The following is a 461,373-nucleotide window of genomic DNA, read 5'->3' as shown; positions in this document are numbered from 1 at the left end:
AACCAGTTGCGCAGCTCGGGATTGGAAACACCGGAACCCGTGAACGCCTACCCCGGAGAGGTGCCCTCAATGCTCGCCCAGGCTGCGGAGCTCGCCGATCACGCAGGCTACGGTCAGGCCGACCTTGCGCGAGAGCTGAGATGGCACCCGGCGCGCGTGCGCGAGATGCTCGGCGCGGAAGACCCCCGGCCTGCTTTACGAATCGTCAGCGACCCGCCTCAGACAGACGACCTTGTTCCGTGAGACGCCTCCTTGGAACAGCCGCCTTAATTGATACTTCACTCATTTGTAGGAATGCGCGCAGAGTAGAGCCATGAGTTTCATTAGCCGCCCGCGGGGAGTTTGTAGTGCAAATTAGGTGTTTTCGTGTTGAGAATTTCAGGCGACTCAAGAGTGCCCGGGTTGACCTTGAGCAGGAGCGCACCATATTTGTCGGCGCAAACAACAGCGGTAAGACGTCGGCCACGCAGCTGTTCCAGATGTTTCTGTCGCAGCAACCCCGTGCGCCGTTTCAGATCTACGACTTCACCGCCGACTGCTGGGAGGTCTTCGACTCCTTCGACGTCGACGACGGGGATCCAGACGTCGAACTTCCTCGAATCAATTTCGATCTGTGGTTCGAGGTCGACGAGGATAACCTCCACCGCGTGCTCGAACTCCTGCCGAGCCTGGACTGGGAAGGCGAACCCGTCGGGGTCCGAATGGTGTACGCGCCGCGGGACGGTGCCAAACTGGTTGCGAACTATAAGGAAGCGCGTGCGAAGGCAGAGGCGACCGCTGGTGACGTCGAGACGTCCTACAAACCGTGGCCACAAACCATGGTGGAGTACTTGACGAAGCGGCTTCAGCAGGAGTACGAGATTAAGTACTACGCACTCGACGCTAGTGAGTGCGACGACCAGTTCGTGCTGAACGATGGGTACGAGCCGTTCTTCCTTGGCACACACATAACCGGCGCGTCGAGCATCGTTGACTCAATTATCCGCGTCGACTTCCTGAACGCGCAGCGTCACCTGTCCGATGTCGACTCGCACGGCAGGAGCGAGGACCTCTCGAACCGTCTGAGTCGCTTTTATGAGCGGAGTCTTCAGAAGCTGGATAGCGACCTGGATGCCCTCGGAGCTATCGCCGAGTCGGAGGAGCGGCTGAACAAGCACTTCGCCGATGTCTTCGGACCGACCCTGGCGCGACTGGGTGAGGTGGGCTACCCGGGCGTCGCCAATCCCGGCATGGTCGTCAAAGCATCGTTCAACGCTCATGGCATCCTCAGCACCAACGCTAAAGTCCACTACTCGCTACCCGTGCCAGCCGGTGCAGGCGTGGCCATCGAGCAGATGCTCCCCGATCAGTACAACGGCCTTGGTTTTAAAAACCTCATCTTCATGGTGGTAGAAGTGCTCGATTTCCATCACGCATGGGCGGAGGCCGAGATCGACCGTCCGCCGATCCACCTCGTCATGATCGAGGAGCCAGAAGCCCACCTGCACGCTCAGCTACAGCAGGTGTTCATCCGGAAGATCCTCGAGATCTTGCCCGCGCCTGAGGCGGACTTCCAGACGCAACTGGTGGTCACGACGCACTCGCCGCACATCATCTATGAAAGCAACTTCAAACCGATCCGCTACTTCTGCCGATCAGTCGCGCCGAACGGACTCCACTGCAGCGACGTCAAGAACCTGTCGATGTTTTACGACGAAGAGGAGGTGATGACGCGGGAATTCTTGCAGCAGTACATCAAGTTGACACATTGTGATCTCTTCTTCGCGGACGCAGCCGTTCTCGTTGAAGGGAACGTCGAGCGCCTGCTCCTACCACTCGTCATCGAGCGATTCGTGCCTGAGCTCCGCTCATGTCACTTGACGATTCTGGAGGTCGGCGGTGCCTTCGCGTACAAATTCGCCAAGCTCCTGGACTTCCTGAGCCTTCCGACGCTCGTCATCACAGATCTCGACAGCGTGGCTGTTCAGGACGTCACCGGAATAGACGATGAAGAGGACAAGCGCGCATCTGCCTGTGCGGTAGATACCACAGGAGCAATCACCTCCAACGAGACGCTGAAGCAGTGGCTCCCGAAAATCGAGGGGATAGGTGAACTGCTAGCGGCCGGTGCTGACCAGAAGGCACCCGTTAGTCCTGATGGCAGCCCCGGCTTGGTTCGCGTTGCCTATCAGACCAACGAGACCGTCTCCTGGCAGGCGGCCCAGGAGTTTAGAGCTGGTCGGACGTTGGAGGAGGCGTTCGCTCTTCAGAATCTCGACTGGACGCAGAGCGTGGACGGCAAAAACCTGGGACTGCGCATCGGCAAGGCGTCCGAACTTTCGATCACGGAGTTGCATGAGAAGCTCTTCAAACGTGTAAAGGGCACGTATTTCGACAAGACCGCCTTCGCTCTTGGTGTGATTGCGGCGGCCGAGCAGTCCTGGAAATCTCCCGCGTACATTACCGAAGGCCTTGAGTGGCTGCGTGAGCAACTGGAGCTTGTTGTGCCGGAAGAACTCGCCAACCAAGTAGCTGGGGGGTGTGACTCCGAATGACGGCAAGAGCCGACGCGCCCGACACCGACGCCGATCGCCAAATTCGAGAGATCCTGGACCGAGATCAACTGATCGGGTTCACAGTTGTAGCTGGCGCAGGATCAGGCAAGACCACGTCGCTAGTGAAGGCGCTGGCACATATAACGAGAACCCGGGGGCCGTCACTGCTCGCAAAGACGCAGCGCGTCGCGTGCATCACCTACACCGAGGTTGCCGCGCGGGAGATCCACGAGGAGATCGGCAACGATCGTCTCGCCTCCGTGTCCACTATCCATAGTTTCTTGTGGGCGCTGGCGAAGCCGTTCCAGAAGGATATCGGCGTCTGGGTTGCGGCTCGTATCGACGAGCAGATAGCCGGGCTTCTTGAGAAGCAAGCGAGCTACAAGCCCAGCACGCGTCAGACGACCAAGGACAACGATGCGGCGGATCTAGAGAAGCGTCGACACCAACAGGCCGCCATGAAGGACGTCAAGCGGTGGGCGTACGGGATCGGGGCCGACTACGCCCGCGGCATCGTCGGCCATACGGACGTCACCAAGATGGTGCCGGAGATGATCCTCCGACGAAGGCTCCTGGCACAGCTTGTGGGCCGGCAGTTTCCGTTCATCTTTGTCGACGAGAGTCAGGATACCTACCCTGAGGTCGTCGAGGCGCTAAAGCATGTTTGGTCGCTCGCGGGCGGGAATGTGTGCCTTGGCTTCTTTGGCGACCCGATGCAGCAGATTTATCAGCAGGGTGTTGTATCGGTGTCGCTGGAGCCCGGGTGGGTGAACGTCGACAAGCCACAGAATTTCCGCTCGTCACGGCGCGTGTTGGCCTGCGTGAACGCCATTCGTTCAGAAGGCGACTCGCTCCAGCAGGTGAGCGGCTTATCGGAACAGGCCGAGGGAGAGGCTTTTTGTTTCGTTCTTCCGTCAGACGACCAACGGAGTGATCGGCTGGAGCTGGTCCGTTCTTGGCTCGACGAACACAGCACTTCCGGAAACTGGACTCGCTCCGCTCACAAGGGCGGCTCCAAGATCTTGATGATCGTGCACCGCATGGCGGCTAAGCGCCTCGGCTTCGGGAATCTCTACGCGGCGTTCAACGACCGTAAGGCCAGCAGCCTGGGTCAGGCCTTCGACGAAGGCAACGCGTGGCCACTGACGCCATTTAGGGACGTGATTTTGCCGCTCTGCTTGGCGAAAGATGTAAGTTCGCCAGCAGTTCTGGCGGTGCTGAGAGAGAGCAGTCCCCTTGTGCGTGCTGGGCAGGCATCCCGGCAACTCAAGGCCGTACTGGCATCGAGCAAGGCGGCCGTTGGGGAGTTGCGCCAGCTTGCGCTAGATTCCAGCACCGCGAAGCTGGGCGACCTGCTCCGCAGCGCATCCAGCACTGAACTCATCGAACTTGATCCTCGAATGGCTGCGTACCTCCACCTGGAGGGCGAGCACGGCGACGTTGTTCTCGACGAGCGAGTTGTGGACGTATTAAATGCCATGTCCGAGTGCGTTTTGTCCGAGTTGGAGGGCTACTATACGTACGTGAAGCAGGAGTCACCGTACTCCACGCAGCACGGTACGAAAGGCTCCGAGTTCGAGCGCGTGATTGTCGTCCTCGACGACAACGAGGGACGATTCTCCCTGTACTCGTATGACAAGTTTCTCGGCCTGAAGGAGCTGTCGGCCACCGATCTCGACAACCAATCGAGGGGCGCCGACTCTGCGATCGAGCGGACGCGCAGGCTCTTCTACGTTTGCGTCTCTCGTGCACGGGAGTCAGTCGCCGTCGTCCTGTTCTCCAATGACGTGGCTCGGGCCGTTGAGGCAGTTCGCGAGTCAGCGATTGGGCAGCACGTTCAAGTTCTCACCGTCGATGACCTGTCACCTCTGACCTGACCGAGGCGGATCGCACGCGGGTTACGCGCAAGGTTTGCGTCTGGATGACCTAGTCGCAGAAGCTTTGGAAGCATTCGAGGCTGCTCCAGGTCTCGAGCTGGATCCGTCCCGTGCGATGCAGCACTTCTCGGACACCGACGTGATTCGCATCCTCACCATTACATGTGCAAAGGGCTCGAGTTCGGACACGTCATCATTCTTGGCGTCGAGAACGAGACGTTGGGCAAACCTCGATCCGTGGACGGAGGTAGTGGGTGTCGGTCGGTGACCAATGATCGGTCTGTGGTGTTCCGGGGGGGGGGCGTGAACCGCTGGTCTGCCCAGCTATCCACGATTGTCGTTCCTCGGGTCGGTGTGGCGGGTTGATGAAGTCACGCGAGTTCGGGCGGCCTGGACCCGATGATTCTGCGCCACAGTTGAAGCCATGCATCGAGCCAAGGTCAACGCCGGGGTAGATGCAGCGTTGGAGTGCGTTGAGGCCTGACGATGCGAGCAGGGATGTTGACGATCTTGCGACGCAGAGTCACACCTCGAGCCCTCGTGAACGTGCCGCCAGCGACAGTCCCGGACGCTGGAGCAGGTTGTGGGCGATCGCCGCGCACAGCACCCACGCGGAGTTCGCGCCGAGCGATCCCGACGGCATGTGCGCCGCAGGGTCGTCGATCAGATGGGAGAACGCGGTCTCGATGATCGCGTGCGCCCCGTGAGTGACGTCTGCGATGGTGGTTGGCAGGGTGGTGTTGTTGAAAAATGGGTGATACCGCCAGACCGGGAACAGTGCGTCCCGATAGCGGGCGTCCTTGACTCGCCCGACGATCAGTCGTCCGGCGACGGTGTGCGGTGGAAGAGAATGCGGTGAAGGTGGTTTCGGCGACTTCTGCGTCGGAGATCCAGCCACCGGTGTCGGGGTCGCGGACCGCTCCTGGGTACCGCATAGGCGTTCACGCATGATCGGCGATGGAGTCAATGGCCTGCTGGACGAGCCGGTTCTTGGTCAGCACGAACGAGAATTCGACACCGGCGTCGGTGCAGGTCCGGACGACGCGGTTGTTGCCGTAGGCGGAGTCGCCTCGGACCATGATCTTCCCGGTAGCGCCGGCCATCCGAGCGGTTGCGATGGCGTGCGGGATCATCCACGGCGCACCGGTACCAGATCCGGTCTTCCCTGCTCACAGCCTCATACCGGTGATGGCCGGTGCCGAGTCGGCGGTGCTGATGACCGTGGCGAGCGGTGAGAGTTCTTTGCGGAGGATCTGTTTTCCGGCGATCTCGCTGTGACCGTAGGAGGCGCCTTGCTTGGCGTGTCCTAGACCGGGCGCAGGAGTGAGTCGATGTCGATGAACGCCCGATCCACGATCCCGGGCGGAATATCCGTTCGGTCGGCGAGAGCGACCACATGTGCACGAAGGACTGATTCGAGCTGCCGGTTGTGGCCGAAGGTGAACTCGCGCAGCAACCTTCCTACAGTTTACGGTGCGTTCACAGATCAGATGTCAACCAAAGCCGGGCAGTCCCGGTTTGCCCGGTCGTCAACTCCGACCGTATGTGCGCGACGCGGCTCGACTGTGTGTCCTCCTACCAATTTCGACGGGCGATCTTCAGCGTTGTCGTCGCGCTGCCCTCAGGGGTTGCAGAGCTCCGGACGAACGGATGTCTACACTCGAGTTGTTGAGATTTCGTGGGTCGTGAGCGGTGAAGTGGAGGGCGCAAGCCGCTCCGAATCGGTCTGCGTCCAGGCGGATTCACTACGGTCTTCACGGACTTTTGGCCCGGATCTCGGTGTCACGAGCGTGTCACATGTCGGTACCTACGGCTATGGATTCGGGTGATACTGCCTGGACGATTGACACAGGTCAGGGCCTCTGTGGTGGGTCCATTCGGACGTATGTGGTTGTGTCCCATCATACTTGTAAGCGAGCGGTCAACGGTTCAATCCCGTTAGGAGGCTCCAGCGGAAAGGCTCCGACCAGATGGTGTGGTCGGAGTCTTTTTCGTGTGGTCGCACAGTGCCTCAGTGCACACTATCGGCGACTATTGACGGGATCCCGCCGATAGCCGCCGATAGCCGCCGATAGTGTGCAGTCAGTCGCGGGGCAACGACGAGGGCACTTCAGAGCCGTGTGGAGCGGTGTAGTCGAGCACTATTTGGCGCGCAGTCAGCAACCACCTGGGTCAGTCCCCTGGTGCAGGAGATCGCTGCCGTAAGGCATCATGAGTTGATGAGCGATCTTGAGTACCTCGCCACTTTGCTTGCTGGACTGGATGCGGAGATTGCGCGAGTCTCTGCTGCCGAATCGGGCTCCGACGAGCAATTCTCTGCCATCGATGACGCGGTCGATGCCGTCTTGCGGTTGCGCGTGAAGGTCAAGGCCGGTTACCCCGGGAAGAAGGCTTACTACATCGCAGCGTCGACCGATCCGAAGGGGATCAGAGTCGAGGGAATTTCTGCCCTGCAAGGTAAACGCGCACACAAGCTGGTGCGAGACGGCGGTTGGATGCACGCGGATTCCACTACGGCGCTCGATCTTCTCGATGACGATCAGATCAGTCGATACCGAGCCGTCGCGGGACGCGGCGTGGCGCAGACGTTTCGCGACTCACGTGAATATCTCGCAGCGGCAACAGGTCTCGCCGAAAAATAGACCACACCAGCTCACTTCGGTCTTGCGTTGTTGTGCTGCAATCGAATTCGAGGCGCTGTCCGGGTACGGAGGCCTGGGCTGCGTCGCACCTACCCGAATGGGTAGCTTTCGTCCATGACGTCTCGCCGTACGACAATCTTCGATTAGGTTCAGAGTAGTGCGAGCGCCCATCCGAAAGGTCGACCGAAGATGTCCAGTTTTCCTGGCTTGGCCCACGTTGCGATAACGGTGACGGACCTCGAGAAGAGCGTCGAATGGTATTCGAGGTTGTTCGATTCCCGCCCGGTGCTGGACGAGGACGAGGAGTCGGGAACTTTTCATCATTCGGTCTTCGCGCTCGCGAACGGCATGCTGTTCGGGCTCCATTCACACCATGGTTCGACGGCTGAGGGGCCGTTCGACGAACGCCGCGTAGGCCTGGATCACATTGCGTTCGGTTGCTCCCAGGAAGAACTGGTCCAGTGGCGAGACAGGCTGGACGAGCTGAAGATCGAACACTCCGGGATCAAACACGCAGGATACGGTTCGGGCATCTCGTTCCGGGACGTGGACAACATCGCACTCGAATTCTTCGCCCCGCCTGCGTGAGTGCCCGCTGCGCAAACCCTTCGAGCGATGGTCAGCGGCGGGCCGCGGCGAACACGTCGACCGGGTGCGGCACCCGGGGCCTGCCGTCGGCGCCGGGCACCGAGACGGCGTCGAGATAGGCCCGCACTGGTCCGCGCAGCTCGGGGGTCAGCCGGGCCTGCACCGCGAAGTCGAGCACCCGCTCGCTCGCGGAGGCGAGGCCGACCAGTGCGTCCAGGGTGACAATCTCGTCGAGGGCGATGCCGCCGTCCACGAAGGCCTTCTCGACGTCGGCGCTGAACCATTGTCGATGTCCCCCCAGTGGTGGGGCGAGCACGTCGACCAGGGCGTTGAGCGCGCCTCGGGGTGCGTTGAGCACCCACAGTTCGCCGCCGGGTCGCAGCAGTTCGAGGGCACCATGGAGGGTCTCTTCCACGTCGGCGACGTAGTAGATCGAGTGCACGAACAACACGACGTCGAAGGTCTCGTCCAGCGGGGCGTTACTGAACGACGCGACGTGCACGTCGACGCTGAGCTCGTCGGACCCCAGCGCAGCCATGTTGGCGGTGAAAAGCCCTGCGCTCCCGGACCAGGGTTCGATGCCGACGTAGCGCACCGATCGGCCGGGCACCGCCAGCACCAGAGAATCGGCGAGCTGGACATCGAGCGAGCCGTCACCGCAGCCCACCGAAAGCACCGAGACCGGTCCGTCGCCCATCGTGGCCAGCCTGCCTGCGAGGTGCTCGGCGATGAGGCCGCGCTGGTCGGAGAGCTGCTCGAACGCGGCGTGGTCGCGAGCGTAGGACTTGGGCTCGAGGCCGGCCAGGGCCGGAGCACCGCGCCGTAGGGCGCGTAAGTCGTCGAGGAGCACGGCTGCGGTGCCGATCGACGGGGTCGGAGCTACGTTGGACATCAGACCGAGTCAACCACGACGCCCCACCCGGTGCATTGAGGTCGGCTTTCTGAGAGAGACGAGGACTCGTGTGAGCAGCGGAGATACAGCCGACCGGAGTCTCGAGCACTGGAGCGAGGCGGGTCGTACGGGCATGGAGGCGTTCTACGCCCTTGCCACCGAGGATTACCGCCAGCTGGCGCTGGCCGCCGACTGGCCCGGCCTGCTCGCCGAACGTGCGCACGAGGGCTGGTCGCTGCTCGACGTGGCCTGCGGCAGCGGCAAGTTTCCCACCGCGCTGCGGCATTACACCGACCTCTCTGCGCTGCCCGAGCTGGCCTACGACCTGCTCGACCCGTCGGCGTTCTCGGTGGCCGAGGCGCGCGCCGCGCTGGGCCCGCCGTTCTCGGCCAGAGAAGACCTGGTGATGACATTGCAGGACCTCCCCGCCGACCACACCGGTTACGACGTCGTGTGGGCCACCCATGCGCTCTACGCCCTGCCGCCGACCGAGCTGGACGCCGCGGCCGAGCGGTTCGTGGCCGCATTGGCCCCCGGTGGTCTGGGCCTGGTCGCGCAGGCCACGGCGACTTCCCACTACCTTGCTTTCTACGACGCCTTTCGCGCCGGCGTGCGCGAGGCGACGCCGTACACGAGCGCCGAGCAGGTGCGTGACTCGCTGATCCGAGCCGGCGCGGATGTCCGCGACCAGCGTGTCACGTACACCACCGGCACGTCGGATCGTGCCGTCGTCGAGGGCTTCCTGCAGCGCTGCGCCTTCGACGACTCCGTGTCGCTGGAGGAGATGGAGGCGGCCCCGGTGCTGGGCGAGTACCTGGCTTCCTGCCGCGACGACTCCGGCTCCTACACCTTCTCCCACGAGGCGGCCCTGCTGTGGATCTGAACAACACGTCGGATCTGAACAACACGTCGGATCTGAACAACACGTCGGCTCTGAACAACCAGACCAACGATCGGCTCCCCGAACAGAACCGGGACGGCGGTATCGAGCAGGACTGGGCGGGCGACGACCAGGACTGGTGGGACTGGTACGTCACGCTGGCAGCCAACGACCAGGTGCCCACCGAGTTGGTCGACGGCCCGGGCCTGCCCGACGCTCCGGCGGCCACCGACGAGCAGGTCGAGCGCGAGCTGGCCGAGCCCTACGACCTCGACCCGTCCGCGGCCCGGGCCTTCGCGCGGGAGGCTTTCGTGCGGCTGCCCGGCGTGCTCTCGCCGGCCGTCGTACGACGCCTCGCCGAGCACCTCGAGGGGCTGCTGCGCGCCGAGCACGGCGACGACGTCGCCGGCCGGTTCACCGCGCTGGAGCAGATGTGGCTACATGATGATCTGATGCGCGCCGTGGCGCTGTCGCCCCGAATCGGCGGCCTGGCTGCGACCTTGCTCGACGAACCCGGCGTTCGGCTCTACCACGACAACGCGCTGTCCAAGGAGCCCGGCTGCGGCCGCACGCCCTGGCACCACGACGCCGAGCATTTCCCGCTGCAGACTTCCCAGGCGGTCACGGCCTGGATGCCGATGTCGGCGATCCCCGGCCGGATGGGTCCACTGTCGTTCGCCCGCGGCCGCGAGGTGCTCGGCGAGGTAGCCGACTTGGAGTTCGACAAGGTCGGGACCTCGTACGACGAGGCCGTCACCCAGCGCTTCGTCGATCGCGGCGTCGCGGTGGAGTCCGGGCCGTTCGCGGTGGGCGACGTGTCGTTCCACTCGGCGCTGTGCTTCCACACCGCGGGCCCCAACCTGACGACGCAACCGCGCCGGGCGCTGGCCACCACCTACTTCGCCGATGGGGCGCGGGTGACGTCGTCGCCGACGCTCATCAGCGGCACCTGGCGCGAGTTCCTCCCAGGTGTCGAGCCCGGCGGCCTCGCGGCCTCGGAGCTCAACCCGGTGGTCGGCCGCCGCAGCTGAGCCGATCGGGTCGGTCAGTCGGGCCGGAGACCCCTAGGACGCCGCCGCCCGGTGCGCTGATCTGATCAGCGATCCTGCCAGTGTGGTGTGCGTTTGCCGAGAAACGCGGAAATGCCTTCCTGGGCATCGCGGGTCGTCGCATTGGCCGCCATGACCTCCTGCATCGCAGCGTAGGCGTCGCTCTCGGACAGCTCGATCTGTTGGTAGAACGCCTCTTTGCCGATACCGATGGTCATGGCACTCGAGCTAGCTATGGTCTCGGCCATCGACCGGCTGACGGAGTCGAGGGATTCGGGGGCAACGACCTCGTTGACAAGACCCCACTGCAGAGCGGTTGCCGCGTCGATCATTTCTCCGGTCAGCAGCATCCGCATCGCCTGTTTGCGTCCGATTGCCCGAGTCAAGGCCACCATGGGCGTCGAGCAGAACAACCCGATCTTCACACCAGGGGTGCTGAAACGAGCGGTGGAGGAGGCAATCGCGAGGTCGCAGGAGGCGACGAGTTGGCAACCGGCAGCCAGGGCCATGCCCTGCACCGCAGCGATCACGGGCTGGCGAACGCGGTGAATGGTCAGCATCATCTCCGTGCAGACGGCGAAGATCTCGCGTTCCTCTTCCAGGGACCGCCCGACCACTTCGGTCAGGTCGTGGCCGGCCGAGAATGCGGGTCCTTCGGCGCGAACGACGATCACGCGTACGGCAGGGGTCGTTGATAGATCGAGCAGTGCCTGTTGGAACGAGCGCATAGTTGCCACCGAGAGCGGATTTCGACGCTCCGGCTCGGTCAATGTCACGTAACCGATGGTGTTTTCGACGGAGGTCGTGACAGCTGCAGCGGACGAATTCTGTGACATGAAAATCGCTCCTGTGGTGTGACGGCGGACGTCGCGCTGAGTGAGGTCGTGCAAGCGTACGTGCCGTAGAGGGGCCAGATCGGTCGAAAAACAATTTCGTCGAGATCGACGTGGGTGCCAGGACCACGGCATCACGGTGGAGCCCGTTTCGCCCGACGGCTCCGAGAGCTCGCGTGTTGACCGAAGTTAATGTCGTATCGACTTACCTATTGCATTCCAACAGCGCTTCTGTTTCAGTAAGTAAATCAGAATTAGTCAACTTCAGGAGTTTGGGATGACGCGAAGAGCAGTGGTTGCAGGCGTAGGAATGATCCCCTTCGCGACACCGAGCCGGTCCGAGACATACGACGTGATGGGAACGACGGCAGCGCGTGCCGCCCTCACCGACGCGGGTGTGGAGTACAGCGCAATTCAGCAGGCCTACGCGGGCTATGTCTACGGTGATTCCACATGCGGACAGGCCGTCGTATACGGCCTCGGTCTGACTGGAATCCCAGTCATCAACGTCAACAACAACTGCTCGACCGGCTCATCGGCCCTGTTCCTCGCCCGACAGGCTGTCGAGTCGGGTGCGGTCGACGTCGCGCTCGCGGTCGGCTTCGAGCAGATGCAGCGGGGTGCGCTGGCTATGGGATTCACCGACCGACCGTCGCCGTTCGCGCGGTTCGACGAAGTGATGGATCAGGTCCAGGAACGGGACGAGTCACCTTTCGCCGCTCAGATGTTCGGTGGTGCAGGTCGTCAATACGCCGAGAAGTACGGCACCGCACCCGAAACGTTTGCAAAGATTTCCGTCAAGTCCCGCCTGCACGCCGCGAACAATCCGTACGCGGTGTTCAAGACGCCGACCAGCGTCGAAGAAGTACTCGCCTCACCGCACATCTACGGCACGCTCACGCGACTGCAATGCTGCCCGCCCACCTGCGGCGCGGCGGCGGCAGTCATCGTCAGCGAGGAATACGCCAAGAAGAACGGTCTCGACGCGTCCATTGTGATCAAAGCCCAAGCGATGACGACCGACTTTTCCTCGACATTCGACGAAAACGACATGACCAAGGTCGTCGGCTACGACATGTCGAAGGCTGCGGCGCAACAGGTTTACGAAATGTCCGGCGTCGGGCCCGAAGATATCCGCGTCGTCGAATTGCACGACTGTTTCACTGCCAATGAGCTGCTCACCTACGAGGCAATCGGCCTCACACCCGAGGGAACAGCCGAAAAGTTCATCAACGACGGCAACAACACCTACGGCGGCCAGGTTGTCGCCAACCCCTCCGGTGGCCTGCTGTCCAAGGGGCACCCGCTCGGTGCGACGGGTCTCGCGCAGTGTGCGGAGCTGGTGTGGCAGTTGCGCGGCCAGGCACAGGCCCGTCAGGTCGAGGGAGATCTCAAAGTGGCCTTACAGCACAACATCGGTCTCGGCGGCGCCGCCGTGGTCACCCTCTACGAGAAGGTGAGCTGAGCATGGCCGTCGATACCGCAGTGATCGGAACCGAGTTCGAGCCCGTCGACATCACTGTCGATGCAGCGAGGTTGCGATTTTTCGCCAAGGCCATCGGTGAGACGAACCCGGTCTATACCGACGTCGAGGCAGCCAACGCAGCCGGGTACGAGGATCTGCCTGTCCCGCCGACCTTCCTGTTCTCCATCGAGCTCGACAGTCCCGACCCATTCGCTTGGTTGTCGGACCTCGGTGTCGATCTGCGCTTCGTCCTACACGGCGAACAAGCATTCACCTACCACTCGATCGCCTACCCGGGTGACACGTTGACTGCGAAGTCGACGATCGCCGATGTGTACTCGAAAAAGGGCGGTGCACTGGAATTCATCGTGAAAGACACCGCCGTAACGCGCGCCGATGGATCCGCTGTGGCGGACCTGAAATCTGTACTCGTCGTGCGAAACCCAGGAGTCGGAAAATGACATTTACCGAACACATCGAGGTCGGCACCGAGCTCCCCACGTTGGAGATCGACAAGATCACGAGAACGACGTTGGCCCTGTTCGGCGGTGCCTCGGGCGATCACAACCCGATGCACATCGACATCGACGTTGCCAGGTCGGCAGGACTCGAAGACGTCTTCGCGCACGGCATGCTTTCAATGGCATACCTGGGTCGTCTGTTGACCAATTGGATTCCGCAGCAGGATATTCGCTCGTACCAGGTGAGGTTTGCTTCCATCACGCCCGTGTTGGCCAAGCCCACTGCCACCGGCAAGGTTGTCTCGATCGATCGGGTCGACGGTGAGCGGCGCGCCACCGTCGAACTCGCCGTCACCCTCGCCGACGGCACCGTCGCACTCACTGGCGACGCAATCGTCGCCATCAACTGAAAGAGACTGCACACCATGGGAACTCTGAACAACAAGGTTGCGATCGTTTCTGGCTCCGGCCGCGGGATCGGCAGAGAAATCGCGCTCAAGCTTGCCCGAGAGGGCGCAAAGGTGGTCGTCAACGACCTCGATGCTGAACCGGCCGATGAGACCGTTGCCGCGATCGAGGCCGCCGGCGGTCTCGCCGTTGCGTGCGCCGGAAGTGTCACCGAAGACGGCTTTGCCGAGCGTTTCGTACAGACCGCCGTCGATTCTTTCGGCGGACTCGACATCATCGTCAACAATGCGGGTTACACCTGGGATTCGGTGATTCAGAAGATGACCGACGAGCAGTGGGATGCGATTCTCGACGTACATCTCAAAGCTCCGTTCCGTATTCTGCGCGCCGCACAGCCCGTCATCGCCGCTGCGGTCAAGAAGGCCAAAGCCGCGGGTGAACCTATCCCATGCCGCAAGGTCGTCAACATCTCTTCTCTTGCCGGAACCGGTGGAAACCCAGGCCAGGCCAATTACTCCTCGGCGAAGGCCGGTGTCACTGGGCTGACCAAGACGTTGGCGAAGGAATGGGGCCGGTACAACGTCACCGTCAACACTGTTGCATTCGGTTTCATCAAGACCCGCCTCACCGAAGCGTCGGCCGATGGCCAAGCCACGATCGATGTTCAAGGCAAAGAGATCAAGGTCGGGGTCAACCCCGACCTGATGACCGCGATGGAACAGATGATCCCACTCGGTCGCGCCGGCGCACCGAGCGAAGCTGCAGGGGCGGTCTACTTGTTCTGCACCCCCGAATCCGATTACGTCAGTGCGCAGACCTTGGTCTGTGGCGGCGGCTTCAACTTCTAGGAGTCGAGAACATGGGCACAGCAGAATACCGATCATCGTGGATCGACGACGACATAGTCGCCTTGAAGGACATGGCCACAAAGTTTTTCGAAGCCGAACTCCTTCCGAACCAGGAGCGGTTCGCGGATCAGAAATCTGTCGACCGAGACGTGTGGAACAAAGCCGGCAATCTCGGTCTGCTGTGTGCATCGATTCCGGAGGAATACGGCGGAGGGGGCGGCACCTACGCACACGATTTCGCCATTTTCGACGCGCAGTACCGTCTAGGCGACACCAGCTTCGGCAACATGGTCCACAGTGGCATTGTCGCGCACTACATCCTGGCTTACGGAAGCGAGGAACAGAAGCAACGGTGGCTACCCAAGATGGCATCAGGTGAGCTCGTCGGTGCTATCGCGATGAGCGAACCGGGCGCAGGATCCGACTTGAAAATGTTGCGTACCAGTGCTGTTCGTGACGGTGGCGAATATGTGGTCAACGGAGCCAAAACCTTCATCTCCAACGGAAAACACGCCGATCTCGTCATCGTCGCAGCCAAGACGGATCTCTCTGCCGGCGCCAAGGGTGTCTCGTTGATAGTGGTGGAGACAGCTGACGTCGACGGTTACCGCGTGGGCCGCGTACTCGACAAGATCGGCATGAAGGGACAGGACACGGCCGAGCTCTTCTTCGAGGACGTTCGGGTCCCGGCCGAGAATCTGCTCGGCGACGAGGGCGCAGGGTTCGGCTATCTGATGAAGCAACTCCCACACGAACGACTGGTCATCGGAGTGTGTGCGGCAGCCGCCACCGAGACTGCCGTCGCGATCACGGTGCAGTACACCAAGGACCGTTCGGCATTCGGCGGACCACTGTTCGATATGCAGAACACGCGCTTCCAACTGGCAGAGTGCGCGACCCTGGCGAGAGTGTCGCGAGTGTTCGTCGGCAACTGCATCGAACGCCATCTGCGTGGTGAACTCGACAGCACCACAGCGTCGATGGCAAAGGCGTACACGACCGATGTTCAAGGCCGAGTCGTCGACACATGTCTTCAGTTGTTCGGTGGCTATGGGTACATGGCCGAGTACCAGATCGCTCGCATGTACGCGGACGCTCGTGTTCAACGTATCTATGGCGGCTCGAACGAGGTAATGAAAGATCTGATCGCCCGTTCACTGTGACGGCACACCGCGAAAATGGAAGTGAGAGTCCCGTGGGCCCTTTGAATGGCGTACGCGTGGTCGAGATTGCGAGCCTGGCGCCGGCACCCTTCGGATGCATGATCCTCGCGGACATGGGGGCCGAGGTGATCAGGATCGAGCGTGCCGGCGGCGCAAGGGGAATAGGGCTCACTCCGCCCGCCGGACCTCTCGACCGCGGACGACGCAGCATCGCGGTGGATCTGAAGGACCCCGCCGGAGTCGCAGTTGTTCAGAAGCTGATCGAAAGCGCTGATGTCTTCGTCGAAGGCTTCCGGCCCGGAGTGGCCGAACGTCTCGGGATCGGCCCGGACGCGCTGTTGCAGATCAATCCGAAGTTGGTCTACGGCCGAATGACCGGTTGGGGTCAGGATGGCCCGCTCGCAGCACGCGCGGGTCACGACATCAACTACATCGCGATCGCGGGTGCGCTGGAGCCGATCGGCCGTGCCGGGGAGCGCCCACACGCGCCGATGAATCTGCTCGGTGACTTCGGCGGCGGCGGCTTGATGTTGGCCCTCGGAATCGTCTCCGCGCTGTTCGAGCGGCAGCAATCCGGGCAGGGGCAGGTGGTCGATGCTGCAATGGTCGACGGGGCAGCACTGTTGACCACCTTCATGCATGGCATGCATGCAAGTGGAATGTGGGACGGAGAGCGGGGTACCAACGCGCTCGACGGCGCCGCGCCCTTTTATGACACGTACGAAACATCCGACTGCAAGTTCATGGCAGTCGGTTCCGTCGAACCACAGTTCTACGCTCTTTTGCTCGGCAAGCTGGGTCTGACCGACGCCGAACTTGCAGTTCAATTGGACGTGGCCACGTGGCCCGACGTGAAGACTGCAATCTCACGGGTGTTCAGGGAGAAGACCCGCGCGGAATGGACCGAAATTTTCACGGACTCCGATGCGTGTGTCACGCCGGTGCTCTCACCCTGGGAAGCGCACGAGCATCCACACAATGAAGCCCGGGGAGCTTTCGTCGAGGTCGACGGCCTGATCCAACCCGCGCCCGCCCCGCGGTTCAGCCGAACCGCAAACGCGCATCCGGTCCCGATGGATGCAGGAGGTCGTAATGTTGCCCGGACGTTGGCGAGCTGGGGTCTCGACGAGGAAACGGTTGCAGCGTTGACGTCTTCGAAAGCCGTGTGCTGAACCGAGTCAGGCACTCGTGTGTGGACCGATATCCATGATCCGGTCACCGATGATGGACAGTTCCTCCACGAGGTGAGACCTTTCGGATACCTCAGGGCTGTTCACCAGGATATTGACCGTAGTGATTGCAGCGAGAGCAATCGCCCGTAGTTCCTCGCTGTCCACGCCGGGGTTCATGGTCCCGAGGAGGTGAACCCATTCGTCGACGTACTCGCGTTGACGGGAACGCAGTCGGTGGCGGAGGGGGTCGGCGAGACTCGCGGTCTCGTTGACCACGATGGTGATCAGAGCAGGGTGATTGGTCATGACGTCGATGTATGAGAGTAGGGCGAGATGCAGGGCATCGGGTGCCGAATGTGCCTGCGTGAGAGCGCTGTTGAGGCCAGCGTCGAGTAGGTCTGCGCCGCGATTGAGTGCCGCGAGCAATATCTCGTCCTTCTTCACGAAATGGTTGTAGATACTCGGGCCGGTCATCCCTGCCGCTTGCCCGATGTCGTCCATCGTGACGGCATGGAACCCGTGTTCGGCGAATAGTCCGGCCGCTTCGACGAGTAGGAGTTCCCGCCGTGACCGTCGCGTGTGCTGCGGCGACAATCCGTCCCGGTGGGGCGACCCGGCGGATTCATCGGGCTCCAGACGAGTGTCGGCGATCCTGCTGACCATGCCTTCCAGCGCATCGGTAAACCGATCGTCCGGGACCTGTGCACGGTGATAGGAGGGACTGAGAAGAACCGTCAGTACCGCGCGCGCGAGAAGATCGCAGCTCTCGGGATCCAGGGTTTCCCGGCGGGCTGCGATCACAGTGCTGACCTTTTGGTGGCAGTAGTGCAATCGCCGTCTCAACTCCACCCGTTCGATTCGGGGAAGATTGCGGGCTTCGCGCTGCCATAGGATTCCGATTCCGCGACGAGACACGGCCAACGCGACAAGCCGTGTCATCGTTGTGGTGAAGTCCAGACTGTCGTCGCTGAGCGCCTCGACGAACCGGTCGGATCCTTCGAAGGTCAGCTCGATGAGCATGGCCTCCTTGTTGCGGAAGTGGCGGTACAGCGCTCCCGGGGTGATGCCGACTGCATCGGCGATTGCAGCGATGCTGGCGTTGTTGTAGCCGACGTTGCCGAATTGATCCGCAGCGACGCTGAGTATCTGCGCCTTGCGGTCACGAGGGCGACGGGTACCTACGCTTGCTGCACCTGCCCGGGTCGTGCTCATTTCCCACCTATCCGTTCGTGACGCGTTGATTCTAGGTTCCGCTTCCATGGTCACTGAAGTGGATCACCGATGGGTAGGTGACCTTTTCGGGTCCCGGACTGAAGACGTTCTCGATTTGCGACCGAGGATGTCATTCGGAGTCGAGCATCGAAACTAATAGGAGTTTACTTAAGTGACAAATAAGCATTGCATGACCGGTTTTTCACCGCTATGGTCGTGATTACGAATTCACGTGTGATCTACGTTACTGGGAGATGGACATGCCGACAATTGGGAGTGCCCTCACGACAAGTGCACAGCGATGCCCGGACCGGACTGCGCTGGTCTACGGCGACACCAGGCGAACCTACGGAGAGCTCGACGCCGAGGTGAATCGGGTTGCGCACGCGCTCGCGAGAGTCGGGCTCACCAAGGGAGACCGTCTTGCCTTGATGGCAGGTAATTCCGATTGGTTCGTGATCGCGTTCTATGCCGCCGCGAAGCTCGGTGCTGTCGTGGTGCCGATCAACCCCAGGTCGGCTCCTCCCGAACTGCGGTACCTGCTCGAGGACTCCGGTGCCACAATTCTTGCCTTCGATTCTACGGTTGCCGCTGTAGTGCGCGAGGTGGCGGAAGCAACGCCGGAAAGCGACGCACCGCTCCTGCTCTTGGCGCTCGGTGTGGTCGAGGGTTATCCGAGTCTCGCCGTGTTGGCCGAGCAGGAAACCTCTGAGCACCCTGACGTGCAGGTTCTGGAGTCCAACGATTCGCTGATCCTCTATACCTCAGGTACGACAGGTAAGCCGAAGGGTGCACTTTTCGATCATCATCGGACCATTTGGGTCGGTGTGAGCATCACGAGCTTGTTCGGGATCACGGACGGGGATCGATTGCTGCACGTCGCGCCGCTCTACCATGCCGCAGAGCTGACGATGATGTTGATTCCAGGGACGATGGTAGGGGCTACTCACGTCATCCTTCCTGCGTTCGATCCCGCCGCGGTACTGGAGGTGTTCGAGTCCGAACGGATCACCGGATTCTTCGGCGTCCCAACGATGTACCAGCTTCTGCTTCGGCATCCTGATCTTGGCAAACGCGACTTGTCCTCCTGGCGCACAGGCATCTTCGGTGCGGCACCGATGCCAGCAGCTGCGGTCGAACGCCTGCTGGAAGCACTCCCTCAGGTCGAGCTGTATCAAGCATGTGGGCAGACCGAAGGTGGTCCGGGCGGAATCTACAGTCGGCCGGCAGAAGTACGGGCCAATCCTTCGGCTAGTGGACGGTCGAGTTTACTGGCTACCGTTGTGCGCGTGGTGGATCCAGAAGGCAAGGACGTTCCTGCAGGCTCCACCGGTGAGCTGATCATGCAGGGTGAAACGGTCATGAAGGGTTACTGGAACAAGCCTGCGGAGACCGCAGATGCAATTCGTGACGGGTGGCTGCACACCGGGGACCTCGCCAACGTCGACAGCGACGGCTACATCACCCTGGTCGACCGCATGAAAGACATGATCATCACGGGCGGTCGCAACGTTTACTCCGTCGAGGTCGAGAGCGCACTCGCAGGGCTCGCCGGCGTAGCCGACTGCGCGGTTGTGGGCCGGAAGAACGAAGAGTACGGCGAGACCATCGTCGCAATCGTCACCCCCTTACCTGGCTGTGAAATTACCCTGGAAGACCTTCGAGAGGGAGCAAGCAAGCTGATCTCGAATTACAAACTTCCACGCGAACTGGTGATCGCCGAGATCCCCCGTAACCCATCGGGGAAGATCCTCAAGCACACACTGCGTGACCGATTGACCGAGACTTTCACGAGCGGTCCGGTATCGGCACCGACGGCGTGATCGAGCACCGCACCGCGCCCCGACGTTTCGGGCTTGCTGCCGCAGTGTGCGCCATGGTGTTGCTTCCTGTTGCGCCTGCGCACGCGGTCCCACTGCCCGGACAACTCGCGGGCCGCACGGAGATTGCGTTCCCCGCCAACGAGTCCGACGACGGGGGAGTGCAAGCAAGTTACGTCAGCTTCGAAGATCCACTGCCTGCGGCTGCGGGGCAGCGGCCACCGCAGTGTGATCGATTGGGCTACACACGTTTCCGTGCGACAGCTGGACCGGACAATTCGGAAGAGTCGGCGTCGGTGTTCGTCACTATGCCTGGATATCTCGAGGGTGCAGGCTCAGCCGAGCCGTTGGCGCGCAATACCGTACGCGCAGCAGGAGAGCGTGGGCAGTACGTCGAGGTGTGGGTCTTGGATCGGAGAGCGAATTGTCTGGAAGATCATCGCGGACTCGTCGCTGCCGCTGACCGACAGGATCCGAATCTTGCGTTCGGCTACTACGGTCGTGGCCAGGAAATCGAGGGAGTCCGGTACTCCCCGGCGGCTTCGATCGACACTGCATTCCTCGGCACTATCGGATTGAAGCAGACTCTCGAAGACCAATTCACGGTCATGCAGCAGTTGTCTCCGAACTACCGGAAAACCCGGACGATGTGTGGGGGACATTCACTCGGCGGCCTGACGACAGGCGCATTCGCCAACTGGGATTTCGACGGTACACCCGGATACGATCAATGCGCCGGATACTTCGTTCTCGATTCCCGCATGGATGTTTCCGATTCGACCTTCGCCGCTGTGTCCGGATTGGTCGGAAGTGCGCTACCCGGGAACTTGGCTGCAACAGTTCAGCCGTTGAACAACGCCTTGCCCTACATTCCCTTGTCCGAAGCCACCTTCACGATGCTGTCGTCGATGTTGTCGGCGGCGAGCATCGACCCCGGAGCAGCAAGCACCATCCTGCCGAATATTCAACAGGATCTTGTCGCTCAGCACGGAGCTCGTGCGGTGTCAGCGCCGAACTATCTCGACTTCCTTCTCGGACAGCCTGATCTGCGGACTCGGTCCTATTCGAACTCTGCGGCAGTAGGCCTCGTTCTGGATGACAATTCGATGCCGATCGGGTTCGGGCGGGTGAGTATCGGAAGCTTCGATTCCCCGGTTGCACCTAAACTGTTTCCCCTTTCCTACGGCAGCGGTGCTGCATTCGCAGGCATCCTCGGCGGTAACAAGTCGGTGGCGCCTGCAGCTGGTAACAGTGCAGTCGGCTGGACCGCCTACGACCAGGTCGCACGTACAGGCAGCGAAACCGTAGACGGTGATGTGTTCACCACGAGGGAGAGTGAGGTCACCGATATCTCTCAATTTTCCAGAGCGTGGTCCAATCCCGTTGTAGACGGGTTGGAATGGTATTTTCCGACTCGCTTGCTGACGGAAACCCTCGCCTCCAATACTGGTGATCGCACTGGCGATTTGGTAAATCTGCGATACGACGTGACGCCCCGGTCGAAGGTGATCTACGTCGATGCAGGAGAAACTGGCTTCGCTGCCGGCTTGGATTCCCTCGGCACTACGTCGGTGGGAGCCGGTACCAGAGTGGACGCGCCCGGTTACAACCACTTGGACCTGGTGACGGCAGCGTGGAATCAAAACAACGGCCGACCTGAGGTAGTAAGCCACTCGTTGATCGACTTCCTGAACGATCGGGTGATCTCAACAGATTGAAACCGACGGCAGCGGATAACCGTGGCTGCATCTCACCGCGCGGCGTCTTCGGCTTTTCATGCGGTGAGGAGCGATCGTCACAGATCAGATTGCAACGAGAGCGGGCAGTCCCAACACCGCCGAAGTTGAATTACGCGGGAGTCGGGGGCACTCTGTTCAGTCATGACAGACCTTGCATTCCGTCCTGCCAGGGGCGTGTTGGTGACAGGTGCTTCGCGGGGTATCGGACGTGCCGTCGCGCGTGCGTTCGCCGAGCGAGGCGATCGTGTCGCCGTGCACTATCGGACGGGCCGCGAAGAGGCCGAGGAAACACTCCGGCAGCTTCCGGGCGAGGGGCATGCGCTCGTGCAGGGCGACCTGGCGGACCCTCAGGTTGCGCTGGCCCTCGTCGCGGAGGCGATCGCGAATGTGGGTGGGGCGGTGGATGTTCTGGTGTGCAATGCGGTTGTGGCGCCGTCCGAGCGCAACCGTCATTCGGTGGCAGAGACGTCGTACGACGAGTGGGTGTCGAGTTGGCGAACCATGGTCGACGTCAACTTGCTGGGCGCGGCCAACGTGACCTGGGCTGTGGCCAACCATCTGATAGAGCGACAAGTGCCGGGAGCGATCGTGAATGTGGGCTCGCGGGGTGCGTTCGTGGGTGAGCCCGAGCATCCGGCGTACGGCGCGAGCAAGGCGGCGTTGCATGCGTTCGGTCAGTCGATGGCGTTGGCGTTGGCTCCGCATCGAATCAGCGTGACCTCGGTGGCGCCTGGTTTCATCGCCACCGAGCGGCAGCACATCAAGCTGGCAGGCCCGACGGGAGACACCATCCGTAACCAGAGCCCATTCGGCCGGGTCGGCACCCCCGAGGAAGTCGCAGCCGGTGTCGTCTACCTTGCCTCGCCGGAGGCTATGTGGTCCTCGGGCACGATCCTCGACATCAACGGTGCGTCGTACCTGCGGTGACGAGAGGTGCTGTGTGCGAACGACTTACACCGGCGGGCGCACCATGCGCCCGCCGGTGTACGAGGCGATTCAGTCGAAGGTGCGGTGCGGCACGCCTGCCATCAGGCCGCCGTCGACGATGAACTCGGATCCGGTGGAGTAGGAGGACTCTTCGCTGGCCAGGAAGACGACCATGGAAGACACTTCGGAGGCATTGCCGCCACGACCGAGTGGGATCTGCAGGAAGTCCTCGGGGATGCCTTCGGTCATCGGGCTGTGAACGAAGCCGGGGTGAATGGAGTTGACCCGCACGTTCTTCGGCGCCAGCTCTAGTGCAACCGATTTCGTCAGTCCGCGCACCGCGAACTTCGTGGCGGTGTACCCGTGCAGTCCGGGACTACCGCGGAACCCTTCGACGGAGGAGACGTTGATAATCGAGCCGCCGCCTGCATCGATCATCGATTGAGCGCAGGCGCGGATACCGAAAAACGTTCCGGTCAGGTTGATGTCGAGGATGCGCTGCCACTCGGAGGTTTCGTAGGCGGTGATCAGGTTGCCGCCTACTATGCCGGCGTTGTTGACCAGAACTGTGACCGGTCCGAACTTCTCGGTGGTCGCCGCGACGGCCTCGGCCCAGCTCTCTTCCGACGTGACGTCGAGATGCACGTAGTGTGCGGCATCACCCAATTCGCTTGCTGCCGAGGTGCCTTCCTCGTCGAGGATGTCGCCCAGGACGACTTGTGCACCCTCGGCGATCATCGCTTTGCAGTGAGCGAGCCCCATTCCGCGTGCAGCGCCGCTTACCAATGCGACGCGTCCGGCCAAGCGATTCATCGAGTTCCTTCGTTTACGAGAACGCAGCGCGTGCCGCTGTAGATGGTGGGCATACAGCGATTGCAATGTATGCAGAGAGAGGAAGTGACTTCCTCTTTCTGCATCCTATTGATCAAATCCGGTTCACGCAGAAGTGCGCGCGCCATCGCCACGAACTCGAACCCTTCGGTCATAGCGAGGTCCATCGTTTCCCGCGTGGAGATTCCGCCGAGAAGGATGAGCGGGAGGTCCACTGCACTGCGGAACTGGCGTGCCTGTTCGAGCAGGTAAGCCTCTTTGTAGGGGTAGGCACGCAGGAACTTGCTGCCCACCATGCGGATACCCGCTCGCTGCGGCTGTGGGAACGACGCCGCGAAGTCGCGCAACGGTACATCTCCACGAAAGAGGTACATCGGGTTCTTCAGGGAACTGCCTGCGGTCAACTCGAGCGCATCGAGCGAGCCGTCGCTTTCCAGCCACTGGGCAACCTGAAGGCTCTCGTCGAGCCAAAAGCCGCCCGGTACTCCGTCATCCATGTTCAACTTCGCGGTGACGGCGATCTCGGTGCCTACCTCGGTGCGCACGGCCGACGCTACGGCCCGTGCGACGCGCGCCCGGTTCTCGAGGCTTCCGCCGAACTGGTCGGATCTGCGGTTGAGCGCTGGGCTGAGAAATGAGCTGACCAGATAGTTGTGCCCGAAATGCAGTTCGACAGCATCGAATCCGGACTGCACAGCGATTCTGGCGGCACGGGCATGGTCGGCGACGATGCGATCGAGGTCGGCTGCGCTCGCCGTCCTCGTCAGTCGCAGGCTCAGTGGGCTGATCTGCCACGAGGAGGCCAATGCCGTCGCGCGGTTGGACTGCGAGTTCGCAACCGGTCCCGCGTGCCCGATCTGAGCGGAGATGGCGGCGCCCTCGGCGTGGACGGCCTCGGTCAGACGTGTCAGTCCTGCAACAGCTTCCGGGCGCATAAAGATCTGATGGCGGTCAGTTCTGCCCTCGGGCGAGGATGCGCAGTAGGCGACGGTGGTCATGCCGGCTCCGCCGGCAGCGACGGCCCGGTGGAAATCGATCAGTTCATCGGTGACCAGAGCTTCCGGGGTGCGTCCTTCGAAGGTCGCGGCTTTGATGACACGGTTACGAAGGGTGAGGGGGCCGAGATCGGCTGATTCGAATATTTTCATGGCATTACCTTGTCGAGGAAGGGGTTCCGGAAGATTCGCCGTGGGTCGAACTCGTCGAATGCTGCGGAGGCGGACTCCCACTCGGGGTACCGGGATGGGAGTGTTCGGGTCAGGAACTCGGTGTCGGCGTGGGACCGGTCGTCGGTGAACGCCCAGCCCTTCGAGTACTCGGGCCGCATGGTTCCGAGTGAACCTGAAAAGTGTCCATGCATCCACAGTTCCATCTCGCGGAAGAATGCATGCATCCCGGGCGTGCCCGGGAAGGAGACCACGTTCAGCCAGATTGCGGTGTCCCATTCCGGATGGCCGGGCACTGGGGCCACCGCTGAAAGAGACGGCGGGCCCGAGCTTTCCACGTCCACTTCCGTGTCGTGGTCGAGCCCGCACAAACGCACCTCGAACGGGCCGTTGACCGGGTACTGACCCAGTGAGCTGTAATGCGTGAGCCGCTCATCGAGCCAGCTGGTCATGTCGTGGATGATCGTGGCGACATCGGACCTGCGTGCAAGCACGACGCCTCCGCCCGCAGTCACTCGCAACGTAGTGGCGCGGAGGTACAAGCGGACGTTCTTCGACGTGCCCCAGATGTCGCCGGTGCCGGTGAGTGCCATGCCGGCTTTGACTGCGCTGAGCTGCGACGCACCGAATGCGGGTGTGCCGGCCGCGAGCTGTGTCGCCACCACGCCCAATCCGTCGGTGAGCGGCTCGGGGAGCGTATCTGAGAACGCGTAGTTGTACGGTCCGGTCACTTCCCGTGATTGTGCCGGGCGGTTCGGTTCATCGCTCCAGATCTTGAGCCATGGCTCCTGGGTGAACGGGAACCAGATGGCCTCGACGCTTCCGAACTCGGCGAGATACTTCTCGAAAGTCCGACCCGGTGATCCTGCCGGCGCGAACAGTTCCTGCCAGCCGACGTCGAAGGTGCTCAGACATCTGAGACGTTTGTCGGCGCCTGCCTGGAGCGTCACCGAGGTGATGAAGGTCCGGCCCAGGTGGGTGAGCAGTGGGCGAATGGCCGGGTCGGATCGGGTGAAGACCCGCGCGACGTACTCTCCCGCGGAATCGTCCCAGACCACTGCCGTCAGGGCAGTGACGAGATTGCTGACGGTACCGAAACTGGTTCCGGGGACTGCAGTTTCTCCGTCGGCCGGAGGGGTGGCGCCGTGCGCATCGATGGCGAGAGCGCCGCCGATGGTGATGTCGCCGATGGCCGGGATACTCGACCAACCCAATCCGCGGCCTTCGAGTGCGGTCAATATGGACAGCAGGCTCGCGCCACCCTGAGCCGTCACGGTGGCAGGCGACCCCGTCGGATCCACGCTCACCCCGACCAGGTGCGCGGTCGTGTCGAGGAGAATTACCTTGTCGACGGAATATCCGGGGACGACCGTCAACGGACTCCAACCGTGCATCGAGCCTCGTGCCCGTATCGTGTAGCCGTGCTTCGCGGCCCAGTTGGCCAGCGTCACTACCTCGCCTTCGCCCCGCGGTGCGCATGTCCAGACGTGGTCGAAGACGATCTCTTTGGACCAGTTCACGTAGCCCTGCTGATAGAGGTCGATCCCCCCAGGGAACTCGGGCGGCACCGTAAGCGAGGCCTCGCCGACGGGCGCAGCAGCGGCGGGCGTCCATTGGGACCCCGCGACTGCGGCTGCTACCGCGGTGGCGGCGGCAGCGCCGAAGAAGCGGCGTCGTGACAGCGACCCGTGTACGTTTTGTTCAACCATGCAGTTACCCCTAATTGCAGCAATACGATGCCAGCGGCATCATAATAGAACATAGACGATAAACTGCGAGTGTGACGAAATTTCATGAATCCGGACAGCAGTAGCGGTAAGAGTCGGGCCGGCCGCCCCCGAGACAGCAGCGTCGACGACCGAGTGTTGTCGGCTACCCGCGAGCTGCTGATGGAGCTCGGATGGGAAGAGCTGAGCATGCGCGGCGTCGCTGCCCGTGCGGGCGTCGGTCGCGGCACGATCGATCGAAGATGGTCGTCCAAAGCAGAGTTGGTGTTGCACTCGATCCTCGGAGCGACCCCCGACCTCGAGCCGTTCGACGGTACGGACCCGAACGGTTGGGTGCGATGGGTGGCGACAGGAAGTCGCGAGCTGTTCGCCAAACCGGAAGTGCGCGCAGCAGTTCCGGGTCTGATCAGCACCTTCACTCGTAACGAGGATCTTCGTCGTCAGCTCTGGCAGAGCTTCAGCGGGCCTCCCGCCGAACTGTTCTCCGCGGGTTCATCGCGGGATGCAGCGGACGACGCCGTGCTCGACGCTCGAGCGCTGATCGCGATGGCGGCGGGAGCCTCACTGTTTCTCAGTATCATTGCGACAGAGGATGATACGGATTCGGTTCACCTTCGGATCGAAGAGCTTTTACTTCGCGCGATCGATCAGAAACCCCGGTACCGTGCCGAATAGCGGGCCGCGTCGTCGTCGATGGTGCGTTGCTTGTATGCGGTCAACAGCGCGGGATCGAGCCCATGGGTGACCAGGCGATGACGCTGATAGATCGGTTTGAGAGCGATCATGAAATAGACGAACGGGAGTAGCAGGATCAGCATCATGCCGGCGCGGACGAACAGTGGGCCCGGTACGAGCAAGCATGCGGCCAGCAGCGGGACGAGTGGGACGATGCACCGGGTTGCGTAGTGCCGGGTTGAACCCGGTCCGGTGATGTCGTGGACGACCCAGGCGCTGAACTTCGCGGGCAGTGGCCGCCCGGCGAGGTAGGCGACCAGCTGCCGGATCGAGGGTCGAGGTGTGATGATCATCGATTCGGGTTCCCGGACTCGACGCAATGATGTTCCAGCCGGTGCCGATGAGACTTTTCCAGACCTCTCGGGTAGCCGCATAGGCGCACTTTGAGCCAGTTCAGCTCTTGACGGAGGGCATCGGGGAGTTTGTTGCCACCGATGGTGGCGTACCACTGGTCGATGAGGGGTATTTCTGTGAGAAGTTCGTCGGTGTCGACGGCCAGGGCCGCGTCGACATCGGCTCGATCGATGTCGAGACCGGTCAGGTCGAGGGAATCGGAGGTGGGGACGTAGCCGAGAGGGGTGGACAACGCGTCGACCTTTCCGTCGATTCGGCGCAACGCCCAGTCGATCACCCGAAGGTTCTCCCCGAAGCCCGGCCACAGGAAATCCCCGTCGTCATCACGGCGAAACCAGTTCACGTAGAAGATCTTCGGTAGAGCTCCTGGACGGCTCGAACCGGCCCCGATATCGAGCCAATGCTGGAAGTAGTCGCCGACGTGGTACCCGATGAAGGGCAGCATCGCCATGGGATCGCGGCGCACCACCCCGATGCTTCCAGTCGAGGCTGCCGTCGTTTCCGACGAGAGGGTCGAGGCCAGGAATACCCCGTGCTGCCAGTCGAATGCCTCGGTGACCAATGGCACCGTCGATGCACGGCGGCCCCCGAAGAAGATCGCCGAAATGGGGACTCCGGCTGGATCGTTCCATTCCGCAGCGGCTGTCGGGCACTGGTCTATCGGGGTGCAATAGCGTGAATTTGCATGTGCGGCAGTGGTATCGGATTTCGGTGACCAGTCGTTGCCACGCCAGTCGATCAGATGCTCCGGCTCCTGCTCGGTCATCCCCTCCCACCACACACCGCCGGCGTCGGTCAGGGCGACATTGGTGAATATCGAGTTGCCTCCAGCAATGGTGCGCATGGCGTTCGGGTTCGTGGACATTCCGGTCCCGGGGGCGACGCCGAAGAACCCCGCTTCGGGGTTGACGGCGTAGAGCCGCCCGTCCTCACCGAATCGCATCCAGGCGATGTCGTCTCCGATGGTTTCCGCGGTCCACCCGTCTAGGGTCGGTTCGAGCATCGCGAGGTTGGTCTTGCCGCACGAAGAGGGGAATGCCGCGGCGATGTAACGCACTTCGGCGGCAGGGGAGGTCAGTTTCAAGATGAGCATGTGCTCGGCCAGCCACCCCTCGTCGCGGGCCATCGCCGAAGCGATGCGCAGGGCAAACGACTTCTTGCCCAGTAAGGCGTTGCCGCCGTATCCGGATCCGTAGCTCCAGATGGTTCGCGTCTGAGGAAAGTGCGCAATGTATTTCGTGTTGTCGCACGGCCACGAGAGGTCTTGTTGGCCCGGTGCCAGCGGAGCGCCGACCGAATGAAGTCCTTTGACGAAGTCTGCGTGTGTGCCCATACGATCCCAGATCGGTGTGCCGGTGCGAGTCATCACGCGCATCGATACCGCGACGTATTCGGAATCGGTGATCTCGACGCCGAATTTCGGTGCGACGGACTCGAGGGGCCCCATGCAATAGCCGATGACGTACATCGTTCGTCCCGCCATCGCGCCGCGGAACTCCTCCGTCAGCACCGTCGTCATGTCGAGCGGGTCCATCCAATTGTTCGTCGGCCCTGCATCCGATTCGTTCTCCGAACAGATGAAGGTGCGATCTTCTACGCGCGCAACATCTTCGGGATCGGAGACGCAGCGGAAGGAGTTCGGGGGCTCGCTCAATTCGACGAACGTGCCTTTGGCTACGAGTAGTGCCGTCAGCCTGTCCCATTCTTCCGAGGTGCCGTCACACCAGACGACCCGGTCGGGTGTGGTGAGTTCCGCGACGTCGCTCACCCACATCAGGAGATCGGCGTGTGAAGTCGGTGGGCAGCCGATATCGAGATCGACAGTGCTCGAGGCGGTCATGGGGTATCCCTTCGAGGTGGCATGAGGTTGCCGATTCACAGTTGTCACCGGCTGGGCTGGAGGCCGGATGTTTCGAGATAGTTCAGAGCGCGCGCACAGGCCGCCAGAACTTGTGCGTCGACGCGGGGTAGTGTCCGCCGGTTCAGTGCATCGAGGAGTCCGGTCAGTGCGAGCGAAACGGCCGCAACAGGATTCGATCCGAGAGTGATCGATCCCTCGATTTTCCCACCGACCCGACTTGCCGAGTCGGACAGGTCCACCAGAACATCGTTGTGCGTGAGCAGGCGGCGCAGCGAAAAGTCCTGCGCGTCATGGTTACTCCAACTGGTGACGCTTCCGACTCCACATTCGATGAGTACTGGACCCAGTAGTGGGGCGCGTTCGGGGCAGGCGAGGATCACTTGCCCACGGCTGGGTGAAATGCCGCGGCGGCCCAGCGTGGAGACGACCGACGCTGCCATCGTGGCGGTAGCGAGGTCGATCTCGGTGACGACAGTCGGGCCGCCCCGCACGTCGACGCGACGAGCGATCGCTTCGGAGTGTGCACCGTTCGATCCGACCATCAGGGCGATACCGACGTTCGCGTCGACCCCGCACAGGCGATCGACGATGTCGGTCTCGGTGCAGTCGGCCAGTGGAAGTCGTGTCACACGCAGTGACGTGAGGTTCTCGATGACGGCGGCGTACTCCTCCATGGCAACCCAGCCGCGAATCGAACCGTCAGTTTGCCGAGCTCGCGGGGAGGATTCGCGTAGTCCGACCACAGTCACGGCGCCAGGAACACCTGAAGCCAAGTGTTCCGCATGCCGGTATCGAGTCCTCATCGCGGACCTCCACAGATTCTTGAGTTTCGCATTAATGCACTATGTAGATTGACGGTATTCTTACTTGCGCAATAATGCAAGTAAGGCGAGCTCGTGGTCGATTGAGAGCGAACGCCCGAATGCGTCGACCGCGGATGAACCGAGAGGGAGTCGATGCTGGGGTCTGTCCGGGCTGTGCGCAGAATATGGGCATGCTGCACCTGCGTATCCTCTCGCCTTCGATGCTGACTCAGGACGTGCTCGCATGTCTTGTCGATAGTCCCGCTGTCAGCGGTATCGCGGTGACACGCGAGGCTTCCGTCGAACCCGTCGGTGACCTCGTCGTCGCCGATATAGCGCGGGAGGGAGCGAACGAGATCATCGATTTCCTACGCGATCTCGGAGTGCATCAGGATGGCAGCATCCATATCGAGCCGGTTCGTAGCTGGCTCTCGCGCTCGGGTTTCGAAGCAGAGAAGCGAACTCCGGGTAGCAGCGCAGACTCGGTGGTGTGGGCGGACGTGGCGCAGCGGTCGTACGACGACACCGAACTGAATTGGACTTACCTGAGTTTCATGGGCATGGCCACGCTGCTCGCATCGATCGCGATCGTCATCGATTCGCAGATCCTGATAATCGGTGCAATGGTTCTCGGTCCGGAGTTCGGGGCTATCGCAGCTCTCGGTGTCGCGCTGGTGCGGAAACGACCTACGCTGCTGGTCCGTGCGAGCAGGACCCTCGTGGTCGGATTCGTTCTCTCGATCGCTACGACCACTCTCTTCGTACTTGTGGCGCGCGCGGTGGGCTGGGTGGTCATCGACGACATCACAGGACCTCGGCCGAGCACCGCTTTCATCTACTCACCGGACAAATGGTCGTTCATCGTGGCAGTCATCGCGGCAGCAGCAGGGGTTCTGTCGATCACCTCGGCGAAGACGGGTGGGTTGTCCGGGGTGTTCATCTCGGTGACTACGGTGCCTGCCGCCGGAAACGTCGCGCTCGGAATAGCATTCGGGGTTGGTACGGAAATATGGGGCAGCACTCTTCAGCTGCTGCTCAATATCACCGGTATGGCGATTGCCGGTTGGGCTACTCTGGCGATTCAGCAGAGCGTGTGGGCACGACTTTCTGCTCGTCGCGCCGCCGCCATCGACCGCTTCCGGAGTCGCTGAGCTCGCCACGAACTACTTCGGAGCTCGGAGCTCCGCGCACATCTTCCGAAACTCCCCGTCATCGGCACGATCCAATGGAACTGCCAAAGCGATACCGTCGCAGAGATTTTCGTACTTCGATGCAAGTGCTGCAGGCAGTTCGGCGTACGTGCATTGGGTGACCAGCACGTCCAGTACGTCATCGGTAATTACGCCAGCGAGATCAGCCCAGTCACCCGAGCGGGACATGCCGGTCAGCTTCTCGCCGACCTCGGACAATCCGAGTGCATCCAGAGCGAGACGATAGGCCGGGGTGGAGTACAGGAACGCAAGTTCTTTTCGCACAGGTTCCCGGGCCGAGGCCACCGTTGCCGCGTCGCGACCGGTGATCGTCTTCGGGACCGCGATGATGCGAGGCCTTCGGCCGGCACTTTCGAGGTAGGGGATGGTGATCTCTTCGAGCACTTTCTGATGCGAACACGTGGGATGAACGACAAAGCCGTCGGCTATCTCGCCGGCGAGCCTGCACATCCGTGCATTGACTCCACCTGTCCATATTTCCGGCGACGGGACGTCGATCGGACCCGGATTGAAATATGGCTGCAAGCGATCGAACGTGTAGTGCGTGCCCTGGTAATCCAACGCGGTTCCGTCACGAAATGCTCCGAAGATCGCCCGAACAGCGCCGATGTAGTCCCGCAGTTGCGCAGCAGGGTCTGTCCACGGCATCGAATACCGCCCGACGATGTTCCCCCGCACCTGAGTCGCCAACCCCAACTGGAACCGGCCACGGGAGAAGCTCGCCAAATCCCAGGCCGCCAACGCCGTCACCATCGGGCTACGCGCAAACGCCACCACCATCGACGTCCGGACGGCCAGCGTGGAACTGTGCTCGACGGCGAGAGCAGCGACCGCGAACGGATCTCGGACGGTTTCGGAGATGTGCACGGTGTCGAAACCGAGATCCTCTATGCGCTTGACACGTTCTGCAACCTGGTGCAGAGGGGTGTCGGCGGGTAGTGAAGAAACTAGTTCCATGTCGATTCAGGTGCTCCAGATGCTCGTGCCACGCGACGCTGTCCCTAGCGACCTTACGGCCGGCTGGTCACGCACCCGGTCGCGGGACGTCCTTCTCCCATCTGGCCCGCCGCTCGGATTCCAACTGCTCCCACCACGGTGTGCCACGTTCTCCCAGAGCGACTTTCGCGGCCTGCACCCCTGCTCGGGAGGCGGCGGTGCCCCCGGTGGAGCGAACGTCGCGTCGCCAGGCCATGAGAATCGACCGTAGTTCAGCGTTGCGGTCCTCGGGAATGGAAGGATCAGTCGCTCTCCAGCGCCGACCCTCGATCACGATGAAGTGGCCATCTTCGGTGTACTCGCGGTCGTCACTCATCCTGCCTCCCAGCTCCAGCCAGTCACAGCCCTCATGTCCTCGATGGTGCCAGAGCTGTCCGACGGTCCTGGCCGGAGGCGGTGTTGGATGGATGAGCAGTGGGTATGTGTGATCCGGTCGCGAGTGGCGCGGCGGAGGAGTGTGACAAGCATGGCTGGATTCGACCGATGATGCTGGCGCGAATGGACGAGTTTCAAAGAAGGCATCCATCGGCGGGATTTCCGCTGGCAGTGGTGTACAAATTCCTCGACGACCGCGGCGGATACCTCGCCGCCCTGATCGCGTACTACGCGTTCTTGTCGCTGTTTCCGCTACTGCTCTTGTTCACCACGCTGCTGGGCATCGTGCTTGCCGGTAATCCGGACCTGCAGGCCAGCATCCTCGACTCGGCGATGAGTCAGATACCCGTCATCGGAGATCAACTCGGCGAACCGGACCGTCTCAGCGGCGGTGTGACGGCAATCGTCATCGGCATAGTCGGCTCGCTCTACGGCGGGCTCGGCATCTCGCTCGCCGCGCAGTACGCGATGAACACCGCTTGGTCCGTTCCGCGCAACGAGCAGCCAGACCCGCTGCGCGCACGATTGCGGGGTCTACTGCTGCTCAGCACTGTCGGTACGGCCATCATCGGGCTGACCGTTCTCAACGCCGTCGCATCCTCCGGCGTCTTCGGGTTTGCAGGTGGCACGCTGGCCTTGATCGGCGCCGTCGTGGTCAACGCCGCAGTCTTCTCCGTGGCGTTCAGGATCGGAACGCCACGTCCGCTGACCCTCCGGGACGTACTGCCGGGGGCAATCGTCGCCGCAGTGCTCTGGCAGGCACTGCAAGCGTTCGGAGGGATCTACATCCGATATGTGGTGGGAAATGTCAGCACCAGCAACGGAGTCTTCGCGATCGTGCTCGGTCTGCTCGGATTCCTTTATGTCGCATCGATACTCATCGTTCTCTGTATCGAGATCAATGCCGTTCGAGTCGACCGACTGCATCCTCGTGCGCTACTGACGCCGTTCACCGACAACGTAGAACTCACCGAGGGTGACAAGAAGTCCTACACCGGCCAGGCAGAAGCGCAGCGGAACAAGGGGTTTCAGGACATCGTCGTCACCTACGAAGACTAGCGGGTGCTTGCAGTCCTACGCGGAGGTGACCGAGTCGCCGAGTAGCGCAGACAGAATCCGCGACAGGGTAGCGAGGTCTGCCTCGTTCAGGTCGGACAAGGCAGCAGGCGGCGTTCGAAGGACTTCGTCCGCCACGCGCGCGAGTTCACGCCCGGAACCGGTGAGGGCAACGACGCGTCGACGTCGGTCGAACGGGTCCTCCGTGCGTCCGAGGTGGCCTCTGGCTTCGAGATCGCGAAGAGTGATCGACAGGTACGGCGGATCGGAGCCGAGTTGTTCGGCGAGTTCGCCCGCCGAGAGCGGTCCGTGCAGGAGCCGTCGGAGAACTTTCGTTCTGAAGAAGCTCTCTCCGGTCGCGGCGACGACGGCGCGGTGTGGATCGGACACCTCCAGGACGAGCCTGCGCATGTCGGCCCAGACGTCGGGGGCGTTCACGAGACCAACTCCTTCGAGCGGGAGGCGACGGCGTGTGCGGTACCGCGCGCCCACCCTCCGGTGGTGACGACTGCCAGAATCAGCACCAAGACACCGGCGCACAACATGACGGTCCAGGCAGGTCTCGCAGCGTCGATGAAACCGTCCTCGAAGCTACCTACCAGACCTGCGGTCACAATCGATCCGACGACCGCGACTCCGAGCGATTGGCCGACCTGCCTGCTCGTCGACGCGATTGCAGATGCCACACCGGCCTGACTGCGCGGCATGCCCGATACCGCTGTGTTGGTGATGGGGGCGTTCACCACGCCGAAGCCGATACCGAAAATGATGTAGGACACCGCGAGCCAGCCGAAGGACGTGTCCGCAGTCAGACGGGTGAGCATGGTGGCAGAGACGATGAACCCGACTCCGGCGACCACCAGTGAGATGCGCGGCCCGCGAGATCCGGTGATGCGTCCGGAGATCGGGGCGAAAACGAGGGTCATCAAGGCCATCGGCAAGGTGTACAGGCCGGCGTGCAGTGGGGAGTAGCCACGGACGTCCTGCAGATACAGGGTGTTGAGGAACAGGAAGCCACCCAGTGACGCGAAGGAGCACACGGCGATGATCGTGGCGCCGCTGAACGGGACGCTGCGAAAGAACGACAGTTCGATGAGCGGTTCGGTGCGTCTGGACTCCGTCAGGATCAGCCCGACGAGCGATGCGAGGGTCACCGCGCCCGTCGCGAGGATGAGCGGGGAGGTCCAGCCCAGTGCCGATCCCTCGATGATCGTGAACACCAGACCGGCGAGCAAGGCGATCATCAGTATCTGACCCGCGGGATCGAACCTGCGCGCATGGAGTGCCTTGGATTCCGGGATGTATTTCCACGTCAGTGCCAACGCGAGAAGTCCGATCGGGACGTTCACCCAGAAGATCGACTGCCACCCTGCAGACGTCACGAGCACCCCGCCCAGCAGCGGTCCCGCAGCCATCGACACGCCGACGACGCCGCCCCAGATGCCGATCGCCCCTGCGCGTTCCTTGGGGTTGTCGAACGTGTTGGTGATGATCGACATCGCGACCGGATTCATCATCGATCCGCCGACGGCCTGAACCATGCGGAATGCCACCAGCCAGCCCAGCGACGGCGCGACACTGCACAGTAGCGATCCGAGGATGAAGGATCCGGTGCCGATCATGAAGATCTTCTTGCGACCGAAACGATCCGCGGTAGAGCCGCCGAGCATCAACAGCGATGCCAGGACGAGGGTGTACGCGTCGATGATCCATTGGAGACCGGACACCGACGAGTTCAGCTCGGCCCGAATCGACGGAAGTGCGACGTTGACGATGGTGTTGTCGATGCTGACCAGGAAGAGGCTGAGGCAGCAGATGCCGAGCACGAGGTATCGGCGCTGTGACGAAGGTTCTGTCATATGGACCGCCCCGATAGTTGTACACCTACAAATGTTAGTTCGAGTATGAATACTCGGGGCGTGCTTGTGCAAGCGGCTAGTTCGAGGTTCCCTGATCGAGGACCTGCCAGAGCGGATCGCTGGGCCCGATATCGAATGTGCACTCGGTCGGTCTCGGGTCCGGAACGAACGCCCACAGCAGTGCCCCGGCGGTACCTGCCGCCCGCTGACCGTTGATTTTCGCTTCGATATGTGCGGCACGATCTTCCACAGTCGAACAGGATCCCGCGAGTTCGCCGATCTCGGCCACCAGAAGTGGCTTGCCGACCTCTGCCGTCTGAGTGATCCGACGCTGGAGTCCGTTCCACTGATCGCCGGGCAGTGCGACCCCGTCGGCGCCGTAGTCGTGGTACTGGAGAACATCGACGACGGGTGACTGTGCCAGATAGCGGTATTCGTTGCCCTGGCTTCCGCATTGTCCGCCGCCGGTGAGCCCGGCGGTGATCAAGGTTCGTGGGTCGCGGGTGCGCACTCGTGCGCCGGCGGTATCGAAGAAATTGCGCAACACCTCGTCCGCGTCGGAGGTACAGGTTCGATTCTCCCAGGAGCAATTCGCGTCGGTGCAGGTGCTCGTTTCCGGTTCGCCGACGAGCTCCCATGCGGCAAGTACGGGCGAATCCTTCCAGCGCGCGACGGCGGTGTCGGCCCACTGCTCGAAGCTCAGAAGCGCTGTTGCGGTGGGGGAGGGCGGTGGCGTCGTCCAGCCGTCGATGTACCACTGTCGGTCCTTGAAGGCGTTGTCCTCGCAGGCACCGTCCTGAGGTGACAGGACGGGGACGAGAAGTTGATCGTGTGCTTCGGCTGCGGCGAAAACTGCGTCCATGGGGCCGAAGTCGAGCTTCCCGGTGAAGCGGTTGATCGCGAGCGCTTGAAACGCGTTGAACCGCGTCAGCGAGTGTGCAGGCAGGGCCGCGAAGTAGCTGTCGAGATCGACCATGGCCCCGCATCCGGCATTGACGGACCAATCCGTCGCCAGCTGGTAGGCATTGAATCCCGTCGGCCACCACGGTGCGCCGTCCAGTGCCAGGCCGTCGGTGCTCGCGCTCACGCGGGCACCCGGCGCCGGAGCAGCGTCTGTCGGTTCTGCACCGGTGACGGCGACGAGCAGGCCAGCGCACGCCAGGACGGCAGCGACTCGACAGAAACGAACCAGGCTGTGCATAGAGCAGATGATAGGCCTGTGTATTTGCAGTCGGTAATTCCGCTCCCGGTGAACGACATATCGACGCTAGTTAGCCATTCGAGCCCGGTAATTCCATAAAAGGATTCTCCGATACCGCAATTCATAGACGTACTGGTCGGTAATATTGTTTATTCACAATGCCTTCCGGGGTCTCAGGTCCTGGTCACCCGGGGTGCAGATAAAATCGGACACACGTCGAGACTGTTCACTCCTTATCGGTCATAATGATCTCGAAAGATGTCACTTCCACTTAAAGGGCCGGACTATTTGATGTCGTCGACTATTGGTGTGCCTTCTCGCTGTACTGCTCGAATGGCCGCGATCAGCGGGATTGTTGCAATGATGGTCCTTTCTTCCGCGCCTGGAATCGCGCAAGCACAGGATGAAGACCCAGAAGAGACGAACCCGATCACGTTGTCCCTCAGCGAGACCGGCCTGGGTGCTTCGATTGCGCTGAATGGGCTGAGTGGCCGTACTCAGGTCACCGTGCCGGTGCCACCGGGTACCGGGCCGTCGTCGTTGAACGCGGTGCTCACCGTCCCGGCCTGGCTCGATCGAGGTTGGATCGACGTGGAGTCCGGCAACCGGCCCATCTCACGTATCGCGCTCGGGGGCGACGCACCGACCATCCCGGTCTCCATCCCGCTGGCGGCAGTTCCAGTTGTCGACGGAGCGGTGACTCTCGATCTCGCGTCGACGCTGATTCCCGACGCGGGCTTCTGCCCGAATGTCCTCGACGCGCAACTGCGATTCCTCGACGCCCGAGTCGATTACACCGGTGTGCCGTCGATCCCGCGAACGATCTCCGAGTTCCTGCCGCCGGTACTTCGGCAGCTCACAGTGTTCATGCCTGCCCAGCCGAACCGCGACATGATCTCCGCAGTGTTGACACTGACGACTTCGGTGATCGACTACTACGGTGCACAGCCCGTTCGGGTTCTCGTGCGTCCGGACACCGAATTGCAGGGGTCGCAACCGGACAAAGCGTTCGAACGGTCCGTCGTCGTGGCCGAGAACAACGACGCCGGAGCAGAACTGATCTTTCCCCTCGATCAGTCACCTCCACGGCTGTTCGTCACCGGTAGCGGTACGGCGTTGACCGATCAAACCCGATTGATCACCAGCAGCATCTCCGAGTTGGCGGTGACGACCAAAGCACTCGCGGGAGCATCGGCTCCTCGAGCGGTCCTAGCACCCGACTCGACAACACTCGAAGACCTCGGAGTCGGAACTGTCACGGGGAAAGGCGACACCACCGCGACCGCGTCGATCACGCTCGATCAAGCGCGCCTCGGCCGCTCGGCCTCCGACGTGTCGCTGCATCTGACCGGAAATTACACACCGGGCGTCGGATCGATCACCGCCGGAGTGGGAGGCAAGACGATCGCGTCGTGGTCCGCCGACGATTCGGGTCGGTTGGATCAGTGGGTCGATATCCCGAACGCCGAGCTGCGGAAAGCCACCACCCTCGATGTCAGCGTCGACCACCCCGCAGATTCGGCCGCCGCATGCGGCACGCAGGCAGCGTCGACGATCACGGTCGACGGTTCCACTGTCGTCCGATCCGAACCGTCCTCGACGCCGGCTCCGCTGGGATTCGGATCGCTACCGCAAGCCTTGATGCCGCAGTTCGACGTAGCGATGACCCAGGAAACCTTCGCCGACGCCGCCCGTGCGGTCTCGGTCGTGACCGGACTGCAGCGCCTGTCCGCCAGGCCGATCATGCCTCAGGTCGTCTCCCTCGACGACGCGCTCGCCAGCTCCGACCCGGCCGTCGTGATCGCCGCAGACGGCGGTCTACCGGACTCGCTTTCATTGCCGCTGTCCTCGTCCGGAGCTACGACGTTCTCGATCGCAACGCCGGAATTCACCGACACCGACACCTCGCTCACTGTTGATCCGGGGGTGCCTTACGCCAGCCTGCAGGTGACTACGACCGCGAACAACAAGGCACTGTTGGTGGCATCGTCGACAGGCAAAGGGGCGCGACTCGACGCACTTCTGAGTTGGCTCGACGCCGATCCGTCGCGTTGGTTCGGCCGCAACGGTGACATTCTCTTCGCTGTACCGGGAATCGAGCCGGTGTCGCTATCGAGCGGAAACCTGGCAGGGGACTCGACGGTGGAGTCGACCGCCAGCGAGTCGGGTGTCGATCGCCTGAGCGTGACGCTTCTCGGAATTGCCGGTGCGGTATTGCTCGTCGCTCTCGTAGGGGCGGTCGTACTGGTTGTGCGCTCTCGCGGCTCGAGCCGCCGTCGCCACCGCCGTGACAATTCACCGCCGTCATGACAGCCGATGCCGAGGCGGGACCCGACAACCTCGGGGAAGGGGACTCGAGCAGCGAGGACGTCGAACACGTCGATTCAACACCGGAGAGCAAGGGATGGAAAGCGCACCCGGCCAGGGTGATCGTGCTTCGGTGGCTTCTGCTCATCGGGTGCGTCGTGGTCGCGTTCTTTCCCACCTGGAAGCGAGTGTGGGAGGAAGCCTCGAACGGCGCCATCACCGCCTATATTTTCGTGCTCCCGTTTCTGGCGGCGGTGGCAGCGCAGGGAGTGGCTCGCCGCCGGGCCGGGGAGTTGCCGATTCATGATCGACAGACCGACGTCATTGTCGGCGGTCTCGCGTTGCTGGCATCGATCGCCGTCAAAGCCCTATGGTTGCCGCGTTACTCAGAGCAGTACGCACTCGCGCACCTCGATGTCCTGTCTGCGTTGGTGTTCTTCTTCGGCGGCGCGATCCTGTTGTTCGGTCTTCGGCCGGTCGGCCGATTCTGGTCGGTGTGGTTGCTGCTACTGGCATTGAGCCCGTTGATGTATCGGTTGGTTGCCATCAACGCCGGTGGAAGCCGATTCGCCTACGGCGCAGTGCTGGTGGTGTTGGGCGGGGTCGCAGGCGCGATAGCTGTCGGGCGTACCCGTCGTAGGGCGTGGCTCGGATTCGTCTGCACGGTGGTGACGGGGTTTGCGGTGCTGGCGTTCATCTTGGCCCTCTGGCCTCGAATCGATGTCGTTCTGATGCAGCTCATCCCGACGGTCGGTGCCTCGATGGTGATCGGGGTGGGGTTCTATTTGCTCTCCCGGCGCGGTGAGAGCAAGAGACCGTTGACGAAGGGCATGTCCTCGTCTTCGGCGAAACGGTCTCCGAGTTCGGCGATCATGGTGATCGTTGCTGCAGTGATCCTGCTCTTTCTCCCGCTGCCCGAGACAACGGTCATCCCGGACACTGCCGGCCCTCCGGGATCGACGTCCGTGCCGTTGGTTCCGCCGACCGGGTGGAACCGGACAGCACTCCAATCGTACGACTGGGTGCGCTCGTACTTCGGACAAACAGCGACGCTGACCCGCCAGACGATGAAGGCCGAAGACGGAAACCCCGAGTGGGACATCCAATCACGACCACGAACTGTGGTCGTGGACGTCCTCTCCACCACCAACCGAGCCAGCCTGGCGATCTATCCGGAAAGCACTCTGTATCGGCTGAGCAATACCCGCACCAGCGATTCACTGCAGGTGCCACTCGGGCACGGAGTCACCGGAACCCTGTACACCTCGGTCAGCGACGCATTGTTGTTGACTTGGACGAAATTGGTCTTCACCTGGGTACGCGGTGACGTCACCCAGCGGGTCACGATCATCAGCGTGGACAATCACGAGGACGGCGCTACGTTCCCCCGGCCGATACCGTCGATGGCGTCGAACATCGGTACCAGTCTCGCAACCTTCCTTCGCGGCAATTCCATCATCGCCGACACGGAACCGGAATACAAAGACCGCACGCTGCTGACCTCGTTCGGTACCGGTCTCGTTCGGGCTCAATGGAATATCGATACCAGAGGTGGACAGTGAGCAGCACACCGCGGACGCCGCCGCGTGTCGGGGAAGAGACAGAGCAGTTTCGCGCGGAGGCGCTCGACGACGCCATCAACGGACTCGCCCGACGAAATCCACTGGCGTCGGCTGCGATCGCCTTCGTGCCGTGGCAGAAGTACACCGCCATCTCCATCGCCGTTCTCACGCTGGTGAGCGCCCTACTGAATCCTGTTCCGACACTGCTGGTGTTGACGGTGTTGTGCACGCTGGGCTACCTGGCGATGATGTTCGACCGCCTGTTGATCTTCTCCCGAGGGCTGGATGCCACGGCGATCGTGACGGTCACCGACGAGCAAGCACTCGCAATTCCGGACGAACTTCTCCCCGCGTACACGATCTTGGTCCCGGCATACAACGAGCCCGAGGTCGTCGGCGACCTCATCGCCGCCATGACCAACCTGAACTATCCGCCGGACAAGCTACAAGTGTTGCTGCTGTTGGAAGAAGACGACGACGTCACCATCGACGCGGCCGCGCGCAGCGGTGTCAGCCAGATAGTGGAGGTAATCCTCGTTCCGGCCGGCGACCCTCGGACCAAACCGAAGGCCTGTAACTACGGACTGCATTTTGCGACCGGAACCATTGTCACGATCTTCGACGCCGAGGATCTCCCCGAACCTCTGCAGTTGCGTAGGGTTATCGCCGCGTTCGACCGGCTGCCCGATACCGTTGCCTGTGTACAGGCAAAGTTGGCATTCCACAACGGCTCTCAGAATCTGCTGACCGGATGGTTCACTGCGGACTACGCGCTGTGGTTCGGCTACCTACTCCCCGGTTTGATGCGCAGTACCTCACCGATTCCGCTGGGCGGCACATCCAATCATCTGCGGCGCGACGTCATCGAGCAGGTAGGCGCGTGGGACGGCTTCAACGTCACCGAGGATGCCGATCTCGGAGTTCGTATCGCCGCATCCGGTTACTCCACCGCGGTGCTGGATTCGATCACGCTCGAGGAAGCGAACAGTGACCCGATCAACTGGGTCAGACAGCGTTCACGCTGGTACAAGGGTTACCTTCAGACGTGGTTGGTGCATATGCGTCGACCCGTCGCTACCGTGCGTGCACTGGGCCCGGTCGGTACCTACCGGTTGACGTTGTTGTTGGCGGGTACTCCGATCAGTGCCTGCATCAACATGATCTTCTGGTTTACCACGGCCGCTTGGATTCTCGGGCAACCAGACCTCATAGCAGCACTGTTCCCGCCGTACATCTACTACTTCTCGCTGGTGTCACTGATCATCGGCAACGTCGCGACCATCTACATGTACCTGATCGCCAGTAGGGAAAGCGACAACGCCTACCTTCTCGTTCCGAGCCTGACGATGCCGCTGTACTGGGTGATGATGAGCGTTGCCGCAATCAAGGGATGCTGGCAGCTCATCCGGAACCCGTCGTACTGGGAGAAGACATTTCACGGGCTGAACACCCCGACCGCGCCAGCCGTCGAGACCGAAGAGGCTCTTCCGTGAGCTCTCGCGCACCGTGGACCGTCTTCACCGCATCGTTGGCGGGTTACCTTGCGATCGGGTTGACGCTGAGCCTGCGGTTCGGCTACCTACTCGGCGACGCATTGTCACGGACCTCGGCTGCACAGTCGGTTCTTCTGAGCCGCGACCCACATGTGTCCGCTATCGGATTCATCTTCACCCCGCTGACTGCGTTGGCACAGTTGCCGATCGTTGCGTTGTCTTCGTGGTGGCCGGCGATCACCCGGTGGAACATCTCCGGGATCGTGGTCTCGGCAGTGTTCATGGCAGGTGCTGTGGTGATGGTGTACGGAATCTGTCGAGATCGGGGCCTCTCGACCCGGTATTGCACGATCGTCACGGTGGTGTTCGCGATCAACCCGATGATCGTCTTCTACGGTGCGAACGGCATGAGCGAAGCAGTGTTTCTGTTCTTCGTCTGCTGGGCGGTGCGGCGCCTGATCCGCTGGGTACATACCGACGACGTCCACGATCTGGTCGTTGCCGGTATCGCGCTGGCACTGGCCTACCTCACCCGCTACGACGGCGTCGTCGCTATCGCCGGTGCCGCTGTGCTGGTCGCGGTGATCACGGTGATGCGAGAGGGCCGAGCGCAGTGGCGGACGATGATTCGCCGCGCCGTGCTCGACGGTGTGCTCGTGGCCGGGCCGGGTTTCGCCGCATTCGTGGTGTGGACCGGGACGAGTTGGTTGATCACCGGGGAAGCGTTGGCCCAATTGTCCTCGGGCTACGGCAATGCCGCGATTCTTGCGCAGTCCGGCGGTTCGACGGGAACAGCGCTGGGCAACACCGTGTTCGCGGTAACGGCGATTGTCGTGCTGGGGCCTGCGTTGTTGGTGGCCCTGCCGGTATCGGCGGTCCTCGCACTACGGCGACGCGATCTGGAATTCTTGGTCGGCCCGGTCGTGTTCGGGGCAGTGCTCGCATTCCAGGCGGTCAGCTTCATCGGCGGCTCCACCTTCGGCTTTCTGCGGTTCTACATCTGCGCGATACCGCTTGCCGTGGTCGCCTTGGTGCAATTGGTTCCGCCGCGAGGCAACCCACACACGCGGCGAGAAGGTGCATTCCACCGTCCCCGGCCGGTACGAGCGATGGTGCCGGCAGGAGTCGGCGTCGGGCTGGTGGTGTTGTCGGTGCTGGCAGTGCCGGTCACCGGCTGGGCGATGGTGCAGCCGAAGCTGGCCCCCCAGGAATACGCACTGGGATATCTACTGGATCCGACCCCCTCCGCCGAAGATGCCGATGCGGTCGCGGCCCGCTCGATCATCGACTCGTTCGTCACCGAACGCGAACTCGCCGCCTATCTGGATGCACAGAATCTGCCCGAAGGATCGGTTCTTCTCGACACCGTCTACGGGTTCGCGGTGGTCGCGGCGTCGTCGAATCCCAAGCAGTTCGTCGTTCCCTCCGACCAGGACTTCACCACGATTCTCAACGATCCTGCGGCAGCGGGAGTGAAGTACCTGCTGACGGTTCCCAACACCGGGCGTGGCGAATCCGACGCCGTCAACCGCAGATATCCGACGATCTACGACAACGGTGCCGCCATTTCCACACTCGCATTCGAGGTCCCCACTACGGGTGCAGATCAACCGAATTGGCGCATCTATCAGGTCGTCAATTGAGGCGAACCGATACAGCGTTGCTCGACTATCGACCGGCGGCGTCGTATGCCGCGCCCTGAACCCCGACGAGGTCTACGAGGTCTCGCTGGGCAATGTTCATGTCCACCTGATGAATTCCCCAGTTCGGGGCCGGCACTGCCGGGATGAGCGAGGCCCCGGGCCCGTCGACCATGAGAACGCGCGGGCCCTCGCCGGTTGTGCACCGAGCATGGAAGCCGTCGACTTCCTGACCCGCGAGAATTCCGTGAATGGGAGCGTCGGCGTTCTCGCGCAACGACCCCGGATTGGTGCACAGCACCTCGACGTCGGGTCCGGCCGTATTCGGCGGCAGACCGAACCTTGCGTCTTCCGGTGCGGGATTCGAGAATGCCGAATAGGCGACGACACAGCCGGTCTGCGTCGAGTCGGTGCATGCGGGCACAGTATCGAAGTCGCCTCCCACACCCTCGCCCTTGCGGACGAGCACGTTCCCGCCGATCAGCAGCGCCGAGACCAGTTTCGATTGGGCCGGCTGACCATCGATGTGATCGGCGATCAGCTTCCGCAGGACGAAAGTGCCCTGGGAGTGTCCGATGAGGACCACGCCACGGCCGTTGTTGTGGTGCTCGAGGTAGTCGTCCCAGGCATTCTCGATGTCGGCGTACGCGAGATTCCCTGCGGCGGTGCGCTCGTCGGCGGTCCCGGCGAACAATGCTCGCAAGGTGGTCTGCCGGTACACGGGCGCCCATACGTTGCAGTTCTCTCCGAAAGGAGCGGCCTGCAGGGCTGCCACTGCGCGCAATTCAGGAGAGGTATCGAAGTTCGCGTTGGTGCTCTGTTGCAACGATGCGGTGGGGTAGACGTAAAAGCAGTCGATCGGAGCGCCCGACCTACCGCCGCACGGGTCGCCTTGCTGGCCGGGCTCACACAGCCAGGTCGTCGTCGTTGCGGGAGCAGGTTCGGCGGACACCGGAGAAGCGACCATAGCGAAGAACATCATGGCCAGCACACCGGCGCGAAGCACCAGACCGGCAGGACGTGGGATCGGCACGAGGCTGACGATAGCAGGGCAGGTGCCTGGCCACGGGGAGTCGGGGAAACGCCTCCGAAACTACCGATCTTCCTCGCTCGCGCCCCGAGGCAGCCTGTCTGCGCCCCAACTGCGTTCGATGAATCCGATGATGTTCTCGACATCTTCCGCCGGAATCTTGTCCGGCTCACCTTCCTCGAGCGGGTCGGCGTGGAAAATATAGAGGCGAGAGGCGAACTGGTCGAACGGCAGTGACCCTTCACCGGCTCGTTCACCGTTTCCTGCGGTCCCGACGACGACCCCGTCACCCCAATCCTGGCCGCTGTCGTTGTTCGGGTTGAAGAAATAGACCCGCATGATGCCGTCGGGATCAGCGGTGACACGCAGGATGGCGATCGCATGCCAGCCGATGTAGCGGGCCGCACTGTCGGTCACGGCGACGCCGGCCGGTTGCGGGTGAATCAGCGGCTGACCACCGTTGTACGCAGGGTGATAGGAGGCGTGAAACTGCCGAATGAAGTCGTCGAGGTCGATCAGATTTCCGGTCGCGACGTCGACGTTGATGTGGAATTCCCGTGCGGACCACCAGCCGTGGAACTCCGGATTGACCCAGCGATGCGGGTCGCCTTCACGGTCGGCGCAGCGTCGGACCATCTCTGCGTAAATTCGGTCGAGGTGCGGTACCAACAGCAACGACACCGGATCGAGGTCGATCGGATCGGTGGTCGCGACGCCGCCCACGCTGTCGGTCGAGGAGATCGGTTGCCCTTCGAAGTGCATGACGATCTCGTCGTCACGTGCAGCCCAAACGACCATCTGCAGCAGGTAGTCCGGGTCGTTGTACGCCCACATGGACAGTGCTCGCGCAGACTGGCACGTGGGATTGTCGCCTTGGCCGACGCCGAGTGGTTGACCGAGCATCGACAACAGGCCGCCGAGCAACCGCGACTCCGGATCGGGACCCGGACCGAATGCGGTAAGCAACCTCTCGCGCACCTTCGGTGACAGCTTCAGTGAAATCTGCCGCCACAGGGACGGGACGACCGGCGGCTCGTAGAGCGTCCCCCGGTCGAGGAGCAGCGCCAGGCCGTACAGGCACTGCGCTGTCTCCGGGTACACGGTTTCGGAAACGAGTCGCTGAACCAGTTCCGGATATCGCTGCAGACAAGTTCTGCCGGTGTCGGACAGCCCGAGCGCCTCGGCGAGCACGAAACTGTTGTTCTCCACGAGGTAACGCATGAGGGTCGCGTGGTAGGGCGAGACCAACCCGGTGTCGTGCATTGCCCGGGCGAAACCGCGTGCCTCGAACTGCAGAGCTTCCGAATCCATGACCTCGAGCCGCGACCGGTAGACGTCGACTCCGGGGTCTTCCCGGCATGCTTCGGTAGTGCCGAACAGTGCCGTGATCAACCGGTCGAGACCCTGCCCGGACGTACCGAGATCCACGGTGGGGTCGTCGCGGTAGATCGCGATGCGGGTGACCATCGCCTTGACGTTGTCCACCTGAATCGGGCGTTGACGCAACACCCGCCAGATCTCCTCGAGGAGTTCGTCGAGCACGCTGTCGTAGCCGATCTGTTCGGCGACGTAACCGAACAGATCGCGAATGAGATGAGCTGTGCGGCCGAGTCGAACTCGCTCTGCCTCCGATGGCGCCGTGAACAACACTTCGAGGTTCATCGCGAGCACCTGGGACAGGAACCGGCGAGCATCTTCCGGCGTCACCGCCGGGTGGTCATACTCGCCGGCAACGATTGCCACCATCCGAAGTTCACTCGTCGCTTCGAGTACAACGGTGTCGTTGTTGCCGCTACGCAGGCTCGGGCCGACGAAGGACGGAACGAGGATGTCCGGTTGCGCCCAGTCCGATCCCGCGAACAGTCCCGCGTTCTCGAGGAATTCGGCACGCTCCCGAATCGCTGCACAGCCGCCGGGTTGCGACAGCACTCGATGCAGCGAGTCGAGGACGCGTCGGAGCTTGGAGCTCTTGGTGAACTCCGGCGCGGTGGCGAACGCCTCGGCTGCGTGATCGAGTTGCGCGAGACGCGAAGTCAATGCTCGATCGGCCGGTGAAGTGGTGTCGGTGGCCGCCGGTTCTTCCGTCGACTGTGCCGGTGGCGTGTGGTCGTCCCCGAATTCGTGCCTCACACGTAGAAGTCCAGTTCTTCCTGTTGTTTGAGCAGATCACGCATCCGGTACGGATCTTCACCGAAGAAGTACAGCAAGCCCCAGTGCGTGCCGAAAGCCGTACGCTTGGTGACGGTCTCCTCGACGGGTGCCGAGAGGTCGTTCGTCTCGTAGTAGTCGTCGTCCAACGTGACGTCGGGAATGACGAGATTGCTGACGACGCGTCGACGCGGGTACACACCGAAGCAGCCGGCAACACCGGTGGCGTCGACGACCTCCTTGGGGAAGAAGGCGTCGATCTCTTCCTCGGTGGTCTTCGGGTCGAATGCCAGTACCAGGCCCTGGTACGCATTGAATCCGTAAGCCCGTTCGAGTAGCTCGAAAACCTTGAAACCTGGTGGCCGGTAAGCAACTTCACCGAAGTACATCTCGCCGTCGCTGGTGACGAAGTACTCGGGGTGGATGAAACCGAACTCGATATCGAAAGCTTTGATCAGCTTCTCGATCTGGACGGTGATCTGATCACGGTACTTCTCGAGCTCGGGGGTTGCGGGTACGAACACCGAGTAGCCGAGGGTCACGTACTCGGAGATGTTGAGGAACTTGATCTTTCCGTTGTGGATCCACGCCTCGACGGCGAACTCCCAGCCGTCGAGATGGGATTCCATCAGCGCAGGGAATTCCTCGTCGGGGATGGAGTCGACTTCATCCGGTGTCCTGATCACCCGGTGGCCGAGGCACCCTGCTTTGTCGAACGCTTTGACGTGAATCGGGTCGTTCGGGTCGCCGTCGAGCTTGAGGAGAGTCTGGTTGACGCGTTTGAGAAAGCGGATCACGTCTTCACGATCGTGGGCCTCCTCGAAGATGCCCACGCGGATCCCACCGAGCTGTGCGCGACGCTTCATCAGGGACTTGTCGCGCAGCAACATCGCCTGCCCGAACAGGCGCGGGTTGCCCAGTAGTACCGAGTTGATGGCACCGGCCCACTCGACGGTTTCTTCGTACAGCGGGATCGCGACGTCGACACCCATATCGCGCAGTGTTTCGGCGATCTCGAGCGACCGGTCGTTGAGTCGTTCGAAGTTCCACGGAATATAGGGAATGTCGTGCTCAGTGCAGTAAGGCTCGGCCCAATCCGGAGCCACGACCACATACCTGCGGTCGAACTTGTCGAGGGCTTCCACAGCCGGCAAGCTCCAGCCGAGTAGTGCTACGTAGCCCTTGTCCGGATTTTTCTCGAGCCGTGCAGGCTGAGACATAAAGATCCTTCCCAATCGGTGTTCCGTGGTCGAAGTCCTCCGCTCCACGGTACAGAGTGCGCACTTCGCGACCGACGGGCTACCTCTCGGCGCACTGTCTGTCGGCCGCGCTCACACTCCCTGTGCCAATGCACGTCCGGCTTGCCGACCACTGAATATGCAGCCGCCGAGGAAGGTGCCCTCCAGCGATCGATATCCGTGCACACCGCCGCCGCCGAACCCGGCGATCTCACCGGCTGCCCACAATCCCGGCACCGTAGTCCCGTCCGAATTCTGCACGCGCCCGTCGAGATCGGTCTGGATTCCGCCCAGGGTCTTACGGGTGATGATGTTCAGTCGCACTGCGATCAACGGACCGGACTTGGGATCGAGGATCTTGTGCAACGACGCAGTACGAGCTATCCGCTCGCCGCGGGAGCGTCGAGAATTGTGAATCGCGGAGACCTGCAGGTCCTTGGTGAACGGGTTGTCCGTTTCACGGTCTCGTGCGGTGATCTGGCGCTCCAGATCGTGAGCATCGATCAGGTTTTCACCGGTGATCTTGTTCATGCCTGCGACAAGTTCGGACACTGTTTTTGCAACGACGAAGTCTTCGCCGTGCTCTTTGAACGCTTCGACCGGTCCGCTGGCTCCCGGTAGTACCCGCCCAAGAACGAGTTTGAGGTTCTTGTCGGTGATGTCGGGGTTCTGCTCGGATCCCGAGAGTGCGAACTCCTTCTCGATGATCTTCTGCGTGAGAACGAACCACGAGTAGTCGTATCCGCTGTCCTGAATCGTTTTCAGCGTGCCGAGAGTGTCGAATCCGGGGAAGTTCGGGGCCGGGAAGCGTTGTCCGCGTGCGTCGAACCACATCGAAGACGGTCCGGGGATGATGCGAATCCCATGGTTCTTCCAGATGGGATTCCAGTTCTTGATTCCCTCGGTGTAGTGCCACATCCGATCCTTGTTGACCAGTCGGCCACCCGCACGCTCGGTGATCGCGAGCATGCGTCCGTCGACGTGCTCGGGTACCCCGGAGATCATCGACGTCGGAGGTGCGCCCAATCGAGCGGGCCAATTCTCCCGCACCAGATCATGATTGGCGCCGATTCCACCGGCGGTGACCAATACCGCACCTGCATGAAGTTCGAACTCCTCGACCTCGACCCGCGTGCTACCTGAACCTCGGACCGACGTGCTGGGCTCGAGAACCGATCCTCGGACGCCATCGACGACGCCGTCGGTCATGATGAGATCGTCCACGCGATGGCGGAATCCGAAGCGCACCAGGCCTTTCGCGGCTGCCTCGCGGACACGCCGTTCGAACGGGGCGAGAACACCGGGGCCCGTCCCCCAGGTGAGGTGGAAGCGTGGCACCGAGTTTCCGTGGCCCTCGGCGAGGTAGCCGCCGCGTTCGGCCCAACCGACGATGGGAACCCATCGCATTCCCTGCGCGTGCAGCCATGAGCGCTTCTCGCCCGCCGCAAACTCCAAGTAGGCCTGTGCCCACCGGTAGCCCCAGTAGTCCTCGCCCTTGGGATCGTCGATGCCGCGGTCGAACGTCGCGGTGCCGAGCCAGTCCTGCAACGCCAATTCGGGGGAGTCCTTGATGCCCATTCTGCGTTGCTCAGGGGTATCGATCATGAACAGGCCACCGAGTGACCAGAAGGCCTGGCCACCGAGATTCTGTTCCGGTTCCTGATCGAGCAGAAGCACTCGCTTGCCCGCGTCGGCCAGTTCGGCGGTGGCCACCAGGCCTGCCAAACCAGCGCCGACCACGATTACGTCCGCATCCATCATCGAACCTCTTCCCCTTGTCCGCCTCACGTCACAGCATCATGATCGTGTCGGTCTCGACAATAGAGATCGGAGTCTGCGTCAGGTTCGGATCCGGTCTTTTTCGAGCGGCTGGGGGAGGGCTCCCACCACTGTCCGGTCGGCAAACCTCCCCTGATGTCTACTGGGCCGATGGTCGATACCTTTACCCGTCGAACCAGCGGCGGCGTTCCACTGAGTGAGACTGTGCGGTACCGGTGTGGGTCGGCTCACAATCATGAAGCCAGCGGACTGCCGGTGAGGCCGTCGGCTCGCGACTACCAGTAGATGGGGGCCGACATGGCAGAAGTAGAGACCGTTCGTGGTTCGATCGACACGGCCGCGCTTGGACGAACTTATATGCACGAGCACATCTTCATTCTCAACACCGAGATGCAGCAGAACTTTCCGGAAGAGTGGGGGGATGAAGACGAGCGTGTCGGCGACGCGGTCCTCAAATTGAAGGCACTGGCAGCGCAGGGTGTGCAGACAATTGTGGATCCGACGGTTGTGGGACTGGGCCGCTACATCCCGAGGGTCCAGCGCATCGCCGAACAGGTCCCCGAATTGAACATCGTGGTGGCTACCGGTTGCTACACCTTTACCGATGTTCCCTTCTACTTCCAACATCGGGGCCCGGCTCTGAACGCGATGATGGGCACGGAGGTTCCTGATCCGATGGTCGACCTCTTCGTCAAGGACATCACCGTGGGCATCGCTGGTACCGGAGTCCGGGCAGCTCTGCTCAAGTGCGCGATCGACGCCGAAGGCCTCAGGTCCGGCGTGGAAAGGGTGATGCGCGCGGTCGCCAAGGCGCATCATCTGACCGGCGCACCGATCACCGTGCACACCCATCCGGAGAGCAAAACTGCTCTCGACGTCCAACGGGTGATGTGCGACGAGGAAGGTGTCAAGCCCGAGCGGATCGTCCTGGGGCACAGCGGGGATAGCACCGACCTCGACCATTTGACCGACTTGGCGGAGCGTGGGTTCATCCTCGGGATGGATCGATTCGGTCTCGACGTCAATGTTTCTTTCGAGCAGCGGGCGGACACGCTGGTCGAAATGTGCCGACGCGGATTCGCCGAGCAAATGGTGCTTTCGCACGACGCGAATTGCTTCTTCGACTGGATGGACCCTCATCTCAAGGAGATGATGCCGGCCTTCGACTACCTGCATATCGGGAACAAAGTCCTCCCTTATGTGCGTGAGCATGGTGTCACCGAGGAACAGATCACGACGATGCTGTTCGATGTTCCCCGCCGCTACTTCGAGAACGTCAGCACTTACTGAGGATCCATCCGCACGGACGCTTCAGTCGTCGCTGCCGGCCGGATTTTCCTCGGTCGGGGAACCAGATCGAGCCCGTCTGCCTCGCCGAACTGCGTTACCATTCTGTTACTTTCCGTTATTTATTCGTGATGCGCGCGCCGGACTGGATGACACTTGCCGTCACCACACTGGCAACAAGTCCTCAAGCACGTCACCACATTTCGCGGAAGGAACCCGATGGCTGCCATCCTGTTCGGATCGATCAGCACACTTGCCGATACCTCCGAAATTCAACGACAAGCATTCAACGACGCCTTCGCCGCGCACGATCTCGGCTGGACCTGGGAGCGCAAGGACTACATCGAGATGCTGGCGAGCAACGGCGGCGCGGCTCGCATCGCCGAATATGCACACTCTCGCGGTGAGGAAGTCGACTCCGCAGCAGTGCATTCCACGAAGTCGGAGATCTTTCAGAAGCTGCTGGCCAACTCCGACGTCGACCCGCGCCCCGGCGTCGTCGAGACGATCGCCGATGCCAAGAAGCATGACGTCAAGGTCGGTCTCGTGACCACCACCTCCCCGGAAAACGTCAATGCACTGCTCGGCGCTCTGACTGCAGTCGACGTCGACTTGTTCGACGTCGTAGTCGATTCCGCGAGTGTCTCGCAAGGCAAGCCGGATCGGGCGGCGTACATGTTCGCCCTTGGACGCCTCGGCGAGAACGCGAAGAACTGCGTTGCTATCGAAGACAACGTCGGCGGCGTCGCTGCCGCCGTTGCTGCACACGTTCGCTGCGTCGCTTTTCCCAACGCGAACACGGTAGGGGGCGACTTCTCCGCGGCGGTGGAAACCGTCGATCGTCTCGACGCGGATCGGCTCCGCACGCTGACCGAAGGCAACCGATGAGTTCCATGCAAGCGCAGGTCACAGCAACCGAACGCGCCTTCCACATCGAGGGATACGAAAAGATCGAGTACGACCTGCTCTACGTAGACGGTGTCTTCTCGGTGGGCAATACGGAACTGGCGGACAGCTACCGGCAGTACGGGCGGGCGCTCATGGTTGTCGACGAGGTCGTCTACGGAATCTACGGTGAGCAGATCCGTGCGTACTTCGAGCACCACGACATTGCGTTGACCGTGCTGCCGGTCAAGATCGCCGAGACCGCCAAGTCGCTCGAGACGTTCGAGCAGATCGTGGGCGAATTCGACAGGTTCGGTCTTGTGCGCACCGAACCGGTTCTGGTCGTCGGTGGTGGGCTCACTACCGACGTCGCCGGGTACGCGTGCGCAAGCTACCGACGCAATACCCCGTACATCAGAATTCCGACGACGCTGATCGGATTGATCGATGCAAGCGTGTCCATCAAGGTCGCCGTGAATTTCGGAAAGCACAAGAATCGTCTGGGCGCCTACCACGCTTCGCAAAGGGTCCTGTTGGACTTTTCGTTCCTCCGTACGCTCCCGGAGGATCAGGTCCGTAACGGCATGGCGGAGTTGATCAAGATCTCCGTGGTAGGGAACAGTGCAATTTTCGACATGCTCGACGAACACGGTCCGGAACTACTCCGCACCAGATTCGGGCACCTCGATGGAACTCCCGAATTACGCGCTGTTGCAGACAGTCTGACGTACCAGGCCATCGACACCATGCTCGAACTCGAGGCGCCGAATCTGCACGAGATCGAACTCGATCGCGTTATCGCCTTCGGCCACACGTGGAGCCCGACGCTGGAATTGACGCCACCGGCGCCGTTCTTTCACGGACATGCGATCAATATCGACATGGCGTTGTCGACCACTCTCGCCGAGCAGCGCGGGCACATCACCTCCGAAGAGCGCGATCGAGTACTCGGGACCATGTCCCGCCTCGGCCTCGCGCTCGACAGTGACTACCTGACGCCCGAATTACTCTCCGAGGCAACAGGTTCGATCCTCAAGACTCGCGATGGCATTCTGCGCGCCGCAGTTCCCGACCCGATCGGAGCGTGCCGCTTCCTGAACGATGTGACGACGGCAGAGCTCGCCGACGTGTTGACGTTGCACAAGAAGATCTGCTTGGACTTCGACCGCGGCGGAGACGGAGTAGACACGTTCACCTCCGCTCAGAGCCGGTGAGTGACATCGACTCTCGCACAAAACAGAAGCGGCCGGTCACGCCGTCGACCATCCTTGCCGCGGAATTGCGGGAGGTGACCGAACTGCTGGCAGATGTGGCTTCGATTCCGGACGTGCTGATGAGCCGGATCAGCCGCATGCGAGATCTGGCTGCGGGGCTCGATCCGTACCTCGAACGCTGTACCACGGAAGAGTCTCCGGCCCTGGCAGCGTTGTCGCAGCGGACGCATGCTGCCGACTGGACTTCGCGGCCAGTGGAGCAGGAAATGTTGTCCGGGCAGGTCGAGGGCCAGTTCCTGAAGTTCCTGGTGCACATGACCGGAGCGAGAAGAGTGCTCGAGATCGGCATGTTCACCGGCTACTCCGCGCTGGCCATGGCAGAGGCTCTCCCGCCGAACGGGGAAGTGGTGGCCTGTGAGGTCGACGAGTTCGTGGCCGACTTCGCGCGGGAGAGCTTTGCAAAATCTCCGGCGGGCGCGCGCATCGTCGTCGAAGTCGGGCCGGCCTCGGAAACTCTGCGTCGGCTCGATGGAACCTCACGTCCCTTCGACCTCGTATTCGTCGATGCTGACAAAACCGGATATCTCGACTACTACCGGATGCTGCTCGATACCGATCTGCTGACCGCGGACGCAGTCATCGTCGTGGACAACACGTTGATGCAGGGTCAGCCCTACGCGCCTGCGGACGGACGGACGGGTAACGGTGACGCGATCGCGGACTTCAACCGCTACGTTGCCGAGGACCCCCGCGTCGAGCAGATTCTTCTGCCGTTGCGAGACGGTGTGACGCTCGTTCGACGGGTATCGGCGTAATGGGCATGGCGTCGTCGACGGTACGCACGGTCGGGGCGTTGGCAGGTTTGCTCGCCACGTTGCCACTCGATCTTGCCGTGGTGGGCTATGCCCTGGCGCGGCGCTTCGATCCACCCTTCGGTCCGCGCGTCCATCCGATGGGTGCGGCGAGCCGGACGGTGCTGATCAGTGGTGGAAAAATGACCAAAGCGCTCCAGCTGGCACGGTCGTTCCATCTCGCCGGCCACCGCGTCGTGCTCGTCGAATCATCCAAGTATCGGTTCACCGGACATCGGTTCTCACGGGCAGTCGATCGCTTCTATTGCGTGCCGGAGCCCACCGATCCCGGATACGCGAAAGCCTTGCGCGACGTGGTCGTTCGAGAAGGTGTCGACGTCTTCGTTCCGGTGGCGAGTCCGGCCGCGAGTATCCACGATGCCGACGCGCGGAAGATACTCGACGGATACTGCGAAGTCGTGCACGCAGACTCCGACACCGTGCGCATGCTCGACGACAAATCGCGATTCTCGGAGACGGCGGAGTCGATGGGACTACGGGTTCCGCACTGGGAGCGGATCACCGACCCGCGGCAGATCGAGACGTTCGATTTCGCTCCTGGGCGTGAGTACATCCTCAAACGTATCGCCTACAACCCCGTCGGGCGGATGGATCTGACGCGCTTGTCCGGCAGCACCCGGAAGCGGAATGTCGAGTTCGCACGCAGCCTCGCCATGACCGAGGACGACCCGTGGATCTTGCAGGAGTTCATCTCCGGTCAGGAGTACTGCACCCACGGAACCGTGCGCAACGGCGCGCTGCAGGTCTACGCATGCTGCGAGTCCTCGGCTTTCCAGGTCAACTACGAGATGATCGACAAGCCCGAGATTCGTTCCTGGGTAGAGGCATTCGTCAATACGCTCGGCGTCACCGGCCAGTTGTCCTTCGATTTCATCGAGGCTTCGGACGGGCATGCCTATGCGATCGAATGCAATCCGCGCACGCACTCGGCGATCACGATGTTCTACGACCACCCGGATCTCGCTGCTGCCTACCTCGAGGACGGTCACTCGGTCGCCGAACCCACCCAGTCCTCGCGCCCGACGTACTGGATCTATCACGAACTTTGGCGATTGCTCACCGAGCCGCGGCGCAGTCATCGACTCCGGGTGATTCTGAGCGGAACCGATGCGGTGTACGAAAGTTGGGACCCGTTGCCCTACCTGCTGGTTCATCACCTGCAGATTCCTTCGCTGTTGCTGAAGAACCTGAAGTCCGGGCGAGGTTGGACGCGAATAGATTTCAACATCGGCAAACTCGTCGAGAATGGAGGGGACTGATGTCACCGACATCGGTACTGGTCCTGGCGGGTTCGGCAGTGGACGACTTCAACGCCGATCTCTCGCGCGTCTACGCCGGGGGATTCCTCGATGCGTTCGCCGAGAACCCGGCCTACAATCTTCGGATCGCGTTCGTCACCCCGGACGGGTGCTGGCGCTTTCCGGACAACATTGAATCGTCGAGTATCGAAGCAGCGCAACCTGTATCGCTGAGTCGCGCAATCTCGGAGATATCGACCTGGCATATCGACGTCGTCGTTCCCCAGATGTTCTGCAGGCCCGGGATGACAACGTACCGCTCGCTGTTCGAACTGCTCGGCATTCCGTATGTGGGGAACCGTCCTGAAGTGATGGCGATGACGGCAGAGAAGAACATTGCCCGCGCTGTCGTCGCGGCAGCCGGCGTCGCCGTTCCCGCCGGGGTTCTCCTTTCCCGCGGCGACCTGACGAGAACAGAATTGTCGACGGCTATGGTGCCGGTCGTGGTCAAGCCCGTCGATTCCGATAATTCGATGGGTGTGACACTGGTTCGCGATCCGGCCGAACTCGCCGCAGCAGTGAACGAAGCGTTGAAGTACTCGCAATCGGCACTCATCGAGTCGTATATCGAATTGGGCCGCGAAGTGCGCTGCGGAATCATCGTCCGCAACGGTGACCTGGTGTGCCTACCGTTGGAGGAGTACGCCGTCGACGAGGTGTCGAACCCGATCCGGGGCCGTGCCGACAAGCTCGACCGGACCGATGACGGTGAGCTGTACCTCGTTGCCAAGGAGTCCACTCGCGCCTGGATGGTCGAGAGCGACGATCCCATCACCGAGAAAGTCTTCGATGCTGCCAGGCGATGCCACCTCGCGCTGGGGTGCCGTCAGTACAGCTTGTTCGATTTCCGTATCGATCGAGACGGAAACCCGTGGTTCCTCGAAGCCGGTCTCTACTGCTCGTATTCCCCGAGCAGTGTCATCGCCGTCATGGCGGCGGCGGCAGGCATTCCCCTCGACGAACTGTTCGCCCTGGCGATAGCCGAGGTGAACTGATGAAACACGAGATTCTGCACCCGTTCGGGGTCCGTATCACCGAAGTCGACCCCGCCCGTTCGACTACCGAAGACGTCGAGGAGTTCGCGACCCTTCTCGCTCGGCACGGCGTCGCAGTCATGCCCGATCACGAGATCGACGACGACCAGTTCCTGGCGTTTCTTCGTTCCTTCGGCGAGCTGATGTTCACCGAAGGGGAGAGCCCGCTCGATGGCTATCCCGATCTCAACGTGATCAGCAATGTCGGAAGATCGACCCCACCGAAGTCGACGTTTCACGTCGATACCACCTACATCGAGCACCCGCCTGCCTACACTTCGCTGCGAGCAGTGCAAGTCCCGACCACGGGCGGCCAGACGCTGTTCAGTAATCAGTACGACGCCTATGACACTTTGCCAGCCGAGATCCGCGCCGACATCGACGGGCGAACTGTCACACACGTGGTGACCGGACTGGAAGGATTCGAGGATGTGTCAGCGAAGCATCCGCTGGTCCGAGTGCATCCGATCTCCGGACGGAAGGCTCTGTACCTTTCCGCGCCTGCCCGCTGTGTGGCGGTGAGCGGCAAGACGGAAGCCGAAGCAGCAACGCTGATCCGCCATCTCGTGGAGCACTCGACACGACCGGAAAACGTGCTCGAGCACTCGTGGTCACCCGGTGACGTCGTCATCTGGGACAACCGCTGCGTCATGCACCGCGCGGACCACAGCGGTGTCGTCGGTGACCGCGTAATGCACCGCGGAATGGTGGCCGAGAGCTGAGCGCCGCTATGCCCGAGGGATCTGTTCGAGAAAGGCGTGGCCCAGCGCATCGATAGCTAGAATCAGCCATGGCCGAACCGATCGACGAGCACTTTCTGGATCGAATCGGTTCCCTCTGCTCGGGCAGTAGCGCGGTGAGCCGGTCAGCGAAAACCGACCGCGTCCTCGAGCTGTTCGACGCCCAACTCGGCAGCAGACATCTCGATCTCGCAGCGCGCTGGCTCCGCTCGATCGGCCGAGGTTTCTACACGATCGGTAGCGCCGGACACGAGAGCAACGCAGCCGTCGCCGGTGCACTACGACCGACGGACCCGGCGTTGTTGCACTACCGCTCGGGAGCCTTCTACCTCGAACGTGCACGCCAGGGCGGTGGTAGCGATCCGATACGCGACGTCCTCGAAGGCCTCGTCGCGGCGACGAGCGAACCGATGTCCGGTGGCCGTCACAAAGTGTTCGGCCGAGCCGATCTCGCCGTCATTCCACAGACCTCGACCATTGCCTCGCATCTTCCCCGCGCAGTCGGCGTCGCATTCTCGATTCCACGAGCGAAAAAGCTCGGTGTGCCCTCACCGTGGCCTACGGATGCTGTCGTGCTCTGCAGTTTCGGCGACGCGTCGGCCAACCATTCGACGGCCCTGGGGGCCATCAACACCGCTGTTCACTCGGCTTATCAGGGCGTGCCGTTGCCGCTGCTGTTCGTCTGCGAGGACAACGGCATCGGAATCAGCGTGCGGACACCGGCGGGTTGGATCGCGTCCAACTTCGCCGAACGCCGCGGGCTCGAATACTTCTGCGCCGACGGCAGTGACCTGCACGAAGTTCTCGCGACGGCGACGGCCGCAGCGACGTGGGTGGGAACGCACCGCAAGCCGGCTTTTCTGCATCTGCGGACCGTCCGCTTGATGGGCCACGCCGGATCCGACGTCGAATCTGCGTACCGTGGAGCTTCGGAAATTTCTGCCGACTATGCGCGAGATCCGGTTCTCTGCACGGCACGGTGGTTGATCGAGAATGGCGCTCTCTCGGCCGAGGGCGTGCTGGAGCTTTACGAAGCCAAGCGTGCTGAGGTGATCGGGGCTGCACGTGAAATCGCGAAGCTACCGCACCTCGGTTCCGCCGCGGAGGTGATGAAGCCGCTTTCGGAGATGATGCGCGACATCGTCTCGACGCCGCAGGCAGGCTCTACATCGTCTGCGGCAGCGATTGAGGCGGGGGCAGGGGCTCCGCTGACGTTGGCGCAGGCGGTGAACCGAGCGTTGCTCGAGGTTCTCGAACGCTATCGGCAGGCTGTTCTGTTCGGTGAGGATGTCGCCAGGAAGGGTGGGGTCTACGGCGTCACGCGCGGGTTGCTGGACAGCGTGGGGCCTACGCGTGTGTTCGACACCGTTCTCGACGAGCAGGCGATACTTGGACTCGCTGCGGGAGCAGGCATTTCGGGATTGCTGCCGATTGCGGAGATTCAGTATCTGGCCTACCTGCACAACGCGGCTGATCAGATTCGGGGTGAAGCGGCGACACTGCAGTTCTTTTCGAATCGGCAGTACCGAAACCCGATGGTGGTCCGTATCGCTGCCTACGGCTATCAGAAAGGCTTCGGCGGACACTTTCACAACGACAATGCTGTTGCAGCGCTGAGGGATATCCCCGGGATCGTCATAGCGTCGCCGTCGCGGCCAGACGATGCTGCCGCGATGTTGCTTGCCTGCGCCGATGCAGCGGTGCGTCACGGTGCGGTGTGCGTCTTTCTCGAGCCGATTGCCTTGTATCACACCAAAGATCTGTACATCGAGGGTGACGGGGAGTGGATGAGCAGCTATCCGACCGAACCCGTGGAGGTCGGCCGCGCGCGGGTGTACGGCGAGGGAAACGATCTGACGATCGTCACGTTCGGCAACGGTGTCCGGATGAGCCTGCGCTGTGCGCGGGAGCTCGAAAAGGTCGGCATCGGTGTACGCGTGGTGGATATACGCTGGATCGCTCCGCTGCCCATCGCGGACATCGAACATCATGCTCGTGCGACCGGTCGCGTCCTGGTGGCCGACGAGACTCGCAGCACGGGCGGAGTCGGTGAAGGAGTGATCGCGGCGCTGGCCGACGCAGGCTTCGACGGCATCGTCCGCAGGGTGGCGAGCAAGGACAGCTTCATCCCCCTGGGCGACGCGGCACTCGAGGTTCTGCTGTCCGAGGACGGCATCATCGACGCTTCAGGCCGAATCTTTGACGGTGTCGACGAAGGGGGCGAGCAGTGACGCCATATCGGCGGCGACGTCGGCGGAATTCGACGGTGGCATCGATATATAGCTCAACGCCAGCCGCACGACGGCACGGCCGAGGACGTCGGCGTTGTGCGGTGAGGCCCTAATCCAACTGTGCTCGAAGGTCTCGGCAAGTCGAGATGCGGCGTGTTCGAGCAGAATTCCGCTTTCGGTGGTGACGAGACGAAGTAGATCCGGTGGTGGGTCATCGGTCAGTATCGACAACACGAGTGGGTCGGTGGCGCTCCGACCGAAAAACTGGGCGAAGGCCAGATACAACGTGCGAAGGCTGTCGTTCTCGTTGGCATAGATTGCGCTGTCGACGGCCGAGACGAAGGTGTCGGTGAGTCGCAACGCGTAGCCCTGTGCCAAACCCTTTCTGGTGCCGAACTCCTTGTAGAGGGTTTGGCGACTGACCCCCGCAGTCTTGGCGACGTCCGTCATGTTGACGTTCGACCAGGTGTGCTCGAGAAGTAGAGAGTGAAGCGCATCGAGGATGGTGGTGCGCATCAGGCTGGTCACAGCGCTCTTGTAAGGGCTGGTCGTCTCCGGTCGCACGGTCACTTCGTCGACATTACCGCCCGCCGTCACGGCCTGCTGATCTCGACCATGAAGAAGTCGGCCTTGGCGGCACCACAATCGGGACAGCTCCAGTCCTCCGGGATGTCTTCCCATCTGGTCCCCGGCTCGATGCCGTCATCGGGCCAGCCGACTTCCTCGTCGTACTCGAATCCGCATTGGATGCATTGGTAGAGCTTGAAATCGGTGGACATATCAGTCTGCTTTCTGTTCGAAGTCGATCTTCTCTCGCACGCCGCAGTCCGGGCACGGCCAGTCTTCGGCAATGTCGGTCCACGGGGTGCCGGCCGGAAATCCTTCACGCGGTGCGCCGACGGTCTCGTCGTAGACGAAGTTGCACACGGGGCATTGGTAACTGGCCATCACTGCGCCTCTGGAGTCGCACCGTAGCGAGCAAGGATCTTCGCGCGCTTGCTCGGTTCGATGTTGACGTTGGTGATGTCACCGAGGTAGTGCTCCAACACCCTGTGGTCCATCACCTTTCGCCAGATGGGCGGGAAGTAGGCGAGGGCGATCATGCTTGCGTAACCGCTCGGGAGGTTCGGTGCGCCTTCCATGCTGCGCAAGGTCTGGTACCTGCGGGTCGGGTTCGCGTGGTGATCGCTGTGCCGCTGAAGGTGATAAAGGAAGATATTGGTGACGATGTGATCGGAGTTCCAACTGTGCTCCGGCGCGCACCGCTCGTATCGGCCGGAGGCCGTCTTACCGCGTAGCAGCCCGTAATGTTCCAGGTAGTTGACGGTTTCGAGGAGCGCGAATCCGTAGACGGCCTGCAGAATCAGGTAGGGCGCGATACCGATGCCGAACACGGCGATGAGTCCGCCGAACAACACGACCGACATCAACCATGCGTTGAGGACATCGTTGCGGATGTTCCACGTGGACTTACCGAGTCGATCCATGCGCGTCTTCTCCAGCTCCCACGACGAGCGCAGGCTTCCCCACACGCTGCGGGGGAGGAAGCGCCAGAAGCTTTCGCCGAACTTCGAGCTCGCCGGGTCTTCCGGTGTTGCGACCCGAACGTGGTGACCGCGGTTGTGCTCGATGAAGAAGTGCCCGTAGAACGTTTGCGCCAGTGTGACTTTGGACAGCCAGCGTTCGAGGCTCGGCTTCTTGTGTCCCATTTCGTGTGCCGTGTTGATTCCGACGCCGCCCACGACGCCGATGCTGATGGCGAGTCCGATCTTGGAGGCGAGTCCGAGGCCGCCGTCGATCCCGAGCCAGCTGAGGTTCTCTGCTGTCCACAGGTAGCAGGCGAAGACGAGGCTCGCGAGCTGGAAGGGGATGTAGATGTACGTGCAGTAGCGGTAGTACTTGTCGTTCTCCAGGCGCTCCATGACCTCGTCGGGCGGATTCTGACCGTCCGGACCGAAGAACAGATCGAGCACCGGCAAGAGTCCGTAGACGAGGATCGGCCCGATCCACCACAGCACGGGGGAGACCGCGGACCAGCCGAGTTGGTTGAAGACCCAGATCATCGCGGTGGCGAAGAAGACGGCGGTGGGCGGGACGAGTCCCATCAGCCATAGGTAACGCTTCTTGTCGTGCCACTCCTCCATGGGGGTGCTCGACTGGGGACTCATCTGGGTTGCCACGACGCAAACTCCTCATCTGACGCGGATCACAAGTGGTGCATGTCACTTAGTAGATGACAATACAGCAGATATGTAAACCCGGTGGACAAATGGGGAGATTTGTCGACGCAGCGAAATTCTCGTCTCAGTCCTCGATCGGCACTCCGAGATGCCGGGCGAGCTTGCGCATCGTGTCGACGATCTGCTCCTCCTTCACTCGCGGAAACCCGGCAACCCTGCGGAACTCCGGATCGGTGACGCGTGACCAGTCGTAGACCTGGGTGAGCGCGGTCCGATCGTCGGTAACAGCGTCGAGCTCCCACGACCAGCGGGTTCCGCGTGGCTCCATGCCCTTCCGGTTGGGGATCCACCCGATCCGGCGATCCTGCTCGAAGACGAACACGGTGTTTTCCATGACGTACTCACCGATCGCAGGCTGATACATCTCCATGGCGAACATCTCGTCCACAGCAGTCAGGGGCATCGGGTCGATTGCGCCCTGCAACATCTCCGATCCATCCAGCTCGGCCTGTAGTTCCGGATTCGCCAGGGCCGCGAAAATCGATGCTGCGGGGGCGTCGATCACGCGTCGGACCGTCAGTTGTTCGGTCAAAGGGAGCTCGCTTCCAGTCTTGTGGCGTTACCTCTCGCGCACGTATGTACCCGAAGCGATCGAGCATATTCCTCTCAGGCCGATTTCAGCCCTGCAACAGCGTTGGAGTTTTCCGGCCTGGGGAGTCCGTAATGCCCGCGCAGAGTGTCCGCGGTGTACTCGGTACGGAACAAACCCCGAGCCTGCAGGATCGGCACGACGTGGTCGACGAAGAGGTCCAGCCCCGACGGCAGGACGGGCGGCATGATGTTGAAACCGTCTGCAGCGCCGCTGACGAACCACGACTCGAGTGCATCGGCGACCTGGTCGGGAGTCCCGGTGAACGTACGGTGACCACGTCCACCACCGAGCCGGCCGATCAGTTGGCGGACGGTCAGCTTCTCGCGACGAGCGAGATCGACGATCAAGGTGTAGCGACTCTTGGCACCCTCGATAGCGTCCTCGGGTAGCAGGTCGGACGGTAGTTGCTCGTCGAGAGGCAAGTCTGCGATCGGGACCTTCAGCAGATCCGCGAGTTGGCCATGGGCGAATTCGTGGACGATGTAGCTCTCCAATTCAGCAGCCTTGGCCTCGGCTTCTGCTTCGGTGCTCCCGAGTACCGGGACGATGCCGGGGAGCACCTTGATGGCGTCCGGATCGCGTCCGAAAGTCGCCGTCTGCGCTTTGATGTCGGCGTAGAACTCCTGCGCGTCGGCGAGCGTCTGTTGAGCGGTGAAGATGGCCTCGGCGTACTGCGCGGCGAAGGCACGTCCATCGGCGGAAGATCCCGCTTGCACGAGCAGCGGATAGCCCTGTGGGCTACGAGCGACGTTGAGCGCACCGTCCACGGAATAGAATTCACCGTGGTGGTGTGGTGGGTGGATCTTCGTTGCGTCACCCCAGATGCCCGACGCCTTGTCGGCCACCTGCACGTCGTCTTCCCAACTGTCCCAGAGCTTTTGGGCTATCTCGACGAATTCTCTTGCGCGACGATAGCGTTCGGCGTGCGAAGGTTGGTCCGCGAGACCGAAATTACGAGCTGCGTCGCCGCCGGCAGTGGTGACGATGTTCCATCCCGCGCGTCCACCGCTGAGATGATCGATGGAGGCGAACCTGCGCGCCAGGTTGTACGGGCTGTTGTACGACGTCGACGCCGTCGCGATGAGACCGATCTTGTCGCTGACCACGGCCAATGCCGACAGCAGGGTCAGCGGTTCGAAACCGCCGGATGGGCGGCGGCCGACATCGGCATACAGGACCGGGCCGTCTGCGAAGAATATGGAATCGAACAGGCCACGCTCGGCCGTCCGCGTCAGTCGAACGTAATGCTCGAGGCTTCCGTTGGCGTCGGGATCGCTCTCGGGTAGACGCCACGAGGCCTCGTGATGGCCGGTGGACATCAGAAATGCGTTCAGATGCAGCTGCTTGGTCATGCGGACACCTCGATGGAATCGACGACACCCAGGGCAGCGAGCAACTCGTCGCGATAGGTGCCGAACAGTGGATTTTTTCGGTCACGGGGGCGGTCGAGTTCGATGGCGAGATCGAGTCCGATTCGGCCGTCTTCGAGCACCAGTACGCGGTCGGCGAGCGATACTGCCTCGTCGACATCGTGGGTGACGAGGAGAACGGTGGGGCGGTGTCGTTGGCACAGTTCTCGGATCAATTTGTGCATCCGGATGCGGGTCAGGGCGTCGAGTGCTCCGAAAGGTTCGTCGGCGAGCAGGAGCTGGGGGTCCCACACCAGTGATCGTGCCAGCGCAGCGCGTTGGGCCTCGCCGCCGGACAGCTCCGACGGCCATGTGCGCTCCCGCCCGCCGAGTCCGACCTCGGAGAGGGCGGCGACTCCGCGTGCACGAACCCCGCTCCCGGGTGCGCCGAGCAGCACGTTGTCGAGGACACGCTTCCAGGGCAGAAGCCGAGAGTCTTGAAACACCATGGAGATCCGATCAGGGGTGGTGATGGTGCCGGAACCGAGAACATCGTCGTCCAATTCGGCGACTGCGCGGAGCAGCGTGCTCTTTCCTGATCCGCTACGGCCTAGCAGGGCGACGAATTGCCCTGCCGGAATGTCGATGTCGAGGTGGTCGAGCACGGTCCGAGTGCCGAACTCTCGCACCAATCCTCTGATCTTCAATCCGAGTTGCCCAGTTTCGAGTTGCCCAGGGGTCTCTAGTGCAGTCCGCGACGCCATGACAGTGCCTTCCTTTCGATCGTTCGAATGATGGTGTCGGTGACGAATCCGAACACTCCGTAGATGACGAGCCCGACCACGATGACGTCCATCTGGCCGTAGTTCTGCGCTTGGAACATCATGTAGCCGAGTCCGCTCGTGGCATTGATCTGTTCGAGTACGACGAGCGAGAGCCAGGAGATGTTGACCGCCAATCGAAGTCCGATGAACAACCCTGGAAGCGCGCCGGGGAATACCACCTGCCGAATGAACTGGGTTCGGTTCAGTCGAAGAACCTGCGCGAGTTCGACATAGCGGTGATCGATACCCTGCAGTGCTGCAACGAGATTGATGTAGATCGGCACGAACACGCTCAACGCGATGATGACGATCTTGAAGCTTTCACCGATTCCGAGCCACAGGATGAGCAGCGGAATGAGGCCGAGCGTGGGAATCGCGCGCTTGAGCTGGACCGTGCCGTCGATCAAGGTGTCGCCGACTCGGGTCAGACCGGCCAGCAACGACAGCACCAGCGCGAATGCGAGACCGAGACCGAACCCGATCGCTGCCCGTTGCAACGAGGTCGCGATGTCACCCACGAGGGTGCCGGTCGTCCACAGGTCGAGAAAGGTTCCGGCGATGGTCCACGGGGCAGGCAACATACGAGTGTCGATCAACTCGTAGGTCGAGGAGATGCTCCAGAGCCCGAGAATCAGGACCGGGCCGGCAATCGGTGCCCACCGCGGGGATCGTCTCGGCACCAGTCGTTTTCGGCGAGCGGTCGGGGGCGTAGGGATGGCGGTCGGAGCAGCTTGTTCGGTGGTGGCGCGGGTGGGGCGTAGCGAAAGTGTTGTCATATCAGCTCCGGTACTCGGTGTCGATCGCGTCGGCGAGGATGTTCTCGAATCGCCGGTCGAACAGTGTCTCGGCGTCGAACGAATCGACGAAGCCCGCAGCGGAGAGCAGTTCGATGTTCTTCTGCTGCCATTCGATGGCCTCGTCCCAGGTGGGCGGGTAGATGGGCCGGTTGGCCAGCGCGACCACTGCTCGAGCGTCGGCCGGCCCCAGATTCTGAGTTTCGACGTAGAACTTCTGAGCCCAGATCTCCGGGTTCTCCCAGATCCAGATGTTCGCGCGCGCCCAGATGGGGATGTAGGACGTGAGTGCCGCCGCCTTGTCGCCGTCTTCGAGCACGGTGGTCGGTGCCCACAGGATGCTGAGCAGATCGACCACGTCCGTTGTGATGACCCTGGCGCCGTCGGCTCGGTACTGCTCCAGATACTTGGGCACCTGGGAGTTGCCCAGCACTGCCACGTCGACCTGTCCGGACTGCAATGCGGTGAGAAACTGATTGCTGGTCAGATTTGTCAGCGTCACATCCGACTGGGCGATCCCGGCTTCTTCCAAAGCACGCAGCAGGACTGCGCCTTGGGCTTGTCCCTGTGAGAACGCTAGCGTCTTTCCGGCGAAGTCCTTCACGGTCTCGATGTCGGACCCCGGCTTGGTTGCAAAGGCGTAGTTGGGAGTTCGCGTCAACTGCACGGCCACGATTTTCGCATCGAGTCCCTGATACTCGGCTTGGATCGGAGGTAGTCCGGCATTGGTTGCGACATCGAGGGACTTGGAGCGGAAGGCATTGATGACGTCGGGTCCTGCAGTGATGTTGGGCCACTCCGGAACCTGGAAGCGCAGTTCGTCTTTCAGCGAAGACAAGCCCAACGCCAGGGCCACCGAACCCAGCGGGGACGAGATCTTCAACGCGGTATCGGGCGCGAAATCGGTGGGGATGGTGCTTTCGCTCGTGAGAACTGTTGCAGGGCGGGCAGTTCCAGTGCAACCCGCGAGTCCGAGTGCGGCGGCACCACCGATCAGCCCACGAATGAACAATCGTCTGTCGAGCGTTGCCGAAGAATGGGTATGGAGAGACATGAGAAGTCCTTACTGGTTTTCCGGACATGGCCGGACAACTGGCGATAGGCGCCGAACGAGAATCAGCGAGAGTGGATGACGGGAATCGACCCGAGACAACACTCGGCCCTAGCGGAGCATCCGGCGGCGCACACTGCGCTGCGTCCGTACCTGAGCGTCTTCACCGAATCGAGAGTAGGGGGAGGGCGCAGGCGCAGGAAGCTATGAAATCGCGGTGATCGAAAGTCTGGAGCTCGTTCCCGATCTGGCATTCGAATGGGCCAGGTACGATCGGATAAACCACCCCGCCCACAAGCAGAGGATTCATGGACAGCGATAGACCCGGGCCGGACGCGGCTCCACGCACGATGTCGACAATGTGCGAGGCGGTGTCCGGCGAATGAGCGAAGTGCTCACCCTCCTGCTCGGTATCCTCGTCGTCTTCCTCATCACGGTCGTCACCGGCTATTTCGTGGCGCAGGAATTCGCTTACATGACGGTCGACCGCTCTCGACTCAAAGCTCGCGCCGAGGCCGGCGACACGGGCGCGCGGCGCACGCTCGAGGTCACCAAACGCACGTCGTTCATGCTTTCCGGCGCGCAACTCGGGATCACGGTGACCGGACTTCTCGTCGGTTACGTGGCAGAGCCGCTCATCGGACAATCCCTGGGCGCAATGCTCGGAGGGGTCGGTATTCCGACCGCGGTCGGAATAGGTATCGGTGCCGTAGTAGCGCTGCTCTTCTCGACGTTCGTCCAGATGTTGTTCGGCGAGCTGTTTCCCAAGAACTTCGCGATCGCCCGGCCCGAGCCGGTCGCACGCTGGCTGTCCTTGTCGACAACGATGTATCTCAAGCTTTTCGGATGGCTGATCACCATCTTCGACCAGGCATCGAATCTGCTGCTGAAAGCGCTGAAGATCGAGCCGGTGCACGACGTCGAACACTCTGCGACGCTTCGTGACCTCGAACATATCGTTGCCGAGTCGCGAGGTTCCGGTGATCTGCCCGACGAACTGTCAGATCTCCTCGATCGCATCCTCGACTTCCCGACGCGAACCGTCGAGCATGCGATGATTCCGCGATCGCGTGCTGCGACCGTGCGTGCCCACGATTCGCTGGCAAGTGTCACGGCATCGATGGGTCACGAACATTCTCGCTATCCAGTGCTGGACGAGGACGACGGCATCGTGGGTGTGGTGCATCTGCAGGACATTCTGATCGCCGTCGATCGGCCGGACGCCGAAGTCCGCGAGTTCGTTCGCCCGGCCTTGATTCTGCCGGAGACACAGTCACTTCCCGACGCTGTGCTCGAATTACAGTCTTCGAACAACGAGCTCGCCTGTGTGATCGATGAATACGGCGGTTTGACCGGTGTCATCACCATCGAGGACCTGGCCGAGGAGCTCGTCGGGGAGATCACCGACGAGCACGACAGTGATGAGGTCGATCCGACTCCGATTGCAGCCGAGGACGGTACTTGGACGATGAGCGGTGAGGTTCACATCGACGAGGTCGAACGCTCCATCGATCACGATCTGCCCGGCGGTGACTACGAGACCATCGCCGGTTTGATCATCTCCCATCATGGAGCTTTGCCCAGCGTCGGAACCATAGTGGAGGTCGAGTTGCCAGCCGATTCGGCCGACCTGGTGAACGACGACGACGAAGTGCCCGAGCGATACGTGGTGCTCGAGGTGCGCAAGATCGACAACTACGTCCCATCGGTGGTCAGCCTTCAGCTGAGACAACGTGATTCGCGTAGCGGCGATGCCGACTGCTTCGATGACAGAGAAAAGGATTCCCACCGATGAGTGATCCGTGGATCGTACTGGCGGTCACTGTCGGTCTGATCGCTGCAAGTGCCTTCTTCGTCGCCGTCGAGTTCGCGCTGCTTGCGGCAAAACGCCACCGGCTCGAGGATGCGGCGAGCACCAGCAGGTCGGCACGTGCGGCCCTGCGTAGTTCGAGTGAACTGACGGTGCTGCTGGCAGGTTCACAGCTCGGCATCACCCTGTGCACGTTGGCGCTCGGCGCCACCACCAAACCAGCCGTTCACCATTGGCTCACACCAGCTTTCGAGTCCTGGGGAATCGCGTACTGGGTGTCGGACGTGGCCGGTTTCGTGCTTGCGCTCATCATCGTCACCTTTCTTCATCTGGTGGTCGGCGAAATGGCCCCGAAGTCGTGGGCCATCGCGCATCCGGAACGGTCCGCGACGTTGCTGGCAATTCCGATGCGAGGATTCATGTGGCTGACTCGCCCGATGCTTCTCGCTCTCAACGGTATGGCGAACTGGTGCCTGCGCAAGGTCGGCGTCGAACCATCGGGACAGCTCGCCTCGGGACAGAACGCCGAGGACCTGCGCCAGTTGGTGGAACACTCCGTCAACGTCGGAGCGCTGGACAGCAGTTACTCGGCGCAGATTTCCGGCGCGCTGGATCTGCAGAAGCTGGTGGTTCGTGACCTTCTGATGTCGCCGGGTCTGCCCGTGTCGGTGTCCTCGGCAGCGACGATCGCGGACGTCCGAGCAGCGTCGATCGAGTCGGGACACCTCCGCATTCTCGTGCGCGACAGTGAGATCGTCAGCGGAGTGGTTCATGTTCGCGACACTCTCAACGGCGATGTCACCCTCTCCGAAATCACTCGCCCGGTACTCACCTTGCAGGTCGACACTCCGGTGTACGTCGCACTGGCTTCGATGCGCGAAACGAGCAATCATCTTGCGCTCGTCGTCGAAGGAGGGCAGACACTAGGGGTGGTGACGCTCTCCGATGTCCTCTCTCGGCTGTTGCCGACTGCTACTTCGCCCGTCTGAAGACGACTCCCGAAGGCATGAGAACACAAAAGAACTCGGCCCTCGCTGGAATATCTCCCGCGAGGGCCGAGTGGTTGTTTCTCGAGCGTGTCAGATTGGATTGATGACCAGCAGCGTTGCCCAATAGGTTGCAACGTCGTGGCCGACCTGGGGGAGTAACAGGTCATACAGAAGGTAGGACATCATCTCGCTCGAGCTCCTCGTTGTTCGCGGCACAGGCGCCACTTCAGGGGTTAACGCTCTACATGGTTCACGAGCCTCGCCGGAAGGTCAATCACCCCGGTGGAATCCGCCCGTCGGGCGAGTTTCCAGAGGATGGGAGCCGATAGATGAAGGACGTCGCGTTCGAGCTGAGTGAGCTCCCCGTCCATCGCGTCGGCGAGCCACTTGTCGCGCTGGGCACGGTCCGCTGCGACGAGGGTCGTTCCTGCGGCGGTCATGACGATCAACAATCTTCGCCGATCGGTGGTGTCCGGGGTGCGGGTCACCAAACCCTCGGCTTCGAGGGCGTTGAGATTACTCGTCAGCGACTGGATACGCACGCCCTGCATCGCAGCGAGGTCGACGGGGGCGCTCGATCCGCCGCTTCGCTCGACGTCGCCGAGAATCTGCATCTGACTCGGCGTCAGGTAATGCACCGGCCGCTGCTTGCGCAACCTTCTCGTCAAAGCGAGCATCGCCTCGCTGAACTCCGAGGTGCTCATCTATCCGCCTGCTGCACGCAATCGGTACGCATGTCGGTAGCTTAATCGCCGCTGGACCTGCGTGAATACAACTACGTTCTCGCGCTCGGGTGCCGAGCGCGAGAACGTAGCGTTCATCGTGAAACCTGTGCTGAGATCAGGTCAGCCGATGCAGCCCTGCAGGGTGGTGAAGCTCCCGGCGATGCCGGGTCCCTGGCATACGGCCCCGGTGGGGGTCAGTGTGATGGTGGCACCCGGGCCGGCAATCGCGATGGACAGCCCCAGCCCGGCGGCCGAGTTGTCCGCGACGCTGCCCGGTCCGAATGCGATCGCGGCCGGTCCTCCGCCTGCCGCGCCGTCCGCCACCGCGGTGCCGCCGTTGAATCCGAGAGCGAGTGCTGCTGCGTTCGCCATGGCGGTGGCAGATCCCCAGCCCTCGAAACCGTATCCGGCTGCCGCGCTGGTGGCGTCGGCCTGACTGTCGCACTGGGAGTTTCCGACCAGCGACGCTTCAGCATTGCCACCCGGTGCGGTCGTACATCCGACCGGTGCGGCGGACGCCGTCGCGGGAACGAGTGCGGCGAACGCCAGTGCTGTGCCGATGGCTGCTACGCCGCCCAGACTTCTCTTCACTGCTGTCATGCTGGCTGTGGACATGTCGAGCCTCCCGATAGGTCGTTGGTAAAGGCGGGCTGCGTGGAACTGGTGTCCTCGCAGCACCTTCCTCTACGGTCCCCTCTCTGGGACACAGCCAACCCAAGCGACCATTACGTATCGGTCACGCAATGGTCACGAAAAGGTCACGACGGCAAAATCTCGAAGTCTGCAGAGGTCCCCGTGAACGGTCTGAGCCGGCCATCGATCGAGCGGGAATCACCGAAATACACGATGCGGTAGCGCCCGGTCTGCTGCGAAGCCGGAACATCCCACGCGATCGTGGTCTCGGTGATCGGCCCGGAGTTGTCGAAAACGATGGTGGTGTACCAGTCGCTGTCGTCGTACTCTCGAACCCAGTTCGCGCCGTCGGCTCGCTCCACGGCCAAGTAGGTGTCGTCGCGTCGCAAGTTCGAGTTGGGGTTCGCACCGCAAAACCGCACTGCGACATGTGCGCCGACGTCGTACTGCGGGGCCGGCTGACTCAGGACGTCACCGAATGCTCTGCCAGGGGCCGGAAGGTCGACGAACGCGATTCCGCTGGGAGAGTTCGGTATCGCGCCGGTCAGGTCCGGCTGCGAAGTGCCGTTGTCGACGGCCCGCCCATCGCGCATGGCGGCTGCGAGGTCGACGGCGATTTGGACGGTTGCCGGCAATTGCCAACGACCGAACGGTGTCGCGCCGCCTTCGTAATCCTGCTGGTCGTATTCCTCGGGCGTGGTCAGATAGTGGCCGTAGCCGTTGGTGTATCCCTGTACGACGATCTGCCCGGAGTCGATGCCGAGTGTGTCGGCCAGGGCTGTCCGCAAGCGTGAGCCTGCGACGATGGTCGGCTCGAACGGGCACGAGAACAGGAAGAACCCGCCCAGCCGCGCGAGATGAAAAGGAAGCTGCTGCTGCACGATTCCCGGTATCAATCCGACTGGGAGAAGGATGTCCTTCGGAGCATGAGCATCGCGTAGCCACTGCGGCATCACCACCGCACTGAGAGCTGCCAGTGCGGGATTGCCGCCGCGCTCGCCCTCTTGAAGGCCGAGCTCCGGTAGTCCGCCGCCATCTTCCTGGCTCGACGCCGCGAAGGCGGCACCGAGCGCTGCGGGGCTGGTGGTGTGGGTGCGGCCATCGCCGGTGAACTCCGGCCGGACGGTGAAGCCGGAGAAATCTGCATACATCCACCGGACATCGATGCCGTTGCCGACGGCGCTCGCAGAGGACTCGGTTTGCGCACGCGCAGTATCGAATTGGCGCAGGCCGATGATGCGGGTGTTCTCGAACTCATCCGTTGTCGGACCGGTGCCGGGCTGTCTGTCCAGGTTGGGTGTGATGTCGCCGGGGGTGCTTTGGCAGAAGGCAGCGACGAAGGTGGGGTTGCGGTAGTCGACCTTCTCGACCTCACGCTCCCAGTGCCAGGCCGCGTATCCCTTGTTGTCGGTGCTGACCAATGTGTTCGTGGCCTTCATCGACGTGCCGTGGGTAGCGAACCAGTTGATGACGCCCGCCAGTTCGCCGTCCCGCATCACCTGAAGGTTGACCGATCGCGGATCGATCTTGCCCGGGAATCGAGAGGTGTCGGAGATCGGATCTCGGTCGAACGCCTTGGGAGAGCGATTGACTCCGGCATCGGTCAAGGACCCGGTGGTGATCGAGACCTGACCGGGTTGCACGTCTTCGTGCGCTCGCGCGATCGCGTCCACGATGCCCGCGACGTTGGACTCGAAGGTGATCGGCCGGAAGCCCAGCGTGGTGATGTCCACCAAGAGGTGGCCGTCGGTTCCCCCGGGGGCGGCATGAGTGTGCGTAGCCGAGAGCAAGACGTTCCCTCGGTGGTAGAGATCGCCGAATCGAGCGGAAAGCCGCCGGAGCACTTCTTCGAGGATGCTTTCGAACATGAGGCCGACCTCGCACGTCACATGCACGAGTCGCTGCGCGGAGGCAGCGTCGACGAACACGAACACGAACGCCCGCGCACGCTGCCGCAGGTGTAGGCCTGCCGATGACTGCTCCAGCACTGCGTACCCGTTCATTCCGGCACCGAGCGGTTCACCCGTCATGTCACCGATGCCTCGGCCGACCTCGAGACCCCCCGGTGCCGCCCACGCCCGCCCCGCAGTCCCGAGGGTCGCGCTACCGAAGGTCGCAGCACCGAGGGCCGCGACCCCGGTGGCAGCGAGAAACGATCGTCTACCGAGTCCTGAATTCACTACGATTGCCCCCATGCTCGTCGATTCGAACTGCACGGTAACACCGTCTCAGCGGATGGAGCGTCGCTCTGGGCGAGTGAGTTGTCGTGCTGACTTGTCTCCGCTTCCGATGGTGAGGGCCGCGACGAGGATCCCGATCAGGACACCGATGAGGGTGTCGCCGATGCGACTGATCGCGACGGCGGGAGACAGCTGTCCGGCTATCCCGGTCAGGAGCAACGCCATCGGGGTGATGGCGATCGTGGTGAGGGCGTAGTTCCTCATGACGAGGAGTTCGGCAACGATCTGCAGAGCGATGATGGCCACCGTTGTCGGCCAGTATCCGAGCGCACCTGCAATCAAGGCGGCGGCGATCACCGCGCCGCCGACATTGCCGAGTAACCGCTGAATACCGCGCTCGACCGTCGTGTGAAAAGTGATGCCCTGCATGGCGGCCATTGCGCCCATGGTCGCCCACAACGGATGCTCGAAGCCGAAAGCAGTTGCGCACCATGCTGCCAGCAACGAGGCGAGAACGATGCGGGCCGCGTTGACCACCAGGGCGCGTGATGTCAACGAGCGCACGCCGACGGCAAAGAAGTTCTCAGGCGTAGCGGCGAGCTCGGCGGCGCGCATCGGCAACGTGTCGTACCTGCGCATCTTTCGCAGTGCGCGCTCGTGAGCGAGGAGTTCGGCTGCATGAGAGGGATCTTCGCCACGTGCCCAGGCGTCGAGCAGGTTCTCGGCGTCGTCGAGGAGAGTGGTCAGCCCGAGGCTGTGTGCACGCGGCCCCTGCCGTGCGTTGAGTGCAACGATCAGGCGAGCGCGTTCGAGCGCTGCTCGGGCGGTGCCGTCTTGCCTCGAGTCGGTGGCCGCGAGAGCGCGGGCGACCGCGAGTTGCGCGGGCCCGACCGGATGCAGCAAGGCCGGGAGCATTGCTGCCACCCATCCGATGGCAGCGCCGATGGACACCGAAACGAACACTTCGGCCACGTCCCCGGCGGCATCCGCGAACCCGACGGCAGCGGTCGACGCGAACACGAGGATGACCGGGCCCGGTCCGGTTATCGAGAAGGCCGACAGGACAAGTGCCGCGATGCCGGCCGTCAGGGAGATTGCGACTATCTCGAGGGCAGAGGAGTCCGTCATCGTGCCGAGCGCGGCGCCCACTGTCGCCCAGAGAACTATCGAGCCACCGACCAGCGCCAACTTTCCTGCGCGCCGTGGGTACGGCTCGTGTCGCGCGAAGGCGCTGCACAGGGCGCCCAGCGCAGCGAAGCCGGCGAGTTCGGGCCTGCCGAGAATGCCTCCACCGATGAGAACGACGGCGATGGCTGCGCCGACCCGCAGGGCCGGCGCGATAGTCGCATCGGCCTGCCCGAGCGTCATCGCCTGGCGCCAGGCCGCTCGCGAAGCGGCGTGGGCGAGCGCAGAACGGGTGCGGGCGATTCGGGTAACGGAAACAGGCACCCTGATACTTTATAAGTATTTTACTAGTGAAGTAAATACTGCCGCCCGTGACCAGGGCCGTAAGGTGGATGTCATGACCTCGGTGCAGAAATCTGGCGGAGACTTCGTCGATCAGGTCCGCCGCGAGTGGGTCGCCCTTTTTCCGGACACCGACACTTCGCCGATCGAAGTTCTCGCGCGAATCGGCAGGATCGCTGCCCAGGCCAACCACCTACTCGATTCCACCCTCGCGCCGAGCGGAGTGTCGCGGGCCGAGTTCGACGTCTTGAGCGCGCTGCGCCGAGCCGGAAGACCACTACGAGCGAGCGAAGTGACCTCGGTGACGATGCTCAGTGGGGCATCCACCACCAAGATCTCGGAACGTCTGGTGAAGGAAGGGTTGGTCGAGCGACTCCGCCTGGACCGCGACGCGCGAGTTGTGCTGTTGCAGCTCACCGCTACCGGAATCGAATTGGTCGACACCGTCTTTCCGCTGCGACTCGCACGTGATCGCGAACTGCTCGTCGGGCTGAGTCAGGATGAAACCGAGGCATTGGCACACCTACTACGAAAGGTCGCGCTCGAGGTCGAGTAGCGCGACTCTTCGCATGTGAGTGGAAAGCCCTCGCCGAGAGCTGATTCCACTCACATGCGAATTCCTAGACGGTGCAGAGGGGCTGTATGCCCGCCGCTCCGCCCGGTGTCGGCGAGGTGAGTATCAGGCACGAGTTGTAGCCGAGCGATTCGGCGACGGCACGGATTTCACGGAACTTCTCCGGGCTCGCTTCGGATGAGCGGGAGAGGACGAAACCCGAAGTCCGGAACGGATCTCCGACGAATGCCCAGGAGTAGTCGTCCGCGATGTAGGCGACGATGTAGTTGGTCGGCCCTTCGGGGTTCTCCTGGGTCGGTACGCCCGGAAAGCTCACGTGCAGCTGGGCATTCGTCACCGTGTCGTTGACGCGGGCGTTGCCGAGAATGTAGTTCTGCTCCCCGTTCCAGGTGGTACACGTGTTCTCCACGCGCACGTTCGCCGGATCGATCAGCGTGTACTTGGCTTGTGTGTCGCGCGCGCATTCGAGGTTGAACGGCTGCGGTACGGCGGCAATTTGATTCCAGGTGCCCTGGTATTCAGCGACATCGAGGGATGGGATGGGGGCGAGGGGTTCGAATCCAGCCGAACCCGACGGGGCAGGTGCTGCCTGCGCGATTCCGCCGGCGAGCAGCATCCCCGTGGCGCACGCACCGGCAACGAGTGCGCGTGTGAGCATCGAATGTACCTTCATGGATTTCACTCCTTTTGTCCCACCAGTTCGGTACTGCTGGAATCGAATGTGTTCGGCCACCATATCCCCGGGCCGATGAGGGTGAACAGGGCTGGAATGACCAACGTGCGCACCACGAAGGTGTCCAGCAGAATGCCGAGGCCGACGATGATGCCGAGCTGAGTCAGTGTGATGAGCGGAAGGACGCCGAGCACGCAGAACACTGCGGCCAGCACGATGCCTGCACTCGTGATGACACCACCCGTTGCTCCCACCGCGCGCACGATGGCCGCCCGAGTGCCGTGGCCGGGCGTCTCCTCCCTGGTACGCGTGACGAGGAAGATCGTGTAATCGACGCCGAGGGCGACCAGGAACAGGAAGGCGAACAGCGGAACGTTGTCGTCGAGAGCCGGGAACCCGAAGATGTGCAGGCTCACCCAGCTACCGATGCCCAGGGCCGCGAGCGCGCTGAGAACCGTAGTGCCGACGAGTACCAGCGGCGCGACGACGGCACGAAGCAGCACGAGCAGCACGGCGAGAACGACGATCAGGATGGCGGGCACGACGACGAGCCGGTCTCTGGCGGCGGCGTCACTGGTGTCGAGGGCTTGGGCGTCACTGCCGCCGACGAGCGCCTCGGCATCGGGAAGGTCCTTCAGCGAACCGCGTAGGTCCTCGATGACGGCGAATGCTTCCTCGGATGCGGGCGGCGAGTCGGATACGACGGACCATCGAGTCAGGCCGGTACCGGAGTCGGCGCCACGGGTGAACGAGGTGACGGCGTCGTTTGCTGCCAGTACGGACTCGATCTCGGCAGCCGAATCGGTCTTCCCGATCACTGTCGTCGGATCTGCCAGACCTGCGGGGAAGTGCTCGGAGAGTGTTTCGAAGCCTTCGACGGATTCGGCGGATACCCGGAACTGCTCGGTCTGCGACAGGCCGATTCCGGTTCCGAAAAGCGCGCCGGCACAGGCGAGGAGCGCAACGATCGTGATCGATGCCGTGCGGGCAGGATGTCGTGACACTGCTGCCGCGATCGAGAACCAGGCCCCGGAGGTGGCGGTGTCGCGATCGTCAGGGCCTGGGATGAAGGGCCAGAACAACTTCCGTCCGAACAGTGCCAGTAGGGGAGGGAGGACGAGGAGGACGAACACGGCTGCGACGACGAGGCCTGCGGCTGCGAGTGCACCCAGGCTGCGGGTACTGGGCAGGATTGCCAGTAGAAGCGTCAGCAATGCCAGCACGACGGTGGCGTTGCTGGCGAGAATTGCAGGCCCGGCGTGACGGACGGCCCTGGCAAGTGCGCGTCGATGGTCGGGCTCGGCGCGCAACTCTTCCCGATATCTCGAAATCAACAGCAACGCGTAATTCGTACCCGCTCCGAAGACCAGAACGCTGGTGATTCCGGAGGTGGAACCGTCGAACGACAGGCCGGTCACCTCGGCTAGTGCTGTTCCGACGGAGGTGGCGACGCGATCGCCGAAGCCGATGACGAGGAGCGGAACCAGCCACAGGACAGGCGATCTGTACGTCACGATGAGAAGGATCGCGACCACGAGTGCGGTGACCGCGAGAAGGGTGAAGTTAGCGCCGGAGAACGAGTTCGCAATGTCGGCGCCGAATGCCGGCCCGCCGGTCACCTGCGCGTCGAGGCCGTCGGGAAGGCCGTCGACGGCAGCGGTGCGAAGCGAGGTGACGAGGTCGTCGAGTGTGAACCCGGACAGCGAACTGTCTATCGGAACCAGGCCGAGCGTTGCCTTGCCGTCGGGTGCCGGCACGAGCGGAGGCGAACCGGTGTCGGTGCCTGCGGCGGCCGCGGTCCGATCGAGGGCTTGTTGTGCGGCCGCCAGGTCGGCTTCGGACAACGCTTCGCCATCGGATCGACTGACAACGAGTATCGCCGGTGCGGTGTCTGCGCCGGGGAATTGGGTCAGCAACTCGGTGACCTGGGCGGACTCAGCTGCGGGTGGCACCGAGGACGGTGCGCTCCCGGCCGAGTCGTTCTCGCCGACGAGGGCCATGAACCCTAGCGAGAGCACCAGGACGGCAAGCGCGACTGCCCACGACCGGCGTGAGGTGACAATCCGGGCGAATCCGATCCAGAAGCCGTCGTCGCGGCGTGAGCTGTCCACAGGCAAACAATCTCACTAACTGAGACATTAATCAACCGGCAAGATCAGCCGTCGGGCGTGCGGATAGTCTGAGCGCATCTTCGAAGAGAGAGGACCGCAGTGGCCGATCGAAGCGAGTTGGAATCGAAAATCTCCTCCGACGTACGTGCGCTGTCCGCTGTCTCCGAGGAGATCGGGCGGGCCTTCGGAGCGCAACACGAACTGCGACACAACGATTTTCGTGCACTGCTCCTGATCATGGTCGCCGACGTCGAAGGCACGCCGCTGACGACGGGCGAACTCGGCGCTCGGCTCGGGTTGTCGTCCGCAGCCATGACGTACTTGGTCGAGCGGATGATCGAGTCGGGTCATATACGACGAGAAAAAGACGAACGTGACCGTCGAAAAGTGATTCTCCGCTATGCCGACCACGGCATGGCCGTCGCACGTGAGTTCTTCGGTCCACTCGGTATGCGTACCAATTCCGCGCTTGCCGATGTGCCCGACTCGGATCTTGCTGCGGCTCATCGAGTTTTCGTCGCTTTGATCGGCTCGATGCGTGCGCATCACGAGGAACTGCTTCCGCGAATCACCTGAGATCTCGGTGTTCGATTCGCCTTCACTATGCGGGACGGCCCGAGTAACGTAGGGTTGATCGAGGTTGAGCTAACAGCCGTTGTCGGGGGAGACGCCCTGGCTGTCTCAGCCGTTAGCGGAACTGATGTTCACATTCGACTGTCACCGCTCTCGTACCGTTTCCCTCCCGATCGAAAAGACGATGGGATGGCTATGACTGTTACTCCACGCGGTGTCGAAGACGACGCAACCGCACACAACCAGGCCGCAATGAATACTCATGCCACAGCAGACACCTCGGTATCCGTGGCTGCTACCGGCGCAATCTTTCGAGCCGTACCGTTCGGCTCGGCTGCGCTCGTTGTCAGCGTGCACGGCGACATCGATATCCGTAGTGCACCGATGCTGACCGAGTTCGCATCCACCCGCATCGACGCTCACCGGCATCTCGTACTCGACCTGTCCGATGTCGGCTTCTTCGGCATCGCCGGCCTTTCCGTCTTCAGTGCGCTCGACAGTGCGACCGAAGAAGCAGGGTCGAGCTGGTCGCTCGTAGAAGGACACCCGGTACATCGGTTGTTGGAGGCTGCGTCTCTTCAACCTGCCGTGCAGGTCTTCGATCGAGTTGCCGACGCCGTCGAAGCAGCATCGAAGCGCTAACGTTCCTCTCGATCTCGGGTGACCAGCTCCAGCAAGGAGCTGGTCACCTTTTTTCGTATCCGGCCTAGCGGGCCCTGCTGACCCAATGCCGCTCGCGCAGCGTTCATCCCAGCTGCTCCGTGAACTCCTCCTCCAGGATGCGCAGAAGAGCTACCGAGGAACAGCCCCTCGACGACGGTTTCCGAACGTCCGAGTCCGGGTGTCGGGCGAAAGATCAACTGCTGCTGCAACTGTGCGGTTCCGCCGTTGACCGCGCCGCCGTAGAGATTGCCGTTCTCGGCCATCAGATCGGACGGACGCTGGACCACCTCGGCGATGATCGACCCACTGAACCCTGGTGCGTGTTCTTCGAGCACATCGCGTACCCGGTCGGCGACCGTATCGGCCGACGCGTCGTCGCTCACTCCGCGCGGCAAATGCGTGTACGCCCAGGCGCTCTCGGTGCCCGCCGGCGATCTGGAGGCGTCTGCCGTGGTCATCTGCCCGAACAGCATGAACGGACGTTCCGGGAGCACCCCGGTGGTCAGATCGGCCAACCATCGGACCAGGCCGTCGTCGTCGGCGCCCAGATGCACGGTCCCGGCACCCGAGAGGCTTGCCGAGCGCCACGGGATGGGTCGGTCGAGGGCGTAGTTGACCTTCACCACCGGGGTGTCCCATTCGAAGTTGCGGAGATCCTCGTGCACCCGCCGGGGTACCGCGTCGGCCGGAAGCAAGGAACCGTAGAGCATCGGTGCGGAGACGTCGGCGATCACGGCCCGACGGACGAACACCGTGTCTCCACCCTTCGTATGAACCGCTGACACACGTCCGCCCGCGACATCGATGCGATCGACCGGGCTGCCGCAACGCAGTTCCGCCTTGCCTGCACGGCTCACGAGCGCGCCGGCGAGCTTGCTCGCGCCACCCGTCGGCACTGGATATCCGACGTCCTGGGCCAACATCGTCAGCAGATACCCCATCGCACCGCTGACGGGCGCGTCGGAAGGGGCGTCACCGTGCATGGCATTGCCCAGCAAGAGGCACCTGGCGGCCTCACTCCGGAAGAGTTCGTGCGCCATGATGCGTGCTGGTAGAGCCATGAACCGCCCGAACCGCAGTGTGTCCGCGGCACCCAAGGTTCTCGCCAACGACGCAGCGGCGCGCACCGGCGGAAATGGTCCGAAGAAGGCATCGAGCATCGGTTTTCGGATCTTCGTCCACTGATCGAACAGGTCGAACCAGGCATCACCGTCGCGACGGTCGTATTCGGCCAGAGCTGCGGCGGTATCGGCGACGTCGTTGTGGACGACGGGGGCGGACTCGTCCATCGAGGAGCGTGCGTGGCCGTAGACGGTGGGCGAACGCGACCACCGCAGGCCGTGATGCTCGAGGTCGAGTGAGGTCATCACGGGCGACGCGGCCCCCAACGGATAGAAGGCACTGAAGAGATCACTGCTGAATCCTGGTATGAGCTCGGCACTGCGGACAGCGCCACCGGCTTCGGGGCCTGCCTCCAGAATCACTACGTCCCAGCCTGCGTCTGCCAGCGCAGCCGCGGCTACGAGTCCGTTGTGTCCGGCGCCGATCACCACGGCGTCCGCGGAGCGAAGTGTCATGAGTCCTACGGTACGTCTCGGTGCAGACACTACGGTCGTGATGTTTGGCGCTCGGAGACCTGGGCACCCCCTTCAGATGTCGACGAGCAGTGAGCGCGAGCATATGCAGACGGATTCGGTGAACGATGCGGTATCCGCAGGGGCGCCTGTCGAGGCTGCGCGGGACGCGTCGGACCTGGAGTCGGGGGCCGAGCCGACCGAGGCCCGGTTCGTCGGTGTTCCGAGAGTGGACACCGAACCCGATCCGCTCGACGATGCAGGACCTTACGTTGTCGTATCGGTGGATCAACGAGGCGCCGATATCGACACTTTCGATGCCCGGGGCGTCGCGACGAGTTCGGTGACGGTCGAGTCCGACACTCCGCCACGACGCCGCGCAGGTGAGAAGACCGTCGCCGAGATCGTCGCCGAGATGTACGACACGAAGACGGTCGAGCAAATTTTCGTGGTGGGCGTACTCCCCGTGCGTCCACAGCTCGTGCAGAGCTTGCCCGCGCGAGTGCTGAACGACGTCATCGAGCTCGAAATCGGTTCGAGGGCAGACGGATCCGACTCCGATCTGATCCGCTCGGCCGTGCAGGAAGTACGAGATCGACAGGCGCTACTTGCGCGAGAGCTATGAGCGAAGCGCGTGGGCGCCATGAAACCTGGGCGCGATGAAACCTGGGTGCGATGAAAGCAGTGGAAGGCACCCATGTTTCGAAGCATCTTGCTCGCCGCCCGGCCGTCACATGAGCTTGGTCGACTCGAGTTCGCGCAACAGGTTCTTGTTGTAATCCATCAACGGCCGCCGAAGCACGAACCCCAGCAGCAGTATCGGCACGATGAACAGTACGAGCCAACCCAACGCCATCCAGTAGTCACCGTCGTAGACCCCTGCGATGGCTGAGCGGATCGCGTCGACGGCATGCGTCCCCGGTAGGAACGGGCTGATGTTCTGGAACCACTGTGGGAGCACCTGCAATGGGTATGCGCCCCCGGAACCGGCGATCTGGAAGACGAGTAGAAGTACCGACAGCGCTTTGCCCGCATTGCCGAATGCTACGACGAACGTGTACGTGATCAGCGTGAACACGAGGGAGCTCACCCAGGCGGCAAGTATCAGCAGCCACGGGTGTGCGGGCTCCACCTGGACGAACAGGATCAAGCCGATGCTGACGAGTGTGCTCTGCGCGAACCCGACGAGTGCGAAGATCCCGTAGCGCCCGATGTAGGTCTGATCGGGAGTCAACGACTCTCCTTGCGGCAGCGCGCCCACCGGCACATCGACGCGGATCGCCACCGACGCCAGTAACGCGCCGACCCACAATCCGAGCATCAAGTACAGCGGGGTCATCGCACTACCGAAGCTGGCCACGGCGAACACCGGCACCCGCTCGAGCTGCACGGGTTTCGACAACGAGGTGGCCAGCATCCCCGGGTCGTTGCCGATTGCGTCGGTGAGTGCGCGGAGGTCTCCCGTGTCGATGGCCTCCGCCAACGCCATGGACAGTCCGTCGAAGCGGTCGGCCGCATCCGTGAGGGAATCAGAGACCGACGAGGTCGTCGACTGTGCCTGTGCGAGACGATCGAGAAGTTTGTCCGTACCGCCGGAGAGTGTCGCCGTAGCAGTGGACAGGTCGTTGCCGACCGTCGCTATGCCGTCGTCGATCGAGGACAGTGTGGAGCCGAGGGCCTCCAGCTTCGGCCTCAGGCTGGTGTCGTAGGCATTCTTGGCGCTCTCGATGGCCTCCCTCGCGTCAGCCACCAGGCCGAGTGCCTCCTGGCGGGCGGCGCCCGTGTCGGCGTTGTTGTTGCGCAGTTGCAACGCCGCGTTCTCGAGGCCGTCCTGCAGCGCATGCTGGCGCGCGATGGCGTTGTCGAGCCGTGAGACTACGAGGTCGAAAGCGCCCCTGGCGATGTCGGGGATCAGCGGCGCGACCGTGGCCACGGCACTGTCACGCGCGCGGACATATTGATCGACCTGCGTCTGTACCCGTGCTGCCAACGCCTCGACGGTGTCCGCGCTGCTGCTCGATTGGTCATCGAGTGATGCATAGACGTCGTCGATGCGGTCCGACACCGCTTGATAGCTCGCGTCGCTCGCCGACAGCGCGCCGCCGAGCGAACCTGCCGCCGAGGTCAAAGTCGACGTCAGCGAACGTGCGGCATCTGCACCGCCGCTGATGGCGTCGGAGGCCTGCTGCAGCGCGCGTCCCGAAGACGCGGCCAGGTCCGAGGCGCTTGTCACCAGTGGGACGCTCGATGAGATCAGTGCGGTGAAAATATCCGCGGTGCCTGCGCCCGACCGGAGCTGCGCCGCGACCTGACCGACTCCCGCCTCGAGGCGGGACAAGGCGGCCTGGGTGTCGGGGTCGTTCAGTTCCTCGGAGAGCGAGGAGATGATCCGTAGTCCTACTTCACCGAGCGTGGCGGCGAAGGCCTCGTTGATGTTCGTCGACACCTCGGTCGCGCCCTGTTCGGTGATGTTGGGGGCGAGCGCGTTCTTCTTCTCGTTGGTGTAGTACTCGATCGCGGTCCGCTGACCGCCGTCCTCGTAGAACGTCATCATGTCGGTGCTGAACTCCGGCGGTAGCACGAGGGCGGCGTAATACTCGCCCGACCTCGTGCCTTCGATCGCGTCGTCCCGTGAGGTGATCACCCAGTTCAGATCGTTGTTCGCCCGCAGCGCGGAGATTGCCTGCTCGCCGATGTTCACCCGTAGCGGGATGAGAGCACTCTGGTACCCCTCGTCGGTGTTGGCCACCGCGACCGTGAGGTTCTTGGTGTTGCCGAACGGGTCCCAGGTGGCAATGACGTTGAACCACGTGAACAGCGAGGGGATCATGACCAGCCCTGCCAGGACGATGATCGCCATCACGTTGGTGGTGCTGCGACGCAGGTCGCGGCGAACGAGCGTCCAGGCGTTCCTCACTCGCGCTCACCCCGTTCGACTCGCTCGTCGGAATCCACGTCGGGTGTCTCCCTCTCCTCATCCATCTTCGATGTACTCGGGAACGTCGCATCGTGCCCGGTGCCGGTACGCACGAGCACGCGGCGCAGTTCGGTGTCGGACATCTCACCCAGTTCTTCGGCGAAGCCGATACTCTGCTCGATGTATTCGAGCGTCACGAGGAAGCCGATGACGAGCAGAGAGAACAGCACCCAGAGGCCGAGGAGCGGGGCCTTACCGCCGGGGATCAGCCACGCGAGGAGTCCGAGGGACAGCATGACCATGAGGGTGACGGCGAAGGTGGCCCGCAGCACAGTTGGATAGTTCTGCCTGAAGCGACGTGCCCTGGCCCTGACGACCCGCCGGTATCGTCCCCCGTTCGACAGTGCATGGATGATCTGCGGCAGCTGGTAGCGGCGCCCGGTGATGTGAACGTCCTCGGTCACGAACAGCTGCGTGGTGGCGATCCTGCGGCTGAACAGTAAAGCGAAGTTGCCGAGCCGGATACGGAGGACGAGCCCGAGGAGGAACGACAGGGCGACGAACCCCGCCAGAGCTGCCATGTTCTTCCAGTAGTGGTCACCGTAGAAGCCGCTGATCGTCTCCCGCATGGCGTCGATACCGTAGGTGAACGGGAGAGCGGGGTACAGGGCGCGGAAGAACCCCGGCATCAGTTCGATCGGATACAGGCCCGCAGCGCCGGGGATCTGCACGATGACGAGCAGGATGCACAGCCCCTTGCCCACATATCCGAGGGCGACCGAGAGCGCGTAGATGATGCTCAGGTACGCCGACCCGATGAGCACGCTGGTGGCCACGAACGCGAGAGCACCGACCGTCTCCACGCCGATGACGAGGTTGCCGATCGAGAGGACCAACGCTTGGACGACGCCCATCGCGGCGAGCAGCATCCACCGCCCGAGATAGGCCTGCCTGACCGTCAGCCCGTCGATCGACTCTTCATCGACTTCGAGCTTGAAGATGACCACGAGCACGAACGCGCCGATCCAGAGCGAGAGGTTCGCGAACAGGGGTGCCATCGCAGAGCCGTAGGCCGCGACCGGGAACACCGGGTGTTCGTCCACCTCTACGGGCGATGCCATGAACTGCGCGATCTGTTCGGCATCGAGTCCTGTCAGTGTGCGGAGCGTGTCCCAGGCGTCCGCCGTGCTGAGCGCGACCACATCCGTCCGCACACGATCGAGTCCGGCCTCCACCCCGGCGAGATTGCCGTCGAGCGAGTCGAGTGCCGTCGACGTCGCATCGAGTTGGACGCCGAGACTCGTGAGCAGATTCTGCGCCTGCCCCAGCTGTGCGCGCTGTGAGTCGATCGCCGAGGACAGGGCCCCCGCGCTTGCCGACAGTCGCGACATCGCGCCGTTGAGTTCCGGCCCTGTCAGCAACAGAACGTCGCGGACGGACCGCGCCGAGGAACCCGCAGCCTGCGCGGCGGTGTCGATGGCGTCCGCCGAGCTCCGGATCGCCGTCGTCGCCTCGGCCACGACGGAGTTGAGTTGCTGCACGCGGGCGAGGATGTTCTGGTCGTCGGGGATGCGGTCCTGCAGCGCGGTGACAGCCTCGCTCAACCGAGCGGACAGCTCGGAATTCGGAACCGTCGCGGCCAGCAGCGCCTGGACTTCACCGAGTGCTTCGCCGGTTCTGGCGACGACCTCGTCGGCATCGTCCAGCCCGGAGCCGACTGCGACGCCTGCGCGCTCGAGCCCCGACGTCACCCTCGCGACCGACCCGTTCAGCGTCGACGCGGCGTCGGCCAGGAGCGTGGCGCCCGAGACGTAGGCGGTCGTCAACGAGCCGGTGAAGTCGGCCAGTTCCTGCTGCGCCTCGTCTGCGATCTCTCGAGCCTGGCCGACGGCGGTCTGTACCTCGCCCAGCGTGGCGTCGACCGTGCCGAGCGTGTCTCCCGCAGAACCGAGACCGCCCCGGGCGCTGGACAGCCCCTCCTTGATATCTCCGATCCGCTCGCGCGCCGACGCAACCGTGCCGACCGCTCGATCGAGCACGTCGACGGTGTTGTTCTGGGCGTCTTTCAGCCTGCGTTCGACATCGTCGCCGGTGTCGGTCAACTCCTCGGCGACCGCCTTGGCGACGACCGAGACGAAAGTGCTGTTGACCTGCGTGTCGAGGGTGGTTGCGCCGACGTCGGTGATTTTCGGAGCGACCGCGTTCGCCTTCTCGTTCACGTAGTACGTGAGGGTGGGGGGCGTGAAGGCGCCGGAGGTGATACTGAGGAGATCACGGGTGAAATCCGGTGGGATGATGATGGCGGCGTAGCTCGATCCGCTCCGGACCGCCTCCATCGCGTCGTTCTCGTCCATGAACTGCCACCCGAGTCGATCGTTCACTTCGAGTTGGTCGATCAGCTGACTGCCGACGTCGACATCACCCGTTGCGGTCGAGGTGCCACCCTCGTCCTGGTTCACGACCGCGACGCTGACGTTCGCAGTTTCCGAGAACGGATCCCAGAACGCCGCGATATTGACCCAGGCGTACAGCGATGGGGTGATCATGACGCCGAGGATGACGATCCACGCTTTGCGCACGAGCGCGAGCCGTCTGACATCTCGCGAGAACACGCGAAAGACGTTGCGCATCTATATCTCCCTGCGGGTCACGTCTCGGGGCCGAACGGCGATGCCGGACTGCCGGGGGAGTCGGTCTGGGCGGGTCGATCCTCTCGAACTGTAACCCTTACCGGTGGAGACGACATTTCGTTCGCCTACACCGGGCGAGCAGGCGCGATGGGCGTCACTGTCGACTTTGGCGGGGCCGGCAACGAGAATCCGCCGAAGCGCGCTCGATCAGGTGATGCCGGTGGTGAGCAGCGCGGCCAGTTCGGCATAAGCCTGCGAGTCTTCGAGCCCGGTGCGCTCGGCCACCTCGCGGCTCTGGATTCGAGCCATCGTCGTTGCAGTTACATCGGCAACGAAGACGGCGTGGACTCCGCGGACGTCCCCGGCCGAAGTGCCTTCGTCGATCAGTTGCTGCACGCGTTCGGCAGCAATAGCGGTGTTCTGCTCGTAGACCTCGCGGGCGGGGGGGAAGGCTGCGAGATCGTCCATGAACTGCGCCGACGCGGGTTGCAGTGCGACGCCGACCGCCGACAGGTACTCGGTCAGTCGCGCGCCGGTCCCGTCGACGGTGGCGATGGATGCCTCGACCCGGTCGGTTGCGCCACGGAAGAAGTGAATGGTCGCGGTCCGCACGAGCTCGTCCTTGCTCCCCGCCAATGTGTACAGCGTCGACTTGCTGCAGCGCAGGCGTGCCGCGATGTCCTCGAGCGTCAGGTGCGCGAATCCTTCGTCGAGGAACAGTGCGACCAGTTGGTCGAAGAGCTGGGCGCGCCGGACAGTCGCGTGAGCTGCGGTCATACCGCGAAATGGTACTGCACTCGACGCCGCAGTACTGTATGCAGTACCGTGAGCGTGATTGCAGTACTGTCCGTGGTTTCGTGAGGAGTGCCCAGTGCCCGTCGATCGCCTGCTGCCCACCGAGGAAGCCAAAGATCTCATCCAGCTCACCCGTGACGTCGCGGACAAAGTGCTCGCCCCGATCGTCGACGCACACGAGAAAGCCGAGACGTACCCGGACGGCGTGTTCGCTCAGCTCGGTGAGGCAGGGTTGCTCAGCCTGCCGTTCGCCGAGGAATGGGGTGGCGGAGCGCAGCCGTACGAGGTCTACCTCCAGGTCCTCGAAGAGTTGGCGTCGAGATGGGCCGCGGTTGCCGTAGCCGTCAGCGTGCACAGCCTCGCCTGCTCGCCGCTACTGGCATTCGGAACCGAAGAGCAGAAGCAACGCTGGTTGCCGGAGATGCTCGGTGGCTCGCAGATCGGTGCCTACTCCCTGTCCGAGCCGCAGGCAGGATCCGACGCCGCCGCCCTTACCTGCAAGGCGGTGCCATCCGGCGACGGATACTCCGTCACGGGAGCGAAAGCGTGGATCACCCACGGCGGCATCGCCGACTTCTACAATCTCTTCGCACGCACTGGTGAGGGATCGAAGGGCATCTCCTGCTTCCTGGTGCCCAAGAACCTCGACGGGCTCACCTTCGGCAAACCCGAGGAGAAGATGGGACTGCACTCGGTACCGACGACATCGGCGCACTACGACGGCGCCTACCTTCCAGCCGAACGCCGCATCGGTACCGAAGGGCAGGGCCTGCAGATCGCCTTCAGCGCGCTCGATTCCGGCCGTCTCGGTATTGCCGCGGTCGCCGTCGGAATCGCCCAAGCGGCCCTCGACGACGCGGTGGCCTACGCGAACGAACGCACGACGTTCGGCAAGAAGATCGTCGACCATCAAGGCCTCGGATTCCTGCTGGCCGACATGGCAGCCGCCGTCGACTCTGCCCGAGCTACATATATCGACGCCGCCCGACGCCGCGACAGCGGGTTCGACTACTCGCGAAGCGCATCCGTCGCCAAGCTCATAGCCACCGATGCCGCGATGAAGGTGACAACCGACGCCGTCCAGGTGTTCGGCGGATACGGATATACCCGAGACTTCCGTGTCGAGCGGTACATGCGGGATGCAAAGATCACGCAGATCTTCGAGGGCACCAACCAGATTCAGCGTCTCGTCATCGCGCGGGGCCTACGTTCGGCGGGTTAACCTCGGATATGGCCGACATTCAGCTCGAGACTCCAGCAGGTCCTGTTTCCGCTGCACTGGAAGTGCCCACTGGGGAAGGGCCGTGGCCCGGTGTCGTGATCGTGCACGACGCATTCGGACTGAACGAGGACACCAGAAATATCGCGCGCCGGTTCGCCGATCAGGGCTATCTTGCGCTGGCTCCCGACTTGTACAGCCGGGGCGGAATGCGTAAGTGCGTCGTCGGGGTCTTCCGTGCGCTTCTCGGACAGAGCGGCGCCGCCGTGGACGATCTGCTCGGGGCTCGGGAGTATCTGCTCGCGCGTGAGGATGTGACCGACAGCGTCGGGATCGTCGGGTTCTGCATGGGAGGTGGATTTGCTCTGCTGTTGGCGCCGAGGGGTTTCAGGGCGAGCGCGCCGTTCTACGGCGTCTCGCCGAAAGATATGGAGAAAGCGCTCGACGGTGCATGCCCGATCGTCGCTTCGTACGGAAAGAACGATCCGAGCTTGATCGGTGCCGGCAAGAAGCTCGAAAAAGTGTTGTCCGACAAGGGAATCCCGCACGATGTGAAGACGTATCCAGGCGCAGGTCATGGTTTCGCGAACGCGCTGCCCGGCAACAGGAAAGCTGCGGTTCTACGACGGATCAGCGGTCTCGGCTTCAAAGAAGAGCAGGCCGAAGACGCCTTTGCCCGGGTGTTCGATTTCTTCGATCGACACCTTCACTGAAGCTCGGACACGGGCTGCTTCCCTTTGAGCCAGCGATTGGGGAGCCGTCCGACCAGTTCGCCGAGCGGATTGACGGCAGCGGAAAGTATCTCGACCGAATCCTGCAGGATGTCGACACTGACCCCCATGCGTTCCAGGTTCGGGGCAAGCGAAGCCAACGTCTCGGACAGGCTGACGAGCTGATCGAGGGGACCGCCCTTGGCCGTCAGGCGTTCGATGGCACCGCCCTCGGAGAGCAGTTGTTCGAGCAGGCCGCCCTCCTCGAGTGCGCGCTCGATGGCCCCGCCCTCCCTCGTGAGCCGATCGAGAAGACCATCCCCGGCCAGTAGACGTTCGAGGGGGCCGTCCTCGGCGAGCAACCTGTCGAGTGGCCCGCCTGTGGCGGTGACTCGATCGACGGGGCCGCCGTCGGCCAGCAGTCGTTCCAGCGTGCCTTCCTCCGCAGTCAATCGGTCGACGACACCACCGGGCGCGAGGAGTCGATCCAGCGGCCCACCTTCGCGAAGGGCGTTGCCGAAGGCGCGATCTTCCGAGGTCAGTTGCCCGAGTTGGGTGAGCAACTGCATGGTCCCACCCCGAGGATTGGCAAGGGAAGCGAGGTTCGACGGTTGGGCCGCGCCGGACTCCAGCACGAATCGGGTCGTGGAGAGGACCGTGCTGGTCACTTGCAGCGCAGTTTCCGTCATCGCGATCCCGGCACGCGCAGGGAATGTGATCGCCGACACCCAGTTCATGGTTTTACTGTAACCGCTGGAGACATCATGAAAGGACCTTCAAGCCGACCACACAGCCGACGATGCCCATCAGCAGCGCGACCTTGATCCACGACGCGGCCTCGTCGCCGGTGATCATTGCGTAGGTCACGGTGAGCGCGGCGCCGATCGCAACCCAGACCGCGTAGGCGGTGCCGGTCGGTAGCGTGCGCATCGCGAGCGCGAGACCGCCCATGCTGATCACGAGAGCGACCGCGAACACGATCGTCGGACCAAGTTTGGAGAATCCGTCGGACTTGCCGAGGGCCGTTGCCCAGACGGCTTCGAAGGCGCCGGAGACGACCAAAATCAACCAAGCCATGCGTACAACACTCCCATGCACCGTCTTGTCGCAGGCCGGGTACGGTGCGCTCGTCCGCTCGTCACAAAAGACTGGCACGACCGTACCGCAACGTACAGGTTCACAGGAACATCACAGCGAGCGTCCAGCGAGTGCGCAGGCGTCCGGTTCATGATGGTGGTGTGAGCCATCCTCCGCACGCTCGTGTACTGGTTGTCGACGACGAACCGACGATTCGGGAACTGCTGTCGGTCAGTCTCCGATTCCAAGGCTTCGAGGTCCAGACTGCCGCTTCGGGTCCGGAAGGTCTGGACAAGGCGAGAACTTTTCGCCCCGACGCGGTGATCCTCGACGTCATGATGCCGGGCATGGACGGCTTCGGGCTTCTTCGTCGACTACGGGCAGACGGCGTCGACGCACCAGCGCTGTTTCTCACCGCCCGTGATTCCGTCGAGGACAAGGTGAGCGGACTGACTCTCGGTGCCGACGACTACGTCACCAAGCCGTTCAGCCTCGAAGAGGTCGTTGCTCGCCTGCGCGTCATTCTTCGGCGGTCGGGAAAGACGGAAGAGACGCCGCCGTCGCGAATCTCTTTCGCGGACATCGAACTCGACGACGACACTCACGAAGTGTGGAAGGCAGGCGAACCGGTTTCGCTCTCACCCACCGAGTTCACACTCCTGCGTTACTTCATGGTCAATGCGGGCACGGTGCTCAGCAAGCCGCGGATTCTCGATCACGTGTGGCACTACGACTTCGGCGGTGAGGTCGGGGTCGTCGAATCGTACGTGTCCTACCTGCGTCGCAAAGTCGACACCGGGGCCCAGCCTCTCATCCACACCCTTCGGGGCGTCGGCTACGTCATGCGGCAGCCGCGGTGAGACTTCGCAACATTCCACTGCGATTCACTCTGGTGGCGGCGCTGCTTCTACTCGTCGCTGCCGGCCTTCTGGCGTCGGGACTCGCTGTGACGTCGACACTCGAGACCTCGCTGGTCCGACGTGTCGATCAGTCTCTCGTCGAGGCATCCCGCACCTGGGCCGAACCGCGGGGTCTCGACGGCCCGCCGCCGCCGCCGCCGTCGGCGTCGAAAGGTCGACCGCCGAGCGACTTCTACGTCGACGTGACCGACCCTGCGGGGCAGTCGAGATTCGTGCTGACACCGGATGCAGACATCGGCGTTCCCGACACCGACGGTGTCCCGATCGGAACTCCGGTTACCGTGGGGTCGAAAGGCGGCGGCACCGAATGGCGTGTGCTGACGATCAGCAACCAGAACGGTTCGACTCTGGTCGCACAGCCGCTCATCGCGGTCGAAACTACCGTAGACAGATTGATCGTGCTCCAAACGATCATCGGCGCAGTGGTTCTCGCAGTGCTTGCCGTCGTCGCATACTTCGTCGTTCGCCGCAGTCTGCGGCCGCTCGTCGAGGTCGAGGAGACTGCCGCCGCGATCGCGGCCGGTGACCTGCACCAGCGCGTTCCCGAACGCAGTGAGCGCACTGAGATCGGCAAACTGTCGGCGGCCCTGAACGGAATGCTGACACAGATCCAGCGTGCCTTCGCGGCCAGTGCAGCATCGGAGGAGGCGGCACGCGCCTCGGAGGACAAGATGCGACGCTTCGTCGCCGACGCGAGCCATGAGCTGCGAACGCCGTTGACGACGATCAGAGGATTCGCCGAGCTCTACCGCCAAGGCGCCATGAGCGATATCACGTTGCTGATGAACAGGATCGAGGGTGAAGCGGCCAGGATGGGCCTGCTCGTCGAGGATCTGCTGATGTTGGCGCGGTTGGATGCTCAGCGGCCCCTCGAGATGAACACCGTCGATCTGCTGTCCGTGGCGACCGACGCAGTCCTCGATGCCAAAGCCGTATCTCCGGAACGCACAATTTCCCTGAAAATGCTTCCTGGGCCTGGTATTCCAGAGGTCAGCGGCGACGATGCCCGGCTGCGTCAAGTGCTGGGAAACTTGATGAGCAATGCGATCCGGCACACCCCCGCGGAAGCCGAGATCACGGTCTGCGTCGGAACCACCGACACGACTGCGATGGTGGAAGTACGCGACACCGGTCCTGGACTGTCGGCAGAAGAATCCGCGCACGTCTTCGAACGGTTCTATCGCGCCGATTCCTCACGCACACGCGAAAGCGGTGGCAGCGGACTCGGATTGTCGATCGTAGCCGCATTGGTCAGCGCACACGGCGGGACCGTGACCGTCGACAGCACACCGGGCCAGGGCGCGACCTTCCGCGTCGAACTACCGCGCGTCGACGGGTAGGGCCGCGCTACTTCTTCTTTCCCCTGCAGAGCAGCACGACCAGGGCGCCCGCTACCGATACCGAGGACGTGAACAGGACTGCGGAGTTCCAGCCTTCGACGAGCGCGGCAGGAGAACTCGTTCCTCGCGGCACCGCCAACACCGCAACCACGGTCACCCCTACCGCAGATCCGACATAGCGGGCGGTGTTGTTCGCGCCGCTGCCCATCCCGGCACGTCCGGCCGGGACGCTCGCGACCGCTTCACGTCCGAGTGCTGCGTTCAATACTCCGCTCGCGACACCTGCGAACAGCAGGCCCGGGAGAAGACGAAGCCAGGTCGAGTCGACCGAGAGACCGAGCAGGGCGAGTTGTCCGATCGCAACGCCGATCAGACCTGCTGCCAGTTGCACACTGCCGGTGACGCGGGCTGGAATATGTCGTGCGAGAAGGGCTGTCACGACGGACGTAGCAGACCAGGCGAAGAGCAACAGGGCCGCGCCCAACGCATCGATGTTGTAGGCGTTACCGAGAAATCCGGACATGAACGACATCAGCGCGATAATCCCGGCACCGGTGACGACAGCCGCGACAGTAGCTGCGACGAACGCCGGTTGGGTGAACAGTTTCAGATCGAGCATTGCTGCGCGACTTCGGTGTTCGACGACGACGAAGACGATCAACAGCACCGCCGATACCGCGAAGAGACTCAACGGCAGAGGCCGCGCCCATCCTTGGCGCCCTTCGACAAGGGCAGCGAGAAGAGCACTCAACCCGAACGCCAGCAGAAGCGCGCCGGTGGGATCGAGTCCACGAGGGGTATCCGACGTCGACTCCCGCACGAGTCGATTCGCGGCGACGGCGAGCAGAGCCGCTACGACCGCGACGAGCCAATACGCGTCGCGCCACGTTGCCAGCCGATCGAGCGTCGCGACCAGGAGCGGGCCGAGTGCGATTCCGGCGCCGAGGCTGGCGCCCCAGACACCACTGGCGTGTGCCCGTCGTGGACCTGCCGGGTGAGTATGCGCAATGATTCCAAGGCTCGACGCGATCACGGCGGCGCCGCCCAGCCCTTGCAGCACGCGAGCAAGAACGAAGATCACCGTATTCGGCGACACGGCGCACATCACCGACGCGACGGCCAGCACGAGCGTGCCGAGAACGAACGTGCGACGCCTCCCGAAATCGTCGGCCAGCGTTCCGGTGGTGAGCAGTGCTGCACTGAGCCCGATGCTCATGGAACTGAGAATCCAGGTCTTACCGGCGGTGTCGCTGCCGAGTGTGGCGGCGGTGGAGTTGATCGTCGCAAGCGGCGCGGTGAATGCGACGAGAGTGAGCAGGGTGCCGAGGGCGGCGATCGAGAGAGACCGTCGTTGGTCGACGGCAGAGTCGGTCAGGGTCACGATGTGTGCTCGGCCGATCAGGTAGGAACGTTGGCGCCGTGGCCGCACTCGCGGAGCGCGGCACGCAGCTTCTCCGCGGCCTCGTCCTGCGACTGCGGTGACGGGTTCGGGTCTGCTCCGGAGATGTCGAAGTTGCGCATGTCGTACGCAGGGAACACGTGCAGGTGTAGGTGCGGAACCTCGAGCCCGGCAATCAACAGACCGGCCCTCGGTGCATCGAACGCCGACCGCACCGCTGTGCCGATGATCTGGGCGACTGCCGTGATCTTGGCGAAGGTGGCGCCGTCGACGTCCTGCCACTGGTCGATTTCCTCGCGAGGAACGACGAGCGTGTGACCTGGAGTGACCGGGGCAATAGTCAGAAACGCCACGACATCCTCGTCCTGCCACACGAATCGTCCCGGAATCTCACCGCTGATTATCTTGCTGAAGACCGATGCCATAGTTGCAAGGATAGGCGGATCACAGCTGATTGCCAGCTCGGTGGCAGGGACGTCGCAGGTCGAGGCCCGAACCTGGTGCCATGACATCGAACTCACTACTTCGAGCCGGATGGAACGAAGAATACGGCCGAGAGTCGAACTCGACGGCCACCGCCACACTCGAGGTGGTCATTCCCGTGTACAACGAGGAAGACGATCTCGAACAATGCGTTCGACGGCTACACGAACATCTCGATGCGAACATTCCCTTTCGCGCCCAGATCACGATCGCCGACAACGCCAGCACAGACCGGACCCTCGCCGTCGCACATTCCCTGGCCGCAGACATCGACGGAGTCCGCGTCCATCACCTGAACGACCGGGGACGCGGGCGTGCGCTGAAGGCAGCGTGGTCGGCGTCCGAAGCCGACGTCGTGGCCTACATGGACGTGGACCTCTCCACCGATCTCAATGCGTTGATGCCGCTCATCGCACCGCTCGTGTCCGGACACTCCGACCTCGCGATCGGATCTCGACTCAACCGATCCTCGCGGGTGGTGCGTGGCGCGAAACGCGAAATGATCTCACGGAGTTACAACCTGATTCTGCGCACATCGCTACGCGCACGTTTCTCGGATGCGCAGTGCGGATTCAAAGCCATCCGGGCGGACGTCGCCCACGAGCTACTGCCGCTCGTTCAGGACACCGGTTGGTTCTTCGACACCGAACTGCTCGTCATCGCCGAGAAGGTCGGACTTCGTATTCACGAAGTTCCGGTGGATTGGGTCGACGACCCCGACAGCAGCGTCGACATTCTCGACACTGCAATCAAGGATCTGCAGGGGTGCTGGCGGGTCGGGAGAGCCCTCGCCTCCGGCGCCCTGCCGATCGCCGAGTTGCGCACAAGCCTCGGACGGGAGCCTCTGGTGCGAGGTGTGCCGCACGGCATGGTCGGACAGCTGGTCAGGTTCGGCATCATCGGGGTGTCGAGCACCGCAGCGTACGCACTGCTGTATCTGATCCTGCATCCACTGATCGGTGCGCAGGCCGCGAACTTCTTCGGCCTACTGATCACCGCAGTGTTCAACACTGCGGCAAATCGAGCCTTCACGTTCGGGATTCGTGGCTCCAAAAGCGCAGGCAAGCATCAGATTCAGGGATTGATCGTCTTCGCCTTCGCCCTACTCCTGACCAGTGGTGCACTGGCGTTACTGCACGCGTGGGTACCAGGAGCATCCCGGCACCTCGAACTTGCCGTTCTCGTGGTGGCGAATCTCGTCGCAACGGTATGTCGATTCGTCGCCCTCCGTTGGGTTTTCCGTACCGGCGGAGAGGCGGCACAGTGAGGGCGTCGAGTCGCCGCTGGGAGTGGATCGGTCTCGGCGCGCTCCTCGTCGGCACTGCCGTCGCCTACATCTGGGGCCTCGGAGCGTCCGGCTGGGCCAATTCGTTCTACTCCGCTGCAATACAGGCAGGGTCGGTGTCCTGGAAGGCGTTCTTCTTCGGCTCTTCCGACGCGGCGAACTCGATCACCGTCGACAAACCACCGATGTCACTGTGGCTGATGTCGCTGTCGGTTCGAATTTTCGGACTCGATTCGTGGGCGATGCTGATTCCACAGGCGTTGCTCGGTGTCGGTTCCGTGTCGTTGCTGTGGGCAACGATTCGAAGACAATTCGGTTCTGCAGCAGGGCTTCTCGCAGGTCTGACGCTGGCGGTCACTCCCGTTGCTGCCCTGATGTTCCGCTTCGACAACCCCGACGCGCTGCTCGTACTACTGATGGTCGCGGCGGTGTGGGCGTCGATGCGTGCAGTCGAGGACGGCCGTACTCGATGGCTCGTGCTCACCGGCGTATTCGTCGGCTTCGGATTCTTGACCAAACAGTTGCAAGTGATGCTCGTGATCCCGCCGATCGCGCTGGTCTACCTGTTCGCAGGCCCACCGAAGCTCGGTCGGCGGCTCCTACAGTTGTTCGCCGCCCTCGGTGCCGCGATCGTCTCCGCCGGCTGGTGGCTCCTGATCGTCGAGCTGTGGCCCGCGTCGTCGAGGCCGTGGATCGGTGGCTCACAGAACAATTCGATCCTCGAACTCACCTTGGGTTACAACGGACTCGGTCGCCTGAGTGGTAACGAGACCGGCAGTGTGACTCCGGGCGGTGCAGCAGGTCCCGGGACCGGCGGCGCAGGCGGCGGTATGTGGGGTGAAACCGGCATCACCCGCATGTTCGACGCCTCTCAGGGAGGTCAGATCGCGTGGCTGATTCCGTCCGCACTGATTCTTGTCGTACTGGGAATTATTCTGCGCGGCAAAGTCGGTCGAGAAGATCCGCAGCGCGCAGCGCTGGCAGTATGGGGACTGTGGTTGCTGGTGACCGGATTGACGTTCAGCTTCATGGCCGGCATCTTTCACTCGTATTACACAGTTGCACTTGCCCCAGCGATCGCCGCCTCGATCGGCGCAGGCAGTGTGCTCGCATGGCGCAATCGCGATCGGTACTGGGTCCGGATCGGCATGGCGGTGGCCACCCTCGCCGCGGTAGTGATGGCATGGGTTCTGTTGGGGCGCAGCGCCGACTTCCAGCCGTGGCTTCGCTGGACGATCCTCGGCGTCGGCATCTCAGGGGCAGTGCTCGTACTGATTCCGGCCATGACACGCGGAAAGCTGGCGCTCGCCTCGATTCTCGCCGTGGTGTTCGCAGGACTGGCAGGTCCCACCGCCTACACCGTCGACACTCTCGCAACCCCGCACACCGGTTCCATCGTCTCCGCCGGACCCGATGCCGGCGGGATGGGAGGCTTCGGTGGCGGTATGCGCGGTGACCGCGACATGCGTGAGGGTGACCCAGCCAGACAACCCCCGGGCGCTTTTCCGGGCGCTTTTCCGGGCGCGGAAGCATTTCCCGGCGGCGGGGGAGGTGGTTTGCTGTCGGCGAGCACACCGACCGAGGCCATCATCTCGCTTCTCGATGCCGAGGCGCAGTCTTACACCTGGGTCGCGGCAGCAGTCGGCTCCAATACTGCCTCCGGCTACCAACTGGCCACCGAGGACCCGGTCATGGCGATCGGTGGATTCAACGGCAGCGACCCGTCGCCGACGCTCGCCGAATTCCAGCAGTACGTTGCCGACGGCGATATCCACTACTTCATCGCAGGCGGCGGTATGGGTGGCAACAGCACCGGAACTTCGTCCGAGATAGCGGAATGGGTGGCGGCCAACTACACCGCGACCACGGTGGACAGCGTCACGTTGTACGACCTGAGTAGCTGAGTTTTCGCTCCGAGCGGGTCGAGCCGATACTCTTGTCCACTGTGCGCGTACTCGTCATAGGTTCCGGTGCTCGTGAGCACGCCCTCCTCCTTGCTCTGAGCAAGGACCCCAAGGTCAGCAAGCTGCTGGTCGCTCCAGGTAATGCAGGGACGGCGAAGCTCGCCGAGCAACACCCCGTCGATGTCGCCTCGGGTGCGGCGGTCACCGAACTGGCTCGCACCCTCGAAGCGGATCTGGTCGTCATCGGCCCGGAAGTTCCGCTCGTGCTGGGTGTCGCCGACGCATTGCGCGAGGCCGGGATCGCCACCTTCGGACCATCTGCAGCAGCTGCTCGTATCGAAGGCTCGAAGGCGTTCGCCAAAGACGTCATGGCTGTGGCGGGCGTCCGAACAGCGCACAGTGAGATCGTCGATTCACCCGCGAAGCTCGATGCGGCACTCGACCGATTCGGACCCAACTGGGTTGTCAAGGACGATGGGCTCGCGGCAGGCAAGGGCGTCGTGGTCACCACCGATCGGCTCGTCGCCCGCGATCACGCCGCCGAACTCCTCGAAACCGGACACCCCGTTTTGCTCGAATCCTTCCTCGACGGACCCGAGGTGTCGCTGTTCTGCCTCGTCGACGGCGAGACGGTGGTGCCACTGTTGCCGGCGCAAGACCACAAGCGTGTCGGCGACGGTGACACCGGACCTAACACCGGCGGCATGGGGGCGTACACCCCGCTTCCGTGGCTTCCACAGGCCGTCGTGGACCAGATCGTCAGCGAGGTCGTTGAGCCCGTCGCCGCCGAGATGGTCAAGCGCGGCTGCCCGTTCTCCGGTCTGCTGTACGCGGGCCTCGCGATCGGCGTCGACGGCCCCGCAGTGGTCGAGTTCAACTGTCGCTTCGGTGATCCCGAGACGCAGGCAGTTCTCGAATTGCTCGATTCTCCTCTCGGTGAGGCGTTGAACGCGACAGCTACCGGGACGCTGGCCTCCTTGGCGCCTTTGCAATGGAAAGACGGCGCCGCGGTCACCGTCGTCCTGGCTGCGGAGAACTACCCCGGCCGTCCGCGCACCGGAGATGCGATCACCGGCGCCGAGGGCCGTGGCGTTTTCCACGCAGGTACCGCGACGCACGAGGGCAAGGTCGTCTCCGCGGGCGGCCGGGTGCTCAGCGTAGTGGGTTCCGGCGCCGATCTCGCTGCTGCCCGGGCGGATGCGTACTCGAAGATCGAGTCGATCCGGTTGCCGGGTAGCCACTTTCGCACCGATATCGGCCTCACAGCCCTCGAGGGGCGCATCTCTTTGTGAGGCCCGTGAATTTTGCTCCACTATTGCGCGAAATTTCCCGATTTCGGTAGATTTCGCACAATAGTGGAGCTTCATGCACCCCTGCTCTTTCTACGGCGCCGCACCACCGCGGTTATTTGATCGGCAACTCGATCCAGATCGCGGTTCACCGTCGCTGCAGAGAACCTCAGCACCAACCAGCCGTCCAGCACCAGCGTGTTCTGCCGTACGCGGTCGTTGTCGAATGCCCGCGGATCTATGTGGAACTGGCGCCCATCGATTTCGACGATCACCCGCGCCGGCCGACAGGCCAAGTCGACGATGTATCGGCCCAACGCCGTGTTGATCTCCATCCGAATACCGCGTGCCAACACAGCCCGCGCCACCAGGCGCTCTGGCTCCGACCAGGTTCCCGGACAACATTTCTCGAGCTGCCGACGAACCTCTCGCATGCCCGTCATTCCTTTGGCGGACTCACAGTGGTCGGTGACATCTCTCCACGACACACGTGAGGAGATGCACCGGTCGAAGAACTGTTCCAAAGGCAGACCCTGCATCGCGGCGGCCACATCGACGAAGCACTGCACCGCCGATACGACCTGGAATCCTCGGTGCTCTTCGGGCGACACCGAGCGTCGGTGTACTTTCAGCCAGCCCGGCCCGTTGATCCGCGAGTCCCTTGACAGAGTCACATGAACGACTGTGGGCTCGGTGTCGAGTAGATCCCACAACCACGCGGCACTGAGGTGGCTCAACACTGCATCTTCGCGCCATAGAGTCGTCGCCAGACACAGGTCGTAGTACGACGGTTCCGGGTCCGAATAGATGCCAGGCAGCAACCGGATCATGCTGCCGCTACGCATCCGTCGGGTGATACCGGATCGACCGATACCCGATTCTTCGAGCTGCATGCGTGTGTACACCCCCATGCCAAAGAACGGTGCACCGTTTTCGACACTGGCGGGGGCTCGAAACGAGATCTGTGGATAACAGCCCTGCCTGTGGATGGGGCTAGAGCATCAACGGTTCGACAATGGCCGAACGCATGTCGTCCGGGGTCACCGAAGCCAACGCGTCGAGATAGGCGACGGCGAAAGTGCCTGGGCCGCAGGCGTTTTCTGCTGCCAGTTCCGATGCGACCGCCACGTGTGCGTGTGCCGACGTCATTCCGATCAACGGTGTCGGTGACACGCTGAGGTACGCGGCCACGAGCGCTGCGAGCGAACATCCAGTAGCGGTGACCTTGGTCAGAAGTGGGCTACCTCCACCGACCTTCACACCAACGGGCCCGGCGTCGCTTCGTCCGACGATGTAGTCGACCGGACCGGACGCCGACACCACCAGCGCGAACTCGAGCAGCGCCACTGCTGCTGGAACCGCGGCCTCGGAATCGGAAGCACTGTCGACTCCGCGCGCGAAGTTGCCGAGCCCCGCAAGTGCGATGATCTCCGACGCGTTCCCGCGAATTGCGGTGGGTTCGAGCGTCAAGAGTCCGGCGGCGAGTTCGGTCCGCCACGGTAGTCCGCCGACGCCCACCGGATCTAGGACCCACGGCGTGCCTGCGGCCCGGGCAGCCTCCGCTGCCAGCGTGAAGGCGGCAGCGGTTCCATCGTCGGGGGTGCCCAAGTTGACGAGAACTCCGGAAGCTACCGAGGCGAATCCCGCAGCCTCGTGGACGTTGTCGATGTGCGCGTTGCTGGCCCCGGCGGCGAGCAGAACATTGGTGACGAAGTTGGCGGACACCACGTTGGTCAGTGATTGCACCAGCGGAGTCGACGAGCGGAGTGCATCGAGGGCATTCGCTACGTCGGTCACAGTGGGGCAGGTCGTCGATTCCGGCATTCGTAGAGTCTTTCACTGGGTGCTTTTCACCGCGGGCTAGCCTCGAAGTGTGCGCACAGAGTCGAACAGATCCAAGATCGAGCCGTTTCACGTGATGGACGTTTTCAAGGCCGCTGCCCTGCGAGCGCGCACGCACGGCGACGTACTCTCCCTGGCCGCCGGGCAACCGTCGACGTCGGCGCCAGCTCCGGTACTTCGGGCGGCACGGGAGACCCTCGACACGCATATACTCGGGTACACCGAGACACTCGGCATCCTGCCGCTGCGCGAAGCCATCGCCCGGCATCACGCGCACGAGGCAGGCGTCCCGGTACATGCCGACGACGTCGTAGTGACGACTGGCTCGTCGGGGGCGTTCACGCTGCTGTTTCTGGCGGCCTTCGACGCCGGCGACACCGTGGTCATGGCTCGGCCCGGGTACCCGGCCTACCGCAATACTCTCGCTGCGCTCGGGTGTCGGGTCGTGGAATTGGACTGCGGGATCGAGTCCAGATTTCAGCCGACGGTCGCGATGCTCGACGCGCTGCCGGAACCGCCCGCAGGGTTGATCATCGCCAGTCCCGCCAATCCGACGGGCACCATCATCGACGCCGACGAACTCGCCGCGATCGCACGCTGGTGTGACGAGCACGAAACGTTGCTGATCTCCGACGAGATCTATCACGGCATCTCCTACGGTGATGCTCGGACGTCGAGTGCCTGGGAGACGTCGAGGGAATCGGTAGTGATCGGCTCGGTGTCCAAGTACTTTTCGATGACGGGCTGGCGGCTGGGCTGGATGCTGTTGCCGCGGACCTTGCACCGGGCGGTGGAGCGACTGGCATCGAACATGACCGTCTGCCCGCCCGCGATCTCACAGGTAGCGGCCATTGCCGCGTTCACCGAGGAATCACGCACCGAACTCGACGCTCACGTGCGCCGCTACGCCGTCAACCGCACGATCCTGCTCGACGGTTTGGCTGCCGGCGGGATCACCGATCTCGCGCCTGCGGACGGGGCGTTCTACGCGTACGCCGACATCGGGCACCTGACCCAGGACTCACGGGCGTGGTGCGAGAACGTGCTCGCGACGACGGGTGTGGCACTTGCCCCCGGCGTCGACTTCGACACCGTGGCGGGGCACCACACCGTTCGATTCTCGTTCGCAGGTACCACCGAGCACATGCGGGAGGCATTGGCGCGCCTGGCGCCGGCCTTACGCGCGCAGAGCCTGTAGACGTGAGAGGGCGTCGCTGATATCGGCGTCGGACACGTCGCGATGCGTCACGAATCGGACTTTGCCGGCAACGGTGACGGCGCCGATGCCCTTCTCGGCGAGCTCGGAGACGCTTGCGACGGGGTCGGCCGACGCCGCGAGCACGATGTTCGTATCAGGGTCCATCACATCCCAACCCCGCTCCCGTAGCCCCTCTGCCAGCAGTCGAGCGTTGTCGTGGTCGGCGGCGAGCGAGTCGAGATTGTCCAGCGCCACCAGCCCTGCCGCTGCGAGAATTCCGCCTTGACGAACGCCCCCGCCGAGCATCTTGCGGACGCGTCGAGCCTCGGTGATGCGGGCCGAATCGGATACGAGCATCGACCCGACGGGTGCGCCGAGGCCCTTGCTCAGGCACACCTGGACGGTGTCGGCGCCGACGGTCAATTCGCGGGGGTGCACACCCTGCGCGACGGCCGCATTCCACACGCGCGCCCCGTCGAGATGCACGAGCAGGCCTGCGCTACGAGCCGCGGCCAGCAGTGCATTCCATTCCTCCGGTCCGAACACTGCACCGCCGGCGAAGTTATGAGAGTTCTCCAGACACAGCAGTGTGGTGTTCAGGGTGAAGTACGGCCCAGGTCCGCCTGCCGACGCCGTCACGGTCGCAGGGCTCGGACGCCCGGGGCCGCCGTCGTGTGGCAGCGCCGACGGCATTCCCTGCGCCAACCACGCTGCCGTCCCCAACTCGGACCCGAGAACATGAGAATGCTCCGGCGCCAGAAACGCATCACCACGTCGCAAGTGCAGCATCAGCGCGATGATATTGCCCATCGAACCGCTCGGGACCCACAGTGCGGCCTCGTACCCGAGCATCGACGCGACGCGTTCTTCCAACCGCGCCATCGTCGGGTCGTGGTCGAGGACATCGTCACCGACCTCGGCGTCGGCCATCGCAGCCCGCATGGCCGCATCCGGACGAGTCACCGTATCGGAGCGAAGGTCGATAGTTCTGTGTTGCATGAAGTTCACGATTCCACACGATCGAATGGCCCGTTTGCCCCAGCGGAGAAGCCCATGCCTGGCACGATGGCTTTCAAATGCCAGAAGCACCTGCAGGGCCAACAATCAAGGTGTCGGGCGCAACCCCGAAAGGGGAGCGTCGACGACACGCATTGGCGTCTGCCGCCGCTGAACTCCTGGTAGAGGGCGGATTCGACGCGGTGCGCCACCGCGCAGTCGCAACCCGCGCAGACCTTCCGCTCGCATCGACGACGTACTACTTCCACTCGCTGGCCGACCTCATAGCCTGCGCCGTGGAAATACTGGGCAACCGCGAACTCTCGGTGATGAGGGGACGGATCGACGAACTCGGAAATCTCGACCAAGACGTCGAATCGACAGTCGACCTGATCGTGGACCTGCTCATCGGGCCGGAAGACGACGCGATCGAAGGGCGCGAACGGCTCATCGCACGCTACGAAAGATTCATCGCCTCGGCGCGCCATCCCGAACTGCGGGAAGTGCAGCTGCGGCTGCGCGCCCAGATCGACGACCTGCTCACCGACGTCCTGCGACGCTCCGGACGCATCGTCGACGAACTGCAACTACGACGGCTCGTGGCCGTCGTCGACGGCGTCGTGGTCGGCGCTCTCGGCGAAGTCGACCCGGAACCCCGAACGATGGCACGAAGCATGTTGCTGAGAGTCATCGACGTCGTGGCCCCCGCACAATGAACGCACGTCCACCTGACTGAACTACCTGGTCGTTCCGCAGGCTCCACTCCTGACCTACCTGGTCGTTCCGCAGGCTCCACTCCTGCGTAAACTTGCCTCTCGTGACTATTCCGAATGTCCTGGCCACCCGTTATGCGAGCAAAGAACTGGTGAACCTGTGGTCTCCGGAGCATAAGATCGTCCTCGAGCGCCAGCTGTGGTTGGCCGTTCTCAAAGCGCAGGCCACGCTCGGTGTCGATGTGCCCACTGCCGCGATCAACGACTACGAGAACGTGATCGGCACCGTCGACCTCGCGTCGATCGCTGCCCGTGAGCGTGTCACCCGCCACGACGTCAAGGCCCGTATCGAGGAGTTCAACGCACTCGCGGGCCACGAGCACATCCACAAAGGTTTGACTTCTCGTGACCTGACCGAGAACGTCGAGCAGCTGCAGATTCTTCGCTCGATGGAACACGTCCACAGTCACGGCGTGGCGGTTGCTGCCCGGCTCGCCGAACGCGCCGCGGAATACTCCTCCCTCGTGATGGCAGGGCGTAGTCACAATGTTGCCGCACAGGCAACGACCCTCGGCAAACGCTTCGCGTCGGCGGCGGACGAACTGTTGATCGGCCTCGCTCGAATGCAGGAGCTGATCGCGCGTTACCCCCTTCGCGGTATCAAGGGCCCGATGGGCACTTCGCAGGACATGCTGGATCTGTTCGGGGGAGACGCCTCGAAGTTGACCGCACTCGAGCGCATCGTCGCCGACCACCTCGGGTTCCGGCACGTGCTCACCAGCGTCGGTCAGGTCTACCCTCGCTCGCTCGACCACGACGTCGTGTCCGCGCTCGTTCAGATCGGAGCCGCACCTTCCTCGTTCGCGCATACGGTTCGGCTGATGGCAGGCCACGAGCTCGTGACCGAGGGCTTCCAGCCCGGTCAGGTCGGCTCTTCGGCGATGCCCCACAAGATGAACACGCGTTCGTGTGAACGCGTCAACGGCCTGCAGGTGGTGTTGCGCGGTTACGGATCGATGGCGGCAGAACTCGCAGGCGCTCAGTGGAACGAGGGCGACGTCTTCTGTTCGGTCGTCCGCCGCGTCGCGCTACCGGATGCGTTCTTCGCGATAGACGGCATGATCGAGACCTTCCTGACGGTGCTCGACGAGTTCGGTGCGTATCCGGCCGTCATCGCCAAGGAACTCACGCGCTACCTGCCGTTCCTCGCCACGACGAAGGTCCTCATGGCTTCGGTTCGCGCCGGGGTCGGTCGCGAAACGGCACACGAGGCCATCAAGGAACACGCTGTCGCTGTCGCACTCGCGATGCGGGAGCAGGGGCAGGATCCGGATCTGCTGGATCGCCTCGCCGCCGATGACCGCATCCCGCTCGATCGCCCTGCTCTCGACGCCGCTCTTGCCGACAAGTCGGCGTTCATCGGCTCGGCGGAATCGCAGGTCGCGGCCGTCGTCTCGGACGTCGAGACGCTGATCGCGCAGTTCCCGGAGGCTGCGAAGTACTCCCCGTCACCGATTCTCTAGTAGCTCCGGCAGATCGGCCACCGAACCGATGATGTGATTCGGCTGCATGCCGAACTCGTTCTTGGCTCGGCGGTCGAGGGTGTCCTGGCGGAACTTTCCGGTGCGGACCAGGACACCGGTCATGCCGACGACCTGGGCTGCGAGTACGTCGTTGTCGATGTCGTCACCGACCATGACGACGTCGACCGGGTCGGCGCCCATTCTTTCTGCCGCGGTCTGAAAGCCAAGTGGCGCAGGCTTTCCGATGGCCTGTGCAGTATGCCCGGATGCTTTCTCCATGCCGACGAGATACATTCCGGTGTCGATGCGAAGTCCGGCACCTGTGGTCCACATGAGACTTCGGTGCATTGCGACGACAGGGATGCCCCGGCACATCCAGTCGTAGACCCGGCTCAGGCGCTCATGGGTGAATTCGGGTCCGGCTCCGCCGACGACGACGACGTCGGGATCGTTCGTCGACGACTCGTCGACGAACTCGATTCCCGGCATGTCGACCGCGATATCGCCGTTGTTGACGAGTACCACGGAAGCGTCCGGGTAGGTTTCGCGCAGGTGGTCCGCGGTGAGGCTTGCAGCGGTGACGATGTCGTCCGCATGGACCGGCAGACCTACTCCCGACAACGACTCCGCGATCTGTGTGCGAGTTTTCGAGGTGGTGTTCGTCAGAAAGGCTCGGGCGATGTCCTTGCGGTCGAGATAGTCGAGAGTCTCGCGGGCACCCGGGATCGGCTTCCACGAGGTGACGAGCACCCCGTCGATGTCGAACAGAACTCCGCCCAAGATACTCATGGTCAGACTTTAGTCGCAGCACCGTTCTGGTGCAGTTCTAGACTGTCTCTTTGTGAACCCTTATACGATCTTTGCCGAAATCATTGCAGGGAACGCGGAATCGTCTCGCGTCTACGAGGACGACGTGGTCATCGCGTTCATGGACATCCGGCCGGTCACGCGTGGGCACGTTCTGGTGGTCCCGAAGAAGCAGGCTCGCTCGTTGGCGGAGTTGGAGCCGGACACCGGCGGTCATCTGTTCGTCGTCGGGCAGAAGATCGCGGCGGCGCTACGAGCGAGCGACCCTCGGTGCGCGGGGGTGAACCTTTTTCTTGCGGACGGTGAAATCGCGGGCCAGGAAATCTTCCATGTCCATCTTCATGTCATTCCGCGTACCTCGGGTGACGGGTTCGGTCTTCGTGCCCGACCGACTTCTCCAGAACGCGCCGAGCTCGACACCCAGGCTGCACATATCGCGAACGCTCTGGGGTAACTGATCCATGCCTGCGGCAACGAAGACCGATGAGGCCGACAGGCTCGAACAATCCGGTGGGCTCGCCGAGACGAACTCGCGCCGCGCTCTCGGCCTTCTCGTTCTGCTCGGCGTTCTTGCCGCGATCTGTCTGCTCAGCATCGCGGTCGGCACCAAGTACATTCCGCCGAGCGAGGTCTGGGATGCTGTGTTCCACTTCGACGAGTCGAGCAACCACGTCATCATCCGCGAGATTCGCGTTCCGCGGACCGTGCTGGGGTTGATCGTCGGTGTCGCTCTCGGTGTCAGCGGCGCGCTCATTCAGGCTATGACGCGTAACCCGTTGGCGGACCCGGGCATCCTCGGAGTCAACGCCGGTGCGGCCTTCTTCGTCGCACTCGCGGTCGGCATGCTCGGATTCACCGGGATCTGGTCCTACATCTGGTTCGCGTTCCTCGGCGCCATCCTCGCGACGGTAGCGGTGTATGCACTCGGGTCCATGTCACGAGCCGGCGCGACTCCGATCAGGCTCACGCTGTCCGGAATTGCGTTGTCCGCGGTGCTCGGGGGTATCACCTCCGGCATGCTGCTGCTCGATCCCGATGCGTTCGACAAGATGCGCTTGTGGGGCGCTGGTTCGCTGGCAGGCCGCGGACTCGACATTTCGTTTGCTATCTTGCCGTTCGTCATCGTCGGTTCGGTGCTCGCACTCGTCATTGCGCGACCCCTCAACGCACTTGCGCTCGGTGACGACCTCGCTCGGTCGCTGGGTGCGAAGGTGAACAGCACCCGGGTGATCGGCGTCGTTGCAGTCACTCTTCTGGCCGGTGCTGCGACGGCGGCCGCAGGTCCGATCGGCTTCGTCGGCTTGATGATTCCGCACATGGTTCGGTGGTTCGTCGGACCCGATCAGCGGTGGATCCTGCTGTACACAGTGGCGGCGGCGCCGTGCCTGCTGCTGCTGTCCGACATCGTCGGGCGCCTGGTCATCAGGCCTGGCGAACTGCAGGTCGGGATCGTGACCGCATTCGTCGGAGCGCCGGTGCTCATCTTTCTAGTGCGCCGCAAGAAAGTCAGTGGGCTGTGACGACCGAGACCGAGGTCGACTTCGGTCGCCGAGTCCGCATCCTTCGCGTTGCCGGCGACAAGCTCAGCGGGCGGGTAGACATCCGCACCGTGGTGGTCTGCGGCATTCTGGCGCTCGTATCGCTCGCCGTCGCGGTCCTCGCGCTCGGCACCGGTGACTACTACATCCCGCCGGGCGAAGTACTGGCCGCGGTGTTTTCCGATGCCGGGCGGTTCACCGAACTGATCGTCATGCAGTGGCGATTCCCGCGGGTGGCCCTGGCTTTGCTTCTCGGTGGCGCGCTGGGTGTGTCGGGTGCGATATTCCAATCGCTGACACGAAATCCGTTGGGAAGCCCTGACATCATCGGCTTCGACACCGGCTCGTACACCGGTGCGCTGATCGTGATCCTCGCGCTGGGAGGCGGCTACTATCCGACCGGTGTGGGCGCCTTCGTCGGTGGGATCTCTACCGCCGCAGTGGTGTACGTCCTCGCTTTCAAACGTGGGGTGCAAGGATTTCGGCTGATCATCGTCGGAATTGCGATCAGCGCGATCCTGGCGTCGGTCAACACGTGGTTGATCGTCAAAGCCGATCTCTCCGATGCCCTGGCCGCAGCGGTGTGGGGCGCGGGGACTCTCAACGGTCTCAGCTGGGGGCAGGTATTTCCGGTGGTGATCGTGTTGATCGTTCTCACACCGCTGCTGGCCATCTTCGCGGGGCGCCTACGGATGCTCGAGATGGGCGACGACGCCGCGAAAGCGCTCGGTATCCGGGCGGAGCCGACGCGGCTGATTCTCATCGTTCTCGGGGTGGCGCTGACCGCGCTCGTCACGGCAGTGGCCGGTCCGATCTCGTTCATCTCACTCGCTGCGCCGCAGCTGGCACGACGGTTGACCAAGACCGCGGGTGTCGCGCTGATTCCGTCGGCGGTGATGGGTGCATTGCTACTGCTCGTCAGTGACTATGCCGCGCAGCGCATATTCGCGCCGACGCAGTTGCCGGTCGGTGTCGTGACAGTGTCCATCGGTGGCGCATATTTCGTGTGGTTGTTGGCTCGGGAAGGTAGAAAACAGTGACCGGAAAGAAGCCGCGCTTGCATGCGGACGAAGTCACGATCGGATACGACAAGCGCATCGTCAGTGAGGGGCTGACCGTGGAGATTCCGGACGGTAAGTTCACCGTTATCGTCGGTCCCAATGCGAGTGGCAAATCGACGCTGCTGCGAGCACTGTCGCGGTTGTTGAAACCGACGGTCGGGACAGTACTTCTGGACGGCAAGGCGATCTCCTCGTATCCGGCCAAGGAAGTTGCCCGACGCCTCGGGCTGCTACCGCAGACGTCCATCGCGCCGGATGGTATCTCGGTTGCGGATCTCGTTGCACGCGGCCGTTATCCGCATCAGAGGCTGATCAGGCAGTGGTCGCGGGATGACGAAGCTGCTGTCGTGTTCGCGATGAACGCGACCGGGGTGAGCGACCTCTCTGGGCGGCTGGTCGACGAGTTGTCCGGGGGGCAGCGTCAGCGAGTCTGGGTGGCAATGGTTCTCGCCCAGCAAACCCCGTTGATGTTGCTCGACGAACCGACGACGTTCCTCGACATCGCGCATCAGATAGACCTTCTCGATCTGTGCGCGCAACTCAATCGAGATCAGGGCACCACGATGGTCGCTGTGCTGCACGATCTCAATCACGCGTGCCGCTATGCCGATCACATCATCGCGATGAAGGACGGCGCGGTGGTCACTCGCGGTAATCCTGCGGAGGTCATCACCGCAGAGCTGGTGGAGGCGGTCTTCGGGTTGCCGTGTCGCATCATCGAAGATCCGGAGTCGCTCACGCCATTGGTCATTCCGCTCGCGCGCTCACGACCGTCGTGATGGATGCCGGTCATGCTCGCAGCGTGGCGCCGCCGTCGACGTAGAGCGACTGCATGGTGATGTGGCGGGCTCGATCCGACAGCAGGAACTCGACAGCGTCGGCGATGTCCTCTGGAGAGGCTATGCGGCCCAGCGGGATTCCGTTCTTGTAGGTCGCGAGATCACCGTCGATGACGGGCCGTGCATAGGACATGTCGGTCGGGTCCGCCCACATCGAGCGTTGCATGTCGGTATCGGTCGAACCGGGAGCGACGATGTTCGCGCGAATTCCGTACGGGGCCAATTCCAAGCCGAGTACGCGGGTCAGCATGGTGGACGCTGCTTTCGAGGAACCGTAGGCGCCCATCGACATGCGCGGTACACCCGCAGCGTTGGATCCGACTACGACGATGGAACCGGCCCGTCGCTCACGCATCGATCGGCCGACGGCTCGGACGACGTTGAGCAGCCCGAACACGTTGACCTCGAACATGGCCCGCCAGTCTTCGACATCGGAGTCCAAGATGGATCCGGTGTCGAGAATGCCTGCAACATGGGCGAGTGCGGTGATCGGCCCGGCGGACTCTTCGATCGCAGTGACCGCCGCGAGGACGGCGTCGGCGTCGCGCACGTCTACTACATGGGTGGTGGCCACCCCGGCGATCTGCGACGCCGTCTGCGTCATACCGTCTGCGTCGATATCGATCAGTGCCAGGTCGTGGCCTGCCTGCGCGAGCGATATCGCGACAGCGCGGCCGATTCCGTTGCCCGCTCCGACCACGACCGCGACAGTCACAGTGCCACCCCGAGAGCGCCGAGGAGAGTTCCGAACTTGGTTACCGTCTCTCGCAATTCGGTGTCCGGGTCCGATTCGGCGACGATTCCTCCACCTGCATAGGCCGTCAAACGTTTTCGATCGCTGCTGATCTCGGCGCAACGGATGGCCACCATCCATTCGCCGTCCCCGTCCGCAGTGCACCACCCGACGGTGCCTGCGTAGAAGCCACGCTCACCCTCGAGTTCCTCGATCGTGCGGTACGCGAGGTCGGTGGGTGTCCCACACACAGCGGGTGTGGGATGCAGTGCGCGTGCGAGATCGAGTGCAGTAGTGGATGGATCACGAAGTTCGCCGCGTATCGGAGTGCCCAGGTGCCAGAGTTGAGGGGTGTGCGCCAGGGTCGGCTCCGGCGGTATGTCCAGCTCGCTGCAGAAGGGGGCGAGCGAGTCCCTGATTGCATCGACGACGAAGGCGTGTTCGCGTCGGTCCTTGTTCGACTCGGTCAGACTGCGCCCGTTCTCGCGATCGCGCGCCGCGTCCGGGTGGCGAGGGGCAGATCCAGCCAGTGGGTGACACGTGACCACCGTCCCCCGACGGCGAACAAGGACCTCCGGGCTCGATCCGACGAGGGTTCTGCCTACGTAGGGGCCGCCGGCGGCGCTCAGGTCGACGCAATATCCGTTGCGGTCGGGTGTCCCCGCTATCAGGGCCGCCAGAACAGTGGTCGGATCGACTGTGCCGTCTGCGATCAGGGTCAGCGTACGTGCCAGGACCACCTTCTGCAGGGGCGTCGAAGGCTCTCGGAGGACGTCGAGTGCGGTTCGGACTCGGTCGGTGTGCTCGCTGTCATCGAGAGGGGAGGCGAGGACGAACGTTGGCAGAGAGGAGTATTCGGACTTCGGACTCCACGGCTGCTGCGTCACGGTGAACACTTCCGGTGCGTACAGCGCGCAGTGTGCCTGCTTCGAAAAGGGGAGCGCGCCGACGATCGCCGGGACTTCTCCCGAGCGCAGCGCAGCTTCGGCCGCGGCAACGCTGTCGTACTGGGCGCGCAGTCCCTGAGCTGAGGCCGAGCTGTGTGGGCGTGAGAGAACGAACCGTCCGGTGGTGGTGTGGACGGCGGTGCGAGAGCCCATTCGCGTACCTCTTTTTCTTGTCGCTTGGATCCGTCGACTCGCGGACCGGTTGGGTATGCGTAGCCTAAACTTATCTGCCGACAATAGGTTAGGCTACGTTCACTCCGACCCGATAAAGGATGACTGGAACCACATGGCGAACACCCTTCCCGACGTAGTAGACATCCTCGGAGTCGGCTATGGACCGTCCAACTTGGGACTTGCGATAGCGCTGGAGGAACGTAACGCGCGGGTGCCCGCAGGTGACCGCCTCACCTCGATGTTCGTGGAGAGACAACCCGGTTTCACCTGGCATCCCGGCATGCTGCTGCCCGGCGCGACCATGCAGATCTCGTTTCTGAAGGATCTGGCGACGCAGCGCAACACCGGTAGTGAGTACACGTTTCTCGAATACCTCTCGCAGCGTGGTCGTTTGACCCATTTCATCAACCTGCAGACGTTCTTTCCCTCCCGACTGGAGTTCCACGACTACCTGACCTGGGCGGCGGACAAAGTAGCCGCCGACGTGCTGTACGGCTCGTCGGCCACCGGAGTTGCATGGACGGGTGAGCATTTCGAGGTCACCGTCGACACATCCGAAGGGGAGAGCCGCACGCTGCGTTCGCGCGACGTCGTCCTTGCAGGCGGGCTCACCCCGAAACTCCCCGCGGGCGTCGTGACGGGGGAACGCGTTTTCCACAATCACCGGGTACTCGATCATCTCGAGGGATTGCCAGCGATACGTCATCAGCGATTCGTCGTGGTCGGTGCAGGCCAGAGCGCCGCCGAGGTGCTCGCGCACCTCCACGAGCGGTACCCCGGCGCGGAGGTCCACGCGGTGTTCGGCAAGTACGGGTACAGCCCCGCCGACGACAGTCCCTACGCCAACCGCGTTTTCGATCCGGAAGCCGTCGACGACTTCTATACTTCCTCCCCGCAGCTTCGCGAACAATTGATCGCCTACCACCGCAGCACCAACTACTCCGCCGTCGATCTGCCGTTGATCGAGGAACTTTACGAGCGTGAGTACGGGGAACGAGTATCCGGCGATCGCAGGCTGTTCGTGCACGGTGCATCCGAAGTGTCGACGCCACGCGAGACCGGGGCCGGGGTAGAGGTATCGGTGCATCATCGACCGACGGGCCGCAAGAACACATTGCTTTGTGACGCAGTGATTTTCGCGACCGGCTTTCAACCGCTGGATCTGCGTGCCATCCTGGGGCCGCTTGCGCAAGACTGCAGATTCGCCGCGGACGGAACTCCCGAGGTCCATCGCGACTATCGACTGCGCACCGCGGAGAACGTCACCGGCGGGATCTACCTCCAGGGCGGAACAGAGCACTCGCACGGGCTGACCTCTTCGTTGCTGTCGAACATCGCGGTGCGATCCGGAGAACTCGTGGACTCACTCGCTTCCAGAGCCATGCTCGACGCCGTGCTGACGCGATGAAACTGCCGATCCTCTTCGACGCGCCTGCCACACCGCTTCCGACCACCGACATCTCGATCACGTCATCGACGGCGCCACGTCAGCTGACGCTACGAATCATGTTCGCGGCGAAGAAGTACACGATCCCGGCAGGGGTGCTGATGATCGTCCATCAGCTCTGCGCTGCACTGGTACCCGTCATCATGGGACTGGCGATCGACCGCGCGATCAGCGCGCGTGACCCTCGGCAGATGGTCCTGTGGATCGCGGTACTGGCGCTCGACTATGCCTTCGTGTCGTTCACCTTCCGATTCGGTGGACGCATCGGATTCCTCGGCATGAATTCCATTGCGCATCAGGTGCGTACGAAGATCACCGACCGTATCCTCGACGCACGCGGCATGGCCGGACCTGCACGTCAACCCGGAATGTTGCTGAGTATCGCCACCTCCGACGCGCGTGCCCTGGCAACGTCGGTCGCAATCGTCATCTACCCCCTCGGCGAGTTCGCAGCCGTCCTCTTAGCGGCAGCGATTCTGCTGTATATTTCCTGGCCGCTGGGGTTGGCCATCCTCGTCGCGACGCCGCTGATGCTGTGGCTGATGGACAGGGCCGGGTCACCACTGCGCCGCAGAAGTGTTCAGCAGCAACAGGTCGCCGGTGAGGCTGCCGGGACTGCCTCCGACCTGGTCGGAGGATTCCGGATCATCAAGGGGATCGGTGCAGAGCACGCCGCAGGTCGGCGTTACCAGGCGGCCAGCGAGCGTGCCCTGCAGGGAACGTTGAAGGCGAACGTCGCTCGGGCCGGCTACCTCGGTTCGATGGAGACAGTGTCCGGGTTGTTCATCGCAGGCGTTGCAGTCACGGCAGGTCTGATGGCGGTCGGTGGTGCGATGACAGTCGGTCAGCTCATCACCGTGGTCGCAGTGACGCAGTTCGTCCTGGGCCCGCTGCAGGCCTTCGCATCCAATTTCGGCACCATCTGGGCTGGGGCTCTTGCCTCGGCGGAACGAGTAGCGAGCGTTCTCGATGCCGAGTACGCGAGCAAGCATCCGGCCAACCGCGGGGTTGCAGCCGGTTTCGAGGTGAACTTCGTCGGTACCGAATGCGGCGGTGCACGCGCGGTGAATTGGCGAGTGCCGGAGGGAGAGTTCGTTGCCGTGCAGGCCGACCCGGTCACCACGGCCGCGCTTGCTGCGGTACTCGGCGGACTCGCCCGACCCGAAGCAGGTTCGGTCGCCGTCGGCGGAATCGACGTCGACGAGCTGCAGCGATCAGAGCGCAGGAAGACCCTGCTGGTTGCTCCGCACCACAGCGACCTGTTCGAGGGGACGGTCCTCGACAACATCGAGGCCGCAGGTCTGGTCACCGACGAAGCAGTGACACGGGCAGTGTTCGCTGCCGCCTGCGACGACGTCGCCTTGGCCCTACCCGACGGACTCGACACCGACGTCGGCGAGGCAGGTCGGCTGTTGTCCGGTGGCCAGCGTCAACGTGTCTGCCTTGCACGGGCGTTGGCTGCAGATCCGGCAGTGCTGGTTCTTCTCGATCCGACGACCGCGGTCGATTCGGTCACCGAAGCGGTGGTGGCAGAACGCATCGTTCGGGAGCGAAGCGGTCGCACCACCATCGTGTTCACCTCGGCGCCTGCTCTGTTGGCTGCGGCCTCGCGGGTGTTGACGGTCGAGACCGTGTCCACCGGCCCCTCGAAAGTGTTGGAGTACAAGTGAAGCTACCGATAGCGGACGCGCGCGCCGTCCGCGCCGAGGTGCGGCGTTCGCTGGCCGGACAGGGTGGACCTCTGGTCGCCGTCGTGGCAACCATGGTCATCGGTGCCGCTCTTGGGCTCGTTGCGCCGTGGGCTCTCGGACGAATGGTCGACGTCGTCATCGACGAGGGCGCCTCCGATCGAATCTGGATGCTCGGCATCGTGATGGTGTGTGCAGCATTGGGATTTGCCGGCTTCACCGCCCTCGGGGTCGTATTGTCTTCGCGGTTGTTCGAAACGGCACTTGCTCGATTGCGTGAGCGGATGTTCGCCACCAGTCTGTCGCTACCGATCGAACGGGTCGAACGAGCCGGAAGCGGAGATCTCCTTTCCCGCGCTACCGACGACGTCGACGAGGTCTCGTCGGCAATCGAGAACGTCGTTCCCGCCCTGTCGACTTCGCTGTTCACGGTGATCCTGACCGCCGTCGGTTTGACGGCGTTGGATTGGCGATTCCTCGGTGCGCTGGTGCTGGTAGTCCCGATCTATGTCCTGGCAGTGCGGTGGTATCTGCGACATGCGCCGGGGATCTACGCCGCCGAGCGGGCCGCGATGGGCTTGCGTGCACAACAGGTACTCGGGTCCATCCGCGGGCTCAGGACGGTGCACGAATTCGATCTGGCACCGAAACTGTCGAGCCGCATCGGGTTTCACTCGTGGGAGGTCGTCCGCTGGACGATGCGAGCGCGCATCGTCCAGAACCGGTTCTACGGACGGCTCAACACGGCTCAGTTCGTCGCGATGGCAGCCCTGCTGGTCATCGGATACTTTCTCGTCGGCGCCGATGCGTTGACGGTCGGCGCGACGACGACGGCAATGCTGCTCTTCCTTCGATTGTTCGATCCGATCGATGCACTCCTGCTCGTCATCGACGAATTGCAATCGGCCCTTGCATCGCTGGCTCGCATCGTCGGGGTCATCGACCTCGGTGATGCAGTTCTCGCGTCGCGAGAAGAGTCGATCGCGTTGCCGGCCACCGGGGTACTCGAGGCCAGGCACATGAGCTTCGGTTACTCGGCGTCGTCCCCGGTGTTGGACGAAGTCGACATCAGCATCGCGATCGGCGAGACCGTAGCGCTCGTGGGTTCGTCCGGGGCAGGTAAGAGCACTCTTGCGGCTTTGCTGGCCGGGGTGTTCTCACCCGATAGCGGGCGGGTGAGCTTCGGCTCGGTCTCCTTGCTCGATGCACCCGAAGTGCAACGAGCGCAACGGATCGTGCTCGTCTCGCAAGAGGTACACGTCTTCACCGGGACGCTGCGCGAAGATCTGGCGCTGGCGGATCCGAACGCTGACGACGCGGCGATGGAGTCGGCGCTCGGAAAGGTTCTCGCAGGTGACTGGTTCGACCTGCTACCCGACGGCCTCGATACCCGAGTGGGAGACGGCGGGCATCGGTTGACACCGATGCAGGCTCAACAGCTCGCCCTCGCACGAGTGGTGCTTCTCGATCCTCCGGTCGTCATTCTCGACGAAGCGACCGCGGATGCAGGTAGTGCCGGCGCGTCGCTGTTGGAACGATCTGCAGAGGCCGCGATCGAGGGCCGCAGTGCGCTGATCGTCGCGCACCGCTTGAGCCAGGCCCGTCGCGCAAACCGAATCATGTTGATGGACAAAGGGAAGATCGTCGAGACGGGGACACACGAGTATCTGCTCCAGCGGGCAGGCCGGTATGCGGAACTGTGGGCGGCCTGGAGCCGTCACCGCTGACCGGAGAAACGAAACCGAGCGAGAGGAACCAAAAATGGCGATACCGCGAATTGCGAGCTACACGATGCCCACCCGCGAGGAGATTCCAGCCAACGCGGTCGACTGGGAGCTCGACCCGAGCAGGGCAGCACTCCTCGTCCACGACATGCAGAACTACTTCATCGACGCGTACCGTGACGCCCCCGAATTGATCACCTCGGTGACCGAGAACATCGCCGCAATTCGGACGTTGGCCACGGAGCTGGATATCCCCGTGGTGTTCACGATGCAACCAGGTGACCAACACCCCTCCCGTCGGGGGATTCTGGCGGACTTCTGGGGCCCGGGTCTGGGGTCCGGTCGCGATACCGAGGTCATCGAGGCACTGCGACCGCAGCGCGGTGACATCGAGGTCACCAAGTGGCGGTACTCGGCGTTTCAGCGGACCGATCTGCGTGAACTGCTCGGTCATCATGGGCGAGATCAACTCATCATCACCGGCGTCTACGCGCACATGGGGTGCATGCTCAGCGCGGCCGAGGCCTTCATGTCCGATGTGTGCCCGTTCCTCGTCCTCGACGCGACCGCGGACTTCTCCCGCGACGAGCACCTCATGGCAGCGACCTATGCGGCCAAACGATGCGGTGCGGTCGTCACCACCGACGCGGTCACCGAATCACTTCGCCACGCGCCCGCTGCCTCTGCGGCTGCGGCTGGGGCTGGGGCGAGAAGTTGACCGTCGAGCCGCTGCTGCTCGACGGCGTCGTCGGCTATCCGGACGATCTCGCTGCCGAGTACCGCAGCAAGGGGTACTGGATCGATCGGACTCACTCGGACCTGTTGTCGCTCAGTGTCGCAGCACATTCCACTCGCGTTGCGGTGGTCGATGATTCGCGCAGCCTGACGTACACGGAGTTGGGGCACCGCGTGGCAGTGGTCGCGGCCGAACTCGATGCACGTGGGATTGGTCGCGGCGACCGAGTGATCGTGCACATGCCGAATGCGACAGAGTACGTCGAGGTGGTCTTCGCGCTCTTCGAACTGGGCGCACTGCCGGTGTTCGCGCTGGCCGCCCATCGTGCCGGGGACATCGCTCAGTTCTGTGCTGCGACGACCGCGGCCGGATACGTCTGCGTCGATCGTTTCGGCATGACCGACTTCGGTGCCATCGCGGCAGAGATCGGTGCGGCCTTCCCCGATCTGATCACGGTGGTGGTGCCCCACGGTGACGCCGAGTGGGCCGGCGGCTCACCGCTGCCGCGGCAGAATCGTTCCCTCGCATCCGATATCGCGTTTCTTCAGCTGTCCGGTGGCACGACCGGAACCCCCAAACTCATTCCCCGCACACACGAGGACTACCTGTACTCCGTTCGCGAGAGTGCCCGAATCTGTCATCTTCGACCATCCTCGGTGATGCTTGCGGCGCTGCCTGTTTCACACAATTTCACGATGAGTTCGCCCGGTCTGCTGGGAATCCTGGCGGTCGGCGGATGTGTGGTCATGGCGCCCGATCCCAGCCCGGACACCTGCTTCGCTCTCGTAGAGCGTTATTCGGTGACACATGTGGCCCTTGTGCCACCGCTGCTTGTCGCCTGGCTGAACTCGTCGTTGCTCGGTGGTAGCGATATTTCGTCCTTGATCGGCCTGTGGGTCGGCGGCGCCACACTGTCGGACGAGGTCGCCCGCAGAGTCACCCCCGAACTCGGCTGCGCGTTGACGCAGGTTTTCGGTATGGCCGAAGGACTGGTCAACTACACCCGACTGGGCGACGACGAGGAGACAGTGTGCACCACGGTCGGTCGCCCCATTTCGCCCGATGACGAAGTACGCGTCGTCGACGACGAGGGTCGCGCCGTGGCCGACGGTGAACCGGGCAACCTGTACACGCGCGGGCCCTACACGATTCGGGGCTATTACCGGGCGCCCGAACACAACAGCACCTCGTTCACCGCGGACGGCTTCTACCGCACCGGCGACATCGTGACCCGCGACAGTCGGGGATACCTGCGAGTGGTCGGGCGAACCAAGGATCAGATCAACCGCGGCGGCGAGAAGGTCGCTCCGGCGATGGTGGAGAACCATCTGCTGGCCCACGAAGAAATTCACGACGTCTCGGTGATGGGATTCCCCGATGATGTTCTGGGAGAGAAGATCTGTGCCTACGTCATCCGCCGCAACCCCGAATCGGACTCACCGACCGCAAGTCTGCTCCGGAAGTTCCTCCGCACCGAGCGCAAAGTCGCGGCGTACACCGTGCCGGACCGCTTCGAGTTCGTGACCGAACTTCCGAAGACCTCTGTCGGCAAAATCGACAAGAAAAGACAGTGAAGATGACCGAAACTACGTTGCTACCGTTGACCGGCGCTCAAGTGGGAATCTGGAATGCCCAACGCCTCGAACCGGAGTCGCCGTATTACCTCGTCGGTGAAGTGCTCGAGATCGACGGGACAGCGAACGAGATTGCGATCGATGTTGTCACTCTCGTCGAGGCCATCGACGCGACCGTCCACGAAGCGGAAACGATGCGACTACGTTTCGTCGAGACCGAGGACGGACCTCGGCAGTGGATAGCCGATGCAGGTGCGGAGTCGGTACCGATCATCGACCTGACCGACGAAGCGGACCCGCGGGCGAGTGCGGCGGACCGCGTCCTGCACTGCAGAGCGCACGCGGCGGCGGAGTGCCGCAGCATGGTCGATCGTCGACTCTTCGCCTACACCCTGCTGCGCTTGTCGGCTACCGAAGTGTGGTGTGTCCAGCTCTACCACCACCTGATCGTCGACGGCTACTCGGCGGCAATGATCTCGCGTCGGCTGGCTGCACGGTACACCGCTGCTGTTGCGGGTACAGCGCTGCGCCCCAATGCGTTCGGATCGTTCAGCGATGTGGTGGACGAGGACGCGCGCTATCGTCGATCCTCGGAGTTCGAGACCGATCGTCTCTACTGGTCGCGCAGACTCGAACCACTTCCGGAAGACCTCCGACGCGCCGGCTCCGATGACGGCCCTAGCGGGCGAACCCATTCGGCCACCACCATCGTCGGCCGCGACGCCATGGACAGAATCAAGGCGATCGCTGACGACTGTGGTTGCACGTGGGCGGACGTGCTGATCGGCGCCTACACCGGTTTCGTGGCCCGTCTGCTCGGCACATCGGATGTCGTGGTCGCGTTTCCGATGATGGTGCGTACCACTCGGGCCGCGCTGACCACCCCCTCGATGGCCGTCAACGTGCTGCCACTGCGGGTTTCGGTCGACCTCGTCAGCGACATCTCCGCGTTGGCGACGTCGGTGGCGACCGCACTACGGGAACTTCGCGAGCACCAGCGATACCGCGGAGAGGATCTCGTTCGAGACCTCGCCGCTCCCGACGCAGGCGCGATTTTGCACGGCGTCGGAATCAATCTCAAAGCGTTCGACTTCGAGCTGAACTTCGCCGGTGCGGTCGGGACGCTGCGCAATGTCGCGGGCGGGCCGCCCGAGGAGTTCGGTCTCACCGCTACCCCGATCGAGGGTGGCCGGATGTTGCTGGGATTCGAAGTGGACGCAGATGAGGTGCCCGAGGCTCGCGTGCGAGCTCGAGTCGACGGGTTGTCCGCCCTGCTGTCGGCGCTGTGCTCGCCCACGAGCCCCCAGCTCGGCCAGGTGGACTTACGCTGCGGGGGAATCGATCCGGCATGGGCCCCAGTCGCAGTATCCACACAGTCCGATCAGGGGTTCATACCCGATATGTTCGCGGCAATGGTTGCCGCCCGGCCGGACACCGTGGTGCTGGCCGAATCCGACTCAGTCACCACCGCAGCCGAACTGGCGGATCGCGTCTACCGGATCGCGCGTCTGATCCGTGACCGCGGCGTGGGTGCGGGCGACGTCGTCGCGCTGGCGCTTGCTCGATCCTCGGATCTGGTGGCGGCGATGTTCGCGGTCTGGGAGGCGGGCGCGGGATACGTCGTTCTCGACCCCGCATATCCCACCGAGCGGTTGAACGATCTGGCCGCGCGTTCGAAGCCGTCCCTGCTGATCTGCGAACGAGACGCGTCGGTGACCGAGATCGATTGCGAGGTGGTGCAACTGGGCCTCGATCGGACAGTGCGTGAGCTGGAGTCTCTGCGCGGTGATCGTCTGGGCTCGCATGAGCTCGCGACTGCACGACACCCCGAGGACCTCGCCTACGTGTTGTTCACCTCGGGTTCGACCGGAACGCCGAAGGGCGTCATGGTCCGCACGGGCGGGCTGAGGAATCTGGTCCAGCGTCACCGTCACACGCTGTACGCCGATGCGACTCTCCGGGCCGGAGGTCGACGCCTTCGCGTTGCGCACACCACCTCGTTCGCCTTCGATGCTTCCTTGGATCCGCTGCTGTGGATTCTGGACGGGCACCGAATCCACCTGTACGACAGTGAAGTGCAGCGCGATGCGGAGCAACAGGTCGAGCTGTTCGCGGCGGACGGTATCGATGTGATCGACACGACGCCGTCGATGGCAGCGTTCCTCGTCGATACAGGACTCGCACCGCTCGGAACGATAGTTGTAGGCGGTGAGGCACTGCCGTCGAGCCTTGCCGGACGGCTCGTCTCGCGCGCGGCGCAGGTCTACAACATGTACGGACCGACGGAGGCCACCGTCGATGCGATCGGCGCCCAGGTCGACGGGCCGACAGTGCGTATCGGTCGGCCACTGGAAGGGACCGCGGCATACCTGCTGGACACCGCGCTCCGGCCCGTTCTGGAAGGCGAGACGGGTGAGCTCTATCTCGCAGGCCCGCAACTCGCGCGCGGGTATCTCGATCAACCCGACGCCACCGCGGATCGCTTCGTGGCAAACCCGTTCGGTATCACCGGTGAGCGCATGTACCGCACCGGTGACCTTGCTCGATGGCACTCCGAGAGCGGATACGAATACTTCGGTAGAGCAGACGATCAGGTCAAGATTCGTGGATATCGCGTCGAACTCGGTGAGGTGGAAGCGGCATTGGTGCACACCGTCGGTGTCGGCTCCGCGGTGGCCGTCGTCACCGGAACCGGTTCGGCGGCAAAACTGCTCGGCTACGTCGTTGCCGACAGCGGCGCCGCCTATCTGACCGGCGACCAGGTTCGACGCGATCTGCTCACCCGAATTCCGGAGCACATGGTGCCGTCGGTGGTGACAGTCCTCGACCGACTGCCGGTGACGGTCAACGGCAAGGTCGATCGGGCGAAGCTTCCCGATCCACGGCGGATCGGGACACCGACCTCACGAACTCCGAGTACCGCCGCCGAATATGCGTTGTGCTCGGTGCTCGCCGAGGTCCTCGATCTGGACGAGGTTGCTCTCGATGCCGACCTGTTCACGCTCGGTGGCGACAGCATCGCCGCTATCAGCATCAGCTCTCGTCTGCGTAGTCACGGAATCGTGCTCACTCCCAAGGAGATGCTGTCCGGTCGTGATCTGGTGACTCTCGCCGAGACGAGCAGGACCCTTGTCGCCGATGTCGACGCGTCGGTCGAGGACATCGAGTTCGGACCGGCCCCGGCTACGCCGATCATGCGCAACGTTCTCGGCCACAACCCGATCGAAACAGTTGCGGCGTACGCCCAATGGACCGCTGTCGAGGTGGACGACGCGCTCGATCTCGCTACCCTGCGCGAGGCAGGACTGGCTGTGCTCGAGCACCACCCTGCCCTGCGCATGATCGTCCGGGATCCCGCCGGCGTGGAGATTACCGAGAGCGCATCGGGCGCAGAGGTCGAGGTGGCCGAGTACGGTCCCCGCACTCGCCGCGAAGTCGAGGAGACACTCGCGAACTACGCCCGTATCTCGGCGGATTCGTTGTCGCTCGAGCGCGGAAACCTTATGCAGTCGGCCGTGATCAGGGTCTCCGACGGACCGGATGTGGTGCTGACCGTCGTGCATCACTTCGCCGTGGACGCGGTGTCGTGGCCCGTCCTACTGACCGATTTCATCTCGGCGTGCCGTGGGCATGGCCTGGCTCCCCGCACCGGCACCTCCTGGCGGCACCGCGCACTGGATCTGGCTGCTCGCGGCACTGTGCACCGGTACCTCGACGAGCTCGATCATTGGCACACCGTGCTGGGTAGCGGCAACGAACCGTTTGCCCACGGAACGCTTCGCGGCGGCATCGACACCCACGCGAGTGCGTCGATCACGCGGACCTCGGCATCCCCGGCCATCACCGATGCCGTCCTCGACGACCTGTGCAGCAAGTACCGAATGCGCCCGGACGAGATGCTGCTCGTTGCGTTGACGATCGCGGTGCGCGCCCACTGCGGCCGCGCACTGGCGGACTTCCCCGTCATGATGGAGGGCCACGGCCGCGATGCGGACGAACGCACCTCGGCCGGTCCGGGTTCGACCGTGGGATGGTTCACCACCGAATACCCGGTGTCGGCGCCGGTATCGCTTCTCGCGGAGAAGAAGGTGCTGGAAGCGGCGCAGGCTGGAAGCGGCGTCGTGGCCGATCTCCTTCACGAGATCAAAGCGCGACGACAGCGCAGCCGGGACAACGGCATCGGTTACGGGGTCCTACGATTCCTCGACGACGCGGGCACGGCACTCTCGGCCCTACCGTCACCACAGATCGTGCTGAATTACCTCGGTAAGTCGACCTCGATGGCGGGCCAGGGATGGCGGAGCGTGTCCTCGGATGCATTCGGGGTCGTCGAGCCACCGCTGCGGGTGCTCTCGGAGGCGTTGGCGCTCAACGTTTTCCTTCGCGACGGCCCGGCGGGGATGTATCTCGAGTTCGAATGGACCGCGGCGAGCGAAGTGCTGGACGCCGCGAGTGTGACCTCGCTCCAAGAATGCTTCGACGGGGCACTCGCCGCTCTTGCCGCGCATGCAGCGTTGTCGCCCGGCGGGCTCAGTGCAGTCGACTGCCCCGATGTCGCGATCACTCAGCGACAGATTCGAGAGCTCGAACTGCTGACCGGTCCGCTGGAGCGAGTGATGGCGCTCTCCCCGTTGCAAGAGGGGTTGCTCGCTCATTCCACACGCTATGCCGATCACGACGTCTACACGCTCACTGCAGTGGTCGACCTCGCAGGCGACCTAGACGTCGAGAGGCTACGGCGTGCGTTCGCAAGCGTCGTGGCCCGGCACTCCAACCTCGCAGCGGGCTTCCACTTCGACACCCTCGACACTCCGGTGCAGGCCGTGCCGCGCACGATCGACATCGCCTGGCGAAGTACCGATCTGCGTCTGCTGCCATCGGAGACCGCGGCGTCGGCCGCAATGTCGGCACAGCAACAGGCTTCCGGACGCGTCTTCGACGTGCGCACCGGACCGCTCCTGGCAGCACACGTGCTCGCGTTGCCGGGGGAGCGGACCCAACTGATCCTCAACGCACACCACCTGGTCACCGATGGGTGGTCCACTCCGATCGTCCTGCGCGAGTTGGTGCATCACTACAACCATGGAAGTCGGTCGCTACCTCCGGCCGCGGATTACGCCGAGTTCATCAGGTGGCTCTCCAGGCGCGATCGCAAAGCAATGCGTGCAGCGTGGGAGCTCAGGTTGTCCGGGCTGTCGGAGCCGACGTTGGTGGCGCGAGGAGAGAGCACCGGCGAACACGCCGTAACCACCGAGGTGACACTGTCTCCATCGTTGGGCGACCGAATTGCAGTCGTGGCCCGCGAGAACGGGTTGACGGTCAACACGTTCGTTCAGGGTGCGTGGAGCGCAGTGCTGTGTTCGCTCGTCGGCCGCGAGGACGTAGTTTTCGGCACCACGGTATCCGGACGCCCCGCGGACCTGGCGCGGGTGGAAGAGATGGTCGGGCTGTTCAGTACGACGGTTCCGGTCCGGATGCGGTTGGACGATCGCCCGCTTGCGCAGGTGCTCCGGGAGAGTCAGAACGAGCAATACGACCTCGGTGATGCCGAGCACCTGCCATCGCCGGACATCGCCGCGTGCAGCGACGTACCGAGTGGCACTGCTCTTTTCGACACACTCGTGGTGTTCGAGAACTACCCTGCACTCTTCGGCGGAGGGACGGTCGACACCGATCCCGACGGCACGCACATCACCGCAGTGGGCAATCTGAGTCTGACCCAATTCCCGTTGTCGCTGCTCGCGCCTCCGGGCGAGAGCTTCCGGCTCGTGGTCGATCACGACCCAACGGCGCTCGAATCGGCTACTGCTTCGGCCGTAGCGGCGGCGCTACCGAACGTCATCGAGGCTATGCTGGTCGGTCTCGACTCTCGCGCAGCCGATCTCGTGCCTTCGTCCGTGAACAGGCTGACCTCCTTACCTACGGAGATCCCTGCAGCCGTGCGTGTTCCAGCGGGAAGTCCTTCCGCGGTTCAGACCGTCACCGCGGTGTTGGCCGAGGTCCTCGATGCCCCGTTGCAGCCCGAGGACGACTTCTTCGAGCATGGCGGCCATTCGCTGGCAGCGATGCGGGCAGTCAGTGGCCTGCGTAAACGCGGGATCGTGGTGACTGTTGCGGACATCTTCGGTGCGCGCACCCCACGCGCGCTGGCGTCGCTCTCGCGCACGGTCTCCGTCGACCTCGTCCCGCCTGCCGGGCAAAGCAGCGACGTGCCGGTGCTCTCGTCCGCACAGGAGCGACTGTGGATTCTGCAGCGCCTCGAGCCCTCCTCCCACACGCACGATGTACCGGTGGTGCTGGAACTGTCGGGTCCGGTGGACCTCGGTGCCCTCGGCGCCGCGTGGCGAGACGTGCTTGCCCACTACCCGATCCTGCGCACCTGCTACCCGCCCGCCGAGAACGGCGAGCCCTCGGTACTGGTCCTCGCCGAGGACGCGATACCCGCAGTGCTGACGCGTGAGAGTGCCCTTTCGCTCACCGACGCCGTCCGAAATGAACTGACCGGCAACGCAGCAGTATTCGACATCGAAAACGCCGCACCGGTGCGAGCTGTTCATCTCACTGGAACCGACTGGGCAGCGCTGGTGATCGTGATTCACCACATCGCCGTCGACGGCGCCTCGGTGTCGCTGATTCTCGACGCCCTGGCCACGGCCTATCACGGTCACCTGGACGGCACGGCTGTGCTGCCGGCCGGGCAAGCTCCTGATTTCGCGGAGTTCGCAACAGCCGATCGCGCCCGGAAGAATTCGAAACAAGCGCAGGAGGCGTTGCAGTACTGGAGATCGCACCTCGCCTCGCTGCCGGTCGAGTTGGAACTGCCGATGGACCGGCCTCGCCCACGACATCCCACGCACACCTCGGTGTTCTCGACTCGAGAATTGACCGAAAAAATGGCTACGGCCGTTCGCGCTGCCGCCGTCCGCCACGGCGTCAGCCCGCTGATGTTGATGGAAGCTGCGGTGGCGTTGGCGTGGCAGCGGTTCGGCGCAGGAGAGGACATCGCGCTCGGCACGACGGTGTCGGAGCGAGAACTGTTCGACGACGGCAGGTACCGGGACACGGTCGGATACCTGGTCAACACCGTCGTTCATCGGATCGACCTGTCGGGCAACCCCACCCTCGCTCAGGTCCTCGACCGAGTGCGCACGGTAGGGGTGAATGCGCTGTCCTACCAGCAGGTTCCGTTCGATCGCGTCGTCGATGCGGTAGCGCCCGCACGTGCGAACGGACGCCATCCGCTGTTCCAGAGCTTCGTCGGACACGAGATCGGTGGCGAACCGGTTCGGTTGGGCGACGTCGAAGCGAGACCGGTCGATCCGATCGATCCACCCGCCCGGATGGACGTCGTGGTGTGGCTACGCGAACGCGGACCGTACACCGACGTCCGACTCGGTGCCGACGCCGATCTGTTCGACGCGGCCACCGCGGCGTATCTACTCGACGAGATTCTCGCTGTACTCGACCTTGTGGTTCATCGCCCGGATACGTCGATCATCCAGATCGGTGCTGACCTCCCGCTCTCGGACGAGCCGAGCCGGAGTACTGCTCCGCGTTCGGTGATCCAGCGGTTCGTGGACCAGGTTCACACCAGACCCGAGGACGTGGCGATCATGGCAGGCGGGCGTGTCTTCGACTACCGCCACGTAGGCGCACAGGTCGATTCGCTTGCACGAGAATTGATCGCGACGGGGGTGGGCCCTGGCAGCGTCGTCGGTATCGCCGTCGAACGAGACTGGAATCTGCCCATCGCACTGCTCGCAGTGCTGCGATGCGGTGCGGCATACCTCCCGCTGGACATCGACTATCCGCGAGAGCGGTTGCAGTACATGATCGAGGATGCAGCTCCGGTCTGTGTCATCACCACTGCCGCCGTGGCCGACTCGATCCGGTGGATGCAGCTACCGCAGGTCGACGCGGGAACGGTTGATACATCAGCAGATGTCGTACTGCCGCCACCCCCGGGACCGAGCGACCAGCTGGCCTACATCATCCACACCTCGGGCACGACGGGAAAGCCCAAGGGCGTCATGGTCACCACCACCAACGTGGCGGTATTCGCCGCCGCGGTAACCGGCATGGGATGGGTGCGTCCCACCGATCGGATCGCGGCGGTGACTACCGTGTCGTTCGATATCGCAGTACTGGAATTGCTGTGTCCGTTGACGATCGGTGCGGCCGTGGTTCTCGTGCCACGGGCGTCGGTGGTGGATCCGGCGAAGCTCGAGACGATCATCGAGGACTACGGCGTGACCGTGGTGCAGGCAACACCGTCGCTGTGGCGGTTGCTGCTCGATTCCGGTGACCGTGCAGGTCTTGCTCGAGTGCGTGCACTCGTCGGTGGGGAAGCCGTGCCGGCCGCGCTGGCCGATGCTCTGACGGGCGCCTGCGCCGAGGTGTGGAACGTGTACGGGCCCACCGAAGTCACAGTATGGGCCACTGCGGACAAGATGACACGTGGCAATCCCGTCAGCATCGGGTCCCCGTGGGACGGGGTGCGAGCGCACATTCTCGACGATATGTTGCGGCCGGTTCCCGAGGGCGCGAGCGGCGAGTTGTATCTGGGTGGAGCTCAGGTGGCCAGGGGATACCTCGGACGGCCCGGTCACACGGCAACCCGATTCGTCGCCGATCCGGAGCGAGTCGACGAACGTCTCTACCGGACAGGCGATCTCGTGCGCCGAAGAGGAGGACGCACCGAATACCTGCGGCGAACCGATGACCAGGTCAAGGTACGCGGATTCCGAGTCGAGCTCGGCGAGGTCGAGACGGCGCTGCGGACACTGCCCGGTGTTCGTGACGCAGCAGCCAAGGTCGTCGAGATCGCCGACGGCACTGCTCGCCTGTTCGGTTACGTCGTCTTGGGGACGACACCCGAAGATGCAGCCGTCGACCTCTCTCGGATGCGCGGGGACCTCGCGGACATGCTGCCCGATCAGTTCGTGCCGCAGACGATCACGGTGATCGACCACCTTCCCCGAACGCTGAACGGAAAGCTCGATCGATCGGCGCTTCCCGAACCCGAGATAGCAGCTCCTCCGGCAGTACCCGGAAAGACAGTGTCGGAGACTTCCGTATCGGCCGACCTACTCGCGACGGCCGGGGAGATTCTGGGTATCGAGGTCGATCCGGCGTCGAGCTTCTTCGAACTCGGCGGCGACAGCATCGCCGCCGTGCGGTTCGTTGCAGCCGCTGCCGAGCGCGGAGTCGACATCGCCGTCGCAGACGTCTTCGACGCGAGCACTCTCACCGAACTTGCGGCCCGGGCGTCCCGGACGGAATCAGGTTCAGCCCATGAGACAGAGGGGTTCTCGACTGAGCTCGTCGAGGTGGACGAGCAGGCCAAGGAGATGCTGAACGCGTCGTATCCCGGGTGGCAGCAGGTGCTCCCGCTGACACCGCTGCAGCGGGGCATGTACTTCCAATCGGTGACCGGCGGCAGAACCTCGACCGACAATTATCATGTGCAGCACCGGTTCACCTTCGCTGCGCCGATCGATCGACGTGCGCTCGGTGCGGCCGCGAATGCAGTGCTTCGCCGGTATCCGAACCTCGGCGCCGCCTTCACCCACACCGCTTTCGCCGAGCCCGTTGCGATAGTCGGCCCCAGCACGATATCCATCACGGACATACCGAGCGCCGACACCACACTCGACGCAATCGCCGCGGCCGAATTCGGGCGAGCCTTCGACCTCGATCATGCGCCGTTGATGCGGATGCTGATCGCCGTGACACCGAGCGGTTCCGAGGAACTCATCGTCACTCAGCACCATCTGTTGACCGATGCGTGGTCACAGGGCGTGATGTTCACCGAACTGTTCGTGCTGTACGGGGTGGCGCGCATGACGGCAGGCCTGTACCCGGAGGAGCCGGACATGGCGTCGGGGTTGGCGCGGGTGCTCGATCCACCGGCTGACTTCACCGATCATCTTCGCCGACTGGCCGACCGGGACGTCGTCGGTGCCACCGAGGCGTGGGCTCGATACCTGGGCGACCTCGCCGAGCCGACGTCGGTGGCACCTGCGCCCGATCGCGCGAGCATGGCACTTCCGCATCGACGCACGCGTGCGATCGATGCCGACGTGAGTGCCGGAATCGTCTCCGCTGCCGCAACACACGGAGTCACCGTCTCGACCATGGTGACATTGGCGTGGGCTCTGACGTTGCGACGCTTCACCGGACGCGACGATGTTGTCTTCGGCTCCACCGTGTCCGGGCGCGACCCGGTAGTGCCGTCGATCGATCGCATGGTGGGTCCGACGCTCAACACCGTCCCCGTCCGGGTGCGGATGCGCCCTGCGGCGCTGCTGCCGGAACTGTTGAAGGAGATGCTCGCAGAGCAGGGCGGGTTGATCGAACACCAGCATCTCGGGTTGGGCGAGATCAGCCGTGCGGCGGGGTTCGCCACCTTGTTCGACACGCTGCTCGTGTTTCGGAACATCGGCGGCGACGCTGCCCGCGTCGAGGTGTTCGAACGTGCGGGGATCACTGCTGCCGAGGCCGACGATGCCACGCACTACGCGATGACCGTCGACGTCGATCCGCGAAGTCGCAGTGGCGCGATGGAAGTGACGATGGAAAGCCGTCCGGATCTCATCGACGATCGCACTGCCGAATCGTTGCTGGAAATCATGACCGAGATGCTGGCGGCACTGATCGATTCGCAGACCGTCGCCGACACCGGCCGCCCGTTCGATGAACTGGAACGGACGCCGTTGATCGCCGATCGCGTCGCGGTTCCAGGTCCGGGAGAGCGTGAGGGCAGCATCGATGCATTGCTGTCCGAGCGGGCTGCGGCGACACCCGATGCACCCGCCTTGACCTGCGGAAGCGTGACGCTGAGCGCCCGCGAGTTCGACGACGCTGTCACCGCGATGGCGCGATACCTCGCAGCGACGGGTGTCGGGGTCGGTGACGTGGTCGCCTTGTTGCTCCCACGAACCACCGAACATGTGGTGGCAATCTTCGCCGTGATGCGTGCAGGCGCAGCGTATCTCCCGCTCGATCGCCAGAGCCCGGCTTCTCGGCTGCGGGAGATCCTCTCCGACAGTGGGGCTACGACCATCGTCACCTCGTCCGCAACTGCGGCCGCCGACGTCGTGACAGGGCTGGACATCGCCGTCGTGGATCTAGCGGATCCAGCAGTCGGCGACATTCTTTCCGGACATGCTGCGGCGCAACCGGTGTCGACAGATCGGATTGGTGGGCCACGTCATCGAGATCAGTCCGCCTACATCATCTACACCTCGGGCTCGACGGGTACACCCAAGGGCGTCGAGATCGGTCACCGCGGGTTGACGTCGATGTATCACAACCATCGCGCCGAGATCTTCGCCCGCACCGAACAGATTGTGGGGGGCAGGCAGCTACGCATTGCGCACACGGTGTCGTTCTCCTTCGACATGTCGTGGGAGGAACTGTTCTGGATGCTTGCCGGCCACCATGTCCACGTCATCGACGAGGATGCGCGAGCCAACCCCGTCACGTTGGTCGAGCATTATCGCAGCGTGGGAATCGACGTGGTGAACGTGACGCCGTCCTATGCAAGGGAATTGATCGCAGCCGGTCTGCTCGACGGTGAGCGAGCACCGACACTGGTCATGCTCGGCGGTGAAGCAGTCCCGCAGGAATTGTGGACGCGCCTGCGTGATCAGCGTGAGGTCGACGGTTACGACCTGTACGGGCCGACGGAGTTCACGATCAATGCCATGGGCTCGGCGGTCGCCGACAGTGAGACTCCATGCCTCGGAACCCCGGTGCGCAATGCTGTTGCGCGGGTCTTGGATTCGGGTCTTCGTCCGGTCGCGCCGGGTGCCGTCGGCGAGCTCTACATGTCGGGAGACGGTATCGCGCGCGGATACCGAGGCCGAGCCGGGCAGAGCAGTGCGGTGTTCGTGGCCGACCCGGTCGGGTCGGGTGAGCGGATGTACCGCACCGGAGATCTGGTCTGGTACCGCGAAGGCGGCAAACTGGAGTATCTCGGACGAGCCGACCGGCAGGTCAAGATCCGCGGAATCCGAATCGAACTGGGAGAGGTCGAGTCTGCACTCGAAGCGCTACCCGGCGTGGCGAGAGCCGCTGCGACCGTGCGGCAGCACGGTTCGAGCGCACGGTTGATCGGATACGTGGTCACCGACGGTGCGCCGTCGGAGCGCGATCTGCGGGAGATGCTCCGTGAGCGGGTTCCCGCACATCTGGTGCCCGCGCAGATCGTGGACATCGAGTCGATACCGCTGACCGTCAACGGAAAGCTCGATCGCGGTGCTCTCCCCGATCCTCCTGTTCGACACGCCGGTGAGAGCTTGCACACCGACAGTCAACGAACGGTAGCCGAGGTGTTCTGCGCGGTGCTCGGGCTCGACGAGATCGGTGCGGACGACGGCTTCGCCGACAGTGGCGGCGATTCCTTGGCGGCCATGGCGCTGGTGTCGATGCTCACCCGAAGAACCGGCATCGCGGTGGATGTCAACGAACTTCTCACCCGTCAATCGGTTGCAGCGCTAGCGCAACTCGTCGACACAGGGCGAGGCGAATGAAGATGTCAGGCCCGGCCGCGAACACCGCGTGCCGGTTACGATCGATGATCTCGAAAGGATCTATTTCAGTGTCTGATTCACAGTTTCGACGACGTGGCCTTCGCGTATTTGCCACCGCATCGGTGGCTTTTCTCGCACTAGGGTTGGCTGCGTGCAGCTCCGACAGTTCGAGCGAGGGCACCTCGGGTACCGAGACGCGAGTGGTCACTACCGACAAGGGTGATATCACGGTGCCCGCAGAGCCGCAGAAGATCGCCGTGCTGTCGGCAGGCCTCGCGGGCTACCTGTTCACACTCGATGCCCCCATCGCGATCACCGATACCAGGCTGCTCGGGGTGACGAATCTCGACGGCGGCTTCCCACCGCAGTGGGCGGAAAAGGCCGAGAAGCAGGGCACGCAAGAATTGCCTGCTGGTGAAGCGCTGAACATCGAGGCACTCGCCGCAGCCGAACCCGACCTCATCATCGGTGGCGGCCAGGGAATCTCCGCTGTTCAGGCGAACGAATCCTACGATCAGCTCAGCAATATCGCACCGACGGTATTGATTTCGTCTTCGCTCGCAACGTGGCAGGAACAGCTGACCGCGGTCGCCGAGGCAGCCGGTGAGAGCGAGAAGGTCGACGGTTTGCTGCAGGCCTACGAAGACAAGGTCGCCGAGGTGAAGGACTCGATCACCATTCCAGCGACGCCCGTGTCGTACTTCCTGTCGCTGAGCACCAACGAACCCGCGTTCATCCCACAGAGCGCCACCTTGCCCACTCTGCTTTCGGCCGTCGGTTTCGAGCCGGACGATGTGATCACCAAGGCGAACAACCCCGAACTGTACGGCTCGGGTGACTCGTTCATCATCAGCAACGAGCTGTTGGCGCCGGTCGGCAGTGCCCCGGCCATGTTCGTCGTTCCGGTCGCCGGACGCACTCTTGCAGAGCTCCAACAGGATCCGCTGTACGTCGGCCTGCCTGCATTCGCCGGCAACAAGGTCTACGAACTGCCTGCTACCAGCTACCGTCCGGACTACGACGGCGTGATGGCAACTCTGGACCAGGTCCAGGAGATGTTCACCGAATAGGGCTATCCGGTCCGAAATCTGTTCACCGAACAACGAAGGAAGAACACTGTGCTCACCCGTGAGACCGTCATCGGCGATATCGCCACCGCCCTGGATCGGCCGCTCGGCTCGATCAGCGAGGACACCAACCTGCTCGACGAAGGGTTGGACTCGATCCGCATCATGGGGCTTGTGGAACGATGGCGGTCCGCGGGTGCGCCCGATATCGACTTTCCGACGCTTGCCGCCGACCCGACCGTCGCGCATTGGATCGCCGTCGCGCTCGGCGAGTACTGAACACTTCTACGAGAGAGGGATTTTCGATGGTGGCGACTGTTCGCGAGGTCGAGGTTTTTCCGATTTGCATACGAGAACTGGACGTTCTACGGGTAGAGGACATCACCCCGGGAATGCGGCGAGTGATCGTCGGGGGTCCCTCGATGGATCGCCACGTTCGCGACGGTGTCGAACTTCCGCCGGTACGTACCAGAGGCTTCGACGACGACGTCAAGATTCTGCCCGTCGACCCAGCGACCGGCACCCTGCCGTTCACGGTTCCGGTCAACTCCGACAACGGGACAGTCGACTGGCCGGCGGGCTCGTTCCAGTACAGCCGGACGTACACCGTGCGCCGCTTCGACGAGGAAACCCGTGAGATGGCACTGGACTTCGCGATGCACGATGGTGGGCTGGCAGCAGGCTGGGCATTCGGAGTGCAGGCGGGGGAGAAGATCCTCATCGCCGGGCCCAAACATTCGTCGTCGCTGCCGCGTGAGGTGGATTGGATGCTGATCGCCGGAGACGAGACCGCGCTGCCCGCCATCGCGCATTGCCTGGAGAAGCTGCCGGCAGATCTGCCGGCCACGGTGGTGATCGAGGTGGCCGAGCCTTCGCACCGCCAGGAACTTTTCTCTGCGGCTTCGGTGGACATCACCTGGCTGTACCGCTCGGAGAACGACGGCCAGTCGCGGATGGTGGACACGGTGCAGGCCGCGCAGTGGCGTCCAGGCCAGCCGTATCTCTGGGTCGCAGGTGAGGCGTCGACCATCAAGCCTTTGCGCCGATGGGCCAAGCAGGACAAGCAGATCCCGAAGCAGTTCGTCGAGATCACCGGATACTGGCGTTTTCGTGAGACGTCCGCGGTGGCTGCGGGCCAACCGGTTCTCGATCCCGCAGGTGAGCCGAGTCCCGACGAACGACTCCACGAAATGTCGGAACTACTGCCGCCTTTCGCTATTCGTACCGCGGTGACAGTGGGTATCTTTGCCGCCGTCGACGGCGGCAAAGAGTCCGCGGATGCCATTGCAGCGGAATGCGCGACGCATCCGGGTGCGACGGCGAAGCTGCTGCGACACCTCGTGCTGATGGATCTGTTGAGCAACGACGACGGCCGCTTCACCCTGACCGAGATGGGATCCATCCTCGCCGATCAGGACACCTTCGCCAGTCAGGCATTGCACTTCGACAAGATCCACACTCGTCTCGATCTGGCGTTCCTCGGATTGCTCGAATCGGTCCGGACGGGGTTGCCCGCCACCACGCACAGCTTCCTCGACAAGAAAGCCGATCCGAGCTTCATCGAAGACTTCCACGAAGAGTCCGCGTTCGGAGCGGTGTACCGCGCCCCGGCGTTGCCGGATGCGGTGGACCTCGTGGACGTGACCTCCGTGGCGATCTACGGCGAAGGCGCCGGGGTGTACGCCGACACGCTGGCACGTGTGCGCCCGGAATTGTCGATATCTCTGGTCGGGCTTCCGGCCTTGAACGCCAGGAACCTCGGTGACGTCGCGGAGACGCGTCGGGACGCGATCACCCGCATCGATGCCAGTGAGTTCGCAGCTTTGGCGGCACCCGTCGACTTGGTGATCGCTGTCGACGTGCTCGACACGCATCCGGACTCCGACGCTCTGCTGCTGTTGCGCACCCTCGGGACATCGGCCGCGCGAGTCGTGCTGATCACCGACCTACTCGATCCGTCGACGACGGACGATCACGATACCGAGGAGGACCTGCTGCGGCTGTGTCTCTACGGCGCCGGGCGTCGTACCGAAGCGGAGGTGTGCGCGTTGGTGGCCGAATCCGGCGGCGGAGCCGCACGGGTGGGGTCACTGGGGTGGGGGTCGACGGTGTTGGAGTTCGCGGCACCCCTGTACGAAAGCCACAGGGTAGGCTAGCCTACGAAAATGGTCATCGTAGCGAGGGCGAAGAAATGAGCGAAGGCGAACTCGGCTTCTACTACGCCGACGTAGTGGGCGTGGAACAACTCACCACGCACATGGTGCGGGTGACGTTCGGCGGAGAGCACCTGGCCCGTTACGAGGGCATCGGTGCACCGGACGAATGCGTCGCTGTCTACTTCCCGCGCAACGGTGAAACTGCCCCACCGCCGATGACCGAGGTCGACGGCGTCTGGTGGTACCACGGAATCGAAGACGTCCCCGACGGTCGTAACTACACGGTCCGGCGGTTGAACAGCGCCGCAGGCGAGCTGGTCATCGACTTCGTCGCACACGACGGGGGAGTGGCAGCCACCTGGGCGCTGCAGGCAACCGTCGGCCAACGGGTGCTGCTGGCCCGTCCGCGATCCTGGTACCGCGTTCCGGCCGACGTTCAGTGGCAACTCCTCGTCGCCGACATGACCGGACTCCCCGCGCTCGGACGCATCATCGAGGAGCTTCCGGCCGGCGTGAGAGCTCACGCCGTCGTAGAGGTTCTCGAGCGGGGTGACATCCAAAGTTTCGACACGGCAGCATCCGTCACCTACGACTGGCGCATCGGTTCCGGAAACGGTGACTGCGCAAGCGTTCTCGACGACGCCGTACGCGACTACGAACTACCCGAAGGCGTCGGATACGTGTGGTTCGCAGGTGAGGCCGCATCTTCGCGGGTAGTACGCAAGTACTTCCGCAAGGACCGAGGTTTCGACATCGCGCACTTCCACATCATCGGATACTGGCGCGCGCGGTCCGAACAGTGGCTCGAGAAGTACAAGAAATACCAGAGCGAGGCACTGGCGCTCTACAACAGCGTCATCGAGGCCGGGCGCACCGAACAAGAGGCGAGCGAGGAATTCGACGCGATGCTCGAGCGCGTCGGGCTGTAGGGGACCTTCACCGCGCCGAGGGCTTCGGCATGAACAACGCAGCAACCGCCATCAGCACGGCCGCCGCCGCCACCCCGAGGAAGACCACGTGGATGGCGTCGGACAGCTGTTGTGGGTCGGGTTCGCCCGGGCCGGAGATCCGGGAGTTGACGATGGCCCCGAAGATGGCAACGCCGACGGCACTTCCGATCGATCGCGCAAACATGTTGGTGGCGGTGACGACGCCACGTTCGGACCACTCGACGCTCGATTGCGCGGCGATGAGGGTGGGACTGGCGATCAACCCCATGCCGAGACCGATGACGAAACACACCACAGCGATCTGCCAGATGGCGCTACCGGAACCGATGAACGTCGACGCCACTGCGCCGACGAGGGCGATGGACGCACCGGTCAACGCGGTCGTGCGAAAGCCGAACCGGAGATAGAGCCTGCCCGATTGCGAGGCCGCGATCGGCCATCCAAGGGTGAGCGTCGCGAGTGCGAAGCCCGCCACGATCGCGCCGGTCCCGAGTACCCCTTGGACGAAGGTCGGTACATACGACGTCAGGCCCAGAACCAGCGCTCCGACGAGCAACGAGATGACGCTACTGACGAGAAGGACTCGCCGGGTGAAGACCCATAGCGGCAGAATCGGCTCGGGCACTCGCGTCTGCACCCACGCGAACAGCGCGAGTGAGAGGACACCTGCGGAAAAGACCGAGACACTGATCGGCGACGCCCAAGACCACGACTGCCCGCCTTCGAGCAGGCCCAACAGCATCAGTGCTGCACCCGTGGTGAGCAAGCCTGCTCCGAGGTAGTCGATCTTCGGCCTCGTCCGTTCTACGGCACCCTCGTGAAACTTGGTGATCAGCATCCACGCCGCGAGCAGACACAACGGGATGTTGACGAAGAAGATCCAGCGCCACGACAGGTATTCGGAGAAGACGCCGCCGAGGGCCGGGCCCAGCACCGCCGACATCGCCCAGACGCTCGCGAGATATCCCTGTGCTTTCGCGCGTTCGGCCAACGTGTAGATGTCACCGGCGATGGTGATCGACATCGGTTGCACGGCGCCCGCACCGAGACCCTGGACCGCTCGAAAAGCGATCAGGGCCGGCATGCTCCACGCCAGCCCGCACAGAATCGAACCGAGCAGGAAGACACCGATTCCGAACAGCATGATCCTCTTGCGTCCGAACAGGTCGGACAACTTGCCGTACAACGGCACCGACACAGCCTGGGCGAGCAGGTAGATCGAGAACAACCACGGGAACTGACCGAAGCCGCCGAGGTCGCCGACGATGGTCAGCACCGCGGTGGCGATGATCGTGGAATCCAACGCAACCAGCGATGTGCTGAGCATCAACGCGATGAGTACGGGCCCGCGTTCGGACCGGAAGCCGACGTCGGCGACCTCGTTGTTCGTTGCCATTGCAGTTCATTGTTCTCCCGTCACCGGGAGAGCGCGCCATCAGGCCCAGATAGGGTGATTACGTGCGCCCAACTCTTCATAGCTATCAGCATCTGGCCGGCGGCAAGGTTCGCGATCTCTACATCGTCGACGACGACCACCTGCTTCTCGTCGCGAGCGACCGCATCTCCGCCTACGACCACGTCCTCGATACCCCGATCCCCGACAAGGGCAGGGTCCTGACGGCGATGAGCGTCTTCTTCTTCGACCAGCTCGGCGGGGTGAATCATCTCGCCGGTGATCCGCTCGACGAGAGGATCCCGCAGGAACTGCTCGGGCGGGCTCTGGTGGTGAAGAAGCTGCAGATGGTCCCGATCGAGTGCGTCGTCCGTGGCTATCTGACAGGTTCCGGATTGTCGGACTACCGCAGCACCGGCGCGGTATGCGGAGTCGAATTGCCGCAGGGCCTCGTCGAGTCCTCCAAGCTGGACGAGCCGATCTTCACTCCCGCCGCCAAGGCCGCGATGGGGGAGCACGACGAGAATGTCGACTTCCAGACCGTCGTCGATCAGGTTGGGGAAGCGCTTGCCTTCAAGCTCCGCTCGGAAACCCTCGAGATCTACATCAGTGCAGCGAATTTCGCGCTCGATCGTGGAATCATCCTGGCCGACACAAAGTTCGAGTTCGGTCTCGACCGTGACGGCAACCTCGTACTCGCAGACGAGGTTCTCACTCCCGACTCCTCGCGCTACTGGCCCGCCGACGGCTACGCCGAAGGTCGGGTGCAGCCGAGTTTCGACAAGCAGTACGTCCGCGACTGGCTCACCGGTGAATCCGGCTGGGACCGCCATGGGCAGACCCCACCGCCGCCGCTTCCAGACGAAGTCGTCGCAGCGACACGCGCACGTTACATCGAGGCCTACGAACGCATTTCGGGTCTGAACTTCGAAGATTGGGTCAAGCCATGACACTCACACCACCGATCGCCAAGAAGATTCCGCTGAAGCGAACCCATCATGGCGATACCTTCGTGGACAATTACGAATGGCTGCGTAACAAGGATGACGCCGAGGTAATCGCCTACCTCGAGGCCGAGAATGCGTACACCGAGCAGGAGACCGCCGGGCTGGCCGAGCTGCGGGGGCAAATATTCGACGAGATCAAATCGCGCACGCAGGAAACCGATCTTTCGGTCCCGACGCGGATGGGCAACTGGTGGTATTACTCGCGCACCCTCGAAGGGAAGTCGTACGGGCTCCAATGCCGTTGCCCGGTCGACTCACCCGACAACTGGACCCCGCCGACACTGTCGGCGGACACCGAGATCGCCGGCGAGCAGATCCTCCTCGACTCCAATCTCGAAGCAGAAGGACACGACTTCTTCTCGCTCGGCGCCTTCTCGATCAGCCAGGACGGGAACCTGCTGGCCTACTCGACCGACACCGAGGGCGACGAGCGATACACGCTGCGTTTCAAGGACCTCTCGACCGGCGAACTGCTCGCAGACACGATCGAGAACGTCTCCACGGGTGCGACGTGGGCTATCGATCACCGCCACGTCTTCTATCAAACTGTCGATGAATCCTGGCGGCCGGACACCGTGTGGCGTCACACCCTCGGCACCCCTACCGAGCAGGACCAGAAGGTCTTCCACGAGCCCGACGAAAGCTACTGGGTCGGTTTCGGATCCACGCGCAGCGAAAAATACCTGATGATCTGGGTGGGGTCGAAGATCACCACCGAATGCCTCGTCCTCGAATCCGCCGATCCCGAAGGCGAATTCCGCGTCGTTCTCCCGCGCGTCGACGGAGTCGAATACAGCGTCGAGCACGCCGTCGTGAAGGGTGAGGACCGGTTCCTCATCCAGCACAACGGATCGGTGAACGGCTGGGGCACCGAAGGGGAGAAGGCCGAGAACTTCCTGCTCGCCGAGGCTCCTGTCGACAATCCCGAGGACCAGCGGATCCTCGTTCCACATCGCGACGACGTTCGACTCGAGGACGTCGATGCGTTTGCCGATCACCTCGTACTGAACTATCGACGCGAGGCTCTGACGAGGTTGGCGATCTGGCCGCTCGACGAGAACGGTTACGGCGACTACACGGAGATGACGTTCGACGAGGAGCTCTACTCCGTCGGAGCGGGTTCCAACCCGGAGTGGAGTCAGCCTCTGCTGCGTTTGGTGTACACCTCGTTCATCACCCCCGCCAAGGTCTACGACTACGACCTCGCGACGGGTGAGATGCTGCTGCGTAGGTCGCAACCGGTATTGGGCGACTTCGACGCGAACGACTATGTCCAGCATCGTGAGTGGGCCACCGCCGCGGACGGAACTCGGATTCCGTTGTCGGTCGTCCTGCGCAAGGATGTGCCGGAAGGGCCTGCTCCGACGCTGCTGTACGGCTACGGTTCGTACGAGGCGAGCATGGATCCGTCCTTCTCGGTCGCACGGCTCTCGCTGCTGGATCGGGGCATCGTGTTCGTCGTCGCGCACGTTCGCGGCGGCGGTGAGATGGGTAGAGCGTGGTACGACAACGGCAAGACCCTGACGAAGAAGAACACGTTCACCGACTTCGTCGCTGCCGCACAGTATCTGATCGACAGTGGTCGTACCTCGCCCGAGCATCTCGTCGCCGACGGCGGAAGTGCCGGTGGCCTGCTGATGGGCGCGGCCGCGAACCTCGCACCCGAACTGTTCAACGGGATTCTCGCCAATGTGCCGTTCGTCGATCCCTTGACCTCGATCCTCGACCCATCGCTGCCACTGACCGTCATCGAATGGGACGAATGGGGTAATCCTTTGGCCGACATACAGGTGTACGAGTACATGAAGTCCTACAGCCCCTACGAGAACGTCGAGGCGAAGGACTACCCGAGCATCCTGGCGATCACCTCGATCAACGACACCCGGGTGCTGTACGTCGAGCCGGCGAAATGGGTTGCTGCGCTGCGCGCTACGAAGACCGGTGACTCCGACCTACTACTCAAGACCGAAATGAGTGCGGGCCACGGTGGCGTCAGCGGGCGCTACGAGAAGTGGAAGGAAGCAGCCTTCGAGTACGCCTGGATCGTGGACAAGACAGGCGGCTCACTCGACTACCGCCAGAGGTAACGGACCTGCGGTCGACCCGCTTTGCCGTATTCGGTGATGCGGGTGACCAGTCCGTCGTCGGCGAGGCGCTCGAGGTACCGCCAGGCCGTTACTCGCGACACCCCGCCCGCCTTGGCGACCTCGGAGGCGTTGAGGCCGGCGGGCGCCTCGCGGACGATGGCGGTGATGCCGTCCATCGTCTGCGGCGCAATGCCTTTGGGTGTGGAGGCGCGTTCGTCGGCGATGCGCAGATGGGACATTGCGCGGTCGATGTCGCGTTGACTGGCTGCACTCTTACCCGCAGGCAGCGCGTCGTGAAATTCGCGATACCGTTCGAGCTTGTCGCGGAACGCAGCGAAGGTGAACGGCTTGAGGAGATACAGAACGACACCGTGGGCGACCGCGGACCGCACGACCGAGAGATCACGCTCGGACGTGATGGCGATGACGTCCGGGCTCGGACGCAGACCGCCCAGAGCGGCCGCCACGTCGATGCCGTTGGCGTCGGGCAGGCCGATGTCGAGAAGGACGAGATCTATGGGTTCCTCGGCCCGGCTTGCCGCGCGCATCGCACCGTGTCCGCTGTGCGCGACTGCGGCGACGGTAAAGCCGGGCACTCGGTCGACGTAGCTTCGGTGCGCCTCGGCGATCAGCGGTTCGTCGTCCACGATAAGGACCCTGATCACGACCGGTCTCCGGACGGGATGCGAGCGAGGAGCACCGAACCGTAGGTGAGAGCGGTCGTTACCTCCCCGCGGTGACGCTTGACGACCTGGGTGACCAATGCTAGTCCGAGTCCACGGGAATCGGCCTTCGTCGAATAGCCGCGAGTCATCGCGGTACGCAACGTTTCCGGTGACATTCCAGGGCCGCTGTCGGCCACACGAACGATGAGAACATCATCGGAGTCACGGACCGTCACTTCGACCCACGGTTGTTCGGATTCTTTCGAGGCATCGATCGCATTGTCTATCAGATTTCCCACCACGGTCACCAATTCACGCGGAGTCAGCACGCCCACGGGTCCGAGCGCAGTGTCCTCGGTGACGGTCAGTTCCACGCCCTGTTCGCCGGCCTGGCTCATCTTGCCGAGCAGCAGTGCCGCCAGCGCGGGTTCCTGCACGGATGCCATCAATCGGTCGATCAGATGCTGTGACAACTCCAGGTCTGCAGTTGCGAACTCGACAGCTTCCTCGGAGCGGCCGAGTTCGATCATGGTGATGACCGTGTGCAGACGGTTCGCCGATTCATGGGCCTGCGACCGGAGTGATTCGGCGAAGCTGCGGACCGAATCGAGTTCGCCCATGATGTTCTGCAGTTCGGTGCGGTCACGGATGCTGAGGACCTGGCCGAGCCGAGTGCCCTCCCACATCACCGGATCCTGGTTGACGAACAGGACTCTCGAATCGGTGAGATGAAGTTCGCCGCGGACGATTCCGGTGTCCATCGACTGCATCGACTGCATCGACTCCGGCAGCGAGGCCCGCGTCACCGGCCCATCCGCGAGGTCGAGAAGTCGACGCGCTTCGTCGTTGACGAGTTCGGCACTTTCACCCTCGCCGAACACCACCAGTCCTTCCCCGATCGAATGCAGCACGGCATCGTGATGGCCGTACATGGTGCGCAACTGCGCAGGCGCCATTCCCAGGGTCTGCCGTCGGAGACGTCGACCGAGAAGCACGGATCCTGCTGCAGCGGCGGCGAATCCCGCAAGTACGACGGCGAAGATCATGGGTAGACCACGAACGAACTGTTCGCTGATCTTCGCGCGGGTGACGCCTGCCGATACGAGACCGACGATATTTCCGGACGTGTCGATGACCGGGGTGACCGCACGGATCGACGGACCGAGCGACCCGACGTACGTCTCGGTGATGGTCTCACCGCGCAGCGCGTCATCGATGTTGCCGCTGAAAGGTTTACCGATCAGGTCGACGGTCGTGTGCGTGAATCTGGTGCGGTTCGGTGCCATGACGACGATGAAGTCGACGCCGGTGATCTTGCGGATACGTTCGGTTTCGGGTTGCAAGCGAGCCGTCGGATTTTCGGAGGCAATAGCCAACGGCGTCGACGGTTCGTTGGCGATGGCGGCGGCCACCGCGACGACTACCCGGGATGTCGCTTCGTCACTGTTGGAGCGTTCGTTCAGGACGGTGAGGATGCCGCCTGCGGCGACCACGACAGCGATGACCGCCAGCTGCAACAGCAATACCTGCCCTGCCACGCTCGTCGGACGCTTGGCCATGTCATGTCACCTCGAAGAAATAGTAGAACCGTGAACAGAATGAACGTATTGGTGACTGTGGCCTCGATCTGCACCAGCATCGTTCCCTAGCGCGGCGTGATCCACCTCACGCTGCACAAGTCGCAGATATAGCCGCAGAGGACGTACCAATGACTACCAGCATCGATGCTGACACAAGCCAGACCCCGCCGCCCAAGCCCAAGGTGAAGCGGGACAAGACCCACTGGCTGTACATCGCCGTGATCATCGCAGTGGTCGCCGGCGTCATCGTCGGTCTGCTGTGGAAGGAAGTCGGCGTCGACCTGGCGGTGCTCGGCACATTGTTCGTCAGTTTGATCAAGATGATGATCAGCCCGGTCATCTTCTGCACCATCGTCCTCGGCATCGGATCGGTGCGAGCCGCAGCCAGTGTCGGCAAGGTCGGCGGACTGGCGCTTGCCTACTTCCTCACTATGTCGACCATCGCCCTCGGGATCGGCATGGTCGTCGGCAACCTCATCCAGCCAGGCAGCGGCCTCAACATCCCGGCCAGTGGCGCAGGCGACAAGTACGCGGCCACCGCGGAGGGTGCGGGCGGCACGATGGACTTCATCGCCGGCATCATTCCGGAGACGCTCCTGTCCTCGCTGACCGAAGGCTCGGTGCTGCAGACTCTGTTCGTAGCAATCCTCGTCGGCTTCGCGCTGCAAGCGATGGGTAAGCAGGGCGAAGGCATCCTCAAGGGAATCGGCGCAGTGCAGAAACTCGTCTTCCGCATACTGACGATGATCCTGTGGCTCGCTCCGATCGGCGCCTTCGGTGCCATCGCAGGCGTCGTCGGCGCGACCGGATTCGACGCCGTCATCCAGCTCGGCACCCTGATGTTGGCGTTCTACATCACCTGCGCCATCTTCGTCTTCGGCTTCCTCGGCCTGATTCTTCGTTTCGTCGCAGGCTTCTCGATCTTCAAGCTGGTCAAATACCTGGCTCGTGAATACCTGCTCATCGTCGCGACCAGCTCCTCCGAGTCGGCCCTGCCGCGGCTGATCGCCAAGATGGAGCATGTCGGTGTCGAGCGCACCACCGTCGGAATCGTTGTCCCGACCGGATACTCGTTCAACCTGGACGGCACCGCCATCTACCTGACGATGGCGTCGATCTTCATCGCCGACGCCATGAACCTGCCGCTGTCGATCCCTGAGCAGTTCTCGTTGCTGCTCTTCATGATCATCGCCAGCAAGGGTGCCGCAGGTGTCTCCGGTGCCGGTCTAGCCACGCTCGCCGGCGGCTTGCAGAGTCACCGCCCCGAGTTGCTCGACGGCATCGGCCTCATCGTCGGAATCGACCGCTTCATGTCCGAAGCTCGTGCAGTGACCAACTTCTCCGGCAACGCCGTCGCCACCCTGCTGGTGGGCACGTGGACCAAGACGATCGACGCATCCCGCGTCAAAACAGTTCTCGACGGCAACTTGCCGTTCGACGAGACCACCATGGTCGACGATCACCTCCCGGAGGACGACAAGCGCGTAGAGCGCGTCGAACTCGAGAAGGACTCGGCCAGGGTCTGATACCTGCCGGGCGCCGCGCACCCCCCGTCGCCCGGTTCGGAAATGAAGAGAACGACCCTCACCGAGGGTCGTTCTCTTTTCATATGGTCGGTTCCCCTTCCCGCGATAACCACAGGTAAGTTCGTCGGCATGACTGAAGTTCAGAACATCGGCATCAACACGCTGGGCGGCGCGCCCACCACGCTCGATGAGTACGCAGGCCGAGCAGTGTTGGTGGTGAACGTCGCATCCAAGTGCGGCCTGACCCCTCAATACTCCACCCTCGAAAAGATGGCCACCGAATACGCGGCACAGGGCTTGTCGGTAATCGGCATCCCCTGCAACCAGTTCGGTGGACAGGAACCCGGCACAGCCGAAGAGATCGAATCGTTCTGCTCCACCACCTACGGCGTCACCTTCCCGATGTTCGAGAAGGTCGATGTCAACGGCGAGAACCGGCACCCGCTCTACGCCGAGCTCACCAAGGCCGAAGACGCGGACGGCACCGCAGGCGACATCCAGTGGAACTTCGAGAAGTTCCTGATCTCGCCCGACGGCGTCGTCACCAACCGGTTCCGTCCCCGCACCGAACCCGATGCACCCGAAGTTCTCGCAGCGATCGACAAGATCCTGCCGAAAGAGACCATCGCCGTTTAGACACGGTCAATGCTGATGTCGAGCCTCGTTCACCCTGGTGCGCGAGGCTCGAGTCATGTCTGGAGCGCTGATCGTTTCGGTAAGTGGAATCAGAGACGACACCCGCGACTACGCTGCGGAATTCGCCCGTGAACTCGACTCGCGATCGGTACCACTCTCGTTGCTCGTCGCGCCCCGGTTGAAGGACAAATACCGGTTGGCGAAGGATTCGGCTACCCAGCAATGGCTTCGGGGCCGTCGCGACGATGGGGATGCCATCGTCCTGCACGGCTACGATCAGGCAGCAACCAAGCGTCGCCGCGCCGAGTTCGCCGCCCTGCCGCGGCACGAGGCCCGGCTGCGGCTCATGGCTGCCGATCGAGTCATGGAAGAGACCGGCTTGCGGACAAGGGTTTTCGCGCCGCCCCGATGGCTCGCCTCGCCTGGCGCAGTATCGGCGTTGCCGGATGCCGGATTTCGAATGATCGCCGGTATCAATGCAATTCGAGACCTGGAAACGGGTACCGCCGAGCGGGGGCGAGTTCTCGGCATCGGGGAGGGCATGAAGGCCGAACCGTGGTGGTGCAGGGCGCTCGTGATCGGTGCGGGCCGCGCAGCTCGACGTGACGGCCTGGTGCGATTGGCCGTCAGCGCTCAGCAACTCGGGTGTAGCGGGCCGCGCCGGGCGATGCTCGACGCGATCGACCTCGCGCTCTACAGCGGGGCGGTGCCTGGCGTTTACGAGCACGTCCGGACAGTTCGCCGAGCCGCGTAGCCGTCAGCGGTGTATCCCTTGGGTGTAACGGACAATTCGGTTCGCGGGATGTAACCTCCGACTGTGCAACCGACTTCGCAGGTGGCGACATGAAACGACTTCTTCTCGTAGCGATCGGCATCATGGCCCTGGTGGCGTGCGGAAATTCCGATGACGGAAATGCGACGGCCGCCCCGGAATCCTCGGCTGCACCGAAATCGTCGGCGGCCCCGGGGCAGCAGAATGTGCCGCAGACCTTCGTGCCCTCGCCTGGGTCTCTCCCGCCCATTGTCGCGGATCGCCCGCCCGGCGAGAGAACAGAAGTGGTTCCGCGCGCCGAGGCTGCCCCAGCTACGCGTACGCCCGGCCCCGAGTATCCCGTCTGCTTGGATCTTGCCTCGCCGACAGTGACCGATGCTCTCGCCTCACTGCCGCAGTACTTCGACGGCGTTGCGTGGATGGCAACGGAGATCGGTGACCCATGTGCGTCGTTCACCTGGGTCCGCGCCGATACTTCCGGCGGTACCGCCAGCTCGCCGGTGCAGGTGTTGTTCTTCGCCGACGGCGACTACCTCGGCACCGGAACGTCCGAGCCGTACGGGTTCACGTTCGTCGACTCGCAGTCCGCCGACACCATCACCGTCGGGTACCGCTGGCCCGTAGGTGACGATGCCAACGCCAACCCGACGGGCGGTCCCGCATTGATCCGCTACCAGTGGGACGGGTCGTCGGTGACGATGCTGGACGCGCTCCCCGTCGAGGTGACGGGGTCCTAGATCTCGATCGAACCTTCCTCCGGGAACGTCCGGAATTCGGTGTTCTCGTCGGCCAACTCCTTGTAGCGCCCGTAGTAGATCCCGCGGGCCTGCTCGGCGATGATGGCCTGGTGGATCGGGAAGGCCGTGCGGGGCGCGACTGCGCGTAGGAAGTCGACGGTTTCGGAGAGCTTCATCCACGGTGCCGCGGCGGGAAGCGCGAGAATGTCCACCTTCTGTTCGGGGACGAACAGTGAATCGCCGGGATGCAACAACTGGGACGGATGTTGGGGAGTTCCGAGGAGATAACCGGTGTTGTCGATCACCGGCAGGTCCGGGTGAATCACCGCATGAGTGCCGCCGACTCCGGTCACCTGGATGCCGCCGACCCCGAACACATCCCCCGGGTGCGTCGCCGTCCAGCGGTCGCCGAGCTGCGACGCCGTCATCGGGTCCGCATAGAGCGCTGCCCGCGGATTGCCCTGCACCAATGCCGGCAGACGCTCGAGGTCCACGTGATCAGGGTGCTGGTGGGTGATCAGGATGGCGTCGAGATCGGTGATGCCGTCGAATCCGTGGGAAAAGTTGCCGGGGTCGAAGAGGACGGTCGTTCCGTTCAGTTCGACGAGGAGGCAGGAATGTCCGAAGTGAGTCAGCCGCATCACCCCACAGTAAACGCAGTGTCATGCACACGGCAGTGCCTGCGTAGACTCTCACCTGCCGGTACCTATATCTCGAGGAGCTCTCACGTGGCCCGTGTTGTTGTCGACGTCATGCCCAAGACCGAAATTCTCGACCCGCAGGGTCAGGCCATCACAGGCGCTCTGGGGCGTCTCGGGATCGCAGGTGTCTCCGATGTGCGTCAGGGCAAGCGTTTCGAGCTCGAGGTCGACGACAGTGTCGACGACGCCGAGCTGGAAAAGATCGCCGAATCGCTGCTCGCGAACACGGTCATCGAGGACTGGAAAGTGACCCGTCTCGCATGAGCACTCGCATCGGTGTCATCACCTTTCCAGGAACTCTCGACGACGTCGACGCCTCCCGCGCGGTCACGTTGGCAGGCGGCGAAGCCGTCAGCTTGTGGCACGCGGACGCCGACCTGAAGAACGTCGACGCGGTCGTCGTTCCGGGCGGCTTCTCCTACGGTGACTATCTGCGCGCCGGCGCCATCGCCCGGTTCGCACCCGTCATGGAATCCGTCGTCAAGGCAGCAGAAGGCGGCATGCCCGTCCTCGGTATCTGCAACGGCTTTCAGATCCTCTGCGAGGCCGGGCTGCTGCCGGGCGCTCTGACGCGTAACGAGGATCTGCACTTCGTGTGCCGCGACCAGTGGCTGAAGGTGGAGAACAGCAACACCGCATGGTCCTCGCGCTACGAGTCCGGCGCCGAGATCCTCATCCCCGTCAAGAACGCCGAAGGTCGATTCCAGGCCTCCGAAGAGGTTCTCGACGAGCTCGAGGGTGAAGGCCGGGTCGTGTTCCGTTACAGCGGTTCCAACCCCAACGGTTCGCAACGCGCAATCGCCGGCATCTCCTCGGCCAACGGTCGCATCGTCGGACTCATGCCGCATCCCGAGCACGCCACCGAGCCCCTCACGGGCCCGAGCGACGACGGTCTCGGCATCTTCTACTCGGCGCTCGACGCGATCGTCTCTGCGTAGTTGTCGGTGGCCCGGGTTAATCTCCGGGCATGACTCTGACGCCAGCGATGATCACGTTCGATTCTTCGGACCCCGGCCCCCTCGCGCGGTGGTGGGCCGAGCAGACCGACGGCCGCATCGACGAGGAGAACGACGGCTGGTTCTACACCGTCGTTCTGCCGTCGGTGCCGTACCGCCTCGCTTTCCAGAAGGTCGATGACCCGACGCCCGGCAAAAATCGGATCCACCTGGATCTGACGACGTCCGACCTTTCGGGTGAGCGGTCTCGGCTGGTGTCGTCGGGTGCATCCGAGGTGGACGAGCACACGATGGGCGACTTCACGTGGGTGACCTTGGCCGATCCCGACGGCAACGTGTTCTGCATTTCGGGAGCGCACTAGCCTTCACGGTCCGCGAGGTACCGGTCTTCGAAACCAGGTTGGGAACGCCTCTCGATCTCTCGATCTGTTCGACGCAGCAGCTGACACAATGGATCCCATGTCGTCTCATGCGTCCGCTGCCGGTCTGTGCAACTTCGTCGACGTCTCGCCGTCGCCCTTCCACGTGTGTCGAACAGTGGCGGTGCGATTGGAGGAGGTCGGCTTCGTCCGGGTCGAAGAGACCGCAGCGTGGCCGACCGCGGCAGGCAGGTACTACCTGATCCGCGGCGGTTCGCTGGTGGCGTGGAGCACCGAGAGCAACCCTCGTGATTCTGGTCGTTCCGCAGGCTCCACTCCCGGCCGGTTCCGCATCGTCGGCGGCCACACCGACAGCCCCAACCTGCGGGTCAAACAGCATCCGGACCTCGAGTCGGCAGGCTGGCAGATGGTCGGTCTCGAACCGTACGGCGGCGCCTGGCTCAACTCCTGGCTCGACCGCGACCTCGGGATCTCCGGCCGCCTCAGCGTCCGTGACGGCAACGGACTACGGGAAGTGCTCGTCAAGGTCGACGAACCCATCCTGCGCGTACCGCAGTTGGCGATCCACCTGTCCGAGGACCGCAAGGGCGTCACCCTCGATCCGCAGCGCCACGTCAACGCGATCTGGGGGATCGGACGCTCACCACGGTCCTTTCTCTCCTACGTCGCCGAACGCGAGGGCGTGGATCCGTCTGCGGTGCTCGGCTGGGAACTCATGACGCACGACCTGGCGCCGAGCGCAGTCGTCGGCGTCGAGAACGAGTTGGTCAGCGCTCCTCGTCTGGACAACCAGGCGACGTGCTACGCCGGAACTCAGGCTTTGATTGCGGCAGTGGAGAATCCGACCGCTGCGACTCCGGTGTTGGCCCTCTTCGATCACGAGGAAGTCGGCAGCATGTCGGACCGCGGCGCCTTCTCCGATCTGCTGAGCACCGTGTTGGAGCGAATCGTGCTCGGACGCGGCGGCGGACGCGAGGAGTTCTTGCAGGCGATGGCCGGATCTATCTGTGCCTCAGGCGATATGGCGCACGCGACGCACCCGAACTACCCGGATCGACACGAGCCCGCGCACCGCATCGAACTCGGCGGCGGACCGGTGCTCAAGGTCAACCAGAACCTCCGGTACGCAACCGATTCCGCGGGCGCCGGTGCTTTCGCGTTGGCCTGCGATCAGGCAGGGGTGCGAATGCAGCGCTACGTTCACCGCGCCGATCTGCCGTGCGGATCGACCATCGGACCGATCACCGCCTCGCGCACGGGGATCTCCACCGTCGACGTCGGGGCGGCGCAGTTGGCGATGCACAGCTCTCGGGAGCTGATGGGCGCGTCCGACGTCGCCGCGTACTCCGCCGCACTCGCTGCCTTCCTCGCTCCGGCTCAGTAAGCGAACACCTTTTTTCTGAAGTAGACCGCCGCGCTGATCGGCTAGCGCGGGGGTCTACTTCGGAAAAAGGGTGCGCGCTCACAGGCGCACGCACGCCGCGAGCTGTGGAGTCGATCACTTCCGCGAAGAAACACACGACGGCCTTGCAGGGGGTATTCACACCCTTGACCACCTGCTGGGGCGTCAGGACCCCGATTCGTTCAGATCGTTCTCGGTGAGCGGTATGTCCACCAGGTCGTGCTCGCGCGCTGATGTCGGCCTGGCTCGCTACCGGGCGAGGGACGAGGATTCGGGCATGTCGGCCCCGCCCGATAGACTTCAGCTGGCATTTCGCTCCAAGAAGGGACCCCACTCCTCGTGTCCGTCGATACAGTGACAACCGCAGCCGCCACACCCGATGTAGAGCAGCCGTACAAAGAGCTCGGACTCAAGGAAGACGAGTACGTCCGAATCAAGGAAATACTCGGCCGTCGCCCCACCGATGCCGAGCTTGCGATGTACTCGGTCATGTGGAGCGAGCACTGCTCGTACAAGTCCTCCAAGGTGCACCTGAAGTACTTCGGGGAGACCACCACGGACGAGATGCGCACCTCGATGCTCGCGGGCATCGGCGAGAATGCAGGCGTCGTCGACGTCGGTGACGGCTGGGCCGTCACGTTCAAGGTCGAGAGCCACAACCACCCGTCGTACGTCGAGCCCTATCAGGGCGCCGCGACGGGCGTGGGCGGCATCGTCCGCGACATCATGGCCATGGGTGCACGTCCCATCGCCGTCATGGATCAACTGCGCTTCGGTGCCGCTGATGCCCCGGACACTCGTCGCGTGCTCAGCGGCATCGTCTCCGGGGTCGGTGGATACGGAAACTCCCTCGGCCTCCCCAATATCGGTGGCGAGACGGTGTTCGACGCCTCCTACGCCGGTAACCCGCTGCTCAATGCTCTGTGTGCCGGTGTCATGCGGGTAGAGGACATGCATCTCGCGTTCGCGTCGGGACTGGGCAACAAGATCATTCTGTTCGGGGCTCGTACCGGTCTCGACGGCATCGGCGGCGTCTCCGTTCTCGCCTCCGAGACCTTCGACGGAGACGAGACCGACGGCAAGCGCAAGAAGCTTCCGGCGGTCCAGGTGGGCGACCCGTTCGCTGAGAAGGTTCTCATCGAGGCGTGCCTGGAACTGTATGCAGGCAAGCTCGTCGTCGGCATTCAGGATCTCGGCGGTGCCGGATTGTCTTGTGCCACTTCCGAGCTCGCATCCGCGGGTAGTGGGGGAATGTCCATCGAGCTGGAGAAGGTGCCGATGCGCGCCACCGGCATGACCCCTGCCGAGGTGCTCTCGAGTGAGTCACAGGAGCGCATGTGCGCCGTCGTGACTCCGGACAACGTCGATGCGTTCATGGCGGTCTGCAAGAAGTGGGATGTGTTGGCCACTGTCATCGGCGAGGTCACCGACGGCGACCACCTCGAGATCACCTGGCATGGCGAGACCGTCGTCGATGTTCCGCCGAAGACGGTCGCCCACGACGGCCCGGTCTACCACCGTCCGGTGCAGCGTCCAGCGCATCAGGACGCACTGATCGCGAACACGACTGCATCGCTGAAGCGTCCGGAAACGCCGGACGAGTTGAAGGCAACGCTGCTGAAGATGATTGCCTCGCCGCAGCTCTGCAGCCGTAAGTTCATCACCGAGCAGTACGACCGCTACGTCCGCGGCAACACCGTGCTGGCCGAGAACGCCGATTCCGGAATGATCCGCATCGACGAGAAGACCGGTCGCGGTATCGCACTCGCTACCGATGCGTCGGGCCGCTACACCGCGCTCGACCCTTATCAGGGTGCTCAGCTGGCTCTTGCCGAGGCATTTCGCAACGTCGCCGTCACCGGTGCGACTCCGAAGGCCGTCACCAACTGCCTCAACTTCGGTTCCCCCGAAGACCCGGGCGTCATGTGGCAGTTCCAGCAGGCCGTCCGCGGTCTCGCCGACGGCTGCGTCACTCTCGGCATCCCTGTCACCGGCGGAAATGTCAGCTTCTACAACCAGACCGGCTCCGAGCCGATCCTGCCGACGCCCGTGGTGGGTGTCCTCGGCGTGATCGACGACGTGCACCGACGCATTCCGACGGGCCTGGGCCTCGAGCCCGGTGAAACGTTGATCCTGCTCGGTGAGACACACGACGAGCTGGACGGTTCCATCTGGTCACAGGTCGAGCACGATCATCTCGGTGGCGTCCCGCCGAAGGTCGATCTCGCGCGGGAGCAGCTGCTGGCGGACATCCTCCTCGCCGGTTCACGCGACGGCATGGTCACCGCCGCCCACGATCTGTCCGAGGGGGGACTGGCTCAGGCCGTCGTAGAGGCAGCTTTGGCCGGCGAAACCGGATGCCGCATTCTGCTCCCCGAGGGTGCAGATCCTTTCGTGGCTCTGTTCTCGGAGTCTTCGGGTCGCGTTCTCGTGGCGGTCCCGCGTACCGAGGAGACACGCTTTTCCAACATGTGTACCGCTCGTCAGCTGCCGTGGACGCGCATCGGCGTCGTCGACGAGGGCTCCGACGAGATCGAGGTGCAGGGTCAGTTCTCGGTCCCGATGACCGAGCTGCGAGAAGTATTCGAGGGCACTCTTCCCCGACTCTTCGGGTAGGGCCGTGACGCGGGGCGAGGTATCGGAGGACGCGGCGGAGGTCGTGAGCACAGTCGAGCGCGAACATGCTCATTACCTCCGTATCCCCGTCGAGTTCTCGATGCCTTCCCCGCTCGCGCATCCCTTCCTCATGTGGCTGTGGGGTCTGCCGAAGCTCGACTTCACCGGCCTCGCCTTCAGTGCGCTGTTCTTCTGCTGGTCGCTGACACCCTCGCTCCTGCCCCGAGATTGGTTGTTCCAGGGCCTCATCGGCGGAATCAACTCCGCGATCGGTTACGGGTTCGGTGTCGCCGTCGGATGGCTGGTACTGCGAGTGTTTCTGCGGCCACGTTCGTGGTGGCCGCTGCCACCACGAGCCGAGCTGGGCATGAAGATCTTCGTCCCGATCGCTGCAGTCCTCGCTTCGCTGGTGATGCTCGCCTACTCCGCAGGCTGGCAACGCGAACTGGCTGCACTGATGGACGCCGAGGGAACCACGACGACCGGTTACTTACGGACCGGGGCTCTCAGTATCGCCACGGCCGCATTGCTGATCTCGGCCATTCGGGTTCTCCGTGACTTCGTTCGACTCGTGGTCCGGCAGATCAACAAAGTGATCAAGATGCCGCGTGAGGTCGCCAACGTCATCGGTGTGGTGTTGGTCGTCGTCCTCGTCGTCACGCTCGTTCAAGGCGTGTTGCTTCGGGCGGTGTCGGACGTGACGAACTCGATCTTCAGTCTCCAGAACGACGAAACTCGCGACGGCGCAATCCAGCCCACGGAGCCGGAGCGATCCGGCAGTCCACAGTCCGTCGCGTCGTGGGAATCACTCGGATTCGAAGGCCGAAATTTTGTCTCCAGCGGCATGAACGCAGGCGAGCTGACCCAGGCGCTCGGACGGAACGCCATGGAGCCGATCCGCGCATACGCCGGACTGGAATCCGCTGACAACCAGGACGAGCGGCTCGACCTCGTCGTCGACGAACTCGAAAGAACCGGCGCCTTCCAACGTAGCGCCCTGGTCGTGGTACCCACGACGGGGACGGGCTGGGTCAATCCGACAGCCATCGAAGCAGCCGAATTGATGTTCGACGGCAACGTGGCCACGGTGGCCGCGCAGTACTCCTATCTGCCGAGCTGGATTTCGTTTCTCGCCGAACGAGAAATCGCATCGGAGGCAGGCAAGGCACTCATCGACAAGGTTCACGAGCGCTGGCTGCAAGAACCGGAGGCCACGCGCCCCAAGTTCTACGTCTACGGCGAAAGCCTCGGCACCAATGCCGGCGAGGGTGCGTTCGACGGTTTGGCCGACATCCGTGACACGACCGACGGCGTGCTGTGGGTGGGACCGCCGAACTCCAATCGACTCTGGAGTCAGTTCGTGGATCGCCGTGACCCGGGCAGCCCCGAAGTACTCCCGGTCTACGCGGACGGTCTCGTGCTGCGCTTCGCCGACAACTCGGGAGCGATACCACCGGTCGGTCAACCCTGGTACGGCCCGCGGGTGCTCTACGTGCAGCACGCGTCGGATCCCGTCGTCTGGTGGTCGCCGGACCTGCTGTTCGAGCGGCCGGACTGGCTGTCCGAGGCGCCAGGGCCCGATCGACTGCCTGATATGCGCTGGTTCCCGATCGTCACGTTCTGGCAGGTGGCAGCGGATCTGACCAACGCCGCAGGCGTCCCGGACGGTCACGGACACAATTACGGAACGCTGGTCCTCGACGGGTGGGTCTCGATCGCCGCACCCGATGGGTGGACAGCCGCCGACACCGAACGTGTGCGTGCCGTCATGAACGCCTACAAGGGCCGGGACGGCCCAGAAAAGTGATGCGCGGGATTGCGCTCGGCGCCGTGACCACGGGCTGGAGTACGTCGGTGTTGCCACGGTTGGCGTTGCCGGACCGCCGCAATGTTGTCGCGAATCTGGCGTTCGGTATCGGCGTGACCGTTCTCGCCCGCATGTTCGGCATCCGCCCCGCCGGGCTTCGGCGTTCGTCCTGGCGTTCCGGGCTCGCCTGGGGAGCCGCGGCCGGCGCTGTCCCGGTGGTGGGCGCAGTCGTCATCGCAGCCCAACCGTCGTGGCTGGAGCGCGTGCGTCCATCCGACAGCGACCTCGCCGAGTGGATCCTGTTTCGCATTCCGTTCGGAACCGTCGCGTGCGAGGAACTTGTTTTCCGAAGCGTGTTCGACGCAGTATCACCCGCACTGTCGCCGATGTTCTTCGGGCTGTGGCATATTCACCCGGCACGGACAGCAGGCGATTCGGTGGTGGGCACCGTGATCTTCACCGCGGCCGCGGGGGTCATGTTCTCGTGGCTACGGCGACGCAGCGGCAGCGTCCTCGCCCCTGCGCTGATGCATCTGTCGGTCAATGTCAGTGGGGCGGTCCTGGCTGGAACTAGGCTGAGACGATGGCGCCGAGCAAACTCGTAACCCCCGAACAGGTACGCGAAGCGGTGCTGGCCGTCGCCGACTGGACTAGAGGCGAGGACGTCGAGAAGCCCTCACGTGCCGCGCTCGCCGATGCAGTTCGCACCACCGTACGCACGCTCGCGCAGGTCGCACCGGGTTCGAGTGTGGAGGTTCGGGTTCCGCCCTTCGTGGCGGTGCAGTGCATCACCGGCCCGCGGCACACCCGCGGCACGCCGCCGAACGTCGTCGAGACGGATCCGTACACCTGGTTGCAGATAGCGACAGGGGTCCGCACCTTCGACGATGCGCTGAAAGACGGATCCATCACAGCCTCCGGCAGTCGGGCGGGTGACGTCGCACACTGGTTGCCGATCATGCGGCTGCCGATCCTGCGGGAATGAGCCCCCGAGGGAATGCTGAGCACGTACGATGCGTTGCCTCTTGCCGTGGGACCGTAGACTGGTCCCAGCCCCCCGCCCTCGTCCCCCTTAGGGAGCAGTGCCAGTGACCAACGCCGAGTTGTCGGTCGACAGTCCGAATCTTTTGGTAGGCAAACCGCTGGACGTACCCGAAAGTGAGCCGCGAGAAGAGTGCGGCGTCTTCGGTGTGTGGGCTCCAGGCGAGGATGTGGCAAAACTTACTTATTACGGTCTGTATGCGTTGCAACACAGAGGCCAGGAGGCCGCGGGTATCGCCGTCTCCGACGGCGCACAGGTGCTGGTCTTCAAAGACCTCGGACTCGTCAGTCAGGTATTCGACGAGCAGACCCTCGGCGCCATGCCGGGGCATGTCGCCATCGGACACTGCCGCTACTCCACAAGCGGTTCGGTCATCTGGGAGAACGCACAGCCCATTTTCCGCACGACTACTGCCGGGACGGGCATCGCGCTCGGCCACAACGGAAACCTGGTCAACTTCGCCGAACTTGCCACCAGAGCTCGCGACGCAGGTCTCATCAGCGACCGGCTCCAGGGCAACGGGACGTCGGACTCCGACGTCGTGACAGCCCTCCTGGCCCACAAGGCTGCCGATCGCACCATCGAGCAGGCTGCGATGGAACTGTTGCCGACGCTCGAGGGCGCCTTCTGCCTCACCTTCATGGACGAGCACACGCTGTATGCAGCGCGTGATCCGCATGGCGTACGACCGCTGTCGTTGGGGCGGCTCGACCGGGGTTGGGTCGTAGCCAGTGAAACGGCTGCACTCGATATCGTCGGTGCCGCGTTCGTACGCGACATCGAGCCCGGTGAACTGCTCGCCATCGACGCCGACGGTGTTCGATCCTCACGTTTCGCCTCCCCGGAGCCCAAGGGCTGCGTGTTCGAATACGTGTACCTGGCCCGTCCCGACAGCGTCATCGGCGGTCGCTCCGTGCACTCCACTCGGGTCGAGATCGGTCGACGGCTCGCGAAGGAACACCCCGCCGAAGGCGATCTGGTCATTCCGGTTCCCGAGAGCGGGACGCCGGCAGCGGTCGGGTTCGCACAGGGCTCCGGCATTCCGTACGGCCAGGGACTGATGAAGAACGCCTACGTCGGGCGAACGTTCATTCAGCCGTCGCAGACCATTCGTCAGCTCGGTATTCGGCTCAAGCTCAATCCGCTCAAGGAAGTCATTCGCGGCAAGCGTCTGATCGTGGTCGACGACTCGATCGTGCGCGGCAACACGCAACGCGCCCTCATTCGAATGCTGCGCGAGGCAGGCGCACTCGAGATCCACGTGCGGATCGCGTCGCCGCCCGTTCGCTGGCCATGCTTCTACGGCATCGACTTCGCGTCACCGGCAGAGCTGATCGCCAACGGCGTCGATTCCGGGGACGGAATCCTCGAAGGTGTGCGTCAGGCCATCGGTGCCGACTCCCTCGGATATATCTCGATCGAGGGGATGGTTGCGGCATCGGAGCAGCCCGAATCCAGGCTCTGTACTGCATGTTTCACGGGCGAGTACCCGATCGCCCTTCCGCCGGACAATGCTCTGGGCAAACATGTGCTCGAAGGCATGCTTGCAAATGCTGCCGGCCAACAGGCCGAGACGGACAACGCCAACGCCAGCGCACTGAGCAGGCCCTAGCTTCGCGTGATCGTCAGCCTCGTGTGATCGTCGTTACGTCCTGTTCAGTGATGTCGACGTCACAAGCAGTCGGCTAGGTCTGTCGTGTTCCCGGACGATTGTCCGCTCCGGTACCGTGAGAGCGCACTATGCGCACGATGCGCGAAGACAAACAGTACGAGCACACAGGCTGGAGCCGCATGACCGAGGAAACCCGACCACCGAGCGCAACCTCCTCTGGTGGTGCTTCCTACGCCTCGGCAGGCGTCGACATCGCCGCAGGGGACCGAGCGGTCGAACTGTTCGCCCCCCTCGCCAAGAAGGCGTCTCGACCCGAGGTCATGGGCGGTCTCGGTGGATTCGCCGGACTGTTCGCGCTCAAGAGCGACTACCGGGAGCCGATTCTCGCCGCCTCGACAGACGGGGTAGGCACCAAGGTCGCCGTCGCGCAGGCGATGGGCAAGCACGACACTCTCGGATTGGATCTCGTGGCCATGGTCGTCGACGACCTGGTCGTCTGCGGAGCTGAGCCGCTGTTCCTGCAGGATTACATCGCCGTCGGCCGCGTAGTACCGGAAATGGTCGCTGAGCTCGTCAAGGGCATTGCAGACGGCTGTGTCATTGCGGGCTGTGCGCTTCTCGGAGGCGAGACGGCCGAGCATCCAGGTCTGATGGCCGACGGAGACTACGACCTGTCGGCAACCGGGGTAGGCGTGGTCGAAGCCGATTCGGTTCTGGGCCCCGACCGAGTGCGCCCCGGCGATGTCGTGATCGGAATGGGATCCTCGGGTCTGCACTCCAACGGGTACTCCCTTGCACGCAAGGTTCTGCTCGAGATCAACCACATGGATCTCGGCGGCCACGTCGAAGAGTTCGGTCGCACTCTCGGTGAGGAGCTGCTCGAGCCCACCAAGATCTATGCCAAGGACTGCCTGGCGCTGGCTGCCGAGACCGAGGTGCGGACGTTCTGTCACGTCACCGGCGGCGGGTTGGCGAACAACCTGGGACGCGTCATGCCCGCAGGGCTCGTCGCCGAACTGGACCGTGGAACGTGGAGTCCGGCACCGTTGTTCTCACTGATCGCTCAGCGTGGGCGCGTCGAACGTAGCGAGATGGAGCAGACGTTCAACATGGGGGTCGGCATGGTGGCCATCGTGGCGCCCGAGGACGTGGACCGTGCACTCGCTGTCCTGACCGCACGACACATCGAATGCTGGACTCTGGGAACGGTCAAGAAGTCGACGGACAGTACCGTCGCAACCGAGCGCGCCGTACTGCTGGGCAATCACCCACGCTTCTGAGCGCCGAACGGTCTATGACAACTGCAGGGAATCTATACAACTGAGGGGGAGCCGCGGTGCGGCTCCCCCTCAGTTGTATAGATCGCAGGTCAGCGTCGCCAATCCTCGTATTCATCCTCTTCGACGCGGGTGTAGCTTTCCGCGTCCGAGGAGGATATGCCGCCCGAGGTAATGCCGCCACGGTGGGATTTGGACGAACCGCCGGAGAGTTCTCTTTGTAAACTCTCCAAGTCCGTTGTTGGAGAGCTGTACTTGAGCTCACGAGCGACCTTTGTCTGCTTTGCCTTAGCCCTGCCTCGGCCCATGGCGTTGCCCCCTCGCGGACTTGCGGGGCGGCCTGGGGAAATTTGGGCGCCCCGTTGGTTTTGGTATTTCTTCCTGGACCACACTCTAGCGCGAGAACGGCTCAGATGCTCATACGCCTCCGGGTAGCGTTATTCCTATATATATGTATGACCGGTCCAGAGGTGTCGGTCAGGGCCGCTGGCCTGCGGCAATGCCCGTAGCGTCGGTAAAGAGTCACGATGACGCATCGCGGTGCAAAAGTGACCTGTCCGATGGTTATCTCCCGCGGAGCCGATCGATTGCTGCGCGGCCCGCCTGAACGTCGTCGTAGTTCGGAATCGAATCCGGGTCGATCGACGCAGCACACGGACCGACGACCAACTCGGTGCCGGCAGGAATGGTTCGCTTGATCAGAGCCAGCGCGATGGGACCGAGTTCGAAGTGATCGACGACGGTACCGAGCCTGCCGACGGTCCGCCCTCCGGCCGTCACCGGATCCCCGGTTTCGGGCCTGCCGTCGGCAGAACCGTCGAGATGAAGAAGAACCAAATGGCGGGGTGGTCGACCCAGGTTGTGCACGCGCGCGACGGTCTCCTGCCCGCGGTAGCAACCCTTGCTCAAGTGCACGGCGCCGAGTTCGGCAACTCCGCCGATCCAACGGACCTCGTGGGGGATGGTCTTCTCGTCGGTGTCGATACCGACACGGGGGCGAATCGACTCGACCCGCAGCGCCTCGTATGTCCAGGTACCGGCGGGGGTTGCGCCCTGCTCTCGTACTTTCTTGAACCACGCGGTCAGTGACGTGCGCGGGACGAGTAGGTCGTATGCGTTCTGGCCGGGCCACGGCATCCGTCGGATGAATCCGCCTCCTTCGAGGGGGAGTGCGGCATAGACGTCCTCGGGGGTCGGTACGCCGGCAGCCTCGAGCACTCGATGCGCGTCCGAGCCGAGCACGCTCAGGACTGCGAGTTCGTGGCCTTCCCGAGGCTCGGCTTTGGACCAGAACACCATCTTCTTCAGGAACGCGAGGAGATCGGGCCCGTTCGCGGCCTCGGTGTCGATCCACGTGATGCCGTCGAGATCGGTCTGCACGAAATGATGTTCGACGCGTCCGTTGATGTCCAGACTCAGGTTCTCTGCCGACATGCCGTCGGGCAGGTTCTGAACCTGTTGGCTGGAAATCGTATCGAGCCAGGTCAGTCGCTCGTTTCCGCTGATCGCTATGACGAAGCGGTTGGAGCGGTCGATGATTGCCGCAGCAGATGTCGCGTCTCGTTGCTCACCGAAGGGATTGCCGTAGTGCCAGGCCACGGCCTGGTCTGCAGAGTCTTCGGGCGAAGGCACAGCGCCGGGGAGGGTGAGAAGTGGGCTCGGGTCGATCGGGGCGGTATCGGACACATCTCCCATAGTAGGAGCGCCGCCCGCAAAGCGACCCCGTTAGGGTGGGCGCCATGTCCGACCGTGTAGTAGTGACCCTCGATGGGCAAGTTCACGACGCAGACCAACCGCTTCTGTGTGCCGACGACCTTGCGGCAGTTCGGGGTGACGGGATTTTCGAGACGCTTCTGATTCGGGACGGAGCGGCGTGTGGGGTGGAGCGGCACCTCACACGCCTGGCTGCCTCGGCGAGAGCGCTCGATCTGCCTGAGCCCGACTTGGATGACTGGAGGCTGGTCATCGGCCTTGCGGTGGACGAGTGGGTGCGCAAGACGAGGAGCGAGGGTGCGCTGCGGGTGGTGTTGAGTCGCGGCCGGGAGAGCGGCGGTGGTCCGACGGGTTATGCGACGGTGGGTCCACTGCACGAACGGGTTGCCAAGGCCCGTGCCGAAGGGGTGTCGGCTATGACACTCGGTCGCGGGTATTCGGTGGATTTCGCAGCGGCGGCGCCGTGGCAGTTGATGGGGGCCAAGACGCTGTCGTATGCGACCAACATGGCCGCGTTGCGGCATGCCGCCCAGCAGGGTGCGGACGAGGTGATCTACACCAGCAATGAGGGGCAGGTCCTCGAGGGGCCGCGGTCCACAGTGGTCATCTCCCGCGGTAAGACACTGATCACACCGCCGGTCGAGCATGGGATCCTGGCCGGAACCACTGTCGACGCTCTGTTCGACGTCGCGACCGCAAAGGGATACACCTGCGAGAAGGCGAACATCTTTCCCGCGGATCTGATTGCTGCAGAAGGTGTTTGGTTGATCTCGAGTATCACGCTCGCGGCGCGCGTCGTCACCCTGAACGGGGTCACGCTGGCCACCCCTGACAACGCCGACGACATCCGCTCGATGGTCGATTTCGCGATCGAACGTGGGGAGGGAGACACTGTCGACGCTTGAGCTACTACTTCGCGTAGTAGTAATCTAGGATTCGCTGCAATAAGCCCGCGTGAGCGGTAACTTCAGTTACCTGCCCCGGGGGGCGGGAGAGTCGGAGTCGTCATGGATACCTTGGATATTTCGAGGTGGCAATTCGGTATCACCACCGTTTACCACTTCATTCTCGTTCCGCTGACGATCGGTCTTGCCCCGATCATCGCGGCGATGCAGACGATGTGGGTGATCACCAAGAAGGACTCCTGGTATCGACTCACCAAGTTCTTCGGAAAACTTTTCCTCATCAACTTCGCGCTCGGTGTCGCAACCGGCATCGTGCAGGAGTTCCAGTTCGGCATGAACTGGAGCGAGTACTCCCGCTTCGTCGGTGACGTCTTCGGTGCACCGCTCGCGCTGGAAGGGCTCGTCGCGTTTTTCCTCGAGTCGACGTTCCTCGGGCTGTGGATATTCGGATGGGGCCGGCTGCCCAAACTTGTTCACCTGGCCACGATCTGGCTCGTCGCGATCGGTGTCAACGCCTCCGCCTTCTTCATCATCGCCGCCAATTCGTTTATGCAGCATCCAGTCGGTGCGATCTACAACGAAGAGACCGGTCGCGCGGAACTGACGAGTATCTGGGAACTGCTTACCAACAACACCGCCCTCGCCGCATTTCCGCACGCCGTCGCCGGTGCATTCCTGACGGCCGGAACGTTCGTCGCCGGGATCTCGGGCTGGTGGATGGTCCGCGAGGCACGCAAGGGTCGCGACACCAACTCGCGGAGCATGTTCCGTCCGGCCGCTCGCATGTCCTTCGTGGTCATGATCCTGTCCGGCATCGCGCTGATCTACACCGGTGATGTCCAGGGCAAGCTCATGTTCGAGCAGCAACCCATGAAGATGGCCTCGGCGGAATCGCTCTGCCACACCGAAACCGATCCGAACTTTTCGATCCTGACTGTCGGCACCCACAACAACTGCGATGGCGTCACCCACGTTCTCGAGGTGCCGTTCGTGCTGCCCTATCTTGCCGAGGGACAGTTCTCCGGAGTGACCCTGCAGGGCGTCGAAGACCTACAACTTCAGTACGAACAGCAGTTCGGACCGGGCAACTACCGGCCCAACCTGTTCGTCACCTACTGGGCATTCCGCGCGATGATCGGCCTGGCCGCGGGCTCGGCACTGCTCGCGATCGCCGGACTCTGGGTTACCCGAGGGGGACGCGTCCCGAACCAGCGCTGGTTCTCCTGGCTGAGCCTCGCCGCGATCCCGACGCCGTTCCTGGCCAACAGCGCCGGCTGGATCTTCACCGAAATGGGACGTCAGCCGTGGGTTGTCGCTCCCAACCCGACCGGTGTCGATCGAATCAGACTCACGGTCGATCAAGGAGTGTCCGATCACCCGGCCTCCCTCGTCGTTGCCTCGCTGGTGACGTTCACGGTGGTCTACGCAGCTCTCGGCGTCGTGTGGTACTACCTCCTCCACAAATATGTAGTCGAAGGCCCGCTCGAACACGATCAGCACCCGCCGGGTGGCGATCAAGACGATCCGACGGATGACGACGCTCCGCAACAACTCTCGTTCGCGTACTGAGGGGAACGGTCATGGGACTTCAAGAATTCTGGTTCGTCGCGATCGCAGTGCTGTTCGTGGGCTACTTCGTCCTCGAAGGTTTCGACTTCGGCGTCGGCATGCTGATCCCGGTTTTCGGACGGGCATCGGATCCGCAGGTCGGAGAACGCAGGCGTCGCGCAGTTCTCAACACCATCGGCCCGGTGTGGGACGGCAACGAGGTGTGGCTCATCACTGCCGGAGGTGCACTGTTCGCAGCCTTTCCGGAGTGGTACGCAACCCTGTTCTCCGGGTTCTACATACCGCTGCTGCTGATCCTCGTCGCGCTCATCCTGCGTATCTGCGCCATCGAGTACCGCGGCAAAATCGACGACCCGGTGTGGCGACGACGCTGTGATCTCGGCATAGGCATCGGCTCGTGGATACCGGCCGTGCTGTGGGGCGTCGCGTTCGCCAACATCGTGCGCGGAGTGGCAATCGACGAGAACAAGAAGGTGACCGCCGGGTTCTTCGACCTGCTCTCCCCGTATGCCCTGCTCGGCGGCGCCACGATGGCGCTGGTGTTCGCGCTGCACGGAGCGGTGTTCATCGCGCTCAAGACTTCCGATGACGTGCACGAGGACGCGGTCAAAATGGCGGTACGACTGTCGGTTCCGGCTGTCGTGGTCGGCGGCGCCTTCGCGCTGTGGACCCAACTCGCCTACGGAACAGGGTGGACGTGGATCATGGTCGCGATCGCCGCTATCGCGCTGATCGCCGTTGTCGCTCTCACCGCCAAGATGCGCGAGGGCTGGGCATTCGTGTTCACCACGATCGCCGTCATCGCCGTCGTCGTACTGCTGTTCGGATCACTGTTCCCCGACGTGATGCCGTCCACGACGGATCCCGCATTCAGCTTGACCATCGAGAACGCGTCGTCGAGCCCGTACACGCTCAAGGTGATGACCTGGGCAGCTGCCTTCACGGCACCGGTCGTCATCGGCTATCAGGCGTGGACGTACTGGGTGTTCCGCCAGCGCATCTCCACCGCGCACATCCCCGACTCGATCGGATTGCCGCTCGGTCGCAAGTCATGACAGTCACCGCCGCGCCGCGCCGGGGACCGATCGACCCCCGGTTGTGGCGGTACTCGCGATCGGCGCGGCGGTATCTGCTGTTGACAGTGCTTCTTTCGCTCGTCGATACCGCGGCGATCATCGTCTCCGCGGTCATGACAGGCACAGTGCTCGCGGGCGTCATCACCGATCCCGCAGCACGATCGATCTCGAACTGGTCCGGGCAGTTGGCAGTTCTTGCCGGAGCCATCGTGGTCAGAACTACCTCGACATGGCTGCAATCGCGCTACGCGCATCGTGCGGCCTCGCGCGTGGTCGAAGAGCTCGAGAACGATGTCCTCGCCGCCGCGTCGAACAGTGATCCACGTCGACTCGATTCCGAGCGCGAAGGCGTCGCGACGGTCGTGACCAGGGCTTTGGGCGGTCTCGCTCCCTACCTCACCGGCTATGTGCCCGCGCTGATCCTGGCGGGAACGCTGACGCCACTGACGCTCGTGGTCATCCTGACCGAGGATCTGACGTCGGCAGCGATCATCTTTTTCACGCTTCCGCTGATTCCGATCTTCATGATCCTGATCGGCCTGCTGACCAAGGGGAAGGCAGAGGCAACGCTCGAATCGATGACGCGTTTGTCTGCCCAACTGCTCGACCTCCTCGCCGGACTTCCGACGCTCCGGGCACTGGGCCGTGAACACGGGCCTGCAGCGCGGGTACGGGCACTCGGCGAGGCACATCGACGCGCGACCATGCGTGCACTGAAGATCGCGTTTCTGTCCTCGATGGTTCTCGAACTGCTTGCCACTCTGTGTGTCGCTCTCGTCGCCGTGAGCATCGGACTCCGACTGGTCTTCGGGGACATGGCTCTCGAGGCCGGCATCATCGCGCTGGTACTTGCACCCGAGGTGTACGTTCCGCTACGCCGGGTCGGGGCGCAATTCCACGCCGCCGAGGACGGCGTCGCTGCGTCGGAGAAGGCGTTCGGCGTGCTGGACGATCGCCCGACGGAGAGGGCAGGAACGCGTTCGATTCAAGCCCGTGGCGCACGGCTGGAGCTGGCTTCGATTTCTGTCGATGCCCGTGGCGGCAGCGCCCCACACCGACTCGACGCCGTATTCGAACCCGGTACCGTAACGGTGCTGGCCGGTGCGAACGGGGCAGGAAAGTCTACGGCGCTGAGCGTGATTCTCGCGCTGACTGCGCCCGACGAAGGCACGGTCACCGTCGGCGGAACAGACTTGGCCGACGTCGATGTGCAGTCCTGGTGGCGTCAGATCGCATGGCTCCCACAGCGACCGGTCCTTCTTCCCGGCACCCTGGAGAGCAACCTCCTGCTCACCGGAACACGGCCCGATCCCCAGGAACTCGACAGTATTTGCGCAGCAACAGGTTTCGATCAGGTTCTGGCAGAGCTACCGCTCGGATGGCAGACCGTCGTCGGTACCGGAGGTGTCGGGCTCTCCCTCGGACAGCGCCAACGCCTCGCGCTGACACGAGTCCTGACCTCCTCGGCCCCGGTGCTTCTGCTGGACGAACCCACGGCTCACCTCGACGCGACCCACGAAGCGACAGTACTGAAAACCATTCGTCGCCTCGCCGACGAGGGCAGAACCGTCGTAGTGGTCGGTCACCGTCGTTCGGTTCTCATCAGTGCCGACACGATCATCGAAGTGCAGGCACGCCATGCTCGTTGACCTTCGGCGCGCTCTCGAACTTCTCGAACTTCGTCCGTCCCGAGTCGCCATGTCCGTGGCGGCAGGGGTCGCGACCTTGGGTAGCGCACTGACCCTTGCGGCGGTATCCGCTTGGCTCATCACCCGCGCCTGGCAGATGCCACCGGTGTTGGATCTGACGGTCGCCGTCGTCGCTGTTCGAGCACTGGGCATTTCGCGCGGCGTATTCCGATACCTGGAACGCCTGGCAACCCACGACACCGCCCTGCGCGGAACGACGTCGGCGAGAACCCGTCTCTACGAACGGCTCGCCGCAGGCAACCCGGCTGCAGCAGCGGGATTGCGTCGCGGCGATCTGATGTCGCGCACCGGCAACGACGTCGACGTGCTCGGTGACGTCGTGGTGCGTGCGATCGTGCCGATCTGCGTATCGATAGTTCTGGCGATTGCGGCTGTCGTCGTGTTGGCGTTCGTCTCGCCGGCCGCGGCATTGATTCTGTTGCTGGCTCTCGTGGTCGCCGGGGTACTCGCTCCCTACTGGGCGGCGAGATCTGCCGTCATCGCCGAGTCCGAGGGCATTTCGGCCCGGGCGGAGTTCAGCGAAACCGCCGTCCGCGCCCTCGATCACGCCGGGGAACTGCGGGTCGCCGGACGATTGGACAAGACCCTTCGGGATGCTGCCGAAGCCAACCGTGCATCGGTGAAGGCCCGCGACCGGGCGGCACTGCCTGCAGCCTTCGCCGACGCGGCATTACCTCTCTCCATCGGTGCGGCGGTGCTGGGCTCCCTGCTCGTCGGTATCTCGTTGTACGGCAGCACAGGCGGAACAGCTGGTGGTATGACGCCGATGGCGTTGGCGATCATCGTGCTCGTGCCGCTTTCCGCCTTCGAGGCGACCTCTGCGCTGCCTGGTGCCGCCATTGCACTCACGAGAGCACGCATTTCGGCGTCACGCATCGTGGAGCTGCTGGACGCTGCGGACGAGCCCGCTCCGCAGACAGTGAATGATCTGGACTCGCTCACCGATCGTGTCACTGCGAGAAACTTGCGGTGCGGCTGGCCGGGGTCTTCCTCGACTACGGTGCCGGTCGATCTCGATGTCGGTCCCGGGGCGAGGGTGGCGATCGTCGGCCCCAGCGGTATCGGCAAGAGCACCCTCTTGATGACGCTCGCGGGACTGCTGCCACCGATCAGCGGAACCGTCGAGGGCTCCGGTGCCCGTTTCTTCGCCGAAGATGCACACTTGTTCGACACCTCGATTCTCGAAAACCTGAGGGTGGCACGCGGCGACGTGCAGCCGGACGAGGCGGTCGAGGCGCTCGACCGAGTCGGCCTCGGCGCCTGGATCTCTTCGCTCCCGGACGGCATCGACACGACCCTCGTCGGCGGTGCACAGGCGGTGTCCGGAGGACAGCGTCGACGCCTTCTGCTGGCTCGTGCACTGTTGTCCGACGCGCCGATTCTGCTGCTGGACGAACCGACCGAACACCTCGACGACGACGGGGGAGCGCAGCTGCTGCGACGGCTCCTCGACCGCTCCGACGGTATCGTCGACGGGAATCGTGCGGTCGTGGTGGTAACGCATCAGCTTCCGCCGGACAACCATGCTGACCTGGTCTTGGACCTCGACCTTCCCGGCGAAATTATTCCTTTGCCGACTTCGGAATCGCGGCGTACGTTGTTGAGTACACGGGAGAGGAGGTGGTCTGACGTTGAAGAACTCTAGGACGCGTGAGGTGGCTGTCAGCTAGCCGCAACCGCTGACGGATTCACTTTTCGAAGACCGCGCGAGCGGCAAGCGAATCCAAGGCAGCTACCCGGCTCCCGAGCCCTCGGTCATATCCGGCCGAGACCTGAAAACAGGTACGGCTCGGGGGCCGTTCGCGTGCGTCGGAAGTACGGCCCGAAGGACCGATGAGTGACTTTTCAGCCGATATAGCGGACGAGGCGAGCAGACAGCCGCGGTGCCAGCTCGCCGTCGGCGTCGACACGTTCCTCGACGTACGCGAGGTCGGCACCATCGACGATGCCGTACAGCCGCTTGGCGCCACCGACGAGGGCGCCCGAAGTGGACCGGATGACGACATCGGTCGCGAGTTCCCACGAAGTCTGATTCAGTGCGTGCCCGTAATAGAGTTCGACGACGCCGGTGCTGTGCGTCAGCAGAAACTCGATGACCTCAGGCGTCTCGCTGCCCTTGACGTCATCGCCGGTGATCCGCCAGAAGCCGGTTTCGCGAAGGTCGGGATGCGCGTAGTTGCCGTCGGAGTCGAGGCGCCACGAGCGCGATTCCCAGCTGAGGTAGGCACCGCCGTCGTGTGAGACGACAATTTGCTGCCCGAACGGGTACTCCTGTCCCGACTCGGGATCGCGACCCTCACCTTCGCCGCGCCAGACGCCGACCAACGGAAGCAGCGCAAGCATCGCTGGATTCAGTTCGGGTCCGAGGCGAAGGTTGGCGGTGTCTTCAGGGTGCGGAAGATCCGGCAACGTCGGAATGTTGCGTGCCGACGCCGCCGCAAATTTCTCGGCAGCTTCGGCGATCGCTTCATCGGCGGACCGTGTGGTCTCGCCCGACCCGTCGGCTGCGCGCTCGGTCACGATTCTTCGGTGACCAAGCGGTAGACGACGTAGAGCGAGAACGCGATGATGGCTACTGCAGCCAGTGCCAGCAGAAGCTCGAAGAAGATGACCACGACGCCGAGTTTAGACCCACCCGATTCACTGCGCAGAATCGCGGTGGGGACAACGCCGAAGTCGATAGTGCGATCTCCCAGAATCCGGCCCCTGACATCGGGGTTTCACACTCTGTAGCAAACGGTTCGGGCTCGGCACGGTACCTTCTCCAGTGTGGTGTCGGGCGGTCTGCGCCCGACTTTTTGTCTTGTCGAAAGCTGTCTCGAAGTGTGCTGGAGAGGATCTTGGATGCGTTGCCGAACACGTGCGGGCTCGATTTTGACGAAGTCCGCGACGCTGGGGGTGGCGTTGCTCCTCGCCGTTCCCGCGGCGGCAGCCGCAGCTCCGGAATCGGGCTCGTCGACGACCGGGTCTGCAACCGGGTCCTCTTCCGAAGACGACGGCCCGAATGTCGACCCGAACAACTTTGCGCGAGAGTGCCCGGACGTTCTGATGCTCGCAGTGTCCGGCGCCACCGACTCGGATGCCGACCGTGATCCGCTGAACGAAGAACCCCGGTCCCCGACGGGCAATTGGGTGGGCAACGTGACGCTCCCCGTCGGCCAGGCCGGCGCGAGCAACCCGGGATCGGTCGGCTGGCTGTACGTTCCGTATCCATCGACGTACGGAGTGGGCCTGGTCTCCGACGTGCCCACGTATCAAGAATCGGTTGCCGCAGGTGTCGCCTCGACCAACCGTCTGCTCGATGAGTACAAGAACAAGTGCGGTGAAGACACCAAGTTCGTGCTCCTCGGCTACAGCGTCGGCGGCGAGGTGGTCGAGCGTGTCGCGATGGAACTCGGACACCGCGCACCCGATGCCCTCGTCACGGGCGAGGACATCGCCGGTGTCGCGCTCCTGGGGGATCCGTACCGACCTGCAGGCGTACCCAATATCGACGAGCCCGGCCCGACACGCGGGGGTTTCCAGTCGCCGGAGGCCAAGGATTACGGCACGCTGAACGACAAGATGACGTGGGCTTGTCGGCCCTACGATCTTGCCTGCGACGCTCCCGCGAACATTCTCGCGCTGCAACTGGCGCTCGGAGTGCTCGGACAGATGCGGCTGACAGTGCTCGACCCCGTCCAGACTGTCGCCGACTTCGCCCGCACCGTGACCTCCATAGCCACCCGTGCGATCGTCGACATCGTCACCCAGAAGGACTGGGTCGGGTCCGAGGAGACGCTGCTCGAAGTGCTTCTCAAGGTTTCCGATCGGACCTATGAGGTCGACGAGGGTAAAGCCCGTGCAGAGCTGACCCCTGAGCGTCTGCGCGAAGACCTCGACTGGGCGATGGGGCCAGGAGCCGAGACGGTGCGTGCGAAAGTACGTGCCGAAGGCGAAGGTCTGGTGGCGAACAACAGGGGGATAGTCGACGTCCTCATCGAGCCGTACATCTTTCTCGGATTCCTCCAGCACCTGTTGTACTGGAACAACAATCCGAATGACGGCCGCGTATGGGAGAGCGAAAAAATTGTCGCCTGGGTGACGGATCTGGCCGAAATCGAACGCGAGAACAAGCGCGCCGGCGATGCACCTCCGGCACCCTCCGAGGTCGAGCCCGACCCGGCTCCGCAGACACTCCCGACGCCCGGAACCCTCACTCGTGACACCGATCTGGGAGCACTGCTCGATTCCTTCGGCGTAGCGCTACCGCAGAACTAGGACAGAGCACGAAAGAGCCCCGCATCGACGAAGAATCGATGCGGGGCTCTTTCGTGCTCTGGATGAAATCAGGCTCCGACGGTCACATCCGCCGAGTGCACGCCTGCACCTTCGGGGGTGATCACCGCGTCACCGTTGCCGGACGAGGACAGTGCACGCAGGGTCCACTTGCCGGGGGCCGCGAAGAACCGGAAGTCTCCGGTTCCCGACGCCACTACCTCTGCTGTGAACTCGCCGGTTCCGTCGAGCAAACGCACGAATGCGCCGCCCACAGGCTCACCGTCGGTGGCAAGAACACGACCGGTGATGACGGTCTCCTTCTCGACATCGACGCCTGCCGGAATCGTTTGGCCTTGAACGGGTGCTCCGCACATGATCAGTGAACCTCCAACTCGATGGGTGCTCCCACGAGGGAGCCGTACTCGACCCAGCTGCCGTCGTAGTTCTTGACGTCGGACTTGCCGAGAAGTTCCTTCAAAACGAACCAGGTGTGGCTCGAACGCTCGCCGATGCGGCAGTAAGCGATGGTCGCCTTGCCCTCGTCGTAGCCCTTTTCCTTGTACAGCGCCTCGAGGGCGTCGTCGTTCTTGAACGTGCCGTCCTCGTTGGCAGTGGTGCTCCACGGGATGTTGATCGCAGAGGGTACGTGTCCACGCTGCTGCGCCTGCTCCTGCGGCAGGTGCGCCGGCGCGAGGATCTTGCCGGAGAACTCGTCGGGGGAGCGAACATCGATGAGGTTCTTGTTGCCGATGGCGTCGATGACCTCGTCGCGGAATGCGCGGATCGACAGGTCGGGCGCTTGTGCCCGGTACTGTGTCGTGTCCCGAGTGACGACATCGCTCGACAGCGGACGACCGTCGAGTTCCCACTTCTTGCGGCCGCCGTCGATGAGCTTGACGTCCTTGTGGCCGTACAGCTTGAAGTACCAGTACGCGTAGGCGGCGAACCAGTTGTTGTTACCGCCGTACAGCACGATGGTGTCGTCGTTGGCGATTCCCTTCGCCGACAGGAGATCTGAGAACTGGTCCTGGCCGAGGAAGTCGCGGCGAACCGGGTCCTGCAGGTCCTTGCGCCAGTCGAGTTTCACTGCGCCTTCGATGTGACCGCCGTCGTAGGCGCTTGCATCTTCGTCGACCTCGACGAAAACGGTCTTCGTGGCGTTCAGGTTCTGCTCGGCCCAGTCGGCAGAGACCAGGACGTCGGAGCGGGCCATGGGTTTCCTTTCGGTGATGGATATCAGAGGGGAGAAATTGTGTCGGTCGGTGATGGATAGGTGGTAGGTGGGTAGGTATGTCAGGCGCGGGCGGTCTGCGATCGCAACCGCGCCACGAGGGGGTAGATCTGGCAGCCGAGGCACACCGCGAAGGCGGCATTGAGGAAGGCCGCGAACAGTGCGAAGCCAGTGGCCACAGCGCCGAGAGTCGGTAGCCCAGCGGCGAAACCGAAGACACCGGTGGCCGCGAACAGGAAGCCGACGAGCTGCGCGAACCTCAGTGGCGGCGTCGGCTCGCGTTCGCCGGCCGGCGACAACCTCGGTGCGAGAAACAGCCCGAACAGTCGGCCGTAGGGGCTGCGCTGTGGGCCGAAGGCGGCACCGATCGCAAAGACCACGGCCTGCGCAGCCAGCAGCACTGCCGCGGCAACAACGGAGAAGGACGACAACAGTAGAACCACGACGAGTACGGCGGTGGTGATCCAGGCCGCGAATCGTGGGCCACGGGCATCGACTTGTTCGACCGCGGAATGTAGGTCGGTAGACATCGTGAAGGTGCTCCTGCGCTTGATTTGTTGACGGTGTCGGGTGTCTAGGCGGGTCCGAAGTACAGAACCAGCACATCTGCAGAGGGGTAATGAGGGATCTACCCGTGATCGCCTGAAAAAACTTTCCGGAGTGCGCACCAAGGGCACCGGCGGAACGAGGGATCAGCAGCAGCGACAGCAACAACCGCCCAGTCGGCACAGGTCTACCGTGCGACGACTGGTGAGCAACAGCTCATGGCGGGACAACACATCGAACACCCTACCCCGAGAACTTCGACCAGCAGAACTACAGGTCGAGCAACGCAGCCTTCAGGGCGGCCGCTTTCGGCACTCCGGCAATCCGAACGTGCTGGTTCAGCTGTCCGTCGAGAACGAATGTCGTTGGAAGCGACAGGACGCCCAGCTCCCGGGCGAGCGCCTGGTGTTCGTCGATGTCGAGTTCGAGCTCGGTGGGACCGTCCAGTTCGGCGAGTACCTGCCCCACGACGCGTCGCACAGCACTACAGGGGCCACACCAGTCGGCAGAAAAGTGCAGAACCGTGGCGTGCCCAGAGACCGCACCGGCGTCTGCCAGCATGGCGGTCAAGCGAGGGGAGGCTCCCTTCGTGGCCGCGTGCCGTACCTTTCCTGCGCGTGAGGTGAGGACTACGCCGACTACCGATGCGGCAACCAGTACGACAACGAGAATTGTGATTCCGGTCATGACTTTTCGATCTGGTCCAAGTCGATCGTCACGTTCTCCGCCGAGCCTTCGATCACGATCTGAGAACCCTCGGCATAGACATCGGTGGGAAGCACTCCGAACGGAAGCGTCTGGCGGTCGATCGTCTTCGTGAACAGACCGAGCACAGCAGACTTCGCGAAGTCGGGGATCGTGAAGTCCGCACTGCCCTCGGGGCCGAAGTAGAAATCGGTGGCGACGATGCTCACCCGATCACCATCGAGAATCAAATCTGCCTGGACGCTGACTTCGGTCTCGACCGGTCCGACCGGCACGGTGCCGGTGAGCACGACTCCGCCGTTCGTCGTTTTTCCCGACCCACCCGAACCGCCCGTGCCGTCCGACTTGTCGGCGGGTGGCGCAGAAACCTGCAGGTCGACGATGCCGAGGAAGCGCCCGAGGTCCGTCGCCTCGATGCGCACCCGCCCGTCGAGTTTATCGACGGGAACGGTCTGCACCGACCCGTCGGCCAAGTCCGACAGGGGGATCGACACGCCACGCAGATTGGCTTCGATCGTCGTCGACCCGACGTAGTCGTTGGGGACGTCCTGTGCCCGGACCTCGACATTCTGGTACTTGCCTTCGGCGGCCTGGGTCAGAAAAGGGAAACCGTGGATCGTGACCTGAGGGTCCGAGGTGAGGTCCCCGCCCTCACGAATTGCGCGAGAGACGCGGTACTCGGAGTAGGCCGCAACCCCGAAGTCGATGACGAGGGCGAGTGCCAGCAGACTCACGAGACCGATGATCAGTTTGCGCATGGGGACCATTGTGACCGACGGATCCGGGACTGCGTTGAACGGTGGTCCCCGTGGACAAGTTAGTCTTACCCCCTGAGAAAGCCGTCGGCTTCGCTCCCGAAGACGGCGTCCCGCCGAAAATCGACTCAGTTCGATATCGGCACGACAGCGGTAAGAATAGAGGCTGTGTGGAGCTCCTGCTTCTGACCTCCGATCCGAATCCGGAGGCCGTTCTACCGTCGCTTGCGCTTCTGTCGCACCATGTGCGGCCTGTTCCCACGGAAGTTTCCTCGCTCCTGGAGGCAGGTTCCGCTGATATCGCCCTGGTCGACGCTCGTACCGACTTGGCCGCCGCACGCGGATTGTGCCGGTTGCTGGGCAGTACCGGCTCGGCGATCCCGGTGGTGGCCGTACTCACCGAGGGCGGTCTCGTCGCGGTCAACTCCGAGTGGGGCCTGGACGACATTCTTCTCCCCGGCACCGGACCCGCCGAGCTCGATGCCCGGCTCCGTCTACTCGTCGGACGTTCCGGGGGAGTGGCAAGCCCGGAGGCGTCGGGAAAAATCACTCTCGGTGAACTCGTGATCGACGAGGGCACGTACACCGCACGGTTGCGCGGACGCCCCCTCGATCTGACGTACAAGGAGTTCGAGCTCCTCAAGTATCTGGCTTTGCACGCCGGACGTGTGTTCACGCGTGCTCAGCTGCTCCAGGAGGTATGGGGATACGACTTCTTCGGTGGTACCCGAACCGTGGACGTGCATGTTCGACGCCTTCGCGCGAAACTCGGCACCGAGTACGAGTCGCTGATCGGTACCGTCCGCAACGTCGGATACAAGGCGGTGCGCCCTTCCCGCACTGCAAAGGGTGGGTCGGTTGCAGCAGGTCACGAAGACGATGGCCATGACAACGTCGAGTTGACCTCGCTCAACGGCACGACCCACGGAAGTGCGGCTCAGTAGATGACCCTCTCGTTCGAAATCTCCCGACTCGACTCCGCAGCGATGACCTCGGACGTGTCCGAGGCCGTCAAGGCGGTGGTGTCACGTGCCGCCGTCACCGACGGCACTGCGCCCCTGTCGGAACAGGCCGTCAAAGCAATCTCGGCGGACGGTTCGGTGCAGCATCTGGTTGTTTCCGAGGGCACTCGTATTGTCGGCTACGCGGGCATCGCGGCTGGTTCGGCCGAGGCTCCGCCGATGGCTGAAGTCGTCGTAGATCCGGAGTTCCGCGGCCGAGGCGCGGGACGCAGCCTCGTCGACCGTGCACTGTCCGAGGGTGGAGACGGGGCCCGAGTCTGGGCCCACGGAAATCTCGAACCCGCACAGGCGGTCGCCGCTCGACTCGGCCTGACGGTAGCTCGTGAACTGCTGCAAATGCGTCGCTCACTCGCAACGCCGGAACTGCCCGAAGTTGTTGTTCCGGAGAGCATCACGTTGCGCACCTATGAAGGGCCTCGCGATGATGCGGAACTTCTGCGCGTCAACAGTGCAGCGTTTGCCTGGCATCCCGAACAAGGTGGCTGGACCGCGAAGGACATCGACGAACGCCGCGACGAAGAATGGTTCGACCCGGCCGGGGTGTTCCTTGCTTTCGAAGAAGGCACCGACCATCTGCTCGGCTTCCATTGGACGAAAGTGCACGAAGCCGAGGCAGGCGAAGACGAGATCGGCGAGGTCTACGTCGTCGGTATCGACCCGGCGTCTCAGGGGCGTGGTCTCGGCCGGGTTCTGACCCTCGCAGGCCTGCACTATCTGCGCGACCGACAGCTTGCCGAAGTGCTGCTCTACGTCGAGGCGGACAACACCGCTGCTGTGCACACCTACGAACGCCTCGGTTTCTCGCGATTCCACGTCGACGCGGCGTACACGCGTCCGTAAACGGACAATTGCCCACTCTGTTCATTCTCCGTTCATTGTTTCGGGGGTAGCTGTCAACCGGCTCCCTCTACGTTTTGCTGTGGGTAGCGCCGACGCTGCCCTATCAGCGACAACGGCAACAAGAATCCTCGGAGGAAACGGTGAATCTCAAGCGCAATGCTGCTTTGATCAGCGCAGCGGCAATCAGTGCCATGCTGCTGACCGCGTGCGGCAGCGACTCGAACATCGAAGCGGCATCGGGGACCACGGCCGCAACATGTGAGGGCAAGTCACCGCTGACCGGTGAAGGATCCTCTGCTCAGCAGAACGCGATGTACAACTTCACGTCCGTCTACGCGGGCATGTGCTCCGGCAAAGCCGTCGAATACACGACGAGTGGTTCGGGCAACGGACGTACCCAGTTCGTGGCCGGCCTCGTCGACTTCGCAGGCTCGGACTCGGCCATCAAGGAAGAGCAGGCTGCCGCAGCCGCCGAACGCTGCCAGGGCAACCCCGCTTGGAATCTCCCACTCGTCTTCGGCCCGGTTGCCATCGCGTACAACCTCGACGGTGTCGACAACTTGGTGGTCACCCCCGAGCTCGCGGCCCGGATCTTCACCGGTCAGATCACCACCTGGAACGACCCGGCGATCGCCGCTGTCAACGAAGGCGTCTCGCTACCGTCCACGGCGATCATTCCGGTGTATCGGTCGGACTCCTCGGGCACCAGCGACAACTTTCAGCGGTTCCTCTCCGCGTCTGCTCCGCAGGCGTGGACACTCGATCACAGCTCGGACTGGGCCGGTGGCGTCGGCGAAGGCGCGAACGGTTCGTCCGGGGTCGCGCAGGCGGTCGCTGCGACCCCCGGCTCGATCACGTACGTCGAGAAGGGCTTCGCGGAACAGGAGAACCTCGGCACCGCCGACGTCGACTTCGGGAACGGACCGGTCGAACTGAGCAGCGAGACCGCGGGTACGGCAATCGATACCGCTGAGTTCTCCGGCGAGGGTAACGACCTCGTCATCGACATCGACGCCCTCTACGCGAGCGACGTCGAAAATTCCTACCCCCTCGTTCTTGCCACCTACGAAATCGTGTGCTCGAAAGGCTACGACGCCGACACCAGTGCCGCGGTCAAGTCCTTCCTGCTCAGCGCGGCCAACGAGGGCCAGCAGGGTCTCGAACAAGCCGGCTACGTCCCGCTGCCCGAGTCCTTCAAAGAGCGTTTGGTCACTGCGATCGACGCGATCGCCTGATTCAATGAGACGAGAACCTGTGTCGATGCCGTGGATGAATCTCCTCGGCATCGGGCAGGACCCGTCCTCGACCACCACACGAGAGACGTGAGCGGTATGAGAGACACCCACTCGATCACCGGCGTTACGTCCGCGGATGACACCACCGCGACCGGGGCGCCCCGGAACACGGAAGAGTCCATTCAATTGCCGGACAAGAAGGTCAAGGGCGGTACCGTCACTCGCCCTGGTGACCGCATCTTCGCCACCCTCGCCAAGGGCTCGGGTGTCTTCATCATCGTGCTCATCGCCGCCATCGGACTGTTCCTGCTGTGGCGGGCGATTCCGGCGCTGCAGAACAACACGGTCAACTTCCTGACGTACAACGGAAGTTGGAGTACCTCGGACACCTCGGCCATGGTCTTCGGTATCCGGGACCTGCTCCTGGTGACCGCGACCGTGTCGATCTTCGCGTTGATCCTGGCGATGCCGGTCGCGCTCGGAATCGCCGTCTATCTCACCAACTACGCCCCGAAGAAAGTGGCGGGCCCGTTGGGTTACGTCATCGATCTGCTTGCTGCGGTTCCGTCGATCGTCTTCGGGCTCTGGGGCCTGTACGTGTTGGCGCCGGCCATCAGCCCGCTCGCCGAATGGCTCAACACCAACCTCGCCTGGTTTCCGCTCTTCGCCACCGGGTCGGTATCGATCGCCGGTGGAGGCACCATCTTCACCGCCGGGATCGTCCTCGCCGTCATGATCCTCCCGATCATCGCGGCAGTGACACGTGAAGTCTTCGTCCAGACGCCGAAGGGGCAGATCGAAGCGGCCCTCGCGCTCGGCGCAACCCGATGGGAAGTCGTCCGGACCACCGTCATTCCATTCGGAAAGTCTGGATTCGTCAGTGGTTCGATGCTCGGGCTCGGGCGCGCTCTCGGCGAGACCATCGCGCTGTACATCATCATTCGCAGCACACAAGCGACCTTCGGATGGACACTCTTCGACGGCGGAAATACCTTCGCGACAAAGATTGCGCTCGCGGCAGGGGAGTTCAACAACCAGCTCCAGGCGGGTGCCTATATCGCGGCGGGCCTCGTTCTCTTCGTGCTCACCTTCGTCGTCAACGCGGGCGCTCGCGCCGCCATCGCCGGAAAGAAGGCCTAGGCCATGACCGCAACGCTGGATCGTCCGGTCAAGGAAAAGACCTTCAAGGGCGTCAGTGCTCGACGTAAGTTCGCCAACGGATTCGCGACCGTGCTGGTCAGTCTGGCCGTACTGGTCGCGCTGGTTCCGCTCATCTGGGTTCTCTACACGGTGATCTCGCGCGGCATCAGTGCAGTGGTGGCACCCGAATGGTGGATGAACTCGCAAGCAGGCCTCACCCCGTTCATCGCTGGTGGCGGCGCCTATCACGCCATTGTCGGGACGCTGATGCAGGGATTGTTCTGCGCGTTGATTTCGATTCCGATCGGTGTCTTCGTCGCCATCTACCTCGTCGAATACGGTGTCGGAACACGCCTCGCCAAGATCACTACGTTCATGGTCGACATTCTGACCGGTGTCCCGTCCATCGTCGCCGCACTGTTCATCTACACACTGTGGATCGCCACCTTCGGCTTCGACCGGTCCGGCATCGCCGTCGCGCTTGCCTTGGTCCTGTTGATGATCCCGGTCATCGTGCGGTCGTCGGAGGAGATGCTGCGCATCGTTCCGCAGGATCTGCGCGAGGCGTCGTACGCACTAGGTGTGCCGAAATGGAAGACCATCGCGAAGATCGTCGTTCCGACGGCACTGTCCGGCATCGTCACCGGCATCATGCTCGCGCTCGCCCGCGTCATGGGTGAGACCGCGCCGGTGCTGATCCTGGTCGGTTCCGCTACCGCGATCAACTTCAATCTGTTCGAGGGGCCGCAGACCTCCCTGCCTCTCATGATGGTCGACCTGCAGAAAGCCGGAACCGGCGCACTCACCAGCGAGCGCATGTGGGGAGCAGCACTGACGCTGATCCTGATCATTGCTTTGCTCAACATCGGCGCGAAGTTGGTCTCCAAGTTCTTCGCACCCAAGAACTTCTGATCACTGCGCCACCCACGAATCTCCCCGCTCGAGAAACCCAGGAGCCGATCATGGCAAAACGTCTCGACCTGAAAGACGTCAACATCTTCTACGGCAAGTTCCAAGCCGTCGCAGGTGTCACCCTCGCGGTTCCTCCGCGTGGCGTGACTGCCTTCATCGGGCCCTCCGGTTGCGGCAAATCTACAGTGCTGCGTTCGCTCAACCGCATGCACGAGGTCACCCCGGGCGCGCGCGTAGAAGGATCAGTGCTGCTCGACGGCGAGGACATCTACGGCTCCGGCGTGGACCCTGTCGGTGTCCGTCGTACCATCGGCATGGTCTTCCAGCGCCCCAACCCGTTCCCGACGATGTCGATCCGGGACAACGTCGTCGCGGGCCTGAAGCTGCAGGGCGGACGGAACAGGAAAGAACTCGACGAGATCGCCGAGCGCTCCCTCAAAGGCGCGAATCTCTGGAACGAGGTCAAAGACCGCCTCGACAAGCCCGGTGGTGGTCTTTCCGGTGGCCAGCAACAGCGGCTGTGCATTGCCCGTGCCATTGCAGTGCAGCCCGACGTCCTCCTCATGGACGAGCCGTGCTCGGCGCTGGACCCGATCTCGACGCTCGCCATCGAAGACCTCATCGGTGAGCTGAAGAAGGACTTCACGATCGTCATCGTCACGCACAACATGCAGCAGGCCGCACGCGTGAGCGATCAGACCGGTTTCTTCAATCTCGAGGCGACCGGTAAGCCAGGCAAGCTCATCGAGATCGACGACACCGAGAAGATCTTTTCCAATCCCACCCAGAAGGCCACCGAGGACTACATCTCCGGTCGCTTCGGCTAGGGAAAGTACAGGAAAAGAACCCCCGAACGCTCAGCGTTCGGGGGTTCTTCTTGTGCGCGTTCGGTACGAGCGAAGAGTCAGCTGCTGGGCAGGTGCGTGCTGCTCAATTCGGTCGGCATCTCACCGGTGGCGAGGAAGATGACTCGGCGTCCGACCTCGACTGCATGGTCTGCGAAGCGCTCGTAGAACCGCCCGAGAAGGGTGACGTCTACAGCCGCAGCGACGCCGTGACTCCATTCACGATCCATCAGCACCGTGAACAGGTGACGATGGAGGTCGTCCATCGCCTCGTCCTCCTCGTGGAGCTTGGCGGCGCGTTCGGGATCGCGGGTCTCGAGAACCTCGCGCGCAGATGCTCCGAGTTGGACGGCGATTCGACCCATTTCGGCGAAGTAGCCGTTGACCTCCTCGGGGAGGGCGTTGTTGGGGTGACGACGCCGGGTGATCTTGGCGACGTGCAGGGCGAGCGCCCCCATCCGCTCGATGTCGGCGACGATCTGGATTCCCGATACGACCGAGCGGAGATCCCCCGCAACCGGAGCTTGGAGCGCGAGGAGGGTGAAGGCCCTCTCCTCGGCAATGGTGCTCAGTTCGGAGATCTTGTCGTGATCGGAGATTACCTGCTCGGCGAGGAGCAAGTCTGCTTGAAGTAGTGACTGAGTTGCCTTCTCCATCGCAGAGCCGGCCAGTGTGGCCATCTGTCCGAGGATATCGGCAAGGTCGTTCATCTGTTCTTTGTAGGCGACGCGCATACCTGTGAGTTTAGTAGGTCACACCCATATGGTCACCGTCGAGCGGGTGAACGGAGCGTGAATGGCTCGCTCAGGCGCAGGTATCGTCGGCTGCATTCGTGAACGACAGATCCTCGGGCAAGGGCGCGCCTTCGGTCGAACCCTGAACTCGAGTGGCCTCGATCGGCTCACCGAACGCCGTCGGTGCAGTGGAGTACCCGGGATAGTCCGAGCCGAGTACGACCTCGACGATGCTGTCGAGCCCCTGCGCTTGCTCGATGACTGCCCCGGGGATCGCCGACGCCACCGTGGCGGCCTCGGATTCCTGGCCCTCCGAGAAGCGGACGACGGTCTGCTTGGCTGTTCCGACGAAGTTACCGACATCGAGAATCTGGAAACCATAGGTGGACAGTTCGCTGGACGCAGTGGCCGCCATCCCCACCATCTCGGAAGCATTGGAGACCTGGATCGAGACGGTCGTCGGATCGACTGCCAGCAGCGGCGCTGTCGGTTGAATCGACGGCTCCGCGCTGGGCGGCGGGTCTCGACGTTCTTCGCCGGGCAACGGCTCGTCGTTGATGATGGCACTGAAGATCACGGCAATGGCATCGTCGATCGGGATCTCGTTGCCCCAGTCGTTGGTACCCGAAGTGGGGATCGTCAGGAAGGTGACCGCTCCCGCGTCGACGTTCTGCAGGGAACGGCCGAGAGTGACAAGGTCTTTGGTCTTCACGTTCTCGACGAAGGTGTCGCTGGTGAAGGCGTTGACGAAACCGTTGAGCTTGCCTGGGTCGAGCAGGACCTTGTTCGAGAGCGCAGAGCGCAGTAGGGAGGACAGGAACCGCTGTTGACGCTTGATACGCCCGTAGTCGCCGTTGCCCTCGCTTTCGACGTTGCGTGCTCGTACGTAGTTCAACGCCGTGCGGCCGTCGATACGTTGCTCCCCAGCGGTCTCCAGCACGGTGCCGAGTTCATAGTCGACCAGGGGCTGCGGCGTGCAGACTTCGACGCCACCCACTTCGTCCACCATCGATTCGAATCCGGCGAAGTCCATACCGACGAAGTGGCTGATCTTCAAACCGGAGATCTTCTGGATCGTCTTGACGAGACACTTGGGCCCGCCGAGCGCATAAGTGGCGTTGAGCTTGTCGCCGTCCGCGGACGGGTACATCTCGCCGGTGTACGTGTTGGTGGAATTGTCGAAGCCCTCGCATTCAGGGCGAACAACGTCGAGGTCGCGTGGGAACGAGACTGCGACGACACGGCTTCGATCTGCAGGAATGTTGACCAGCATGACGGTATCCGAGCGGGCGCCTTCGGCATCGGCCACCGTGCCTGCGCCGACCTGGCCGCTGGCACCGGTACGAGTATCCGTACCGACGATCAGATAAGTCTCGTCACCATATTGACCGGCGGCGTCCACGACGTCCGTCGAATCCAGGTCCAGGGCGGCGACCTGTGCAAAGCCTTTGTCGGTGCTACGAAGGTATCCCCAGACCATTCCGGTGAGAGCAAGCGCGAGAACGGCGACGAGGGAAACGAATCCGCGGCCGATATTGCGGAGGCGCTTTTGCCGGCGCACCTTGCTCATGGCCAAACGAGTCAGGACCGGCCGATCATCGGCGGGGCTGCCGACGGCTTCGGGCAGCGCGACAACCGGGGGTGGGCTCACCGGCGACGGCGTCGAGTCCGTGATCGGGTCGATCTTTTCCGTGGGGTCATCGACCTCGGGCCGGCTGGGCCACGCGCGAACGGACGGCGTCTCGGCGAGTGGATCGTCGTCGGCCATCTTGTCCACGAGGTCGGCGACCGATACCGAGTCGGATTTTCGAGAGGAACGCTTACCTAGTCGGTTGAATTTGCCGCTAGGGGTTTCGCTGTCCGCGGATTTGGCGGTCGGCTCGGGCACCTTGCGGCGGGAGGCGGGCGGTGAGGATGCGGGCGGTGAGGATGCGGGGGTTGAGGATGCGGGCGGCACCGGCGCGCTACTCGGTGACCGAGGCTCGTGTGAGATTCGGGAGATCGGACGCTCCCAGGGAGCTCGTCCTTCGGGCGCAGGTGGGCTCGAGTCTCGATCGTCACCCACGAATGTGAACCTGGCCTTCCGCGTATCTCTCTTGCCGCCGAGTCGGGCGATCCCCGCAATGATACTGAGGAAACCTGTGGGGTCCACCCCGACCGATCCTCGCGGTCGTGACCTCGGTCAGCCGCCGGAATTCATCAAATCTGCTCCGACCGGCACTCGATCGTCCTCGGGGTCATCGAGCCACCCCTCGGGCAGTGACACAACGCCGGGCGAACCTTGTCTGCCACGTGGGCCTTCGGCATCTTTCGGGAATGCCACCGTCGGGTCGAGTTGGCCGAGCAGATCGTCCAATTCGGTCAAGGTCTTCACCAGTGCCATCGCCACGCGCAGATCGGATCCGGCTGGGAAACCACGCAGGTACCACGAGACATGCTTGCGCAGTTCACGAAGACCCTTGTTCTCGCCATGGTGTGCAGCCAGAAGCTCGGCATGGCGGCGAATGATGACGGCGACCTCGCCGAGCGTCGGGGGTGTGGGCTCCGCGCGCCCCGCGAAGCGTGCACTGAGTTCGGCGAACAGCCACGGACGTCCCAGACATCCTCGACCGACGACGACTCCGTCGCAACCGGTTTCGGCCATCATGCGAACGGCGTCCGACGCCGAAAAGATATCGCCGTTGCCGAGAATGGGGACATCGGTGACGTGCTCCTTCAACCGAGCGATCTCACTCCAGTCGGCTGTTCCCGAATAACGCTGCGAGGCCGTGCGCGCGTGCAGCGCCACGGCTGCCGCACCTTCGCCTGCCGCGATTCGGCCGGCGTCGAGGTGTGTGTGATGTTCCTCGTCGATACCGACGCGGAACTTGACCGTCACCGGAATCGACGTTCCTTCTGTCGCTTTCACCGCGGCCGCGACGATGCGTCCGAACAGCTTGCGTTTGTAGGGGAGCGCGGCGCCGCCGCCTTTCCGCGTCACCTTCGGGACCGGGCAACCGAAGTTCAGGTCGATGTGGTCGGCGAGGTTGTCATCGACGATCATCTTCGCCGCGGCGTAAGTCGTGTCCGGATCCACGGTGTAGAGCTGCAGTGACCGCGGGGTTTCGGTCGGACCGAAGGTAGTCATGTGCATCGTGGCGGGCTGGCGCTCGACGAGCGCACGAGCAGTGACCATCTCGCAGACATACAGGCCCGACGTACTGCCGGCGCGCGCTATCTCCTGCTCTCGGCACAATGTGCGGAACGCCACATTGGTCACACCTGCCATCGGAGCGAGGACAACGGGACTGTTCAGCTCGAGCGAGCCGATCTGCAATGTCATGGGAGAAGCCTCTTGAATCTGTGGACGGGAGAAATGCCGTGTGCCCGGCACCGATACCGGTACCGGGCACACGGAATCTCAGTTCAGGAGGCGCGAGCCTCTGCTTTGGCGGCTTCGCGTGCGAGGGAACGATCACGCATTTCCTCGAACTTGGTGGCCTGACGCTCGAGGTCTTCGAGGAACACGGCCAGCTCTTCACGCTTGGATTCCCCGACGCCGGTGAAGTCCTCACGTTCGAAGATCTGCCACTTCCGCAGCACCGGCCACACCACGTCCTCGAGGTGCTGACGCAGATCGTAGATACCGTGCTTGGCCATCAACACACCGTTACGGCGGAAGTTCGGCATCCCGGCACCGGGCATCTGGAAGTTCATCACGATATGCGAAATCGCTTCCAACGTCTGATCCGGCGCGATGTCGAGAGCGGCAGCGGTGACGTTGCGGTAGAACATCATGTGCAGGTTCTCATCCGCGGCGATGCGCTGGAGCATCCGGTCGGCGATCGGGTCGTCGCACACCTTGCCGGTGTTGCGATGCGAGACGCGCGTGGCGAGTTCCTGGAAGGTGACGTACGAGACCGAATGCAACAGTCCGGTCTGTGCGCCCGCCGGTGAGGCGAAACCGTTGGTCATGTGAATCATCCGGGCCTGTTCGAGCGCGACCGGATCGACACCGCGGGTGACCACCAGGTAGTCACGCATGACGATGCCGTGCCGGTTCTCCTCGGCGGTCCACCGTCCCACCCAGGTGCCCCAGGCGCCGTCCTGCGAAAAGTTTTCGGCGATCTCGCGGTGGTACGAGGGCAGATTGTCCTCGGTGAGCAGGTTGGTGATCATCGCTGCTCGCGCTACTTCGGAGAGTGTGCTCTGCTCCGGTTCGTAGTCCACCCCACCGAGTGCGGCGAAGTTGCGGCCTTCGTCCCACGGCACGTAATCGTGCGGGTGCCACTCCTTCGCCATCGACATGTGGCGGTTCACGTTGTCTTCCGCAACAGGAACCAGCTCGTGTAGCAGCTCCAGCTGTGTCAGATCCCTCGCCATTACATTGCCTCCATACATTGCCGATATCCGGACCTAGCCTACGGCACCGTAACTTCGCTGTGAACGCTCTCCAGTTGCGTGGCGCACAGTAGTCGGCCGGGAACCAAGGCGTTGTTGCCCCCGTAGCAGTTCATTCCCCATTGACAGTTCGTTCCCCGTAGCCGAACTGTTACCAAGTGTACTTTCGATGAATTCGGATGCTGCGGGCCGCCGGTGGTGGAGAAGCGGGCGTCCGGGACCGAACACGCGGTGGGCGGCGTCCGCCACCGCGTGGACATCTTCGGTGCCCCCAGTAGGACTCGAACCTACGACCTGCGGATTAAAAGTCCGTAGCTCTACCAACTGAGCTATAGGGGCGCGGATCGAAAGTGTAATGGGTGTTCCCAGCCGGCAGGCAGGTACCCCCAAAGAGTGCCGAGCAGCTATTTGCCGAAGCTGCTGCAACCTTTGGGTGCGGGGATTCCGGCGAGCCGCTCGTCGATCCACGCGTGGGAACCAGGCAAGCCCGACACCGCGACTGTCATGTGTTCGCCGAGATATTCCTCCAACCGGACGTCGGATCCGTGGGCGCACCATTCTTCGTACAGGGTCTCGGCGCCCTGCCTGGGGATCCAGAATTCTTGCTGCCCTTGGTAAATGAATACCGGGGCCGACGGCGCGAGGTCACCACCCATCCGCGTCTGAGCGATGATCTCCTCCGCGATCGGAGTGCGATCCACGTTCGGTATGTCCGAGAGTGCTTGGACGGGTATCGGTGCCACCAGCCCGCCTGGAGCGAGTAGATAGACACACATGTCCTTCGCTATCTGCGCGAGCCGAAGTCCGTTCGCGTTCATGAGTTGGAACATTTCCGGATATTCGCGGGCGACGCCGAGTGCTGCGGAGAGAAACAAGGTCGATGCTGCGTTGGTTCCGTTCATGGATCCGAGCAGGATGCGGTAGTCGATCGGCGCACCGCCGAACGCGGTACCGACGATGTTCACTTCCGGGGCGTAGGACGGTGCGAGTTGCGCGGCCCAGCCGGATGCGATTGCACCCCCGGAATAGCCGGTTACAGCGATCGGAGATTCCTTGTCGAGCCCCAACTGCGGTAGAGCGACCATTGCTCGCAAGGCATCGAGGACTGAGTGTCCGGCCATCCGTCCTGCGGCATATGCCTGCCGGGGACCTTGGTGGTCGGTGACCACCACCGCATAGTTCTTGGCTAGGAAGAGTTGCACTGCAACGATTTCTGGTGCAATACCTCGAGGGAGTGTCCATGACGGTGCGCACGTGTTGCCCAGTGAATCTATTGCCATGTTGTAGGCGACGACAGGTCGACTACCCTTGCCGGTCCACGGGGCGGTGGGCACGATGACGGTGGTGGCTGCCGCGACGGGTCGGTCCTTGGAATCGGTGGATCGAAAGAGGATCTGGGTGGAGGTCACCGGTGTGATCAGTGGGCCGACGTCTACCGGACGGGTGCCGAGGATGGTTCCAGGGCTCGAATTCTCGTATCCGGCAGGCGCGTCGAACCATGGGTCCGAGAGCGGAGTGGCCGCGGCAGATGCGGGATCTTGCTTCGGTGTGATGAAGTCCGTCACGGGGTCGGCGCTGACCGGCCAGGGACACGCAGCGATCAGTGTGGCTGTGAGAACTATTCTTGCGCAACGGTACAAGAGTTCTTTGACAACCATGCTGTCACCTGAATTCGTCATCCACGACCGACGTTATGTGTCCTGGATCACACTAGGTCGCATTTCGGCCTCGCGAGTGAGCGGCGCCGGGTCGAGTTCGGATTGTTATCCGATTCTTTTCGAGACCGGAATGCGGGTGGGTAACTCTTCGAAGATGTCCACCAAAGTCGTTGCATGGAGAGTCGTCACCGAAAAGCGTTGAACCGAAAGCCTTCAGCGGTGAATCATGTTGGGACTCGAACCAGATGAAAGCCCGCGCGTGATCACCGGTGCATCATGGAGTCACTGACAGATGCCGGGTAGATAGAGGGAGTCGAATGTGATTCGTAGTACCGAAGATCACCGTGCGATCGGCTGCGCCACGCGTGGTCGTATCTATCGGCACGGCGCCTTGGAAGTAACGAATCCGAACGAGGAAGAACTGCGGGAGTGGAGCACGGACCCTGACGCTGTTCTGTGGTTCGACCTCTTGGCACCGACGACTGCCGACCTGTCTCGGGTCGCTGAGATTCTCGGCGGTCGCGAACTCCATCCGCTGGCGCTGGAGGGGGCGTTGTCTCACGGACGGCGGCCACGGTTCGTTCGATTCGGTGACCACTCTCTCGTTCATACGCGGTCACTTCGGCTCGATGTCGAGGATTCGATTCAGGAAACCGAGATCGGAATGTTCGTCACGGGCAATGCCCTCATCACGATTCGTTCGAACGAGGCGTTTGCCCTGGATTCTATTCTCGACGCCTGGGACGACGAGTCTGCGATGATCGCTCACGGGGTGGGGTACCTGGTGTGGTCGTTTCTCGACGCCGTCATGGACGGGTACTTCGCCGTCGTGGATTCGCTGGACGAGGATGTGCAGTCGATCGAGGAAGCACTGATCGACGATGGGTTGCTGGTTCGCGATATTCAGTTGCGCAACTTCGTACTTCGCCGGTCGGTAGTCGCGGCTTCGAGGGTGGTTCTGCCCATGGCCGAGGTATGCGCAGGCTTGCTCAGGCCGAACCGACATCCAATCGACAATGAAGTCACTCCCTATTACCAGGACTTGTACGACCATTCGCTTCGGCTGACGGAGAGGGTCGACGGCCTTCGTGAGGCGATCGAGATCATTTTGTCGACAGGTCTTGCAATGCAGGGTAATTCGTTGAACGAGGTCATGAAGAAGCTCACGGCGTGGGCGGCGATCATCGCCATACCTACCGGGGTGACCGGATACTTCGGTCAGAACATTCCGTTTCCTGGTTACGGCCGCGCCCTCGGCTTCTGGCTGAGTACTGTGCTGCTGATCGGACTGGCGACAGGATTGTGGTGGAGTTTCAAACGCCGCGATTGGCTCTGATGGCCGACGGCAAGTCGACTGACCGGTTCGGGGCCTTACAGTGGGGTATTATTTGTAAAGTATGCGCTACGCGGTGAGCGCACCCTGCCCTGCGTGAACTAGTGGCTCGAGTGCGCACCCCCTGCAGCGCACTCGAGCCGGGTGAAGCGTACCACTCGGATTGTTTGTTTCTCGTCGTCGATTTGTCTGTTTTCTGGGTTTCTCAGGTATTTCTGGGGCAACGAACAGCTTTGTCGAGGACATGGTGACGTACGCTCGATCAGCGGTATGGACTGCTGATATGCAGAGCGCTTTTTTTCGGAGGCACGAGAAGTAATGGCACAACAAGAGCGCGCACGCAGGACCAGAGCGGCGATCGTCGAGGCTGCGGCGACGGAGTTCGCCCGACGTGGATACGCGGCTGCGTCCGTCAATGCGATCCTCGAGGGCTCCAATGCCACCAAGGGCGCGATGTACTTCCACTTCCAATCGAAGGAAGATCTGGCCCGGGCAGTGCTCGTGGCTGCGCTGGAGAGGTACACCGCAATCACCGAGAAGTGGCAGGGCTCGACGCTGCATCCCTTCGAAGTCATTCGCGGCATCATCGACGACATCGCGCTCGGATTTCAGACCGACGTCATAGTTCGAGCCGAGTTTCGGCTGATCGTCGAACCGGAGTTCTACAGCGAGGTCAAATCCGGGAGTGGCCGAGCTTGGGGACTGGCCGGACACGAATTGGCACGCAAGGCCCAGGAGATGGGCGACTTGAAGCCGGAGTTCGGCCCGGACAAATTCACCAGGGTGCTGAGCGCGTCACTGGCGGGTCAGCGATTCATGGCTGATCTCGTGTCGGACAGCACCGAGCTGCGTGCGCTGTTCCAGGAATCCCTCGAAGTGCTCCTTTATGCGATGGCAACACCTCAGTGGTTGGACACCTGGCACCGTGTCGGATGGCCACCCCTGGAGCTGGTGGCTACAGATAGTGCCTCTGACCTGCCGGTTTGAGTTTTTCGGAAGAAGTGCCCTAAGCTATCCAAGCTCCCAACGGAATGCCGTTGAGGGTAACGTCAGAGCAGTTCGAGATTGTGGAAGCTCGTAGTCCGAGTTGCTGCAAGTTCGAGTAGTTCGGCGGGCCCCCTTCGTCTAGCGGCCTAGGACGCCGCCCTTTCAAGGCGGTAGCGCGGGTTCGAATCCCGTAGGGGGTACGTTCGATCGCCGGAATTGACAATCCGGTGTGCAGTACAGCAGTCTCTTGCAGGCTGGCGCGGTTCGAAGCGGGTTGATCACCTGCTAAAGTTTGCGCTAGTTGAGTTCGACGCAAGGCCCTGTAGCGCAGTTGGTTAGCGCGCCGCCCTGTCACGGCGGAGGTCGCGGGTTCGAGTCCCGTCAGGGTCGCAAGTTCGGTGTTGTCACCGAATTACACGATCAGTACGTATTTGCACAGATCAGTACAAGGCATTGTCACCGGTGCCGCCCGGCCAGGTAGCTCAGTTGGTACGAGCGTCCGCCTGAAAAGCGGAAGGTCGCCGGTTCGATCCCGGCCCTGGCCACCACAGTTTCAGTACCAGCCTCATTCGGTTCATCCGAGTGGGGCTTTTTTGGTTCTATCCACGGTTGCGGCCTGTGCAATCGTCAGGTGGAGGCTCGCGCTTGTCGAGCGGCGAGCGAGATCGGAAATCCGGCGCCGAAATCTCCGAACTTTCACCCAGTGAGACTTGATACGCATTGTGCTCTCAGCCACTGTTACTTTTTGGCTCTACCGAGCGGGAATGTGCCGCCTTCTGAGGAGTCAAGGACCAAAAATGCTGCACGACAAGTCAACTCGATTCGAGTTCGAGGATCGAAACCGCCCGTGCACGACCACTTCGGTGTCACTATTCGCACGTGGGGAACGTCGATGACGACGATTCCAGGTCCAGCAGCTCCTGAGAAGGTTGCGCCGCAGGCCGCTCGTTACACGAGAAAGCGTTCGGCTGCGGTGATCATCCTCGTTCTCAGTTTGATCGAGGTCATCAGCGCATTCGAAACTTCGATGGTGTTCGCTGCAATCCCGACCATCATCAGAGACTTCGACAGTGACGCCGCGACGGTCGGCTGGGCAGTGACCGCATTCCTCTTGGTCGCCGCTGCCTCCGCCGCGGTGTGTGGACGTCTCGGTGACATGTACGGGCGTGAGCGGGTTCTGATCATCGTCCTGGCTATCGCTACGTTCGGCTCGTTGTTCAGCGCCATCGGCGACAGTGTGGGCGCGATCATCGGTGGCCGCGCCATCCAAGGCGTTGCGGGTGCGATTCTCCCGCTGTGCATCGGACTGGCACGTGCGCATCTGCCCAACGTGAAGGTCCCGGTTGCGATCGCGGTCATCTCGGGTACCGCCGTGGCTGCCGGCGCTGGATCGGCCTTTCTGGCCGGCATGATGATCGACTACGCGAGCTGGCACATGATCTTCATCGTCGCGGCTGTCTATGCGACGTGCATGCTGCTGCTCGTGGCGTTCGTGCTTCCGTGGCTTCCCCCCGTCGGGACCACCCAGAAGCTCGACTGGATCGGCACCATCGCATTCGCACCCGCCATCGCGGGAATCCTGCTGGGTATCACCAAGGGCAGTTCATGGGGTTGGACCGATGGGAAAACCCTCGGCCTGCTTGTCGGCGGTGTGGTCATTCTCGTGCTGTGGGTGCTGTGGGAGCTTCGAGTGACCGATCCGATCGCGAACGTGCGTCTGCTTACCGATCGCAAACTCGCGTTGACGATGCTCGCGACGCTGACCCTCGCGGTCGGTCCTTTTGGGATCAGCAACTTGATCGTCCCCATCGTTCTGCAGTCGCCGTCCAGTGGCTCGTTCGGTCTCGGCATGTCACCCAGTGCGGCCGGGGCCCTGACACTTGCGGGCGCGTTGCTTGGCTTCTCTTTCACTCCGCTGAGCGGGCGTCTCTCGCGAACGGTGGGTTCTCGCGTTTCGCTGCTCATCGGTGGACTGATGTATGCGGTGTCGGCGGTGCTGCTCTACGCATTCAACGACGCCAAGCTCGGGATGTTCGCAATGGTCGTCACCGTGTCCATCGCGACATCGTTCGCCTACACTGCGCTCCCGAACCTCGTGGTCGAGTCGGTTCCGGTCGAAAACACCAGCGAAGCAACCGGTTTGAATGCGGTCGTTCGCACTGCCGGGCAGGGGATCGGCGCATCGATCGCGACGGCAATCCTGGCATCGTCCGCCATCGCGGGGAGCATCGCACCTACGGTCGGTGGATTGAACATGGTCGTTGTGGTGATCCTCGTCGGCACCGCGGCTACCATCGCTCTCGCACTGATGCTGCGGCCAGGCACGGTCTACGCCGAGGCCTGAATGATGTCGAGCACGTCTGTCATGTGCCCGCCGGCTCGAACTCGCTAGGCTAGGCCTGTGGATGTGATCGAGGAAGCCCAGCGCGACCTTGCGCGCGGGGACAATGCACACGCTCGGGACCGACTGTATGCGGCACTTCGTACGTCCCCGGCGTCCCAGCCGATTCTGGAACTACTGGCGTACACCCATCTGCTGATGGGCGAACGTGCAGCAGCGGGTGCCGCGTGGTTCCTGACCTCGAAAGCAGACGGCGATCCCACCGCATCCGCTGCGTTCGCAGCGCTGGAAGCGCGCTATCGGTCGCCGATCTCGTTGGCACGAGGTCTACCGATAAACGCACCGTCCGAGTACTACCCGGCCCCGGCGCAGGCTCGACTCGAACGATTGTCCTCGGCTATCCGCGCGAACGGCCAACAGTGGGTTCCACCTCGCGACACGGTCTACTTCGACGAGGTGGGCGTCGATTCCGACGACTTTCTCGACGACGACCTGCCCGGTCCGAGCGGCGCCTACAGCGACCGAAGTCGTCCGGTTCGGCAGCGAGTTGTGGCGTCGTTGATCATCTTGGCAATTGCTGCGACGTCGGCTTCGGTGGTTCTCGCCATCGTGTTCGGCTGACCGCTTCTTCACGCCGTCGCAGCAGTTGCTAGCTTCCGATCAGTTCGTCCTGGGTGGCGAGAGCAGTTCCCCATCGGGCCAGGGCGACCCGACGCGTTTCCGGTTCACCGCCGTCCCTGCCCTCGGCGATGGTGATCACGGTGCGGGACAGTTCGAACAGGCTGACGCGATTGTCTCGGGCGGTGGCGAACAAATCCTCCACTGCCCGCGCGACACTTCCGCCGCGAACGCCGACGAGGACACCCGTCGCGATGTCGACATCGGTGCGTGAAGCCGGTCCCCGAGACGTCATTGTGTCGGGACTTCTATCGATCATGAACGGTTCCTTATTGGTTTGTTTCGGTTCCTGCTGCCCATTCAGCAGACCGCTCACTCTCCCACATCCAGTCGACGGGTACACGGACCAGCTCCAAGTCTTCTACGACGGGCTGGCTCGAATGTGGATACGTTCACCCTGGGGACCGAAAAGACTGAGTATTTCCACTGGGCGATCGTCGACCGCACCGAACCAATGTGGCACGCGCGTATCGAATTCCGCGGCCTCGCCCGGCTTCATGACGATGTCGTGTTCGCCGAGTACCAATCTCAATCTGCCGTTGAGAACGTAGAGCCATTCGTAACCCTCGTGAACGCGAGGATCAGGCTCGGCGCGAACGGGATCGACCACGAGCTTGTATGCCTGCATCCCACCGGGGCGTCGGGTGAGCGGGTGAATCGTCACATGCTCGCGTCGAATCGACGCCGAGCGCACCCGCGGATCCTCGACGGGCGGCGCAGTGACGAGTTCATCCAGGGGAATCTGGTGTGCCCGGGCGATCGGAAGGAGTAGCTCCAGGCTCGGTTTTCGGTCACCGGATTCGAGTCGGGAAAGTGTGCTGAGTGAGATCCCCGTCGTCTCGGCGAGTGCGGCAAGTGTGGTGCCACATTCGCCGCGTAGTCGTTTCAGACGGGGACCCACAGCTGCGATGACGTCGTCGATGTCCTCTTCGGGGCTGGCCATGCACCTATTGCAGTTTCAGCAAACGGATTTGTCAAACGGTGGCGCACAGGGTGAGTCGATCGCCGAAGTAGTGATCGAGTGTGCTCTCGACCTACATACTGTGGATGTGACCACCGACGTTACGTCGCAGCAAGTACCTCTACGCCGCTCGCGTGTCGTGCGGGACGCCTACGGTTCGACGACGGCCGAGGCTTTCATGATCATCGCCATCGCGACGATTCTGCTCACCCGCCTGTATCTGGAGTTGACCAACTACCCGCAGGTCGGCGGTAAGACCCTTCACATCGCACATGCGCTGTATGGCGGCGCGCTGATGATGTTCGCCCTGTTGATCGGGTGGATGTTCATCGGGTTCGCGGTTCGCGCACTTGCCGTCCTGCTCGGCGGAATCGGGTTCGGCTTGTTCCTCGACGAGGTCGGCAAATTCGTCACGAAGGACAACGACTACTTCTATGGCCCGTCCTCGGAAATCATGTACGTGCTCGTCGTCGTCGTCCTCGTGGGTAATCGAATCGTGCGCGACATTCGACGGCCTTCGCATCAGGAGACGTTGGCCAATGCGGCTCTGATAGCCGCGCATGGCATCGCACACGGACTGCCGGATCACCGGCGCGCTTGGGCTCTGCGGATGGTCGACCGGGCGGAGGCGGAGGGCGAGGACGCCGCGACCATCGCCGGGCTCCGACTTCTTCTCGAGAACTGTAGGACCGGATCGGCACGACTGTACGACGCCCAGCAGTTCGCACCTCGGCTGATCCCGAAGTTCTTCAAGAGCCCTCGATGGGTGTCCGTTTTTGCGTGGGGCATGACCCTCGTATCGTTCCTGGGTGTGGTCTTCGGGATCGTCGAGTTGGTTCTCGGGAATCTCCATCTCGATACCCGTGACATGAACATCGAGGTCGAGGGCATGGGGGTAGCGAGCGGAATTCTGTTCGTGTCCTCCGTGCTGACCTTTTCGCTTGCATTGCCGTCGGCGATCAGGCTCCGTGGAGGAAAATTGTGGCCACTGCACATGCTTCGCATCGCGGCTTTGATCTTCACGCTGCTGAACGCGTTGGTCGATTTTGCCCAGGAGGGATTCGGTGCGCTGGCCAGCGTCGCGATCGGATTGGTGGCGCTGGCTGTGTTTTCACATCGCATCAACGTCCGGACGGCGGAGATCGCCGAGGAGAATGCCGCACACGGCGATGTTCTCTCTATGCCCCGCTAGGGAGTTCGAGTGTGCGAGTACTGACGAAAGTTCGAATCGTCTCGGTGAACGGATCTTGGAACTCGATCGATCGAGCCAGGAGCTGCAGCGGATGCGAATAGTCGTCACCGGCGACGTCGTAGAAGTCGGGGTAGAAGTTGTCACCCAGAATCGGCAGCCCCAGCGAGTTCATGTGAAGGCGCAGTTGATGTGTGCGTCCGGTGGTGGGTCGCAAAGTGTAGAGGCCATGACGGCGGTCGTGGTCGGTGAGCTCGACATGCGTTTCGGCATTCGGTTCACCGGGGACTTCTTCGGCGCGAAGTACGCCGCGTACCTTGATCATTCGACTACGCAGCGTCAGCGGAAGCTCGAGCTCCGGATCGAATCGTGCCACCGCGTGATAGACCTTCGTCACGGCGCGCTGCGCGAACAATTCCTGATATGCACGGCGAACTTCGGGGCGGACGGTGAAGATCAGCACGCCCGCGGTCAGGCGGTCGAGGCGATGGGCGGGGCTCAGGTCGAGTAGACCCAATTCTCGGCGCAGTAGAACGAGCGCGGACCTGGCGATATACGCCCCGCGTGGCATCGTCGCCAGAAAGTGTGGCTTGTCGATGACCAGTAGGTCACGGTCGCGGTGGAGGATGTCGATCGGGAACGGCACGACGGGTTCGAGCGGTGGATCGCGATAGAGATAGATATCGCTGCGCGGAACGAGCCGTGAGCTCGGTTCGATGGGCACTCCTGCAGCATCCACCACTTCCCGTGCAGCGATTTTTTCTCGCAGACGTCTCTCATCGTGTGGAAAACGATCGACAAGATAGTCCATGACGGTGGGAAAGGTCTCGGTATCGGGCATTCGAATCCGAGTAGGACCGAGGCCGTCGCGCAGGGGAAGCGGTGCGCGGGCCATGGACCAACTCTAACGTCGGATCTGTCGGTGCAACACGAGGACTGTTACGAAGACGCGACGCCAGAGTCAGTCCACTGGCAGGCTAGATGGAGACGACCATCTTTCCGGTGTTCTCGCCGCGGAGCAGTCCGATGAACGCCTGCGGCGCGTTGTCGATACCCTCGACAACGGTTTCGTCCCACTCGATGACGTTGTCGGCAAGCCATGTCGCCATCTTCTCGCTGAACTCACCGGCGAGATGCTGGTAGGAGCCGGCGATGAAGCCCTTCAGCATCAGTTCCTTGCCGATGGCCAGCGCCAAGTTCCGAGGCGCAGGGCTGGCTTCGGTCGAATTGTACTGAGAGATTGCTCCGCACAGTGCAATTCGGCCGTTCTTGTTCATCGACCAAATGGCAGCTTCGAGGTGGTCGCCGCCGACGTTGTCGAAATACACATCGATTCCGTCCGGAGCGGCCTCGGCGAGTTGCTTGGTCACCGAACCGTCGTGGTAGTCGAATGCTGCATCGAAGCCCAGCTCGAGTAGCCGAGCAACCTTGGCCTTGGACCCTGCGCTACCGATGACGCGAGACGCACCCATTGCCTTGGCGATCTGGCCGACCAGCGAACCGACGGCACCCGCAGCACCCGAGACGAACACCACGTCGCCGGGCTTGAACTGTGCCACCGCGGTGAGCCCGACATAGGCGGTCAGCCCGGTCAGGCCGAGAGCTCCCAGATAGGCCGAAGGGGAGCCCTTGTCGAGGTCGACTTTCATGGCCGATCTGCCGTCGAGGACAGCGGTGTCCCGCCATCCCTTCCCGTGCAGCACGGTGTCGCCGACTGCAAAAGCGTCACTGCGGGTTTCGACTACCTCGCCCACGGCGCCGCCGTCGAGCGGCGCGTCGACCTGGAACGGCGGAACGTACGACTTGACGTCGTTCATCCGGCCGCGCATGTAGGGGTCGACGGACATGACGATATTGCGAACGAGTATCTGACCATCCTGAAGTTCGGGAAGGTCGGTCTCGACGGTGCGGAAGTTCTCCGGCGTCGGCTCACCGTGTGGACGTGAAGCGAGATGGATTTCCTTGGCGCGCAAGGGGGACTCCTAGTCTTCGGTGACCGTGACGGTCACATCGATGTTACCGCGGGTCGCGTTGGAATATGGGCAGACCAGGTGGGCTTTGTCGGCTAGTGCCTGGGCCTCGTCGTGGGGGAGATTCGGTAGCGTCACCTCGAGCGTCACCTCGAGCTGGAATCCGCCTGCATCGTTGGGACCGATGCCGACCTGGGCGCCAACAGCGGAGTCCGTCACATCTGCCTTGTTCGCACGGGCGACCATCTGCAGGGCGGAGTGGAAGCAGGCTGCGTAACCTGCAGCGAACAGTTGCTCGGGGTTGGTGCCCTGGCCGTTGCCGCCCATGGCCTCGGGGATCGCAAGTTCGAGGTCGAGGCGACCGTCCGAGCTGCGAGCGCGGCCGTTGCGACCTTCTCCGGTTGCCAGTGCTTCGGCGGTGTAGATGGTAGCCACAGTCATCCCTTTTCTTGGTGGAGTGCTTCGGCCAGTGCGGCCAGCACGTTCTTGAGGTTGGTGAGTTCTTCGACGCTCATGCCCGTCTGCGCGGCGAGCTGCATCGGTATGCCGGCGGCCTCGCTGCGCAGCGCACTGCCCGCTTCCGTCAGGTGGATCTCGACTCGTCGCTCGTCGGACGTGAGACGCCGACGTTCGATGAAACCGAGGCCTTCGAGCCGTTTGAGCAGCGGGGACAATGTCCCGGTTTCGAGATCGAGTGCGGTGCAGATGTCACGGACGCCGCGCCCGTCCTTTTCCCACAGCAAAAGGAGCACGAGGTACTGCGGGTAGGTGATCCCGAGTTTGTCGAGGATCGGGCGATAGGCGGCAGTGGTCGCTCGCGATGCCGAGTACAACGCAAAGCACACCTGGCGATCGAGTGCGAGTTCGTTGGTCACGTGCACAAAGGTAGCGCACGTTTAAGTTGTTCGCAACCTATCTGGGCTGACTGCACACTATCTCGCCGTTTCGACGGGATTCCGCCGATCGAGCCAGACAGTGTGCAGTCAGGGTTCGAAACTACCGAGCCAGAGCAGCGGCCTCTACTAGATTGCGCAGCGAGGCTTCGACCTCGGCGTTACCTCTGGTCTTGAGCCCGCAATCCGGATTGACCCACAGGCGCCCTGCCGGAACGGCCTTCAATGCGGCCTGCAAGGAGGCGGTGATCTCCTCGACGCTCGGAACCCGCGGTGAATGGATGTCGTACACCCCTGGACCTACGCCGAGATCGAATCCGACGTCGTTGAGATCGTCGAGGACTTCCATGTGGGAGCGAGCAGCCTCGATCGACGTCACATCGGCATCGAGTGCGACGATCGCATCGATCACCTCGCCGAACTCCGAGTAGCACAGGTGCGTATGGATCTGCGTGGAATCCGCTACCCCTGACGTCGACAGCTTGAATGCTCGTACAGCCCAGTCCAGGTAGGCATTCTTGTCCTTTGCGCGCAACGGGAGCAGTTCGCGTAGTGCGGGTTCGTCCACCTGGACGATCGCAATCCCCGCCGATTGCAGGTCGACGGTTTCGTCGCGGATGGCCAGTGCGACCTGATCTGCGGTGTCGGCCAGCGGTTGATCGTCGCGAACGAACGACCACGCGAGGATCGTCACAGGGCCGGTCAGCATGCCCTTGACCGGCTTGTCCGTCAGTGACTGGGCAAAGGCGATCCAGTCGACGGTCATCGCGCCCGCCCGGCTCACATCACCGAACAGGATGGGCGGACGCACGCAACGCGAACCGTAGGACTGAACCCAACCATTGGCTGTGGCCGCGAAGCCGTGCAAATGTTCCGCGAAGTATTGCACCATGTCGTTGCGCTCCGGCTCGCCGTGTACGAGAACATCGAGGCCCAACTTCTCCTGCAGTGCAATGACATCGGCGATCTCCGCTTGCATGCGACGCACGTACTCGGCGTCGTCGATCTCGCCCTTGCGCAATTCGGCCCTGGCGATACGGATCTGGGTTGTCTGCGGGTACGAACCGATGGTCGTAGTGGGAAGCGACGGGAGGTCGAGTCGAGCAGCTTGGGCCACCCGACGGTCGGCAGCGGGGCTGCGATCGACTCCCACACCACCCTCTAGTCGCGTGCGAACCGCATTGTCGTGCACTCGGGGGTCGGTGCGACGGGATTCCGCAGCGACGCGTGCCGCAGCGAGTTCGGTTGCAACAGAGTCGGTTCCCTCTCGAAGTGCACGCGCGAGCACGGTCACCTCCTCGACCTTTTCTGCGCCGAACGCCAGCCACGACCGCAGTGGATCCACGATCTGCGTCTCGGCGTCGAGCGTGTACGGAACATGAAGTAGCGAGCAGGAACTCGACACGGCGAGCGCACCGGCGCTGCCCAACAGGCTCGCCAGCGTGGCCAGAGCTCGGTCCAGATCGGTCCGCCAGACATTGCGGCCGTCGACGATTCCTGCCACGAGAAGCTTGCTCGCCAGAGCGGGTACCGCAGCGACCTGCTCGACGGTTCCCGGGGCCGTGAGATCGACCGACAATCCCTCGATACCGGTCGAGGCGAGTACGGGCAACGCGTCACCGAGGTACCCGAAGTACGACGCCAGCAGTATCGCCGGCCTCCCCTCGACGGCGCTGAGGTAGTCGTAGGCGCGTCCGGCGGCGGCGAGTTCGGCTTCGGTTCGATCCGCCACGAGAGCAGGCTCGTCGATCTGCACCCATTCGGCACCTGCGTCGGACAGCTGTGTCAACAGATCCGCGTACAGCGGGAGGATTTCGTCGAGACGGTCCAGCAGCGGAGCATCACCGCCGACAGATTTCGAGAGGAGCAAGAATGTGACCGGACCGACGATCACCGGACGGGCCGGAATGTCCAGTGCGCGAGCCTCGTTCAGTTCGCTGAGAATCTTCTCGGGGTGGAGCGTGAATGTTGTGCTCGGGGAGATCTCGGGCACGAGGTAGTGATAGTTGGTGTCGAACCACTTGGTCATTTCCAGGGGCTGCACGGTGTCGTTACCACGCGCGGCGGCGAAATACCGGTCGAGATCGTCCTCGATGTCGCTTACCCGTTCGGGCAGGGCGCCGAGGAGGACCGCGGTGTCGAGCACCTGGTCGTAGTACGAGAACGTGTTGATCGGTACGGAGTCGAGCCCCGCGGCCTTCAGCGAAAGCCAGTCGTTCTCGCGTAGGTGCTTGGCGACAGCGCCGAGCGCGGCGGCATCGATCTTTGCGGCCCAGTAGGACTCGACAGCCTTCTTCAGTTCGCGCTTCGGGCCGATTCGGGGTGAACCGAGAACCGTCGCGGTGAATTCGAATGTCACTTCGTGTGTCTCCAGATACATGGCGTGATGGGTGGAACACCACCGTGCGCGCGAGTACGCCTGAGCCCAAGACGAGACTTCAGGTCTACTCGCCCACTCCACGGGGCGGTGAACCGCTACGCACGGCGTGCGCAGCACAGAAGGCAGGTATTCGGACTCGCAGGCGCGCGATTCTTCGAGTAAAGCTCGAGAAAAGCTCCTAGTGGCCGTCGCTTCCCAGAGAGGCTTCTCCAGTGCTTGATAGACGGCGGTCGTTCCTGCATACCGCTGCGGGACAATCCCGGATTCTCACCGGGTTCCCTCTTGCGTCGCCGTTGCGGACTTCGGGGCTCCTCTTGGCCGCGGGCGAACCGACTGCATGCATGAGCATAGGCGCTCGGCAGCCTCCGGAGAAAGGGCTGCTACTCTCGGCATCATGACGCGCACGTATCTTTGGTTTAGCAGGCCGGCCCCGGGTGGGTCAGCCAGCGACACCATGCGCTGACACCCCACCCCACGAGCCGGAATCGGACCGGCTCGAAGTGCGCGTGGATTCACCGTGAACGAGTCGGTCTGGGAACAGGATCTTTTTCCATGACCATCGACACCAACACCACCGACATCAACACCATCGACCCAGCTCTGCACGATTCTGCTCTGGACGATCGACGGACGATCAGTATCAGTCCGCTTCTGTCGCCGCGGACCGTTCGGCGTGAGCATGCGGCAGACGATGCAGTGGCAGCCGTGGTACGACGCGGTCGCGACGGCGTCGTCGACATCCTCGACGGACGTGACGACCGGCTGATCGTCGTCGTCGGACCGTGCTCGGTGCACGACACCACCGCGGCGATGGACTACGCCCGGAGATTGGCCACGAAGGCCGCCGAACTCGACGACCGCCTGCACATCGTCATGCGCGTGTACTTCGAAAAGCCGCGGACCACTCTCGGCTGGAAGGGCCTGATCAACGACCCGCATCTCGACGGCAGTTTCGACATCAACGAAGGCCTCCGTGTGGGCCGCCAGCTGCTCGTCGACATCTCGAGTCTCGGCCTTCCGGTCGGATGTGAATTCCTCGACCCCATCACCCCTCAGTACATTGCGGACCTGGTCAGCTACGGTGCCATCGGCGCACGAACCGCAGCCAGCCAGGTGCACCGTCAACTGTGCAGCGCGTTGTCGATGCCCGTCGGAATCAAGAACTCGACCGAGGGGGATGTTCAGGTCGCGGTCGACGGAACGCGGGCGGCGGCGTCGAGTCATGTCTTCCCCGGAACTGATCTCGACGGTCATTCCGCGTTGATCAGAACCGTCGGGAATCCCGACTGTCATGTGATCCTTCGCGGCGGCACCGACGGTCCGAACTACGACGCGGAGACTGTCGCCGACACCATCGCGCGACTCCGGAAGTCGAATCTTCCCGAGCGAGTGGTGATCGACGCGAGCCACGGCAACAGCCGAAAAGACCACAACAAGCAGGTCGATGTCGTGACGGACGTGTCGGCACGGCTAGCAGCAGGCGAGCAGGGGATCGTCGGTCTCATGTTGGAGAGCTTCATCGAAGCTGGACGGCAGGATCTGACTCTCGGCCATGCGAACGAATTGACCTACGGTCAGTCGATCACCGACGCATGCCTGGATTGGGACACCACTGCGGCACAACTCGACGCACTCGCGGCCGCGGTCAGCGAACGCCGCGCGGGCGGAACTGCACGCTGACGCGAGGGCCGGTGGCACGTGTGCTCTTGGGTACGGCGTGCTCCCACGTGCGTTGGCACGAACCGCCCATGACGATCAGATCGCCGTGGCCGAGTGTGAACTTCAACGATGCGCCGCCGCCACGCGGCCGCAACATCAGTTGTCGGGTGGCACCGAGTGACACGATGGCAACCATCGTGTCCTCGGTGGCGCTGCGGCCGAGGTTGTCTCCGTGCCAGGCGACGCTGTCGGATCCGTCCCGGTAATAACACAATCCGGCAGTGGCGAAGGGCTCGCCCAGTTCGGCCCGATAGTGCGCATCGAGTGTCGACTTGGCCTCGAGCAACCGTGCCTCGGGCCAGCTCTCGTGTTCGGAGTAGAAGCGCACCAAGCGCGGCACGTCGACCACGCGGTCGTACATCTGGCGGCGCTCGGCTCGCCAGTCGACGTCGGTGACGAGTCGATCGAACAAGTCCATGGTGCTCGCCCATCCGGGGCGTACATCGATCCATGCGCCGTTCGTGAGAGTGCGTCGCGTAACCGTGGATCCGAGTGGACCGAAGTCCTCGTCACCGTCGGTGAACAGCGACCCCTGCAGTTCCACGCTCATGGTCGCTATCGTAGCGTCATTCGAACGTACGTTCCAACGATCGATCCGCCGAATTTTGTCGCAGTCTTGTCCTATCGTGTGCGCATGGGATACGAAATTCAGGTCACGATAGACAGCGACAACCCCCATGAGCAGGCCGCATGGTGGGCTGCGGCCCTCGACTGGCAGGTCGAGGAGCAGGACGAGAGATTCATCCGAGAAATGGTGGACGCCGGTCACGCGAGCGAGGACGACACACTCCTCTTCGACGGTCGGCTCGTCTGGAAGATCGGCGCCGCAATCGTCGATTCCGACCGACCCTCGGCGCCGCGCGTGCTCTTTCAGTGGGTTCCGGAGTCGAAAACAGTGAAGAACCGGCTACATTTCGATCTGAGGATCGGAGACGACCGCGAAGCGGTGGCAGAAAGCCTCGTCGACACAGGAGCATCGATCCTCTATCGCGGTCAGCTCGGCCCGAGTACGTGGATCACGATGGCCGACCCGGAGGGCAACGAGTTCTGTCTCTCTTAGAGGTACTTCACCGATACGCGCCCGGTGTCTGTCCGGTCCACCGCTTGAACGCCCTTCGGAAGGCGGACGGCTCCGAGAATCCGAGCTGGTGAGAAAGGTCGTCGACCGAATCTCCGCGACTCAGCCCGGAGATGGCGGCGTCGCGTAGTACTTCTTCGCGGATCTGGTTCACCGACGTGCCCTCCTGCCGCAACAGTCGGCGAAGGTGCGCGGTACTGACAGTCAGCTTGGCGGCGATCTCGTCGGTACCTGGACTGCGGCCCTGAAGTCCCAGTTCGAGTGCTCGTCGCACTTGTGACGATGCGGTGCTGTCGTAGTCGCGCGCAGTGAACAACAAGTTCGGTGATTCGCGCAGGTAGTCGGTCAGGCTCGCCTCGGTTTGTACGATCGGCGCTCGCATCGCGGCATTGTCGAACTCGAGGACTGCTACCGATGCACCGAATGCCACTCGGGTGCCGAACATTCGATCGTAGAGCTTGGCGGTTTCCGCGTCGGCCATGTCGTAGGGCAGTTCGACCGAGTGCAGCTTCACCCGACCACCGATGAGCCACGCGGCGAAGCGATGTACCAGCAACATTCGAAAGTCGGTCAGCAATTGGCCGGCCCGCTCCCTGGCCTGCTCCGGCAGATGTGTGTTGTCCACCGGCGGCATCGTCAGTCGCGTTGTGCTCTCACCGCGAGTGATCGTCATCGTTGGAAGTCCCGAGAGCACTCGCGTGGTTTCCGTCATCCGGTTCAACGCCGACGCGAGGTCGGGACTGTGTATGAGGGTCTGGCAGATGACGCGAAAACTGCCGCGCCGCATGGGCGTCGACGCCAATCCGAACAGCTCGTCACCGGTGATCTGCCATGCGGACTGAGTGAACAGCGTGACCTGTTCGGCGGTGAGTCGTGCGCGCGGATCCTTCAACGTTTCCGGTCCGATTCCCGCGATCGACAGTGGATACGACAGATCGACGCCGCTGCTCGCCGCGAGAGCAGTGGCATTGACGACGAAAGCGACGGGGATGGTTCTGGCGGTCATGATGGTTGTCAGAGTCTCAGCAGTCTGTCGGACGCTTCGGCGAGCACGTCGTCTTTTTTGCAGAAGGCGAAGCGCACCAAAGTTTTCCACGGCTCGGCATGATCGACGAACGCGGTGACGGGGACGGCCGCCACCCCGATTCTCGCGGGAAGCGTGCGACAGAATTTCAGGGCGTCGGTTTCACCGAGTGGTGCCACGTCGGCACAGACGAAATACGTTCCGTTACTGGACCTCACCTCCAGACCAGCTTTGGTCAGCGCGGCGGAGAGTACGTTCCGTTTGGCGTGCAGTGAGTCTCGGAGTTGGTCCACCCAGGGACCTTCATAGGTGAGCGCGTGCGCTACTGCAGGCTGGAACGGGGTTCCTCCGACGAACGTCAAAAACTGCTTGGCCGAGCGCACGGCATCGATGAGTTCGGCTGGGCCCAGTGCCCAGCCGGTCTTCCAACCCGTTGCATTGAAGGTCTTTGCGGCACTGGAGACGGTGACGGTCCGCTCGAACATGCCGGGCAAGGTTGCAATCGGTACATGCTCGGAATTCTCGAAGACCAGGCGTTCGTATACCTCGTCGGTGAGGACGAGCAAGTCGTGCTCGCACGCTATCTCGGCGATCCGGACGAGCTCGTCACGCGTCAACACCATTCCCGTCGGATTGTGCGGGGAATTGACCACGAGAAGTCTGGTGTTCACCCCGATCGCACGTTCGAGCGCATCGAGGTCCACGGCGAAACCGGTTCCGTCGGCGACGAGAGGGACCGTGGACCGGTGGGCGCCGGCCAACGCGATCGCGGCAGCATACGAGTCGTAGAAGGGTTCTATCAGCAAGACCTCTTCGCCGGGTTCGACGAGCCCGAGTATCGTCGCGGCGATTCCTTCGGTGGCACCGACGGTGACGAGAACCTCGCAGGACGGGTCGTAGTCGATGCCGTAGCGGCGAGAGCGATCGGCGACAATGGCCTCGCGCAGGACCAGCATACCCGACCCTGGCGCATATTGATTCAGGCCGCCGGCAATAGCGTCCTGCGCGGCCGCGAGCATGGACGCCGGCCCGTCGGTGTCGGGAAAGCCTTGACCCAGATTGACCGCGTCGCTCGCCACCGCGAGAGCTGTCATCTCCGCGAAGATCGTCGACGCGAAGGGGCGTAGACGCTCGACAGTTCGGCTTCGGTGCTCCGCGGACATTCATGCAGCGTAGCTGGTGTCACATTCGGTAGGTGCGCCTCGTCCAAGAGGTAAGAACCCCCCTACCTGCCGACGGTAGTCTCGATTGCATGCGATTCGGACTGTTCATCCCTCAAGGCTGGCGACTGGATCTGGTCGGCATCGAACCCTCCGCACAGTGGAGGGTCATGCGCGATCTGGCTACGGCAGCCGACGCCGGACCATGGGAATCGCTGTGGGTGTACGACCACTTCCATACCGTCCCCGAACCCACCGAAGAAGCCACGCACGAAGCGTGGGCGCTCATGTCCGCGATCGCTGCGTCGACCTCACGTATCCGGCTCGGCCAGATGTGCACTGCGATGGCTTATCGCAACCCTGCGTACCTGGCCAAGGTCGCCGCCACCGTCGATCTGATCTCGGGAGGGCGCGTCGAGATGGGAATCGGTGCCGGTTGGTACGAGCAGGAATGGCGCGCATACGGTTACGGATTCCCGCCGCCTCGTGAACGTTTGGGCCGTCTCGACGAGGGCGTTCAGATTCTTCGGCAGGCCTGGACCACCGGAGCGGCGACGCTGGATGGCAAGTACTACCAGGTCGACGGCGCACGGGTGTGGCCGAAACCGTTGCAGAGCGGTGGAATTCCGATATGGATCGCGGGCGGCGGTGAAAAGGTAACCCTGAAGATCGCGGCGAAGTACGCCGATTGCACGAACTTCGACGGCGGCTTGGAGGCGTTCTCGCACAAGTCCGAAGTGCTCGAAAGCCATTGCACGTCGTTGGGCCGCGACTTCGACTCGATCGTCCGCTCGGCGAACTACAACGTCGCTATCGGTTCCACCGAGAAGGAGGTGGCGGATCGGTTGACGCAACTCGAAGATCGGCTCGGAAAACATGTCGGCCCAGACAAAGCGGCAGCCGCTCTCGACGATTTCCGCAACGTACCCGCCGTCGGAACCCCCGAACAGATAGTCGAGAACCTGACGGCGCTGAAGTCGAAGGGGCTGTCCTACGGCATCTTCTACTTCCCCGAAGCTGCCTACGATCGCTCCGGGATCGAACTGTTCGAGCGCGAAGTCATCCCAGCGCTCGCCTGAGCCGGACTTACCGAAGGTCCTCGGGCAGGTCGTGTGGATCGACCAACAGCTGCTGATTTTCGGCCGCACGCACCTTCTCGGACAGGCCGATGTTCGCAAGCAGCAGGGACCACTCGGGTTCGGTGATCTCCGCCGTGGCTCGCTCGATGACGGACGCGTCGGTGGTTCCCCAGGCAATGGGCATGGGGGAGACCATCTGCCAGGTGTCACCGGTGGTGTTCGTGGTCCGGTCGGCAAGCACCGCGATCGACGGAACCAGTTCCCCTTCGACCAATTCGTGTCCGGGAAGAGCACGAATACTCCTGGTCACGAGCACATAGTGCGGTGCCTGGGCGTCGGGCTTCGCGATGTCCAGCAGCGCGAGGATGGTGACCCCACGCGGACGGGTCTCGGCGATGACGGCCGGGATCAGCTGACCCTTCGCGTAGAGGTCCTCGACTGCGCCCACCTTGCGAGGTGCCCATACCGTGACCCACAGCGAGGTCGCGGCGGCGATGAGAAACACCGCACCCAGGATGTACGACCACGGATGAGCCATCCAGAAGAACCATGCGGCGACGGCAATCAACACGACGGCCGTGACGATCGCAGACACTCTGAGCCTGCGAACATCTGCCATCGTCTCGTTCACCGACGCGGCATGGGCTACATCGACAGGGAACTGGAAACGGCGCACATGCTCATTAGTAGCACGAATATCAGATGGCAGGACCGAGCAAGTCGTCTGCGTCGGTGATTCGGTACGCATAACCCTGCTCGGCCAGGAACCGTTGCCGGTGTGCGGCGTATTCGGCGTCGAGTGTGTCCCGTGAGACGACGGAGTAGAAGTGCGCCTGGCCTCCGTCGTGCTTCGGGCGCAGCAGACGTCCGAGTCGCTGCGCTTCCTCCTGGCGGGAGCCGAAAGTTCCGGAAACCTGAACTGCCACAGATGCTTCCGGTAGATCGATGGAGAAGTTCGCGACCTTGCTCACCACGAGGGTCGGGATCTCACCCTTTCGGAAGGCGTCGAACAGCACCTCGCGTTCCTTGTTCTTCGTCGAACCTTGAATCACCGGCGCGTTCAGCGCGTCACCGAGTTCGTTCAACTGATCCAGGTAGGCGCCGATCACCAGGGTCGGCGCACCTTCGTGCCTGGCGAGGATCGACTTCACGACCGCCACCTTGGTGTGGGCCGTCGAACAGAGTTTGTACCGTTCCTCGGGCTCGGCAACCGCGTACGCCATCCGCTCGGCGTCGGTCAACGTCACCCTGACCTCGATGCACTCGGCGGGTGCGATCCACCCTTGCGCTTCGATGTCCTTCCACGGGGCGTCGTACCTCTTCGGCCCGATGAGCGAGAAGACGTCGCCCTCGCGGCCGTCCTCGCGCACCAGCGTTGCGGTCAACCCGAGACGGCGACGTGATTGCAGATCCGCCGTCATCCGGAACACCGGCGCGGGTAGCAGGTGGACCTCGTCGTAGATCACCAATCCCCAGTCACGGGAATCGAACAGTTCGAGGTGCTTGTACTCACCCTTGGTGCGACGCGTGATCACCTGGTACGTGGCGATCGTCACAGGGCGAATCTCTTTGCGCTCGCCGGAGTACTCGCCGATCTCTTCCTCGGTGAGCGAAGTACGAGCGATCAGCTCGCGCTTCCACTGACGGCCGGCGACGGTATTGGTGACGAGAATGAGCGTCGTCGCCTTGGCTTTGGCCATCGCGGCGGCGCCCACCATCGTCTTACCCGCACCACACGGAAGTACTACGACACCGGAGCCGCCGGCCCAGAAGGAATCGGCAGCCATCGCCTGATAATCGCGCAGCGTCCACTTACCGCCCTCGGTGTCGAGTTCGATGGGATGAGCCTCGCCGTCGACATAACCGGCCAAGTCCTCCGCGGGCCAGCCGATCTTCAGCAACAGCTGTTTGAGGTGGCCACGCTCGCTCGGATGGACGAGAACGGTGTCCTCGTCCACCATCGCACCGAGCATCGGAGCGATCTTCTTGTGCCGCATGACCTCGGTCAACACGGCGCGATCCAGGCTGATCAGTGAAAGACCGTGGACCGGACTCTTCACCAACTGCAACCGGCCGTATCGCGCCATCGTGTCGACGATGTCTACGAGCAAAGGCTGCGGAACGGCGTAACGCGAGAAGTTGACGAGCGCGTCGACGACCTGTTCGGCATCGTGGCCCGCGGCCCGCGCGTTCCACAGAGCAAGCGGAGTGATCCGATACGTGTGAATATGTTCGGGGGCGCGTTCGAGTTCGGCGAACGGAGCAATGGCGGCGCGAGCGGCACCTGCGAGCTCGTGATCGACCTCGAGCAACAGGGTTTTGTCGGACTGGACGATCAGGGGGCCGTCGGTCACAGTTCCTCCTAGAGAACTTCGCGTTGCATGGAAGAAAGTGCGCAACTTCTCCATTGTCCTGATATAGCGCCCTCGGCGCCATGTGATGCTCCGCGCTCGGCGTCTAGTCGATCAGTGCGACCGAGGTGATGCGGTGCAAGGTGAACCGGCGGACCTCACCGGTTGCCGACACATACGCGTCGAGCTGGCCGCCCCCGACGTTTACCGGATCTACGATGCGTTGCGACGCGACCCCTTGCGCGTCGACATAACCGATCGACACGCTGCGCCGAGCCTTCAGCGCAGTGTGGAGCAATGCCATCGTCGCCGATCCGGTGGCGCGCGTCCCGTCGGCAAGGACCGGGCGCCCACCCGCGCGAGATGCACGATCGCCGGCGCGCAGTTCCGAGACGAGCCGGGTGAGCTGCTCGTCGGTGGCGATGGCAGGCTGCCTGAAGCCAGAGCGAACTTTGTGCAGCGGAATCCGGGCGCCGCGTGAGCGCAGATCGAGAATGATGCCGTTGGCATCCTCGCCGGCAGGTGCGAAACCTGCCGCGTCGAGCGCCCTCATGACTTCGTTGAGCGGCGCCTGGGAGATCGCGACCGTCGGTGCGAGTGCGCGTAGCGCGAGCTGTTCGGCAGCAGCAGAGGTAAGGACCTCGGCAAGCAGGGCCGGATCTTCACATCGGACGAACGACGCGGCGACCCCCGCACGTAGTCTGCCGTGACGTCGGGCGACGTCGTCGATCAGGTAGGTCAATCCCTGGGGGACCGGCGTACGGGAGTGCGCGGCGAACAATGCGTGCAGCTCGGCCGCACTCATACCGACGTCGAGCGCCCGGCGAAGGGAGTTCTCGGTGATCCGATAGACCGTCGCAGCCCCTGCGGATTCGACATCGGCGACGAGTTCGATCCGATGCTCGAGTTCGGGCTCGAGGGGACCGGGCGCGACGAGGGTGAGGTCGGCCTGAATCAGGACGTAATCGATCGGTTCGGGTAGCGCAGCACGCATTGCGGCCTCGGCGTCGCCGCCGTGCAGGAGCGCCTTACCCGGCGTCGACAGCGCTCCGCGGGCGACGATGCCCATCGCCGTCGCCTCGCCGATCATCTTCGATACCGGCCGGAGCGCGTATCGCGACATCGCACGTGGTCGACGCCAGGCGAGGCCACGCGAGACCTCGCCTTCGGCGATGGCATTGCCAGGGCCGAGTTCGGCGAGGAACTCGAGGATCGTTCGACGGTCGCGTGGAGCTGCAGGTGAGCGCACCTCTTCGGACAACGCGGCCACCGGTTTGTCGTTGGGATCGCGCATCCCGATCAGCCAGGGCGCACGCTGTACATCCAGCCATGCCGCCGCGAGGGTGTGCCATCGGGCTGCCGGAGTTGCGGTGGTCCACGGTTCGACGGCTGGGGTCGGACCCCAGTAGTCCTCGCCCGAATCGTTGGGTGGCAGCGGGTCGGGGGTTCCGCTGGTGATGAGCGATGCAGCTGCCAGCACTTCCAACAGCACGCTGACGCGGTGTTCGTCGAGCCCGGTTGCCTTGGTGATGCGCTTGACTTCACGTACGCCCAAGCCACCGGCTTTGAGCGCCGGGGCAGGCGTGATCGACAGCGCTTCGATGATCAGCGCGCAATGCCGAACAAGTTCCAGGGCCTCACCCGCTGCGGCAGCATTGACGTCGGTGAGGGGGTATTTGGTGCTGGCACGTTTCGGCGGCGTCAGCGACGTCGGATCGAAAACCGGCTCGCCGCGTAGGGCCTGGCCGACCTGCTGGGGGAGTTCGACCGTCTGTTCGTCTAGCCAGATCAGCAGCCCGGCGCGCAGTAGCTTCTGAACGGGACGGTCCTCGGACGTGCCCGGTGCAGCATCCCGGGTGCGCCCTGTCGGTGATGACCGGGCCAGTGTCATGAGCAGGGTGCGTTCACCGTCGCCGATTCGAGCGAGCGCGTCGGTGATCCGCTCGGGGGTGAGGTCGTCGGTCGGGTCGAGTATTCGTCCTATTCGCCACGGAACCGCATCCCGCGCCGCAGGCGGCATCCGAATCGAGCCCGTTCCCCAGACGAGTGCTCGTTCTCGCAGAAATCCGAGGGCTTTGTCAACGGCCTTGGTGGTGGCTCGCTTGCCGACGGCAGTATCCAGTCGCTCGCGTTCGACCGGTATTTCGTGGGCACCCTCGAGCGCAAGGATCTCCAGAATCGTCAGCGCCAACGTGTCGAGTGCGTCAGCGCAGCGCAGGATCGAGGCACGCTGTTCGGCCCGTCCTGCGAGTACGCCGATGGTCGTCGGCGGTGGCACGGTGAGGTCGGGTCGCAGCGTGAGGATGCTGACGAGCTCGTTATCGGTCCGTGAAGAAAGCCACGCTGCGAGGTCTGGAGGCACTGCAGTATCGGTCATCGACTACCAGATTAGAGACCTGGACTGGCTTTGGGTGCAGCGCAGGTGTCAAAATGGTCCCATGGTGAACAAGTCGAAGAAGCCCTACGTAGATCCAGGCTGGCCGGAAACCGCTCGCGGTGACCATGCGGTCAGTGAATTGGCGTCCTCGCGCTCGGGAAGCTTGTCGCCGTTCGGCGAGGAAACCGAGTTTCCGTTGCCCGTGGACCAACTGCTGTACGCCCATCCAGTGACCGTCATCAACCGTTAGATCCGAACCACGAAAAGGGCCCCCGAGTAATCGGGGGCCCTTTTCGATGGTGTGGAGTTTCTACTGAGGCAGGAATGCCTTGTTTGCCTGGTAGAAATTGACGACCTGCGGGTCGAGTTGGATGCCCTGTGTCGCGTTCTGAATGAACGAAGAGATCGCCGGATCGTTCGTGACGGTCTGAACGGCGCTGGTGATGCCGTCGATTACCTCGGCGCTGCCGTCGATCGTGGGGATGCTCGTGAGGTCGGGGAGCTTGGGTGCCTCGGGAGCGGACTGTGGGGATGCAGGCGCGCTGCGCTCGGTGGGCGAACTGCTCAGGCCCAGGCTCGACGAGCAGGAGGGCCATGCGCCCCAGCCCTGCGAGGCGAGAACCTTCTCGGCAACGACAATCTGCTCTTCGCGGCTGGCCTGGTTCGCGGTGGCGGCGTACTGCCCGCCGCCATGTGAACTCCAGGTGCTCGGGGAGAACTGCAGGCCACCCTGGAATCCGTTTCCGGTGTTGATGCCCCAGTTACCGCCTGCTTCGCACTGTGCGAGGCGGTCCCAATCGGAATCGGGGGCTGCACTGGCGGTGCCGGTGAAGGCCATGCCTGCTGTGCCCATGATGGCGCCGGTGACGGCGACCTTGGCTACGGTCCGGCCGGTGGTGGTCGGCTTGCGATGACGTCCGCTCATACGAGTTGAAATCCTCTCCACTGGCGCCTGCGAGGTCAGCTGTCGGGTTCGGGCTGAGAGGTAGCCCGGCCCAGCGCTTCCAAGTGGAAGTGCGTGGGCTTCACCCCAAGGAAATTCTCTGCCGAGGTAGTGAATTTCCGGTTATCCGAGAGGACGTGTGGGTCCCCCGTCCTCGTCCCCTGGGTGTTCTTGTGGGGGTCCGTTCCCGCGGGACGAGGTTTGGCGCTGCGGGTCCGGATTCAGCCGAAGTTTCTCAGCCGTGGACGACGGTACTGAAATTCCCGCGGAGTGTCACTATTTGGTAACTCTTGGTTTTTCGGGTCGTCCGGGTGTGCGGCCCAACACAGTTTTCGTCATCGGCCGAATGTGCAGCTAGCGGCGTTGCCGTCGAGTGAACCCCTGGGCGTTGCGCATCCGTTACCCGGTCGTTATGTGATGGAAGTCACACCCATCCGGGAATGGTGCTGGAGTGTCAGGAGTCGACGATGTCCTTGCCGAGCGGCATGAGTGAGATGGGAACCATTTTGAGGTTCGCGATGGCGAGTGGAATGCCGATGATCGTGATCGCCATCGCAATGGCCGACACCACATGCGCGATGGCCAGCCAGATGCCGGCAACGATGAGCCAGATGACGTTGCCGACAACCGCCGCGACCCCCGATGTCGGTTTGTCGACGATCGTCTTGCCGAACGGCCACAGGGCGTAGACGCCGATGCGGAAGGACGCGATACCGAACGGGATCGTGATGATGAGGATGCAGCAGATGATGCCCGCTGCGAAGTAGCCGATAGCCAGCCATAGTCCGCCGAAGATCAACCAGATGATGTTGAGAATGACTCGCATGTGTGCCCCCTGTTTATCTCGCCCGTCGGCCGGACAGCAAGGCAAACACTATCGCCAGCACGAAGCCCAGGGGCGAGAAGATCATTGCGGTCAGATAAAGCCACAGCGGGGGGTCGTCGCCGGAAAGCGCGGGTACCGCGAAGATGGCGACTATCGCGGCCAACCCGATCGCAAATATCGCCAGCGAGATACGAAGGAGGGTCGTGCCGTTTCGGGGTGTTTGATCAGCCACGTCGGTAACGGTAGCCCGACAAACCGGCGTGCTGCCGGGCACTCCTTCGCGCTATGCTGGGTCATTCGCGTCCAACACAGCTGTTGGGCGCGAAATTTGTGCAAAACAGGCTAGTTACCGAGACAAATGGACGGGTGAGCGCAGTGCCTACCGGCAAGGTGAAGTGGTACGACGTCGACAAGGGATTCGGCTTCCTCTCGCAAGAAGAAGGAGAGGACGTCTACGTCCGCTCGTCGGCGCTGCCAGCGGGTGTCGAAGGCCTCAAAGCAGGCCAGCGCGTCGAGTTCGGTATGGCCGCAGGACGCCGTGGGCCTCAGGCGCTGAGCCTGAAAGTTCTCGAGCCGGCTCCCACCCTGCGTCAGAACACCGCCAATCGTCGTGAGCCCGTCGAGCGTAAGCACACGCCCGACGAGCTGCACGGGATGGTCGAGGACATGATCACGCTTCTCGAGGCAACGATCCAGCCTGAACTGCGTAAGGGTAAGTACCCCGATCGCAAGACCGCCCAGAGGATCTCCGAAGTGGTCAGGGCCGTCGCGCGCGAGCTCGACAGCTAACCGGTCGGTGTCGTCGCGATCGACCAGATCGCGTGGCTGATGATCTCTTCCTGCTGGGTGTCGGTGTCGATGATGCCGGAGGGCAACCTGATTTCGACGCCCAGCAGTGCTCGTCCGTCGGCGTCGACGGGTGGCACGGTCAGACCCAATTTCTGATCGGGCAGGTACAGCGAGTCGGTTTCGACGACGTCGGCCCCGGCTTCGTCGGAGTACACCGCGGCGAGAATCCACGGCGCCGAGGTGATCTCGGATGGCAAGGACAGCTGCAGCGGGTAGCCCTCCCGAACCGGCACGCTCGCGCTCGATCCATCGTTCTCACACAGTGGCGCCTCGACGGGGCAGTACAGGTACGGCTCGACGGTGACGGCTTTCCCGTCTGCGAATGCCGTGATGGTCGGTCGGTGCGCTGGAGCGTCGGAGACGAGTTGCGCGAGCACGGCGACGAATGCCACGCCCACGACGATCAGTCCGGCAGCGCCGATCGCCAGTAGCTTCTTGGTCTTCGGTGCAAGATTCACTTAACTCACGTTCTCTTGGGGTGAATAGTCGGGACTGCGCTGCTCGGCGTGCTCGGGTCGGTTTCCGCCGAGTCCGGGGAGCAGTGTCTTGCCTCGGTAGGTGAGGATGGTCTGCACCAGGCCGATCGTAAGCAATATCGAGACGACCGTGAAGCCGAGCCAGTACTCGGTGGGCAACAGCACGCCCAGCGTTCCGCCGAGTACCCAGCACAGCTGAAGGACGGTCTCCGAACGCCCGAATCCGGACGCAATGGATTCGGGTGGGAGATCGGATTGCAGAGATGCATCGAGCGAGACCTTGGCGAGCGCACTCGCACAGGAGGCGACCAGCGCGGCCAATGCAGCGGTCAGCAGGCTGTCGGTGACGGCCGCGACGATGGCAACGACGGTGACGGCGAACGTACATCGGATGATCATGATGGACGGGCGGCCGAGCTTGATCCGAGCGCCTGCGGCGTTGCCGGAGAAGTTGCCGATTGCTGCGCATGCACCGACCAGTCCGAGCATCGCGGCCTGTTTGATCGGCTCGTGTTCGGTCTGAGCTTTGGCGACGAAGGCTATGTACAGCGTCAGAAATCCGGTGAGTATGCGTACGGTTCCGTTGCCCCACAGGCCGACGATGACGGCTTTGCCCAGCGGTTGACGGCGGTTCTTCGGTGGTGTGGTCCCCGGCTTCGCGCGGTGCATCACCTCTGTCTCGGCGTCGTCACCGTGGTATCTCAAGGTGGCTGGAACTTCGCCTTCGGTCACTTCGACCCACGACGGGATCCGCATGCTGAGGTAGGCGCCCAGCACGGTGATGGCAGCTACGAACCACAGTGCGCCCGGCGATCCGGAGAGCCAGGCGATAGCGCCCGCGATGCCGCCGGCGACAATTGTTCCACCGATCAGGCCGAACACTGTCAGGCGAGAATTGACACGAACGAGGTCGATCTCGGGTGGAAGTACACGCGGGGTCACGGCGCTCTTGAGCACTGCAAAGGATTTACTGAACACCAGCATGCCGAGCGCAGCCGGATAGAGAATCCAGCTGTCGAAGTTGAACACCAGCACGACGGCCAGGACGGTTCGCAGTAGGAACGAACCGGCGAGTGCGAGCCGTCGACCATGCTGCAGCCGATCGAGCATCGGTCCGATCAGCGGCGCTATCAAAGCGAACGGAGCGATGGTGATGACGAGATACAGCGCAACCTTCGTCTTGTCCTCACCGGTCGCGGCGGAGAAGAAGAGTGTGTTGGCCAGCGCGACTGCCGTGGCGGCGTCGGAGGCGAAATTGGCCATCGTCGCGTACGTCAGCGCGGTGAGTCCGGATTTGTCGGCACCGTCTGCTTTCGCGGCTCGATGGAAAGTCGCGATGCCCTTGTTGGTGAGCTCGCGGCTACGCATCGCAGCGACGCGAGTGACGGTCAACTTGCGGGGCATGGGCGGCGGCTTCGGTCCACGCGGACGATCACCCGACGGGGTCGTCGACGGGTGAAGTGGAGGCAGCGGGGTTCTGCGGCTGGCGGCGCGTGGAGCCGGCGGATAGTTCTCGAACCCCGGGTGGTCCTCTCCCGGCGGGGTGTCGGAGTCTCGAGGGTCTGTCACGTCGTCAATTCTGTCCTAAAAGTGGAGGGTGTGAGTACACCGACTCACTCCACGGGTGTGAACTCCACCTCGAACATGCTCGGCCACAGCTTTCCCGTCACCAGAAAGCGGTCGGTGCCGGGTATCTGGGCGATCCCGTTGAGCACGTCGGCGCCGTCGCGCTCGCGCTCGGACATCGAGTTCCACAGCGGTTCGGCATCGATGATCTCCGACACCGTCCCGGTGGCAGGGTCGATCCTCGCAATATCGAACGTGCGCCAGAGGTTGGCGTAGACCGATCCGTCTTCGGCGCATTCGAGTTCGTTCAACGATTCGAGCGGCGATCCGTCGAGCGTTACCTCCACGGTGCCGGTGGCCTCGAACGTGTCCGCATCACGGAAGGTCAGCATCGACGACCCGTCGCTCATCACCAGACCGTCCGCTGCCGCGCACAGACCCCAGCCTTCGCCGTCGTAGCCGACCTCGCGCGCGCCGGCCAGAGTGGTCTTGTCTCGGGCGAACGCGGTTCCGTTCTGCCAGGTGATCTGCCATACGGTGTCGCCCGCGACGGTCAGGCCCTCGCCGAAGTATTCGGCGGGCAGATCCACCCGCCGCAGTTCTTTGCCGGTGTCCAACGACGACACGCGCACGTACGACGAACCCTTGCGGCCGGTGCCCTCGTAGAGCTCCCCGTCATCGATCTCCAGACCCTGGGTGAACGCGGAACGGTCGTGCTCGAGGGTCCTGACCACGGTGACCGTCGACCTCATTGCCGAAGAATCTGCGCTGACCTCGGGATCCGCCGAGCACCCGACAAGCAGAATCGGCACCGCGAGGACGCCGAGAACGCGGCGAAGCGAGGCGATCATCTGCCCCATCATGGCAGCCCGAACTGGGCACTCCGGAAGTGATGCGGCAAAATGAACCTGTGAGTTTCGCATCTTTCCCAGAGCTCGACCAGATTCGTCCTGTCCTAGCGGAAGCCGCCGAGTTGGCGCGCCGTGCTCTGATCGACCTGGGTGAAGGCGGCGTCGGCGATTATCTCGGTGTCACCGCCGAGGACGACAACGCGGCGACACATCGCTTCATCGCCGACCTACCCGGCTATCGCGGATGGCAATGGGCCGTGGTCGTCGCAGCCCCCGCCGACGCGGACAGTGCCACCATCAGCGAACTCGTCCTGCTGCCGGGCCCTGATGCCCTGGTGCCGCCGACCTGGCTGCCGTGGGACGAGCGCATCCGCCCCGGTGATCTGGGGCCGGGTGATCGGCTCCCACCGCGAGCGCACGATCCGCGTCTCGTCCCCGGGTACGTCGCCACTGGCGACCCTCAGGTCGACGACGTCGCGTACGAGCTCGGCCTGGGCCGTCCGCAGGTTCCCAGCCGTGAAGGGCGTCTCGACGCGGCCGAGCGCTGGCACGACGGCGAGTTCGGTCCGAACAGCGAGATGGCGAAAGCCGCACCGTCGACATGCGGGCTGTGCGGGTTCTATCTCCCGCTCGCTGGATCTTTGTCGGCGGCGTTCGGCGTCTGCGGCAACGAGTATGCGGCCGACGGCCATGTAGTGCACGTCCAGTACGGCTGCGGTGCACATTCCGATACCGAGCTGCCCACCGGCGCCGGGTCGCCTGCCTACGATCCGTTCGACGACGCGGCCCTCGATGTCACTGCGCAAGCGCCTACTGCTCCGGCTCCCGAGGTCGAGAACACGTTCGTGCCAGACCATGCGTCCGAGACACTGCAGGACGCGCAATCGGACAGTTGAGAGATCCGTACGACACCGAGGCGCTGCGCGCCTCGACTCTGTCTGCCTGGACGGATTCGCCCACCCGGTTGCGCGAAGACGCTGCGACCGAAGCAGACCTGGTGCGCGGGGGATATCGCGATCGTCTGCTGACCGAACTCGCGCAGAATGCTGCCGATGCGGCAGCCCGAGCGGGAGTCGCGGGACAGATGCGGGTCTGGGTGTCCGGTCGCGATCTACACGTTGCCAATACCGGTGCACCACTCGATCGAGATGGAGTCCACGCGCTGACGGCGCTGCGGGTATCGGCCAAGACATCCGGTGTCGGTCGCTTCGGAGTGGGTTTCACTGCGGTGCGTTCGGTCAGCGACGAGATCGAATTTCGTTCCACGGCAGGTGGAGTGCGCTTCAGTGGCGCCAGTACCCGAAGTGTCCTCCACGATGCTGGCCTCGAAGTACCCGATGCCGGGGTCCCGGTGTTGCGACTTGTCTGGCCTGCCGAAGAACCTCCAGCAGTAGGGTTTTCGTCGGAGATCATCTTGCGGGACGTCGAGGTGGCCGGGCTGCTCGACGCTATGCGCGCCGAGGCGATCGATTTGTTGCTCGAATTGGAATCGCTGGTCTCGATCGAGATCGGCGAGGATCGGTTCGACCGCACTATCGAGGGGGAGGGCCTCGAGTCGGTGAAGGTCGGCGACCTCGAGTGGTGGCAGTTCCGCACCGCTCACGCCAGATGGCTCGTCCCTGTCTCCGACGGGGTGCCGGCGACGGTGGCATCGGATGTGCTTCGCGCACCTACTCGTTCGGACGAGGAGTTGTCACTGCCTGTGCTCGTCGTCGCGGACGTGCAGATGCAGCCGGACCGTCGACGCGTTCTTCCCGGTGCGCACCTGCAGCGCGTCGCGGAGGGGTACGGGGAGATGATCGCTGCCTTTCCTGCCCGGTTCAGAACTCGACTGGTTCCGGTACCGGGCTTTCCGCGCAGCGAGGTCGACGGGATCTTGCGTGAGCAGATCCTTCGGGAATCCGTCTCTGCCCGTTGGCTTCCCTCGGTGACCGGTGAGAATCTGATCCCCTCGCGGGCGATGGTGCTGCCGGGACTCACCGACGAGCTCGGTGAGCTTCTAGCCGATGTATTCCCCGATCTGGTCGGGGCCGCGCTCTCGGGTCCGCGGCACGCAAGCGCGCTTACTGCGGTCGACGTACACCGAATCGGCCTCGCCAGACTCGCCGAGATGCTGACGGGTATAGACCGTGAACCTCACTGGTGGGGCCGACTGTACGACGCGCTCACCCCGCTGGTCACCGACGGCGTGGCCGCGGAAGAGCTTGCAGCGCTGCCGGTTCCGCTGTCGGACGGTCGGACGATAACCGGTCCCCGTACTGCCGTTCTCGGAGCGGGCGTCAGTGGCGTCGGGTCGGTGCATTGGGCCCGGCTGGTGCATCCGGACGCGGTGAGCCCACTGTTGTCGAGGTTGGGCGCGGTGGAGGCGACCGCAACCGATCTGCTGTCCGACACGGCACTCGAAGCGCTACTCGAGGACCTCGACTGGGACGATTCCGACGCCGTCGGCGATACCGTGACTTCGGTCCTGGCGCTCGCCTCGTCCGCGGGGGAGCTGCCTTCCTGGATAGGTTCCTTGCCGCTCGAGGATTCCGATGGTGAGCTTCGCGCCGCCGATGAATTGCTGCTGCCCGACGCCCCGCTTGCTGGCTTGTTGGTGGAGGACTCACCTTTCGGGCTGGTCGCGGATCCCGTCGTCGCGCACTACGGGCCTGCAGCATTGCGAGCGGTCGGAGTGGGCTGGGGATTCGGCACCGTGACCGACGACCTCCCGACCGGTCCGGATCATGACCTCGACGACGAGGATTCGTGGTGGGCTTCGTTGGCGGAGGATCCGGCGGTGCTCACTGCTGTGCGCGACCTCGATTTGGTCGATGAGCAGCGGTGGCCGGATGCGTTGACGCAATTGATGTCCGATCCGGCGACCCGAGCGGCGGTGCAGGCGCGGGACGGGTACACGGCGTGGTGGCTGCGTACGCACGCCCGAGTCGACGGCGAGCGGCTGGGAAGCTATCGAGCGCCCTCGGACTTCACGTTCGCCGGTTTGCTCGATCCACTCGATCACCCGAATGCCGACGATGTGGCGGCGGCTCTGGCACCCAGTTCGTGCGACAGCGCATGGTTCACCGGCCTGATTCTCTCGAGATTGGCCGATCCTTCGCGATCGCCGACTCCTGCGGTCATTTCGCGAGCTCATCGACTCGTCGCCGACGCTGTCACTTCGGGGCGAGTGGAACTCGACGAGCTGGATGCGCCGAGGAGGGTGCGTGCTGTTTCCGGCAGTCTCGTCGATCCTGCCGACGCGATCGTGCTCGACCGTCCATGGTGTGTGGCCACGGTCCCCGCCGACATCGCGATCCTGTCGTCCATGGATACCGCGTCGTCATTGGCGTCGATCCTGGACGTGCGCACCGCGTCGGAATCGATCTCCGCAGAAGTGCTGGGAATCGGCCGGGTGAGTTCGTGGGATCGCGAGCCAGGGGCAGTACTCGCATGCGCAGAAATGGGCGTGGAGCTGCCGGTCGGGCAGGTTGTCGTGCACCGCGATCTCGTCGTGAGACTCACCGGGGCAGTCGAGGGGGAGCGTCACCTCGCCTGGTGGGTAACCGAGGACGGAACAACACATTGCGCGCAGAGTTGGGAGCGACCCCGTGGACGGTGACGTGCTGGCGTGGATGGTCGAGCACCGGGTTGTGTGGCTGACCACACTCTTCTGGATCGTCACCACGCTCGGAAACACAGTGGCGATGTTTGTCTTGTCGATCACCGGATGCGCAGTCCTGCTGCGGGCCGGTCGTCGACCGGAAGCAGTCATGGTGGGTGGCGCCATGCTCAGTGGCTGGGGGCTGATGAGCCTGTTGAAGCTGATCTTCGGGCGCGAGCGGCCACCGATACCGGAAAGGCTCGTCGAGATCTCCACGCACTCGTTTCCTTCGGGGCACGCGATGATGTCGGCGATCCTCGCCACGACGGTGACCGCGGTGCTGCTGCGGTCGACCGCGTTATGGCTCAGAAATCCGGTTGTTCTCGCGATACCAGCGGTTGCATCCCTGGCGATCGGCTTCTCGCGGATCTATCTCGGCGCGCATTGGACGACGGACGTCCTGGCGGGATGGTGCTTCGGTATCGCGTGGGGGTTGCTCTGGATTTATGCGCTCAGCGTGCGAAATCGCTTCGCTGTGCGATGACGAGGAGTTCATCGCGCATCGAAGGGCTGCTGACGGCGTGTGCGCGTGCGTAGAGGGCGCGGAGCGAGCGAGCGTGGGTACGACGATTGCGGTACTGCGTGACGAGCTTCATGACCTGGCCTTCGGGTAATTCATGGGATGAATCAACTGACATAACCCATACTCCCCGCAAACCCTGTGTTACTCAACCCTAATAAAGGTGAGTTTCCGCACGTCAGACCGCTGTGCGTGACTGCGGTTACGTGAGGCCGCGTTGAGCGGTCCTGTTACCGCGACGAGCGGCAGCTCTCTGCATGAGGAACAGCGTGAAGCCGACCAAACCGACGGCGACGCCGGTCCAGCAGGTCGGCAGCGCATCCGCCCACCTATCGCCACTGACGAGCACAACCACGGTAGCAACAACCCAGGCGAAAATGCCGACCGCGATGACGGGCGCGGGATCTGTGAGCCGTACGCTCAGCGCGGGGGTTTCCGGCTTACTATCCACGAAATGTAGGTTACTCCCATGGCGTCGCCCAAAATTCTGGACAACTACTTCAAAATCACCGAACGTGGATCGACGGTCAGTTCGGAAGTGCGCGGCGGCGTCGTCACCTTCGTGGCGATGGCATACATAGTCGTTCTCAATCCGCTGATCCTCGGCAGCTTCTCGGCCGACGATGCCGCGGCCAAGCCCGATGTCCTCGGCAATATCCTGCCCGTCGCGCAGGTCGCCGCGGTGACAGCGCTCGTCGCCGGGTTCATGAGCATCTTGTTCGGCATCGTTGCCAACTATCCCTTCGGTATCGCCGCCGGACTCGGGATCAACACGCTTCTCGCCGTCACCATCGCTCCACAGGTGACGTGGCCGGAGGCCATGGGGCTCGTCGTCATCGACGGCATCATCATCGTGTTGCTCGCGCTGACGGGCTTTCGTACTGCGGTGTTCAACGCCATTCCGTCCGAATTGAAAGCGGCGATCGCGGCGGGCATCGGGACGTTCATCGCGTTCATCGGACTCGTCGACGCCGGCTTCGTGCGACGCATCCCCGACGCCGCCGGCACCTCGGTCCCGGTCGGCCTAGGTATCGACGGCTCCATCGCCTCGTGGCCGACGGCGATCTTCGTGTTCGGCCTGCTCTTGATGGGCGTTCTCGTGGTGCGGAAGGTACGCGGTGGCCTGCTGATCGGCATCGTCGTCACCACAGTGCTCGCGGCCGTCGTCGAAGCTTTCACCGATATCGGACCGTCGAACGGGGTGGATCCGAAAGGCTGGAATCTCAGCGTTCCGATCCTGCCCGATCAGCTCATCCAGACACCGAACCTTTCCTTGGTCGGCGATGTAGATCTTTTCGGCGCGTTCACCCGCATCGGAGTCCTCGCAGCGAGCCTGCTGGTGTTCACTCTCGTTCTGGCGAACTTCTTCGACGCGATGGGGACGATGACCGGGCTCGGCAAGGAAGGCGAGCTGATGGATGACAAGGATCAGCTCCCCGGAATCGGCAAAGCGCTCGTCGTCGAGGGAACCGGCGCGATCGTGGGCGGTGGCGCGTCGGCGTCGTCGAACACGGTGTTCGTCGAATCGGCGTCCGGTATCGCCGAGGGCGCGCGAACCGGTTTGGCCAACGTCGTGACCGGTCTACTCTTCCTGGCCGCGATGTTCCTGACACCACTCACTGCCATCGTTCCTATCGAGGCTGCCTCTCCGGCGCTGGTGATCGTCGGTGCCTTGATGATCGGACAGGTTCGCGAAATCGACTTCTCCAAGTTCGAATTCGCGCTGCCGGCATTCCTGACCATCGTGGTCATGCCGTTCACGTACTCGATCGCGAACGGCATCGGAGTCGGGTTCATCACCTGGGTAGTGCTCGCAGTGGGGCGCGGCAAGGCGAAGGCGGTTCATCCCCTGCTTTGGGTCGTTGCCTTGATGTTCGTCCTATATTTCGTCGTCGGACCGATCACTGACGCGGTTACGTAGGCCATAACGCGCACCAGGGCGTAGTCTCTGCGCTGTGACGTCGGGAAACAGCGTGAAAGACAACCGTGAGTTGGCAAGCGATCTATCGCTGGCCGTGGTGCGATTGACTCGCCACCTGAGGGGGAGACGTGTCGACTCGCAAGTGTCGCTGACTCAGCTGTCAGCTCTTGCGACCTTGAGCCGTGAGGGCGACATGACGCCGGGGGCACTGGCGGCCCGCGAACGAGTGCAGCCACCATCGATGACACGCGTGATCGCGTCGCTGGCGGAGCTCGGACTGGTGGTACGCACTCCGCATCCCACCGACGGCCGACAGGTGATCGTGTCGCTGTCCCCGTCCGGCAACACGCTGATCGCCGACGAGGCCAGTGCGCGTGAGGCGTGGATGACCTCTCAGTTGGCAGGCTTGAACGAGACTCAACTCGTAGTTCTCCGCGATGCGGTCGACATCATCGGCGCGCTGGTCAACGACTCCGAGTAGGTAGTTCGTTACCTGAGGTTAGTATTTGTGGAGTGCCCTCTGCTTCCCCGATGTTCGCTGCATTGCGAACCCGCAACTACAGATTGTGGGCGTCCGGGCAGATAGTTTCTCTGGTCGGAACGTGGATGCAGAGGGTGGCGCAGGACTGGCTCGTGCTGACACTGTCGGGCGGCAACGGCGTCGCTGTCGGCATCGTGATGGCCCTGCAGTTCGGACCGACACTGCTGCTGTCGGTGTGGGGCGGGGTGCTCGCAGATCGGTACGACAAACGAACACTGCTGATGATCACTCAGGCCTTCGCAGCGGTCTGCGGGCTCGTGCTCGGTCTCCTCGACGTCGGCAATCTCGTCGAACTGTGGCACGTGTACGTCATCGCGTTCGTTCTCGGCTGTTCCTCTGCCATCGACGCGCCAGTGCGTCAGTCCTTCACCATCGAGATGGTAGGCAAAGAGACGCTGGCGAATGCAATTGCGTTGAACTCCATGACCTTCAACATGGCACGCATCATCGGACCGGCTCTGTCGGGTGTGCTCATCACTTTCATCGGTACCGGGTGGGTGTTCCTGATCAACGCCGCGTCGTTCGCGGCGGTGTTCGGCGCTCTCGTCGCGATGCGATCTGCCGACCTCTTCCACGTAGAACGAGCCGCGCGCGCGAAAGGCCAGGTATGGGAAGGCTTCCGGTACGTGTGGGGGCGAGACGATCTGCGCGTTCTCCTGGCAACGGTGTTCATGGTGTCGACGTTCGGATTGAACTTTCCGCTCAGCCTGGCAGTGTTGGCTCGCAACACCTTCGGTAGCGGCGCCGACGCATACGGTCTGCTCTCGACGACCCTCGCAGTCGGCACCCTTGCAGGCGCGACCCTTGCGGCCCGCCGAGCCGGCACGCCCCGCCTGCGGTTGTTCATCGGTGCCGTCATCGCTTTCGGGGTGTTCGAAATACTCGTCGGACTGATGCCGAACTACACACTCGTTGCAATTCTGCTCGTCCCGACCGGAGCGTTGACTCTGACCTTCACCACCTCGGCGATGAATATTTTGCAGATGTCGGTGCCGTCGGAGATGCGTGGGCGTGTGATGGGCATCTACATGCTGTGCTTCCTCGGAGGCACCCCTGTCGGCAGCCCGGTTCTCGGCTGGCTGGCCGACGTGCTCGATCCGCGGGCACCGCTGGTGTTCGGCGGGATAGTGTCGCTGGTCTCCGGGGTCGGGGCGGCCGTCTACCTGATGAAGCACAACAATCTGCGCCTCCGGATCGACCCTTGGCGGCGAAACGAGAGTCGCCGCTACGTGAGGTCTAGAACCCCCAGCCCATGACCGACGCACGGTCGGTCGAGAACGCGAGATCCACCGTGTGCAACGCGTCCGAATCCCGGCTCCACAGGCGATTGGAGGCCGCGAACCTAGTGGCACGGTGAGTGCCGAAGTACAGACTGCTCAGCACATCGAGCTTCATCGACGCGTCGGCGGGCGCATCGGTTCGAGTGACGGTGGCCTTTCCGGCACTGATCGTGACGTCGAAGGTTCCGCCGGCCTCGAGGAACGGATCGAAGACGTCGAGCACGAACTGCGCGTCGACGGCGTAGGTACGGGCTTCGAGGGCAGCTTCGACATTCATGACACGGCTCCACAGCGCGTCGTGGTGACCGGTGATCTTCGGTAGTCGATTGTTCGTCAGCAGGAACGGCAACGGCTCGTCCGGGGCCTGACTGACCTCGATGGTGTCGACGAGATCGATCCCGACGAGCACCTGCCACATCTGGGCATACGCGTCGTCGGTGACGGCGATGAACTCCTGAACGACGACCTTGGTGTCGCCGGTCATGTTTCGGCGGTAGGCGACGTAGCCGTCCGGGTGAACCATGAAGAAGAGCGCGGTCAATCCTTCTCGACCGTTTTCGCGGTCGGCGAAGAAGCGCTCCCAGCGGATGGGCGGCTTCGGTTGTGCGCCTGCCGTCTTGCGCTGCCAGCGATGGTAGATCTCGGGAAGCAGAGTCGACGCCTCGGTGGACTCCACCAACCGGACGTCGGTCACCGCGGGTACGTCCGGATGGAATTGGGCGAAGCGGCGATCGAGAACTACTCGGTGTTCCTCGGTGGCAGGCCCGTAGCCGAAGCGTCGGTAGATCGTGGCCTCACTCGCCGTCAGCAGCGACAGGGGGGCACCTGCCGCTTCGAGATTGCGATGCTGCTCGGTGAACATGCGCCGGAGGATTCCGCGGCGGCGATGCGTCGGTGCGACCGAAACCCAGGACACGCCCGACGCCTCCACCTGAGCGCCTCCCGGGACCGTCACGGACATGGGGAAGTGCATCGCAACCCCGACGGGCGTGCTTCCATCCCACGCCATGACGACGTGACGCGAACTGGTGAGAATCTGCGTCTCGGCAAGGTCCTCGGCATTCTGGTGTTCACCGAATGCATGCGCATCCAGAAGCGCCACGGCATCCCAGTCGTCGTCGGTTGCCGTCCTGACAGTGATCGTGCCCTCGGTATTCATCGCACTCGACCTTTCCATACAGATGCCAAGATGGTCACGTGGTAAACGTAATCGACATCGACGACTCTGCCGATCCGCGACTCGACGACTTTCGCGACCTCAACTCCTCCGACCGTAGACCGGACCTCCCCGACGGGAAGGGGCTGGTGATTGCCGAGGGCGTTTTGGTGACCGAGCGGTTGTTGACCTCGCGGTTCCCGACGATAAGCCTGCTCGGCGTCGACCGCAGGCTCGTAGAACTGGGTTCACGCCTCGATCGGGTGGATGTTCCGTTCTATCGAACCAGTGCCGAGGTGATGGCCGACGTCGTCGGATTTCATTTGAACCGTGGCGTGCTCTCGGTGGCGAGTCGGTCCCCGGAACTCGACATGGCCGACGTAGTCCGCGATGCTAAGACTGTCGTAGTGCTCGAGGGCGTCAACGACCACGAGAATCTCGGTGCAATGTTTCGTAACGCCGCAGGCCTCGGCGTGGACGCTGTACTTTTCGGAGCGGCATGCGCCGACCCCCTCTATCGTCGTGCCGTACGAGTGTCCATGGGACACGTACTTCGGGTTCCGTTCGCGCGCGTTCCGGACTGGCCGCGGGGCTTGAAGATACTCCGCGACAGCGGCTTTCAGGCCATCTCGTTGACGCCGAATCCGTCGGCGATTCCGCTTGCCGAGGCGATGACGGGGGAGAAGGTCGCCTTGCTACTCGGCGCCGAGGGGCCGGGGCTGACCGAACATGCCATGCGTGCGACCGACATTCGCGCACGAATTCCGATGGCGCCCGATACCGACTCGCTCAATGTGGCCACCGCGGCTGCGATGGCGTTCTACGAACGGGTGCGCGTGCAGTGACCGAGCACGTCGCCTATACCGGTATTCCGGTCGCGCTCTTCGCAGCGGTCCTCGTCGGGGCCGCACTGACAGCGTTCGGCCTCGAGCTCGCAGCCGTCAACGTATTCCTGGCGGTGGGGATCAACTTGATCGTCGTCGGTGGAGCTGCGCCGACCGTGCTGCGCTTTCGGCACACGCCGCTGTGGCGGTGGCTGGTGTACGGAACCTGTGTCGGTGCCGTTCTCAGCTTCGTGGTTCTGGGGATTTCCGTTTCAACCACCGCATGATCGAGCGATCCGGCATCGGCTCGGGTGGGGCCTGGTCGGGTGGGGTCTGTTCGACCTGTCGGGGTTCCTGACCGGGCGCGTACATGGTGAAGCCACATGCCTGCAACGAGATCGGATCGAACTCGTCGCCGCGTGGCGCGCCGGTATAGCGGTAGCCGAGCCATTCGGAGTTGGCTGCTTCGGCAAATTCCTGTGGGTGGAACGGAAGCGAGAGTGGGTCCGGCATGACGCCGGACGGATAGACCAACGGGTGCTCGCCGGCCCAGAAGCGTCGTTCCCACACCAACGGCAGACCGGAGTCCTCGTAGATGTAGATCGGAGTCGCGCTGAACGAACGTCGCAGGGTGCCGCGTTCCCAATATGCGAAAGCACCCCACGCCGTCTCCGGGTCCGTCATCACGAGATACGTGCGCTCGGCCGCCAAAGGGTGAATCCAGGGCTCGGGCAAAGTCGACGGAGTGGCGACGGCCAAATCGGCCGAACAGACCACGGTAACGCCCGGATACGCCCCGATGTAGATCTCGTCGGGGCCGACCCCGGCCACGGCCGACACCGGGGAAAGTTGGCTCGGTACGGCGACGCGATCGGGGAACAGGCGCCCGGCCAGCGCTGACGCCGTATCCCAGTCCGAAGTTGTAGAGGATCTCAAGACTGCGATCGGGTCAGGGGTATCTATGTACCAGACAGTCGATGCTTTGGCCCCCACTCCTGGCACCCTTCCCGATCGAACATCAGCCCATCATGATCAATTGTGTCCACTACTGCGGACACCCAGCAGAACGTCCTCCCACGAGGGCATTGCGGGCTTGCCCTTCTTGTCCTTCTTCGGCGTAGGAGGCTCGTGCCGCTTCGTCTCGGCTACAGCGGGCACCGGGGGCTCGGCGACCTCTGGTGGAGTGCTCTCCGGTAGAGCGATCTCCGGCGCGGGGTTCTCTGGTGCGGCGGTCTCGATCTCACTGTCCGCGGTGGTGCCGTAGTACTCGTCGAAGGATTCCTCGGATGTCTCTTCTTCGATTGCGAGCGATCGCACCGGAGCCAGTCCTCGCAGCTGCCGCCCGAAGTCCGGGTCGATCAGCTCCGCTGCCGCATCGTCGAGTGCGGTGATGGTGCCACCGTGGCCGTCGGGAAGGTACTGCCAATGCGCCTTGTTGGTCGTTCGGCCCGCCTGCCACTTCAGCTGAGCTACCCACTTGTTGTCCTCGTCGCGCCACGCGTCCCACGTTGCTTCGCCGAGATGGTGGCCGCGAGCGCGGAACGCAAGCGCGACGATCTCGGCCAAGGTCTGGACGGCAGGCCCGTCGTGACGGAGAGGGTGGCCGGCTTGCGCCATGCTGGATGCCTGGGACCGTTCGAGAAGTACCGGATGGGCGAAGACCTCGACCCGGCTCAATGCCATTCCCGATTCGTTTGCAACCTGTTCGACGGTGGCCCCGCCGCGGATACGAGCCTGGATCTCCCTGGGCCTGAGCACACTGTCCATTTGGATCTCAATCTGTCCTAGTCGAGCGATGTCGCCGCGGGAGGCCGCGCGGAGCTTGTCGTCGGCTGGAAGCCGGAATTTGTCGCCGGTAGTTGGATCTGCGCAAATGACGTGCTGACCGTCGGGTTCGAGACCAACCACACGTAGATCTCGCACCTTGACCTCCTCATCGCGCCGACTCGCGATATCGTCCTGCTCGACAGTAATCCAATCGTGATCGACGGTGTGTCTCCGACACGCGTCCGGCATCACCGATGCTCGTGACTCATGAGCGTAGTCATTGCCGTGTCCTGCTGTGGTGGTTCGGTGCTGGCAGCGTCAAAGGTGTTGGCGTCCTTGGCTATCGAGTCCGCTCGGATGTAGTAGGCACCGAGCGTGAACCCGATGGCCAGCGCAGCGATGTGTCCGAATGCCGTAAAGGTCGGGTCAGAGATCGCAGCGACCGCCACGAGTGCTGTCCATCCCACCGCCCAGGCAATTCGCCATGAGCGGTAGAGATATCGAATCAACGACCCGGCAACCGCAGCAGCGGCATAGCTGACTCCGACGTCGATCGCCATGGCGAGGGAATCGGCGAGCCAGTTCGCGTGGATGCCGACGAACAGTCCGATCGCCACCAGCGCCGTCGCGCCGATGTGTCCGAGTAGGAACGTCCAGAGAAATCGCTTCGACCCGGACACCCATTCGGCCACGGCGAACAGGGCGACAACCGAGGCAAGCCACAACCAGTTCACTTCACCGTCGGTCAAGAACACGCTGGCGACGAGAGTGGCGATATGGCCGTCGGAAAGATTGTGCAGATTGGTGCTCGCCTCGCGGAGTACGTGCCACTGGGCGTGGGGGCGGAGCTGGGACAGAAATATCGACGATGCGATGGCAAGCGCGAGATACGTGATGGTGACACGCAGCCTGAACAGAGGCGCCGAAACGCGCATCGGGCGCTCCCTCCGAGGTCGTTGCGCTTGCGAACGTATCCGCAAGTGTAAGCCTCTTCGGCAGCGCCCGAGCTGTGCGCGTTCTGCTAACTCAGTGTGGAAACGACCCAATCGATGCTCTTGGTCAGTGCCGTGACGTCGTCCGGTTCGATGGCCGGGAACATCCCGACGCGCAACTGGTTCCGTCCGAGCTTGCGGTAAGGCTCGGTGTCGACGACGCCGTTGGCGCGAAGAACCTTGGCTACGTGAGCAGCGTCGACCTTCTCGTCGAAGTCGATGGTGCCCACGACCTGGCTGCGGTGTGCCGGGTTCGACACGAACGGAGTAGCGAAGTCGCTCTTCTCCGCCCAGTCGTACAGGCGCGAAGAGGAGTCCGCTGTGCGCTTGGTCGCCCAGTCCAGACCACCCTGGCTGTTGATCCACTCGATCTGATTGGCGAACATCAGGAGCGTCGCCACTGCCGGGGTGTTGTAAGTCTGATCCTTGCTGCTGTTGTCGATCGCGATCGGCAACGACAGGAAGTCCGGAACCCAACGGCCCGAAGTCTGGATCTCACCGACGCGCTCGAGTGCAGCCGGGCTCATCAACGCAACCCACAGGCCACCGTCGGCAGCGAAGCACTTCTGCGGAGCGAAGTAGTAGACATCGGAGTCGGCAACGTTGACCGGCAGACCGCCCGCACCCGACGTCGCATCGATCGCGATGAGTGCGTTCTCGGAACCGGCAGGCCGGCTCACCGGGATCGCGACGCCTGTCGACGTCTCGTTGTGCGCCCAACCGATCAGGTCGACCGACGGATCCGAGGTGGGCTCGGGAGCACTGCCTGGTTCTGCCTTGACGACGATCGGATCGCCGATGAACGGGTTGTTCTTGGCGACCGAGGCGAACTTCGAGCTGAATTCGCCGTTGGTGAGGTGCAGGGACTTCTCGCGGATGAGTCCGAAGGCCGCGGCATCCCAGAATGCGGTGGTGCCACCGTTGCCGAGAACGACCTCGTAGCCGTCGGGCAGCGTGAACAGGTCCCGCAGGCCACTGCGCACCCGCGCGACGACGTCCTTGACGGGTTTCTGGCGGTGGCTGGTGCCGAAGACGGATGCGCCGACGTCGACCAAGGACTGCAGCTGCTCAGGGCGAACCTTGGAGGGTCCGCAACCGAACCGTCCGTCGGCGGGCAGGAGTTCGGTGGGAATGATCGGCAATTCGGCCATTGAGTAGCGCATCCTAGCGTCGTGGGGATATGGCACCTACAGGGTAGTCGGACCCGTACTCAGGCGATCTGGCCCCACCCGTCGACGGATTCGGGGGTGCGGGGCGCAGGCCCGGTGTAGATGGCCGCCGGGCGTACGAGCTTTCCGAGTCGCTTCTGTTCCATGATGTGCGCGCACCAGCCGGCGGTGCGGCCACAGGTGAACATCGCAGGCATCATGTGCGGGGGAACCTCGGCAAAATCGAGGATCACCGCGGCCCAGAACTCGACGTTGGTTTCGATTGCGCGGTCGGGGCGACGCTCACGCAGTTCGGTGAGCGCGGCCTGCTCGAGCGCAGCAGCGGCCTCGTAGCGGGGTGCACCGAGTCGCTTTGCGGTTGCACGCAGCACCCGGGCGCGGGGATCCTCGGCGCGGTAGACACGGTGCCCGAAGCCCATGAGCTTTTCTTTGCGGTCGAGGATTCCCTTGACGAGTCCGCGGGGGTCGTCGGTCTTTTCGACCTCTTCGATCATCGGCAGCACTCGGGCCGGTGCGCCACCGTGCAACGGGCCGGACATGGCGCCGATCGCTCCGGACAGCGCCGCGGCGACGTCGGCTCCGGTGGAGGCGATGACTCTCGCGGTGAATGTCGAAGCATTCATACCGTGCTCGGCCGCGGAGACCCAGTAGGCGTCGATGGCCTCGGTGTGTGCCGGGTCCGGGTCACCCTTCCATCGAGTCATGAAGCGGGCGGTGACGGTTTCGCACTGATCGATCCGCTTCTGCGGCACAGCAGGCTGGTGGATTCCGCGAGCGGACTGTGCGACGTAGGACAGTGCCATCACGGACGCGCGGGCGAGCTGGTCGCGGGCGGTGGCGTCGTCGATGTCCAGTAGCGGCTCGTAGCCCCAGATCGGTGCGAGCATCGCAAGACCTGCCTGGACGTCGACGCGGACGTCACCGGTGTGGACCGGGAGCGGAAACGGCTCGGCGGGCGGCAACCCGGAGCCGAATTTTCCGTCGACGAGCAGCGCCCACACGTTGCCGAACGTCACACGCTTGGATACGAGGTCTTCGATGTCGACGCCGCGATAACGCAGTGCGCCGCCGTCTTTGTCCGGTTCGGCGATGTCGGTGGTGAAGGCGACGACGCCCTCGAGGCCACTGACGAAATCTTCGGGGACCTGTTGAACAGCCATTGCCTGGACTCTCCTCGTAACGGTAATGCCCGGCTCCAGCCGTAGTGCCCGGTCCGGGCCGCGTCCGGGCGATCTCTTCAGGGAGAACTTTAGCCGGTCGTACTCGGGAGTAGCGTCTGGGTTCGTGCCGAACCAAAAATCACACCTTGCCGATTTGCGTGTCGACTACGGCACGGACACCGACCTCGACGTCGGCCGACTGCGCAGCGGTTGGCTGCCGGTGGCACAGGAGTGGTTGGCCGAGGCCATCGAGGCCGACATCCCCGAACCGAACGCACTGGTCCTCGCCACCGTCGATGCCGCGGGACATCCGTCCACGCGCACGGTCCTGTGTAAGGGCCTCGACGTGGACGGCGTCGTTTTCTACACCAATTACGACTCCGACAAGGGCCGCCAACTCGCCCACACGCCTTATGCGTCCGTGACGTTCCCGTGGATCGGTATCGGGCGTCAGCTGACCATTCGCGGCGCGGTCGAGCGGGTGTCCGCCGAGGACACTGCCGAGTACTTCGCATCACGGCCGCGGGGATCCCAGCTGGGTGCATGGGCATCACAACAATCGCGCCCGGTGAGTTCGAGGGCAGAACTCGAGCAGGCGCTCGAGGATGTGGACCGAAAATTCGACGGCCAGGTGGTGCCCGTTCCTCCGCACTGGGGTGGGTTTCGGGTCCTGCCCGACACCGTCGAGTTCTGGCAGGGGCGAACAAACCGTCTGCACAACCGAATTCGGTTCACGGTCGCGACGTCGGGAGTCGAGCGACTACAGCCGTGACCTGCCTTCATTCGCTATAGAGTCCCCCGAGAGGTCTCCCAGCGTGGACAATGACACCCATGCCTGACGAACGAAGCGCCAGCGAGACCTACCGGTTGGTCAGTGGGAAGTACCGAGCCGAGATCGTCTCCACGGGTGCAGGCCTGCGCATGCTCGAGTTCGACGGCTCGCCGCTGACCGAGACGTATGCAGCGGGGAAGAAACCGCCACTGTCGGCCGGGCTGGTCCTCGCGCCCTGGCCCAACCGAGTCGCCGACGGCAGATTCACCTTCGGTGGCACCGAGCATCAGCTCGAGATCGCCGAACCCATCCGTAACAACGCCAGTCACGGATTTGTGCGACGCGTCGAGTGGTCCGTCGTCGATCGGGAGGATGCCCGGGTCGTGCAGACGGTGGACATCGGTGAGCGGAAGGGGTGGCCGTATCCGTTGACGCTGACCGTGGCGCACGAGCTGACACCCGACGGATTGGTCGTGACGGCCACCGCAGAGAACGTCGGAAGTACCGCTGCACCGTTCGGTATGGGTTTTCACATTTTCGTTCGAGTCGGGGATGTTCCGCTGGACGAATGCACCCTCGAGTTCTCGGCGGGCACCAGATTGCAGCTCGATCCGAAGCGCATGCTGCCCAACGGACCTTCCGTCGAGACTGCGGGCACGGAATACGACTTTCGAACGCCGAAGTCGTTGAAGGGCGTCTGGCTGGACACTCCCTTCAGCGCCGAACTGCCCGACGTCGACGGCCATGCGCAGCACATTCTTCGGGCACCGGACGGGACCGCGACGGTGCTGTGGACCGACCGTGAATTCGATTGGGTGCAGGTCTTCACGGCCGACCCTGCGCACGATCAGGCATATCCGGATCGGGGTCGGGCGTTGGCGATCGAGCCGATGACATGTCCGCCCGACGCGTTGAACTCCGAGATCGATCTACTGGTTCTGCAACCGGGACAGTCCTGGTCCGGCACGTGGGGAATGGGGCACCGGTCAGCGTGACGATTCTTGTCTGCGGCGAAGCGCTCGTCGACCTCGTGCCGGTGCACGAGGGCCCGTTGTTGTCGCCGAAGCTCGGCGGGGGACCGTTCAATGTCGCGGTGACTCTCGGTCGGCTCGGTTCCTCGGTCGCCTTTCTGTCACGGGTGTCGACGGATCCGTTCGGTGAGCAGATCCTCGGGAGCCTGCGCGATGCCGGTGTCGACACGTCCTGGGTGCAGCGAGGTGCGGAACCCACGACGTTGGCGATGACGACACTCGCCGACGATGGGAGCGCGCAGTACTCGTTCTATGCCGACGGCACTGCCGACCGTCTCGTGGCGGATCCTGGCCAACTCCCGGACGACATCACCGCACTGTCTTTCGGCACGTTGTCGCTGCTGTACGAGCCAGGGGCTTCGGTGTACGCGGCATTGCTTCATCGGGCGCATGCCGCCGGGAAATTGACGATGCTCGACCCGAACATCAGGCCTGCGGCCATCGACAGTCCGAGCGGGGACATCACCGCCGATGGTTTCCGGGCGAGATTCAAGACGTGGTTGCCCGCGGTCGACATACTGAAGGTCTCGGAAGACGATTCCCACTGGCTGGGATCGGGCTCGGAGGGTACTTCGGTCGACGACTGGCTCGCGAGCGGCGTGACCGCAGTGGTGATGACTCGCGGCGGCGACGGCGTATCGGTGTTCACCGCGAGTGGCGAAATAAGCGTCCCCGGGGTACCGGTGGATGTCGTCGACACCATCGGCGCAGGTGACACCATCCACGGCGCACTACTCCACTTCTTGGAAGAGGAGAACATTCTCACATCTGGCGCACTGAGTGAGATGATCAAGGAAGAGTGGCAGCGAGCACTGAGATTCGCCGCACGGGCCGCAGCCATCACGGTTTCGCGTCCAGGTGCGGACCCTCCGTGGGCGTCCGAGGCGCCGAGAGACTAGTTTCTCTATCGACTGAAGATTGTGTCCGATCTAAGTACATGTCCGTTACCAGAGTTCGAGAGGGACCATTCGTGCCCGCTGAGAATGAAGCAAAAGCCACCCTCACCTATCCCGGTGGCGAACACGTCATGTCCATTGCCAAGGCAAGTGATGGCAATGACGGTATCGAACTGGGAAAGTTGCTGGCTGACACCGGTTACACGACGCTCGACGGTGGTTTCGTCAACACTGCGTCGACGAAGTCGGCCATCACCTACATCGATGGTGACAAGGGAATCCTGCGTTATCGCGGGTACCCGATCGAACAGCTTGCCGGTAAGTCTTCGTTCATCGAGGTCAGCTACCTGCTGATCTACGGCGAGCTGCCCACGGATGATCAGCTCGAGACCTTCACCGACAAGATCCGGCGACACACGCTGCTGCACGAGGACCTCAAGCGGTTCTTCGACGGTTTCCCGCGCAACGCGCACCCCATGCCGGTGTTGTCGAGTGCCGTCAACGCACTGTCGGCGTACTACCAGGATTCGCTGGATCCCGACGACCCCGAGCAGGTGGAGTTGTCGACCATCCGCTTGCTGGCCAAGCTGCCGACCATCGCGGCGTACGCCTACAAGAAGTCCGTCGGCCAGCCGTTCCTGTACCCGGACAACTCGAAGAGCCTCGTGGAGAACTTCCTGCGTATGACGTTCGGCTTCCCAGCCGAGCCGTACGAGGTCGATCCCGAAATCGTCAAGGCACTCGACATGCTTCTCATCCTGCACGCCGATCACGAGCAGAACTGTTCGACGTCGACGGTTCGTCTCGTCGGTTCCTCGGATGCAAACCTGTTCACGTCCATCTCCGGTGGCATCAACGCACTGTGGGGCCCGCTGCACGGCGGCGCCAACCAGGCAGTCCTCGAGATGCTCGACAAGATCAAGGCCGAGGGCGGTGACGCAACCGACTTCGTCAATCGCGTCAAGAACAAGGAAGACGGCGTGAAGCTCATGGGCTTCGGGCATCGCGTCTACAAGAGCTTCGATCCGCGCGCGACGCTGGTCAAGGAAACTGCGCACACGATCCTCTCGAAGCTGGGCAACGGTGACGAACTCCTCGACATCGCGCTCAAGTTGGAAGAGACCGCGTTGACCGACGATTACTTCGTCGAGCGCAAGCTCTACCCGAACGTGGACTTCTACACCGGACTGATCTACCGCGCGATGGGCTTCCCGCCGCGCATGTTCACGGTGTTGTTCGCCATGGGCCGGCTCCCCGGCTGGATTGCGCACTGGCGCGAGATGCACGAGGACCCGACCACCAAGATCGGGCGTCCGCGTCAGATCTACACCGGTTACACCGAGCGGGACTACAAGGATCTCGGTGCCCGCTAGTTCGTGAAGCCTTCGCGAAAGCCGCCGCCTCCGAAAGGAGTCGGCGGCTTTCGTCGTATCCGTCGAGGGTAAGAGCCGAGGGCTAGAACTGCCGACGATTCGCCAGCACCGGCAGCTTCGCGCGGATCGGTGCTACGAGCGCGGCATCGATATCGACGGTGAGTAGGCCAGGCGTGGCGTCGAGTTCACCGAGAATTTCCCCGGTCGGGGAGCTGACGACGCTGTGGCCGACGCCCAGTGGGGCCGTGCCCCCGGCGTTGTCGGGTTCGGCTTGATCACAGGCCGCGACGAAGGCCGTGGAGTCGAGCGCCCGTGCTCGTGCCAGCAGTGACCACTGTTCGACCTTGCCGGGACCGGAGCCCCAGGATGCAGGCACGACGATCAGTTCCGCACCCAGATCCCCGAGCCGCTGGAACAATGATGGGAACCGCAGATCGTAACAAGTGGCAAACCCGACGGTGACGTCGTCGATCGTGAGAACGAGTGGATCCGACCCAGGTGCGACGGTGTCGGATTCGGCGAAACCGAAGGCGTCGAACAGGTGGATCTTGTCGTAGTGCGCCTCGGTGGTGGGGCCGGTGATCAGCAGGGTGTTGCCGACTCTGCCGTTGTCGGCCGGGGTGAACATCCCTGCCACGACGGTGATACCGATCCGCTGCGCGATCTCGCGGACCGCGTCGGCCCACGGACCGTCGAGGGGTTCGGCGACGCCTCGAATCGGACCCGAGAAGCATCGCATCATCGCCTCGGGGAACACGACGAGTGATGATCCGGCAGCGGCTGCGGCACGGGTGTGTGTCTCGATGATCTTCAGGTTGTCGGCCGGTTCGGTACCGCTGGTGACTTGCGCGAGGCTGATCCGGATCGTTCTGCTCATCTTCGATCTCCTGATTGACGTTTCTCGAGTGCTGTCAGCAATGGTATGCAATCGCGTTGTTGGCTCAGCGTTATCCGACGCCGATTCGCTGACCTGCGAAAATGGACCAATTCTCATACCTGCTCCGATCCGCTGACCTGCACAACGTAAAGTCGAGCGAATGACGAAACCAGTGATCGAGTTTCAGGCTGGACCTCCCCCCACCGATCTGGTCGTGGTGGACCTGGTCGAAGGTGACGGTGCCGAGGCTGTTGCAGGCGGCGATGTGGAAGTTCACTACATCGGCGTCGAGTTCGACTCCGGTGAAGAGTTCGACTCCTCGTGGAGTCGTGGGGAGTCGATCCAGTTCCCGCTGCGCGGCCTGATCCAGGGCTGGCAGGACGGAATCCCCGGCATGAAGGTCGGCGGCCGACGTCAGCTGACCATCCCACCCGAGCTCGCATACGGTCCCGCAGGCGCAGGTCACCGCCTCTCCGGCAAGACCCTCGTGTTCGTGATCGACCTGCTCGACGTCAAATAGGCCTTTCGGGTCCGTCGACGTTCACGCCAGGGTCTGGTCTTCGAGCTCGAGAACCAACCTGGCGCCGCCCAGAGGGCTGTCGGTGAAGTAAGCGCGGCCACCGTGCAGCTCGGCCTGCTGCTCGACGAGCGCCAGGCCGAGTCCGGAACCACCCTTGGCTGCGGAGGCGCCGCGGTAGAAGCGTTCGAAGACCGCACTCCGCTCCTCTTCCGGCAGGCCCGTTCCGTTGTCGTCGACGATGACGGTGACGCGGGTGCCGTCCCGTTCGATCGTGACGGTCACCGCGTCGGCGCCGCCGTGGCGAACTGCGTTGGTCAGTGCATTGCCCATCGCCAGCCGAAGTCCGGTGGGTAGAGCGCGCATCGACACCGACGGTTCGGACTCGATGTGCACCGCCAATCCCGGATGCTGCCGCATGGCGTCTTGGGCGGCGATATCGCAGATCTCCACCACATCGGTTTGGACGCGGTCGCTGTCGCTGGACAACTCGCCAGAGGCCAGTCGTTCGAGCGCAGCGAGTGTAGTTTCCACTCGCCCCTGGGTGCGCTCGAGGTCGTTCAGAATCTCCTGTCGCTGAGCAGGTCCGAGATCGAGCGTGCTGAGTACCTCGATATCGGTGCGCATTGCTGTCAGCGGAGTGCGTAACTCGTGAGCGGAGACTGCGGCGAAGTCTCGGGCAGTGGACAGTGCGGCGTTGGTGCGGTCCTGGGCGTCGTTGACGCGTTGGAGCATTCCGCCGATGGCGACGGCGAGTTCGTCGGCTTCGCGTACCCCGGTCTTCGTGTCCGGTGGCATCGGCGGCTGGGCGCTGACCTGGCGGGTCAGCTCGACCAGCGGTCGGACTGCGCGTCCGCCGAACAGCCAGCCGAGTCCGGTCGAGACGGCGATCGCGCCGAGGCCCACGAAGATGACCTGCTTCTGCTGCTCGTCGGTGACCTGCTGTGCTTCGATGGCCGGCACTCCGATAGCTATCGAAATATCAGCCAGGGACACAGTTTTGGTGGTGTAGACCCGAAATCGCTGACCGTTCACATCGACGGTGGCCGAGCCTTCTCCTAGATCGGGAAGCTGAATGGGTGTCGAGGCACGGACGGTATCGCCGGTTCGGATCGTCACCGCGAATGCCGCGGACAGTTGATCGAGGAATGTCTCGAGCACAGCAGCATTGGGAACGAGCGCCTGCGATGCCGTCGTCAACCGCTCGTCGAGCTGATTGACGTTGTTGCGTGAGATCGCAACAGAGGTCACCACCGCGAGAGCTGCGACGACGAGAGTGGCGCCCAGCGCTGTTGCCGCGGCGACGCGCGCTCGCAACGAGAACCTCATGACGGCACCCGAAGAACGAACCCGACGCCGCGGACCGTGTGCAGCACCCTGGGCGCGCCCCCGACTTCAAGCTTGCGACGCAGGTATCCGACGAAGACGTCGACCACATTGGTGTCGGCTACGAAGTCGTAGCCCCATACGAGTTCGAGCAACCGCTCGCGCGTGAGCACGACGCCCTTGTTGCGAGCAAGGATGGCCAGCAACTCGAATTCCCTTTTGGTGAGGTCGAGTTCGCGGCCGTTGCTGTGCGCGCGGTAGCCGGGCAGATCGACGGACAGTGCACCGATCGAGATCTCCGACGTCGATGCCGGGGCGGGTGGGGGCGCACTGGCTCGTCTCCGCAACATGGCGTTGATCCGGGCGACGAGTTCGGCAAGAACGAAAGGTTTGGTCAGATAGTCATCGGCGCCGGATTCGAGGCCGGAGATTCGATCGTCGACCGACGCGCGCGCGCTCAGCACGCAGATCGGCACATCGTTACCCATCGCACGCAAGGCCTTCACGACACTCGCGCCGTCGAGAATCGGCATGTTGATGTCCAGGACGACGACGTCCGGCGACCGGTTCGAGACCACGGTCAGAGCCGCTGCGCCGTCGGCGGCGGTGATCACCGTGAATCCGGAGAGCTGAAGTCCTCGTTGGAGCGAGGACAGGACGTCGTCGTCGTCGTCGACTACTAGCACTGTCGCAGATTCGGGCACTGCACCATTGTGCCTAGGCTGCCCAGCTGTCGACGGTCGACTGGCGTTCTTCGGGCGTTTTCGCGAAGAACTCCTCGAGCGCGCTTCGGCGCCTGAGGTCGGTGTCGAGCGACCATGCCACCGCGGGCGCCTGCGCATACAGGGCCTGGTAGTACTTCTCGAAGGTGCAAGTGCTGTTGACCAAGGACTGTGCGCCGGGGAATTTCGGTGTAGTTCTCATGTAAGAGTTCCTCTCCTGGGGTGTTTCCCAAGGTAGGAGTCATTCTTACGGCCACTGTGAATGTCGAATGGGAGTTCTATGAGAATCGTTCGCCGAGGTCTGTGACGTCGACTACATCGCCTACGTGGGTTCGGTCGCCTCCCGCCTTCTTGGCTGTGTACATCGCCTCGTCCGCCGCGCACATGAGCCGATTCAACAACTGTGTCGGGTCGGTTACGAGTCTGCTCGGCACCGGCGCCGACAGTGATATCCCGACGCTCGCGGTCACCGCTGGTTGCGAGCTGGTCCGCACGACCATCCGAAGAAGCTCGGCCCGGCGAGACAACTCCACCGATCGGCCCGCGACTCGACGTTCCATCACCACGAACTCCTCGCCGCCTACGCGGGCAACCGAGGCGTTTGGAACAGCGTCGCTCAGAGCCCTCGACACAGCCACCAACACGGCGTCGCCGGTTTGGTGGCCGTGCGTGTCGTTCACTGATTTGAACCCGTCCAAGTCGAGAAGATAGACGACGAAGATCGTGCAGCCCTCCGATCCCGGCCGTCGGATCTCGCGGTGAAGACCGCGTCGATTGAGCGTGCCGGTCAACGAATCGCATTCGGAGGCCTCGGCGTCGACGGTCAGGATGCCCATCAACAACAGAGTCATGATCGGCACCGTGCTGATCACGGCCAGGACGGTGGTGGCGATCGCGATCACTTGGATGAGCGCAGTGCCGTCGGTGATCTCTCGGACCGCGATGATCGTCACGACTGCAACGGCCGAGGTCATGGCAAGTGCGAAGACGCGGGAACCGTGAAAGAACACGACATAACCGAGGATGGCTGCGTACGAAGAGCAGGCCATCAACCCGAGAAGTGGACCAGGCATCGTGAGCGCTGCCGCACCCAGAAAGATGCAGCTGGTAGTGACGAAGCACAGAGACAGCCGAACATCGAGCCAGGGCTGGGACCGCCAGAGCAGCACTGCCCATCCGGTGTCGACGGCGATGACGACGATTGCCATCGCCAATAGATGCGGTTCGCTGGACGCACTTTCCCCCAACCGGAACAGTAGGGGTTGCATGCCGAGGACCAGCAACGTGAGAACCACCGCGACCCGAGTGCTTCGCATGAGGCCGCGGTCGACGAGGTAGTCGGTGAACATGTCGTATCGGTGAGCCGTTTTCCAGATCCGAACCGATTCTGCGCGTGCCCGTGCGATCGGGGTGGCAGGGGTGCGTCTCACTGGCATGAAGATCGAAAGTCCATTCTCACCCAACGAACCAGGCGGTCGGTTACTCGAAGATACTTCCACTATCCAGGATTGTGCGGAGTGGGGATGGGTAAGACTGAACTCATGACACTCGTGTGGTTCCGCCGTGATCTTCGACTGGGCGACCTGCCGACCATCACGGCCGCGGCGGAGTCGGGCGATCCGGTTCTCGGGCTCTTCGTCTTGGACGATCGGTTGTTGAAAGCCTCCGGCGGGCCTCGTCGCGACTTTCTGTTCCGCAGCCTGGCAGCTCTCGACGAACAGATGGGCGGCCGACTGCTCGTCGTCCACGGCGAACCCGAGACCGTGGTACCGAAAGTCGCCCGGGCGATCGACGCCGAGAGCGTCCATGTCAGTGCCGACTACGGTCCCTACGGACGTGAGCGGGACGAACGCGTCGGGAAGCAGGTGTCCTTGGTGGCGACGGGATCGCCGTATGCAGTGGCACCGGGGCGGGTTCTCAAGAGCGACGGCGAGCCGTACAAGGTCTTCACTCCCTATTTTCGACAATGGCTGGACCATGGCTGGCGCGGACCTGCCGATACCTCGGCATCGTCGCTCGACTGGATCGACCCCGCCGACGTGTCCTTCCTGCCACGAGTGCAGATCCCCACCGAAGAGGACGGCTCGGACTTCGCTGCCGGCGAGAAGGCCGCGTCGACCCAGTGGAGTGAGTTCCTCGAGCGAGTGACGGGATACGACGACGATCGCAACCGTCCAGATCTCGATGCAACGAGCCGAATGTCGGTCTACCTCAAGTACGGCAACATCCACCCGCGGACCATGTTGAAAGATCTGGGCGCACTACGCAGTGAGGGCTCGGCCGCCTATCGACGGCAGATCGCCTGGCGAGATTTTTACGCGGACATACTGTTTCAGCGACCTGACAGTGCGCGTGAGAATTATGTGAAGAAGTTCGACAAGATCGAACTCGACTCCGGAAAGCATGCGGACGAGGTGTTCGCGGCGTGGTGCGAGGGACGTACCGGATTTCCGATCGTCGACGCCGGTATGCGGCAGTTGAATTCCGAGAAGTGGATGCACAATCGCGTACGGATGATCGTCGCGTCGTTCCTCGTCAAGGACCTCCATCTTCCGTGGTGGCGAGGCGCACGCTACTTCATGAACACATTGGTCGACGGCGATCTTGCCAGCAATCAGCACGGGTGGCAGTGGACCGCGGGATCGGGCACCGATGCCTCGCCGTACTTTCGGGTGTTCAACCCGATCACTCAAGGCGAGAAGTTCGATCCGACCGGAGACTACGTGCGGCGTTGGGTACCCGAACTGCGCGGGGAGGAGGGGAAAGCCGTGCACACCTTGAAGTTCGGACGCCCAGCGGCTTACCCGGAACCGATCGTCGATCACAAGCATGAACGTGAGGTGGCCATCGCGCGGTTCAAGGTGCTCTAGCGTCGGAGGTGCCCTAGAGTTCGGGGGGCTCTAACGTCGACGCGAGACACCGACCCCGACGAGGCAGATCGCTCCACCCACCACTGCGAGATAGTGCGGAATCTCGCCGAGCAGAAGCCACGCCAACGTGATGGTGATCGGTGGTACCGCGTACGTGGTGACTCCGAGACGGCCGGCATCCATGCGTGTCAGCGCATACGCCCAGGTGCTGAAGGCCAATGCAGTCGGTACCAACCCGAGATAGAGCAGGCCACCGACAGCGGCTCCCGACGCATCGGTGAGGTCGCCGATCAGAGCAGGCGCGAAGGGGAGTGTGCACAGAGTTCCGATCGCGCATGCCATCCACGTCACCTGGAGGCCAGGCACGGAACGTAGTACCGGCTTCTGGCTCAATACACCGATCGCATACGTCACTGCGGACACCAGACACAATGCGATGCCGAAGAATCCGGCGTCGGTCTTCGTCGTATCACTCGTGGTGAGAGCCGTCGTGACCCCGACCATGACGGCACCGGCGAACGCAATGGCCGCACCGATGACGAGCCATCGGGGAAAGCCCTCGCCGAGGAGCAGGCCCGCGAACAGTGCGACCAGAATCGGGCCGATCTGAATGAGCATCGACGTGGTCCCGGCATCGACGCGCTGCTCGGCCGCGTTGAGTGCGACGTTGTAGATCGCGAACCAGAACACCCCGACGCTGAGGATCTGCAGCCACTGAGTTCGGTTCGGCCGGACCCACTTGCCCTGCAGCAGCAGAATCGACCCCAACACCGTGCTCCCGATCAGCAACCGCCCCAGCGCGAGTGGCCCGGCGCCGAACGAGGTCCCGACGCCGCGGATCGCCACGAACGCCGACGCCCATGCCACCACCGTGGTGATCACGGCAGCGACGGCGAGCCAGTCTGCTTTCGGTGAGGTACCGAGCTTGCTCATGACGAGGACGCTACTGTGCCCGAGCCGATCTCGACGCGCGGCTTTTCGCCATCAGTGTCGGAGGAGCTTCTCCAGCGCATCGAGTACCGCCGGATCCTCGATGGTCGAAGGAATGCCGTACTCGTCCCCGGCGACGATCTGACGCATCGTCTTACGCAGTATCTTTCCCGACCGTGTCTTCGGGAGCGCGCCGACGATGGTGACGTCGCGGAAGGTCGCGAGCGCCCCGATCTGCTCCCGCACCATGGCCACCAGTTCGGCGCGGAGTTGATCCTCGGTGATCTGCTCGCCTGCCTTGAGGACTACGTAACCGCTCGGGCGTTGGCCTTTGAGGTCATCGTGAATACCGATGACCGCGCACTCGGCGACAGCCGGATGGCCTGCGAGCACCGCCTCCATCGATCCTGTCGACAACCGATGTCCGGCCACGTTGATGACGTCGTCACTGCGGCCGAGCACGTATACGTACCCGTCGGAATCGATGTACCCGGAGTCGCCGGTGAGGTAGTACCCCGGAAACGTTTCGAGATACGAACGGCGGAAACGTGATTCGTCGTTCCACAACCCGACCAGGGTGCCCGGTGGCAACGGCAGTTCGATGACGATATTGCCTTCCTCGCCCGCCGAGACGGGGTTGCCGACGGCGTCGAGAATACCGACACGAAAGCCGGGCACCGGCACTGTCGGCGAACCCGACTTGATCGGAAGTGGTTCCAAGCCGAGCAGATTGGCGCAAATCGGCCACCCGGTCTCGGTCTGCCACCAATGGTCCACGACCGGAATGTTCAGGATGCGGCAGGCCCATTCGTAGGTGTCCGGGTCGAGCCGCTCACCCGCAACGAACAACATCTTCAGCGAAGAGACGTCGTACTTGCTCAGCTCCGCTGCCTGCGGGTCCACCTTGCGAATCGCGCGCAGCGCAGTGGGCGCAGTGAAGAGCGCCCGAACACCATGGTCGGCTACGACGCGCCAGAAAGCCCCGGCATCCGGCGTCCCGACGGGTTTGCCCTCGTACAGAACTGTCGTCGCGCCGGCGAAGAGTGGACCGTAGACGATGTAGGAGTGTCCGACGACCCAGCCCACATCGGAGGCCGTCCACATGACCTGGCCTGCCCCGACGTCGTAGATGTTGCTCATCGACCACGTCAAGGCGACGGCGTGCCCACCGTTGTCGCGGACGACGCCCTTCGGTTTCCCGGTGGTGCCGGAGGTGTAGAGGATGTAGAGCGGATCGGTCGCCTGCACCGGGATCGGATCGGCGGCGGTGGCGCCGGCGATCTCGGTGTCCCAGTCGAGCCAGCTGTGTTCGGTCGGAATCCCGTCGCGAGCTTTGACGATGACCTTTGGCGTTGCGGCCGTGGACATTTCGAGTGCCTTGGCGATGAGGGGGAGGTATTCGATGACGCGGGCCGGTTCGAAGCCGCCGCTCGCCGTCACCAGCAGTGTGGGCTCCGCGTCGTCGATGCGTGCGGCAAGCTCTTTGGCGGCGAACCCGCCGAAGACAACCGAGTGCACGGCGCCGATTCGTGCGCAGGCCAGCATCGCGACCACGGCCTCGGGGATCATCGGCATGTAGATCACGACACGATCGCCGACCCGTACGCCGTGCGCGAGTAGGACGCCCGCGAACCGTGACACTTCGCCCAGTAGCTCGGCGTAACTGTAGGTGCGCTGCACGCCGATCATCGCGGAGTCGTAGATCAGCGCGGCCCGGTCGCCGTGACCTGCGTGGACGTGGCGGTCGAGCGCGTTGTAGCAGGTGTTGAGGGTGCCGTCGGCGAACCATCGCTCACCGTCGAACGCCGTCGTCGGGGCGCTGTCCCAGTCGACTCCCTGCGCGGCGTCGAGCCAGAATTCCTCGCGTCGGTCGATGCTGTTGTCGAATGCTGTCCGGTATTCGCCGCTCATGTGGCAACCCTAGTTGGGCGTCGGTTGCATGTGGGTACTTCTCCGGTGGCCGCCGGAAATTGCACAGTATCGGCGCGGATCGCCGGAATCCCGTCGAATCGGGCCGATAGTGTGCACTGAGGCACCCGAAAATATGCACTGAGGCACCCGAATCTGTGGATGGACAGCAGTTATCCACAGTTTCGAGTTCGCCTCTACTGCGAAGCGGTCCTGTCGGCAACGGTGTACGCCATGGGGGTTCGTACGACTCTGCGATCGGCACGCACATCCCCTGGCGCAGGGTCGCCGAATTCTGCGAGACCGCAGGTGGGATGAACGGTACGACTGCGCTGCGAGAACAGCTTCGACGGTGCTGCCCGGGTACTCGTTCGGAACCTGAGCGGAGCGTGGCCAGGGCATTGACCGCGCGCAATTTTCGCATGGAAATCAATGCGAGAGTCGGCCGGTTCTACGGTGACCTTGTCGACTTCCGCGCTCGCGTCATCGTGGATATCGATGGGCGCACGTTTCACATCGATCCGGCGACATTCACCAGCGATCGTCGACGCCAGAACATTTTGGTACTAGACGGGTGGCTGGTGCTGCGATATTCGGGGGCGACGGTGATGTCGGATCTCGACGGTGTGGTCGAGGAGATCATGACGGTCGTGCGGAGGAGACGAAAGTCGATCAACTCTCCGCCGCCGACCTGAATGCACACTATCGGCGCGGATCGCCCGAATCCCGTCGAAATGGGTCGATAGTGTGCACACAGCAGCGCCAATTCGCCCCCGACCGTCAGGGCGGCGTCGTAGTCGGTGCCGCCGACGTTAGATTTCCGTCAAGTACCTTGAGCGGGCCGCCGGGTGAGGAAAGACTGAAGGACGTGACCCTCTACGAGCTTCTTCCTTCGCTTTCCGGTGCATCACGTCCCCGATTCGACCCGACCATGTGGCCGGTGGCGACGCGTTACCACCTTGGTCGCTTGACGTTCGACGGGATGGCTGCCGAGGATGTCGCCGATTGCTTGGGCACGCCTGCGGTGTTCGACGGTGTTCTGGTGACGCGGGTGCGCTCGGTCATCGCAGGCATCGTCCGGATCGACGGCACGATCGATGACGTGGTCGACGCCGAGATTGCCGGTAGGCATTCGGTGGCAGGGCGTGAGTTCTTCGCCATCGGCGACACCAAGATCGAACTACCGTCCGACGTCCGAGCAGGTGACGTTCTAGCGCTGGTCCTCAAGGCCTAAGGTTCGATAGCGGCTCAGCCGAGTGGTCAGCCGCGCGTCCGGATCCTGGTGACTCAGGCCTTGCAGTTCGCGCGCGATGGCCCCGGCGACGCGTAGCGAGAAGTCGACTGGTTCTGCGGCTGCGTCGGGACTCTCGGGGACGATGGCGTCGACGATTCCCGCACGGAGGAGATCGACGGATCGGATGCCCTGGGACTCGGCCATGTCGGCGGCATGACTGGTGTCGCGATGCACGATGGCACTTGCACCTTCCGGCGGCAGTGGCGCGAGCCAGGCGTTCTCCGCGCACAGTGTGCGGTCCGCGGGTAGCAATGCCAGGGCGCCGCCGCCGGTGCCTTGCCCCAGAAGTACCGACACCGTGGGCGTGTCGAGGGTGACGAGATCGGATATGCAGCGGGCGATCTCGGGCGCGAGGCCACCTTCCTCCGCCTCTTTCGACAGCGCTGCACCGAACGTGTCGATCACCAGAACCAGCGGAATCGAGAGTTCTTCGGCGAGCCGCATGCCGCGTCGGGCTTCGCGGAGCGCACCCGGGCCCATCGTGGCGGTGACGCTGTGGCTGCTGCGATCGTTGCCGAAGACTACACACGCGATTCCTCGAAAGCGGCAGAGCGACAACAGAATCGTGGCATCGGATTCGCCTTGGCCGGTTCCGCTCAGTGGGACCTGTTCGGTGGCTGCATGTTCCAGCAATTCGCGAACTCCGGGGCGGTCGGGTCGGCGGGAGGAGATCACCGATTGCCACGCCGTGCGCTCTTCGATATCCGCGACCAGGGGCGCAGGTTCGAGTGTGAGCGCCGGTGCGGCATCACCTCCGACGACGCGCAGGATCCGCACGAGCAGGTGGCGCAGACTCGCCACCGGCACCACGCCGTCGATGACGCCGTGTCGATACAGGTTCTCGGCCGTCTGGACGCCCTCGGGAAACGGCTTGTCGTAGAGCGCCTGGTAGACACGTGGTCCGAGAAATCCGATGAGCGCTTCGGGTTCGGCGACCGTCACGTGCGCCAACGAACCCCACGATGCGAATACTCCACCCGTCGTCGGGTTTCGCAGATAGACCAGATACGGCAATCCCGCCTGCTTGTGCATCGTGACGGCGGCTGCGATCTTGACCATCTGCACGAAGGCGAGGGTGCCCTCCTGCATCCGGGTTCCGCCGGACGTCGGCGACGCGATCAGCGGCAGCTTTTCGGCGGTGGCACGTTCGATTGCAACGACGATTCGTTCGGCAGCTGCCACACCGATAGACCCTGCCAAGAAGCCGAACTCGCACGCGATGACCGCTACCCGACGGCCGTCGACCGTGCCGGAGCCGGTCAGCACCGATTCGTCGACGCCGGTCTTCTCTCTGGCTGCCTCGAGGTCGGCTGCGTAGGCGGGGCCGGGGGAGACGTCGAGGGGGGTGGTGTCCCAGGAGACGAACGATCCGCCGTCGAGAACTGCATCGAGTATCTCGGCGGCGGATGTTCGTGGGCTCATGGTGGGAAGCTTAGCGAGCGAACGCTTCCTTCCACGTGACGGTCTTGCCGATGCGCAGGATGGACCGCTGGTAGATCTTTGCAGCGACGACGGCGAGGGCCGCGGTGGTCGCGAGCATGATCAGGGCGGTTCCGACAATCTGGTAGACCGGCGCGACTCCGGCGGCGATGCGTAGCGGCATCATGACCGCGGAGAACGGTGGGATCCAACTGAGCACACTGCTCAGGGTGCTCTCCGGGTCGCCGACGGAGTAGAAGGCGGAGAAGAACATTGCCATGATCAGCAGCAGTAGAGGCATCGTCGTGGAGTTGACGTCTTCCTGCCGCGAGACCATCGACCCGCCCGCGGCGTAGAGCACCGCGAAGAAGGCGAAGCCGAGGATGAACCAGCCGAGGGTACCGGCGAACACGCTGATCGCGGCGCCGGTGACGGTCAGAACTCCGGTGGCGAGGCCGGTGCCGACGCCCGCGACTCCGTACATGGCGAGTTGAAGGATTCCGACGGCACCGATGCCGATTATCTTGCCCCACAGCAGTTGTAGTGGACGCACGGTCGACAGGAGCAGTTCGACGACACGCGAGGACTTCTCCTCGACGACGCCCATCGCGACGTACATGCCGAAGCCGATGATCTGCGCGTAGAGGATGAACACTGCGGACAGTGCCAGTGCAGTGCGTTGTCCCGCTTCGGGATCTGGCGGATCGATGGCGTCGACGGTGACGGTCGCCGCGGTGGTGGCAGCAGCCAACGCGGCGCGATCGGCACCCTGTGCGTCGAGAGCGGTGTCGGTCGCGTGCGTCTGGACGCTGCTTTCGATGATGGCCCGCAGTGTTCCGGTCAGTTCGGAATCGGTGATCGCGGTGTAGGCCCCTGCATTCTCGGGCACGAGTGCCACGGCAACCTCGCCCGATTCGACGTCACTGCGCGCGGCAGCGGCGTCGGAGAGTTCGCGGATCTCGACTGGATTGCCGACGGCATCCCCGGTGGCCTGCAGTACCGACGCTATCGACTGATCGCCGACGACGCCGATGACGTCCCGGTCGTCGTCACCGCCGGAGAAGATGGAGAAGGCGATGATGCCGCCGACGATGGCGGCGAGGATGATGATGTTGCTGATGACGAAGCTCTTCTTCATCACCTGTACCGCGAATTCGCGCTTGGCGATCAAACGTATCGCCCGGGTGGAGGTCAGTTTTTCGCTCATGCCACTACCGCCTCTCGAAACAGATCACTCAGCGATGGTTTGTGGACGGAGAATTCGTGTACGGGGCCGGTGGCCAGTGCGGCATGCAGGACGTCCTGATCGGAGGCGCCCTGCTTCAGGCTGAGCACGAAGTGTCCGTCGCGCTGACTCAGGGTGGTGACTCCGGCAATGCTGTCGGCCCATCCTGGAGTGGCTGCAGGTGCATGCACCTGCAGCTGTGCGTCGCCGGATCCGCGGAGTTCGTCGACGGTTCCGACTGCCCGCATCGAGCCGGCGGCGATGATGCCGACCCGATCGCACAGTCGCTGTACCAGGTCGAGCTGATGGCTCGAGAAGATGACGGGCACTCCTGCAGCGGCTTTCTCGCGTAACACCTCGCTCATGACGTCGACGGCTACTGGATCCAGTCCGGAGAACGGTTCGTCGAGAACGAGAACAGCGGGGTCGTGCACGAGGGCCGCAGCGAGCTGCACACGTTGTTGATTGCCAAGACTCAGTGCGTCGACGGTATCGCCGAGCCGCGAGGATATTCCGAGTCTCTCGGTCCAGCGCTGTACCGCATCCTTGGCAGCGGAAGACGAGAGGCCATGCAGCTCAGCGAGATACGCCAGCTGAGGGCCGACCTTCATCTTGGGATAGAGTCCACGTTCCTCGGGCATGTAGCCGATGGTGCGGCGTACTTCGAGGTCCACGGGCTTTCCGCCGAGCAGGACCTGTCCGGAGTCGGCGGACAGTACGCCGAGCGCGATGCGCATGGTGGTGGTTTTGCCTGCGCCGTTACTGCCCACGAAGCCGAACAGTTCGCCGGGGCGGACTTCGAAGCTCAGTGCGTCGAGGGCGATGGTGTCGCCGTAGCGTTTGGAGATGGAGTCGATCGTGAGGGTACTCATGGTCCCTTTCGGTCAGAGGTCTTCTGGATCGGGGTCGGGGGTTATCCACGCGAGAATCAAAGCGGGAGAGCAGATTCCGGCCAGCAATGCGGTCAGTGTCCAGAGGGCTCCCGCGTAGGCAAGGCGATCGTTCTCGATCCAGGTCGAGAGGAAGATCAGCGCGATGACCGACACCATCACCAGGCCCTGGGTCACCGTCAGCCCGATAGAGCGAGCTTCGTTGCGCTGCTGGACTTCCCACTCGTCGAGTGCGCCCGCCGGGGCGTCGCTGTGTCGTCCGGACACCGTTTGCAGCATCGTCCACAGCACGAGGAACGCCGCGGTGGCCGGCAACCAGGCGAGGGGAGCCCACTGCGAGAAAAGGGAAAGAATGGAAATCGCCAGGAGCGTGAAGAGAACGGCTACGACGGCAACCCCTAGGATGCGTCGACGCCGCTGGGTGCGCCACGTCGGGAGCCAGTGTCGTGTCTTGGCGTCGTTCTCGAGAAAGCGTCGGGTTCGAAATGCCTGGTAGCGGGTCAAAATATCCGCGGCGTCGGGTGTGGTCATGGGCTCTTCTCCCTTCGATACAACTCTGCGGAGAGCGGTCCGAACTCTTCTCGCGAGAACACTGCTTCCACTGGTAGGTGGAAGACATCGCAGATTCGCAATGCGAGATCGAGACTCGGGTAGTGGTCACCACGTTCGAGGGCGCCCACCGTCTGGGGGTTCACTTCGACGAGTTCGGCAAGTTGCGCGCGGCTCATCTTTCGTTCTGCCCGCAGAACTCCCACCCGGTTGTAGATCGGGAGCGTGTTGCCACGCTTTATGGGGCTCATGTATCAAAGTGTTGTATAAACCCAACGATTCGTCAACCCTACATTTCTGACAACTTCCCGTCGGACATCACCCAGCGTCGCGTACTGCGCACCGTGGAGAGCATCCGTCGATCATGCGTGACCAGCAGCAATGTTCCTTCGAAGTTCTCCATCGCCCGCTCGAGCTGCTCGATCGCCGGGAGGTCCAGATGGTTCGTCGGCTCGTCGAGTACCAGGAGATTGACTCCTCGCGCCTGCAACAGGGCGAGCGCGGCGCGAGTCCGCTCACCCGGAGACAAGGATCCTGCGGGCCTCAATGCGTCGTCTCCACGGAGACCGAATTTCGCCAACAGAGTGCGGACTTCGGCGTCGGGCCAATCGGGAACCGCGGCGCTGAGCGAGTCGGACACCGTCGCAACACCGGTGAAAAGCTCACGCGCCTGGTCGATTTCGCCGATCGCGACACCCGAACCCAATGATGCAGTGCCCTCGTCCGGCACCAACTTGCCCAGCAACACCGACAGCAACGTCGTCTTGCCCGACCCGTTCTCACCGGTGATGAGAATGCGATCACCCCACTCGATCTGCGTCGTCACCGGACCGAAAGTGAACGCCGGGCGAGTAACCACGGCGCCGCTCAGCACCGAAACGACGGTGCCGCTACGCGGAGCGCTCGCGATCTCCATCCGCAGTTCCCACTCCTTACGCGGTTCCTCGACGACTTCGAGCCGCTCGATTCTGCGCTGGGTCTGCCGAGCCTTCGCCGCCTGCTTCTCGGTCGATTCGGCACGAGTCTTCCGCGCGATCTTGTCGTTGTCGGGGGCTTTACGACGGGCGTTGCGAACCCCGGACTCCATCCAGTTGCGTTGCATCTGGGCGCGCGATTCCAACGAGGACTTGGTGTCGGCGAACTCGTCGTACTTCTCACGCGCATGCTGCCGAGCGATCTCACGCTCGGCCAGATACGACTGATAGCTGCCGTCGTAGACGTCGATTCGGTGCTGCGCTCGATCGAGCTCGACGATGCCGGTGACCGTGCGCTCGAGGAATTCACGATCGTGACTGACGACGACGATCGCCGCACGAGTGTCGACGACGAATCGCTCCAACTGTTCCAACCCGGCGAGGTCGAGATCGTTGGTCGGCTCGTCGAGCAGCAGGATGTCGTAACGCGCCAGCAGGATCGCAGCCAACCCGGCTCGGGCAGCCTGCCCACCGGAGAGTGAGGTCATCAAGACCTCTCCGCCGGTGTCGAGACCCAGCTCTGCCAGGACCTTCTCGGCGCGCTCGGCCAGATCGGCACCACCGAGTGCGAGCCACCGCTCCAGCGCCGGGGTGTACAGATCCTCGCCATCGCCGGATCCGAGTGCTTCCGCCGCAGCATTCATCGACTCCTCGGCCAGAGTGACACCCGTCCGGCGCCCGAGGAATTCGACAACCTTCTCACCTGGAACACGCTCGGGTTCCTGAGCGAGATAGCCGACAGTGGCATCGGGCGGAGAGGTGTAGATATCACCCTCGAAATCTGCTGTCTCGACGCCTGTCAACAGCGTCAACAAGGTGGACTTACCGGCCCCGTTGGCACCGACAAGTCCGATGACGTCCCCTTCCGTGACGGTGAGGAAAAGGCCGGAGAAAAGCGTTCGGTCGCCGTGGAAAGCCGCAAGATCGTCCACGCGCAAGGTTGCAGTCACACTGCAAGTATCTCTGGGTCGTTCCGCAGGCTCCACTCCCGGCATCTCTGGGTCGTTCCGCAGGCTCCACTCCCGTCATCTCTGGGTCGTTCCGCAGGCTCCACTCCCGGCATCTCAGATCCTCAGGAACAGATCCTCGGGAACAGACTCGTCCGGTCACCCGTTGGCATTCGTATGACCTTTTCTTCCGAAACCAGTACCGTCCCGACAATCGTGCTCAACGACGGGCATGCGATTCCGCAGCTCGGATTCGGTGTGTGGCAGGTTCCGGACGACGGTGCCCAAGCTGCAGTAGCCGAGGCGCTGAAGGTGGGCTACCGCAGCATCGACACCGCGAAGGTGTACGAGAACGAAACCGGCACCGGGAAGGCTGTCGCCGAGTCCGGCATCGCCCGCGACGAGCTGTTCATCACCACCAAGCTGTGGAACGACGACCAGGGATACGACTCGACGCTGAAGGCGTTCGACGCCAGTATGGCCAGGCTCGGGCTCGATTACCTGGACCTGTACCTCATCCATTGGCAGCAGCTCGATCGCAACAAGTACATCGAGACGTTCAAGGCATTCCAGGCGCTGAAGGCAGACGGCCGTATCGGCTCCATCGGCGTCTCCAACTTCACCATCCCGACGCTCGAGAGGTTGATCGAGGAGGTCGGGGAGACCCCGTCGGTGAATCAGGTCGAGGTTCATCCGCACTTCGTGCAGACCGAACTGCGCGCGTTCCATACCGAGAAGGGCATCGCTACCGAGGCGTGGAGCCCGCTGGGTTCCGGAACCGTCCTGGACGACCCGGCGCTCGCCCCGATCGCCGAAGCGCACGGGGTAACCCCAGCTCAGGTTGTACTTCGTTGGCACATCCAGCACGGCAACGTGGTGATCCCCAAGTCGGTGACTCCGAAGCGGATCGCGAGCAACTTCGACGTGTTCGGCTTCGAGCTGACCAACGACGAGGTTGCACAGATCAATGCACTCGACACCGTCGACGGGCGTACCGGCCCTGATCCGGACAAGTTCAGCAGCTAGTTCGCCACTAGGGTGGCCCCATGGCCTTCCCGCTTGCAGGCAAGACGATTGCCCTCACGGCCGAGCGCCGGGCAGAAGAGTTCGCGGTAATGCTGGAGCGTCGCGGTGCGGCCACGGTGCACGTACCCGCGATTCACGTGCTGCCGTTGCTCGACGACTCCGAGCTGCGTGAGGTGACCGAGGGCATCGTCGCGTCGCCACCGGAAATGGTGGTGATCAGTACGGCCGTCGGTTTTCGTGGATGGCTCGACGCGGCCAAGGAGTGGAACACCGAAGACGAGCTTCTCGAAGCTCTCAGGGCCTCGCGCATCGTTGCGCGAGGCCCTAAGGCGCGAGGTGCGATTCGCGGCGTCGGGCTTCGTGAGGAATGGTCGCCGACCACCGAGGCGTCTCAGGAGGTGGCCGACCACCTCGAAGCCGAAGGTATTGCCGGTGTCGATGTCGCAGTCCAACTGCACGGCACCATCACCGAATGGGAACCGACGATTCATCTGAGTGAATCGCTCACCGGCCTCGGCGCTAGAGTGCGCCCCATACCCGTCTACCGCTGGATCCGACCGGTGGATCAGCGCCCACTGGTGAACTTGTTGGGCAAGATTCTCGATCACGAAGTCGACGTCGTCACCTTCACCAGTGCCCCGGCCGTCGCGTCGCTGCTGTCGACGGCGAAGGACAACGGAATGCTCGAGCAGGTCCTTGCGGCGCTGAAGGGCCCGGTTGCCGCGATCTGTGTCGGCCCGGTCACCTCCGCGCCCCTGGATGTACTCGGTGTCCCGACGCGGATGCCGGACCGCGCGCGGCTGGGAAGTCTCGCCAAGTTCGTCATCGAGGAGCTGAGTGACCAGGCGCCCCGTCCCGCCTGATGAGACAGATGCTGGGACATGTGGAGTTGTGCGCATAACGTCACAGGCATGACTACGATCGAACCTCATACGATCAGCGAAGCTGCTGACCGCCTTGCGACTGCGACTGCGACTTCCACTCCGTGTTCACCCGTCCGGGACCTCATCGGCAGTGAGGACGTGGACGCCGCTTACCTGGTCCAGACGCGCAATATCGAGGCGCTTGTCGCTTCCGGACGCACCGTCGTAGGGCGAAAGATCGGTTTGACTTCTCCCGCTGTGCAGAAGCAGATGAGTGTCGATCAGCCTGATTTCGGTGTTCTTCTCGACGACATGGATTGCACGCAGGACGACGCGGTCGACTTCAGCCGGCTACTGCAGCCACGGATCGAAGCCGAGATCGCCTTCACTGTTTCCCGTGACATCGAAGTGCCCATCGATGCCGATACCGCTCCGGATTACGTGAGCAAGGTCTTCGCGGCATTCGAAATCGTCGACAGCCGAGTGGTCGACTGGGACATCAGCTTGGCCGATACCGTGGCGGACAACGCTTCTTCCGGTCTGTACGTTCTCGGAGATTCCCTCGACCGCGGCGATGCCCCGAATCTCGAAGAGGTCGAGATGACGCTGTACGCCGATGGAGAGCAGGTCTCGACGGGTAAGGGATCCGATTGCCTCGGCAGCCCCTGGGCCGCATTTGCGTGGTTGGCGAACACCAGCTTGTCCTACGGTTCACCGTTGCGTGCAGGAGAAGTCGTTCTATCCGGTGCACTCGGCCCGATGGTCTCGGTGACCGCAGGCTCGACCTACTCTGCATCGATTACCGGAATCGGTGACGTCACAGCGGTATTCACTGCGTGACGTCACCGATTCGGGTGTGCGTCAGCCGGTGACGCGCGCGGCGTTTCCGGCGTCGACCGGAAGCACCGTGCCGCTGATATGTGCACTTGCTTCAGCGGCGAAGAACAGGACGACGCGGGTGATCTCCTCCGCGTCGAGCCACGGCACCGGCTGCGCATGCAGGGATTGGAAGATGGGCGCGACGTCGTCTGCGGTCGGCTTTTCGAGGTCCGGCCGCATCATCGCGTACAGGGAATCATTGTGAATCATGGGAGTTGAAATGTTTCCCGGTGCAATCGTGTTCACGGTGATTCCGTGGGGTGCCAGATCCAGTGCGGCACTCTTGCTGAGGCCGATGACCCCCCACTTCGACGCTGCGTAGGCGGCCATATTGGTGTTTCCGGCGCGGCCCAGCATGGATGAGATCGTAATGATTCGCCCGTATCCACGACTGATCATCCCCGGTGCGACAGCACCGACGGTGTTGAAGACTCCGGTCAGGTTGGAGCCGATGGTTTCTGCCCACTGAGCTTCGGACATCGACTGCACCGGCGCGGCGACCGATACGCCGGCATTCGCGACAGCGATGTCGATGCGGCCCAGTTCTGACTCGGCGCGCTCCACGAGCGAGTTCATCGCCTGACGGTCACTGGTGTCGAAGGTGGCGCTGATCGCCTTGCGTCCGGTTGCCTGCACAAGCCGGACCGTCTCGTCGAGATCGTCCTGTGTGGCAAGCGGATACCGCACGACGTCGCGGTCCTCGCAACGATCGCACAGCACCACGTCGGCGCCTCGCTCAGCGAAAGCGATTGCGTGAGAGCGTCCTTGGCCTCGTGCTGCGCCGGTGATCAGGGCGACTTTGCCATCGAAACGTTCCATATGTAGTTCTCCTCCTGGTTGGTCTCTACCTCGGTGATGTTCAATGCAGCGGGTCGATCGACGTCAGCGCAGTTTGTTGCTTCCGCCGTCGGCCATCAGTGTCTGTCCGGTCATGTACTTGGAATCTTCGGAGGCGAGGAACACTGCCACCGGAGCGATATCGGTTTCGGGATCTCCGATTCGCTGTAGCGGGACCTTGGCGGCACTCGCTGCGGCGCGCTCTGGGTGTGCAGCCTGCCAGGCGCGCACGCCTTCGGTTGCTGCGAAGGGGCAGAGCACGTTGACTCTGATGCCGTCCGCGGCCCACTCGTTGGCGGCAACGCGGCTGAGCCCTCGAATTGCTTCCTTCGCTGCGGCATAGGAGGCCTGGGTGGGCATTCCGTCCAACCCGGAACCGGAAGCGAAGTTGATCACCGATCCGGAGGAGGCCTTCAGGTGGGGGTAGCAGGCCTGCATGAGGTGCACCGTGGGGTAGAAACCGGTGTTGAACGACAGATCGAACATCTCACTCGTCGTATCGACAAGCAGTGCCTGCCTTGACGCGTGAGCGTTGTTGACCAGTACGTCGACGGATCCGAAGGCGGCGACGGCAGCGTCGCAGATCGTCTGTGCCGAGTCGGGAAGCGAGATGTCGATGCACAGGAACTCGGCGTTCGGGCCCAGTTCGGCACTGAGTGCGGCTCCCTTTTCTTCGTCGATGTCGACGAAGAACACATTGGCACCTTCGCGGGCGAAGACGGTGGTGATCGCGCGGCCGATGCCGCCTGCGCCGCCGGTGATGATTGCCGTTTTCCCTTGAAGTCTCATCGGACGCTCATCGAATCGACGGCTGCCAATGCGGTCTTCTCGAGCTCTGCCACGCTGTATGCGGAGTAGGTCTCGTACTGGCCGCGACCGGAGAAGTACGGTGTCAGATTGTCCGACAGCTCGTCGATGGTGAATTTAGAACCTGTGGTTTGGAACGTGTTCTCGACCTTGGGCGCTGCCATCAGGGCAACCATTCTGCCGTATACGACGAAGACCTGTCCGGTGATTTCTTCCGAAGCTTCGCTGGCGAGGTAGTGGACGAGAGTGGCGACCCGGTCGGGGGAGAGCGGATCCTCGATCGCTTCCGGATCGGTGTTCTCCCCGAATGCCTGAGCGGTCATCGCGGTACGCGCACGAGGGCAGATTGCATTCGCCCGAACGCCGTAGCGCGAGAGCCCCTGAGAAGTCGAGAGTGTGAGGGCGACGATCCCGGCCTTGGCTGCCGAGTAGTTCGGTTGGCCGGCGGACCCGAAGAGGAAGGCCTCCGAAGCGGTGTTGACGACCCGACCGTAGATCGGGCCGCCGACCTCCTTGGAGAGCGCTCGCCAATGAACTGCGGCGGCATGTGAGGTGGCCGCGTGCCCCTTGAGGTGCACCCGGATGACATCGTCCCAATCCGATTCGGTCAGGTTGAAGATCATCTTGTCGCGAATGATCCCGGCGTTGTTGACCAGAATGTCCATCGAACCGAAGTTCTCTTTTGCCGACTGCACGAGTCGTTCGCCCAAAGACCAGTCCGAGACGTCCCCGAGGACCGCGATCGCCTGGCCGCCTGCGGCGATGATTTCGTCGGCGACGGACTGCGCATTGTCGCCGATATCGTTGACGACGACCGCGGCTCCCGCAGCCCCGAGAGCCATTGCTTCTGCACGGCCGAGTCCGGCACCTGCGCCGGTCACGATTGCTGTTCTTCCGGTCAATTCGAGTGCTGTGCTCACGAAAAGCCTCCATTCAAAATTAGAGTTAATTCTATTTCTAGCGCATATAAGCTGAATGCGCACGCTTTCGGTTCGTGAATCGCTCTTCGGAACCCCCGTGGCGGTGGTGCTCTGGACACCCGAGGCAGACAGCGACGGGACCGGGGCAATCCCCCGAAAAGGAGAGTGCCCCGGTCCCGTCCTGGTCGGCCTGAAACCGTCGTGGTCAGTCTCGAACGCCCTTCGCCAGCAGTTCCCGAGCTTCCGCGCGGCCGTCGAGCAGTCGGTTCGTACGTCGTGTCACCTTCCATTGCCCACCGATCTTGGACAATTCCCACCGGTTCGCGGTGATGCGAGCGACTCGGTACGCGTCACCGTCATTCAGGATCAACTGCGACTTGCACGTCACGACGGCCCGCTGCCCGTCCAATTGCACATGTCCGGGTTCGAGCAGGTGAGCGCAGCCACCATTGATGTAGCCCTGATGCGCGCGCGAGAGAACCATGGCCTTGATCTCGGCCTGGCCGTTCAGCACGCCGGTGTCGACGTCGTACACCCCGTCTTCGGTCCACAGATGCGCAACTGCCTCGGCCGATCCGCTGTCGACGGCTGGACCGTAGGTGGCCAGCAACTTCGTGATCGCGAGCGTGTCCTCGAGAGCATTCACTCGATCGAGGAGGTTCTGCAGCAGCTGGTCGGTGTCCGTCATGATGTTGCTCCGATCTGGTTCGAATGGAACTCCACGCCCAGCTCGTCGCCGATGGTGCGGAGGGTGGCGAGCTGATCGCAGTAGTGTTCCGCACTCGTTGCGTGGATCGACGCGCTCACGATAGTGGCACCGGCCTGGCGTCGGCGCTCGAGCGAGTCGGCGACTGCGGCTCTGTTGCCGAGTGGGTCGAGCGGCGCGCCTGCGCTCAAGACCACTTCGAAATCCTCTCGCTGCTCACCCTTTGCCAGCATGCTTTCGAGATCGCCGAGCGGCAGGCCGAACGGAACCCAGCCGTCGCCTTGGGTTCGGGCTCGTCGAAGTGAGCGGGGGGTCCGTCCGCCGATCCACAAGGGCACTCGTGTCTGGACTGCGTGGGGCTTGACCACGAGGTTTTCGAAATCGTAGTGCGTGCCGTGATACTCCGGATTCGATTGCGACAGCGATGCCCGCAGTGCTGCGAGTGCGTCGTCTGCGCGGGCTCCGCGGCCCTCGAACTCGGCGCCGAGCAGTTCGAACTCTTCTTGGAGACTGCCGACTCCGAGACCGAGTATCAGCCGGCCGCCGCTGACGACGTCGAGTGTGCCGTAGCGCTTGGCAATGGCGAGTGGATGGTGATAACCGAGAACCAGAACCTGGGTGGCCAGCTTGATTCGGTCGGTGTGCGCGGCGAGGAAACCGAGTGTGGCCAGCGGATCCCAGTACGTTGCACCACGCTCGGCGGCGATATCGACCGGTACGGCGACGTGCTCACTGCAGGTCAGGTGATGAAATCCGAGTCGGTCGGCCTGGCGCGCAATGCGGACCAGCTCCTCGATGCCCGCGCCCGCCTCCCAGTCCGCCGCATTGCTCGGGTGTTGAACGACGATCGGGGACGTTATTCCAATGTGCATCGGTGACGCTCCGAGGTTGGACGAGAAGGTTGCATACCTCCATCTCTAGTACCTCTGGCGATCGGATGCGTCGGTAGTTCCCGTTCACCGGACTCGGTGCCGGCATCGGGATGGCGGACCCTCTTCTCTGTGAGGCGAACAACTGTTACCATTTCAAGAATTCATTTCAATTTTACCGGCAGGCTTACTGCCGATTGCGGAGGCACCGGATGAACTCGGTCGGTCCAAACACCTCAACACCCGGTGCTGCAGAAAAAAAGGATCTACCGCCTTCGATGGTGGAACGCATGACGTTGATCCTCGATGCGTTCGATGGTCGAGCTTCCCGCCTGACGTTGGAGGAGGTGGCCTGCCGTACGGAGCTGCCCAGGTCCACCGTGTACCGAATCCTCGACCAGCTGGTACGTCTGAACTGGGTCGACCACGCCAGCTTCGGCTATTGCCTCGGTCGCCGTTCGATCGGTCTCGGTGGAGGCGACAACAACCACAGTCAGGTCCGAGCTGCGGCCGCACCCCTGCTGCACAACTTGCATGTGCGCACCGGACTGGTCGTGCATCTCACGGTCCTCGACGGGGGCATGAGCGTGTACCTCGACAAGCTCGGTGGCCGCGGCGCGACCGCCATCCCGACCCGGGTCGGTGGTCGGGTACCCGCCCACACAAGCGCGAGCGGAAAAGCGATGCTGGCGTGGTTGGACCCGGAGGAAGTGGATCGGTTGCTCGGGGAACGCCTCGAACGTAGTACCGACACCACCATCTCCGACATCACCACGTTGCACAGCGAACTCAACCGCATTCGGCAGCGGCGCGGTTTGGCGTTCGAGCGGGGTGAATCCGTCCGCGGGATCGGATGTGTCGGTGCTGCTGTCCGAACGGTGGAAGGGCCGGTGGCCGGCATCTCGCTTTCCGGCGATGCGGGAATCGTCCAACTGGAACGGGTTGCTCCACTCGTCGTCGACGCGGTCCGCGAAGTCACCAAGACCATGTTTCCCGCCCTCGAAAACCCTCGCCGACGTTCTCTCGTTCCGCACGCGCACGAGAGCTCCTGGTCGACCGAAACGTTGGATCAGCTGCTGGCGGTTCAGTCCGGGCACTGGCTCTGATGTGCAAGCGTCGAACTTTGCTCGACGCTTGCACATCGGAAGTGTCCGCTGATTCGGCATAGCTTTCGGGCCTCAGGTGCCCGAGATGCCGGCCGTGTCGGCGAGGCCGAAGGCGCCGCGGTAGAAGACCATCGGGCGCTGCTCGCCGAGGGCTTCGAGGCCGAGAACTCGTCCGATGGCAATGTCGTGGTCACCGGCACGGTGGACTGTCTCCACTTCGCAATGCACGCGCGCCAACACATCCGGCAGGGCCGGAGTTCCCCAAGCCGATCGTGTCCAGTCCAGACCCTCGAACTTCGTTCCTCGACTGGAACCGAAGCGAGAGCACATGTCCCCCTGGTCCTCGCGTAGCACGTTGACGGTGAAGCGGCCGATCTCCTGGATGCGCGGCCAGGCGCGGCCCCGGTGATCGGCGCAGAACAGAATCAGTGGAGGTTCGAGTGAGACCGACGCGAACGACTGGCAGCAGAACCCGATCGGCCCGTCATCGGAGAGACCGGTGATCACGGTGACGCCACTGGCGAAGTGGCTCATGGCGTGGCGCATCTCGTGCGGCGTCGGTGCCGTGCTGACGGTGGTGAGGACGGATTCCATCGACTCGATCGACATCGCGCACCTTTCGGTTTCGTTGTGTCGCCGAGGCTTTCGGCGATCGAGTTCCAGGTTAGGTAGCTCCGTGCACACTCCGACAGTGCCGTCTCGTTCAGTGGAATCGGCCGGCGAACGCGGTCACGGATATCGGGTGGTCTCGCTGACCGGGATGAGGGACGATCCAGCGGCCTGCTGGTGGCAACGTGTGCGCACATGACCACTGTCTCGAGTGTCCAGGAAAGCTCGAAAAAGGAGCTTCGCACCGATCTCGGCGTACTTCGGTACTACGAAGCCGGCGACGGCCCACCACTGGTGCTGCTGCACGGATCGGGCCCCGGCGTCACGGGTTGGCGAAACTTTCGCGGCAACATCGATGTATTCGCCGAGCATTTCCACACCTACGTGCTCGAGTTTCCGGGTTTCGGTGTCAGCGACGACTTCGGTGGACATCCGATGGTCACTGCCATGGACGCGGTTTCGCGATTCCTCGACGGCCTCGGCCTCGACAAAGTTGCTTTGCTGGGCAATTCCATGGGCGGGATAGTCGCGACTCGATTCGCGATCGAACACCCCGAGCGAGTCTCGAAGCTGGTCACCATCGGTGGCATCGGAAGAAATATTTTCAGCCCCGGACCGGGTGAAGGTATCAAACTGCTGATGGAGTTCACCGACGATCCGACCAGGGATCGCCTCGTTTCTTGGTTGCACTCCATGGTGTACGACCCCGCCATGGTCACCGAGGAACTGATCGAGGAACGGTGGGTCCAGGCAACTGATCCCGAGACCCTTGCGAGTGCCCGGAAGATGTACAGCAGCGCGGCTTTTGCCGCAAATGCGGCGGCCGCTGCGAAGTCGACGGAGGCACCGTACTGGGCTCAGCTGCACCGCGTACAAGCTCCGACCCTGCTGACCTGGGGTCGAGACGATCGCGTGAGTCCAATGGACATGGCGCTGCTGCCGATGCGTCTGATACCCAATGCCGAACTACACGTATTCCCGAAGTGTGGTCACTGGGCGATGATCGAACAGAAAGCCGCCTTCGAAAGTGCAGTAATTGCTTTTCTTCTGAGAGAGGACGCCGTCCAAAAATGAGTATCGATTCGGAACAGTTCGACGAAACAGTCGATTTCCTCATCGTGGGAAGCGGCGGCGGAGGTATGGCTGCCGCAGTAGCAGCAGCCAACCGCGGGCTCGACACCCTCGTCATCGAAAAGGGTGTGACATACGGCGGTTCCACCGCGATATCCGGCGGCGGCATTTGGATCCCGAATGCTCCCACTCTCGTGGAGAAGGGTGTCGTCGACTCTCGTGAGTCGATCCGCACGTACCTGGACAGCATCACCGACGGCACGGTCCCGGCAGAGCGTCTGGATGCGTTCGTCGACAACGGTCCAGCGTTGATGCAGCTGCTGGACAAGAGTCCGCACATGAAGTTGTACTGGGTCAAGGGCTACTCCGACTATCACCCCGAGAACGAGGGTGGCAGCGCATTGGGTCGCACTATCGAATGCCAGCCGTTCGATACCCGTGCACTCGGCGACGACGAGAAGTTCCAGCGTCCCAACAGCATGAAGGGCCCGCTCGGACTCTGGGTCACCTCGAAGGATTACCACGACCTCGCGATGGTGAAGCGTACGTGGAGGGGTCGTCGAGCATCCATGGTCGCGGCGTGGCGGGTGGCGTCGAACGTCGTTCGTCGACGCCACATGGCGACCGGTGGACGCGCTCTCGTGGCGCGACTGCGGATGGTCCTCAAAGACTCCGGTGTTCCGGTATGGCTGCAGACCTCGATGACCGAGCTCATCGTCGACGACGCCGGAGTGGTACGCGGAGTCGTGGCACAGCGCGGCGACGACACGATCCGCATCGCGGCTCGAAAAGGTGTCCTCCTCGCTACCGGCGGATTCGAGCACAACTTGGAGATGCGTTCGCGCTACCTGCCAGAGCACGGAACGGCCGACATCAGTTCCGGTGCTCGCGAGAACACCGGTGACGGAATCGTTGCCGGCCTTGCCATCGGCGCCGATGTCGCATTGATGGACGACGCATGGTGGATGCCTTCCGTTCTGCATCCGATGGGCGCGGTCATCCCGTTGGTCTCCGAGCGCTGCATTCCGCCGTCGGTGATCGTCGACAGCAGGGGACAGCGGTTCACCAACGAATCCTCTCCCTACGTGAACTTCGTTCACGACCAGCTCGAAGGTGGTCACGTTCCGGCTTGGTTCGTGATGGATACCAAAGCCCGGTCGCGTTACCCGTTTGCACAGGTGCTGCCGGGAATGCCTTTTCCTCAGGGTTTCTACGACTCGGGGGTCGTCCACAAGGCCGACACTCTCGCGGAACTTGCCGCGAAGATCGACGTCCCTGCCGACGCGCTCGCCGCCACCATCACTCGATTCAACGGGTACGCGCGGTCGGGTAAGGACGAGGAATTCGGTCGGGGTGACAGCGCCTACGACCGCTACTACGGCGATCCCACCATGAAGAACCCTTGTCTCGACGAGATCGATCGTGGTCCTTTCTATGCAATTCGTTGTGAGCCCGGTGATCTTGGCACGAAGGGCGGGCTCAGCACCGACGCTCATGCCAGGGTTCTTCGCACCGACGGTTCCGCAATCGAGGGCCTCTACGCGACCGGTAATACATCCGCATCGGTGATGGGGAACGAGTACGCGGGAGCGGGAGCGACGATCGGACCGGCGATGGTGTTCGGCTACATCGCAGCCGAGCATGCTGCCGATGCACAGGGCACGGTGTCGTCGATCGATCGAGCACATTCGAACGGGCGCACCAAGCGCGTCTGATCCGCTCCGGAGGAACCCCTTTCTTCCGCAGTGGAAAAAATGCAGTACAACGGAGAAGACGACCGCCTGCGCACATCGGCCGGGCAACGAAGTAGAAAGCCGAGATCATCATGGGTCAGGTTCTTGACAACATCTCACAGTTCGCCGACGAGATTCGCGCAGAGGGCGTCGAAGGAGACAAGCTGATGCGCTTGTCCGATGCCTCGGCGAAGCGCCTACGCGACGCCGGAGTCATGCGCATGCTGGCGCCGAAAGAGTACGGCGGCTACGAGTCTCACCCTCGCGAATTCGCAGAGACCGCGATGGGTATCGGTGCCATGGACGGTGCCGCAGGCTGGGTATCCGGGATCGTCGGCGTCCATCCGTGGGAGCTGGCTTTCTTCGATCGCAAGGCTCAGGACGAGGTGTGGGGCGAAGACAACGACATGTGGATGGCCTCGCCGTACGCACCGATGGGTGTCGCGACGCCTACCGACGGCGGCTACATCCTCAACGGACGGTGGTCGTTTTCCTCGGGCACCGATCACTGCGGTTGGATAATGATCGGTGCCGCACTCGGTGACGCCGAAGGCAACCGCGTGATGCCTCCGAAGATGCTGCACGTGTTGCTTCCACGCTCGGACTACGAGATCGACCCGGACAGCTGGAATGTGGTCGGACTGCGCGGAACCGGATCCAAGGACCTCATCGTCAAAAATGCGTACATTCCGGATTACCGGACTCTGGCTGCAGAGAAGGTGATGAACGGGATGGCGGCGAAGGAGTTCGGGCGAGAGCAGACTCTCTACAACTTCCCGTTCTCGTGCATTTTCCCGCTCGGGATCACCTCGTCACTGATCGGCATCGCCGAAGGCGCCCTCGGATGCCATCTCGACGCGCAGCGAGATCGGGTAACAGTGTCGGGAACAGCCATCAAGGAAGATCCGTATGTGTTGTTCGCTATCGGCGATGCAGCCGCGGAGATCGCGGCCTCCCGTGCCGCAGTACTCGAGACCGTGGATCGCTTCTGGGACATGACCGAGAAGAAGCAGGAGATCACCTTCGAGATGCGAGCTATCGGCCGTCGCACGCAGACTGCTGCAGCATGGCGAGCAGTACGGGCAGTGGATGAAATTTTCGCCCGTTCAGGTGGTGGCGCTCTTCATGTGAAATTCCCGATGCAGCGGTTCTGGCGTGACGCGCATGCGGGACTCTCTCATGCTGTTCACGTTCCCGGTTCCATTTTCCATTCCTCGGCTTTGACACAGCTCGGCGGTGAGCCGCAAGGCATCCATCGCTCGATGATCTGACAAGCCTCCTCCACGAAAGGTACTTACGATGACGGAAATACGCGGTCTGGGCTATCTCAGAATTCAGACGAAGGATGTGCCCCGCTGGCGCGAACTCGTTGTCGACGGGCTGGGCATGGCCGTCGGATCGGGACCGGAGGCCGACGGCCTCTACTTGCGCGTCGACGAGCGTCGATCCAGGCTCATCGTGTTGCCCGGCGACACCGACAAAGCGTTGGCTGTGGGCTGGGAGGTCCGTGACCAGTTCGCTCTTCAGCGCGTCCGTGAAGCGGTGGAGAAGTCGGGTCGAGCTGTCGAGGTCCTGTCCGAGGAAGAATCGCTCTATCGCGATGCCGAGCAAGTGATCGCATTCGACGACCCGTCGGGCACCCGCGTCGAGGTGTTCTTCGGAGCGGTTCTCGATCACAGCCCGGTGGTAACTCCGCACGGTGGACGGTTCGTCACCGGTCCGCAGGGACTCGGCCATGTCGTTCTGCCGACACCGGCAATCGACGAGACATACGCGTTCTACACCGACGTGTTGGGTTTCCTGCCGCGTGGGGCCATCCGCGTCGGTCCTCCCGGGGCCGGACCTGCACGGCGAGTGCGGTTCATGGGTGTCAACGAGCGGCATCACAGCTTGGCATTGTGCCCGGCCCCGCACAGCCAGGATCCAGGCATGGTGCATCTGATGACCGAGGTCGACACTCTCGACGCGGTGGGTCAGGCTCTCGATCGGGTAGCGAAGCTGGGATTCTCCATCTCCTCCACGCTCGGTCGCCACACCAACGACAAGATGGTCTCGTTCTACGTCCGCGCACCGGGTGGATGGGATCTCGAATTCGGCACCGAGGGCAAGCTCGTCGACGAGAGGTACTACTCCTCGGAGGAAATCACTGCCGACAGCTACTGGGGACACGACTGGTCCGGGTCGGAGATGCTCGCAGCATTCGCGCCGACTCCGTCCGCTGAGGCAGCCCAAGGAAACTGACGGCAGCCCAACGAAAAGCGCTGCGCATTCATATGAATGCGCAGCGCTTTTGGCGTATCGGAAGGCCTTCGCCGAAGTGAATCAGCCTCGGTTGAGTAGCTTCCTCATACCTGCGGCAGCTTTTTCGACCATCTCTCCGCGCGGGAACCCGCTGCGGCTCTTGGCGGTCTCGTAGTGTCCACCGGCGACCCAGACAGGCCCGTCGGTGATGTGTTCGAGCCCTTCGCGGGCTACGTCTGCAGGCTCGGAGACACGCATTCCGGGTATGTCGAAGTTCAACCCGGCGCGTGCCATCGCTGGGGTCCGTGTGACCCCGAGGACCAGGTCGACGACGTGTACGCCGAATGGTGCCAGCTCCAGCCACAGACCCTCGGCGAAGATACGCCCGAAAGCCTTCGAAGCCGCGTAGACGCTCTGGTGTTCGGAGCCCATGTAACCGGCCATCGAACCAACCAGGATGATGCCGCCGCGCCCGCGCTCGCGCATCGCAGCACCGAAGTAGTGCGACAAATGCAGTTGCGACGTGATGTTGAGGTCGATCACTTGCTGGAAGCCGGACAGGTCGCCGGTGACGAACTCATGCCCGTAGCTGTTCGCGCCTGCGTTGAAGATCAGCAAGCCGACTTCGAGATCCTCGGTCGCGGTACGAATAGCGTCGACTGCATCGGCGTTGAGCAGATCGAGTGCCAGCGTCCGCACCTCGACGCCGTTCGCGCGCACGCGAGTCGCGGTCTCCTCTAGCGGGCCGGGCTTGCGAGCGATGAGAACGAGGTTGAAACCTGCCTTGCTCAACTGGTCGGCGAATTCCGATCCGACGCCTTCGGAACCGCCGGCGATGACCGCCCAGGGACCGTACTGCTTGATATCGATCATGGAAGAGCCTTTCTGAAGAGCGTCAGTCGACGACGATCGGCGTCGGGACCGGATCGCTGTCGGTGACGACGACGTCGCCGCGGTTGGCAGCATCGACGATGCTTGCGCTCAGTGCGTGACAACCCCGGCTGGGTGCGCCGAGCCGGCCGTCGTCGGGAGCAACGTTGTCGATTTCATGGCAGAGAGCGCGTGCTGCTTCGTCCCACTGGATCGATGTGTGTTCCCAACTGTTCTTCGCAACGAGCACCTGCGCACTGCACTCACTGCACCGAAGCGGTTGCATTCTGCTCCTCCAACTTCCGAGCGACGTTGGCTTCGACTTCCTTCTTCCACGACTCGACAGGACGTGTGGTGTCCAGCTCGAACTCGAATCGTTCCGTCATCTCCGGAGTTACGTCGGCTACGTCGACGTAGAACTGCTGGTACCACCGGCGAAGCTGGTAGACCGGACCGTCTTCCTCGCAGAGCAGCGGGTTTTCGATGCGTGACTTGTTCTTCCAGATCTCGATGTCCTGTTCGAAGCCCTTGGCGATGAAGGTTCCGAAGTTCCTCGCCGTTTCCTCGGCGGCATCGCCTTGGAGTTCGGCGGATTTCTGGACGATCATGCCGTACTGCAGAACGAACTTGTTTGCGCTGACCGGGTAGTGGCAGTTGATCAGCACCGAATTCACGTCGTGGGTATCGAACTTGTACGTCAGATCATCGACCATGAAGGAAGGTCCGAAATAGGTTGCATCCGAACTGTTGCCGAGCGACTTGGGCTGGCCGGCTGTGTTCGGACGCATGTCCTCACGTGACTGCCCGTTCATGTACTGGCTGGCGACGTGCCCTTCGAACACGTTCTTGAAGTAGGTGGGGAAGGAGTAGTGCACGTAGAAGAAGTGCGCCATGTCGACGATGTTGTCGACGACCTCACGGCAGTTCGTGTCCACCTCGGTGCGGTACCAGACCCAGTCGGACCAACCATCGTCGAGTGCGCCCTCGATGCGGGGAATGGTCACCTCTGCCGGCGGGGCGTTGCCCTCGGGATCGTTCCATACGAAGAACATGCCGTCCTGGTCGAGGACATGCCACGAACGCGTACGTGCCAGCGGGGGCACGCGACGCGCGTAAGGAATGCTCTTGCACTTTCCGTTGCTTCCCCAACGCCAATCGTGGAACGGGCAGGCGACCTCGTCACCCTTGATCGTTCCCTGAGTGAGGTCGCCACCCATGTGGCGGCAGTATCCGTCGAGGACGGCGAGCGTGCCCGAGCTGTCGGCGAAGACGACAAGCTTGGTCCCGAAGGCCTCGATGGAGTGGGGCTTGCCGTCCTTGAAGTCGGCCGACAAACCGATGCAGTGCCAACCGCGGGCGAAGCGCGTGGGCGCGGCGCCGGCTTCGATCTCTCGTACTTCTTCGCTCGTGTTCTGCTGGATGGTCACAGTGGTCCCGTCCTGTCTTGTGGAGAAGTCCAACGGCGATCTGGTCGTTGCCGTGTTTGTAGCAACGCTAGGTGACCTCCGACACCGAAGTCGGTGAGTTCTCACTGGACGGGACTCGGACTTTTCAGGAGGAATTCGTGGTCTCGATCAGCGACCCATTCGCTCGATGGCAGCGGAACCGGATTATCGTTCGAGTATGACTACCGACGTCCTGGGTGCTGTCCGCGATCTACTGCCGATGATTGCCGAAGCCGCAGCCAAGGTCGACGAAACCGGACGTGTGTCGGACCAGATGATCCACGAGCTGGGTACGACCGGGGTCTTCCGGTTGCTTCAACCCAAGCGCTACGGCGGTACCGAATCCGATCCGGCCCGATTCTTCGACGCGGTTCGAATGATCTCGGGCTCCTGTGGTTCCACCGGTTGGGTGACTTCCGTACTGGGGGTCCACCCGTGGCATCTCGCGCTCTTCGACGATCGAGCGCAGAGCGATGTGTGGGAACGTGACAACGACACACTCGTATCTTCCGCATATGCACCGGTCGGGCGGCTGCGCCCTGTCGAAGGCGGGTACCGCCTCAGCGGGGAATGGCATTTTTCCTCCGGGTGTGACCACGCGGCGTGGGCGCTGCTGGGTGCGATCGTGGTCGGCGAGGAAGGGCGCCCCCTGGACTTCCTCACCGTCCTGGTTCCGCGCTCGGACTACCGCATCCGGGATGTATGGGACGTGATGGGAATGCGAGGCACCGCCAGCAACGAGATCGGTATCGTCGATTGCTTCGTCCCCGAGTACCGCACCAAGAGCAACTACGAAACTGCGCAACTTCGGGGTCCGGGCCAGAAAGTGAACCGGGGGCCGCTGTACCGGCTTCCGTTCGCCACGATCTTCACCACTGCGGTCGCGTCACCCGGAGTCGGAATCGTGGCAGGGTGCTACGAACGCTATCTGGCCAACATGCGCGAACGAGTGCGTCTGAGCCTGGGTGGCGGGAGGTTCGTGCACGATCAGTTCGCCCAGGTCGCCATTGCGCGCGCATCCTCGGAGATCGATGCCGCGATTCTGCAGTTGGAGCGCAACGTTCGCGAACTGTGGGAATTGGCGCTCGAAGGCGAAGAACTACCGATGTCGATGCGTCTGCGTGCGCGACGTGATCAAGTGCGAGCGACCGAGCGTGCGGTGGAGGCGATGGACCTGTTGTTCAAGTCGGCAGGGGGTCACTCGTTGTACCGGGGGAATGTGATCGAACGGGCGTGGCGCGATGTCCATGCCGGAAGTGTCCACGTGGCCAACGAGGCCGAACGCGCCTTGGCGTTGTTCGGCCAAGGCGCGTTCGGCCTCCCGGTAGAGGACAATCTGGTCTGATCAGGACAGCATGGCGCGAACTGCTCGGTAGGCGAAAACCATTGCGGTGCCGAGCGGCACGCCCGGGCCTGGATACTTCGCGCCACTGAGCGAGGCGCTGGTGTTTCCGGCCGCGTAGAGGCCCGCGATCGGGGTGTCGTTCTCACGCAGTACCCGAGCATCGACGTCGGTGCGCACTCCGCTCTTGGTTCCCAGGTCGCTCAACACAATGCGTGCGGCGACGTACGGCCCCTTCTTCAGTGGCGTCAAGGCAGCATTCGGCAGTTCGGGAACGGGCCGGCAGAAGAACTTGTCGTAGGGGTCCTCGCCGCGATGGAACTGCTCGTCGATACCGGTGCTCGCGTATTCGTTGAACTGCTCGACGGTGTTGCGAAGAACCTCGGGGGCAACCTCGAGCAGTGCTGCCAGTTCTTCGATCGTGTCGGCCATGACCCATGTACCGGCCGCGAGATGAGCGTCCGCGGCCACCGACGGAATCGAAATGGTCGGAATGACCGGTCCGCTGTCGGCCGCCTCGAATACGAGGTACGACCGCTCGCTACCGTGCTCGATCATCGCGCGACCGAACTGGTCGTACGGAAGCGACTCGTTGAGGTAGCGCTTGCCGGCGTCGTCGACGAGCAGTCCGCCGCGGACACCGACCATGAATGCCGCTGACCCATCCGGCAAGGCGACGCCGGGGCAATACCACGCTTGCCCGGCCAATGTGGTGTCTGCACCGATCCGGACCGCAGCCTGGATTGCATCGCCGGTATTCGAGCCTTGCGGTGCCATGCTCCACTTTGCTAGGCCCGGCATCGACTCTGCATCTCGCAGTGGCTGATCCTTTTCGATACCGCCTGCGGCGAGCAGGACGCCGCGACGCGCGAGGATGCGCAGTGTCTTCCCATCGGGTCCGGTCGCCATGGCGCCGACTACTGCGTCGTTCTCGACGATCAGCTCCGTCAACGCCGTCTCGGTCAGCACCCGAGAGTTACCCGTGCTTTCCAGAGCCAACAACAGGCGAGAGATCAGTGAACGTCCACCGCCGAGCTTGCCCTCGGGGTGCGGCGCTCCGTCACGATCTGCATCGAGTTCGGGGCGGACGCGCTCGAGCAGATCGCCGACGGCAGAGGGCTCGATGTCGAGGGCATTGATCGCTCGTCCGGAATCCATTCGGCCGGGCGCGCGGAAGTAGTCCGGGAACGGACGCCATTCGAATTCGATGTTCGGGTTCTTCTCGAGTAGATCGACGACGGCGGGTGCCGTCGAGACGAATGCCTCTTGCCGTTCGACCTCGTAATCACCGACGACGGCTCGAAGGTATTCCCGTGCCTTCGCCGTCGAATCTCCGATGTTCGCGCGGTCCTGGACAGCGGTGCCGGGTAGCCATACGGCTCCGCCGGAGTAGGCGGACGTGCCACCGAGTAGTGGTGTCTTTTCGAGGACCAGCGTGTCCTGACCGGCTTCTGCGGCACAATATGCGCCGGTCAGAGCGCCGCCGCCCGAACCGATGACCAGGACATCGCACTCGATCGACTCGTGCATGGTGGTGTTCTCCGTTTCGAAGTGCCCGCGGTGATGATGCGTGTACTTCGACATGCGGGCGGGTCGAGTACACGAAGATGCGGTGAACCACGCAACAGTACTTTCATTGGTTGCGTACCCCGGGTCTCACTGAGCGGGCAAAAGTCGAAGAATCCGAAGCGAGATGTCAAGATCGAACGACGAACGAACCTACCGTTGCGTAGGCCCAGCGTGAGAAGTCTCGGGAGGGATGAACGAGAGTGCCGAGAATTGCCGAAGTTCGCGATGCCGCAGAGCCGAGTTCGGTCGAGCAGCACGCTCGGCACGTCCGCATAATCCAGGCAGCGGCAGCACTCGGTGCCGAGAAGGAACTCGCACGCGTCCAGATGCACGACGTAGCCAAGGCTGCGGGCGTTGCTATCGGGACGCTGTACCGGTACTTCCCGTCGAAGACTCATCTTTTCGTCGCGGTGATGGTCGATCAGATCGACCGTATGGGCTCGGGCTTCGCGAAAGGATCATCTGCCGCAGCGCGGCCCAGTGACGCGGTGTACGACGTACTGGTGCGCGCCACGCGTGGGTTGCTGCGCCGGCCGCTGCTGTCGACGGCCATGATTCAATCCACGACGGCTTCCAACGTCGCGGCCGTGCCCGATGCGGCGAAGGTCGATCTGGCGTTCCGCCAGCTCCTGCTCGAGGCGGCCGGAATCGAAACGCCCACCGAATCGGATCTGACGGCCCTTCGATTGGTCGTGCAACTTTGGTTCGGGGTCATTCAGTCCTGCCTGAACGGGCGGGTGTCGATTCTCGACGCGGAGCACGACATTCGCCGAGGATGCGATCTGCTTCTCGTCGATCTGTCGCCTCGCTGAACAGTGGACCCGCAGTGCTCGAATGCAGTGCATTATCGTAAAAAGTAGAATACATTTCAGAAATTCGACGTCGCTTCGCGCGGCGGTAATGTCTCGAGGAGTCGACATGCTTGCTCAGAACACCCCGGTAATCGTCGAGGCGGCCAGAACACCTATCGGACGTCGGCGAGGGGCCCTGTCGGGCGTGCATCCCGCCACGCTCCTCGGCGTCGCGCAGCGCGCAGTTCTCGACCGATCCTCCGTCTCGGCAGCGAGCGTGGGTCAGGTCGTCGGCGGTTGCGTCACCCAAGCGGGCGAACAGTCGAACAACGTGACTCGGCAGGCATGGCTGCACGCCGGACTGCCCTACGGCACCGCGTCGACGACCATCGACTGTGCCTGTGGATCATCCCAACAGGCCGTACACATGGTCGCCGGTCTCATTGCATCCGGCCAGATCGATGCCGGTATCGGATGCGGTGTCGAGGTGATGAGCCGGGTCTTCCTCGGTCAAGCCGCGACCCCGGAAACCGGAAACCCGTACCCGCCGGACTGGACCATCGACATGGGTGACCAGTTCACCTCGGCACAACGCATCGCCGATCTTCGCGGAATCACGCGGGAAGACGCCGACGCGTTGGGCCTGCTCTCGCAACAGCGGGCCGGCCGGGCGTGGGCGGAGGGGGTCTTCGACCGCGAAATCGTCCCGGTCGACGTTCCAGTACTAGGCGAAGATGGCGCCCCCACCGGCGAGAGTGTGCGCGTGGAACGCGATGGGGGACTACGTGAGACGAGCGCGGCCGCCCTCGCTGGTCTTGCGCCCGTGATGCCGAATCAGATTCATACCGCCGGCAACTCTTCGCAGATCAGTGACGGCGCGGCAGCAGTGCTGCTGATGAGCGAGGCACGGGCGCATGAGCTCGGAGTCCGCCCGCGTGCACGGATCCTCGCCTCGGCAATGATCGGCTCGGATCCTTACTATCACCTCGATGGTCCGATCGAGTCCACCGCGCTCGTGCTCGAACGCGCCAAGATGTCGCTTGCCGACATCGATCTGGTGGAAATCAACGAGGCCTTCGCTTCGGTGGTGTTGTCCTGGGCCCAGGTTCACGGCGCCGATATGTCGAAGGTGAACGTGAACGGCGGCGCTATTGCGCTGGGGCACGCAGTCGGTTCGACCGGAGCTCGGTTGATCACCTCGGCGTTGCACGAGCTCGAACGTTCCGACAAGTCCACCGCGCTGGTGACGATGTGTGCCGGTGGTGCACAGTCGACAGCGACGATCATCGAACGCATCCGGTAAGAGCGCACCCGACCGACGAGAGAGCCGAGACCTTTCATGACAATGGCATTGACCGAACAAGAGCGGGACCTCACCGATGCGGTTCGCGCATGGGCAGCCCGTACCGTCACCTCCGACGTCCTGCGCAGTGCGGTGGATGCCGAGACCGAGGAGCGCCCCGCTTTCTGGAGCTCGCTGGCCGCGCTCGGCGTGCTGGGTCTGCATCTGAAGGAAGAAGATGGCGGCGCCGGCTGCGGATTGAGCGAAACTGCCGTGGTGGCAGAGGAACTCGGTAGAGCCTTGGTTCCGGGGCCGTTCCTCTCGACTGTCCTTCTCAGTGCGGTACTCGACGAAGCAGGTCGCGGCGAGGAGCTCGCAGCCCTGGCCGACGGCTCGACGATCGGCGCTATATCGCTGCACCCCGGTTCGTTGCGCGTGACTTCCGAGGCGAACCAGTCGGTACTCGACGGTGCATCTGATTTCGTCGTCAGTGGCCAGATCGGTGATCTCTTCCTGCTGGCCGCGCTCGATGCCGAGAACCACACTGTATTCGTCGTCGTCCCACGGGAGCGCCTCGAGATCACTGCCGTGGAGAGCTATGATCTCGTGCGACGCAACGCAACTGCGACTGCACGCAGTATCTCCCTCGCACCCGGCGACGTCCTCTCGATCGATGCCCAACGCGTAGTGGATCTGGCGGCAATACTGTTCTCCGCCGAGGCGTCGGGTGTCACGGACTGGGCGGTGCGCACTGCAGGTGACTACGCGCGAACGCGCAAGCAGTTCGGGCGCATCATCGGTCAATTTCAAGGCGTCAAGCACCGCATCGCGCGCATGCTCATCCGCAGCGAGCAAGCACGCGTGTGCGCATGGGACGCCGCCCGTGCAGCGGACGCAGGTGAGCCTCCCGCGGAGGTGTCCCTGGCTGCTGCGGTAGCTGGAGCCACCGCACTCGATGCTGCATTCTCGTTGACCAAGGACTGCATCCAGATCCTCGGCGGCATCGGATACACCTGGGAACACGACGCGCACCTCTATCTTCGGCGGGCGCAGACCTTGCTGCTCATGCTCGGCTCGACCGCGTCCTGGCGTTCTCGGGTGACCGCTGCGACGCTCGCCGGGACCCGGCGTTCACTCGAAGTAGAGCTTCCACCCGAAGCCGAGCAGGTTCGCGCGAAGGTGCGATCCGAGCTTACTGCGATTGCCGATTCGAACGATGCCGATCGCATCCGCTTGTTGGCCGAAAAAGGCTATACAGCACCACATTTGCCGGCACCGTGGGGTCGAGGGGCAGACGCCGTCGAACAACTGGTGATCGCCGAGGAATTGGCCTCGTTCTCTCTCGTTCCATACGACATGATCATCGGTAACTGGGTAGTGCCCACGCTCATCGAGCACGGCAACCCCGAGCAGGTCGAGCAGTTCGTCCCGGCCAGCCTGCGCGGAGACATTCGTTGGTGTCAGCTGTTCTCCGAACCCGGTGCAGGCTCCGACCTCGCCGGATTGAGTACCAAGGCGACCAAGGTGGACGGCGGTTGGCGATTGCAGGGCCAGAAAGTCTGGACGTCCATGGCGCGTGAAGCGCACTGGGGGATCTGTCTCGCTCGCACCGACGCATCGGTGGCCAAGCACAAAGGTTTGTCCTACTTCCTCGTCGACATGCGCAACAGTCCCGGGCTCGACATCCGGCCTCTCCGAGAGATCACCGGCGAATCGTTGTTCAACGAGGTCTTCTTCGACGACGTGTTCGTTCCGGACGAAATGTTGGTGGGGGAGAGCGGCGCCGGATGGAAATTGGCTCGAACGACACTCGCCAACGAACGAGTCTCGTTGTCGAACGATTCATCTCTCGGCTCGGGCGGTGAGGCGTTGTTGAGTCTCGCCGCCGAATTGCCCAGCGGCCTCGACGCCCAGCAATCGGCAGTTCTCGGTGAAGTTCTGTGCGACGCCCAGTCCGGGGGATTGCTCGCACTGCGCACCACGCTACGCACACTTAGCGGCGCCCAGCCCGGAGCGGAATCCTCGGTCGCTAAAGTTATCGGCGTGGAACACCTTCAACAGGTGTGGGAAGTGGCGATGGAGTGGGCCGGGCCGTCGTCTCTGGTCGGTGAGCAGCCCCGAAGCTCTGCGCAACACATGTTCTTGAACGCTCAGTGCATGTCGATAGCCGGCGGCACCACCAACGTTCAGCTCAACATCATCGGCGAACGGTTGTTGGGCCTTCCGCGGGATCCCGAGCCGGGTAAGTGACCATCCGACAACCACACTCGAAAGATCGAAGGAATCCCCAATGGCAATAGACCTCGCTACCGCGCTGGCCGCCGAGCCGACAGTGCGCGAGATCTCGTGGACCGACCGAGATGTGATCCTTTATCACCTCGGTGTCGGTGCGGGAGAGAACCCACTGGACCCTGCCGAGCTCGGCTGGGTGTACGAGAAAAACCTACGTGTGCTGCCGACCTTCGCGCTGGTTGCTGGAGGTGGTATTTCAGCGGGTGTCTCCAAGAGCGCAGGTCTGCAGATGCCGGGCGTCGAAGTGGATCTGCGCAAGCTCCTGCACAGTGGCCAATCGCTGACTGCACATGCACCGATACCGTCGACCGGCAGCGCCCGCATCACGACGCGTGTGGCGAACATCTGGGACAAGGGCAAGGCAGCAGTGATCGAACTCGAACATGCTGCAACCGATGATGACGGCCGTGCACTGTTCACGACGGTGATGCAAATTTGGGCTCGTGGCGAGGGCGGCTTCGGTGGCGAGGCCGGGCCGGACACCACTGACACCGTGCCGGATCGGAAACCGGATCACCTTCTGCAATCTTCGACCCGTCCCGATCAAGCGGCGCTCTATCGCCTCAGTGGTGACCTCAATCCACTGCACATAGACCCGAGCATCGCCGCGGCGGTGGGATTCGATCGGCCCATCTTGCATGGACTCGCGTCCTACGGGATCGTCTGCAGGACAGTGACCGAGCGTCTGTTGGACTCCGACCCGAGCCGAGTCAGCGATTTCTCGGTCCGTTTCGCCGGGCCCACCTATCCGGGTGAACCACTCGAAACCTCTGTCTGGGAAGAAGACGGACTCTTGATTCTCCGCACGAGTTCTCCCGAGCGCGACGGACAAGCCATCCTGACCCACGCATCCATGAAAGTAGTTTCATGATCCCCGGTACGCACCCCACGTATGAAACCAGCCCCTCGGGGACGGTGCTGACCTCGGTCAGCAACGATTCCTCAGTCGATCGAGCCACCCAAGCGGCACGCCGAGTGATCGATGCTCTGCTGCGGACCGATCGTGGCAACGCCAACCTCGAGCGGGTGACAGAGGAGCTGATCAGTGTCGCCCAGCACCTGGAGAGTCATGCGCCCGCGGTGGAAGAGCGATTGATCGACATGTGGAACGGCGAGGGTGTGACACGGCACGACCCGGTGACCGGTCTCGAGAATGCGATCGCCCCTCCTCTCGTGCTGGAAGGCAAGTCCGACGGCTCCGTCGAAGGCACTGTCGTCTTGACGCTCGCCTACCAGGGTCCCCCGGGACACGTGCACGGAGGAGTGTCTGCACTGCTGCTCGATCACACGCTGGGAGTCGCCAATGCGTGGGCCGGAAAGGCCGGCATGACGGCGCAATTGAATCTTCGCTACCACTCCCCGACACCGTTGTTCGAGCCGCTGACTGTCACTGCCAAGCTCGATTCCGTCGATGGCCGCAAGATCAACACGGTCGGCTACATCAGGACCGCAGACGGTCGGGTATGCGTATCCGTCGAGGCCTTGTTCATCGACAAAACGGTGCCACGTCCACGCTGACCCGAGTGGGCAAGCTGGAAAACGAACGGCGTCGCACAGGGTTTTCACCCGGTGCGACGCCGTTGTCGTGACTGCTCTTACACGCTGATGTCGCGCCGCGAGAGCTTCCCGGTTGCGTTGCGGGGCAAGCTGTCTCCGGTGATACGCCAGCGGGTGGGTACCTTGAAGTAAGACAACCGCTCCGCCGTCCACTCGCGCAGTTCGCTTTCCTCGAGCACAGCGCCTGGTCGAAGAACCACCACCGCAGACACCTCTTGGCCGAGGTCGGTGTGCGGTGTTCCGATGACCGCGCATTCGAGTACGTCAGGGTGTTCGTCGAGGCACTGCTCGATCTCGACGGGATAGACGTTCTCTCCACCACGAAGGATCAGGTCCGACCGCCTGCCGGTCAGTCGAAGTCTGCCGTCCTCGATCAACCCGTAGTCTCCGGTACGCAACCATCGTCCGGGTGAGATCGCGGCGTCGGTTGCCGCTTGGTCTTCCCAGTATCCGAGCATCACGAAGGGACTACGTACACATATCTCGCCCTCGGTGCCGTCGGGAAGCCATTCTCCGAAGGGATCACGGATCTCGAGGCTGACGGTGATGATGGGACGGCCCAGGGTTCCGGGATGGCGCTCGAGGTCCGGCCCGGCAGCGACAGCGATGGCAGTGCTGCACTCGGTCAGGCCGTAGCTGTCCACCAGTGAGTTCTTGGCGAACGGAACCTCTTGGCGCAGGCGTTCTTTGAACGCGATCGACGAAGGTGCGGAGGCAAGTGCGAACGAGGTCAGCGAGCTCAGATCGAAGCGATCGAGATTGCCGTGTTCGACGAGACGGGCAGCCATGGTGGGGACCGCGCCCCAGTCCGTCACTCGCTCACGTTCGACGAGGCCGAGGATGGTGTCGACGTCGAAGGCGCCTTCGTTCATGACGACCGCGCTGCCGGTTGCGAGGCGGGGGATCACGAGATTGTGAAGGCTGGCGATGTGGAACAAAGGCGAGGTGAGTAGGTACTTCTTCTCGCTCGGGAGCGACGGATCGAACTCGACACCTTTGAATGCGGCGACGATGGCGTCGCTGAATCGGTGGTAATCGACCACCGCGAGGATATTTCGCTGTGAGTGCAGGGCGCCCTTGGGCTTGCCGCTCGTGCCGCTCGTATAGAGGATGGCTGCGGGATCGTCTTCGTCGACAGCGGTGACCGGGAGCGTGGCGCCGCGGTACTGCTCGATGATCTTCGGTAGGTCATCGAGCATCGTCAGGACCGGGGTGTCGAGCTTCATCTCGGCCAGCGTCGCGGCGCGTTTGGCGTCGGCGATGATCACGCTGGGCCTGCTGTGCTTCACGCCGTATTCGATCTCGCGGGGAACCCACCAGCTGTTCAAGGCGACAGTGATGGCGCCGAGCGACTGCGTGGCCCAGAACGCAATGACCCATTCCATCGAGTTCGCGCCGAGAATCGCTACGCGGTCTCCCTTGCTCACCCCGTAGTCATCGCGCAGTGCGGTCGCCAATGCCGCGACGGCGGTGGCGTGTTCGGCGTAGGACAGTCTGCGGTCCGCAGTGATGAGGTAGTCCCTCTCACCCCACTTCGCCGACGCCGCCAGCAGTTCGCCCACTCCCCGCGTCCGGTTCTTCATCACGGGCATGCGAGTCCCCAGTACCGATTCCTCGGCCAGTTCGAATCTCCCGCCGGGTCCGGTGAGCCGGGTGATCACCTGGTCCAGGTAGAACTGCGGATCTGTAGAAGCGGTCATCGAAAGGGCCTTTCGTCCTCGGGCAGGTGTACCGCCACAAGATGGCATGTAAGCACGCAGTGGCAGACGGTCGTTGCCACTGAGCGAGACTCCCCCCCGGGCAGTCACCATCGGCAGATACGTTACGGGAGTAATCGGACTTGGAGGACAGTTATGACCATAGATCTCGACTTGCCCACCGCGCAGGTCGGTCGTTCGGCGCAGGCCACATTCGGGCCGATCACGCTGCGTAACCGCATCATCGAAACAACGACGACAGAGATGTGCGCATGACCCAGGACTTGGCCTCCGAGAAGAAGACCACCGTGCAGGACGACAAGGGGCATCGCGGGACCATCGCGGAGATGCTTCTCGATCGACTGGGCGATCACCACGACGGACTACGGACCCGCGAGCAGGACTGGACGTGGCACGAGGTAGTCCTCGAGAGTGCAGCGCGCGGTGCGCTTGCCGAGTCGATGCGCGTCGACGGGCCGTTCCACATCGGTGTCCTGCTCGAGAACACTCCTGAATTCGTGTTCTGGCTCGGTGGCGCGGCGCTGGTCGGTGGAACGATCGTCGGGATCAATCCGACAAAGCGGGGCGGCGAACTCGAAGCCGAGATTCGCTACGTCGATTGCCAGTTGATCGTCACCGACACTGCCGGTATGACCATGCTCTCCAGCCTGGATCTGGGCCTGACGCCGGACCGGTTCGTCCTTGTCGACGAGCCCGAATACCTGGACAGGTGCGCCGGTTTCATGCAGGAGGCGCCGGTAGCAGCACCGTCGGTCGATAGTTCGAGCCTGATGTTGTTGCTGTTCACCTCCGGGACGACGGGTGCGTCCAAAGCGGTCCGCTGCAGTCAAGGACGGCTTGCCAGGCTCGCCTACACCAACTCGGCCAAGTACGGACATTCGCGGGACGACGTCGACTACTGCTGCATGCCGTTGTTCCACGGCAATGCACTGATGGCGCTGTGGGCCCCGGCTCTCGCCAACGGTGCCGTCGTGTGCTTGACCCCCAAGTTCTCCGCGTCGGGATTTCTGCCCGATGTGCGATTCTTCGGCGCAACCTTCTTTACGTATGTCGGGAAGGCTCTCGCCTACTTGATGGCGACACCGGAATCCGAGGACGACCACGTCAACACGCTGGTGCGAGGATTCGGTACCGAGGCGTCCCCGGAGGACAAGGTGGAATTCGTTCGGCGATTCGGTGCCGAACTGTTCGAGGGGTACGGATCGAGTGAAGGCGCCGGTTCGGTAACGCTGGATCCGAATGCACCGGCAGGCGCGCTCGGTCGTCCCGCTCACAAGAACATCGCGATCGTGGACCCCGAGACGCGTGAGAAGAAAGGGCTCGCCCGGTGCGACGAGTACGGGCGGGTTCTCAACCCGGACGAGTCCATCGGTGAGATGGTCGATATGGCCGGCGCGTCGGCCTTCGAGGGCTACTACAAGAACGAGAGCGCGATCGCGGACCGGCTGCGGCACGGTTGGTACTGGACGGGCGACCTCGGCTACATAGACGAGGACGGCTTCATCTACTTCGCCGGACGCAAGGGCGACTGGATTCGGGTCGACGGTGAGAACACCTCGGCGCTGATGGTCGAGCGCATCTGCCGGCGGTACCCGTCCGTCATAGCGACCGGTGTCTACTCGGTGCCCGACCCTCGTTCGGGTGATCAGGTGATGGCTGCGCTGGAGGTGCCCGACGTCGACGCTTTCGACGCCGCGGCCTTCGCATCCTTCCTCACCGCGCAGGACGATCTGGGAACCAAGTCGGCGCCGCGCTTTCTTCGAGTCTCGGCGAACCTGCCCGTGACAGGTTCCAACAAAATCGTCAAAAACAAGCTGCAGCAGCAGAATTGGCGCTGCGAAGACCTGATCTTCCGGTGGGAGGGTCGAGGGGCTCCTCAGTACCGGTTGATGACCGAAGAAGACAAAGATCTGTTGGAAAAGGAATTCGACACCTATGGGCGTCGACGGTTCCTGTCCGCCTGAGTCGATCCACCCATTTGGTAGTGACAGCCGGAGTCAGGCACGAGGAGTATTGAGATGGATCTCAAGGAAACACCAGAACAGAGCGCTCTCCGGCAGGGGTTACGCACATATTTTGCGGAGCTGCTGCCACCGGAGAAGCGACGCGTCGCCGGAGAGCAAGGGGTCGGCGGTGAGCACTTTCGGGAGATAGTGCGGTTGCTCGGCAAAGACGGATGGCTCGGAATCGGCTGGCCCGTGGAGTTCGGCGGCCAGGGACGTTCTGCCGAGGATCAGTTCGTATTCTTCGACGAGGTTCAGCGGGCCGGATTGCCGTTCCCGTTCGTCACGGTCAACACCGTCGGTCCGACGCTGATGAAATTCGGTACCGAAGAGCAGAAAGAACGCTTTCTGCCCGGCATTCTGGCCGGCGAGATCGTCTTCGCCATCGGCTACACCGAGCCCGAGGCAGGCACGGATCTCGCGTCGCTGCGGACGAAGGCAGTCCGGGACGGTGAGGACTGGGTTGTCAACGGCAACAAGATCTTCACCAGTGGCGCCAACACGGCCGACTACGTGTGGCTCGCAGCCCGCACGGACCCGGAAGCTCCGAAGCATCGCGGAATTTCGATTCTCATCGTGCCCACCGACGACGAGGGCTTCAGCTGGTCGCCCATCAACACCGTCGGTGGATTGATGGTCACCTCGACGTACTACAGCGATATTCGCATCACGGACGCCGAAGTGGTGGGCGAGATCAACGGAGGCTGGCAGCTCATCACCGCGCAGCTCAACCACGAACGGATCGGCCTCGCTGCGCTCGGCGGCCGAACACTCGGTCTCTGGCGTCAGGTATTCGACTGGGCTCGAGACAACGGTGCACTCGAAATTCCTTGGGTACGAATCGAATTCGCCCGTACCCACGCCAAGCTCGAGGCGATGCGGCTGATGAACTGGAAGATGGCCGCTGCCGTCGCACAGGACACGTTGTCCGGAGCGGACGCGGGCGCCATCAAGACCTACGGCACGGAAACGCACATCGAGGTCTATCGCGCACTGCAGGGCATCCTCGGTGCCGTGGGGCGTCTTCGGCCCGGTTCTCCCGGTGCAGTTCTCGGCGGCCAGATCGAACAAATCTCCAGGCAATCCGTCGTGAACACCTTCGGCGGTGGGGTCAACGAAGTCCTGCGCGACATGGTCGGCACGATGGGCCTCGGCCTCGTTCGCGCCAAGAGGAACGCATGATCGAGGTGAGCGCGCGCCTACGCGAATTCGAGGGCGCAGTGTTGGTCCCACCGACACTCGGACCGGACCCGGTGAACGCGCCGATGATCAGACATTGGACGGAGGTCATGGGGGGCGGGGATCCGAAGCATGCCGACGGTTCGGTCGCGCCCGCCGCCATGCTCCAGGTGTGGACGATGAAGTCCTACACGGACAAGATGTCCGGAGTCGACCCTTCGCCGACCTGGACCGACCTGATCGCGATCCTCGACGACGCCGGATTCACCTCGGTGGTCGCCACCGATTCTGATATGGAGTTCTTCCGAGAGCTACGTCCAGGTGACCATCTTCAGGTGTCGGAAGTTGTCGAAGCAATTTCCGAGGAGAAGAAGACCGGGCTGGGCGTCGGACATTTCATCACCACGCTCAAGACGTATCGCGATACCGACGGCATGGTCGTCGGCACACAGCGGTGGCGTACGTTGCGGTACCGGCCGGCGGAGAAAGCCGTTGCTCGCGCCCTGCGACCTCGTCCGGCGCTGAACGACGACAATGCGTTCTGGTTCGCAGCCGCCCTCGAACACCGCTTGGTGATCCAGCGATGCGCCTCCTGCGGTGTGCTTCGACATCCGACCGGTCCGATGTGTGGACAGTGCCGATCCACCGACTGGGACACCGTGGATGCGTCAGGGCGCGGTCATGTGTACAGCTTCGTCGTCAACCACCATCCACAGATCGATGCCTTCGACTATCCGTTGATCGTCGCTGTCATCGAACTCGAGGAGGGCACTCGCTTGGTCGCCAATATGACCGGCATCGAGCCCGCGGACGTCACCATCGACATGGCCGTCGAGTTGACGTGGATCGACGCCGACTCGGATCTGACTTTGCCTGCCTTCCGGCCTATTTCATCTCAGGAGCACTGATGGATTTCAGTTTCAGCGAAGAGCAGCGAACGATCGGCGAACTTGCCGCCGATGTCTTCGGAGCGCGCGCAAGCACCGACCGAATCGTGGCCGTGGAGGCCTCGGCGGAGCGGTTCGATCGGGAACTGTGGGACGAGCTCGGCCGCACCGGTGTGCTCGGCATCGCGGTCAGTGAAGAATTCGGCGGAAGCGCCCTCGATTTCTCCGCACTCTGCGTCGTGCTCGTCGAACAGGGCCGCCGGGTTGCACCGGTCCCGTTGTGGCCACACCTGGTGAGCGCATTGGTCATCGGCGAATTCGGAACCGAGGATCAGAAGAACGAGTGGCTTCCCGCCGCATCCGATGGTTCGAAGATTCTGACGATCGGGCTGGAAGGCTTCGGGCCTTTCGGTAGCGGTGCACCGTCCATGACTGCCGCAGAGGTCGACGGCGTCTGGCGGGTGACAGGATCGAAGGTTGCAGTCCCGTCGGTACATGTCGCCGCACGAGTTGTGGTCTCTGCCGAGACGTCCTCGGGCCCTGCCCTCTTCCTGTTGGATCCGTCTGCCGACGGTGTGAGCCGCCGGGACAACGAATCCACGACGCACGAACTCTGTGCCGATATCACTGCCGAGGGCGCGCGCGTCGATATTCTCGGTGCAGCCGATGGTAGTGCCGTCGGGAAGATCGAGTCCTACGCCGAAATCGCTTTGGCTGCAGTGCAGTTGGGTGTAGCCGAGAGTGCAGTGAAGCAGGCGGTGGCGTATCTGAACGAGCGAGTTCAGTTCGGCCGACCGCTCGCCACGTTTCAAGCGGTGGGGCATCAGCTCGCGGACTGCTACATCGACATCGAAGCCATGCGTGTCACCCTCTGGCAGGCGGCCTGGCTGCTGTCGGCGGGGGAGGACCCGGGTACGTCGGTGTTGGTCGCCAAGTGGTGGGCCAGCGACGCCGGAGCGCGAGTCGTGCACCGAACGCAGCACGTACACGGTGGGATCGGCGTGGACACCGACTACCCGATTCACCGCTATCTGCTGTGGGGCAAGCAGATCGGCGCCACACTGGGAGGAGCGGCGTCCGACCTGAACAGGCTCGGCGACCTCTTGGCAACTGGGGTCGAGGTCATCGCATGAGCAGCCCCGCGGTGAGTGTGCGAGCCCTGAGTGATTGTGCAGTGGGAGAAGAACTACCGGAATCGATCGTGCCGATCACGCGGGCACTGATCGTCGCAGGTGCGCTTGCGACCCGCGACTTCCAGGACGTTCACCACGACGCCGTACAGGCGGTCGCGCGTGGGTCGAAGGACATCTTCATGAACATATTGACCACCAATGGTCTGGTGGGACAGTTCGTCAGCGCGTGGGCGGGCCCTGCTGCGACCGTGCGAAGAATCAAGGTCCGGCTCGGGGCGCCCAACTATCCTGGAGACGACATGCATTTGAGTGGAACGGTGTCCGGCAAGGACGGCGACACGATCGAGGTGACAGTGCGCGGCCGCAACAGTCTCGGTGAACACGTCAATGGGACTGTGACCGTGGCATATGAATCCCCGGGTGCTCGATGAGTAACCAGTTGTCCGGTGCTGCAGCCATTGTCGGAATCGGTGCCACCGAGTTCTCCAAGAATTCCGGGCGCAGTGAACTTCAGCTCGCTTGCGAGGCCATCGTCGCAGCTTTGGCAGATGCCGGTATCGATCCTTCCGAGGTCGATGGATTGTCCACCTTCACTGCCGAGACCAACGGCGAGGCGATCGTTGCTCGCAATACCGGTCTCGGTGAACTGAAGTTCTTCTCACGCATCGGATACGGCGGCGGGGCCGCATGTGCCACCGTGCAACAGGCAGCGATGGCGGTCGCCACGGGCGTCGCCGACGTCGTCGTCTGCTATCGCGCGTTCAACGAGCGATCCGGTACCCGTTACGGCTTGGGCCAGCACGACCGGCCGATGGACAGTACGGCCGATCGAGCCGCGTACGCGTGGCTGACGCCGCAGGGCTTGTCGACTCCCGCTCAGTGGGTTGCGATGTTCGCCCGTCGTTACATGCACGAATACGGCGCGACCAGTGAAGACTTCGGCCGCGTCGCCGTGGTGGCCCGGGCACATGCCGCGGTCAATCCCGCCGCGTGGTTCTACAACCGCCCCATCACACTCGAAGATCACCAGAATTCTCGATGGATCGCCGAGCCGCTGCACTTGCTGGACTGCTGCCAGGAAACCGACGGGGGGCAAGCATTGGTCATCGTCTCTGCCGAGCGTGCACGGGATCTGAAGCATGCCCCGGCCATCGTCCGAGGTGCTGCGCAGGGATCGGGTCGAGATCAGCACATGATGGCGAGCTACTACCGGCCCGAGATCACCGGCATCCCCGAAATGGGAGTGGTGGCTAAGCAGCTGTACGGCCAGAGTGGGTTGACGCCTGCGGATATTTCCGCCGCAATCCTCTACGACCACTTCACTCCCTTGGTGCTTCCTCAGTTGGAGGAATTGGGCTTCTGTGGGCGAGGAGAGGCGAAGGATTTCATTCGCGAAGGAAATCTCGACATCGGTGGATCCCTGCCCACCAACACGCACGGCGGCCAGCTGGGGGAGGCCTACCTACACGGGGTGAACGGTATCGCCGAAGCCGTGCGGCTCCTGCGTGGGACGTCGACCACTCAACCGAACGAAGTGAACAATGTACTGGTCACTGCCGGTACAGCCGTGCCCACCAGTGGGCTGATCCTAGGACGCGAGCAATGAGCCCGACCGAGCAGACCCCCATGACCCCGGATCAGTGGAAAGGCGTGGATCTCGGCACCCGGACGGTGTCCTACGAAGAGAAGGACGCCATCCTCTATGCGCTGGCGGTGGGAGCAGAGGCCGGCGAGTTGGATCTGGTCTTCGAGAAGAACCTTCGTGTTTTGCCCACCTTCGCGTTGACCCTTGCACAATGGGCGCCCGACGAGTTGGGCTCACGTGGCGGCTTCGATACCACCACCGCACTTCACGGATCGCAAAGCATGGAGGTCATCGCCCCGCTACCCACGAGCGGTTCGGTCACCATGCAGGCATCGGTGGGCGAGGTGTGGGACAAGGGCGCGGCGGCCGTCTTCGAGGTAAAGGTCGAATCGCCGTTCTTCGTGGCAACCTGGGCAATCTTCGCGCCGGGATCAGGCGGCTTCGGCGGTGAGCGTGGGCCGGCGAAAACGACCCGACCCGAGCAGAGTCCCTCCTCGACCGATGTGCTCCGCACCAGCGCGAATCAAACTGCGCTGTACCGCCTCACCGGCGATCGCCACCATATCCACATCGATCCCGAGGCGGCCGAGGCCATCGGTCAGCCGCGACCGATCATGCACGGACTCTGCACTCTGGCAGCGAGCACCCTCGCACTGGCCCGCAGGCTCGGTGTTCACCCGGCCGACCTCTCCAGCGTGAGCGGACGTTTCGCGGCCCCGCTGTTCCCGGGCGACTCACCGGACCTGCTCTCGTGGGACGAGACCGACGGCACCGCCTTCGAGTTGGTCCGCGACGGGCAACCGGTCATCGCCGGGGCCCGTGCGCGGTTCCACTCTCACTCGGGAAAATGAGCGACCGAGGTCAGGGATGGGTTGCCAGGTAACGGGCGGGGTACTCGCCGCCTCCGTGCACCGCAAGGTCTGCTCCGTTGACGTACGACGCCCACTCGCTGGAGAGGAACAGGCACGCTCCGGCGATGTCCTGGGGAACGGCCATTCGGCCGATCGGAAGGGTACGAACCACAGCCGCACCGCCATCGTCGCCGTACACCGCGGCGGCGCTGTCGGTGCGGAGAAGTCCCGTCGTGATGTGGTTGATACGTACTTTGGGGGCCCACTCCAGCGCGAGGGCCTTGGTGAGCACCAGGAGACCGGCTTTGGCGGCACTGTAAGCAGCAGTTCCGGGTTGCGGATCGTGCGCGGAGACGCTGCCGATGTTGACAATCGAACCACCTTCGGGTTGCGTCTGCATCACCGCGTTGGCGGCCTGCGACACGTTGAAGGGCGCGAGAAGATTCAATGCCACGATCTTTTCGACGAATCGTGGTGAGACGGTGGCAGCATCGGCATCCGGTGAGCCTCCGGCATTGTTCACCAGAACGTCGAGTCGGCCGTGGGCTGCGACTGCATCCTCGATCAATCCGGCGGCGTCGGCCGGGTCGCGGACGTCCGTTGCACGGAACTTCGCACTGCGTCCGTCGAAGCTCGGCAACGTCTCGGGAACGGTGCGGCCGCAGACCATTACGTCAGCACCGGCCGCCAAGAACGCGGTGGCGATTTCGAAGCCGATACCTTTCGTTCCGCCGGTGACGACGATGCTGCGATGGGAGAAGTCGAAAGCTCGAGGGGCAGTCACAATGAATCCTTCTTCGATGATGGCGGAATCGGTTGAATTACCGATTTTTCGATGAGAACGTATTCGGTTCCGGTCTGACTACAAACAGTAAAGAAAAATTCGATTCTAGATAATCAGGAGTGAAAATGGGAAAGCTCGACGGCAAGGTTGCACTCATCACGGGTGCGGGTCAAGGTATCGGCCAAGGTATCGCACTTGCCTTGGCGAAGGAAGGTGCGGCCATTGCCGTTGCCGGCCGCACCGAAAGCAAACTGCACGACACCTGCGCAATGCTGACCGACATCGGAGTGCGTAGCGAAGCTGTTGTCTGCAATGTGAAAGATCGTGGCGACATCACCGCCGCTGTGGAACAGACCGTGAGTGCCCTTGGTTCAGTGGACATCCTGGTGAACAACGCCAACGACTGCAAGCCCGGACCGATTTTGTCGATCGTCGACGAAGACTACGAAAGATCTTTCGCATCGGGGCCCCTGGCAGCTTTGCGCTTGATGCAACTGTGCCACCCACATATGAAGGCGCGTGGGGGCGGAGTGATCATCAATATGGTGACCGCGGCTTCGGTGCGCTGGGATGCGAGCAACTACGGTGCATACGCCTCGATCAAGGAAGGCATGCGCGCGCTCACCCGGTCCGCTGCCTGCGAATGGGGCGAGGACCGAATCCGCGTTCTGGCCGTGGCCCCGCACGCGAAGACCCCTGCTCTCGAACGGTGGATGGAGAAGAATCCGCAGGAGGCTGCCGAGTTCGTCGAGAGTATTCCGCTCGGCCGGGTCGGTGACCCGGAAGCCGATATCGGCCGCGCTGTGCTGTTCCTCGTCAGCGACGATGCCGGCTATCTCACCGGAGCCACGATTCCCCTCGACGGCGGACAGTCGCGCTGGGGATGATTTCTCTTCCGGCCGAGTCTCGCACAGCGGGAACGCGTCGAACCTGCCCAGAGGCGCCAGTATAGTCAGCCTGGATATTTTTCGCATCGGAAAGGGCACGAACGCGATGACATTAGTCGAGGCGCCGCACAGTTCACGGTCGGTGGTGGTGACAGTTGCTGCCGTAGTCGAGGAAACCGCGGACGCGCGCTCGTTGGTCTTCGACGTACCGACCGACAGTCGGGAGCGCTTGAAGTACAAGCCGGGACAGTTTCTGACGTTGCGGATTCCGAGTGATCGCGAAGGCTCGGTGGCGCGCTGCTATTCGTTGGCGAGCTCGCCGTTCACCGACGAACTCCTCAAGGTGACGGTCAAACGTACCGATGGTGGTTTCGGTTCGCACTGGCTGTGCGACAACGTCGCTGTCGGCGATCGCATCGAAGTGCTTCCCCCGGCTGGGGTGTTCACCGTGGTGGACCTCGACGAAGACGTCGCGCTCTTCGCGGCAGGCAGCGGCATCACCCCGGTGATGTCGATCCTGAAATCCCTTCTCGACCAGGGCACCGGCAAGGTTGCGCTGCTCTACGCCAATCGTGACGAGAACTCGATCATCTTTGCTGCGGAGCTACGAGACTTGGCTGCCGAGTTCGACGATCGACTGACCATCGTCCACTGGTTGGAATCCGTGCAGGGTCGACCCACGATCGGCCAACTGGCATCGCTGTCGCAACATTGGACCGACCGCCGCGCATACATCTGTGGTCCCAAGCCGTTCATGGACGCCATCCACGAGTCGCTGACGACCGCCGGTGCGTCGCGAAGCAAGATCCACTCGGAAATTTTCGTCTCGCTGACCGGAGACCCTTTTGCGCCGGTGATCGAAGAGCTGAGCGCACTCGACGCTACCGACGGGCCCGCACCTGCGTCGGTAGAGGTCGAGATGGACGGTGAATCTCACGAGATGATCTGGCCGCGTAGCGCAACGCTCGTCGACGTGATGTTGTCCAAGAATCTCGACGTGCCGTACTCGTGCAGAGAGGGCGAATGCGGTTCGTGCGCCTGCCGTGTCCTCGACGGTGAAGTAGTGATGGGCAATTCGTCCATACTCGATCCTGCCGACATCGAAGAGGGATACATCCTCGCCTGCCAAGCACGCCCGGTGAGTGACAGGCTTAAAATCGAGTTCTGAGAATTCTCGGACCGAACGAAAAAGACCGGGAGGGTGGCAATTGCCACCCTCCCGGTCTTTTATTCATGCTCTTGCTATCGAGTCACGACTTCTTCTCGCGCAGCTCATTTTTCAGTACTTTGCCCGACGCGTTCCGAGGTAGAGATTCGGTGAACTGCACCGACCGGGGCGCTTTGAAGCCGGCCAGCTTGTCTTTGCAGAACGAGATGATCGTCTCCTCGGACAGATCACTGCCAGGGCTCAGGACGACATAGGCGCGGCCGACCTCTCCCATCCGCTCGTCGGGTACACCGATCACCGCGGCCTCGTACACCCCGGGAAGTCGCAGCAACATTGCTTCGATCTCGGCCGGGTACACGTTGAATCCGCCGCTGATGTACATGTCCTTGAGACGGTCGGTGATATCGAGATAGCCACGGTCGTCGAGGACTCCGACGTCGCCGGTGTGCAGCCATCCGTCCGAGTCGATGGTCTTGGCCGTCGCCTCGGGATCGTCCAGATAACCGAGCATCACGTTGGGGCCGCGCAGAAGGATCTCGTCCTGGTCGCCGATGCGGATTTCGAAACCTGCAGTGGCGCGTCCGGACGAGGTGGACACGGTGACAGGGTCGTCGTCGCTACGACACATCGTTGCAACTACCGCTTCGGTCTGACCGTATGCGGTGAGGACGGCATCGAAGGACAGTTCGTTCTGCATGCGCTCGACCAGAGCCACCGGGACCGGGGCCGCACCGGTGACCGCAATTCGAAGGTTGGACATGTCGTAGTCGGCACGCCGGGGGTGATCGAGAATGCTCTGGTAGATCGTCGGCGCGCCGGGGAGGACGCTGATCCGCTGCTCGGACACGATGGCCATGACGGCCTCCACGTCGAACACTGCCATCGGTACCACTGTGGCTCCGGCGAGTAGCGCGGTGACGAAACCTGCCTTGTATCCGAAACTGTGAAAGAACGGATTGATGATCAGGTAATTGTCTTCTGCGGTGAGTTCGGCGTTCTCGGCCCACGACTGCGCCACCGACATGAGTTGACGATGCGCGCTCAGCACGCCTTTGCTGCGACCGGTGGTGCCCGAAGTGAACAAGATGTCGGAGACGGATTCGGCGTCGACCGCTGCGCTGCGTACGTGGGCCTCTGCGCGGGACGCGGCGGTACCGATGGTGCAGAATTCGTCCCAGTCGGTGACGCCGGTCTTCGGTTGATCGGTGCCGCTCAGTGGGATTCGCACGATGACGGGCACCTGCAACTCCGGTGCGGCCTCCTGCAGTCGATCGAGTCGATCGGTGCCGAGAAAGTCACCGACCACGACGAGTGCCGCGGCGTGTACCCGTTCGATGATGTCGCCGGCCTCGGTGCCGGTGTAGCGGGTGTTGATGGGAACGACGACGCCGCCTGCCCAATGGGTACCGAGCGCTGCCACGATCCAGTGGTAGGTGTTCGGCGACCAGATCGCTACGCGCGCACCTGCTTCGATCCCGGAGGCAATGAGCGAGGAAGCGAATGCTTCTACCTGCTCGTGCAGCTGGGCGAAGGTCAGGCTGAAAACGCCGTCGATGATCGCGAGACGGTCGGGATGGTTCTCGGCGGCGCGCGTGAGCGCTGCCGGTGTCGTGCTCGGTCCTTCGATCATTCGGCTCCTAACCTAACGCTTGCTTGGCAGATTATCCTATCGAGGAGGCTCAGCGTATTTCGTTGCCGAATGGCAGATTGAACAACCAAGCACTTGCTTGGTACGCTAACACGGCAATCATGAGAGCTGTCGGCAGCTCGACCGATCGACTTCCACGTCAGCAACGTCAAGGAGACATACACGTGAATGACATGCTCGAGGGACGCGTTGTAATCGTGACCGGAGCCGGCCGCGGTTTGGGGCGTGCACACGCTTTGGCTTTCGCGGCCGCAGGCGCCAAAGTTGTCGTCAACGATTTCGACCCAGGCAAAGACGGACGTCCGACGGGGGAGAGCCCGGCCGAGCAGGTCGTCGACACCATTCGGGCCGCAGGCGGCGAAGCTGTGGTCAACGGTGACGACATCGCTGACTGGGACGGTGCCGAGCGGCTCGTGAACACGGCCCTCGACGGCTTCGGACGTCTCGACGTTCTCGTCAACAACGGTGGATTTCTGCGTGACCGCATGCTCGCGACGATGAGCGAAGAAGAGTGGGATGCGGTCATTCGAGTGCATCTCAAGGGCCACTTCGCGCCGATGCGTCATGCCAGCACCTATTGGCGCGCACAGGCGAAGGCAGGCAATGCCGTCGATGCCCGCATCATCAACACCAGTTCGGGTGCAGGCCTGCTGGGCAGCATCGGACAGGGAAACTACGCGGCGGCCAAGGCCGGAATCGCGACGCTCACCATCCAGGCCGCAGCCGAGTTCGCTCGGTACGGAATCACCGTCAACGCGATCGCACCCGCTGCGCGTACTCGCATGACCGTCGGTGCGGGAGGCGCGATGGCAGAGACCATGGCGGCGCCCGAGGAAGGCTTCGACGCGATGGCGCCGGAGAACGTCTCTCCCTTGGTCGTGTGGCTGGGCAGCACTGCTTCCGCTCATGTCACCGGAAGGGTCTTCGAGGTCGAGGGCGGCAAGGTCTCTCTCGCCGACGGTTGGCGCCACGGAACCGTCATCGACAAGGGTGCCCGTTGGGATCCGCAGGAACTCGGACCCGTCGTCGACGAGCTGATCGGTGGCGCCGTACCGCCGACACCTGTGTACGGAGCCTGAACGCTCGCACTGCCTTTGCTCAACCATCGATTTCGACTCAATCCACTTTCAGGAGCCCCACGTGCCCGAAGCTGTCATCGTCTCCGCCGCCCGTTCACCGATCGGGCGCGCACGCAAGGGATCACTGCGGGATCTTCGCGCCGATGATCTCGCCGCCACCATCATTCATGCTGCACTGGACAAAATCCCGGCGTTCGATCCGCGGGAACTGACCGACATCATGATCGGTTGTGCGCAGCCGGCAGGCGAGCAGGGTTACGGCCTCGCTCGCGTGATCTCCGTTCTTCTCGGCTACGACACCGTGCCCGGTACCACGGTGCAGCGATACTGCGCCTCGAGCCTTCAGACCACTCGGATGGCGTTCCATGCCATTCGCGCCGGCGAAGGCGACGCCTTCATTTCCGGTGGCGTGGAAATGGTCTCGCGTTTCGGACTGGGTAAGTCCGACGGGATGCCGGATACCAAGAACAGCAAGTTTGCTGCACCCGCAGAGCGCGCTGCGGCGCAGGCAGGCAGCACGTGGACGGATCCTCGCGAGGAAGGGCTTCTCCCCGATGTCTACCTCGCAATGGGCGAGACCGCGGAAAACGTTGCAGGCCTTCGTTCCATCAGCCGTCGCGAGCAGGACGAATACGCCGCGCTCAGTCAGGCACGCGCTCAGGAGTCCATCGCTTCCGGATTCTTCGATCGTGAAATCACCCCGGTCCAGACTCCGGACGGACAGACGGTCTCTCGCGACGACGGCCCCCGCGCCGGTGTCGACGTCGATTCGCTGTCGACGCTCAAGCCGGTCTTCCGGCCGGATGGAACTGTCACAGCAGGCAACTGCTGCCCGGTCAACGACGGCGCAGCGGCCCTGGTCATCATGTCCGAGCAGCGCGCCAAGGATCTCGGGATCGAGCCGCTCGCGCGCATCCTGTCGACCTCGGTTTCCGGAATATCTCCCGAAATCATGGGCTTGAGCCCGGTGGAAGCTACCCGTCGGGCCGTCGCTTCGGCGGGCTTGAACGTCAGCGATGTCGACCTGTTCGAGATCAACGAAGCCTTTGCTGCACAGGTCATTCCCAGCTACCGCGACTTGGGAGTCGACGTCGATCGGGTGAACGTGCACGGCGGTGCTATTGCACTCGGGCACCCGTTCGGTATGACCGGAGCCCGGATGACGGCGACGCTGCTCAACGCTCTCTCGTGGGGCGACAAAGAGATCGGCGTCGAGACCATGTGCGCGGCCGGCGGCCAGGGCATGGCGATGGTTGTTCAGCGTCTGAAGTGATTCATGACCGTATGGTGCCCGCCAGTTCCATTGGCCCAGAAGGGTCATGGTGGCGGGCACCATACGGTCAACGCTCGAACAGTGCGCTGAGTGCGGGGCCGACGTCACGATAAGTGCGGATGACCCTGATGCGGCCGTGCCCGAGGCGAGCGAGATCACGGCCGAGGTCGACGTCGTTCTCACCCGAGGTGTCGAGCAGGATGTCCAGGCGCGGAATCCTCGCCGCGGTGGGCCGTGGATCGGGCCCGGCGTTGTGCACACAGTCGGAAAGCAGAACCACTCGCGAGTCCGGTGAGGACACTGTCCGTAGCAACCCGGCCGCGGTGTCGAGCGCAAACTGGACGTTGGTCAGACCGCGGGCAGGAATCCGCAGGACGGTATCGAGGATTCCGAGAGGAGTCATCGGGTCACCGAAACGCGTGAGAACGGCTGCGTCGGACCAGAATACGACCACGGCGAGGTTGTCGCGATTCAGTTCACCAGCGAGTGCGCCGACGGTCGCTGCGGCCGTCCGCACTCGTTCGCCCTTCATCGATCCGGAGATGTCGACGACGAGAACGACAGACCGCTTGGTGTGCAGTCGTTCTCGTACCACGATGTCGTCGTCTTCCGGCATCGGAATGGCAGCGAGCACATCGAGCGTGCGGTCGAGGTCGATCTCGTCGCTGCTGCCCCGGTATCGGAGCGAGGTCAGTTCACCGACCCCTCGTCGGGCATGAGTGTCGCGACGGGGACGTCGAACAGCCAGGCGAGCAGCGATCTTTCGAGCGAGTGCTCGGGTTGCGGCGTCGGATGCAGATTCTTGCGCGGTGGCGTCTGCGAGTGCGATCACCTCGGCAGTCTCCTCGGTGAACCCCGGCGCCGACGGGTTGTTCTCCCCGGCTGCCTTCCCCGGCCCGGGATGTCCGTCGGCGATCAGCGCTGCTCCCGCCCCACCGCCGGGACGGAACAGCGACGGCGACTCGGTGAGTTGTTTCGGCTTGCGCCGCAACGGCTTCAAGGCGCCGCCGGTGCCTCGGTTTCCGGGCCTTCGGACCGATGAGTCTGCAGTGACGGCTCTTCAACCGGGTGCCGCTGCGGCGGGGCGGAGCAAAAAGTGGTCCTCCCAGATGGAGCGCAGAATCATTTCCGGTGTCGCATCCGATGTCTCGTCGACGTGGATGCGTCCGGACAGTGCGAGCAGGAGCGCGTCGAGCATGACCTGCTGGTAGCTCGCCGGTAGATCACGAGAGGGCTCGACGTCGGTACTCGCGGGGAGTTCGACGGAGCGGAGCAATGCCAACTGCTCCGCGAGCAGGGTCAGATCGATCGCGCCGCGCACACTGCTGCCCTGCGTGATGTCCTCGTGTTCGCGCGTGGCTCGGGTGATCGCCACCGAATCTGCAATCAAGCGCGGGGAGTCGGATTCGGTTCGTAGTCCTACGATTCCACGTTCCGCCTCGGCATCCTGGTACCCGATCGCGAGTCTGCACAACCGATCGTGCACGCTCGTCGACAATCGTGTGGTGCCGACGTTGTCGTAGGGATTCATCGATGCGATCAAACGGAACGTCGGGAGTGCGTGCACGGTACCGACACGCGGGATGGCGATGCGTCGCTCTGCCATCGCGGTGAGCAGCGTGTTCAAGGTGTCTTCCGGTGCACGGTTGAACTCCTCGATGTACAGAAACCCACCGGTACGCATGGCCTCGACGAGCGGCCCAGGCACGAAGTTGTCCTCGCTGTAATCCTCGCGAAGAACTCGGGCAGGGTTGTGGTGGCCCACGATTCGGGCGGGCGTCAGGTCCGCGTTGCCCTCGACGAAGAGCAGCGGGATGTTCCACTCGGCAGTGATGGCGCCGAGCAGAGTGCTCTTGCTGGTGCCGGGCGGACCCTCGATGAGGAGGTCCCGCCCGGCTGCAACCGCAGCCAACAGCAAGTCGAGTTCGTGCTCTCGCCCGACGAGGCGCGCCGCGATCCGGCGGCGGATCTCGACGATCGACAACGGAGCGAGCTGGTACTTGCCGTCGAGCTGTGCCATGGGTTCTCGCTACTTCGCCAGGTATCCGGCATCGATGGGCAGTGTGACGCCCGTGACATAGCGGGCCTCGTCCGAGACGAGCCAGGCAATGGCGTTGCTGATATCGATGGACTCGATCATCGGGACGGGCAGGAGATTGCCCGCCAGCGCAATGGCCTCGGGGTTGGAGACGAGATAGTTCTGCATGGCCTCGTTGAGCACCATCGGGGTGCCCACGCCCGTCGGATGCACGCTGTTGACTCGAATGGAGTACTGCGCCAGCCAACTGGTGAACGTACGCATCAGCCCGACGAGGGCGTGCTTGCTTGCCGCGTAACCGTCGGCCGCTCCCGATCCGGTGCCGCCTGCACCGGACAAGCCCTGGGTGGAACTCGTCAGGACGATGGATCCGCCCTGGCCCTTCTCGATCATGCTGGGTACACCCGCGTGGACAGTGTTCCACGCGCCGAACAGGTTGACCTCGATGACGTCTCGGAAAGTCTTGACGTGATCCGGGTTCACGGCACCCAGGGGTGCAATACCGGCATTGGCGAGAATGATGTCGATCGGACCCAATTCGGCGACCGCCTTGTCGACCACATTCTTCAGCGCGTCGTAGTCACGGACGTCGGCTTCCGTGGCGATGATTCGCCGGTCGAGGGCCTCGACCTCCTTGACGGTCTGCGCGAGATCTTCCGGCGTTGCCAGGGGGTAGGGGACCGTATCGATCTGTGCGCAGATGTCGACGGCGATGATGTCGGCACCTTCTTGCGCAAGCTTGATGGCGTGGCTACGGCCTTGGCCGCGTGCCGCACCGGTGATGAAGGCTACTTTCCCGTCGAGCTTTCCCATGATCGAGCTTCCTCGTTGTCCGTCGGTGAAATCAGTTCGAGCGCAGAACGCTTCGCCGAAATGGACGAGGGCGTTGTGCGGCGCGATGTCCGTGTCGGACACACGCTCGAAGGTATATGACACCGAGTGCAGGAGTGGCCGGATTGCTTGAAATTTCTAATTGCTGTTCAGTGTGTCGAGTAACTCGGTGACCGCGGCCCGCCCGGCCCGATTGGCACCGATGGTGCTCGCCGACGGCCCGTACCCGAGCAGGTGCACGCGCGGGTTCGCCGCGACACGGGTCGCTAGACGGCCGTCCATGACGATTCCGCCGCCGGGTCCGCGCAATCGTAGCGGCGCCAAGTGGTCGAGCGCGCTGCGAAATCCGGTCGCCCACAGGATTACATCGGCATTCACGCTCGTGCCGTCCTCCCATCGAACCCCGTTCGAGGTGATCTGCGAGAACATCGGCAGGCGGTTCAAGGCGCCCCGATCCCGCGCTGCCTTCAGACGATCGGTCAGCAGCAATCCGGTGACGGACACGACCGAGCCGGGCGGCAGTCCCCGTCGAACTCGATCCTCGACCATGGCGACGGCGGCCCGCCCTGCGTCGGGTCCGAAGTTCGCCTCGCGAAATTCCGGTTCGCGGCGCGTGACCCACGTCGTGCTGGTGACCTGAGAAATCTCGTCGAGCAGCTGGACGGCCGAGATGCCACCACCGACGACGATCACGTGTTCGCCGGCGAATTCGTCTGCCGTTCGGTAGTCCTTCGTATGCAGCTGCCGGCCGGCGAACAACTCGGCGCCCCGATAGTGCGGGATGAACGGTTTCTCCCACGTACCGGTGGCATTGATCAATCCTCGTGCCGACAGAACTGTCTCACCGGCTTCGATGCGGAAGCGTGGTTCGCGGTCGCAGACGACGTTCACCGTGACAGGCCGTCGCACCCGGAGGTCGAACTTGGCCTCGTAGGCACGGTAGTAGCGGGGTACTGCCTCGGCTGCCACGACGGACTCGGGGGCCTCGCCCGTCAACGTGTCCACGAACTCCATTCCTGGCAGATCATGGACCCTGTTGACGGTGCTCAGCGTCAATGATGGCCAGCGGAACTGCCATGCCCCACCCGGTGCCGGAGAGCGGTCGAGCATCACGAAGTCTTCTTCGACCTGCAGCCCTGCCCGATGCAGGTGGTAACCGGCCGACAGCCCGGCCTGTCCCGCGCCGATCACCGCAATATCCGTCTCGATCACATCGACCAGTAGATCAGCCCGCGCAGCACCACCGTCGCTACCGCTGGGTAACGTCTAGGTCATGATCGGACAGACTCGTGACGGCGACGTCGTCACACTCGAACTTCAGCGACCGGAACGCCGCAACGCGCTCGATACTGCACTGTGTGTGGCCCTGCGCGAGGGAATCGAAGACGCCGTCGCCGGCGACGCCAGGGTAATCGTCATCACGGGGCAGGGCTCGAGCTTCTGCGCAGGCGCAGATCTCAGTGGCGACTCGTTCTCGAGTGACTTCCCGGAGACCCTGAACACGCTTCTGCAGACAGTCCAGAATGTCCCGGTCCCGGTCATCGCCGCAGTCAACGGTCCAGCGGTCGGCGCCGGTACCCAGCTCGCCATCGCGAGCGATCTTCGGGTCGTCGCAGACGGAGGCTACTTCGAGATCCCCTCGACCCGCCTGGGTATCGCGGTGAACAACTGGACCATCAAGCGGCTCTCCTCGCTCGCAGGCGGCTCGGTCGCGCGCACGATCCTTCTCGGCGGCGAACGTCTGCACGCAGAACAGGCACATCACAGCGGACTCGCCAACAAACGCGGCGGAGCGGACGTCGCGCAGCAGTGGGCACAGTCGATCACCGAACTCGCGCCGCTGGCATTGCGGCACCTCAAGCTCGTCTTCAACGACGACGGTGCGCACGACGAGCCGAAGCCCGAGCAGTGGGAAGCGTTCGGCGCTGCGTGGAAGAGCGAGGACATGCAAGAAGCCCGGCGCGCACGCAACGAGAAGCGCCCGCCGAAGTTCCTCGGCCGCTAGCTGCCAACCGCTCTCCCGCGTGCGTATGCTTTTCACGTGAACCGGGAGGTGTGGTGAGCACCGAAGAGAATTCGCGCCTGCAGTACGAAGGGTCCGACGGCGTGCGACACGAGGTGATCCTCTCGCCCGAGCGTGTTCGACTCACTGTCGGACGTTCCCCGCAGGCTGACATCGCGTTCGAAACCGATCACGAGGTCTCACGGCTTCACGCGGCCATCGAGTGGATGGGAACGCACTGGACTCTCGTCGACGACGGATTGTCCCGGAACGGTACCTACCTGAACGGGGACCGGCTCACCGGTAGGCGGAGTCTGCGGCAGGGGGACACGATCCGCGTCGGTGGGTCGACTCTGACCTTCCACGACTACTCAGGCCTCCGCGACGAGGCCACTCGCGTCGCCGCGGACCTCCCGAAGGCCAGGACACTGACCGACACTCAACGCGCCGTTCTCATCGCGTTGTGCAGGCCTTACAAACACAATGCGACGTTTGCGAACCCGTCGTCGAATCAGCAGATCGCAGCGGAGATCTTCCTGAGCATCGATGCCGTCAAGACTCACCTCCGCGTCTTGTTCGCCAAGTTCGGGGTCGAGGACTTGCCGCAGAATCAGAAGCGACTCAGGCTCGCCGAACGTGCCCTGCAGAGCGGTGCCATCTCACAACGCGACCTGTAGGGCGGCGCCGGTCGTGGTTGTTGCGGCGGTCTCCGCTGCCACGACGAGAGTACGGATCGCGTCGGCCACTTCTGCTGCGCGTTCGAGGATCACCATGTGCCCGGCGTTCTCGATGCTCACCATTCGGGCCGCGGGCAGTAGGGCCGCAATGACATGCGAGTGGCGGATGGGCGTCATCAAGTCCTCGGACCCACACAGCACGAAGGTCGGTACGACGGCCAGGGCAGCAAGGCTTTCCCTCTCGTCGAAGTCGTGCAGTGAACCGAGGAATCCTGCCATTGTGACGACGGAGGTGTCGTTGAGCATCGCTGTCGCCAGCGCGACGACCCGCGGTCTGACGCGGCGGGATCCGCACCCGGCAGCCCGGACGATGGGGGCGCACACCCCCCGGCTCATGCGCTTGGTGATCGCCATGATCGACGGGGCGCGTCGAACCGCGGACTGGAACATCGCGAGCAGCGGATGTGCGAGGCAGACGCCGAGGCCCTCCTCGGCCAACCCCGAGGATGCGGTGGCGACCAATCCGACGCCCACCAGGCGTTCGCCTACTTCACCCAGGTGCTGACGGGCGTAGGACATCGTCGTCATACCACCCATCGAGTGCCCGACGATCACGTATCTGCCGGTCGGGACCACTGCTCGTACCACTGCACCGAGGTCGCGGCCGAGAGTGTCTATCGTGTACGACTCGGCGTCGGCGGACCCGGACGCACCGTGGCCGCGGTGGTCGTAGAAGACCATCCGAACGTCCGCTCCCCACGATTGCTCGAGTTCGTCTCGGACGTCGAACCAGGATTCCATCCGTAGGCAGTGACCGTGCACGAACACCACGGTCAGACCGGCATCGAGGCGTCCGCTCTCGTGAACTGCCAGCGTGGTGCCGTCGTCTGTCGCGACTGTGCTGAACCTGCGCCGTTCGTTCATGAGGGACTCCGATGTCTTCGATGGTCTCTAGTGGTGATTCGCGAGAACCGCCACTTGTGTTACCTACATCACTGTGCCGCGGCGCTTCTGGCTTCGGAACGCACCTGATAGGGGGTAGGGCCGCACCCGAGGGGTCACTATTTCCACCCTCGGGTGGGTAGTGACCAAACCATCGACCGCACAGGATCGAACTACATACAGGCGCAGGGTGAGCAGGGAGGACGGGGCGATGACCGATGTCGACGTCGTGGAGTTGCTCGAGGCACAGGTGGCGCTGGCGGTGGTCGGAGACCGTGTAGCGCTCGGCAAAGTGCTCGAACTGGTACAGCCGCGCCTCAAGCGTTACTGCGCTGCACGGTTGGGCAATCTGGACGTCTCGGCCGACGACGTCGTGCAGGACGTATGCCTCGCTCTGGTGACTGCCGTTCCCAAGTACCGCGACATGGGGCGCCCCTTCATGGCGTTCGTGTTCGGCATCGCGTCACACAAACTGGCCGACGCGGGTCGAAGAGCAACGGTTCGGCGGGCCTACTCGCTAGAAGCGGCAACCGATGAATTGGTGTCGGAAGAAACGCCCGAGGACCGCGTTCTGGAAACCGAATTGCAGACTCACGCGCAGGCGTTGATGGACACCCTGTCGCCGCAGCACCGAAAGATCATTCTGATGCGCGTCGTGTGGGGAATGACGGCCCCCGAAACAGGTCGCGCCCTGAATATGACCGCCGGGGCGGTTCGGGTAGCGCAGCACCGAGCGCTGAACAATCTGCGTTCGGAGTTGACCAACTTTTCTCTACTGTGTGCGTGAACGTATATCACCGCGGCGAGTGAACACCCTTTTCCATGAGTGAACCCCCAAGCTCTTGGAAGAACTAGGGGGTTCACTCGAGAAAAAGGGTGCGCGGTCAGTGGCGCACGCACCCGAGCCGACTAGACCGTCCGCGTCAACCGATCGGCAAGCAAACGGGAGAACTTGGCAGGGTCCTTGAGTTCGGTACCCTCGGCGAGCAGTGCTGTCGCATACAGCAACTCGGCTGTCTCTGCGAGGTTCGGGTCCTCGCTGCGATCCTCACGCGCTTTCTTCAGACCCGTCACCAGATCGTGCTTCGGGTTCAGTTCGAGGATGCGCTTGGACGGCGGAACGAACTGCCCCGACGCCTTGTACATCTTCTCGAGTTGCGGCGAGAAGCTGAACTCGTCACCGACGACACAGGCAGGTGAGGTGGTCAGACGCGAGGAGAGGCGTACCTCTTTGACGTCGTCACCGAGAGTCTCGGTCATCCACGTCAGCAGGTCGGCGAAGTCCTTGTCCTGCTCTTCGCGCTGGGCCTCGGCCTCCTTCTTCTCCTCCTCGGTGTCCAGGTCGACCTCGCCCTTGGAGATCGACTGGAACTCCTTGCCGTCGAAGTCGGGGACGTTTCCGACCCACACTTCGTCGACCGAGTCGGTCAGCAACAGCACTTCGAGGCCGCGCGCTTTGAAGGCCTCCATGTGCGGGGAGCTTTCGATCTGCGAACGGGACTCGCCCGTCATGTAGTAGATCTGCTCCTGGCCGTCCTTCATGCGGTCGACGTACTCGGCGAGGGTGGTGACGCCTTCCTCGCTGAAAGTCGAGCTGAACGAGGACAGTGCCAGCAACGCCTCGCGATTGTCGGAGTCCGAGATCAGACCTTCCTTGATCGCGCGACCGAACTGCGACCAGAAGGTCGTGTACTTCTCGGGCTGCTCGGCCTGCATTTCCTTGATCGTCGCGAGCACCTTACGGGTGAGGCGACGACGGATCGCGCGAATCTGCCTGTCCTGCTGCAGGATTTCGCGGGAGACGTTGAGCGAGAGATCGGCTGCGTCGACGACACCGCGAACGAAACGCAGGTACTCGGGCATCAGCTCTTCGCAGTCGTCCATGATGAAGACTCGCTTGACGTACAGGTGTACGCCGGTCTTGCCTTCGCGCATGAACAAGTCGAACGGTGCCTGCGACGGAATGAACAGCAGCGCTTGGTATTCGAAGGTGCCTTCGGCCTTGAACGGGATGACTTCGAGTGGCTCGTCCCAGGCGTGGCTCACATGCTTGTAGAACTCCTTGTACTCCTCTTCGGATACTTCGTCCTTGGAGCGGGTCCACAGCGCCTTCTGGGAGTTAACGGTTTCCGTCTCGATCGTGACGGTCTCTTCGCCACCCTCGCCGTTCTCGTCCTTCGGGCTGGTGACTCGCTTCTCCACATCGATGCGGATGGGCCAGGCGATGAAGTCGGAGTACTTCTTGACGAGTTCCTTGACCTTGCGCTCGTCTGCGTAGTCGTGGAGGTGGTCCTCCTCGTCGGCAGGCTTGAGGTGCAGAGTCACCGAACTGCCCTGAGGTGCGTCCTCGACGTCACTGATCTCGTAGGTGCCCTCGCCGGTGGACTCCCACTTGGTTGCCGTTGCCTCGCCTGCCCGACGCGTCAGCAGCGTCACCTTCTCGGCGACCATGAACGTCGAGTAGAAGCCGATCCCGAACTGTCCGATCAGCTCTTCGGAGGCTGCTGCATCTTTGGCTTCCTTGAGCTTCTTGCGTACTTCCGCGGTGCCGGACTTGGCGAGCGTGCCGATGAGGTCGATGACCTCCGCACGCGACATGCCGATGCCGTTGTCGCGGATGGTGAGTGTGCGTGCCTGTTTGTCGATGTCGAGTTCGATGTGCAGATCGGAGACGTCGACGTCGAGGTCTTTGTTCTGATACGACTCGAGGCGCAGCTTGTCGAGTGCATCGGAGGAGTTGGAAATCAGCTCGCGTAGAAAGCTGTCCTTGTTGGAGTAGATGGAGTGAACCATCAAGTCGAGGAGCTGTCGCGTCTCCGCCTGAAATTCCCGCTGTTCCGTGGTCATGGGTAAGTGAGATCTCCTTCTAGGGCAAACGGTAAGCAAATATTCTAGTGCAAGGCTACTTCTGCGCGCATATGTCGAGCTGGCCGCACCTCGCGCGAAGCGCGGCTGACCTACTGTGGTGCGGTGACGAAGAAAACGATAGTGCCGATCGCGCTCGCAGCTGCCGGCGCGGCGTGGCTGACCAGGGCTGCCTGGGGTTTGCCGGCACAACTGGGAGCCGGCACCGCCAAGATCGCCCCGTATGCCGCGGGCTCCTCTCGATATCGTGACCGACGTTTCCACAACTCCGAACCGAGTTCGAGCTTCACCGGCGGTGGCGAGGAGTCGATCCTGCGGTCGCTGCTGCGCGGTCGTTCGCAGGGGCGGCCGAGCCGTCCGGTTCCGCTCGCCCCACTGATCGCTCCCGTCGATGCCGGCGATATCGCAGTGACCTGGTACGGGCATTCGAGTGTACTCATCGAGGTCGACGGGGTTCGTGTGTTGGCCGATCCAGTGTGGAGCAACCGGGTATCTCCGTCCACGATCGTCGGACCCGCGCGATTGCATCCGAGCCCTGCGCCGCTCGACGCGTTGCCACGTGTCGACGTGATCGTCATTTCCCACGATCATTACGACCATCTCGACAAGGCGACCGTGCAGCAGCTCGCGGGGCTACACGATGCACCGTTCGTCGTACCGATCGGGATCGGCGCGCACCTTCTTCGGTGGCGAATTCCTCAGGACCGAATCATCGAGCTGGATTGGGACGAGCAGACCGAGGTCGCCGGACTGACGATCACGTGCACCGAGGCGCGGCACTTCTCCGGACGTGGGCTCAGGCGGGATCTGACGCAGTGGGCGTCGTGGGCCTTCGCCGGCGCCTCGCACCGCGTCTTCTTCGGCGGCGACACCGGATACACCACCAAATTCGCCGAGATCGGGGCAAAGTACGGTCCCTTCGATCTCACGTTGTTGCCCGTCGGGGCCTACGACCCGCGCTGGTCGGACATTCACATGAATCCCGAGGAAGCGGTGCGCGCACACGGAGACCTCGGCGGCGACGTCCTGGTTCCCGTGCATTGGGCGACATTCAATTTGGCGTTCCATCCGTGGTCGGAGCCGATCGTCCGTTTGACCGCGGCAGCCGAGCAGTCGGGGGTGAAGGTTTCGGTTCCGATGCCTGGTCAACGGGTGGATCTCGCGCGAGGGTTGGCCGGCGACCGTTGGTGGGCTCGGTTGGGCTGATCGACGGCCTAGTCTTACTGCCATGTCGATCGAAACGGACGCTCAGCGCGAGAACGGACTCACCGAAGAAGAGGTGGCGACACTTCGATCCGAGGGCAAGTCCAACGACGTCCCGGCCCGCGCAAGCCGGTCTGTCAAGGAAATCGTTCGTGGCAACGTCTTCACCCGCATCAACGCGATTCTGGGTGTCCTACTGGCCATCGTGCTGTCGACGGGTTCGGTCATCGATGGCATGTTCGGGCTGCTGATCGTCGCGAACAGCGGGATCGGCATCATCCAGGAGATTCGAGCCAAGAGAACTCTCGACGCGCTTGCGATCGTGGGGCAGAGCAAACCGGTCGTCAGGCGTGACGGTGAGGCCAGGGAAGTTGCGCCGGACGAGGTGGTGCTCGGGGACGTCATCGAGCTGGGTTCGGGTGATCAGATCGTCGTGGACGGGGTGGTGATCGAATCGGACAGTCTCGAGATCGACGAATCGCTGCTGACCGGCGAGGCCGACACCATTCACAAGCAGGTCGACGGTGAGGTGCTGTCGGGGAGTTTCGTCGTCGCGGGGAGTGGGGCGTACCGGGCGACGAAGGTCGGTCACGATGCCTATGCCGCCAAGCTCGCCGACGAGGCCAGCAAGTTCACGCTCGTACATTCCGAACTGCGTAGCGGCATCGACAAGATTTTGAAGTTCATCACCTATCTGATGATTCCGGCGGGCGCCCTGATCATCTACAACCAGTTGTTTTCGAGCGGACAGTCTCTCGGACCTGCGCTGAACGGCATGGTCGCGGCGTTGGTGCCGATGGTTCCCGAGGGTCTGGTGCTGATGACCTCGATCGCCTTCGCCGTCGGAGTGGTCCGACTCGGCAGGCGGCAATGTCTCGTGCAGGAGCTGCCCGCGATCGAGGGTCTCGCGCGCGTGGATGTGGTGTGCGCCGACAAGACGGGAACGCTCACCGAGAACGGTATGCGGCTGGCCGAACTGCGGGTCGTGGATCCAGGTGATGCCGAGGTCCTGCCGCCGGTTCTCGCTGCGCTGGCGAACGACGATCCGCGACCGAACGCGAGCGTGCTCGCCATTGCCGAGGCGTACCCCGACGCTCCCGGTTGGACGCAGACCGCGGTAGCTCCGTTCTCCTCGGCAAAGAAGTGGAGCGGATTGTCCTACGGCGACCACGGCGATTGGCTGCTCGGTGCGCCCGATGTCCTGCTGGACCCGCAATCGGACACCGCGCGGGCGGCCGAGGAAGCCGGATCGGCCGGTCTGCGAGTCCTGTTGTTGGCGAGCAGCAACCTCCCCGTCGACGACCCTTCTGCCCCGGGCGAGGTGACGCCCCGCGCATTGATCGTTCTCGAGCAGAAAGTGCGCGCGGATGCCCGCGAAACGCTCGAATTCTTCGCAAGCCAGGCAGTTGCCGTCAAGGTCATCTCCGGTGACAATGCGGTCTCGGTCGGAGCTGTCGCGAGTTCGCTCGGTCTGACGAGTTCGCCGATCGACGGACGCGATCTGCCGGAGAATTCGGAGGATTTGGCCGACACCATCGAGAATTCGACGACTTTCGGACGGGTCCGGCCGGATCAGAAACGAGCGATGGTCGGCGCGCTGCAGTCGCGCGGGCACACCGTGGCGATGACCGGTGATGGAGTCAACGACGTGCTCGCACTCAAAGATGCCGACATCGGTGTGGCCATGGGCTCGGGTAGCGCCGCAACTCGTGCCGTCGCGCAGATCGTGTTGTTGGACAACAAGTTCGCGACACTGCCGTATGTGGTCGGCGAAGGCCGCCGGGTGATCGGCAACATCGAGCGCGTATCGAACCTGTTTCTGACCAAGACCGTCTATTCGGTATTGCTGGCGTTCCTCATCGGGCTGACCGGGGTGTTGTCGCAGATCTTCCATTTCGAACCGATTCCGTATCCGTTCCTCCCGCGGCACGTGACCATTGCAGCCTGGTTCACGATCGGTATTCCGGCATTCATTCTCTCGCTCGCACCCAACAATGAGCGTGCCCGAACCGGCTTCGTATCCCGCGTCATGCGCTTGGCGGTCCCCTCGGGCGTGATCGTCGGAGTCGCGACGTTCGTGTCGTATCTGCTCGCCTACCAGGGCGCCGACGCCACCGAAACACAAACCATCCAGGCCAGTACGACAGCATTGATCACCTTGATCATGATCGCGTTGTGGGTGCTCGCGGTCGTCGCCAGACCGTACGAGTGGTGGAAGATCGCGCTGCTCACGGGATCGGTCGTCGGCTACTTACTGCTGTTCACCATTCCGTTCTGCCGGACGTTCTTCAAACTCGACCCCTCGAATGTCGCTATGACGACGTCGGCGATCGTCATCGGGGCCGTGGGTATCGTCGCGGTCGAAGCCGCCTGGTGGATCAGTGCCGCGCTGCACGGTGAAAAGCGTCGACTGTTCGGTGCCATGCCGGTGGGCGGCGCGACGTAGTCTTGTTGCCATCCACGTACCAGAAGGAGCGGTCATGAGTTTTGCAGATTCGTTGAAGGGCCTTATCGGCAAGGGGCAGAAAGCTGCCGCCGAGAATTCGGACAAGATCGAGCAGGCCGTGGACAAAGCCGGAGACTTCGTCGACAAGAAGACCGGTGGAAAGTACGCCGATCAGGTCGACAAGGTTCAGGACGCCGCGAAGAACGCCATTCCGGACAAGTAGTGGGTTCTTGCTCGGTGGACGGCACAATCTAGCTGTGGACGGACCCATCCTGCTTCTCGTCGTCATCGCCGCTGTCGCGGTTGCTGGGTTCGCCAAGCGTCTCGACCTGCAGGTTCCGCTGGTTCTGGTCGCAGTGGGGTCCGTTGCATCGTTCATCCCGGGCGTGCCGCATGTGACGCTCGCGCCGGATCTGATCCTCGGGGTCGTGCTGCCGCCGCTGCTGTATTCAGCGGCGCTGAACTTTTCGTTCGTCAGTTTCCGTAAGAACCTTGCACACATTCTTCGACTGGGGATCGTGATGGTTCTCGTCACGACCTTCGCAGTCGGCTACTTCGCCAACTGGCTGGTTCCGGAATTCACGCTCGGAGCGGCGCTCGTGCTGGGTGCAGTCGTCGCCCCACCCGATGCCGTGGCTGCCATCGCAGTCGGCCGTAAGCTCGGGCTGCCGTCGCGGATGATGGCGATACTCACCGGGGAAAGCCTCGTCAACGATGCCGCAGCGTTGACGCTGTTCACCTTGGCGGTCGCCTCGGTGACCGGGCAACGCATCGCCATCGACTCACCGGTCCTGTTCTTCGCATACGAGATCGTCGGCGGTGTCCTCATCGGCCTCGTCCTTGCCGGCCTGGTGCGGTTCGTCCGGTCTCGAATTCAGGACTCGGCGCTCGAGACCGTCCTCGGGCTCGTGCTTCCCTTTGCGGCGTACCTCGCCGCCGAGGAGATCCACGCCTCGGGTGTATTGGCCGTCGTCACAGCTGGTTTCGTGCTGGGCCGCGTGACGGCCGATGTCGCGGTGACAACCAGAATTCAGGAACGTCAGGTGTGGCCGACGGTCGATCTTCTGCTCGAGGCGTTCGTGTTCGCCTACATGGGTTTGCAACTGAAGTTCGTCATCGAGGACGTTCGAGCGGACGGCCTGCCGGTGCTGCACATCTTCGCGTATGCACTCGTGATTCTCGCCTTCGTCATCGCGGTGCGTCCCGGGTGGATATTTCTCAACACCGGTCGCCGGATCCTGGTGCGAAAAATGGTGCGCAAGAACAAATCCGAGAACTCCGATGCGCTCGGCCTGACCTGGCGCCAAAACCTCGTCCTGTCGTGGGCCGGGATGCGCGGCGTGGTGACACTTGCTGCAGCGTCCGGTGTTCCGCTCGTCACGGTCGCAGGCGATCCGTTCCCCGGGCGTGGAGTCATCCAAGCCGTCGCCTTCGTCGTCGCGGTCGGCACGTTGTTGATCCAAGGGCTGACGCTTCCGTATCTGATCCGTCGATTGGACGTTGCCGACCCACTCGAGCAGCAGCAGCACGACGAGCAGTGGGCTCTCGCGCGGACCATCTCCCGCACATCGGCCGAAAAGTACATGACAGCCGCTGCGCACGAAGGACTTCCGGGTGTGAGTGCTGAATCCGTCGATGCCGTTCTCGAACGAGTGCGAAGATCCGTTCGCGCCCGAATGGACGCCGACGAAACCGAGGACCATGAGGAACGGGCAGCCGCTGCAGGGGCACTGTTCGACGCGCTTCGCCGAAACGTTCTGGTGGCGCAGCGTGCCGCCCTTGTCCAAGCGCGAGACTCCGGCGAGCTCGACGACGAGATTCTTCGAGACGTCCTCGACGGTCTCGACGTCGAAGAGGCTGCCGCCGAGGCTCGCATCGATCGTAGGAGCAGGTAGATGCGCAAGACGATAGTGGCCGCCTTTTCGGCGCTGACCCTCTCGGTGCTGGCCCTGACTGCCTGCGCTCAGCCCCAAGCGGTGACACTCCCATCCGCTGACGCTCCCGTTCCTGCTGCGCCGGTCGGCGCGGAGCGCGGTTCGATCGTCTCCTCGATCGAGATTGGGCATACCGATCTTGCGGTCCGCGTCCTCGGTGCCACCGCCACCCGCGTCGTGTATCGGTCGACATCGCGAACAGGTGATACCGGGACCGAGGTGTCGGGAGTGGTGTTCGTGCCGAAAGGGGCTCCGCCTGAAGGTGGCTGGCCGATCGTGTCCGTCGGACACGGCACGACCGGGGTCACGGACGAATGCGCGCCCTCGCTCTACCCGAACCTGTTGGGCACCATCGGCACGGTAGCGCCGTTCCTCGAACGCGGCATGGTGGTCGCGGTGACCGACTACGAAGGCCTCGGGACGCCGGGGGAGCATCCCTATCTCGATCCCGATGCAGCGGCCCACAACATCATCGATGCCGTCCGAGCAGCCCGTAATGTCGTGCCCGATGCCGGAACCAGGTGGGGTGCCGTCGGCAACTCGCAAGGTGGACAAGCGGTGTGGGCTGCTGCCGAGCGCACGGACTACGGCGACGGACTCGAACTCGTCGGTAGTGCTGCGCTCTCGCCCGCGCTCGATCTCGCCCCCATGTTCGATCTCGGGGCGTCGAACACCCTTGCACAAATGCTGTTGGTCCCTTTTCTGGTGGACGGGCTCCGCTCACAACAGCCGGACGTTTCCGACTCGGACTACATCAACGGTGCCCTGGTCACAGATCGGCGGGCCCTGACGGCGTGCACGGACCTGCTCGGTTTCCAGAAGGCGGACGCAGCAACGCGACTGATGCCGGGTGACGCGAAGCCCACTACCGAGGCCGCACGCATCACGATGGTCGACTGGCTGCGTTCGGTAGCACTGCCCCGAACCCCGACTGCTGTCCCGCTGTTGGTCGTCGTCGGCGAGCAGGATCAACTGATCGACCCGAAATGGACACAGGACGCCGTCACACAGGCATGCTCGATGGGTGACGTCGTCGAGCTTCGTCGATCGCCGGACCAGGGTCATTCCGATCAAGGCGCGACGAACGACGCAGTCGAGTGGCTCAGCGGTCGTCTCGAGGGACAAGCTGCACTCGATACCTGCCAGGGAGGCTGAAGGATGCTCGATCGACCGACACCAGAGGCTGCCGAGCCACTGCTGATGTTGCGCGCATTGTGCATGGCACTGCCGGAGGCGACCGAACGCGTCAGTCACGGCGAGCCTGCATGGTTCGTCCGCAAGTCACCGCAGTTCGTCATGTTCGCCGACCACCATCACGACGACCGCATCGGGTTCGTTGCCGCAGCGCCTGCAGGGGCGCAACAGGATTGGATCGCTCGCGATGGGAGCCGATTCTACGATCCACCGTACGTCGGCGGTCGCGGCTGGATCGGGGTGTACCTCGACGTCGAACAGGACTGGGAGCAGATCGCCGATATCGTCGAGGATGCGTACCGCACCGTCGCGCCGAGAACGCTCGTCACCCAACTCGATGCGGAGCGGCAACCGGAGTGAGTTCTGCGCTCATGTGGTTCGCCGTGATCGTGGCGTTCGCAGTCGTCGCCATCGCCGTGATCAGCCTGCGCGGACGCCGCGCACTGACGACGCCGGAGGAGCGGGCAGTCCATTCGACGTTGCACACTGCCTCACTCGCGGCACGGCCACTCAGGCAGGGACTGGACCCGGAATCCGCAGCCGAGGCCGCCCCTCATCTACGTGCACTGACCGGGACCGACGCACTTGGGGTGAGCGATTCGGACGGCGAACTGTTGACCTGGAACGGCCCCTACGACGAGCTGTCGGAGCTCTTTCACCACGCTGCTCGACGCGCGATCGACGGCGAGCGTCGGGTGCTGCTGGCGTATCCGCTGGGCGGGGATCATGCGGTACGTGCGCTGATCGCCCAGCCCTTGCTCATCGAGGACGTCGGGGTGGTCGGTGTTCTCGGTGCCGTCACCACGGACGTGCCGGGGCCCGGCATGCTCGGCGCTATCACCGAGGTCGCGCGCTATGCGTGTGGCCAGATCGAACTCGCTGAACTCGACGCATCCCGCGCCAGGCTGGATCGTGCCGAGGTGCGGGCACTGCGGGCGCAGATCAGCCCACATTTCATCTACAACGCGCTCGGCACCATCGCCTCGTTCGTGCGAACGGATCCGGATCGGGCACGTGAACTGGTTCTCGAGTTCGCCGACTTCACGCGATACTCGTTCCGAACTGCAGGGGAGTTCACCGTCCTCGCCGACGAGTTGCGCAACATCGACCGGTATCTGACCCTCGAACGGGCGCGCTTCGGCGACGCGCTCCAGGTGACTCTGCAGGTAGCTCCCGAGGTCTTGGGCGTCGCGCTGCCGTTCCTCGCACTGCAGCCGCTGGTGGAGAACGCCGTACGGCACGGGATCGCCGGCCACCCCGGCGGCGGCAGCATCACGATCGTGGCAGCCGACGAGGGCACCGACTGTTTGATCAGCGTCGAGGACGACGGTGTCGGGATGGATCCGGAACTGCTGCGCGCGGGCTTTCCGAGCACCGACTCCGACGGATCGACCCACGCTCACGTCGGGTTGTCGAACGTCGACGACAGGTTGCGTGCTGCCTTCGGCAACGACTACGGCCTCGTCGTGGACACCGCGCCGGGATCGGGTACGAAGGTGAGTATGAGGGTGCCGAAATTCAAAGCAGGTATTCGAGCGTGACCTTCATCTGGCAACATGAGCGGCGCCCATGACTCCCAGCTCCGACGCCCCGGCCCATCCTGGTCTGACCGTGCTCGCAGTCGACGATGAGAAACCTGCGCTCGACGAGATTGCATATCTGTTGAGCAGGCAGGATGTCGTCGGTCAGGTCTACACGGCTTCGGACGCCACCACAGCACTTCGACGGCTACAGCAGCAACCGGGCCCGTCCTCACCCGTCGTCGATGCTGTATTTCTCGATATCAACATGCCGGGTCTCGACGGCTTGGAGCTCGCTGGAATTCTCGCGAACTTCGCTCGGCCACCTGCCGTGGTGTTCGTGACGGCACACGAGAACCGTGCAGTTGCTGCGTTCGATCTCGGTGCCGTGGACTATCTGCTCAAACCTTTGCGCGAGGAGCGGCTCGCGGAGTCGTTGCGCAGGATCGTCGCTGCGGGCCGCAGTACCGGTGGTCAGGAGTCTGCGGGGAGTGACGAGATCATTCCCGTGGAGCTCGGCGGTACCACGACGCTGGTGCAACGCTCGTCCGTCGGGTGGGTCGAGGCGGAGGGCGACTATGCCAGGCTGCACACCACCCAGGGTTCGCACCTCGTTCGGATTCCGATCTCGACGCTCGAAAGCCGCTGGGCCGACATCGGATTTCTGCGGGTGCACCGTTCCTACCTCGTGTCCTTGGCATTGGTGACGGGCATCAAAAGCGTCGGATCGGGGCTGGTGGTCTGTCTACGAGCGCAAGGCGAGCTTGCCGCCGTCGAGCTGCCGGTGAGCCGCAGACATGCCCGCGAGCTGAAGGACCGTCTCGTTCGCGGGCCGTTACAGGCATGGTCCAAACCGGCCGGGTCCAAACCGGCCGGGTCCAAACCGGCCGGGTCCAAACCGGCCGGGTCCAAACAGTCTTGGTCCAACCCATGACGGATGCGAAGCCCGCGCGGCAGCGTGTGATCCTCGCGCAACGGCGTGGGGCAAGAATCGTTCGTACCCGCGTCGAAGTGCAGGAACAGACCGAAGTGGGCGACGCGATGGTGAGAAGCCTCGTGCGCGCACAGTTGTGGTTGTCGATCCGATCGGCTGCACTGGCGTTGGGTGTACTGTTCGCGATTCCGCTTGTTGGACTGTTGGTTCCAGCATTCGCCGAAGCCGTCGTGTTCGGGATCCGACTGCCGTGGTTGGTGCTCGGTGTGCTGATCTACCCGTTGCTTCTCGGTGTGGGATGGGTCTATGTGCGCCAGGCCGAGCGCAACGAACACGAGTTCACCGATCTCGTGGACGACTAGCCGTGGCAGTGCCGTGGGTAACGGTGGCGGCGTTGTTGGCTGCCGCCGTCGCTACCGTCGCTATCGGAATCTACGGCGTCCGATTGGCCCGCACCACCTCCGATTTTCTTGTCGCCTCACGTACCGTCGGGCCGCGGTGGAACGCCGCGGCGATCTCGGGGGAGTACCTCTCCGCGGCCTCGTTCCTCGGAGTCGCCGGGCTCATCGCCAAATACGGCGCCGACGCACTGTGGTATCCGATCGGCTTTACCGCCGGCTACCTCGGCCTGCTGTTGTTCGTCGCTGCACCGCTACGGCGAAGCGGCGCGTACACCGTTCCCGATTTTGCCGAGTTCAGGTTGGGATCACTGTGGCTCCGCAAGCTCGCGATGGTGGTCGTCGTCGTCATCTGTGCGCTCTATCTGGTTCCACAGTTCCAAGGCGCGGGGTTGACGCTGAACATTCTCCTCGGCGTACCCGGATGGGTCGGCGCAGCGTTGGTCGGTGTCATCGTGATCGCGAACGTGGTGGGCGGCGGCATGCGCTCGATCACCTTCGTGCAGGCGTTCCAGTACTGGCTCAAGCTGACTGCTGTTGCCGTCCCCGCCGTCGTCCTGGCACTGCACTTCTACGGTGACGATCGCGTGTTGGGGAGTTCGGCCCCACCGACGGTCGACCGCGAGACCACCGTCGAAATCAGCACAGATGTTCTGGTGCAGGTGGATTCGCGCATCGAGGTGACCGTCCACGGCACCGTCGACGACGCACCGGTGGACGGCAGGATCGCCCTCGACGGTGGCACACACGAACTGGGTGAGGGGACATCGCTGATTCTCGACGCGGATTCGCCGGTGCCGGTAGTCGCAGGTGCGCCGACGATCGATCGCGAATGGGCCTCGCCCGGTTGGGGTCTCGGCGGAACACATCCGATGTATCAGGTCTATTCGCTGATACTCGCGACGTTCCTCGGCACCCTGGGGCTGCCGCACGTGTTGGTGCGGTTCTACACCAACCCCGACGGGCGTGCAGCCCGGCTGACCTCGCTCACCGTGCTCGGTCTGCTCAGTGTCTTCTACCTGTTTCCCACGCTGCTCGGTGTGTTCGCGCGCTTGTATGTGCCACAGCTGCTGATCACCGGAGCGTCCGATGCGGCCGTGCTGTTGTTGCCGGGTTCGGTGCTGTCCGGGGTAGGTGGGCAACTGCTCGCGGCCCTCGTCGCGGCCGGTGCGATCGCTGCATTCCTGTCCACGTCCTCGGGCCTGTTGGTCAGCATCGCCGGGGTGCTGAGCACCGACGTTCTGCGGGGCAGAGTCCGAGACTTCCGCATCGCTGCGATTCTCGCGGGGGTGGTCCCGCTGGTTCTATCCCTCGGGCTGGTCTCGCTCGACTTGTCCAGGACAGTGGGTCTGGTCTTCGCCGTCGCCGCTTCGACGCTGTGTCCGCTGCTCGTGCTCGGTATCTGGTGGCGCGGACTGACTCCGGCCGGGGCGGCGTCAGGACTGATCGGCGGCGGCGTCCTATCGCTCGGCGCCGCGTCGTTGTCGGTGTTCGGCATTCCCGATCGACTGTGGGGCGGCTGGGTCACGGCGATTCTGGGCTACCCGGCCGCGGTCAGCGTGCCGATCGCGTTCGCTCTGATGATCGTGGTGAGCAAGGCGACGCCGTCGTCGATTCCGGCCGACGTCGGCCGAATATTCACCAGGCTTCATGCACCCGAACGTCTCGGCGTGGGACGCGACCGTGAGCAGGAGTTGTGAGCCCGTTCGCCGTTTCCACACGACCGTTCGGCGCACAACCCGACAGCTGAGCGTGTGATCGCCGCCACCACATCATTTTGTGAGCTGGCTCTCTTACTGTTGCCCCACAGATGTGAGTCACAGCCCGTGACGAGCTAGAAGAGGAGCTGACAAGGTGACACGACCGGATACTTCACCGCCGCCACCGGATGCGCAGGCATTCATCGACATGCAGGCGAGCCCGGAGTTTCAGGAGTTACGACGTAGATTGCGCAGCTTCGTCTTTCCGATGACGGCGTTCTTCCTCCTCTGGTATCTCGTGTATGTCCTGCTCAGTACCTATGCGACGGACTTCATGTCCACTCTCGTATGGGGAAACATCAACATAGGGCTGTTGCTCGGTCTCGGACAGTTCGTCACCACCTTCGCGATCACCGGCATCTACGTGAGATTTGCGAACCGTGAACTCGACCCACGCGCGCTGGCCCTGCGTACCGAGATGGAAGCCTCCCAGGAGTTGAAGCGATGAATCTCGCGCAAGCAGCAGACACGACAGTCGGCGAGCCGATAGTCAACATCTCCATCTTCGTGGCCTTCGTGCTCATCACGATGGTCGTCGTCATCCGGGCCAGTAAGAAGAACGCCACCGCGTCGGAGTTCTTCACCGCGGGCGGTGGATTCTCCGGACCACAGAACGGCATCGCGATTGCCGGTGACTATCTTTCCGCTGCAAGCTTCCTCGGTATCGCAGGTGCGATCGCCGTCTACGGTTACGACGGCTTTCTGTATTCCATCGGCTTCCTCGTCGCGTGGCTCGTCGCGTTGCTGCTGGTCGCCGAATTGCTCAGGAACACCGGCAAATTCACGATGGCAGACGTCTTGAGCTTCCGGTTGCGGCAGGGGCCGGTGCGCACGGCCGCTGCGCTGTCGACGCTGACGGTCTCGCTGTTCTATCTGCTGGCGCAGATGGCAGGGGCGGGTGGCCTCGTTGCCCTCCTGCTCGACATCTCCGACCGCACCGGTCAGTCGATCGTCATCGCGATCGTCGGTGTACTGATGATCGCGTACGTCCTCATCGGCGGTATGAAAGGCACGACCTGGGTGCAGATCATCAAGGCGGTGCTCCTGATCGTCGGCGCCGCATTCATGACCGTTCTCGTGCTCGCCAAGTTCGGACTCAACTTCTCCGAACTCATCGGTAGCGCACAGACCATGGTGGCCGGATCGGCCGACAGCGCAGTCGCCGCACGCGACATCATCGAGCCAGGTGCGCAATACGGCGGCAGCGCGACGTCGAAGATCAACTTCCTCTCGCTCGGTATCGCACTGGTTCTCGGAACCGCAGGTCTACCGCACGTTCTCATGCGGTTCTACACGGTGCCTACTGCGAAAGAAGCTCGACGCAGCGTCGTGTGGGCGATCGCCCTCATCGGTGCGTTCTACCTCTTCACCCTCGTCCTCGGTTACGGCGCCGCCGCGATCGTGGGACCCGACCGGATCCTCGCGTCGGCAGGTGGCCAGAACTCCGCTGCACCACTGCTCGCCTTCGAGCTCGGTGGCGTCATCCTCCTCGGTGTCATCTCGGCAGTAGCATTCGCGACGATCCTTGCCGTCGTGGCAGGTCTGACGATCACCGCCTCGGCGTCGTTCGCCCACGACATCTATGCCAGCGTCATCAAGAAGGGCAACGTCGACGAGAAGAAGCAGGTCAAGGTTTCCCGCATCACGGCCGTCGTCATCGGTGTCATCGCTATCGGTCTCGGAATACTTGCCAACGGTCAGAACATCGCATTCCTTGTCGCACTGGCATTCGCCGTCGCTGCGGCAGCGAACCTTCCGACCATCCTGTACTCGTTGTTCTGGCGTCGGTTCAACACCACCGGCGCACTGTTCAGCATGTACGGCGGTTTGATCTCGACCATCGTCCTGATCATCTTCTCGCCTGCGGTGTCCGGCTCGAAGACCTCGATGATCCCCGGATCGGATTTCGCATGGTTCCCGCTGTCGAATCCTGGCATCGTGTCGATCCCACTCGCGTTCATCCTCGGCATCGTGGGCACGTTGATTTCGAAGGATTCGGAGAGTAAAGCGAAGCAGGCCGAGATGGAGGTCCGTTCGTTGACCGGCATCGGAGCAGAGAAGGCCTCAGCTCACTGACCTTGGGTTTTACCAATCGAGACGCCCGTGTATGTGCTCCTCACACGGGCGTCTCGACGTGTCCGGCTACCATCCGTGCTGTGGCCAAGCTCAAAGTGACCGCCGACGTCCCCCTCGACCCGGCACAAACGTGGACGCATGCGTCCGATCTCTCCGACTACGACAAGTGGCTTTCCATCCATGAGGCGTGGCGAGGTGAGCTACCCGCCGAGCTCGCCGTCGGCACCACTCTGGACTCGGTCGCCAGCGTCAAAGGCATGCGCAATCGGGTGCGCTGGACCATCGAAAGCTACGACCCGCCGAACAAGCTGAAGCTGAAGGGCAACGGCAAAGGCGGCGTCAAGATCGCTCTCGTGCTTTCGGTGAGCGCTGCCCGAAACGGCGGTTCGCAGTTGACTCTCGACATCGATCTCGGCGGCACACCCCTGTTCGGTCCCATCGGCTCTGTCGTCGCGAGAGCTCTGAAAGGTGACATCGAGAACTCGTTGAAGACCTTCGAGTCGCTCTACGCATAACGCGTGCAGGTCAAAGCCGCGATACGCTTCGGCGAGCCGCGCAGTGGGGGTCTGATCGGAGGCCCTCGCTCATACGGAGAGGTTCTTCACAATGCCTGGTAGACACAGTCCAGCGAAACATAGTGCCGCTAGTTCGGCCACCCACTCGACGGGATTGGTGAAGTACGGCGTTCTCGCTGTCGTACTCCTGGTGATCGTCGGTGTCGGCGTCTTCGCCGCGCAGAAAGCATTCGGGTCCGGGTGCAAGGATCCATCCACCTACACCCTTGCTGCCGACCCGGCGATCGCGAGCGTCGTGCAGGACGTGGTCGACGACACATCGGCCGAGGATCTCGGTTGCGCAAACATCGAGGTGACGGCCACCGACTCGGGAGAGGCATCCGCTGCCGTGTCCAAGGGCGTGGATGTCCCCTCGCTGTGGATACCGGATTCGGCACTCTGGGTGGGTAAGACAGTTCGGGCCACCGGCTCGCTCGTCGATGTCGCCAGCCAGTCCGTCGCGAGCTCGCCTGCGGTGATAGCCGCTCGTCGAGACGAGGTGCCGTTCTTCGACACCTGGCTCACCGCGCTACAACTCAAAAGTCTCCGGATCGGAAATCCGTTGACCAACACCATTTCCGACGCTGCAATCCTCGGTGCCCTCGCCGAGGCCGGTGCAGACGCCGCCACAGTCGACTCCGTCTCTGCTGCCCTGGTCCCGATCGCGCAGGCGCAGGCGTCGACGAGAGGCGAGGCAGATCCGGTTGTTCGCCTCGACGACATGGCTACCGATGGTGGCGTTTCCGTCGTCTCCGAACAGACGCTGGTGGATTACGAGAAGTCGACCGGCACCGAGCTCGGCGCCACGGCACCGCCGACGGGTAGCTTCTTCCTGAATTACCCACTCGCCGTCACCGAACCCGCCGGTGCCTCTCACGAGAGCGCCAAGACCGTCGGACTCGCCGTCGCCGATGCACTTGGCTCCTCTTCCGGCCTGGCAGCGTTGTCCGACGCAGGCTTCCGTCCACCGGACAACACACCTCTCAGCGACGGCCGCGGCGTCGGAAAGATCCTGACGTTGACCATCGCCGACCAGCAGACCGCCGAGGCGACGTTGCGGCAGTATCAAGTACTGGCCCTGCCGTCGCGGACTCTGGTGATGGAGGACGTTTCCGGTTCGATGGCCTACGGTGCCGGCGCGGACACGCGCATCGGATTGACCGTTCAAGCCAGCGCAACGGGAAGCAAGCTGTTCCCCGACAATGCGGCGATGGGGCTGTGGGCATTCTCGATCGGCCTCGGCGGCGGCAGTCAGGACTACAAGGAATTGGTTCCGATTCGCCGTCTCGACGAAGACGTGAACGGGACCTCGCAACGCAACCTCGTCGTCCAGCAGATCGCCGCCCTCCCGGGTCTGGTCGGCGGGGGTACCGGCCTATACGACACGACTCTTGCCGCATTCCGCAAGGTCAAAGAGGGATACGACCCCGACTACATCAACAGCGTCATCATCTTGACCGACGGTTCCAACGAGGATCCAGGCAGCGTCGGGCTAGAGGAGTTGCTCTCCACGCTCCGCGCGGAGCAGGACCCGACGAAGCCGGTCATCATCGTCACCATCGGCATCACCGACGACGCCGACGCCGGAGTACTTCAACAGATCTCTTCGGCCACCGGTGGTACAAGCTTTTTGGCTCGAAATCCAGCAGAAATTCCCAATGTGTTCGTGAATGCTCTCAAAAGTCGATCAGGTCGCTGATTTTTGGGCTTTTTTGGGGTAAGCGTCTCCAGGGGTCGTATTTTGGTGCATGATGCAGGTCGCTGGTAAATAGCTGACCAATGGGGGAGTGCGCGGAAATGTCTGGGCGTCACGGAACAGGAACTCGGAGCACTCCGGCTGCAAAATGGGCTGCGGTTGTGGTGGTGGCGGTCGTGGTCGTCGTGGGCGGGTACTTCGGAGTCCAGGCCGTACGCGCGACGGTGGCAGGTTGCGATTCCACGGGCCAGGTATCCCTGGCCGTGGACCCGACCATCGAGCCGGTGGTGACCGAGGTGTTGAGCCGGTCCAGCGAGCTCGACCGCGGTTGTACCGATTTCGAGATTCGCGCCGAGGCGCCGACCGATACCGCAACGGAACTTGCCGGTGTCGATGGCAGCCGTCCCGACCTGTGGATTCCCGATTCGACGCTCTGGTTGCTCAAGACGCTTCGCTCGACTGGGGCGCTACCGGAAGTTGCGAAGTCCTCGGTCGCCAAAACGCTGCCGGTCTTGGTCACACGCCAAGGCGAAGCACCCACGGCACAGAATTGGCTGCAGGTTCTGCAGACCCCACAGCAGCGCATCGGAGATCCACTCAACAGCAGCGTTTCGATTGCTTCGATACTGGGTGCGTTGGCCGAATCAGAGGTCGCGATCTCTGATCCGAAGGCAGTCTCGGCAGCTCTGGTTCCCATCGCCCAGGATTACGGGCGGATCGCCGGTACCCCGCACGATACGAACGACCTGGTAACCCAGGTCGCTGCCGAAGGAGGCAGCAGTGTCGCCACCGAACAGAGCGTGGTGGCCTACAACAAGGCCAACCCGCAGTCACCTCTCCTCGCGTCGGTCCCGCCGACCGGCAGCTACTTTTTGGACTACCCGCTTGCCGTGACCGCAGCGATGGGACCGGATTACGACGCCGCGAAGAAGGCCGGGGCCGCCCTGGCCTCGCTGTTGGCAAACTCGACGACAGCCAACGCGCTGCTCGAATCAGGTTTTCGACAGGCCAGTGGAACTCCGTTGACTGATGGCACAGGCGTCGGATCGGTTGCCGCCCTCGAACTGAAGAATCCACTCTCCATCGAATCGACGCTCCGGGACTGGTCGGTTCTGGCCCTGCCACTGCGAACAGTCGTAGTGGAAGACGTATCCGGGTCGATGGCGGTCAAATCGGGTGACTCGACCCGCATCGCATTGACCGTCGAGGCGAGCCTCGGCGGTAACGCACTGTTCAACTCTCAAGCAGAGATGGGTTTGTGGGCGTTCTCGATCGGACTCGGCGGAGGCAGTCAGGACTACCGTGAACTGGTCCCCATCGGACCTGAAAGCAATGTCGTCAACGGACTTCCCCAGCGTGAAGCAATTCTCGCCGGCATTCGGTCGCTACCGTCACTGGTCGGTGGGGGTACTGGCCTGTACGACACCACGCTTGCTGCCTTCCGGAGAGTGAAGGAAGGCTACGACCCCAACTTCGTCAACAGTGTCATCCTGTTGACCGATGGTGCCAACGAAGATCCAGGTAGTCCGAGTCTCGACGACTTGATCGCCACGTTGCAGCGTGAGCAGGATCCGGTTCGGCCGGTGGTCATCGTGACGGTCGGCATCACGACGGACGCGGATCCTGTTGCCCTGCAGAAGATTTCCGCGGCCACAGGCGGTACGAGCTACATCGCCGAGGACCCGCGCGACATCCCCGATGTGTTCGTCCAAGCGCTCAACAGCCGAACCCAGCGTATCGGCGGGGAATAACCGCACCGTAAGTCGATCGGAATGGACAAGGCCGGCCACCCCCGATCGTACAAAGCGATATATCGATCAGCGGCACAGAGGCGAGGTAGTGTCGGTCGATGTTGGCAACCGCAATTATCGTCATCACCTTTGCTCTGGTTTTCTACTCGATCGGCGTCTGGTCGGAACGGATCCAGAAGACGCTGAAGTGGTGGCACGCCGGTGCTTTCACTCTCGGCCTCATATGCGATGCAACGGGCACCTTTTTGATGAGCCGAATTGCCGATCAGTCGACGGATACCGGCGTGTCCACTTTCAACCGCCTCATGGTCGTCACCGGAGCCTTGGCTATCGTGCTCATGGCAATTCACCTGGTGTGGGCTGTCATCGTCCTACTTCGAGATCGCCCCTCCGAGAAGGCGAAGTTTCACAAGTTCAGCCTGATCGTGTGGGCTATCTGGTTGGTGCCCTACTTCACGGGAGCCATCGGCGCGATGACGGGTTAGACCCGAAATCAGAACGCGAACGTGACTACCAGGGCTGCGGTGCAGCTGAGCACGACGACGGTGAAGGCAAGGACGTCGGGCAGGTGCGGTCGGCTGGGATAGGCGGTTATCTGGCCAGCGCCGCCGCGGGCGGTGATGGCTTCACCCATTTCCGTGGCCCGACGGATGGCAATGGACATCGTTGCGGTGATGAGGTCGACGATCGAATTGTCCGCGACGCTGTTGAGGACCGATTTGGGGCGCAGGCGTCGGGCAGCGATCATGACGCGCATTTCCTCGATCAACAACGGAAGCGAACGTAGGCACAATGCGACGGTCGCGGCCCATTCGTCGACCGGCAACCGCAGCTTCTTCAGCGGCGTTCCGAGAATGGAGACGGCGGGTGCGATATCGCTCATCGACGTCGTCCAGCCGATCATCAGCGACGCCCCGAGCAGCACGAATGCGAACACCATTGCCCGCAGAAAGAGCAGCACAGCCGAGAACCCCAACGGCGCGTTGATGAGTGCGCCGATCAGGAAGAGAACCCAGATCAACTTCGGCGGGCGGGGTATCGCGGTCGGCGGCACGCGCGCGATGATCGCGGTGACCACCAGCAGGCCGACGACGATCCCCAGTGCCGGCCACGACGGCGCGATCAGCAGCGTGAGGCTGATGAGCACCACAGACATCAGCTTCGTGCCGGCCCAGAGTCGGTGTATCGGCGAGTGCCGCGGAACTTGGCGCAGTACAACAGTTGTCACGATGCCACTCCGCGGGTTGTCGTTTCGGACGTGATGCGCCCGCCGGAAAGGGTGATCGTTCGGTCGCACACGCTGTCGATACCGTCGATATCGTGCGAAATGACTATTATCGCGATTCCCTGACGTCGTAGTTGACCGAGCACACCGATGATGTCGGTTCGTCCCGGCGGATCGAGTCCGGCGAGCGGTTCGTCGAGGACGAGCACCCGAGGCTTGTTCACCACGAGCCCGGCGATGACGACCCGACGCATCTGTCCGCCGCTGAGTGAATCGATCTCTCGACCTGCGAGCAGTCGATCCAAGCCGACCGCGTCCATTGCGCGAGAGACCTGCACGGAACCCACTTCCGGGCCCCCGGCAGCCGCGATGTCCTCTGCGACCGTGCGGCGCTGAAGCTGTAACCGTGAGTGCTGAAACGCCAGACCTACGACACCGACGTTGTCCGACACCGGAGAACCGTCGAAATCCGCGGTCCCGGTCGACGGCTTGGTCAGTCCCGCGAGAATCCATGCGAGCGTGGACTTTCCGGATCCATTGCCGCCCAGGACAAGCAGCCCGTCACCAGCGTGCACTGTCAGGTCGATCCCGGTGAGCGCCAACTGCGACCACGGTGTGCGCCTGTTGTAGGTGTGCCCGACTCCGCGAAGAGTCATGATCGGTGGTCCGGCACGAAAGTGGGTGGTCGCCGGGTCGAGCAACGCCGTACGCATCCATTCGGCGCTGTGTTGCACCTGCGCCCCGCCCTGAAGATGAACGACGCGATCGGCCGCAACCGTTTCCAGCTCTTGGTGCGTCACGAGTACGACGGACATCCGGTGTCGAGTGGGGAGATCGGCCAGCAGCGCCACCAGACTCGCTCGGCCTGCGGCGTCGACCATCGTGGTTGCTTCGTCGGCGATCAGTAGTGCGGGGCGCCGCGCCAGTGCAGCCGCGACCGCCAACCGTTGCATTTCACCGCCCGACAGAGTCGAGGTGTCGCGTGCTCCCATTCCGCCCAGACCCACTTCGGTCAGCAACGCGTCGATATCTGTCTCGGCGTCTGCGGGCAGACCCCACACGACGTCGTCGCCGACGCGGCTGCCGAGCATCTGACTCTCCGGCCGCTGCAGAACCACTGCCGTTCCGCCTGCCAGCCCCAAACCGGCGACACCGGGACGGTCCACGGTCCCGGTGGTGGGTGTACGGCCCGCGAGGATTCGAGTCAGCGTCGACTTTCCGGACCCGTTGTGCCCGACCACGGCGACGAACTCCCCGAAATCGATGGTGAGGTCGAGGCCCTGCAAGGCGGCGGTGCGGGAGCCGTCGTAACTGAACCCGACGTTGTTCAAGCGAACTGGTAGCGGTGCCACTACTCCGTCGATCGCAGCAGGTAGGTGATCAGCGACGGGGATTGTCGAGAGGCGGTCGAGAATTGCTCCGAGGATCAGCCACGTGAAGAACACACCGAGGACAATGCTGAATATCGCGGTGCCGAGTATCCACCACCACCAGTTGTCCAGCACGGCACCGACACCCGAACGCAACGTGTCCGCGGCAGGTATCAGGATTTCGGTCCGCGACATCAGTCGGGCGACGCCCTCGATGGTGTTCTCGATAGTTTTCAGAAACAGCTCACGCAGTGGCGCCAACAGGAACAACACGCCCACCGTCACCAAACCGATGGCGGGCCCGACGATCGCTGAGGTGACGAGCACTCGGAACAGCCCATGACCGAGACGTTTCGCCCGTCCGACCATCCCGCCGAGAAGAGCAGCCGTGGCCACGGTGACGGCCGTCGACCACCCGGCGGCAACGAACGCGACGAGGGTTCCGGCCACAGCTGCCGAGACGAGCACCCGAGTGCGATGGCGTTGCGCGACGACAGCCATCGGGACAGCAGCTACGATCTGTAACGCGGTGGCCAGCGGAACCACCATCGCAACCACCGAGAGAGCGACTGCAAAGCTGCTCATCACGGCGGCCGTCGCGAGTTCGACAGGCGTCAACGCAGTCGACGTGTGGTGTTCGGTGCGGCTTTCGGTCACCGGTCCAGTGTGCCAGCACCGTCCTTGCACTCACGCCAACAGAAACCAGAGAGGCGTACCCGAGTGATCACGGTGGAAGAAGAAGGCTGGGATACCCCGGCCGGGGCACAGTTGCGAGCCGCTCAGCGGGCGGAGTTGGATGCTCGCTACGGAAACAGCAGCCACGAACCAGGGATGCCACCGTCCGGGGAGGACATGCTGGTATTCGTCGTTGCGCGCGACGATTCGTCGGTAGGCATCGGGTGCGGGGGACTTCGGTTGCTCGGGGGCGAGGAAGCGGAGATCAAGCGGATGTACGTCATTCCCGCTGAACGTGGACGCGGTGCATCGGTCGCAATTTTGCGCAAGCTCGAGGAAGCAGCGCGCGCCCACGGTATCCATACTCTCAAGTTGGAAACCGGATCGGGTCAACCGGACGCCGTCAGATTTTACGAACGGGAGGGCTACACCAGGATCGAGCCATTCGGCCCGTACGTCGACGCCCTGACCTCGATCTGCTACGCCCGCACGCTGTAGAACCAAGTCCGGAAACGACTGTGCGCGCGCAACCATCGGTCGCGCGCGCACAGTTCTCGTTGGATCTAGCGAGTACGGCTCGCGGCAGGACCTGCGGGACGGCGACTACGGCCACCGCCGCCGCCGGCTGCGTGCTGGCGTGCTGCGCCGCCTTGGCTGCCTTGGCCCTGACCGCCACCGCCGCTGCGACGCGGAGCGCCGCCGCTGCGAGGGTTGCTGCTGCGTGAGCTGCCGTTGCCGCGTGGGCTGCCCTGGCGCGGCTGCTGAACAGCCTTGACCGGTACGGGCTCGACGTATCGAGCCTGCTCGCCGACGAGTTCGGACACCTGGGGCGAGTCCGCCGTGACGCGGACCGGGGTCACCTTGATGTTGGCCTTGCGCAGGAGGATTGCTGTGTCCTTGCGCTGCTCTGGGAGAACGACCGTCACGACATCTCCGGCGCTTCCCGCGCGAGCGGTGCGGCCCGAACGGTGCAGGTATGCCTTGTGCTCGGCAGGCGGATCCACGTGCACGACGAGCTGGACGTCATCGACGTGCACACCGCGAGCGGCAACGTCGGTGGCGACGAGTACGCGCGCCGAGCCCGACGAGAACGCGAGTAGGTTTCGGTCACGTGCACCCTGAGACAGGTTGCCGTGCAAGTCGACCGACGGGATTCCAGCTTCGGTGAGCTGCTTGGCGAGCTTGCGGGCCTGATGCTTGGTCCGCATGAACAGGATGCGACGTCCGGTGCCCGAGGCCAATTGCTGAACGAGCTTCTTCTTGGCTTCGACGCCGTCGACCTCGAAGACGCTGTGCGTCATGGCTTCTACGTGCGAGGTGACCTCGTCGACGGAGTGCGTCACCTGGTCGGTGAGGAACCGCTTGACGAGCTTGTCGACGCCGTTGTCGAGCGTTGCCGAGAACAGGAGACGCTGACCCTTCGGCGGGGTAGCTGCGAGAAGTCGAGTGACGACCGGAAGGAACCCGAGGTCTGCCATGTGATCGGCTTCGTCGAGAACGGTGATCTGCACGGAGTCGAGTGAGACGTGGCGCTGCTTCATCAGGTCTTCGAGCCGACCCGGGCAGGCGACGACGATATCGACGCCACCCTTGAGGGCGGATACCTGACGGTTTTGCGAGACGCCACCGAAGATGGTCGTGACGCTGAGCTTGTACGCCGCGGCCAACGGTTCGATTGCGGCGGCGATCTGGGTTGCCAGCTCGCGAGTGGGGGCAAGGATGAGCCCGCGTGGGCGGCCGGGCTTGCGGTTACCTGGGAGCTGTCCGGCGAGGCGCGCGACCATGGGGATGGCGAAAGCGAGTGTCTTGCCACTGCCCGTCTTTCCGCGGCCGAGAACGTCGCGTCCTACGAGAGTGTCGGGGAGTGTGTCCGCCTGGATAGGGAAGGCGTCGACCTTGCCCTGGCTGGAGAGAACTTCGGCGAGCGCGTTCGGAACGCCGAGTGAAGCAAAGGTAGTCATAACGATGTGATGCGCCTTTCGGGCAAGGTGTTGCACCACGGGCTGTACGCCCGACAAGTGCAAAGGGGTGGCGAGACTGCCGGTGGGCAGTTTCGATCGCCGTAAGAAAAGCCTGTGCGCGGTGCACATGGACTACGCGGCCGGGGCCGGGCGGAAGTAGAAGCATTCCACGACGTCTGACGTGCAGCTACGCGCGTCGATGACCAGTGTAACCGGTGGGGCTGTCGTTTCCTTCCCGGAGTGACCCATCAGGCATCTATGCCGCGGAGAGGCCGATGGCCATCTCCTGCTCGACGAACGAGGTGTAGCTGACGACCACGGGCAGCGGCGGCGCTGTCGAGCTGTACTCGTGCCCGGTCGGTGTGGTGATGTCGTAGATGTGGATGGCGCCGGGTTTCCATGCTTTTCGAGGTTCGGCACTCCACCCGTCTGCTTCCTTGGCGTGATTGCATGCGGCGCACAAGCCTGCGCCGTTGCTCGCACTGGTCTCGCCTCCGCGTGCGTAGGACCGAATGTGGTCGTGGTGACGAATCGGTGCGTCGCACCACGGTGTTCGGCACGTTCGATCACGCAGGTCGATCAATCGGGCCAGCGCTGCCGGGAAGATTCGAGCTTTCGATTCCATCGCGGTGAGCGCGCCGGTCGAGGGGGTGGCATACACCCTGCGGAGCTCGACCCGTGTGGTGTCTGCACACGCAGTGCCTACCAACTTGCGGGCGATGACCGCGGGGATCTCTCCGTATCCCTGCAGGTGGGCGGGGGCGGTGCTGTCGGCGAGGAGAGTCGTGTCGGCGATCACGAGGTTGACCGATACCGGTGCACCCGCGCCCGCTGATGCCGTTCCGGTGATGCGCTCGTATGCCAGATCCGCCATGATCTGGTCTCGGGTTCGTATCTCTCCGCCGGCGTTGACGATCGAGTCGGCGTCACGTCGGAGGGTCGCCCACATGCAGACGGCACGATCCATCGATGTCACTGTGGTGAATTGGCACATGAAATCCGGTTGTGGCCGAGTGCTGGTGCGGCGCGCCGAGAACGCCTTTTCGAAGCGTTTCACCACCGACGCAGGATCGAGTTCAGCGGCCATCGCGCGGGCCTTCGCGGCGATGGCGTCGTCACCGAGTCCATTCAGGGCGCGCCCGTCCGCACACAGCCGTCTATCGATGACCTGCCGGTCCTCGACCGTCAAACATGCTGTCTCTCTGGCGATCAGAATGGCGCGATACTCGTTGAGCTCACCGCCGCGTAGGCGGTCGAGGGTATGCGGCATCTCGTGCACGAGTGATCGCGCCAATCCGAGGAAGGTGGCACCTTTACTCGGGGATACTCGCCGCGCGAGCCCGATCTGCGAGGCGAGGCCTGCCCGCCACTGCGCCTTGGGTTTTCCGAGCGCCTTCCGTTCCTCGCTGATCGAAACGGCGACGGCATCGGTGGCCACTGCCTGGGCGGCAGCGCACGCGCAGGTTGCGGTCTCCAGTGCGGTGATCAGATCGATTCCGATAGCCGCGTCCGCTACGGATTTCAGCTCGTTCAGTCGCGCCACGAACTCCAGTACCTCTGATACCTGCATGAGATCCCCCAATCTCGAACGTATGTTCGACGATATCGAACATCAGCCAGATCCACAAGCCCCCGCTGAAGTCGACGACATACCCTTTCGCTGCTGTGAGCAGATAGGCGTCGAATATCTCTGCTCTCGGCAGAGATGCTGGTGCGCAACGGTTCTCGTGGGCAATAGTGGAGCCATGACCGACTCGACACCGCGAATGTTCTCCTCCGACCTCCGCCGACAGCTGTTGCGTCATCGAGTGCTCGTCCTCGACGGTGCCCTCGACGACGACAACGGGACCGTCCTGACGACCCATCTGCTGACCCTCGCCGCCGAGAACGCCTCGGCCGACATTGCTTTGTGGATCCACTCGCCGGGCGGATCGGTTCCGGCGATGCTGGCCATTCGTGATGTGATGCGCCTCGTTCCGTGCGAAGTATCGACGCTTGCCCTCGGATTGGCCTGCAGCGCCGGACAATTCCTTTTGTCCTCAGGTACCCATGGAAAGCGTTACGCCTTACCACACGCCCGGATTCTGATGCACCAAGGCTCTGCAGGCATCGGCGGTTCGGCAGTCGAAGTGGAGGTGCAGGCAAACGACCTACGGCACACCCGTGACACGGTGCTCGGTCTGATCGCCGAGGACACCGGACAGTCGCGCGAACAGATTTTCGACGACTCGCTGCACGATCGCTGGTTCACCGCCGAAGCTGCACGTGAGTACGGCTTCGTCGACGCCATCGTCGACTCGTTCGATCAGGTGATGCCGGCTCGTCGTATGCCGGTCGGGATGGGGGTGCAGTGATGAGCTCCTACACCATTCCCAATGTCATAACACGAGATTCACGCGGCGAACGCGTCGTCGATGTCTATTCGCACCTACTCAGCGAACGGATCGTGTACCTCGGAACCGGCATCGATGCCGGTGTTGCGAATGCACTGATTGCGCAGTTGTTGCATCTCGAAGCGGACTCGCCCGACCGGGAGATATCGATGTACATCAACTGCGAGGGAGGTGATACCGCAGCCATGCTCGCGGTGTACGACACCATGCAGTTCATCGGATCTGCCGTTGCAACTACATGTGTCGGTCAGGCGGTGGCGGCGGGGGCAGTCCTGCTTGCAGCAGGTGCACCGGGACGTCGATCTGCATTGACCCACAGTCGGGTGGTCTTGCATCAACCGGCAGCGCAAGGTCGCGGCACCATCCCGGACCTCATTTTGGCAGCCGACGAGGTGGTGCGTGTGCGCTCGGAGATGGAAGCGATACTTGCCGAGCACACCGGCCGAGACGTTGCGACGCTCCGGCACGACACCGACCGAGACTTGGTGCTGACCGCGTCGGCAGCTCTCGACTACGGAATCGTCGACCAGGTTCTGAAGAACCGCTAAGCGGCGAGCATGCTGACCCCACCCCGGATGAGGTCATGGTGCGCGAGCCCGGCGATCTCGGCGATGGACGTCCCCAGCGCACCGACGACGGCCGCGAGGATCTCGCTCGACGGATCCTTGCAGCCACGTTCGACTTCGGAAAGGTACTGCGGTGAAATTCCGGCGCGCGTCGCGGTGTCGGACAATGTGTCGCCTCGGGACTGTCGGCGTTCGCGTAGTCGACGGCCCACCACCTCGCGCCACAGCGGTTCCATGGCAGTCGCCCGGCCGAGTGGCTTCGCTGTGTCAGGAGTGCGCGGCGGCCGGCGCGATTCGATGCTGATGACCTCACCCATGGGCCGAACCCTAGCGCTGGTCCGGAACGGGTGTGCGCAATTCTGCTCAGAGCAGAGGGAGCGATCTGGTGCCCTCGGCAGGATTCGAACCTGCGACCTACCCTTTAGGAGAGGGTTGCTCTATCCCCTGAGCTACGAAGGCGAGTTGTGCACGTGCGAGTGTACAACTCGCCTTGTCAGTCGGCGGCAATCGCGTCGACGATTGTCGAACGTGCAGCGTGGAGGGCTGGGGGAGCCGATCCGATGAGTGAGAGGGCGAGTGCGACGAATCCGTAGACGACCACGGTCGGCCCGATGGAGTAGGGGATGAAGATTCCTGTGCTGGCGCCGAGGATGAGGGTGCTGAGGTATTGCAGTGCGGCGCCGATTCCGATGCCGAGGATGCCGCCGACGATCCCGACGGCGACTGCCTCCGCTACGACCATCCGAGCGAGTGTGCCGCGGCGCCCGCCCATGGCGCGCAGGACGCCGAGTTCGCGGCGGCGTTCGAGGACGGACAGGGTCAGTGTGTTCAGCAGTGCGACGGCGGCGACGAGTGCCACGATCCATTGGAGCGCGACGGCCAGTGCCCCCGCCTGTGCGATGGACCCGCTGGCCCCTGCCAGCGCTTCCTCGCCCGAGTACGCGTACACCTCCGGCGGCAGGGTGGCGTCGAGTTCGTCGAGCACGGTGGCGGCGTCGCCGTCGACGGCTATCTCGAGGTAGGTCGCGCCGGGGCGGTCGAACCATTGCTGCATCGATTGCAGCGAGATGGCCATTGTTCCCCCTGCGGCGTTGAGGTAGTCGACGAGTGCGAGGACTTCGACTTCTCGGGTGCCTGTCGGGGTGGGGAGTTCGATGATGCTTCCCACCGAAATGCCCTGTGCTTCACCGAGTGTGCGGGAGATCGCGACGCCGTCGCCGCGTAACACTGCAGCGCGAACGTCCTGGTCGAGGACGGACAGGGTGACCGCATTGCTGCCCTCGCCGACGGCTTGGATGGAGACGAACTCGTCGTCGAGTGTGGCGTAAGCCCATTGTCCTTCGACCACGTTCTGTACTCCTGGGGTGTCGCGGACACGTTGCACCACTGCAGGATCCAAGGTGGAGCCCGCGGGGACCACCGAGCTGGGGGTGAGCGAAACGTAGATATCGGTGCGGCCGAGGGAGGACAGTGAATCCGTTGCTGCTGAGGTCAAGTTGTCCAGGGCTCCCGACACTCCGACGCTGACTCCGACGGCGACGACGATGGTCATCACCGTCGCCCAGATTCGTCGCGGTGCTCGTTCGACGGTGGCCGTCGCGAGTCTTCCCGCGCCACCCCAGCGGCGGGGGAGTCCGGCAACGGCGTCGACGATGAGATCGGTTCCGCTGACGCAGAGTGCGACGACGCCGACCAGGAACAGTGCACCGGCGGCGAGGGTGAGTTGGCCTTCGACCGTGGACGCGAGCACGACGGCTCCGACGACGCCGAGCACTCCGAGTGCTGCAGCGCCGACCGTGACGGACCTTTTTCTGCCGGCGTCCGTCTCCGAGCCCCCGACGGCGAGTGCTTCCACCGGCGAGATTCGGTACACCTGAACTGCGGCGAGCGCGGAGGCGCCGACGCAGGCCAGGATGCAGGCGATGATCGCTACGGGGATGGCGTAGCCCGGCATCACGTATTCGATGCGAGTGTCGATTTCTTGCACCAGAAATGGCGGAAGACTGCTGATGGCGATGCGGCCCATGATAATTCCGAGTGGAGTGCCGATTGCCCCGCCGATCAGTCCGACGAGGGCTGCTTCACCGAGGAGATCGCGGACGATGGTCGATCGTCTGCCTCCGAGTGAGCGCAATACCGAGATGGTGGGTCGGCGTTTGGCTATTGCCATGTTCATGACGTTGAACACGAGGAATCCTGCGACGACGAAGGCGATCAGCGAGACCATCAACGTTGCGTTGCGTGTCAGGCTGATCGCGGCGTCCGCTCGATCGGCTCGGAAGTCGGGGTCCATCACCGCGACGCGGCCTGCTACGGCGTCGGTCAGTGCTTCTTTGACACCGTGATCCGAACCATCGATCACGAAGATGGAATCGATTTCTCCCGAGCGATCGGTGAGGGTCTGCGCCAAGTTCAGTGGTGCGAGAACGAACTTTCCGCCACCGATGCGCTGTGATCCTGCGCCGGAGACCACACCGGCGACGGTCAACGGTGTCCCGCCGACCTCGAAACTCTCGCCTTCCTGCAATCCCGTAGAGGGTCCGACGAGCACGGCTCCAGGTTTGGCGAATTGGGTGACCGACCCGGAGACGGCGGATTGCAGATCGGAGTCCAGTGCCGTGATCGAGGAGTCGACGCCGATGACGGTGACCTTTCCGATCCCGGTCACGAGGTCGCTGCGGAGCATGGGAACGGCCGCGTCGACACCCGGTACTGCGCGAACCACATCGAGTTCGGACTGGGAGAACCCGCTGTCGGTGACGCCGATGACTTCGAGGTCCGCGTTGCCGGCAATGGAGGCGGTGAGCCGTTCGACCGATCCGGTGAGCGAACCGTATGTTCCGAGCACTGCGATGAGCAGACCTGCGGCGACGGCGACGACGGCCGCAGAGACGAGCGATCGAACCCAGTGCGTGCGCAGATCTCGAAGCCCGAAAACTCGGAATCGGCTGAGAGCGGTTTCGATCACAGTCCGGAACCCGAGAGGACGTCGGTGTCGATCCGGCCGTCGAGCATGCTGATGACCCGGTCGGTGTTGCGCGCGGCCTCGAGGTCATGTGTAGCCATGACGACGGCTCGGGAGCTGTCGCTGTCGTGGGCTATGTCGGCGAGGATGTTCAGAACGGTCTGCGAGGTCTTGGAATCGAGGTTGCCGGTCGGTTCGTCGGCGATCAGCAGCGCCGGATTCATGACCAGAGCTCGGGCTATGGCGACACGTTGAATCTGTCCCCCGGACAGTTGCGCGGGCCGGTGCTCGGCTCGATCGGCCATGCCTACCATGTCGAGCAAGCGGAGGGCATCGGCTTTCGCCTTACGTATGGGCATTCCGTCGAGAAGTTTGGGGACGGCGACGTTTTCCCACGCCGACATCGTCGGGAGCAGATTGAAGAACTGGAACACGAAGCCGACTTCGTGACGTCGAAAGTCCGATTGCTCGTTGTCGCTCAACCGGGTGATGTCGACGCCGTCGAAGATGACCGATCCCGAGTCGGGTACGTCGAGGGCGCCGAGCATGTGTAACAAGGTGCTTTTCCCCGCGCCGGAGGGAGCGACGAGGGAGACGAACTGCCCACCCTCGATCGTGAGATCTACGCCGTCGAGGGCTCGTACCGGTTGATCTCCGGCCGAGTACTGCTTGACGACGCGGTCGAGTCGAAGCGACAGTGCTGCCATGTTCATGGCTCCCGTTCCAAAAAGGAGAACCGCCCACACATGTGCGGGCGGTTCTCTGTAGTGACAGCGTCCGCCAGTGCGCCTCTCGGCAAGAGGCCGCTCGAAGCGGCAATGTTGTTGGTACCCGGGGCATGGATCGAACGCTGTCGAAGTGTTCAACCACAACCCTGGGGCAACTATTCCTTCACTGTTACTACCCTGGGCGGGGATTTTCTAAGCAGCACCCTGAGATGCTTCGAGTCGGCGTGCAACCAGCGCAGCTTGCAGGTGGCGGATGCCCGAGGGCCGGGTCGGATCGAAACCGGTGAGCTGAGCGATGCGCTTGAGCCGGTAGTCGACCGTGTTGGTGTGCAGATGTAGCTGTCGCGCCGATCGCTGTCGGTTGAGGTCGTGCGAAATGTGGATCTCGAGTGTCTCGAGCAACTCCGGCGAGGAATCGAGTGGTTCCAGGATCTGGCGAAGGTGACGCCTGCCTGGACCAGGCCGGGTGAGCTGGTATTCGAGAACCAGATCGTCCATTCGGTACAGCCCCGAAGGTCGGTGAAGTTGGTGCGCGAGCGCAAGAAGTTCATGGACCTGGTCGGCGGCTGTGGGGATGTCGGACATGGCGGCCTGCTCGGCTGTCACGGTGACGGGCACTTCGGCGGCGGTGCTGATGCGATGCACCAGAGCTTCGACCCATTCTTCGTCGTGGACACCGGGGATGAGTACGGTGCCGCCCTCGGTGCTCAGCATGGACAGCGGAGTGCGGCCGCATATCGTTGCCAATTCAGCTTGCACGCGTCGTAGCTTGCGACGGGCCGCGACTGTCTTCTGGATCGCCGGGTCGTTCTCGTCCGGGTGTGGGGGGACGGAGATCGCGAGTACGAGGTAACTCTCGGCTAGTTCTATGCCGGACTGCCGCGCAATTGCGACGGCGTTGTGGCCGCTGAGTAGTGAGGAGACCAAAGTGTGTGCAGCTGTGTGGTGTTCGCTGGCGACTGCTTGGAGTTCCTCGACATAGCTCTTGGACGCAGCAATGGATACTTTCTCGGACAGCAGTACGAACATCCTGGCCGCTTCGATCAGGTTGCTGGTGTCACCTTCGCCTGCACGCTTGGATACGAGATTCCAACCGATCTGAATTCCCTCGTGGTAGACGGTGAGCACTGATTCGAGTGGAACTCCCTCGCGCGCCCACTGGCTTGCCTTGGCTCGAAGTTGGGCAAGATCGCTCTCGTTGGGAGGTCGACGTTCGTCGAGCATCTGGACCGCGATGCTGATGCATTTGACGGTGAATTCGGTGACGTCGCCGTGCAGCTGCTCGCCGGGCAGTGAACCGCAGGGAGTGTTGGCGGCGAAGTGGCCGACGAGTTGGCGCGCCACGGCACGGAAATCGCGAAGCGGAGCGGACGCGAGCTCGCCTGCGACCATTATTCCGAGACTCTTCGTGTTGTGAACGGTCACAGATCAGCCCTTCGGGTAGGAACTTCAGCTCTGGAGGGAACAAAGTTTCTCACACGTTTTATAGTGCAAAATTGCATTTTTTAACTCGACCTATTGCATATAACCACTTTTTGCATACTTCAGGTTTGTTTTCGGCTCACTAACGGACTTGATCATAGGATGTTATGAACGCGTTATCCAGGGTTTCAAAGAAAGAATTTGTGAAGGCTCTCAACTTCGTGTCCCGGGGCTTGCGACATGACCTAAACAATCGGTATCTGGTTCACAACACGGTGGTCGGCCGCTTAACGTTGACGGACGGCCGTTGCGTCGGCTTGAAGACACGTGCGAGGGTGCGATCGGGGGGTGTGGATGGTCAGCGGAGCGGTGAGTCAACTGGTATTGCTTCGAGAGCTGGAACCCGTGATCGGAGCGAATCTGCACAGGCACTTGGCTGCAGCGACCACATGGGACCCAGCGGAGTATGTCGATCCCGATAGGTATTGGCGTCAGCGCCGATCCACCCTGACCGAAACGGCCAAGGCAGCGCTGGTCACCACGCTGCTGACACACAGTAGTACTGCGCTCGATCACCGTGAAGTGTATGGGACGAGTACCGCCCGCAACACGTGGTCCAGGTGGATATACGAGTGGAACAGTGAGAAGAAGCGTCACGCCGAGGCGATCCATCGATACCTGGTGGCGACGCAAAGCGTAGATCCGGTTGCGTTGGACCGAGCGCGTTTTCAGTGCATGACCGTGGGGATCGAGTCCGCGATGGAAGGGCAGCACCTGCTGCGATCGATCGTTCACGCCACGGTCGACGTCATGGCCACCATGGTCAGTCATCGCAACACCGCGGCCGAGTGCAACGATCAGGTCGCTACGAAACTTCTGGGCCGCATCGTCGCGGATCAGCAACTGCACTTGAATTTTCTTCGCGACGCAGCGTCTGCCGCGCTCGATATCGCACCTGCCCAGATGGCGAAGGCCATCACCGAGGTCATCCTCAACTTTCGGATGCCGGGTACCGGTATGCCAGGCTTCGAACGCAGCGCGATGCTTGTCTCACGCAACGGGATCTACGATCTGCGACGTCATCTCGACGAAGTGTTGTTGCCGATCCTGAGGCACTGGCGAATTTTCGACCGTGTCGATCTCGGCCGGGGCGCGGGAAGCACGGCGATTCTCTCGGACTTCCTCGACGACTTGGAGAACCAGGCGGAAGTGATCGAGGCCCAAAAGCTCCGTGCGTCGTAGGGGCGACGCACGAGGAAATAGCTCCCCGGGGGGTCTGTGGGAAAAGTAGCCTCTCTCCGGTTTCGATGATGAAACTGGAGAGAGGCACCTTTTTGTTGCCCCCCGTCAGGAACACATGTCGTCTATCCTGGGCCGACATCTGATCCTTACCGGAGGTTCGTACGTGAATAGACCCCGAACCATTGTCGTGGGCATCGACGGATCGGAATCGGCGGACCGTGCGGCGATCTGGGCCGCCCATTCGGCCGTCGTCAGGAACGCGGTGTTGCGCATCGTCACCGCCGTCGCGCCGCAACTTTCACCTACGTCGCGAGACCCTGGCGAAACAGCGCAGGCAGTGGCCGGCTCACGACTCGATGCCGCCCGAATCCTTGCCCGTGAGTCGGTCGAAGGCGCCCCACTCGACATCGTCGTCGAAGCGCGCGAGGGCAACACAGTCGACGTTCTGCTCGACGAGTCGTCCAGGAGCGACCTCGTCGTCCTCGGTGCGCGCGGGCTCGGCGAGTCGGATTCAGGGGTACTCGGATCGGTGGCGGTTGCGCTCAGCGCGCATTGCGCCTGCCCGGTGGTGGTAGTCCGTGGGCGGTCCATGGATGGTCTGCCGCCGGCTCAGGGGCCGGTAGTGGTTGGAGTCGACGGCTCGGCAATCAATCAGGTCGCGATCGCTGCCGCGTTCGACGAAGCAGCGCAACGTGGTTCGGCGTTGATCGCGGTGCACGTCTGGTCCGATGTCAGTCTCGCGCATGGCGCAGGTGTACCGCAGGACTGGGAAGTCATCTCCGCCTCCGAACAAGCCGTGCTCGCGGAAAGCCTTGCAGGCTGGCAGGAGAAGTACCCAGACGTAGAGGTGCGGCGCGTCGTCGCACAGGATCGTCCGGTACGCGTGCTCAGTCAGTTGTCCGAGCAGGCTGCGCTGATCGTGGTCGGCAGTCGTGGACGAGGCGGATTCACCGGCATGTTGCTCGGATCCACCAGCTATGCGTTGATTCAGACTGCCGACTGCCCGGTGATGGTGGTTCGCGGCTCCTAGATCGAGACGGTCAGGAGAAACGCGACGTCTTCGACGGCCTCGACGCTGTGTCTCGCGTCCGGAACGACCAGGAGATCGCCGGCGGAGCCTTTCCAGGACTTCTCGCCGCTCACAAGCTTGAGTTGACCGCTGAGGACGATCACGGTCGATTCTCCGGACAGGTCGTGCTCACCGAGCTTGGTACCTGCCACGAGGGCTACCACTGTCTGACGGAGATGGCGCTGATGTCCGCCGTAGACGGTCTGTGAACTTCTGCCACTGGACGTGCCGACGGCGAGTTTCAACTGTTGTCGGGCAAGGGCGGTGAGTGACTTCTTGTCCATGCGCTCAGTATGACCCACGAGCAGCTTCGGTCAGAGTGGTCTGCTCGAATGGCTGTGCAGATCAAGTACTTTGGTAAGCCTTGCCGTACTGAACGTGGCGATATCGGATGCCTTCGTTTCGGCTGATCAGCCATTGTCCGGTAAGTGCCGACCACTCACCGGTGACCTCCGGCGCCGAGGTGTCGCCGTCGATATCGAGGTCGATTTCGGTGACCTGCAACTCCGTCGCCAACGGCATTGCCGCTCGGTATATCTCACCGCCGCCGATGATCCAGGCGGTATCGCCGTCGGTGAGACTCAGTGCAGCCTCGACGCTGGAGACGACCTGAGCGCCTCGCGCCTGCCAGTCCGGGTTGCGCGTGACCACGACGTTCCGACGCCCAGGCAGCGGACGGAACTTCGGCGGAAGCGAATCCCAAGTCTTTCGCCCCATGATCACCGCGTGATCAGCGGTGATCTGTTTGAAATGCGCAAGATCCTCCGGTACTCGCCAGGGGATGGACCCGCCGTCGCCGATGGTTCCGCCCGTGGTCTGCGCCCAGATCATGCCGATATGACGAGAGGGCATCAGACTGCCACCGGCGCCTTGATGGCAGGGTGGTGCTCGTACCCGACGACCTCGACATCTTCGAAGGTGTAGTCGAAGATTGAATCACGTTGTGCGAGTATCAGCTTCGGGTAGGGGTACGGCTCACGGGTCAGCTGCTCGGCGACCTGATCACGGTGATTGTCGTAGATGTGGCAGTCTCCGCCCGTCCATACGAAGTCACCGACCTCGAGGCCGACCTGCGCCGCCACCATGTGCGTCAACAACGCATAGCTCGCGATGTTGAACGGAACGCCCAGAAACAGATCGGCGCTGCGTTGATACAGCTGGCACGACAGTTTGCCGTCTGCAACGTAGAACTGGAAGAACGCGTGGCACGGCGGCAGCGCCATCTGCGGAATCTCACCGACGTTCCACGCCGAGACGATCATGCGTCGTGAATCCGGGTTGGTGCGGAGGGTATCGAGCACCTGGGAGATCTGGTCGATGTGCTCACCCGACGGCGTCGGCCATGATCGCCACTGCACGCCGTAGACGGGCCCGAGTTCACCGTCCGGGGCCGCCCACTCGTCCCAGATGCTGACGCCGTGCTCGTGCAACCATGCGACGTTGGACTCGCCGCGCAGAAACCACAGCAATTCGTAGACGATCGACTTCAGGTGCACGCGCTTGGTGGTGATCAGCGGAAAGCCCTCGCTGAGATCGAAACGCATCTGGTGCCCGAAGATGCTCGTGGTACCCGTTCCGGTACGGTCCGATTTGGCAGTGCCGGAATCGAGAACGTGGCGGAGCAGGTCCTCGTACGGCGTTGGAACCTTCACGGTGAACAGTGTAGGCGCATACTGGATCGATGCCTGAGCTGCCCGAGGTGGAAGCGCTCGCCGGATTCCTGCGCGCACACGCGGTAGGGGCCGTCATCGGCCGGATCGACATCGCCGCGCTGAGCGTCCTCAAGACATTCGATCCGCCCGTCACCGATCTGCAGGGGCGTGATGTCACCGATGCCGCCAGGTTCGGCAAACACCTCGGATTGCAGGCAGGCGACCTGTGGTTGATCACCCACCTCTCCCGTGCTGGCTGGCTGCGCTGGACCGACAAGCCGAGCGACGCGCCGCCGAAGCCAGGCAAAGGTCCGCTTGCGCTTCGAATCCACTTCTTCACTCCCGAAGGCCTGACGCCGGCGATCGACTTGACCGAGGCAGGCACCAAGAAGCGGATGGCAGTGTGGGTCGTTCACGATCCGCGCGAAGTTCCGGGCATCGCCCGCCTCGGTCCCGACGCGATGGCCGTGACCGAACCCGAGTTCGCCGAGATTCTCGGCGGCACCACCGCGCGGCTGAAGACTGCCCTGGTGGATCAGTCGCTCATCGCCGGGATCGGAAACGCATATTCCGACGAGATCCTGCACGTGGCGAAACTGTCTCCGTTCGCCTCGGCCGGCAAACTCGACGCCGAAGCAGTGTCCGTGTTGTACCGGTCGATGCGCGAGGTGCTCGCCGACGCCGTGGCTCGCTCCGAAGGGCAGGACGCCGCACGACTGAAGGGCGAGAAGCGGTCCGGGATGGCTGTGCATGCCCGAACCGGTTTGCCGTGTCCGGTGTGCGGCGACCCGGTCCGCGAGGTTTCTTATGCCGAGCGATCGTTCCAGTACTGCGCAACCTGTCAGACCGGCGGCAAGATTCTTGCCGACCGCCGGATGTCGCGGCTTCTCAAGTAGCGGCGCTGAACGGCTCGGTCATTCCGCTGGCATATCCGCGGTAGCCCTCCCATGCGAGCCGACGGTCACGTCGAGGATCGCGCTGTACGCGCGTGCGGAGGTCGAAGATCATCGTCTCGCGGGTGGCCGCGGCGTACTCGGGCCATGAGTCGAGCGGTGCGCCGGTAGTTGCGAAGTGCAGCCACTGAGACTGCACTTGCTCGGTGACCGCCGCCCAAGCCGAGCGGCCTCCCGGAATCGTCATCATCTTTCCGACCATCGTGTCGTTGAGCCCGAACACCGCGGACATCTCGAATCCGTGCGTCGCGTCGAGCCCGAGCCACCGCATGACTCTCGGCGCGTAGTCGAAGCGGTAGCTGTAGGTCGATGCGTACTTCGAATGCGCTTCGGCAACCTCCAACGAAGGCTTCCAGAAGGTGAAATCCCCGCCCAGGTCGATTGCGGCGTCGGCGTCGGGATACCCGGGGTAGCCCTCGGTGACTGCAGCTTTCGCCGTCGGATCGGTAAGGGCGAACAGCTTGTCGATGCGTTCGGGGTTGGTCGGCAGTGCATCGAGAATCTTGGGAAACAGTGTCGCCTCGCGGCTGTTCGTACCGATGATCAGCGGCACTCGATGTGCGGAGCCGTCGGCATAGGCTTCGAGCGGATTGCGCGGCAGGAAATCCCCGTCGACCACCGGGCCGAACGGGTGCAGGCCTGGAGTTCGTTCGAGAACTGACTTGGCGAGCCTGTTTCCGGCACGGCCGAACTCTGTGACATCGGCCGAGTCCAGTGTCTGCGCGGCATCTGCGGCGTCGCCACCGAGAAAACCGAGGAAGTCCTTCGCCCACTGCGTTGCGCGCTCGTGCGTCGCGACGAGACCTGGCACCGAACTCTCCGAAATGGCCTGCCTGAACAATCCTTTGGCCGCAGGTGTCGCGAGAAGTGTGGTGACGGCGTTGGCGCCCGCTGATTCGCCGAAGATCGTCACGTTGTCGGGGTCGCCGCCGAACCGGCTGATGTTGCGCTGAACCCATTCGAGCGCAGCCACTTGATCGCGCAAGCCGAGGTTCGAATCGAACTGCCGCTCAGGCGTCGAGAACTGGGTCATGTCCAAGTAGCCGAGAGACCCGAGACGGTAGTTGATCGACACATAGACGATGCCGTCGCTCTCGCGTAGCGAACGCCGTACCAACGAGCCGCCGACGTACAACGGCGTTGCTGAGCTGCCGAGGGTATAGGCACCGCCGTGAATGAACACCATGACCGGCCGCGGCTTCGCGCTCGCTGCAGCGGGGGCGAGCACATTGAGGTTGAGGCAATCCTCGCTCACCGGCTGGTACTTGTTGATGGAGAGCCTGGTGTAGAACTTGCTCTGCACGGACGCGTTGCCCCAGTCGGTTGCGTCTCGAACGCCCTCCCACGCCACGGTCGGTTGCGGCGCACGCAGGCGCAGCGGTCCCACGGGCGGCTCCGCGTACGGTATGCCGCGCCAGGTGAGAAGGTCCTCCAGCGTCTTGCCCTGGATGACGCCGTCCACCGTGGCCACTCTGGTATTCGCTGACATACACCGAGTGTACAAATGTAACGTTACCCAGGGGTAGGAGTGGAGAATGGGGGAATGGTTTTCCACTACCGCGCCGAGATCGTGCAACTTCTCGTATCTCCGGCCCACGCGTACTTCGGTCGTTCCAAGGACGGCCCGGCGGCGGACGTGTCCACCGAGTTGGTCGACCGTGTCGAGATCGTCGCGAACAAGGGCATCCGCGGAGATCGCTTCTTCGGGGTGAAAGCGCACACCGAGGCCGCAGTGACGTTTCTTGCCGCGGAAGCGTGGGAGGCGGCAGGTCACGCGCTGGGCACGGACATGCCCGACCCGTCCGTGGCCAGGCGCAATGTGGTGATACGCGGCGTCGAACTCGATCGACTGCGCGCCATCGAATTCGAACTCGACTCGGGCGAAGGCGCAGTGCGATTCCGCGGAGGTAGGCCCGCGCATCCCTGTTCATGGATGGATTCGATGGTGATCGCCGGCGCCCGAAAGGCCTTGATCGGCCGCGGCGGCCTGCGGACCGAACCGCTGAACGACGGCGTCCTGCGCGTGGGTCCGGTGACCCTGCACTCCCCGGTGGAACTGGATGCGGCAAAGGCGTCGTCGCAGGTCAAACGAGCCCAGCCGCAGCGATGAGTTGCGAGCTGGGCCCGAGCCCCGCAGCGTCGGTCCCGTGAAGGGGTTCGAAGCCCTCAGATTTCGACCCTAGCCGATGTATGCATCTTCGCCCGGGGCTCCACATAGCGTCGTGAACCCAAGCAATCCACAGTTCGCCCATACCGCTGCGATGAACGACAACACCCCCGTTGCTGCGGTCGCTACCTCTGAGCTGCCGGTATCCGAGCTGCCGGTACCCGCACTCGCAATTGCGGGCGCCCCAAGGCCTATGACGGCCGCAGTGAGCGCAACGGCTGCAAGTCTTTTCATGTGCTATACCTCATTCGTCGGCGGATCAGGCAGTTCGCCGGTGACACTATCGCAACTTGACAATCAAGTGTGATGCTTCCACTTCGGGGTACGAAAGGGAGAACATGTTGCCGCTCAGTGGTGTTCGCGTCCTCGAGCTCGGAAACTACATTGCGGCGCCCACCGCGGCCAGGATGCTGGCCGACTTCGGGGCCGAGGTCATCAAAGTCGAGCGCCCTGGGACAGGCGACGAGTTACGCAACTGGCGGCTCTACTCCGGAACCACCTCGATGCTCTATCGGACGATCAACCGGAACAAGAAGTCGATAGTGCTCGATCTCCGCACCGAGCAGGGGCGTCGGGACGTCATCGACTTGGCGGAGAAATGCGACATCGTGTTGGAGAACTTTCGGCCGGGCACGCTCGAGAAGTGGGGGCTCTCGCCAGAAGTGCTCAGTGAGAAGAATCCCGAGTTGATCATCACCCGCATTTCGGCGTTCGGGCAGACCGGTCCGATGTCCGATCGTCCAGGTTTTGCGGCAGTTGCCGAGGCCTACGGCGGATTCCGGAACCTTGTGGGCGACGCCGATCGGCCGCCGGTCCGCGTCGGAGTGTCCATCGGTGACTCCATCGCCGGGCTGTACGCGGCGTTCGGGTGCGTCATGGCGCTGTTTCAGCGACAGAATGCGAAGTCGGCATTGTCGTTGTCGGAGCGGTCCATCGACGTCGCACTCAACGAGTCGATTCTGTCCATGATGGAATCGCTCATTCCCGACTATCTCGCCTACGGCGTCGAACGTGGGCGAGTCGGTGGCCGGATGGAAGGCATCGCGCCGTCGAACGCGTACCCCTGCAACGACGGTCATTCGATTATCATCGCGGGCAACGGAGATGCGATCTTTGCGCGCTACATGGCGACGATCGACCGCCCCGACCTCGGCGCCGACCCGGAGCTGTCCTCGAATGCCGGCCGTTGGAGCAGGCGCGAGGAGTTGGACGCCGCTATCTCGGCATGGACGGGCCTGCATTCGCGCGAGGACGCATTGAGGATTCTCGACGAAGCGGGTGTGCCGTCCGGCCCGATCTACACGGCAGCAGACGTCGTCGCCGACGAGCAGTACAAGGCGCGCAACATGATTCAGAACTTCGAGGTGGACACCGGTGAAGCCGAACCGGCCGAGGTGGGATTCGTCGGCATCGTCCCCGTGATCGGTGACACATCGATTCCTATCCGCTCGGTCGGTCCGGACCTCGGCGAGCACACCAGAGAAGTGCTCTCGACCCTTCTCGGTAGGACCGAAGAAGAGATGGGACTCTGATGTATCAGTTCACTCCTTCTGCGCAGCTGCGCGATGTCACGATGCGAGACGGACTCCAGCTCACCGGCAAGATGGTCTCCACCGACCGGAAGCTGGAGGTGATCCGGCAGCTTCTCGCTCTCGGGGTGCCCGAGCTCGAGATCGGATCGTTGGCGCGGGGCGACAAAGTGCCACCCATGGCCAACACGCTCGAGGTGGTCGCCGAGCTCACCGCCGAGGAACTTGCCTCCTGCTGGGTGTGGGTCGCTACGCCGCGCCACGTCGAGAAGGCTGCGGCAGCAGGAGCCCGCAACTTTCAATACTGCTTCTCGGCATCGGACGCGCACAACGAAGCGAACATCGGACGCAGCACCGAGGTCTCACTGGCGGCCATGCCGGACGCGATCGACATCGCGCGATCGATCGGTGGGCAGATCGAACTGTGCATCGCCACTTCCTTCACCTGTCCGTTCGACGGGCCGGTATCGGAGGATCGAGTGCTCGATATCGCCCGCGACGAGCGAACCGACGGCGCAACGGACATCGTCATCTGCGACACCCTGGGTCAGGCAGTGCCCGCGCAGGTAGGTTCGCTGATTTCGCGTGTCGTTGCAGAGACCCCGCAGCGGCGCATCGTCTTTCACGGACACGACACGTGGGGTCTCGGGGTCGCGAACACGCTCGCGGCCATCTCCGCGGGAGCCACGCTTGTCGACGGCTCTCTCGGAGGGCTGGGCGGTTGCCCGTTCGCTCCCGGTGCCAGCGGTAACACCTCGAGCGAAGACATACTGTTTGCGACCAGACCGGACTGGCTGACTCCCGCTACCCTGGAAGCCATGGTGGAGATATCGGAACAGCTGTTGATCGATCTGGGAGAACCGGTGCGTTCCAAGACAGTTCAGGGTGCACGGTCGCGGCAGCTCGGTCATGCTCCCGCGTTCGAGTGGGTCATATGAGAAAAATCTTGGTCACCGCGCCGATTCCCGCGCCAGGGATGGACATTCTCGCCGCGGCGGGCGAGGTGGAACTGCTCACCGTCGACCACGACGGGCTGGCCGAACGCTGCGCCTCGGGGGAGTACAGCGTCGTGGTGTCGCAGTTGCATGATCGGTTCGACCGCGAACTACTCGCCTCGGCGGACATCACCGGCATCTCCAATTACGCGGTCGGGTACGACAACATCGATATTGCAGCGGCAACGGCGCAGGGAATCACTGTCGCCAATACCCCTGGGGTGCTGACGGATTCGACAGCGGACATTGCGCTACTTCTGATGCTGTCGACGGCCAGGCGTGTGATCGAGGCAGACAACTTCGTTCGATCCGGTGCATTCACCGGATGGGAGCCCGAGCTGATGCTCGGCACCGACGTGTCCGGGCGGGTGCTCGGTCTCGCCGGTTTCGGCCGCATCGCCCGCGCGACCGCCCGTCGGGCCCTCGGATTCGGCATGACGGTCCAGTTCTGTCCACGCCCGCCGTCCGACCGCGAGGTGACCGACGACGAGCTCGGGGAGTTCGCCGGCCGCGTCCAGCACGTAGCGTGGGACGAGCTGGTGACGACGAGTGACTTTCTGTCGCTCCATGTTCCGCTCACCGCCGGCACCCATCACCTCGTCGATGCGTCGACGCTGCGGGCGATGAAGAACTCGTCGATCCTGATCAACACTGCTCGCGGACCCGTGGTCGACGAGGTTGCACTGGTTACTGCTCTGCGCGAAGGCGTCATCGGTGGCGCGGGACTCGATGTGTACGAAAACGAACCGAAGCTGGCACCCGGTCTTGCCGGATTGCCCAATGTAGTGCTCCTACCGCATGTCGGAAGTGCCACGGTGTCGGTGCGATCGGAGATGGCGCGGCTCTGTGCCGAGAATGCGGCGGCGATGGCCAACGGCGCCCCACCTCCGCACCCGGTGAACCCGGCGGCGTGGAACACCCATATGGAATAGAGACGGCCGGCCGAGTGCTGGAGTCACTTCTTCACCTCTACCTTCGCGGCCCGGCTGTCGAAGAACCGGTCGATCGACGCTGTCAGTGCGAGCACGGTTAACGACCACAGACCGACCGGGGTGAAAGCAAGCCCGAACGCGATGAGGACGAGCACCACTCCGATTGTCGCCGTGCGCCGACCGTGCTCGGGTACAAGCCGGGTGATGCCGGGGGTGTGTGCAATGACGACCTGAAGCGCAAATATTGCCATCATCGACAGGGCGATGGTGCCCACGTAAGTGGCCGTCGCCCCGGCATCGAATCCGTTCTTCTCGGCGATTAATTTGGTCGGGAAGGGAAGAAAGACTATGGAGAGCAGCCAGAAGAAGTTAGCCCGGGCAAGGTTCGTCGTGTAGCCGGTGACGTCGCGGAATACTCGATGGTGCGTCATCCACAGCACGAAGATCACCGTGAAACTGAGAACGAATGCGAAGAGGTCGACGTGGTGGCTGGTGATGGCCTCCCATGTCGAACTGCCGGAGTCCGGGCCGGCGATCTCCACCAGGGGTAGGACGAGCAGTGTTGCAGCAATAGCGACCACCGCGTCGCTCAGGTTGACGAGCCGTTCAAGACCGCGTTGTGGTTGCATCCCGTTATTGTCGTCTGCGGCAGCGTACTTTTCATTCATGGCTATCGAGAAGCTGCGTGAGATGTTTTCAGTCTTTGTCGTATCGAAGAATGCTGACGCTGTCCCGAGGTCCTATCACCCGGAATTCGAATTGTTCACTAATGGGACAACCCGGACATATGCCGAATTCGAGCGCGGACATCGCACGGTTTATGCCACAGACAACACCTGCGAGATCGAGTACGACGAACAGGCATGGGTCCAGTCGCCGACTTGTATTACAGGGCGGATGCGGATCACCACGACACGCCCCGAGGATAAGCCGACACGCATCGAAGTCATGTTCATCCCGAACTTCGTCGACGGCTTGATGCATCGGTTCTGGGAGCTGACCTGGCCGAACTGGTCGCAGCTGAGTGCAGTCTACAAGTTCGGAGACGCATGAACGAGCGGCGCACACTCACGACAGGTCGCGTGGTGTTTCTCGTCGTCGCAGCAGCAGCACCGATGGCTGCCATGATCGGCAATGTCCCCTTGGCGCTCATTCGAGGCAACGGCGCGGGCCTGCCTGCCGCATTCGCAGTGAGCGGCATTGTGCTGCTGTGTTTCTCGGTGGGGTTCGCGGCGATGAGCCAGCAAGTGATCAACACGGGCGCCTTCTATACCTACGTAGGGCTTGCGCTCGGTAAACCACCGGGTGTCGCAGCTGCGTACGTCGCGGTGCTCGCGTACACCTCGCTCGCATGCGGGTTGGCCGCGGCATTCGGATACTTCACTCACCTCGTGGTCCTCGACTCCGGTCTCGACGTGCCCTGGTGGGTCTTCACCGCCGTCGCCGTCGCCATCGTCGCGTGTCTCGGGTTTCGTAACGCCGATCTGTCGGCGAAGGTGCTCGGTACGTTGATGGTCGCGGAATTCGCGTTCCTGACGGTGTTCGATGTTCTCGTTCTCGGGCAGAAGGGTACGGCTGCTCTCCCGCTCGAATCATTCGCTCCGGCACAGGTATTCTCCGGATCCATCGGTATAGCGATGATGTTCGCATTCTCCAGCTTCATCGGATTCGAGTCCGCTGCACTGTACGGGGAAGAGACGAAAGATCCTCGACGCAGCATTCCTCGTGCGACGTATATCGCCGTCTCGACCATCGCGGTGTTCTACGTGCTGACCAGTTGGGTCATCGTCGGTGCCGCCGGAGGTCTCGACGCGCCGGCTATGGCGCAGACCGAACTCGGGAATCTGTTGTTCGCTTTGGCCCAGGAATACGGTGGCACGATCCTCTACGACGGCACCGCAGTGTTGCTGTGCACCAGCGTCCTCGCGTCGTATTTGGCAGTGCACAATGCCGCGAGCCGGTACCTGTTCGCGCTCGGTCGTGAACGAGTACTACCAGAGGTTCTCGGGCGGTTCCATGCCGTACATTTCAGCCCACACATCGGCAGCATCACAGTGACGGCTGTCAGTACCGTGGCACTCGTCGTGTTCGCGGTCGTGGGAGCCGATCCCTATCTGGTGGTGGCGGCAGGCGCAGTCGGTCTCGGCACGCTTGGAATCATCGCGTTACAGGCGGCGGCCGCATTGTCGGTCGTGGTTTTCTTCTGGACACGTCCCGACCGGTCGATGGTGCGCACGGTCTTCGCGCCGGGCATCGGGTTCGTCGGCCTGACGACGGGATTGATCCTGGCTGGGACCCATTACAGCACTCTCACCGGATCCGATTCCGTTGTCGTCAACGCTATCCCGATTGTTCTGATTGTCGCCGCGATCGTCGGCGTCCTCGTCGCGTTGAGAATTCGGCGTCGAGACGCGGAGGTCTACGCCGGCATTGCGGCGGCGTCCTTGCGCTGACTGCTACCCGCGGCGAGATTCGAGCAACCGCAGCCACACCTCACTGACGGTCGGGTAGGACGGGACTGCATGCCAGAGGTCGTCCAGCGTCACCTTGCCGACAACGGCAACGGTTGCTGCATGGACCAATTCGGCCACCCCGGGCCCGACGAAGGTTGCGCCGACGATGACGTCGGCTGCCTTGTCGACCACCAACTGTGCATGACCGGAGTAGTCGTCCTGCTGCAGCGAAGATCCGGCGACGGCGATGTCCACACCCAGAATCTCGACGTCGATGCCCGCCTCGCGGGCCTGCTTCTCGGTCCGCCCGACCGATGCGACCTCGAGCGCAGTGAAGACCACCTGCGGTATCTGTCCGTGATCAGCGGTAGCAGCGAACCTTTTGCCGTGCAACGGTTTACCTTCGGCTCGCGCGGCGATGACATCACCGACAACCCTGGCTTGGTACTTGCCCATATGTGTCAGCGGAGCGCGCCCGTTGATATCGCCGGCGGCGTAAAGCCACTCGGTGCCGGCCACGGACAGTTGGTCATCGGTGTCGACGTACTTCCCGTCCACCATCCCGACAGTCGAGAGCCCGAGGTCCCCGCTTGCCGGGTGCCGTCCCGCCGCAACGAGAACCTCGTCCGCGGCGATCAGCTCGCCGCCGACCGTCAATTCGACCGGCCCGCCGTGGATCTTGCCGACACCGGTGTCCCGCGCATCTGGTCGCGACACGCTCGTCACCTCCGCATCGAAGTGAATCTCTGCGCCACGCGCACGAAGCGCATCGGCCACCAGGTCCCTGGCGAACGGCTCGCCGGACGCAAGCAGGGCGGACCCGCGGACGATCATGGTTACCTCGGCGCCGAACGACAGGAGCCACGTAGCGCTCTCGCACGCCACGACACCGCCACCGATGATGGCGATTCGGGCGGGAACCTCGTGCATGTTGGTGGCGTCGCGAGATATCCACGGCAACGCATCACGCAGCCCTGGGGTGTTCGGGACCGATGCCGTAGTTCCCGTCGCGAGAACCACAGCGTGTCGGGCTGTCAGCGTCCGCCCATCGACGTCGACCGTCTTGGTGCCGGTAAGGCGTCCGCTCCCGCGGATGATCGAGATCCCGGCGGATTCGGCCCATTCGACCTGGGAAGAATCGTCGAGAGAATGAGTGAACGTTTCCCGACGGGCCATGACGGCCTCGACGTCGAGTGATCGGTCACCGATCACCTCTCGGACGCCCGGCATCTTTCGGGCACTGTCGAAGACCTCGCCGGAACGCAGCAACGCTTTGCTCGGCATGCAGGCCCAATACGAGCATTCACCCCCGACGAGTTCGTGCTCGACGATGACTGCCGTGCGATCGCTGCCGGCGATGGCATAACTTGCCGCGTTCTCGCCGACCGGCCCGCCGCCGATCACGATGACATCGAATTCGTCAGTGCTCTTCTCGGTCATCACACCAGCGTGGCATAGGGTCGGCGGTCATGACAGGGAAGACGCGGAAGAAGATCCTGATCACCGGTGCCAGCTCGGGGCTCGGGGAGGAGATGGCCCGGCGGTTTGCAGCGACCGGCAGAGATCTGGCGCTGTGCGCGCGCCGAGTAGACAGACTGGACGTGCTGCGTGAAGAGCTCATCGCCGCCAACCCCGGAATCAAGGTTGCCGTTCGTGCACTCGACGTCACCGATCACGACGCCGTCGTCCGCGTATTCGGCGAGTTGAAGGACGAACTTTCAGGTCTCGACCGCGTCATCGTCAACGCCGGTCTCGGCAAGGGCGCGAAGATCGGATCCGGACGCGCGGACGCCAACCTCGCAACCGCACGCACCAACTTCGTCGGTGCACTGTCGCAGGCCGAGGCCGCACTCGAGATCTTCCGCGCACAGAAACACGGTCATCTCGTACTCGTCTCCTCCATCAGCGCGGACCGCGGTCTCCCCGGTGCGAAGGCCGTGTACTCGGCAAGCAAGGCCGGAGTCGCCGCCCTCGGTGAAGCGTTGGCCACCGAACTCGCCAAGACGGACATCGTCGTCACGACGCTATTGCCCGGATTCATTGCCACGGACATGTCCTCGAAGGCCGGCGACAACTCCGCTCTGACAGCAACTCTCGACGAAGGTGTCAGCGCGATGGTCGACGCTATCGAGAGAGAATCGCGGCGCGCTGCGTTACCCGGGCTGAAGTGGCAGGGCATCGATATCGCTCTGCGCTTCCTGCCGAACAAAATTTCCAACCGGTTGGTGTGACCTATTGCAGGTAGTGCTCGACCTGCTCGGCAGTGTTCACTTCTATCGGTTCACTTCTATCGCCACGATCGGGCAGTGAGTTGCCGATCCGTCAACACCGCATGCGCTTGCTCGGCCAAAGTGTCGGAGGACGGAATCAACGCTGGATCGGTGCCGACGAGCGACAACGTCGACGTCCCGTTCAGCGTCGAGAGGTATGCGGACAGGATCGTGGTGGTGCGCGCCGACCCGGAGTGAGGGTGGAGCGCCCGCGTCGCCACGGTGCTCGCGCGATGGCTGCCGATGACACCGACCGCATCGGGTAGGTCGCCGATGTTGGAGCACAGGGCCGCCGCGTGCCCCGGCGCCGAGGTGAGCGCCGCTGACGCCCGCTCGGGCAGCAACTGAACCATTTCGGCAGGGAATCCGCTCGGAGCACCCACAGGGGTGGTGAACGCACGCTTACAGGCGTCTTTGATCTCCGCGAGCGAATCGGTGCGCGAGATATTTACCGTGGCCATTCCGATTCCATTGGCGCCCGGTATGTTCGAGCGGAACGGGACATTGATCGCCACCGGTTCGTGCTGCCCGAGCGCCACCATGATATCGGTGACGACGGAGATGAACTCCGAATTGCTCAGACGAGAATCGATATCGAATACCGCAGTGGAGACGGACATTTCGTGCGGGATCGCCCCGGACGAAGCTCGGACGAAGTCACGAAGTTCGCTCCGAGCACGCCGACTGAAGAGCAGGCCGGCGAGAGCTAGAAGTGCAGCTTTGGAAACACGCCAGACCAGTGCGGCGGCGTCGCAGACATCGGAGATCGGGTACGCATACGATTCCGGCGGGACGCTGCCGGTCAAAGCCATTCCTGCAGCCTCGATCAGACCCGCAGCATCGGCGACGACATGCGAACAGACAAGTGACAGGACAGTGCCGCCGTCGTCGGTCGATCGTGCCGAGAGCCGCCAGCTCGGGCCGGTTTCCGGATCGAGGTCGCATTCACCCTGCGCGTCTGCCCAATCGAGTACCTCCGACACGGCCAGGGGAGAGGTGTCGTACTCGAGCGGCAGTGAGTCGGTGCTCGGTGCCCAACGTCGTCGTGCGAAGGGCACTGTAGGGGTGACGACCCGGCGTCCGAGTGGACCCAACGACAGGTTCGAGTGGATCGCCGCCAGCTCGACGTGATCGACGGCGTCGTCGCTTCGCCAGACTCCCTGGAGCACGATTGGGATGCCGAAGCCTCGATGGGTGCGCAGAAAGATGTCGTCTATGACGGAGAGTCGAGCTGATATCACGGGTTCGGTACGCCGTGCCTTCCCGCGCCCGACGCGAACTTTTCGGCACCGGCGAGGGCATCGGCCGCCATCGAGATTGCCCCGTGTCGGAATTCGTTGACGATGGCGTCCTCTTCGCTCTTACCGTCCTGCTCCAGTAGTGACATCCGATCCTCGCGCATACAGGTCTGCGGAAACGTGCTGAGTTGCGCGGCGAGAGCTTCGGCTTCCGCCCGCGCACGCCCCGTCGGGACCACTCTGTTTGCCAGGCCTATCGCGAGTGCTTCCTCGGCGTCGACGGCACGGCCGGTCAAGATGAGATCCATCGCGCGTGAGGCGCCGATCAGCCTCGGCAATCGCACGGTGCCACCGTCGATGAGAGGTACGCCCCAGCGTCGGCAAAAGACCCCGAATGTACTGTTCTGCTCCACAATTCGTAGGTCGCACCACAGGGCGAGTTCCAGTCCGCCAGCGACGGCGAAGCCGGAGATCGCGGCGATGACCGGTTTCGACAACCGCATCCGCGTCGGGCCCATCGGGCCGTCGCCGTGTTCGGTGGCGTGATTCGATCGTTCGGTGCCCAGCGCTTTGAGGTCGGCCCCGGAGCAGAACGTGCCGCCCTCGCCCCACAGCACGGCGACAGCCGCGTCTTCGTCGGCATCGAACTCCTCGAAGGCCGCGACGAGTAGGGCAGCTGTCGGGCCGTCCACCGCGTTACGGGATTCCGGTCGTGACAGCACGATGGTGGTGACCGGTCCGGAGCGCACGATCGAAACTGACATGCTTGAACCGTACTCGAGAGGTCTTGTGTGAAGCACTGAATCAATGCTTCAATCCTTCACATGCCGTACCGCCGCACCACGGCCGTGCAAGCCAGGCTCGACGCCGGACGCGCCACGCTCTTCGCATCCGCCATCGACGTGCTGTCCGCGCAGGGCTACAAGGGCCTCTCGATCGCCTCGGTCGCCGCCGCGGCCGGAGTCTCCGCAGGCAGTGTCTACACCCATTTCGCCAGTAAATCCGACCTCGTCGTGACGATATTTCGTGAAGTATGCAGCCGGGAGGTCGACGCCGTTGCGGAGGCAGGTTCCAGCGGCACTGTCGTCGAACGAGTCACCGCGATCGTCGAGACCTTTGCCGGGCGCGCCTTGAAAAACCGCACCATGGCCTACGCGCTGCTCGCAGAACCCGTCGATCGCGCAGTCGACGCCGAACGGCTCGTCTTCCGCAGGAGCTTCACCGACGCCATCGCCTGCGCGGTCGTTGCAGGTATCGCGGCGGGAGACATACCGGAACAGAACGCCGACCTCGCGGCGGCGGGACTCGTCGGTGCCGTCGGCGAAGTTCTCGTCGGCCCGCTCGGTCCGGATAGTAAGTCAGCGACAGCGTCCGACGTCGTACCCGACCTCGTTGCATTCGCCCTGCGCTCGTTAGGAGTTCGCCTTGACCGCTGAATTTCCCGTCACCCACACCGTGTTCAACCAGGTGCCCGATCTGGTGCCGTACGACACCTCGGACGACGCGACCCTCCTCGAAGGGCTCCACCGCGAGGGAGCGGAGTGGGCGTCGAGCGAGCTGCGCGAACTCGGAGATCTCGCAGGCAGCGTCGAAGTGCAGGAATGGGGTCGGCTCGCCAACGAGAACCCTCCCATCCTGCGCACGCACGACCGCTACGGCAGCCGCATCGACGAGGTGGAGTTTCATCCGCACTGGCACGACCTGATGTCGGTTGCGGTGGCGAACGGACTGCACGCGACGCCGTGGCGGTGCGATCGCTCCGGCGCCCACGTTGCCCGCGCCGCCAAGTTCTACGCTTGGGGTCAAGCCGAGGCAGGGCACATGTGTCCGATCTCCATGACCTACGCGGCGGTGCCTGCGCTACGCCACAATCCAGCACTGGCCGACGTGTACGAACCCCTGCTCGCATCGACCCACTACGATTTCGGCCTTCGCGTTCCCACCACCAAGCGGGGGCTCATCGCCGGAATGTCGATGACCGAAAAACAAGGCGGGTCCGACGTCCGAGCCAACACCACCACGGCCACTCCGTCCTCGGACGGAACGTTCGCAATCGTCGGACACAAATGGTTCACCTCCGCACCGATGTCGGATATGTTCCTCACGTTGGCGCATGCACCGGGTGGACTGTCGTGCTTCCTGCTTCCTCGCGTACTGCCCGACGGAACCCGCAATCGGATGGTGCTCCAACGCCTCAAGGACAAGCTCGGCAACAAGTCCAATGCCTCGGGCGAACTCGAATACCAGGGCGCGACGGGGTGGCTCGTCGGCGAAGAAGGACGCGGCGTCCAGACGATCATCGAGATGGTCAACATGACCCGCCTCGACTGCGTCATCGGCTCGGCGTCGGGGATACGTAACGCAACAGTCCGCGCAGTGCATCACGCAAGACACCGTTCCGCATTCGGTGTGCCGCTGATAGATCAGCCACTGATGCGCAATGTGTTGTCGGACCTGGTGATCGAATCGGAAGCGGCAACCGTGGCCATGATGCGATTGGCCGGAGCTACCGATCGCGCAGCACACGGTGATGCCGGTGAAGCCGAGTTGCGTCGAATCGCCTTGGCCGTCAGCAAGTACTGGGTCTGCAAGCGTGCGCCCTCACATGCGGCCGAAGCTCTCGAATGCCTCGGCGGCAACGGTTACGTCGAAGAATCCGGCATGCCGCGGCTCTTTCGCGAATCGCCGCTGATGTCGATCTGGGAGGGCTCGGGCAACGTCGCTGCACTGGATTCGCTTCGCGCACTTGCCAAGCAGCCGGACAGCGTCGAAGCGTATTTCACCGAAGTATCGTTGGCATCCGGATCGGACTCGCGCCTCGACGACGCCATCGCACGCGTCGGCAAAGAACTCTCCGACCGCTCCGACATCGAATACCGCGCTCGACGCGTCGTCGAACTCATGGCACTCGTCTTCCAAGGATCGCTTCTCGTCCGCCACGGCGATCCGGCCGTCGCCGACGCATTCTGCGCCAGCAGGCTCGGTGAAGATTGGGGCGGTGCATTCGGAACACTGCCGACCGGAGTGGACACGCGGGCGGTGTTGGCTCGGGTGTAGGGGCGGTGCTGGCTGCTGGGCGGGTGGTTGCTGGGCCGGGTTGGCTTGTTGCTGGGCCGAATTTACTCCCCGAGTTGGGATTCGAACCCCCTGCAGGAGGTTCGGATCCCCACTAGGGGAGTCGATCCGACCGGTACGTACCAACAGGTGTGCCATTTGCTGCTGCCCGGCGAAAAGCGCCGCGCAGACGCGTGACCAGGACGTCGGGCTTCGACAGATCCCGCCAGTCCCACCGAACGACGACCCACCCGAGGTCGTGCAGACGGTTTTGGCGGTTCTTTTCGTCGATGACGGCTCGCACAGGATCCGACTCGTATTTACCCTCACCGTCGAACTCGCCGATCACGCCATCGGGAAACAGAAAGTCCACCCTGCCCAGGAATCCCCCCGAGGTGTCGTAGACCCACTGGTTCAGCAAGGGCGTAGGCAAGCCGAGGTTGTGAAAGAGCAGTCGACTCCGTGATTCGCCGACGCTTTCGCTGCGGGAGGACATGAGACCGACCGCGTGGCGTGCACGGCCCACCCCTGTTCGTCCAGCGGCGTCGTCGATGGCTTCGGCCAACTCGAACGCTGTGGTCAGGCCACTGTGCAGTGCATGGTCACCGACACACACCGCCTGCTCGACGCCCTCGGCTCTTGCCAGGTCGATCACCGTCCGCGCAGGAACTGTCACCGGTACGCCATTTATGATCATGCGATCGGAATCGGGCAGACGCGTCCCGTGCAGGGTCCGTCGTCTGCCGCGCTTGCTGGCGTAGCTTCGTCCGATCGTCAGAGCAGCTTTGTCGAGAGCAATGCCCCATACCGGCATGCCGTGCAACACCGCGGCTGACACGTGACTGAGCACAGCGTCGTCTGCAGAGTCCGACAGCACAGCTTTGGCGAGCAGGAGATGCTGCGAGGAGGAGTCCAGTGTTCGGTACACCGCTGATCGCACGAAGTAGCCACGACGAATCGACAACAGGGTTCGGTCGGCTCGACTGCGTCTTAGATCGTCGTCCGTATAGCCGGATGCAAGCGCGTCGGCGCGGGTGAACATGCCCGGTTGATCGAAGTCCATACCCAGTTGGACGTGTATCGAGGTCGTTTGGATTCATCTGCGGACAAAATGCTCCCCGTATAGGGATTCGAACCCCTGTAGGAGGTTCGAATCCCAAATAGGGGAGTAAATCGCGCCCCGGACCCAGCGCCCCAGCGTCCCGACGCTACTTTGCCCGACCCCGCTGATCGCGGTACCAACGCACGAGGGCGTCGGTGGAGGAATCGCTCTGCGGCGCCGGGGCGTCGGTGTCGGTGAGGACGGGGGTCAGTTCGAGTGCCTGGGTTTTGCCGAGTTCGACGCCCCACTGGTCGAAGGGGTCGACGCCCCAGATGGCACCTTCTACGAACACCTGGTGCTCGTAGAGGGCGATGAGCTGACCCACGACGGACGGTGTCAGCTTCGGTGCGAGGATCGATGTCGTCGGCCGATTGCCGGGCATGACCTTGTGCGGTACGACGTCGGCCTCGGTGCCTTCGGCGGCGATCTCCTCGGCGGTTTTGCCGAATGCCAGCACCTGGGTCTGCGCGAAGTAGTTACTCATCAGCAGGTCGTGCATGCTGCCGGTGCCGTCGCGGGTGGGGAGGTCGTCGGTGGGCTCGGCGAATCCGATGAAGTCGGCGGGCACCAGACGTGTTCCCTGGTGCAGCAATTGATAGAACGCGTGCTGACCGTTGGTGCCGGGCTCGCCCCAGAAGATTTCTCCGGTCGAGGTGGTGACGGGCGTGCCGTCGGCCTTGACGGACTTGCCGTTCGATTCCATCGTCAATTGTTGGAGGTAGGCGGGGAAACGCGAGAGGTCGTTCGAATAAGGAAGTACTGCTCGGGTTTCCGAGCCGAAGAAGTTGGTGTACCAGAGACCGATCAGTCCGAGGAGTACCGGAGCGTTCTGCGCGAGCGGGGTCGTACGGAAATGCTCGTCGATGCGGTGGAATCCGTCGAGGAACTCCCCGAATGCTTCCTTTCCGACGGCGGCCATGACCGAGAGGCCGATTGCGGAGTCGACGGAATACCGTCCGCCGACCCAGTCCCAGAACCCGAACATGTTGGCGGTGTCGATGCCGAACTCGGCGACCCGTTCGGCATTGGTGGAGACGGCGACGAAGTGCTTGGCGACGGCGTCCTCGCCGAGGGTTGCCGTCAGCCAGCGTCGTGCACCGGTGGCGTTGGTGAGGGTTTCGAGTGTCGAGAACGTCTTCGATGCGATGACGAACAACGTGGTCGCCGGATCCAGGTCGGCGAGAGCGGCAACCAGGTCCGCGGGATCGACGTTGGAGACGAAACGCGCTTCGATGCCCGCGGTGGCGTAGTGGCGCAACGCGCGGTAGACCATGACGGGTCCGAGGTCGCTGCCGCCGATTCCGATGTTGACGACGGTTCGGATTTTCTGACCACTGGCTCCCACCCACTCACCCGAGCGAACGCGATCGGTGAATTCACCCATCCGCGTCAGTACTTCGTGCACGTCGGCAACGATGTTCTGGCCGTCGACCTCGAGGGTTGCGTCGGCGGGTAGCCGCAGCGCGGTGTGCAGCACGGCGCGGTCTTCCGAGGTGTTGATGTGCTTGCCCGCGAACATAGCGTCGCGATGGCCTTCGACGTCGGCTGTCCGTGCGAGCTCTACGAGCAGTGAGAGGGTCTCGCGGTCGATGCGATGCTTGCTGTAGTCGATGTGTAGTTCACCGGCGTCGAGGGTGAACTCGCGGCCGCGATCCGGATCGGCGGCGAACAGATCGCGCAGATGGGTCTCGCCGATGGAGTCGTGGTGTGCCGTCAGGTTCTTCCAGGCCTCGGTGCCCGTGATGTCGCCGCTCATATTTGCCAACCCTAATGTGCGCCGACGGGTTGCGCGCGTCATCCCGTTTGGTGAGGACTGCTCGAGGGCACACTCGAGGTATGGACCACAGCACTCTCATCGAATCCATTCCAGCGAAGTTGTGGATCGGCGGCCACGCGGTCGACGCCGAGAACGGCGCGACTTTCGACGTCAACGATCCAGCTACCGGCAGGCCGTTCACGAAGGTGGCCGACGCCAGCCCTGCAGACGCGCTCCGGGCTCTCGACGCGGCAGCGAATGCGCAGAGTTCCTGGGCGGCCACTGCGCCGAGGGAGCGCGGTGAGCTGCTGCGCGCGGTGTTCGAGAAACTCACCGAGCGCGCCGATGATGTCGCGACGTTGATGACCCTCGAAATGGGGAAGGCGTTGGCCGAGTCGAAGGCCGAGATCAAGTACGGAGCCGAGTTCTTTCGCTGGTTCAGCGAGGAGGCTGTCCGTATCGGAGGCCGGTACACCCAAGCCCCGGCAGGCAACGGCCGAATAATGGTCAGCAAGGCGCCCGTGGGGCCGGTTCTTGCGATCACTCCGTGGAACTTTCCGCTCGCCATGGGCACACGCAAGATCGGACCGGCTCTGGCTGCGGGATGCACGATCATCGTCAAGCCTGCCGGCGAGACACCGCTGACAATGCTCTTTCTCGCACAGTTGTTCGCCGAGGTGGGACTACCAGAGGGGGTTCTGTCGGTTCTGACGACGTCGAAGTCGAGTGCGGTCTCGGCCCCGCTGCTCGAGGACCCTCGACTGCGCAAACTGACGTTCACCGGATCCACCGAGGTCGGCAAGAAGCTGGTCGAGCAGTCGGCTGGGGGTCTGCTGCGAACGTCGATGGAGCTGGGCGGTAACGCACCGTTCGTGGTCTTCGACGACGCGGATGTCGACGCAGCCGTCGACGGCGCGATGCTCGCGAAACTACGCAACGGCGGCGAAGCCTGTACCGCAGCCAACCGCTTTCACGTGGCCAACAGTGTGCGAGCGGAATTCACCTCGAAGCTGGTTGCACGGATGAAGGATACGAAGCTCGGACCAGGCATCGACCCGTCGACGACTCTGGGCCCACTGATCAACGCGGACCAGCTGAGCAAGGTTGTGGAACTGGTCGACGACGCGGTCGCAGCAGGTGCGACGGTGGCGCTCGGGGGAAAGGCATCCGGCGGTGAGGGTTACTTCTACCCGGCGACCGTGCTGACGGACGTGCCGCCGACCGCACGAATCCTGGCGGAAGAAGTGTTCGGACCGGTCGCGCCCATCGTGGGTTTCGACACCGAGCAGCAAGGTATCGACGCCGCGAATTCGACCGAGTTCGGCCTCGCCGCGTACATCTACACCGAGGATCTGGATCGGGCGCTTCGTGTTGCCGATGCCATCGAGAGTGGCATGGTCGGGGTCAACCGCGGAGTGATCTCGGACGCGGCTGCGCCGTTCGGTGGCGTCAAGGCCTCCGGATTCGGGCGCGAGGGCGGAAGTGAGGGTATCGAGGAGTACTTGGAGACCAAGTACATAGCTCTCCCCTGAAAAGTCACTGCCCTGAGTGGGACCTCGTTGTGCACGGGCAGCCGTGCACAACGAGCTTCTGAAGTCTTTACCGGCCGAGTCGTCCGCGACCGAGGCGGAGCAGCAGCATGGCGAGTGTGTGACCTTCCTGGCCAAGGCTGCTGAAGCGGTCGAGCACCTTCATTTCGCGGCTGTGGACCATGCGCGGGCCGCCCGAAGCCATCCGAGTACGGCCGATCAGCTGCGATACCTCGCTCCGGCGCTGAATAGCAGCCAGGATTTCGGCGTCCAGGCGATCGATTTCCTGCCTCAACTCGTCGATCTCGGCCTCGGTGGTGGGCAACGCATTTTCGGAGTCGGTCTTCGTCGTGGATGCCATTTCTTCTCCTTGTGTCACATCATGGATCGTTACCGCGTCCGGCACCGTTACGTTTACGGAATCCGGGTGAATACCTGAATTGAACGAGCTGGGGTAGGTGCCTGACATGAAAGAACCCCGAGGCCCTGGTGGCGAGGGCCTCGGGGTGCAAGCACTTATCGGCCGCCCTCGCATTCGGTCGTTCTCACGACACAAAAGACGGGACGCCGACGCACGGCAGATTCGATCACCGATCCAGTTTGCCACTTGGAAGGCTTCGTGGAAAGTCGGTTGTTCGTAACAATGACGGCAGTAGTTCTACGTGTCGGTAGGCGCCGGTAACCTGAGACAGCGATGAACATGAATCTTGTAGCTGTACCCGTTCCCGGTAGATCCAAGTCCGAAGCATTGCTGGAGGGTCTCAATCCGCAGCAGCGCGAGGCCGTCATGCACACCGGGTCGCCCCTTCTGATCGTTGCGGGCGCGGGTTCGGGCAAGACTGCAGTCCTGACGCGCCGCATCGCATATCTGCTTGCCGAGCGCGGTGTCACCCCGGGGCAGGTGCTTGCCATCACGTTCACCAACAAGGCCGCAGCCGAGATGCGCGAGCGAGTCGTCGGACTCGTCGGGCCGCGAGCGAACAACATGTGGGTATCGACGTTCCACTCGAGTTGCGTCCGGATACTACGTAGCCAAGCGTCCTTGCTGCCGGGGTTGAACTCCAACTTCTCGATCTACGACGCCGACGACTCTCGCCGCCTGCTGACGATGATCTCGAAGGATCTGCAGATCGACACGAAGAAGTTCTCGGCGCGTCTGCTCTCCACTTCGATTTCCAATCTGAAGAACGAGCTGATCAGCCCGGACGATGCAGCGTCGGATGCGGAGAAGGAACCAGTCGAGCTGCCCAAGCTCATCGCTCGGGTGTACGGCCACTATCAGCAGCGTCTGCGCGCGGCCAATGCGATGGACTTCGACGATTTGATCGGCGAGACGGTCGGGATGCTGCAGGCGTTTCCTCAGGTCGCGGAGTACTACCGGAGGCGGTTCAGGCACGTTCTCGTCGACGAGTACCAGGACACCAACCACGCCCAGTACATGCTGGTCCGCGAATTGGTCGGCACTCCCGACGCCGACGGCGCGTTGGAGGGCACCATCGAGCCGGGTGAGCTGTGCGTCGTGGGTGATGCGGATCAATCGATCTATGCGTTCCGAGGGGCCACTATTCGCAACATCGTGGAGTTCGAGCGCGACTACCCCGACGCGCGCACGATTCTGCTCGAGCAGAATTACCGTTCGACGCAGAACATTCTCTCGGCCGCCAACTCGGTCATCTCCCGCAATACCGGCCGACGCGACAAGAAGCTGTGGACGGACACCGGCGAGGGTGAACTGATCGTCGGTTACGTAGCCGACAACGAGCACGACGAGGCTTCGTTCGTCGCATCGGAGATCGATCGTCTCGTGGACAACCACGATGTGCGCTACGACGAGGTGGCGGTCTTCTATCGCACCAACAACTCCTCGCGAGCACTCGAAGAGATCTTCATTCGGCTCGGATTGCCCTACAAGGTCGTCGGCGGTGTGCGCTTCTACGAGCGCAAGGAAGTCCGCGACATGGTGGCGTACCTACGTGTGCTGTCCAACGAGGACGACACCGTGAGCATGCGTCGTATCCTGAACACTCCGCGCAGAGGAATCGGTGACCGGGCCGAGGCATGTGTCGCCGTGCATGCCGAGCAACGGGACATGAGCTTCTCGCGGGCACTACGAGATGCGGCCGACGGGCGCGTCGCATTGCTGAACAGCCGGTCTCAGAAACTCATCGGCCAGTTTCTCGAGCTGCTCGACGAACTCCGCGCGGTTCTTACGACAACGGACGGAGATGGTAACGACGTCGTCGACATCGGCGACGTCGTCGAGGCAGTTCTCGACAGGACCGGATATCGGGCGGAGCTCGAGGGAAGCAGCGATCCTCAGGATGGCGCCCGCCTCGATAACCTCAACGAACTGGTCAGTGTGGCAAGGGAATTCACCTCCGAGGCGCGCAATCTTGCCGCGGTCGCAGCCGAACTCGACGCCGAGGGCGTCACCGAAACGGTGCCCGACGGCGAGGCGGATCCGGAGGAAGGGCTGCCGGAACCTGGTTCGCTCGGGGCATTCCTCGAACGTGTGTCGTTGGTAGCCGACACCGATCAGATTCCAGACTCCGGTACCGGTGTCGTCACGTTGATGACGTTGCACACGGCCAAGGGGCTGGAGTTTCCTGTCGTCTTCGTGACCGGCTGGGAGGACGGGCAGTTCCCGCACATGCGCGCACTCGGAGACCCGAACGAGCTGTCGGAGGAACGGCGTCTTGCCTACGTGGGAATCACCCGGGCTCGCCACCGGCTGTACGTGACCCGCGCGATCATGCGCTCGGCGTGGGGGCAGCCGATCAACAATCCGGAATCACGCTTCCTGCAGGAGATACCGCAGGAGCTGATCGAGTGGAAGCGTGAGGACCCGGGTATCGGCGGTGGACGCTCCATTGGCGGCGGGCGCACCAGACAGGGCAGTTACGGCGGCGGGGGATTCGGCGGCGGCGGTTTCGGGGGCGGAAGTTCCCACGGCGGGGCCTCGAGTACACCGAGTTTCGGTTCCGCACGTGCGCGCAACAACACGTTGGTGTTGGCCGTCGGCGACCGCGTCAACCACGATAAGTACGGTCTCGGAACCGTCCTCGAATCGACCGGGAGCGGAACATCGGCGATGGTTCTCGTCGACTTCGGCACATCGGGACGAGTGAAGATGATGCTTATCGGCGGTGTGCCGATGACCAAGCTCTGAGAGGTGTCCACCGCTGGCTACACACGTGCGCGAAAGGGCGTGTGAGCCGGGGGGAATGTCTGTGCGCGGGCAGAGAAGGTGGCGCTAGTCCCTTTCGGGGCCGAGGCCGATGCCTCGTGAGGCCAACCAGGGGAGCGGGTCGATCTTGTTCTCACCGGGCAAGTGGACCTCGAAGTGAAGGTGCGGGCCGGTGGAGAAGCCGCGGTTGCCCATGGTGGCGATTTGATCGCCGGCCATGACCTGCTGGCCGACCGACACGGTTGCCGTGTCGATGTGGCCGTATACGGTGACGGTGCCATCTGCGTGCTGTACGCGAACCCACATTCCGAAGCCGGAAGCAGGACCTGCATCGATGACCTTGCCGTCGGCAACCGAGACGATCGGCGTTCCGATGGCGTTGGCGATGTCGACGCCGGCGTGAAGGGTGCCCCAACGGGCCCCGAAGTTCGAGGTGTACGTTCCGACGGCCGGTAGGACGAACAGCGGGCGTCGGGCAGCGGCTTCGCGTGCGGCGCGCTCTTCGCTGAAACGCTGGCCCTTTGCCAGCAAATTGCTGAACTGGCTCAGGTCTACCGGGTTGGCTACGTTGAGGATCTGAGGAGCTTGAGAGGCTGCTGTGCTCGTGCTGTCGGTGGCGAACTGGGCTGCCTGCGGTACTGCCGTAGCGGCGATGCCGGGTGCGGCCGGCGCGGAACCTGCAGCGAGAGCAACTTCTTCGGAAGTGGGGGTGGCAGGCGCGTGATCGATAACAGCCTGGCCTGCGGCGACGATGGCCCCGGCAGCGACAGCGAGAACAGCTGCTCGGCCCTTGAGTGCAGTGGGCGGCGTCGGGATGCGGTGGGATCCGCCTCGACGGGGTACTTCCAAGATCGGTGTAACGGATTCGGTGCCCGCGGCGCTATCGATGTCGACGGAGCTGTGCAGCTCGGCGTCGTGGTAGCTCTCGGCGGGGCCGTAATTGCTGGCGAAGTAGTCGTAGCTCGGCGTCTCGAAGTCTGCGGCCTCGGTTCCCCAGCTGGTATCGGTCGAGTACACGGTGGGTGCACTCTCGGTCACAGCTGTCGGGGTGACGAATCTGCTGGTGGTGAAGGACGCGCGGTGCTGCGACAAAACCTTCGACCTCCGTTTCGTGATCTGCTCGTTACTTAAGACTCCGCAGACGGTAACGAAACGATCGCGGGGGGCGCAAGTTTTCGGCTCAGACTGGGCCAATATGTGATGTGCCTCACAGTGCGAACAGGGAAAATGTCACCACGGCACCGACCCCCCGCTCGGTTACAACTACCCGAATACGCGTTATCGAAACGCGGCCCGCGAAGTCCATGTAAATCGGCACCGGCAGATAACGTCGCTGTCGTGGCACCAATCTCCCCGACCGACCAGTCCGCAGATGTACTTCCTCGACGGATCGAGCCCAACCGCGACGACGACAAGAGCGCGTTCGTTCCAGCAGTTGTCGCAGCGGCAGTCACCGTGCTTGGCGCGCTGTGCGGTGTCGTAGCGCTGTCGTTCGAGCCAGTGGTCACGCAGGGCTCGGTATCCGCAGCTTCGGGAGAGGTGATCGGTGCGGGCGTCACTGTCGCTGCGCTCATTGCGCTTACCCCAGTGGTTCTGGTGGCGGTGATGGCAGTGCTCGGTGTCACTGCGCGCCGCGCAGCGCTCACCGGCGCTGTGACGGCGGGTTACGGGGCGGTGTCGGCCGGTCTGGCCGTTCTCGATATCGGGCTCCTGGTCGATCCGATCGACTCGAATCGTCTGGAGCTGTTTCGGCCCATCACTGCCGCTGCGCTGGAACCGGGCACCGGCGCCTATCTGGTGCTTGCCGCTCATGTGCTCGCGGCGCTGGGTGGGTTGTTCGGATTGATCGCGGTGAGCCGAGCCTCGCTGTCCGACGGATACGGATATTCCACCCACGCGGATATGGCCAACCGGGCCTCGGCAATCCGTATCGGCGGGTGGTTGTCCGTACTTGCCGTCGGCGCTGCCGCTGTGGCGGCGGGGTCGATGTTCGCTTCGCCCTACGACTCTTCCGACGCCATCGTGCTGGTTCCCGTTGTGATCGATTCCCCGATGACGACGTCAGTGGGGTCGGGGATCGTCGCCCTTGCCGTCCTCATCGTGGCGGCTGCGGCGCTGGCGTCGATTTCACCTACCGTCGCAGCCGGCGCTTCCATAGGCGCCGGGCTCGGCATGCTCGGCGTCACGGGCTCGCGGGTATTGGCCGGTGCGTCGAGTGGGCCTGGAGTCGACGCGGCGCCTGGATCGTGGGTCGGGGTTTTCGCATCGGCAGTGCTCGTGGTGGTAGGAGTCGTGCTCTTCCCGGTGTCGAAGCTCCGGGAGCGACGTGGCGACTCTGCCGAAGTTCGACGCACCACGCCCGTGGACTCGACCTCGGCAACAAACCGTTGGCATGTCGTTGCTGGAGTTGTGGGCGTCGCGGCGGGTGGCCTCATCGTCGCCGGCGCCCTCTTGCCGACCCTCTCGGTTCCGGATGGCCTGCCCAATCCGACGATCCTGGCCACCAGGGTCGCCGCCGTAGCGGGCTTCATGTTGGTCCTTGCGTCCATCCCGCTGTTCTTCTCGGTACTGGCGGCACCGGTCCGTCCCGTGCTCGGTGTCCTGGCTGTTGCCGCCGTGATGGGTGCGTCCGGTGTGTTGCAGTCGGTTGTCCTGGCCACGGACATCGACGGCATTGCCCTCGGCGTAGGCGGTGTTGCGACGGCACTGGGCACTATCGGCGCGGTGCTGTGTGGCGGATGTGTGCTCCTCGCCGGAAGCGCTGAGCGTGAGGATGTCGACACCTCGGACACGCGCATCGACGTCGGGCTCGGATCAGTGGCATGGCTCGGAGGGCTGTTGTCTGCCGCAGGACTGGCGCTGCCGCTCTACCGTGGCACGGACGTCACCGCAGCGTGGTTCGGTATTTTTCCGTGGGGATGGGACGTGTGGGGACAGGCTTTTCTCGCCGTGACCATCGTGGTCTCCGCCGTCGTAGCGTCACGGTCGAGGCCTTCGCGCGGCACTGCACTTCTCGCAGGATGCGTGATCGCGATGATCATCTATTTGCTCGGGTGGCCGCTGACCGAGACACGCGCACTCGAGCCCGTAATCGGGTCCGGAGTGATCGTCGGGGCGCTCGGAGCGCTCACTCTTACTGTGGCCGCGCTACTTTCGGCTCGTAGTCGTCTGCGGTGAGGCGCAGGACACATGGCACCTGCCGGTGAGATAGACCACATACCATCCATGCGCCCGATGCGCCCGTGGGCTACCTGGATAAAGTCGATGCTCAGACCCGCTCACACCCTGGAGCGGGCGTCAACGTAGACGAGACGGTGAGCTGATGGATCTCTTCGAATACCAGGCGAAGGAATTGTTCGCCAAGCATGGCGTACCAACCTCCGCAGGTCGTGTCACGGACACGGTCGCCGGAGCAACAGAAATTGCCAAGGAAATCGGCAAGCCAGTAATGGTCAAGGCGCAGGTCAAGGTCGGCGGACGCGGCAAGGCCGGCGGCGTCAAATACTCCAAGGACGTCGCAGCAGCCACCGAGAACGCAGAAGCGATTCTCGGACTCGACATCAAGGGCCATGTCGTCAAGAAGCTTCTCGTTGCAGAAGCATCCGACATCGCCGAGGAGTACTACATCTCCTTCCTGCTCGACCGCACCAACCGCACCTACCTCGCGATGTGTTCGGTCGAGGGTGGCGTGGAGATCGAGGTGACGGCAGTAGAGAACCCCGATGCACTCGCCAAGATTGCCGTCGATGCCGTCAAGGGCGTCGACCTCGCTTTTGCTCGTGAGATCGCTGAAAAAGGCAAGCTTCCCGCCGAGGTGCTCGATGCCGCAGCGGTGACCATCCAGAAGCTGTGGGAGGTCTTCATCAACGAAGATGCTCTCCTGGTCGAGGTCAACCCGCTGGTTCGCACCCCGGACGATGAGATCCTCGCCCTCGACGGCAAGGTCACGCTCGACGAGAACGCAAGCTTCCGTCAGCCCGGCCACGCGGACTTCGAGGACAAGGACGCTGCCGATCCCCTCGAGGCCAAGGCCAAGGAAAACGACCTCAACTACGTCAAGCTCGACGGACAGGTCGGCATCATCGGAAACGGTGCCGGACTGGTCATGTCGACCCTCGACGTCGTTGCTTACGCAGGCGAGGCCCACGGTGGCGTCAAGCCCGCCAACTTCCTCGACATCGGTGGCGGCGCCTCGGCCGAGGTCATGGCTGCAGGACTCGACGTCATCCTCGGTGACGAGCAGGTCAAGAGCGTGTTCGTCAACGTCTTCGGCGGCATCACCTCTTGCGACGCGGTTGCCAACGGCATCGTCGGCGCACTGAAGAAGCTCGGTGACGAGGCCAACAAGCCGCTGGTGGTTCGTCTCGACGGCAACAAGGTCGAAGAAGGACGCAAGATTCTCGCCGACGCCGCGCACCCGCTGGTGACGCTCGCCGAGACCATGGACGAGGGCGCCGACAAGGCCGCCGAGCTGGCTGCGAAGTAGAGGAAACCATGTCAATCTTTCTGAACAAGGACAACAAGGTCATCGTCCAGGGCATCACCGGCGGCGAGGGCACCAAGCACACCGCTCTGATGCTCAAGGCCGGCACCCAGGTCGTCGGCGGCGTCAACGCACGTAAGGCCGGAACCACGGTCAAGCACGTCGACAAAGACGGCAACGACATCGAACTTCCCGTCTTCGGCACCGTCGCCGAGGCAATCGAGAAGACCGGCGCGGACGTCTCCATCGCTTTCGTGCCGCCGGCATTCGCCAAGGACGCCATCGTCGAAGCGATCGACGCGGAGATCCCGCTGCTCGTCGTCATCACCGAGGGCATCCCCGTGCAGGACTCCGCTTACGCGTGGGCCTACAACGTGGAGAAGGGCAAGAAGACCCGGATCATCGGACCGAACTGCCCCGGCATCATCACCCCCGGTGAAGCTCTCGTCGGCATCACGCCCGCCAACATCTCCGGCACCGGGCCCATCGGCCTCGTCTCGAAGTCCGGCACGCTGACCTACCAGATGATGTTCGAACTCCGTGACTTCGGCTTCTCGACGGCCATCGGCATCGGCGGAGACCCGGTCATCGGTACAACGCACATCGACGCCATCGAGGCGTTCGAGAACGATCCCGAGACCAAGATCATCGTCATGATCGGTGAGATCGGTGGCGACGCCGAAGAGCGCGCAGCCGACTACATCAAGGCCAATGTGACCAAGCCCGTCGTCGGCTACGTCGCAGGCTTCACCGCTCCCGAGGGCAAGACCATGGGCCACGCAGGCGCCATCGTCTCCGGGTCCTCGGGTACGGCTCAGGGCAAGAAGGACGCTCTCGAGGCCGCAGGCGTCAAGGTCGGCAAGACGCCGTCCGAGACCGCTGCACTTGCTCGCGAGATCCTCGAATCGCTCTCCGTCAAGTAGCTTTCACCTTCGAAAGGCCCGTCACCGGTGGTGGCGGGCCTTTTGTGTGCTCACCGCCCGACCCCCGCCCGCTTGAATGGCGCACTCGAGCTATCAGATCGTATGAATGGCGCATCGAAGCGATCGATCTGCTGTTCCCGCACGGTCTTTGGGCCACACCGTTGCGGTGTCACCTGCGCTGGTCGACGCTGGGCGAGGTGTCGCATCGGGTCCGTAGACTAGCGTGGTCCGTGGACCCAATTTCGACGTAGAAACATGAGGTGAGTGTCATGACCTATCCGCCCGAGGGCCCAAACTCAGGTTCGCCCGGTTACGGAGCCGGCGGATACGGCAGCCACGGCCCGTCCTACGGTGCGACCCCACAGGGGCCATCGCCACAGGGTCCATCGACACAGGGTCCGTCACCACAAGGTCAGTCATCGCAGGGGCCCACTTCACAGGGTCCGTCTCAGCAGACGCCAGGGCAGCAGTCGTACTCGCAACCAGGTCAGTACTCGCCGTCGCCTGCTTCGAATATGTCGCCTGCTTCGAAGACGCCGTTGCCGCTGCCACGGATTCTGACGCTGGTCGTCGCCGCTCTTGGCGGGATCGGTTTTCTGGTCGGCCTGGCCGGCCAGTACTCGGCGTTCGACGTGTCCAGTAACTTCTTCCAGTTCGGCAACGGTGACCCCACTTCGATCGCACTGCTGTTGGCCTCGGGGCTTGTGGCAGCGGTCGGGTTGCTACCCAAGCAGTCGAGCACCATCGGAATCGCAGCAGCGTTGGCGGTTTCAGGGTGGCTGACGCTGGTCTTCCAGTCCTTCAATATCGACTCGGGCGGAGGAATGGGTAGCTCGATCGGTCTGGGAACTGGCGCCATCATCGTCTTGGTACTCGGATTCTTTCAGTCCCTTGCTGCGATCGCCGCACTTCTGTTCGGTGCGGATGTTCTGAAAGTGCCTGCACCTAAGGATGTTTCGTACGGCCAGCAGAATCAGTTCCAGGGTTATTCGCCAACTCCGGGCTACCGCCAGCCTGGTCAGCAGCCACCGAATTACGGTTATGGTCAGCCACAGCAGAGCTATGGAGGCCCGGTTCAGGGTGGTTACGTTCCACCGACCTACCCGGGACAGCCTGCACCCAATCAGCCTGCCCGCGGACAAAATCCGTCCGGCAGCCTCGGTTACCCGGTCGACCCGCAGCAGCATGGTGCAAGCGGGCCGACGGGCTCTGCCGATCAGTCTTCGCCGTACAGCCAGTACCAGTACGGCCAACCGCCGGTGGGTTCTGCTGGATCAGGAGCGCCTCAGCATGCAGTCTCGCCCGAGACACAGGCAGTGCCGACGGATCAGCAGTCCGGAGGGCCGTCCACGCCCACCGAGAGTGGCTCGACCGGTGGGCCCTCCTACAGTGAACCCACCCAGGCGTTCGGCACCACTCCCGCCAACGACGACGAGAAGTAGGGATCTTCGGCGCGCCTGATCCATCGCCTCGCCCGATGGTGAAACCCTCATCCCTGATGAGCGCTCTACTGAATCATGAGAGACGGCGTACGCGGCACCCGGCACAGCAGCGTCCGCCGTTGCTGACCCCTGCCCAGTCCAGAATGTTGGTCCGGGTCGGCTTCCGGGTTCCTGGCCTCTTGATAGCAATCATTGTTTCTCTCGTTCTGGTCACGCTCGTCTCCGCCAACAGTGAGCTCACCGGGACGCTCGGCGCGATTGCAGGCATGTGGTTCGCCGTGCATCAGGTGCCGTTGAGTATTTCCGGAACCTCGCTCGGAGTGTTTCCGTTGCTTCCGACGATTGTGCTCATGGTCGTCGTCGCCCGCGGTGTCCACCGGGTGTCCACGGAGTTCTCGACGCGTCGAGAACTGGGATCGATCTTCGCTGCCGCCGTACTAGGGCCACTGCTCGTCACCGCGGTCGCGTTGGCTGTCGCCACCGATGCCTCGGCAGCGATCGGCCTGTCGAGCCCTAATGCGTTTCACGCGTTCGCTTGGGTCGCCGGAATTCATGCCGTCGCTGCCGCCATCGGTGTGGTGATGGGAAGCTGGGATTCGCTCGGCTTGGCCCCGAGGGTCCCAACCTGGGTGGGGGAGGTCGTGCGGCCGACGATTCGTGCCGCGATGGTCCTGATCGCAGGCGGCGCAGCTATATCCCTCGCGGCGATGGTCGCGTCATGGTCGACGATGGAGATGCTTCTCGACGCCGGGAACGGATTCGTCGGCTTCCTCGGGCTCACCGTGCTCTCGATCCTCTATCTACCCAATGTGGTGCTCGGAACTTCCGCGGTATCGGTGGGATCCGCGGCGCATGTCGGCGAAGCCTCGGTCAGCCTTTTCCACACCGCAGCCGGTCCACTTCCGCCGCTCCCCGTTCTTGCGGTTCTGCCGGAAGGGTCAGCGCAGACGGCGTGGTTCCTGATGCTCGTGGTCCCGATCACCGCTGCTGTCATGCTCGGCCGCGATTGCGCGCGTCGAACCGTCGACGTGCATTACGCAATGTCCTCCGTCTGGCTCGGTGCAGCGGCATTAGGGATTCTCGCGGCAGTGGGCGGCTTCGCGGCAGGCGGAAGCCTGGGGACGTTCGGCACCGTCGAAATCACGGCGTGGTCGTTCGGATTGTTGACGTTCGCGTGGTTGGCGGTGGTCGGGTCACTGGCTGCCGCCCTCACTGCATGGCGTGGGGGATCGAAGCACGACGAACCGCTGCCCGAGAAAACTGAGCGCACAAGCGAGCAGCCTGTCCTGACGCCTCGTGCCCAGTCCGCCGATGCCCAGACCATCGATGCCCAACAGCCAGCCGAGACCCCACCCGTCGTCCATGAAGAACACGCTCTGGATGCCGAGATAATCGACGTGCCCGAGGCCGTAGACGTGCCTACGATTGCGCCAGAACCCGAAGCGGCTGCATCGGCAGCCGAAGATGTCGTCGAGGCAGAGGTTGTGGACTTGGTTGCGCCACCGACGTCGGACGTGGACGAACCGGTCGAGGTGAAGTCCACAGAGGACCTGCCCGTCAAGCCTGCAGAGAGCAGCGACTAGTCTTTGTGCTGGCCCGGATCGACGGGCAACCACGACGATTCTCAGGAGAACTGCGCTGACTGCCTCGCGTGAGCACCGAGCACGAGTCGTTGTCCTCGCTTCGGGCACCGGCACGCTGTTGCAGTCGCTGATCGCAGCGGCTGCGGTGGACTCCTACCCAGCACGCATCACCGCCGTCGGCGTCGACCGCGAGTGCGACGCTGTCGAGCATGCACGTGCGGCTGACATCACCCACTTCCGTGTAGGGCTTCGTGATTACGCGGATCGCTCGCAGTGGGACGTGGCACTCACCGAATCCGTCGCGAAGCATCAGCCGGATCTCGTCGTCACCGCCGGATTCATGAAGATCCTGGGCCCGAGCTTCATCGATGCTTTCGCCGGGCGCATCATCAACACGCACCCGGCGCTGCTGCCGTCGTTTCCCGGTGCACATGCTGTTCGGGACGCGATCGAATACGGCGTCAAGCTGACTGGGTCGACGGTGCACCTCGTGGACTCGGGTGTCGATACCGGACCGGTCTTGGCCCAAGAGGCCGTGGCAGTGCTTGAAGGCGACAGTGAATCGTCGCTGCACGAGAGAATCAAAACTGTGGAACGACGGCTGCTGGTCGATGTGATCGCGGCCGTGGCCACCCGAGGTGTTGTCTCCGATGGACGAAAGGCTCAGATTAGGCGATGAGTGAACGTAAAGCAGTGCGGCGTGCGTTGGTCAGTGTTTACGACAAGACCGGACTGATCGAACTCGCGACCGGTTTGCACAGCGCAGGCGTCGCCCTCGTGTCCACCGGTTCCACGGCGTCGAAGATCGCCGACGCGGGGATTCCGGTCACCAAGGTCGAGGATCTCACCGGCTTCCCTGAGACGCTCGACGGCCGGGTCAAGACCCTGCACCCACGCGTTCATGCCGGAGTGCTCGCGGATACTCGACGGCCCGAGCATCTCGCGCAGCTCGAGGAGCTCGGTATCGAGGCGTTCGAGCTCGTTGTCGTCAATCTTTACCCGTTCACCGAGACTGTTCGTAGTGGCGCGACCGAGGACGAATGCGTCGAGCAGATCGACATCGGTGGTCCGTCGATGGTTCGCGCTGCGGCGAAGAATCATCCTTCGGTGGCCGTCGTTGTGGACCCGGCCAGGTACGAAGATGTTCTTGCTGCAGTGTCCGGTGGCGGATTCACTCTCGCCGAACGCACTGCCCTTGCGGCGCAAGCGTTTGCGCACACTGCGTCGTACGACGTCGCAGTCGCATCGTGGATGAGTAGTGTGCTCGTGAGTGATCCCGAGACGACATTCCCCGGGTGGATCGGGGGCACGTGGGACCGGTCTGCAGTGCTTCGGTACGGCGAGAATCCGCACCAGGCTGCTGCGTTGTACATCGACCCAGCGGGTGACGGCATTGCGCAGGCGAAGCAGTTGCACGGTAAGGAGATGTCGTACAACAACTTCACCGACGCCGACGCCGCGTGGCGGGCCGCGTTCGACCACTCTGCGCCGACCGTCGCGATCGTCAAACATGCCAACCCGTGCGGTATCGCGTTGGGCGAGAACATCGCCGAGGCCCATCGCAAAGCACACGCCTGTGATCCGGTCAGCGCATACGGCGGCGTCATCGCAGCCAACCGCGAGGTGACCGTCGAGATGGCGGAGCAGGTAGCGGAGATTTTCACCGAGGTCATCGTCGCGCCGTCGTACGCTGATGGTGCGTTGGGAGTTCTTCAGCGTAAGAAGAACATTCGTGTGCTTCTTGCTACGCCGCCGTCACCGCAGGGTATAGAGCTGAAGCCTATTTCTGGCGGCACGCTCCTGCAGCAGCGCGACGCGATCGACGCCGATGGTGACAACCCGGCCAACTGGACCCTCGCAGCCGGTGAGCCGGCCGACGAACAGACGCTGAATGACCTCGAATTCGCTTGGCGTGCATGTAGAGCGGTCAAGTCCAACGCGATACTTCTCGCCCACGACGGCGCCTCGGTCGGCGTCGGAATGGGTCAGGTCAATCGCGTCGATGCGGCTCATCTGGCGGTCCAGCGGGCTGGCGAACGCGTCGAAGGTTCGGTCGCGTCCTCGGATGCCTTCTTCCCGTTCCCCGACGGGTTGCAGGTGTTGCTGAGCGCAGGGGTGCGCGCTGTTGTACAACCCGGCGGATCGGTACGTGACAACGAGGTCATCGCCGCCGCTCAGGATGCCGGCGTCACGTTGTACCTGACGGGTGCACGGCACTTCGCGCACTAGAGTTCGCAGTTGTGCATCCCCGCTCTTCGGGACGCCCGAATCAGGGTAGGGGGTGCACAAATGTGCGAACGCTCGTAACGTGGTGAAGTGACCTCTACCAAACCTGGCATGACCACCGTCGGCGAACTGCGCGCATCCGGACACGTACAGCGTTCGGTCAAGGAAGAACTCCGAGACAATCTGCTCGACGCCCTTCGTGAAGGGACGTCTGCGTGGCCGGGAATCGTCGGATTCGACAGGACGGTTCTGCCACAGCTCGAGCGCGCCATCATTGCCGGCCATGACGTCGTTCTGCTCGGGGAGCGGGGGCAAGGCAAGACGCGCCTGCTGCGTACCTTGCACCTGTTGCTCGACGAGTGGTCGCCTGTGATCGAGGGCTCCGAACTCGGCGAGCATCCCTACGAGCCGATCACTCCGGCGAGCATCAGGAAGGCCGCCGAGTTCGGCGAGGCACTGGGCATCGGTTGGCGCCACCGCAGCGAGCGGTATGCAGAGAAGTTGGCGACGCCCGATACCTCTGTTGCAGACCTCGTCGGCGACGTCGACCCGGTCAAGGTCGCCGAAGGTCGAAGCCTCGGTGACCCGGAGACCATTCACTTCGGATTGGTACCACGAAGCCACCGCGGAATAGTCGCGATCAACGAACTCCCCGATCTTGCCGAGCGCATCCAGGTCTCCTTGCTCAACGTCATGGAAGAGCGCGACATCCAGGTCCGCGGATACACCCTCCGGCTGCCCCTCGACGTGTTGCTCGTCGCGAGTGCGAACCCCGAGGACTACACCAATCGTGGACGCATCATCACGCCGCTGAAGGACCGCTTCGGCGCGGAGATCCGCACGCACTACCCGATCGTGCTGGGCGACGAGGTCTCGGTCATCGAGCAGGAGGCCGAGCTGACAGCGACGGTCCCGTCGTATCTGCTCGAGGTTCTGGCACGCTTCACCCGACTTCTGCGTGAGTCGCCGTCGATCGATCAGCGTTCGGGTGTGTCGGCGCGCTTCGCGATCGCGGCGGCCGAGACCATCTCGGCTGCGGCCATTCATCGCGCTGCCGTGCTCGGCGAGGCCGATGCGGTAGCGCGTCCGGTAGATCTGGGCACGATCATCGAGGTTCTACGCGGCAAGGTCGAGTTCGAATCAGGGGAAGAGGGCCGCGAGGTCGAGGTACTCGAGCACCTGTTGCGTCGTGCAACGGCCGATACCGTCCGTGAGCGACTCGGTGGAATCAACCTGGCCCCGTTGGTGACAGCGATCGAGCAGGGCGAGCCGGTGGTGACGGGCGACCGGATCACCGCCAAAGCGTTGCTCGGAGAGCTTCCCGATCTGGAGGTGCTCGACGAGGTTTCGGCACGGCTCGATGCTTCTTCCGATGGCGAGCGGGCCGCGGCAACCGAACTTGCACTCGAAGGGCTGTACCTGGCTCGCCGGATAGCCAAGGATCCCGACGAAGACGGTCAGACGGTGTACAGCTGATGTCGGCCAGCAGATACGGTCGATATCACGGAGGACCCGATCCGCTGGCGCCTCCCGTCGATCTGAGGGAAGCACTCGAATCGATCGGCAACGATGTCCTCGAGGGGGCATCTCCGCGCAGGGCTCTGCAAGAGATGTTGCGACGCGGTACGCAGAACATGCGTGGTCTCGATGATCTCGCGGCCCAAGCCAACCGTCGTCGTCGAGACATGTTGCGTAAGAACAATTTGGACGGCACGTTGCAGGAGGTTCGCGAGCTCCTCGACAAGGCTGTGCTCGAAGAACGCAAGACGCTCGCTCGCGCACTGGACGACGATGCGCGCTTCAAGGAGATGCAGATCGGTGATCTGTCACCGTCCACCGCGCAGGCAGTACAGGAACTGGCTGACTACGACTGGCGCTCGTCCGAGTCGCGGGAGAACTACGAGAAGATCAAAGATCTGCTCGGTCGCGAGATGCTCGATCAACGCTTCGCCGGCATGAAGAAGGCGCTCGAAGGTGCGACCGATGAGGACCGGCAGGCGATCAGCGAGATGCTGAAAGACCTGAACGAGTTGCTCGACGCGCACAACAAGGGCGAGGACACGGACGCGCAGTTCGACGAGTTCATGAACAAGCATGGGCAGCACTTCCCGGAGAACCCACAGAACGTGGAAGAGCTTCTCGATTCGCTTGCGCAGCGAGCAGCGGCAGCTCAGCGACTGAGAAACTCCCTCAGTCCGGAGCAACGCGCCGAGCTGGACGCGCTGGCGCAACAGGCTTTCGGTGATTCGAATTTGCTGAGCCAGCTCGACCAACTCGATCAGAACCTACAGGCGGCAAGGCCAGGTGAGGATTGGGACGGATCGCAGGACTTCCGCGGTGAGAACGGTATGGGCCTCGGCGATGGCACGGGTGCGCTGCAGGACATCGCGGAGCTGGAGAATCTGGGAAACCAACTGTCGCAACAGTACAACGGCGCTGCGCTGGACGATATCGATGCGGAATCGCTCCTGAAGCAGCTCGGCCCGGAAGCTGCAGCGGATGCACGAATGCTGTCGGAACTCGAAAAGGCTTTGCAGCAGCAGGGTTTCATGGACAAGGGAGCCGACGGTCAATGGCGGCTGTCGCCGAAGGCGATGCGTCAGCTCGGACAGTCGGCGCTCCGCGATGTCGCAGGCAAGATTTCCCGACGCGGTGGCGAGCGAGATACCCGTAAGGCGGGCGCGATGGGGGAGCCGACCGGGGCGTCGAGGGCATGGGAGTTCGGTGATACCGAGCCGTGGGATGTCACGCGGACGGTCAACAACGCGGTGTTGCGCACAGCGGCCCAAGGATCGAGTTTTCCGGTGTCCTTGCGGGTCACGGACGTTGAGATCAGTGAGACCGAAACTCGAACGCAGGCGGCCGTCGCGCTGCTCGTCGATACGTCTTTCTCGATGGTGATGGACGGCCGGTGGGTGCCGATGAAGCGCACGGCGTTGGCGCTCGAGCATCTGGTGAGCACACGGTTTCGGGGCGACGATCTACAGTTGATCGGGTTCGGGCGTCACGCGCAGAAGTTGACGGCGTCGGAGTTGGCGGGCCTGGACGGTGCCTACGATCAGGGCACGAACCTGCACCACGCCTTGCTGTTGGCGGGTCGGCATCTGCGACGACACCCCAACGCTCAGCCGGTGGTGCTGATCGTGACGGATGGCGAGCCGACGGCGCATCTGGAGCCGGACGGGAATGCGTATTTCGACTATCCGCCGAGTCCGCGCACTCTGGGTCTCACGGTCCGTGAGCTGGACAATATTGCGAAACTCGGTGCGCAGGTGACCATTTTCCGTCTTGGTGACGATCCGGGGCTTGCACGTGTCGTCGATCGGATGGCCGAACGGGTCGGTGGGCGGGTCATTGCGCCGGATTTGGATGGTCTCGGAGCAGCGGTGGTCAGCGACTATCTGAAGCGGCGTCGGAAGTCCTGAGTCTTTGGTGGGCTTTCTCGACTGTCATGCCGCGTTGACGACGGTGCGATCTCCGAGCGGGCTGTGCAATGTCATCTGCATCGTGCCGTATACGGCCACCATGATGCAGGCTTTGTCTGCCGCTTCCTGACGTGTGCCTGTCCGGAGTGCGATCACCACTTCGGTATCGGTTTCGGTGACCTTCGCGTCGGCGCCGTAGCACTCAGGCGTCCCGGTGACGAAGTGGATGGCGATGGTGTTGGGAGAAATCTGACTCCACGATTCGAACGGTGTCGGCGCTGCGCGAATCAGTTCGGGTGTCGATTCGAACATCGTCCCGACCTCTCCGACAGGGACCTCGACGGGAACAGGTGGGGAACTAGGGGAGCGCATCGGGTCGGTGGCGGCCGGACTGCTCGTGGTTTCGACGTCGACGCTGCCTGCCGTCGTCGCCTCGCTCGCGCAGCCGACGAGCAGGACGCACATCAGTACTCCCGCAGCCAGAAACCTCATGCCTCCAAGGTAGCGCCGTGAGCTGAGTAGAACCTTTGGGTTGCGCAAGAGTTGTCCTCAGGCCAACAATGCCGTGACGAGTGCGATGGCAGGGATCGAGAGAAGTGTTGTCACGAAGGCTGTGTCCCTGGCCATGACGACGCCGCGGTTGTATCGGCTGGCAAAAACGAACACGTTCTGCGCCGTGGGGAGAGCAGAGATGACGGTGATGGCGAAAAGCTCGTGTCCCTCGACGCCGAGGAGCCGAGCCAACAGGTAGCCGAGGACGGGCTGCAGAATCATCTTCAAGCCGGTGGCGAGCGCTACGTCCCGTCGCGGACTGGCGCCCTTCTGGAGTACCCGGGTCCCGTACAGCGACAGACCGAAGGCCAGCAGTGCGCCGGGGACGGCGGTTCCCGCGACGAGTTCGAACGGTTGCATCAGGGCTTCGGGCAGTTCGAGTCCGGTGATGGACAGGGCGAGACCGAGTCCGCCGGCAAGCACGATCGGGTTCTTGAATGGCGAGATGAGGATATTGCGTACTGACGCCTTCTTGCCCATCGTCGAGATGTCGAGAATCGTCAGCGCAAGCGGCGAGTAGATCATGATCTGAAAGAGCAGGAGTGGGGCAACGAAAGTTGCGTCACCGAGCACGTAGACGGCGATCGGGATTCCGAGATTCGCGGCGTTGACATACGACGAGGCGAGGCCGCCGATCGTCGCTTCCGGGGTAGCCCGTTTCAACACCAGCTTGGCGGTGAGCAGATAGATGGACCCGACCACCAGCGCGGACACCCCCGCGACTGCGAGGGTCGGCGAGAGAATGACCGCGAGATCCGACGTCGCCATCGTGACGAACAGCAGGGCCGGCGTCGCGACGAAGAAGACGAGTCGGCTCAGGACGAATTGGCCGTGGTCACCGAGAACCCCGAGTCGCGCCAGCATGTATCCCAGCGCGATGACGACGAAGATGACCGTGAAGCCTTCGAGAACTCCGGACATGAAGGTTTCAGGGTCTCGATTCGGATCGGTAGTGGGGCGCCTCTAACTTTAGTGGCTCACGAGAAAGGCCACGCACCCGAAGGATGCGTGGCCTTTCTGGAAAGACTGTGATCAGCGGCTGGTGAACGGCAGCAGTGCCATCTCACGAGCGTTCTTCACTGCGACGGCGACCTGACGCTGCTGCTGCGGCGTGAGGCCGGTGACGCGACGGCTACGAATCTTGCCGCGGTCGGAAATGAACTGACGAAGAAGGTTGATGTCCTTGTAGTCCACCGTGGTGACCTTGGCGGCGTTCAACGGGTTCTTCTTGGGTCGACGGCCAACCTCTGCGCGGACCTTCTTCGACGGTGCTCTCTTGACTGCCATCTCTACCTTTTCCCTTACCAGCTCGACTTATGGACGCCATGCAGTTCCCCGCGGTGCGCAGGCTCGCACATGTCGATGCGTGAGAGTCCACACTTCCGCAGGAAACCGCGCGGACGTCCATCCGCAGCGTCGCGATTGCGCAATCGTACCGGACTCCGAGCATGCGACAAACGCTGCAGTGCCACTCGGGTCTCCGTGCGCTCGGAATCGTGGCTGGGGGGCTTGGTGATGATGACCATCAGATCTTGTGCCCCCGGGTGCGGATACGGGTGATGACGGCGTCGATGCCGTCGCGGTCGATGGTCTTGATGCCCTTGGTGGACAGGGTCAGCGTGATGCGCCGGCCGAGGCTGGGGGCGTAGTACGTCTTCCTCTGAATGTTGGGGTCCCACCGTCTGCTTGTTCGGGCGTGTGAGTGCGAGACGGACTTGCCGAATCCCGGCTTTCGTCCCGTCACTTGGCAATGCCTGGACATACGAGCCACTCCCTATCGTTAATGACAATCATATTCGACAACTGGACCTTGTGAATGTAGCGTGCTTCAAGACGCAATGACAATCATTGTCGAAGGAAGGGCTTCAGTGAATCTCCCCACGGACCGCCGCATACCGGTGGTACTCGTGTCCGGCTGGACCGGAGCGATGGGCGCAGTGGTGACCTCATTTCTTACCGAGGGAACCGTCGCTGTGCGCCACGATCTCAGCCGCGTACGCGAGGGCGTCGTGCGCAGAACCATCTATACGGCGGGAGAGCAGCCGCGCGAGACGATCCTCGAACTCGCGCACGGTTGCGTGTCCTGCATTCTGCGCCAAGACCTGCTGCCCCTGCTCCGCACACTCTCGAACCGCAGTTCCATCCACCGCATAGTTCTCGCCATGGACCCGACTCTCGAACCTGCGGTGTTGTGCTGGGCGATCCGTCATGTCGTCGTCGAAGGCATCGTCGGTCGGGTCGACGGACCGGCCTCGCGTGACGTCCGCGTCGAAGCCGTCATCAATTGTCTCGACGCGGCCACATGGCTCGACGACGCGACCGGCGACGATTCCCTCACCGACCGGGGCACCCAAGCCAGTCACGACGATGAGCGGACGCTTGCCCAGTTGGTCGTCGGGCAGGTCGAGTACGCCGACGCGCTCGTCGTCACGGCAGGTCCCGACGTCGAAAGCTGGGATCGGGGACCGCTCGCCGCAGTCCTGGCGCGGCTCGCGCCAGGCGCCCCCGTTGTGTGGATCGATGTCGATTCCACCGCCGATGGTGAAATGCTGCTCAGCGCAGTGCCTTTCGACGCGCGACGCGGTGCGGTGTCCGATGCGCACTCACCGCTGCTGCGAGGGCAACCGCCACTCACCGAGGACTGTGGCGTTTCGCTCGTCGAGTTCACCGCATCACGTCCGTTCCACCCAGAGCGGCTCCACGAGGCCGTCGACGTACTGCTCGCCGGCGTCGTCAGTGTCCGTGGGCGAGCCTGGGTGGCGACGCAACCGAACGAGGCTCTGTGGGTCGAATCCGCAGGTGGGGGCTTGCGCGTCGCCAGTGCAGGGAAGTGGCTGGCGTCGATGAACTCCAATGAACTGAACCGTGCCGACTTCACCAGGCGGGCGATGGCAGCACTGCGGTGGGACGAGGAGTTCGGTGATCGTGACACCTCGCTCGTGGTACTCGTCCACACTGCCGATCCGTCGGAGATCGATCGAACACTGCGGTGGGCGCTGGTGTCCGACGACGAAATGCTGATGCGTGAAAAGTGGATCACGTGGACGGACCCATTCGGGAACAGTCACGAAGATCCCTGCGACAGAATCCAATCCCCCTATTCGGACGTCAACAGAGAGGCAACAGAATGAAGAGGAATATCCACCCCGACTACCACCCGGTGGTGTTTCGGGACGCGGGAACAGGAACGCAGTTCCTCACCCGCTCCACCATCACCTCCGCCCGCGATGTCGAGTGGGAGGACGGCGTCATCTATCCGCTAGTGATGGTCGACGTCACCAGCGAATCTCACCCGTTCTGGACCGGAGCCACAAGAATCATGGACACCCAGGGGCGCGTCGAGAAGTTCGAAAAGCGTTATGGACGTCGAACCAGGAAGGGTGCCTGAACATGGCCGTGCCGAAACGAAAGATGTCGCGCTCCAACACTCGCAATCGGCGGGCGCAGTGGAAGGCAGTGGTACCGGACCTTGTGACCGTGCGGGTGGACGGCACGAGTTTTCGGGTGCCGCGCAGGTTGGTCAAGGCAGTGTCAACGGGTGTCTACGATCCGAGGTAGACGCCGGTAGGTTGACTCCATGGTCCAACCTGCCCCGTCAGCCAAAGACGTCGAACGGTGGCGACGCTACCTCGCCGACGAGTTGGCAGAGGCCGCTGTCTACCGCGATCTCGCTGAGCGTCGCAGCGGTGAGGAGCGAGAAATCCTTCTCGCTCTGGCCGAAGCAGAGGGTCGGCACGAGCGGCATTGGCGCACCTTGCTGGGCGATCGCGTCGGGACGCCACTGAGGGGCGATCTCCGGACGAGGTTGCTCGGAGTGCTCGCGCGGCGGTTCGGTTCGGTGTTCGTGCTGGCGTTGGCACAGCGCGCAGAGTCCAGGTCACCGTATGCACTCGACGGCGACGCGACCGAAGCGATGATCGCGGACGAGCAGATCCACGCCGAAGTGGTCAGGGCTCTGGCCGCACGTGGGCGCAACAGGTTGTCGGGGACGTTCCGTGCAGCAGTGTTCGGCGCGAACGACGGGTTGGTGAGCAACCTCGCTCTGGTGCTGGGCATCAGCGGCAGCGGGGTCTCGAACCACATTGTGCTGCTGACGGGACTCGCTGGCCTGCTGGCAGGGGCGTTGTCCATTGGGGCGGGGGAGTACGTCTCGGTGCGCTCGCAGCGGGAACTGCTCGAAGCGTCTTCGCCCGACCGGAGAGCGCGTGATGCATTGCACAACCTCGACGTCGATGCCAACGAATTGGCACTGGTGTATCGGGCACGTGGAATGACGTCGGCCGAGGCCGAGTCGAAAGCATCGAAGGTGCTGCAGAGTATGACGGGGGACGACATGGGTCCAGCGGCCGACGAGCACGAATCCGTCGGCACGGGCGTCCGGGCCGCCGTCGCCAGCTTCTGCTTCTTCGCATCGGGCGCGGTCATCCCAGTGTTGCCGTACCTCGTGGGCATGGAAGGCGTTGCGGCACTTGTCGTCGCGTCGGTACTGGTTGGAATTGCGTTGATCTGCACCGGTCTGGTCGTGGGCCTTCTCAGTGGCGGGCCACCCGTCAAGCGAGCGCTGCGCCAGTTGGCCATCGGTTACGGAGCTGCCGGCGCGACCTACCTGCTCGGAACTTTGTTCGGCGGGGGCGTCTGATTCGGTCGGAATCGATACTTCTGGCGCTAGAGTTCCTGCCATGCTCACCGCTGTACGCCACTTCGCCGCTGTCACAACAGTTGCCGTCCTGCTCGTAGCAGGGTCGGCCGCGTACGCCAGTGCGGACGAGGTGAATACCTCACCCGGCACTGTTGTCGCGGTAGAAGATCTTGCCTCGGAACTGTGGTTGCCGGGCGCAGGCGATGCCAAAAGAATCACCTATTGGACTGTCGGATCCGACGGTGCGGCCGCGCTGAGCACCGGAGCGTTCTTCGTCCCCGAGGGAAATGCCCCCGAAGGCGGCTGGCCCGTCATCGCCTGGGCCCACGGCACATCGGGTCTCGACGACAAGTGCACACCGTCCCTCGTCGGCCCGCCCGATCCAGCGCGCGATCGGCAGTACCTCGGGACCTGGCTCGAGCAGGGATACGCGGTCGCTGCGACGGACTACGTCGGGCTCGGAACCCCCGGCATAATGTCGTACCTCGACGGCAAACTGGAGGCGCACAACGTCGTCGATTCGGTGAAGGCATCGAGGACCGTCGAGAAGTCACTGTCCGACAAGTGGGTCGTCGTCGGGCAGTCACAGGGTGGTGGTGCCGCAATCACCACCGCGCGCTACGCTTCCGAATTCGGCGGCCCCGACCTCGACTACCGGGGAGGCGTCGGGACCGGGGTGCCTGCCAACATCGAACTTGCGCTACTTCCCGCAGGCCCCGGATTTCTTCCCATCGCCGTCGGTAAAGGCGTGACGACGTACCTGCTCTACATCCTTGCGGGGTTGCGTTCGGCTCACCCGGAGATCGACCTCGACTCCTACCTGACGCCTCTCGGACGCGAGACCGTCGATCGAGCTCAGACACTCTGCGTCCTCGAAGCTGAAGAAGAGTTCGACGGCATTGTCAGCGGCGACTTGTTCTCCCGCCCGCTCAACGAGATACCGAACTTCTACGGACTGATCAACGACTACATGGGTGTTCCCTTCACCGGCTACGACCGACCGGTGTTCATCGCTCAAGGTCTCTACGACACGGATGTGCCTGCGCCGTCAGCGCTTTCGTTGGTTGCCCAGATGATCGCCAACGGTCAGCCGGTAACGTTGCACACTTATCCCACCGACCACAGCGGCGCGATGCTCGCTTCGCAGGCAGACTCGATCCCGTTCGTCGCAGGGCTCTTTCGTTAGGTGCCCAATGGTGTGACACTGAGGGTATGGACCAGCGAATTCACTTCCTGACCCTCGCAACTCCTGACCTCGACGCTGCGCGCACATTCTACCGCGACGGACTCGGGTGGACGCCCCTGCTGGATGTGCCGGGCGACATCCTCTTCTTCCAGACCGCGCCAGGGTTGGTGCTGGGGCTGTTCGACGCCCAGAAGTTCGTAGAAGACATGGGACGAAGCGGTGGCCCGGCGTCGGTCAGCGGGCTGACGCTCTCCCACAATGTCGACAGCCCCGATGCGGTCGACGCAGTTGTTGCAGCAGCCGTGGAAGCCGGTGCAACGCTGATCAAGTCGCCTCGCCGCGCCGACTTCGGCGGATACCACGGGCACTTCGCAGACCCCAACGGATTGATCTGGGAAATCTGCCACAACCCCGGGTGGAGCGTCGACGACAGCGGAAACGTCCGGCTGACCGAGGTGTCATAACGGGCTCGGGTGGTGGGCGTTCGGTCGGCTATTTGGGTCCGTCCCGGCCAATTGCGGCGGCGTTCGAGTCATCGACATCCTCGGTTGCGTCGAAGAACTTCCGGAACACGGCTTGCATTGCCATCACGACGTCGATGTGGCTTTGGAGGACGTCTGCCAGATTGTTTTCACCGCCGACGGACTTCAACGAAAATTTCTTGGCCAGTGCATTGCCTGAGGGGAATTCTCCCATTCCTCGAACATTGCCGAGGAGAGCCGCTTTCTGTTTCTGATCCCTCAGTACGGACAGGTATTCTTCGCACGCTTGATTGCAATCTCGGGCAGCAGTTGGTTCGAGAAACAATTGTCCGGCATCGGCGGCGGTCGCGAGGTCGCTCCAGTGCTGAAGTGGTGAATCGATCGCCATCATGGTCCTTTGCAGTCAGGCTGGTGCGGGGAAGTGGCTCTCTAGATCGGCTGCGTGCCTTAGGAGTAGCAGACATGGGTCGGAATGCGGTGTCAGTCCTCCCATGGTGTAGACGGAAAGCTGCACTAGCCCCTCGGTGGTGTCGATGGCTGCGTCACATCCGTCACCCTGATTCACTCCGTTGTATCGGAATCGAAGGGCTTTTCGGCTACCGATATCGACGTCCTCGATATCCAAATAGTCCGGGTTGCGGCGGGCATCATCGAATGAATACTGCAGGGAAAACAAGATACTGAAGTAGTACCAGGCGTCACCTGCGGGTCCGGACCAGGTGCAGAGGGTCCACTCGTGGACACTGATTCCTTCGCCCCATCCGACTTGCTTTTCTTCCGGATCTAATCCTGTGGCCACGATGGCGTCGTCGGGGATGCTGCAGGGATCGAATTGTTCGGTGATCCCTGGGACTCCTGCGACGGCGAGGCCGTCTACAGGCTGGGCGCAGGCGCACAACATCGTGGCTACCGTCAGAACTGCCGGCCATCGGCGCTGCATCGGACCCTTATCCGTTGGACTCGTCGGTAGGTTAGACGCACCGGTGAGGACTTTGGTTCCGTCCCGATGCAGGTTCGTCAGGGTGATACTCGGCTTCCGTGATCTGTCGGTGTTCAGCCACTTCCTTCAACAAGCTCGATCCTGAGAGATCTGTGTCGTCTACCTTGGACCCTCCTGGCCGATGCGGCTGGCATTGTCTTGGTCGGTGGTTTCGGTTGCGTCGAAGAACTTCCGGAACACGGCTTGCATTGCCATCACGACGTCGATATGGCTTTGGAAGACGTCGACCAAATTATTTTCACCGCCGACGGCCTTCAATGAAAACTTCTTGGCCAGTGCAATGCCTGAGGGAAATTCTCCCATTCCTCGAACGTCCCCTAGAGCAGCCGCCTTTTGTTTCTGAACCCTGAGAATGGACAGATATTCCTCGCATGCTTGATTGCAATCTCGGGCAGCATTTGGATTGAGAAAAAGTTGCCCTGAATCGGCGGCGGTTGCCAGGTCACTCCAGTGCTGAAGTGGTGAATCAATGGCCATTATGGTCCTTTGCAGTCAGGCTGGTGCGGGGAGGTAGCTCTCTAGATCGGCCGCGTGTCTTAGGAGTATTGGACACGGGTCGGAATGCGGTGTCAGTCCTCCCATGGCGTAGACGGAAATCCGAACAAGCCCCTCGTTCGTGTCGATGGCCGCGTCACACCCGTCACCCTGATCCACTCCGTTGAATCGGAATCGAATAGCTTTTCGGCTACCGATATCGACGTCCTCGATATTCAAATAGTTCGGATTGCGGCGGGCATCATCGAGTGAATACTGCAAGGAAAACAAGATACTGAAGTAGTACCAAGCGTCACCTGCAGGTCCGGACCAGGTGCAGCGGGTCCACTCGCGGACACTGATTCCTTCGCCCCATCCGACTTCCGTCTTCTCCAAGTCCAACCCTGTGGCCACGATGGCGTCGTCGGGGATGCTGCAGGGCTCGAATTGCTCGGTGACCCCTGGGAATCCCGCGACAGCGACGCCGTCTACAGGCTGGGCGCAGGCGCACAACATCGTGGCTACCGTCAGAACTGCTGGCCATCGGCGCTGCATGGGACCCCTATCCGTTGGACTCGTCGATAGGTTAGACGCACCGACAGCGATTCTGGTTCCGTCTCGCTGCAGCTTTGTCGGATTGGCCTTCCGCTTTTCGTTGGCGAACGATGAAACGCGCCGCGACATACCCCGCCGGATGGGCCTTAGGATTCGGTTTAACCCGATCCGCGCCGGCTGGGCGCCGAAATTCGGACTTCCTGAGCTGCCCAGTTGAATTCGAAGAACCGCTTCAGCGAGGAATTGGGTGGGGGAGTGAAGTGATTTTGTCGCTGCAGCTGCGAATGCTAACGCGGTGCAAGAGTTGCTGTCCCGCTCAACGGGAGTCGGCCAATGTTTCTCGCCCAGTCGTGCTTGGTTTCGAGAGGGAAGAGACGCGCCATTCGCTCGTAATCCAGTTGTCGATGGTGGTTTGTCGACGACACAGGGAGAGCTGATGGACCTACGAGAGTCATGCGGACAGGTCCGCACTGCTTTCGTGAGGTAGTCGGCCTCCTGGGCAGATATTCCTAGTGGCATCGCGTTTACAGTCCCGAATATCGGGTTCAGAAACAGGGAGCGAAATGAAGACGTTGATAGTCGGCGGCACCGGCATGATCGGTACCCATATTGCCGCAGTTCTGCGTGAGGAAGGAAACGACGTCTCGGTGGCCGCGCGCACCGCGCCGAAGCCGGGTTCTCTCGCGTCAGAGTTCCCACTGGTGCTCGGTGACTACAGCGCGGGCACCTTCTCGGCGCAGGACCTTGCCCCATTCGAGGCCGTGGTCTTCGCGGCCGGTAGCGACATCAGGCACATTCCCCGGGGCATGGACACCGTCGACTTCTGGGAGAAGACGCAGAGCGGCGGCGTGCCCCGGTTTGTCGCGCTCGCCAGGGAAGCTGGCGTCCGCCGCGTCGTCCAGATCGGCAGCTATTACCACCAGGTGCTCCCGAAGTTGGTCGAAACCAACGAATACGTTCGAGCCAGGTGCCTTGCCGACGAGGGCGCGCGAGCACTCGCAGATGCGGACTTCACTGTGACGACGCTCAATCCACCGTCGATACTCGGAGCGAATCCGGGGGGCACCATGTCAGGTCTAGGCAAGGTTCTGGCCTGGGGTGCAGGCAATTTGCCGGACATCCCCAACTTCGCCCCCGCCGGCGGAACCAACTACATGTCCGCACGGTCCCTCGCGGAAGCCGTACGCGGGGCACTCCAGAGCGGTGAATCGAAGGCCTATCTCATTGGCGATGTAAATCTCACGTTCCGTGAATACTTTCAGACGATCTTCGACGCGGCGGGCAGCAAGATCCAACTCGAGGAGCGCAACGAGGAGCATCCCCTCCTACCGGACGTTTTCATTGTGCAGGGCCGAGGCAACACCATCTCCTACGAGACGGATGCCGCCGAGACTGCTGCGCTGGGCTACACCCAGGGTGATGTCCAGCGGGTCATCACCGAATTGGTCGCGGCAACCAAGGCCCGTACCTAACCGCGGCTGGGATACCTGGCGGATAAGCATGTTCATTGTCGAAGGATAGGACTGATCGAAATCAACATGGAAACTGACGATTACATCGCTTTGTCCGACCTGGTCAATCGATACGCTTCACTTGTGGACAGTAAATCATTCTCCGACGTAGCAAACCTGTTTACGGAGGATGGCGAGCTGATCGTCCCTGATCTTCCCAGTAATATAGCGCCGGTAACGAGGATTTCCGGAAGGGCTGGTATCGAGAGTGAATTGTCTCGTCTGCGGGACTTCGAGTTGACATTCCATGAACTGGTCGGGCAGGTATTCGAACCGGGTGTCAGCCCCGAATATGCAAGCGGAAGAATAAAATGTGTCGCGCATCATGTCCTACGAAAAGGGCATGAGTATACCGATTTGATTTGGCATCTGCATTACGGCGACAGCTATCGGAAATTCGATGACAAGTGGCATCTTGTGCGACGCGAAATATGCGTCGATATGATCGATGTTCGGTCCATCAAGAGAGTGAGATCATGATCTTCACCGGAATGGCCGACGGGATACCGGCTCGAAGCCAGTCCGAGCCCAAAATTCAAGGTGGCCAGTAAAATTCGTCGCTCACCGTGGCTGCTCCCACACAGCGGGATTCGCGGTAATGGATGGTGCCGCTTTCGCTACCGTCGGTCGGTATGAATGTTCAACGTAGCGAGTGGTCCGATCGCCAACAGATCCACGATGTCGTGTTGCGGTACTGCCGCGGGATCGACCGGCTGGATTTCGATCTCGTTCGGTCTGCCTATCACGTGGACGCCATCGACCACCACACCGGCTTCGAGGGCACGCGTGAGGATTACATCGCCTGGGTCGAACCCAAGTTGAGGGCTCGGCGCGGTGGGACGATGCACATCCTCGGCAATCATCTGGTCGAACTGCTCGGTGATAGTGCGATCAGCGAGACGTATGGCACGTCGGTTCACTGGGGCGAACCTACCGACGATTCCCGGGTGAATTTCACCAGCGGCGTGCGATTCGTCGACCACTTCGCTTGGCGAGACGGTCGGTGGGCGATCGCCGAGCGGTGGGCTGTGCGGGAATGGACCCGCTCGGACGCCGGCCGGCTGATACCCAAAGAGGGTGCGGGGCCTTCTGGAAGCAGGGACGGGGACGACCCGTTGATTCGACTACAGCGAACGTTACAAGTAACGGAGGCACAGGTATGAAGGTAGGAATCAGCTCGCCGATCGTGGCGTTGGCAGGTCATCGTCCCGCATGGGAGGCTGCGGCCGGTACTGCCGAGCTCGTCCGGGTAGCTCAGGCCGCCGATCGACTCGGGTACGAGTACATGACGTGTGGTGACCACGTGGCCGTACCGCCCGGGCTCCCGCGCGGCGAACGCTTCTACGACCCCCTGGCGACCTTCTCGTTCCTGGCAGGGCAGACGCGCCGACTCCGGTTCATGCCGTACGTGTTGGTGTTGCCCTTCTACCACCCGTTGGAGATCGCCAAGCGGTACGGGACACTCGACCATCTCAGCGGCGGACGGCTGATCCTCGCGTTCGGAGTAGGGAATCTGAAGGAAGAATTCGACATGCTCGGGGTCCCCTTCGACGACCGCGGGCCGCGAGCCGACGACGCCCTCCGGGCACTGCGGGCAGCGTTGTCCGGCAGAAAGGTGTCGTATGACGGTCCTTACTACTCGTTCCAGGACATGGTGGTCGACCCGCACGCCGCCCAGCCTCGGGTACCGATGTGGATCGGTGGACACAGCGAGCGCGCCTTGCGCAGAGCGGTCACCCTCGCCGACGGTTGGGCCCCGGCGCCGCAGGCCTTCCGTGGACCGACCCCGGAACTGATGCGGCAGATGCTCGACCGGCACGATCTGCCGGAGGGTTTCGATGTCGTGTTCTCCCCGGGTAAAGCCTTGGACCCGACCGAGGAGTCAGGCCTGGTAACCGAGGTTATCGCCTCCGCAGAGAAGGCCGGAGCGACCCGGATCAACCTGACGGTCCGGCACGAATCGCTTGCTCACTACCTGGAGCAGCTCGAAGCATTCGCGGAGATTGCCGGCCTCGACATCCAGTTGGACCAGGCGGCGGATCCCAAGGTCGTTGCAGTAACGAGTGACCACCGGAAGGCGACGTCACAGGCATGAAGCGATCAGCTCGACGCGTTGCAGTTTTGGTGGCCTTGGCATCCGTGCCGGTGGCCCTTGGATCGGCGACGGCGGAGGCAGCGCCCTGGCACGTGGGTCCGGTGTACCGAGCCGAGATGTCCGGCGAGGGTGGTCAATATTTCTGTTCGAAAGCGCAGGCGCTGGAGCAGGCCTCGCAGTCGATCGTCTTCGTCCCCTGCACGTACGACGCCGATGCCGGTGTCTGGTTTCGGGTGGTTCTCAATCCGTACAATTGGGGCTTCAGCTTCTGAAAGAGAGCTATAGCCATTTCTGTCGTTTGAAGGTCACATACAGTGCGCTCGAGCAGAGGACCATCGCCAGCAGTGCAAGCGGGTATCCGATATGCACACTCAGTTCTGGCATGACCTCGAAGTTCATGCCGTAGATCGCGGCGATAAGTGATGGCGCGAACAGGATGGCGCCCCACGACGAGATCTTCTTCACTTGCTCGTTTTGTTCCAGACTGACCTGCGTCATGGCACGAATTTCGTCGTTCTGCTGTTGGGCGACCATCGTCGAATTGACCGAGAGTGCGTTCTGTAGGTTCGACCGGAATGTTTCGACTCGTTCTGCGATCCGAACGCAGTGGTCGAGCACGTCACGCAAGTTGCGTTGGAGTTCGATGTCGACGTGGTACTTGTCCGAACCCTTCGCGAGGTGTTCGATCATCGTCACCAGCGGCCCGGTTGCGCGTTGGAACTCGGTGACCTCACGGGAGAGGGTGTAGATGCGTCGGGACACCGATTCGTCTCTCGAGAACAGTTGGTCTTCGATTTGGTCGATGTCGATTTGGAGTCCCTCGACCACGGGCTCGTACTCGTCGACGACTTGGTCCAGGATGGCGTAGAGCACAGCCTCGGTACCTTGGCGGAGCAGTGCGGGTGCCTTCTCGAGTCGTTCGCGCACCACTTTGAGGTCCGGTGATTCGGCGTGCCTGATGGTGATGACGAAGTCCGGACCCAGGAAGATGTGGAGTTCACCGAATTCGACCTTCTCGGTCTCGTCGATGTACCGAGCGGGTCGAAGTACGACGAACAGTTGGTCGTCGTAACGTTCGAGTTTCGGCCGCTGGTGTGCGGCGATGGCATCCTCGACGGCCAGGCGGTGGAGGCTGAATTCGTCAGCGACCGAGTCGATTTCGTCGACCCCCGGGCGGTACATGCCGATCCAAGCCATCCCTTTGCGTTCCCGCATCACCTCGTAGGTGATGTCGAGACTGCCTGGGTTGACTGTCCTCTTGCCGTCGACATACACGGCGTTGTCGACGATCGGCAACGTGAACCCAACCTTTCCTGTGGCGCTCCTCGAATGAACTCAGCGTGCCACAGCAGTGGTGAATGCGCCCATGGGACGCTTACCGGGTGCTCGTGGATGTGTTGGGTTATGTGGGAATCGCGGCGTTCGCAGCGTCGGGCGCTCTGATCGGTGTTCGTAAACGCCTCGACCTCTTCGGTGTGTGCGTCGTCGGAATCACGACGGGAGTCGGTGGCGGCATCATCCGCGATCTCCTGCTCGGGATCCACCCGCCGACGTCGCTGGATCGGTGGCCCAACCTGACGGTCGCGCTCATCACATCGCTGTTGGTGTTCGTCGCGCATCCGGTCATCGATCGTGTCTGGAAAGGCGTGCTGCTCTTCGACGCGTTCGGAATGGGGTTGTTCGCGGCGACGGGTGCAACGATCGCGTTGGAGAGCGGGGGCAGTTCACTCGCGGCCTGTCTCATCGGTGTGACGACAGCTGTGGCGGGCGGCGTCATTCGAGACGTCCTGGTCAACGAGGTTCCGCTGCTGCTTCGGCGCGATCTGTATGCCGTTCCGGCATTGCTGGGTTCAGCGGCGGTTGCGGTGACCGAAGCAATCGGATGGTCCGTGAATATCGGCCTGGTCATCGGCACCGTTGCCGCCACGGGGCTGCGTGTTCTAGCCCTGTGGAGACGGTGGAATCTACCGATTGCCCGACGCCTCCCTGCCGAGGAGTAGGACACATCGGGACCCTTCTCAGACATATCTCAGTCCTTCAGGACAAACTAGACGAATGCGCATTCTGGTTGTCGACGACGATCGAGCGGTCCGTGACTCGCTCAGGAGATCCCTCACCTTCAACGGTTACACCGTCGACATCGCTGTCGATGGTCTCGATGCGCTCGAAAAGATCGCAGCCGATCGCCCGGACGCGCTCGTTCTGGACGTGATGATGCCCCGTCTCGACGGGCTCGAAGTGTGCCGACGCTTGCGTAGCGTCGGGGACGACTTGCCGATTCTGGTGCTCACTGCCCGCGACTCGGTGTCCGAGCGTGTGGCCGGTCTCGACGCCGGGGCAGACGACTATCTGCCCAAGCCGTTCGCGCTCGAGGAATTGTTGGCTCGACTGCGCGCGCTGCTTCGTCGCACCGCGATGGAAGCCGACGGAGAATCGGAGGCAATGGAGTTCGCCGACTTGTCGCTGGATCCGGTCACTCGCGAGGTGACGCGAGGGGAGCGGTCGATCAGTCTGACGCGTACCGAGTTCTCGCTCATGGAAATGTTGATCATGAACCCGCGTCGAGTGCTGACGCGCAGTCGAATCCTCGAAGAGGTGTGGGGATACGACTTCCCGACGTCGGGGAACGCTCTCGAGGTGTACGTCGGCTATCTGCGACGCAAGACCGAAGCTGAGGGGGAGTCTCGGCTGATTCATACGGTCCGAGGAGTCGGCTACGTGCTCCGCGAGACGCCTCCGTAATGGTTGCTCCCTTCGGGCGTCGGCCGCCCGCGCAGGCAGTGGCGGACCCGTCGGCGATGCGTCCTCCCATGCCGTTGACGCGGACGGTGTCGTTGCGTTGGCGGGTGACGTTGTTGGCCGCGTCGGTGGTGGCTATCGCCGTGGCGGTGATGGCGATAGCGGCTTACGCCGTCGTGTCGCGAGCGTTGTACGGGGACGTTGACAACCAGCTTCGTAGCCGGGCAGATGCGTTGATCAACAGCAATCTGGTGACGTTCGACCCCCGCTACGTTGCGGGTGCAACGCTGTACAGCACCGACGTCTCGGTTGCGCTGATCTATCCCGATCTCACCAAATATGTGCCGCCGGGTTCCAAGGTGCCGATCGGGGCTGCGGAAGTCGCTGTCGCCGAGGGTGAGAGTGATCTTTCTCTGCGGACTGTCGACGGGCAACGGGTGCTCAGTCAGCGCACGCAGGACGGCAGCACAATTGTTATTGCGCAACGGCTTTCACCCACCGGTGAGGTACTGGATCGACTCGCGTGGGTTCTGCTGTTCGTCGGCGGTGGTGGTGTCGCACTCGCTGCTGGCGCTGGAATGGCAGTGGGCCGCACCGGTTTACGTCCGATTGCGAGACTGACCGCGGCAGCGGAACGCGTCGCCCGTACCGATGATCTGACGCCGATTCCTGTCACCGGCGACGACGAATTGGCTCGTCTCACCGAAAGTTTCAACACGATGCTCCGAGCCTTGGCCGAATCCAGAGGCCGTCAGAGTCGACTCGTCGCCGATGCAGGTCATGAACTCCGTACCCCGTTGACCTCGCTTCGCACCAACATGGAATTGCTGATCGCCGCGGGCCGCCCCGGCGCTCCGTCGATTCCGGACGAGGACATGGCCGAGTTGCGCACGGACGTCGTCGCGCAGATCCAGGAATTGTCCACACTCGTCGGAGATCTCGTCGACCTCGCCCGTGAAGACACACCCGAGACGGTGTTCGAGCGCGTGGATCTTGCCGATGCCGTCGCCCGCAGTCTCGAGCGTGTACGACGGCGTCGCAACGAAATCGACTTCGTCGCGACGCTCGAGCCGTGGTTCGTCTATGGGGATCAGGCAGGGTTGTCGCGTGCGGTGCTCAATGTTCTCGACAACGCTGCCAAGTGGAGTCCTGTGGGCGGTGAGGTTCGCGTGGTGATGCGCAAGATCGGCGATGGGCTCATGGAACTCACCGTCGACGACGGGGGACCGGGTATTCCTGAGGAGGATCGCGAGCTCGTGTTCGATCGCTTCTACAGATCGACTGCGTCGAGGTCGATGCCCGGGTCCGGGTTAGGACTCGCGATTGTTCGGCAAGTTGTGGTCAAACACGGCGGCACCATCGGTGTGGAGGTGTCCGAACGTGGGGGTGCGCTGATTCGAATTGTGTTGCCGGGTGAAGTGGATCCGCAGATCATGCCTACGGCTTCGGATGTTTGACCTTCTGGCCAGGAGCTTTACGGCAAAGGGTTTGGTGCTGGAGAGTCTCGGGAAATCAATAGGTGCATCTCAGCACGCTCTCAGAAGTAACCGGCATTGTTACCGATAACAACGCGGGCGACCTCTACCGAGGTTTCTACTGAAAGAAGTACTCACTGATGACCGATGATCGCACAGACTCAGGGCAGAACCCCGAGCGTCCAGCGGCTGAGCATCCCACTGCGCAGAGCCCCTCGGATCAGCATTCCACCCAGCAATTTCCTCCGCAGCAACCTCCGTATGGCCAACCGCAGGCCACCGGGCAGTACGGAAGCCAGTCATACGGTCAAGATCCGCATCCCCAACAGGGGTATGGCTACAACCAGCACGCTGCACCACAGCATCACGAGGCGGCAACCCAGGCGCCCGCAGCGCTCAAGGCCCGGCCCGGCCGAACCACTCTCGTCGCCGGCGCTATCGCACTGGTTCTGGTCGGCGGCGGAATCGGTGGCGCGGTAGGGGCACTGGCTACCAACAACGCTAACGGCACTGGCAACGTGTCCAATTCGCTCAACTCCAGCGCCACTGCGGCGCAGCCTGCCGCCAATTTCCCCGACGGCTCGGTCCAGGCCGTGGCGAACAAGGTTCTGCCGAGCGTTGTGCAGATCCAAGTCAAGGGCAGCCAGGCAGAGGGTGAGGGCTCCGGCGTCATCTTGTCTTCGGACGGACTCATCCTCACCAACAATCACGTTGCGACCGGTGCGGGAGCCAACGGCAAACTGAGCGTTGCTTTCTCGGACGGGTCGATTGCAGACGCCAAGATCGTGGGTGCGGATGCGGTGTCGGACATGGCGGTCATCAAGGCGGAAGGCAAGACAGGACTGACGCCCATCGAACTCGGCACCTCGTCGAACCTCCAGGTCGGGCAGCAGGTTGTGGCAATCGGTTCACCGCTTGGCCTCGCCGGAACTGTGACGACGGGCATCGTGTCCGCGCTGAACCGTCCGGTGTCGACCAGTGGTGAGTCGGGTAACCAGAACTCGGTGATCGATGCCATCCAGACCGACGCCGCCATCAACCCCGGCAACTCGGGTGGCGCACTGGTCAATACCGACGGTCAGCTGATCGGCATCAACACCGCCATTGCCTCGCTCGGCGGAAGTCAGTCCTCGGGTGCGCAGAGCGGATCGATCGGACTCGGCTTCGCGATCCCGGTCGATCAGGCCAAGCGCATCGCCGATGAGCTGAGCAAGACCGGTAAGGCTACGCAGGCCATGATCGGCGTCCAGGTCCCCTCGCAAGACGACGCGAACGGTGCGACGGTAGTAGAAGTGACCGAGGGTGGGCCGGCTGCCGCAGCGGGCATCCCCAAGGGAGCTGTCATCACCAAGGTCGACGATCGAGTGATTTCCAGTGGTGACGCCCTCATCGCGGCCGTGCGATCGCACGCCCCCGGCGATTCGGTGAAGATCACGTACAACGAAGGCGGCAAAGACAAGACCGTCGACGTAACCCTCGGAACCGCCGAGCCGCAAACCGCCGCCGTCCAGCCGCCGTCCGAATCGGAGCCGCAGTCACCGCTGCAGATCCCCGGATTCCCCGGTGGCCGCTGATGTTGTCCGATACCGATCTCTTGGCGACAGTTGCAACGATTTACGCACAGCGTGAGACCGAACAGCGCGCTACTACTACGGTAAGCACTATGGAAATAGAGGCACCTCTGGCTGGACGGGCGTTGGTCGTGATCGTGGACGATCGGACCGCAAACAGCAGCGAACAGGACTCGACCGGCCCATTGGTCACAGAGTTGCTCACCGAAGCAGGATTTTTGGTCGACGGCGTTGTTGCCGTGACGTCGGATGAAGTCGATGTACGTAATGCACTCAATACCGCTGTCATCGGTGGCGTCGACCTTGTCGTGTCGATCGGTGGAACCGGCGTCTCACCGCGAGATGTGACCCCGGACGTCACTGCCGAGGTTTTGGACCGAGAGATTCCGGGCATCAGTGAGGCCCTTCGATCGTCCGGGCTTGCGGCGGGCACTCTCGACGCTGGTCTGTCTCGTGGGCTCGTCGGAGTTTCCGGCAGCACACTGGTGGTGAATCTGGCGTCCTCGAGGGCTGCGATCCGTGACGGCATGGCGACGTTGACCCCGTTGGCGAGTCAGGTCATCGCCGACCTCTCCGGCCTGGATGCCTGAGTAGGAGGCCTCCTTCTATGGCCGAACACAACAACGACAAGCACGACGACGAGAGCCGAGCCCGAATCGAACGGGCTCGGCTCGCTCGTATCTTCGGGGACGTGCTCCCGGAAACGACGGGCGATGAGCGGACGGGATCAGAGGACACGAGATCGGACGAGTGGTTCGATCGGGAGCGTCCGCCGCACCACTATTGATGTGATCTAGGACACGTTTTTCGTGCTGTGTCGAACCTGTGTTCATTCTTTGTTTACGTGTTTTTAGCACTGTTTGTCAGCCCGAAATGGGTGTCGCGCTTCCGATCACGGTGATTCCAATCTCCACTTTCGGGGCGTTCGACGGCGGTGCGAGGCGTGTTACTTGAGTGTCTGCCCACTTCAAGCCACGTGCGGTCCGCGGTGAGGTTTGTAACGGACCGGCCACGGGCGTCCAAAAAGTGATCTGCGTTACTCGTCAGTATGTTGTCAACGTCGTTCACCTGCCCGAAACACATCACGAACGGGACACCTCCGACGGGAAATCGTAGGGATTGTCACGATCCGGCAACTCCTCTAATGTTCCCCTCAGCTTCCGGCTTCGAGGACGTGGGACTACACGTTCGACGCTCCTGGGTCGGAACTGACAACGAACGCGATCCAAGGATCAAAGTTCTGCTCGGGGATTCTCGGCAATGCTGCCGTCGTGAACCGAGGGTGAAAGCCACAAGCTTCCCGTGCGACTGTGCTGGGACTGAACATGATGAGGAATAAATGACGGAGATCCAGAAGTCGCGGCGTAGCCGTGGGCTCAAGTCCATGAGCGTTGCGGTTGCAGCCGGCGCTTCGGTTGTCGGCCTGGTGCTCGGTACCGGTACCGCTTCCGCAGCAGTCGACAGCACCAACACTGTCGTCGACGCCAACGGCAACACCATCACCGTGTCGCTGTCCGACACCTTCATCAACAGCGTTTCCCCGCTCGACGGCAACCCGCTCACCCGTGAGTGGTTCGCCAACGGCGTTGCAGGCTGGAACGTCACCGGACCCGACGCCGAAGACTTCGAAGGCACTCTGGCAATCGGCTACCAGGTCGGTTACCCGATGAGCCTCGGTGGTTCGGTGAAAATCGGTTGGGGAACTCCCAGCATCACGGCGAAGGCCGGCGTGGGCGGCGAAGTCGACCTTCTCGCAACGCCTTCCGCTGGCGATGTGGCCAGCTTGCCTGCCGAATTCGGAATCGGCGCCGAAGCTCAGCTCATCCCGACGGCCAAGTTCGAGGCCGAGATTGCTCCCGGACCCGGCATCGTCGACGCCGTCGGCGCTTCGGGCAGCATCCAGGGCACCGAGGGCGACGCCGAAGGCGCTTCGGGCACCATCCAGATCGCTAACTCGCACGGCACCGCAACCGGGATCCTCGGCAACGTTCGCGTTCGCCCGTACGTCTCCGTCACCAGCTCCACCGGTGATGTTGCTGTGACCTACGGCAACCCGTGGACCTTCAACTGATCTCGATCGGTTGATTCAAGCTTCACCTCAGCGCTGATGCGCTGCATCTGATCGGGCCCGTCCGGATATCTCCGGACGGGCCCGATCTGCGTGTTCCTGTTCCCTTTTCTTACGCGTGCACCCGAACCTCGGTCGTAGGTGCGCGAGAAACGGTTGATAATCGATGCGCTCCAAAATGATCTCTGCAGTTGCCTTGGCTGCAGTCCTCGCGCTAACCGGCTGTGGCAGTGACGATTCCGCGAGCAATTCGACGCCGGATGCAAACGCTGATGTGTGCACCCAGTTTGCCGCTACGCACAACGAGTTGACCGAGCTGACTCTTGGAGGACCGGTCGGGGCAGGCGAGGTAGGTAAGTGGACGGCCGACAAGGACGCGACCATTTCCAAGTTTGCACCGCTGGCAGAGCAGGCTAGTGGTGCTGTTCGGGAGGGCCTTCAGGCGCTCGTCACGACGCTCCCGACTGACTCTCTCGAGCTGACCGAGCCGGACAGTGCTTCTGGTCAGGCCTTTGTCGACAACTCGGTTGCGGTGGCGTCCGCATGCGAGGCTGACGGCACGGAAATTACATTGACGGAGTTTCCGCTTCAGAAATTCTGATATTTGCTGAAGACCAGTCGAATCACCCGTTTGGGACTGTGATCTAGATTAGACTTGCTGCTTCTGAAGCTCTTTCCGTTTCGGGTCGGGTAGAGGAGTGACGATGTTCAAGAAGAGCGTGTTCGTTCTCGGTCTTACCGGATGTGCTGCGTTCGGCTTCGGTGCCGTTGCCGTCGCGGACGTTCCGATTGTGCCCCCAGCGTCGACAGTGGGAATGACGCTATCTGCGGCCAAAGGCGTGCTTGCGGACGGCGGGTACAGCCCCAAGGTGATTTCACGGAACGGCGGTGGACCGAACTGTGTGGTGTTCAATCAAGTCGCGGTAACCCACTACGACGACTGGGCGACGTACAGGACTGGCAAGGGTTCCGACGATGATAAATATGCCGTGTACCTCTCGGTCAATTGCACTAAGTAGGGCGCTCGAAGCACTGTTTCGTCGCCGCGCGTAGCCATAACGGCGTGATGCCAGCCCGACAGAAGCTTTTGGTATCGCCGAAAAAGGCCCGTTTCTGCTGGGGGGATCAGCAGAAACGGGCCTTCTGGCCTTGGGGGGGTATTGTCTACTTGCTGTGCAACCCGCCGCCTGAATCGTCGGCATCGCCTATTGCCTCGCCGCTGCCACCGGTGTCATCCGCGGGTGTCGAGAGCCTGCGGCCGACGTCGGTTCCGCCCGCCAGCATGTCTCGAATCTGAACGAGAACATCGACGTCGCTGAGTTCCTTGTCGGGTTTGCTTACGAACCGCTTCTTGGCGGTCGTCACCGGCAGGATGAGTATGAAGTACACCACCGCGGCGAGGATGATGAAGTTGATGACCGCCGTGATCACTGCGCCGATATTGACGAATGTCTCAGGGCTGGAGGTGATTTGGAATCCCCAACCGTATTCGTTGGAGCCGCCGATGGCCGCAATGAGCGGGTTGACCACGTTGGTCGTGAACGCGGTGACGATGGCTGTGAACGCAGCTCCGACGACCACCGCGACGGCCAGATCGACGACATTTCCGCGGAGCAGAAAGTCCCTGAATCCCTTGAGCATGATTCTCCTAGAGTCCAGCCGGGCCGATGGACGGCAATGCACTGTTGGAAAGGGTAACGGAATGAGCGGCGTTCAGGGAGAAACTTGGCTGGTCCTTCGAATGTTGTCTCTATAACGGTCTTGTAAAATTTGATTCCGTTTGTTCATGACGGCATGCCGAATGTCCAGTACCCTTCCCGAGGAAACGCCTCGCTTCATGTGAGGGCCGTCGGATTTCGAAGTCTTTTCAGTTGACGCTGTATGAGGGGAATCATGAACGAGTCTCGCTTTTCCGCGCTGCGCAGGTTCGGCCGGCTGGTCGCACTCGGTGCCGTGGCGTCCGTCGGCATCGGACTGCTGTCCACCGGTGCCGCCAACGCGGAAACATTCGTCCCATTGGCCAACGGAGAGAAGGTGGCCGGCCCCTACAAGATTGCGCACTTCGATGAGTCCGCAAAGGTTGCGCCTCAAATTGCTTTCAACGGACTGAACCGAAACGCGTGGACCACCGGCACCGCACTGTCCGAGGTTCCCGAAGGCTCGACCGGAACATTGAAGACCGGCTACTTGGTCGGCTGCCAACTCGATATGACCGATCTCGAATTCGGGTTGAATTTCGATGCCGGAATCGAGGGTGGCAACACCAACATCATCACTCTGTTCCCCATCCCGTTCTTGATCGGCGGAGAAGGTAAGACCGAGAACAAGATCGGTGGCGGCGCTGACTTCGACATTCCGCTGCAGGACCGCGAGGTCGCCGCTGTCGAAATAGCATCCAAGGATGTGCTGGGACCGACTACGGCCATCCAGTACCAGGACGTCGCGATCTCGGTCCAGAACTGCGGAGGATTTGCGCAGGCGCGGTCCTACACAACACTCGAGCTCACCGGAAACTACCGATACAAGGGAACTCTGTACGGCCAGCCGTTCAGCCTCGGCTGAGACTTTCCAACTTCGTAGGACCTAGAGGGGAACAGACACAGTGAACAACAGCAGAACTGTTGCTGCGCGCATCGCAGCACTCGGGGCAGTCGGAGCCGTCGCAATCGGATTCTGGTCGGCAGGTGCAGCGAGCGCGGATACCTTCGTACCGTTGCCGGACAACGAGATCAGCAAGACTCTCATCGACGGAACAGTGGTGACCGTCAAGGGCTTCGGCCAGAGTGGGCTGATCTCTCCGTCCATGGGCGCCACGCCGACACAGCGCAACGTATGGGTGACGGGCAACTACACCGTCGAGACTTCCAACCCCGGTGGCGGAAAGATCGAACCAGGCTTCCTCGTCGGGTGCCAGGTCGATTTCGCAGCAGGAATCGGCGGCGGGGTAGGCGCCACGTTCGGTCAGGGCAATACCATTTCGCTCGAACCGGGTGACTTGAGTTCGCTGAAGATCGACCGGACGCAGCCCAACACCTACGAGATCGGCGCAGGCCTCAACCTGGAGCTCGCGCCGGGACAGCTCAACGACGTCAAGCTGGTCGCCGACGAGACGGATGCGAAGATCGATGGCATCACCGTTGCGACCGAAACGGACAACGACTTCCCGTTCGAAGGCAACGGAGGCGGGTTCACTTTCGCCGACGAAACCTTGAGCGTGTCCGGCTGCGCAGGCTTCGCGGAGGCCCGCTCGTACGTAGATGTCACCATCGAGAACGATGCAGTGACCTCGACCGTCACTCTCTGGGGCCAGCCTTTCAGCATCGGTTGATGCGAGGGATCAAGATCTCACGAGTTTCTGTGATCTGTCTCAGGATTCGATGCGCAAACTTGTGGCGGGATAAGATGCCGCTATGAGTCGTCACAGAGCCGCCGCTTGTGCGCCTTCGAGCGACTGGATCGAAGGCGTGCTGGGCAAGCGGCACCGGTTGTCCGAGTTCTACGATCCGGCGGCCACGCGCGCAGACCAATCGGACCTGCTGTGGATGTTTTCCAAAGCCGGTGACGTCGAAGACGCTGCGTACAGGGCAGACGCGCAGCGAAACCTGGCGACGTCCGCGGCTTCACACGTGCTCCGGGAAGTCTTCGCGGAATTCGACTCCTATGTCCTGAGCCTGACCGAGCAGCGCACCATCGAGCATCGACCTCTGCGCTCGGAGGACAGTCTGCACAGTGATGTCTTCCTCGAGAGCCACGACCGCGAGAACAACTCGGACAGCTTCGGCGTCAAAATCGTCTTCACCGATTGGATCGGCGCACTGGTATTCACCACTTTCGCGACCTACGCCGGGCACCTCGATGCCCGCTCTGCAGACGTCGACGACACCGCGGCGTCGGATATGAAGGATCCGCCGTCGGATGGCATGCACGGGCTCGCCGTCAGTGAAACGTCACGGTCAGTGAGCTGACCAGGGACGCAGCGGCCACGGCCGTCGCATCCTCGGGTGACATTGCCACAAGCACCACTCGATCGCTGCTGCGCTGACGCGCGTCCTTCTCCGAAATCAGTACAACAACGGAATCGGTCGTCAATATCCGCGCGCTCTGTTCACCGCGTTCCCCCTCCGCCTGGACCGTCAGCACGTCCACGATGTCACCCTCCCGTAGGAGATCTGTGACTGCGGCGTCGGTCAGCCGGACGGGCACGATTCGGGCGTCGGCGGAACCGAGAGCTGCCCCAGCCAACCGCGGAGTGAGCAGTCGGACATCGGTGAGAGGCTCGCCGGCACGGATCGGGCCCGCCACTGTATGGGCCGTGGCGTCGGCGACATCCGTGATCGCGCCCTCGGGGACAGTTCCCGGCTCGTAACCGGTGATCCGGACGTCCTCGTTCTGGAGTGGCCTACCGGGAGCCAGATCGCGGGCCGCAACGACAATTTGTACGCGATCTGTCGCGGCGGCATCCCTGACGAACAGCACAGCCGCCAGGAAGGCAAGGGCCCCGGCGGCCACGCGACGGACAAGGACGGTACGAGTCCAGCCCGGCCGAACAAGGAGTCGATCCAACATCGTGGAGTCGAGTCGGGCATGTCGCTGTGGCATGAAAGTCACCGTAACGACGGACAGTCTGCATAAGCAGTAGAAACAGGCCTCGGCTGTGGATAACGCCGAGGCCTGTGGACAAACGAGAAAACTACGAGGTTGCTGCTGCTTTCGACGGTGTCGAAGAGGAGGTGCTCGGCGTCGAAGATGTGCTGCTCGAGCTGGATTCCTTGGCCTTCGTGTCCGTTTTCGCCGGTGCCGAATCGCTCTTGTCGCTCTTCGATTCGCCCGCGCTTTCGCTGGCGGTGCTCGCTCCGCTACGACTGTCGGTCCGGTAGAACCCGGTTCCCTTGAAAACGATTCCGACCGAGTTGAACAGCTTCCGTAACTTGCCGCTGCACTGAGGGCACACGGTCAGTGAGTCCTCGCTGAACGACTGCACAATGTCGAACCGGTTCTCGCACTCGGTGCAGGCGTATGAATAGGTGGGCATCGATGTTCCTCCGCGCTGGTCCACTGGTCAACTGGTCGACTGGTCACCATGGAGATTTCGCCATTGCTCGGTCGAGACCACTGGTGTGCCGAAAAAACTGCTGGAACTTCTCCGAGAAGGAGAGAGCATTAGCACTCTACAGTCATGACTGCCAACGCTGCCATTCAGGCAGCTATTCCCGATTCAAGGCAATGAGACCGCCGGAAGGGGTCAGGGCATGGGAAGCGCGTCGATCATGCGGTTCCTCGGGAAGTTCGTCCACCAACTCCGAGTCGCGAACGACAGCGACGACAGGGATTCCCGGAGCCACCAGCTCGAGTGTTCGGTCATAGAAACCGGCACCCCGGCCCAGCCTGACCCCGCGCCGATCGACTGCCAACGCGGGCACGAACACCACATCGCACGTAGCGACTCGCGCGGGAGGCAACAGCGGTCCGGTCGGTTCGGACAGGCCGTAGGAAGCAGCCTTCAGATTCTCGCGCCCTGTGTACTCCGCCCACTGCAACGGCCCTGGCTCCCTGGCCACAGGGACCAGTACGACCGGAGATCGAAGGCGAAGCGCGTCGAGCATGTCGAGCGACCCTGGTTCGCTTCCCACCGGGATATATGCGGCAACAGCGGACGCGCCACGCACCGTTTCGGCTGCGGCATGACAGAGTTTCAGCGACTCGTCTTCACGTGTGAGCGCACTCGAGGCCCGACGAGACGCGAGGACGCGTAGGCGCCACTCCTTCTTCGAGATCGGTTTCACAGCATTACCAGCAGCATCGTCTCTAGCAGCATGGGTCGAGCTTAGGCACCTCGGGAACAGTCGGCAGGCGCGGAGCGAGATCCGCGGTGACCATGGATAAGGTGGGCAGCATGACAGAAGCCGCAGCAGACGCTCCGACAACGCATGTCGGGCATCAAGGGCACTTTCGGACAGCGATCGTTCCGGCCGCCGGCATGGGGACACGCTTCTTGCCTGCCACCAAAACCGTTCCCAAGGAACTGCTTCCGGTCGTCGATACACCGGGAATCGAACTCGTTGCAGGTGAAGCGGCCGACTCCGGCGCCGAGCGTCTCGTGATCGTCACCTCGCCAGGCAAGGACGGCGTCGTCGCGCACTTCGTCGAGGATCTCGTTCTCGAGACGAAGCTCGAGAAGAGCGGCAAGTTGAAGATGCTCGCGAAGGTCCGCGTCGCTCCCTCGCTACTCGATGTCCAATCTGTCGTGCAGTCCGAGCCGCTCGGACTCGGACATGCAGTCGCATGTGCCGAAGAAGTACTCGACGACGACGAAGACGCTGTGGCAGTGCTGCTGCCCGACGACCTCGTACTTCCCCGAGGCGTGCTCGACGTGATGTCCCGGGTGCGGGCCAAGCGTGGCGGCACCGTGTTGTGTGCCTTCGAAGTACCCGAAGAAGACGTCTCCTCCTACGGAGTCTTCTCCGTCGAAACCGTCCCCGATGCGGTGAACCCGAATGTCCTCAAGGTCACCGGCATGGTCGAGAAGCCCAAGCGTGAAGATGCGCCGTCACTGTTCGCCGCGGCAGGCCGCTATCTACTCGATCGAGCGATTTTCGACGCCTTGCGACGCATCGAGCCTGGCGCTGGTGGCGAGATTCAGCTCACCGACGCCATCGCATTGTTGATCGACGAGGGTCATCCGGTTCACGTCGTCGTACATCGCGGTTCCCGACACGACCTCGGAAATCCCGGGGGATACCTACGCGCTGCGGTTGACTTTGCACTCGAACGCGATGATTACGGTCCGTCGTTGCGTGAATGGCTGACCGAACGACTGAGTGACGATTGGGCGCCGCAACTCACCACGTATGAATAGGCCCGTAGTACAGAGATAGAGAAGGGGCCAGATGCGCTCGGTTGAAGATCAGCAGACCAGAGTGACCGCTGCGGCGGTCGCTCCACGGCCTGTCCGAGTAGCGATTTCGGAAGCGCAGGGCTTGTTGTGCGCCGAGGAAGTGGTCACCGAGCGTCCACTGCCAGGTTTCGACCAAGCAGCCATCGATGGTTACGCCGTGCGCAGCGTCGATGTCGCTTCCGCCGGTACCGACTTGCGCAATGAGGACGACGAGCGGATCGAATTGACGCTGCCTGTCGTCGGCGAGGTCACCGCCGGCTCACGGCAACCCATTCGGTTGCAACCGCGGCAGGCTGTTCGGGTGGACACCGGTGCACCGCTCCCGACGCTCGCCGACGCGGTACTCCCGCTGGACCGCACCGATGCGGGACGGGCGCGCGTGCAGGTTTATCGACCGGTGCGCTCGGGCGACTACGTGCGCAAGATCGGGGACGACGTACAACCGGGTGATGTTGCCGTGCGGGCAGGCACCATCATCGGCGCAGCCCAGGTCGGTCTCCTCGCTGCAGTCGGGCGTGACAAGGTGCTGGTCCATCCGCGCCCGCGCCTGTCGGTCATTTCCGTCGGCGGAGAACTCGTCGACACCGATCGCACCCCGGGCCCCGGCCAGGTCTACGACGTCAACTCCTATGCGCTTGCGGCTGCGGCACGTGACGCCGGCGCAGACGTCAACCGCGTCGGAATCGTCAGCGGTGACCCCAAACGGTTACGTGAAGTCGTCGAAGGCCAGCTCATTCGCTCCGAGATCGTCGTCATTGCCGGTGCAGTCGGTGGCGGCGCCTCGGACAGCGTCCGGGAGGCACTGTCGGACCTCGGCGATCTCGAAGTCGAACGCGTCGCGATGCATCCAGGTTCGGTACAGGGTTTCGGGCAATTGGGCCGCGACGAAGTGCCGACGTTTCTACTTCCGGCCAACCCCGTCAGTGCACTCGTGGTGTTCGAAATCATGGTGCGGCCGCTTATCCGCATCGCGCTGGGACGTCGCCAGCCGATGCGTCGCACCGTGACTGCGCGAACGGTGGCGCCGATCACCTCGATCGAGGACCGCAAAGGGTTTCTCCGCGGTCAGCTGATGCGTGACGAAGGCTCGGGTGAATACCTCGTACAGGCTCTCGGTGGCGCGCCCGGATCCTCCTCACACCTGCTCGCCACGCTCGCCGAGGCCAACTGTCTCGTGGTTATCGAGCCGAATGTCACCGAAATCAGAACGGGTGAGGAAGTCGACGTGTCGTTCCTCGCCCAGCGGGGGTAACGAGTCCGCGGCGATGGTGCAGTGGCATCGCCGAAGGCGCTAATGTAAGACAGATGCCGCTCACGTGGTCGAGCCACCCAGGTTGGCCGGCGAAACTGGGACCTCTGACTGTTGCCGGGGGCAACGTCACTCTCCGCCCTGTGAAGCTTCGGGATGCGGGCGCCTGGAGTCGGCTCCGGCTCCGCGATCGCGACCACCTGGAGCCGTGGGAACCGACCGGTGAGGGCTCATGGGCCGCGCGACACCACATCTCGTCATGGCCCGCCTTGTGCTCTGGGCTCAAGTCCGAAGCGCGTAAGGGCCACATGCTGCCGATGGCCATCGAGGTCGACGGTGAATTCTGTGGACAAATGACTGTCGGCAACATTATTCGCGGTGCGCTTAAATCTGCATGGATCGGGTATTGGGTGGCCAAGGACGTCAATGGTCGCGGCGTTGCCACAGCAGCGTTGGCCATAGGTCTCGATCATTGTTTCGGTCCGCTCGGACTCCACCGTGTCGAAGCGACAGTGCGACCGGAGAACCTTCCGAGCCAGGCTGTACTACGTAACGTCGGGTTCCGTGAAGAGGGACTCCTGAGGGACTACCTCGACGTCGATGGGCGCTGGCGCGATCACCTCCTGGTGGCGCTGACTTCCAACGAGGTTCAGGGGACTGTCGCAGACCGGTTGGTGCGCAATGGACGGGCTGCGTGGGCTTAGAACTCGGACGCGTGTGCTCGTGACGGATGTGGCTGGAGTTGCCTGTGTGTAATCTGGTGTCGGCGCGTCGGCGGGGTTCGGCAGCAACTTCCGCATAGCCTGAAGACGTCATAGATGTCGGACCCAACAGGCATGAGAGGAGAACGCCGATATGCCCAACTCGATCATCTGGATCGGTCTTGTCGCAATCTGGTTGTTCGTCCTGCTGCCGATGATGATGAGTAAGCGCCCACGCATCATGCAGACGTCCGATGTCGCCCTCGCGACCCGCGTTCTGTACCGCGGCGGAACCACGAGACCCCAACGGGGACCTGCCGCCGGACACGCAAGCGACCCCGACTGGCGACCCGAGTACGACGAGCGCACATCGGCACCCGCCGGCGTCGTCTTCGGTCGTAACGCACCAAGCACCGACGCGGAGGACCCGATGGACACTCACGCAGAAACCGAAGAAATCGACACAGACGACGTCGAACGTGCCTACGTTCCGAGCCGTCGAGGACGCGGCGGCTTCGACGCCGAAGCTGACGCGATTGCAAGCGCCGCTCGATACTCCTTCCGGCAGCGCGCGGTACTCGGGTTGGTGTTCGCTGTCATCGCCACTGGCGCTCTCGCGGTCATCATGACGCCGATGTTGTGGTGGGCATGCACCCTCTCGGTCGCAGCCCTCGCTGGATACCTCTACTACCTGCGTCGGCAGGTCCAGATCGAGCAGGAGATCCGGCGGCGGCGGATGACCCGAGCGGGTCGCTCACGTCTCGGTGTGGAATCACGCACCGACGAAGAGCTCCGGCTAGTTCCACAGCGACTGCGTCGGCCCGGAGCCGTGGTACTGGAAATCGACGACGAGGACCCGGAGTTCGAGCATCTCGACCACTACGACGAGCCATTTCAGCAGTCCGCGCGCGAGAGCCATGGCGTACGACGGGCATCAGGGGCCTGACGTTCCGCGGTTTCCGATCCCTTTGATAGGGTTGCGCAGCAGTGTCAAACGCTGCACCAGGGGCTGTGGCGCAGTTGGTAGCGCGTCTCGTTCGCATCGAGAAGGTCAGGGGTTCGATTCCCCTCAGCTCCACCAGATGTAGGGCAGTACGAAACACGGCAGCGGCTATTCTGCGGGTATCAGGAGAGCTCATTCGAGTGGATGATTTCCGGGCGGCACTCGAAGCGACCGGTGAGCGTCGTGTGAAGGAAGAGGTCTCAGCCCGGTAGTCTTGCTACAAGTTGAGATCAGAGTTGGTGGTCGACGTCTACCGGGAAACGTCGACCTGGCCCAGCAGTCTCTAACGTGCGCACTGAGAGCTATGTGGAGAGTGAATGACTTTCGAGATTGTCGACCTCGAGGAAACGTGGGTCGCCGGTCTTCCTGTGCGTAGCCCCAAGCGGGCGTTGGGAAGGTTGGACGATCCCGCTCTGAATCGCGCGTGGTCCTCGGTACTCAAGCAAGAAATCTCCGGTCCGCTCGCATCCATTTATACAGACTTTGCACCCGGTATCGGATCATATAACACGCAAATAGTCGGTTATCGATGCTCTTCTTTGAGTCAAGTGACGCGGGGCCACCTCATAGCCAGGGTGCCGCGCGCAAAGTACGCGAAATTCTCCGCAGTGGGCCATTTCCCCGACGTCATGACGCGGTTGTGGAAACAGATCGACCATGCGGAAGATCAGGGTGAGATCAAGCGATTGTTCACCGGCGACTACGAGTGCTATCCGCACGCGTACAAAATCGATTTGTACTTGTCGATCGCATCTCCGGGACCGTCGGCATGACGCACAGCGTGACTGCGCGGGGTGCCGATTTGTTCGGTGGGTTGGTAGCCCCACTTGCCGTTCCGGGTTCCGAATCCAGCGGTAGCGAGCTGTTTCGCTTTCTGCGAGAACGCATTCGAGACAGGTCGGCCGACCCTGTTGCGGTCAGTACGGTCTTCGTTCCCGACGAGCTCGGCGACTACAACGCGCTGATCGGTTTGCCTTATTTGTCACCGAGCGATGTGCCTGTGGGGGACGTGTTCTTGCAAGTCCCGAGCGGAGTATTCGCAAAGTTCGTACCGATCGGTAATCTTCGCGATCCTATCGACGATGTCTGGGCCCAGGTCGATGAGGCAACTGAATCCGGAACACTATTCCGGGCATATAAAGAAGATATCGAAGTCGTTACACCGTCCGGTGAAGTGGAACTCTTTATCTCGGTTGTTATCTGATTCGGTGAGGTGTTCGCCGCATCGGGGCACCTTAAGTCACATTATGGACTTAGTTGTGGTTATTATTACCCTGCGAGTACGGGTTCAGTGAGTTCGAGACTACGGATTCCTTGTGACTCGGATGTCCACGCTGAACAGCGTAGGTGTCATGGTAGGTAACTGGGCAGGGGTGAACGATCATGGTTAGGCAACTGAGAGCGGAAGCAACACGAGCGGCCGCGCTTCGGGCGGCAGCGGATCTTTTTCTCGACGTCGGGCACGCGAACGCGACACTGAGCCAGGTGTCCGCGCAATCCGGCGTCACCAAGGGCGCCTTGTACTTCCACTTCGCGTCGAAGGAAGAACTCGCCCGCGCCATTGTCGACGAGGGTCACGAGCGCGTATCGACTGCGTGCGCTGGCTTGGTCGACAGTCGATCACCTGCACTCGAGTCGGTCATCGGCATCTCGTACTCTGTGCTCGAGCTGGCGGCTTCCGATCCTCTGGTCCGAGTGATGTATCGGCTGCAGATGGAGATCGACGGGTCCGAAACCGCAAGGGGCAGTGTTTTTTGCACCTGGGGAAACATCTTCGAGCATCTCTTCGATCGGGCGATCGAACACGGTGACGTCGCCGATCACCTCGACTCCGGAAACGCTTCGCTCCTCGTATGCGAGATGCTCGCCGGCGTTCTGATGGTGTCCGAAGCTCAGTCCGCACTGGAGAGTGCACCGTCCCGCATGGAAAAGGTATGGAACACCGTGCTTCCGTCACTCGTTCCGCCGAACAAGCTCGGATACTTCCGCGAGTTCGCAGCGCGCAGTCTGTCGAGCTTCGTGCCGTCCGAGGAATTCACCAACGCGTAGCGCTCACGTCTGAGCATGCTTGCTAAGGGTCGACGCCCGGCGGACACTGTGTGATATGAGCCACGCAACGAGTTACCGCGTAATGTCCGACACCGACCTTCGAAAAGCAATCGGTACTTTGCAGAGCCGCGCCGACGACGCACGTCGGCGCGGCTCTGAAGAGGATGCCGAGCGAATCGAGAAGACGGTCAACGAGTACCGCGACGAGATGTCGCGACGCTTGTGAGCTACCGGTTCAGGTCGGACCGAATCGTTCCGTTCGGATCCGGTACGGCGCATGACCAAGTTCGACGAGCATGTCGGCAGCCGACTCCACGAAACCTGTAGGACCGCACACAAAGCAGTCCGGCGCGGAGTCTGGCTGCCACTTATCCGACGCCAGATCCTGCGCAGTCAGTCGGCCCACTCGGCCGTCGTATTCCGGCGGCGCCTCGCGGGTGAAGCGATAGTCGACGTCGACGCCCTCCGGCAGTGAGCGGAGCTCTCGGGCGTAGATCAAGTCGACCGGAGATCTGACCGAATAGAGCAACCGGAACGAGGTCTTTCTCGCGCTGCGACTGCGGGCCCGCGTCATCGCCATCAGCGGCACGATGCCAGACCCTCCCGCAACCAGCAGGACCGGTGACGGGCGGGCCTCGTTCCAGACGAACCAACCGCCGATCGGTCCGCGCATCTCGATCCGCTCACCGACCTCCAGCGTGGACGTCAGGTAAGGCGATACCTCGCCGTCGGCGACGGTCTGAACCGTCAACGCGATTCGGTCACCGTCGCTCGGTTTGGCGAGAGAATAGCTTCGTTGCGCGCTGTATCCGTCCTCGGCGGTGAGACGAATGTCGACGTGCTGACCTGGCTGGTGTCCGGGCCAACCTTCGACGTCGTAGATCAATGTGCAGGCAGTGTCCGTTTCGAATATCTTCTCGACAAGTGTCGCGACGAGCCATTTCATGGTGCGTTCAATCTCCCTGGTATCGCTGTTCCTGCCAGGGGTCGCCGTAGTCGTGATAGCCGTTGCGCTCCCAGAAACCCGGTTCGTCTCGCATGAGTAGCGTCAACTTCTCGATCCATTTCGCGGACTTCCAGAAGTACAGGTGCGGCACCAGGAGTCGAGCTGGACCTCCGTGTTCGGGACTCAACGGCTTGCCGTCGAATGTGTATGCAAGCCAGGCTTTTCCGCCGCGCAGATCGGTCAGGGGGAGATTGGTGGTGTAACCGTCGTGGCTGTGCGCCATGGCGTGCGTGGCCTGCGTCTCGATACCGTCGAGAAGCGTGTCGAGCGAGATGCCACGCCACCGAGTGTCGAGTTTCGACCACTTGGTGACACAGTGAATATCCACTGTCGGCTTCTCTTCCGGCAGCGCACGCATTTGCTGCCAACTCCACTGATGCTTGGAGCCCATCTCGGTGGAGATGGTGAACTGCCACCGGTCCGTGTCCACCCTGGGTGTCGGACCGAGGGACAAGACGGGGAAATCGTCGACCAGGTACTGGCCTGGTGGGGTGCGACCGTCGTTGCCGCGACGCTTTCCGTGGAATCCTCGGGACACCAGTGCCATGGTCATCTCCTCGCCTTGTCTGCTCTGGAAGTGTCCTCCGCCTTGTTTCCTGTGACAACTCGGTGTTGCCCGTGACAACTTGGTCGACGCGTAAGGTGCGGTCAGGAACGCAAAGCAGCATGCCGCCGAGAGTGTGGGAGAAGAGACACCGACATGGGCATCACCGATTTACGCGGTAAGAAGACGTTCATCACCGGTGCAGGTAGCGGGATCGGCCGTGCGACAGCGCTCGCTGCCGGTGCGGCGGGTGCAGAACTCATACTCACCGACATCAACGACGTAAGCCTGAAGGGCACCGTCGACGCCGTCCGGGCTGCAGGTGGAAAGGTCTCTCGCTCAAAATCATTCGATATTTCCGTGTTCGAAGATGTGACTGCATTCGCAGACGAGGTCCATGCAGAGGGCGGCAGTCTCGACATCGTCATGAACGTCGCCGGCATTGCCGCGTGGGGAACCGTGGAGAATCTCGAGCATCGGCACTGGAAGTCCATGATCGATGTAAATCTGATGGGTCCGATCCATGTCATCGAGAACTTCCTGCCGCCGATGGTGAAAGCCGGCCGGGGTGGACACCTGGTGAACGTCTCTTCGGCCGCCGGGCTGATTCCATTGCCGTGGCATGCCGCCTACAGTGCGAGCAAATACGGATTGCGCGGCGCATCCGAGGTGCTCCGATACGACCTGAAGCGGCACGGTATCGGGGTGAGTCTCGTCGTGCCAGGCGGAGTCAAGACAGGCCTGGTCGACACGGTGGACATCGCGGGCGTCGACCGTGACGATCCGCGAGTGCAGAAGCTGCAGCGTCGGTTCGAAGCACGTGCCGTCCAACCGGAGACGGTGGCCGAGGCGATCCTGGCGGGCATCGTGAAGAATCGCTATCTGGTGTACTCGTCCAACGATATTCGGTTCGCTTACTGGTGGGCACGCAAGTTCGCGCCACCGTACGAGTTCGTGCTGCAGAAGGCCAACGATCAATTCAGCAAGCTGCTTCGGAAGTAGTTCGGCAGTTCGGTGAATGACCCAAGGTTGCGCACAGCGCATTACGGTTGAGTGATGACTGCAGAACTCGGCGCTGATTCCGAGGTCGGAACGCTACGTACGGTGATGCTTCACCGCCCGGGCGACGAACTGCGACGCCTTACACCCCGCAACAGTGATCAACTACTGTTCGACGGCATCCCGTGGGTCGATCGAGCGCAGGAGGAACACGACGCGTTCGCGGAACTGCTGCGCGGCCGCGACGTCGAAGTGCTGCTGTTGTCGACGTTGCTCACCGAGGCGATGACGGTGAGCGGAGCAGCGCGGATGCAGGGCATTTCGGCGGCGGTGAACGAGCGGCGTCTCGGCCGCGCGTTGGCGCACGATCTTTCCGCACACCTGCGAGGGGTCCCTGCAGCGGACTTGGCGCAGATCCTCATGGCAGGCATGACGTTCGACGAGCTTCTGGAAGCGGAGAGTGGTGACCCCGAACTCAGTGGTGCGTCACTGGTTCGTCGGATGCACCACGGAGCGGATTTCATCATCGACCCGCTGCCGAATCTGCTGTTCACGCGTGACTCCTCGTTCTGGATCGGTAATCGCGTCGCGATCACGTCCCTGGCGTTGCCTGCTCGTCTACGCGAGACGACCTTGACCGATCTGATCTATGCGTTCCATCCGAGGTTCCTCGGTATTCGGCGCGCCTACGAATCGCGGACGGCTCCGGTCGAAGGAGGCGATGTGCTGTTGCTCGCCCCGGGTGTGGTGGCGGTCGGGGTAGGGGAGCGCACCACTCCTGCCGGTGCAGAGGCATTGGCTCGCAGCCTGATCGAGGATGACCTGGCCCATACGGTGCTGGTTGTTCCTATCGCGCAGGAGCGTGCGTCCATGCATCTGGACACCGTGTGCACGATGGTCGACGTCGATGCCGTCGTGATGTATCCGGCCATTCAGAATACGCTGTCGGCGTACACGATTCGTCGAGAAGATGCCGGCGTTTCCATCCGCGGTGCCGATCCGTTTCTGGAGGCTGCAGCGGACGCCATGGGAATCGGCAAGCTCCGAGTCATCGATACCGGACTCGACCATGTCACCGCCGAACGCGAGCAATGGGACGACGGCAACAACACCCTCGCCCTTGCCCCCGGTGTCGTCGTCGCCTACGAGCGCAATGTCGAGACCAACGCCAGGCTGGAGGCGTCGGGCATCGAGGTGTTGCGGATCAGTGGTTCGGAATTGGGCTCCGGACGTGGCGGTCCGCGGTGCATGTCCTGCCCCGTGGCACGCGATTCGCTCGAGGCCTCTGCCTGAGTGGCAGGAAAGGCATCGTGGCCCACGCCGAACTGCGCATCACAAAATTTCGCAGACCTTGTCCGCTGGTCGCGCCAGCACCGTTCCCTGGTCCGTCACCACGATCGGCCGTTCGATGAGAATGGGGTGCTCGACCATCGCCGCGATGAGTTCGTCCTCGGAGGCGTGAGCCAAGTCGAGTTCCTTGTAGACCGGCTCCTGCGTGCGGATTGCTTGCGAGGCAGAAAGGCCGGCGTCGTCGAGAAGCTTGCGGAGACCGTCCTTCGTCGGCGGCGTGTCCAGGTATTTCACGATCGTCGGTTCCAGCCCGGATTCTTCGATGATCTTCAACGCAGTCCGAGAGGTGTTGCAACGAGGATTGTGGTAAATAGTCGCAGTAGAAGCCATGTTTGTTGATTCTGCCACCAGGGTAGGCGACTAGACATGACGGATCTGAGAGTAGTTATCGCTGGAGGCCACGGAAAGATCGCGCAGCACCTGATTCAGGTGCTCACTGCGCATGGCGACCGCGCGGTCGCATTGATTCGCAACCCCGAACACGAGAGTGCGGTGGAGGCACTGGGTGCCCTTCCCGTGGTGCTCGATCTGGAAACAGCGACGGTCGACGAGGTAGCCGAGGTTCTCGCCGGCGCCGACGCGGCCGTGTTCGCTGCCGGATCGGGCGGATCGGGTGGGGCCGCGAGAAAGGACTCGGTGGACCGAGCAGGTTCGGTGCTCCTGGCCGACGCCGCGGAGAAGGCCGGAGTCAAGCGGTTCATTCAGATCAGTTCCTTCGGTGCAGGTGAGCCGGTAGCCGCTGACGCCGAGGACAGCTGGAAGGCGTACATGGCTGCCAAGACGGCGGCCGAGGAAGATTTGAAAGCCAGAACGAAACTCGACTGGACCATCCTTCGTCCGGGCGGATTGACCGACGAGGACGCGACGGCGCATATTGCCTTGTCCGAGCCACCACTCGAGCGAGGAACGGTGCCGCGCGGCGACGTTGCAAAGGTGATTGCAGCCTTGATCGAAACGCCGTCGACGATCGGGAAGACACTGATGTTGACTTCGGGTGGGGTACGCCTGGAAGATGCCCTCTGACTGTCCTGGTTCTGCAGGCGCACGAGAGCAAAGGGTCCATATGCGAGTGCACCTCGATCCAGCATCCAGAACCCCACTGTACGAGCAGCTCCGCAGTGGAATTCTCGATCTGGTGCGAAGCGGAGAATTGATCGCGGAGACGAAGATTCCTACGGTCCGGGGATTGGCTGCGGAGCTTTCCATTGCACCGCACACCGTGGCGAAGGCGTACCGGGAACTCGAGCAGCAGGGAGTCATCGAGGCTCGCGGTCGGCTCGGTACCTTCATCGCGTCCGGAGGTGATCCCACCGAGGACAATGCCGCCCGGGCAGCAATGACGTACGTGGCCGAACTTAGGGCATTGGGGTTGTCCGATGAGCGAGTGCGAAACCTCGTGGACGTCGCTCTCGCTGCAAGTTGACGGTTCAACCTAGTCGTGACAAAGTTGCCGTGTCTTGATGCCGCCTCGAAGGACCTGATATGAAATCGAACATCTTCCGTGACATCGCAACGCTGGTGGCCCGAATCGGGCTCGGCATCATTTTCATCGCCCACGGTTGGCAAAAACTCAACACCAACGGTCTCGACGCCACCAAAGCCGCCTTCGACGGCATGGGCGTCCCGTTGGCCGGGTTCTCCGCCTACTTCGCAACCTTTGTCGAACTCATCGGCGGAGTCGCACTCGTTCTCGGCATCTTCACACCGATCGTCGGCATCTTGCTCTTCCTCGACATGCTGGGTGCATTGTTGTTCGTGCACTACGACAAGGGAGTCTTCGTCGGCGAGGGTGGCTACGAATTGGTGGTAGCGCTCGGAGTTGGATCCCTACTGTTGGCGGCCGTCGGCGCCGGACGATTCAGCCTCGACGGGGTCTCCGGAGGCAAGACGAGCTTGGCGAAAATGCGCAAACGCCGCTAGCGCGTGTCTCCAAGATGGTGCGGTGGCGTGAGCAAAGGAAAACCGCACGCAGTAGTGCCCCGCCCGGTACGTGAACGCCAGCTTGTCGTACCGGGTCGTCAAGCCCTGCCGCGTGTCTACACCTCAGGCAACGGCGATACGGAAATCGGGGGTTTCCAAGCAGTGCTCGCAGGACGAGGGGTGGTGCGTCATCGTCTCGGACACCACGCCCGAAGGATGCTCCTGCAGAAGCTGAGTTTCCATTCGACTGACGAACAGCTTGCCGCGGGCATAGGAGGCGGGGCCAGAGCTGTCTGACGCCCAAGGCCGACCAGAGTAGCTACTCCGTCTTTCGGATGAAACGAGAAACATCGACCGCGATCGAGGCGACTACATCCGCGTTGGCCGGGTCCTCGAACGCACCCGGTGTCGTCCACTCGACGGTGCCGGTCACTGCCTCACCTAGTAGGTCGATGGACGATGTCGCACCGTCGGGGTCGATGCGTCGCAGACTGTTGGTTCCGTCGACGCACCACTGCGTACCGTCAGGGCCGGTTGCTCGATCTGCGCGAGAGCCTGTGATGCCTTCTGGTTCGTCGACGGGCACGATGCGTCGAGCGCTTCTGTCCAACAACCGAACTCGTTGCGTATCCGGGTAGGTGCGTATGACGCCGTACCGCCGGTCGCTACTCATGTGCGACCGGGTGGATCCCAGGAAGTACAGCTGTCCGTCTTGGACTGCGCTGGCCCAACCACCTTCGGCGATGATTCGGTCGACACTCAACGCCCCGTCGGGATCAATGGTGCAGTAGTGGGTGTCGTGCTCGGACGTGTTCCAGATCCCGTCGTCGACGGCATGTATTCGACGTACCCAGCGGTCGACCGGTGGCTCGATCGTCTGCGGCAGAACGTAGCGGGTGATGATCGGCGTTGTGCCCGCAGTCCGAACGCGAAGCAGGATCGGATCCGACTGGGCATAACCCAGACGGTATTGCCGTCGAGCGTCACTGCTCCGGCCACGAAAGGTGTTGGCATCGTGGGTACATTGTCTAGATCGAGTTCGAGTAGCACACCCGATTCGACGAAGTCACCGTCTTGGGTTTTCTCGGTGGGCGACCAGTTGCCAGCGGCAGGAACCATCTCGATCGCAGTAAGTCGATCGGTGCCGGCAATGCCGGTCCAACCGTTGTCCATCGGCTCTACCTGCTTGTGCACCAAATGCATTCGAGTGATGCGTCCGCACACGCGGGGAGGAGTGTCGATGCCGTTCAGCTCACCGGATCCAGCGCTGAAGATACCCGTCAGTGTGACCGGACCATGGGTGGGTTCATCTGTCCACCACTGGCTGCTCCAACCGTCGCCGTAGAGGAGATGAAGCCACCGCAATTGGCCGTCGCGGTGCCGGGTAGGTCCTCTGCCGTAAGCCGGTCGGGCGGTTGCAGTACGGGTCTCATCGCGGATTGATGGTGCATCCGCCGACGAACAGTGCTCGAGGACGACGTCTGCAGCGTCACCGACCGATGCACGGGGAAAGGAACCGTCCTGAATGACCCACCCTGCAATGAAAACGCGGAGGGTGCGTGGGTTTGGTTTGTAGCGTTCATCCAATTCCCGACGCAGTAGGGGAGTCCGCACGACGAGGCGTGACGGGCGTCGAGTCACCGTGTGTCGCACAGTACCGGCGCACCCCGTCGAATTCAACGGCCACACCGCAGCGACGAAGTGTGGAGTCGGGCCGCGTCAGGCTGCAGCCGTGAAAGTTTTGTTGCGGGTCGACTGACAGCCGTGGCTGTCGTCGTAGTAAGAATTGCGGTGCTCGGACGACGCGCCAGCAGTCCGCGGTCGTGAGCCTGTGGTGTCAGCCAACTTTACTGCGCGCGAGGCTAATGCCAATAGTCGGGTTCGCTATCGGGGTCGTCGAGGACAGTGTCGATTTGATCGTTTCCAAGAATCTCGTCGATGGCCTCAGCTGTGGCTGCGATGGTGGCAAAGTGCGGATCGACATCGTTGGTGATGCACCAGGCGTGGTCGGCAGGGAAGATGAAGGCGGGATCAGGGGTGTCGCCGTAAGCCCACAATGCTGGATTGGCGCTGTTCCAGTGTTCGTAGTCGGCGAGTGTGCCGCGTATGAGCCAGTAGTCGCGGTTGTGGATCTTGAAGTTCGGCGGCGGTCCAATGGTAATGGAATCCCATCCGTCCCAGATGGCGAAGTAGCATTCGTCCGGGGTGGTCGTGTGCCCAGTCAGGACGTTGAGTGCTGTTGCGACCTGCATGAGTTCGCTCGGGCTGTCTCCGTCGAATTCGATGTCGCTGGTTTTCTGTCCGGAGAATTTTGGGTCGGGGATGAACAACAGTCGCGCATACTTCTCGAAGCCGATCGGTCCACGCCGGGCAAGCCGGTACCAGGGCAAGTTCTGAAAAGCCATCCACAGCGCGGGTGTCGAATCGGCACACAGCTCGAAAGTCATTGCTGCTCTCCTCTTTCGGCAAGGGCCATATAGTCAGCCCCGCGCGTACTCGTACTCGTACCAGGGGCCGCCGAGGTGGGTGAGGGTAGTGAATCCTGCCGGTTCGGTGTCTGGGGAGTAGACCCATCCGGTGGAGGTGCTGAAAATGCCTGCGTTGCCGGCGAAATACACCTCACCCGTCGGTGAACTGCTGGCCCTTCTGATGTCGAAGGGCCCGATCTCGAAGTGCTCTCGATAGGCCCCGGGCTTGTTATGTATGGCGACTGCAATGGCCTCGAATTCGCTCCGCTCATCGAGGAACGACGTCGATGGCATCAGCGCCAGGAAGGCGAGTCCGGTGAGGACGACTGCCGGGGCCGGTACGACCCACCACGCCCATCGCTGGTCCCGACCCAGAACGTAGAGGGTGCGAATAGCCCAGACCAGACCGGTCACCAGAAATATCAGCACGCACGCCATCGCGGCGAGGAGGGGATCGAGCCACGTGTACGAACCGAAAGGGGACGGCCACCAATTCCGGTCCAGGCACACCCACACGATGACTGCGACGGTGACGAACGCCAGCAGAATTGGGCCGGGAGGCTTCGACCGAGTAGGCAGACCCGTCGGCCGGCTACCGATCCACTTGTTGATCTCCTTCATTACGGCCATCTTCGGAGCGTAGCGGGGCCGCCCAAGTGAGTGTTGTCATCGAGGTCACGAGGGCAGTCCGGAACCGTGACAAATTTCGTGTCGGGTGGCTGTCTGGCCTGCCGACTATGTACGGGGTGCCGAACCGTATGAGCAGATCGCCTCGGTACCGGTGTCGCCGACGATCCGGTCTGCTGTAGACGTACGAATCGCGGAACTGAGACGGGATACGCTGCCGACGTGTCGAGATTTATATGGTGGTTCACCGCTGTGGCCGCGTTGGCCTTCGGCGCGTTGGTGTGGACGTCGGGGTCGATGAGTGATGTGTCGTTGGAGTGCTCGAAGATCGGAGAAAGCCGGTCCTCCTATCGGTGCGAAGACCGTATCGTCGACGTAATCGGGGTGTGGCCGGTGGTCGGGCTCGGGTTGTTGCTCACAGCACCGCCGCTGGTCGCGGCAGTGGCGATGCGACAGTGGGTTTCCTGGTTGGCCGTCGCAATACTGGTGGGGGTGTCGATCATCGGGCTGATCAATTGGTCCTCGTACTGGGGAGAGCTGCTTTCCGCAGTACCCCTGGTCGTCCTCGGATCGGTTGCCGCTGCACTGCACAAGTCGCGCCCGCGCACCTCAGCCGCATGAGCGAGACGCGCGATAAGCAACCCCGGCGAGGTAGTCGTCGGGGGCTTGGCACTGCGCTCGCGGCTGTTCTGTTCCTCGTCCTCCTTGCCGGGATGCGATACGAGTGGTGGGAATACCCCTCACCCGAGGACACACTTCTCGACTTCGCAACCGTGTGGCTGGCACTTTTCGGCCTCGTCGCCACTGGCAGCGTGTGGGCAGTCAGGTTGTACAAGTACTGGACACGACATCGCAGACTGACGTGGGCAAGTGCGCTCACACCGCTGCTCGTCCTAACTACTGCTGCTGCGTTCGAACTGGTTGATCTACCCGTGCACCGGGACTTCGATCGTGCACACGGTCAGATGGAAGAACTCGCCCGAACCATGCTGCGCGACGGAAATTCTCGCCTCGCATCAACGGAGATTGACGGTGTGCAATTCTCCGTCATCTATGTTGGCGAGGACAACTGTGTGTACTTCGTAGACGGAAAGCGAAGCGATGTGATTTCGCGTCATGGCTGGATGTACACAGCGCAGTGCGCTCCTGACAAGAACACCTTGCGATCGCTGGACTCGCCCGCCGACAACTGGCTTGCTTACGAGCAAGGATCGTGAGGTCCCCAGCCTGCAAAAAAGATGTTCCCTAGCGCCAACTCGGCAGCCAAAGTTGCTGCTGCCACAGCTCCGGTGAGATCGGCATCGCGGTCAGGATCGGCCACAACCAGATGAAGTTCGCAACCACCAGGCCGACGTAGAGGCACACCAGTAGTAGCCCCGTGCCTCTACGTTCGGCGGACGCGCGTGCGCGGCCGATGATCTGCCCGAGTATCAACGCGAACCCCATCACCATGAACGGCGCCATCGCGACTGCGTAGAAGTAGTACATCTGCCGGTCGAGCGTGATGAACCATGGCAGAAATCCTGCGGCGTACCCGACGACGACTGCGGCGAATCGCCAGTCTCGCCGGACCAGGAACATCCACAAGCCCCACGCGAGCATCGGCACCGCGAGCCACCACATGGCCGGTGTGCCGATCAGCATGATGGCTTTGACGCACGACGGCGTCGAGCAGCCCTGCACCTGCTCACCGTCGGCGAAGTAGTACAGCATCGGGCGCAAGCCCATCGGCCATGTCCACGGCTTCGATTCCCATGGGTGACGGTTCCCCACCGAATTGGTGAGACCCTCGTGAAAGGTCAGTACATTGCCGCTGTAGTACCACAGTGAGCGCAGTGCATCCGGTACGAACGAGAACAGCCCACCGGTACCGATCTGATTCCCGACGGCATGGCGATCGACTCCGGTTTCGCTGGCGAACCACCCTGAGTACGCACACAAGTAGACGATCAACGGCACCACGACGAGGGCGTACAGGGACGGCCCGATGTCTCGAACTGCCGTACCGATCCAGGGCCGCGATACTCCGTTCGCGCGGCGGGCCGCGACGTCGAATCCGACACACAACAGTCCGAAGAACGCGATGAAGTACATCCCGGACCACTTGGTTCCGCAGGCGAGACCGAGCATGATCCCGGCGCCGAAACGCCACCAGCGGACACCGAGCCTCGGCCCGAATTCGCTTGCCTTGATACGTCCTTCGCTTCGTACCTTTGCCATACGTTCACGGACATCGTCTCGATCGACCACCAGGCAACCCAAAGCCGCCGTGACGAAGAACGCCAGGAAGATGTCGAGCATGCCGATGCGTGAGGAGACGAACGTGACGCCGTCGGCGATCAGTAGGACGCCGGCGATCGCGCCAACCAGCGTCGACCGCGCCATCCGCCGTACTATCCGAATCACGATCAGCACCAACAGAGTTCCGAACAGAGCCGACGAGAACCGCCAACCCCAACCGTTGTAGCCGAACAGTGCTTCCCCGGCTGCGATCAATTGCTTGCCGACAGGCGGATGCACGACGAGCCCGTAAGCGGGGTTGTCCTCGACCCCACCGCCGGTGAGCACCTGCCATCCTTGCGGGGCGTAATGCTTCTCGTCGAAGACAGGCGTACCGGCATCGGTGGGGTAACGCAGAATCGCGAAACGGGTGATGGCGGCGATGGCCGTGAGAACGAGAGTGACGATCCATCCGCGTCGCCGATCGGTATCGCGGTAATAGTCGGCCGCTGGAATGGTGGGCCCGGGACTGACGACGGGGCGCGCATCGGTCGACAGGGTCACATGCCGATCGTAGGCGGCGCAGCGGAATGCGAGAAGGTGGGTGTGGGGGATGATGGGTGCATGCTGATCCTTGCCGCAACACCCATGGGCGATGTGGGTGATGCGTCCCAGCGACTGCGCGACGCACTGGCCACGGCCGACGTCGTCGCAGCAGAAGACACCCGAAGGACCAAACAGCTGGCGAGTTCGCTCGGGGTGACCATCACCGGCAAGGTGATCAGCTTCTACGACCAGGTCGAAACTGCGCGTCTTCCGGGGCTGCTCGACGCGGTTCGCGCCGAGAAGTCGGTCTTGTTGGTCACCGACGCGGGCATGCCGTCCGTCAGCGACCCGGGGTACCGGCTGGTGGCCGCCTGCGTCGAGGCCGACCTTCCGGTCACCTGTCTGCCGGGTCCTTCCGCTGTGACCACCGCACTCGCGCTGTCCGGATTACCCGTCGAACGGTTCTGTTTCGACGGGTTCCCACCGCGCAAGCAGGGCCAGCGACGAACCTTTTTCGAGTCCTTGCGGACGGAATCGCGCGCCTGCGTGTTCTTCGAGGCGCCTCACCGTCTCGCTGCCAGTCTCGACGACGCCGTCGCAGTCCTCGGCCCGGATCGACGTGCTGCGGTCTGCAGGGAGCTGACGAAGACCTACGAGGAAGTCAAGCGCGGCACGCTCGACGAGCTGGCGGCGTGGGCTGCCGACGGGGTTCGCGGCGAGATTACCGTCGTGCTCGCCGGAGCACAGCCCGTTGCCGCAGAACCGGAAGATCTGATCGGTGAAGTAGAAGAACTGGTTGCGTCGGGGATGCGGCTCAAGGATGCATGCGCCGAGTTGGCGGTCGGCGGGGTCAGTAAACGCGAGCTGTACGAGGCAGTTCTGGATTCTCGTAAATCTGCGCAGGACACACCGTCGTAAGTTTCGGACAGGCCGTCAGCGGTGGGCCGTGGAGGTGAATTGGTAGGTGGCGGCGTCGACGATCTCCTCGGGAGTGATGGTGATTTCGTCGTTCAGCCATGCGGTGACCAGCTCGGCCAAGCCGCCGACGAACAACAGGCCGTTGATTTCTCCCTGGGGTGGTGGCCACGCTCGATCGCCGTACATTCGGGACGCTTCGTCTGCGACCATCTGAGCGAAGCCACGTAGAGCTGCGCGACGGTGGGTGCGCAGGGGCTCGAACGCAGCGGATTCGATCATCGCAACTCGTCCCTTGCGCGGATCTTCGGTGAGGATGGTGACGAATGAGGAGATGGCATTTCGTACGCGTTCTTCCAGTGTGCCGGTGCTCGCTCGAAGCGCGGCAAGTCCCGCCTCTCGAACTTCGTCGGCGATACCATCCAGGACTTTCTGTAGGAGATCGTCTCTGCCAGTGAAGCTTTCGTAGAAATATCGCTCCGTCAGCTTGGCGTGGCTGCAGATGGCAGTCATCGTGGCGCCACTTTTCCCGGTAGCTGCGAACACGTCCAATCCTGCCTCGAGCAAACTCTCGCGCCGTTGGACTGCCCGTTGGTCTGCGCTCATGCCGCCGTACCGGCGTGGCGTGGATGGAGTCATGGATTGATTTTGACAGATGCGAGCTTCGCGACGCGGAGTGAGCTTCTTCGACAGTGCGTGCTGTCGACTCAGCACCGCGCCTGTAGGAGATCAGCCGACGACCTGCTGACGCAGCCCCTCGGTCGCTGCCTCGAGGATGGTTTTGGTGCCCTTCCGGATGAGAAAACCTGGAATCGGAATCTTCGGGTCGATGGTCAGCTCGAACGCCACATGAGTGCCCTTGGCAGTCGGCGTCAACGTGTACTCGCCGTGCTGCGCCTTCTGCTGCGACCCCTCCACCAGATCCCAGCTGACAGTCGTATCGGTCCAGGTGTACTCCACGACCTGGTCGTCGTTGATTCCCAGGATCGATACTGCCATCTTGACGTGATGGGGGCGGCCGTCGTCGAAACGATCGATGACCTCGATCTTTTTGTGGACCGGCGACCACGACGGGAGCGCTTCCACATCTGCGAGAACTTCGAGCACCGCCGCGGGATCGGCATCGATATCGACATCTTTGTTCGCTGTGACTGCCATGGGGACAAGGTAACTCAGGCGGAGCGGTCCGCGACCGGAATCGAGCCATGCGAGCGCACGAAGTCACCGATCCGCTGCAGCGCGCGGTGTGCTTCCGGTAGGAAGTCCGCGACCTGGAACACGTGCACCTGATCCGCCCATACTTGGAGTTCGCAATCGACGCCCGCAGCGCCGAGCCTCTCCGTCATCAACTCGGCGTCGGCAAGGATCATCTCGGTGGACCCAGCTTGAATCAGCACCGGCGGTAACCCGCGTAGGTCTGCGTCGACGGGTGAAACCCTCGGCCCCTGTTCTCCTTCGACGACGATCCGGGCCTCGACCCTGTCTGCCAGCACAGTCAGTGGAGGCACTGCCTCGGGCGGGAAGATAGCGCATTTCGACGCGTTCTCGTGGTTGAGCTTGTTCGTCGGGTCCATGTCCGTCAACGGTGACATCGCGAAAATGCCGGCAGGCATCGGTAGATCCAACGTCTCCAACGCCAAGGTGACCATGAAGGCGAGGTAGCCACCGGCAGAGTCGCCGGCGATGAAGATCTGATCGGGGCGGTATCCCGAATCGAGAAGAAAGCGGTAGCCGTCGACGCCGTCCTCGACCGCATGAGCGATCGGATTACGGGGCATCATCCGGTAGTCGACCGAGAGCACGGGCGCACCGACATACTGCGAGATCCGCGACGTCAGCCTGCGGTGGGTATTGAGCCCGCAGCAGATGAAGGCTCCTCCGTGCAGGTACAGCACCACATTGTCGTTACGGACTCCTTCGGCACGAATCCATTCGGCGTAGCAATCGGCGAGCATGATCCGGTTGCACTGCGCACCCTTCACTGCAGGCATCAGCATGCCTGCGTAGTCGACGAGTCCCATCGGCCACGGAAGATGTGGCGCCTTGGCCCACAGTGACAAAAAGGGGCGAATCGAGAACTGCAAGCCCGTGGAAAGTGCTCGTGAGCGCAGACTGCCACCAGGCAAATCTTGCCTGCGGGGTGCGCGGTCAGGCGTCGACTGGGGCTGCCGTAGTGCGGTGAGCGCTGTGTTCATCGTCTTCGCCTCGATTCGGCAGTTGTTTGGAACTCCTACTAACGGACCTTAGCGTGTGACACATATCGCTCGAACGTAAGGTCGTGTTCGATGTCACACCGTGATCGAAACTAGGCTCAAAGGTGATCCACATGGCGCTCATGCCCGTTACTGAATCCATGTTCCTGATCGCTGAATCGCGTGAGCATCCGATGCACGTCGGAAGCCTTCAATTGTTCGTGCCACCAGGGGAACCGCATGACTTCGCACAGGAGGTCCACGACAAGTTGACGAAAGGTGAAGTTCACGAGTTGTTTCGTAAGCGCCCCGGTCGGCCCGTCAATGTCATGGGCAGCCTCGCGTGGTCACGTGAGCAGGACATCGACTTCGACTACCACGTCAGGAGAACAGTTCTGCCCTCTCCCGGGCGAATCAGAGAGCTGTTCCAGTTCCTGTCGCTCAATCACAGCACTCCTCTCGACCGGTACCGGCCGATGTGGGAAGTGCACATCATCGAAGGCCTCGCCGACGACCGCATCGCGCTGTACACCAAGGTGCATCACTCCCTCGTCGACGGTGTCTCGGCCCTGAAGTTGACGTTCAACGCTCTCAGTACCGATCCCGATGACAGAAACGGTGTCGCCACATGGGATCCGTCACTGTTCCGCGAGAAGAAACCGCGTGAAACACCGTCCGCACTCGAACGAATCACCGGCGGGTTGGCCCTAGGACGCACCATTGCCGCTTATCTCGTTGACTTTCTGCCCGCAGCAACCCGAATCGGATTGCGCGCCATGCGAAACGAAGGCGCACAGCTACCGCTGCGTGCACCCCGCACGATGTTCAACGTGCCGATCGGTGGAGCTCGACGTTTCGCGGCCGAAAGCTGGTCCCTCGAACGGATGACGAAGGTAGCCAAAGCGCGAGGTGTAACCCTGAACGACATCGTGCTCGCGATGTGCTCCGGTGCGCTGCGGTCCTACCTCATCGATCAAGAAGCTCTGCCCGAATCGCCTTTGATCGCAATGGTTCCGGTATCCCTCCGCAAGCCAGGGGAGGACAAAGGGCCCGGTAACTCGGTCTCGGTGATTCTGTGCAATCTCGGCACCCACGAATCCGACCCACTTGCCCGACTCGACGCCATCACCGACTCCACCGCCAAGGGCAAGAACATGATGCGCGAACTCAACACCCTCGAATCACTGGCAATCGGCGCAGTGACCGTGGCGCCGTTGCTGTTCGGGCCGGTACCCGGCTTCGTCAACTACACGCCCCCGCCGTTCAACGTCATCATCTCGAACGTGCCGGGCACCTCCGAGGAATTGTATTGGAACGGAGCCAAACTCGACGGTATCTACCCGGCCTCGATCGTCTGCGACGGCATGGCATTGAACATCACCGTCGCCAGCAACGGAGATTCGGTGAACTTCGGGCTCATCTGCTGCAGGCGCAGCGTCCCGCATCTGCAGCGGATGCTGACGCATCTGGAGAACTCCCTGGAGGAGTTGGAAAAGACGCTGTAGGCGGGGCGGGGGTAGGTGGCCTCCGCTGGCGCCCGCTTACCGCCGCTTGAATGGACCCGTCAAGTTATCTGATCGTATGAGTGGACCATTGAAGCGGTCGGGGTGCAGGCCGCCAGCGCCGCTTGAATGGACCCGTCAAGCTATCTGATCGTATGAATGGACCATTCAAGCGATGCGGGGGGCGGCCCGACACCTACACCTACGCCGCCACTATGTGTGCTACTTGACCTCGTATTTCGGGAAGACCGGTGATGGTGCGGGTAGAGGCGTACCTACGACGATTCGGGTGCTGATATCGGAGAATTCGTGCGCTGGGCTGCCGAGTAGTTCGAGGATGCGGGCGGCCGAGTCGGGCATGATCGGCTGCACCAGAATTGCGACGATGCGCAGCACTTCCATCGTCACGTAGAGCACAGTTGCCATGCGTGCCGGGTCCGTTTTGCGCAGTACCCATGGCTCCTGCTGCGAGAAGTAGCGGTTGGTCTCGCCGAGAACCGACCAGATCGCTTCGACGGCCGAATGCAGTGCCTGCACGTCGAATTCGCGTCGGCAGATCTCGAGCAGTTCGTCTGCGCGTGCCAGCATCGCGGAGTCTTCGGCGGTGAATTCGCCCGGTGTGGGCACCACGGCATCACAGTTCTTGGCGACCATTGTCAGCGAACGCTGCGCCAGGTTGCCGAGTTCGTTCGACAGGTCGGCGTTCATTCGCGTCACGATCGCCTCGGCGCTGTAGCTCCCGTCCTGGCCGAACGAGACCTCGCGCAACAGGAAGAAACGGAGTGAATCGAGTCCGAACTCCTCGACCAATGCGAAGGGGTCGACGACGTTTCCGACCGACTTGGACATCTTCTCGCCCTTGTTGTTCAAGAAGCCGTGGACGAACACCCTCTTGGGCAGTTCGACACCGGCGGACATCAGGAACGCAGGCCAGAACACGGTATGGAAACGCGTGATGTCCTTGCCGATGATGTGAAGGTCTGCGGGCCAATACTTCTGGTACTTCGCCGACTCGGTGTCCGGGTAGCCGACGCCGGTGATGTAGTTGGTCAAGGCGTCGACCCACACGTACATCACGTGCTCGGGATCGTTCGGTACCTGGATGCCCCAGTCGAACGTCGTCCGAGAAATCGACAGATCTCGCAGTCCGCCCTTGACGAAGTTGACGATCTCGTTGCGGCGCGAGACAGGTGCGATGAAGTCGGGCTGCGCGTCGTAGAGCGCGAGGAGCTTGTCCTGATATGCCGACAGACGGAAGAAGTACGACGCTTCCTCGGTCCACTCGACAGGAGTGTTCGTTTCGGTGGCGACGCGGGTGCCGTCGTCGGCGACTGTGGTCTCGGCCTCGGTGTAGAAGGCCTCGTCGCGAACGGAGTACCAACCGGAGAACGCGTCGAGGTAGATGTCGCCGTTGGCCTCCATGCGCCTCCACAGCTCCTTGCTGGCGGCGTGGTGGTCTTCGTCGGTGGTGCGGATGAACCGGTCGTGGGAGATGCCGAGGGCCTTGTCGAGCTCCTCGAAGGCATCGGAGTTGCGTGCAGCGAGATCGACGACGTCGATGCCTTCTTTGACGGCCGTCTGCTGCATCTTCAGACCGTGTTCGTCGGTTCCGGTCAGAAACATGACGTCGAAACCGTCGAGTCGCTTGAATCGGGCGATCACATCCGTCGCGATGTACTCGTAGGCGTGTCCGATGTGCGGAACGCCGTTCGGGTACGCGATAGCAGTTGTGACGTAGAAGGAGGGCCGTGAGGCATCAGCTGGCGCAGTCATGGTTCGCCTACTCTATCGGCGTGAGCAAAGACCGTCCTGCACCACCATTGCCCGAGCCGCTCGGCCACCTCGTCGACGCCCATACCCACCTTGACGCATGCGGTGCCGTCGATGCGGCCAGTGTGGCTGCCATCCTCGACCGAGCCGAGTCAGTAGGCGTTTCTCGCGTGGTGACCGTTGCCGACGACCTCGCTGCCGCACACTTCGCCGTCGACGCTGCTCATTGGGATCGGCGAGTGTGGGCGGCCACGGCGATACATCCGACGCGAGCCAACGTGCTCGACGAGACGACCCGTAGCGAAATCGAGCAGCTTTCTGCGGATCCTCGGGTCGTTGCGGTGGGGGAGACCGGCCTGGACTACTACTGGCCCGGCAAACTCGACGGCTGCGCGACGGTCGAGGAACAGCACGAGGGATTTCGCTGGCACATCGATCTGGCAAAGCGGCTGCACAAGCCACTGATGATTCACAATCGCGAGGCCGACGACGATCTGCTGGCGGCCCTGAAGTCCGAAGGCGCCCCCGAGACCGTGATCTTCCATTGCTTCTCCTCGGGGCCGGAAATGGCGAGGGCCTGCATCGACGCGGGGTACGTGCTGAGCCTGTCCGGGACCGTCAGTTTCAAGAACGCTCACGCTTTGCGGGAAGCGGCGGCACTGATCCCGGATGCGCAGTTGCTGGTGGAAACCGACGCTCCCTTTCTGACACCCCATCCGTACCGCGGGGCCCCGAACGAGTCCTACTGCCTGCCGTACACCGCTCGGGCGCTCGCGGAGATCCGGGGTCAGGACCCTGGGGAGCTTGCCGCCCACGTCACGGCCAATGCGGAACGGGTGTACTCGCTCCCGTCTGGGCAGTAGCGGAAAGCCACAACGCGGCGCTGATTGCAACCGGCTGCTTACTTGGGTTGCGAGATATCCACCAATTCGTTACCGTACCGTGACCGACCGCCGGGCGTTTCGAACCGAAGGTAACGCTCCAGAATCCAGGAATCGCTTGTGTCTAGTATTGCCCGCCTTAACTCCACCAGGTCTTTGACCTTCTACCTGGTGGTCGCCGCGCTGCTGGCGACGTTGATCGTCGGGGGCGTCACCGCCGTCGCTCGTCACAAAACCGTGACAATCGACGTCGATGGCGAGATGATCACGCTCAGCACGATGACGTCCGACGTCAACGGCGCGTTGGGCGCGGCTGGATACGAACCGAGTGACAAGGATCTGGTAGTGCCTTCCGGCGATTCGTCGCTGTCCGACGGCGAGACGGTCGTCCTCCGGCGCGCTCGTGAACTGAGCGTGACGGTGGATGGCCAACCCCGAGCCGTCTGGACCACAGCATTGACGGTCGACGAAGCTCTTTCGCAGATGGATCTGGCTCAGGACGTGCACGTTTCCGCTTCGCGCGGTGAGCGACTGCCACTGGAAGGCACGTCGCTGGAAATCGCACTGCCCAAACAGGTCTCGCTCGTCGACGGAGCTGCTCCGGCTGCACCGGTGACACTGGCGGCACCTACCGTCCGGGAACTGCTCGAGCAGGCAGGCGCGCCACTCCAAGAAGCCGACACGGTTGTCCCTGCACCCGACGAGATCGTCACCGAAGGCGCGTCGATCATCGTCACCCGAGATCGAACCGAGACCAAGTCCGAAACCGCCGATGTAGCGCCACCCGAGCAGCGCATCGAGGACCCGACGATGAACATGAGCCGCACCGTCCTCGAGAATCCCGGCGCACCCGGCATCTCCGACATCACCTGGGCGATCAACACCGTCAACGGCAAGGAAGTCGGCCGCGAAAAGGTAACCGAGACCGTCAAGGTTCCGGCGCAACCGAAGATAGTTCGAGTCGGTGCCAAGCCGGGCACCGAGGTCCCGCCCGTCGAGAACGGCAGCACCTGGGACGCACTCGCACAATGTGAAGCAACAGGTAACTGGGCCATCAATACCGGCAACGGATTCTTCGGTGGAGTGCAGTTCGACCAGAACACCTGGGAGCGCCAAGGCGGCCTCAAATACGCGCCCCGCGCCGACCTTGCGAGCCGCGAAGAGCAGATCGCCATCGCTTCGGTGACGCAGAAGTCCCAGGGATGGGGAGCGTGGCCTGCGTGCACCTCCCGCCTCGGCTACCGATGACAGGTGCGTAGAGTTTTCACAGTGCAAGAACATGTGAGGGAACCCGCGGCGCTGCTAGGGCCTGCGGAGGTGCGATCTCTCGCCGCCGAGTTGGACGTGCGTCCTACCAAGCAACTCGGCCAAAACTTCGTGCACGACGCCAATACGGTGCGACGCATTGCGGCCGCAGCCGACATCTGTGGCAGCGATACGGTCCTCGAGGTCGGGCCTGGTCTGGGCTCATTGACGCTGGCCCTGCTCGACGTCGCAGACGCCGTCATTGCCATCGAGATCGATCCGAAGTTGGCATCACGGCTGCCGCAGACAGTTGCCGAGCGAGCACCGTCGCTGGCCGACCGACTCACCGTCGTCGAATATGACGCGCTGAGAATCAAGGCTGCCGACATTCCAGGTGAGCCGGCTGCCCTCGTCGCGAATCTTCCCTACAACGTAGCGGTTCCGGTTCTGCTGCACCTGTTTTCGGAACTGCCGTCGCTCCGTACCGCTTTGGTGATGGTTCAGGCAGAAGTAGCCGATCGGCTCGCCGCAGACCCCGGCAACAAGATCTACGGCATCCCCAGCGTCAAGGCAGGCTTTTTCGGAACCGTCAAACGCGCAGGATCCGTCGGGCGTTCGGTATTTTGGCCGGTGCCGAAAGTGGAGTCCGGGCTGGTACGGCTCGATCGGTACGCAGAGCCACCGTGGTCCATGGACGACGCCCATCGACGTGCCGTGTTCGCCGTCATCGACGCCGCATTCGCGCAACGTCGCAAAACCCTCCGTGCAGCACTCAGCGGTTGGGCCGGCTCGCCCGTCATCGCGGAACGCCGGTTACGCGAAGCCGGGATCGACCCATCTGCTCGCGGGGAAACTCTCGACGCCGCTGCCTACGTGCGGTTGGCGGCAACCGAAGCCTGAGGTGTCGGGATTGCTCGGTCCAGATCGCTCCGTTCCAGATCGCTTCAATGGTCCACTCATACGATCAGATAACTTCAGTGGTTCATTCAAGCGCAGGAGGAGTCGGCTTCAGCGCGCCCAGGCCCGTCACACTCCGTCAGCACCCGCTCGGTACCGACGGCTGAGCATTGTGTGTCGCTCCGCGAGCACTCGGCACTCGTCGGCGAGTTGCGGCGGATCGAGGACCGTGAAGTCCGTGTCGAAGGCGGACAGCCATCGAGCGATCGACGGTAGTGAATCTCCGGCCAACGCGATGATGCAGGTCTCGTCGCTCTCGGACTCGAGGGTGCCCCATTCCGCGTCGACCATCGGTGCAATCGTCTCGATCGGTGAGTGCAGCCGTATCCGTGCCTGCACCTGAGCGAGTGCACGGTCGATTCCCCGTGCGACGAATGCCGCTGCCCCGCCGTCGGGCAATTCTCGTGGGGTGAAGCGCGGACCCGTCAGGATCTTCGGTTGGAGTCGATCGACGCGGAACGATCGCCAGTCCTGACGGAACAGGTCCCAGCCGAGCAAGTACCACCGCGAGCCCGCCCGCACCAGGCTGTACGGCTCCACCTCGCGCCTGGTCTCGGTCCCGTCGTGGCTGCGGTAATCGAAGCGCAGTCGTTCCTGGCCATGGCACACACCCGCAACTGCCGACAACACCGCAGCGTCGACGGCGGATCGTGCAGCTGGACGATCTACGACGTCGATGCGCAGGGCGTCGAGTCGGTGCCGAATGCGCGACGGCATAACCTGGCGCAACTTGGTCAGCGCGCGCAACGACGCCTCTCCGATGCCCGCTACCGAGCCGCCGGCCGCCGATTGGAGTCCGAATGCCACTGCGAGTGCTTCGTCGTCGTCGAGTAGCAGGGGAGGCATTTCGGCACCCGCACCCAGCTGATAGCCGCCGCCAACGCCGGCGGTGGCGTGGACCGGGTATCCGATCTCGCGGAGCTTGTCCACATCGCGTCTGACCGTGCGCGGGGTGACGTTCAGTCGGTCCGCGAGGTCGGCTCCTGCCCAGTCACGTCGTGTCTGGAGCAGAGACAGCAACTTCAGAAGTCGTGCCGAGGTTTCCCGCATACCTCGATAATGGCAGCAATTGCGGACCGATACTGTCCGCGGTCGGGGTGACCGGGGAGTTAGGACGGCCACACGAATGTGGGGTACCACGATTTCTCCACTACTGTTGACCCTCGTGCTCTCAGTCGTCCCCAGCCCCGTAGTCGTCAGGGCTCCGTCCAAGGTGAATCTGCACCTCTCGGTCGGTGACCTGCGCGAGGACGGCTACCACGAGCTCACCACGGTGTTTCAGGCGCTGTCGTTGGCCGACGAAGTTTCGGTAGTGCCGGCTCGCGCGTTACGCGTGAGTGTTCGCGGCGATGATGCGCGGTCGGTTCCGACCGACGAGCGCAATCTGGTGTGGAAGGCAGCGGTGCTACTTGCCGACGCCGTCGGACGTGAGCCGGGCGTCGAGATCACCATCGACAAGGGCATCCCGGTGGCCGGCGGTATGGCTGGTGGGAGCACGGACGCAGCGGCGACGCTCGTCGCGCTCAACGCCCTGTGGGATCTGGATCTCTCCCGAGCGGAGTTGACCGACCTGGCTGCCAAGCTCGGCAGCGATGTTCCGTTCGTATTGCACGGCGGAACTGCGATGGGTACCGGCCGAGGGGAGAAGCTCCTTCCGATCCTCTCGCGCAACACATTCCATTGGGTACTCGCCTTGGCCAAGGGCGGACTGCAGACCCCTGCCGTGTTCGCCGAGTTGGACGAGCTGCGCGCCAAAGGAAACCCGCCGCGTCTCGGTGAGCCAGAGGCTCTGATGCATGCGCTCGCGACGGGTGATGCGAATGCGCTTGCGCCGCTTCTCGGTAACGATCTGCAGGCTGCTGCGGTATCGCTGCTTCCGCAACTGCGCCGCACCTTGCGCGCAGGGGTGAACGCCGGCGCTCTGGCCGGGATCGTCTCCGGGTCCGGTCCCACGTGCGCTTTTCTGTGTGCTGACGCTGATACCGCAGTGTCGGTCAGTGCTGAACTATCCGGTGCGGGTGTCTGCCGCACCGTGCGTGTCGCGAGTGGCCCGGTTCCCGGCGCTCGCGTGGTAACTAGTGAATCGATTGGTTTCTCCTGATGGTCAATCTCGTCAATCTCGAAAACGTCTCCAAGTCTTTCGGCGTCAAACCGCTGCTCGACGGAGTGTCCCTCGGAGTGCAGGAGGGCGAACGCATCGGCATGGTCGGCCTCAACGGTGGTGGTAAGACCACCACGCTCGAGGTTCTCGCCGGCATCGAGCCGCCCGACTCGGGGCGGGTCAGTCGGGTCGGCGGGCTGCGGATGGCCGTCGTCACCCAGCGCGGTGTGCTGCCTCCGGGCTCGACCGTCGGGCAGGTCGTTCTCGATCCGCTCGGCATGGCCGAGCACGAGTGGGCGGGCGACTCACGCGTACGAAACATCCTGACCGGCATCGGTATTGCCGACCTCGGTCCTATCGGTAGCTCGGGGCTCGACGCGTCCATCGACAACCTGTCCGGCGGTGAGCGCCGAAGAGTCGCGCTGGCGGCGGCGCTCGTCCAGGATCTCGACCTGTTGGTGCTCGACGAGCCGACCAACCATCTCGACGTGGAAGGCGTGCAGTGGCTCGCCGCGCATCTGGTTTCGCGTCGGAGCGCGCTCGTCGTCGTCACTCACGATCGTTGGTTCCTCGATACGGTGGCGAACCAGACGTGGGAGGTCGTCGGCGGCGGCGTCGAAACCTACGAGGGTGGATACAACGACTGGGTGTTCGCTCGTGCCGAGCGCAGCAGGCAGGCCGATGCTTCCGAGGAGCGTCGACGCAACCTGGCGCGTAAAGAGTTGGCGTGGCTGCGTCGCGGCGCACCGGCCAGAACCTCGAAGCCCAAGTACCGGATCGAAGCGGCCGAAGCGTTGATCGCCGACGTGCCTGCGCCGCGCGACTCCGTTGCCTTGGCGTCGTTCGCACAGCGTCGACTCGGCAAGGTCGTCATCGAACTGGAAGATGCACGACTCGAAACTCCGGACGGCCGTGAACTGGTTCGCGACTTCACCTGGCGCCTGGCTCCGGGGGAACGAGTGGGTCTGGTAGGGGTCAACGGTTCCGGTAAGACCACGCTCCTGCGCACCCTTGCCGGTGAGTTGGAACCCGCCGTCGGCAAGCGTATTCAAGGTCAGACCGTCAAGATCGGTTGGCTCAAGCAAGAATTGGACGATCTGCCCAAGAAGCTGCGAGTTCTCGACGCAGTCAAAGAGGTAGCTGAGCGAATCACCCTGGGCGACAAAGAGGTATCGGCGGGCCAGCTCGCCGAACGTCTGGGGTTCACCCCTGCCCGTCAGCGGACTCCAGTCGGTGATCTGTCCGGCGGCGAGCGTCGACGGTTGCAGCTCACACGGGTATTGATGGCGGAGCCCAACGTGCTGTTGCTCGACGAGCCCACCAACGATCTCGATATCGACACACTGCAACAGCTCGAGGACCTGCTCGACGGTTGGGCAGGCACCATGGTGGTCATCAGTCACGACCGGTACCTCATCGAGCGGATCTGTGACTCGACCTGGGCGCTGTTCGGTGATGGCAAGCTCACCAATCTCCCCGGTGGCATCGAGGAGTACTTGCGTCGTCGCGCGGTGATGGCGGCCGAGGCCACACCGGATTCGCTCACCACCGGCGGTGTCGTCAAGACCGCGGTGCGTGACGCCGGATCCGAGAGGGCTGCTCGTAAGGAGCTCAGCAAGCTGGAGAAGTCCGTCATTCGTTTGTCGAAGAGGGAAGCGGAGCTGCACGCCGAACTGGCCGAGGTGGCCACCGATCCGGGCAAGCTGGTGGCATTGGACACCGAGCTCAAGCAGGTGGTGGCGGACAAGGACGTCGCCGAGGAGCGTTGGATGGAGCTGGCCGCCGAGCTGGAGTGACCTGCACATGATGGCGGTGTTCGACGGCAGTAGGTACTTTCGATAGCAGGACGGTTCGGCGGACCGCGCACACCGGATACGAGAGGACCCACGAGTACATCGTGTCCATACTTTTCATACCGAGCTTCCAGCCGAGCGCCGAGATGAGGTCCGCTCAGTGACGTCCGTAGTGCGCACGGCCATGGGTGATTCGTTCGAGGATCTACATCCCAAGGTCCAATGGCGCTTCGGACTGGCCGCGGCGGACGGGTTTTGCCAGATCGGCGTCGGCGTCATGGAAGAGATGACCCATTCGGCGTTGGTGCCGAGGCCCGTTCTGGCGCTCGGGGCCCGGCGGGGTTTGTTCCCCGGGGGTCGAGGAACCGATATTCCCTTCACCGTCGCCAACTACGCGTACACCGACGATCTCGGACGGGAGACGATGTCGTTCGTGCGCCGTTTTTCCTTCGTCGGAAAGCCACAGGGCATGAACTCGGTGATGGTCACACCGGCTGTGTCCCAGGGGCACGATGTTGCGCTGGACTACCTGGGATATAGCTCGGACATGCTGGTACACACTCGATGTAGCGCGGACGCCGATGGTGGAATCCTGCTCGAGAGCGGCGCACCGCGGATACGTGGGCTACATGTCCCCGCGTTCGCATCTGCCCTGACAACCGGACGCGAATGGTGGGACGAGGGCGAGCAGCGGCATCGCATTCAGATCGACGTCACCAGCCCGATATTGGGTCGGCTGTTCCATTACCGAGGATGGTTCACAGCCGAGGAACGTCCGTGCGCTGCCGCTGACATTCCCGAAGATGCACGGCCGTCGCGGCTGGAAGAGCACGAATAGCGCTGGAACCCTCTGATGCTGGACATAGTCGAGCCAGAGGTGTTCCGTCACATGTGGTGAGAGATCAGCGGTAGCCCTTGGCCGGGTTGAGCAGATCGAGCACGATGGTCTGTCCGTTGGACCTGACATGGATCTCAGGGTTCTGCAGTCCACCGGAGGTGAGGTACTCACCGAGGAGCTGAAGTAGCTCGTCGGGGCCGACCGAGGTGTCTGGCGTACGGATGTCACCGGTGCGGCTGCCCAGCTCGTTCTGAGTGAGTCGGCCCGCTATGCGTACCGAGGCAACACCCATCGCGGTCCGGCGGTCGGGTGCTGCGCCGCGTGCCGGGCTCGACGACGGGCCGCTGCCGGCGCCGTTCGTTGCGTAGGTGCTCGATCGGCCGTTGGTCGGCAGGCCGTGCTCGGAGATCTGATCGCTAGTAGTCACTTCAACCTCGTTCGAATCTTTGGACGGCTGCTCGGGGCCGGCACTTGGGGGTTCCTGCTTCATGACCGATTGCTCCACTTCCTGCGTGATCGCAGGCTTTGCGGGCGTCGTAGGTGCCATCTCGGCGGGATCCTTCGCCGGAGGTGTGGCGGTCTTCGGATTGGTCGATGCAGGCGAGTCTGCCCAAGGCGGCAAAATGTCCGCGGCCAGTTTCGGGGTCGGCGTACTCAACCGGTGGGCCGGTGTTTGGCCGATCTTGATTCCCGCCTGCGGATAGCTGGAACCCTGCGTCATAGAAGACCTCGCGTCGTGAAGAACCTGTGTCATGCCACGTCTCGGTGTGCAATGTGCTGCACTCGAGTATGAAACGTACCCGAAGCCCGTTCGGACTTCGGAAGCGTAGCACTATGACTGTTTAGCGGGTCCGATTGCGAGTATTTTCCCGTTGCGGGTCACTCACCCGCAGCGACGAGGGGCTCCAGTGTCAGTTCGGGCATCTCCTTCTGGAGGTACTGCAGACGCCACTTGTCGCTGACGAGAGCGAGCAGCACGCCGTCCGTCCGCGTGAAAACCTCCACGCCGCGCTGGCGACCCAACTCGACCGCAGACTCGGTGTCGGTCCGACGAGCGAGCGAATAGCCCAGCGATTCCAGACGGGCATCGACACCGAACTCAGCTTTCATTCGGGCCATGACCACCTCGAACTGCATGGGACCGACAGCTGCGAGAACCGGCGAAGCGTCACCGCGAATATCGTTGCGCAACACCTGAACAACGCCCTCGGAGTCCAACTGCTCCACGCCGCGACGAAACTTCTTGTACTTGTCGGCGCTGTCCACGCGCAACAGTGCGAAGTGCTCGGGCGCGAACGAAGGAATCGGCGGGTACTCGACCTTCTTCTCCGTGTACAAGGTGTGCCCAGGTGCGAGAGCGGTGGCGTTGACGAGTCCCACGACGTCACCGGGATACGCGTGCTCGACGGTGGTCCGCTCCCGACCGAACACGGTCAAGGCGTACTTGGTGGTGAACGGCTTACCGGTCTGCGCGTGCGTCACGACCATGCCGCGCTCGAACACGCCAGACACGACGCGCATGAACGCCAACCGGTCCCGGTGCGCAGTATCCATTCCAGCCTGCACCTTGAACACCACAGCGCTGAACGGATCGGTCACTTGCCTCGCGATACCCTTGATGTCTTCCCTCGGCCCTGGCTGCGGCGCAAGCGCCACCAGAGTGTCCAAGATCTGGCGAACCCCGAAGTTGAGCATCGCCGAACCGAAAATGACGGGCGACGTCTGGCCGGCGAGGAACATTTCCTGATCGTGGCCCTGGCCGCTTGCAACCAGGAGTTCGCTCTCTTCGACTGCCGTGTCCCACTCGATGCCCTCGCGCGCAGCGGCAGCGTCGGCATCCATCAATTCCTCGGGGGCGATAGTGGCGCCACCAGCGGTGCGAGTGAATCGGATGTAATTGCCTGCCCTGACGTCGAGCAGACCACGGAAGTCTCCTGCGATGCCGACAGGCCAGTACAGCGGTGTCGGAGTCAGTCCGATGCGCTGTTCGATCTCGTCGAGGAGTTCCAGTGGTGACTGACCCGGCCGGTCCCACTTGTTGATGACGGTGATGACCGGAATGCCGAACTGGCGGCATACCTGAAAGAGCTTGAGCGTCTGTGGTTCCAGGCCTTTGGCTGCATCGATGAGCATCACTGCCGCATCGACAGCGGTCAGAACCCGGTAGGTGTCCTCGGAGAAGTCGGCGTGGCCGGGGGTGTCCACGAGGTTGATGACGTTGATCTCGTCGACGCTCCGGTCGAGCTGGTAATTGAACTGCAGCGCGGTCGAACTCACCGAGATGCCGCGTGCCTTCTCCATTTCCATCCAGTCCGAGACCGTGGCGCGTCGACCGGCCTTACCGTGGGTGGCGCCCGCTTCCGAGATCACTCGGGCGTGCAGTGCGAGGGCTTCGGTCAGCGTGGACTTGCCGGCGTCGGGGTGGGAGATGACGGCGAACGTGCGCCTGCGATGGACCTCGTGGACGAGTTCCTTGTGCGGGTTCTTCGGCTGCGCCGTCGACTCGGTGGCGGTACTGCTCTTGTCGACCGGAGCGTCTACCGAATCGGGCGGCGTACTCAAACGAACCTCAATCTCACGTTGTACGGCATCGGGCTCGTACCAGGGTACTCGGACGAAAAGGCGGTAACGGTTCACCTCCGCGCGAGGATTGAATAACCTGAACACCACCTGCCGCGACCACGCTCGCTCGACGAGGAGATGGCATTGAGTAAGTTCACCGAAGAAATGTTCGCCACGGCACAATCCAGTCGTCGCGGACTCGTGACCGGCGAGCCTGACCAGCCACTCCGTCAGTCCTGGGGTGAGATCCACCAGGACGCGCGCGCGATGGCGGGCGCTCTGGCCGAGGCGGGGATCGGGCACGGAGACGCGATCGGTGTCCTCGCCGGGCAGCCGGTGGACATCGCACCCGCCTGTCAGGCCACGTGGATGCGGGGCAGCTCGGTCACGATGCTGCATCAGCCGACGCCGCGGACCGACCTTGCCGTGTGGGGGCAGGACACCGAATCCGTGGTGAAGATGATCGACTCCAAGGCCGTCGTTCTCGGCGCCCCGTTCGACGTCGCCGCCCCGATTCTCGAGGAACGCGGCATCACCGTGTTGAAGATCGAAGACATGCGTCGCGGCTTTCCTGTCGATCCGATCGACACCTCGGAGTCCGACATCGCGCTCCAACAGTTGACGTCGGGGTCCACCGGGTCACCCAAAGCGGTGCGGATCACCCATGAGAACTTTTTCGTCAACGCGTACGCCATGATCGATCGGATCGAGTTCGACGTCGACCGCGACGTCATGGTCAGTTGGCTGCCATTGTTCCACGACATGGGTATGGTCGGGTTCCTCACCGTGCCCATGCAGGTCGGGGCCGAGGTCGTCAGTATCACCCCACTGGACTTCCTGCGGTCACCACTGCTGTGGGCCAAGCTGATCGACAAGTATCGCGGAACTGTAACGGCGGCACCGAATTTCGCCTACTCACTGCTCGCTCGACGGCTGCGACAAGCCGACGAAAATTTCGATTTGGATCTGAGCTCACTGCGTTACGCCTGGAACGGCGCCGAGCCGGTGGATCCGGACACGATGACGGCGCTCGCCGAGGCCGGGCGGCCGTACCAACTCGATCCGCTGGCCCTTGCCCCTGTCTACGGTATGGCGGAAACGACTCTGGCCGTGTCCATTCCGGACCCGTATCAAGGACAGGTGCTCGACGTCGTCGACGCAGACCTACTCGAGGCGATGGGTCGGGCGGTGCCGGCCACCAAGGGCAACGTGCGGGCCCTGGCGACGCTCGGCAAGATGGTGCCGAACCTCGAAGGACGCGTGGTGGACAAGGAAGGACAGGTATTGACACCGCGCGGTGTCGGCATCATCGAAGTACGCGGCAAAGCGGTTACCCCCGGATACATCACCGTCGACGGTCCGGTAGCAACCCAGGACGAGGACGGTTGGCTCGATACCGGCGACGTCGGATACTTCACCGAGGACGGTCTGGTCGTGGTGTGCGGGCGTATCAAGGACGTCATCATCATGGGCGGCCGCAACATCTATCCCACCGACATCGAGCGGGCCGCAGGGTCCGTGCGCGGAGTGCGCCCGGGCAACGCCGTCGCAATCCGTCTCGACGCCGGTGACAAGCGTGAAAGTTTTGCAGTTGCCGTGGAAACCAACGATTTTCGTGATCCGGAGGAGGTCAAGCGGATCGAGCGTGAAGTGGTCCACGCCGTGCACTCGGAGGTAGGCGTGCGGCCCCGCACCGTCGCTGTCCTCGGACCGGGTTCGATTCCGAAGACGTCCTCGGGCAAGCTGCGTCGGGCCAATTCGGCTGCGTTGCTGGGGTAGCGTGCACCCTTTTTGTAAAGCGCGCACAGGGGCTCGGACGTGAACAGGGCGCGAAGGTTGTCAAAAATGGTGTTGGCTTCAGCGCGGATGAACCTGGTTCTGCGCAGCTTCGAGCCCGACGCGTAGAAGCAGTTCCGCCGCATCGGCAGCTTCCTCACAGATCACGCCGAGATCTTTGCGTTCGGCCGCGGAGAATGGCTTCAGGACGTACGCGGCAGCATCCATCCGACCCGGCGGTCGGCCGACCCCGACCCGTGTGCGCAGATAGTCCTTGGTGCCCAGCTGCTGTGAAATCGAGCGCAGGCCGTTGTGTCCGCCCTCGCCGCCGCCGAGCTTGAGGCGAATCGCTCCGAACTCGATGTCCAGTTCGTCGTGCACGATCACGATGTTGCTCGGGTCGACGGAAAAGAAACGCGCAAGTGCGGCCACCGGTTGGCCCGACAGGTTCATGAACGTGCGCGGCTTGGCCACCACCACCGGGCGATCGCTCAGGCGCGCCTGAATCACTTCGGAATTGGACTTCTTGTGAGAAGAGAACTTTGCACCGATTCGAGCGGCCAACACGTCGGCGACCATGAAACCTACGTTGTGCCGCGTCGCCTCGTACTGAGGTCCGGGGTTCCCGAGTCCGACGATCAGGGCTGGCTCTACATTCACAGCGACCATGCTTCCATTCAGGTGACAAACAACAACGCGCCGCTCCCCAGTGCAGGGGAACGGCGCGTCGGTAGTTGAAGGGCCGAGATCAGCTCTCGGACTCTTCCGAGCTGTCCTCGGCTGCTTCCGGAGTGGCCTCTTCGGTGGCATCGCCTTCGAGGTCCGACTCGGACGGCGCCTCGACGACATTGACGAGCAGCAGTTCGGCGTCGGACACCAAGGTGACGTTCTCAGGCAGCGCGACGGCGCCTGCGAGGATCTGCGATCCGGCTTCGAGGCCCTCGACCGAGACGGTGATCGACTCGGGGATCGACAATGCGTCGGCGTCGATTTCGATGACGGTCGAGTCGGTGTAGACCAGTGTGCCAGCAGCGGCGTCGCCCTCGATGAGGACGTTGACCTCAACGGCGACGCGCTCGCCCTTCTTGAGGACGAGGAGGTCGGCGTGCTCGATGCTGCGACGGATCGGGTGCACGACGATGTACTTGGTGAGTGCGACCTGCTCTGCGCCGTCGATGTCGAGCGTCAGGACGGCGTTGGTGCCGTGGTTACGGAGAACGGAAGCGAAGGCACGCGAATCGAGTGCGAGGTGCTGCGGGTCGGTTCCGTGTCCGTACAGAACGGCAGGAACGAGGCCGTCGCGACGTGCGCGGCGGGCTGCACCCTTGCCGAATTCGGTGCGAACGATTGCCTTGAGGTTGTTAACAGTTTGCGCCATGTGGTGAATGCTCCTGGTGTATCGCTTGTGGCGGATAAAGACTCGTCGGGGCTGACACGTACGAGCAAGGCCAGGGGCCGAGCCGCGTCGATCACGGTAGTTCCTGTGTAGGTTCTACCCTCGCCGAGACAACCCGGAAGACTTTACACGACGGCGCTACCGACACCTCGAGTGCGTCCGGAACTCACCGGGTTCGGAGTGCCTCGACCATGTCGTCCAGCTGCGCGAACGTGACGAAATAGTGCGGTGACGCCCGTACGACGGCGTCGAGTCTCCGATGCGTCATGTCGAGGAGCGTCGAGCTGCGTGGACTCACGGTGACCGTCACACCCTTGGCTGCCAGGACGTCGCGGACGGCGGTCGGCGCGAGCTCCGCGACCGTGAAGGACACGATGCCGCTCTTGCGGTCGCCCAGATCGTGCACCGACACACCATCGAGACCCCGTAGCGCGGTCCGCAGGTATTCGGCACGCTGGGAGATCGCTTCTTCTGCGTTGTCGATGCCGATATCGAGTAGGTAGTCGACAGCGGCACCAAGCGCCAATCGAGCTGCGACGTCGCATTCCCAGAATTCGAATCGCGTGACGTCGGGCGCGAGTCGGTACTCGGACTCACCGATCCACTGGGCGCTGTGTAGGTCGAGGGCCGGCGGCTCCAGCGATGCGGACAGTTCTGGGCGCACGTACAGGAATCCGGTTCCACGGGGCCCGCGCAGCCATTTTCGCCCGGTTGCACTCAGAGCGTCGACTCCGAGCTCGGCGACATCCACGCGAATCTGACCGATCGACTGGCACGCGTCGAGCAACACGAGTGCGCCGAATCGGTGCGCAAGATCGACCACTGCGTGCACCGGATTGATCAGACCGCCGTTGGTCGGAGCGTGCACGAGCGAGACAATTCGGACGCGTTCGTCGAGCATTGCTTCCAGCGCGAGGAGATCTATCTGCCCTGTCGGATCACTCGGCACGATCTCGACCCGCCCGCCCGTTGCCGCCGCGCGTTGCAGGGCTGCGATCGCGTTGCTCGCGTACTCCACTTCGCACATCAGAATTCGATCACCCGCGGTCAGCGGAATCGAATAGAAGAAGTCGCTCCATGCGCGAGTTGCGCTGTCGCTCAACGCAATATCCGACGCCTCAGCGCCGATCAGCGTCGCAATCGAGGTCTTGACGGCGGTGAGATCGTGCTTGCGCTCGATGGCAGCGCGGTAGCCTCCGACGACGGCTTCTCGACGCAAATGCGCAACCGCAGTCTCGACGACGGGCGTCGGAGGCAGCGAGGACCCGGCGCTGTCGAGGAAGATTGCGGTCTCGGCGGCAGGGGTGTCGCGGCGAGTTCTTTCGAGGTCGAACACCGTGGATGAGCCCTCCTGTACGAGAAAGTTGTCGGTGCGATGTGATGCACTTCTGGTTATTGTCGATGCAGGATTGCACAGCATCCGCGTTTCGTGCAGCACGGCCCTGGGTAGTTCGGTCCCCTGGGTAGTTCGATCCACATTCGTACAGGCGAGTGTGGGTCATGCAAGGAGGCACTTTTGTCGTCCAACGAGAAGTCGCTCGGGTTGAGTTCTCGGCCTGCGGCCGAGGCCTATGTGTCGCGGGTCTGCTTCAAGCTCGGGCCGCCGCAGCTCATCGGTGCCGAATTGGAATGGTTGACGTTCGCCGAGGACGGAGACAGACCGTCACTCGAACATCTTGCCGACGCGCTGGGGGACTACGCACCGCGCAGCATCGCACCTGATTCACCCGCCCTGACGTTGCCGGGCGGAAGCGCCGTCACGATCGAACCGGGCGGCCAGATCGAACTCTCCAGCTCGCCGCATGCGTCGGTGACCGAACTGCAGCACGCGTTGGATTCGGACTCCCGTGTGGTCACCGACGTCATGGAAGCAGGCGGGATCTATATGGCATCGGTGCCCGCAGACACCGAGCGTGAGGCGCACAGAGTGCTGGTCTTACCGCGCTACTGCGCTATGGAGAATCGTTTCACCACCATCGGCCCGTTCGGAAAGCTGATGATGTGCAACACCGCTGCAGCTCAGGTCAGCGTCGACGCCGGGGTCGATCGTGCCGCGGTTGCTGCACGGTGGGAGATGTTGGAGGCCATCGGTCCCGCATTCGTTGCCGCGTTCGCATCCTCGCCTCGTCTGCGAGGCGCACCGGAAGGGGCCTGGGCGTCGCAACGCATGCGCACCTGGCTCGAACTCGACGACAGTCGCACCGCAGTTCCCGCCACCGGTGATCCCATTGCGGACTATGCGAGATGGGCGCTCGACGTCCCGTTGCTGTGCATTCGCAGTGAGGGGGAAAGCTGGGAGGCGCCCTTCGGATCGACGTTTGCGGATTGGCTTGCAGGGGATGTCGAGGCACTGGCCGGGCGACGGCCGACCACCGCCGACCTCGACTACCACCTGACCACTCTGTTCCCGCACGTTCGAGCCTGCGGACACCTCGAAATTCGGTACCTCGACGCCCAACCCGATGGGCAATGGGTCGTTCTGGCATCGGCGTTCGAATCGTTGTTGTCGACCCCGGCCGTCATCGAGGCGGCAACCGCGCTAGCCCACCGGACTGCAGGCCGATGGATCGATGCCGCACAGTCCGGGTTGGCGGATGCCGACCTGCGCGAGACCGCCGTCGAGCTGCTGCGGTTGTCTGCACGCGCGGGAGGTGATCACGCGGACTCGTTGTCAGCGGCCTCGGAGCGATGTCGCAGGGGCGAGTCACCCGAACCAGGGGACGCAGTGGCCCGTTCGATCAACGCATGCCATTCCACGCGCAAGGAGACGGTGTTGTGACAGTCGAGCAGCTTCGTGACCGAGTCGAGGTCGTACTCACCCGTAGTCGTGCACGTAGTGCGCTGCTGACGGAGAGTCTCGACGAGAAAGAGCTGACCGCGCAGCACTCGCCACTGATGAGCCCGCTGGTGTGGGACTTCGCGCACATCGGTAATCAGGAGGAGTTGTGGCTCGTCCGCGACGTCGGCGGTCGTGATCCGGTGCGCCAGGACATCGACGAGCTGTACGACGCGTTCAAGCACTCGCGTTCGAGCCGCCGGTCGCTGCCTCTGTTGTCGCCGGATGAGGCACGCGCCTACGTCGGCACCGTGCGGGAGAAGGTGTGGGACATTCTCGCGTCCAGCCCGCTCGATGGGCGCAGGCTCGAGCGTGACGCATTCGCGTTCGGCATGGTTGCGCAGCACGAGCAGCAGCACGACGAGACTATGCTTGCGACGCACCAGCTACGGCTCGGACCTGCGGTCCTCTCGGCGCCCGCGCCTCCCGCCCCGACCGTCGAGCCGGCCGGCGAGGTCGTGATCGAGGGCGGCACGTTCTCGATGGGCACCACCTTCGATCCGTGGGCACTCGACATCGAACGGCCGGCGCACTCGGTGTTCGTTCCCACCTTCGCGCTCGACGTCGCACCGGTCACCAACGGTCGGTATGTGGACTTCATCGAAGACGGTGGTTACGACCGAGAAGATCTGTGGAGCGAGCGCGGTTGGTCGCACCGGATCACCGAGGGACTTCGAGCGCCGTTGTTCTGGGAGCGTGACGCAGGTGGTGCGTGGTGGCGTCGCCGATTCGGTGTCACGGCCCCGATTCGGCCGAGCCAGCCTGTGGTTCACGTCGGCTTCTTCGAGGCAGAGGCCTACGCGCGCTGGGCAGGCAAGCGCCTACCGACCGAGGCGGAGTGGGAGAAGGCGGCGCGTTTCGACTCGTCGACCGGCTCGGTCCGCAAGTATCCGTGGGGAGATGCCGAGCCGACGGAAGCCCACGCGAATTTGGGTCAGCGGCATCTGGAACCGGCCGACATCGGGGCTTATCCAGCGGGCGCGACACCGCAGGGTGTGCAGCAACTCATCGGTGACATGTGGGAGTGGACTTCTTCGGATCTGGAGCCCTACCCGGGATTCGAGCCGTTTCCGTATGCCGAGTATTCCGAGGTGTTTCTTCGCGGTGACTACAAGGTGCTGCGCGGAGGTTCGTTCGGTACCGACGAGGTCGCGTGCCGGGGCACGTTCCGGAATTGGGACCACCCGATTCGTAGGCAGATCTTCGCCGGCTTTCGGTGTGCACGCGATGTCGAGTCACGCTGAATGTGCCGTCATCTCGGTTACCTAGGCCCGCAGCGCAGCGTCGCCGACGCTGTGACGGCGGGTAGTAATTCCCTGCGTGTGCAGTCGTGGGCGCCCAAGGACATGCGAGGCGGAGGCACCATCAATGCCGACGGCTTCGGTGCCGCGTGGTGGGATGCGGGCACCGTGCGCAGCTACCGAAATCAGATGCCGATCTGGTCGGACCCAGCCGTCGACGAGGTCCTCGTCGCCGCACAGTCGACGGCGATCGTTGCAGCGGTGCGCTCAGCCACCGTCGGAATGCCGGTGGAGCGCAGTGCGTGTGCCCCGTTCACGGACGGCACCTGGGCTTTCAGCCACAACGGTGTCGTCTTCGGTTGGCCGGAGGTGATGACGGACCTCGCCGAGCAAATCCCGTTGGCGGACCTTCTGCGCCTACCGGCACCGACGGATTCGGCAGCGTTATGGGTCATCCTGGCGAACCTTCTTCGTGAACACGAACCGGACAAGGCGTTGCGCATCCTGGTGAACCGCGTCGAATCCGTATCGCCGAGTTCGCGGCTGAATCTTCTGCTCTCCGACGGGCAGACGCTCTATGCCACGACCGTCTATCACTCGTTGTCCGCGCTACGAGGCGAAGACGCGATCACTCTCGCGTCCGAACCGCTGGACGACGATCCGTCGTGGGAACCGATTGCGGACCACCAGTTCGTGGTGGCCCGGCCCGGCTACCTCGACGTCACCGACCTCGATTGAAGGAGCATTTTCGTGTCAGACAATGCGTTGGATGTCCACATCTCGCCGGAACGGTTGCTGGAGGATTTGCGATCGGATGTGAGGCAGGGTCTGACTGCGTCGCCGAAGTGGCTCTCGCCCAAGTGGTTCTACGACGCCACTGGCAGTGAATTGTTCGAGCGAATCACCGAGTTGCCGGAGTACTACCCGACTCGAACCGAGCGGGCACTCATCGAGGCTCATGCCCACGACATCGCCGAGCGCACCGACGCGGCGATCCTCGTCGAACTCGGTTCCGGTTCTTCGGAGAAAACCAGATTGCTGATCGCGGCCGGAATCAAACACGGCTCGCTTGCAAAGTACGTTCCGCAGGATGTCTCGCCGTCGGCGTTGTCCGGCGCTATCGAGCAGATTTCACGCGAATTTCCTGCGCTCGAAGTCCATGGGATCGTCAGCGACTTCACGGACACCTTGCAGAATCTGCCCGCCGACGGGCGGAGAACTATCGCCTTCCTCGGGGGCACGCTCGGCAACTTGACTCCCGAGGAGCGCGCGGGGTTCCTGTCCGACATCGCCAGTGCACTGATAGCCGACGAATTTCTCGTCCTCGGAGTGGGCCTTGTCATCGATCCGGACGTTCTGATCCCGGCATACGACGACGCAGCCGGTGTGACGGCAGAGTTCAACGTCAACGTGCTGTCGGTACTCAACGATCGGCTAGGGGCGAATTTCGATCGCTCCCAGTTCGAACACGTTGCCGTGTGGGATGCAGACAACGAGTGGATCGAAATGCGACTCCGTGCAAAAGAGGCGCAGCACATTGCCGTCGCGGACCTGGCTCTCGATATCGAATTTGCCAAGGGTGAGGAGTTGCGCACCGAGATCTCGGCCAAATTTCGTCAAGAGGGGATTACGGCAGAGCTGGCCGACGCAGGATTCGATGTCGACCAGTTCTGGACGGACCCGCAGGAGCGATTCGCGCTGATCCTTGCTCGTCGCGGCCGCTGATCCTTGTCCCGCCCTCATTCTCGTCCCGACCGCCCGTGGCCGGCGCTGGTAGGAATGAGAGTAGGTACCACGCGATAAAGATCGGACGAGACGATGTCGAACAAGATTGTGTCCACGATCGGTCAGGTAGCCAAGTCCGCCTTGGGCGTCGTCGGTGTCCGCATCGGCACGGAAGAACCTGCCCATACCAGTCGGCGGTTGACCGACGCAGTGGAAATCCGTCGCTACGAACCGCGAATTGCCGCACAGACGACGGTTGACGCGGATGAAGAACAAGCACGCCGGGACGGGTTCCGGCGCCTAGCCGGATACATCTTCGGTGGTAATACGGGCTCACAGGAGGTCGCCATGACAGCGCCTGTCAGTCAATCGTCCGCCGACTCCCAGCGGATCGCGATGACGGCGCCGGTGTCGAGCACCGCCGACGGCGACAGCTGGGTAATCCGGTTCTTCATGCCGTCCTCATGGTCGATGGAGACGTTGCCTACGCCCGATGACGACCGCGTGAAGTTGGTCGAGGTCCCGGCGGAGACAGTTGCGGTGCTGCGCTTCAGTGGTAGCCGCGCCCGGGGCAACGTTTTGCCGCAGATGGAAAAATTGTCAGAAGTGTTGCGTGCCCTCAACATCGAGACGTCGAGTGAGCCGATGACTTGGTTCTACGATCCGCCCTGGACGCTGGCATTCCGGCGTCGTAACGAGATCGTCGTGTCGGTGCCCGAGGGTTCCTGACGCCCCGAAGGTTCCTGACGCATCGGACGTCGTCGACCGACCTGAGCACCGACTGAGCATCTTCCCACGCCGAACTTCCGGCGAGTAAAGGTGGAGTCAGCTGGTACGGCGACGAGCCTTTTCGAGGGCGCCCAGTGTGCCCATCACGCTCGTGCGCTGACTGTTGAGGTCCTTGAGCCGCGCACGGGCCGGCAATCCGGAGCTACCGTCGAGTGCGGCGATCTTCTCGTCGATGCTCGCCAACTGCTCGAGGAGTTTTTGTCCACGTGACTGAAGTTCGATCAGGTCGACACTGCTCACACCTGCCTGGGATTTCTTGGGAGCTGCTTTCCCTGATGCAGATACCGACGTCGGTGCTGCGGCAACTGCAGCAGCTGCCCTCGGACGCAATGCTTTGCGCACGGCGGCCGGATCGGGAAGCTTCTCGAGTCGGATGCGATTGAGAACCTCGCGTGCGTCGCGTGCGGTGACGCGGTACTCGCGCTCTTCCTCGTCTTCGGACGCGAGGGTCCCGCCGAGGGGACGCAAACCATACATTCCGATGAAGTGCTTGGCCTCGTCGATGATGGCTTCGTGTTCGCGGCATTGGCCGCAGCGTGGCTCGTTTCGATACATTTCGATCGAATCGGTGCTCCCACACCAGACGCACGCGCCCGGAGTCCAGCGGGCGATTCGGACGGTAGAAGTTGCGGTCGGGCTGTCCATAGTTTGTGCGTCGATCACGACGAGTCATCTTAGGTTACAACGAAACCCGCCCCGCACACCCCTCCCTGTCGAACTGCGGTTTTCGAACCTGTTAGTGACCAAGTTCATGCAGTGGGGGAGAGATGGCGGAGCGGGTGTAAAGGAACTGAGCCTGCGTCCAACCAAATAGTGCTGGGTGCTAAGCGACGCCGTTGAAGAGGCTTGTCACCGAACCGTTTTCGAAGACCTCGCGGATGGTGCGAGCAAGCAGCGGAGCGATGGACAGCACGGTGAGCGTGTCGAAGCGCTTGTCTTCGCTGATCGGGAGGGTGTTGGTGACGACAACTTCCTTTGCCCCGCATTCTGCGAGACGTTCGGCGGCAGGGCTGCTGAGGACGCCGTGGGTGGCTGCGATGACGACGTCACCGGCTCCGGCTTCCTTGAGCACCTTCACGGCTCCGGCGATCGTTCCACCGGTGTCGATCATGTCATCGATCAGAATGCAGGTGCGTCCTTCGACGTCTCCGACGACGCGGTTCGACTTGACCTGGTTGGGCACCAACGGGTCACGCGTCTTGTGAATGAATGCCAGCGGTCCGCCGCCGAAGCTGTCGGCCCACTTCTCGGCGACGCGAACGCGTCCTGAGTCAGGGGAGACGACGGTGATGTGTTCGAGGCTGTACTTGCTGCGGATGTGCTCGGCCAACTGACTGTGCGCGTGCATGTGGTCGACGGGGCCGTCGAAGAAGCCTTGAATCTGATCGGTGTGCAGGTCGACCGTGATGATGCGATCGGCGCCGGCGGTCTTGAGAAGATCGGCGACCAGGCGCGCGGAGATGGGCTCGCGTCCGCGGTGCTTCTTGTCCTGACGGGCGTACGGGTAGAACGGCAGAATTGCGGTGATGCGTTTGGCTGATCCGCGCTTGAGCGCGTCGATCATGATCAACTGTTCCATCAACCAGGTGTTGAGCGGGAACGGGTGGCTCTGCAGAACGAAGGCGTCGGATCCGCGGACCGATTCCTCGAAGCGAACAAAGATCTCACCGTTGGCGAAGTCACGTGCCGTTTGCGGGGTAAGGCCGATTCCCAGCTCCTTCGCCACCTGCTCGGCCAGCTCTGGATGTGCTCGACCCGCGAAGAGCATGAGGTTCTTCTGGTTGTCGATCCAATTGGGGGTGGTCACTGCTGTTCGCCATCCTTTGATTCGTGCGCGTTTGTCGACTTGGCAGCCACAGCCCGAACTGCAGCTTCCGCCGCTGCCGTTCCTGGCCGTTTTTTCTCGACCCAGCCCTCGATGTTGCGCTGGGAACCCGCAGAGACGGCGAGCGCCCCCGGGGGTACATCGTGTCGGAGCACTGTTCCAGCTCCGGTGTAGGCCCCGTCGCCTACTCGGACCGGGGCGACGAACATGTTGTCCGACCCCGTCCGGACGTGCGAACCGACGACGGTGCGGTTCTTGTCGACGCCGTCGTAGTTCACGAAAACGCTCGATGCGCCGATGTTGGAGTACTCACCGATGGTCGCGTCGCCGACGTACGTCAGGTGCGGAACCTTCGAGTGGTTTCCGATCGTCGAATTCTTGGTTTCGACGAAGGTTCCCACCTTGGCGCCGTTACCGATATCGGATCCTGGACGTAAGTATGCGAACGGTCCAACAGTGGCACCGGAGCCGATGGTCGCGAGATCGGCTTGGGTGCGTACCACCGACGCGCGCTCGCCGACGACGACGTCGCGAAGTGTGGAGTCGGGTCCGATGACGGAGTCCTCGCCGATGTGAGTGCTTCCCAACAACTGCACGCCGGGTTCGAGGCGGACGTCCGCGCCGAGAGTGACATCGACGTCGATCCAGGTAGTGGCGGGATCGACGACGGTGACGCCCGCGCGCATGTGTCGTTCGATGATGTGGCGATTGAAGATTGCGGTGACGCGGGCGAGCTGAACTCGGTCGTTGACACCCAGAACCAGGTCCGGATCTGCGAGCTGAGTGCCGTAGACCGCCAGGCCGCTGTTCTTGCTGATCTTGACCACGTCGGTCAGGTACAGCTCGTGCTGAGCATTCTGGGTGCTCAGTTTGCCCAGTGCAGTCCGCAGTGCGACGGCATCGAACGCGTAGACCCCGGAATTGACCTCGTCGATTCGAACCTGTGCCGGGCTCGCGTCGGCATGCTCGACGATTTCGGCTACTTCACCGTCTTCGGTACGTACGATTCGGCCGTATCCGTTGGCGTCGGCGGGCACGAATGTGAGGACCGTCGCTGCGGCTGGTTTGGGTGCGCTCAGGTGCTCGTCGAGCAACGCTTTGAGGGTGTGGCCGTCGAGCAGGGGCACGTCGGCGGCTGTGACGAGGACGGTGCCCTCGAAGTCGTCCGGTAGTGAACGTAAGCCGCACTGCACTGCGTGGCCGGTACCGAGTTGTTCGTCCTGAACGGCGGTGGAGATGGTGCGTCCGAGCTCGACACTCAACTCGTCGACCGATTCCGTAACTCGCTCACGATCGTGCCCGACGACGGTGACCAGGTGGTCGGGCCCTAGGTCGGCAGCGGCATGCAGAGCGTGGGCAAGCATCGTGCGACCGGCGAGGGGGTGGAGGACTTTGGGAGTCTTGGACCGCATCCGGGTGCCTGCTCCCGCTGCGAGAACGACCACGGCGGTGTGCAACGGCAACTGAGCTCCTTGCGAATTGCTGGTTACTTTCTCGACAGAAATTCTTCTCGCTCCGCCGCCAGGACTCGAACCTGAACTATCTGAACCAAAATCAGAGGTGCTGCCATTACACCACGGCGGATCGTGGACCAGCGGTTTCTCCTGAGACCGAAGACCTTTGTGAATCAGGTCTACAGCCGCAGTTCTCCCACCGAGCGCAACGAGTCTCGCATGAACGGTAGTTGCCAGTCGAACCGCGCCCAAAATTGACCACTAGGCTGGCCCAACGAGGCTCCTTGCAAGCAAGCGAGCGAAGAATTTCGGTGGGAGGCATTTTGTCCGAACCCGAGCGGGTACCGCGCGTCCGTATGACGGGGACGCAGCGACGTGAGCAGTTGATCGAGATCGGGAGGTCCCTTTTCGCCGAGCGCGGATACGAGGCGACATCGGTTGAAGAAATCGCAGGTCGGGCACATGTGTCCAAGCCTGTCGTGTACGAGCACTTCGGCGGGAAAGAGGGCCTGTATGCGGTGATCGTGGATCGAGAGATGTCGACGCTGCTGCAGATGATCACGTCTTCGCTCGAACAGAATCGCTCCCGAGTCCGCGTCGAGCGAGTCGCTCTGGCCCTGCTTACTTATGTGGAGGAGCGCACGGACGGCTTCCGAATCTTGGTTCGGGACTCACCGGTCGCCGCGGTGGCCGATGGCAAGTACTCCTCGTTGTTGAACGATGCGGTGTCTCAGGTGGGCCACATTTTGGCCGGGGACTTCGCGCGGCGCGGGTTCGATGCCGGGTTTGCTCCCTTGTATGCCCAAGCGCTGGTCGGAATGGTCTCGATGACGGCGCAGTGGTGGCTCGACGTTCGAGAACCTTCGAAAGAAGTTGTTGCGGCCCACGTTGTCAACTTGTGTTGGAACGGATTGACCAATCTGGAGGCTGCGCCGCAATTGGGCGGCAAATGAGCGGTCGATTTTCGCACTACCGCTCGAAAGAGCGGGTAGGGTCAAATTTGCAGCACTGAGAGTTACGTCACAGGTGCTGGATTTACAGGTTCGGACCGTTAGCAAGTTGACCGAGGCGAGAAAACCACTGGATGGTACCGTTCGCAGCATTGCGCAATGGCAGTCCCAGTATTCCTAAGGCGGATCCAATGGTCAGACAGGCCCGCGCTGAGATTACTCGCGATACGGTGTTGTCCGGTGCAGCGAACGTGTTTCTGCGTCTCGGCTACGCGAACGCGAGTCTCAGCGAAATCATCTCTCAATCACAGGTCACCAAGGGTGCTCTCTACTTCCACTTCGGGTCGAAGGAAGAACTCGCGCGTGCTGTGATCGACGAGGGCAACGCCAGGCTCACCGCCGCGTGCCTGCAGTTCAACGACGGCCGCATCCCGGCCCTCGAAGCTGCCATCGGCATCTCCTACATCGTGGTGGACATGTCGGTCACCGACCCCATGGTCTCGGCGATGATGCGTCTGAGCCACCAGATAGGTGACTACAGCGGCACCAAGGGCAATGTCATGGCCGGGTGGAGCGTCGCGTTCGATGCACTTGCAGCCAAGGCGATCAAGCAGGGTGATATCGATCCGGATGCGGACCCGAACACCATCGGGTCTCTCGTTCTCGAGATCCTCACCGGAGTGCACATGGTGGCCGTCGCTACCGGGACCACCGAGGAGTTGCCCTCACGCATGGAGCGCCTCTGGTACTACCTGCTTCCCTCGCTCGTCACGGCAGGCAAGCTCGACTACTTCCGCGAATTTGCAGCACGACGGGTCATCCGGCACTAGCTCCGACGGCTCGGTGGGCCTGCCCAGCCGTCGACGGGTCGGTCTGCTCCCATAGAATTGGCCGCGACCGCCGGTTTGCTCGTTCGCCAACATCTTGGTGCACTTTCCAACCGGGCTGCCTTCGTGTCGTCCTTCGTTCAGGAGCCCTGCTGTTGTCTTCCGATTCTTCGCTTCACCTGTCGGGCGTCGCGCGCGTCGCTCTGGCAGATTCCGCTTTGATGACCGTGAGCGAGGCCGTCGGGACTGCGGAATACACGCTCGTCGCGCCGAACTCCTCACGCCCGTTCGTCGCTGCCGCGATAGCGCAGCAGGCGCAGGTGCTCGTCGTCACCGCCACGGGACGTGAAGCGGACGATCTCACCGCTGAACTCGGCCAGATGTTCGGCGACTCGGTGGCGCAGTTTCCGTCGTGGGAGACCTTGCCGCACGAGCGGCTCTCGCCCAGCGCGGACACCGTCGGCCGCAGACTCGAAGTGCTGCGTCGGCTCGCGCGGCCGGACGACCAGGATTACGGCCCACCTCTCCAAGTGATCGTCACCACGGTGCGATCGCTCGTTCAGCCGATGGCCCCGGGGCTCGGCGAGATCGAGCCGATCGGATTGAAGGTGGGCGTCGAGATCGATTTCGACGGCCTGATCCACCGACTCGTCGAGTTGGCGTACTCGCGTGTGGACATGGTCGGCAAACGCGGCGAATTCGCCGTCCGTGGTGGCATCCTCGACATCTTCTCCCCGACGGCCGATCATCCGGTGCGTGTCGAGTTCTGGGGTGACGAGGTCACCGAACTCCGCGCGTTCTCCGTGGCCGATCAGCGCTCCCTACCCGATGTCGTCATCGAGTCGGTCATCGCACCGCCCTGCCGTGAATTGATTCTTACTCAGGACGTCCGCGATCGTGCGGCGGCGCTCGCCGGTGACAATCAGGCCGATGCGGCCCTGGTGGAGATGTTGGACAAGATGTCTGCCGGGGTACCGGTGGAAGGCATGGAAGCGTTGCTTCCGCTGCTGCAGCCCGGTGAACTCGAGCTACTGGCCGATGTGCTGCCGAAGGGTGCGCACGTCCTGCTGTGCGATCCAGAGCGAATCCGCACGCGTGCAACAGATTTGGTCCGTACCGGGCAGGAGTTCCTCGAAGCGTCGTGGACGGCGGCGTCCGTGGGTGGAGCAGCACCGCTCGACACCGCCACCGTGGACACCAGCAGCCTGGGCGGGACGAGTCTCGACCTCGGAGCGTCCGCCTACCGTTCGCTACGCCAGATCCGCGAATCCGCGCAGGCGCTCGGTCGGCCGTGGTGGACCATCAGTCCACTGGCTTCGGGCAGCGAGACCGAGGTCGAATTGGCTGTCGAGACCGTCCCCGAGGTCCGGGGTTCGGAAGAGTTGCTCACCGGACTCTTTGCCATGCTCCGAGCACATGTGTCCACCGGCGGTCGCGCCGTCATCGCCGTCGCGGGCGCGGGAACCGCAACGCGTATCATCGAGCGGCTCGGCGAGGCCGAAGTGCCCGCTGTCGCAATAGATTCGGGTTCCGAACCATTGCCCGACGTCGTGAGCGTCCTGTGTGCCTCTCTCCACGCCGGACTGATCCTGCCCGACGCGAAGCTTGTGATCGTCACCGAAAGCGACCTGACGGGTAACCGCGTTGCCGCCGCCGAGGGCCGAAAGCTACCGGCCAAGAGGCGAAATCAGGTCGATCCACTTGCGTTGAAGGCCGGCGACAGTGTCGTGCACGATCAGCACGGTATCGGCCGGTTCGTCGAAATGGTCGAGCGGACCATCGGTGGAGCTCGCCGCGAATACCTCGTCGTGGAATATGCACCCAGCAAGAGGGGGCACCCGGGGGATCGATTGTTCGTGCCGATGGATTCCCTGGATCAGCTCTCCCGCTATGTCGGCGGGGAAATGCCGTCACTGAGCAAGCTTGGTGGTTCGGACTGGTCGAACACGAAACGTAAGGCGCGCAAGGCTGTTCGAGAGATCGCCGGAGAGCTCGTGCAGCTGTATGCGGCTCGTCAGGCGGCGCCGGGCCATGCTTTCGGCCCGGATACTCCATGGCAGCGTGAAATGGAGGACGCGTTCGCGTTCACCGAGACGATGGACCAGATGACGGCCATCACCGACGTCAAGGCGGACATGGAGAAGCCGGTCCCGATGGACCGTGTCATCCTCGGCGACGTCGGTTACGGCAAAACCGAGATCGCTGTTCGCGCCGCTTTCAAAGCAGTCCAAGACGGCAAGCAGGTCGCCATCCTCGTGCCGACTACCCTGTTGGCGCAACAGCATCTGCAGACCTTCACCGAGCGCATGGCGGCCTTCCCTGTGACGGTCAAGGGGCTCTCTCGCTTCACCCACGGTTCGGACTCGAAGCTGGTCATGGCCGGGCTCGCCGACGGGACGGTCGATATCGTCGTCGGTACCCACCGGTTGCTGCAGACCGGTGTGGCGTGGAAAGACCTGGGGTTGGTCATCGTCGACGAGGAACAGCGATTCGGCGTCGAGCACAAAGAGCACATCAAGTCCCTGCGTACGCATGTGGATGTCCTGACCATGTCGGCGACACCGATTCCTCGTACTCTGGAGATGAGCCTGGCCGGCATTCGCGAGATGTCGACCATTCTGACTCCGCCGGAAGAGCGTCACCCAGTACTCACCTATGTGGGCGCCTACAACGACAAGCAGGTCGCTGCGGCGATCAGACGCGAACTGCTCCGTGACGGTCAGGTCTTCTTCGTGCATAACCGAGTCAGTTCGATCGACAAGGCAGCCAAGAAGATTCGTGACCTCGTACCGGAAGCTCGGGTGTCCACCGCGCACGGTCAGATGAACGAGGAGACGCTCGAGCGAACCGTGCAGGGGTTCTGGGAACGTGAAACGGACGTACTCGTCTGCACCACCATCATCGAAACCGGACTCGATATCTCGAATGCGAACACCCTGATCGTCGAACGCAGTGATTCGCTGGGGCTTTCGCAGTTGCACCAGCTTCGTGGTCGGGTCGGGCGTAGTCGCGAACGTGGCTACGCGTACTTCCTGTATCCGCCCGAGAAGCCGCTCACCGAGACTGCGTACGACCGTCTGTCCACCATCTCGCAGAACTCCGACCTCGGTGCCGGTATGGCCGTGGCAATGAAGGACCTCGAAATTCGCGGTGCCGGTAACGTTCTCGGCGCCGAACAGTCCGGCCACGTGGCAGGTGTCGGTTTCGACCTGTACGTCAGATTGGTCGGTGAAGCTGTCGAGGCCTATCGCGCAGCTGCTGACGGCAAGCCCATCACCACCGACGAGGCCCCCAAGGAAGTTCGGATCGACCTGCCCGTCGACGCCAACATTCCGCCGGACTACGTCACCAGTGATCGACTTCGTCTCGAGGCATATCGGAAGTTGGCCGCTGCTGCGGATTCCGAAGGCATCAATGCCGTCATCGAGGAGTTGGTGGATCGCTACGGCCCGCTGCCCGAGGAGGTCGGCAGGCTCGTTTCCGTCGCAAAGCTGCGGCTTATCGCCAAGGAATACAACCTCACCGACGTCAATGTCGCTGGTACACAGGTCAAGTTGGCGCCGATGGATCTTCCCGATTCCAAGCAGATCCGGCTCAAGCGTCTCTATCCGAGCGCGCAGTACCGCGCGAGCACCGGCGTCGTGCAGTTGCCACTGCCGCGCGTCGAAGGTGGGGGAGTCGGGGCGGCCAGGGTTCGTGACGTCGAATTGGTGCAGTTCATTGCCGACCTGATTCTTTCGCTCGACAGTAAGCCGTCTCGATCGGTTCTGTTGGAGCACACTGTGGGCGTGTGATGACGGTAGTCTTGCTTGATCCGACCCGGCCCGGTCAAGTTCCCGCGGAAGCCGTTGAATTCCTCAGTGGGGTAGTGGAATTCACCGAGGAAGTGCCCGTCGGTATTCGGTGGCTGTTCGCCGGAACCGCACGTGCCGACGACTCCGGCGGTGTGCTCGTCAGCACCGATCCGCGTAATGGTGATGTCCTCGAGCGTATTCGGCGCGGTGACCGGGTTATAGCCTCCCCGAAACTACCCGGTGACGATCTCATCGCAGCAGTCGTTCTGATGGACCGACTCCGAACGATCGGGGGCTGGGAAGCGCAACAGACGCATGCCTCGTTGAGCGGCTACCTCCTCGAGGAAACCTACGAGTTGCTCGACGCAATTCACAGCGGGAACCTCGTGGATCTGAAGGAAGAATTGGGCGATCTCCTGTTGCAGGTCTTGTTCCATTCGAGGATCGCTCAGGACACAGAACACGGCGGCTTCGACGTCGACGATGTCGCTGCCGGTCTGGTCGCAAAGCTGACACACCGCACACCCCACCTGACCGACGGCTCGACGGGACCCATCGACGTCGCGACTCAGGAACGAGCGTGGGAGGAACGCAAGGCGGCGGAGAAGGCGCGAGGATCATGCCTCGACGGCATCGCGATGGCTCAGCCCGCGCTTGCATTGACGCAGAAGATCATTGCGCGCGCATCCAAGGCAGGCCTCCCGAACGAGCTGGTGCCCGACGACCTGCGAACAGTGCACATCGGTCTCGATCACAGCAGTGGGGGCGAGAGTGCGGAAGATCTGCTCCGCCGTCGGGTGCTGGAGTTCGCCGAGCGCATCCGTTCTGCCGAAGTGTCGGCCAAGGATCGCGGGGCTGTTCCCGGGCAGCTCTCCGCGATCGAGTGGATCGAAAACTGGGGCCTGCGGGCGTAACTTTGCACCGCACTCCCAACTTGAATGGCGCACTCGAACTATTTGATCGTATGAATGTGCCATTCAAGCGGTTATGCAAACAGCGTGGAACCCCAGTACTCCGATTCCCCGAGCCCCGGTGGGCACGCGAACACCGCGGAGCCGACGTGCTGGATGTACTCGTTGAGTAGGTCTGTTCGCGCCAGTGCGAGTTGCAGCGGCACGAACTGGGTCAACGGGTCACGGCAGTACGCGATGAAGAACAGTCCGGCGTCGAGGTGCCCGAAACCGTCGGAGCCGTCGGTGAAGTTGTAACCGCGCCGCAGGATCTGGATGCCGCCGAGTTCTTCCTTGGACGCCAGCCGGACGTGTGCGTCGGCGTCGATCAGGGGGCCGTCGGGACCTTTCGAATCGAGGTCGAGCGCATCGAATTCGTCGGTCAGGCCCAACGGTGCGCCGGTTCCCTTGCTACGCCCGATGACTCGCTCTTGCTCTTTGAGTGTCGTGCGGTCCCAGGACTCGATGAGCATACGGATTCTTCGGGCAACGAGGTACGAGCCGCCACCCATCCACGCCTGGTCGTCGGCAGGATCGACCCAGACGTTCTCGTCCAGCATCTGCGGATCTTCGGCTTTGAGGTTGGCAGTTCCGTCTTTGAAGCCGAACAGGTTTCGTGGTGTGGCCTGAGTTGTCGACGTCGACGAGGTGCGTCCGAAACCGAGTTGCGACCACTTGACGGACACCGTCCCGAATCCGACGCGAGCCAGGTTGCGGATGGCGTGCACGGCAACCTGTGGATCGTTGGCGCATGCCTGAATGCACAGGTCACCGCCCGATCGCGCAGGATCGAGGTTGTCGGCGGGGAAGTGCTGGAGGTCGGCCAACGATGCGGGCTTTTTGTCCGCGAGACCGAACCGATCGAACAACCCCGGACCGAATCCGATGGTCAATGTCAGTGATGAGGCGGCGAGCCCGAGGGCTTCGCCGGTGTCGGACGGCGGCTTGTACTCGCCTGCCCCGACGGCGCCGTCCTCGAACGTCTCTTCGCCCTTGGTCAGTCGCTCGGCCATATCCGTCCACTTGCGGAGAAGTGCGACGAACTCCTCGCGCGAGTCGGTGGTGATGTCGAAGGCGACGAAGTGCATGCGGTCCTGTGCGGGCGTGACGATGCCTGCCTGATGGTCACCGCGGAATTCGACGACGTCGGACGTCGGGGACTTGGAGCCGGTTGCTGTTGCGTTGCCTGCGATGGCCCCGACTCCGACAAGCGCGGCCCCCGCCCCGACGGCACCGAAGAGGCGCCGTCGGGAGAAGCCGGAGGCGGCCGGCCCTGTGCTCTTACTGTCCTGCGACGACACCCTGCACCTGACTCACTTCAGCGGACAACGCGTCGATCTTGTTCGAGAGTTCCTGGCGCTGTGGTTCGGTCACGGTGTCGTAGAATACGAAACCGTCGCCGACACGGTACTTGGCAAGTTCGGCGTCGAGTGCGGCGAAGCGAGTGTCGATCGATGTTCCGAGTTCGGGTTCACGCTCGTCGATGATCGGACGCACTGCGGCGATCGCGGCCTGTGCGCCGTCGACGTTGGCCTGGAAGTCCCAGAGATCGGTGTGCGAGAAGAAGTCCTCTTCGCCACTGATCTTGGTCTTGGCGACCTCGTCGAGCAGTCCCTGTGCGCCACCGGCGACCTGGATCGGATCGACGGTGAAGTCGTCGGCCTTGACCTTCTCGGCGAGTTCGTCGATGTTGGCCTGCAGCTGATCGGCCATCGCGTTCGTGTCCGGCTGCAGTCCCTGCGCCCACAGATCTTTTTCGATGCGGTGAAAGCCGGTCCATTCCGCGCCTGGCTCGACGTCGGGCTCGCGGAGGTCGATACGGGGGTCGAGGTCGTCGGGGAAGCTTTCAGCGACGGGCTCGATTCGCTCGTAATAGCTACGCGCGATGGGGAACTGAGCCTTGGCACCTTCGACGTCGCCGGCCTTGACAGCTGCCACGAAGCTTGCCGTGGTCTCCTGTAATGCATCGATCTGGCTGAGAACGTAGCGCTTGTAACCCGATGCGGCTTCGGCCAGCAGACCGTTTTCGTCGGCCTGGCGAACGGCGTCACCGCTGACGACGAAGTCTGTGCGGATGCCGTCGCCCACCATGCCTGCCTTGCATGCAGTTTGGTACGTGCCGGGGTCGGGCAGTGCGACGATGAGCTGGCGGGTCAGGCCGGGGCCGATGTTCTCGACCTCGCCCATGACTCGATCGCCTTCACCGTAGACATAGAACTCGGTGACCTTGCTGCCGTTGTTCGTGATCTGGAAGGTGGAGTTTCCAGTGGCACCTTCGGAGGCACTGATGTCGCATCCGTTGTCGGTCGCGGTGACCGTGATGTCCCCGTCGCTCGCCTCGGAGGACGACTTTTCGGTACAACCGGCCAGAGCCAGCGGTAGAACCGCAACCGCTGCCAGAGCGTAGGTGGTACGACGCATTTTCTTCAGTGCCTTTCGGACGTGTGGAGTACAGGCTCTGGTTTTGCGGGGACGCGAACCGGCCGGAGGAACAGAAACAGGACGATGACGAGATATGCCAACCAGCCGACGGCTTGCAGGACTGTCGGTTCGGGTCGGAAGTTGAAGATGCCCGCGAGCACGGTGCCGTACCAGCTCGAGGCGTCGTAGTGTGCGGTGACGTCGAACGCCACCGAAGATCCGCCGGGGATCAATCCGCCGATCTGCAGTGCGCGTATGCCGTAGGCGAGGATCCCCGCGGCGACGACGATGAGGAAGACGCCGGTGTACTTGAAGAACACGGCGAAGTTGATGCGAATCGCACCGAAGTACAGGAACACCGTCAGGATGGCTGCGACGACGATGCCCACGAGAAGTCCGAGCAACGGCCACAGGCTGCCGTTGGTGTTCTCGGCGTATCCGACCATGAGAAGCGCGGTTTCGATTCCTTCACGCCCGACCGCGAAGAAGGCCAGGGTCAGAACGGCAATCGGACCGACGGTCAGTGCACGTTCCATTCCGCCCTTCAGCTCGCCGGAGATGTCCTTGGCCGCTGTACGCATCCACAGGACCATCGCCGTGACAATCGCGACGGCGACCAGGGAAGCGAGCCCGGCGATGATCTCGGCGGTGAGACCGGTGACCGTCGACGTGCCGTAGTGAATGACAAAGAACATGACCGCGACCATGGCGACCGCAGCGCCGACTCCTAGCCACACCCATTTGAGTGCATCGCGGCGATCGGCTTTGACGAGGAAGGCCACGAGAATCATCACGACGATCCCGGTTTCTAGCCCCTCACGCAGTCCGATCAGTCCACTGCCGAACATCTGGGTTGCGATCGACGGCGCAGTTCCGGCGGCAGCGAGTACGGACACGGGTGACCTTCCTGGAATGACACTGAGTTCGGTACGCCTGCCCTTCCGAAGGGTAGGCGACCCTCATCTGTTAACTATTACAGGAACATACACCCAGATGGCCAGAGCAAAAACACCACAAACGAGCTCTTACATAGAGCTTTAGGTTTCTATTACCTTTGATGTGCAGGATGGGTGGTGTGACCCATCGACCCCGCCGAGCCGCGATCTTGCTGTCCACAGCCTTGGCAGTGGCGATCATGGCCAGCGCATGCGGTTCCTCCGAACCTCCGCGAGTTATTCCCGAGGGCATACCTCCCGGCCCAGGGGCTCCGGTTCCGGACATCGACTTCAACGCTCCGGGACGCACCGCAGATCTGTTGCTCGCGTGGGCTGCACCGCAGTCGGATGCGCTGAGCATCTCCGGTCCGGCGCTCGCGGCATACGCGCATGCCGCCGCGGTCATGTCCGCCACGGCACCGGACTGCGGGATCGCCTGGACCACTCTCGCCGGCATCGGATTCATCGAGAGCCGCCACGGTACTTACCAGGGCTCTGCCGTCGCGCAGGATGGCACTGTTGCGCCGACCATTCGCGGAATCCCGCTCGACGGCGCTCCCGGCGTCGCCGAAATCCCGGATACCGACCGCGGTGTCCTCGACGGCGACGACATCCACGACCGCGCCATGGGACCGATGCAGTTCATTCCTGAGACATGGAAGAAGTGGGGTGTCGACGCCAACGGCGACGGCGTCCCGAATCCGGACAACCTGGACGACGCGTCCCTTACCGCAGCCCGGTACTTGTGTGCGCGTGGTGGCGACTTGCGCACCGCTGAAGGGTGGGAGCGGGCCCTGATGGCGTACAACCAGTCGGGCGTCTATCTCCGTGATGTCCGCGATGCTGCCGCGGCCTATTCGGTGGGAGCCGGCGCCTAGCTCCATGTCGTATGCGGGTAGGTGAGCGAAGCGGCTAGTCTGACACACGGCACAGTCCGCAACTCGGTCGTGGCGTCGTGAACAGCGGCGTTGTCGGTCCCCGTTTATAGGAGAAGCATTCGTGGCCATCATTGAGCAGGTCGGAGCTCGCGAGATCCTCGACTCCCGTGGCAACCCCACTGTCGAGGTCGAGGTCGCATTGGACGACGGAACCCTTTGCCGTGCGGCAGTTCCGTCCGGTGCATCCACCGGCGAGCACGAGGCCGTCGAGCTTCGTGACGGCGGCGACCGCTACGGCGGCAAGGGCGTGGAGAAGGCCGTCAACGCTGTTCTCGACGAGATCGCACCGGCCGTCATCGGCCTCGACGCCATCGAGCAGCGCACCATCGATCAGGCCCTGCTGGATCTCGACGGCACCCCGGACAAGTCCCGACTCGGCGCGAACTCGCTGCTGGGTGTTTCACTCGCTGTCGCGAAGGCTGCTGCAGAGTCTGCGGGCCTCGAGCTGTTCCGCTACCTCGGCGGACCGAACGCGTACATACTTCCCGTCCCGATGATGAACATCATCAATGGCGGCGCGCATGCGGACAGTGGCGTCGACGTCCAGGAGTTCATGATCGCTCCGATCGGTGCACCGACGTTCAAGGAATCCCTTCGTTGGGGCGCCGAGGTCTACCACTCGCTCAAGTCGGTTCTCAAGGCCAAGGGGCTCTCGACCGGACTCGGTGACGAGGGTGGATTCGCTCCTGACCTCGCCGGTACCAAAGAAGCACTCGACCTCATCCTCGAAGCCATCAAGAAGACCGGACTCGAGCCGGGACGCGATATCGGCCTGGCTCTGGACGTCGCAGCCACCGAGTTCTACACCGCGGGCACCGGCTACGCCTTCGAGCGTGACACCAAGACCGCCGAGCAGCTGTCGGCGTTCTACGGCGAACTCGTCGACGCATACCCACTCGTGTCCATCGAGGATCCGCTGGACGAGAACGACTGGGACGGCTGGGTTGCACTCACCGAGTCCATCGGCGACAAGGTTCAGCTCGTCGGCGACGATCTCTTCGTCACCAACCCTGAGCGTCTGGAGGACGGCATCGTTCGCGGCGCCGCCAACGCACTGTTGGTCAAGGTCAACCAGATCGGCACCCTCACCGAGACCCTCGACGCAGTCGAGCTGGCGCATCGCAATGGTTACAAGACCATGATGAGCCATCGCAGCGGCGAAACCGAGGACACCACCATCGCTGACCTGGCAGTTGCCGTCGGAAGTGGTCAGATCAAGACAGGTGCACCCGCTCGAAGCGAGCGAGTCGCCAAGTACAACCAGTTGCTGAGAATCGAAGAAGCTCTCGGCGACGCGGCGCGTTACGCAGGCGAGCTGGCCTTCCCCCGGTTCAATTACGAGGGATAGTTTTCTTACGCAAGCGTTGAAGGTGGGTCATGGCGGCAGGACGAGGTAGACCGGGGACAAGTCCAGGTGGGCGTGATCCTCGGCCTCGCGGCCGCTCGGCTTCACCTCGTAACCGGCAGACCGAAGCTGCGCGCGGCGACGCGCGCAGCACCGGTCAATTGCCGCCCGAGCCGTCCGATCAGGCACGCGATGCCGTCGTGGCCGGCAGGGCAGCGCCACGACGCGTCGGCGTCCAGGCGTCGACGCGTCCGGAGCGGAGTTTTTTCGGGCTGTCCACCGGTCGCGCTGTGATCTTGGCGGTCGTGGTGTGTGCGTTGGCGTTGACGCTCGCGATGCCGCTGCGGACGTACTTTTCGCAGAGGACCGAGCTCGCTTCGGTCCTTGCGGAGCGTAAAGGGCTCGAAGACGACGTAAAGAATCTCGAACGTGAGAAGTCGCAACTGAACGAACCAGCACGCATCGACGCCGAGGCACGCAGTCGGCTGCGGTGGGTGATGCCGGGGGAGACGCCCTATCAGGTGCAGCTTCCCGGTGACATGGCAAAGTCCGACGCCGAAGCGAAATCGATCGAACAATCCGAGGGCCCGTGGTATCGGGATCTTTGGGAATCAGCAGTGCAGCCGCAGCAGAGCGACGAGCCGGAGCAGCAACCACTGCCCGCACTCGTTCCTGCGCCTGCACCGGTACTAGAAGGAGGACCTGTCGGGTGACCGGTGCAGGAAAATCGGCAGTCTCGCCGGAGGATCTAGAGGCGGTTGCGACCCAGCTGGGGCGTGAGCCTCGCGGGGTCCTCGAGGTCGCCTACCGATCCCCGGACGGCAGGCCCGGTGTGGTGAAAACTGCACCGAAACTCCCCGACGGCACGCCCTTCCCGACCCTGTACTACCTGACCGATCCGCGGCTCACCGCAGAGGCGAGCAGGCAGGAATCTGCAGGTGTCATGCGTGAAATGACCGAAAGGCTGGGGACCGATGCGGAGTTGGCAGCCGGATATCGGCGAGCCCACGAGTCCTACTTGGCCGAACGCAACGAGATCGAATCGTTGGGAACAGACTTCACCGGCGGAGGCATGCCGGACCGCGTGAAATGCCTGCACGTCCTCATCGCGCATTCGCTCGCCAAGGGCCCAGGTCTCAATCCACTCGGCGACGAGGCAGTTGCTCTCGCCGCCGAAAACCATATGCGCGGCAAGGCCATTCCAGCGGACTGGCCGACCGTCGCAGAACTTCGCGGGGAGACACAATGACCAGAGTTGCCGCCATCGATTGCGGAACCAACTCGATCCGGCTGCTCGTCGCCGATGTCAAGGACGGTGTCCTCACCGACGTCGCCCGTGAAATGCGCATCGTGAGGCTCGGCCAAGGCGTCGACGCGACGGGAGCGTTTGCGCCCGAAGCCATCGAGCGAACCCGAGATGCCTTGCAGGAGTATGCCGGAATCATCCGCGAGAGCGGTGCATCGGCACTACGCATGGTGGCCACCTCGGCTACGCGCGACGCGTCGAACCGCGAGGACTTCTTCGCGATGACACGCGAAATACTCGATCCGATCGTCGCGGGCTCGGTCGCCGAGGTCATCACCGGTGACGAGGAAGCCAGACTGTCCTTTGCCGGAGCCGTCGGTGAACTCAATGCTGCCGGTGCACCTTTCCTGGTCGTCGACCTCGGAGGTGGATCCACCGAGCTGGTGCTCGGAGACAACAAAGGCGTCAAGGCTGCGTTCTCGGCGAACATCGGCTGCGTCCGGCTGACCGAGCGGTTCCTGCACAGTGATCCGCCCACCGCAAACGAGATCGCCAGTGCCCGTGAGTATGTGCGCGCAAAGCTGGAAGAAGCCTTCGAAGAAGTGTCGATCGGAAACGCGACAAGCTGGGTCGGCGTCGCGGGAACCATGACCACCATTGCCGCCATCGCCTCCGGACTCACGGAATACGACGCCGAGAAGGTGCACCTCACCCGGGTGCCGTTCGCGGACCTGTTCGAGGTATGCGACCGGCTGGTCAACATGACGCGTGCAGAACGAAGCGACTTGGGCCCCATGCACCCAGGGCGGGTCGACGTCATCGGCGGCGGTTCGATCGTCTGCAGCGTCTTGGCCGAGGAATTCGAACGACGCGGAGCGGTCAGCACACTGATCGTCAGTGAACACGACATTCTCGACGGGATTGCCCTCTCGGTGAAGGTCTAGGCAGGTAGAACTCCCCGGTGCCGCGGGTATTTTCCGTGTTGCTGTTCGATCGGATGAGCCTGCAGTAGTTCATCTTCCATCTTCAGCTGCGAAGAGAATCCGCGATCGTGGCGCCGGTGATTCCAAGGTGGATACAGCCTTATAAGATGATCGACGCGGACCTGCACGTCCGCGGTGGCCCCTATAGCCCAATTGGCAGAGGCAACGGACTTAAAATCCGTCAAGTGTCGGTTCGAGTCCGACTGGGGGCACCATCGAGGCGCTGGTCAGAGTTGGTGTCGGACGTAGGTGGACGTTCGAACACCCGCAAGAGTGACACAGATTGACACAACTCGAAATAACTGCCGGTTCTGGACGCGGGTGATCGTGGGTGGTCTCACCTGGTTGCACGGTCCAACTCGCTCAGGCACGGAACTTGTCGGGGATGCGTTTTAGTTGTGTTGGCAAGCCGCAGGTTGTGCTGTCGGCAACTCGCAACAGCGGCGACAGTGCGATCGCGCAGAATTCCCGAGTGGAGATGAGGGTGGCTACGCTTGTCGCTACTCAGCGATGCCTGTTTCGTCGCCTGTCAGCAATTCTTTGAACCGGTAGATAGACTTCTTTTTGGGTGCAGTTTGCTCCGAAACTTTGATTCGGACGTATTTTCCGTACGCTAGTTTCCCGCTATCTAGGAGGTCTGCCGGAACATCCTTTATGCGCCGCTTTCCTCGCCTTCCCGGGCTGACGATTTCGATCCACCCAGCATCGCTCAAGCCTCGCACGTTGCCCGCGATAACCTGATTGTCTAGGAGTTTCTCTCGGTGTGCAAAGAATCTGATCGCGTCAGAACGTCCACGCTTCGTTAGCGATGAGTGCAGTCGATCGCCGTTGGTGACAAATGCATCAACTTCTACATCGGCGTGAAACTCGTCGAGGGCTACCACGAACTTTCGAACTGATTCGAGGAGGGCGTCAGGTCTTTGCAAGAGACTTGCCCACGCGTCTCCGTGTTCAAAATCGTCATGCAGGCCGAGGACGGTACTTAACGCTTCCTCGAATGCATCCGGCATCAGATGGGGAGTCAGGGACTGGTCAGCTGGTCCCGCGATGCGAGGTCTGAGGTGGACGACAACGCTGCCTTCGCTGATTCCTGAAATGCTGAGGTCCGCTGCTCCCGATTCGGCCTGCACAGCAGGCATTGCAGCTTGCAGCTCAGCTTGAAACTTCTTGATCAGGCTGCTCATATCTGCGCTTAAGGATCCACCCTCAAGGACATCCCCTCCGGAGAACCGCAGGTCAATCAAACCGGGGAGGGAGGCAGCGAGGTCTAGGCCACGAAGCGACTGGGCAAGTGACTTTCTGGCGCTTGCGATCAAGTCGACGTCATCGTCGACGTCTTGTCCGAGCCAGCTAGGAAGATCCCTACCACGAAGCTCAGGAAATTGGTCTGCGATGTTCACAAGACCACCTCCAAGTAGCCGCGTCGGGGTACCGCTGTATCCACTGTAAACGCGCCCTTGGGTGACGTCGAATGCGTTCTTTGCCATATGTCGTCCATGAGCCCCCGGGTGCTGACGTAGTCGTGCTCGACCAGTGACAGGTCACCTCGGCGCAGCGTGGTTACTGGCCACCAGGTTATTGGGAAGGGTTCCACTCCATACTCACGCACCATCCGTTCGCGTCGCTCGCCTTGCAGCTCTGCGATGCGTCCTGCGCCAACACGTCCTTTGATGTCCAAGAGCTTAGGGCCGTCGAGAATCGGTGAGACATCGATGTCGTCAGGATCCATTTCGCCACTCGCGAAGCTGCCAGCAATCCACATGGATTTCAGGATCTGGTCTGACCCCACGTGGGACTGCGCACGCTGCCAGTCGATGAGGTATTTACCCAGGTTCACGAAAAGCCCAGCTCGCCGCACGGAAGAAGCGAACCGTGGGTGGTCAACGAAGTGCTCGCGTATGTCAGCAATCGTGCAGACGTGTCTTCCCAGAGGCAGATAGCCGGTACCCGGATCGAGGTCGGGGATGGTCATGAGTAACGTGTGCCAATCTCGTCAGGTTGCCGTCTTCAGGGAACCATACCCAACCGCGCGGTTCGTCCGTACAGGCGCCGTCACGGAGATCGTCCTGGGCAAACGCCGAACCGTATTTGGCGGTTGAAGTGTCGAGTTATTTCGATACGTCAGTCGATGTATTTCAGCAAGCTGCAGGGTCAGAACAAGTGTCATTCGCCATGACCTGCGACTTGGAGAAGCGCGATTCGACGGCCTCTTTACGCTCGGTGCTACACGTTGAGGGTCGCGCAACGTCTTTGTGGGGGAAGGCAAACTGCCCGTTACATCCGACTGGTGATGTTGTCGAAGCTTTTCGCAGCGTCGAGCAGCGCGTCTTCCTGGGAATGGGCGTAGACGCTCAGGGTAAAGGCTGCCGATGCGTGCCTGATCTGCCCAGGGATTTCGGACAGTGGACCCGCTTAGAATAGGGATCTACTGAAATGAGCCAGTCCAGCATGAGCAGATCGCGTCGATCGTTCAGTCCCG

The 461,373-nt window shown here is 62.9% G+C and carries 428 protein-coding genes, 8 tRNA genes, 3 pseudogenes and 3 riboswitches (1 of these 442 only partly in view); of the genes and pseudogenes, 251 read left to right on the top strand and 188 right to left on the bottom strand.

Annotation, left to right across the window (positions count from 1 at the left end; all coding sequences use genetic code 11):
- From ABIB36_RS02195 to ABIB36_RS02185, 3 genes are all read left to right on the top strand, one after another.
- Positions 1–243 carry the end of a helix-turn-helix domain-containing protein gene (locus ABIB36_RS02195; protein ID WP_354559005.1) on the top strand. The gene continues 936 nt to the left of window position 1, outside the view, so only the last 243 of its 1,179 coding nucleotides appear in the window; its start codon lies off the left edge, out of view; its stop codon occupies positions 241–243.
- 104 nt (positions 244–347) lie between these two features.
- Entirely contained in the window at positions 348–2,534 is a 2,187-nt protein-coding gene (locus tag ABIB36_RS02190) for an ATP-dependent nuclease (RefSeq protein ID WP_354559004.1), read from the top strand.
- Positions 2,531–4,411, top strand: a complete 1,881-nt coding sequence (locus ABIB36_RS02185) for a UvrD-helicase domain-containing protein (RefSeq protein ID WP_354559003.1) — start codon at positions 2,531–2,533, stop codon at positions 4,409–4,411. The genes ABIB36_RS02190 and ABIB36_RS02185 overlap by 4 nt, the downstream gene beginning before the upstream one ends.
- A gap of 371 nt (positions 4,412–4,782) precedes the next feature.
- On the opposite strand, the pseudogene ABIB36_RS02180 reads toward ABIB36_RS02185, so the two are convergent.
- Positions 4,783–5,879: pseudogene (locus ABIB36_RS02180) on the bottom strand (IS1380 family transposase); the annotation flags it as partial.
- Positions 5,880–6,630: 751 nt separating this feature from the next.
- Here ABIB36_RS02180 and ABIB36_RS02175 point away from each other — a divergent pair.
- A complete protein-coding gene (locus ABIB36_RS02175) occupies positions 6,631–7,053 on the top strand; it encodes a phosphate acetyltransferase (protein ID WP_354559002.1) in 423 nt (140 codons plus the stop codon).
- Positions 7,054–7,242: 189 nt separating this feature from the next.
- Positions 7,243–7,641: a VOC family protein gene (locus ABIB36_RS02170; RefSeq protein WP_354559001.1), complete on the top strand. Its 399-nt coding sequence runs from the start codon at positions 7,243–7,245 to the stop codon at positions 7,639–7,641.
- 31 nt (positions 7,642–7,672) lie between these two features.
- Here ABIB36_RS02170 and ABIB36_RS02165 read toward each other — a convergent pair whose 3' ends face one another.
- Positions 7,673–8,533, bottom strand: a complete 861-nt coding sequence (locus tag ABIB36_RS02165) for a class I SAM-dependent methyltransferase (RefSeq protein WP_354559000.1) — start codon at positions 8,531–8,533, stop codon at positions 7,673–7,675.
- Positions 8,534–8,666: 133 nt separating this feature from the next.
- Between ABIB36_RS02165 and ABIB36_RS02160 the strand changes: the two genes are divergently transcribed.
- Together ABIB36_RS02160 and ABIB36_RS02155 are read left to right on the top strand one after the other, a co-directional pair.
- The gene (locus ABIB36_RS02160; protein WP_354558999.1) at positions 8,667–9,416 is read left to right on the top strand and encodes a class I SAM-dependent methyltransferase; all 750 of its coding nucleotides are present in this window, start codon (positions 8,667–8,669) and stop codon (positions 9,414–9,416) included.
- On the top strand, positions 9,407–10,444 hold the full coding sequence (locus tag ABIB36_RS02155; protein ID WP_354558998.1) for a phytanoyl-CoA dioxygenase family protein: 1,038 nt from the start codon (positions 9,407–9,409) through the stop codon (positions 10,442–10,444). Before ABIB36_RS02160 ends, ABIB36_RS02155 begins: the two co-directional genes overlap by 10 nt.
- A 65-nt stretch (positions 10,445–10,509) precedes the next feature.
- Here the strand turns inward: ABIB36_RS02155 and ABIB36_RS02150 are convergent, their stop codons facing one another.
- Positions 10,510–11,298, bottom strand: coding sequence for an enoyl-CoA hydratase (locus tag ABIB36_RS02150; protein WP_354558997.1), 789 nt, complete (start codon positions 11,296–11,298; stop codon positions 10,510–10,512).
- A gap of 274 nt (positions 11,299–11,572) precedes the next feature.
- Here ABIB36_RS02150 and ABIB36_RS02145 point away from each other — a divergent pair, with 274 nt between their 5' ends.
- Genes ABIB36_RS02145 through ABIB36_RS02120 form a run of 6 tightly spaced genes read left to right on the top strand, consistent with a single transcriptional unit; the run spans position 11,573 to position 16,812 of the window.
- On the top strand, positions 11,573–12,760 hold the full coding sequence (locus ABIB36_RS02145) for a lipid-transfer protein (protein ID WP_354558996.1): 1,188 nt from the start codon (positions 11,573–11,575) through the stop codon (positions 12,758–12,760).
- A gap of 2 nt (positions 12,761–12,762) precedes the next feature.
- A complete protein-coding gene (locus tag ABIB36_RS02140; RefSeq protein ID WP_354558995.1) occupies positions 12,763–13,221 on the top strand; it encodes a MaoC family dehydratase N-terminal domain-containing protein in 459 nt (152 codons plus the stop codon).
- A complete protein-coding gene (locus ABIB36_RS02135) occupies positions 13,218–13,631 on the top strand; it encodes a MaoC/PaaZ C-terminal domain-containing protein (protein WP_084346981.1) in 414 nt (137 codons plus the stop codon). The genes ABIB36_RS02140 and ABIB36_RS02135 overlap by 4 nt, the downstream gene beginning before the upstream one ends.
- Before the next feature lie 15 nt (positions 13,632–13,646).
- Positions 13,647–14,477 (top strand): SDR family NAD(P)-dependent oxidoreductase, encoded by an 831-nt coding sequence (locus ABIB36_RS02130; RefSeq protein ID WP_084346982.1) that lies wholly within the window; start codon positions 13,647–13,649, stop codon positions 14,475–14,477.
- An 11-nt stretch (positions 14,478–14,488) separates the two neighbouring features.
- Positions 14,489–15,640 carry an acyl-CoA dehydrogenase family protein gene (locus ABIB36_RS02125; protein WP_354558994.1) on the top strand — a complete coding sequence of 384 codons (1,152 nt, stop codon included), beginning with the start codon at positions 14,489–14,491 and terminating at the stop codon, positions 15,638–15,640.
- A 32-nt stretch (positions 15,641–15,672) separates the two neighbouring features.
- Positions 15,673–16,812: a CaiB/BaiF CoA transferase family protein gene (locus ABIB36_RS02120; protein ID WP_354558993.1), complete on the top strand. Its 1,140-nt coding sequence runs from the start codon at positions 15,673–15,675 to the stop codon at positions 16,810–16,812.
- Positions 16,813–16,818: 6 nt separating this feature from the next.
- On the opposite strand, the gene ABIB36_RS02115 is transcribed toward ABIB36_RS02120, so the two are convergent.
- Positions 16,819–18,024: a TetR/AcrR family transcriptional regulator gene (locus ABIB36_RS02115; RefSeq protein ID WP_179142302.1), complete on the bottom strand. Its 1,206-nt coding sequence runs from the start codon at positions 18,022–18,024 to the stop codon at positions 16,819–16,821.
- A 260-nt stretch (positions 18,025–18,284) separates the two neighbouring features.
- Between ABIB36_RS02115 and ABIB36_RS02110 the strand changes: the two genes are divergently transcribed.
- The 3 genes from ABIB36_RS02110 to ABIB36_RS02100 all read left to right on the top strand — a co-directional run bounded on the left by ABIB36_RS02110 (position 18,285) and on the right by ABIB36_RS02100 (position 22,510).
- The gene (locus tag ABIB36_RS02110) at positions 18,285–19,847 is read left to right on the top strand and encodes a class I adenylate-forming enzyme family protein (protein ID WP_354558992.1); all 1,563 of its coding nucleotides are present in this window, start codon (positions 18,285–18,287) and stop codon (positions 19,845–19,847) included.
- Positions 19,844–21,562: a hypothetical protein gene (locus tag ABIB36_RS02105; RefSeq protein ID WP_354558991.1), complete on the top strand. Its 1,719-nt coding sequence runs from the start codon at positions 19,844–19,846 to the stop codon at positions 21,560–21,562. The genes ABIB36_RS02110 and ABIB36_RS02105 overlap by 4 nt, the downstream gene beginning before the upstream one ends.
- A gap of 162 nt (positions 21,563–21,724) precedes the next feature.
- Complete coding sequence (locus ABIB36_RS02100; RefSeq protein ID WP_354558990.1) at positions 21,725–22,510, top strand: SDR family NAD(P)-dependent oxidoreductase; 786 nt, start codon at positions 21,725–21,727, stop codon at positions 22,508–22,510.
- A 69-nt stretch (positions 22,511–22,579) separates the two neighbouring features.
- Here the strand turns inward: ABIB36_RS02100 and ABIB36_RS02095 are convergent, their stop codons facing one another.
- From ABIB36_RS02095 to ABIB36_RS02085, 3 genes are read right to left on the bottom strand one after another with little or no spacing between them, the layout of a single operon-like run.
- Positions 22,580–23,323 (bottom strand): glucose 1-dehydrogenase, encoded by a 744-nt coding sequence (locus ABIB36_RS02095; protein WP_354558989.1) that lies wholly within the window; start codon positions 23,321–23,323, stop codon positions 22,580–22,582.
- The gene (locus tag ABIB36_RS02090; RefSeq protein ID WP_084346988.1) at positions 23,320–24,489 is read right to left on the bottom strand and encodes an NADH:flavin oxidoreductase; all 1,170 of its coding nucleotides are present in this window, start codon (positions 24,487–24,489) and stop codon (positions 23,320–23,322) included. The genes ABIB36_RS02095 and ABIB36_RS02090 overlap by 4 nt, the downstream gene beginning before the upstream one ends.
- The gene (locus tag ABIB36_RS02085) at positions 24,486–26,216 is read right to left on the bottom strand and encodes a cholesterol oxidase substrate-binding domain-containing protein (RefSeq protein WP_084346989.1); all 1,731 of its coding nucleotides are present in this window, start codon (positions 26,214–26,216) and stop codon (positions 24,486–24,488) included. The genes ABIB36_RS02090 and ABIB36_RS02085 overlap by 4 nt, the downstream gene beginning before the upstream one ends.
- 84 nt (positions 26,217–26,300) lie before the next feature.
- Here ABIB36_RS02085 and ABIB36_RS02080 point away from each other — a divergent pair, with 84 nt between their 5' ends.
- Positions 26,301–26,909: a TetR/AcrR family transcriptional regulator gene (locus tag ABIB36_RS02080; protein ID WP_084346990.1), complete on the top strand. Its 609-nt coding sequence runs from the start codon at positions 26,301–26,303 to the stop codon at positions 26,907–26,909.
- Here the strand turns inward: ABIB36_RS02080 and ABIB36_RS02075 are convergent.
- The 3 genes from ABIB36_RS02075 to ABIB36_RS02065 are packed head-to-tail and all read right to left on the bottom strand — an operon-like array spanning position 26,882 to position 29,933.
- The gene (locus tag ABIB36_RS02075; RefSeq protein WP_084346991.1) at positions 26,882–27,262 is read right to left on the bottom strand and encodes a DUF5313 family protein; all 381 of its coding nucleotides are present in this window, start codon (positions 27,260–27,262) and stop codon (positions 26,882–26,884) included. The two genes, ABIB36_RS02080 and ABIB36_RS02075, sit on opposite strands and share 28 nt — an antisense overlap.
- Entirely contained in the window at positions 27,259–29,163 is a 1,905-nt protein-coding gene (locus ABIB36_RS02070) for a phosphoenolpyruvate carboxykinase (GTP) (RefSeq protein WP_354558988.1), read from the bottom strand. Before ABIB36_RS02070 ends, ABIB36_RS02075 begins: the two co-directional genes overlap by 4 nt.
- Before the next feature lie 44 nt (positions 29,164–29,207).
- Positions 29,208–29,933 carry a hypothetical protein gene (locus ABIB36_RS02065; protein ID WP_143542130.1) on the bottom strand — a complete coding sequence of 242 codons (726 nt, stop codon included), beginning with the start codon at positions 29,931–29,933 and terminating at the stop codon, positions 29,208–29,210.
- Between the two features lie 245 nt (positions 29,934–30,178).
- Between ABIB36_RS02065 and ABIB36_RS02060 the strand changes: the two genes are divergently transcribed.
- A complete protein-coding gene (locus ABIB36_RS02060) occupies positions 30,179–31,138 on the top strand; it encodes a DUF389 domain-containing protein (RefSeq protein WP_084347103.1) in 960 nt (319 codons plus the stop codon).
- A 12-nt stretch (positions 31,139–31,150) separates the two neighbouring features.
- Here ABIB36_RS02060 and ABIB36_RS02055 read toward each other — a convergent pair whose 3' ends face one another.
- Together ABIB36_RS02055 and ABIB36_RS02050 are read right to left on the bottom strand one after the other, a co-directional pair.
- Positions 31,151–32,155, bottom strand: coding sequence for a TIGR03617 family F420-dependent LLM class oxidoreductase (locus tag ABIB36_RS02055; protein ID WP_084346994.1), 1,005 nt, complete (start codon positions 32,153–32,155; stop codon positions 31,151–31,153).
- A 67-nt stretch (positions 32,156–32,222) separates the two neighbouring features.
- A complete protein-coding gene (locus tag ABIB36_RS02050; RefSeq protein ID WP_354558987.1) occupies positions 32,223–32,510 on the bottom strand; it encodes a hypothetical protein in 288 nt (95 codons plus the stop codon).
- Positions 32,511–32,680: 170 nt separating this feature from the next.
- Here ABIB36_RS02050 and ABIB36_RS02045 point away from each other — a divergent pair, with 170 nt between their 5' ends.
- Positions 32,681–33,628 carry a YihY/virulence factor BrkB family protein gene (locus tag ABIB36_RS02045; RefSeq protein ID WP_084347104.1) on the top strand — a complete coding sequence of 316 codons (948 nt, stop codon included), beginning with the start codon at positions 32,681–32,683 and terminating at the stop codon, positions 33,626–33,628.
- Between the two features lie 15 nt (positions 33,629–33,643).
- On the opposite strand, the gene ABIB36_RS02040 is transcribed toward ABIB36_RS02045, so the two are convergent.
- From ABIB36_RS02040 to ABIB36_RS02030, 3 genes are all read right to left on the bottom strand, one after another.
- Entirely contained in the window at positions 33,644–34,063 is a 420-nt protein-coding gene (locus ABIB36_RS02040; protein WP_084346996.1) for a MarR family winged helix-turn-helix transcriptional regulator, read from the bottom strand.
- Complete coding sequence (locus ABIB36_RS02035) at positions 34,060–35,484, bottom strand: MFS transporter (protein WP_084346997.1); 1,425 nt, start codon at positions 35,482–35,484, stop codon at positions 34,060–34,062. The genes ABIB36_RS02040 and ABIB36_RS02035 overlap by 4 nt, the downstream gene beginning before the upstream one ends.
- A 76-nt stretch (positions 35,485–35,560) precedes the next feature.
- Positions 35,561–36,685, bottom strand: coding sequence for a beta-mannosidase (locus ABIB36_RS02030; RefSeq protein ID WP_354558986.1), 1,125 nt, complete (start codon positions 36,683–36,685; stop codon positions 35,561–35,563).
- Positions 36,686–37,018: 333 nt separating this feature from the next.
- On the opposite strand from ABIB36_RS02030, the gene ABIB36_RS02025 reads away from it, so the two are divergent.
- From ABIB36_RS02025 to ABIB36_RS02010, 4 genes are read left to right on the top strand one after another with little or no spacing between them, the layout of a single operon-like run.
- On the top strand, positions 37,019–38,995 hold the full coding sequence (locus ABIB36_RS02025) for a hypothetical protein (RefSeq protein WP_354558985.1): 1,977 nt from the start codon (positions 37,019–37,021) through the stop codon (positions 38,993–38,995).
- Positions 38,992–40,554 (top strand): hypothetical protein, encoded by a 1,563-nt coding sequence (locus ABIB36_RS02020; protein ID WP_354558984.1) that lies wholly within the window; start codon positions 38,992–38,994, stop codon positions 40,552–40,554. Before ABIB36_RS02025 ends, ABIB36_RS02020 begins: the two co-directional genes overlap by 4 nt.
- Complete coding sequence (locus tag ABIB36_RS02015; RefSeq protein WP_502944861.1) at positions 40,524–42,047, top strand: glycosyltransferase; 1,524 nt, start codon at positions 40,524–40,526, stop codon at positions 42,045–42,047. Before ABIB36_RS02020 ends, ABIB36_RS02015 begins: the two co-directional genes overlap by 31 nt.
- The gene (locus tag ABIB36_RS02010) at positions 42,044–43,690 is read left to right on the top strand and encodes an ArnT family glycosyltransferase (RefSeq protein ID WP_256895620.1); all 1,647 of its coding nucleotides are present in this window, start codon (positions 42,044–42,046) and stop codon (positions 43,688–43,690) included. Before ABIB36_RS02015 ends, ABIB36_RS02010 begins: the two co-directional genes overlap by 4 nt.
- 25 nt (positions 43,691–43,715) lie before the next feature.
- On the opposite strand, the gene ABIB36_RS02005 is transcribed toward ABIB36_RS02010, so the two are convergent.
- The 4 genes from ABIB36_RS02005 to ABIB36_RS01990 form a co-directional block, all read right to left on the bottom strand.
- Positions 43,716–44,720, bottom strand: a complete 1,005-nt coding sequence (locus ABIB36_RS02005; RefSeq protein ID WP_256895621.1) for a DUF3089 domain-containing protein — start codon at positions 44,718–44,720, stop codon at positions 43,716–43,718.
- A gap of 60 nt (positions 44,721–44,780) precedes the next feature.
- A complete protein-coding gene (locus ABIB36_RS02000) occupies positions 44,781–46,847 on the bottom strand; it encodes a hypothetical protein (RefSeq protein ID WP_256895622.1) in 2,067 nt (688 codons plus the stop codon).
- The gene (locus tag ABIB36_RS01995) at positions 46,844–48,085 is read right to left on the bottom strand and encodes an ATP-grasp domain-containing protein (RefSeq protein ID WP_084347002.1); all 1,242 of its coding nucleotides are present in this window, start codon (positions 48,083–48,085) and stop codon (positions 46,844–46,846) included. Before ABIB36_RS01995 ends, ABIB36_RS02000 begins: the two co-directional genes overlap by 4 nt.
- Before the next feature lie 111 nt (positions 48,086–48,196).
- A complete protein-coding gene (locus ABIB36_RS01990; protein WP_354558983.1) occupies positions 48,197–49,861 on the bottom strand; it encodes an FAD-binding dehydrogenase in 1,665 nt (554 codons plus the stop codon).
- 318 nt (positions 49,862–50,179) lie between these two features.
- Between ABIB36_RS01990 and ABIB36_RS01985 the strand changes: the two genes are divergently transcribed.
- The 8 genes from ABIB36_RS01985 to ABIB36_RS01950 all read left to right on the top strand — a co-directional run bounded on the left by ABIB36_RS01985 (position 50,180) and on the right by ABIB36_RS01950 (position 59,443).
- Entirely contained in the window at positions 50,180–51,172 is a 993-nt protein-coding gene (locus ABIB36_RS01985) for a phosphotriesterase family protein (protein ID WP_084347108.1), read from the top strand.
- A 216-nt stretch (positions 51,173–51,388) separates the two neighbouring features.
- The gene (locus ABIB36_RS01980; RefSeq protein WP_354558982.1) at positions 51,389–52,057 is read left to right on the top strand and encodes an HAD-IA family hydrolase; all 669 of its coding nucleotides are present in this window, start codon (positions 51,389–51,391) and stop codon (positions 52,055–52,057) included.
- Positions 52,054–53,268, top strand: coding sequence for a sedoheptulose 7-phosphate cyclase (locus ABIB36_RS01975; RefSeq protein WP_084347005.1), 1,215 nt, complete (start codon positions 52,054–52,056; stop codon positions 53,266–53,268). Before ABIB36_RS01980 ends, ABIB36_RS01975 begins: the two co-directional genes overlap by 4 nt.
- A complete protein-coding gene (locus ABIB36_RS01970; RefSeq protein WP_256895623.1) occupies positions 53,265–54,083 on the top strand; it encodes an O-methyltransferase in 819 nt (272 codons plus the stop codon). Before ABIB36_RS01975 ends, ABIB36_RS01970 begins: the two co-directional genes overlap by 4 nt.
- A 5-nt stretch (positions 54,084–54,088) precedes the next feature.
- Positions 54,089–55,399: an ATP-grasp domain-containing protein gene (locus ABIB36_RS01965; protein WP_084347110.1), complete on the top strand. Its 1,311-nt coding sequence runs from the start codon at positions 54,089–54,091 to the stop codon at positions 55,397–55,399.
- Positions 55,399–56,433 carry a D-alanine--D-alanine ligase family protein gene (locus ABIB36_RS01960; RefSeq protein WP_084347006.1) on the top strand — a complete coding sequence of 345 codons (1,035 nt, stop codon included), beginning with the start codon at positions 55,399–55,401 and terminating at the stop codon, positions 56,431–56,433. Before ABIB36_RS01965 ends, ABIB36_RS01960 begins: the two co-directional genes overlap by 1 nt.
- A complete protein-coding gene (locus tag ABIB36_RS01955; protein WP_084347007.1) occupies positions 56,433–57,194 on the top strand; it encodes a TauD/TfdA dioxygenase family protein in 762 nt (253 codons plus the stop codon). Before ABIB36_RS01960 ends, ABIB36_RS01955 begins: the two co-directional genes overlap by 1 nt.
- A gap of 68 nt (positions 57,195–57,262) precedes the next feature.
- Positions 57,263–59,443 (top strand): thiamine pyrophosphate-dependent enzyme, encoded by a 2,181-nt coding sequence (locus ABIB36_RS01950; protein WP_354558981.1) that lies wholly within the window; start codon positions 57,263–57,265, stop codon positions 59,441–59,443.
- On the opposite strand, the gene ABIB36_RS01945 is transcribed toward ABIB36_RS01950, so the two are convergent.
- The 9 genes from ABIB36_RS01945 to ABIB36_RS01905 form a co-directional block, all read right to left on the bottom strand.
- Positions 59,399–60,013 carry a TetR/AcrR family transcriptional regulator gene (locus ABIB36_RS01945; protein ID WP_373270536.1) on the bottom strand — a complete coding sequence of 205 codons (615 nt, stop codon included), beginning with the start codon at positions 60,011–60,013 and terminating at the stop codon, positions 59,399–59,401. The two genes, ABIB36_RS01950 and ABIB36_RS01945, sit on opposite strands and share 45 nt — an antisense overlap.
- A gap of 23 nt (positions 60,014–60,036) precedes the next feature.
- Entirely contained in the window at positions 60,037–60,222 is a 186-nt protein-coding gene (locus ABIB36_RS01940; RefSeq protein WP_084347010.1) for a rubredoxin, read from the bottom strand.
- A 1-nt stretch (position 60,223) separates the two neighbouring features.
- Entirely contained in the window at positions 60,224–60,391 is a 168-nt protein-coding gene (locus ABIB36_RS01935) for a rubredoxin (protein WP_084347011.1), read from the bottom strand.
- Positions 60,391–61,611: an alkane 1-monooxygenase gene (locus ABIB36_RS01930; protein WP_354559291.1), complete on the bottom strand. Its 1,221-nt coding sequence runs from the start codon at positions 61,609–61,611 to the stop codon at positions 60,391–60,393. Before ABIB36_RS01930 ends, ABIB36_RS01935 begins: the two co-directional genes overlap by 1 nt.
- A gap of 136 nt (positions 61,612–61,747) precedes the next feature.
- The gene (locus tag ABIB36_RS01925; protein WP_354558980.1) at positions 61,748–62,215 is read right to left on the bottom strand and encodes an SRPBCC family protein; all 468 of its coding nucleotides are present in this window, start codon (positions 62,213–62,215) and stop codon (positions 61,748–61,750) included.
- Between the two features lie 74 nt (positions 62,216–62,289).
- Entirely contained in the window at positions 62,290–63,627 is a 1,338-nt protein-coding gene (locus ABIB36_RS01920; protein ID WP_084347014.1) for an LLM class flavin-dependent oxidoreductase, read from the bottom strand.
- Positions 63,624–64,388 (bottom strand): ABC transporter ATP-binding protein, encoded by a 765-nt coding sequence (locus ABIB36_RS01915; RefSeq protein ID WP_084347015.1) that lies wholly within the window; start codon positions 64,386–64,388, stop codon positions 63,624–63,626. The genes ABIB36_RS01920 and ABIB36_RS01915 overlap by 4 nt, the downstream gene beginning before the upstream one ends.
- A complete protein-coding gene (locus ABIB36_RS01910; RefSeq protein ID WP_354558979.1) occupies positions 64,367–65,224 on the bottom strand; it encodes an ABC transporter permease in 858 nt (285 codons plus the stop codon). The genes ABIB36_RS01915 and ABIB36_RS01910 overlap by 22 nt, the downstream gene beginning before the upstream one ends.
- 1 nt (position 65,225) lies before the next feature.
- Positions 65,226–66,296, bottom strand: coding sequence for an ABC transporter substrate-binding protein (locus ABIB36_RS01905; RefSeq protein ID WP_084347017.1), 1,071 nt, complete (start codon positions 66,294–66,296; stop codon positions 65,226–65,228).
- 379 nt (positions 66,297–66,675) lie between these two features.
- Here ABIB36_RS01905 and ABIB36_RS01900 point away from each other — a divergent pair, with 379 nt between their 5' ends.
- Complete coding sequence (locus tag ABIB36_RS01900; RefSeq protein WP_084347018.1) at positions 66,676–68,088, top strand: hemolysin family protein; 1,413 nt, start codon at positions 66,676–66,678, stop codon at positions 68,086–68,088.
- Positions 68,085–69,092: a hemolysin family protein gene (locus tag ABIB36_RS01895; protein WP_084347019.1), complete on the top strand. Its 1,008-nt coding sequence runs from the start codon at positions 68,085–68,087 to the stop codon at positions 69,090–69,092. The genes ABIB36_RS01900 and ABIB36_RS01895 overlap by 4 nt, the downstream gene beginning before the upstream one ends.
- A gap of 233 nt (positions 69,093–69,325) precedes the next feature.
- Here ABIB36_RS01895 and ABIB36_RS01890 read toward each other — a convergent pair whose 3' ends face one another.
- The 4 genes from ABIB36_RS01890 to ABIB36_RS01875 form a co-directional block, all read right to left on the bottom strand.
- Entirely contained in the window at positions 69,326–69,796 is a 471-nt protein-coding gene (locus tag ABIB36_RS01890) for a MarR family winged helix-turn-helix transcriptional regulator (protein WP_084347020.1), read from the bottom strand.
- 141 nt (positions 69,797–69,937) lie between these two features.
- Entirely contained in the window at positions 69,938–70,432 is a 495-nt protein-coding gene (locus tag ABIB36_RS01885; protein WP_256895625.1) for a DUF6764 family protein, read from the bottom strand.
- Positions 70,433–70,575: 143 nt separating this feature from the next.
- The gene (locus ABIB36_RS01880) at positions 70,576–72,645 is read right to left on the bottom strand and encodes a neutral/alkaline non-lysosomal ceramidase N-terminal domain-containing protein (RefSeq protein WP_354558978.1); all 2,070 of its coding nucleotides are present in this window, start codon (positions 72,643–72,645) and stop codon (positions 70,576–70,578) included.
- A 33-nt stretch (positions 72,646–72,678) separates the two neighbouring features.
- On the bottom strand, positions 72,679–74,079 hold the full coding sequence (locus tag ABIB36_RS01875; protein ID WP_354558977.1) for an FUSC family protein: 1,401 nt from the start codon (positions 74,077–74,079) through the stop codon (positions 72,679–72,681).
- A 73-nt stretch (positions 74,080–74,152) separates the two neighbouring features.
- Here ABIB36_RS01875 and ABIB36_RS01870 point away from each other — a divergent pair, with 73 nt between their 5' ends.
- Positions 74,153–74,653 carry a MarR family winged helix-turn-helix transcriptional regulator gene (locus ABIB36_RS01870; RefSeq protein WP_084347111.1) on the top strand — a complete coding sequence of 167 codons (501 nt, stop codon included), beginning with the start codon at positions 74,153–74,155 and terminating at the stop codon, positions 74,651–74,653.
- 64 nt (positions 74,654–74,717) lie between these two features.
- Here ABIB36_RS01870 and ABIB36_RS01865 read toward each other — a convergent pair whose 3' ends face one another.
- Complete coding sequence (locus ABIB36_RS01865) at positions 74,718–75,344, bottom strand: lipocalin family protein (protein ID WP_179142304.1); 627 nt, start codon at positions 75,342–75,344, stop codon at positions 74,718–74,720.
- A gap of 5 nt (positions 75,345–75,349) precedes the next feature.
- A complete protein-coding gene (locus tag ABIB36_RS01860) occupies positions 75,350–77,344 on the bottom strand; it encodes an MMPL family transporter (protein ID WP_354559290.1) in 1,995 nt (664 codons plus the stop codon).
- Positions 77,345–77,554: 210 nt separating this feature from the next.
- Here ABIB36_RS01860 and ABIB36_RS01855 point away from each other — a divergent pair, with 210 nt between their 5' ends.
- Positions 77,555–78,031, top strand: a complete 477-nt coding sequence (locus ABIB36_RS01855; protein WP_084347025.1) for a MarR family winged helix-turn-helix transcriptional regulator — start codon at positions 77,555–77,557, stop codon at positions 78,029–78,031.
- A gap of 192 nt (positions 78,032–78,223) precedes the next feature.
- On the top strand, positions 78,224–78,670 hold the full coding sequence (locus ABIB36_RS01850) for an STAS domain-containing protein (RefSeq protein WP_354558976.1): 447 nt from the start codon (positions 78,224–78,226) through the stop codon (positions 78,668–78,670).
- On the opposite strand, the gene ABIB36_RS01845 is transcribed toward ABIB36_RS01850, so the two are convergent.
- On the bottom strand, positions 78,667–80,268 hold the full coding sequence (locus ABIB36_RS01845) for a phytoene desaturase family protein (protein ID WP_084347026.1): 1,602 nt from the start codon (positions 80,266–80,268) through the stop codon (positions 78,667–78,669). The two genes, ABIB36_RS01850 and ABIB36_RS01845, sit on opposite strands and share 4 nt — an antisense overlap.
- 76 nt (positions 80,269–80,344) lie before the next feature.
- Here ABIB36_RS01845 and ABIB36_RS01840 point away from each other — a divergent pair, with 76 nt between their 5' ends.
- Positions 80,345–80,890 (top strand): baeRF2 domain-containing protein, encoded by a 546-nt coding sequence (locus ABIB36_RS01840; protein WP_143542133.1) that lies wholly within the window; start codon positions 80,345–80,347, stop codon positions 80,888–80,890.
- Positions 80,891–80,995: 105 nt separating this feature from the next.
- Here the strand turns inward: ABIB36_RS01840 and ABIB36_RS01835 are convergent, their stop codons facing one another.
- The 3 genes from ABIB36_RS01835 to ABIB36_RS01825 all read right to left on the bottom strand — a co-directional run bounded on the left by ABIB36_RS01835 (position 80,996) and on the right by ABIB36_RS01825 (position 86,589).
- Positions 80,996–83,182: a YhgE/Pip family protein gene (locus ABIB36_RS01835; protein ID WP_354558975.1), complete on the bottom strand. Its 2,187-nt coding sequence runs from the start codon at positions 83,180–83,182 to the stop codon at positions 80,996–80,998.
- Positions 83,179–85,812, bottom strand: coding sequence for a YhgE/Pip domain-containing protein (locus ABIB36_RS01830; RefSeq protein WP_084347029.1), 2,634 nt, complete (start codon positions 85,810–85,812; stop codon positions 83,179–83,181). The genes ABIB36_RS01835 and ABIB36_RS01830 overlap by 4 nt, the downstream gene beginning before the upstream one ends.
- Before the next feature lie 207 nt (positions 85,813–86,019).
- A complete protein-coding gene (locus ABIB36_RS01825; protein WP_084347030.1) occupies positions 86,020–86,589 on the bottom strand; it encodes a TetR/AcrR family transcriptional regulator in 570 nt (189 codons plus the stop codon).
- Positions 86,590–86,683: 94 nt separating this feature from the next.
- Between ABIB36_RS01825 and ABIB36_RS01820 the strand changes: the two genes are divergently transcribed.
- Together ABIB36_RS01820 and ABIB36_RS01815 are read left to right on the top strand one after the other, a co-directional pair.
- Positions 86,684–87,829: an acyl-CoA dehydrogenase family protein gene (locus ABIB36_RS01820; protein ID WP_354558974.1), complete on the top strand. Its 1,146-nt coding sequence runs from the start codon at positions 86,684–86,686 to the stop codon at positions 87,827–87,829.
- Positions 87,830–87,837: 8 nt separating this feature from the next.
- Positions 87,838–88,539, top strand: coding sequence for a dienelactone hydrolase family protein (locus tag ABIB36_RS01815; RefSeq protein ID WP_354558973.1), 702 nt, complete (start codon positions 87,838–87,840; stop codon positions 88,537–88,539).
- On the opposite strand, the gene ABIB36_RS01810 is transcribed toward ABIB36_RS01815, so the two are convergent.
- Both ABIB36_RS01810 and ABIB36_RS01805 read right to left on the bottom strand, forming a co-directional pair.
- Positions 88,533–89,273, bottom strand: a complete 741-nt coding sequence (locus ABIB36_RS01810; protein WP_084347033.1) for an ABC transporter — start codon at positions 89,271–89,273, stop codon at positions 88,533–88,535. The two genes, ABIB36_RS01815 and ABIB36_RS01810, sit on opposite strands and share 7 nt — an antisense overlap.
- 25 nt (positions 89,274–89,298) lie before the next feature.
- Positions 89,299–89,613, bottom strand: coding sequence for a DMT family transporter (locus ABIB36_RS01805; protein WP_084347034.1), 315 nt, complete (start codon positions 89,611–89,613; stop codon positions 89,299–89,301).
- A 14-nt stretch (positions 89,614–89,627) separates the two neighbouring features.
- Positions 89,628–89,694, bottom strand: a riboswitch (guanidine-III (ykkC-III) riboswitch).
- 80 nt (positions 89,695–89,774) lie between these two features.
- On the opposite strand from ABIB36_RS01805, the gene ABIB36_RS01800 reads away from it, so the two are divergent.
- A complete protein-coding gene (locus ABIB36_RS01800) occupies positions 89,775–90,473 on the top strand; it encodes a response regulator transcription factor (RefSeq protein ID WP_084347035.1) in 699 nt (232 codons plus the stop codon).
- Positions 90,470–91,873 (top strand): HAMP domain-containing sensor histidine kinase, encoded by a 1,404-nt coding sequence (locus ABIB36_RS01795; protein WP_502944860.1) that lies wholly within the window; start codon positions 90,470–90,472, stop codon positions 91,871–91,873. The genes ABIB36_RS01800 and ABIB36_RS01795 overlap by 4 nt, the downstream gene beginning before the upstream one ends.
- 7 nt (positions 91,874–91,880) lie before the next feature.
- Here the strand turns inward: ABIB36_RS01795 and ABIB36_RS01790 are convergent, their stop codons facing one another.
- On the bottom strand, positions 91,881–93,254 hold the full coding sequence (locus ABIB36_RS01790) for an MFS transporter (RefSeq protein ID WP_354558972.1): 1,374 nt from the start codon (positions 93,252–93,254) through the stop codon (positions 91,881–91,883).
- Positions 93,255–93,271: 17 nt separating this feature from the next.
- Positions 93,272–93,697: an HIT family protein gene (locus tag ABIB36_RS01785; RefSeq protein ID WP_084347116.1), complete on the bottom strand. Its 426-nt coding sequence runs from the start codon at positions 93,695–93,697 to the stop codon at positions 93,272–93,274.
- A gap of 80 nt (positions 93,698–93,777) precedes the next feature.
- On the opposite strand from ABIB36_RS01785, the gene ABIB36_RS01780 reads away from it, so the two are divergent.
- Genes ABIB36_RS01780 through purD form a run of 3 tightly spaced genes read left to right on the top strand, consistent with a single transcriptional unit; the run spans position 93,778 to position 98,236 of the window.
- Entirely contained in the window at positions 93,778–95,022 is a 1,245-nt protein-coding gene (locus ABIB36_RS01780; protein WP_084347036.1) for a bifunctional glycosyltransferase family 2/GtrA family protein, read from the top strand.
- Positions 94,965–96,944 carry a glycosyltransferase family 39 protein gene (locus tag ABIB36_RS01775; RefSeq protein ID WP_502944859.1) on the top strand — a complete coding sequence of 660 codons (1,980 nt, stop codon included), beginning with the start codon at positions 94,965–94,967 and terminating at the stop codon, positions 96,942–96,944. Before ABIB36_RS01780 ends, ABIB36_RS01775 begins: the two co-directional genes overlap by 58 nt.
- A gap of 41 nt (positions 96,945–96,985) precedes the next feature.
- Positions 96,986–98,236, top strand: coding sequence for a phosphoribosylamine--glycine ligase (gene purD, locus ABIB36_RS01770; RefSeq protein ID WP_354558970.1), 1,251 nt, complete (start codon positions 96,986–96,988; stop codon positions 98,234–98,236).
- A 71-nt stretch (positions 98,237–98,307) separates the two neighbouring features.
- On the opposite strand, the gene ABIB36_RS01765 is transcribed toward purD, so the two are convergent.
- The gene (locus tag ABIB36_RS01765) at positions 98,308–99,144 is read right to left on the bottom strand and encodes a DUF559 domain-containing protein (RefSeq protein ID WP_084347039.1); all 837 of its coding nucleotides are present in this window, start codon (positions 99,142–99,144) and stop codon (positions 98,308–98,310) included.
- An 82-nt stretch (positions 99,145–99,226) separates the two neighbouring features.
- Positions 99,227–100,057 (bottom strand): hydroxyethylthiazole kinase, encoded by an 831-nt coding sequence (thiM, locus tag ABIB36_RS01760; RefSeq protein WP_084347040.1) that lies wholly within the window; start codon positions 100,055–100,057, stop codon positions 99,227–99,229.
- A gap of 94 nt (positions 100,058–100,151) precedes the next feature.
- On the opposite strand from thiM, the gene ABIB36_RS01755 reads away from it, so the two are divergent.
- The gene (locus tag ABIB36_RS01755; RefSeq protein WP_354559288.1) at positions 100,152–101,273 is read left to right on the top strand and encodes a pyridoxal phosphate-dependent aminotransferase; all 1,122 of its coding nucleotides are present in this window, start codon (positions 100,152–100,154) and stop codon (positions 101,271–101,273) included.
- On the opposite strand, the gene ABIB36_RS01750 is transcribed toward ABIB36_RS01755, so the two are convergent.
- The gene (locus tag ABIB36_RS01750) at positions 101,253–102,272 is read right to left on the bottom strand and encodes a threonine aldolase family protein (protein WP_354558969.1); all 1,020 of its coding nucleotides are present in this window, start codon (positions 102,270–102,272) and stop codon (positions 101,253–101,255) included. The two genes, ABIB36_RS01755 and ABIB36_RS01750, sit on opposite strands and share 21 nt — an antisense overlap.
- 77 nt (positions 102,273–102,349) lie before the next feature.
- Between ABIB36_RS01750 and ABIB36_RS01745 the strand changes: the two genes are divergently transcribed.
- A complete protein-coding gene (locus tag ABIB36_RS01745; protein WP_354558968.1) occupies positions 102,350–102,985 on the top strand; it encodes a TetR/AcrR family transcriptional regulator in 636 nt (211 codons plus the stop codon).
- Between the two features lie 101 nt (positions 102,986–103,086).
- On the top strand, positions 103,087–104,505 hold the full coding sequence (purB, locus tag ABIB36_RS01740; RefSeq protein ID WP_373270537.1) for an adenylosuccinate lyase: 1,419 nt from the start codon (positions 103,087–103,089) through the stop codon (positions 104,503–104,505).
- Here purB and ABIB36_RS01735 read toward each other — a convergent pair.
- Complete coding sequence (locus ABIB36_RS01735; protein ID WP_084347044.1) at positions 104,491–105,294, bottom strand: HAD-IIA family hydrolase; 804 nt, start codon at positions 105,292–105,294, stop codon at positions 104,491–104,493. The genes purB and ABIB36_RS01735 overlap by 15 nt on opposite strands.
- A 52-nt stretch (positions 105,295–105,346) precedes the next feature.
- On the opposite strand from ABIB36_RS01735, the gene ABIB36_RS01730 reads away from it, so the two are divergent.
- Genes ABIB36_RS01730 through ABIB36_RS01715 form a run of 4 tightly spaced genes read left to right on the top strand, consistent with a single transcriptional unit; the run spans position 105,347 to position 108,690 of the window.
- Positions 105,347–105,766 (top strand): HIT family protein, encoded by a 420-nt coding sequence (locus ABIB36_RS01730; RefSeq protein ID WP_084347045.1) that lies wholly within the window; start codon positions 105,347–105,349, stop codon positions 105,764–105,766.
- A gap of 7 nt (positions 105,767–105,773) precedes the next feature.
- The gene (locus tag ABIB36_RS01725) at positions 105,774–106,832 is read left to right on the top strand and encodes a FecCD family ABC transporter permease (protein ID WP_084347046.1); all 1,059 of its coding nucleotides are present in this window, start codon (positions 105,774–105,776) and stop codon (positions 106,830–106,832) included.
- The gene (locus ABIB36_RS01720; protein WP_084347047.1) at positions 106,829–107,890 is read left to right on the top strand and encodes a FecCD family ABC transporter permease; all 1,062 of its coding nucleotides are present in this window, start codon (positions 106,829–106,831) and stop codon (positions 107,888–107,890) included. The genes ABIB36_RS01725 and ABIB36_RS01720 overlap by 4 nt, the downstream gene beginning before the upstream one ends.
- Positions 107,887–108,690, top strand: coding sequence for an ABC transporter ATP-binding protein (locus ABIB36_RS01715; protein ID WP_084347048.1), 804 nt, complete (start codon positions 107,887–107,889; stop codon positions 108,688–108,690). Before ABIB36_RS01720 ends, ABIB36_RS01715 begins: the two co-directional genes overlap by 4 nt.
- Before the next feature lie 10 nt (positions 108,691–108,700).
- On the opposite strand, the gene ABIB36_RS01710 is transcribed toward ABIB36_RS01715, so the two are convergent.
- Both ABIB36_RS01710 and ABIB36_RS01705 read right to left on the bottom strand, forming a co-directional pair.
- The gene (locus ABIB36_RS01710) at positions 108,701–109,465 is read right to left on the bottom strand and encodes a 2,3-dihydro-2,3-dihydroxybenzoate dehydrogenase (protein WP_084347049.1); all 765 of its coding nucleotides are present in this window, start codon (positions 109,463–109,465) and stop codon (positions 108,701–108,703) included.
- Complete coding sequence (locus tag ABIB36_RS01705) at positions 109,462–110,583, bottom strand: isochorismate synthase (protein WP_084347050.1); 1,122 nt, start codon at positions 110,581–110,583, stop codon at positions 109,462–109,464. Before ABIB36_RS01705 ends, ABIB36_RS01710 begins: the two co-directional genes overlap by 4 nt.
- Before the next feature lie 133 nt (positions 110,584–110,716).
- On the opposite strand from ABIB36_RS01705, the gene ABIB36_RS01700 reads away from it, so the two are divergent.
- The 10 genes from ABIB36_RS01700 (at position 110,717) to ABIB36_RS01655 (ending at position 134,461) form a co-directional block, all read left to right on the top strand.
- The gene (locus ABIB36_RS01700; protein ID WP_354558967.1) at positions 110,717–112,012 is read left to right on the top strand and encodes a lysine N(6)-hydroxylase/L-ornithine N(5)-oxygenase family protein; all 1,296 of its coding nucleotides are present in this window, start codon (positions 110,717–110,719) and stop codon (positions 112,010–112,012) included.
- Positions 112,009–113,721 carry an ABC transporter ATP-binding protein gene (locus tag ABIB36_RS01695; RefSeq protein ID WP_354558966.1) on the top strand — a complete coding sequence of 571 codons (1,713 nt, stop codon included), beginning with the start codon at positions 112,009–112,011 and terminating at the stop codon, positions 113,719–113,721. The genes ABIB36_RS01700 and ABIB36_RS01695 overlap by 4 nt, the downstream gene beginning before the upstream one ends.
- The gene (locus tag ABIB36_RS01690) at positions 113,718–115,466 is read left to right on the top strand and encodes an ABC transporter ATP-binding protein (RefSeq protein WP_084347053.1); all 1,749 of its coding nucleotides are present in this window, start codon (positions 113,718–113,720) and stop codon (positions 115,464–115,466) included. The genes ABIB36_RS01695 and ABIB36_RS01690 overlap by 4 nt, the downstream gene beginning before the upstream one ends.
- Positions 115,467–115,500: 34 nt before the next feature.
- Entirely contained in the window at positions 115,501–116,181 is a 681-nt protein-coding gene (locus ABIB36_RS01685; RefSeq protein WP_084347054.1) for an isochorismatase family protein, read from the top strand.
- Entirely contained in the window at positions 116,178–117,773 is a 1,596-nt protein-coding gene (locus tag ABIB36_RS01680; RefSeq protein ID WP_256895631.1) for a (2,3-dihydroxybenzoyl)adenylate synthase, read from the top strand. Before ABIB36_RS01685 ends, ABIB36_RS01680 begins: the two co-directional genes overlap by 4 nt.
- 2 nt (positions 117,774–117,775) lie before the next feature.
- On the top strand, positions 117,776–130,309 hold the full coding sequence (locus ABIB36_RS01675; protein ID WP_354558965.1) for a non-ribosomal peptide synthetase: 12,534 nt from the start codon (positions 117,776–117,778) through the stop codon (positions 130,307–130,309).
- 68 nt (positions 130,310–130,377) lie between these two features.
- Positions 130,378–131,379, top strand: coding sequence for an ABC transporter substrate-binding protein (locus tag ABIB36_RS01670; RefSeq protein ID WP_256895632.1), 1,002 nt, complete (start codon positions 130,378–130,380; stop codon positions 131,377–131,379).
- Between the two features lie 48 nt (positions 131,380–131,427).
- Entirely contained in the window at positions 131,428–131,655 is a 228-nt protein-coding gene (locus tag ABIB36_RS01665) for a phosphopantetheine-binding protein (protein ID WP_256895633.1), read from the top strand.
- Positions 131,656–131,681: 26 nt separating this feature from the next.
- On the top strand, positions 131,682–133,532 hold the full coding sequence (locus tag ABIB36_RS01660) for a siderophore-interacting protein (RefSeq protein WP_354558964.1): 1,851 nt from the start codon (positions 131,682–131,684) through the stop codon (positions 133,530–133,532).
- A 35-nt stretch (positions 133,533–133,567) separates the two neighbouring features.
- Positions 133,568–134,461 (top strand): siderophore-interacting protein, encoded by an 894-nt coding sequence (locus tag ABIB36_RS01655; protein WP_354558963.1) that lies wholly within the window; start codon positions 133,568–133,570, stop codon positions 134,459–134,461.
- Positions 134,462–134,468: 7 nt separating this feature from the next.
- Here the strand turns inward: ABIB36_RS01655 and ABIB36_RS01650 are convergent, their stop codons facing one another.
- The gene (locus ABIB36_RS01650; protein ID WP_084347060.1) at positions 134,469–135,878 is read right to left on the bottom strand and encodes an MDR family MFS transporter; all 1,410 of its coding nucleotides are present in this window, start codon (positions 135,876–135,878) and stop codon (positions 134,469–134,471) included.
- Positions 135,879–135,940: 62 nt separating this feature from the next.
- Here ABIB36_RS01650 and ABIB36_RS01645 point away from each other — a divergent pair, with 62 nt between their 5' ends.
- Together ABIB36_RS01645 and ABIB36_RS01640 are read left to right on the top strand one after the other, a co-directional pair.
- Positions 135,941–136,825, top strand: a complete 885-nt coding sequence (locus tag ABIB36_RS01645; RefSeq protein ID WP_084347061.1) for a phosphoribosylaminoimidazolesuccinocarboxamide synthase — start codon at positions 135,941–135,943, stop codon at positions 136,823–136,825.
- A complete protein-coding gene (locus tag ABIB36_RS01640; protein WP_354558962.1) occupies positions 136,822–138,969 on the top strand; it encodes a S9 family peptidase in 2,148 nt (715 codons plus the stop codon). Before ABIB36_RS01645 ends, ABIB36_RS01640 begins: the two co-directional genes overlap by 4 nt.
- On the opposite strand, the gene ABIB36_RS01635 is transcribed toward ABIB36_RS01640, so the two are convergent.
- Positions 138,954–139,634: a response regulator gene (locus ABIB36_RS01635; RefSeq protein WP_084347063.1), complete on the bottom strand. Its 681-nt coding sequence runs from the start codon at positions 139,632–139,634 to the stop codon at positions 138,954–138,956. The genes ABIB36_RS01640 and ABIB36_RS01635 overlap by 16 nt on opposite strands.
- A complete protein-coding gene (locus ABIB36_RS01630; protein WP_354558961.1) occupies positions 139,631–141,193 on the bottom strand; it encodes a sensor histidine kinase in 1,563 nt (520 codons plus the stop codon). Before ABIB36_RS01630 ends, ABIB36_RS01635 begins: the two co-directional genes overlap by 4 nt.
- Before the next feature lie 149 nt (positions 141,194–141,342).
- Here ABIB36_RS01630 and ABIB36_RS01625 point away from each other — a divergent pair, with 149 nt between their 5' ends.
- From ABIB36_RS01625 to ABIB36_RS01610, 4 genes are all read left to right on the top strand, one after another.
- Entirely contained in the window at positions 141,343–142,740 is a 1,398-nt protein-coding gene (locus ABIB36_RS01625) for a cation:dicarboxylate symporter family transporter (protein WP_084347065.1), read from the top strand.
- 129 nt (positions 142,741–142,869) lie between these two features.
- On the top strand, positions 142,870–143,376 hold the full coding sequence (locus ABIB36_RS01620; RefSeq protein WP_084347119.1) for a glutathione peroxidase: 507 nt from the start codon (positions 142,870–142,872) through the stop codon (positions 143,374–143,376).
- A gap of 55 nt (positions 143,377–143,431) precedes the next feature.
- Positions 143,432–144,130 (top strand): DUF2334 domain-containing protein, encoded by a 699-nt coding sequence (locus tag ABIB36_RS01615; RefSeq protein WP_084347120.1) that lies wholly within the window; start codon positions 143,432–143,434, stop codon positions 144,128–144,130.
- A gap of 89 nt (positions 144,131–144,219) precedes the next feature.
- Positions 144,220–144,885 (top strand): LppP/LprE family lipoprotein, encoded by a 666-nt coding sequence (locus ABIB36_RS01610; protein WP_354558960.1) that lies wholly within the window; start codon positions 144,220–144,222, stop codon positions 144,883–144,885.
- Here ABIB36_RS01610 and ABIB36_RS01605 read toward each other — a convergent pair.
- Positions 144,882–145,526: an MBL fold metallo-hydrolase gene (locus ABIB36_RS01605; RefSeq protein WP_354558959.1), complete on the bottom strand. Its 645-nt coding sequence runs from the start codon at positions 145,524–145,526 to the stop codon at positions 144,882–144,884. The genes ABIB36_RS01610 and ABIB36_RS01605 overlap by 4 nt on opposite strands.
- Positions 145,527–145,613: 87 nt before the next feature.
- Between ABIB36_RS01605 and purS the strand changes: the two genes are divergently transcribed.
- From purS to purM, 10 genes are all read left to right on the top strand, one after another.
- Positions 145,614–145,850, top strand: coding sequence for a phosphoribosylformylglycinamidine synthase subunit PurS (gene purS / locus ABIB36_RS01600; RefSeq protein WP_084347068.1), 237 nt, complete (start codon positions 145,614–145,616; stop codon positions 145,848–145,850).
- On the top strand, positions 145,847–146,524 hold the full coding sequence (gene purQ / locus ABIB36_RS01595) for a phosphoribosylformylglycinamidine synthase subunit PurQ (RefSeq protein ID WP_084347069.1): 678 nt from the start codon (positions 145,847–145,849) through the stop codon (positions 146,522–146,524). Before purS ends, purQ begins: the two co-directional genes overlap by 4 nt.
- A 29-nt stretch (positions 146,525–146,553) precedes the next feature.
- A complete protein-coding gene (locus ABIB36_RS01590; protein WP_084347070.1) occupies positions 146,554–146,904 on the top strand; it encodes a VOC family protein in 351 nt (116 codons plus the stop codon).
- A gap of 88 nt (positions 146,905–146,992) precedes the next feature.
- Positions 146,993–148,306, top strand: a complete 1,314-nt coding sequence (locus ABIB36_RS01585) for a M18 family aminopeptidase (RefSeq protein ID WP_354558958.1) — start codon at positions 146,993–146,995, stop codon at positions 148,304–148,306.
- Between the two features lie 357 nt (positions 148,307–148,663).
- Positions 148,664–150,940, top strand: coding sequence for a phosphoribosylformylglycinamidine synthase subunit PurL (purL, locus tag ABIB36_RS01580; protein ID WP_084347072.1), 2,277 nt, complete (start codon positions 148,664–148,666; stop codon positions 150,938–150,940).
- Positions 150,941–151,040: 100 nt separating this feature from the next.
- Complete coding sequence (locus ABIB36_RS01575; RefSeq protein ID WP_354559287.1) at positions 151,041–152,747, top strand: alpha/beta hydrolase; 1,707 nt, start codon at positions 151,041–151,043, stop codon at positions 152,745–152,747.
- A 23-nt stretch (positions 152,748–152,770) separates the two neighbouring features.
- Positions 152,771–153,352, top strand: coding sequence for a CPBP family intramembrane glutamic endopeptidase (locus ABIB36_RS01570; protein ID WP_256895634.1), 582 nt, complete (start codon positions 152,771–152,773; stop codon positions 153,350–153,352).
- Positions 153,331–153,732 (top strand): sterol carrier family protein, encoded by a 402-nt coding sequence (locus ABIB36_RS01565; RefSeq protein ID WP_084347075.1) that lies wholly within the window; start codon positions 153,331–153,333, stop codon positions 153,730–153,732. The genes ABIB36_RS01570 and ABIB36_RS01565 overlap by 22 nt, the downstream gene beginning before the upstream one ends.
- 103 nt (positions 153,733–153,835) lie before the next feature.
- On the top strand, positions 153,836–155,401 hold the full coding sequence (purF, locus tag ABIB36_RS01560) for an amidophosphoribosyltransferase (RefSeq protein WP_354558957.1): 1,566 nt from the start codon (positions 153,836–153,838) through the stop codon (positions 155,399–155,401).
- 179 nt (positions 155,402–155,580) lie between these two features.
- Positions 155,581–156,681 carry a phosphoribosylformylglycinamidine cyclo-ligase gene (gene purM, locus ABIB36_RS01555; protein WP_354559286.1) on the top strand — a complete coding sequence of 367 codons (1,101 nt, stop codon included), beginning with the start codon at positions 155,581–155,583 and terminating at the stop codon, positions 156,679–156,681.
- Positions 156,682–156,770: 89 nt separating this feature from the next.
- On the opposite strand, the gene ABIB36_RS01550 is transcribed toward purM, so the two are convergent.
- A complete protein-coding gene (locus ABIB36_RS01550) occupies positions 156,771–156,986 on the bottom strand; it encodes a DUF3073 domain-containing protein (RefSeq protein WP_084347077.1) in 216 nt (71 codons plus the stop codon).
- Positions 156,987–157,242: 256 nt separating this feature from the next.
- Positions 157,243–158,373, bottom strand: a complete 1,131-nt coding sequence (gene ygfZ, locus ABIB36_RS01545; RefSeq protein ID WP_502944858.1) for a CAF17-like 4Fe-4S cluster assembly/insertion protein YgfZ — start codon at positions 158,371–158,373, stop codon at positions 157,243–157,245.
- 44 nt (positions 158,374–158,417) lie between these two features.
- On the opposite strand from ygfZ, the gene ABIB36_RS01540 reads away from it, so the two are divergent.
- The 5 genes from ABIB36_RS01540 to cydC all read left to right on the top strand — a co-directional run bounded on the left by ABIB36_RS01540 (position 158,418) and on the right by cydC (position 165,295).
- Complete coding sequence (locus ABIB36_RS01540; RefSeq protein WP_354558955.1) at positions 158,418–159,296, top strand: aminodeoxychorismate lyase; 879 nt, start codon at positions 158,418–158,420, stop codon at positions 159,294–159,296.
- A gap of 102 nt (positions 159,297–159,398) precedes the next feature.
- Positions 159,399–160,865 carry a cytochrome ubiquinol oxidase subunit I gene (locus ABIB36_RS01535; protein ID WP_084347080.1) on the top strand — a complete coding sequence of 489 codons (1,467 nt, stop codon included), beginning with the start codon at positions 159,399–159,401 and terminating at the stop codon, positions 160,863–160,865.
- 11 nt (positions 160,866–160,876) lie between these two features.
- Positions 160,877–161,920 carry a cytochrome d ubiquinol oxidase subunit II gene (cydB, locus tag ABIB36_RS01530; RefSeq protein WP_354558954.1) on the top strand — a complete coding sequence of 348 codons (1,044 nt, stop codon included), beginning with the start codon at positions 160,877–160,879 and terminating at the stop codon, positions 161,918–161,920.
- Entirely contained in the window at positions 161,917–163,590 is a 1,674-nt protein-coding gene (gene cydD, locus ABIB36_RS01525; RefSeq protein ID WP_084347082.1) for a thiol reductant ABC exporter subunit CydD, read from the top strand. Before cydB ends, cydD begins: the two co-directional genes overlap by 4 nt.
- Positions 163,580–165,295, top strand: coding sequence for a thiol reductant ABC exporter subunit CydC (gene cydC, locus ABIB36_RS01520; protein WP_354558953.1), 1,716 nt, complete (start codon positions 163,580–163,582; stop codon positions 165,293–165,295). The genes cydD and cydC overlap by 11 nt, the downstream gene beginning before the upstream one ends.
- A gap of 200 nt (positions 165,296–165,495) precedes the next feature.
- Here the strand turns inward: cydC and ABIB36_RS01515 are convergent, their stop codons facing one another.
- Positions 165,496–166,170 (bottom strand): heme-binding beta-barrel domain-containing protein, encoded by a 675-nt coding sequence (locus ABIB36_RS01515; protein ID WP_084347084.1) that lies wholly within the window; start codon positions 166,168–166,170, stop codon positions 165,496–165,498.
- A gap of 324 nt (positions 166,171–166,494) precedes the next feature.
- On the opposite strand from ABIB36_RS01515, the gene ABIB36_RS01510 reads away from it, so the two are divergent.
- Complete coding sequence (locus tag ABIB36_RS01510) at positions 166,495–167,910, top strand: cutinase family protein (protein WP_354558952.1); 1,416 nt, start codon at positions 166,495–166,497, stop codon at positions 167,908–167,910.
- Between the two features lie 68 nt (positions 167,911–167,978).
- Here the strand turns inward: ABIB36_RS01510 and ABIB36_RS01505 are convergent, their stop codons facing one another.
- From ABIB36_RS01505 to ABIB36_RS01485, 5 genes are all read right to left on the bottom strand, one after another.
- Positions 167,979–168,284, bottom strand: a complete 306-nt coding sequence (locus ABIB36_RS01505; RefSeq protein WP_084347086.1) for a DUF1416 domain-containing protein — start codon at positions 168,282–168,284, stop codon at positions 167,979–167,981.
- 2 nt (positions 168,285–168,286) lie between these two features.
- Positions 168,287–169,123, bottom strand: coding sequence for a sulfurtransferase (locus tag ABIB36_RS01500; RefSeq protein ID WP_084347087.1), 837 nt, complete (start codon positions 169,121–169,123; stop codon positions 168,287–168,289).
- Between the two features lie 80 nt (positions 169,124–169,203).
- Positions 169,204–169,671 carry a DUF4395 domain-containing protein gene (locus ABIB36_RS01495; protein ID WP_084347088.1) on the bottom strand — a complete coding sequence of 156 codons (468 nt, stop codon included), beginning with the start codon at positions 169,669–169,671 and terminating at the stop codon, positions 169,204–169,206.
- A 286-nt stretch (positions 169,672–169,957) separates the two neighbouring features.
- A complete protein-coding gene (locus ABIB36_RS01490) occupies positions 169,958–170,374 on the bottom strand; it encodes a thioredoxin family protein (RefSeq protein ID WP_084347089.1) in 417 nt (138 codons plus the stop codon).
- Positions 170,371–171,150: an LmeA family phospholipid-binding protein gene (locus ABIB36_RS01485; protein WP_354558951.1), complete on the bottom strand. Its 780-nt coding sequence runs from the start codon at positions 171,148–171,150 to the stop codon at positions 170,371–170,373. Before ABIB36_RS01485 ends, ABIB36_RS01490 begins: the two co-directional genes overlap by 4 nt.
- Before the next feature lie 167 nt (positions 171,151–171,317).
- Between ABIB36_RS01485 and ABIB36_RS01480 the strand changes: the two genes are divergently transcribed.
- The 6 genes from ABIB36_RS01480 to pstB all read left to right on the top strand — a co-directional run bounded on the left by ABIB36_RS01480 (position 171,318) and on the right by pstB (position 177,123).
- Entirely contained in the window at positions 171,318–172,091 is a 774-nt protein-coding gene (locus ABIB36_RS01480; RefSeq protein WP_354558950.1) for a winged helix-turn-helix transcriptional regulator, read from the top strand.
- Positions 172,092–173,009: a mycothiol synthase gene (gene mshD / locus ABIB36_RS01475; protein WP_084347092.1), complete on the top strand. Its 918-nt coding sequence runs from the start codon at positions 172,092–172,094 to the stop codon at positions 173,007–173,009.
- Positions 173,010–173,149: 140 nt separating this feature from the next.
- Positions 173,150–174,244: a phosphate ABC transporter substrate-binding protein PstS gene (gene pstS / locus ABIB36_RS01470; protein ID WP_084347093.1), complete on the top strand. Its 1,095-nt coding sequence runs from the start codon at positions 173,150–173,152 to the stop codon at positions 174,242–174,244.
- 96 nt (positions 174,245–174,340) lie between these two features.
- On the top strand, positions 174,341–175,384 hold the full coding sequence (pstC, locus tag ABIB36_RS01465) for a phosphate ABC transporter permease subunit PstC (RefSeq protein WP_084347094.1): 1,044 nt from the start codon (positions 174,341–174,343) through the stop codon (positions 175,382–175,384).
- A gap of 3 nt (positions 175,385–175,387) precedes the next feature.
- Positions 175,388–176,296: a phosphate ABC transporter permease PstA gene (gene pstA, locus ABIB36_RS01460; protein ID WP_084347095.1), complete on the top strand. Its 909-nt coding sequence runs from the start codon at positions 175,388–175,390 to the stop codon at positions 176,294–176,296.
- A gap of 50 nt (positions 176,297–176,346) precedes the next feature.
- Complete coding sequence (pstB, locus tag ABIB36_RS01455; RefSeq protein WP_354558949.1) at positions 176,347–177,123, top strand: phosphate ABC transporter ATP-binding protein PstB; 777 nt, start codon at positions 176,347–176,349, stop codon at positions 177,121–177,123.
- A gap of 77 nt (positions 177,124–177,200) precedes the next feature.
- On the opposite strand, the gene phoU is transcribed toward pstB, so the two are convergent.
- From phoU to ABIB36_RS01425, 6 genes are all read right to left on the bottom strand, one after another.
- Positions 177,201–177,875: a phosphate signaling complex protein PhoU gene (gene phoU, locus ABIB36_RS01450; RefSeq protein ID WP_084347097.1), complete on the bottom strand. Its 675-nt coding sequence runs from the start codon at positions 177,873–177,875 to the stop codon at positions 177,201–177,203.
- Positions 177,876–177,945: 70 nt separating this feature from the next.
- Positions 177,946–179,940 carry an LCP family protein gene (locus tag ABIB36_RS01445; protein WP_354559285.1) on the bottom strand — a complete coding sequence of 665 codons (1,995 nt, stop codon included), beginning with the start codon at positions 179,938–179,940 and terminating at the stop codon, positions 177,946–177,948.
- 117 nt (positions 179,941–180,057) lie between these two features.
- Positions 180,058–181,197, bottom strand: a complete 1,140-nt coding sequence (gene dusB, locus ABIB36_RS01440) for a tRNA dihydrouridine synthase DusB (RefSeq protein ID WP_354558948.1) — start codon at positions 181,195–181,197, stop codon at positions 180,058–180,060.
- Positions 181,198–181,280: 83 nt separating this feature from the next.
- Positions 181,281–182,237 (bottom strand): acyl-ACP desaturase, encoded by a 957-nt coding sequence (locus ABIB36_RS01435; RefSeq protein WP_084347099.1) that lies wholly within the window; start codon positions 182,235–182,237, stop codon positions 181,281–181,283.
- A 284-nt stretch (positions 182,238–182,521) separates the two neighbouring features.
- Positions 182,522–182,594, bottom strand: a tRNA-Lys gene (locus ABIB36_RS01430).
- 65 nt (positions 182,595–182,659) lie between these two features.
- A complete protein-coding gene (locus ABIB36_RS01425; RefSeq protein ID WP_354558947.1) occupies positions 182,660–183,913 on the bottom strand; it encodes a lipase family protein in 1,254 nt (417 codons plus the stop codon).
- Between the two features lie 319 nt (positions 183,914–184,232).
- On the opposite strand from ABIB36_RS01425, the gene ABIB36_RS01420 reads away from it, so the two are divergent.
- The 7 genes from ABIB36_RS01420 to ABIB36_RS01390 all read left to right on the top strand — a co-directional run bounded on the left by ABIB36_RS01420 (position 184,233) and on the right by ABIB36_RS01390 (position 189,195).
- Positions 184,233–185,249 (top strand): magnesium transporter CorA family protein, encoded by a 1,017-nt coding sequence (locus ABIB36_RS01420; protein ID WP_354558946.1) that lies wholly within the window; start codon positions 184,233–184,235, stop codon positions 185,247–185,249.
- A gap of 315 nt (positions 185,250–185,564) precedes the next feature.
- Positions 185,565–186,233, top strand: coding sequence for a TetR family transcriptional regulator (locus ABIB36_RS01415; RefSeq protein WP_084347516.1), 669 nt, complete (start codon positions 185,565–185,567; stop codon positions 186,231–186,233).
- A gap of 127 nt (positions 186,234–186,360) precedes the next feature.
- Positions 186,361–186,433: transfer RNA gene (locus tag ABIB36_RS01410), tRNA-Glu, on the top strand.
- A gap of 116 nt (positions 186,434–186,549) precedes the next feature.
- Positions 186,550–186,623 (top strand) — tRNA-Asp (locus tag ABIB36_RS01405).
- A gap of 81 nt (positions 186,624–186,704) precedes the next feature.
- Positions 186,705–186,781: transfer RNA gene (locus ABIB36_RS01400), tRNA-Phe, on the top strand.
- A 344-nt stretch (positions 186,782–187,125) separates the two neighbouring features.
- Entirely contained in the window at positions 187,126–188,577 is a 1,452-nt protein-coding gene (locus ABIB36_RS01395) for an MFS transporter (RefSeq protein WP_179142339.1), read from the top strand.
- Positions 188,578–188,634: 57 nt separating this feature from the next.
- Positions 188,635–189,195 (top strand): DUF6584 family protein, encoded by a 561-nt coding sequence (locus ABIB36_RS01390; protein WP_084347518.1) that lies wholly within the window; start codon positions 188,635–188,637, stop codon positions 189,193–189,195.
- A gap of 28 nt (positions 189,196–189,223) precedes the next feature.
- On the opposite strand, the gene ABIB36_RS01385 is transcribed toward ABIB36_RS01390, so the two are convergent.
- A complete protein-coding gene (locus ABIB36_RS01385; protein ID WP_256895695.1) occupies positions 189,224–189,511 on the bottom strand; it encodes an ANTAR domain-containing protein in 288 nt (95 codons plus the stop codon).
- A gap of 102 nt (positions 189,512–189,613) precedes the next feature.
- Positions 189,614–190,195 (bottom strand): helix-turn-helix domain-containing protein, encoded by a 582-nt coding sequence (locus ABIB36_RS01380; RefSeq protein WP_354558945.1) that lies wholly within the window; start codon positions 190,193–190,195, stop codon positions 189,614–189,616.
- A gap of 196 nt (positions 190,196–190,391) precedes the next feature.
- Here ABIB36_RS01380 and ABIB36_RS01375 point away from each other — a divergent pair, with 196 nt between their 5' ends.
- Positions 190,392–191,405: a hypothetical protein gene (locus ABIB36_RS01375; protein WP_354559284.1), complete on the top strand. Its 1,014-nt coding sequence runs from the start codon at positions 190,392–190,394 to the stop codon at positions 191,403–191,405.
- On the opposite strand, the gene ABIB36_RS01370 is transcribed toward ABIB36_RS01375, so the two are convergent.
- The 5 genes from ABIB36_RS01370 to metE form a co-directional block, all read right to left on the bottom strand.
- Positions 191,392–192,297: a pseudouridine synthase gene (locus ABIB36_RS01370; protein WP_354558944.1), complete on the bottom strand. Its 906-nt coding sequence runs from the start codon at positions 192,295–192,297 to the stop codon at positions 191,392–191,394. The two genes, ABIB36_RS01375 and ABIB36_RS01370, sit on opposite strands and share 14 nt — an antisense overlap.
- Positions 192,298–192,379: 82 nt before the next feature.
- Positions 192,380–193,375 carry an NADP-dependent oxidoreductase gene (locus tag ABIB36_RS01365; RefSeq protein WP_084347524.1) on the bottom strand — a complete coding sequence of 332 codons (996 nt, stop codon included), beginning with the start codon at positions 193,373–193,375 and terminating at the stop codon, positions 192,380–192,382.
- Positions 193,376–193,384: 9 nt separating this feature from the next.
- Entirely contained in the window at positions 193,385–193,807 is a 423-nt protein-coding gene (locus ABIB36_RS01360) for an organic hydroperoxide resistance protein (RefSeq protein ID WP_143542185.1), read from the bottom strand.
- A 2-nt stretch (positions 193,808–193,809) separates the two neighbouring features.
- Positions 193,810–194,247, bottom strand: coding sequence for a MarR family winged helix-turn-helix transcriptional regulator (locus tag ABIB36_RS01355; RefSeq protein ID WP_354558943.1), 438 nt, complete (start codon positions 194,245–194,247; stop codon positions 193,810–193,812).
- A gap of 121 nt (positions 194,248–194,368) precedes the next feature.
- Entirely contained in the window at positions 194,369–196,624 is a 2,256-nt protein-coding gene (metE, locus tag ABIB36_RS01350; RefSeq protein WP_354559283.1) for a 5-methyltetrahydropteroyltriglutamate--homocysteine S-methyltransferase, read from the bottom strand.
- A gap of 125 nt (positions 196,625–196,749) precedes the next feature.
- Positions 196,750–196,994, bottom strand: a riboswitch (cobalamin riboswitch).
- Between the two features lie 203 nt (positions 196,995–197,197).
- Between metE and ABIB36_RS01345 the strand changes: the two genes are divergently transcribed.
- The gene (locus ABIB36_RS01345; protein WP_354558942.1) at positions 197,198–198,325 is read left to right on the top strand and encodes a 3-deoxy-7-phosphoheptulonate synthase; all 1,128 of its coding nucleotides are present in this window, start codon (positions 197,198–197,200) and stop codon (positions 198,323–198,325) included.
- Here ABIB36_RS01345 and ABIB36_RS01340 read toward each other — a convergent pair.
- Positions 198,291–198,914, bottom strand: coding sequence for an alpha-ketoglutarate-dependent dioxygenase AlkB (locus tag ABIB36_RS01340; RefSeq protein WP_354558941.1), 624 nt, complete (start codon positions 198,912–198,914; stop codon positions 198,291–198,293). The genes ABIB36_RS01345 and ABIB36_RS01340 overlap by 35 nt on opposite strands.
- Positions 198,915–198,998: 84 nt before the next feature.
- On the opposite strand from ABIB36_RS01340, the gene ABIB36_RS01335 reads away from it, so the two are divergent.
- On the top strand, positions 198,999–199,424 hold the full coding sequence (locus ABIB36_RS01335) for a VOC family protein (protein ID WP_354558940.1): 426 nt from the start codon (positions 198,999–199,001) through the stop codon (positions 199,422–199,424).
- Between the two features lie 7 nt (positions 199,425–199,431).
- Here ABIB36_RS01335 and ABIB36_RS01330 read toward each other — a convergent pair whose 3' ends face one another.
- Both ABIB36_RS01330 and ABIB36_RS01325 read right to left on the bottom strand, forming a co-directional pair.
- Positions 199,432–200,448, bottom strand: a complete 1,017-nt coding sequence (locus tag ABIB36_RS01330; RefSeq protein WP_084347534.1) for an AraC family transcriptional regulator — start codon at positions 200,446–200,448, stop codon at positions 199,432–199,434.
- Between the two features lie 8 nt (positions 200,449–200,456).
- The gene (locus ABIB36_RS01325) at positions 200,457–201,629 is read right to left on the bottom strand and encodes a pyridoxal phosphate-dependent aminotransferase (RefSeq protein WP_354558939.1); all 1,173 of its coding nucleotides are present in this window, start codon (positions 201,627–201,629) and stop codon (positions 200,457–200,459) included.
- 89 nt (positions 201,630–201,718) lie between these two features.
- Here ABIB36_RS01325 and ABIB36_RS01320 point away from each other — a divergent pair, with 89 nt between their 5' ends.
- A complete protein-coding gene (locus ABIB36_RS01320) occupies positions 201,719–202,705 on the top strand; it encodes an LLM class F420-dependent oxidoreductase (protein ID WP_354558938.1) in 987 nt (328 codons plus the stop codon).
- Positions 202,706–202,712: 7 nt separating this feature from the next.
- Here ABIB36_RS01320 and ABIB36_RS01315 read toward each other — a convergent pair whose 3' ends face one another.
- From ABIB36_RS01315 to ABIB36_RS01305, 3 genes are all read right to left on the bottom strand, one after another.
- Complete coding sequence (locus ABIB36_RS01315; RefSeq protein WP_179142340.1) at positions 202,713–203,381, bottom strand: DUF3239 domain-containing protein; 669 nt, start codon at positions 203,379–203,381, stop codon at positions 202,713–202,715.
- A gap of 22 nt (positions 203,382–203,403) precedes the next feature.
- Positions 203,404–205,059 (bottom strand): DNA repair helicase XPB, encoded by a 1,656-nt coding sequence (locus ABIB36_RS01310; protein ID WP_354558937.1) that lies wholly within the window; start codon positions 205,057–205,059, stop codon positions 203,404–203,406.
- A 103-nt stretch (positions 205,060–205,162) separates the two neighbouring features.
- Complete coding sequence (locus tag ABIB36_RS01305) at positions 205,163–207,433, bottom strand: helicase-associated domain-containing protein (RefSeq protein WP_084347539.1); 2,271 nt, start codon at positions 207,431–207,433, stop codon at positions 205,163–205,165.
- 61 nt (positions 207,434–207,494) lie between these two features.
- Between ABIB36_RS01305 and ABIB36_RS01300 the strand changes: the two genes are divergently transcribed.
- Positions 207,495–207,683 carry a hypothetical protein gene (locus ABIB36_RS01300; protein WP_084347541.1) on the top strand — a complete coding sequence of 63 codons (189 nt, stop codon included), beginning with the start codon at positions 207,495–207,497 and terminating at the stop codon, positions 207,681–207,683.
- A gap of 60 nt (positions 207,684–207,743) precedes the next feature.
- Here ABIB36_RS01300 and ABIB36_RS01295 read toward each other — a convergent pair whose 3' ends face one another.
- From ABIB36_RS01295 to ABIB36_RS01285, 3 genes are all read right to left on the bottom strand, one after another.
- Positions 207,744–208,358 carry a transglycosylase family protein gene (locus ABIB36_RS01295; protein WP_084347543.1) on the bottom strand — a complete coding sequence of 205 codons (615 nt, stop codon included), beginning with the start codon at positions 208,356–208,358 and terminating at the stop codon, positions 207,744–207,746.
- An 8-nt stretch (positions 208,359–208,366) separates the two neighbouring features.
- A riboswitch (cyclic di-AMP (ydaO/yuaA leader) is annotated at positions 208,367–208,554 on the bottom strand.
- Between the two features lie 276 nt (positions 208,555–208,830).
- The gene (locus ABIB36_RS01290) at positions 208,831–209,202 is read right to left on the bottom strand and encodes a YccF domain-containing protein (RefSeq protein WP_084347545.1); all 372 of its coding nucleotides are present in this window, start codon (positions 209,200–209,202) and stop codon (positions 208,831–208,833) included.
- A gap of 13 nt (positions 209,203–209,215) precedes the next feature.
- Positions 209,216–209,434 carry an Asp23/Gls24 family envelope stress response protein gene (locus ABIB36_RS01285; protein ID WP_084347547.1) on the bottom strand — a complete coding sequence of 73 codons (219 nt, stop codon included), beginning with the start codon at positions 209,432–209,434 and terminating at the stop codon, positions 209,216–209,218.
- A gap of 143 nt (positions 209,435–209,577) precedes the next feature.
- On the opposite strand from ABIB36_RS01285, the gene ABIB36_RS01280 reads away from it, so the two are divergent.
- Positions 209,578–209,991 (top strand): cold-shock protein, encoded by a 414-nt coding sequence (locus ABIB36_RS01280; RefSeq protein ID WP_179142357.1) that lies wholly within the window; start codon positions 209,578–209,580, stop codon positions 209,989–209,991.
- Here the strand turns inward: ABIB36_RS01280 and ABIB36_RS01275 are convergent.
- From ABIB36_RS01275 to ABIB36_RS01265, 3 genes are read right to left on the bottom strand one after another with little or no spacing between them, the layout of a single operon-like run.
- Entirely contained in the window at positions 209,988–210,509 is a 522-nt protein-coding gene (locus ABIB36_RS01275; RefSeq protein WP_084347551.1) for a DUF2771 family protein, read from the bottom strand. The two genes, ABIB36_RS01280 and ABIB36_RS01275, sit on opposite strands and share 4 nt — an antisense overlap.
- Positions 210,510–212,096, bottom strand: a complete 1,587-nt coding sequence (locus ABIB36_RS01270) for an MFS transporter (RefSeq protein WP_179142341.1) — start codon at positions 212,094–212,096, stop codon at positions 210,510–210,512. It abuts the gene before it with no gap.
- 44 nt (positions 212,097–212,140) lie between these two features.
- Positions 212,141–212,953: a glutaminyl-peptide cyclotransferase gene (locus tag ABIB36_RS01265; RefSeq protein ID WP_084348046.1), complete on the bottom strand. Its 813-nt coding sequence runs from the start codon at positions 212,951–212,953 to the stop codon at positions 212,141–212,143.
- Positions 212,954–212,985: 32 nt separating this feature from the next.
- Here ABIB36_RS01265 and ABIB36_RS01260 point away from each other — a divergent pair, with 32 nt between their 5' ends.
- From ABIB36_RS01260 to ABIB36_RS01250, 3 genes are read left to right on the top strand one after another with little or no spacing between them, the layout of a single operon-like run.
- Positions 212,986–213,840 (top strand): DUF3027 domain-containing protein, encoded by an 855-nt coding sequence (locus ABIB36_RS01260; RefSeq protein ID WP_084347553.1) that lies wholly within the window; start codon positions 212,986–212,988, stop codon positions 213,838–213,840.
- On the top strand, positions 213,837–216,545 hold the full coding sequence (locus ABIB36_RS01255; protein ID WP_084347555.1) for a sacsin N-terminal ATP-binding-like domain-containing protein: 2,709 nt from the start codon (positions 213,837–213,839) through the stop codon (positions 216,543–216,545). The genes ABIB36_RS01260 and ABIB36_RS01255 overlap by 4 nt, the downstream gene beginning before the upstream one ends.
- Complete coding sequence (locus ABIB36_RS01250) at positions 216,535–217,071, top strand: phosphatase PAP2 family protein (protein ID WP_084347557.1); 537 nt, start codon at positions 216,535–216,537, stop codon at positions 217,069–217,071. The genes ABIB36_RS01255 and ABIB36_RS01250 overlap by 11 nt, the downstream gene beginning before the upstream one ends.
- Here the strand turns inward: ABIB36_RS01250 and ABIB36_RS01245 are convergent.
- Both ABIB36_RS01245 and ABIB36_RS01240 read right to left on the bottom strand, forming a co-directional pair.
- The gene (locus ABIB36_RS01245) at positions 217,040–217,225 is read right to left on the bottom strand and encodes a hypothetical protein (RefSeq protein WP_143542169.1); all 186 of its coding nucleotides are present in this window, start codon (positions 217,223–217,225) and stop codon (positions 217,040–217,042) included. The genes ABIB36_RS01250 and ABIB36_RS01245 overlap by 32 nt on opposite strands.
- A gap of 84 nt (positions 217,226–217,309) precedes the next feature.
- Positions 217,310–217,558 carry a DUF2530 domain-containing protein gene (locus ABIB36_RS01240; protein ID WP_354558936.1) on the bottom strand — a complete coding sequence of 83 codons (249 nt, stop codon included), beginning with the start codon at positions 217,556–217,558 and terminating at the stop codon, positions 217,310–217,312.
- Between the two features lie 18 nt (positions 217,559–217,576).
- Here ABIB36_RS01240 and ABIB36_RS01235 point away from each other — a divergent pair, with 18 nt between their 5' ends.
- Genes ABIB36_RS01235 through ABIB36_RS01225 form a run of 3 tightly spaced genes read left to right on the top strand, consistent with a single transcriptional unit; the run spans position 217,577 to position 220,825 of the window.
- Complete coding sequence (locus ABIB36_RS01235) at positions 217,577–219,028, top strand: NCS2 family permease (RefSeq protein ID WP_084347561.1); 1,452 nt, start codon at positions 217,577–217,579, stop codon at positions 219,026–219,028.
- Between the two features lie 52 nt (positions 219,029–219,080).
- Positions 219,081–219,509, top strand: a complete 429-nt coding sequence (locus tag ABIB36_RS01230; RefSeq protein ID WP_084347562.1) for an Rv0880 family HTH-type transcriptional regulator — start codon at positions 219,081–219,083, stop codon at positions 219,507–219,509.
- Positions 219,510–219,559: 50 nt separating this feature from the next.
- Complete coding sequence (locus tag ABIB36_RS01225; protein WP_354559282.1) at positions 219,560–220,825, top strand: MFS transporter; 1,266 nt, start codon at positions 219,560–219,562, stop codon at positions 220,823–220,825.
- Here the strand turns inward: ABIB36_RS01225 and ABIB36_RS01220 are convergent.
- On the bottom strand, positions 220,806–222,008 hold the full coding sequence (locus ABIB36_RS01220; protein ID WP_084348047.1) for a GNAT family N-acetyltransferase: 1,203 nt from the start codon (positions 222,006–222,008) through the stop codon (positions 220,806–220,808). The two genes, ABIB36_RS01225 and ABIB36_RS01220, sit on opposite strands and share 20 nt — an antisense overlap.
- 38 nt (positions 222,009–222,046) lie before the next feature.
- Between ABIB36_RS01220 and ABIB36_RS01215 the strand changes: the two genes are divergently transcribed.
- Entirely contained in the window at positions 222,047–222,850 is an 804-nt protein-coding gene (locus tag ABIB36_RS01215) for a TrmH family RNA methyltransferase (protein WP_354558935.1), read from the top strand.
- On the top strand, positions 222,847–223,116 hold the full coding sequence (locus ABIB36_RS01210) for a DUF2537 domain-containing protein (protein WP_084347568.1): 270 nt from the start codon (positions 222,847–222,849) through the stop codon (positions 223,114–223,116). The genes ABIB36_RS01215 and ABIB36_RS01210 overlap by 4 nt, the downstream gene beginning before the upstream one ends.
- On the opposite strand, the gene ABIB36_RS01205 is transcribed toward ABIB36_RS01210, so the two are convergent.
- The 5 genes from ABIB36_RS01205 to ABIB36_RS01185 all read right to left on the bottom strand — a co-directional run bounded on the left by ABIB36_RS01205 (position 223,073) and on the right by ABIB36_RS01185 (position 227,917).
- Complete coding sequence (locus ABIB36_RS01205) at positions 223,073–223,822, bottom strand: DUF6928 family protein (RefSeq protein WP_502944857.1); 750 nt, start codon at positions 223,820–223,822, stop codon at positions 223,073–223,075. The genes ABIB36_RS01210 and ABIB36_RS01205 overlap by 44 nt on opposite strands.
- Positions 223,823–223,861: 39 nt before the next feature.
- Positions 223,862–224,752 carry a septation protein SepH gene (gene sepH, locus ABIB36_RS01200; protein WP_084348048.1) on the bottom strand — a complete coding sequence of 297 codons (891 nt, stop codon included), beginning with the start codon at positions 224,750–224,752 and terminating at the stop codon, positions 223,862–223,864.
- A 92-nt stretch (positions 224,753–224,844) separates the two neighbouring features.
- Positions 224,845–225,531, bottom strand: a complete 687-nt coding sequence (locus ABIB36_RS01195; protein ID WP_354558933.1) for a rhomboid-like protein — start codon at positions 225,529–225,531, stop codon at positions 224,845–224,847.
- Between the two features lie 86 nt (positions 225,532–225,617).
- Positions 225,618–226,739, bottom strand: a complete 1,122-nt coding sequence (serC, locus tag ABIB36_RS01190; protein WP_354558932.1) for a phosphoserine transaminase — start codon at positions 226,737–226,739, stop codon at positions 225,618–225,620.
- 59 nt (positions 226,740–226,798) lie between these two features.
- The gene (locus ABIB36_RS01185) at positions 226,799–227,917 is read right to left on the bottom strand and encodes a citrate synthase 2 (protein WP_084347574.1); all 1,119 of its coding nucleotides are present in this window, start codon (positions 227,915–227,917) and stop codon (positions 226,799–226,801) included.
- Between the two features lie 124 nt (positions 227,918–228,041).
- On the opposite strand from ABIB36_RS01185, the gene pdxH reads away from it, so the two are divergent.
- From pdxH to ABIB36_RS01165, 4 genes are all read left to right on the top strand, one after another.
- Complete coding sequence (pdxH, locus tag ABIB36_RS01180; RefSeq protein ID WP_354558931.1) at positions 228,042–228,689, top strand: pyridoxamine 5'-phosphate oxidase; 648 nt, start codon at positions 228,042–228,044, stop codon at positions 228,687–228,689.
- 59 nt (positions 228,690–228,748) lie between these two features.
- Positions 228,749–229,684 (top strand): aldose 1-epimerase family protein, encoded by a 936-nt coding sequence (locus ABIB36_RS01175; RefSeq protein ID WP_354558930.1) that lies wholly within the window; start codon positions 228,749–228,751, stop codon positions 229,682–229,684.
- Positions 229,681–230,619 carry a carbohydrate kinase family protein gene (locus ABIB36_RS01170; protein WP_354558929.1) on the top strand — a complete coding sequence of 313 codons (939 nt, stop codon included), beginning with the start codon at positions 229,681–229,683 and terminating at the stop codon, positions 230,617–230,619. The genes ABIB36_RS01175 and ABIB36_RS01170 overlap by 4 nt, the downstream gene beginning before the upstream one ends.
- Positions 230,620–230,690: 71 nt before the next feature.
- Positions 230,691–231,989: a citrate synthase gene (locus ABIB36_RS01165; protein ID WP_084347580.1), complete on the top strand. Its 1,299-nt coding sequence runs from the start codon at positions 230,691–230,693 to the stop codon at positions 231,987–231,989.
- Between the two features lie 82 nt (positions 231,990–232,071).
- Here ABIB36_RS01165 and ABIB36_RS01160 read toward each other — a convergent pair whose 3' ends face one another.
- Entirely contained in the window at positions 232,072–232,866 is a 795-nt protein-coding gene (locus tag ABIB36_RS01160) for a carbon-nitrogen hydrolase family protein (RefSeq protein WP_084347582.1), read from the bottom strand.
- Between the two features lie 160 nt (positions 232,867–233,026).
- Here ABIB36_RS01160 and ABIB36_RS01155 point away from each other — a divergent pair, with 160 nt between their 5' ends.
- On the top strand, positions 233,027–233,386 hold the full coding sequence (locus tag ABIB36_RS01155) for an FKBP-type peptidyl-prolyl cis-trans isomerase (protein WP_084347584.1): 360 nt from the start codon (positions 233,027–233,029) through the stop codon (positions 233,384–233,386).
- A 21-nt stretch (positions 233,387–233,407) separates the two neighbouring features.
- Here ABIB36_RS01155 and ABIB36_RS01150 read toward each other — a convergent pair whose 3' ends face one another.
- The 4 genes from ABIB36_RS01150 to ABIB36_RS01135 all read right to left on the bottom strand — a co-directional run bounded on the left by ABIB36_RS01150 (position 233,408) and on the right by ABIB36_RS01135 (position 236,867).
- The gene (locus ABIB36_RS01150; RefSeq protein ID WP_084347586.1) at positions 233,408–234,712 is read right to left on the bottom strand and encodes a sensor histidine kinase; all 1,305 of its coding nucleotides are present in this window, start codon (positions 234,710–234,712) and stop codon (positions 233,408–233,410) included.
- Positions 234,709–235,413, bottom strand: coding sequence for a response regulator transcription factor (locus tag ABIB36_RS01145; RefSeq protein ID WP_084347588.1), 705 nt, complete (start codon positions 235,411–235,413; stop codon positions 234,709–234,711). The genes ABIB36_RS01150 and ABIB36_RS01145 overlap by 4 nt, the downstream gene beginning before the upstream one ends.
- A 13-nt stretch (positions 235,414–235,426) precedes the next feature.
- Complete coding sequence (locus ABIB36_RS01140) at positions 235,427–235,633, bottom strand: hypothetical protein (RefSeq protein ID WP_354558928.1); 207 nt, start codon at positions 235,631–235,633, stop codon at positions 235,427–235,429.
- A gap of 76 nt (positions 235,634–235,709) precedes the next feature.
- Complete coding sequence (locus tag ABIB36_RS01135) at positions 235,710–236,867, bottom strand: GGDEF domain-containing protein (protein ID WP_354558927.1); 1,158 nt, start codon at positions 236,865–236,867, stop codon at positions 235,710–235,712.
- Positions 236,868–236,972: 105 nt separating this feature from the next.
- Between ABIB36_RS01135 and ABIB36_RS01130 the strand changes: the two genes are divergently transcribed.
- On the top strand, positions 236,973–238,301 hold the full coding sequence (locus tag ABIB36_RS01130; RefSeq protein ID WP_354558926.1) for a cryptochrome/photolyase family protein: 1,329 nt from the start codon (positions 236,973–236,975) through the stop codon (positions 238,299–238,301).
- A gap of 30 nt (positions 238,302–238,331) precedes the next feature.
- Here the strand turns inward: ABIB36_RS01130 and ABIB36_RS01125 are convergent, their stop codons facing one another.
- Positions 238,332–239,234, bottom strand: a complete 903-nt coding sequence (locus ABIB36_RS01125) for a DMT family transporter (protein ID WP_084347594.1) — start codon at positions 239,232–239,234, stop codon at positions 238,332–238,334.
- A 51-nt stretch (positions 239,235–239,285) separates the two neighbouring features.
- Complete coding sequence (locus ABIB36_RS01120; RefSeq protein ID WP_084347596.1) at positions 239,286–241,142, bottom strand: propionyl-CoA synthetase; 1,857 nt, start codon at positions 241,140–241,142, stop codon at positions 239,286–239,288.
- A 311-nt stretch (positions 241,143–241,453) separates the two neighbouring features.
- Between ABIB36_RS01120 and ABIB36_RS01115 the strand changes: the two genes are divergently transcribed.
- On the top strand, positions 241,454–241,834 hold the full coding sequence (locus tag ABIB36_RS01115; RefSeq protein ID WP_354558925.1) for an endonuclease domain-containing protein: 381 nt from the start codon (positions 241,454–241,456) through the stop codon (positions 241,832–241,834).
- A gap of 173 nt (positions 241,835–242,007) precedes the next feature.
- Positions 242,008–242,373, top strand: coding sequence for a hypothetical protein (locus ABIB36_RS01110; RefSeq protein ID WP_143542170.1), 366 nt, complete (start codon positions 242,008–242,010; stop codon positions 242,371–242,373).
- Here ABIB36_RS01110 and ABIB36_RS01105 read toward each other — a convergent pair.
- The 6 genes from ABIB36_RS01105 to ABIB36_RS01080 are packed head-to-tail and all read right to left on the bottom strand — an operon-like array spanning position 242,350 to position 248,440.
- Positions 242,350–243,855 carry a carboxyl transferase domain-containing protein gene (locus tag ABIB36_RS01105; RefSeq protein ID WP_084347601.1) on the bottom strand — a complete coding sequence of 502 codons (1,506 nt, stop codon included), beginning with the start codon at positions 243,853–243,855 and terminating at the stop codon, positions 242,350–242,352. The two genes, ABIB36_RS01110 and ABIB36_RS01105, sit on opposite strands and share 24 nt — an antisense overlap.
- A 10-nt stretch (positions 243,856–243,865) precedes the next feature.
- Positions 243,866–245,059 (bottom strand): ABC transporter permease, encoded by a 1,194-nt coding sequence (locus ABIB36_RS01100; RefSeq protein WP_084347603.1) that lies wholly within the window; start codon positions 245,057–245,059, stop codon positions 243,866–243,868.
- The gene (locus ABIB36_RS01095) at positions 245,056–245,949 is read right to left on the bottom strand and encodes an ABC transporter ATP-binding protein (protein ID WP_354558924.1); all 894 of its coding nucleotides are present in this window, start codon (positions 245,947–245,949) and stop codon (positions 245,056–245,058) included. The genes ABIB36_RS01100 and ABIB36_RS01095 overlap by 4 nt, the downstream gene beginning before the upstream one ends.
- Before the next feature lie 12 nt (positions 245,950–245,961).
- Entirely contained in the window at positions 245,962–246,498 is a 537-nt protein-coding gene (locus ABIB36_RS01090) for a hypothetical protein (RefSeq protein WP_084347607.1), read from the bottom strand.
- The gene (locus tag ABIB36_RS01085; RefSeq protein ID WP_084347609.1) at positions 246,495–246,767 is read right to left on the bottom strand and encodes a helix-turn-helix transcriptional regulator; all 273 of its coding nucleotides are present in this window, start codon (positions 246,765–246,767) and stop codon (positions 246,495–246,497) included. The genes ABIB36_RS01090 and ABIB36_RS01085 overlap by 4 nt, the downstream gene beginning before the upstream one ends.
- A 38-nt stretch (positions 246,768–246,805) precedes the next feature.
- Positions 246,806–248,440, bottom strand: a complete 1,635-nt coding sequence (locus ABIB36_RS01080; protein ID WP_354558923.1) for an ABC-F family ATP-binding cassette domain-containing protein — start codon at positions 248,438–248,440, stop codon at positions 246,806–246,808.
- A gap of 174 nt (positions 248,441–248,614) precedes the next feature.
- Here ABIB36_RS01080 and ABIB36_RS01075 point away from each other — a divergent pair, with 174 nt between their 5' ends.
- The 3 genes from ABIB36_RS01075 to ABIB36_RS01065 are packed head-to-tail and all read left to right on the top strand — an operon-like array spanning position 248,615 to position 251,166.
- Positions 248,615–249,463: an aldo/keto reductase gene (locus ABIB36_RS01075; RefSeq protein ID WP_084347613.1), complete on the top strand. Its 849-nt coding sequence runs from the start codon at positions 248,615–248,617 to the stop codon at positions 249,461–249,463.
- A gap of 20 nt (positions 249,464–249,483) precedes the next feature.
- Positions 249,484–250,326, top strand: a complete 843-nt coding sequence (locus ABIB36_RS01070; RefSeq protein ID WP_084347615.1) for a uroporphyrinogen-III synthase — start codon at positions 249,484–249,486, stop codon at positions 250,324–250,326.
- A 48-nt stretch (positions 250,327–250,374) separates the two neighbouring features.
- A complete protein-coding gene (locus tag ABIB36_RS01065) occupies positions 250,375–251,166 on the top strand; it encodes a 2-keto-4-pentenoate hydratase (protein WP_084347617.1) in 792 nt (263 codons plus the stop codon).
- Between the two features lie 21 nt (positions 251,167–251,187).
- Here ABIB36_RS01065 and ABIB36_RS01060 read toward each other — a convergent pair whose 3' ends face one another.
- The 5 genes from ABIB36_RS01060 to ABIB36_RS01040 form a co-directional block, all read right to left on the bottom strand.
- Positions 251,188–252,024 (bottom strand): mycofactocin-coupled SDR family oxidoreductase, encoded by an 837-nt coding sequence (locus ABIB36_RS01060; RefSeq protein WP_084347619.1) that lies wholly within the window; start codon positions 252,022–252,024, stop codon positions 251,188–251,190.
- A gap of 63 nt (positions 252,025–252,087) precedes the next feature.
- Positions 252,088–252,831, bottom strand: a complete 744-nt coding sequence (locus ABIB36_RS01055) for an SDR family NAD(P)-dependent oxidoreductase (RefSeq protein ID WP_084347621.1) — start codon at positions 252,829–252,831, stop codon at positions 252,088–252,090.
- Positions 252,828–253,769: a 3-oxoacyl-ACP reductase gene (locus ABIB36_RS01050; RefSeq protein ID WP_084347623.1), complete on the bottom strand. Its 942-nt coding sequence runs from the start codon at positions 253,767–253,769 to the stop codon at positions 252,828–252,830. The genes ABIB36_RS01055 and ABIB36_RS01050 overlap by 4 nt, the downstream gene beginning before the upstream one ends.
- 205 nt (positions 253,770–253,974) lie before the next feature.
- Positions 253,975–254,457, bottom strand: coding sequence for a nuclear transport factor 2 family protein (locus tag ABIB36_RS01045; protein WP_084347625.1), 483 nt, complete (start codon positions 254,455–254,457; stop codon positions 253,975–253,977).
- A complete protein-coding gene (locus ABIB36_RS01040) occupies positions 254,454–255,347 on the bottom strand; it encodes a TIGR03619 family F420-dependent LLM class oxidoreductase (RefSeq protein ID WP_354558922.1) in 894 nt (297 codons plus the stop codon). The genes ABIB36_RS01045 and ABIB36_RS01040 overlap by 4 nt, the downstream gene beginning before the upstream one ends.
- Positions 255,348–255,556: 209 nt before the next feature.
- Here ABIB36_RS01040 and ABIB36_RS01035 point away from each other — a divergent pair, with 209 nt between their 5' ends.
- Complete coding sequence (locus ABIB36_RS01035; RefSeq protein ID WP_354558921.1) at positions 255,557–256,450, top strand: IclR family transcriptional regulator; 894 nt, start codon at positions 255,557–255,559, stop codon at positions 256,448–256,450.
- Positions 256,451–256,522: 72 nt separating this feature from the next.
- Here the strand turns inward: ABIB36_RS01035 and ABIB36_RS01030 are convergent, their stop codons facing one another.
- The gene (locus ABIB36_RS01030) at positions 256,523–257,059 is read right to left on the bottom strand and encodes a flavin reductase family protein (RefSeq protein ID WP_084347631.1); all 537 of its coding nucleotides are present in this window, start codon (positions 257,057–257,059) and stop codon (positions 256,523–256,525) included.
- Positions 257,060–257,254: 195 nt separating this feature from the next.
- On the opposite strand from ABIB36_RS01030, the gene ABIB36_RS01025 reads away from it, so the two are divergent.
- From ABIB36_RS01025 to bphC, 4 genes are all read left to right on the top strand, one after another.
- Complete coding sequence (locus ABIB36_RS01025) at positions 257,255–258,133, top strand: alpha/beta fold hydrolase (RefSeq protein WP_084347633.1); 879 nt, start codon at positions 257,255–257,257, stop codon at positions 258,131–258,133.
- Positions 258,130–259,845 carry an FAD-binding protein gene (locus ABIB36_RS01020; protein WP_354558919.1) on the top strand — a complete coding sequence of 572 codons (1,716 nt, stop codon included), beginning with the start codon at positions 258,130–258,132 and terminating at the stop codon, positions 259,843–259,845. The genes ABIB36_RS01025 and ABIB36_RS01020 overlap by 4 nt, the downstream gene beginning before the upstream one ends.
- Before the next feature lie 110 nt (positions 259,846–259,955).
- Entirely contained in the window at positions 259,956–261,134 is a 1,179-nt protein-coding gene (locus tag ABIB36_RS01015; protein WP_084347637.1) for an acyl-CoA dehydrogenase family protein, read from the top strand.
- 28 nt (positions 261,135–261,162) lie between these two features.
- Positions 261,163–262,104: a biphenyl-2,3-diol 1,2-dioxygenase gene (bphC, locus tag ABIB36_RS01010; protein WP_084347639.1), complete on the top strand. Its 942-nt coding sequence runs from the start codon at positions 261,163–261,165 to the stop codon at positions 262,102–262,104.
- 81 nt (positions 262,105–262,185) lie between these two features.
- Here the strand turns inward: bphC and ABIB36_RS01005 are convergent, their stop codons facing one another.
- Genes ABIB36_RS01005 through ABIB36_RS00995 form a run of 3 tightly spaced genes read right to left on the bottom strand, consistent with a single transcriptional unit; the run spans position 262,186 to position 264,401 of the window.
- Entirely contained in the window at positions 262,186–262,977 is a 792-nt protein-coding gene (locus ABIB36_RS01005; RefSeq protein WP_084347641.1) for an SDR family NAD(P)-dependent oxidoreductase, read from the bottom strand.
- A 22-nt stretch (positions 262,978–262,999) separates the two neighbouring features.
- The gene (locus ABIB36_RS01000; protein WP_084347643.1) at positions 263,000–263,260 is read right to left on the bottom strand and encodes a hypothetical protein; all 261 of its coding nucleotides are present in this window, start codon (positions 263,258–263,260) and stop codon (positions 263,000–263,002) included.
- Positions 263,238–264,401 carry a 3-ketosteroid-9-alpha-monooxygenase, oxygenase component gene (locus ABIB36_RS00995; protein ID WP_084347645.1) on the bottom strand — a complete coding sequence of 388 codons (1,164 nt, stop codon included), beginning with the start codon at positions 264,399–264,401 and terminating at the stop codon, positions 263,238–263,240. Before ABIB36_RS00995 ends, ABIB36_RS01000 begins: the two co-directional genes overlap by 23 nt.
- A gap of 196 nt (positions 264,402–264,597) precedes the next feature.
- Here ABIB36_RS00995 and hsaA point away from each other — a divergent pair, with 196 nt between their 5' ends.
- A complete protein-coding gene (gene hsaA, locus ABIB36_RS00990; RefSeq protein WP_354558915.1) occupies positions 264,598–265,764 on the top strand; it encodes a 3-hydroxy-9,10-secoandrosta-1,3,5(10)-triene-9,17-dione monooxygenase oxygenase subunit in 1,167 nt (388 codons plus the stop codon).
- Here the strand turns inward: hsaA and ABIB36_RS00985 are convergent, their stop codons facing one another.
- Positions 265,765–267,291 (bottom strand): FAD-dependent oxidoreductase, encoded by a 1,527-nt coding sequence (locus ABIB36_RS00985; protein WP_084348052.1) that lies wholly within the window; start codon positions 267,289–267,291, stop codon positions 265,765–265,767.
- Positions 267,292–267,530: 239 nt separating this feature from the next.
- Here ABIB36_RS00985 and ABIB36_RS00980 point away from each other — a divergent pair, with 239 nt between their 5' ends.
- The 5 genes from ABIB36_RS00980 (at position 267,531) to ABIB36_RS00960 (ending at position 273,213) form a co-directional block, all read left to right on the top strand.
- Complete coding sequence (locus ABIB36_RS00980; protein ID WP_084347649.1) at positions 267,531–268,142, top strand: TetR/AcrR family transcriptional regulator; 612 nt, start codon at positions 267,531–267,533, stop codon at positions 268,140–268,142.
- Positions 268,143–268,248: 106 nt separating this feature from the next.
- The gene (locus ABIB36_RS00975; protein ID WP_354558913.1) at positions 268,249–269,424 is read left to right on the top strand and encodes a steroid 3-ketoacyl-CoA thiolase; all 1,176 of its coding nucleotides are present in this window, start codon (positions 268,249–268,251) and stop codon (positions 269,422–269,424) included.
- 36 nt (positions 269,425–269,460) lie between these two features.
- Entirely contained in the window at positions 269,461–271,653 is a 2,193-nt protein-coding gene (locus tag ABIB36_RS00970; protein ID WP_354558911.1) for an acyl-CoA dehydrogenase family protein, read from the top strand.
- Between the two features lie 40 nt (positions 271,654–271,693).
- Entirely contained in the window at positions 271,694–272,566 is an 873-nt protein-coding gene (locus ABIB36_RS00965) for a MaoC/PaaZ C-terminal domain-containing protein (protein ID WP_084347653.1), read from the top strand.
- Positions 272,563–273,213: a PaaI family thioesterase gene (locus ABIB36_RS00960; protein ID WP_084347655.1), complete on the top strand. Its 651-nt coding sequence runs from the start codon at positions 272,563–272,565 to the stop codon at positions 273,211–273,213. Before ABIB36_RS00965 ends, ABIB36_RS00960 begins: the two co-directional genes overlap by 4 nt.
- A 77-nt stretch (positions 273,214–273,290) precedes the next feature.
- Here the strand turns inward: ABIB36_RS00960 and casG are convergent, their stop codons facing one another.
- Positions 273,291–274,952 carry a steroid-24-oyl-CoA synthetase gene (casG, locus tag ABIB36_RS00955; protein ID WP_084347657.1) on the bottom strand — a complete coding sequence of 554 codons (1,662 nt, stop codon included), beginning with the start codon at positions 274,950–274,952 and terminating at the stop codon, positions 273,291–273,293.
- A 269-nt stretch (positions 274,953–275,221) separates the two neighbouring features.
- On the opposite strand from casG, the gene casI reads away from it, so the two are divergent.
- The 7 genes from casI to ABIB36_RS00920 are packed head-to-tail and all read left to right on the top strand — an operon-like array spanning position 275,222 to position 282,608.
- A complete protein-coding gene (gene casI, locus ABIB36_RS00950) occupies positions 275,222–276,934 on the top strand; it encodes a steroid-22-oyl-CoA synthetase (RefSeq protein ID WP_084347659.1) in 1,713 nt (570 codons plus the stop codon).
- A 54-nt stretch (positions 276,935–276,988) separates the two neighbouring features.
- The gene (locus tag ABIB36_RS00945; protein WP_354558907.1) at positions 276,989–278,155 is read left to right on the top strand and encodes an acyl-CoA dehydrogenase family protein; all 1,167 of its coding nucleotides are present in this window, start codon (positions 276,989–276,991) and stop codon (positions 278,153–278,155) included.
- Positions 278,152–279,060, top strand: coding sequence for a Zn-ribbon domain-containing OB-fold protein (locus ABIB36_RS00940; RefSeq protein WP_354558906.1), 909 nt, complete (start codon positions 278,152–278,154; stop codon positions 279,058–279,060). The genes ABIB36_RS00945 and ABIB36_RS00940 overlap by 4 nt, the downstream gene beginning before the upstream one ends.
- Positions 279,060–280,172 (top strand): acyl-CoA dehydrogenase family protein, encoded by a 1,113-nt coding sequence (locus ABIB36_RS00935; protein WP_084347665.1) that lies wholly within the window; start codon positions 279,060–279,062, stop codon positions 280,170–280,172. The genes ABIB36_RS00940 and ABIB36_RS00935 overlap by 1 nt, the downstream gene beginning before the upstream one ends.
- Entirely contained in the window at positions 280,169–280,603 is a 435-nt protein-coding gene (locus ABIB36_RS00930; protein WP_084347667.1) for a MaoC family dehydratase, read from the top strand. The genes ABIB36_RS00935 and ABIB36_RS00930 overlap by 4 nt, the downstream gene beginning before the upstream one ends.
- Positions 280,600–281,778, top strand: a complete 1,179-nt coding sequence (locus ABIB36_RS00925) for a lipid-transfer protein (RefSeq protein ID WP_084347669.1) — start codon at positions 280,600–280,602, stop codon at positions 281,776–281,778. Before ABIB36_RS00930 ends, ABIB36_RS00925 begins: the two co-directional genes overlap by 4 nt.
- Entirely contained in the window at positions 281,775–282,608 is an 834-nt protein-coding gene (locus ABIB36_RS00920; RefSeq protein WP_354558905.1) for a MaoC/PaaZ C-terminal domain-containing protein, read from the top strand. Before ABIB36_RS00925 ends, ABIB36_RS00920 begins: the two co-directional genes overlap by 4 nt.
- Before the next feature lie 10 nt (positions 282,609–282,618).
- On the opposite strand, the gene ABIB36_RS00915 is transcribed toward ABIB36_RS00920, so the two are convergent.
- On the bottom strand, positions 282,619–283,392 hold the full coding sequence (locus ABIB36_RS00915) for an SDR family oxidoreductase (protein WP_354558904.1): 774 nt from the start codon (positions 283,390–283,392) through the stop codon (positions 282,619–282,621).
- 125 nt (positions 283,393–283,517) lie between these two features.
- On the opposite strand from ABIB36_RS00915, the gene ABIB36_RS00910 reads away from it, so the two are divergent.
- Both ABIB36_RS00910 and ABIB36_RS00905 read left to right on the top strand, forming a co-directional pair.
- A complete protein-coding gene (locus tag ABIB36_RS00910; RefSeq protein WP_084347675.1) occupies positions 283,518–284,279 on the top strand; it encodes an SDR family NAD(P)-dependent oxidoreductase in 762 nt (253 codons plus the stop codon).
- Positions 284,280–284,385: 106 nt separating this feature from the next.
- Complete coding sequence (locus tag ABIB36_RS00905) at positions 284,386–285,447, top strand: 2Fe-2S iron-sulfur cluster-binding protein (RefSeq protein WP_354558902.1); 1,062 nt, start codon at positions 284,386–284,388, stop codon at positions 285,445–285,447.
- Between the two features lie 82 nt (positions 285,448–285,529).
- Here the strand turns inward: ABIB36_RS00905 and ABIB36_RS00900 are convergent, their stop codons facing one another.
- Positions 285,530–287,077: a FadD3 family acyl-CoA ligase gene (locus tag ABIB36_RS00900; RefSeq protein WP_084347679.1), complete on the bottom strand. Its 1,548-nt coding sequence runs from the start codon at positions 287,075–287,077 to the stop codon at positions 285,530–285,532.
- Positions 287,078–287,268: 191 nt separating this feature from the next.
- On the opposite strand from ABIB36_RS00900, the gene ABIB36_RS00895 reads away from it, so the two are divergent.
- Complete coding sequence (locus tag ABIB36_RS00895; RefSeq protein ID WP_373270550.1) at positions 287,269–288,174, top strand: SDR family oxidoreductase; 906 nt, start codon at positions 287,269–287,271, stop codon at positions 288,172–288,174.
- A gap of 61 nt (positions 288,175–288,235) precedes the next feature.
- Positions 288,236–289,447: an acetyl-CoA C-acetyltransferase gene (locus ABIB36_RS00890; RefSeq protein ID WP_084347683.1), complete on the top strand. Its 1,212-nt coding sequence runs from the start codon at positions 288,236–288,238 to the stop codon at positions 289,445–289,447.
- A gap of 67 nt (positions 289,448–289,514) precedes the next feature.
- On the opposite strand, the gene ABIB36_RS00885 is transcribed toward ABIB36_RS00890, so the two are convergent.
- From ABIB36_RS00885 to ABIB36_RS00870, 4 genes are all read right to left on the bottom strand, one after another.
- Positions 289,515–290,438, bottom strand: coding sequence for a vWA domain-containing protein (locus tag ABIB36_RS00885; RefSeq protein ID WP_354559281.1), 924 nt, complete (start codon positions 290,436–290,438; stop codon positions 289,515–289,517).
- A gap of 69 nt (positions 290,439–290,507) precedes the next feature.
- Positions 290,508–291,467, bottom strand: a complete 960-nt coding sequence (locus ABIB36_RS00880; RefSeq protein WP_084347685.1) for an AAA family ATPase — start codon at positions 291,465–291,467, stop codon at positions 290,508–290,510.
- Positions 291,468–291,476: 9 nt separating this feature from the next.
- Complete coding sequence (locus tag ABIB36_RS00875; RefSeq protein WP_354559280.1) at positions 291,477–292,298, bottom strand: mycofactocin-coupled SDR family oxidoreductase; 822 nt, start codon at positions 292,296–292,298, stop codon at positions 291,477–291,479.
- Between the two features lie 156 nt (positions 292,299–292,454).
- Positions 292,455–293,537 (bottom strand): NAD(P)-binding domain-containing protein, encoded by a 1,083-nt coding sequence (locus tag ABIB36_RS00870; protein ID WP_354559279.1) that lies wholly within the window; start codon positions 293,535–293,537, stop codon positions 292,455–292,457.
- Between the two features lie 52 nt (positions 293,538–293,589).
- Here ABIB36_RS00870 and ABIB36_RS00865 point away from each other — a divergent pair, with 52 nt between their 5' ends.
- Positions 293,590–294,321, top strand: a complete 732-nt coding sequence (locus ABIB36_RS00865; protein ID WP_084347689.1) for an enoyl-CoA hydratase — start codon at positions 293,590–293,592, stop codon at positions 294,319–294,321.
- A 53-nt stretch (positions 294,322–294,374) separates the two neighbouring features.
- On the top strand, positions 294,375–294,995 hold the full coding sequence (locus ABIB36_RS00860) for an FHA domain-containing protein (protein ID WP_084348056.1): 621 nt from the start codon (positions 294,375–294,377) through the stop codon (positions 294,993–294,995).
- Here ABIB36_RS00860 and ABIB36_RS00855 read toward each other — a convergent pair.
- The gene (locus tag ABIB36_RS00855) at positions 294,978–295,919 is read right to left on the bottom strand and encodes an alpha/beta fold hydrolase (RefSeq protein WP_354558901.1); all 942 of its coding nucleotides are present in this window, start codon (positions 295,917–295,919) and stop codon (positions 294,978–294,980) included. The genes ABIB36_RS00860 and ABIB36_RS00855 overlap by 18 nt on opposite strands.
- A 229-nt stretch (positions 295,920–296,148) precedes the next feature.
- On the opposite strand from ABIB36_RS00855, the gene shbA reads away from it, so the two are divergent.
- Positions 296,149–296,724: an RNA polymerase sigma factor ShbA gene (gene shbA / locus ABIB36_RS00850; protein ID WP_084348057.1), complete on the top strand. Its 576-nt coding sequence runs from the start codon at positions 296,149–296,151 to the stop codon at positions 296,722–296,724.
- 122 nt (positions 296,725–296,846) lie between these two features.
- Here shbA and htpG read toward each other — a convergent pair whose 3' ends face one another.
- Positions 296,847–298,784: a molecular chaperone HtpG gene (gene htpG, locus ABIB36_RS00845; protein WP_084347691.1), complete on the bottom strand. Its 1,938-nt coding sequence runs from the start codon at positions 298,782–298,784 to the stop codon at positions 296,847–296,849.
- Positions 298,785–298,907: 123 nt separating this feature from the next.
- Between htpG and ABIB36_RS00840 the strand changes: the two genes are divergently transcribed.
- The 16 genes and pseudogenes from ABIB36_RS00840 to ABIB36_RS00765 all read left to right on the top strand — a co-directional run bounded on the left by ABIB36_RS00840 (position 298,908) and on the right by ABIB36_RS00765 (position 316,753).
- The gene (locus tag ABIB36_RS00840) at positions 298,908–300,008 is read left to right on the top strand and encodes an MBL fold metallo-hydrolase (RefSeq protein WP_354558899.1); all 1,101 of its coding nucleotides are present in this window, start codon (positions 298,908–298,910) and stop codon (positions 300,006–300,008) included.
- 22 nt (positions 300,009–300,030) lie between these two features.
- Complete coding sequence (locus ABIB36_RS00835; protein WP_084347695.1) at positions 300,031–302,451, top strand: HAD-IC family P-type ATPase; 2,421 nt, start codon at positions 300,031–300,033, stop codon at positions 302,449–302,451.
- Between the two features lie 34 nt (positions 302,452–302,485).
- Positions 302,486–302,674 carry an antitoxin gene (locus tag ABIB36_RS00830; protein ID WP_084347697.1) on the top strand — a complete coding sequence of 63 codons (189 nt, stop codon included), beginning with the start codon at positions 302,486–302,488 and terminating at the stop codon, positions 302,672–302,674.
- 34 nt (positions 302,675–302,708) lie between these two features.
- Complete coding sequence (locus tag ABIB36_RS00825) at positions 302,709–304,346, top strand: Na+/H+ antiporter (protein ID WP_084347699.1); 1,638 nt, start codon at positions 302,709–302,711, stop codon at positions 304,344–304,346.
- Positions 304,347–305,540 (top strand): lipase family protein, encoded by a 1,194-nt coding sequence (locus tag ABIB36_RS00820; RefSeq protein WP_084347701.1) that lies wholly within the window; start codon positions 304,347–304,349, stop codon positions 305,538–305,540.
- A 3-nt stretch (positions 305,541–305,543) separates the two neighbouring features.
- Positions 305,544–305,939, top strand: a complete 396-nt coding sequence (locus ABIB36_RS00815; protein WP_084347703.1) for an MmcQ/YjbR family DNA-binding protein — start codon at positions 305,544–305,546, stop codon at positions 305,937–305,939.
- An 11-nt stretch (positions 305,940–305,950) separates the two neighbouring features.
- Positions 305,951–307,120 carry a sensor histidine kinase gene (locus tag ABIB36_RS00810; protein ID WP_354559278.1) on the top strand — a complete coding sequence of 390 codons (1,170 nt, stop codon included), beginning with the start codon at positions 305,951–305,953 and terminating at the stop codon, positions 307,118–307,120.
- A gap of 28 nt (positions 307,121–307,148) precedes the next feature.
- Positions 307,149–307,949: pseudogene (locus ABIB36_RS00805) on the top strand (LytR/AlgR family response regulator transcription factor); the annotation flags it as partial.
- Positions 307,950–308,029: 80 nt separating this feature from the next.
- Entirely contained in the window at positions 308,030–308,395 is a 366-nt protein-coding gene (locus tag ABIB36_RS00800) for a DUF485 domain-containing protein (RefSeq protein ID WP_354558897.1), read from the top strand.
- A gap of 2 nt (positions 308,396–308,397) precedes the next feature.
- Positions 308,398–310,131 (top strand): sodium/solute symporter, encoded by a 1,734-nt coding sequence (locus tag ABIB36_RS00795; protein WP_502944856.1) that lies wholly within the window; start codon positions 308,398–308,400, stop codon positions 310,129–310,131.
- A gap of 208 nt (positions 310,132–310,339) precedes the next feature.
- Positions 310,340–310,639 (top strand): DUF485 domain-containing protein, encoded by a 300-nt coding sequence (locus tag ABIB36_RS00790; protein WP_084347713.1) that lies wholly within the window; start codon positions 310,340–310,342, stop codon positions 310,637–310,639.
- On the top strand, positions 310,636–312,267 hold the full coding sequence (locus tag ABIB36_RS00785) for a monocarboxylic acid transporter (protein WP_084347715.1): 1,632 nt from the start codon (positions 310,636–310,638) through the stop codon (positions 312,265–312,267). The genes ABIB36_RS00790 and ABIB36_RS00785 overlap by 4 nt, the downstream gene beginning before the upstream one ends.
- A gap of 80 nt (positions 312,268–312,347) precedes the next feature.
- Positions 312,348–312,782, top strand: a complete 435-nt coding sequence (locus ABIB36_RS00780) for a type II toxin-antitoxin system Rv0910 family toxin (protein ID WP_084347717.1) — start codon at positions 312,348–312,350, stop codon at positions 312,780–312,782.
- Positions 312,783–312,939: 157 nt separating this feature from the next.
- Entirely contained in the window at positions 312,940–314,520 is a 1,581-nt protein-coding gene (locus ABIB36_RS00775) for a VWA domain-containing protein (protein ID WP_084347719.1), read from the top strand.
- Between the two features lie 98 nt (positions 314,521–314,618).
- A complete protein-coding gene (locus ABIB36_RS00770) occupies positions 314,619–316,268 on the top strand; it encodes a VWA domain-containing protein (RefSeq protein ID WP_084347721.1) in 1,650 nt (549 codons plus the stop codon).
- 98 nt (positions 316,269–316,366) lie between these two features.
- Positions 316,367–316,753: an HsmA family protein gene (locus tag ABIB36_RS00765; protein ID WP_084347723.1), complete on the top strand. Its 387-nt coding sequence runs from the start codon at positions 316,367–316,369 to the stop codon at positions 316,751–316,753.
- Between the two features lie 8 nt (positions 316,754–316,761).
- On the opposite strand, the gene ABIB36_RS00760 is transcribed toward ABIB36_RS00765, so the two are convergent.
- Entirely contained in the window at positions 316,762–317,496 is a 735-nt protein-coding gene (locus tag ABIB36_RS00760) for an energy-coupling factor transporter transmembrane component T family protein (protein ID WP_084347725.1), read from the bottom strand.
- Positions 317,493–319,520, bottom strand: a complete 2,028-nt coding sequence (locus ABIB36_RS00755) for an ABC transporter ATP-binding protein (protein ID WP_354558895.1) — start codon at positions 319,518–319,520, stop codon at positions 317,493–317,495. Before ABIB36_RS00755 ends, ABIB36_RS00760 begins: the two co-directional genes overlap by 4 nt.
- 63 nt (positions 319,521–319,583) lie before the next feature.
- Here ABIB36_RS00755 and ABIB36_RS00750 point away from each other — a divergent pair, with 63 nt between their 5' ends.
- Positions 319,584–320,036, top strand: coding sequence for a GNAT family N-acetyltransferase (locus ABIB36_RS00750; protein WP_084348059.1), 453 nt, complete (start codon positions 319,584–319,586; stop codon positions 320,034–320,036).
- A 65-nt stretch (positions 320,037–320,101) separates the two neighbouring features.
- Here ABIB36_RS00750 and ABIB36_RS00745 read toward each other — a convergent pair whose 3' ends face one another.
- Both ABIB36_RS00745 and ABIB36_RS00740 read right to left on the bottom strand, forming a co-directional pair.
- Positions 320,102–321,499, bottom strand: coding sequence for a DEAD/DEAH box helicase (locus ABIB36_RS00745; protein WP_354558894.1), 1,398 nt, complete (start codon positions 321,497–321,499; stop codon positions 320,102–320,104).
- Between the two features lie 256 nt (positions 321,500–321,755).
- Positions 321,756–323,069: an HNH endonuclease gene (locus ABIB36_RS00740; protein WP_354558893.1), complete on the bottom strand. Its 1,314-nt coding sequence runs from the start codon at positions 323,067–323,069 to the stop codon at positions 321,756–321,758.
- 175 nt (positions 323,070–323,244) lie between these two features.
- Here ABIB36_RS00740 and ABIB36_RS00735 point away from each other — a divergent pair, with 175 nt between their 5' ends.
- Both ABIB36_RS00735 and ABIB36_RS00730 read left to right on the top strand, forming a co-directional pair.
- Positions 323,245–323,853: a ClpP family protease gene (locus tag ABIB36_RS00735; RefSeq protein WP_084348060.1), complete on the top strand. Its 609-nt coding sequence runs from the start codon at positions 323,245–323,247 to the stop codon at positions 323,851–323,853.
- Positions 323,853–324,440 (top strand): ClpP family protease, encoded by a 588-nt coding sequence (locus ABIB36_RS00730; RefSeq protein ID WP_084347730.1) that lies wholly within the window; start codon positions 323,853–323,855, stop codon positions 324,438–324,440. The genes ABIB36_RS00735 and ABIB36_RS00730 overlap by 1 nt, the downstream gene beginning before the upstream one ends.
- Here the strand turns inward: ABIB36_RS00730 and ABIB36_RS00725 are convergent.
- The 5 genes from ABIB36_RS00725 to ABIB36_RS00705 form a co-directional block, all read right to left on the bottom strand.
- Positions 324,437–324,775, bottom strand: a complete 339-nt coding sequence (locus tag ABIB36_RS00725) for a helix-turn-helix domain-containing protein (protein ID WP_306294102.1) — start codon at positions 324,773–324,775, stop codon at positions 324,437–324,439. The two genes, ABIB36_RS00730 and ABIB36_RS00725, sit on opposite strands and share 4 nt — an antisense overlap.
- 66 nt (positions 324,776–324,841) lie before the next feature.
- Positions 324,842–324,917 (bottom strand) — tRNA-Arg (locus ABIB36_RS00720).
- A 34-nt stretch (positions 324,918–324,951) separates the two neighbouring features.
- Entirely contained in the window at positions 324,952–327,426 is a 2,475-nt protein-coding gene (locus ABIB36_RS00715; protein ID WP_084347732.1) for an ABC transporter permease, read from the bottom strand.
- Positions 327,423–328,121: an ABC transporter ATP-binding protein gene (locus ABIB36_RS00710; protein WP_354559277.1), complete on the bottom strand. Its 699-nt coding sequence runs from the start codon at positions 328,119–328,121 to the stop codon at positions 327,423–327,425. The genes ABIB36_RS00715 and ABIB36_RS00710 overlap by 4 nt, the downstream gene beginning before the upstream one ends.
- A 222-nt stretch (positions 328,122–328,343) precedes the next feature.
- Positions 328,344–329,576, bottom strand: a complete 1,233-nt coding sequence (locus tag ABIB36_RS00705; RefSeq protein WP_084347734.1) for a PucR family transcriptional regulator — start codon at positions 329,574–329,576, stop codon at positions 328,344–328,346.
- A gap of 366 nt (positions 329,577–329,942) precedes the next feature.
- On the opposite strand from ABIB36_RS00705, the gene ABIB36_RS00700 reads away from it, so the two are divergent.
- Together ABIB36_RS00700 and ABIB36_RS00695 are read left to right on the top strand one after the other, a co-directional pair.
- Complete coding sequence (locus ABIB36_RS00700; protein WP_256895754.1) at positions 329,943–330,815, top strand: acyl-ACP desaturase; 873 nt, start codon at positions 329,943–329,945, stop codon at positions 330,813–330,815.
- 115 nt (positions 330,816–330,930) lie between these two features.
- Positions 330,931–331,845, top strand: a complete 915-nt coding sequence (locus ABIB36_RS00695) for a universal stress protein (RefSeq protein WP_502950146.1) — start codon at positions 330,931–330,933, stop codon at positions 331,843–331,845.
- Here ABIB36_RS00695 and ABIB36_RS00690 read toward each other — a convergent pair.
- From ABIB36_RS00690 to ABIB36_RS00680, 3 genes are all read right to left on the bottom strand, one after another.
- Positions 331,842–332,168 (bottom strand): cupin domain-containing protein, encoded by a 327-nt coding sequence (locus ABIB36_RS00690; protein WP_084347738.1) that lies wholly within the window; start codon positions 332,166–332,168, stop codon positions 331,842–331,844. The genes ABIB36_RS00695 and ABIB36_RS00690 overlap by 4 nt on opposite strands.
- A gap of 61 nt (positions 332,169–332,229) precedes the next feature.
- On the bottom strand, positions 332,230–332,736 hold the full coding sequence (locus ABIB36_RS00685) for a dihydrofolate reductase (protein WP_084347740.1): 507 nt from the start codon (positions 332,734–332,736) through the stop codon (positions 332,230–332,232).
- Complete coding sequence (locus tag ABIB36_RS00680; protein ID WP_354558892.1) at positions 332,736–333,536, bottom strand: thymidylate synthase; 801 nt, start codon at positions 333,534–333,536, stop codon at positions 332,736–332,738. Before ABIB36_RS00680 ends, ABIB36_RS00685 begins: the two co-directional genes overlap by 1 nt.
- 29 nt (positions 333,537–333,565) lie before the next feature.
- Between ABIB36_RS00680 and ABIB36_RS00675 the strand changes: the two genes are divergently transcribed.
- A complete protein-coding gene (locus tag ABIB36_RS00675; RefSeq protein ID WP_084348065.1) occupies positions 333,566–334,432 on the top strand; it encodes an Fpg/Nei family DNA glycosylase in 867 nt (288 codons plus the stop codon).
- On the opposite strand, the gene ABIB36_RS00670 is transcribed toward ABIB36_RS00675, so the two are convergent.
- Positions 334,425–335,978 carry a carboxylesterase/lipase family protein gene (locus ABIB36_RS00670; RefSeq protein ID WP_354558891.1) on the bottom strand — a complete coding sequence of 518 codons (1,554 nt, stop codon included), beginning with the start codon at positions 335,976–335,978 and terminating at the stop codon, positions 334,425–334,427. The genes ABIB36_RS00675 and ABIB36_RS00670 overlap by 8 nt on opposite strands.
- Before the next feature lie 54 nt (positions 335,979–336,032).
- Here ABIB36_RS00670 and ABIB36_RS00665 point away from each other — a divergent pair, with 54 nt between their 5' ends.
- Positions 336,033–336,599: a molybdenum cofactor biosysynthesis protein gene (locus ABIB36_RS00665; protein ID WP_084348066.1), complete on the top strand. Its 567-nt coding sequence runs from the start codon at positions 336,033–336,035 to the stop codon at positions 336,597–336,599.
- 69 nt (positions 336,600–336,668) lie between these two features.
- Here the strand turns inward: ABIB36_RS00665 and ABIB36_RS00660 are convergent, their stop codons facing one another.
- On the bottom strand, positions 336,669–336,890 hold the full coding sequence (locus ABIB36_RS00660; protein WP_143542173.1) for a hypothetical protein: 222 nt from the start codon (positions 336,888–336,890) through the stop codon (positions 336,669–336,671).
- Between the two features lie 104 nt (positions 336,891–336,994).
- On the opposite strand from ABIB36_RS00660, the gene ABIB36_RS00655 reads away from it, so the two are divergent.
- Genes ABIB36_RS00655 through ABIB36_RS00645 form a run of 3 tightly spaced genes read left to right on the top strand, consistent with a single transcriptional unit; the run spans position 336,995 to position 340,112 of the window.
- A complete protein-coding gene (locus ABIB36_RS00655) occupies positions 336,995–338,188 on the top strand; it encodes a CaiB/BaiF CoA transferase family protein (RefSeq protein ID WP_143542190.1) in 1,194 nt (397 codons plus the stop codon).
- Positions 338,188–339,123: a hydroxymethylglutaryl-CoA lyase-like TIM-barrel protein gene (locus ABIB36_RS00650; RefSeq protein WP_354558890.1), complete on the top strand. Its 936-nt coding sequence runs from the start codon at positions 338,188–338,190 to the stop codon at positions 339,121–339,123. Before ABIB36_RS00655 ends, ABIB36_RS00650 begins: the two co-directional genes overlap by 1 nt.
- Positions 339,120–340,112: a 2-hydroxyacid dehydrogenase gene (locus ABIB36_RS00645; protein ID WP_354558888.1), complete on the top strand. Its 993-nt coding sequence runs from the start codon at positions 339,120–339,122 to the stop codon at positions 340,110–340,112. The genes ABIB36_RS00650 and ABIB36_RS00645 overlap by 4 nt, the downstream gene beginning before the upstream one ends.
- 23 nt (positions 340,113–340,135) lie before the next feature.
- On the opposite strand, the gene ABIB36_RS00640 is transcribed toward ABIB36_RS00645, so the two are convergent.
- Entirely contained in the window at positions 340,136–340,741 is a 606-nt protein-coding gene (locus tag ABIB36_RS00640) for a TMEM175 family protein (protein WP_354558887.1), read from the bottom strand.
- Positions 340,742–340,778: 37 nt separating this feature from the next.
- Between ABIB36_RS00640 and ABIB36_RS00635 the strand changes: the two genes are divergently transcribed.
- Positions 340,779–341,165: a nuclear transport factor 2 family protein gene (locus tag ABIB36_RS00635; RefSeq protein ID WP_354558886.1), complete on the top strand. Its 387-nt coding sequence runs from the start codon at positions 340,779–340,781 to the stop codon at positions 341,163–341,165.
- Positions 341,162–342,565 (top strand): APC family permease, encoded by a 1,404-nt coding sequence (locus ABIB36_RS00630; protein WP_354558885.1) that lies wholly within the window; start codon positions 341,162–341,164, stop codon positions 342,563–342,565. Before ABIB36_RS00635 ends, ABIB36_RS00630 begins: the two co-directional genes overlap by 4 nt.
- A gap of 3 nt (positions 342,566–342,568) precedes the next feature.
- Here ABIB36_RS00630 and ABIB36_RS00625 read toward each other — a convergent pair whose 3' ends face one another.
- On the bottom strand, positions 342,569–344,005 hold the full coding sequence (locus tag ABIB36_RS00625; protein ID WP_354558884.1) for a dihydrolipoyl dehydrogenase family protein: 1,437 nt from the start codon (positions 344,003–344,005) through the stop codon (positions 342,569–342,571).
- A gap of 29 nt (positions 344,006–344,034) precedes the next feature.
- On the opposite strand from ABIB36_RS00625, the gene ABIB36_RS00620 reads away from it, so the two are divergent.
- Positions 344,035–344,796 carry an SDR family oxidoreductase gene (locus ABIB36_RS00620; RefSeq protein WP_354558883.1) on the top strand — a complete coding sequence of 254 codons (762 nt, stop codon included), beginning with the start codon at positions 344,035–344,037 and terminating at the stop codon, positions 344,794–344,796.
- Between the two features lie 56 nt (positions 344,797–344,852).
- Here ABIB36_RS00620 and ABIB36_RS00615 read toward each other — a convergent pair whose 3' ends face one another.
- Positions 344,853–346,004, bottom strand: coding sequence for a hypothetical protein (locus tag ABIB36_RS00615; RefSeq protein ID WP_354558882.1), 1,152 nt, complete (start codon positions 346,002–346,004; stop codon positions 344,853–344,855).
- 68 nt (positions 346,005–346,072) lie between these two features.
- Positions 346,073–346,837, bottom strand: a complete 765-nt coding sequence (locus ABIB36_RS00610; RefSeq protein ID WP_354558881.1) for a crotonase/enoyl-CoA hydratase family protein — start codon at positions 346,835–346,837, stop codon at positions 346,073–346,075.
- A 60-nt stretch (positions 346,838–346,897) separates the two neighbouring features.
- On the opposite strand from ABIB36_RS00610, the gene ABIB36_RS00605 reads away from it, so the two are divergent.
- Positions 346,898–347,509 (top strand): TetR/AcrR family transcriptional regulator, encoded by a 612-nt coding sequence (locus ABIB36_RS00605; protein WP_084347761.1) that lies wholly within the window; start codon positions 346,898–346,900, stop codon positions 347,507–347,509.
- Positions 347,499–349,130, top strand: coding sequence for an acyl-CoA dehydrogenase family protein (locus ABIB36_RS00600; RefSeq protein WP_354558880.1), 1,632 nt, complete (start codon positions 347,499–347,501; stop codon positions 349,128–349,130). Before ABIB36_RS00605 ends, ABIB36_RS00600 begins: the two co-directional genes overlap by 11 nt.
- Positions 349,131–349,242: 112 nt before the next feature.
- On the opposite strand, the gene ABIB36_RS00595 is transcribed toward ABIB36_RS00600, so the two are convergent.
- On the bottom strand, positions 349,243–350,190 hold the full coding sequence (locus ABIB36_RS00595; protein WP_354558879.1) for a hypothetical protein: 948 nt from the start codon (positions 350,188–350,190) through the stop codon (positions 349,243–349,245).
- 145 nt (positions 350,191–350,335) lie between these two features.
- Complete coding sequence (gene pgi, locus ABIB36_RS00590; RefSeq protein WP_354558877.1) at positions 350,336–351,985, bottom strand: glucose-6-phosphate isomerase; 1,650 nt, start codon at positions 351,983–351,985, stop codon at positions 350,336–350,338.
- A gap of 80 nt (positions 351,986–352,065) precedes the next feature.
- Between pgi and ABIB36_RS00585 the strand changes: the two genes are divergently transcribed.
- A complete protein-coding gene (locus ABIB36_RS00585) occupies positions 352,066–353,517 on the top strand; it encodes an NAD-dependent succinate-semialdehyde dehydrogenase (protein ID WP_354558876.1) in 1,452 nt (483 codons plus the stop codon).
- A gap of 67 nt (positions 353,518–353,584) precedes the next feature.
- Here ABIB36_RS00585 and ABIB36_RS00580 read toward each other — a convergent pair whose 3' ends face one another.
- On the bottom strand, positions 353,585–353,983 hold the full coding sequence (locus tag ABIB36_RS00580) for a chorismate mutase (protein ID WP_084347769.1): 399 nt from the start codon (positions 353,981–353,983) through the stop codon (positions 353,585–353,587).
- A gap of 225 nt (positions 353,984–354,208) precedes the next feature.
- On the opposite strand from ABIB36_RS00580, the gene pcrA reads away from it, so the two are divergent.
- On the top strand, positions 354,209–356,683 hold the full coding sequence (gene pcrA / locus ABIB36_RS00575; protein WP_354558875.1) for a DNA helicase PcrA: 2,475 nt from the start codon (positions 354,209–354,211) through the stop codon (positions 356,681–356,683).
- Positions 356,684–356,767: 84 nt separating this feature from the next.
- Here the strand turns inward: pcrA and ABIB36_RS00570 are convergent, their stop codons facing one another.
- On the bottom strand, positions 356,768–357,793 hold the full coding sequence (locus ABIB36_RS00570; RefSeq protein ID WP_354558874.1) for a M23 family metallopeptidase: 1,026 nt from the start codon (positions 357,791–357,793) through the stop codon (positions 356,768–356,770).
- Positions 357,794–358,039: 246 nt separating this feature from the next.
- On the opposite strand from ABIB36_RS00570, the gene ABIB36_RS00565 reads away from it, so the two are divergent.
- From ABIB36_RS00565 to ABIB36_RS00525, 9 genes are all read left to right on the top strand, one after another.
- Positions 358,040–359,878: a hypothetical protein gene (locus ABIB36_RS00565; RefSeq protein WP_354558873.1), complete on the top strand. Its 1,839-nt coding sequence runs from the start codon at positions 358,040–358,042 to the stop codon at positions 359,876–359,878.
- A 145-nt stretch (positions 359,879–360,023) separates the two neighbouring features.
- Complete coding sequence (gene sucC / locus ABIB36_RS00560) at positions 360,024–361,187, top strand: ADP-forming succinate--CoA ligase subunit beta (RefSeq protein WP_084347775.1); 1,164 nt, start codon at positions 360,024–360,026, stop codon at positions 361,185–361,187.
- 8 nt (positions 361,188–361,195) lie between these two features.
- Entirely contained in the window at positions 361,196–362,107 is a 912-nt protein-coding gene (gene sucD, locus ABIB36_RS00555) for a succinate--CoA ligase subunit alpha (protein WP_084347777.1), read from the top strand.
- Between the two features lie 515 nt (positions 362,108–362,622).
- Positions 362,623–363,549 (top strand): DUF5336 domain-containing protein, encoded by a 927-nt coding sequence (locus ABIB36_RS00550; protein WP_143542175.1) that lies wholly within the window; start codon positions 362,623–362,625, stop codon positions 363,547–363,549.
- A gap of 56 nt (positions 363,550–363,605) precedes the next feature.
- A complete protein-coding gene (locus ABIB36_RS00545; RefSeq protein WP_084347782.1) occupies positions 363,606–365,132 on the top strand; it encodes a cell division protein PerM in 1,527 nt (508 codons plus the stop codon).
- Positions 365,133–365,169: 37 nt separating this feature from the next.
- Positions 365,170–365,811, top strand: coding sequence for a phosphoribosylglycinamide formyltransferase (gene purN / locus ABIB36_RS00540; RefSeq protein ID WP_084347784.1), 642 nt, complete (start codon positions 365,170–365,172; stop codon positions 365,809–365,811).
- Positions 365,808–367,361 carry a bifunctional phosphoribosylaminoimidazolecarboxamide formyltransferase/IMP cyclohydrolase gene (gene purH, locus ABIB36_RS00535; protein WP_084347786.1) on the top strand — a complete coding sequence of 518 codons (1,554 nt, stop codon included), beginning with the start codon at positions 365,808–365,810 and terminating at the stop codon, positions 367,359–367,361. The genes purN and purH overlap by 4 nt, the downstream gene beginning before the upstream one ends.
- Positions 367,362–367,469: 108 nt before the next feature.
- Complete coding sequence (locus tag ABIB36_RS00530; protein ID WP_502944867.1) at positions 367,470–368,834, top strand: sigma 54-interacting transcriptional regulator; 1,365 nt, start codon at positions 367,470–367,472, stop codon at positions 368,832–368,834.
- Positions 368,834–370,783, top strand: a complete 1,950-nt coding sequence (locus ABIB36_RS00525) for a vWA domain-containing protein (RefSeq protein WP_354558870.1) — start codon at positions 368,834–368,836, stop codon at positions 370,781–370,783. Before ABIB36_RS00530 ends, ABIB36_RS00525 begins: the two co-directional genes overlap by 1 nt.
- A gap of 24 nt (positions 370,784–370,807) precedes the next feature.
- Here ABIB36_RS00525 and ABIB36_RS00520 read toward each other — a convergent pair whose 3' ends face one another.
- The 5 genes and pseudogenes from ABIB36_RS00520 to rpmB all read right to left on the bottom strand — a co-directional run bounded on the left by ABIB36_RS00520 (position 370,808) and on the right by rpmB (position 373,097).
- On the bottom strand, positions 370,808–371,275 hold the full coding sequence (locus ABIB36_RS00520) for a hypothetical protein (protein WP_084347792.1): 468 nt from the start codon (positions 371,273–371,275) through the stop codon (positions 370,808–370,810).
- Positions 371,276–371,332: 57 nt separating this feature from the next.
- Entirely contained in the window at positions 371,333–372,256 is a 924-nt protein-coding gene (locus ABIB36_RS00515) for an AEC family transporter (protein ID WP_354558869.1), read from the bottom strand.
- A 111-nt stretch (positions 372,257–372,367) separates the two neighbouring features.
- A complete protein-coding gene (gene rpsR / locus ABIB36_RS00510) occupies positions 372,368–372,622 on the bottom strand; it encodes a 30S ribosomal protein S18 (protein ID WP_084347795.1) in 255 nt (84 codons plus the stop codon).
- A gap of 14 nt (positions 372,623–372,636) precedes the next feature.
- Positions 372,637–372,837 (bottom strand): annotated as a pseudogene (locus tag ABIB36_RS00505) (uS14 family ribosomal protein); the annotation flags it as partial.
- Between the two features lie 23 nt (positions 372,838–372,860).
- On the bottom strand, positions 372,861–373,097 hold the full coding sequence (gene rpmB / locus ABIB36_RS00500) for a 50S ribosomal protein L28 (RefSeq protein ID WP_354558868.1): 237 nt from the start codon (positions 373,095–373,097) through the stop codon (positions 372,861–372,863).
- Positions 373,098–373,203: 106 nt separating this feature from the next.
- Here rpmB and mrf point away from each other — a divergent pair, with 106 nt between their 5' ends.
- Genes mrf through ABIB36_RS00470 form a run of 6 tightly spaced genes read left to right on the top strand, consistent with a single transcriptional unit; the run spans position 373,204 to position 377,624 of the window.
- Entirely contained in the window at positions 373,204–374,466 is a 1,263-nt protein-coding gene (gene mrf, locus ABIB36_RS00495) for a ribosome hibernation factor-recruiting GTPase MRF (RefSeq protein WP_502944855.1), read from the top strand.
- Positions 374,463–374,723: a type B 50S ribosomal protein L31 gene (locus ABIB36_RS00490; RefSeq protein WP_084347802.1), complete on the top strand. Its 261-nt coding sequence runs from the start codon at positions 374,463–374,465 to the stop codon at positions 374,721–374,723. Before mrf ends, ABIB36_RS00490 begins: the two co-directional genes overlap by 4 nt.
- Positions 374,724–374,725: 2 nt before the next feature.
- On the top strand, positions 374,726–374,893 hold the full coding sequence (gene rpmF / locus ABIB36_RS00485; protein WP_084347804.1) for a 50S ribosomal protein L32: 168 nt from the start codon (positions 374,726–374,728) through the stop codon (positions 374,891–374,893).
- A 19-nt stretch (positions 374,894–374,912) separates the two neighbouring features.
- Positions 374,913–375,974: a VIT1/CCC1 transporter family protein gene (locus ABIB36_RS00480; protein WP_354558865.1), complete on the top strand. Its 1,062-nt coding sequence runs from the start codon at positions 374,913–374,915 to the stop codon at positions 375,972–375,974.
- A gap of 40 nt (positions 375,975–376,014) precedes the next feature.
- Positions 376,015–377,160 (top strand): lipase family protein, encoded by a 1,146-nt coding sequence (locus ABIB36_RS00475; RefSeq protein WP_354558864.1) that lies wholly within the window; start codon positions 376,015–376,017, stop codon positions 377,158–377,160.
- Between the two features lie 26 nt (positions 377,161–377,186).
- Positions 377,187–377,624 carry a VOC family protein gene (locus tag ABIB36_RS00470; protein WP_084347810.1) on the top strand — a complete coding sequence of 146 codons (438 nt, stop codon included), beginning with the start codon at positions 377,187–377,189 and terminating at the stop codon, positions 377,622–377,624.
- Between the two features lie 28 nt (positions 377,625–377,652).
- Here the strand turns inward: ABIB36_RS00470 and ABIB36_RS00465 are convergent, their stop codons facing one another.
- From ABIB36_RS00465 to ABIB36_RS00450, 4 genes are all read right to left on the bottom strand, one after another.
- Positions 377,653–378,030, bottom strand: coding sequence for a hypothetical protein (locus ABIB36_RS00465; RefSeq protein WP_354558863.1), 378 nt, complete (start codon positions 378,028–378,030; stop codon positions 377,653–377,655).
- A gap of 15 nt (positions 378,031–378,045) precedes the next feature.
- Positions 378,046–378,582 (bottom strand): DUF3558 domain-containing protein, encoded by a 537-nt coding sequence (locus ABIB36_RS00460; protein WP_354558862.1) that lies wholly within the window; start codon positions 378,580–378,582, stop codon positions 378,046–378,048.
- A gap of 159 nt (positions 378,583–378,741) precedes the next feature.
- Positions 378,742–379,119, bottom strand: coding sequence for a hypothetical protein (locus ABIB36_RS00455; RefSeq protein WP_354558861.1), 378 nt, complete (start codon positions 379,117–379,119; stop codon positions 378,742–378,744).
- A 15-nt stretch (positions 379,120–379,134) separates the two neighbouring features.
- Positions 379,135–379,671 (bottom strand): DUF3558 domain-containing protein, encoded by a 537-nt coding sequence (locus ABIB36_RS00450; protein ID WP_354558860.1) that lies wholly within the window; start codon positions 379,669–379,671, stop codon positions 379,135–379,137.
- Between the two features lie 563 nt (positions 379,672–380,234).
- Here ABIB36_RS00450 and ABIB36_RS00445 point away from each other — a divergent pair.
- The 5 genes from ABIB36_RS00445 to ABIB36_RS00425 all read left to right on the top strand — a co-directional run bounded on the left by ABIB36_RS00445 (position 380,235) and on the right by ABIB36_RS00425 (position 383,549).
- Positions 380,235–381,143, top strand: coding sequence for an NAD-dependent epimerase/dehydratase family protein (locus tag ABIB36_RS00445; protein ID WP_354558859.1), 909 nt, complete (start codon positions 380,235–380,237; stop codon positions 381,141–381,143).
- Positions 381,144–381,209: 66 nt separating this feature from the next.
- Entirely contained in the window at positions 381,210–381,662 is a 453-nt protein-coding gene (locus ABIB36_RS00440; protein WP_084347819.1) for a nuclear transport factor 2 family protein, read from the top strand.
- Between the two features lie 152 nt (positions 381,663–381,814).
- Positions 381,815–382,345: a nuclear transport factor 2 family protein gene (locus ABIB36_RS00435; RefSeq protein ID WP_084347821.1), complete on the top strand. Its 531-nt coding sequence runs from the start codon at positions 381,815–381,817 to the stop codon at positions 382,343–382,345.
- Positions 382,342–383,277, top strand: coding sequence for an LLM class F420-dependent oxidoreductase (locus tag ABIB36_RS00430; protein ID WP_084347824.1), 936 nt, complete (start codon positions 382,342–382,344; stop codon positions 383,275–383,277). The genes ABIB36_RS00435 and ABIB36_RS00430 overlap by 4 nt, the downstream gene beginning before the upstream one ends.
- Positions 383,274–383,549 carry a hypothetical protein gene (locus tag ABIB36_RS00425; RefSeq protein ID WP_354558858.1) on the top strand — a complete coding sequence of 92 codons (276 nt, stop codon included), beginning with the start codon at positions 383,274–383,276 and terminating at the stop codon, positions 383,547–383,549. Before ABIB36_RS00430 ends, ABIB36_RS00425 begins: the two co-directional genes overlap by 4 nt.
- Positions 383,550–383,556: 7 nt before the next feature.
- On the opposite strand, the gene ABIB36_RS00420 is transcribed toward ABIB36_RS00425, so the two are convergent.
- Complete coding sequence (locus tag ABIB36_RS00420; RefSeq protein WP_084347828.1) at positions 383,557–384,573, bottom strand: magnesium and cobalt transport protein CorA; 1,017 nt, start codon at positions 384,571–384,573, stop codon at positions 383,557–383,559.
- A gap of 86 nt (positions 384,574–384,659) precedes the next feature.
- On the opposite strand from ABIB36_RS00420, the gene ABIB36_RS00415 reads away from it, so the two are divergent.
- The 9 genes from ABIB36_RS00415 to ABIB36_RS00375 all read left to right on the top strand — a co-directional run bounded on the left by ABIB36_RS00415 (position 384,660) and on the right by ABIB36_RS00375 (position 392,149).
- On the top strand, positions 384,660–385,277 hold the full coding sequence (locus ABIB36_RS00415) for a trimeric intracellular cation channel family protein (protein ID WP_084348070.1): 618 nt from the start codon (positions 384,660–384,662) through the stop codon (positions 385,275–385,277).
- Between the two features lie 55 nt (positions 385,278–385,332).
- Positions 385,333–386,019, top strand: a complete 687-nt coding sequence (locus ABIB36_RS00410) for a response regulator transcription factor (RefSeq protein WP_084347830.1) — start codon at positions 385,333–385,335, stop codon at positions 386,017–386,019.
- A complete protein-coding gene (locus tag ABIB36_RS00405) occupies positions 386,019–387,473 on the top strand; it encodes a HAMP domain-containing sensor histidine kinase (protein ID WP_084347832.1) in 1,455 nt (484 codons plus the stop codon). Before ABIB36_RS00410 ends, ABIB36_RS00405 begins: the two co-directional genes overlap by 1 nt.
- 158 nt (positions 387,474–387,631) lie before the next feature.
- A complete protein-coding gene (locus ABIB36_RS00400) occupies positions 387,632–389,065 on the top strand; it encodes a S1C family serine protease (protein ID WP_084347834.1) in 1,434 nt (477 codons plus the stop codon).
- A gap of 89 nt (positions 389,066–389,154) precedes the next feature.
- Positions 389,155–389,652, top strand: coding sequence for a MogA/MoaB family molybdenum cofactor biosynthesis protein (locus ABIB36_RS00395; protein WP_179142347.1), 498 nt, complete (start codon positions 389,155–389,157; stop codon positions 389,650–389,652).
- Positions 389,653–389,669: 17 nt separating this feature from the next.
- A complete protein-coding gene (locus tag ABIB36_RS00390; RefSeq protein WP_084347836.1) occupies positions 389,670–389,849 on the top strand; it encodes a hypothetical protein in 180 nt (59 codons plus the stop codon).
- A gap of 552 nt (positions 389,850–390,401) precedes the next feature.
- Positions 390,402–391,133, top strand: coding sequence for an MspA family porin (locus ABIB36_RS00385; RefSeq protein ID WP_354558857.1), 732 nt, complete (start codon positions 390,402–390,404; stop codon positions 391,131–391,133).
- Between the two features lie 163 nt (positions 391,134–391,296).
- A complete protein-coding gene (locus tag ABIB36_RS00380) occupies positions 391,297–391,731 on the top strand; it encodes a hypothetical protein (RefSeq protein ID WP_354558856.1) in 435 nt (144 codons plus the stop codon).
- Between the two features lie 103 nt (positions 391,732–391,834).
- Positions 391,835–392,149: a hypothetical protein gene (locus ABIB36_RS00375; RefSeq protein WP_354558855.1), complete on the top strand. Its 315-nt coding sequence runs from the start codon at positions 391,835–391,837 to the stop codon at positions 392,147–392,149.
- Between the two features lie 145 nt (positions 392,150–392,294).
- On the opposite strand, the gene mscL is transcribed toward ABIB36_RS00375, so the two are convergent.
- Positions 392,295–392,771: a large conductance mechanosensitive channel protein MscL gene (gene mscL, locus ABIB36_RS00370; protein WP_084347844.1), complete on the bottom strand. Its 477-nt coding sequence runs from the start codon at positions 392,769–392,771 to the stop codon at positions 392,295–392,297.
- Positions 392,772–393,023: 252 nt separating this feature from the next.
- On the opposite strand from mscL, the gene ABIB36_RS00365 reads away from it, so the two are divergent.
- The 3 genes from ABIB36_RS00365 (at position 393,024) to ABIB36_RS00355 (ending at position 395,095) form a co-directional block, all read left to right on the top strand.
- Complete coding sequence (locus ABIB36_RS00365) at positions 393,024–393,692, top strand: MspA family porin (protein ID WP_354558854.1); 669 nt, start codon at positions 393,024–393,026, stop codon at positions 393,690–393,692.
- A 40-nt stretch (positions 393,693–393,732) separates the two neighbouring features.
- Positions 393,733–394,458: an MspA family porin gene (locus ABIB36_RS00360; protein ID WP_084347849.1), complete on the top strand. Its 726-nt coding sequence runs from the start codon at positions 393,733–393,735 to the stop codon at positions 394,456–394,458.
- Positions 394,459–394,540: 82 nt separating this feature from the next.
- Positions 394,541–395,095 carry a hotdog family protein gene (locus ABIB36_RS00355; protein ID WP_354558853.1) on the top strand — a complete coding sequence of 185 codons (555 nt, stop codon included), beginning with the start codon at positions 394,541–394,543 and terminating at the stop codon, positions 395,093–395,095.
- Here the strand turns inward: ABIB36_RS00355 and ABIB36_RS00350 are convergent.
- The 3 genes from ABIB36_RS00350 to ABIB36_RS00340 form a co-directional block, all read right to left on the bottom strand.
- Positions 395,067–395,729, bottom strand: coding sequence for an SAF domain-containing protein (locus tag ABIB36_RS00350; protein ID WP_084347852.1), 663 nt, complete (start codon positions 395,727–395,729; stop codon positions 395,067–395,069). The two genes, ABIB36_RS00355 and ABIB36_RS00350, sit on opposite strands and share 29 nt — an antisense overlap.
- Before the next feature lie 91 nt (positions 395,730–395,820).
- On the bottom strand, positions 395,821–396,162 hold the full coding sequence (locus tag ABIB36_RS00345; protein ID WP_354558852.1) for an FmdB family zinc ribbon protein: 342 nt from the start codon (positions 396,160–396,162) through the stop codon (positions 395,821–395,823).
- Between the two features lie 172 nt (positions 396,163–396,334).
- Positions 396,335–396,904, bottom strand: coding sequence for a 5-formyltetrahydrofolate cyclo-ligase (locus ABIB36_RS00340; protein ID WP_084348072.1), 570 nt, complete (start codon positions 396,902–396,904; stop codon positions 396,335–396,337).
- 119 nt (positions 396,905–397,023) lie between these two features.
- Here ABIB36_RS00340 and ABIB36_RS00335 point away from each other — a divergent pair, with 119 nt between their 5' ends.
- The 9 genes from ABIB36_RS00335 (at position 397,024) to ABIB36_RS00295 (ending at position 403,253) form a co-directional block, all read left to right on the top strand.
- On the top strand, positions 397,024–397,986 hold the full coding sequence (locus ABIB36_RS00335; protein WP_084348073.1) for a UTP--glucose-1-phosphate uridylyltransferase: 963 nt from the start codon (positions 397,024–397,026) through the stop codon (positions 397,984–397,986).
- A gap of 31 nt (positions 397,987–398,017) precedes the next feature.
- On the top strand, positions 398,018–399,277 hold the full coding sequence (gene glp, locus ABIB36_RS00330; protein ID WP_084347856.1) for a molybdotransferase-like divisome protein Glp: 1,260 nt from the start codon (positions 398,018–398,020) through the stop codon (positions 399,275–399,277).
- Between the two features lie 53 nt (positions 399,278–399,330).
- Entirely contained in the window at positions 399,331–399,978 is a 648-nt protein-coding gene (locus ABIB36_RS00325; protein ID WP_084347858.1) for a GNAT family N-acetyltransferase, read from the top strand.
- Positions 399,979–400,129: 151 nt separating this feature from the next.
- Entirely contained in the window at positions 400,130–400,921 is a 792-nt protein-coding gene (sepX, locus tag ABIB36_RS00320) for a divisome protein SepX/GlpR (protein WP_084347860.1), read from the top strand.
- 59 nt (positions 400,922–400,980) lie between these two features.
- A tRNA-Ala gene (locus ABIB36_RS00315) sits at positions 400,981–401,056 on the top strand.
- A 239-nt stretch (positions 401,057–401,295) separates the two neighbouring features.
- Entirely contained in the window at positions 401,296–401,751 is a 456-nt protein-coding gene (locus tag ABIB36_RS00310) for a GyrI-like domain-containing protein (RefSeq protein WP_084347862.1), read from the top strand.
- 29 nt (positions 401,752–401,780) lie between these two features.
- Complete coding sequence (locus ABIB36_RS00305; RefSeq protein ID WP_256895768.1) at positions 401,781–402,182, top strand: effector binding domain-containing protein; 402 nt, start codon at positions 401,781–401,783, stop codon at positions 402,180–402,182.
- A gap of 179 nt (positions 402,183–402,361) precedes the next feature.
- Positions 402,362–403,027: a ScbR family autoregulator-binding transcription factor gene (locus ABIB36_RS00300; RefSeq protein ID WP_084347864.1), complete on the top strand. Its 666-nt coding sequence runs from the start codon at positions 402,362–402,364 to the stop codon at positions 403,025–403,027.
- 55 nt (positions 403,028–403,082) lie between these two features.
- The gene (locus ABIB36_RS00295) at positions 403,083–403,253 is read left to right on the top strand and encodes a hypothetical protein (protein ID WP_354558851.1); all 171 of its coding nucleotides are present in this window, start codon (positions 403,083–403,085) and stop codon (positions 403,251–403,253) included.
- A 9-nt stretch (positions 403,254–403,262) separates the two neighbouring features.
- On the opposite strand, the gene ABIB36_RS00290 is transcribed toward ABIB36_RS00295, so the two are convergent.
- Positions 403,263–403,973, bottom strand: coding sequence for a ferredoxin reductase (locus tag ABIB36_RS00290; RefSeq protein ID WP_084347866.1), 711 nt, complete (start codon positions 403,971–403,973; stop codon positions 403,263–403,265).
- A gap of 7 nt (positions 403,974–403,980) precedes the next feature.
- Entirely contained in the window at positions 403,981–404,580 is a 600-nt protein-coding gene (locus ABIB36_RS00285; protein WP_084348075.1) for a sulfite oxidase-like oxidoreductase, read from the bottom strand.
- Positions 404,581–404,733: 153 nt separating this feature from the next.
- Here ABIB36_RS00285 and ABIB36_RS00280 point away from each other — a divergent pair, with 153 nt between their 5' ends.
- Positions 404,734–405,579 (top strand): SDR family oxidoreductase, encoded by an 846-nt coding sequence (locus ABIB36_RS00280; protein WP_084347868.1) that lies wholly within the window; start codon positions 404,734–404,736, stop codon positions 405,577–405,579.
- A gap of 54 nt (positions 405,580–405,633) precedes the next feature.
- Positions 405,634–406,869, top strand: coding sequence for an arginine deiminase (arcA, locus tag ABIB36_RS00275; protein ID WP_084347870.1), 1,236 nt, complete (start codon positions 405,634–405,636; stop codon positions 406,867–406,869).
- Positions 406,870–406,908: 39 nt separating this feature from the next.
- Here the strand turns inward: arcA and arsC are convergent, their stop codons facing one another.
- Complete coding sequence (gene arsC / locus ABIB36_RS00270) at positions 406,909–407,256, bottom strand: arsenate reductase (glutaredoxin) (RefSeq protein ID WP_084347872.1); 348 nt, start codon at positions 407,254–407,256, stop codon at positions 406,909–406,911.
- A gap of 36 nt (positions 407,257–407,292) precedes the next feature.
- On the opposite strand from arsC, the gene ABIB36_RS00265 reads away from it, so the two are divergent.
- The 3 genes from ABIB36_RS00265 to ABIB36_RS00255 are packed head-to-tail and all read left to right on the top strand — an operon-like array spanning position 407,293 to position 408,846.
- Positions 407,293–407,949 (top strand): NAD(P)H-binding protein, encoded by a 657-nt coding sequence (locus ABIB36_RS00265; protein ID WP_084347874.1) that lies wholly within the window; start codon positions 407,293–407,295, stop codon positions 407,947–407,949.
- Between the two features lie 40 nt (positions 407,950–407,989).
- Positions 407,990–408,349 (top strand): GntR family transcriptional regulator, encoded by a 360-nt coding sequence (locus ABIB36_RS00260; protein WP_084347876.1) that lies wholly within the window; start codon positions 407,990–407,992, stop codon positions 408,347–408,349.
- A gap of 59 nt (positions 408,350–408,408) precedes the next feature.
- Positions 408,409–408,846, top strand: coding sequence for a DoxX family protein (locus ABIB36_RS00255; RefSeq protein WP_354558850.1), 438 nt, complete (start codon positions 408,409–408,411; stop codon positions 408,844–408,846).
- A gap of 319 nt (positions 408,847–409,165) precedes the next feature.
- On the opposite strand, the gene ABIB36_RS00250 is transcribed toward ABIB36_RS00255, so the two are convergent.
- The 4 genes from ABIB36_RS00250 to ABIB36_RS00235 all read right to left on the bottom strand — a co-directional run bounded on the left by ABIB36_RS00250 (position 409,166) and on the right by ABIB36_RS00235 (position 411,944).
- A complete protein-coding gene (locus ABIB36_RS00250) occupies positions 409,166–409,609 on the bottom strand; it encodes a hypothetical protein (protein ID WP_354558849.1) in 444 nt (147 codons plus the stop codon).
- Positions 409,606–410,487 carry a hypothetical protein gene (locus ABIB36_RS00245; protein WP_354558848.1) on the bottom strand — a complete coding sequence of 294 codons (882 nt, stop codon included), beginning with the start codon at positions 410,485–410,487 and terminating at the stop codon, positions 409,606–409,608. The genes ABIB36_RS00250 and ABIB36_RS00245 overlap by 4 nt, the downstream gene beginning before the upstream one ends.
- 221 nt (positions 410,488–410,708) lie before the next feature.
- A complete protein-coding gene (locus ABIB36_RS00240) occupies positions 410,709–411,293 on the bottom strand; it encodes a hypothetical protein (RefSeq protein WP_354558847.1) in 585 nt (194 codons plus the stop codon).
- A 33-nt stretch (positions 411,294–411,326) separates the two neighbouring features.
- Positions 411,327–411,944: a DUF1109 domain-containing protein gene (locus ABIB36_RS00235; protein ID WP_354558846.1), complete on the bottom strand. Its 618-nt coding sequence runs from the start codon at positions 411,942–411,944 to the stop codon at positions 411,327–411,329.
- Positions 411,945–412,163: 219 nt separating this feature from the next.
- On the opposite strand from ABIB36_RS00235, the gene ABIB36_RS00230 reads away from it, so the two are divergent.
- Entirely contained in the window at positions 412,164–412,562 is a 399-nt protein-coding gene (locus ABIB36_RS00230; RefSeq protein ID WP_247596171.1) for an ABC transporter permease, read from the top strand.
- The gene (locus ABIB36_RS00225; protein ID WP_136169726.1) at positions 412,559–413,158 is read left to right on the top strand and encodes a hypothetical protein; all 600 of its coding nucleotides are present in this window, start codon (positions 412,559–412,561) and stop codon (positions 413,156–413,158) included. The genes ABIB36_RS00230 and ABIB36_RS00225 overlap by 4 nt, the downstream gene beginning before the upstream one ends.
- Before the next feature lie 28 nt (positions 413,159–413,186).
- Here the strand turns inward: ABIB36_RS00225 and ABIB36_RS00220 are convergent, their stop codons facing one another.
- Positions 413,187–414,725: a dolichyl-phosphate-mannose--protein mannosyltransferase gene (locus ABIB36_RS00220; protein WP_084347878.1), complete on the bottom strand. Its 1,539-nt coding sequence runs from the start codon at positions 414,723–414,725 to the stop codon at positions 413,187–413,189.
- A 60-nt stretch (positions 414,726–414,785) separates the two neighbouring features.
- On the opposite strand from ABIB36_RS00220, the gene rsmI reads away from it, so the two are divergent.
- Positions 414,786–415,625, top strand: coding sequence for a 16S rRNA (cytidine(1402)-2'-O)-methyltransferase (gene rsmI / locus ABIB36_RS00215; RefSeq protein WP_084348077.1), 840 nt, complete (start codon positions 414,786–414,788; stop codon positions 415,623–415,625).
- A gap of 15 nt (positions 415,626–415,640) precedes the next feature.
- Here rsmI and ABIB36_RS00210 read toward each other — a convergent pair whose 3' ends face one another.
- The 3 genes from ABIB36_RS00210 to ABIB36_RS00200 all read right to left on the bottom strand — a co-directional run bounded on the left by ABIB36_RS00210 (position 415,641) and on the right by ABIB36_RS00200 (position 417,817).
- Entirely contained in the window at positions 415,641–416,261 is a 621-nt protein-coding gene (locus ABIB36_RS00210) for a TetR/AcrR family transcriptional regulator (protein WP_084348078.1), read from the bottom strand.
- Between the two features lie 90 nt (positions 416,262–416,351).
- Complete coding sequence (locus ABIB36_RS00205; protein ID WP_084347879.1) at positions 416,352–416,780, bottom strand: SRPBCC family protein; 429 nt, start codon at positions 416,778–416,780, stop codon at positions 416,352–416,354.
- A 14-nt stretch (positions 416,781–416,794) separates the two neighbouring features.
- Positions 416,795–417,817, bottom strand: coding sequence for an alpha/beta hydrolase (locus tag ABIB36_RS00200; protein WP_256895771.1), 1,023 nt, complete (start codon positions 417,815–417,817; stop codon positions 416,795–416,797).
- Positions 417,818–417,948: 131 nt separating this feature from the next.
- Here ABIB36_RS00200 and ABIB36_RS00195 point away from each other — a divergent pair, with 131 nt between their 5' ends.
- Positions 417,949–419,319, top strand: coding sequence for a WS/DGAT/MGAT family O-acyltransferase (locus tag ABIB36_RS00195; protein ID WP_354558845.1), 1,371 nt, complete (start codon positions 417,949–417,951; stop codon positions 419,317–419,319).
- A 219-nt stretch (positions 419,320–419,538) separates the two neighbouring features.
- Here the strand turns inward: ABIB36_RS00195 and metG are convergent, their stop codons facing one another.
- Positions 419,539–421,089 (bottom strand): methionine--tRNA ligase, encoded by a 1,551-nt coding sequence (gene metG, locus ABIB36_RS00190; RefSeq protein ID WP_354558844.1) that lies wholly within the window; start codon positions 421,087–421,089, stop codon positions 419,539–419,541.
- 20 nt (positions 421,090–421,109) lie between these two features.
- Between metG and ABIB36_RS00185 the strand changes: the two genes are divergently transcribed.
- The 3 genes from ABIB36_RS00185 to rsmA all read left to right on the top strand — a co-directional run bounded on the left by ABIB36_RS00185 (position 421,110) and on the right by rsmA (position 424,112).
- Positions 421,110–421,949 (top strand): TatD family hydrolase, encoded by an 840-nt coding sequence (locus tag ABIB36_RS00185; protein WP_084347883.1) that lies wholly within the window; start codon positions 421,110–421,112, stop codon positions 421,947–421,949.
- 138 nt (positions 421,950–422,087) lie between these two features.
- The gene (locus tag ABIB36_RS00180; protein ID WP_084347884.1) at positions 422,088–423,215 is read left to right on the top strand and encodes a resuscitation-promoting factor; all 1,128 of its coding nucleotides are present in this window, start codon (positions 422,088–422,090) and stop codon (positions 423,213–423,215) included.
- A gap of 21 nt (positions 423,216–423,236) precedes the next feature.
- Positions 423,237–424,112, top strand: coding sequence for a 16S rRNA (adenine(1518)-N(6)/adenine(1519)-N(6))-dimethyltransferase RsmA (gene rsmA / locus ABIB36_RS00175; protein WP_084347885.1), 876 nt, complete (start codon positions 423,237–423,239; stop codon positions 424,110–424,112).
- A 126-nt stretch (positions 424,113–424,238) separates the two neighbouring features.
- Here the strand turns inward: rsmA and ABIB36_RS00170 are convergent, their stop codons facing one another.
- Positions 424,239–425,219, bottom strand: a complete 981-nt coding sequence (locus ABIB36_RS00170) for a helix-turn-helix transcriptional regulator (protein WP_354558843.1) — start codon at positions 425,217–425,219, stop codon at positions 424,239–424,241.
- A gap of 115 nt (positions 425,220–425,334) precedes the next feature.
- On the opposite strand from ABIB36_RS00170, the gene ABIB36_RS00165 reads away from it, so the two are divergent.
- From ABIB36_RS00165 to ABIB36_RS00155, 3 genes are all read left to right on the top strand, one after another.
- Positions 425,335–426,270 (top strand): 4-(cytidine 5'-diphospho)-2-C-methyl-D-erythritol kinase, encoded by a 936-nt coding sequence (locus tag ABIB36_RS00165; protein WP_084348079.1) that lies wholly within the window; start codon positions 425,335–425,337, stop codon positions 426,268–426,270.
- Positions 426,270–428,066, top strand: coding sequence for an ABC-F family ATP-binding cassette domain-containing protein (locus ABIB36_RS00160; protein WP_084347887.1), 1,797 nt, complete (start codon positions 426,270–426,272; stop codon positions 428,064–428,066). Before ABIB36_RS00165 ends, ABIB36_RS00160 begins: the two co-directional genes overlap by 1 nt.
- A 157-nt stretch (positions 428,067–428,223) precedes the next feature.
- Entirely contained in the window at positions 428,224–428,901 is a 678-nt protein-coding gene (locus ABIB36_RS00155) for a DUF4166 domain-containing protein (protein WP_354558842.1), read from the top strand.
- Positions 428,902–428,965: 64 nt separating this feature from the next.
- Here ABIB36_RS00155 and ABIB36_RS00150 read toward each other — a convergent pair whose 3' ends face one another.
- Both ABIB36_RS00150 and ABIB36_RS00145 read right to left on the bottom strand, forming a co-directional pair.
- Positions 428,966–429,622 carry a hypothetical protein gene (locus tag ABIB36_RS00150; protein WP_084348080.1) on the bottom strand — a complete coding sequence of 219 codons (657 nt, stop codon included), beginning with the start codon at positions 429,620–429,622 and terminating at the stop codon, positions 428,966–428,968.
- Positions 429,623–429,780: 158 nt separating this feature from the next.
- Entirely contained in the window at positions 429,781–431,463 is a 1,683-nt protein-coding gene (locus tag ABIB36_RS00145; protein ID WP_084348081.1) for a peptide chain release factor 3, read from the bottom strand.
- Between the two features lie 144 nt (positions 431,464–431,607).
- Here ABIB36_RS00145 and ABIB36_RS00140 point away from each other — a divergent pair, with 144 nt between their 5' ends.
- Positions 431,608–433,242 (top strand): fatty acyl-AMP ligase, encoded by a 1,635-nt coding sequence (locus ABIB36_RS00140; RefSeq protein ID WP_354558841.1) that lies wholly within the window; start codon positions 431,608–431,610, stop codon positions 433,240–433,242.
- Between the two features lie 78 nt (positions 433,243–433,320).
- On the opposite strand, the gene pth is transcribed toward ABIB36_RS00140, so the two are convergent.
- From pth to ABIB36_RS00125, 3 genes are all read right to left on the bottom strand, one after another.
- On the bottom strand, positions 433,321–433,899 hold the full coding sequence (pth, locus tag ABIB36_RS00135; RefSeq protein WP_354558840.1) for an aminoacyl-tRNA hydrolase: 579 nt from the start codon (positions 433,897–433,899) through the stop codon (positions 433,321–433,323).
- Positions 433,900–433,987: 88 nt separating this feature from the next.
- On the bottom strand, positions 433,988–434,617 hold the full coding sequence (locus ABIB36_RS00130; RefSeq protein ID WP_084347890.1) for a 50S ribosomal protein L25/general stress protein Ctc: 630 nt from the start codon (positions 434,615–434,617) through the stop codon (positions 433,988–433,990).
- Between the two features lie 184 nt (positions 434,618–434,801).
- Positions 434,802–435,971, bottom strand: coding sequence for an aminotransferase class V-fold PLP-dependent enzyme (locus ABIB36_RS00125; protein WP_354559276.1), 1,170 nt, complete (start codon positions 435,969–435,971; stop codon positions 434,802–434,804).
- A 180-nt stretch (positions 435,972–436,151) separates the two neighbouring features.
- Here ABIB36_RS00125 and egtA point away from each other — a divergent pair, with 180 nt between their 5' ends.
- From egtA to ABIB36_RS00100, 5 genes are all read left to right on the top strand, one after another.
- On the top strand, positions 436,152–437,414 hold the full coding sequence (egtA, locus tag ABIB36_RS00120) for an ergothioneine biosynthesis glutamate--cysteine ligase EgtA (protein WP_354558839.1): 1,263 nt from the start codon (positions 436,152–436,154) through the stop codon (positions 437,412–437,414).
- On the top strand, positions 437,381–438,715 hold the full coding sequence (egtB, locus tag ABIB36_RS00115; protein ID WP_354558838.1) for an ergothioneine biosynthesis protein EgtB: 1,335 nt from the start codon (positions 437,381–437,383) through the stop codon (positions 438,713–438,715). The genes egtA and egtB overlap by 34 nt, the downstream gene beginning before the upstream one ends.
- On the top strand, positions 438,716–439,450 hold the full coding sequence (gene egtC, locus ABIB36_RS00110) for an ergothioneine biosynthesis protein EgtC (protein WP_084347893.1): 735 nt from the start codon (positions 438,716–438,718) through the stop codon (positions 439,448–439,450).
- 12 nt (positions 439,451–439,462) lie between these two features.
- Positions 439,463–440,437: an L-histidine N(alpha)-methyltransferase gene (gene egtD / locus ABIB36_RS00105; RefSeq protein ID WP_354558837.1), complete on the top strand. Its 975-nt coding sequence runs from the start codon at positions 439,463–439,465 to the stop codon at positions 440,435–440,437.
- A 93-nt stretch (positions 440,438–440,530) separates the two neighbouring features.
- Positions 440,531–441,166 carry an SOUL family heme-binding protein gene (locus ABIB36_RS00100; protein WP_084347895.1) on the top strand — a complete coding sequence of 212 codons (636 nt, stop codon included), beginning with the start codon at positions 440,531–440,533 and terminating at the stop codon, positions 441,164–441,166.
- Positions 441,167–441,262: 96 nt separating this feature from the next.
- Here the strand turns inward: ABIB36_RS00100 and ABIB36_RS00095 are convergent, their stop codons facing one another.
- The 4 genes from ABIB36_RS00095 to ABIB36_RS00080 form a co-directional block, all read right to left on the bottom strand.
- A complete protein-coding gene (locus ABIB36_RS00095; RefSeq protein ID WP_179142350.1) occupies positions 441,263–441,889 on the bottom strand; it encodes a hypothetical protein in 627 nt (208 codons plus the stop codon).
- Positions 441,890–442,049: 160 nt separating this feature from the next.
- On the bottom strand, positions 442,050–443,033 hold the full coding sequence (locus ABIB36_RS00090; protein ID WP_084347897.1) for a ribose-phosphate diphosphokinase: 984 nt from the start codon (positions 443,031–443,033) through the stop codon (positions 442,050–442,052).
- On the bottom strand, positions 443,030–444,514 hold the full coding sequence (glmU, locus tag ABIB36_RS00085) for a bifunctional UDP-N-acetylglucosamine diphosphorylase/glucosamine-1-phosphate N-acetyltransferase GlmU (RefSeq protein WP_179142351.1): 1,485 nt from the start codon (positions 444,512–444,514) through the stop codon (positions 443,030–443,032). The genes ABIB36_RS00090 and glmU overlap by 4 nt, the downstream gene beginning before the upstream one ends.
- Positions 444,515–444,564: 50 nt before the next feature.
- Positions 444,565–444,635, bottom strand: a tRNA-Gln gene (locus tag ABIB36_RS00080).
- Positions 444,636–444,861: 226 nt separating this feature from the next.
- Here ABIB36_RS00080 and ABIB36_RS00075 point away from each other — a divergent pair.
- The 4 genes from ABIB36_RS00075 to ABIB36_RS00060 all read left to right on the top strand — a co-directional run bounded on the left by ABIB36_RS00075 (position 444,862) and on the right by ABIB36_RS00060 (position 450,990).
- Positions 444,862–445,458 (top strand): TetR/AcrR family transcriptional regulator, encoded by a 597-nt coding sequence (locus tag ABIB36_RS00075; RefSeq protein ID WP_179142360.1) that lies wholly within the window; start codon positions 444,862–444,864, stop codon positions 445,456–445,458.
- 188 nt (positions 445,459–445,646) lie between these two features.
- Entirely contained in the window at positions 445,647–446,285 is a 639-nt protein-coding gene (locus ABIB36_RS00070) for a ScbR family autoregulator-binding transcription factor (RefSeq protein WP_084348086.1), read from the top strand.
- Positions 446,286–446,503: 218 nt separating this feature from the next.
- Positions 446,504–450,076 carry a transcription-repair coupling factor gene (gene mfd / locus ABIB36_RS00065; RefSeq protein WP_354559275.1) on the top strand — a complete coding sequence of 1,191 codons (3,573 nt, stop codon included), beginning with the start codon at positions 446,504–446,506 and terminating at the stop codon, positions 450,074–450,076.
- Positions 450,076–450,990: a nucleoside triphosphate pyrophosphohydrolase gene (locus ABIB36_RS00060; RefSeq protein ID WP_354558836.1), complete on the top strand. Its 915-nt coding sequence runs from the start codon at positions 450,076–450,078 to the stop codon at positions 450,988–450,990. Before mfd ends, ABIB36_RS00060 begins: the two co-directional genes overlap by 1 nt.
- A gap of 71 nt (positions 450,991–451,061) precedes the next feature.
- Here ABIB36_RS00060 and efeB read toward each other — a convergent pair whose 3' ends face one another.
- The 3 genes from efeB to efeU are packed head-to-tail and all read right to left on the bottom strand — an operon-like array spanning position 451,062 to position 454,343.
- Positions 451,062–452,327 carry an iron uptake transporter deferrochelatase/peroxidase subunit gene (gene efeB / locus ABIB36_RS00055; RefSeq protein ID WP_354558835.1) on the bottom strand — a complete coding sequence of 422 codons (1,266 nt, stop codon included), beginning with the start codon at positions 452,325–452,327 and terminating at the stop codon, positions 451,062–451,064.
- On the bottom strand, positions 452,308–453,447 hold the full coding sequence (efeO, locus tag ABIB36_RS00050) for an iron uptake system protein EfeO (protein WP_354558834.1): 1,140 nt from the start codon (positions 453,445–453,447) through the stop codon (positions 452,308–452,310). The genes efeB and efeO overlap by 20 nt, the downstream gene beginning before the upstream one ends.
- Before the next feature lie 5 nt (positions 453,448–453,452).
- On the bottom strand, positions 453,453–454,343 hold the full coding sequence (gene efeU, locus ABIB36_RS00045) for an iron uptake transporter permease EfeU (protein ID WP_354558833.1): 891 nt from the start codon (positions 454,341–454,343) through the stop codon (positions 453,453–453,455).
- A gap of 170 nt (positions 454,344–454,513) precedes the next feature.
- Here efeU and ABIB36_RS00040 point away from each other — a divergent pair, with 170 nt between their 5' ends.
- From ABIB36_RS00040 to ABIB36_RS00015, 6 genes are all read left to right on the top strand, one after another.
- The gene (locus ABIB36_RS00040) at positions 454,514–455,260 is read left to right on the top strand and encodes a lytic transglycosylase domain-containing protein (RefSeq protein ID WP_373270547.1); all 747 of its coding nucleotides are present in this window, start codon (positions 454,514–454,516) and stop codon (positions 455,258–455,260) included.
- Between the two features lie 121 nt (positions 455,261–455,381).
- A complete protein-coding gene (gene eno, locus ABIB36_RS00035; protein WP_084347902.1) occupies positions 455,382–456,668 on the top strand; it encodes a phosphopyruvate hydratase in 1,287 nt (428 codons plus the stop codon).
- A gap of 29 nt (positions 456,669–456,697) precedes the next feature.
- Entirely contained in the window at positions 456,698–457,378 is a 681-nt protein-coding gene (locus ABIB36_RS00030) for an FtsB family cell division protein (RefSeq protein WP_084347904.1), read from the top strand.
- Positions 457,375–457,914, top strand: a complete 540-nt coding sequence (locus ABIB36_RS00025; protein ID WP_084347906.1) for a DUF501 domain-containing protein — start codon at positions 457,375–457,377, stop codon at positions 457,912–457,914. Before ABIB36_RS00030 ends, ABIB36_RS00025 begins: the two co-directional genes overlap by 4 nt.
- The gene (locus ABIB36_RS00020; RefSeq protein ID WP_354558832.1) at positions 457,911–458,855 is read left to right on the top strand and encodes a Ppx/GppA phosphatase family protein; all 945 of its coding nucleotides are present in this window, start codon (positions 457,911–457,913) and stop codon (positions 458,853–458,855) included. Before ABIB36_RS00025 ends, ABIB36_RS00020 begins: the two co-directional genes overlap by 4 nt.
- A 177-nt stretch (positions 458,856–459,032) precedes the next feature.
- A tRNA-Leu gene (locus tag ABIB36_RS00015) sits at positions 459,033–459,109 on the top strand.
- Between the two features lie 285 nt (positions 459,110–459,394).
- On the opposite strand, the gene ABIB36_RS00010 is transcribed toward ABIB36_RS00015, so the two are convergent.
- Together ABIB36_RS00010 and ABIB36_RS00005 are read right to left on the bottom strand one after the other, a co-directional pair.
- Entirely contained in the window at positions 459,395–460,294 is a 900-nt protein-coding gene (locus tag ABIB36_RS00010) for a hypothetical protein (RefSeq protein ID WP_354558831.1), read from the bottom strand.
- Entirely contained in the window at positions 460,291–460,866 is a 576-nt protein-coding gene (locus ABIB36_RS00005) for a DUF6932 family protein (protein WP_354558830.1), read from the bottom strand. The genes ABIB36_RS00010 and ABIB36_RS00005 overlap by 4 nt, the downstream gene beginning before the upstream one ends.
- Positions 460,867–461,373: the final 507 nt, after the last annotated feature.

Origin of the sequence: Rhodococcus sp. UYP9, from assembly GCF_040547235.1 — a bacterium.
In the GTDB taxonomy this organism is placed as follows: Bacteria; Actinomycetota; Actinomycetes; order Mycobacteriales; family Mycobacteriaceae; genus Rhodococcoides.
The sequence above is the reverse complement of the archived record's forward strand: the minus strand, read 5'-3'. Positions and strand labels throughout refer to the sequence as shown.

Coding starts and splice junctions, on each gene's coding strand:
- ABIB36_RS01085 (WP_084347609.1), bottom strand. CDS start 246,767: ATGAGCCCCATAAAGCGTGGCAACACGCTCCCGATCTACAACCGGGTG.
- ABIB36_RS01025 (WP_084347633.1), top strand. CDS start 257,255: ATGACCACTGTCTCGAGTGTCCAGGAAAGCTCGAAAAAGGAGCTTCGC.
- ABIB36_RS01995 (WP_084347002.1), bottom strand. CDS start 48,085: ATGTCTCAGCCTGCACGGCTCGAGAAAAATCCGGACAAGGGCTACGTA.
- ABIB36_RS00285 (WP_084348075.1), bottom strand. CDS start 404,580: ATGGCACTGGTGTCCCGAGGATTCCACGGAAAGCGTCGCGGCAACGAC.
- pcrA (WP_354558875.1), top strand. CDS start 354,209: ATGAACATGAATCTTGTAGCTGTACCCGTTCCCGGTAGATCCAAGTCC.
- ABIB36_RS01045 (WP_084347625.1), bottom strand. CDS start 254,457: ATGACGGACACCGACCAGCTGCTGCAGAACCTCCTCGATCGAGTGAAT.
- ABIB36_RS00060 (WP_354558836.1), top strand. CDS start 450,076: ATGACGGTAGTCTTGCTTGATCCGACCCGGCCCGGTCAAGTTCCCGCG.
- ABIB36_RS01415 (WP_084347516.1), top strand. CDS start 185,565: ATGGCACAACAAGAGCGCGCACGCAGGACCAGAGCGGCGATCGTCGAG.
- ABIB36_RS00300 (WP_084347864.1), top strand. CDS start 402,362: ATGGTTAGGCAACTGAGAGCGGAAGCAACACGAGCGGCCGCGCTTCGG.
- ABIB36_RS02035 (WP_084346997.1), bottom strand. CDS start 35,484: ATGACAGAACCTTCGTCACAGCGCCGATACCTCGTGCTCGGCATCTGC.
- ABIB36_RS00880 (WP_084347685.1), bottom strand. CDS start 291,467: ATGGCACAGCTCGACGGCAAGTACCAGCTCGCTCCGTTGTCGATCGTC.
- ABIB36_RS01725 (WP_084347046.1), top strand. CDS start 105,774: ATGCCTGCGGCAACGAAGACCGATGAGGCCGACAGGCTCGAACAATCC.
- ABIB36_RS01550 (WP_084347077.1), bottom strand. CDS start 156,986: ATGGGCCGAGGCAGGGCTAAGGCAAAGCAGACAAAGGTCGCTCGTGAG.
- ABIB36_RS01070 (WP_084347615.1), top strand. CDS start 249,484: ATGGCCTTCCCGCTTGCAGGCAAGACGATTGCCCTCACGGCCGAGCGC.
- ABIB36_RS01565 (WP_084347075.1), top strand. CDS start 153,331: ATGGCGCCGAGCAAACTCGTAACCCCCGAACAGGTACGCGAAGCGGTG.
- ABIB36_RS02130 (WP_084346982.1), top strand. CDS start 13,647: ATGGGAACTCTGAACAACAAGGTTGCGATCGTTTCTGGCTCCGGCCGC.
- mfd (WP_354559275.1), top strand. CDS start 446,504: ATGACCGTGAGCGAGGCCGTCGGGACTGCGGAATACACGCTCGTCGCG.
- ABIB36_RS01175 (WP_354558930.1), top strand. CDS start 228,749: ATGCCTGACGAACGAAGCGCCAGCGAGACCTACCGGTTGGTCAGTGGG.
- ABIB36_RS01225 (WP_354559282.1), top strand. CDS start 219,560: ATGTTCGCTGCATTGCGAACCCGCAACTACAGATTGTGGGCGTCCGGG.
- ABIB36_RS00070 (WP_084348086.1), top strand. CDS start 445,647: ATGGTCAGACAGGCCCGCGCTGAGATTACTCGCGATACGGTGTTGTCC.
- ABIB36_RS01500 (WP_084347087.1), bottom strand. CDS start 169,123: ATGGCCCGCTCCGACGTCCTGGTCTCTGCCGACTGGGCCGAGCAGAAC.
- ABIB36_RS00925 (WP_084347669.1), top strand. CDS start 280,600: ATGAGTAACCAGTTGTCCGGTGCTGCAGCCATTGTCGGAATCGGTGCC.
- ABIB36_RS01700 (WP_354558967.1), top strand. CDS start 110,717: ATGGCGAACACCCTTCCCGACGTAGTAGACATCCTCGGAGTCGGCTAT.
- rpmF (WP_084347804.1), top strand. CDS start 374,726: ATGGCCGTGCCGAAACGAAAGATGTCGCGCTCCAACACTCGCAATCGG.
- ABIB36_RS00480 (WP_354558865.1), top strand. CDS start 374,913: ATGGTCCAACCTGCCCCGTCAGCCAAAGACGTCGAACGGTGGCGACGC.
- ABIB36_RS00355 (WP_354558853.1), top strand. CDS start 394,541: ATGAGTCGTCACAGAGCCGCCGCTTGTGCGCCTTCGAGCGACTGGATC.
- ABIB36_RS00620 (WP_354558883.1), top strand. CDS start 344,035: ATGACAGGGAAGACGCGGAAGAAGATCCTGATCACCGGTGCCAGCTCG.
- rpmB (WP_354558868.1), bottom strand. CDS start 373,097: ATGTCCAGGCATTGCCAAGTGACGGGACGAAAGCCGGGATTCGGCAAG.
- ABIB36_RS01185 (WP_084347574.1), bottom strand. CDS start 227,917: ATGGCTGTTCAACAGGTCCCCGAAGATTTCGTCAGTGGCCTCGAGGGC.
- ABIB36_RS01850 (WP_354558976.1), top strand. CDS start 78,224: ATGACTGTTACTCCACGCGGTGTCGAAGACGACGCAACCGCACACAAC.
- rsmI (WP_084348077.1), top strand. CDS start 414,786: ATGCTGATCCTTGCCGCAACACCCATGGGCGATGTGGGTGATGCGTCC.
- ABIB36_RS01685 (WP_084347054.1), top strand. CDS start 115,501: ATGGCGATACCGCGAATTGCGAGCTACACGATGCCCACCCGCGAGGAG.
- pstB (WP_354558949.1), top strand. CDS start 176,347: ATGGCAAAACGTCTCGACCTGAAAGACGTCAACATCTTCTACGGCAAG.
- ABIB36_RS00875 (WP_354559280.1), bottom strand. CDS start 292,298: ATGGGAAAGCTCGACGGGAAAGTAGCCTTCATCACCGGTGCGGCACGC.
- ABIB36_RS00695 (WP_502950146.1), top strand. CDS start 330,931: ATGTCGTCTATCCTGGGCCGACATCTGATCCTTACCGGAGGTTCGTAC.
- ABIB36_RS00660 (WP_143542173.1), bottom strand. CDS start 336,890: ATGAAAAGACTTGCAGCCGTTGCGCTCACTGCGGCCGTCATAGGCCTT.
- ABIB36_RS01990 (WP_354558983.1), bottom strand. CDS start 49,861: ATGGATGCGGACGTAATCGTGGTCGGCGCTGGTTTGGCAGGCCTGGTG.
- ABIB36_RS00835 (WP_084347695.1), top strand. CDS start 300,031: ATGTCGATCGAAACGGACGCTCAGCGCGAGAACGGACTCACCGAAGAA.
- ABIB36_RS01265 (WP_084348046.1), bottom strand. CDS start 212,953: ATGGGGCAGATGATCGCCTCGCTTCGCCGCGTTCTCGGCGTCCTCGCG.
- shbA (WP_084348057.1), top strand. CDS start 296,149: ATGACCGATGTCGACGTCGTGGAGTTGCTCGAGGCACAGGTGGCGCTG.
- ABIB36_RS01380 (WP_354558945.1), bottom strand. CDS start 190,195: ATGGCCAGCCCCGAAGAGGACATCGACGACGTCATCGCAGCTGTGGGT.
- ABIB36_RS00465 (WP_354558863.1), bottom strand. CDS start 378,030: ATGGCGATCGATTCACCACTTCAGCACTGGAGCGACCTCGCGACCGCC.
- ABIB36_RS00400 (WP_084347834.1), top strand. CDS start 387,632: ATGACCGATGATCGCACAGACTCAGGGCAGAACCCCGAGCGTCCAGCG.
- ABIB36_RS01775 (WP_502944859.1), top strand. CDS start 94,965: ATGTCGATTCGTCGCCCTCCGTTGGGTTTTCCGTACCGGCGGAGAGGC.
- ABIB36_RS00970 (WP_354558911.1), top strand. CDS start 269,461: ATGACAATGGCATTGACCGAACAAGAGCGGGACCTCACCGATGCGGTT.
- ABIB36_RS01630 (WP_354558961.1), bottom strand. CDS start 141,193: ATGGCCAAGCGTCCGACGAGCGTGGCAGGGCAGGTATTGCTGTTGCAG.
- ABIB36_RS00855 (WP_354558901.1), bottom strand. CDS start 295,919: ATGAACGAACGGCGCAGGTTCAGCACAGTCGCGACAGACGACGGCACC.
- ABIB36_RS01620 (WP_084347119.1), top strand. CDS start 142,870: ATGACTGAAGTTCAGAACATCGGCATCAACACGCTGGGCGGCGCGCCC.
- ABIB36_RS00075 (WP_179142360.1), top strand. CDS start 444,862: ATGACGGGGACGCAGCGACGTGAGCAGTTGATCGAGATCGGGAGGTCC.
- ABIB36_RS01750 (WP_354558969.1), bottom strand. CDS start 102,272: ATGCAACACAGAACTATCGACCTTCGCTCCGATACGGTGACTCGTCCG.
- ABIB36_RS00655 (WP_143542190.1), top strand. CDS start 336,995: ATGTTGCCGCTCAGTGGTGTTCGCGTCCTCGAGCTCGGAAACTACATT.
- ABIB36_RS02060 (WP_084347103.1), top strand. CDS start 30,179: ATGCTGCACCTGCGTATCCTCTCGCCTTCGATGCTGACTCAGGACGTG.
- ABIB36_RS00905 (WP_354558902.1), top strand. CDS start 284,386: ATGACATTAGTCGAGGCGCCGCACAGTTCACGGTCGGTGGTGGTGACA.
- ABIB36_RS01905 (WP_084347017.1), bottom strand. CDS start 66,296: ATGTCTCTCCATACCCATTCTTCGGCAACGCTCGACAGACGATTGTTC.
- thiM (WP_084347040.1), bottom strand. CDS start 100,057: ATGCCGGAATCGACGACCTGCCCCACTGTGACCGACGTAGCGAATGCC.
- ABIB36_RS02095 (WP_354558989.1), bottom strand. CDS start 23,323: ATGAATCGCTTGGCCGGACGCGTCGCATTGGTAAGCGGCGCTGCACGC.
- ABIB36_RS00235 (WP_354558846.1), bottom strand. CDS start 411,944: ATGGCCGTAATGAAGGAGATCAACAAGTGGATCGGTAGCCGGCCGACG.
- ABIB36_RS01935 (WP_084347011.1), bottom strand. CDS start 60,391: ATGGCCAGTTACCAATGCCCCGTGTGCAACTTCGTCTACGACGAGACC.
- ABIB36_RS01735 (WP_084347044.1), bottom strand. CDS start 105,294: ATGAGTATCTTGGGCGGAGTTCTGTTCGACATCGACGGGGTGCTCGTC.
- ABIB36_RS00650 (WP_354558890.1), top strand. CDS start 338,188: ATGTATCAGTTCACTCCTTCTGCGCAGCTGCGCGATGTCACGATGCGA.
- ABIB36_RS01195 (WP_354558933.1), bottom strand. CDS start 225,531: ATGCGCGTTTCGGCGCCTCTGTTCAGGCTGCGTGTCACCATCACGTAT.
- ABIB36_RS01745 (WP_354558968.1), top strand. CDS start 102,350: ATGCCAGAAGCACCTGCAGGGCCAACAATCAAGGTGTCGGGCGCAACC.
- ABIB36_RS00240 (WP_354558847.1), bottom strand. CDS start 411,293: ATGACTTTCGAGCTGTGTGCCGATTCGACACCCGCGCTGTGGATGGCT.
- ABIB36_RS00975 (WP_354558913.1), top strand. CDS start 268,249: ATGCTTGCTCAGAACACCCCGGTAATCGTCGAGGCGGCCAGAACACCT.
- ABIB36_RS01975 (WP_084347005.1), top strand. CDS start 52,054: ATGAGTTCCATGCAAGCGCAGGTCACAGCAACCGAACGCGCCTTCCAC.
- ABIB36_RS01610 (WP_354558960.1), top strand. CDS start 144,220: ATGAAACGACTTCTTCTCGTAGCGATCGGCATCATGGCCCTGGTGGCG.
- purH (WP_084347786.1), top strand. CDS start 365,808: ATGAGTGAACGTAAAGCAGTGCGGCGTGCGTTGGTCAGTGTTTACGAC.
- ABIB36_RS01060 (WP_084347619.1), bottom strand. CDS start 252,024: ATGGAACGTTTCGATGGCAAAGTCGCCCTGATCACCGGCGCAGCACGA.
- ABIB36_RS00375 (WP_354558855.1), top strand. CDS start 391,835: ATGTTCAAGAAGAGCGTGTTCGTTCTCGGTCTTACCGGATGTGCTGCG.
- ABIB36_RS01900 (WP_084347018.1), top strand. CDS start 66,676: ATGAGCGAAGTGCTCACCCTCCTGCTCGGTATCCTCGTCGTCTTCCTC.
- ABIB36_RS02030 (WP_354558986.1), bottom strand. CDS start 36,685: ATGCACAGCCTGGTTCGTTTCTGTCGAGTCGCTGCCGTCCTGGCGTGC.
- ABIB36_RS01095 (WP_354558924.1), bottom strand. CDS start 245,949: ATGAGTACCCTCACGATCGACTCCATCTCCAAACGCTACGGCGACACC.
- ABIB36_RS00290 (WP_084347866.1), bottom strand. CDS start 403,973: ATGAAATGGCTCGTCGCGACACTTGTCGAGAAGATATTCGAAACGGAC.
- ABIB36_RS01615 (WP_084347120.1), top strand. CDS start 143,432: ATGTCTGGAGCGCTGATCGTTTCGGTAAGTGGAATCAGAGACGACACC.
- ABIB36_RS01980 (WP_354558982.1), top strand. CDS start 51,389: ATGGCTGCCATCCTGTTCGGATCGATCAGCACACTTGCCGATACCTCC.
- ABIB36_RS00690 (WP_084347738.1), bottom strand. CDS start 332,168: ATGGACAAGAAGTCACTCACCGCCCTTGCCCGACAACAGTTGAAACTC.
- sucC (WP_084347775.1), top strand. CDS start 360,024: ATGGATCTCTTCGAATACCAGGCGAAGGAATTGTTCGCCAAGCATGGC.
- ABIB36_RS01075 (WP_084347613.1), top strand. CDS start 248,615: ATGACCTTTTCTTCCGAAACCAGTACCGTCCCGACAATCGTGCTCAAC.
- ABIB36_RS00040 (WP_373270547.1), top strand. CDS start 454,514: ATGGGTGGTGTGACCCATCGACCCCGCCGAGCCGCGATCTTGCTGTCC.
- hsaA (WP_354558915.1), top strand. CDS start 264,598: ATGACTACCGACGTCCTGGGTGCTGTCCGCGATCTACTGCCGATGATT.
- ABIB36_RS00200 (WP_256895771.1), bottom strand. CDS start 417,817: ATGAACACAGCGCTCACCGCACTACGGCAGCCCCAGTCGACGCCTGAC.
- ABIB36_RS00550 (WP_143542175.1), top strand. CDS start 362,623: ATGTCGCCTGCTTCGAAGACGCCGTTGCCGCTGCCACGGATTCTGACG.
- ABIB36_RS01955 (WP_084347007.1), top strand. CDS start 56,433: ATGAAACACGAGATTCTGCACCCGTTCGGGGTCCGTATCACCGAAGTC.
- ABIB36_RS00645 (WP_354558888.1), top strand. CDS start 339,120: ATGAGAAAAATCTTGGTCACCGCGCCGATTCCCGCGCCAGGGATGGAC.
- ygfZ (WP_502944858.1), bottom strand. CDS start 158,373: ATGGGAGATGTGTCCGATACCGCCCCGATCGACCCGAGCCCACTTCTC.
- ABIB36_RS00605 (WP_084347761.1), top strand. CDS start 346,898: ATGCCGTACCGCCGCACCACGGCCGTGCAAGCCAGGCTCGACGCCGGA.
- ABIB36_RS01895 (WP_084347019.1), top strand. CDS start 68,085: ATGAGTGATCCGTGGATCGTACTGGCGGTCACTGTCGGTCTGATCGCT.
- ABIB36_RS00935 (WP_084347665.1), top strand. CDS start 279,060: ATGGATTTCAGTTTCAGCGAAGAGCAGCGAACGATCGGCGAACTTGCC.
- ABIB36_RS00170 (WP_354558843.1), bottom strand. CDS start 425,219: ATGCGGGAAACCTCGGCACGACTTCTGAAGTTGCTGTCTCTGCTCCAG.
- ABIB36_RS00770 (WP_084347721.1), top strand. CDS start 314,619: ATGTCTGGGCGTCACGGAACAGGAACTCGGAGCACTCCGGCTGCAAAA.
- ABIB36_RS00810 (WP_354559278.1), top strand. CDS start 305,951: ATGTGGTTCGCCGTGATCGTGGCGTTCGCAGTCGTCGCCATCGCCGTG.
- ABIB36_RS01830 (WP_084347029.1), bottom strand. CDS start 85,812: ATGCGCAACGTCTTTCGCGTGTTCTCGCGAGATGTCAGACGGCTCGCG.
- ABIB36_RS01035 (WP_354558921.1), top strand. CDS start 255,557: ATGAACTCGGTCGGTCCAAACACCTCAACACCCGGTGCTGCAGAAAAA.
- serC (WP_354558932.1), bottom strand. CDS start 226,739: ATGGCCGAATTGCCGATCATTCCCACCGAACTCCTGCCCGCCGACGGA.
- ABIB36_RS01965 (WP_084347110.1), top strand. CDS start 54,089: ATGGCGTCGTCGACGGTACGCACGGTCGGGGCGTTGGCAGGTTTGCTC.
- ABIB36_RS01020 (WP_354558919.1), top strand. CDS start 258,130: ATGAGTATCGATTCGGAACAGTTCGACGAAACAGTCGATTTCCTCATC.
- ABIB36_RS00895 (WP_373270550.1), top strand. CDS start 287,269: ATGCTCGAGGGACGCGTTGTAATCGTGACCGGAGCCGGCCGCGGTTTG.
- ABIB36_RS01055 (WP_084347621.1), bottom strand. CDS start 252,831: ATGAGACTTCAAGGGAAAACGGCAATCATCACCGGCGGCGCAGGCGGC.
- ABIB36_RS01330 (WP_084347534.1), bottom strand. CDS start 200,448: ATGACCGCCAGAACCATCCCCGTCGCTTTCGTCGTCAATGCCACTGCT.
- ABIB36_RS01950 (WP_354558981.1), top strand. CDS start 57,263: ATGGCCGAACCGATCGACGAGCACTTTCTGGATCGAATCGGTTCCCTC.
- ABIB36_RS00195 (WP_354558845.1), top strand. CDS start 417,949: ATGGCGCTCATGCCCGTTACTGAATCCATGTTCCTGATCGCTGAATCG.
- ABIB36_RS00545 (WP_084347782.1), top strand. CDS start 363,606: ATGAGCGCTCTACTGAATCATGAGAGACGGCGTACGCGGCACCCGGCA.
- ABIB36_RS00900 (WP_084347679.1), bottom strand. CDS start 287,077: ATGATCGAAGGACCGAGCACGACACCGGCAGCGCTCACGCGCGCCGCC.
- ABIB36_RS01920 (WP_084347014.1), bottom strand. CDS start 63,627: ATGACCAAGCAGCTGCATCTGAACGCATTTCTGATGTCCACCGGCCAT.
- ABIB36_RS00435 (WP_084347821.1), top strand. CDS start 381,815: ATGAATGTTCAACGTAGCGAGTGGTCCGATCGCCAACAGATCCACGAT.
- ABIB36_RS02110 (WP_354558992.1), top strand. CDS start 18,285: ATGCCGACAATTGGGAGTGCCCTCACGACAAGTGCACAGCGATGCCCG.
- ABIB36_RS01295 (WP_084347543.1), bottom strand. CDS start 208,358: ATGAGCGGACGTCATCGCAAGCCGACCACCACCGGCCGGACCGTAGCC.
- ABIB36_RS02125 (WP_354558994.1), top strand. CDS start 14,489: ATGGGCACAGCAGAATACCGATCATCGTGGATCGACGACGACATAGTC.
- ABIB36_RS00020 (WP_354558832.1), top strand. CDS start 457,911: ATGACCAGAGTTGCCGCCATCGATTGCGGAACCAACTCGATCCGGCTG.
- ABIB36_RS01370 (WP_354558944.1), bottom strand. CDS start 192,297: ATGGCCCGCGCACCGCTTCCCCTGCGCGACGGCCTCGGTCCTACTCGG.
- ABIB36_RS01845 (WP_084347026.1), bottom strand. CDS start 80,268: ATGACACTTCGCTCCGCGGACGCCGTGGTGATCGGCGCCGGACACAAC.
- cydD (WP_084347082.1), top strand. CDS start 161,917: ATGACAGTCACCGCCGCGCCGCGCCGGGGACCGATCGACCCCCGGTTG.
- ABIB36_RS01780 (WP_084347036.1), top strand. CDS start 93,778: ATGACATCGAACTCACTACTTCGAGCCGGATGGAACGAAGAATACGGC.
- ABIB36_RS00430 (WP_084347824.1), top strand. CDS start 382,342: ATGAAGGTAGGAATCAGCTCGCCGATCGTGGCGTTGGCAGGTCATCGT.
- ABIB36_RS01125 (WP_084347594.1), bottom strand. CDS start 239,234: ATGAGCAAGCTCGGTACCTCACCGAAAGCAGACTGGCTCGCCGTCGCT.
- ABIB36_RS00985 (WP_084348052.1), bottom strand. CDS start 267,291: ATGCACGAGTCGATCGAGTGCGATGTCCTGGTCATCGGTTCGGGCGGC.
- phoU (WP_084347097.1), bottom strand. CDS start 177,875: ATGCGCGTCGCCTACAAAGAACAGATGAACGACCTTGCCGATATCCTC.
- sepX (WP_084347860.1), top strand. CDS start 400,130: ATGCCCAACTCGATCATCTGGATCGGTCTTGTCGCAATCTGGTTGTTC.
- ABIB36_RS00405 (WP_084347832.1), top strand. CDS start 386,019: ATGGTTGCTCCCTTCGGGCGTCGGCCGCCCGCGCAGGCAGTGGCGGAC.
- ABIB36_RS01805 (WP_084347034.1), bottom strand. CDS start 89,613: ATGGCTTGGTTGATTTTGGTCGTCTCCGGCGCCTTCGAAGCCGTCTGG.
- ABIB36_RS00930 (WP_084347667.1), top strand. CDS start 280,169: ATGAGCAGCCCCGCGGTGAGTGTGCGAGCCCTGAGTGATTGTGCAGTG.
- ABIB36_RS00470 (WP_084347810.1), top strand. CDS start 377,187: ATGGACCAGCGAATTCACTTCCTGACCCTCGCAACTCCTGACCTCGAC.
- ABIB36_RS00100 (WP_084347895.1), top strand. CDS start 440,531: ATGTCGAACAAGATTGTGTCCACGATCGGTCAGGTAGCCAAGTCCGCC.
- ABIB36_RS01985 (WP_084347108.1), top strand. CDS start 50,180: ATGGCAGAAGTAGAGACCGTTCGTGGTTCGATCGACACGGCCGCGCTT.
- htpG (WP_084347691.1), bottom strand. CDS start 298,784: ATGACCACGGAACAGCGGGAATTTCAGGCGGAGACGCGACAGCTCCTC.
- ABIB36_RS01340 (WP_354558941.1), bottom strand. CDS start 198,914: ATGAGCGTGGAACTGCAGGGGTCGCTGTTCACCGACGGTGACGAGGAC.
- ABIB36_RS02140 (WP_354558995.1), top strand. CDS start 12,763: ATGGCCGTCGATACCGCAGTGATCGGAACCGAGTTCGAGCCCGTCGAC.
- ABIB36_RS01505 (WP_084347086.1), bottom strand. CDS start 168,284: ATGTGCGGAGCACCCGTTCAAGGCCAAACGATTCCGGCAGGCGTCGAT.
- ABIB36_RS02075 (WP_084346991.1), bottom strand. CDS start 27,262: ATGATCATCACACCTCGACCCTCGATCCGGCAGCTGGTCGCCTACCTC.
- ABIB36_RS01695 (WP_354558966.1), top strand. CDS start 112,009: ATGAAACTGCCGATCCTCTTCGACGCGCCTGCCACACCGCTTCCGACC.
- ABIB36_RS00595 (WP_354558879.1), bottom strand. CDS start 350,190: ATGGACTTCGATCAACCGGGCATGTTCACCCGCGCCGACGCGCTTGCA.
- ABIB36_RS00490 (WP_084347802.1), top strand. CDS start 374,463: ATGAAGAGGAATATCCACCCCGACTACCACCCGGTGGTGTTTCGGGAC.
- ABIB36_RS00450 (WP_354558860.1), bottom strand. CDS start 379,671: ATGCAGCGCCGATGGCCAGCAGTTCTGACGGTAGCCACGATGTTGTGC.
- cydB (WP_354558954.1), top strand. CDS start 160,877: ATGGGACTTCAAGAATTCTGGTTCGTCGCGATCGCAGTGCTGTTCGTG.
- ABIB36_RS00350 (WP_084347852.1), bottom strand. CDS start 395,729: ATGCCACAGCGACATGCCCGACTCGACTCCACGATGTTGGATCGACTC.
- ABIB36_RS00385 (WP_354558857.1), top strand. CDS start 390,402: ATGACGGAGATCCAGAAGTCGCGGCGTAGCCGTGGGCTCAAGTCCATG.
- ABIB36_RS00745 (WP_354558894.1), bottom strand. CDS start 321,499: ATGACTACCTTTGCTTCACTCGGCGTTCCGAACGCGCTCGCCGAAGTT.
- ABIB36_RS00260 (WP_084347876.1), top strand. CDS start 407,990: ATGCGAGTGCACCTCGATCCAGCATCCAGAACCCCACTGTACGAGCAG.
- ABIB36_RS00675 (WP_084348065.1), top strand. CDS start 333,566: ATGCCTGAGCTGCCCGAGGTGGAAGCGCTCGCCGGATTCCTGCGCGCA.
- ABIB36_RS00815 (WP_084347703.1), top strand. CDS start 305,544: ATGCTCGATCGACCGACACCAGAGGCTGCCGAGCCACTGCTGATGTTG.
- ABIB36_RS01585 (WP_354558958.1), top strand. CDS start 146,993: ATGGATCCCATGTCGTCTCATGCGTCCGCTGCCGGTCTGTGCAACTTC.
- ABIB36_RS00920 (WP_354558905.1), top strand. CDS start 281,775: ATGAGCCCGACCGAGCAGACCCCCATGACCCCGGATCAGTGGAAAGGC.
- ABIB36_RS01040 (WP_354558922.1), bottom strand. CDS start 255,347: ATGCACATTGGAATAACGTCCCCGATCGTCGTTCAACACCCGAGCAAT.
- ABIB36_RS00365 (WP_354558854.1), top strand. CDS start 393,024: ATGAACGAGTCTCGCTTTTCCGCGCTGCGCAGGTTCGGCCGGCTGGTC.
- ABIB36_RS01675 (WP_354558965.1), top strand. CDS start 117,776: ATGACCGAAACTACGTTGCTACCGTTGACCGGCGCTCAAGTGGGAATC.
- ABIB36_RS00580 (WP_084347769.1), bottom strand. CDS start 353,983: ATGTCAGGCACCTACCCCAGCTCGTTCAATTCAGGTATTCACCCGGAT.
- mshD (WP_084347092.1), top strand. CDS start 172,092: ATGACCCTCTCGTTCGAAATCTCCCGACTCGACTCCGCAGCGATGACC.
- ABIB36_RS00945 (WP_354558907.1), top strand. CDS start 276,989: ATGGATCTCAAGGAAACACCAGAACAGAGCGCTCTCCGGCAGGGGTTA.
- ABIB36_RS00665 (WP_084348066.1), top strand. CDS start 336,033: ATGGTTTTCCACTACCGCGCCGAGATCGTGCAACTTCTCGTATCTCCG.
- ABIB36_RS02115 (WP_179142302.1), bottom strand. CDS start 18,024: ATGAGCACGACCCGGGCAGGTGCAGCAAGCGTAGGTACCCGTCGCCCT.
- arsC (WP_084347872.1), bottom strand. CDS start 407,256: ATGGCTTCTACTGCGACTATTTACCACAATCCTCGTTGCAACACCTCT.
- ABIB36_RS01120 (WP_084347596.1), bottom strand. CDS start 241,142: ATGAGCGGCGAATACCGGACAGCATTCGACAACAGCATCGACCGACGC.
- ABIB36_RS00455 (WP_354558861.1), bottom strand. CDS start 379,119: ATGGCCATTGATTCACCACTTCAGCACTGGAGTGACCTGGCAACCGCC.
- ABIB36_RS01395 (WP_179142339.1), top strand. CDS start 187,126: ATGACGACGATTCCAGGTCCAGCAGCTCCTGAGAAGGTTGCGCCGCAG.
- ABIB36_RS01960 (WP_084347006.1), top strand. CDS start 55,399: ATGTCACCGACATCGGTACTGGTCCTGGCGGGTTCGGCAGTGGACGAC.
- ABIB36_RS02090 (WP_084346988.1), bottom strand. CDS start 24,489: ATGAAAATATTCGAATCAGCCGATCTCGGCCCCCTCACCCTTCGTAAC.
- pgi (WP_354558877.1), bottom strand. CDS start 351,985: ATGAGCGGCGACATCACGGGCACCGAGGCCTGGAAGAACCTGACGGCA.
- ABIB36_RS00830 (WP_084347697.1), top strand. CDS start 302,486: ATGAGTTTTGCAGATTCGTTGAAGGGCCTTATCGGCAAGGGGCAGAAA.
- ABIB36_RS01115 (WP_354558925.1), top strand. CDS start 241,454: ATGAACGGTACGACTGCGCTGCGAGAACAGCTTCGACGGTGCTGCCCG.
- egtB (WP_354558838.1), top strand. CDS start 437,381: ATGCCATTCCACGCGCAAGGAGACGGTGTTGTGACAGTCGAGCAGCTT.
- ABIB36_RS01930 (WP_354559291.1), bottom strand. CDS start 61,611: ATGAGTCCCCAGTCGAGCACCCCCATGGAGGAGTGGCACGACAAGAAG.
- ABIB36_RS01375 (WP_354559284.1), top strand. CDS start 190,392: ATGATCATCGCCATCGCGACGATTCTGCTCACCCGCCTGTATCTGGAG.
- ABIB36_RS00160 (WP_084347887.1), top strand. CDS start 426,270: ATGGTCAATCTCGTCAATCTCGAAAACGTCTCCAAGTCTTTCGGCGTC.
- ABIB36_RS01260 (WP_084347553.1), top strand. CDS start 212,986: ATGCGGCAAAATGAACCTGTGAGTTTCGCATCTTTCCCAGAGCTCGAC.
- ABIB36_RS01840 (WP_143542133.1), top strand. CDS start 80,345: ATGTCGACGAGCAGTGAGCGCGAGCATATGCAGACGGATTCGGTGAAC.
- ABIB36_RS00735 (WP_084348060.1), top strand. CDS start 323,245: ATGACCGACTCGACACCGCGAATGTTCTCCTCCGACCTCCGCCGACAG.
- ABIB36_RS00395 (WP_179142347.1), top strand. CDS start 389,155: ATGGAAATAGAGGCACCTCTGGCTGGACGGGCGTTGGTCGTGATCGTG.
- ABIB36_RS00685 (WP_084347740.1), bottom strand. CDS start 332,736: ATGCCCTCTCGTCATATCGGCATGATCTGGGCGCAGACCACGGGCGGA.
- metG (WP_354558844.1), bottom strand. CDS start 421,089: ATGACTGCGCCAGCTGATGCCTCACGGCCCTCCTTCTACGTCACAACT.
- ABIB36_RS01660 (WP_354558964.1), top strand. CDS start 131,682: ATGGTGGCGACTGTTCGCGAGGTCGAGGTTTTTCCGATTTGCATACGA.
- ABIB36_RS02015 (WP_502944861.1), top strand. CDS start 40,524: ATGGAATATCGATACCAGAGGTGGACAGTGAGCAGCACACCGCGGACG.
- pstA (WP_084347095.1), top strand. CDS start 175,388: ATGACCGCAACGCTGGATCGTCCGGTCAAGGAAAAGACCTTCAAGGGC.
- ABIB36_RS00410 (WP_084347830.1), top strand. CDS start 385,333: ATGCGCATTCTGGTTGTCGACGACGATCGAGCGGTCCGTGACTCGCTC.
- ABIB36_RS01870 (WP_084347111.1), top strand. CDS start 74,153: ATGACCTCGGTGCAGAAATCTGGCGGAGACTTCGTCGATCAGGTCCGC.
- ABIB36_RS00785 (WP_084347715.1), top strand. CDS start 310,636: ATGAATCTCGCGCAAGCAGCAGACACGACAGTCGGCGAGCCGATAGTC.
- ABIB36_RS02070 (WP_354558988.1), bottom strand. CDS start 29,163: ATGACCGCCTCGAGCACTGTCGATCTCGATATCGGCTGCCCACCGACT.
- ABIB36_RS00310 (WP_084347862.1), top strand. CDS start 401,296: ATGACTTTCGAGATTGTCGACCTCGAGGAAACGTGGGTCGCCGGTCTT.
- pstC (WP_084347094.1), top strand. CDS start 174,341: ATGAGAGACACCCACTCGATCACCGGCGTTACGTCCGCGGATGACACC.
- ABIB36_RS01290 (WP_084347545.1), bottom strand. CDS start 209,202: ATGCGAGTCATTCTCAACATCATCTGGTTGATCTTCGGCGGACTATGG.
- ABIB36_RS00960 (WP_084347655.1), top strand. CDS start 272,563: ATGATCCCCGGTACGCACCCCACGTATGAAACCAGCCCCTCGGGGACG.
- cydC (WP_354558953.1), top strand. CDS start 163,580: ATGCTCGTTGACCTTCGGCGCGCTCTCGAACTTCTCGAACTTCGTCCG.
- ABIB36_RS02085 (WP_084346989.1), bottom strand. CDS start 26,216: ATGGTTGAACAAAACGTACACGGGTCGCTGTCACGACGCCGCTTCTTC.
- ABIB36_RS00610 (WP_354558881.1), bottom strand. CDS start 346,837: ATGTCAGTTTCGATCGTGCGCTCCGGACCGGTCACCACCATCGTGCTG.
- ABIB36_RS01640 (WP_354558962.1), top strand. CDS start 136,822: ATGACACTCACACCACCGATCGCCAAGAAGATTCCGCTGAAGCGAACC.
- ABIB36_RS00440 (WP_084347819.1), top strand. CDS start 381,210: ATGGAAACTGACGATTACATCGCTTTGTCCGACCTGGTCAATCGATAC.
- ABIB36_RS01625 (WP_084347065.1), top strand. CDS start 141,343: ATGACTACCAGCATCGATGCTGACACAAGCCAGACCCCGCCGCCCAAG.
- ABIB36_RS01005 (WP_084347641.1), bottom strand. CDS start 262,977: ATGATCGATATCAAGCAGTACGGTCCCTGGGCGGTCATCGCCGGCGGT.
- ABIB36_RS01090 (WP_084347607.1), bottom strand. CDS start 246,498: ATGACCACACCCGACGCCGCGGATATTTTGACCCGCTACCAGGCATTT.
- ABIB36_RS00640 (WP_354558887.1), bottom strand. CDS start 340,741: ATGCAACCACAACGCGGTCTTGAACGGCTCGTCAACCTGAGCGACGCG.
- ABIB36_RS01655 (WP_354558963.1), top strand. CDS start 133,568: ATGAGCGAAGGCGAACTCGGCTTCTACTACGCCGACGTAGTGGGCGTG.
- ABIB36_RS01345 (WP_354558942.1), top strand. CDS start 197,198: ATGACCATCGACACCAACACCACCGACATCAACACCATCGACCCAGCT.
- ABIB36_RS01305 (WP_084347539.1), bottom strand. CDS start 207,433: ATGACCGATACTGCAGTGCCTCCAGACCTCGCAGCGTGGCTTTCTTCA.
- ABIB36_RS01785 (WP_084347116.1), bottom strand. CDS start 93,697: ATGGCATCGGTCTTCAGCAAGATAATCAGCGGTGAGATTCCGGGACGA.
- ABIB36_RS00635 (WP_354558886.1), top strand. CDS start 340,779: ATGGCTATCGAGAAGCTGCGTGAGATGTTTTCAGTCTTTGTCGTATCG.
- ABIB36_RS00725 (WP_306294102.1), bottom strand. CDS start 324,775: ATGGGTGAGGTCATCAGCATCGAATCGCGCCGGCCGCCGCGCACTCCT.
- ABIB36_RS01705 (WP_084347050.1), bottom strand. CDS start 110,583: ATGGGCTCTCGCACCGCCGTCCACACCACCACCGGACGGTTCGTTCTC.
- casI (WP_084347659.1), top strand. CDS start 275,222: ATGACCCAGGACTTGGCCTCCGAGAAGAAGACCACCGTGCAGGACGAC.
- ABIB36_RS02160 (WP_354558999.1), top strand. CDS start 8,667: ATGGAGGCGTTCTACGCCCTTGCCACCGAGGATTACCGCCAGCTGGCG.
- ABIB36_RS00205 (WP_084347879.1), bottom strand. CDS start 416,780: ATGGCAGTCACAGCGAACAAAGATGTCGATATCGATGCCGATCCCGCG.
- ABIB36_RS00910 (WP_084347675.1), top strand. CDS start 283,518: ATGGGAAAGCTCGACGGCAAGGTTGCACTCATCACGGGTGCGGGTCAA.
- ABIB36_RS01940 (WP_084347010.1), bottom strand. CDS start 60,222: ATGTCCACCGATTTCAAGCTCTACCAATGCATCCAATGCGGATTCGAG.
- bphC (WP_084347639.1), top strand. CDS start 261,163: ATGACGGAAATACGCGGTCTGGGCTATCTCAGAATTCAGACGAAGGAT.
- casG (WP_084347657.1), bottom strand. CDS start 274,952: ATGACCGCTTCTACAGATCCGCAGTTCTACCTGGACCAGGTGATCACC.
- ABIB36_RS01030 (WP_084347631.1), bottom strand. CDS start 257,059: ATGTCGATCGAGTCGATGGAATCCGTCCTCACCACCGTCAGCACGGCA.
- ABIB36_RS00585 (WP_354558876.1), top strand. CDS start 352,066: ATGGACCACAGCACTCTCATCGAATCCATTCCAGCGAAGTTGTGGATC.
- ABIB36_RS01490 (WP_084347089.1), bottom strand. CDS start 170,374: ATGACCGGAATCACAATTCTCGTTGTCGTACTGGTTGCCGCATCGGTA.
- ABIB36_RS02055 (WP_084346994.1), bottom strand. CDS start 32,155: ATGGAACTAGTTTCTTCACTACCCGCCGACACCCCTCTGCACCAGGTT.
- ABIB36_RS01910 (WP_354558979.1), bottom strand. CDS start 65,224: ATGACAACACTTTCGCTACGCCCCACCCGCGCCACCACCGAACAAGCT.
- ABIB36_RS01755 (WP_354559288.1), top strand. CDS start 100,152: ATGGACGTTTTCAAGGCCGCTGCCCTGCGAGCGCGCACGCACGGCGAC.
- ABIB36_RS02185 (WP_354559003.1), top strand. CDS start 2,531: ATGACGGCAAGAGCCGACGCGCCCGACACCGACGCCGATCGCCAAATT.
- ABIB36_RS02175 (WP_354559002.1), top strand. CDS start 6,631: ATGAGCGATCTTGAGTACCTCGCCACTTTGCTTGCTGGACTGGATGCG.
- ABIB36_RS02020 (WP_354558984.1), top strand. CDS start 38,992: ATGACAGCCGATGCCGAGGCGGGACCCGACAACCTCGGGGAAGGGGAC.
- ABIB36_RS01815 (WP_354558973.1), top strand. CDS start 87,838: ATGGCCGACATTCAGCTCGAGACTCCAGCAGGTCCTGTTTCCGCTGCA.
- mscL (WP_084347844.1), bottom strand. CDS start 392,771: ATGCTCAAGGGATTCAGGGACTTTCTGCTCCGCGGAAATGTCGTCGAT.
- ABIB36_RS01425 (WP_354558947.1), bottom strand. CDS start 183,913: ATGGTTGTCAAAGAACTCTTGTACCGTTGCGCAAGAATAGTTCTCACA.
- ABIB36_RS00630 (WP_354558885.1), top strand. CDS start 341,162: ATGAACGAGCGGCGCACACTCACGACAGGTCGCGTGGTGTTTCTCGTC.
- ABIB36_RS01140 (WP_354558928.1), bottom strand. CDS start 235,633: ATGAGAACTACACCGAAATTCCCCGGCGCACAGTCCTTGGTCAACAGC.
- ABIB36_RS00765 (WP_084347723.1), top strand. CDS start 316,367: ATGTTGGCAACCGCAATTATCGTCATCACCTTTGCTCTGGTTTTCTAC.
- ABIB36_RS00445 (WP_354558859.1), top strand. CDS start 380,235: ATGAAGACGTTGATAGTCGGCGGCACCGGCATGATCGGTACCCATATT.
- glp (WP_084347856.1), top strand. CDS start 398,018: ATGCGCTCGGTTGAAGATCAGCAGACCAGAGTGACCGCTGCGGCGGTC.
- ABIB36_RS00670 (WP_354558891.1), bottom strand. CDS start 335,978: ATGTCAGCGAATACCAGAGTGGCCACGGTGGACGGCGTCATCCAGGGC.
- ABIB36_RS00390 (WP_084347836.1), top strand. CDS start 389,670: ATGGCCGAACACAACAACGACAAGCACGACGACGAGAGCCGAGCCCGA.
- ABIB36_RS01220 (WP_084348047.1), bottom strand. CDS start 222,008: ATGAATACCGAGGGCACGATCACTGTCAGGACGGCAACCGACGACGAC.
- ABIB36_RS01825 (WP_084347030.1), bottom strand. CDS start 86,589: ATGACCGCAGCTCACGCGACTGTCCGGCGCGCCCAGCTCTTCGACCAA.
- ABIB36_RS00325 (WP_084347858.1), top strand. CDS start 399,331: ATGCCGCTCACGTGGTCGAGCCACCCAGGTTGGCCGGCGAAACTGGGA.
- ABIB36_RS00820 (WP_084347701.1), top strand. CDS start 304,347: ATGCGCAAGACGATAGTGGCCGCCTTTTCGGCGCTGACCCTCTCGGTG.
- ABIB36_RS00800 (WP_354558897.1), top strand. CDS start 308,030: ATGACGGATGCGAAGCCCGCGCGGCAGCGTGTGATCCTCGCGCAACGG.
- ABIB36_RS02050 (WP_354558987.1), bottom strand. CDS start 32,510: ATGAGTGACGACCGCGAGTACACCGAAGATGGCCACTTCATCGTGATC.
- ABIB36_RS01130 (WP_354558926.1), top strand. CDS start 236,973: ATGACACTCGTGTGGTTCCGCCGTGATCTTCGACTGGGCGACCTGCCG.
- ABIB36_RS01235 (WP_084347561.1), top strand. CDS start 217,577: ATGGCGTCGCCCAAAATTCTGGACAACTACTTCAAAATCACCGAACGT.
- ABIB36_RS00345 (WP_354558852.1), bottom strand. CDS start 396,162: ATGCCCACCTATTCATACGCCTGCACCGAGTGCGAGAACCGGTTCGAC.
- ABIB36_RS01535 (WP_084347080.1), top strand. CDS start 159,399: ATGGATACCTTGGATATTTCGAGGTGGCAATTCGGTATCACCACCGTT.
- ABIB36_RS01865 (WP_179142304.1), bottom strand. CDS start 75,344: ATGAAGGTACATTCGATGCTCACACGCGCACTCGTTGCCGGTGCGTGC.
- arcA (WP_084347870.1), top strand. CDS start 405,634: ATGACTGCAGAACTCGGCGCTGATTCCGAGGTCGGAACGCTACGTACG.
- ABIB36_RS01510 (WP_354558952.1), top strand. CDS start 166,495: ATGCGTTGCCGAACACGTGCGGGCTCGATTTTGACGAAGTCCGCGACG.
- ABIB36_RS01605 (WP_354558959.1), bottom strand. CDS start 145,526: ATGCGGCTGACTCACTTCGGACATTCCTGCCTCCTCGTCGAACTGAAC.
- ABIB36_RS00740 (WP_354558893.1), bottom strand. CDS start 323,069: ATGCAGGTATCAGAGGTACTGGAGTTCGTGGCGCGACTGAACGAGCTG.
- ABIB36_RS00425 (WP_354558858.1), top strand. CDS start 383,274: ATGAAGCGATCAGCTCGACGCGTTGCAGTTTTGGTGGCCTTGGCATCC.
- ABIB36_RS00940 (WP_354558906.1), top strand. CDS start 278,152: ATGATCGAGGTGAGCGCGCGCCTACGCGAATTCGAGGGCGCAGTGTTG.
- ABIB36_RS00865 (WP_084347689.1), top strand. CDS start 293,590: ATGATCGGACAGACTCGTGACGGCGACGTCGTCACACTCGAACTTCAG.
- ABIB36_RS00130 (WP_084347890.1), bottom strand. CDS start 434,617: ATGGCGCAAACTGTTAACAACCTCAAGGCAATCGTTCGCACCGAATTC.
- ABIB36_RS01765 (WP_084347039.1), bottom strand. CDS start 99,144: ATGGGGGTGTACACACGCATGCAGCTCGAAGAATCGGGTATCGGTCGA.
- ABIB36_RS01135 (WP_354558927.1), bottom strand. CDS start 236,867: ATGCCAGTGAGACGCACCCCTGCCACCCCGATCGCACGGGCACGCGCA.
- ABIB36_RS01245 (WP_143542169.1), bottom strand. CDS start 217,225: ATGTCAGTTGATTCATCCCATGAATTACCCGAAGGCCAGGTCATGAAG.
- ABIB36_RS01335 (WP_354558940.1), top strand. CDS start 198,999: ATGGGATACGAAATTCAGGTCACGATAGACAGCGACAACCCCCATGAG.
- ABIB36_RS01325 (WP_354558939.1), bottom strand. CDS start 201,629: ATGTCCGCGGAGCACCGAAGCCGAACTGTCGAGCGTCTACGCCCCTTC.
- ABIB36_RS01485 (WP_354558951.1), bottom strand. CDS start 171,150: ATGCGCAAACTGATCATCGGTCTCGTGAGTCTGCTGGCACTCGCCCTC.
- ABIB36_RS00150 (WP_084348080.1), bottom strand. CDS start 429,622: ATGACGCAGGGTTCCAGCTATCCGCAGGCGGGAATCAAGATCGGCCAA.
- ABIB36_RS01155 (WP_084347584.1), top strand. CDS start 233,027: ATGACGAAACCAGTGATCGAGTTTCAGGCTGGACCTCCCCCCACCGAT.
- ABIB36_RS00255 (WP_354558850.1), top strand. CDS start 408,409: ATGAAATCGAACATCTTCCGTGACATCGCAACGCTGGTGGCCCGAATC.
- ABIB36_RS01435 (WP_084347099.1), bottom strand. CDS start 182,237: ATGGCGAGGGATCTGACACAGCTGGAGCTGCTACACGAGCTGGTTCCT.
- ABIB36_RS00790 (WP_084347713.1), top strand. CDS start 310,340: ATGCAGGCGAGCCCGGAGTTTCAGGAGTTACGACGTAGATTGCGCAGC.
- ABIB36_RS02170 (WP_354559001.1), top strand. CDS start 7,243: ATGTCCAGTTTTCCTGGCTTGGCCCACGTTGCGATAACGGTGACGGAC.
- ABIB36_RS00515 (WP_354558869.1), bottom strand. CDS start 372,256: ATGTCCGGAGTTCTCGAAGGCTTCACGGTCATCTTCGTCGTCATCGCG.
- ABIB36_RS01065 (WP_084347617.1), top strand. CDS start 250,375: ATGACTACGATCGAACCTCATACGATCAGCGAAGCTGCTGACCGCCTT.
- purQ (WP_084347069.1), top strand. CDS start 145,847: ATGAGCACTCGCATCGGTGTCATCACCTTTCCAGGAACTCTCGACGAC.
- ABIB36_RS00460 (WP_354558862.1), bottom strand. CDS start 378,582: ATGCAGCGCCGATGGCCGGCAGTTCTGACGGTAGCCACGATGTTGTGC.
- ABIB36_RS01885 (WP_256895625.1), bottom strand. CDS start 70,432: ATGTCCACAGCCAGCATGACAGCAGTGAAGAGAAGTCTGGGCGGCGTA.
- ABIB36_RS02150 (WP_354558997.1), bottom strand. CDS start 11,298: ATGTCACAGAATTCGTCCGCTGCAGCTGTCACGACCTCCGTCGAAAAC.
- ABIB36_RS01915 (WP_084347015.1), bottom strand. CDS start 64,388: ATGGCGTCGCGGACTGCACTAGAGACCCCTGGGCAACTCGAAACTGGG.
- ABIB36_RS01860 (WP_354559290.1), bottom strand. CDS start 77,344: ATGGCCCTCGTCGGCGAGAACGACTCGGCCGGGAGCGCACCGTCCTCG.
- rpsR (WP_084347795.1), bottom strand. CDS start 372,622: ATGGCAGTCAAGAGAGCACCGTCGAAGAAGGTCCGCGCAGAGGTTGGC.
- ABIB36_RS01590 (WP_084347070.1), top strand. CDS start 146,554: ATGACTCTGACGCCAGCGATGATCACGTTCGATTCTTCGGACCCCGGC.
- ABIB36_RS00525 (WP_354558870.1), top strand. CDS start 368,834: ATGTCGGCCAGCAGATACGGTCGATATCACGGAGGACCCGATCCGCTG.
- ABIB36_RS01015 (WP_084347637.1), top strand. CDS start 259,956: ATGGGTCAGGTTCTTGACAACATCTCACAGTTCGCCGACGAGATTCGC.
- ABIB36_RS00520 (WP_084347792.1), bottom strand. CDS start 371,275: ATGAGGTTTCTGGCTGCGGGAGTACTGATGTGCGTCCTGCTCGTCGGC.
- ABIB36_RS01300 (WP_084347541.1), top strand. CDS start 207,495: ATGGTGAACAAGTCGAAGAAGCCCTACGTAGATCCAGGCTGGCCGGAA.
- ABIB36_RS00210 (WP_084348078.1), bottom strand. CDS start 416,261: ATGACTCCATCCACGCCACGCCGGTACGGCGGCATGAGCGCAGACCAA.
- ABIB36_RS01320 (WP_354558938.1), top strand. CDS start 201,719: ATGCGATTCGGACTGTTCATCCCTCAAGGCTGGCGACTGGATCTGGTC.
- ABIB36_RS00730 (WP_084347730.1), top strand. CDS start 323,853: ATGAGCTCCTACACCATTCCCAATGTCATAACACGAGATTCACGCGGC.
- ABIB36_RS01385 (WP_256895695.1), bottom strand. CDS start 189,511: ATGATCGATAGAAGTCCCGACACAATGACGTCTCGGGGACCGGCTTCA.
- ABIB36_RS01160 (WP_084347582.1), bottom strand. CDS start 232,866: ATGAGCAGAACGATCCGGATCAGCCTCGCGCAAGTCACCAGCGGTACC.
- ABIB36_RS00335 (WP_084348073.1), top strand. CDS start 397,024: ATGACAGAAGCCGCAGCAGACGCTCCGACAACGCATGTCGGGCATCAA.
- ABIB36_RS01540 (WP_354558955.1), top strand. CDS start 158,418: ATGTCCGACCGTGTAGTAGTGACCCTCGATGGGCAAGTTCACGACGCA.
- purM (WP_354559286.1), top strand. CDS start 155,581: ATGACCGAGGAAACCCGACCACCGAGCGCAACCTCCTCTGGTGGTGCT.
- ABIB36_RS01495 (WP_084347088.1), bottom strand. CDS start 169,671: ATGTCTACCGACCTACATTCCGCGGTCGAACAAGTCGATGCCCGTGGC.
- ABIB36_RS01100 (WP_084347603.1), bottom strand. CDS start 245,059: ATGAGCGAAAAACTGACCTCCACCCGGGCGATACGTTTGATCGCCAAG.
- ABIB36_RS00295 (WP_354558851.1), top strand. CDS start 403,083: ATGAGCCACGCAACGAGTTACCGCGTAATGTCCGACACCGACCTTCGA.
- efeO (WP_354558834.1), bottom strand. CDS start 453,447: ATGCGTCGTACCACCTACGCTCTGGCAGCGGTTGCGGTTCTACCGCTG.
- ABIB36_RS00265 (WP_084347874.1), top strand. CDS start 407,293: ATGACGGATCTGAGAGTAGTTATCGCTGGAGGCCACGGAAAGATCGCG.
- ABIB36_RS00965 (WP_084347653.1), top strand. CDS start 271,694: ATGGCAATAGACCTCGCTACCGCGCTGGCCGCCGAGCCGACAGTGCGC.
- ABIB36_RS00030 (WP_084347904.1), top strand. CDS start 456,698: ATGGCGGCAGGACGAGGTAGACCGGGGACAAGTCCAGGTGGGCGTGAT.
- ABIB36_RS02100 (WP_354558990.1), top strand. CDS start 21,725: ATGACAGACCTTGCATTCCGTCCTGCCAGGGGCGTGTTGGTGACAGGT.
- ABIB36_RS02165 (WP_354559000.1), bottom strand. CDS start 8,533: ATGTCCAACGTAGCTCCGACCCCGTCGATCGGCACCGCAGCCGTGCTC.
- ABIB36_RS02025 (WP_354558985.1), top strand. CDS start 37,019: ATGGCCGCGATCAGCGGGATTGTTGCAATGATGGTCCTTTCTTCCGCG.
- ABIB36_RS00005 (WP_354558830.1), bottom strand. CDS start 460,866: ATGACCATCCCCGACCTCGATCCGGGTACCGGCTATCTGCCTCTGGGA.
- ABIB36_RS02145 (WP_354558996.1), top strand. CDS start 11,573: ATGACGCGAAGAGCAGTGGTTGCAGGCGTAGGAATGATCCCCTTCGCG.
- ABIB36_RS01105 (WP_084347601.1), bottom strand. CDS start 243,855: ATGAGCCCACGAACATCCGCCGCCGAGATACTCGATGCAGTTCTCGAC.
- ABIB36_RS01890 (WP_084347020.1), bottom strand. CDS start 69,796: ATGAGCACCTCGGAGTTCAGCGAGGCGATGCTCGCTTTGACGAGAAGG.
- ABIB36_RS01810 (WP_084347033.1), bottom strand. CDS start 89,273: ATGAACTGGGTGTCGGCGATCACATTCCCTGCGCGTGCCGGGATCGCG.
- ABIB36_RS01150 (WP_084347586.1), bottom strand. CDS start 234,712: ATGAGGTTCTCGTTGCGAGCGCGCGTCGCCGCGGCAACAGCGCTGGGC.
- ABIB36_RS02045 (WP_084347104.1), top strand. CDS start 32,681: ATGCTGGCGCGAATGGACGAGTTTCAAAGAAGGCATCCATCGGCGGGA.
- ABIB36_RS00475 (WP_354558864.1), top strand. CDS start 376,015: ATGCTCACCGCTGTACGCCACTTCGCCGCTGTCACAACAGTTGCCGTC.
- ABIB36_RS01575 (WP_354559287.1), top strand. CDS start 151,041: ATGCCTTCCCCGCTCGCGCATCCCTTCCTCATGTGGCTGTGGGGTCTG.
- ABIB36_RS01000 (WP_084347643.1), bottom strand. CDS start 263,260: ATGCAACCGCTTCGGTGCAGTGAGTGCAGTGCGCAGGTGCTCGTTGCG.
- egtC (WP_084347893.1), top strand. CDS start 438,716: ATGTGCCGTCATCTCGGTTACCTAGGCCCGCAGCGCAGCGTCGCCGAC.
- ABIB36_RS02080 (WP_084346990.1), top strand. CDS start 26,301: ATGAATCCGGACAGCAGTAGCGGTAAGAGTCGGGCCGGCCGCCCCCGA.
- ABIB36_RS00380 (WP_354558856.1), top strand. CDS start 391,297: ATGCGCTCCAAAATGATCTCTGCAGTTGCCTTGGCTGCAGTCCTCGCG.
- ABIB36_RS00530 (WP_502944867.1), top strand. CDS start 367,470: ATGACCACCGTCGGCGAACTGCGCGCATCCGGACACGTACAGCGTTCG.
- ABIB36_RS00625 (WP_354558884.1), bottom strand. CDS start 344,005: ATGACCGAGAAGAGCACTGACGAATTCGATGTCATCGTGATCGGCGGC.
- ABIB36_RS02135 (WP_084346981.1), top strand. CDS start 13,218: ATGACATTTACCGAACACATCGAGGTCGGCACCGAGCTCCCCACGTTG.
- ABIB36_RS00225 (WP_136169726.1), top strand. CDS start 412,559: ATGAGCGAGACGCGCGATAAGCAACCCCGGCGAGGTAGTCGTCGGGGG.
- sucD (WP_084347777.1), top strand. CDS start 361,196: ATGTCAATCTTTCTGAACAAGGACAACAAGGTCATCGTCCAGGGCATC.
- ABIB36_RS01880 (WP_354558978.1), bottom strand. CDS start 72,645: ATGGGGGCAATCGTAGTGAATTCAGGACTCGGTAGACGATCGTTTCTC.
- dusB (WP_354558948.1), bottom strand. CDS start 181,197: ATGACATTGCAGATCGGCTCGCTCGAGCTGAACAGTCCCGTTGTCCTC.
- ABIB36_RS01650 (WP_084347060.1), bottom strand. CDS start 135,878: ATGGCAACGAACAACGAGGTCGCCGACGTCGGCTTCCGGTCCGAACGC.
- ABIB36_RS00280 (WP_084347868.1), top strand. CDS start 404,734: ATGGGCATCACCGATTTACGCGGTAAGAAGACGTTCATCACCGGTGCA.